Annotated in this window: 425 protein-coding genes, 7 tRNA genes, 3 rRNA genes and 8 pseudogenes (2 of these 443 cut by a window edge); 164 read left to right on the top strand and 279 right to left on the bottom strand. The window is 51.2% G+C overall.

The annotated features are described in order from the left end of the window. The 4 genes in view from tsaC to dprA are tightly spaced (at most 28 nt apart) and all read right to left on the bottom strand, a layout consistent with a single transcriptional unit that may run on beyond the window. Positions 1–296, bottom strand: partial view of an L-threonylcarbamoyladenylate synthase type 1 TsaC gene (tsaC, locus tag RGV86_RS15050; RefSeq protein ID WP_010346162.1) — the 5' portion only. The gene continues 277 nt to the left of window position 1, outside the view; the window shows 296 of its 573 coding nt (coding positions 1–296); it begins with the start codon at positions 294–296; its stop codon lies off the left edge, out of view. Positions 297–300: 4 nt separating this feature from the next. Next, positions 301–843, bottom strand: coding sequence for a DNA topoisomerase family protein (locus RGV86_RS15045; RefSeq protein ID WP_010346159.1), 543 nt, complete (start codon positions 841–843; stop codon positions 301–303). 28 nt (positions 844–871) lie between these two features. Continuing rightward, the gene (smg, locus tag RGV86_RS15040) at positions 872–1,345 is read right to left on the bottom strand and encodes a DUF494 family protein Smg (RefSeq protein ID WP_000460672.1); all 474 of its coding nucleotides are present in this window, start codon (positions 1,343–1,345) and stop codon (positions 872–874) included. After that, entirely contained in the window at positions 1,317–2,441 is a 1,125-nt protein-coding gene (gene dprA, locus RGV86_RS15035) for a DNA-protecting protein DprA (protein WP_000228513.1), read from the bottom strand. Before dprA ends, smg begins: the two co-directional genes overlap by 29 nt. Positions 2,442–2,570: 129 nt before the next feature. Between dprA and def the strand changes: the two genes are divergently transcribed. From def to mscL, 5 genes are all read left to right on the top strand, one after another. Beyond that, positions 2,571–3,080 carry a peptide deformylase gene (def, locus tag RGV86_RS15030; RefSeq protein WP_000114984.1) on the top strand — a complete coding sequence of 170 codons (510 nt, stop codon included), beginning with the start codon at positions 2,571–2,573 and terminating at the stop codon, positions 3,078–3,080. Positions 3,081–3,094: 14 nt separating this feature from the next. Further along, a complete protein-coding gene (gene fmt, locus RGV86_RS15025; protein WP_000004442.1) occupies positions 3,095–4,042 on the top strand; it encodes a methionyl-tRNA formyltransferase in 948 nt (315 codons plus the stop codon). 51 nt (positions 4,043–4,093) lie between these two features. Continuing rightward, a complete protein-coding gene (gene rsmB / locus RGV86_RS15020) occupies positions 4,094–5,383 on the top strand; it encodes a 16S rRNA (cytosine(967)-C(5))-methyltransferase RsmB (RefSeq protein WP_085461313.1) in 1,290 nt (429 codons plus the stop codon). A 21-nt stretch (positions 5,384–5,404) separates the two neighbouring features. Beyond that, a complete protein-coding gene (gene trkA, locus RGV86_RS15015; RefSeq protein WP_000691382.1) occupies positions 5,405–6,781 on the top strand; it encodes a Trk system potassium transporter TrkA in 1,377 nt (458 codons plus the stop codon). A gap of 129 nt (positions 6,782–6,910) precedes the next feature. Then, the gene (gene mscL / locus RGV86_RS15010; RefSeq protein ID WP_000022446.1) at positions 6,911–7,321 is read left to right on the top strand and encodes a large-conductance mechanosensitive channel protein MscL; all 411 of its coding nucleotides are present in this window, start codon (positions 6,911–6,913) and stop codon (positions 7,319–7,321) included. Here mscL and arfA read toward each other — a convergent pair. The 33 genes from arfA to RGV86_RS14845 form a co-directional block, all read right to left on the bottom strand. Beyond that, positions 7,318–7,536: an alternative ribosome-rescue factor ArfA gene (gene arfA, locus RGV86_RS15005; RefSeq protein WP_000092701.1), complete on the bottom strand. Its 219-nt coding sequence runs from the start codon at positions 7,534–7,536 to the stop codon at positions 7,318–7,320. The genes mscL and arfA overlap by 4 nt on opposite strands. A gap of 55 nt (positions 7,537–7,591) precedes the next feature. Further along, entirely contained in the window at positions 7,592–8,017 is a 426-nt protein-coding gene (gene zntR, locus RGV86_RS15000) for a Zn(2+)-responsive transcriptional regulator (protein ID WP_000285607.1), read from the bottom strand. A 10-nt stretch (positions 8,018–8,027) separates the two neighbouring features. Then, on the bottom strand, positions 8,028–8,396 hold the full coding sequence (locus tag RGV86_RS14995) for a DnaJ family domain-containing protein (RefSeq protein ID WP_000266522.1): 369 nt from the start codon (positions 8,394–8,396) through the stop codon (positions 8,028–8,030). A gap of 106 nt (positions 8,397–8,502) precedes the next feature. Further along, on the bottom strand, positions 8,503–8,886 hold the full coding sequence (gene rplQ / locus RGV86_RS14990; RefSeq protein WP_001216368.1) for a 50S ribosomal protein L17: 384 nt from the start codon (positions 8,884–8,886) through the stop codon (positions 8,503–8,505). Positions 8,887–8,926: 40 nt separating this feature from the next. After that, complete coding sequence (locus RGV86_RS14985) at positions 8,927–9,916, bottom strand: DNA-directed RNA polymerase subunit alpha (protein WP_001162094.1); 990 nt, start codon at positions 9,914–9,916, stop codon at positions 8,927–8,929. Positions 9,917–9,941: 25 nt separating this feature from the next. Beyond that, positions 9,942–10,562: a 30S ribosomal protein S4 gene (gene rpsD, locus RGV86_RS14980; protein ID WP_000135224.1), complete on the bottom strand. Its 621-nt coding sequence runs from the start codon at positions 10,560–10,562 to the stop codon at positions 9,942–9,944. Between the two features lie 33 nt (positions 10,563–10,595). Continuing rightward, positions 10,596–10,985, bottom strand: coding sequence for a 30S ribosomal protein S11 (gene rpsK, locus RGV86_RS14975; RefSeq protein ID WP_001029684.1), 390 nt, complete (start codon positions 10,983–10,985; stop codon positions 10,596–10,598). A gap of 16 nt (positions 10,986–11,001) precedes the next feature. Continuing rightward, a complete protein-coding gene (gene rpsM, locus RGV86_RS14970; protein WP_000090775.1) occupies positions 11,002–11,358 on the bottom strand; it encodes a 30S ribosomal protein S13 in 357 nt (118 codons plus the stop codon). 146 nt (positions 11,359–11,504) lie between these two features. Beyond that, positions 11,505–11,621 (bottom strand): 50S ribosomal protein L36, encoded by a 117-nt coding sequence (gene rpmJ, locus RGV86_RS14965; RefSeq protein ID WP_000868187.1) that lies wholly within the window; start codon positions 11,619–11,621, stop codon positions 11,505–11,507. A 31-nt stretch (positions 11,622–11,652) separates the two neighbouring features. Next, positions 11,653–12,984: a preprotein translocase subunit SecY gene (gene secY / locus RGV86_RS14960; protein WP_001118861.1), complete on the bottom strand. Its 1,332-nt coding sequence runs from the start codon at positions 12,982–12,984 to the stop codon at positions 11,653–11,655. A 7-nt stretch (positions 12,985–12,991) separates the two neighbouring features. Next, a complete protein-coding gene (rplO, locus tag RGV86_RS14955; protein ID WP_001238917.1) occupies positions 12,992–13,426 on the bottom strand; it encodes a 50S ribosomal protein L15 in 435 nt (144 codons plus the stop codon). A 3-nt stretch (positions 13,427–13,429) separates the two neighbouring features. Continuing rightward, the gene (rpmD, locus tag RGV86_RS14950; RefSeq protein ID WP_001140433.1) at positions 13,430–13,609 is read right to left on the bottom strand and encodes a 50S ribosomal protein L30; all 180 of its coding nucleotides are present in this window, start codon (positions 13,607–13,609) and stop codon (positions 13,430–13,432) included. Between the two features lie 3 nt (positions 13,610–13,612). Continuing rightward, positions 13,613–14,116, bottom strand: coding sequence for a 30S ribosomal protein S5 (gene rpsE, locus RGV86_RS14945; protein ID WP_000940122.1), 504 nt, complete (start codon positions 14,114–14,116; stop codon positions 13,613–13,615). A gap of 14 nt (positions 14,117–14,130) precedes the next feature. After that, positions 14,131–14,484 carry a 50S ribosomal protein L18 gene (gene rplR / locus RGV86_RS14940; protein ID WP_000358960.1) on the bottom strand — a complete coding sequence of 118 codons (354 nt, stop codon included), beginning with the start codon at positions 14,482–14,484 and terminating at the stop codon, positions 14,131–14,133. A gap of 9 nt (positions 14,485–14,493) precedes the next feature. After that, positions 14,494–15,027 (bottom strand): 50S ribosomal protein L6, encoded by a 534-nt coding sequence (rplF, locus tag RGV86_RS14935; protein WP_016243931.1) that lies wholly within the window; start codon positions 15,025–15,027, stop codon positions 14,494–14,496. 12 nt (positions 15,028–15,039) lie between these two features. Beyond that, entirely contained in the window at positions 15,040–15,432 is a 393-nt protein-coding gene (gene rpsH, locus RGV86_RS14930) for a 30S ribosomal protein S8 (protein WP_000062611.1), read from the bottom strand. Positions 15,433–15,465: 33 nt separating this feature from the next. Then, positions 15,466–15,771, bottom strand: a complete 306-nt coding sequence (gene rpsN / locus RGV86_RS14925; RefSeq protein WP_001118930.1) for a 30S ribosomal protein S14 — start codon at positions 15,769–15,771, stop codon at positions 15,466–15,468. A gap of 14 nt (positions 15,772–15,785) precedes the next feature. Next, positions 15,786–16,325 carry a 50S ribosomal protein L5 gene (rplE, locus tag RGV86_RS14920; RefSeq protein WP_001096200.1) on the bottom strand — a complete coding sequence of 180 codons (540 nt, stop codon included), beginning with the start codon at positions 16,323–16,325 and terminating at the stop codon, positions 15,786–15,788. Between the two features lie 14 nt (positions 16,326–16,339). Continuing rightward, positions 16,340–16,654, bottom strand: coding sequence for a 50S ribosomal protein L24 (rplX, locus tag RGV86_RS14915; RefSeq protein WP_000729185.1), 315 nt, complete (start codon positions 16,652–16,654; stop codon positions 16,340–16,342). Positions 16,655–16,664: 10 nt separating this feature from the next. After that, positions 16,665–17,036 (bottom strand): 50S ribosomal protein L14, encoded by a 372-nt coding sequence (rplN, locus tag RGV86_RS14910; protein ID WP_000613955.1) that lies wholly within the window; start codon positions 17,034–17,036, stop codon positions 16,665–16,667. Positions 17,037–17,200: 164 nt separating this feature from the next. After that, positions 17,201–17,455, bottom strand: coding sequence for a 30S ribosomal protein S17 (gene rpsQ, locus RGV86_RS14905; protein ID WP_000130100.1), 255 nt, complete (start codon positions 17,453–17,455; stop codon positions 17,201–17,203). Further along, complete coding sequence (gene rpmC / locus RGV86_RS14900; protein WP_000644741.1) at positions 17,455–17,646, bottom strand: 50S ribosomal protein L29; 192 nt, start codon at positions 17,644–17,646, stop codon at positions 17,455–17,457. Before rpmC ends, rpsQ begins: the two co-directional genes overlap by 1 nt. Beyond that, entirely contained in the window at positions 17,646–18,056 is a 411-nt protein-coding gene (rplP, locus tag RGV86_RS14895) for a 50S ribosomal protein L16 (RefSeq protein WP_000941212.1), read from the bottom strand. Before rplP ends, rpmC begins: the two co-directional genes overlap by 1 nt. Before the next feature lie 12 nt (positions 18,057–18,068). Further along, positions 18,069–18,770, bottom strand: coding sequence for a 30S ribosomal protein S3 (rpsC, locus tag RGV86_RS14890; protein WP_000529945.1), 702 nt, complete (start codon positions 18,768–18,770; stop codon positions 18,069–18,071). Positions 18,771–18,787: 17 nt separating this feature from the next. Next, complete coding sequence (gene rplV / locus RGV86_RS14885) at positions 18,788–19,120, bottom strand: 50S ribosomal protein L22 (protein WP_000447529.1); 333 nt, start codon at positions 19,118–19,120, stop codon at positions 18,788–18,790. A gap of 14 nt (positions 19,121–19,134) precedes the next feature. Beyond that, on the bottom strand, positions 19,135–19,413 hold the full coding sequence (gene rpsS, locus RGV86_RS14880) for a 30S ribosomal protein S19 (RefSeq protein WP_001138117.1): 279 nt from the start codon (positions 19,411–19,413) through the stop codon (positions 19,135–19,137). A gap of 16 nt (positions 19,414–19,429) precedes the next feature. Further along, on the bottom strand, positions 19,430–20,251 hold the full coding sequence (gene rplB / locus RGV86_RS14875; RefSeq protein WP_000301864.1) for a 50S ribosomal protein L2: 822 nt from the start codon (positions 20,249–20,251) through the stop codon (positions 19,430–19,432). A 17-nt stretch (positions 20,252–20,268) separates the two neighbouring features. Next, complete coding sequence (gene rplW, locus RGV86_RS14870) at positions 20,269–20,571, bottom strand: 50S ribosomal protein L23 (RefSeq protein WP_000617544.1); 303 nt, start codon at positions 20,569–20,571, stop codon at positions 20,269–20,271. Continuing rightward, positions 20,568–21,173, bottom strand: a complete 606-nt coding sequence (gene rplD, locus RGV86_RS14865) for a 50S ribosomal protein L4 (RefSeq protein ID WP_000424395.1) — start codon at positions 21,171–21,173, stop codon at positions 20,568–20,570. Before rplD ends, rplW begins: the two co-directional genes overlap by 4 nt. 10 nt (positions 21,174–21,183) lie before the next feature. Continuing rightward, the gene (rplC, locus tag RGV86_RS14860; protein ID WP_000579833.1) at positions 21,184–21,813 is read right to left on the bottom strand and encodes a 50S ribosomal protein L3; all 630 of its coding nucleotides are present in this window, start codon (positions 21,811–21,813) and stop codon (positions 21,184–21,186) included. 32 nt (positions 21,814–21,845) lie between these two features. After that, positions 21,846–22,157: a 30S ribosomal protein S10 gene (gene rpsJ, locus RGV86_RS14855; protein ID WP_001181004.1), complete on the bottom strand. Its 312-nt coding sequence runs from the start codon at positions 22,155–22,157 to the stop codon at positions 21,846–21,848. A 237-nt stretch (positions 22,158–22,394) separates the two neighbouring features. After that, positions 22,395–22,814: a type II secretion system protein GspB, cryptic system variant gene (locus tag RGV86_RS14850; protein WP_000461436.1), complete on the bottom strand. Its 420-nt coding sequence runs from the start codon at positions 22,812–22,814 to the stop codon at positions 22,395–22,397. A gap of 1 nt (position 22,815) precedes the next feature. Next, on the bottom strand, positions 22,816–24,285 hold the full coding sequence (locus tag RGV86_RS14845; RefSeq protein WP_309508485.1) for an ExeA family protein: 1,470 nt from the start codon (positions 24,283–24,285) through the stop codon (positions 22,816–22,818). A gap of 180 nt (positions 24,286–24,465) precedes the next feature. Between RGV86_RS14845 and gspC the strand changes: the two genes are divergently transcribed. From gspC to RGV86_RS14785, 12 genes are read left to right on the top strand one after another with little or no spacing between them, the layout of a single operon-like run. After that, the gene (gene gspC / locus RGV86_RS14840; protein ID WP_001142681.1) at positions 24,466–25,281 is read left to right on the top strand and encodes a type II secretion system protein GspC; all 816 of its coding nucleotides are present in this window, start codon (positions 24,466–24,468) and stop codon (positions 25,279–25,281) included. Further along, positions 25,265–27,217, top strand: a complete 1,953-nt coding sequence (gspD, locus tag RGV86_RS14835) for a type II secretion system secretin GspD (protein ID WP_085461314.1) — start codon at positions 25,265–25,267, stop codon at positions 27,215–27,217. The genes gspC and gspD overlap by 17 nt, the downstream gene beginning before the upstream one ends. A gap of 9 nt (positions 27,218–27,226) precedes the next feature. Beyond that, entirely contained in the window at positions 27,227–28,708 is a 1,482-nt protein-coding gene (gspE, locus tag RGV86_RS14830) for a type II secretion system ATPase GspE (RefSeq protein ID WP_001219909.1), read from the top strand. Beyond that, on the top strand, positions 28,705–29,901 hold the full coding sequence (gspF, locus tag RGV86_RS14825) for a type II secretion system inner membrane protein GspF (protein WP_001109574.1): 1,197 nt from the start codon (positions 28,705–28,707) through the stop codon (positions 29,899–29,901). The genes gspE and gspF overlap by 4 nt, the downstream gene beginning before the upstream one ends. Before the next feature lie 9 nt (positions 29,902–29,910). Beyond that, positions 29,911–30,348, top strand: a complete 438-nt coding sequence (gene gspG / locus RGV86_RS14820) for a type II secretion system major pseudopilin GspG (protein ID WP_000543367.1) — start codon at positions 29,911–29,913, stop codon at positions 30,346–30,348. Between the two features lie 7 nt (positions 30,349–30,355). Continuing rightward, on the top strand, positions 30,356–30,865 hold the full coding sequence (gene gspH / locus RGV86_RS14815; protein WP_001076041.1) for a type II secretion system minor pseudopilin GspH: 510 nt from the start codon (positions 30,356–30,358) through the stop codon (positions 30,863–30,865). Continuing rightward, positions 30,862–31,239, top strand: coding sequence for a type II secretion system minor pseudopilin GspI (gene gspI / locus RGV86_RS14810; protein ID WP_001041751.1), 378 nt, complete (start codon positions 30,862–30,864; stop codon positions 31,237–31,239). Before gspH ends, gspI begins: the two co-directional genes overlap by 4 nt. Beyond that, positions 31,232–31,810, top strand: coding sequence for a PulJ/GspJ family protein (locus RGV86_RS14805; protein WP_000610630.1), 579 nt, complete (start codon positions 31,232–31,234; stop codon positions 31,808–31,810). Before gspI ends, RGV86_RS14805 begins: the two co-directional genes overlap by 8 nt. A 1-nt stretch (position 31,811) precedes the next feature. Continuing rightward, positions 31,812–32,795 carry a type II secretion system minor pseudopilin GspK gene (gene gspK / locus RGV86_RS14800; protein WP_001019676.1) on the top strand — a complete coding sequence of 328 codons (984 nt, stop codon included), beginning with the start codon at positions 31,812–31,814 and terminating at the stop codon, positions 32,793–32,795. 14 nt (positions 32,796–32,809) lie between these two features. Next, a complete protein-coding gene (gspL, locus tag RGV86_RS14795) occupies positions 32,810–33,973 on the top strand; it encodes a type II secretion system protein GspL (RefSeq protein ID WP_001115246.1) in 1,164 nt (387 codons plus the stop codon). After that, on the top strand, positions 33,970–34,431 hold the full coding sequence (locus RGV86_RS14790; RefSeq protein ID WP_085461316.1) for a type II secretion system protein M: 462 nt from the start codon (positions 33,970–33,972) through the stop codon (positions 34,429–34,431). Before gspL ends, RGV86_RS14790 begins: the two co-directional genes overlap by 4 nt. Then, the gene (locus tag RGV86_RS14785; RefSeq protein ID WP_000178153.1) at positions 34,431–35,108 is read left to right on the top strand and encodes a prepilin peptidase; all 678 of its coding nucleotides are present in this window, start codon (positions 34,431–34,433) and stop codon (positions 35,106–35,108) included. The genes RGV86_RS14790 and RGV86_RS14785 overlap by 1 nt, the downstream gene beginning before the upstream one ends. A gap of 28 nt (positions 35,109–35,136) precedes the next feature. Here RGV86_RS14785 and bfr read toward each other — a convergent pair whose 3' ends face one another. The 12 genes from bfr to fkpA form a co-directional block, all read right to left on the bottom strand. After that, positions 35,137–35,613 carry a bacterioferritin gene (gene bfr / locus RGV86_RS14780; protein ID WP_000675504.1) on the bottom strand — a complete coding sequence of 159 codons (477 nt, stop codon included), beginning with the start codon at positions 35,611–35,613 and terminating at the stop codon, positions 35,137–35,139. Positions 35,614–35,685: 72 nt separating this feature from the next. Then, positions 35,686–35,880 (bottom strand): bacterioferritin-associated ferredoxin, encoded by a 195-nt coding sequence (bfd, locus tag RGV86_RS14775; RefSeq protein WP_000289085.1) that lies wholly within the window; start codon positions 35,878–35,880, stop codon positions 35,686–35,688. A 169-nt stretch (positions 35,881–36,049) separates the two neighbouring features. Further along, positions 36,050–38,731 (bottom strand): bifunctional chitinase/lysozyme, encoded by a 2,682-nt coding sequence (chiA, locus tag RGV86_RS14770; protein ID WP_309508486.1) that lies wholly within the window; start codon positions 38,729–38,731, stop codon positions 36,050–36,052. A gap of 300 nt (positions 38,732–39,031) precedes the next feature. Then, entirely contained in the window at positions 39,032–40,216 is a 1,185-nt protein-coding gene (tuf, locus tag RGV86_RS14765; protein WP_000031784.1) for an elongation factor Tu, read from the bottom strand. A gap of 70 nt (positions 40,217–40,286) precedes the next feature. Next, a complete protein-coding gene (gene fusA / locus RGV86_RS14760) occupies positions 40,287–42,401 on the bottom strand; it encodes an elongation factor G (protein WP_000124700.1) in 2,115 nt (704 codons plus the stop codon). A gap of 96 nt (positions 42,402–42,497) precedes the next feature. After that, positions 42,498–42,968: a 30S ribosomal protein S7 gene (gene rpsG, locus RGV86_RS14755; RefSeq protein ID WP_001138043.1), complete on the bottom strand. Its 471-nt coding sequence runs from the start codon at positions 42,966–42,968 to the stop codon at positions 42,498–42,500. Positions 42,969–43,064: 96 nt separating this feature from the next. After that, complete coding sequence (gene rpsL, locus RGV86_RS14750; RefSeq protein ID WP_000246815.1) at positions 43,065–43,439, bottom strand: 30S ribosomal protein S12; 375 nt, start codon at positions 43,437–43,439, stop codon at positions 43,065–43,067. A 125-nt stretch (positions 43,440–43,564) separates the two neighbouring features. Beyond that, positions 43,565–43,852, bottom strand: coding sequence for a sulfurtransferase complex subunit TusB (gene tusB, locus RGV86_RS14745; protein ID WP_000903390.1), 288 nt, complete (start codon positions 43,850–43,852; stop codon positions 43,565–43,567). 7 nt (positions 43,853–43,859) lie between these two features. After that, positions 43,860–44,219, bottom strand: coding sequence for a sulfurtransferase complex subunit TusC (tusC, locus tag RGV86_RS14740; protein WP_032226629.1), 360 nt, complete (start codon positions 44,217–44,219; stop codon positions 43,860–43,862). After that, entirely contained in the window at positions 44,219–44,605 is a 387-nt protein-coding gene (tusD, locus tag RGV86_RS14735) for a sulfurtransferase complex subunit TusD (RefSeq protein WP_001209695.1), read from the bottom strand. Before tusD ends, tusC begins: the two co-directional genes overlap by 1 nt. After that, on the bottom strand, positions 44,605–45,327 hold the full coding sequence (locus tag RGV86_RS14730) for a helix-turn-helix transcriptional regulator (RefSeq protein WP_010348315.1): 723 nt from the start codon (positions 45,325–45,327) through the stop codon (positions 44,605–44,607). The genes tusD and RGV86_RS14730 overlap by 1 nt, the downstream gene beginning before the upstream one ends. Positions 45,328–45,494: 167 nt before the next feature. Further along, positions 45,495–46,307 carry an FKBP-type peptidyl-prolyl cis-trans isomerase gene (gene fkpA, locus RGV86_RS14725; RefSeq protein ID WP_000838278.1) on the bottom strand — a complete coding sequence of 271 codons (813 nt, stop codon included), beginning with the start codon at positions 46,305–46,307 and terminating at the stop codon, positions 45,495–45,497. A 219-nt stretch (positions 46,308–46,526) separates the two neighbouring features. Between fkpA and RGV86_RS14720 the strand changes: the two genes are divergently transcribed. Further along, a complete protein-coding gene (locus tag RGV86_RS14720; RefSeq protein ID WP_001153620.1) occupies positions 46,527–46,745 on the top strand; it encodes a protein SlyX in 219 nt (72 codons plus the stop codon). 48 nt (positions 46,746–46,793) lie between these two features. Here RGV86_RS14720 and slyD read toward each other — a convergent pair whose 3' ends face one another. From slyD to kefG, 4 genes are all read right to left on the bottom strand, one after another. Continuing rightward, entirely contained in the window at positions 46,794–47,378 is a 585-nt protein-coding gene (slyD, locus tag RGV86_RS14715; protein ID WP_000861331.1) for a peptidylprolyl isomerase, read from the bottom strand. A 94-nt stretch (positions 47,379–47,472) separates the two neighbouring features. After that, on the bottom strand, positions 47,473–47,673 hold the full coding sequence (locus RGV86_RS14710; protein ID WP_001007730.1) for a YheV family putative zinc ribbon protein: 201 nt from the start codon (positions 47,671–47,673) through the stop codon (positions 47,473–47,475). Between the two features lie 9 nt (positions 47,674–47,682). Continuing rightward, the gene (gene kefB, locus RGV86_RS14705) at positions 47,683–49,488 is read right to left on the bottom strand and encodes a glutathione-regulated potassium-efflux system protein KefB (RefSeq protein ID WP_085461318.1); all 1,806 of its coding nucleotides are present in this window, start codon (positions 49,486–49,488) and stop codon (positions 47,683–47,685) included. Next, on the bottom strand, positions 49,488–50,039 hold the full coding sequence (gene kefG / locus RGV86_RS14700) for a glutathione-regulated potassium-efflux system ancillary protein KefG (RefSeq protein WP_001411441.1): 552 nt from the start codon (positions 50,037–50,039) through the stop codon (positions 49,488–49,490). The genes kefB and kefG overlap by 1 nt, the downstream gene beginning before the upstream one ends. 130 nt (positions 50,040–50,169) lie before the next feature. Here kefG and RGV86_RS14695 point away from each other — a divergent pair, with 130 nt between their 5' ends. Genes RGV86_RS14695 through RGV86_RS14680 form a run of 4 tightly spaced genes read left to right on the top strand, consistent with a single transcriptional unit; the run spans position 50,170 to position 54,240 of the window. Next, positions 50,170–52,083 carry an ABC transporter ATP-binding protein gene (locus RGV86_RS14695; protein WP_085461319.1) on the top strand — a complete coding sequence of 638 codons (1,914 nt, stop codon included), beginning with the start codon at positions 50,170–50,172 and terminating at the stop codon, positions 52,081–52,083. Beyond that, positions 52,083–53,105: a hydrolase gene (locus RGV86_RS14690; protein WP_085461320.1), complete on the top strand. Its 1,023-nt coding sequence runs from the start codon at positions 52,083–52,085 to the stop codon at positions 53,103–53,105. Before RGV86_RS14695 ends, RGV86_RS14690 begins: the two co-directional genes overlap by 1 nt. Beyond that, positions 53,099–53,317, top strand: coding sequence for a YheU family protein (locus RGV86_RS14685; RefSeq protein ID WP_000907085.1), 219 nt, complete (start codon positions 53,099–53,101; stop codon positions 53,315–53,317). Before RGV86_RS14690 ends, RGV86_RS14685 begins: the two co-directional genes overlap by 7 nt. A gap of 53 nt (positions 53,318–53,370) precedes the next feature. Next, positions 53,371–54,240, top strand: a complete 870-nt coding sequence (locus RGV86_RS14680; protein WP_001274699.1) for a phosphoribulokinase — start codon at positions 53,371–53,373, stop codon at positions 54,238–54,240. Between the two features lie 54 nt (positions 54,241–54,294). Here the strand turns inward: RGV86_RS14680 and RGV86_RS14675 are convergent, their stop codons facing one another. Beyond that, on the bottom strand, positions 54,295–54,699 hold the full coding sequence (locus RGV86_RS14675) for an OsmC family protein (protein WP_001148908.1): 405 nt from the start codon (positions 54,697–54,699) through the stop codon (positions 54,295–54,297). A gap of 301 nt (positions 54,700–55,000) precedes the next feature. Here RGV86_RS14675 and crp point away from each other — a divergent pair, with 301 nt between their 5' ends. Together crp and RGV86_RS14665 are read left to right on the top strand one after the other, a co-directional pair. Continuing rightward, positions 55,001–55,633: a cAMP-activated global transcriptional regulator CRP gene (gene crp / locus RGV86_RS14670; protein ID WP_000242755.1), complete on the top strand. Its 633-nt coding sequence runs from the start codon at positions 55,001–55,003 to the stop codon at positions 55,631–55,633. 50 nt (positions 55,634–55,683) lie between these two features. Continuing rightward, positions 55,684–57,774: a YccS/YhfK family putative transporter gene (locus tag RGV86_RS14665; protein ID WP_123056747.1), complete on the top strand. Its 2,091-nt coding sequence runs from the start codon at positions 55,684–55,686 to the stop codon at positions 57,772–57,774. A gap of 92 nt (positions 57,775–57,866) precedes the next feature. Here RGV86_RS14665 and argD read toward each other — a convergent pair whose 3' ends face one another. The 5 genes from argD to ppiA form a co-directional block, all read right to left on the bottom strand. Continuing rightward, on the bottom strand, positions 57,867–59,087 hold the full coding sequence (gene argD, locus RGV86_RS14660) for a bifunctional acetylornithine/succinyldiaminopimelate transaminase (RefSeq protein WP_085461322.1): 1,221 nt from the start codon (positions 59,085–59,087) through the stop codon (positions 57,867–57,869). Between the two features lie 85 nt (positions 59,088–59,172). Beyond that, a complete protein-coding gene (gene pabA / locus RGV86_RS14655) occupies positions 59,173–59,736 on the bottom strand; it encodes an aminodeoxychorismate synthase component 2 (RefSeq protein WP_000601866.1) in 564 nt (187 codons plus the stop codon). Positions 59,737–59,767: 31 nt separating this feature from the next. Further along, positions 59,768–60,370 (bottom strand): putative adenosine monophosphate-protein transferase Fic, encoded by a 603-nt coding sequence (locus RGV86_RS14650; RefSeq protein ID WP_001280620.1) that lies wholly within the window; start codon positions 60,368–60,370, stop codon positions 59,768–59,770. Continuing rightward, on the bottom strand, positions 60,360–60,527 hold the full coding sequence (locus tag RGV86_RS14645) for a YhfG family protein (protein ID WP_000736864.1): 168 nt from the start codon (positions 60,525–60,527) through the stop codon (positions 60,360–60,362). The genes RGV86_RS14650 and RGV86_RS14645 overlap by 11 nt, the downstream gene beginning before the upstream one ends. A gap of 104 nt (positions 60,528–60,631) precedes the next feature. Continuing rightward, positions 60,632–61,204, bottom strand: a complete 573-nt coding sequence (ppiA, locus tag RGV86_RS14640; RefSeq protein WP_000477233.1) for a peptidylprolyl isomerase A — start codon at positions 61,202–61,204, stop codon at positions 60,632–60,634. 269 nt (positions 61,205–61,473) lie between these two features. Here ppiA and tsgA point away from each other — a divergent pair, with 269 nt between their 5' ends. From tsgA to frlR, 11 genes are all read left to right on the top strand, one after another. After that, positions 61,474–62,655, top strand: a complete 1,182-nt coding sequence (gene tsgA, locus RGV86_RS14635) for an MFS transporter TsgA (protein WP_000185241.1) — start codon at positions 61,474–61,476, stop codon at positions 62,653–62,655. A gap of 261 nt (positions 62,656–62,916) precedes the next feature. Continuing rightward, positions 62,917–65,460, top strand: a complete 2,544-nt coding sequence (gene nirB, locus RGV86_RS14630) for an NADPH-nitrite reductase large subunit (protein ID WP_000049233.1) — start codon at positions 62,917–62,919, stop codon at positions 65,458–65,460. Next, positions 65,457–65,783: a nitrite reductase small subunit NirD gene (nirD, locus tag RGV86_RS14625; RefSeq protein WP_000084764.1), complete on the top strand. Its 327-nt coding sequence runs from the start codon at positions 65,457–65,459 to the stop codon at positions 65,781–65,783. The genes nirB and nirD overlap by 4 nt, the downstream gene beginning before the upstream one ends. A gap of 125 nt (positions 65,784–65,908) precedes the next feature. Continuing rightward, entirely contained in the window at positions 65,909–66,715 is an 807-nt protein-coding gene (gene nirC, locus RGV86_RS14620) for a nitrite transporter NirC (protein WP_000493550.1), read from the top strand. A gap of 18 nt (positions 66,716–66,733) precedes the next feature. Further along, positions 66,734–68,107 carry a siroheme synthase CysG gene (gene cysG, locus RGV86_RS14615; RefSeq protein WP_085461323.1) on the top strand — a complete coding sequence of 458 codons (1,374 nt, stop codon included), beginning with the start codon at positions 66,734–66,736 and terminating at the stop codon, positions 68,105–68,107. Positions 68,108–68,386: 279 nt separating this feature from the next. Continuing rightward, positions 68,387–68,554: a YhfL family protein gene (locus RGV86_RS14610; protein WP_001031834.1), complete on the top strand. Its 168-nt coding sequence runs from the start codon at positions 68,387–68,389 to the stop codon at positions 68,552–68,554. 295 nt (positions 68,555–68,849) lie between these two features. Then, positions 68,850–70,187, top strand: a complete 1,338-nt coding sequence (gene frlA, locus RGV86_RS14605) for a fructoselysine/psicoselysine transporter (protein WP_233074296.1) — start codon at positions 68,850–68,852, stop codon at positions 70,185–70,187. A gap of 20 nt (positions 70,188–70,207) precedes the next feature. After that, positions 70,208–71,230 (top strand): fructoselysine 6-phosphate deglycase, encoded by a 1,023-nt coding sequence (gene frlB / locus RGV86_RS14600; RefSeq protein ID WP_085461325.1) that lies wholly within the window; start codon positions 70,208–70,210, stop codon positions 71,228–71,230. Positions 71,231–71,280: 50 nt separating this feature from the next. Next, positions 71,281–72,108: a fructoselysine 3-epimerase gene (gene frlC / locus RGV86_RS14595; RefSeq protein ID WP_085461326.1), complete on the top strand. Its 828-nt coding sequence runs from the start codon at positions 71,281–71,283 to the stop codon at positions 72,106–72,108. Beyond that, complete coding sequence (gene frlD / locus RGV86_RS14590; RefSeq protein ID WP_085461327.1) at positions 72,108–72,893, top strand: fructoselysine 6-kinase; 786 nt, start codon at positions 72,108–72,110, stop codon at positions 72,891–72,893. The genes frlC and frlD overlap by 1 nt, the downstream gene beginning before the upstream one ends. Positions 72,894–72,992: 99 nt before the next feature. After that, complete coding sequence (gene frlR / locus RGV86_RS14585) at positions 72,993–73,724, top strand: DNA-binding transcriptional regulator FrlR (protein WP_001276848.1); 732 nt, start codon at positions 72,993–72,995, stop codon at positions 73,722–73,724. 107 nt (positions 73,725–73,831) lie between these two features. Here frlR and RGV86_RS14580 read toward each other — a convergent pair whose 3' ends face one another. The 20 genes from RGV86_RS14580 to hofM form a co-directional block, all read right to left on the bottom strand. Continuing rightward, complete coding sequence (locus tag RGV86_RS14580; RefSeq protein ID WP_085461328.1) at positions 73,832–74,917, bottom strand: aminotransferase class I/II-fold pyridoxal phosphate-dependent enzyme; 1,086 nt, start codon at positions 74,915–74,917, stop codon at positions 73,832–73,834. 11 nt (positions 74,918–74,928) lie between these two features. After that, positions 74,929–76,233, bottom strand: coding sequence for a YhfT family protein (locus RGV86_RS14575; RefSeq protein ID WP_085461329.1), 1,305 nt, complete (start codon positions 76,231–76,233; stop codon positions 74,929–74,931). Positions 76,234–76,244: 11 nt separating this feature from the next. Next, complete coding sequence (locus tag RGV86_RS14570; RefSeq protein ID WP_024212436.1) at positions 76,245–76,598, bottom strand: DUF2620 domain-containing protein; 354 nt, start codon at positions 76,596–76,598, stop codon at positions 76,245–76,247. A 10-nt stretch (positions 76,599–76,608) separates the two neighbouring features. Continuing rightward, positions 76,609–77,487 carry a phosphotriesterase-related protein gene (locus tag RGV86_RS14565; RefSeq protein ID WP_085461330.1) on the bottom strand — a complete coding sequence of 293 codons (879 nt, stop codon included), beginning with the start codon at positions 77,485–77,487 and terminating at the stop codon, positions 76,609–76,611. Next, on the bottom strand, positions 77,484–78,710 hold the full coding sequence (locus tag RGV86_RS14560) for a phosphopentomutase (RefSeq protein WP_085461331.1): 1,227 nt from the start codon (positions 78,708–78,710) through the stop codon (positions 77,484–77,486). Before RGV86_RS14560 ends, RGV86_RS14565 begins: the two co-directional genes overlap by 4 nt. Beyond that, positions 78,711–79,874: a YhfX family PLP-dependent enzyme gene (locus RGV86_RS14555; protein WP_085461332.1), complete on the bottom strand. Its 1,164-nt coding sequence runs from the start codon at positions 79,872–79,874 to the stop codon at positions 78,711–78,713. A gap of 83 nt (positions 79,875–79,957) precedes the next feature. Further along, positions 79,958–80,320, bottom strand: coding sequence for a hypothetical protein (locus RGV86_RS14550; protein WP_010348351.1), 363 nt, complete (start codon positions 80,318–80,320; stop codon positions 79,958–79,960). Positions 80,321–80,336: 16 nt separating this feature from the next. Then, positions 80,337–81,242: a GntR family transcriptional regulator YhfZ gene (gene yhfZ, locus RGV86_RS14545; RefSeq protein ID WP_001254799.1), complete on the bottom strand. Its 906-nt coding sequence runs from the start codon at positions 81,240–81,242 to the stop codon at positions 80,337–80,339. A 161-nt stretch (positions 81,243–81,403) separates the two neighbouring features. Continuing rightward, complete coding sequence (gene trpS, locus RGV86_RS14540; RefSeq protein WP_000165546.1) at positions 81,404–82,408, bottom strand: tryptophan--tRNA ligase; 1,005 nt, start codon at positions 82,406–82,408, stop codon at positions 81,404–81,406. Then, on the bottom strand, positions 82,401–83,159 hold the full coding sequence (gene gph / locus RGV86_RS14535; RefSeq protein WP_000032690.1) for a phosphoglycolate phosphatase: 759 nt from the start codon (positions 83,157–83,159) through the stop codon (positions 82,401–82,403). Before gph ends, trpS begins: the two co-directional genes overlap by 8 nt. Further along, positions 83,152–83,829: a ribulose-phosphate 3-epimerase gene (rpe, locus tag RGV86_RS14530; RefSeq protein WP_000816280.1), complete on the bottom strand. Its 678-nt coding sequence runs from the start codon at positions 83,827–83,829 to the stop codon at positions 83,152–83,154. Before rpe ends, gph begins: the two co-directional genes overlap by 8 nt. Before the next feature lie 17 nt (positions 83,830–83,846). Further along, entirely contained in the window at positions 83,847–84,683 is an 837-nt protein-coding gene (dam, locus tag RGV86_RS14525; protein ID WP_000742146.1) for an adenine-specific DNA-methyltransferase, read from the bottom strand. A 106-nt stretch (positions 84,684–84,789) separates the two neighbouring features. Next, the gene (gene damX / locus RGV86_RS14520) at positions 84,790–86,091 is read right to left on the bottom strand and encodes a cell division protein DamX (protein WP_000343228.1); all 1,302 of its coding nucleotides are present in this window, start codon (positions 86,089–86,091) and stop codon (positions 84,790–84,792) included. A 90-nt stretch (positions 86,092–86,181) separates the two neighbouring features. After that, positions 86,182–87,270, bottom strand: coding sequence for a 3-dehydroquinate synthase (gene aroB, locus RGV86_RS14515; protein WP_309508487.1), 1,089 nt, complete (start codon positions 87,268–87,270; stop codon positions 86,182–86,184). Positions 87,271–87,326: 56 nt separating this feature from the next. Continuing rightward, complete coding sequence (aroK, locus tag RGV86_RS14510) at positions 87,327–87,848, bottom strand: shikimate kinase AroK (protein WP_000818618.1); 522 nt, start codon at positions 87,846–87,848, stop codon at positions 87,327–87,329. A 400-nt stretch (positions 87,849–88,248) separates the two neighbouring features. Beyond that, positions 88,249–89,487 (bottom strand): DNA uptake porin HofQ, encoded by a 1,239-nt coding sequence (gene hofQ, locus RGV86_RS14505; RefSeq protein WP_085461333.1) that lies wholly within the window; start codon positions 89,485–89,487, stop codon positions 88,249–88,251. Beyond that, entirely contained in the window at positions 89,399–89,803 is a 405-nt protein-coding gene (locus tag RGV86_RS14500) for a DUF2531 family protein (protein ID WP_085461334.1), read from the bottom strand. The genes hofQ and RGV86_RS14500 overlap by 89 nt, the downstream gene beginning before the upstream one ends. Beyond that, on the bottom strand, positions 89,793–90,233 hold the full coding sequence (gene hofO, locus RGV86_RS14495) for a DNA utilization protein HofO (RefSeq protein ID WP_001093899.1): 441 nt from the start codon (positions 90,231–90,233) through the stop codon (positions 89,793–89,795). Before hofO ends, RGV86_RS14500 begins: the two co-directional genes overlap by 11 nt. After that, on the bottom strand, positions 90,217–90,756 hold the full coding sequence (locus RGV86_RS14490) for a PilN domain-containing protein (RefSeq protein ID WP_085461335.1): 540 nt from the start codon (positions 90,754–90,756) through the stop codon (positions 90,217–90,219). The genes hofO and RGV86_RS14490 overlap by 17 nt, the downstream gene beginning before the upstream one ends. Continuing rightward, positions 90,756–91,535 (bottom strand): DNA utilization protein HofM, encoded by a 780-nt coding sequence (gene hofM / locus RGV86_RS14485; RefSeq protein ID WP_085461336.1) that lies wholly within the window; start codon positions 91,533–91,535, stop codon positions 90,756–90,758. The genes RGV86_RS14490 and hofM overlap by 1 nt, the downstream gene beginning before the upstream one ends. A gap of 119 nt (positions 91,536–91,654) precedes the next feature. Between hofM and mrcA the strand changes: the two genes are divergently transcribed. Then, positions 91,655–94,207: a peptidoglycan glycosyltransferase/peptidoglycan DD-transpeptidase MrcA gene (gene mrcA / locus RGV86_RS14480; protein ID WP_016159535.1), complete on the top strand. Its 2,553-nt coding sequence runs from the start codon at positions 91,655–91,657 to the stop codon at positions 94,205–94,207. A gap of 166 nt (positions 94,208–94,373) precedes the next feature. Here the strand turns inward: mrcA and nudE are convergent, their stop codons facing one another. Further along, a complete protein-coding gene (gene nudE / locus RGV86_RS14475; RefSeq protein WP_000045734.1) occupies positions 94,374–94,934 on the bottom strand; it encodes an ADP compounds hydrolase NudE in 561 nt (186 codons plus the stop codon). 321 nt (positions 94,935–95,255) lie between these two features. Here nudE and igaA point away from each other — a divergent pair, with 321 nt between their 5' ends. From igaA to hslO, 4 genes are all read left to right on the top strand, one after another. Continuing rightward, on the top strand, positions 95,256–97,391 hold the full coding sequence (gene igaA / locus RGV86_RS14470; protein ID WP_000104495.1) for an intracellular growth attenuator protein IgaA: 2,136 nt from the start codon (positions 95,256–95,258) through the stop codon (positions 97,389–97,391). Between the two features lie 64 nt (positions 97,392–97,455). Next, positions 97,456–98,124 carry a GMP/IMP nucleotidase gene (gene yrfG / locus RGV86_RS14465; protein ID WP_001295168.1) on the top strand — a complete coding sequence of 223 codons (669 nt, stop codon included), beginning with the start codon at positions 97,456–97,458 and terminating at the stop codon, positions 98,122–98,124. Positions 98,125–98,134: 10 nt separating this feature from the next. Continuing rightward, complete coding sequence (hslR, locus tag RGV86_RS14460; protein ID WP_000660493.1) at positions 98,135–98,536, top strand: ribosome-associated heat shock protein Hsp15; 402 nt, start codon at positions 98,135–98,137, stop codon at positions 98,534–98,536. Positions 98,537–98,560: 24 nt separating this feature from the next. After that, the gene (gene hslO, locus RGV86_RS14455; protein WP_024165248.1) at positions 98,561–99,439 is read left to right on the top strand and encodes an Hsp33 family molecular chaperone HslO; all 879 of its coding nucleotides are present in this window, start codon (positions 98,561–98,563) and stop codon (positions 99,437–99,439) included. 143 nt (positions 99,440–99,582) lie between these two features. Here the strand turns inward: hslO and RGV86_RS14450 are convergent, their stop codons facing one another. Further along, entirely contained in the window at positions 99,583–101,307 is a 1,725-nt protein-coding gene (locus RGV86_RS14450; protein ID WP_085461337.1) for a DUF4153 domain-containing protein, read from the bottom strand. A 376-nt stretch (positions 101,308–101,683) separates the two neighbouring features. Here RGV86_RS14450 and pckA point away from each other — a divergent pair, with 376 nt between their 5' ends. Then, a complete protein-coding gene (gene pckA, locus RGV86_RS14445) occupies positions 101,684–103,306 on the top strand; it encodes a phosphoenolpyruvate carboxykinase (ATP) (RefSeq protein ID WP_001309803.1) in 1,623 nt (540 codons plus the stop codon). Positions 103,307–103,382: 76 nt separating this feature from the next. Here the strand turns inward: pckA and envZ are convergent, their stop codons facing one another. Further along, a complete protein-coding gene (gene envZ / locus RGV86_RS14440) occupies positions 103,383–104,735 on the bottom strand; it encodes a two-component system sensor histidine kinase EnvZ (protein ID WP_001253701.1) in 1,353 nt (450 codons plus the stop codon). Continuing rightward, positions 104,732–105,451 carry an osmolarity response regulator transcription factor OmpR gene (gene ompR / locus RGV86_RS14435; protein ID WP_001157751.1) on the bottom strand — a complete coding sequence of 240 codons (720 nt, stop codon included), beginning with the start codon at positions 105,449–105,451 and terminating at the stop codon, positions 104,732–104,734. The genes envZ and ompR overlap by 4 nt, the downstream gene beginning before the upstream one ends. Before the next feature lie 227 nt (positions 105,452–105,678). On the opposite strand from ompR, the gene greB reads away from it, so the two are divergent. The 6 genes from greB to rpnA all read left to right on the top strand — a co-directional run bounded on the left by greB (position 105,679) and on the right by rpnA (position 113,056). After that, a complete protein-coding gene (gene greB, locus RGV86_RS14430) occupies positions 105,679–106,155 on the top strand; it encodes a transcription elongation factor GreB (protein WP_000856744.1) in 477 nt (158 codons plus the stop codon). A gap of 96 nt (positions 106,156–106,251) precedes the next feature. Next, on the top strand, positions 106,252–108,573 hold the full coding sequence (locus RGV86_RS14425) for a Tex family protein (RefSeq protein ID WP_085461338.1): 2,322 nt from the start codon (positions 106,252–106,254) through the stop codon (positions 108,571–108,573). Positions 108,574–109,146: 573 nt separating this feature from the next. Next, positions 109,147–109,374, top strand: coding sequence for a ferrous iron transporter A (gene feoA, locus RGV86_RS14420; protein ID WP_001200455.1), 228 nt, complete (start codon positions 109,147–109,149; stop codon positions 109,372–109,374). A 16-nt stretch (positions 109,375–109,390) separates the two neighbouring features. After that, on the top strand, positions 109,391–111,712 hold the full coding sequence (feoB, locus tag RGV86_RS14415; protein ID WP_085461339.1) for a Fe(2+) transporter permease subunit FeoB: 2,322 nt from the start codon (positions 109,391–109,393) through the stop codon (positions 111,710–111,712). Between the two features lie 10 nt (positions 111,713–111,722). Further along, positions 111,723–111,959, top strand: a complete 237-nt coding sequence (gene feoC / locus RGV86_RS14410; protein WP_000157593.1) for a [Fe-S]-dependent transcriptional repressor FeoC — start codon at positions 111,723–111,725, stop codon at positions 111,957–111,959. 203 nt (positions 111,960–112,162) lie between these two features. Further along, a complete protein-coding gene (gene rpnA, locus RGV86_RS14405) occupies positions 112,163–113,056 on the top strand; it encodes a recombination-promoting nuclease RpnA (RefSeq protein ID WP_000039075.1) in 894 nt (297 codons plus the stop codon). A 218-nt stretch (positions 113,057–113,274) separates the two neighbouring features. Here rpnA and bioH read toward each other — a convergent pair whose 3' ends face one another. Next, positions 113,275–114,045 (bottom strand): pimeloyl-ACP methyl ester esterase BioH, encoded by a 771-nt coding sequence (gene bioH / locus RGV86_RS14395; RefSeq protein ID WP_085461340.1) that lies wholly within the window; start codon positions 114,043–114,045, stop codon positions 113,275–113,277. A gap of 37 nt (positions 114,046–114,082) precedes the next feature. On the opposite strand from bioH, the gene gntX reads away from it, so the two are divergent. The 3 genes from gntX to gntT all read left to right on the top strand — a co-directional run bounded on the left by gntX (position 114,083) and on the right by gntT (position 117,059). Then, positions 114,083–114,766, top strand: coding sequence for a DNA utilization protein GntX (gene gntX, locus RGV86_RS14390; RefSeq protein ID WP_010348483.1), 684 nt, complete (start codon positions 114,083–114,085; stop codon positions 114,764–114,766). A 58-nt stretch (positions 114,767–114,824) separates the two neighbouring features. Further along, complete coding sequence (gene nfuA / locus RGV86_RS14385; RefSeq protein ID WP_000619389.1) at positions 114,825–115,400, top strand: Fe-S biogenesis protein NfuA; 576 nt, start codon at positions 114,825–114,827, stop codon at positions 115,398–115,400. A gap of 342 nt (positions 115,401–115,742) precedes the next feature. Next, positions 115,743–117,059, top strand: coding sequence for a gluconate transporter (gene gntT, locus RGV86_RS14380; RefSeq protein ID WP_001131744.1), 1,317 nt, complete (start codon positions 115,743–115,745; stop codon positions 117,057–117,059). Between the two features lie 101 nt (positions 117,060–117,160). Here gntT and malQ read toward each other — a convergent pair whose 3' ends face one another. Together malQ and malP are read right to left on the bottom strand one after the other, a co-directional pair. Further along, positions 117,161–119,245, bottom strand: a complete 2,085-nt coding sequence (malQ, locus tag RGV86_RS14375; protein WP_085461341.1) for a 4-alpha-glucanotransferase — start codon at positions 119,243–119,245, stop codon at positions 117,161–117,163. A 9-nt stretch (positions 119,246–119,254) separates the two neighbouring features. Next, positions 119,255–121,648: a maltodextrin phosphorylase gene (gene malP / locus RGV86_RS14370; protein ID WP_000081935.1), complete on the bottom strand. Its 2,394-nt coding sequence runs from the start codon at positions 121,646–121,648 to the stop codon at positions 119,255–119,257. 623 nt (positions 121,649–122,271) lie between these two features. On the opposite strand from malP, the gene malT reads away from it, so the two are divergent. Then, a complete protein-coding gene (malT, locus tag RGV86_RS14365) occupies positions 122,272–124,977 on the top strand; it encodes an HTH-type transcriptional regulator MalT (protein WP_032226671.1) in 2,706 nt (901 codons plus the stop codon). Between the two features lie 42 nt (positions 124,978–125,019). Here malT and rtcA read toward each other — a convergent pair whose 3' ends face one another. Together rtcA and rtcB are read right to left on the bottom strand one after the other, a co-directional pair. Then, positions 125,020–126,036, bottom strand: coding sequence for an RNA 3'-terminal phosphate cyclase (gene rtcA / locus RGV86_RS14360; RefSeq protein ID WP_000827112.1), 1,017 nt, complete (start codon positions 126,034–126,036; stop codon positions 125,020–125,022). A 3-nt stretch (positions 126,037–126,039) separates the two neighbouring features. After that, a complete protein-coding gene (gene rtcB / locus RGV86_RS14355; protein ID WP_001105509.1) occupies positions 126,040–127,266 on the bottom strand; it encodes an RNA-splicing ligase RtcB in 1,227 nt (408 codons plus the stop codon). 186 nt (positions 127,267–127,452) lie between these two features. Between rtcB and rtcR the strand changes: the two genes are divergently transcribed. Further along, positions 127,453–129,051, top strand: coding sequence for a DNA-binding transcriptional regulator RtcR (gene rtcR, locus RGV86_RS14350; protein ID WP_309508489.1), 1,599 nt, complete (start codon positions 127,453–127,455; stop codon positions 129,049–129,051). Here the strand turns inward: rtcR and RGV86_RS14345 are convergent. Genes RGV86_RS14345 through glpE form a run of 3 tightly spaced genes read right to left on the bottom strand, consistent with a single transcriptional unit; the run spans position 129,033 to position 131,009 of the window. Beyond that, a complete protein-coding gene (locus tag RGV86_RS14345) occupies positions 129,033–129,791 on the bottom strand; it encodes a DeoR/GlpR family transcriptional regulator (RefSeq protein WP_000815097.1) in 759 nt (252 codons plus the stop codon). The genes rtcR and RGV86_RS14345 overlap by 19 nt on opposite strands. Positions 129,792–129,807: 16 nt before the next feature. Further along, positions 129,808–130,638, bottom strand: a complete 831-nt coding sequence (glpG, locus tag RGV86_RS14340; protein ID WP_000928723.1) for a rhomboid family intramembrane serine protease GlpG — start codon at positions 130,636–130,638, stop codon at positions 129,808–129,810. A gap of 44 nt (positions 130,639–130,682) precedes the next feature. After that, a complete protein-coding gene (gene glpE, locus RGV86_RS14335) occupies positions 130,683–131,009 on the bottom strand; it encodes a thiosulfate sulfurtransferase GlpE (protein WP_000371931.1) in 327 nt (108 codons plus the stop codon). Between the two features lie 189 nt (positions 131,010–131,198). Here glpE and glpD point away from each other — a divergent pair, with 189 nt between their 5' ends. Continuing rightward, on the top strand, positions 131,199–132,704 hold the full coding sequence (glpD, locus tag RGV86_RS14330) for a glycerol-3-phosphate dehydrogenase (RefSeq protein ID WP_085461343.1): 1,506 nt from the start codon (positions 131,199–131,201) through the stop codon (positions 132,702–132,704). A gap of 231 nt (positions 132,705–132,935) precedes the next feature. On the opposite strand, the pseudogene RGV86_RS14325 reads toward glpD, so the two are convergent. From RGV86_RS14325 to asd, 8 genes and pseudogenes are all read right to left on the bottom strand, one after another. Beyond that, positions 132,936–133,208: pseudogene (locus tag RGV86_RS14325) on the bottom strand (hypothetical protein); the annotation flags it as partial. Then, a pseudogene (locus RGV86_RS14320) lies at positions 133,207–133,481 on the bottom strand (phosphate ABC transporter substrate-binding protein); the annotation flags it as partial. The pseudogenes RGV86_RS14325 and RGV86_RS14320, both read right to left, overlap by 2 nt. Before the next feature lie 220 nt (positions 133,482–133,701). Further along, a complete protein-coding gene (glgP, locus tag RGV86_RS14315; protein WP_000993435.1) occupies positions 133,702–136,149 on the bottom strand; it encodes a glycogen phosphorylase in 2,448 nt (815 codons plus the stop codon). Positions 136,150–136,167: 18 nt separating this feature from the next. Next, positions 136,168–137,601 carry a glycogen synthase GlgA gene (gene glgA / locus RGV86_RS14310; RefSeq protein WP_001197629.1) on the bottom strand — a complete coding sequence of 478 codons (1,434 nt, stop codon included), beginning with the start codon at positions 137,599–137,601 and terminating at the stop codon, positions 136,168–136,170. Continuing rightward, complete coding sequence (glgC, locus tag RGV86_RS14305) at positions 137,601–138,896, bottom strand: glucose-1-phosphate adenylyltransferase (RefSeq protein WP_000624234.1); 1,296 nt, start codon at positions 138,894–138,896, stop codon at positions 137,601–137,603. The genes glgA and glgC overlap by 1 nt, the downstream gene beginning before the upstream one ends. A gap of 17 nt (positions 138,897–138,913) precedes the next feature. Beyond that, complete coding sequence (glgX, locus tag RGV86_RS14300; RefSeq protein ID WP_000192584.1) at positions 138,914–140,887, bottom strand: glycogen debranching protein GlgX; 1,974 nt, start codon at positions 140,885–140,887, stop codon at positions 138,914–138,916. Next, the gene (gene glgB, locus RGV86_RS14295; RefSeq protein ID WP_000116223.1) at positions 140,887–143,070 is read right to left on the bottom strand and encodes a 1,4-alpha-glucan branching enzyme; all 2,184 of its coding nucleotides are present in this window, start codon (positions 143,068–143,070) and stop codon (positions 140,887–140,889) included. The genes glgX and glgB overlap by 1 nt, the downstream gene beginning before the upstream one ends. Positions 143,071–143,341: 271 nt before the next feature. Continuing rightward, positions 143,342–144,445, bottom strand: a complete 1,104-nt coding sequence (asd, locus tag RGV86_RS14285; protein WP_000799967.1) for an aspartate-semialdehyde dehydrogenase — start codon at positions 144,443–144,445, stop codon at positions 143,342–143,344. Positions 144,446–144,637: 192 nt separating this feature from the next. On the opposite strand from asd, the gene yhgN reads away from it, so the two are divergent. Beyond that, positions 144,638–145,231 (top strand): NAAT family transporter YhgN, encoded by a 594-nt coding sequence (gene yhgN, locus RGV86_RS14280; protein WP_001002547.1) that lies wholly within the window; start codon positions 144,638–144,640, stop codon positions 145,229–145,231. Positions 145,232–145,287: 56 nt separating this feature from the next. Here yhgN and gntU read toward each other — a convergent pair whose 3' ends face one another. From gntU to RGV86_RS14255, 5 genes are all read right to left on the bottom strand, one after another. Then, positions 145,288–146,628, bottom strand: coding sequence for a gluconate transporter (gene gntU / locus RGV86_RS14275; protein ID WP_000105942.1), 1,341 nt, complete (start codon positions 146,626–146,628; stop codon positions 145,288–145,290). A 3-nt stretch (positions 146,629–146,631) separates the two neighbouring features. Then, positions 146,632–147,159: a gluconokinase gene (gene gntK, locus RGV86_RS14270; protein WP_085461344.1), complete on the bottom strand. Its 528-nt coding sequence runs from the start codon at positions 147,157–147,159 to the stop codon at positions 146,632–146,634. Positions 147,160–147,297: 138 nt separating this feature from the next. Then, positions 147,298–148,293, bottom strand: coding sequence for a gluconate operon transcriptional repressor GntR (gntR, locus tag RGV86_RS14265; protein ID WP_000730250.1), 996 nt, complete (start codon positions 148,291–148,293; stop codon positions 147,298–147,300). 93 nt (positions 148,294–148,386) lie between these two features. Then, the gene (gene yhhW / locus RGV86_RS14260) at positions 148,387–149,082 is read right to left on the bottom strand and encodes a quercetin 2,3-dioxygenase (protein ID WP_000639800.1); all 696 of its coding nucleotides are present in this window, start codon (positions 149,080–149,082) and stop codon (positions 148,387–148,389) included. Positions 149,083–149,204: 122 nt separating this feature from the next. Beyond that, complete coding sequence (locus RGV86_RS14255; protein ID WP_000236320.1) at positions 149,205–150,242, bottom strand: oxidoreductase; 1,038 nt, start codon at positions 150,240–150,242, stop codon at positions 149,205–149,207. Between the two features lie 476 nt (positions 150,243–150,718). On the opposite strand from RGV86_RS14255, the gene yhhY reads away from it, so the two are divergent. Next, positions 150,719–151,207, top strand: coding sequence for an N-acetyltransferase (gene yhhY / locus RGV86_RS14250; protein WP_001290289.1), 489 nt, complete (start codon positions 150,719–150,721; stop codon positions 151,205–151,207). A gap of 60 nt (positions 151,208–151,267) precedes the next feature. Here yhhY and ggt read toward each other — a convergent pair whose 3' ends face one another. Then, on the bottom strand, positions 151,268–153,013 hold the full coding sequence (gene ggt, locus RGV86_RS14245) for a gamma-glutamyltransferase (RefSeq protein WP_085461345.1): 1,746 nt from the start codon (positions 153,011–153,013) through the stop codon (positions 151,268–151,270). A gap of 120 nt (positions 153,014–153,133) precedes the next feature. Between ggt and RGV86_RS14240 the strand changes: the two genes are divergently transcribed. Beyond that, entirely contained in the window at positions 153,134–153,574 is a 441-nt protein-coding gene (locus tag RGV86_RS14240; protein WP_000826139.1) for a DUF2756 family protein, read from the top strand. Here the strand turns inward: RGV86_RS14240 and ugpQ are convergent. The 10 genes from ugpQ to livK form a co-directional block, all read right to left on the bottom strand. After that, complete coding sequence (gene ugpQ / locus RGV86_RS14235) at positions 153,561–154,304, bottom strand: glycerophosphodiester phosphodiesterase (RefSeq protein WP_085461346.1); 744 nt, start codon at positions 154,302–154,304, stop codon at positions 153,561–153,563. The two genes, RGV86_RS14240 and ugpQ, sit on opposite strands and share 14 nt — an antisense overlap. Further along, entirely contained in the window at positions 154,301–155,371 is a 1,071-nt protein-coding gene (gene ugpC / locus RGV86_RS14230; protein ID WP_085461347.1) for a sn-glycerol 3-phosphate ABC transporter ATP binding protein UgpC, read from the bottom strand. The genes ugpQ and ugpC overlap by 4 nt, the downstream gene beginning before the upstream one ends. 1 nt (position 155,372) lies before the next feature. Further along, a complete protein-coding gene (gene ugpE, locus RGV86_RS14225) occupies positions 155,373–156,218 on the bottom strand; it encodes a sn-glycerol-3-phosphate ABC transporter permease UgpE (RefSeq protein WP_000572164.1) in 846 nt (281 codons plus the stop codon). Further along, a complete protein-coding gene (ugpA, locus tag RGV86_RS14220; RefSeq protein ID WP_085461348.1) occupies positions 156,215–157,102 on the bottom strand; it encodes a sn-glycerol-3-phosphate ABC transporter permease UgpA in 888 nt (295 codons plus the stop codon). Before ugpA ends, ugpE begins: the two co-directional genes overlap by 4 nt. A 221-nt stretch (positions 157,103–157,323) precedes the next feature. Further along, positions 157,324–158,640, bottom strand: coding sequence for a sn-glycerol-3-phosphate ABC transporter substrate-binding protein UgpB (gene ugpB / locus RGV86_RS14215; protein ID WP_000803191.1), 1,317 nt, complete (start codon positions 158,638–158,640; stop codon positions 157,324–157,326). A 396-nt stretch (positions 158,641–159,036) separates the two neighbouring features. Continuing rightward, complete coding sequence (gene livF / locus RGV86_RS14210) at positions 159,037–159,750, bottom strand: high-affinity branched-chain amino acid ABC transporter ATP-binding protein LivF (RefSeq protein ID WP_000416891.1); 714 nt, start codon at positions 159,748–159,750, stop codon at positions 159,037–159,039. A 1-nt stretch (position 159,751) separates the two neighbouring features. After that, positions 159,752–160,519 (bottom strand): high-affinity branched-chain amino acid ABC transporter ATP-binding protein LivG, encoded by a 768-nt coding sequence (livG, locus tag RGV86_RS14205; protein ID WP_001075509.1) that lies wholly within the window; start codon positions 160,517–160,519, stop codon positions 159,752–159,754. After that, complete coding sequence (gene livM, locus RGV86_RS14200) at positions 160,516–161,793, bottom strand: branched chain amino acid ABC transporter permease LivM (RefSeq protein ID WP_085461349.1); 1,278 nt, start codon at positions 161,791–161,793, stop codon at positions 160,516–160,518. Before livM ends, livG begins: the two co-directional genes overlap by 4 nt. After that, the gene (livH, locus tag RGV86_RS14195) at positions 161,790–162,716 is read right to left on the bottom strand and encodes a high-affinity branched-chain amino acid ABC transporter permease LivH (protein ID WP_001295111.1); all 927 of its coding nucleotides are present in this window, start codon (positions 162,714–162,716) and stop codon (positions 161,790–161,792) included. The genes livM and livH overlap by 4 nt, the downstream gene beginning before the upstream one ends. Positions 162,717–162,763: 47 nt before the next feature. Further along, positions 162,764–163,873, bottom strand: a complete 1,110-nt coding sequence (gene livK, locus RGV86_RS14190; RefSeq protein WP_085461350.1) for a high-affinity branched-chain amino acid ABC transporter substrate-binding protein LivK — start codon at positions 163,871–163,873, stop codon at positions 162,764–162,766. Positions 163,874–164,296: 423 nt separating this feature from the next. Between livK and panM the strand changes: the two genes are divergently transcribed. Beyond that, complete coding sequence (gene panM, locus RGV86_RS14185; protein ID WP_085461351.1) at positions 164,297–164,680, top strand: aspartate 1-decarboxylase autocleavage activator PanM; 384 nt, start codon at positions 164,297–164,299, stop codon at positions 164,678–164,680. Here the strand turns inward: panM and ataT are convergent. The 7 genes from ataT to ftsY form a co-directional block, all read right to left on the bottom strand. Next, on the bottom strand, positions 164,677–165,204 hold the full coding sequence (gene ataT / locus RGV86_RS14180) for a type II toxin-antitoxin system toxin acetyltransferase AtaT (protein WP_032226690.1): 528 nt from the start codon (positions 165,202–165,204) through the stop codon (positions 164,677–164,679). The genes panM and ataT overlap by 4 nt on opposite strands. A gap of 6 nt (positions 165,205–165,210) precedes the next feature. Further along, the gene (gene ataR, locus RGV86_RS14175) at positions 165,211–165,477 is read right to left on the bottom strand and encodes a type II toxin-antitoxin system antitoxin AtaR (RefSeq protein ID WP_001277103.1); all 267 of its coding nucleotides are present in this window, start codon (positions 165,475–165,477) and stop codon (positions 165,211–165,213) included. Positions 165,478–165,627: 150 nt separating this feature from the next. Further along, positions 165,628–166,731, bottom strand: a complete 1,104-nt coding sequence (livJ, locus tag RGV86_RS14170) for a branched chain amino acid ABC transporter substrate-binding protein LivJ (RefSeq protein ID WP_001022009.1) — start codon at positions 166,729–166,731, stop codon at positions 165,628–165,630. Positions 166,732–167,003: 272 nt separating this feature from the next. Then, on the bottom strand, positions 167,004–167,858 hold the full coding sequence (gene rpoH, locus RGV86_RS14165; protein WP_000130220.1) for an RNA polymerase sigma factor RpoH: 855 nt from the start codon (positions 167,856–167,858) through the stop codon (positions 167,004–167,006). Positions 167,859–168,102: 244 nt separating this feature from the next. Next, positions 168,103–169,161: a permease-like cell division protein FtsX gene (gene ftsX, locus RGV86_RS14160; protein ID WP_001042014.1), complete on the bottom strand. Its 1,059-nt coding sequence runs from the start codon at positions 169,159–169,161 to the stop codon at positions 168,103–168,105. Next, positions 169,154–169,822, bottom strand: coding sequence for a cell division ATP-binding protein FtsE (gene ftsE, locus RGV86_RS14155; RefSeq protein WP_000617723.1), 669 nt, complete (start codon positions 169,820–169,822; stop codon positions 169,154–169,156). The genes ftsX and ftsE overlap by 8 nt, the downstream gene beginning before the upstream one ends. Positions 169,823–169,824: 2 nt before the next feature. Next, on the bottom strand, positions 169,825–171,363 hold the full coding sequence (ftsY, locus tag RGV86_RS14150; protein ID WP_001040605.1) for a signal recognition particle-docking protein FtsY: 1,539 nt from the start codon (positions 171,361–171,363) through the stop codon (positions 169,825–169,827). A gap of 149 nt (positions 171,364–171,512) precedes the next feature. Between ftsY and rsmD the strand changes: the two genes are divergently transcribed. Both rsmD and RGV86_RS14140 read left to right on the top strand, forming a co-directional pair. Beyond that, entirely contained in the window at positions 171,513–172,109 is a 597-nt protein-coding gene (gene rsmD, locus RGV86_RS14145; protein WP_309508490.1) for a 16S rRNA (guanine(966)-N(2))-methyltransferase, read from the top strand. After that, positions 172,099–172,368, top strand: coding sequence for a DUF1145 family protein (locus RGV86_RS14140; protein WP_309508491.1), 270 nt, complete (start codon positions 172,099–172,101; stop codon positions 172,366–172,368). Before rsmD ends, RGV86_RS14140 begins: the two co-directional genes overlap by 11 nt. 2 nt (positions 172,369–172,370) lie before the next feature. On the opposite strand, the gene RGV86_RS14135 is transcribed toward RGV86_RS14140, so the two are convergent. Further along, entirely contained in the window at positions 172,371–172,730 is a 360-nt protein-coding gene (locus tag RGV86_RS14135) for a DUF2500 domain-containing protein (RefSeq protein ID WP_000042879.1), read from the bottom strand. Between the two features lie 141 nt (positions 172,731–172,871). Here RGV86_RS14135 and RGV86_RS14130 point away from each other — a divergent pair, with 141 nt between their 5' ends. Both RGV86_RS14130 and zntA read left to right on the top strand, forming a co-directional pair. Then, positions 172,872–173,498: a lysoplasmalogenase gene (locus RGV86_RS14130; protein WP_085461353.1), complete on the top strand. Its 627-nt coding sequence runs from the start codon at positions 172,872–172,874 to the stop codon at positions 173,496–173,498. Positions 173,499–173,570: 72 nt separating this feature from the next. After that, positions 173,571–175,769, top strand: coding sequence for a Zn(II)/Cd(II)/Pb(II) translocating P-type ATPase ZntA (gene zntA / locus RGV86_RS14125; protein ID WP_085461354.1), 2,199 nt, complete (start codon positions 173,571–173,573; stop codon positions 175,767–175,769). Between the two features lie 105 nt (positions 175,770–175,874). On the opposite strand, the gene tusA is transcribed toward zntA, so the two are convergent. Further along, complete coding sequence (gene tusA, locus RGV86_RS14120) at positions 175,875–176,120, bottom strand: sulfurtransferase TusA (RefSeq protein WP_000130621.1); 246 nt, start codon at positions 176,118–176,120, stop codon at positions 175,875–175,877. Positions 176,121–176,340: 220 nt separating this feature from the next. On the opposite strand from tusA, the gene RGV86_RS14115 reads away from it, so the two are divergent. Further along, the gene (locus RGV86_RS14115) at positions 176,341–177,006 is read left to right on the top strand and encodes a 7-cyano-7-deazaguanine/7-aminomethyl-7-deazaguanine transporter (RefSeq protein WP_085461355.1); all 666 of its coding nucleotides are present in this window, start codon (positions 176,341–176,343) and stop codon (positions 177,004–177,006) included. 73 nt (positions 177,007–177,079) lie between these two features. Then, positions 177,080–177,637, top strand: a complete 558-nt coding sequence (gene dcrB / locus RGV86_RS14110) for a phage sensitivity protein DcrB (RefSeq protein WP_001245287.1) — start codon at positions 177,080–177,082, stop codon at positions 177,635–177,637. A 3-nt stretch (positions 177,638–177,640) separates the two neighbouring features. Here the strand turns inward: dcrB and RGV86_RS14105 are convergent, their stop codons facing one another. Next, positions 177,641–178,891, bottom strand: a complete 1,251-nt coding sequence (locus RGV86_RS14105) for an MFS transporter (protein WP_123058185.1) — start codon at positions 178,889–178,891, stop codon at positions 177,641–177,643. Between the two features lie 98 nt (positions 178,892–178,989). Between RGV86_RS14105 and RGV86_RS14100 the strand changes: the two genes are divergently transcribed. The 8 genes from RGV86_RS14100 to nikR all read left to right on the top strand — a co-directional run bounded on the left by RGV86_RS14100 (position 178,990) and on the right by nikR (position 186,631). Continuing rightward, complete coding sequence (locus tag RGV86_RS14100) at positions 178,990–180,039, top strand: AI-2E family transporter (RefSeq protein WP_010348517.1); 1,050 nt, start codon at positions 178,990–178,992, stop codon at positions 180,037–180,039. 54 nt (positions 180,040–180,093) lie between these two features. Next, the gene (gene acpT, locus RGV86_RS14095; protein ID WP_000285798.1) at positions 180,094–180,681 is read left to right on the top strand and encodes a 4'-phosphopantetheinyl transferase AcpT; all 588 of its coding nucleotides are present in this window, start codon (positions 180,094–180,096) and stop codon (positions 180,679–180,681) included. 627 nt (positions 180,682–181,308) lie between these two features. Continuing rightward, entirely contained in the window at positions 181,309–182,883 is a 1,575-nt protein-coding gene (gene nikA, locus RGV86_RS14090) for a nickel ABC transporter substrate-binding protein (protein ID WP_085461356.1), read from the top strand. Then, the gene (gene nikB / locus RGV86_RS14085; protein ID WP_085461357.1) at positions 182,883–183,827 is read left to right on the top strand and encodes a nickel ABC transporter permease subunit NikB; all 945 of its coding nucleotides are present in this window, start codon (positions 182,883–182,885) and stop codon (positions 183,825–183,827) included. The genes nikA and nikB overlap by 1 nt, the downstream gene beginning before the upstream one ends. Continuing rightward, the gene (gene nikC / locus RGV86_RS14080) at positions 183,824–184,657 is read left to right on the top strand and encodes a nickel ABC transporter permease subunit NikC (protein WP_001008947.1); all 834 of its coding nucleotides are present in this window, start codon (positions 183,824–183,826) and stop codon (positions 184,655–184,657) included. Before nikB ends, nikC begins: the two co-directional genes overlap by 4 nt. Then, positions 184,657–185,421 carry a nickel import ATP-binding protein NikD gene (gene nikD / locus RGV86_RS14075; RefSeq protein WP_032226702.1) on the top strand — a complete coding sequence of 255 codons (765 nt, stop codon included), beginning with the start codon at positions 184,657–184,659 and terminating at the stop codon, positions 185,419–185,421. The genes nikC and nikD overlap by 1 nt, the downstream gene beginning before the upstream one ends. Continuing rightward, positions 185,418–186,224 (top strand): nickel import ATP-binding protein NikE, encoded by an 807-nt coding sequence (gene nikE / locus RGV86_RS14070; protein ID WP_085461358.1) that lies wholly within the window; start codon positions 185,418–185,420, stop codon positions 186,222–186,224. The genes nikD and nikE overlap by 4 nt, the downstream gene beginning before the upstream one ends. A 5-nt stretch (positions 186,225–186,229) precedes the next feature. Next, a complete protein-coding gene (nikR, locus tag RGV86_RS14065; RefSeq protein WP_001190062.1) occupies positions 186,230–186,631 on the top strand; it encodes a nickel-responsive transcriptional regulator NikR in 402 nt (133 codons plus the stop codon). Between the two features lie 119 nt (positions 186,632–186,750). Here nikR and RGV86_RS14060 read toward each other — a convergent pair whose 3' ends face one another. The 6 genes from RGV86_RS14060 to RGV86_RS14035 form a co-directional block, all read right to left on the bottom strand. Beyond that, complete coding sequence (locus RGV86_RS14060) at positions 186,751–187,110, bottom strand: type II toxin-antitoxin system HicB family antitoxin (RefSeq protein WP_000593555.1); 360 nt, start codon at positions 187,108–187,110, stop codon at positions 186,751–186,753. Then, positions 187,107–187,382, bottom strand: coding sequence for a type II toxin-antitoxin system HicA family toxin (locus RGV86_RS14055; RefSeq protein ID WP_001260301.1), 276 nt, complete (start codon positions 187,380–187,382; stop codon positions 187,107–187,109). The genes RGV86_RS14060 and RGV86_RS14055 overlap by 4 nt, the downstream gene beginning before the upstream one ends. A gap of 72 nt (positions 187,383–187,454) precedes the next feature. Continuing rightward, complete coding sequence (locus tag RGV86_RS14050) at positions 187,455–188,579, bottom strand: ABC transporter permease (RefSeq protein ID WP_024212598.1); 1,125 nt, start codon at positions 188,577–188,579, stop codon at positions 187,455–187,457. Continuing rightward, positions 188,579–191,314: a ribosome-associated ATPase/putative transporter RbbA gene (rbbA, locus tag RGV86_RS14045; RefSeq protein ID WP_085461359.1), complete on the bottom strand. Its 2,736-nt coding sequence runs from the start codon at positions 191,312–191,314 to the stop codon at positions 188,579–188,581. Before rbbA ends, RGV86_RS14050 begins: the two co-directional genes overlap by 1 nt. Continuing rightward, on the bottom strand, positions 191,311–192,378 hold the full coding sequence (locus RGV86_RS14040; protein ID WP_000357899.1) for an HlyD family secretion protein: 1,068 nt from the start codon (positions 192,376–192,378) through the stop codon (positions 191,311–191,313). The genes rbbA and RGV86_RS14040 overlap by 4 nt, the downstream gene beginning before the upstream one ends. A 62-nt stretch (positions 192,379–192,440) precedes the next feature. Beyond that, complete coding sequence (locus tag RGV86_RS14035) at positions 192,441–192,554, bottom strand: hypothetical protein (RefSeq protein ID WP_212741840.1); 114 nt, start codon at positions 192,552–192,554, stop codon at positions 192,441–192,443. Between the two features lie 494 nt (positions 192,555–193,048). Between RGV86_RS14035 and RGV86_RS14030 the strand changes: the two genes are divergently transcribed. After that, a complete protein-coding gene (locus RGV86_RS14030; protein ID WP_085461425.1) occupies positions 193,049–194,101 on the top strand; it encodes a DUF2776 family protein in 1,053 nt (350 codons plus the stop codon). 99 nt (positions 194,102–194,200) lie between these two features. Here the strand turns inward: RGV86_RS14030 and RGV86_RS14025 are convergent, their stop codons facing one another. Then, a complete protein-coding gene (locus RGV86_RS14025; RefSeq protein ID WP_000439175.1) occupies positions 194,201–195,394 on the bottom strand; it encodes a BaiN/RdsA family NAD(P)/FAD-dependent oxidoreductase in 1,194 nt (397 codons plus the stop codon). A 230-nt stretch (positions 195,395–195,624) separates the two neighbouring features. On the opposite strand from RGV86_RS14025, the gene pitA reads away from it, so the two are divergent. After that, positions 195,625–197,124, top strand: a complete 1,500-nt coding sequence (gene pitA, locus RGV86_RS14020) for an inorganic phosphate transporter PitA (protein ID WP_000902771.1) — start codon at positions 195,625–195,627, stop codon at positions 197,122–197,124. Positions 197,125–197,191: 67 nt separating this feature from the next. Here the strand turns inward: pitA and uspB are convergent, their stop codons facing one another. Further along, positions 197,192–197,527: a universal stress protein UspB gene (gene uspB / locus RGV86_RS14015; RefSeq protein ID WP_000626187.1), complete on the bottom strand. Its 336-nt coding sequence runs from the start codon at positions 197,525–197,527 to the stop codon at positions 197,192–197,194. 390 nt (positions 197,528–197,917) lie between these two features. Between uspB and uspA the strand changes: the two genes are divergently transcribed. Beyond that, entirely contained in the window at positions 197,918–198,352 is a 435-nt protein-coding gene (uspA, locus tag RGV86_RS14010; RefSeq protein ID WP_000323571.1) for a universal stress protein UspA, read from the top strand. A 312-nt stretch (positions 198,353–198,664) separates the two neighbouring features. After that, a complete protein-coding gene (gene dtpB, locus RGV86_RS14005; RefSeq protein WP_085461360.1) occupies positions 198,665–200,134 on the top strand; it encodes a dipeptide/tripeptide permease DtpB in 1,470 nt (489 codons plus the stop codon). A gap of 48 nt (positions 200,135–200,182) precedes the next feature. Here dtpB and rsmJ read toward each other — a convergent pair whose 3' ends face one another. Further along, a complete protein-coding gene (gene rsmJ, locus RGV86_RS14000) occupies positions 200,183–200,935 on the bottom strand; it encodes a 16S rRNA (guanine(1516)-N(2))-methyltransferase RsmJ (protein WP_000686601.1) in 753 nt (250 codons plus the stop codon). 7 nt (positions 200,936–200,942) lie between these two features. Beyond that, entirely contained in the window at positions 200,943–202,985 is a 2,043-nt protein-coding gene (prlC, locus tag RGV86_RS13995) for an oligopeptidase A (RefSeq protein ID WP_309508492.1), read from the bottom strand. Positions 202,986–203,247: 262 nt separating this feature from the next. Here prlC and rlmJ point away from each other — a divergent pair, with 262 nt between their 5' ends. Both rlmJ and gorA read left to right on the top strand, forming a co-directional pair. Then, complete coding sequence (gene rlmJ / locus RGV86_RS13990; RefSeq protein WP_085461362.1) at positions 203,248–204,090, top strand: 23S rRNA (adenine(2030)-N(6))-methyltransferase; 843 nt, start codon at positions 203,248–203,250, stop codon at positions 204,088–204,090. A 71-nt stretch (positions 204,091–204,161) separates the two neighbouring features. After that, complete coding sequence (gene gorA, locus RGV86_RS13985; protein WP_000160812.1) at positions 204,162–205,514, top strand: glutathione-disulfide reductase; 1,353 nt, start codon at positions 204,162–204,164, stop codon at positions 205,512–205,514. A gap of 53 nt (positions 205,515–205,567) precedes the next feature. Here the strand turns inward: gorA and dinQ are convergent, their stop codons facing one another. Beyond that, on the bottom strand, positions 205,568–205,651 hold the full coding sequence (dinQ, locus tag RGV86_RS13980) for a damage-inducible type I toxin DinQ (RefSeq protein WP_001295215.1): 84 nt from the start codon (positions 205,649–205,651) through the stop codon (positions 205,568–205,570). 739 nt (positions 205,652–206,390) lie between these two features. Between dinQ and arsR the strand changes: the two genes are divergently transcribed. The 5 genes from arsR to RGV86_RS13955 all read left to right on the top strand — a co-directional run bounded on the left by arsR (position 206,391) and on the right by RGV86_RS13955 (position 210,156). After that, positions 206,391–206,744 (top strand): As(III)-sensing metalloregulatory transcriptional repressor ArsR, encoded by a 354-nt coding sequence (arsR, locus tag RGV86_RS13975; RefSeq protein ID WP_085461363.1) that lies wholly within the window; start codon positions 206,391–206,393, stop codon positions 206,742–206,744. Positions 206,745–206,798: 54 nt separating this feature from the next. Then, positions 206,799–208,088 (top strand): arsenite/antimonite:H(+) antiporter ArsB, encoded by a 1,290-nt coding sequence (gene arsB, locus RGV86_RS13970; protein ID WP_085461364.1) that lies wholly within the window; start codon positions 206,799–206,801, stop codon positions 208,086–208,088. A gap of 12 nt (positions 208,089–208,100) precedes the next feature. Beyond that, complete coding sequence (gene arsC / locus RGV86_RS13965; protein ID WP_085461365.1) at positions 208,101–208,526, top strand: glutaredoxin-dependent arsenate reductase; 426 nt, start codon at positions 208,101–208,103, stop codon at positions 208,524–208,526. 391 nt (positions 208,527–208,917) lie between these two features. Then, positions 208,918–209,484, top strand: coding sequence for an outer membrane lipoprotein Slp (gene slp, locus RGV86_RS13960; RefSeq protein WP_001044201.1), 567 nt, complete (start codon positions 208,918–208,920; stop codon positions 209,482–209,484). A 141-nt stretch (positions 209,485–209,625) separates the two neighbouring features. After that, positions 209,626–210,156: a helix-turn-helix domain-containing protein gene (locus tag RGV86_RS13955; RefSeq protein ID WP_000478613.1), complete on the top strand. Its 531-nt coding sequence runs from the start codon at positions 209,626–209,628 to the stop codon at positions 210,154–210,156. A 61-nt stretch (positions 210,157–210,217) separates the two neighbouring features. Here RGV86_RS13955 and chuS read toward each other — a convergent pair whose 3' ends face one another. Both chuS and chuA read right to left on the bottom strand, forming a co-directional pair. Beyond that, positions 210,218–211,246, bottom strand: coding sequence for a hematinate-forming heme oxygenase ChuS (gene chuS, locus RGV86_RS13950; RefSeq protein ID WP_085461366.1), 1,029 nt, complete (start codon positions 211,244–211,246; stop codon positions 210,218–210,220). A 48-nt stretch (positions 211,247–211,294) separates the two neighbouring features. Beyond that, positions 211,295–213,184, bottom strand: a complete 1,890-nt coding sequence (gene chuA, locus RGV86_RS13945) for a TonB-dependent heme/hemoglobin receptor ChuA/ShuA (RefSeq protein WP_307723224.1) — start codon at positions 213,182–213,184, stop codon at positions 211,295–211,297. Positions 213,185–213,959: 775 nt separating this feature from the next. On the opposite strand from chuA, the gene shuT reads away from it, so the two are divergent. The 6 genes from shuT to RGV86_RS13915 are packed head-to-tail and all read left to right on the top strand — an operon-like array spanning position 213,960 to position 219,181. Beyond that, positions 213,960–214,883 carry a heme ABC transporter substrate-binding protein ShuT gene (gene shuT / locus RGV86_RS13940; protein ID WP_024165147.1) on the top strand — a complete coding sequence of 308 codons (924 nt, stop codon included), beginning with the start codon at positions 213,960–213,962 and terminating at the stop codon, positions 214,881–214,883. Between the two features lie 19 nt (positions 214,884–214,902). After that, positions 214,903–216,240 (top strand): heme anaerobic degradation radical SAM methyltransferase ChuW/HutW, encoded by a 1,338-nt coding sequence (gene hutW, locus RGV86_RS13935; protein WP_085461367.1) that lies wholly within the window; start codon positions 214,903–214,905, stop codon positions 216,238–216,240. 12 nt (positions 216,241–216,252) lie between these two features. Beyond that, the gene (hutX, locus tag RGV86_RS13930; RefSeq protein ID WP_000020032.1) at positions 216,253–216,747 is read left to right on the top strand and encodes a heme utilization cystosolic carrier protein HutX; all 495 of its coding nucleotides are present in this window, start codon (positions 216,253–216,255) and stop codon (positions 216,745–216,747) included. Next, entirely contained in the window at positions 216,747–217,370 is a 624-nt protein-coding gene (gene chuY, locus RGV86_RS13925; protein ID WP_085461368.1) for an anaerobilin reductase, read from the top strand. The genes hutX and chuY overlap by 1 nt, the downstream gene beginning before the upstream one ends. Before the next feature lie 51 nt (positions 217,371–217,421). Continuing rightward, the gene (gene shuU / locus RGV86_RS13920; RefSeq protein WP_000910410.1) at positions 217,422–218,414 is read left to right on the top strand and encodes a heme ABC transporter permease ShuU/ChuU; all 993 of its coding nucleotides are present in this window, start codon (positions 217,422–217,424) and stop codon (positions 218,412–218,414) included. Next, the gene (locus tag RGV86_RS13915) at positions 218,411–219,181 is read left to right on the top strand and encodes a heme ABC transporter ATP-binding protein (protein WP_085461369.1); all 771 of its coding nucleotides are present in this window, start codon (positions 218,411–218,413) and stop codon (positions 219,179–219,181) included. Before shuU ends, RGV86_RS13915 begins: the two co-directional genes overlap by 4 nt. Positions 219,182–219,232: 51 nt before the next feature. On the opposite strand, the gene RGV86_RS13910 is transcribed toward RGV86_RS13915, so the two are convergent. The 3 genes from RGV86_RS13910 to hdeA form a co-directional block, all read right to left on the bottom strand. Then, positions 219,233–219,880: an MgtC/SapB family protein gene (locus RGV86_RS13910; protein ID WP_024212629.1), complete on the bottom strand. Its 648-nt coding sequence runs from the start codon at positions 219,878–219,880 to the stop codon at positions 219,233–219,235. A 63-nt stretch (positions 219,881–219,943) separates the two neighbouring features. Next, positions 219,944–220,270: an acid-activated periplasmic chaperone HdeB gene (gene hdeB, locus RGV86_RS13905; RefSeq protein WP_016158878.1), complete on the bottom strand. Its 327-nt coding sequence runs from the start codon at positions 220,268–220,270 to the stop codon at positions 219,944–219,946. A 116-nt stretch (positions 220,271–220,386) separates the two neighbouring features. Continuing rightward, entirely contained in the window at positions 220,387–220,719 is a 333-nt protein-coding gene (gene hdeA / locus RGV86_RS13900) for an acid-activated periplasmic chaperone HdeA (protein WP_000756548.1), read from the bottom strand. A 254-nt stretch (positions 220,720–220,973) separates the two neighbouring features. Between hdeA and hdeD the strand changes: the two genes are divergently transcribed. The 4 genes from hdeD to mdtF all read left to right on the top strand — a co-directional run bounded on the left by hdeD (position 220,974) and on the right by mdtF (position 227,462). After that, entirely contained in the window at positions 220,974–221,543 is a 570-nt protein-coding gene (gene hdeD / locus RGV86_RS13895) for an acid-resistance protein HdeD (RefSeq protein ID WP_085461370.1), read from the top strand. A gap of 732 nt (positions 221,544–222,275) precedes the next feature. After that, on the top strand, positions 222,276–222,803 hold the full coding sequence (gadE, locus tag RGV86_RS13890; RefSeq protein ID WP_000576683.1) for an acid resistance transcriptional activator GadE: 528 nt from the start codon (positions 222,276–222,278) through the stop codon (positions 222,801–222,803). A gap of 411 nt (positions 222,804–223,214) precedes the next feature. Next, positions 223,215–224,324 carry a multidrug transporter subunit MdtE gene (gene mdtE, locus RGV86_RS13880; RefSeq protein WP_307723225.1) on the top strand — a complete coding sequence of 370 codons (1,110 nt, stop codon included), beginning with the start codon at positions 223,215–223,217 and terminating at the stop codon, positions 224,322–224,324. A 24-nt stretch (positions 224,325–224,348) separates the two neighbouring features. Further along, complete coding sequence (gene mdtF / locus RGV86_RS13875) at positions 224,349–227,462, top strand: multidrug efflux pump RND permease MdtF (RefSeq protein ID WP_085461372.1); 3,114 nt, start codon at positions 224,349–224,351, stop codon at positions 227,460–227,462. A 364-nt stretch (positions 227,463–227,826) separates the two neighbouring features. Here the strand turns inward: mdtF and gadW are convergent, their stop codons facing one another. The 4 genes from gadW to ccp form a co-directional block, all read right to left on the bottom strand. After that, positions 227,827–228,555: an acid resistance transcriptional activator GadW gene (gadW, locus tag RGV86_RS13870; protein WP_000951545.1), complete on the bottom strand. Its 729-nt coding sequence runs from the start codon at positions 228,553–228,555 to the stop codon at positions 227,827–227,829. 382 nt (positions 228,556–228,937) lie between these two features. Beyond that, positions 228,938–229,738, bottom strand: coding sequence for a DNA-binding transcriptional regulator GadX (gadX, locus tag RGV86_RS13865; protein WP_085461373.1), 801 nt, complete (start codon positions 229,736–229,738; stop codon positions 228,938–228,940). Positions 229,739–230,106: 368 nt separating this feature from the next. Beyond that, positions 230,107–231,507, bottom strand: coding sequence for a glutamate decarboxylase (gad, locus tag RGV86_RS13860; protein WP_137598393.1), 1,401 nt, complete (start codon positions 231,505–231,507; stop codon positions 230,107–230,109). A gap of 209 nt (positions 231,508–231,716) precedes the next feature. After that, positions 231,717–233,114, bottom strand: coding sequence for a cytochrome c peroxidase (gene ccp, locus RGV86_RS13855; RefSeq protein ID WP_000784808.1), 1,398 nt, complete (start codon positions 233,112–233,114; stop codon positions 231,717–231,719). A 404-nt stretch (positions 233,115–233,518) separates the two neighbouring features. Between ccp and RGV86_RS13850 the strand changes: the two genes are divergently transcribed. Next, positions 233,519–235,168 (top strand): alpha,alpha-trehalase, encoded by a 1,650-nt coding sequence (locus tag RGV86_RS13850; RefSeq protein ID WP_000934236.1) that lies wholly within the window; start codon positions 233,519–233,521, stop codon positions 235,166–235,168. Between the two features lie 51 nt (positions 235,169–235,219). Here the strand turns inward: RGV86_RS13850 and RGV86_RS13845 are convergent, their stop codons facing one another. Beyond that, on the bottom strand, positions 235,220–235,822 hold the full coding sequence (locus RGV86_RS13845; protein ID WP_001165764.1) for a helix-turn-helix transcriptional regulator: 603 nt from the start codon (positions 235,820–235,822) through the stop codon (positions 235,220–235,222). Between the two features lie 517 nt (positions 235,823–236,339). Between RGV86_RS13845 and RGV86_RS13840 the strand changes: the two genes are divergently transcribed. The 3 genes from RGV86_RS13840 (at position 236,340) to RGV86_RS13830 (ending at position 240,017) form a co-directional block, all read left to right on the top strand. Continuing rightward, positions 236,340–237,239, top strand: a complete 900-nt coding sequence (locus tag RGV86_RS13840; RefSeq protein WP_085461374.1) for a LysR family transcriptional regulator — start codon at positions 236,340–236,342, stop codon at positions 237,237–237,239. Positions 237,240–237,287: 48 nt separating this feature from the next. Continuing rightward, positions 237,288–238,301, top strand: coding sequence for an inner membrane protein YhjD (gene yhjD / locus RGV86_RS13835; protein ID WP_000191243.1), 1,014 nt, complete (start codon positions 237,288–237,290; stop codon positions 238,299–238,301). Positions 238,302–238,694: 393 nt separating this feature from the next. Then, a complete protein-coding gene (locus tag RGV86_RS13830) occupies positions 238,695–240,017 on the top strand; it encodes an MFS transporter (protein ID WP_001149026.1) in 1,323 nt (440 codons plus the stop codon). Between the two features lie 235 nt (positions 240,018–240,252). Here the strand turns inward: RGV86_RS13830 and RGV86_RS13825 are convergent, their stop codons facing one another. Together RGV86_RS13825 and pdeH are read right to left on the bottom strand one after the other, a co-directional pair. Continuing rightward, the gene (locus tag RGV86_RS13825; protein WP_085461375.1) at positions 240,253–242,313 is read right to left on the bottom strand and encodes an AsmA family protein; all 2,061 of its coding nucleotides are present in this window, start codon (positions 242,311–242,313) and stop codon (positions 240,253–240,255) included. Between the two features lie 69 nt (positions 242,314–242,382). Further along, entirely contained in the window at positions 242,383–243,150 is a 768-nt protein-coding gene (gene pdeH / locus RGV86_RS13820) for a cyclic-guanylate-specific phosphodiesterase (protein ID WP_000621120.1), read from the bottom strand. A 231-nt stretch (positions 243,151–243,381) separates the two neighbouring features. On the opposite strand from pdeH, the gene kdgK reads away from it, so the two are divergent. Continuing rightward, positions 243,382–244,311, top strand: coding sequence for a 2-dehydro-3-deoxygluconokinase (gene kdgK / locus RGV86_RS13815; RefSeq protein WP_085461376.1), 930 nt, complete (start codon positions 243,382–243,384; stop codon positions 244,309–244,311). Between the two features lie 722 nt (positions 244,312–245,033). On the opposite strand, the gene RGV86_RS13805 is transcribed toward kdgK, so the two are convergent. The 9 genes from RGV86_RS13805 to bcsR all read right to left on the bottom strand — a co-directional run bounded on the left by RGV86_RS13805 (position 245,034) and on the right by bcsR (position 260,774). Next, a complete protein-coding gene (locus tag RGV86_RS13805) occupies positions 245,034–246,530 on the bottom strand; it encodes a M16 family metallopeptidase (RefSeq protein ID WP_001163165.1) in 1,497 nt (498 codons plus the stop codon). A 219-nt stretch (positions 246,531–246,749) separates the two neighbouring features. Continuing rightward, complete coding sequence (dctA, locus tag RGV86_RS13800) at positions 246,750–248,036, bottom strand: C4-dicarboxylate transporter DctC (protein ID WP_000858214.1); 1,287 nt, start codon at positions 248,034–248,036, stop codon at positions 246,750–246,752. Positions 248,037–248,218: 182 nt separating this feature from the next. Beyond that, complete coding sequence (gene hmsP / locus RGV86_RS13795; RefSeq protein ID WP_001266343.1) at positions 248,219–250,207, bottom strand: biofilm formation regulator HmsP; 1,989 nt, start codon at positions 250,205–250,207, stop codon at positions 248,219–248,221. An 81-nt stretch (positions 250,208–250,288) separates the two neighbouring features. Next, entirely contained in the window at positions 250,289–253,762 is a 3,474-nt protein-coding gene (gene bcsC, locus RGV86_RS13790) for a cellulose synthase complex outer membrane protein BcsC (RefSeq protein WP_309508362.1), read from the bottom strand. Then, entirely contained in the window at positions 253,744–254,850 is a 1,107-nt protein-coding gene (bcsZ, locus tag RGV86_RS13785; RefSeq protein ID WP_024165122.1) for a cellulose synthase complex periplasmic endoglucanase BcsZ, read from the bottom strand. The genes bcsC and bcsZ overlap by 19 nt, the downstream gene beginning before the upstream one ends. 6 nt (positions 254,851–254,856) lie before the next feature. Next, a complete protein-coding gene (bcsB, locus tag RGV86_RS13780) occupies positions 254,857–257,196 on the bottom strand; it encodes a cellulose biosynthesis cyclic di-GMP-binding regulatory protein BcsB (RefSeq protein ID WP_085461380.1) in 2,340 nt (779 codons plus the stop codon). Between the two features lie 10 nt (positions 257,197–257,206). Then, a complete protein-coding gene (bcsA, locus tag RGV86_RS13775; protein ID WP_000025927.1) occupies positions 257,207–259,825 on the bottom strand; it encodes a UDP-forming cellulose synthase catalytic subunit in 2,619 nt (872 codons plus the stop codon). Further along, entirely contained in the window at positions 259,822–260,574 is a 753-nt protein-coding gene (bcsQ, locus tag RGV86_RS13770) for a cellulose biosynthesis protein BcsQ (protein ID WP_000279496.1), read from the bottom strand. The genes bcsA and bcsQ overlap by 4 nt, the downstream gene beginning before the upstream one ends. A gap of 11 nt (positions 260,575–260,585) precedes the next feature. Next, positions 260,586–260,774, bottom strand: coding sequence for a cellulose biosynthesis protein BcsR (bcsR, locus tag RGV86_RS13765; RefSeq protein ID WP_001063311.1), 189 nt, complete (start codon positions 260,772–260,774; stop codon positions 260,586–260,588). A gap of 258 nt (positions 260,775–261,032) precedes the next feature. On the opposite strand from bcsR, the gene bcsE reads away from it, so the two are divergent. Genes bcsE through bcsG form a run of 3 tightly spaced genes read left to right on the top strand, consistent with a single transcriptional unit; the run spans position 261,033 to position 264,468 of the window. Then, positions 261,033–262,604, top strand: a complete 1,572-nt coding sequence (gene bcsE, locus RGV86_RS13760) for a cellulose biosynthesis c-di-GMP-binding protein BcsE (protein WP_001205754.1) — start codon at positions 261,033–261,035, stop codon at positions 262,602–262,604. Continuing rightward, positions 262,601–262,792, top strand: a complete 192-nt coding sequence (bcsF, locus tag RGV86_RS13755; protein ID WP_000988318.1) for a cellulose biosynthesis protein BcsF — start codon at positions 262,601–262,603, stop codon at positions 262,790–262,792. The genes bcsE and bcsF overlap by 4 nt, the downstream gene beginning before the upstream one ends. Then, positions 262,789–264,468, top strand: a complete 1,680-nt coding sequence (gene bcsG, locus RGV86_RS13750; RefSeq protein WP_000191562.1) for a cellulose biosynthesis protein BcsG — start codon at positions 262,789–262,791, stop codon at positions 264,466–264,468. Before bcsF ends, bcsG begins: the two co-directional genes overlap by 4 nt. A gap of 85 nt (positions 264,469–264,553) precedes the next feature. Here bcsG and RGV86_RS13745 read toward each other — a convergent pair whose 3' ends face one another. The 3 genes from RGV86_RS13745 to RGV86_RS13735 all read right to left on the bottom strand — a co-directional run bounded on the left by RGV86_RS13745 (position 264,554) and on the right by RGV86_RS13735 (position 265,623). Beyond that, positions 264,554–264,661: a type I toxin-antitoxin system toxin Ldr family protein gene (locus tag RGV86_RS13745; RefSeq protein ID WP_085461382.1), complete on the bottom strand. Its 108-nt coding sequence runs from the start codon at positions 264,659–264,661 to the stop codon at positions 264,554–264,556. Between the two features lie 373 nt (positions 264,662–265,034). After that, positions 265,035–265,142, bottom strand: coding sequence for a type I toxin-antitoxin system toxin Ldr family protein (locus tag RGV86_RS13740; protein ID WP_085461382.1), 108 nt, complete (start codon positions 265,140–265,142; stop codon positions 265,035–265,037). Between the two features lie 373 nt (positions 265,143–265,515). Then, positions 265,516–265,623, bottom strand: coding sequence for a type I toxin-antitoxin system toxin Ldr family protein (locus RGV86_RS13735; RefSeq protein ID WP_000141666.1), 108 nt, complete (start codon positions 265,621–265,623; stop codon positions 265,516–265,518). Between the two features lie 481 nt (positions 265,624–266,104). Between RGV86_RS13735 and RGV86_RS13730 the strand changes: the two genes are divergently transcribed. Continuing rightward, complete coding sequence (locus RGV86_RS13730; protein WP_085461384.1) at positions 266,105–267,376, top strand: SLC5/6 family protein; 1,272 nt, start codon at positions 266,105–266,107, stop codon at positions 267,374–267,376. A 29-nt stretch (positions 267,377–267,405) separates the two neighbouring features. Here the strand turns inward: RGV86_RS13730 and dppF are convergent, their stop codons facing one another. The 14 genes from dppF to RGV86_RS13660 form a co-directional block, all read right to left on the bottom strand. Further along, on the bottom strand, positions 267,406–268,410 hold the full coding sequence (dppF, locus tag RGV86_RS13725) for a dipeptide ABC transporter ATP-binding subunit DppF (protein ID WP_000107036.1): 1,005 nt from the start codon (positions 268,408–268,410) through the stop codon (positions 267,406–267,408). Further along, positions 268,407–269,390: a dipeptide ABC transporter ATP-binding protein gene (dppD, locus tag RGV86_RS13720; protein ID WP_001196491.1), complete on the bottom strand. Its 984-nt coding sequence runs from the start codon at positions 269,388–269,390 to the stop codon at positions 268,407–268,409. The genes dppF and dppD overlap by 4 nt, the downstream gene beginning before the upstream one ends. A 10-nt stretch (positions 269,391–269,400) precedes the next feature. Beyond that, positions 269,401–270,303: a dipeptide ABC transporter permease DppC gene (gene dppC, locus RGV86_RS13715; RefSeq protein ID WP_000084683.1), complete on the bottom strand. Its 903-nt coding sequence runs from the start codon at positions 270,301–270,303 to the stop codon at positions 269,401–269,403. Positions 270,304–270,312: 9 nt separating this feature from the next. Continuing rightward, positions 270,313–271,332: a dipeptide ABC transporter permease DppB gene (gene dppB / locus RGV86_RS13710; protein WP_000938858.1), complete on the bottom strand. Its 1,020-nt coding sequence runs from the start codon at positions 271,330–271,332 to the stop codon at positions 270,313–270,315. 307 nt (positions 271,333–271,639) lie between these two features. Then, entirely contained in the window at positions 271,640–273,247 is a 1,608-nt protein-coding gene (dppA, locus tag RGV86_RS13705) for a dipeptide ABC transporter substrate-binding protein DppA (RefSeq protein WP_085461385.1), read from the bottom strand. 742 nt (positions 273,248–273,989) lie between these two features. Further along, a tRNA-Pro gene (locus RGV86_RS13700) sits at positions 273,990–274,066 on the bottom strand. Between the two features lie 91 nt (positions 274,067–274,157). Continuing rightward, entirely contained in the window at positions 274,158–275,849 is a 1,692-nt protein-coding gene (gene eptB, locus RGV86_RS13695; protein WP_085461387.1) for a kdo(2)-lipid A phosphoethanolamine 7''-transferase, read from the bottom strand. Between the two features lie 263 nt (positions 275,850–276,112). Next, positions 276,113–276,643: a long polar fimbrial protein LpfE gene (lpfE, locus tag RGV86_RS13690; RefSeq protein WP_000269272.1), complete on the bottom strand. Its 531-nt coding sequence runs from the start codon at positions 276,641–276,643 to the stop codon at positions 276,113–276,115. A 5-nt stretch (positions 276,644–276,648) separates the two neighbouring features. Then, positions 276,649–277,704, bottom strand: coding sequence for a fimbrial protein (locus RGV86_RS13685; RefSeq protein WP_085461388.1), 1,056 nt, complete (start codon positions 277,702–277,704; stop codon positions 276,649–276,651). 15 nt (positions 277,705–277,719) lie between these two features. Next, entirely contained in the window at positions 277,720–280,296 is a 2,577-nt protein-coding gene (lpfC, locus tag RGV86_RS13680; RefSeq protein ID WP_085461389.1) for an outer membrane usher protein LpfC, read from the bottom strand. Between the two features lie 23 nt (positions 280,297–280,319). Continuing rightward, positions 280,320–281,006 (bottom strand): long polar fimbrial biogenesis chaperone LpfB, encoded by a 687-nt coding sequence (gene lpfB, locus RGV86_RS13675; RefSeq protein WP_000726213.1) that lies wholly within the window; start codon positions 281,004–281,006, stop codon positions 280,320–280,322. A gap of 67 nt (positions 281,007–281,073) precedes the next feature. Beyond that, positions 281,074–281,598 (bottom strand): long polar fimbrial major subunit LpfA, encoded by a 525-nt coding sequence (gene lpfA / locus RGV86_RS13670; protein ID WP_000758160.1) that lies wholly within the window; start codon positions 281,596–281,598, stop codon positions 281,074–281,076. A 317-nt stretch (positions 281,599–281,915) separates the two neighbouring features. Next, a complete protein-coding gene (locus RGV86_RS13665) occupies positions 281,916–283,118 on the bottom strand; it encodes an L-lactate MFS transporter (protein WP_000189033.1) in 1,203 nt (400 codons plus the stop codon). 228 nt (positions 283,119–283,346) lie between these two features. After that, entirely contained in the window at positions 283,347–284,045 is a 699-nt protein-coding gene (locus RGV86_RS13660; protein ID WP_000584406.1) for an autotransporter outer membrane beta-barrel domain-containing protein, read from the bottom strand. Positions 284,046–284,202: 157 nt separating this feature from the next. On the opposite strand from RGV86_RS13660, the gene tag reads away from it, so the two are divergent. Both tag and RGV86_RS13650 read left to right on the top strand, forming a co-directional pair. After that, positions 284,203–284,766, top strand: a complete 564-nt coding sequence (gene tag / locus RGV86_RS13655; protein WP_000438938.1) for a DNA-3-methyladenine glycosylase I — start codon at positions 284,203–284,205, stop codon at positions 284,764–284,766. Beyond that, positions 284,763–285,203, top strand: a complete 441-nt coding sequence (locus RGV86_RS13650) for an N-acetyltransferase (RefSeq protein ID WP_000617459.1) — start codon at positions 284,763–284,765, stop codon at positions 285,201–285,203. The genes tag and RGV86_RS13650 overlap by 4 nt, the downstream gene beginning before the upstream one ends. Here the strand turns inward: RGV86_RS13650 and bisC are convergent. Next, positions 285,172–287,505 carry a biotin sulfoxide reductase gene (gene bisC / locus RGV86_RS13645; RefSeq protein ID WP_085461391.1) on the bottom strand — a complete coding sequence of 778 codons (2,334 nt, stop codon included), beginning with the start codon at positions 287,503–287,505 and terminating at the stop codon, positions 285,172–285,174. The genes RGV86_RS13650 and bisC overlap by 32 nt on opposite strands. A gap of 152 nt (positions 287,506–287,657) precedes the next feature. On the opposite strand from bisC, the gene RGV86_RS13640 reads away from it, so the two are divergent. Together RGV86_RS13640 and ghrB are read left to right on the top strand one after the other, a co-directional pair. Then, positions 287,658–288,317 (top strand): OmpA family lipoprotein, encoded by a 660-nt coding sequence (locus tag RGV86_RS13640; RefSeq protein ID WP_085461392.1) that lies wholly within the window; start codon positions 287,658–287,660, stop codon positions 288,315–288,317. 103 nt (positions 288,318–288,420) lie between these two features. Then, positions 288,421–289,395 carry a glyoxylate/hydroxypyruvate reductase GhrB gene (ghrB, locus tag RGV86_RS13635; protein WP_000805001.1) on the top strand — a complete coding sequence of 325 codons (975 nt, stop codon included), beginning with the start codon at positions 288,421–288,423 and terminating at the stop codon, positions 289,393–289,395. Positions 289,396–289,444: 49 nt separating this feature from the next. Here ghrB and RGV86_RS13630 read toward each other — a convergent pair whose 3' ends face one another. Then, complete coding sequence (locus tag RGV86_RS13630; protein WP_000190517.1) at positions 289,445–290,155, bottom strand: DUF3053 domain-containing protein; 711 nt, start codon at positions 290,153–290,155, stop codon at positions 289,445–289,447. A gap of 432 nt (positions 290,156–290,587) precedes the next feature. Between RGV86_RS13630 and RGV86_RS13625 the strand changes: the two genes are divergently transcribed. The 3 genes from RGV86_RS13625 (at position 290,588) to RGV86_RS13615 (ending at position 291,583) form a co-directional block, all read left to right on the top strand. Further along, positions 290,588–290,878 (top strand): HTH-type transcriptional regulator, encoded by a 291-nt coding sequence (locus tag RGV86_RS13625; protein ID WP_010344962.1) that lies wholly within the window; start codon positions 290,588–290,590, stop codon positions 290,876–290,878. A gap of 280 nt (positions 290,879–291,158) precedes the next feature. After that, positions 291,159–291,371: a transcription antiterminator/RNA stability regulator CspE gene (gene cspE / locus RGV86_RS13620; RefSeq protein ID WP_000014594.1), complete on the top strand. Its 213-nt coding sequence runs from the start codon at positions 291,159–291,161 to the stop codon at positions 291,369–291,371. A 140-nt stretch (positions 291,372–291,511) separates the two neighbouring features. Then, positions 291,512–291,583, top strand: coding sequence for a hypothetical protein (locus RGV86_RS13615; RefSeq protein WP_212741842.1), 72 nt, complete (start codon positions 291,512–291,514; stop codon positions 291,581–291,583). Here the strand turns inward: RGV86_RS13615 and hokA are convergent. The 4 genes from hokA to RGV86_RS13595 all read right to left on the bottom strand — a co-directional run bounded on the left by hokA (position 291,560) and on the right by RGV86_RS13595 (position 295,418). Next, positions 291,560–291,712 carry a type I toxin-antitoxin system toxin HokA gene (hokA, locus tag RGV86_RS13610; protein WP_001135738.1) on the bottom strand — a complete coding sequence of 51 codons (153 nt, stop codon included), beginning with the start codon at positions 291,710–291,712 and terminating at the stop codon, positions 291,560–291,562. The two genes, RGV86_RS13615 and hokA, sit on opposite strands and share 24 nt — an antisense overlap. A 321-nt stretch (positions 291,713–292,033) precedes the next feature. Further along, a complete protein-coding gene (glyS, locus tag RGV86_RS13605; protein ID WP_021550005.1) occupies positions 292,034–294,103 on the bottom strand; it encodes a glycine--tRNA ligase subunit beta in 2,070 nt (689 codons plus the stop codon). 9 nt (positions 294,104–294,112) lie between these two features. After that, positions 294,113–295,024 (bottom strand): glycine--tRNA ligase subunit alpha, encoded by a 912-nt coding sequence (gene glyQ, locus RGV86_RS13600; RefSeq protein WP_001168544.1) that lies wholly within the window; start codon positions 295,022–295,024, stop codon positions 294,113–294,115. A gap of 94 nt (positions 295,025–295,118) precedes the next feature. Further along, entirely contained in the window at positions 295,119–295,418 is a 300-nt protein-coding gene (locus RGV86_RS13595; protein WP_085461393.1) for a YsaB family lipoprotein, read from the bottom strand. A gap of 174 nt (positions 295,419–295,592) precedes the next feature. On the opposite strand from RGV86_RS13595, the gene RGV86_RS13590 reads away from it, so the two are divergent. Next, positions 295,593–296,588, top strand: a complete 996-nt coding sequence (locus RGV86_RS13590) for an acyltransferase (RefSeq protein WP_085461394.1) — start codon at positions 295,593–295,595, stop codon at positions 296,586–296,588. A 41-nt stretch (positions 296,589–296,629) separates the two neighbouring features. On the opposite strand, the gene yiaA is transcribed toward RGV86_RS13590, so the two are convergent. From yiaA to xylA, 4 genes are all read right to left on the bottom strand, one after another. Then, positions 296,630–297,067, bottom strand: coding sequence for an inner membrane protein YiaA (yiaA, locus tag RGV86_RS13585; protein ID WP_085461395.1), 438 nt, complete (start codon positions 297,065–297,067; stop codon positions 296,630–296,632). Positions 297,068–297,102: 35 nt separating this feature from the next. Then, on the bottom strand, positions 297,103–297,444 hold the full coding sequence (yiaB, locus tag RGV86_RS13580) for an inner membrane protein YiaB (protein ID WP_010344952.1): 342 nt from the start codon (positions 297,442–297,444) through the stop codon (positions 297,103–297,105). Between the two features lie 167 nt (positions 297,445–297,611). Then, entirely contained in the window at positions 297,612–299,066 is a 1,455-nt protein-coding gene (gene xylB, locus RGV86_RS13575; RefSeq protein WP_085461396.1) for a xylulokinase, read from the bottom strand. A 71-nt stretch (positions 299,067–299,137) separates the two neighbouring features. Beyond that, positions 299,138–300,460 carry a xylose isomerase gene (gene xylA / locus RGV86_RS13570; RefSeq protein ID WP_001149550.1) on the bottom strand — a complete coding sequence of 441 codons (1,323 nt, stop codon included), beginning with the start codon at positions 300,458–300,460 and terminating at the stop codon, positions 299,138–299,140. A 367-nt stretch (positions 300,461–300,827) separates the two neighbouring features. On the opposite strand from xylA, the gene xylF reads away from it, so the two are divergent. The 4 genes from xylF to xylR all read left to right on the top strand — a co-directional run bounded on the left by xylF (position 300,828) and on the right by xylR (position 305,853). Beyond that, positions 300,828–301,820, top strand: coding sequence for a D-xylose ABC transporter substrate-binding protein (xylF, locus tag RGV86_RS13565; protein ID WP_000694881.1), 993 nt, complete (start codon positions 300,828–300,830; stop codon positions 301,818–301,820). A gap of 76 nt (positions 301,821–301,896) precedes the next feature. Beyond that, entirely contained in the window at positions 301,897–303,438 is a 1,542-nt protein-coding gene (gene xylG, locus RGV86_RS13560; RefSeq protein ID WP_024212363.1) for a D-xylose ABC transporter ATP-binding protein, read from the top strand. Next, positions 303,416–304,597: a xylose ABC transporter permease XylH gene (xylH, locus tag RGV86_RS13555; protein ID WP_000047001.1), complete on the top strand. Its 1,182-nt coding sequence runs from the start codon at positions 303,416–303,418 to the stop codon at positions 304,595–304,597. The genes xylG and xylH overlap by 23 nt, the downstream gene beginning before the upstream one ends. A gap of 77 nt (positions 304,598–304,674) precedes the next feature. After that, positions 304,675–305,853 carry a D-xylose utilization transcriptional activator XylR gene (gene xylR / locus RGV86_RS13550; RefSeq protein WP_309508363.1) on the top strand — a complete coding sequence of 393 codons (1,179 nt, stop codon included), beginning with the start codon at positions 304,675–304,677 and terminating at the stop codon, positions 305,851–305,853. Between the two features lie 185 nt (positions 305,854–306,038). Here xylR and RGV86_RS13545 read toward each other — a convergent pair whose 3' ends face one another. Further along, on the bottom strand, positions 306,039–306,863 hold the full coding sequence (locus tag RGV86_RS13545; RefSeq protein ID WP_016160045.1) for a protein bax: 825 nt from the start codon (positions 306,861–306,863) through the stop codon (positions 306,039–306,041). Positions 306,864–307,273: 410 nt separating this feature from the next. Here RGV86_RS13545 and malS point away from each other — a divergent pair, with 410 nt between their 5' ends. Both malS and avtA read left to right on the top strand, forming a co-directional pair. Further along, complete coding sequence (gene malS, locus RGV86_RS13540) at positions 307,274–309,304, top strand: alpha-amylase (RefSeq protein ID WP_085461398.1); 2,031 nt, start codon at positions 307,274–307,276, stop codon at positions 309,302–309,304. 176 nt (positions 309,305–309,480) lie between these two features. Beyond that, positions 309,481–310,734 carry a valine--pyruvate transaminase gene (gene avtA / locus RGV86_RS13535; protein ID WP_085461399.1) on the top strand — a complete coding sequence of 418 codons (1,254 nt, stop codon included), beginning with the start codon at positions 309,481–309,483 and terminating at the stop codon, positions 310,732–310,734. Between the two features lie 150 nt (positions 310,735–310,884). Here the strand turns inward: avtA and RGV86_RS13530 are convergent, their stop codons facing one another. Together RGV86_RS13530 and yiaJ are read right to left on the bottom strand one after the other, a co-directional pair. Next, entirely contained in the window at positions 310,885–311,358 is a 474-nt protein-coding gene (locus RGV86_RS13530; RefSeq protein WP_309508364.1) for a 4Fe-4S binding protein, read from the bottom strand. A 101-nt stretch (positions 311,359–311,459) separates the two neighbouring features. Next, positions 311,460–312,293 carry an IclR family transcriptional regulator YiaJ gene (gene yiaJ, locus RGV86_RS13525; RefSeq protein WP_000516597.1) on the bottom strand — a complete coding sequence of 278 codons (834 nt, stop codon included), beginning with the start codon at positions 312,291–312,293 and terminating at the stop codon, positions 311,460–311,462. A gap of 216 nt (positions 312,294–312,509) precedes the next feature. Between yiaJ and yiaK the strand changes: the two genes are divergently transcribed. The 10 genes from yiaK to araD all read left to right on the top strand — a co-directional run bounded on the left by yiaK (position 312,510) and on the right by araD (position 321,484). After that, positions 312,510–313,508, top strand: a complete 999-nt coding sequence (gene yiaK / locus RGV86_RS13520; RefSeq protein ID WP_000869060.1) for a 3-dehydro-L-gulonate 2-dehydrogenase — start codon at positions 312,510–312,512, stop codon at positions 313,506–313,508. An 11-nt stretch (positions 313,509–313,519) separates the two neighbouring features. Beyond that, on the top strand, positions 313,520–313,984 hold the full coding sequence (locus tag RGV86_RS13515) for a NanQ anomerase/TabA/YiaL family protein (protein WP_085461400.1): 465 nt from the start codon (positions 313,520–313,522) through the stop codon (positions 313,982–313,984). Between the two features lie 22 nt (positions 313,985–314,006). Then, a complete protein-coding gene (locus RGV86_RS13510; protein ID WP_137598395.1) occupies positions 314,007–314,927 on the top strand; it encodes a DUF4862 family protein in 921 nt (306 codons plus the stop codon). Between the two features lie 109 nt (positions 314,928–315,036). After that, entirely contained in the window at positions 315,037–315,504 is a 468-nt protein-coding gene (gene yiaM, locus RGV86_RS13505) for a 2,3-diketo-L-gulonate TRAP transporter small permease YiaM (RefSeq protein ID WP_085461402.1), read from the top strand. Between the two features lie 2 nt (positions 315,505–315,506). Next, complete coding sequence (gene yiaN, locus RGV86_RS13500; RefSeq protein WP_000153842.1) at positions 315,507–316,784, top strand: 2,3-diketo-L-gulonate TRAP transporter large permease YiaN; 1,278 nt, start codon at positions 315,507–315,509, stop codon at positions 316,782–316,784. A 12-nt stretch (positions 316,785–316,796) separates the two neighbouring features. After that, entirely contained in the window at positions 316,797–317,783 is a 987-nt protein-coding gene (gene yiaO / locus RGV86_RS13495) for a 2,3-diketo-L-gulonate TRAP transporter substrate-binding protein YiaO (protein WP_000776917.1), read from the top strand. A gap of 3 nt (positions 317,784–317,786) precedes the next feature. Beyond that, positions 317,787–319,283 carry an L-xylulokinase gene (gene lyxK, locus RGV86_RS13490; RefSeq protein WP_085461403.1) on the top strand — a complete coding sequence of 499 codons (1,497 nt, stop codon included), beginning with the start codon at positions 317,787–317,789 and terminating at the stop codon, positions 319,281–319,283. Next, a complete protein-coding gene (gene ulaD, locus RGV86_RS13485; RefSeq protein WP_085461404.1) occupies positions 319,280–319,942 on the top strand; it encodes a 3-keto-L-gulonate-6-phosphate decarboxylase UlaD in 663 nt (220 codons plus the stop codon). The genes lyxK and ulaD overlap by 4 nt, the downstream gene beginning before the upstream one ends. After that, positions 319,935–320,795, top strand: a complete 861-nt coding sequence (locus RGV86_RS13480; RefSeq protein WP_085461405.1) for an L-ribulose-5-phosphate 3-epimerase — start codon at positions 319,935–319,937, stop codon at positions 320,793–320,795. Before ulaD ends, RGV86_RS13480 begins: the two co-directional genes overlap by 8 nt. Then, complete coding sequence (gene araD, locus RGV86_RS13475) at positions 320,789–321,484, top strand: L-ribulose-5-phosphate 4-epimerase (RefSeq protein ID WP_085461406.1); 696 nt, start codon at positions 320,789–320,791, stop codon at positions 321,482–321,484. Before RGV86_RS13480 ends, araD begins: the two co-directional genes overlap by 7 nt. A 31-nt stretch (positions 321,485–321,515) precedes the next feature. Here the strand turns inward: araD and RGV86_RS13470 are convergent, their stop codons facing one another. Next, positions 321,516–322,331, bottom strand: a complete 816-nt coding sequence (locus RGV86_RS13470) for an AraC family transcriptional regulator (protein ID WP_000891834.1) — start codon at positions 322,329–322,331, stop codon at positions 321,516–321,518. A 225-nt stretch (positions 322,332–322,556) separates the two neighbouring features. Between RGV86_RS13470 and RGV86_RS13465 the strand changes: the two genes are divergently transcribed. Together RGV86_RS13465 and RGV86_RS13460 are read left to right on the top strand one after the other, a co-directional pair. Beyond that, positions 322,557–323,957, top strand: coding sequence for an MFS transporter (locus RGV86_RS13465; protein ID WP_000204810.1), 1,401 nt, complete (start codon positions 322,557–322,559; stop codon positions 323,955–323,957). 10 nt (positions 323,958–323,967) lie between these two features. Beyond that, positions 323,968–325,938 carry a glycoside hydrolase family 127 protein gene (locus tag RGV86_RS13460; protein WP_085461407.1) on the top strand — a complete coding sequence of 657 codons (1,971 nt, stop codon included), beginning with the start codon at positions 323,968–323,970 and terminating at the stop codon, positions 325,936–325,938. 134 nt (positions 325,939–326,072) lie between these two features. On the opposite strand, the gene RGV86_RS13455 is transcribed toward RGV86_RS13460, so the two are convergent. The 4 genes from RGV86_RS13455 to fdhD all read right to left on the bottom strand — a co-directional run bounded on the left by RGV86_RS13455 (position 326,073) and on the right by fdhD (position 332,616). Further along, complete coding sequence (locus RGV86_RS13455) at positions 326,073–327,113, bottom strand: YiiG family protein (RefSeq protein ID WP_085461408.1); 1,041 nt, start codon at positions 327,111–327,113, stop codon at positions 326,073–326,075. Positions 327,114–327,323: 210 nt separating this feature from the next. Then, positions 327,324–329,630, bottom strand: a complete 2,307-nt coding sequence (locus tag RGV86_RS13450) for a hypothetical protein (protein WP_000382009.1) — start codon at positions 329,628–329,630, stop codon at positions 327,324–327,326. A gap of 1 nt (position 329,631) precedes the next feature. Continuing rightward, on the bottom strand, positions 329,632–331,467 hold the full coding sequence (locus RGV86_RS13445; RefSeq protein WP_000105782.1) for an ATP-binding protein: 1,836 nt from the start codon (positions 331,465–331,467) through the stop codon (positions 329,632–329,634). Between the two features lie 312 nt (positions 331,468–331,779). After that, positions 331,780–332,616: a formate dehydrogenase accessory sulfurtransferase FdhD gene (fdhD, locus tag RGV86_RS13440; protein ID WP_000753605.1), complete on the bottom strand. Its 837-nt coding sequence runs from the start codon at positions 332,614–332,616 to the stop codon at positions 331,780–331,782. A 193-nt stretch (positions 332,617–332,809) separates the two neighbouring features. On the opposite strand from fdhD, the gene fdnG reads away from it, so the two are divergent. Genes fdnG through fdhE form a run of 4 tightly spaced genes read left to right on the top strand, consistent with a single transcriptional unit; the run spans position 332,810 to position 338,333 of the window. Then, a complete protein-coding gene (gene fdnG / locus RGV86_RS13435; protein WP_011310337.1) occupies positions 332,810–335,860 on the top strand; it encodes a formate dehydrogenase-N subunit alpha in 3,051 nt (1,016 codons plus the stop codon). Positions 335,861–335,872: 12 nt separating this feature from the next. After that, entirely contained in the window at positions 335,873–336,775 is a 903-nt protein-coding gene (gene fdoH, locus RGV86_RS13430; protein ID WP_000331377.1) for a formate dehydrogenase O subunit beta, read from the top strand. After that, positions 336,772–337,407, top strand: coding sequence for a formate dehydrogenase cytochrome b556 subunit (fdoI, locus tag RGV86_RS13425; protein ID WP_000829031.1), 636 nt, complete (start codon positions 336,772–336,774; stop codon positions 337,405–337,407). Before fdoH ends, fdoI begins: the two co-directional genes overlap by 4 nt. Next, positions 337,404–338,333 carry a formate dehydrogenase accessory protein FdhE gene (fdhE, locus tag RGV86_RS13420; protein WP_000027708.1) on the top strand — a complete coding sequence of 310 codons (930 nt, stop codon included), beginning with the start codon at positions 337,404–337,406 and terminating at the stop codon, positions 338,331–338,333. The genes fdoI and fdhE overlap by 4 nt, the downstream gene beginning before the upstream one ends. A gap of 215 nt (positions 338,334–338,548) precedes the next feature. Here the strand turns inward: fdhE and RGV86_RS13415 are convergent, their stop codons facing one another. Both RGV86_RS13415 and RGV86_RS13410 read right to left on the bottom strand, forming a co-directional pair. Then, positions 338,549–338,767 carry a ribbon-helix-helix domain-containing protein gene (locus RGV86_RS13415; protein ID WP_001251287.1) on the bottom strand — a complete coding sequence of 73 codons (219 nt, stop codon included), beginning with the start codon at positions 338,765–338,767 and terminating at the stop codon, positions 338,549–338,551. A 1,055-nt stretch (positions 338,768–339,822) separates the two neighbouring features. Continuing rightward, entirely contained in the window at positions 339,823–340,077 is a 255-nt protein-coding gene (locus RGV86_RS13410; protein WP_085461412.1) for a helix-turn-helix domain-containing protein, read from the bottom strand. Between the two features lie 32 nt (positions 340,078–340,109). On the opposite strand from RGV86_RS13410, the pseudogene RGV86_RS13405 reads away from it, so the two are divergent. Continuing rightward, positions 340,110–340,472, top strand: a pseudogene (locus RGV86_RS13405) (alpha/beta hydrolase fold domain-containing protein); the annotation flags it as partial. 62 nt (positions 340,473–340,534) lie between these two features. Here RGV86_RS13405 and fabY read toward each other — a convergent pair. From fabY to yihU, 10 genes are all read right to left on the bottom strand, one after another. Then, positions 340,535–341,476 carry a fatty acid biosynthesis protein FabY gene (gene fabY / locus RGV86_RS13400; RefSeq protein ID WP_001297068.1) on the bottom strand — a complete coding sequence of 314 codons (942 nt, stop codon included), beginning with the start codon at positions 341,474–341,476 and terminating at the stop codon, positions 340,535–340,537. Between the two features lie 44 nt (positions 341,477–341,520). Further along, entirely contained in the window at positions 341,521–341,958 is a 438-nt protein-coding gene (gene dtd / locus RGV86_RS13395) for a D-aminoacyl-tRNA deacylase (RefSeq protein ID WP_000560983.1), read from the bottom strand. Continuing rightward, the gene (locus RGV86_RS13390) at positions 341,955–342,827 is read right to left on the bottom strand and encodes a virulence factor BrkB family protein (RefSeq protein ID WP_000920722.1); all 873 of its coding nucleotides are present in this window, start codon (positions 342,825–342,827) and stop codon (positions 341,955–341,957) included. Before RGV86_RS13390 ends, dtd begins: the two co-directional genes overlap by 4 nt. Beyond that, on the bottom strand, positions 342,821–343,420 hold the full coding sequence (gene yihX / locus RGV86_RS13385) for a glucose-1-phosphatase (RefSeq protein WP_085461413.1): 600 nt from the start codon (positions 343,418–343,420) through the stop codon (positions 342,821–342,823). The genes RGV86_RS13390 and yihX overlap by 7 nt, the downstream gene beginning before the upstream one ends. Positions 343,421–343,560: 140 nt before the next feature. Next, positions 343,561–344,448, bottom strand: coding sequence for an aldose 1-epimerase (locus tag RGV86_RS13380; protein ID WP_010348285.1), 888 nt, complete (start codon positions 344,446–344,448; stop codon positions 343,561–343,563). Then, positions 344,438–345,787, bottom strand: coding sequence for an MFS transporter (locus RGV86_RS13375; protein WP_001291199.1), 1,350 nt, complete (start codon positions 345,785–345,787; stop codon positions 344,438–344,440). Before RGV86_RS13375 ends, RGV86_RS13380 begins: the two co-directional genes overlap by 11 nt. A gap of 98 nt (positions 345,788–345,885) precedes the next feature. After that, positions 345,886–347,319: an MFS transporter gene (locus RGV86_RS13370; RefSeq protein ID WP_000078434.1), complete on the bottom strand. Its 1,434-nt coding sequence runs from the start codon at positions 347,317–347,319 to the stop codon at positions 345,886–345,888. A gap of 69 nt (positions 347,320–347,388) precedes the next feature. Next, the gene (locus RGV86_RS13365; RefSeq protein ID WP_085461414.1) at positions 347,389–348,399 is read right to left on the bottom strand and encodes a zinc-dependent alcohol dehydrogenase; all 1,011 of its coding nucleotides are present in this window, start codon (positions 348,397–348,399) and stop codon (positions 347,389–347,391) included. Positions 348,400–348,431: 32 nt separating this feature from the next. Beyond that, positions 348,432–349,319: an aldolase gene (locus RGV86_RS13360; protein ID WP_065227994.1), complete on the bottom strand. Its 888-nt coding sequence runs from the start codon at positions 349,317–349,319 to the stop codon at positions 348,432–348,434. Between the two features lie 24 nt (positions 349,320–349,343). Then, complete coding sequence (gene yihU / locus RGV86_RS13355; RefSeq protein WP_085461415.1) at positions 349,344–350,222, bottom strand: sulfolactaldehyde 3-reductase; 879 nt, start codon at positions 350,220–350,222, stop codon at positions 349,344–349,346. 172 nt (positions 350,223–350,394) lie between these two features. On the opposite strand from yihU, the gene RGV86_RS13350 reads away from it, so the two are divergent. Continuing rightward, positions 350,395–351,291: a sugar kinase gene (locus tag RGV86_RS13350; protein WP_085461416.1), complete on the top strand. Its 897-nt coding sequence runs from the start codon at positions 350,395–350,397 to the stop codon at positions 351,289–351,291. A gap of 39 nt (positions 351,292–351,330) precedes the next feature. Further along, positions 351,331–352,119, top strand: coding sequence for a DeoR/GlpR family DNA-binding transcription regulator (locus tag RGV86_RS13345; protein WP_000022286.1), 789 nt, complete (start codon positions 351,331–351,333; stop codon positions 352,117–352,119). A 59-nt stretch (positions 352,120–352,178) separates the two neighbouring features. On the opposite strand, the gene RGV86_RS13340 is transcribed toward RGV86_RS13345, so the two are convergent. The 4 genes from RGV86_RS13340 to typA form a co-directional block, all read right to left on the bottom strand. Next, a complete protein-coding gene (locus RGV86_RS13340; RefSeq protein ID WP_000956336.1) occupies positions 352,179–353,444 on the bottom strand; it encodes an MFS transporter in 1,266 nt (421 codons plus the stop codon). A gap of 101 nt (positions 353,445–353,545) precedes the next feature. Next, the gene (locus RGV86_RS13335; RefSeq protein ID WP_000256413.1) at positions 353,546–354,526 is read right to left on the bottom strand and encodes a sugar phosphate isomerase/epimerase family protein; all 981 of its coding nucleotides are present in this window, start codon (positions 354,524–354,526) and stop codon (positions 353,546–353,548) included. A gap of 7 nt (positions 354,527–354,533) precedes the next feature. Further along, positions 354,534–355,244: a GntR family transcriptional regulator gene (locus RGV86_RS13330; RefSeq protein ID WP_085461417.1), complete on the bottom strand. Its 711-nt coding sequence runs from the start codon at positions 355,242–355,244 to the stop codon at positions 354,534–354,536. 216 nt (positions 355,245–355,460) lie between these two features. Next, complete coding sequence (typA, locus tag RGV86_RS13325) at positions 355,461–357,284, bottom strand: ribosome-dependent GTPase TypA (RefSeq protein WP_085461418.1); 1,824 nt, start codon at positions 357,282–357,284, stop codon at positions 355,461–355,463. 372 nt (positions 357,285–357,656) lie between these two features. Between typA and glnA the strand changes: the two genes are divergently transcribed. From glnA to RGV86_RS13305, 4 genes are all read left to right on the top strand, one after another. Next, on the top strand, positions 357,657–359,066 hold the full coding sequence (glnA, locus tag RGV86_RS13320; protein ID WP_085461419.1) for a glutamate--ammonia ligase: 1,410 nt from the start codon (positions 357,657–357,659) through the stop codon (positions 359,064–359,066). 319 nt (positions 359,067–359,385) lie between these two features. Beyond that, complete coding sequence (gene glnL / locus RGV86_RS13315; RefSeq protein ID WP_000190577.1) at positions 359,386–360,435, top strand: nitrogen regulation protein NR(II); 1,050 nt, start codon at positions 359,386–359,388, stop codon at positions 360,433–360,435. A gap of 11 nt (positions 360,436–360,446) precedes the next feature. Further along, a complete protein-coding gene (gene glnG / locus RGV86_RS13310; protein ID WP_024212658.1) occupies positions 360,447–361,856 on the top strand; it encodes a nitrogen regulation protein NR(I) in 1,410 nt (469 codons plus the stop codon). Between the two features lie 111 nt (positions 361,857–361,967). Beyond that, on the top strand, positions 361,968–362,078 hold the full coding sequence (locus tag RGV86_RS13305) for a YshB family small membrane protein (RefSeq protein WP_000893993.1): 111 nt from the start codon (positions 361,968–361,970) through the stop codon (positions 362,076–362,078). Positions 362,079–362,302: 224 nt separating this feature from the next. Here the strand turns inward: RGV86_RS13305 and hemN are convergent, their stop codons facing one another. The 3 genes and pseudogenes from hemN to RGV86_RS13290 form a co-directional block, all read right to left on the bottom strand. Beyond that, positions 362,303–363,676 (bottom strand): oxygen-independent coproporphyrinogen III oxidase, encoded by a 1,374-nt coding sequence (gene hemN / locus RGV86_RS13300; RefSeq protein WP_085461420.1) that lies wholly within the window; start codon positions 363,674–363,676, stop codon positions 362,303–362,305. 188 nt (positions 363,677–363,864) lie between these two features. Next, positions 363,865–364,374, bottom strand: coding sequence for a Der GTPase-activating protein YihI (gene yihI, locus RGV86_RS13295; RefSeq protein ID WP_032227017.1), 510 nt, complete (start codon positions 364,372–364,374; stop codon positions 363,865–363,867). 118 nt (positions 364,375–364,492) lie between these two features. Further along, positions 364,493–364,720: pseudogene (locus RGV86_RS13290) on the bottom strand (hypothetical protein). 234 nt (positions 364,721–364,954) lie between these two features. Between RGV86_RS13290 and yihA the strand changes: the two are divergent. Continuing rightward, entirely contained in the window at positions 364,955–365,587 is a 633-nt protein-coding gene (yihA, locus tag RGV86_RS13285) for a ribosome biogenesis GTP-binding protein YihA/YsxC (RefSeq protein WP_000183347.1), read from the top strand. Positions 365,588–365,760: 173 nt separating this feature from the next. Here the strand turns inward: yihA and spfP are convergent, their stop codons facing one another. Both spfP and polA read right to left on the bottom strand, forming a co-directional pair. Further along, on the bottom strand, positions 365,761–365,808 hold the full coding sequence (gene spfP, locus RGV86_RS22505; RefSeq protein WP_071892919.1) for a small protein SpfP: 48 nt from the start codon (positions 365,806–365,808) through the stop codon (positions 365,761–365,763). Between the two features lie 165 nt (positions 365,809–365,973). Continuing rightward, entirely contained in the window at positions 365,974–368,760 is a 2,787-nt protein-coding gene (gene polA, locus RGV86_RS13280; RefSeq protein ID WP_085461421.1) for a DNA polymerase I, read from the bottom strand. 363 nt (positions 368,761–369,123) lie between these two features. On the opposite strand from polA, the gene yihG reads away from it, so the two are divergent. Continuing rightward, positions 369,124–370,056, top strand: coding sequence for a 1-acylglycerol-3-phosphate O-acyltransferase YihG (gene yihG, locus RGV86_RS13275; protein WP_085461422.1), 933 nt, complete (start codon positions 369,124–369,126; stop codon positions 370,054–370,056). A 39-nt stretch (positions 370,057–370,095) separates the two neighbouring features. Here yihG and RGV86_RS13270 read toward each other — a convergent pair whose 3' ends face one another. The 4 genes from RGV86_RS13270 to RGV86_RS13255 all read right to left on the bottom strand — a co-directional run bounded on the left by RGV86_RS13270 (position 370,096) and on the right by RGV86_RS13255 (position 373,656). Further along, positions 370,096–371,526, bottom strand: coding sequence for a DUF945 family protein (locus RGV86_RS13270; RefSeq protein ID WP_137598397.1), 1,431 nt, complete (start codon positions 371,524–371,526; stop codon positions 370,096–370,098). A 154-nt stretch (positions 371,527–371,680) separates the two neighbouring features. Continuing rightward, positions 371,681–372,307: a thiol:disulfide interchange protein DsbA gene (gene dsbA, locus RGV86_RS13265; protein WP_000725346.1), complete on the bottom strand. Its 627-nt coding sequence runs from the start codon at positions 372,305–372,307 to the stop codon at positions 371,681–371,683. 16 nt (positions 372,308–372,323) lie between these two features. Beyond that, complete coding sequence (gene srkA, locus RGV86_RS13260; protein ID WP_001062021.1) at positions 372,324–373,310, bottom strand: stress response kinase SrkA; 987 nt, start codon at positions 373,308–373,310, stop codon at positions 372,324–372,326. A 76-nt stretch (positions 373,311–373,386) separates the two neighbouring features. Further along, positions 373,387–373,656, bottom strand: a complete 270-nt coding sequence (locus RGV86_RS13255) for a YihD family protein (protein ID WP_001295263.1) — start codon at positions 373,654–373,656, stop codon at positions 373,387–373,389. A 69-nt stretch (positions 373,657–373,725) separates the two neighbouring features. On the opposite strand from RGV86_RS13255, the gene mobA reads away from it, so the two are divergent. Both mobA and mobB read left to right on the top strand, forming a co-directional pair. Then, positions 373,726–374,310, top strand: a complete 585-nt coding sequence (gene mobA / locus RGV86_RS13250; protein ID WP_085461424.1) for a molybdenum cofactor guanylyltransferase MobA — start codon at positions 373,726–373,728, stop codon at positions 374,308–374,310. Continuing rightward, complete coding sequence (mobB, locus tag RGV86_RS13245; protein WP_000907635.1) at positions 374,292–374,819, top strand: molybdopterin-guanine dinucleotide biosynthesis protein MobB; 528 nt, start codon at positions 374,292–374,294, stop codon at positions 374,817–374,819. Before mobA ends, mobB begins: the two co-directional genes overlap by 19 nt. A gap of 265 nt (positions 374,820–375,084) precedes the next feature. On the opposite strand, the gene rrf is transcribed toward mobB, so the two are convergent. From rrf to pepQ, 9 genes and pseudogenes are all read right to left on the bottom strand, one after another. Continuing rightward, positions 375,085–375,200: ribosomal RNA gene (gene rrf / locus RGV86_RS13240) — 5S ribosomal RNA — on the bottom strand. A gap of 98 nt (positions 375,201–375,298) precedes the next feature. Then, positions 375,299–378,205, bottom strand: a 23S ribosomal RNA gene (locus RGV86_RS13235). Between the two features lie 181 nt (positions 378,206–378,386). After that, a tRNA-Ala gene (locus RGV86_RS13230) sits at positions 378,387–378,462 on the bottom strand. Positions 378,463–378,504: 42 nt separating this feature from the next. Beyond that, a tRNA-Ile gene (locus RGV86_RS13225) sits at positions 378,505–378,581 on the bottom strand. A gap of 68 nt (positions 378,582–378,649) precedes the next feature. Continuing rightward, positions 378,650–380,191 (bottom strand): 16S ribosomal RNA (locus RGV86_RS13220). The 16S, 23S and 5S rRNA genes sit together here with 2 tRNA genes alongside, the layout of an rRNA operon. 376 nt (positions 380,192–380,567) lie before the next feature. Further along, positions 380,568–381,112: pseudogene (hemG, locus tag RGV86_RS13215) on the bottom strand (menaquinone-dependent protoporphyrinogen IX dehydrogenase). Between the two features lie 11 nt (positions 381,113–381,123). Beyond that, positions 381,124–382,575 (bottom strand): Trk system potassium transporter TrkH, encoded by a 1,452-nt coding sequence (gene trkH, locus RGV86_RS13210; protein WP_000545680.1) that lies wholly within the window; start codon positions 382,573–382,575, stop codon positions 381,124–381,126. Positions 382,576–382,613: 38 nt separating this feature from the next. After that, positions 382,614–383,228 carry an IMPACT family protein gene (locus tag RGV86_RS13205; RefSeq protein WP_001353706.1) on the bottom strand — a complete coding sequence of 205 codons (615 nt, stop codon included), beginning with the start codon at positions 383,226–383,228 and terminating at the stop codon, positions 382,614–382,616. Then, entirely contained in the window at positions 383,228–384,559 is a 1,332-nt protein-coding gene (gene pepQ / locus RGV86_RS13200; RefSeq protein ID WP_000444561.1) for a Xaa-Pro dipeptidase, read from the bottom strand. Before pepQ ends, RGV86_RS13205 begins: the two co-directional genes overlap by 1 nt. Before the next feature lie 189 nt (positions 384,560–384,748). On the opposite strand from pepQ, the pseudogene fadB reads away from it, so the two are divergent. After that, positions 384,749–386,937 (top strand): annotated as a pseudogene (gene fadB / locus RGV86_RS13195) (fatty acid oxidation complex subunit alpha FadB). Between the two features lie 9 nt (positions 386,938–386,946). Continuing rightward, positions 386,947–388,110 carry an acetyl-CoA C-acyltransferase FadA gene (gene fadA, locus RGV86_RS13190; RefSeq protein WP_085461510.1) on the top strand — a complete coding sequence of 388 codons (1,164 nt, stop codon included), beginning with the start codon at positions 386,947–386,949 and terminating at the stop codon, positions 388,108–388,110. A gap of 182 nt (positions 388,111–388,292) precedes the next feature. Here the strand turns inward: fadA and fre are convergent, their stop codons facing one another. Both fre and ubiD read right to left on the bottom strand, forming a co-directional pair. Continuing rightward, positions 388,293–388,994 (bottom strand): NAD(P)H-flavin reductase, encoded by a 702-nt coding sequence (fre, locus tag RGV86_RS13185; RefSeq protein ID WP_001306785.1) that lies wholly within the window; start codon positions 388,992–388,994, stop codon positions 388,293–388,295. A 45-nt stretch (positions 388,995–389,039) separates the two neighbouring features. Next, positions 389,040–390,533: a 4-hydroxy-3-polyprenylbenzoate decarboxylase gene (gene ubiD / locus RGV86_RS13180; protein ID WP_000339815.1), complete on the bottom strand. Its 1,494-nt coding sequence runs from the start codon at positions 390,531–390,533 to the stop codon at positions 389,040–389,042. A 166-nt stretch (positions 390,534–390,699) separates the two neighbouring features. On the opposite strand from ubiD, the gene rfaH reads away from it, so the two are divergent. Beyond that, on the top strand, positions 390,700–391,188 hold the full coding sequence (gene rfaH, locus RGV86_RS13175; RefSeq protein WP_001192393.1) for a transcription/translation regulatory transformer protein RfaH: 489 nt from the start codon (positions 390,700–390,702) through the stop codon (positions 391,186–391,188). Here rfaH and tatD read toward each other — a convergent pair. The 9 genes from tatD to udp form a co-directional block, all read right to left on the bottom strand. Beyond that, positions 391,185–391,967 (bottom strand): 3'-5' ssDNA/RNA exonuclease TatD, encoded by a 783-nt coding sequence (gene tatD, locus RGV86_RS13170; protein ID WP_085461509.1) that lies wholly within the window; start codon positions 391,965–391,967, stop codon positions 391,185–391,187. The two genes, rfaH and tatD, sit on opposite strands and share 4 nt — an antisense overlap. Positions 391,968–392,008: 41 nt before the next feature. After that, positions 392,009–392,779, bottom strand: coding sequence for a Sec-independent protein translocase subunit TatC (tatC, locus tag RGV86_RS13165; protein ID WP_000109945.1), 771 nt, complete (start codon positions 392,777–392,779; stop codon positions 392,009–392,011). A 2-nt stretch (positions 392,780–392,781) separates the two neighbouring features. Then, positions 392,782–393,297, bottom strand: a complete 516-nt coding sequence (gene tatB / locus RGV86_RS13160) for a Sec-independent protein translocase protein TatB (protein WP_000459598.1) — start codon at positions 393,295–393,297, stop codon at positions 392,782–392,784. Between the two features lie 3 nt (positions 393,298–393,300). Continuing rightward, positions 393,301–393,570, bottom strand: a complete 270-nt coding sequence (gene tatA / locus RGV86_RS13155) for a Sec-independent protein translocase subunit TatA (RefSeq protein WP_001295260.1) — start codon at positions 393,568–393,570, stop codon at positions 393,301–393,303. 78 nt (positions 393,571–393,648) lie between these two features. After that, on the bottom strand, positions 393,649–395,289 hold the full coding sequence (ubiB, locus tag RGV86_RS13150; RefSeq protein ID WP_000187537.1) for a ubiquinone biosynthesis regulatory protein kinase UbiB: 1,641 nt from the start codon (positions 395,287–395,289) through the stop codon (positions 393,649–393,651). Beyond that, on the bottom strand, positions 395,289–395,894 hold the full coding sequence (gene ubiJ / locus RGV86_RS13145) for a ubiquinone biosynthesis protein UbiJ (protein WP_001116106.1): 606 nt from the start codon (positions 395,892–395,894) through the stop codon (positions 395,289–395,291). The genes ubiB and ubiJ overlap by 1 nt, the downstream gene beginning before the upstream one ends. A 13-nt stretch (positions 395,895–395,907) precedes the next feature. Further along, entirely contained in the window at positions 395,908–396,663 is a 756-nt protein-coding gene (ubiE, locus tag RGV86_RS13140) for a bifunctional demethylmenaquinone methyltransferase/2-methoxy-6-polyprenyl-1,4-benzoquinol methylase UbiE (protein ID WP_000227958.1), read from the bottom strand. 94 nt (positions 396,664–396,757) lie between these two features. Continuing rightward, positions 396,758–398,185: a DNA recombination protein RmuC gene (gene rmuC / locus RGV86_RS13135; RefSeq protein ID WP_000347689.1), complete on the bottom strand. Its 1,428-nt coding sequence runs from the start codon at positions 398,183–398,185 to the stop codon at positions 396,758–396,760. Between the two features lie 140 nt (positions 398,186–398,325). Next, entirely contained in the window at positions 398,326–399,087 is a 762-nt protein-coding gene (gene udp / locus RGV86_RS13130) for a uridine phosphorylase (protein WP_000045177.1), read from the bottom strand. 261 nt (positions 399,088–399,348) lie between these two features. Between udp and RGV86_RS13125 the strand changes: the two genes are divergently transcribed. Next, on the top strand, positions 399,349–400,164 hold the full coding sequence (locus RGV86_RS13125; RefSeq protein ID WP_010353608.1) for a dienelactone hydrolase family protein: 816 nt from the start codon (positions 399,349–399,351) through the stop codon (positions 400,162–400,164). A 39-nt stretch (positions 400,165–400,203) separates the two neighbouring features. Here RGV86_RS13125 and metE read toward each other — a convergent pair whose 3' ends face one another. After that, positions 400,204–402,465, bottom strand: a complete 2,262-nt coding sequence (gene metE, locus RGV86_RS13120; protein WP_000153913.1) for a 5-methyltetrahydropteroyltriglutamate--homocysteine S-methyltransferase — start codon at positions 402,463–402,465, stop codon at positions 400,204–400,206. A 117-nt stretch (positions 402,466–402,582) separates the two neighbouring features. On the opposite strand from metE, the gene metR reads away from it, so the two are divergent. After that, positions 402,583–403,536 carry an HTH-type transcriptional regulator MetR gene (metR, locus tag RGV86_RS13115; protein WP_000573620.1) on the top strand — a complete coding sequence of 318 codons (954 nt, stop codon included), beginning with the start codon at positions 402,583–402,585 and terminating at the stop codon, positions 403,534–403,536. Here metR and bioP read toward each other — a convergent pair. The 3 genes from bioP to pldB all read right to left on the bottom strand — a co-directional run bounded on the left by bioP (position 403,424) and on the right by pldB (position 406,229). Beyond that, positions 403,424–404,323 (bottom strand): biotin transporter, encoded by a 900-nt coding sequence (bioP, locus tag RGV86_RS13110; protein WP_001196253.1) that lies wholly within the window; start codon positions 404,321–404,323, stop codon positions 403,424–403,426. The genes metR and bioP overlap by 113 nt on opposite strands. Before the next feature lie 75 nt (positions 404,324–404,398). After that, positions 404,399–405,199, bottom strand: a complete 801-nt coding sequence (gene yigL / locus RGV86_RS13105; protein WP_000285344.1) for a sugar/pyridoxal phosphate phosphatase YigL — start codon at positions 405,197–405,199, stop codon at positions 404,399–404,401. A 7-nt stretch (positions 405,200–405,206) separates the two neighbouring features. Continuing rightward, positions 405,207–406,229, bottom strand: coding sequence for a lysophospholipase L2 (gene pldB, locus RGV86_RS13100; RefSeq protein WP_085461507.1), 1,023 nt, complete (start codon positions 406,227–406,229; stop codon positions 405,207–405,209). A gap of 110 nt (positions 406,230–406,339) precedes the next feature. Here pldB and rhtB point away from each other — a divergent pair, with 110 nt between their 5' ends. After that, on the top strand, positions 406,340–406,960 hold the full coding sequence (rhtB, locus tag RGV86_RS13095; RefSeq protein WP_000142514.1) for a homoserine/homoserine lactone efflux protein: 621 nt from the start codon (positions 406,340–406,342) through the stop codon (positions 406,958–406,960). A gap of 60 nt (positions 406,961–407,020) precedes the next feature. Here the strand turns inward: rhtB and rhtC are convergent, their stop codons facing one another. From rhtC to pldA, 3 genes are all read right to left on the bottom strand, one after another. Beyond that, positions 407,021–407,641, bottom strand: coding sequence for a threonine export protein RhtC (gene rhtC, locus RGV86_RS13090; RefSeq protein WP_000928829.1), 621 nt, complete (start codon positions 407,639–407,641; stop codon positions 407,021–407,023). Positions 407,642–407,704: 63 nt separating this feature from the next. Further along, positions 407,705–409,534: an ATP-dependent DNA helicase RecQ gene (gene recQ, locus RGV86_RS13085; protein WP_024165090.1), complete on the bottom strand. Its 1,830-nt coding sequence runs from the start codon at positions 409,532–409,534 to the stop codon at positions 407,705–407,707. A 132-nt stretch (positions 409,535–409,666) separates the two neighbouring features. After that, positions 409,667–410,536 (bottom strand): phospholipase A, encoded by an 870-nt coding sequence (gene pldA / locus RGV86_RS13080; RefSeq protein WP_001259600.1) that lies wholly within the window; start codon positions 410,534–410,536, stop codon positions 409,667–409,669. Positions 410,537–410,698: 162 nt separating this feature from the next. On the opposite strand from pldA, the gene yigI reads away from it, so the two are divergent. The 4 genes from yigI (at position 410,699) to RGV86_RS13060 (ending at position 413,124) form a co-directional block, all read left to right on the top strand. Continuing rightward, positions 410,699–411,166 carry an acyl-CoA thioesterase YigI gene (yigI, locus tag RGV86_RS13075; protein WP_001277144.1) on the top strand — a complete coding sequence of 156 codons (468 nt, stop codon included), beginning with the start codon at positions 410,699–410,701 and terminating at the stop codon, positions 411,164–411,166. A gap of 198 nt (positions 411,167–411,364) precedes the next feature. Continuing rightward, a complete protein-coding gene (rarD, locus tag RGV86_RS13070) occupies positions 411,365–412,255 on the top strand; it encodes an EamA family transporter RarD (RefSeq protein ID WP_000379998.1) in 891 nt (296 codons plus the stop codon). 94 nt (positions 412,256–412,349) lie between these two features. Next, positions 412,350–412,730 (top strand): protein YigG, encoded by a 381-nt coding sequence (yigG, locus tag RGV86_RS13065; protein ID WP_021521448.1) that lies wholly within the window; start codon positions 412,350–412,352, stop codon positions 412,728–412,730. A gap of 13 nt (positions 412,731–412,743) precedes the next feature. Then, positions 412,744–413,124 (top strand): DUF2628 domain-containing protein, encoded by a 381-nt coding sequence (locus RGV86_RS13060; RefSeq protein ID WP_309508366.1) that lies wholly within the window; start codon positions 412,744–412,746, stop codon positions 413,122–413,124. 40 nt (positions 413,125–413,164) lie between these two features. On the opposite strand, the gene corA is transcribed toward RGV86_RS13060, so the two are convergent. Both corA and ysgD read right to left on the bottom strand, forming a co-directional pair. Next, positions 413,165–414,115: a magnesium/cobalt transporter CorA gene (gene corA / locus RGV86_RS13055; RefSeq protein ID WP_000947145.1), complete on the bottom strand. Its 951-nt coding sequence runs from the start codon at positions 414,113–414,115 to the stop codon at positions 413,165–413,167. Positions 414,116–414,266: 151 nt separating this feature from the next. Continuing rightward, complete coding sequence (gene ysgD / locus RGV86_RS13050) at positions 414,267–414,323, bottom strand: YsgD/CorL family protein (protein WP_212723238.1); 57 nt, start codon at positions 414,321–414,323, stop codon at positions 414,267–414,269. A gap of 161 nt (positions 414,324–414,484) precedes the next feature. Here ysgD and RGV86_RS13045 point away from each other — a divergent pair, with 161 nt between their 5' ends. Further along, positions 414,485–415,249, top strand: coding sequence for a phosphodiester glycosidase family protein (locus tag RGV86_RS13045; RefSeq protein ID WP_085461505.1), 765 nt, complete (start codon positions 414,485–414,487; stop codon positions 415,247–415,249). Between the two features lie 136 nt (positions 415,250–415,385). Here the strand turns inward: RGV86_RS13045 and uvrD are convergent, their stop codons facing one another. From uvrD to lptM, 6 genes are all read right to left on the bottom strand, one after another. Then, a complete protein-coding gene (gene uvrD / locus RGV86_RS13040) occupies positions 415,386–417,548 on the bottom strand; it encodes a DNA helicase II (RefSeq protein WP_000383446.1) in 2,163 nt (720 codons plus the stop codon). Between the two features lie 83 nt (positions 417,549–417,631). Further along, positions 417,632–418,348 (bottom strand): 5-amino-6-(5-phospho-D-ribitylamino)uracil phosphatase YigB, encoded by a 717-nt coding sequence (gene yigB, locus RGV86_RS13035; protein ID WP_309508367.1) that lies wholly within the window; start codon positions 418,346–418,348, stop codon positions 417,632–417,634. Next, complete coding sequence (gene xerC, locus RGV86_RS13030; RefSeq protein WP_032226917.1) at positions 418,348–419,244, bottom strand: tyrosine recombinase XerC; 897 nt, start codon at positions 419,242–419,244, stop codon at positions 418,348–418,350. The genes yigB and xerC overlap by 1 nt, the downstream gene beginning before the upstream one ends. Further along, entirely contained in the window at positions 419,241–419,948 is a 708-nt protein-coding gene (locus RGV86_RS13025) for a DUF484 domain-containing protein (RefSeq protein ID WP_000812782.1), read from the bottom strand. Before RGV86_RS13025 ends, xerC begins: the two co-directional genes overlap by 4 nt. Then, a complete protein-coding gene (gene dapF, locus RGV86_RS13020) occupies positions 419,945–420,769 on the bottom strand; it encodes a diaminopimelate epimerase (RefSeq protein ID WP_001160645.1) in 825 nt (274 codons plus the stop codon). The genes RGV86_RS13025 and dapF overlap by 4 nt, the downstream gene beginning before the upstream one ends. Before the next feature lie 36 nt (positions 420,770–420,805). After that, the gene (lptM, locus tag RGV86_RS13015; protein ID WP_000799886.1) at positions 420,806–421,009 is read right to left on the bottom strand and encodes an LPS translocon maturation chaperone LptM; all 204 of its coding nucleotides are present in this window, start codon (positions 421,007–421,009) and stop codon (positions 420,806–420,808) included. 197 nt (positions 421,010–421,206) lie between these two features. On the opposite strand from lptM, the pseudogene RGV86_RS13010 reads away from it, so the two are divergent. Both RGV86_RS13010 and cyaY read left to right on the top strand, forming a co-directional pair. Beyond that, positions 421,207–421,383 (top strand): annotated as a pseudogene (locus RGV86_RS13010) (DKNYY family protein); the annotation flags it as partial. A gap of 47 nt (positions 421,384–421,430) precedes the next feature. Then, the gene (cyaY, locus tag RGV86_RS13005) at positions 421,431–421,751 is read left to right on the top strand and encodes an iron donor protein CyaY (protein WP_000999935.1); all 321 of its coding nucleotides are present in this window, start codon (positions 421,431–421,433) and stop codon (positions 421,749–421,751) included. Positions 421,752–421,790: 39 nt separating this feature from the next. Here cyaY and cyaA read toward each other — a convergent pair whose 3' ends face one another. Next, positions 421,791–424,337 (bottom strand): class I adenylate cyclase, encoded by a 2,547-nt coding sequence (gene cyaA / locus RGV86_RS13000; protein ID WP_000281706.1) that lies wholly within the window; start codon positions 424,335–424,337, stop codon positions 421,791–421,793. A gap of 385 nt (positions 424,338–424,722) precedes the next feature. On the opposite strand from cyaA, the gene hemC reads away from it, so the two are divergent. The 5 genes from hemC (at position 424,723) to aslA (ending at position 431,130) form a co-directional block, all read left to right on the top strand. Beyond that, a complete protein-coding gene (hemC, locus tag RGV86_RS12995; protein ID WP_085461504.1) occupies positions 424,723–425,664 on the top strand; it encodes a hydroxymethylbilane synthase in 942 nt (313 codons plus the stop codon). Next, entirely contained in the window at positions 425,661–426,401 is a 741-nt protein-coding gene (gene hemD, locus RGV86_RS12990) for a uroporphyrinogen-III synthase (protein ID WP_085461503.1), read from the top strand. Before hemC ends, hemD begins: the two co-directional genes overlap by 4 nt. 21 nt (positions 426,402–426,422) lie before the next feature. Beyond that, the gene (hemX, locus tag RGV86_RS12985; RefSeq protein ID WP_000139132.1) at positions 426,423–427,598 is read left to right on the top strand and encodes a uroporphyrinogen-III C-methyltransferase; all 1,176 of its coding nucleotides are present in this window, start codon (positions 426,423–426,425) and stop codon (positions 427,596–427,598) included. Between the two features lie 2 nt (positions 427,599–427,600). Further along, a complete protein-coding gene (hemY, locus tag RGV86_RS12980; protein WP_000921807.1) occupies positions 427,601–428,797 on the top strand; it encodes a protoheme IX biogenesis protein HemY in 1,197 nt (398 codons plus the stop codon). 677 nt (positions 428,798–429,474) lie between these two features. Beyond that, positions 429,475–431,130: an arylsulfatase AslA gene (aslA, locus tag RGV86_RS12975; protein ID WP_000406040.1), complete on the top strand. Its 1,656-nt coding sequence runs from the start codon at positions 429,475–429,477 to the stop codon at positions 431,128–431,130. Positions 431,131–431,304: 174 nt separating this feature from the next. On the opposite strand, the gene RGV86_RS12970 is transcribed toward aslA, so the two are convergent. The 19 genes and pseudogenes from RGV86_RS12970 to trxA form a co-directional block, all read right to left on the bottom strand. Next, complete coding sequence (locus tag RGV86_RS12970; RefSeq protein ID WP_085461502.1) at positions 431,305–432,540, bottom strand: anaerobic sulfatase maturase; 1,236 nt, start codon at positions 432,538–432,540, stop codon at positions 431,305–431,307. A 147-nt stretch (positions 432,541–432,687) separates the two neighbouring features. After that, a tRNA-Pro gene (locus RGV86_RS12965) sits at positions 432,688–432,764 on the bottom strand. Positions 432,765–432,806: 42 nt separating this feature from the next. Beyond that, positions 432,807–432,893 (bottom strand) — tRNA-Leu (locus RGV86_RS12960). Between the two features lie 20 nt (positions 432,894–432,913). Then, positions 432,914–432,989: transfer RNA gene (locus tag RGV86_RS12955), tRNA-His, on the bottom strand. Positions 432,990–433,047: 58 nt separating this feature from the next. Further along, positions 433,048–433,124, bottom strand: a tRNA-Arg gene (locus RGV86_RS12950). Positions 433,125–433,226: 102 nt separating this feature from the next. Next, a pseudogene (gene thrP, locus RGV86_RS12945) lies at positions 433,227–434,601 on the bottom strand (bifunctional threonine/serine APC transporter ThrP). 191 nt (positions 434,602–434,792) lie between these two features. Further along, the gene (gene wecG, locus RGV86_RS12940) at positions 434,793–435,533 is read right to left on the bottom strand and encodes a lipopolysaccharide N-acetylmannosaminouronosyltransferase (RefSeq protein WP_085461501.1); all 741 of its coding nucleotides are present in this window, start codon (positions 435,531–435,533) and stop codon (positions 434,793–434,795) included. Positions 435,534–435,535: 2 nt separating this feature from the next. Then, the gene (gene wzyE, locus RGV86_RS12935; protein ID WP_085461500.1) at positions 435,536–436,888 is read right to left on the bottom strand and encodes an ECA oligosaccharide polymerase; all 1,353 of its coding nucleotides are present in this window, start codon (positions 436,886–436,888) and stop codon (positions 435,536–435,538) included. Next, the gene (gene rffT / locus RGV86_RS12930; RefSeq protein ID WP_000217207.1) at positions 436,885–437,964 is read right to left on the bottom strand and encodes a TDP-N-acetylfucosamine:lipid II N-acetylfucosaminyltransferase; all 1,080 of its coding nucleotides are present in this window, start codon (positions 437,962–437,964) and stop codon (positions 436,885–436,887) included. The genes wzyE and rffT overlap by 4 nt, the downstream gene beginning before the upstream one ends. Beyond that, a complete protein-coding gene (wzxE, locus tag RGV86_RS12925) occupies positions 437,961–439,211 on the bottom strand; it encodes a lipid III flippase WzxE (protein WP_085461499.1) in 1,251 nt (416 codons plus the stop codon). The genes rffT and wzxE overlap by 4 nt, the downstream gene beginning before the upstream one ends. A 1-nt stretch (position 439,212) precedes the next feature. Beyond that, complete coding sequence (rffA, locus tag RGV86_RS12920; protein ID WP_000612031.1) at positions 439,213–440,343, bottom strand: dTDP-4-amino-4,6-dideoxygalactose transaminase; 1,131 nt, start codon at positions 440,341–440,343, stop codon at positions 439,213–439,215. A 4-nt stretch (positions 440,344–440,347) separates the two neighbouring features. Continuing rightward, complete coding sequence (gene rffC, locus RGV86_RS12915) at positions 440,348–441,022, bottom strand: dTDP-4-amino-4,6-dideoxy-D-galactose acyltransferase (protein WP_085461498.1); 675 nt, start codon at positions 441,020–441,022, stop codon at positions 440,348–440,350. Between the two features lie 34 nt (positions 441,023–441,056). Beyond that, positions 441,057–442,319 carry a UDP-N-acetyl-D-mannosamine dehydrogenase gene (gene wecC / locus RGV86_RS12910; RefSeq protein ID WP_137598459.1) on the bottom strand — a complete coding sequence of 421 codons (1,263 nt, stop codon included), beginning with the start codon at positions 442,317–442,319 and terminating at the stop codon, positions 441,057–441,059. Then, on the bottom strand, positions 442,316–443,446 hold the full coding sequence (gene wecB / locus RGV86_RS12905; RefSeq protein WP_309508368.1) for a non-hydrolyzing UDP-N-acetylglucosamine 2-epimerase: 1,131 nt from the start codon (positions 443,444–443,446) through the stop codon (positions 442,316–442,318). Before wecB ends, wecC begins: the two co-directional genes overlap by 4 nt. Before the next feature lie 55 nt (positions 443,447–443,501). Next, on the bottom strand, positions 443,502–444,548 hold the full coding sequence (wzzE, locus tag RGV86_RS12900; protein ID WP_032226904.1) for an ECA polysaccharide chain length modulation protein: 1,047 nt from the start codon (positions 444,546–444,548) through the stop codon (positions 443,502–443,504). 11 nt (positions 444,549–444,559) lie between these two features. After that, complete coding sequence (gene wecA / locus RGV86_RS12895) at positions 444,560–445,663, bottom strand: UDP-N-acetylglucosamine--undecaprenyl-phosphate N-acetylglucosaminephosphotransferase (protein WP_001050953.1); 1,104 nt, start codon at positions 445,661–445,663, stop codon at positions 444,560–444,562. Between the two features lie 239 nt (positions 445,664–445,902). Continuing rightward, positions 445,903–447,162, bottom strand: coding sequence for a transcription termination factor Rho (gene rho, locus RGV86_RS12890; RefSeq protein ID WP_001517407.1), 1,260 nt, complete (start codon positions 447,160–447,162; stop codon positions 445,903–445,905). Positions 447,163–447,246: 84 nt separating this feature from the next. Further along, positions 447,247–447,348 (bottom strand): rho operon leader peptide RhoL, encoded by a 102-nt coding sequence (rhoL, locus tag RGV86_RS12885; protein WP_010345119.1) that lies wholly within the window; start codon positions 447,346–447,348, stop codon positions 447,247–447,249. A 139-nt stretch (positions 447,349–447,487) separates the two neighbouring features. After that, a complete protein-coding gene (trxA, locus tag RGV86_RS12880) occupies positions 447,488–447,817 on the bottom strand; it encodes a thioredoxin TrxA (RefSeq protein ID WP_001280776.1) in 330 nt (109 codons plus the stop codon). Between the two features lie 130 nt (positions 447,818–447,947). On the opposite strand from trxA, the gene rhlB reads away from it, so the two are divergent. Both rhlB and gppA read left to right on the top strand, forming a co-directional pair. After that, positions 447,948–449,213: an ATP-dependent RNA helicase RhlB gene (gene rhlB, locus RGV86_RS12875; RefSeq protein WP_000047511.1), complete on the top strand. Its 1,266-nt coding sequence runs from the start codon at positions 447,948–447,950 to the stop codon at positions 449,211–449,213. 135 nt (positions 449,214–449,348) lie between these two features. Continuing rightward, positions 449,349–450,833 carry a guanosine-5'-triphosphate,3'-diphosphate diphosphatase gene (gene gppA, locus RGV86_RS12870; RefSeq protein WP_085461495.1) on the top strand — a complete coding sequence of 495 codons (1,485 nt, stop codon included), beginning with the start codon at positions 449,349–449,351 and terminating at the stop codon, positions 450,831–450,833. Positions 450,834–450,879: 46 nt separating this feature from the next. On the opposite strand, the gene rep is transcribed toward gppA, so the two are convergent. Continuing rightward, positions 450,880–452,901 carry a DNA helicase Rep gene (gene rep, locus RGV86_RS12865; protein WP_137598460.1) on the bottom strand — a complete coding sequence of 674 codons (2,022 nt, stop codon included), beginning with the start codon at positions 452,899–452,901 and terminating at the stop codon, positions 450,880–450,882. An 86-nt stretch (positions 452,902–452,987) separates the two neighbouring features. Between rep and ppiC the strand changes: the two genes are divergently transcribed. Beyond that, positions 452,988–453,269: a peptidylprolyl isomerase PpiC gene (gene ppiC / locus RGV86_RS12860; protein ID WP_001140260.1), complete on the top strand. Its 282-nt coding sequence runs from the start codon at positions 452,988–452,990 to the stop codon at positions 453,267–453,269. Positions 453,270–453,343: 74 nt separating this feature from the next. Here ppiC and ilvC read toward each other — a convergent pair whose 3' ends face one another. Then, a complete protein-coding gene (gene ilvC, locus RGV86_RS12855) occupies positions 453,344–454,819 on the bottom strand; it encodes a ketol-acid reductoisomerase (RefSeq protein WP_000024944.1) in 1,476 nt (491 codons plus the stop codon). Between the two features lie 151 nt (positions 454,820–454,970). On the opposite strand from ilvC, the gene ilvY reads away from it, so the two are divergent. Continuing rightward, complete coding sequence (ilvY, locus tag RGV86_RS12850) at positions 454,971–455,861, top strand: HTH-type transcriptional activator IlvY (protein ID WP_000365757.1); 891 nt, start codon at positions 454,971–454,973, stop codon at positions 455,859–455,861. Here the strand turns inward: ilvY and ilvA are convergent. The 5 genes from ilvA to ilvG form a co-directional block, all read right to left on the bottom strand. Further along, positions 455,858–457,402: a threonine ammonia-lyase, biosynthetic gene (gene ilvA / locus RGV86_RS12845; RefSeq protein ID WP_000785602.1), complete on the bottom strand. Its 1,545-nt coding sequence runs from the start codon at positions 457,400–457,402 to the stop codon at positions 455,858–455,860. The genes ilvY and ilvA overlap by 4 nt on opposite strands. Before the next feature lie 2 nt (positions 457,403–457,404). Next, on the bottom strand, positions 457,405–459,255 hold the full coding sequence (gene ilvD / locus RGV86_RS12840) for a dihydroxy-acid dehydratase (protein WP_032226901.1): 1,851 nt from the start codon (positions 459,253–459,255) through the stop codon (positions 457,405–457,407). Between the two features lie 64 nt (positions 459,256–459,319). Next, positions 459,320–460,249, bottom strand: coding sequence for a branched-chain-amino-acid transaminase (gene ilvE / locus RGV86_RS12835; RefSeq protein WP_000208524.1), 930 nt, complete (start codon positions 460,247–460,249; stop codon positions 459,320–459,322). Positions 460,250–460,268: 19 nt separating this feature from the next. After that, positions 460,269–460,532 carry an acetolactate synthase 2 small subunit gene (ilvM, locus tag RGV86_RS12830; RefSeq protein WP_000983255.1) on the bottom strand — a complete coding sequence of 88 codons (264 nt, stop codon included), beginning with the start codon at positions 460,530–460,532 and terminating at the stop codon, positions 460,269–460,271. Then, positions 460,529–461,373, bottom strand: partial view of an acetolactate synthase 2 catalytic subunit gene (gene ilvG, locus RGV86_RS12825; protein ID WP_085461493.1) — the 3' portion only. It continues 802 nt past the right edge of the window; 845 of the gene's 1,647 nt are visible here — the last part of the coding sequence; its start codon lies beyond the right edge, outside the window; it ends in the stop codon at positions 460,529–460,531. Before ilvG ends, ilvM begins: the two co-directional genes overlap by 4 nt.

The raw sequence follows: 461,373 nt of genomic DNA, 5'->3' as shown, positions 1-461,373 counted from the left end.
GCGGGAAAGACAAAGGTGACAGGACCTGGCCAGCGGGAAAAAATGGTTTCACGCTGCGCGTCCGTCAGCATGCTGTCATCGATATAAGGTTTGAGCTGCTCGTAATTTGCTGCGATTAAAATCAGCCCCTTATCAACCGGACGCTGTTTTAACTCCAACAGTCGCATCACTGCAGTTTCGCTATCAGGATCGCACCCGACACCGAAAACAGCTTCCGTTGGATAGGCGATGACACGTTCTTCATTGAGGACATCTACCGCAGCCGCGATAGCGTCTCCTTGCAGGTTATTATTCACGTTATTATTCCGCCGAAACCGGCTTTCCACATTGTTTACTGGCACAGAAATGTTTAACACCCTGCGCGGTTTTCTTTTCGATGAGTAGCGGATAGTGACACTCAGGGCACTCTCCGGCTATGGGTTTGAAGTTAATAGCAAATTGACACTCCGGGTAGCGATCACAGGAGTGGAATGTTTTGCCATAACGGGAGCGGCGCTGGACCAGATGACCCGTCCGACATTGGGGACATGTAATTGCCGTTTCGTCCGGTTTATCGATAAGTTCAGTATGTTCGCATTCAGGGTAGTTACTGCAGCCAATAAACATACCAAAGCGTCCCTGGCGTAATACCAGATTTGCGCTACATGCAGGGCAAACTTGCCCCTCCAGAACTTTGACGATATGCCCATCCGCTGAAGATTTCAGAGGACGGACGTAGTCACACGCCGGATACTGTGAGCACCCAAGAAACGGACCGTGTTTCCCGGATCGAATAACCAGATCAGCCCCGCACTTTGGGCAGGACTCATTATTACGCACCGTGAACAGTGCTGATTTCGCCATAACAACTTATGCTGAATTAAAGAAATGATTAATGCAGCATACCTTCATTCACTTCAAAGAGTAATTCTTCCATTTGCTGGTACGCATTTTCGCAGCCCGGAATATTGAACAACACCATCAGGATTACCCATTTCAAGTCTTCCAGGTCGAACTCTGCGGTATCCAGCGCGAGCACTCGCTCTATCACCATTTCACGGGTTTCAAGGTTAAGCACCTGAATTTGCTCAAGGAAAAGCAGAAAACCACGACAGCTGGCATCCAGTCTTTCACACTCTTCCGGGGTATAAATACGCATGGAGAGTGGATCAGAGGCCAGTTGCATTGGCTCTGCCAGTCCTTCCTGATAATCCGCAAGCTTTTCCAGCCAAAGCAGGGCATTGTAGATATCTTCTCGATCAAATCCTGCATCGGTAAGATCCTGTTCAAGTTTGTCTTGATCCACACGCAACTCAGCTTCTGTGTGAATATAGGTTTCAAACAAATACATTAGTACGTCGAACATGGCATGCCCTCCTCAATCGGACATAGCCGCCGGGTACTGCTGCGATCCACCCTGCTAACTCCAGTTCTAGTAGTTGAGTAACTACCTCTGGCACAGGTTGGCCGGCACGTTCAGCGACGACGTCAACAGGTGTTACCTCATCTCCTACGTTAGCCAGGAGCTCAGGAAATGGCAATGCCACGTCTTCCTGATCCGGTGAATAAAATGAATTTTCAGGGGCATCTGGCAACCAGTGCAATCCGTATTGCAAATTTTCCAGGATTTCTTCCGGTTCCGTCACAAGAGTCGCACCTTGTTTTATTAACCAGTGAGGTCCTTCGCTTCCCGGACTCCCTAATGGACCGGGCAAGGCAAAAACTTCTCGCCCCTGTTCAAGCGCACAACGTGCTGTCACCAAAGAACCACTACGTAAAGCAGCTTCTACCACCAGTACACCTTTACTTAGACCACTGATAATGCGATTTCTTCGCGGGAAATTGTAAGACAGTGGCGGAACATCCAGCGGAAATTCGGAAACGATAGCGCCTCCCTGTTCAAGCAGACTAGCGGCGAGTTGAGCATGGCGACGCGGATGGATAGTATTGAGTCCATTTCCCAAGACCGCAATACTAACGCCATTTACCTGTACCGCCGCTTTATGTGCCACACCGTCGATTCCACGCGCCAGCCCACTGGTAATCGTTACGCCACGTGTCGCCAGCGATTCGCAAAATAATCGTCCCCATCGCTCGCCATACCATGAATGAGCACGACTTCCCACGACGGCAAGCTGAAATGATCGCAATGCGGGAAGCCCCCCGGCAACAAACAGAGCACCGGGATAATCAACCGTTGCGAGAAGTTGAGGAGGATAAAATTCGCTATCCGCAGGGATTAAATGATGATTGGGTTGTTCAAGCCAACAAAGTGAGCTTTCAATACTCTTTTGCGGAAATGAAAGAAAGCGTTGTGCCTGCCGCAATGTAAGCCCTGTTTGCTGCAATACAACCGCATCAATATACGACTGTTTTGCCAGCCAGTGAGCGATACGAACCATATCATCGCCGTACAAGCTGCTGATGCCCATCAGACGCAGCCAAATTTCTGTATCGACCATCCTTATCTCCCTGCCATAAGCAGCCTTAGCAATCTTTGCGATTGGTCAGTGATGCTGTCAATCAGAGGGGGATTTGTCTAGAATAGAAGAAATAATCTTTCTAACTCCTGAACACATCTCTGGAGATTTATGTCAGTTTTGCAAGTGTTACATATTCCGGACGAGCGGCTTCGCAAAGTTGCTAAACCGGTAGAAGAAGTGAATGCAGAAATTCAGCGTATCGTCGATGATATGTTCGAGACGATGTACGCAGAAGAAGGTATTGGCCTGGCTGCAACCCAGGTTGATATCCATCAACGTATCATTGTTATTGATGTTTCGGAAAACCGTGACGAACGGCTGGTGCTAATCAATCCGGAGCTTTTAGAAAAAAGCGGCGAAACAGGCATTGAAGAAGGTTGCCTGTCGATCCCTGAACAACGTGCTTTAGTGCCACGCGCTGAGAAAGTTAAAATTCGCGCCCTGGACCGCGACGGTAAACCATTTGAACTGGAAGCAGACGGCCTGTTAGCCATCTGTATTCAACATGAGATGGATCACTTGGTTGGCAAACTGTTTATGGATTATCTGTCACCGCTGAAACAACAACGTATTCGTCAGAAAGTTGAAAAACTGGATCGTCTGAAAGCCCGGGCTTAAGGATAAGAACTAACGTGTCAGAATCACTACGTATTATTTTTGCGGGTACACCTGACTTTGCAGCGCGTCATCTTGACGCGCTGTTGTCTTCTGGACATAACGTTGTTGGCGTGTTTACCCAACCCGACCGACCAGCAGGGCGCGGCAAAAAGCTGATGCCAAGTCCGGTCAAAATGCTGGCTGAAGAAAAAGGCTTACCCGTTTTTCAGCCTGTTTCTTTGCGTCCACAAGAAAACCAGCAACTGGTCGCTGACCTGCAAGCTGATGTTATGGTTGTCGTCGCCTATGGGCTGATTCTGCCTAAAGCTGTGCTGGAGATGCCACGTCTCGGCTGTATCAATGTTCATGGTTCACTGCTGCCTCGCTGGCGCGGTGCCGCGCCAATCCAACGTTCGTTATGGGCGGGAGATGCAGAAACCGGCGTGACCATTATGCAAATGGATGTCGGTTTGGACACTGGCGATATGCTTTATAAACTCTCCTGCCCGATCACTGCAGAAGATACCAGTGGTACGCTGTACGACAAGCTGGCAGAGCTTGGCCCACAAGGGCTTATCACCACGTTGAAACAACTGGCAGACGGGACGGCGAAACCAGAAGTTCAGGACGAAACTCTTGTCACTTACGCTGAAAAGCTAAGTAAAGAAGAAGCACGTATTGACTGGTCACTTTCGGCAGCACAGCTTGAACGCTGCATTCGCGCTTTCAATCCATGGCCGATGAGCTGGCTGGAAATTGAAGGACAGCCGGTTAAGGTCTGGAAAGCGTCGGTCATTGATACGCCAACAAAGGCTGCGCCAGGAACGATCCTTGAAGCCAACAAACAAGGCATCCAGGTTGCAACTGGTGATGGCATCCTGAACCTGCTCTCGTTACAACCTGCGGGTAAGAAAGCGATGAGCGCGCAAGACCTCCTGAATTCTCGTCGGGAATGGTTTGTTCCGGGCAACCGTCTGGCCTGATAGTCCACTCTTCTAAGCCCGGTCTTGCCGGGCATTTTTATTTTTATACTTATGAAAAAACAACGTAATTTACGTAGCATGGCGGCCCAGGCCGTTGAACAAGTCGTCGAACAAGGGCAATCATTAAGCAACATTCTGCCACCGCTACAGCAAAAAGTTTCCGATAAAGACAAAGCCCTTCTTCAAGAGTTGTGCTTTGGCGTATTGCGTACGCTCTCACAGCTAGACTGGCTGATTAATAAGTTAATGGCCCGTCCGATGACTGGCAAACAGCGTACTGTGCATTACCTGATTATGGTTGGTTTGTATCAACTGCTTTATACCCGCATTCCACCTCATGCTGCGCTGGCTGAAACGGTTGAAGGTGCTGTCGCAATTAAGCGCCCGCAACTTAAGGGACTGATTAACGGCGTGTTACGCCAGTTCCAGCGTCAGCAAGAAGAGTTATTAGCCGAGTTTAATGCCAGTGATGCACGTTATCTACATCCTTCTTGGTTGCTGAAGCGTCTGCAAAAAGCGTATCCAGAGCAGTGGCAATCCATCGTCGAAGCCAATAACCAGCGTCCGCCAATGTGGCTGCGCGTTAATCGTATGCATAATTCCCGCGATAACTGGATTGCACTTCTGGAAGAGGCTGGTATGCAAGGCTTCCCACATGCGGATTACCCGGATGCTGTACGCCTGGAAACACCCGCACCTGTTCATGCGCTACCCGGTTTTGAAGAAGGATGGGTTACCGTTCAGGATGCATCAGCACAAGGTTGCATGACCTGGCTTGCTCCACAAAATGGTGAATACATTCTGGATCTTTGTGCCGCCCCCGGCGGTAAAACAACGCATATCCTTGAAGTGGCACCAGAAGCGCAAGTGCTGGCGGTCGATATTGATGAGCAACGGCTCTCTCGCGTTTACGACAATTTAAAACGCCTTGGTATGAAGGCAATCGTGAAACAAGGTGATGGCCGTTACCCTTCCCAATGGTGTGGCGAGCAACAGTTTGATCGCATTTTATTAGATGCGCCTTGTTCGGCAACCGGTGTGATTCGTCGCCATCCGGATATTAAATGGTTGCGTCGCGATCGCGATATCCCGGAACTCGCTCAGTTGCAGTCTGAAATCCTTGACGCCATCTGGCCACATTTAAAATCCGGTGGAACCCTGGTTTATGCTACCTGTTCGGTGTTGCCGGAAGAGAATAGCCAGCAGATTAAAGCCTTTTTGCAACGTACTGATGATGCCGTACTTTGCGAAACAGGAACACCTGAGCAACCTGGTAAGCAAAATCTTCCAGGCGCCGAAGACGGTGACGGCTTCTTTTACGCTAAGCTAATCAAAAAGTGATGAGATAACGGGTCGCGACTGATGAAAATTATCATTCTGGGTGCCGGTCAGGTTGGCGGCACGCTGGCGGAAAACCTGGTTGGCGAGAACAACGATATTACCGTTGTCGATACTAATGGTGAGCGTCTGCGGACCTTGCAGGATAAATTTGATCTGCGTGTTGTGCAGGGGCATGGCTCTCATCCACGCGTATTGCGAGAGGCAGGTGCCGACGACGCCGATATGCTGGTTGCTGTAACTAGTTCAGATGAAACTAATATGGTTGCCTGCCAGGTAGCCTACTCACTTTTCAACACCCCTAATCGCATCGCTCGTATCCGCTCGCCGGACTACGTTCGAGATGCTGATAAGCTATTCCATTCTGATGCCGTACCGATTGATCATCTGATCGCGCCAGAGCAGTTGGTTATCGATAATATTTACCGACTGATTGAGTATCCCGGCGCATTGCAGGTGGTGAACTTCGCTGAGGGTAAAGTCAGTCTGGCTGTGGTTAAAGCCTATTATGGTGGCCCGCTGATTGGTAATGCACTTTCGACCATGCGCGAACATATGCCACATATCGATACTCGTGTGGCAGCAATTTTCCGCCACGATCGCCCCATTCGTCCGCAAGGTTCGACCATCGTTGAAGCTGGTGATGAAGTGTTCTTTATTGCCGCTTCACAGCATATCCGCGCGGTGATGAGCGAATTACAACGTCTGGAAAAACCGTATAAGCGGATTATGCTGGTAGGCGGCGGCAATATCGGCGCTGGACTGGCGCGTCGTCTGGAAAAAGATTACAGCGTCAAACTCATCGAACGTAATCAGCAGCGCGCTGCCGAACTGGCGGAAAAGTTGCAGAATACGATCGTCTTTTTTGGCGATGCGTCGGATCAGGAACTGCTGGCTGAAGAACATATTGATCAAGTTGATCTGTTTATTGCCGTCACCAACGATGACGAAGCCAATATCATGTCCGCCATGCTTGCCAAACGTATGGGGGCGAAAAAGGTGATGGTGTTGATCCAACGTCGCGCTTATGTGGATCTGGTTCAAGGAAGCGTGATCGATATTGCGATTTCACCGCAACAAGCAACTATATCTGCGTTGCTTAGTCATGTGCGAAAAGCTGATATTGTTGGTGTTTCCTCACTCCGTCGAGGTGTGGCTGAAGCTATTGAAGCTGTTGCTCACGGTGATGAGAGCACTTCTCGTGTTGTTGGTCGGGTTATTGATGAAATTAAACTGCCACCGGGGACAATCATCGGTGCGGTGGTACGCGGAAACGACGTGATGATTGCTAATGATAATTTACGTATTGAGCAAGGCGATCACGTGATTATGTTTCTTACAGATAAAAAGTTTATTACCGACGTCGAACGACTCTTCCAGCCAAGCCCTTTCTTCTTGTAATTAATAAGGCGTCTTATGACGCCCTATTATTTCCCTTTTCTTTTCAAGGATTAATTAAATTCATTCCTGGCAGGAAAATGCCTTAACATTTGTTAGACTTATAAATGTTAGCTTCATAGGGAGAAAGACATGAGCATTATTAAAGAATTTCGCGAATTTGCGATGCGCGGGAATGTAGTGGATTTGGCTGTAGGTGTCATTATCGGCGCCGCATTCGGTAAGATCGTCTCTTCACTGGTTGCTGATATCATCATGCCGCCACTGGGTTTATTAATTGGCGGGATCGACTTTAAACAGTTTGCTGTCACATTACGCGATGCGCAGGGGGATGTACCCGCTGTTGTTATGCATTACGGCGTCTTCATTCAAAACGTATTTGATTTTCTGATTGTGGCCTTTGCCATCTTTATGGCGATTAAGCTAATCAACAAACTGAATCGGAAAAAAGAAGAACCGGCGGCGGCTCCAGCACCAACTAAAGAAGAAGTATTACTGACAGAAATTCGTGATTTGCTGAAAGAGCAGAATAACCGCTCTTAACAAGCGCCAGAAAGCAGAAGGCCAGTGGTAAAAAAGCGATTCACTTTCTTGCCACTGGCCTCCCAGTTCCCCCGATTGCCATGTTTTCCTTTTCGCATATAGCTGCCTTTCCCTTTTTTATTTTTCTCTACGCGTTGTCTGAACAGGGGGTCATGCAGTAATGCTTCTATCGCATTATCCTTTATCTGCCCTTTCGTATGCTGATATCGGCTCATAAAAACTCCAATTGATTATTTTACGGCGCGAGTGTAATCCTGCCAGTGCAAAAAATCAACAGCCACTCTTAACGCCACTCGCCCCTTGTTCAAGAGCTTCAAGAATCGAGCAATAAACACTGCTATGGGCGGTCCCACAACAGGCATCGTTAAGGCGTTGCAAGGAACGCTGCATACTCTGCAACTCGGCTATCCGTGCTTCGACTTCCTGCAATCTTTCCTGCACAATGCCTTTTGACTCCTGACAGGTATGGTGCTCAGGATCGATACGGATCGACAGCAACTCGCGGATCGACTCCAGACTGAAACCTAGTTGTCTGGCATGGCGGATAAATTTCAATCGCTGGAGATCGCTTTCGGTATACAGGCGAAACCCACCTTCGGTACGCACTTCATGCTCCATCATCTGCTGCTTTTCGTAATAACGAATCGTGTCGGGTGTTACTTCCGCCATTTTTGCCAGCTCACCAATGCGATACATACATACTCCACTAGTTATCGTTGATTTTGTCCAACAACTTGTCAGCATACTCACCACGTAAAAACTCGGTGCTCAATCCTGCTTGTCGCAGCTTTAACTCCAGTAATAACAACCGACGACTAACTTCATGATATTGCGGATCGTCATGATGAATACCTTTGAGGATATCCAGAAGTTGAATTGCCTCCTTTCGTTGCTCAAGTTCTGGCGGTAAGCAACCTGCATTCTTCAACAAGCGATACCCCGCACGTAATTCCGGTGGCACGTGGGAATCATCATCAAGTATCAATGGCTCGCCGCTACCGGGCAGGTTATCAAACTCACCTTTCGCTTGCGCTTCTGATATATGGCGCTCTGCCCACTGGTCAAGTAACCACATAAATACTCCAGGGGATGAACAAAAAGAGTACAGCTATTGTAGATAAGTGGGGATACTGCGGGTATAAAAAAACCCGCCGGGGCGGGTTTTTTTACGTTGCTTCAGATTACTCTGCAGCAGCTTCTGCTTTCTCTGAACGATCAACCAGCTCGATGTAAGCCATCGGCGCGTTGTCGCCTGCACGGAAACCACACTTCAGAATACGAGTGTAACCACCGGCACGGCTCGCGAAACGCGGGCCCAGTTCGTTAAACAGTTTTGCCACGATCTCGTTATCACGAGTACGGGCGAATGCCAGACGACGATTAGCAACGCTATCAGTCTTGGCAAGAGTAATCAGCGGCTCAACTACGCGGCGCAGCTCTTTCGCTTTAGGCAGAGTCGTCTTGATGATTTCATGACGAACCAGTGAACCTGCCATATTGCGGAACATAGCCTGGCGATGGCTGCTGTTGCGGTTCAGTTGACGACCACTCTTACGATGGCGCATGACCTTATCCTTCTCAGTAAAACCTTAACCTGTGATCCGGTTACTCGTCAGCGATGCTTGCCGGTGGCCAGTTTTCCAGGCGCATACCCAGAGACAGTCCACGGGAAGCCAGCACGTCTTTAATCTCAGTAAGAGATTTTTTACCAAGGTTAGGCGTTTTAAGGAGCTCAACCTCGGTACGCTGTACCAGATCACCGATATAGTGGATAGCTTCTGCTTTAAGGCAGTTAGCAGAGCGGACAGTCAATTCCAGATCGTCAACAGGGCGCAGCAGGATCGGATCGAACTCTGGTTTCTCTTCTTTCACTTCCGGCTGACGTACATCACGTAAGTCAACGAAAGCTTCCAGTTGTTCAGCCAGAATGGTTGCCGCACGACGAATCGCCTCTTCAGGATCGATTGTGCCGTTGGTTTCCATTTCGATGACCAGCTTGTCCAGGTCGGTACGCTGTTCTACACGCGCTGCTTCAACATTGTAGGCAATACGCTCTACAGGGCTGTAGCATGCGTCGACCAGCAGACGGCCGATTGGGCGCTCATCTTCTTCCGAATGAATTCGGGTAGAAGCCGGCACATAACCACGACCGCGCTGAACTTTGATACGCATGCTAATAGACGCGTTCTCATCGGTCAGGTGGCAGATCACGTGCTGCGGCTTGACGATTTCGACATCACCGTCGTGGGTGATATCGGCTGCAGTCACAGGGCCAATGCCAGATTTATTCAAGGTAAGAATAACTTCATCTTTGCCCTGAACTCTCACCGCCAGCCCTTTCAGGTTGAGCAGGATTTCCAGGATATCTTCCTGAACGCCTTCTTTGGTGCTGTACTCATGTAGTACACCATCAATCTCAACCTCGGTCACCGCGCAACCCGGCATCGATGAGAGCAGAATACGGCGCAGTGCGTTACCCAGAGTATGGCCAAAGCCACGCTCTAAAGGCTCAAGGGTCACCTTGGCGTGCGTCGAACTCACTTGCTCGATATCAACCAGGCGCGGTTTTAGAAACTCTGTCACAGAACCCTGCATTGTGTCCTCTCTTTGGTACTAAGCTTTACTTGGAGTAAAGCTCGACGATCAGGTGTTCGTTAATGTCCGCAGACAGATCAGAACGCTCCGGCTTACGCTTAAACGTACCTTCCATCTTGCCAGCATCAACTTCCAGCCAGGTTGGCTTTTCACGCTGCTCAGCCAGCTCCAGAGCGGCTTTCACGCGAGACTGCTTCTTCGCTTTCTCACGAATGCTTACAACGTCATTCGGACTAACCTGATAAGAAGCGATGTTAACAACACGACCGTTTACCATAATTGCTTTATGGCTAACCAGCTGACGTGCTTCTGCACGAGTGGCACCGAAGCCCATACGGTATACAACGTTGTCCAGACGACCTTCCAGCAGAGCCAACAGGTTTTCACCGGTGTTGCCTTTCAGACGTGCTGCTTCTTTATAGTAGTTACGGAACTGACGCTCCAGCACACCATAGATACGGCGAACTTTTTGCTTTTCACGCAACTGCACACCATAGTCAGACAGACGCGGTTTACGCGCACCGTGCTGGCCAGGAGCTTGTTCAATTTTACACTTGGTATCGATCGCGCGAACGCCAGACTTAAGGAATAAGTCGGTGCCCTCACGACGGCTCAGCTTGAGCTTAGGACCCAAATATCTTGCCATTTTCTTTCTCCAACAAACCTGGAAAACGAAGCGTTATACGCGACGTTTTTTCGGCGGACGACAACCGTTATGAGGGATCGGAGTCACATCAGTAATGTTAGTGATGCGGAAACCTGCGGCGTTCAGAGCACGAATAGTAGATTCGCGGCCTGGACCCGGACCTTTAACCATAACTTCCAGATTCTTGATGCCGTATTCTTTCACGGCGTCAGCGCAACGCTCTGCTGCAACCTGAGCTGCAAACGGAGTGGATTTGCGAGAACCACGGAAACCGGAACCACCGGCAGTTGCCCAACCCAACGCGTTACCCTGACGATCAGTGATAGTCACGATGGTGTTGTTGAAAGAAGCATGGATATGAGCCACGCCGTCAGAGACTTGTTTTCTTACACGTTTACGTGCACGAATTGGTGCCTTTGCCATTATTCAATCACCCCGATTATTTCTTGATCGGTTTGCGCGGACCCTTACGGGTACGTGCGTTGGTCTTGGTACGCTGACCGCGAACCGGGAGACCACGACGATGACGCAAACCGCGATAGCAACCAAGATCCATCAGGCGCTTGATGCTCATGCTGATTTCACGGCGCAGATCACCTTCAACGACAAATTTGGCAACTTCGTCACGCAGCGTGTCGATTTGTCCTTCAGACAGCTCACTGATCTTAACATCTTCAGCGATACCCGCTGCAGCCAGGATGGCTTTGGAACGGGTCTTGCCGACGCCATAAATCGAAGTTAATGCGATTACGGCATGCTTATGATCAGGAATGTTAATGCCTGCTATACGGGCCACTATGCACTCCTACTATTTAATATGTACGTTCCATGCTGAAAAGCCCGTTTTCAGGATACTCAAATGGAAACGCACAGACATACAAAAGATTGGCTGGCTAATCTAGCCAGCTCAACCCAACTTTGCAAGAAAAATATGCGAATAAATCAGCCTTGGCGCTGTTTATGCTTCGGCTCGGCACTGCAAATCACACGGATGACACCATCACGCTTAACGATTTTGCAGTTACGGCATAATTTCTTGACGGAAGCACGAACTTTCATTTTTACTCTCCGTAACTTCTCGGGCGACCAATTATCGGCCGTAGCCTTTCAGGTTCGCCTTCTTCAATGCAGACTCATACTGACTAGACATCATCAGAGTTTGCACTTGAGCCATAAAGTCCATAATCACGACAACAACGATAAGCAGTGAGGTCCCACCGAAGTAGAACGGTACTTTCATTGCATCACGCATGAACTCCGGGATCAGGCAGATAAAGGTAATGTACAGCGCACCAACCAGGGTCAGGCGGGTCATTACTTTATCGATATACTTCGCCGTTTGCTCTCCCGGACGAATTCCTGGTACAAATGCACCGGACTTCTTCAGGTTATCTGCTGTTTCACGCGGGTTGAAAACCAACGCCGTGTAGAAGAAACAGAAGAAGATGATTGCAGACGCATAGAGTAACACATAAAGCGGTTGCCCAGGCTGCAAATACAGCGAAATTGTTGTCAGCCAGTTCCAACCAGTACCGCCCCCGAACCATGACGCGATAGTCGCCGGGAACAGAATAATACTGGAAGCGAAGATTGCCGGGATTACCCCCGCCATATTCACTTTCAGCGGTAAATGTGTGCTCTGTGCAGCATAGACACGACGACCTTGCTGACGTTTTGCGTAGTTTACCACAATGCGGCGTTGACCACGCTCAACAAATACAACAAAGAACGTCACTGCAAATACTAATACTGCAACCAACAGCAACACGAGGAAGTGCAGGTCGCCTTGACGCGCTTGCTCGATAGTATGGGCAATGGCTGGCGGGAGTCCCGCAACAATACCGGCGAAGATAATGATTGAAATACCGTTGCCGATACCTCGTTCAGTGATCTGTTCGCCCAACCACATCAGGAACATTGTTCCTGTGACCAGACTTACAACAGCGGTGAAGTAGAATGCAAAGCCCGGGTTAATAACCAGGCCTTGCATACCAGGCATATTCGGCAGACCGGTAGCAATACCGATCGACTGGAATATTGCCAGCACCAGAGTACCGTAACGGGTGTACTGGCTGATCTTACGACGGCCAGACTCCCCTTCTTTCTTAATTTCTGCCAGCGTTGGGTGAACCACCGTCAGCAGCTGGATAATGATCGACGCCGAAATATACGGCATGATCCCCAGAGCAAAGATAGAAGCACGGCTGAGGGCACCACCAGAGAACATGTTAAACATTTCAATGATGGTGCCTCGCTGTTGCTCAAGCAGTTTGGCAAGTACAGCGGCATCAATACCAGGGATCGGAATAAAAGAGCCAATACGGAACACAATCAGCGCACCGATAACAAACAGCAGTCTGCGTTTCAGCTCGCCTAAGCCACCTTTGGCACTTTGAAAATCTAATCCCGGTTGTTTAGCCATCTGCTACTTATTCCTCGATTTTACCGCCAGCAGCTTCGATAGCAGCACGAGCGCCTTTAGTAACACGCAGGCCACGAACAGTTACCGGAGTAGTTACTTCGCCAGCCAGGATCACTTTCGCGAACTCGATCTGGATACCGATAATGTTAGCCGCTTTCAGCGTGTTCAGGTCTACAACACCGCCTTCTACTTTAGCCAGGTCAGACAGACGAACTTCGGCTGTAATCGCAGCTTTACGAGAAGTGAAGCCGAATTTCGGCAAACGACGGTACAGAGGCATCTGACCACCTTCGAAACCGCGACGTACGCCACCGCCAGAACGAGACTTCTGACCTTTGTGACCACGACCACCGGTTTTACCGAGGCCAGAACCGATACCACGACCCAGGCGTTTACCCGCCTTTTTGGAGCCTTCGGCCGGAGACAGAGTATTTAAACGCATCTCTTACTCCTCAACTTTAACCATGAAGGAAACCGCGTTGATCATACCGCGAATAGCAGGAGTATCCTCGCGCTCTACGGTGTGACCAATACGACGCAGACCCAGGCCAAGCAGCGTTGCCTTGTGTTTCGGCAGACGACCGATTGCACTGCGGGTTTGAGTAATTTTAATAGTCTTTGCCATGGTTTATTTCCCCAGAATTTCTTCAACGGATTTACCACGCTTGGCAGCGACCATTTCTGGAGAACTCATATTTTCCAGGCCATCAATAGTTGCACGAACCACGTTGATCGGGTTGGTGGAACCATATGCTTTAGCCAGAACGTTATGAACCCCAGCGACTTCCAGAACGGCGCGCATTGCACCACCGGCAATGATACCGGTACCTTCGGAAGCCGGCTGCATGAATACGCGAGAACCCGTGTGAACACCTTTAACAGGGTGTTGCAGAGTGCCGTTATTCAGCGCGACGTTAATCATATTGCGACGGGCTTTTTCCATCGCTTTCTGGATCGCTGCTGGAACTTCACGCGCTTTACCGTAACCAAAACCAACGCGACCGTTACCATCACCAACTACAGTCAGAGCTGTGAAGGAGAAAATACGACCACCTTTAACGGTTTTAGATACGCGGTTTACCGCGATCAGCTTTTCCTGCAGTTCGCCAGCTTGTTTTTCGATGTGAGCCATCTTACACCTCTACCTTAGAACTGAAGGCCAGCTTCACGGGCAGCATCTGCCAGTGCCTGGACACGACCATGATATTGGAACCCGGAACGGTCAAAGGATACATCTTTGATGCCTTTTTCCAGAGCGCGTTCAGCGACAGCTTTACCCACAGCTGCAGCCGCGTCTTTGTTACCGGTGTACTTCAGTTGTTCAGCGATAGCTTTTTCTACAGTAGAAGCAGCTACCAGAACTTCAGAACCGTTCGGTGCAATTACCTGTGCGTAAATGTGACGCGGGGTACGATGTACCACCAGGCGAGTTGCGCCCAGCTCCTGGAGCTTGCGGCGTGCGCGGGTCGCACGACGGATACGAGCAGATTTCTTATCCATAGTGTTACCTTACTTCTTCTTAGCCTCTTTGGTACGCACGACTTCGTCGGCGTAACGAACACCCTTGCCTTTGTAAGGCTCAGGACGACGGTAGGCGCGCAGATCCGCTGCAACCTGGCCGATCACCTGCTTATCAGCGCCTTTCAGCACGATTTCAGTCTGAGTCGGACATTCAGCAGTGATACCCGCAGGCAGCTGATGGTCAACAGGATGAGAGAAACCCAGAGACAGGTTAATCACATTGCCTTTAACCGCTGCACGGTAACCTACACCAACCAGCTGCAGCTTCTTAGTGAAGCCTTCGGTAACACCGATAACCATTGAGTTCAGCAGGGCACGCGCGGTACCAGCCTGAGCCCAACCGTCTACGTAACCATCACGCGGACCGAAGGTCAGGGTATTATCTGCATGTTTAACTTCAACAGCATCGTTGAGAGTACGAGTCAGCTCGCCGTTTTTACCTTTGATCGTAATAACCTGACCGTTGATTTTTACGTCAACGCCGGCAGGAACAACGACCGGTGCTTTAGCAACACGAGACATTTTTTCCTCCGATTAGGCTACGTAGCAGATAATTTCGCCACCAAGACCAGCCTGGCGCGCTGCACGATCAGTCATAACACCTTTAGAGGTAGAAACAACTGCGATACCCAGACCCGCCATAACTTTCGGCAGCTCATCTTTACGTTTATAGATGCGCAGACCTGGGCGGCTGACACGCTGAATGCTTTCTACAACAGCTTTGCCCTGGAAATACTTAAGAGTCAGTTCCAGTTCAGGCTTGGTGTCGCCTTCAACTTTAAAATCTTCAATAAAACCTTCTTCCTTCAGCACGTTGGCGATTGCCACTTTCAGCTTGGAGGAAGGCATGGTGACCGCAGCTTTGTTCGCGGCCTGACCGTTACGGATACGGGTCAGCATATCCGCGATCGGATCTTGCATGCTCATCTGTCTTTACTCCCGTGATTCAATTGGTGACAATTACCAGCTAGCCTTTTTCAGACCCGGGATTTCACCGCGCATAGCGGCTTCACGGACCTTAATACGGCTCAACCCGAACTTCCGCAGGAAACCATGCGGACGACCTGTTTGACGGCAGCGGTTACGCTGACGAGACGGGCTGGAATCACGCGGCAGAGTCTGCAGCTTGAGAACAGCATTCCAACGATCTTCGTCGGAAGCGTTCACATCAGAGATGATCGCTTTCAGTTCAGCGCGTTTCGCGAAGTATTTATCAGCTAAAGCTACGCGTTTTACTTCGCGTGCTTTCATTGATTGCTTAGCCATTTAGTAACCCTACCTTACTTGCGGAACGGGAAGTCAAAGGCAGCCAGCAGAGCACGGCCTTCTTCGTCAGATTTCGCAGTAGTGGTAATGGTAATATCCAAACCACGAACGCGGTCGACTTTATCGTAGTCGATTTCTGGGAAGATGATCTGCTCACGGACACCCATGCTGTAGTTACCACGACCGTCGAAAGACTTAGCGGACAGGCCACGGAAGTCACGGATACGAGGTACAGCAATAGTGATCAGGCGCTCAAAGAACTCCCACATGCGTTCGCCACGCAGAGTTACTTTACAGCCGATCGGATAGCCCTGACGGATTTTGAAGCCTGCAACAGATTTGCGTGCTTTGGTGATCAGCGGTTTTTGACCGGAGATTGCTGCCAGGTCTGCTGCTGCGTTATCCAGCAGTTTTTTGTCAGCGATCGCTTCACCAACACCCATGTTCAGGGTGATCTTCTCGACCCGAGGGACTTGCATGACAGAATTGTAGTTAAACTCAGTCATGAGTTTTTTAACTACTTCGTCTTTGTAGTAATCATGCAGTTTCGCCATCGTACTACTCCAAATTACTTGATAGTTTCGCTGTTAGACTTGAAGAAACGGACTTTTTTACCGTCTTCGAATCTAAAGCCTACACGGTCAGCCTTGCCGGTTGCCGCATTGAAGATTGCTACGTTGGAAACCTGAATAGCGGCTTCTTTTTCAACGATGCCACCCGGTTGGTTCAGGGCCGGAACCGGCTTCTGATGTTTCTTAACCAGGTTGATACCTTCAACAATGACCTTGCCGGAAGACAGGACATTCTTAACTTTACCGCGTTTACCTTTATCTTTACCGGTTAACACGATAACTTCGTCATCACGACGGATTTTCGCTGCCATGATTCGCTCCTTAGAGTACTTCTGGTGCCAGAGAGATAATTTTCATGAACTTCTCACTACGAAGCTCACGAGTTACCGGCCCAAAAATACGCGTACCGATAGGCTGCTCGCTGTTGTTGTTCAGAAGAACACAAGCATTACCATCGAAGCGAATGACAGAACCGTCCGGGCGACGAACACCCTTCTTGGTGCGCACCACTACCGCCTTCAGCACATCACCTTTTTTGACCTTACCACGCGGAATTGCTTCTTTGATGGTGATCTTGATGATGTCGCCTACGCCTGCGTAGCGACGGTGCGAGCCACCCAGAACCTTGATACACATTACGCGACGTGCACCGGAGTTGTCGGCGACGTTCAGCATAGTCTGTTCTTGGATCATTTTAGTGCTCCGCTAATGTCAACTACTACTGAGACCCGAAAATCAGGTCGTTAAAAATCCCCATATCGAGGGCGCGGCATTATAACACCGCTTCAAGGATATGGGTAGAAAAAATAAACGGCTCATTTCTGAGCCGTTTATTCGTATCGAGAGAGTGTACTGTATTACAGAACCGCTTTCTCTACAACGCGAACCAGCGTCCAGGATTTAGTCTTGGACAGCGGACGGCATTCGCGGATTTCAACCACGTCACCGATACCGCATTCGTTGTTCTCGTCATGTACGTGCAGTTTGGTCGTACGCTTGATGAATTTACCGTAGATCGGGTGTTTCACAAAACGTTCGATAGCAACAACAATGGATTTCTCCATTTTGTCGCTAACAACGCGACCTTGCAGAGTACGGATTTTATCGGTCATTACGCACCCGCCTTCTCGTTCAGTAAAGTCTTAACGCGTGCGACATCGCGACGCACTTGCTTCAACAGGTGAGACTGTTGCAGCTGGCCACTTGCAGCCTGCATACGCAGGTTGAACTGCTCACGCAGCAGGTTCAGCAGCTCGGTGTTCAGCTCTTCAACGCTCTTCTCACGCAGCTCTTTTGCTTTCATTACATCACCGTCTTAGTTACAAAGGTGGTTTTAATCGGCAGTTTCGCTGCTGCCAGCTTGAATGCTTCACGGGCCAGCTCTTCCGGAACACCGTCCATTTCATACAGGACTTTACCCGGCTGAATCAAGGCAACCCAATACTCCACGTTACCTTTACCTTTACCCATACGCACTGCCAGCGGCTTTTCAGTGATCGGTTTGTCCGGGAACACACGGATCCAGATCTTACCTTGACGCTTAACTGCACGGGTCATAGCACGACGTGCTGCTTCGATCTGACGGGCAGTCAGACGACCACGGCCAACAGCTTTCAGACCGAAGCTGCCGAAGCTAACATCCGTACCCTGCGCCAGACCGCGGTTACGGCCTTTGTGCATTTTACGGAATTTTGTACGCTTTGGTTGTAACATCAGCGACGCTCCTTATTTACGGCCTTTACGCTGCTGCTTTTTAGGCTGAGCAGCCGGTTTTTCCGGTTGTTCAACAGCAGCCATACCACCCAGGATCTCGCCTTTGAAGATCCACACTTTAACGCCGATTACACCGTAAGTGGTGTGCGCTTCAGAGGTGTTGTAGTCGATGTCAGCACGCAGAGTGTGCAGCGGTACGCGACCTTCGCGGTACCATTCGGTACGTGCGATTTCCGCGCCGCCCAGACGGCCGCTAACTTCAACTTTAATACCTTTAGCGCCCAGACGCATTGCGTTCTGTACAGCACGCTTCATAGCACGACGGAACATAACGCGACGTTCCAGCTGAGAAGTGATGCTGTCAGCAACCAGTTTTGCGTCCAGTTCAGGCTTACGAACTTCGGCGATGTTGATCTGTGCAGGAACGCCAGCGATGTCCGCTACGACCTTACGCAGTTTTTCTACGTCTTCACCTTTTTTACCGATAACGATACCCGGGCGAGCAGTGTGAATGGTTACACGGATGCTCTTAGCCGGACGCTCGATAACGATACGAGATACGGACGCTTTAGCCAGTTCCTTAGTCAGGTACTGACGTACTTTAAAATCGCTGTCCAGGTTGTCAGCGAATTCTTTGGTGTTCGCAAACCAGGTAGAGTTCCATGGTTTTACAATACCCAGGCGAATACCATTAGGATGTACTTTCTGACCCATTGCTAGTCTCCAGAGTCTCAGCGATCGGACACAACCACAGTGATGTGGCTGGTGCGCTTCAGGATGCGATCTGCACGACCTTTTGCACGCGGCATAATGCGCTTCATGCTCGGGCCTTCGTCTACGAAAATTTTCGTAACTTTCAGATCGTCAATGTCAGCGCCATCGTTGTGTTCAGCGTTAGCAATGGCAGATTCCAGAACTTTCTTGACCAGTACAGCCGCTTTCTTGTTGGTGTAGGTCAAAATATCCAGAGCCTGCGACACTTTCTTACCGCGAATCAGGTCAGCAACAAGGCGAACCTTCTGAGCAGAAGAACGAGCATGGCGATGTTTAGCGATAGTTTCCATCTCTTCCTCCTACCTTATTTCTTCTTCGCTTTTTTATCAGCAGCGTGGCCGCGATAAGTACGAGTCGGTGCGAATTCACCCAGTTTGTGACCGACCATTTCGTCGGTTACAAATACCGGAACGTGCTGACGACCATTATGGACAGCGATGGTCAAACCGATCATGTTAGGAAAGATCGTTGAACGACGGGACCAAGTGCGCAGGGGCTTCTTGTCTCCGCTTTCCACCGCTTTCTCTACCTTCTTCAGCAAGTGCAGGTCAATAAAAGGACCTTTCTTGAGAGAACGTGGCATGGCTTATCCTCTAAAATTATTTGCTACGGCGACGTACGATGAATTTATCAGTACGCTTGTTGCTGCGGGTCTTCTTACCTTTGGTCTGAACGCCCCACGGAGTTACCGGGTGCTTACCAAAGTTACGACCTTCACCACCACCATGTGGGTGGTCTACCGGGTTCATCGCGGTACCGCGAACGGTCGGACGAACACCACGCCAGCGTGCAGCACCTGCTTTACCCAGAACGCGCAGCATATGCTCAGCATTGCCAACTTCGCCCAGAGTTGCACGGCAGTCTGCTTCTACTTTACGCATTTCACCAGAACGCAGACGCAGGGTGACATAAGCACCATCACGAGCAACGATCTGAACGTAAGTACCAGCGGAACGTGCCAGCTGACCGCCTTTACCTGGTTTCATTTCTACGTTATGAACAGTAGAACCAACCGGGATGTTGCGCATCGGCAGGGTGTTACCTGGTTTGATTGCAGCATCAACGCCAGACTGAATCTGGTCGCCAGCTTTCAGGCCTTTAGGGGCCAGGATGTAACGGCGTTCACCGTCTTTGTACAGAACCAGCGCGATGTTCGCGGAACGGTTCGGATCGTACTCAAGACGTTCAACAACTGCCGGGATACCGTCTTTGTTGCGTTTGAAGTCAACAATACGGTAAGCCTGCTTGTGGCCACCACCGATATGACGAGTGGTGATACGGCCATTGTTGTTACGACCACCGGATTTGCTGTTTTTTTCCAGCAACGGAGCAAAAGGTTTGCCCTTGTGCAGCTCAGGGTTAACCACTTTAACAACGTGGCGACGACCCGGAGATGTCGGTTTACATTTAACAACTGCCATTGTATTACTCCTCCGACTTACTCAGCGCCGCCAACGAAGTCCAGATTCTGGCCTTCTTTCAGGGTGACGTAAGCTTTTTTCCAGTCGCTACGACGACCGATACGCTGTCCGTGACGTTTAACTTTCCCTTTAACGACCAGGGTGTTAACGACTTCGACTTCGACTTCAAACAGTTTCTGCACAGCAGCTTTGATTTCTGCTTTGGTCGCGTCTTTAGCAACTTTGAGTACGATGGTGTTGGATTTTTCCATCGCAGTAGACGCTTTTTCAGAAACGTGCGGTGCACGCAGCACCTTCAGCAGACGTTCTTCACGAATCATGCCAGCATCTCCTCAACTTGCTTAACAGCATCAGCAGTCATTACGACTTTGTCGAAGGCGATCAGGCTAACCGGGTCGATACCAGTTGCATCGCGTACGTCAACCTTGTGCAGGTTGCGCGCAGCCAGGAACAGGTTTTCGTCCAGCTCACCGGTGATGATCAGCACATCTTCCAGAGCCATGTCTTTCAGTTTCTGTGCCAGCAGCTTAGTTTTCGGCGCTTCTACAGAGAACTTCTCGACAACGATCAGACGATCCTGACGTACCAGTTCGGACAGGATGCTTTTCAGCGCGCCGCGGTACATCTTCTTGTTAACTTTTTGACTGTGGTCCTGCGGACGAGCAGCGAAGGTCACGCCACCAGAACGCCAAATCGGGCTCTTGATAGAACCAGAACGCGCACGGCCGGTGCCTTTCTGGCGCCACGGTTTTTTACCGGAACCAGTTACTTCAGCACGAGTCTTCTGAGCACGAGTACCCTGACGAGCACCAGCTGCATAAGCAACAACAACCTGGTGAACCAGCGCTTCGTTGAAATCACGACCGAAGGTAGTTTCGGAAACAGTCAGCGCGCTCTGCGCGTCTTTCAATACTAATTCCATTGCTATCTCCTTACGCCTTCACAGCTGGTTTAACGATCAGGTCGCTACCGGTTGCACCCGGGACAGCACCTTTAACCAGCAGCAGGTTGCGCTCAGCGTCAACGCGTACTACGTCAAGGCTCTGAACGGTTACACGTTCGTTACCCATCTGACCTGCCATTTTCTTGCCTTTGAACACTTTGCCCGGAGTCTGGTTCTGACCGATAGAACCCGGAACGCGGTGAGACAAGGAGTTACCGTGAGTAGCGTCCTGGGTACGGAAGTTCCAGCGCTTAACGGTACCTGCGAAACCTTTACCTTTAGAGGTGCCAGTTACGTCAACTTTTTTAACGTCAGCAAACAGTTCAACGCTAATGCTCTGACCTACAGTGAACTCTTCGCCTTCAGCCAGGCGGAATTCCCACAGACCACGGCCAGCTTCTACGCCAGCTTTAGCGAAGTGGCCAGCTTCAGGCTTGGTCACACGGTTAGCTTTTTTAGCACCGGTGGTTACCTGAATAGCACGGTAGCCATCGTTAGCCAGGTCTTTAACCTGAGTAACGCGGTTTGCTTCAACTTCGATTACGGTTACTGGGATAGAAACGCCGTCTTCTGTGAAGATACGGGTCATACCCACTTTTTTACCGACTAAACCAATCATTGTTTCAACCTCTCAATCGCTCAATGACCTGATTAACCCAGGCTGATCTGCACGTCTACACCGGCAGCCAGATCCAGACGCATCAGAGCATCAACGGTTTTCTCGGTTGGCTCAACGATGTCAACCAGACGCAAGTGAGTACGGATTTCGTACTGATCGCGCGCGTCTTTGTTGACGTGCGGAGAGATCAGAACAGTGAAGCGCTCTTTGCGTGTCGGCAGCGGGATCGGACCACGGACCTGCGCACCAGTGCGCTTGGCAGTCTCGACGATTTCCGCGGTTGCTTGATCGATCAGACGATGATCAAACGCTTTCAGGCGGATACGGATTCTTTGGTTCTGCATGAGACCAGAGCTCCAATTATTTTATAAACGAAAATGATTACTCCTCAGACCCATTACGATTGATGGGAGAGTGTAACCGTTCTTACGTAGCTCCCCGATTGGGAGCATTGTTAGGTAGCCAAATTCGGCTAACTGAGGTTCAGATTGAACCTGCTGTCAACTACGACAAGCCCGCGCATTATACATACTTAACCATCGAACGCAAGCGTATTGCTAGTAAAGTAAACAACGGGCAGATTATTGCTGTAACTCATTGAGTGCATTTTTCACTCGCTCTCTTAAACCGGCTTTTTCCTCGCTTTCTCCTGTAGCTGTGCCTTCATCCTCTGAAGACGACGCCTCATTTTCTATCGTGGCATCTTCGTCCGCGTCATCCTCGGCAGGTTCGACGACGACAGGCAATGGCTGTTTTTTGAAGAAATAATGTTGTGTTGATTGTTTATAAGGTGGTGCTTCTTCTACTGAATTTTCCGTTTTAACTATCCATATCGCCCATAACTGCTGGGCATACCCCCCAGCCAACACCATTCCTGCGAACCAAAGGCTTGTCACCAGCGCCCAAATGGCATACTTCGTTTTGCCATGTTGTTGTAGCTGGACAGTTACTCGCTGACCACTTTCTCGCTGCTGATGTGCGGCAAAATAGAATTCAAACATCTTATTTTCCCTTCCCTGTTTCGTCCGGGGAAATATTGGCTTCATCCTGATATAGATACGCGCTCTCCCCTGCCACCTGCCAGAGATGCACCAATGTTGAAGAGCCAACAACGCCGTCAGCTTTTAAGTGATTAATCTTCTGAAATTGCTTAATTTTTTCTACCAGCAGCGGTCGCCATTCTGTCGAGGGTTCAGTCGAAATATGGAGAGCACGATTCAACATTGTTTCCAGCCAAAGAATCTCTTCCTCGCTACTGTCGCGCGTAATTGTGCTTTCACCTTCCGGAGACATTTTCAATAGCAGGAGATAATCACCCGCCCACACCGTCTCAAACCATTTACGCGTTAGCGTCCAGGTCTGCTGCCCTATAAGTACATCTATAGAGTCATCGCCGACCCGAATGACGACGACGGGCAATTTTTTATTTGCGACATTAAGCGACGCTATCCAGGGCAGGTTCTGATCTATTAACGCCTGAAGTGACGCCTTACCACTTTTACAAGTCAGGCCTGCTCTAATAGCGTGGTCGCACCAGGCTGAATCGGCCGGAACATCGTACCCCCACACACCATATAACACGCTTAGCGCATCACTATCGCGCATCACTGTACGGAAAATATCCTGTGTCATCTCTTCTTTTATTGATGGCGCTACTGGCATCAACCACGAAGGAATCGGTAAGGGAGATATAAACGAGGACAGCATCAGCCAACCACCGACAAGAGCAATTACGGTTCCACTCATCCCCCCAGCCCAACACATTTTCCGGCTCCGCTTATCACCCAATGCCCGGTAAATTGTTCGCCATTGTTTTGCCGTGAATGCGCTGGTCTGCTCGCTTTGTTGTAATAAGCAAATTGTTTCGCCTGCCTGCGCCAGCCTTCTGCGATCGCCTCTGCAAAGTGCAGCGATCCGCTTCAGTACCTTACTCGTTAACAGGGCATCGGGCTGGTCGATGTGGTGTCCTTCAAGGATACTTTGTCGAAGTTCGTGTTCTGCCAGTGCTCCTGACGTAATTATTTCAATGCCTCTGGCTTCAACGTAACGTTCAACTTTTCGATTTGATCTGCCAACGAGCAAAAACTGACAATCGGGAATAAGGCTCCTCGCGCGTTGGATATCATCGAGAACACAGCGGTGATTCAGATGAGCATTTTCAACAATAATAAGAGGATTACGGCTTTCCACTTGCTGGAACGTCCGCAGTAATTCCACGCCCATCTCATCTCGCCTCCAGGCGAGATCGCGGCTTCCTTCTTTATTTGCGTTATCGTCAATAACAACCCATGCAGCTTTACCTTGCCAGGACACGACAAGGCTTAAAGTAATCACTCGACGATGGGTATCATTTTGCAATTGCTTCGCTAACCAGGATTTTCCACTTCCGGCCTCGCCCGACAGATAGCATATCCGCCAGGATCGATTCTCCTCACGAAGCCAGGCAAGGATAACTTCTCTTCTTGTAGACATAATACTTCCTGTATTAATAATCGATTATCCTTAATCATAAAAATAACGAATGCATTTATTGATATTAATGCGTTAACTGAATATAAATAAATTTCGCTTGATTCATTCAACCAGCATTAATACTATTTATAGTAACGTCAATATACAACCCACCCAATTTATTTTATTAGAATATATATCGTGCCAACCCTACCTTTCTCCTTCCATCTGGCAATTCATAATAGACGCACAGTCATTTATATATTGATGATATCCATAAGTGTGGTGGCGGTTATTTTTAATATAAATTATTTCCACACAAACCTGGTCAAAAATGCACAAATCATTAACCAACCAGGTGGCGCATTTAAATCTGATTTCAACCTTGCGGGTTTATGGCGTAATGGCAGTAACGCGGGTATAAAAGACACACATCTGATTTCTGCCCAACAAGAAACGCCAAAGCTTTCTGTCGTACTCAGTGGTATCATTCTGACGTCTAATGATGAGACATCTTATGTTTTAGTTAATGAAGGCGCAGAACAAAAGCGATATGCCCTGAACGATGCCCTGGAGTCAGCACCGGCAACATTCATCCGAAAAATAAATAAAACCAGCGTGGTTTTTGAAACTCACGGACAGTTCGAAAAAGTCACGCTTCATCCGGGATTACCGGACGTTATCGAGCAACCTGACTCTGATACTCAAAGTGTGCTCGCAGATTTTATTATCGCGACGCCTATTCGTGACGGGGATCAATTATTTGGCCTTCGATTGAATCCGCGTAAAGGGCGCGATGCATTTGCTACCAGCTTACTGCAACCTGGCGATGTCGCCCTTAGAATCAACAATCTTTCACTGACCCTCCCTGATGAGGTTTCCCAGGCATTAAGTTTACTGCTAACCCAACAGAGCGCTCAGTTTACAATTCGTCGCAACGGCGTACCCCGCTTGATAAATGTTTCCGTCAGGGAACTTACTGGAATGAATGGACAGAGTGATGAAGGGATTAAATAAAATCACATGTTGCCTGTTGGCGGCGCTACTTATGCCTTCCGTCGGGCATACTGAGAACGAACAATACGGGGCCAATTTCAATAATGCTGATATCCGTCAGTTCGTGGAAATTGTAAGCCAGCATCTGGGTAAAACAATTCTGATTGATCCCTCGGTTCAAGGAACCATTTCCGTACGCAGCAATGATACGTTTAGTCAGCAAGAGTACTACCAGTTCTTTTTGAGCATTCTTGATCTTTACGGCTATTCCGTCATCACGCTGGACAATGGTTTTCTGAAAGTGGTGCGCTCAGCTAATGTAAAAACATCGCCAGGAATGATTGCTGACAGTTATCGTCCAGGCATAGGTGATGAGTTGGTCACCCGAATCGTACCGCTTGAGAACGTTCCTGCTCGTGACCTGGCTCCCCTGCTGCGTCAAATGATGGATGGCGGCAGCGTCGGTAACGTTGTGCATTATGAACCCTCCAACGTTCTCATTCTGACCGGTCGTGCCTCCACCATTAATAAACTGATTGAAGTGATAAAGCGCGTTGATGTCATCGGCACAGAGAAGCAGCAAATTATTCATCTGGAATACGCGTCAGCGGAAGATCTCGCCGAGATTCTTAATCAATTAATCAGCGAAAGCCACGGTAAAAGCCAGATGCCTGCCCTCCTTTCCGCGAAGATTGTGGCGGATAAGCGAACCAACTCTCTTATCATCAGCGGGCCGGAAAAAGCACGTCAGCGCATCACCTCATTACTGAAAACACTTGATGTAGAAGAGAGCGAGGAAGGAAATACCCGGGTCTATTACCTGAAATATGCTAAAGCCACAAATCTGGTCGAAGTATTGACCGGCGTTTCCGAAAAGCTGAAAGATGAAAAAGGAAATGCGCGTAAGCCTTCGTCTTCTTCTGCGATGGATAATGTTGCCATTACCGCCGATGAACAGACCAACTCGTTGGTCATTACCGCTGACCAATCCGTCCAGGAAAAACTCGCCACGGTAATTGCGCGTCTGGATATTCGTCGTGCACAGGTGCTGGTTGAGGCGATCATCGTCGAAGTTCAGGATGGAAATGGACTTAACCTCGGCGTGCAATGGGCGAACAAAAACGTTGGCGCACAGCAATTTACCAATACAGGATTACCGATATTTAACGCTGCGCAAGGTGTGGCTGATTATAAAAAGAATGGCGGGATCACCAGCGCGAATCCTGCCTGGGATATGTTTAGCGCCTACAATGGCATGGCCGCAGGCTTCTTCAATGGCGACTGGGGCGTATTGCTGACTGCGCTGGCTAGTAACAATAAAAATGATATCCTCGCCACCCCGAGCATCGTAACGCTGGATAATAAACTCGCGTCCTTCAACGTTGGTCAGGATGTGCCGGTGCTATCCGGCTCCCAGACCACTTCTGGGGATAACGTCTTTAATACCGTCGAACGCAAAACGGTGGGCACAAAACTCAAAGTCACTCCGCAGGTCAATGAAGGCGACGCGGTACTGCTCGAAATAGAGCAGGAGGTTTCCAGCGTTGACTCTTCGTCTAATTCGACGCTCGGCCCGACATTCAATACCCGAACTATTCAAAACGCCGTGCTGGTCAAAACCGGTGAAACGGTAGTCCTGGGCGGATTGCTGGATGATTTTTCTAAAGAGCAAGTGTCAAAGGTTCCTTTACTTGGCGATATTCCTTTAGTGGGGCAACTCTTCCGCTATACCTCGACCGAGCGCGCCAAACGCAACCTGATGGTATTTATCCGACCGACGATTATCCGTGACGATGATGTTTATCGCTCACTGTCGAAAGATAAATACACCCGCTACCGTCAGGAGCAACAACAACGAATAGACGCGAAATCAAAAGCATTGGTTGGCTCTGAAGATTTACCGGTGCTGGATGAAAACACGTTCAACAGCCACCCCCCTGTGTCATCGTCGCGGTGAGGCATTCACATGAGAATTCACTCACCATACCCTGCCAGTTGGGCAATGGCACAAAGAGTCGGTTATCTCTATTCAGAGGGGGAGATTATTTATCTCGCCGGTACGCCATTCGAGCAGTTACTCGATATTCAGCGCCAGGTTGGTCAGTGCCATACCATGACCCGCTTGTCGCAGGCTGATTTTGAAGCACGGCTGGAAGCGGTATTCCATCAGAACACTGGTGAGTCGCAACAGATTGCGCAGGATATTGATCAATCCGTCGATCTCCTCTCCCTCTCAGAAGAAATGCCTGCGAATGAAGATCTACTGAATGAAGATTCAGCCGCACCGGTTATCCGTTTAATCAACGCCATTTTAAGTGAGGCTATTAAAGAAACCGCCTCCGACATCCACATTGAAACCTATGAAAAAACAATGTCGATCCGTTTTCGCATTGACGGCGTTCTGCGGACAATTTTACAGCCAAACAAAAAACTGGCAGCGTTGCTTATCTCCCGAATAAAGGTCATGGCTCGGCTTGATATCGCCGAAAAACGTATTCCGCAGGATGGAAGAATCAGTTTGCGTATCGGGCGACGTAACATAGATGTCCGCGTATCCACACTGCCGTCCATCTATGGTGAACGCGCCGTGCTCCGCCTGCTGGATAAAAACAGCCTCCAGCTTTCATTGAACAATCTGGGGATGACGGCTGCGGATAAGCAGGATTTAGAAAATCTCATTCAGCTTCCGCACGGTATTATCCTGGTGACCGGGCCGACAGGTTCCGGTAAAAGCACCACGCTCTACGCCATTCTTTCGGCGCTTAATACCCCTGGCCGCAATATTCTGACGGTAGAAGATCCCGTGGAATATGAACTGGAAGGCATAGGACAAACGCAGGTGAATACCCGAGTGGATATGTCTTTCGCTCGCGGCTTGCGCGCCATTCTTCGCCAGGATCCGGATGTTGTGATGGTTGGGGAAATTCGTGATACAGAAACCGCGCAGATTGCTGTTCAGGCTTCGCTCACCGGCCATCTGGTGCTCTCAACACTCCACACTAACAGCGCATCAGGCGCAGTGACCCGGCTCCGCGACATGGGCGTCGAATCATTTCTACTTTCGTCTTCCCTGGCAGGAATTATCGCGCAACGGCTGGTTCGTCGTCTTTGTCCGCAATGCCGACAATTCACTCCTGTATCCCCCCAACAAGCGCAGATGTTTACACATCACCAGCTAACTGTTACTACGATTGGCACTCCCGTTGGCTGTCCTCACTGCCATCAATCCGGCTATCTGGGGCGCATGGCGATCCACGAAATGATGGTTATTACACCGGAATTACGAGCTGCTGTTCATGAAAATGTGGATGAACAAGCTCTGGAGCGACTGGTTCGGCAGCAACACAATGCCTTAATCAAAAATGGCCTGCACAAAGTGATAAGTGGAGACACCTCCTGGGATGAAGTGATGCGCGTCGCCAGCGTCACGCTGGAGAGTGAAGCATGAATTATCGCTATCGCGCCATGACCCAGGATGGTCAAAAATTGCAGGGGATCATTGATGCTAACGATGAACGTCAGGCGCGGCTGCGGCTGCGTGAAGAAGGGCTTTTCCTGCTGGATATTCGCCCCCAAAAAAGTTCGGGGGTAAAAACGCGTCGCCCGAGGATTAGCCATAGTGAACTGACGCTTTTCACCCGGCAGTTGGCAACCTTAAGCGCGGCGGCATTACCCCTGGAAGAGAGCCTTGCCGTAATCGGTCAGCAAAGCAGTAATAAACGACTGACTGACGTGTTAAATCAGGTACGTAGCGCCATCCTTGAAGGGCATCCCCTTTCCGATGCATTACAGCATTTTCCCACGCTTTTCGATTCGCTCTACCGTACCCTGGTCAAAGCGGGCGAAAAGAGCGGGCTTCTGGCTCCGGTGTTGGAAAAACTGGCTGATTACAATGAAAACCGGCAGAAAATCCGCAGCAAACTCATTCAGTCGCTGATCTACCCCTGCATGCTCACCACGGTGGCGATTGTGGTCGTGATTATTCTCCTCACTGCTGTCGTGCCCAAAATTACCGAACAGTTCGTGCATATGAAACAGCAACTGCCGCTGAGTACACGCATTCTTTTAGGTCTGAGCGACACGTTGCAACGTACCGGCCCGACATTATTAGCGACGGTGTTTATTGTCGCTGTAGGTTTCTGGCTCTGGTTAAAACGCGGCAATAACCGCCATCGTTTTCATGCCATGCTGCTGCGTGTTGCGCTCATTGGTCCACTGATTTGCGCCATAAACAGTGCACGCTATCTCCGCACCTTAAGTATTTTACAATCCAGCGGAGTCCCTCTGCTTGATGGGATGAATTTATCCACCGAAAGCCTCAGCAACCTCGAAATTCGCCAGCGCCTGGCAAATGCGGCAGAGAACGTTCGCCAAGGTAACAGCATTCATCTTTCGCTGGAGCAAACCGCAATCTTCCCGCCAATGATGCTCTACATGGTGGCCTCTGGCGAAAAAAGCGGGCAGCTCGGCACATTAATGGTCAGGGCAGCGGACAACCAGGAGACGCTGCAACAAAACCGAATCGCCTTAACGCTCTCCATCTTCGAACCGGCACTCATTATTACGATGGCACTGATCGTCCTGTTTATCGTCGTCTCGGTACTCCAACCTCTTCTTCAACTTAACTCAATGATTAATTAAGGAAAATATATGCACGCAACGGATAAGCAACGCGGTTTTACATTACTGGAAATTATGGTGGTTATTGTCATCATTGGCGTACTTGCCAGCCTGGTGGTTCCCAACCTGATGGGCAATAAAGAAAAGGCGGATAAACAAAAAGCCGTCAGCGATATCGTGGCGCTGGAAAATGCATTGGATATGTACAAGCTCGACAATCATCGCTATCCAACCACAAATCAGGGGCTTGAATCCTTAGTCGAAGCACCGACGCTGCCACCGCTGGCCGCAAACTATAACAAGGAAGGTTATATCAAGCGTCTGCCTGCCGATCCCTGGGGCAATGATTATGTCCTCGTTAATCCTGGCGAACATGGTGCATACGATCTGCTTTCAGCAGGGCCCGATGGTGAAATGGGAACCGAGGACGACATTACCAACTGGGGTTTGAGCAAGAAGAAAAAATAAGTCAGCGATGAATCAGCAACGCGGGTTTACCCTGCTGGAAATGATGCTGGTGCTGGCGCTGGTCGCTATCACGGCAAGCGTGGTGCTCTTCACATATGGTCGGGAAGATACCGCCAGCACCCGTGCGCGCGAAACAGCAGCGCAATTTACCGCTGCGCTTGAACTGGCCGTCGACCGCGCCACGCTTCACGGGCAGCCGGTCGGTATCCATTTCTCTGATTCAGGCTGGCGTCTTATGGCACCAACCAGAAATTCGTCAAGTTGGCTCTGGATCCCGCTCAAAGAGGATGCGGATGACGATAGCGAAAATCACTGGAGTGATGAAATTGCGATTCACACCCAGCCATTTAAATCGGATGACAGCAGCCAACCGCAGGTGGTGATTCTGGCCGATGGGCAAATCACCCCATTCTCCATATTGATTGCTAACCAGGAGACCGGTGAGCCACTCCTGACACTGGTATGCTCAGGGACATGGCCACTGGATCAAACGCTTGCCAGAGATACCCGGCCATGAACAAACAATCAGGGATGACATTACTTGAAGTCTTACTGGCGATGAGCATTTTCACCACAGTTGCTTTGACCTTAATGAGCAGTATGCAAGGGCAAAGAAATGCCATCGAGCGGATGCGTAACGAGACGCTGGCGTTGTGGATAGCGGATAACCAACTTCAGTTGCAAGATACATTCGACGAGGAAAACACGTCCAGTTCTGGCAAAGAGATAATAAATGGCGAAGAGTGGAACTGGCGCAGCGATATCCACTCAAGCAAAGATGGTACGCTTCTGGAACGCACCATAACCGTTACATTACCCAGCGGTCAGACAACCTCTCTTACGCGTTATCAAAATATCGATAATAAATCCGGGCAGGCGCAAGATGATTAATCGCCAGCAGGGTTTCACATTGCTGGAAGTCATGGCGGCGCTGGCGATTTTCTCAATGCTTAGCGTGCTGGCGTTTATGATTTTTTCGCAAGCTTCCGAGTTGCATCAACGCTCACAGAAAGAAATCCAGCAGTTCAATCAGCTTCAGCGCGCCATCACCATTCTTGATAACGATCTCCTGCAACTTGTCATTCGCCGGAATCGGGGAACGGACAAAATCATAGTTTTGGGTGAAGAGGCCATTTTCACCACTCAGAGTCGCGATCCACAGGCTCCTCTCAATGAAGCGCAAACCTTACAAACAGTTCACTGGTATCTACGAAATCATACGCTCTACCGCGCGGTTCGTACCTCTGTCGATAGCATGAAGGATCAACCCGCCCAGGCAATGCTGGAAAATGTCGAAGGCTTCCTTCTGGAAAGTAACAGCGGGGAAAGCGAGGAGCTTCCCCTCTCCGTCACTCTTCATCTGAATACCCCGCAGTATGGCGCGTTACAGCGTCGTTTTGCTTTGCCGGAGCTATTAACAAGAGAAGAGTCTCCGCAGCAAAACCAGGCCAGGGGCGAATAACATGAATATTGAACAACGTGGCGTCGCGCTGCTCATCGTACTCATGTTACTGGCGCTCATGTCCGCTCTGGCTGCGGATATGACACTGAGTTTTCACAACCAGCTTCAGCGAACTCGCCAGGTAAACCATCACTTACAACGACAATATGATATTGAACTGGCGGAGAAACTCGCTCTTGCCAGCCTCACTCAGGATGTTAAAGATAACGACAGACAGACCACGTTGCAGCAGTACTGGGCGCAGCCACAACAGATACAGCTGGACAATGGCAATACGGTGAAGTGGCAGCTACACGATGCTCAGCACTGTTTCAATCTCAATGCCCTGGCAAAAGTCTCCGACGATCCACTGGCAATCCCGGATTTCCCCGCGCAGGTTTTCGGCGCTTTGCTGATCAACGCGGGAATCGATCGCGCAAACACCGATGAGATCATGCAATCTATCGCCGACTATATCGACGCTGATGATTCGCCACGCTTTCACGGCGCAGAAGACAACTTTTACCAAAGCCAGATGCCACCTCGCCATAGCGCCAATCAGATGCTTTTTCTGACTGGTGAACTCCGTCAGATAAAAGGAATAACCGAGAACGCCTATCAGCGAATTATTCCTTATGTCTGCGTCCTCCCAACCACTGAACTCAATATTAATCTTAATATGTTAACTGAGAATGATATCCCGTTATTAAGAGCATTATTTCTCAACAATATCACGGACGCGGACGCACAGGTCTTATTACAAAAGCGACCAAAGGAAGGCTGGTTAACCACAGATGCATTTCTCTACTGGGCACAGCAGGATTTCTCCGGCGTGAAGCCCTTGGTTTCTCAGGTGAAAGAACATCTCTTTCCCTATAGCCGCTATTTTACGCTGAATACGGAAAGTATCAGCGACGAGCAATCCCAGGGATGGCAGAGCCATATTTTCTTCAACCGTAAACAGCAGAGCGCCCAAATCTATCGGCGTACGCTGCAACTCTATTAATCATAAGGATCGTGATGCCTGAATCGTTGATGGTAATACGTTCTTCCTCGACGCTACGTAAGCAATGGGAGTGGATGACATACTCCGCAGATAGCGTATCTTCAGTACATACGCTCACAGACGATCTTCCGCTGGAGTCGCTGGCCGATCAGCCCGGTGCAGGAAATGTTCATCTTCTGATCCCACCGGAAGGTCTTTTATATCGTTCACTCACGTTGCCCAACGCCAAATACAAACTCACCGCGCAAACATTACAGTGGCTGGCGGAGGAGACGTTACCCGACGCCAGCCAAAACTGGCACTGGACGGTTGTTGATAAACAAAATGACCGAGTGGAAGTGATAGGTATCCAGTCGGAAAAACTCAGTCGTTATCTTGACCGTTTACACACTGCCGGACTAAACGTGACGCGGGTTTTGCCAGATGGTTGTTACCTTCCCTGGAAAGAAGGCTCCTGGACTCTGGTTAACCAGCAAACGAGCTGGCTGATTCGCAGTGCTGCACATGCCTTCAACGAGCTTGATGAACGCTGGTTACAGCATCTTGCCACCCAGTTTTCTCCTGAAAATGTCATCTGTTTTGGCACTGCGGCTCCAGATATCGTGCTGGTCGATTCGCTTATCCAACATGCAGAATCTCCAGCATTACGTTTTTATTCTGCCAATCATTCTCTCCAGCACTACGACATGCTGCATGGTGTTTTTCGCAAACAGAAAACTGTCAGCAGATCGGGAAAATGGCTCGCCAGGCTGGCAGTAAGCAGTCTCATTTTTGCCATTCTCTCTTTTGCTGGTAGTCGGGGAATCGTTCTCTGGCAGACGCTTGGGATTGAAGACCAGCTTCAGCAACAACAGCAGGAAACCTGGCAACAATATTTCCCGCAGATCAAACGAACGCACAACTTTCGTTTTTACTTCAAGCAGCAACTCGCCCAGCAATATCCTGAAGCGGTGCCATTGCTCCATCATTTGCAAACACTCTTACTGGAACATCCTGAACTGCAATTAATGGAAGCCAATTACAGTCAGAAGCAAAAATCACTGATTTTGAAAATAAGTTCGAAAAACGAAGGCAATATTGATCGTTTCTGTGAGTTAACACAGTCCTGGCTTCCGATGGAAAAAACAGAAAAAGATCCGGTCAGTGGTGTATGGACAGTAAGGAGTACAGGGAAATGATTAAATTATGGTGGACTGAAAAATCCCCATCGGAAAAACAAATTATTATAGGGCTGGCGATTCTCTCGCTCTGCGTTTTCTGCTGGCTTGCGGTAATAAAACCTATCGATAACTACATTGCGGATCATCAATCCCGCATACAAAAAATTAAAAAGGATATTAAATGGATGCAAGACCAGGCGAGTGCACATGGATTACTTGACCATCCCACGCTCAGACAATCGGTCAAAAATATCCTTCTTGAGGAAGCAAAGCGTGAGAATTTAGCTATTACGCTAGAGAATGGCCCGGACGATACGCTGACAATTCATCCTGCCACATTCCCCCTCGAAAACGTCTCCCGCTGGCTGACTACGGCACAGATAACATACGGTATTGTTATTGAGGATCTTCAATTTACCCTTGCCGGAAACGAAGAGATCACCCTCAGGCATTTATCCTTCAGAGGGCAACAATAATGACAATGCTACTGCCGCTCTTCATTCTGGCTGGCTTTATTGCTGGTTACCTGGTGAATGCCGTGGCCTATCACCTCTCGCCTTTGGAGGATAAAACGGCGTTAACTTTTCGCCAGGTTTTGGTTCATTTCAGGCAAAAAAAATATGTCTGGCATGACACGTTGCCTATGGCACTTTGCGTGGTTGCGGCAATCGCCTGCGCCCTGGCACCTTTCATGCCGATCGTGACTGGCGCACTCTTTCTCTACTTCTGCTTCGCACTCACGCTCAGTGTTATTGATTTTCGTACCCAGCTCCTGCCCGACAAACTCACCTTGCCACTGCTCTGGCTTGGCTTGTTATTTAATGCGCAGTCTGGATTAGTTGATTTACATGATGCGATTTACGGCGCGGTAGCTGGATATGGGGTACTGTGGTGTGTTTTCTGGGGGGTGTGGTTTGTATGCCACAAAGAGGGATTAGGTTACGGTGATTTCAAGCTACTGGCCGCTGCAGGCGCGTGGTGTGGTTGGCAAACGCTACCAATGATATTACTTATTGCCTCGCTGGGAGGCATTTTTTACGCCATCGCATCACAACTGTGGCAGCGTCAGACCATCACCACAATTGCATTCGGCCCGTGGCTTGCGCTCGGTAGTATGATAAACCTGACGTATCTGGTCTGGATCTCTTATTAACCGGGAGGAATGTCCCTCCCGACATGGCTTAGCCTTCTTCGCGAATCTGTGCTTGCAAATAATTTTGCAGGCCCATTTTCTGAATCAAATCAAGTTCCGTTTCCAGCCAGTCAATATGGCCTTCTTCATCACGCAGAATTTCTATCATCATATCGCGGCTGACGTAATCATGAACGCTATCGGCATAACCAATTGCCTCGCGTAAATTCTTCGCGCCATCCAGCTCAAGTGCCAGATCAGAACGCAGCATTTCCTCAACATCTTCACCAATGTTTAGTTTTCCCAGATCCTGTAAATTTGGAAGACCTTCCAGAAAAAGAATGCGCTCTATATAACGATCGGCGTGTTTCATCTCATCAATGGATTCATGGTACTCCACATCATTGAGACGTTTGAGCCCCCAGTTTTTAAACATCCGGGCATGGAGAAAGTACTGATTGATTGCGACAAGCTCATTTCCCAACAGTTTGTTGAGATAATTTATAACTTTAGTATCACCTTTCATTTTTTGACTCCTTCGCTTCCACTCTTTGAAGCGTAGAACGGCTTACGAGTAAGTCAAAAAACACACTCCGTTTTATGCGGACTCCTTAAACTCCGGCAGCTGCATTAATTCATCCTCCATCACCTCACGTGCGGCTCTGACACATTTACCGCACTGGTTTCCAACCGGAATAAATTTTTTTAATTGCTGGAACGAGTGGGGAGAAAACTGGCGCACAGCCTGACGAATTTTTTTATCACTGATACCATTACAAAGACAAACGTACATAGAGACTCCCGTATACTTTCTTCAAAAATAAATGAAAATAGTTCTTATTTCAATTACGAAAAGACTCTTTTTTAATCAAAAAATAGAAATATGAATAAAAATAATGGGCTACAAAAATGTAGCCCATTGACAAAAAATGCGGCAATACCAGAAATTATCGCCAGCAAATTTACTGCTTAGTAAACGGCGCGAAGATCGCACTGAATGCGTACTTCGGAGCTTGTTCTTTAGTCAGACCGTGGAATTCCGGAGACAGGTTAGTGCCGCCCGGCAGATCACGCGCGATTGACCAGATACCTACCATGCCGAGGTTGCGAGTTTGCGCATCCTGCATGACCAGACGAGCATCAGAGAGATAGAAAACTTCACCCTGAACGTCGTTCACGCCAACCATCGGCGTGGTGCCCATCATGGCGTCAATTTCTGCATCGCTCTTGTTGGGATGGAGGCCTTTCAATTGTGAATGCAGGTTGGCAATCGCCGACGTTGCACACTTACCGTGGATGTTCTGGCCTTCGGTATTTGCAGACTGACAAATTGCGTTACCGTAGTCCATCGTCATCACGTTCACACCCGCCAGCTCAACACCTTTCGCTTTGGCATCGCTCAGGACGTTCATCCCTTCCGGCGTCAGGCCAGTCGGCAGAATTGGCAAGGTGTACCAGATAGCAATATCTTTGCCTTCTGACTTCCATTTATCCTGCACCTTCTTCACGGCAAGGTTACGACGTTCAATAGATGCCTGATCCGCAACCCAGGTGCCTTCGATATCGAAGTCCAGGACTCTGAGATTCAGGTTATCAACGATGTCATAATAATGCTGCATCAGATCGTCAACGTTCTTACAGGAAGCCGCCAGCGGAGCGTTATTAGCACCACCGATAGACAGCATCACATCACCGCCTGCTTCACGCAGAGCTTTAATTTTGCTGTACTGAGCGTAATTCTGCATACCGTAAGCAGTACCCCATGTCGGCAGACAGGTGTTCGCATCTTTACTCACCACAAACGCCAGCGTGAAGTGGTTGACGTTATGATTCTTAGCCAGCGCAGCCAGATCCGGGATTGTATTCAGCGTAAAGTCGACATACGGTGCATATACGTGTTTCGGCCACGCTTTCTTCGGCGTACCTACGCGCTCTTTGGTTCCGGTCCAGTCAACAAAGACACGCCACGGGTTGCTGTCAGATGGTGAAACCTTCTGCACTTTACTTTGAGAAATATAGTTCACGCCATTGAAGCGAATCAGCGTATCGCTGGCATAAAGCGTCGCTGGATTAAACTCTGGCGCATTTTTCAGCTCGTCGCTGCTATAGCTCTGTGCTTTACCCAATGGCTTCCACGGGCGGCTATTGCTACCGGTGGCGTTCTGGTTCGCAACCAGCGCAGGGTTATCATTTTGTGTCCAGAACAAGGCTTCATATGCCTGACCATCAACCACCACACGATCGCCTTTCACGTAGACTGTCGATGCAGACCACGCTTTTGCCGATTCGTATTTCTTCCACGGGTTATCGCCGCCAGGAACAAAGCCCCACGCGTCCTGATCCACTGACGTTTTATAATGCGCATCGTTATAATCTACAATGCTGTTCGCACTGTACGCTTTACTGGCCTGGAAGCCATCTGCAACGATAACGCCGCCGTTATCAATTTCACAGGTAGTCGGGTTACCGTACTGACTCATTTCCGCAGCGGTAGCTGTACGCACGAGACGCCATGGGTTATTGGAGTTCTCAGCGCTGGTGCCACGCGGGCAATCTTTAGAACCAACCCACCAGGCATTCTGATAAACATTACCATTGAAGATAACATGGTAAATTTCGCTACCTTCCTGACCACTCCATGCCTGTAATGAGTAATCGTTACTGCTATCCGCTGGTGTTGATGGCTCGTTGTTATCCGGAGTTGGGGTAACCGGAGTATCTGGTGTTACCGGCGCCGGATCAACCGGAGTCACAGCACCACCATTGTCCGGCTTAACAGAGCAGGAGCCTGGATTGCCATACTGAGTGATTTCTGTTGCCGTTGCCGCACGAACATAGCGCCATGGATTGCTGGCGTCGTTTTCTTTCGCATCGCCTGGGCAATTTGCCGCGCCTACCCACCAGGCGTTCTTATAAATGCCGCCGTTGTAGATAACGTACCATGTAGAAGAACCTTCCTGACCTTTCCAGGCTACGACAGCATAGTTGTCGTTTGACTTATCAGCTGGGGCTGGCTGAACATCAGGAGCCGGTTTAACGTCCGGTGCAGGCTGTGGTGCTGAAGTACAGGACTGTGGATTACTGGTTTGCGTGATTTCCGTTGCCGTAGCGGCACGGACATAACGCCATGGATTGCTGGCGTCGTTTTCTTTCGCATCGCCCGGACAGTTAGAAGAGGCTACCCACCAGGCATTTTTATATACCGCGCCATTAAAGACGACATACCAGGTCTGACCGCCCTGCTGTTTATTCCAGGCAACTACAGATGAATTTGATGGAACAGTACCTTGTGCTGGTGTAGTTGAACCACCATTAGTTGGCGTATTGGATGCAGGCGTATTTGAAGTTGAAGAAGATGAGCTACTGCTCTTTTCGCAGGAAAGCGTATTGCCAAACTGGCTAATTTCAGCAGCCGTTGCCGTACGCTTTAAACGCCACGGGTTAGTTGCATCATTTGCTTTCGCTTTACCGGGGCAATTTGTAGAAGAAACCCACCAGGCATTTTCATAAACCTTACCATCGAAAATAACCTGATATTTACTTCCACCTTGTTGGTTATTCCATGCTTCCAAAGCAAATGCTGGTAAAGAGGAGCAAATCAACCCCATACCAATCATTGATTTGGTAAATGTATTTAATTTCATTATTATCCCTTTTGACGTATTAAAAAATACTTCAAGACATTAAGTCCTTCAATGAAATTATTTACTTTTTAATGGAACGCTTCAACATAGAATAAAACAAAGAAATAAAAATCAGAAAAAAGCCTGAATAAATAAAGTTTTATTAAATTTAATATATTCGCATTAAAAATATGTGTATCTAGTAATATTTATGAATTAGATATTTAGCACAGATAAAATTACGAATATTCGCGTCCCAGCTTTCATATGCAAAAAGGGCGCCGAAGCGCCCTTTTCAATTCAAAACTAATTAACGAGTAATTAGCTCAGAACTTTAGCTACAACGCCCGCGCCAACGGTACGGCCGCCTTCACGGATTGCGAAACGCAGACCGTCGTCCATCGCGATCGGGTGGATCAGGGTAACAACCATTTTGATGTTGTCGCCCGGCATTACCATCTCTACGCCTTCCGGCAGTTCGATAGTACCAGTCACGTCAGTAGTACGGAAGTAGAACTGCGGACGGTAGCCTTTGAAGAACGGAGTATGACGGCCGCCTTCATCTTTGGACAGAATATACACTTCAGATTCGAACTTGGTGTGCGGCTTGATGGTGCCCGGCTTAGCCAGTACCTGACCACGTTCGATTTCTTCACGTTTGATACCACGCAGCAGAACACCTACGTTCTCACCAGCACGGCCTTCGTCCAGCAGTTTGCGGAACATTTCAACGCCAGTACAGGTAGACTTCTGAGTCTCTTTGATACCAACGATTTCAACTTCTTCACCAACTTTGATGATACCGCGTTCTACACGACCGGTAACAACAGTACCACGACCGGAGATGGAGAATACGTCTTCGATCGGCAGCAGGAACGGCTTGTCAATCGCACGCTCTGGTTCCGGAATGTAAGAATCCAGGAAGCCAGCCAGTTCCAGGATTTTCGCTTCCCACTCTGCGTCGCCTTCCAGCGCTTTCAGAGCAGAACCACGAACGATCGGAGTGTCGTCGCCCGGGAAGTCGTACTGAGACAGAAGTTCACGAACTTCCATTTCAACCAGTTCCAGCAGCTCTTCGTCATCAACCATGTCACATTTGTTCAGGAACACGATGATGTACGGAACGCCTACCTGACGACCCAGCAGGATGTGCTCACGAGTCTGCGGCATCGGGCCGTCAGTCGCAGCAACTACCAGGATCGCGCCGTCCATCTGAGCAGCACCGGTGATCATGTTTTTAACATAGTCGGCGTGCCCCGGGCAGTCTACGTGTGCGTAGTGACGGGTCGGGGTGTCATATTCAACGTGAGAAGTGTTGATGGTGATACCACGAGCTTTTTCTTCCGGCGCGTTATCGATCTGGTCGAATGCACGAGCAGCACCGCCGTAGGTTTTAGCCAGTACGGTGGTGATTGCAGCGGTCAGAGTAGTTTTACCGTGGTCAACGTGGCCGATAGTACCAACGTTAACGTGCGGTTTTGTACGTTCAAATTTTTCTTTAGACACGGCTATATTCCTTACTATAGTGCTCTCCCCTTCAGGAGAGAGCACGGGACTTTGGTATTAACCCTGAGGCTTATTTACCACGGGCTTCAATTACGGCCTGAGCAACGTTACTCGGCGCTTCATCATACTTCAGGAATTCCATAGTGTATGATGCGCGACCTTTGGTCAGAGAACGCAGCTGAGTTGCATATCCGAACATTTCAGACAGCGGTACTTCAGCGTGGATCTTAACGCCAGTAACTTCAGATTCCTGACCTTTGAGCATACCACGACGACGGCTCAAGTCACCGATAACGTCACCGGTGTTCTCTTCCGGAGTTTCTACTTCAACCTTCATGATCGGCTCAAGCAGAACTGGTTTCGCTTTCTTAAAGCCTTCTTTAAAGGCGATAGAAGCAGCCAGTTTAAACGCCAGTTCAGAGGAGTCAACGTCATGGTAAGAACCGAAGTGCAGACGAATACCCATGTCTACTACCGGGTAGCCTGCCAGCGGACCTGCTTTCAGCTGTTCCTGGATACCTTTATCAACGGCCGGGATGTATTCGCCAGGGATTACACCACCTTTAATGTCGTTGATGAACTCGTAGCCTTTCGGGTTAGAACCCGGCTCCAGCGGGTACATGTCGATAACAACATGACCATACTGACCACGACCACCAGACTGTTTCGCGTGTTTACCTTCAACATCGGTAACTTTCTGGCGGATAGTTTCACGGTAAGCAACCTGCGGTTTACCTACGTTCGCTTCAACGTTGAATTCACGCTTCATACGGTCAACGATGATGTCGAGGTGCAGCTCGCCCATACCCGCGATAATGGTCTGGTTAGATTCTTCGTCAGTCCATACACGGAAAGACGGGTCTTCTTTAGCCAGACGGCCCAGAGCCAGACCCATTTTTTCCTGGTCAGCTTTGGTTTTCGGTTCAACTGCGATGGAGATTACCGGCTCAGGGAATTCCATACGTTCCAGAATGATCGGCGCATCCGGGTCACACAGGGTGTCACCAGTGGTTACGTCTTTCAGACCGATTGCAGCAGCGATGTCGCCCGCGCGAACTTCTTTGATCTCTTCACGTTTGTTAGCGTGCATCTGAACGATACGACCGAAACGTTCACGTGCAGCTTTCACGGAGTTCAGTACGGTATCACCAGAGTTAACCACACCGGAGTACACACGGAAGAAGGTCAGGTTACCAACAAACGGGTCGGTAGCGATTTTGAACGCCAGTGCAGAGAACGGCTCGTCATCACTTGCGTGACGCTCAGCCGGAGTGTCTTTACCGTCGTCCAGGATACCGTTGATCGCAGGTACGTCAACCGGGGATGGCAGGTAATCAATTACCGCATCCAGCATCGCCTGAACACCTTTGTTCTTGAACGCAGAACCACAGGTTACCAGGATGATTTCGTTGTTCAGAACGCGCTGACGCAGAGCACCTTTGATTTCTGCTTCAGTCAGTTCTTCACCACCCAGGTATTTTTCCATCAGCTCTTCAGAAGCTTCAGCTGCGGATTCGATCAGGTTCTGGTGCCATTCGTTAGCCAGTTCAACCATGTCTGCCGGGATATCTTCGTATTCGAAGGTTACGCCCTGGTCAGCGTCGTTCCAGTTGATAGCTTTCATTTTCACCAGGTCAACAACACCGGTGAAATGTTCTTCAGCACCAATCGCCAGCTGCAGCGGAACCGGGTTCGCGCCCAGACGGGTTTTGATCTGGTTAACAACTTTCAGGAAGTTCGCACCCATGCGGTCCATTTTGTTAACGAACGCAATGCGCGGAACTTTATATTTGTTTGCCTGACGCCATACGGTTTCAGACTGCGGCTGAACACCACCAACTGCGCAGTAAACCATTACCGCACCATCGAGAACACGCATGGAACGTTCTACTTCGATTGTGAAGTCAACGTGCCCCGGGGTGTCGATGATGTTGATGCGATGCGGCTCATACTGCTTAGCCATACCAGACCAGAATGCAGTAGTCGCAGCGGAAGTGATGGTAATACCACGTTCCTGCTCCTGCTCCATCCAGTCCATGGTTGCAGCGCCGTCATGAACTTCACCGATTTTATGGTTTACACCGGTGTAGAACAGAATACGTTCGGTAGTAGTGGTTTTACCGGCGTCGATGTGCGCACTGATACCGATGTTACGGTAGCGTGCGATGGGTGTTGTACGAGCCATTTGTTTCCTCGTTTATCTTTTAGGCGTTCAATTTAAGTAGCCCAAAGCGGGCTGCTTACTGGAAGCGCCCGCCTGGTGACTAAAACTCCGAAGGGATTACCAACGGTAGTGTGCGAACGCCTTGTTGGCTTCGGCCATACGGTGAACGTCTTCACGTTTCTTAACTGCAGTACCTTTGTTTTCTGCAGCATCGGAAAGTTCGTTCGCCAGGCGCAGAGCCATGGATTTATCACCGCGTTTACGAGCAGCTTCAACGATCCAACGCATTGCCAGAGCATTACGACGAACCGGACGGACTTCAACTGGTACCTGATAAGTAGAACCACCAACGCGGCGAGACTTAACTTCGACAGTCGGGCGCACGTTTTCGAGAGCTACTTCGAATGCTTCCAGTTCAGATTTACCAGAACGCTGAGCCAGGGTCTCCAGCGCGCTGTATACGATAGATTCGGCAGTAGATTTTTTACCATCTACCATCAGGATATTTACAAATTTAGCCAGCAGTTCTGATCCGAACTTCGGATCCGGCAGAATTTTACGCTGACCAATGACGCGACGACGTGGCATGGAAATACTCCGTTGTTAATTCAGGATTGTCCAAAACTCTACGAGTTTAGTTTGACATTTAAGTTAAAACGTTTGGCCTTACTTAACGGAGAACCATTAAGCCTTAGGACGCTTCACGCCATACTTGGAACGAGCCTGCTTACGGTCTTTAACGCCGGAGCAGTCAAGCGCACCACGTACGGTGTGGTAACGAACACCCGGGAGGTCTTTAACACGACCGCCACGGATCAGGATCACGGAGTGCTCCTGCAGGTTGTGACCTTCACCACCGATGTAGGAAGTCACTTCGAAACCGTTAGTCAGACGAACACGGCATACTTTACGCAGTGCGGAGTTCGGTTTTTTAGGAGTGGTAGTATATACACGAGTACATACGCCACGTTTTTGCGGGCATGCTTCCAGCGCAGGCACGTTGCTTTTCGCAACTTTGCGAGCACGTGGTTTGCGTACCAGCTGGTTAACTGTTGCCATTAAATAGCTCCTGGTTTTAGCTTTTGCTTCGTAAACACGTAATAAAACGTCCTCACACAATATGAGGACGCCGAATTTTAGGGCGATGCCGAAAAGGTGTCAAGAAATATACAACGATCCCACCGTTACCAGGCGACCTGGCTGGTGTGCTTAACCGTAAGTCTGACGAAATCAGTATAGTCAATGGGAGTGATATCGTTCGAAATTCGACCAACCAAACCACGAGCGATGAGGTCTTCGTTCAGGGCATAGACCTTAATGGGGGCATTACGCAAACTTTCAAGGTAGCGGTTACCATCAGCTGCGGCAGTTACGCCATCCTGCAATAACAGCAGTTCATCCCCCTCGCTGAGCAGACGCAGCAGCGCAGGAAAATCCGTCAGCCAGGGTGAGCGATGTAATGTATGCAGCATGTAAGCCTCAAAATCTCAAAATAACATCGTAGTTGCCGAGTTCCCGACGTAATGCTTCTGCTTCGAGCGGAGTGACGTCGACAACAAAGGGTGTCTGCGGATCTAACCCACGTTCACGTAGTGAAGCCGCACAAACCCAGCACTGTTCAATATCATACAGCCCCAGCAGTTTAAAGGTTGCGATATAATCACGCGCCAGCACCGCATCGGGCTTTTGCCCAGGCAGAAGCTGAAAAACGCCATCGGCAATAAAGAAGACGGCGAGCTCGTCAGTTAATGCGGAAGTCGCCAATAAAGCATCTAATCCTTCACGGCCAGCAGCTGTACCATGAGGTGCAGTAGAAAAAACAAACGCAATTCGTTTCATCAGAACTGTACCACCCTGTCGCAAGTCAGCGAGGCTTCAGCCAGAGCGCCAAGACCACTTAAGGTAAAGCCCGGCTGGAGATTTACAGATGCCAGACCGAGTCTTCCAGCTTCAGTTTCATCGACGATACCGCGACGTAATGCTGCCGCCACGCAAATGTTCAGCGCCACACCATGTTGTGTATTCAGTTGTTGCCAGCCACGCACAAGGTCAAATTCATCGCTTGCCGGTGAGGTCAATTGGTTAGCGTTATAGACCCCTTCACGATAGAAAAAGACGCTGCTTAACTCATGGCCTTCTGCTATCAGCGCCTGCGCAAACTGAAAAGCACTACTCGCCTGTTGCGTACCGTATGCTGGCCCGGTTACCACGATGGCAAAACGCATTACTTCTCTTGCCCCTGGAAATCACCGCTCTTGAACTGACGGATATAGAGATAAACAGTGTGCTTGGAGATGTTCAGACGATCTGCAACCTGGTTGATCGCGTCTTTAATATCGAAGATCCCTTTCTCGTAGAGATTCAGCACGATCTGACGATTTTTGGCGTTATTGGCAACATTGCGATCGGCATTCACTTCTTCGATGGTGAACTCCAGCGTTTGGGTAACCAGATCTTCAACAGAAGAGGCAAAGTTGACGCTTGAACCGACATCCGGGGTTTCTGGCGGCACAAAGGTACTCATGATCTGCGAGAAGGGAACATCAAGATTCATATTGATGCACAGCAGACCAATTACACGCTGTTCGCGGTTACGAATGGCGATAGTCAGGGACTTCATTAATACACCGCTTTTGGCGCGAGTAAAATAGCATTTAGAAACGCTGCTATCCGCCCCCGTCATATCGTGCAGCATACGCAGCGCCAGATCGGTAATCGGCGAACCAATCTTCCGGCCTGTATGTTCACCGTTGGCAATACGAATGGCTGAACATTTTAAATCCTGCAAAGAGTGCAAAACGATTTCACAGTGGGAGCCAATGAGCATCGCTAACCCGTCCACCACCGCTTCGTAGGATTTCAGAATATCAAAATCGGTCTGGTCGAAAGGACGTTGATCCAGTAAATCCAACTCACTGGTTTCATTGGTTAAAAGCGACCTGGACATGAAAAAAAACACTCCTTTTCAGGAGCCTGTCGTTAACTTTTCAGGGCAGGCTCATTAATGATGCGGGTAACTAAATTAATACAGCGGAGGTTCCGCTTTCCAGCACTAATTATATCCGGCCTGTAATAAAAAAAACCGCCGCCTGGTCAGGCGGCGGTTCTTAATGCTTATTTTTTAGCAGAATCTGCGGCTTTCGCATCGGCTTCTGGCTTCGCATCAGCCTTCGGCGCTGGTTTCACATCCAGCAACTCTACGTCAAATACCAGAGTAGAGTTTGGTGGGATCCCCGGAACACCCGCTTTACCGTAAGCCAACTCTGGTGGAATAACCAATTTGATCTTGCCACCTTTCTTGATGTTCTTCAGGCCTTCGGTCCAGCCTGGGATAACGCCGTCCAGACGGAAAGAGAGCGGTTCACCACGGGTGTAAGAGTTATCGAACTCTTTACCGTCGATCAGCGTACCCTTGTAGTTCACTACAACAGTATCGCTGTCTTTCGGTGCTTCGCCTTTACCGGCTTCTACTACCTGATAAACCAGGCCAGTCGAAGAGGTTTTCACACCTTTCTCTTTAGCAAATTTCTCGCGGTACTCTTTGCCTTTAGCTTCGTTATCAGCCGCGTCTTTTTCCATCTTCGCCTGAGCAGAAGACTTCACGCGAGCTTCGAATGCTTGCAGAGTCTGTTCGATCTCTTGATCGGAAAGTTTGCTCTTATCGGCAAACGCATCCTGGACACCGGCGATCAGCTGATCTTTATCCAGCTTAATGCCCAACTTTTCTTGTTCTTGCAGAGAATTTTCCATGTAACGACCCAGCGAAGCACCCAGTGCGTAAGCTGATTTCTGATCGTCATTTTTGAACGCTGCTTTGCTGTCAGCAGTTGTGGCAGGTTTCGCCGCTTCGGCAGCAAAAGTAATTGGTGTATGCAGGGCAACGGCCATTGTGGTCGCCAGCAGCGTTACTTTAAACAGTGATTTCATCCATATCTCCAGGCTCGGGGCATCTCACCCCTGGGTTAACTATTATCAGAAGGGTACTATAAAGCGTTGTCGGATAAATCTACATACAGACACGCCCTATTATCATCTATTTTCAGACTCTTTTTGTTTAAATTAGTTTCGATGTCGCGAAATGAGTGCTGTCTCTGGCAGCAAAGTTAAGTAGAATCCGCAGCGATCATTCGACCAAAGAGGTGAACCATGCAGGATTTATCGATGGAAGCACGCCTGGCAGAGCTGGAGAGCCGACTGGCTTTTCAGGAAATCACCATTGAAGAACTGAACGTCACGGTGACCGCTCATGAAATGGAGATGGCAAAACTGCGCGATCATCTGCGTCTGCTTACTGAGAAGTTAAAAGCCAGCCAGCCGTCGAACATCGCGTCGCAGGCTGAAGAAACGCCACCGCCACATTACTGAGGCGAAAAAAAAGCGGGTAATTCCCGCTTTTTTGATACCGTTACGGTATTAGTGGCAACCGCAACCGCCGTTACCTTTACCACCACAGCAGCCTTCGCCACCGTGTTCATGACCGTGATCGTGACCATGACCGCCGCAGCAACCGTCGTGATCGTGGTGATGATCGTGCGCGCCATGAACGTGACCATGAGCCAGTTCTTCTTCAGTCGCTTCGCGAATCGCCACAACTTCAACGTTGAATTTCAGGTTCTGACCCGCCAGCATGTGGTTACCATCAACCACGACGTGATCGTCTTCAACCGCAGTGATCTCAACCGGCACCGGGCCCTGGTCGGTTTCAGCCAGGAAACGCATACCTACCTGCAGTTCATCAACGCCCATAAATACGTCTTTAGGAACGCGCTGCACCAGGTTTTCGTCGTACTGGCCGTAAGCGTCGTTCGCGCCAACAGCTACATCAAATTTGTCGCCAACTTCATGACCTTCCAGCGCCGTTTCCAGGCCAGAGATCAGGGAACCGTGACCATGCAGGTAGTCCAGCGGCGCACTCACCGGAGACTCATCAACCAACACACCGTCTTCTGTACGTACCTGATAGGCCAGGCTGACCACCAGGTCTTTTGCTACTTTCATGATATCTCCTGAGCATGGGAAGAATAGTGGCGCAGATTGTATCGGAATTCTGCTGCCGTGTACTCACTAGCTTAAAAAAACTCGGCGCATATCGCTAGTCCGGATGAAAAATCCCAATCACTTGCTCATCTTTGCGAACGTGATCGCGGGCTTCTTTATCGGCTTCACGCATCTGATGCCCACACTTAACACATTCAACAATATCAATATTATTTTCGCGCCACATCGCCATTGAATCCTGCGCCTGACAGGCTGGACATTTCGCGCCAGCAATAAAACGTTTTCGGATTGCCATCTTCACCCTCTACTCAAATTCATCCCAGCCATCCATTTGGCGTCGTTCTTGTTGCATTTCACGCTGGAAAATCTCTTCCAGTTCGCGTCGGGCTTCCCTGGCGCGAGAAATTTGTACGGTATCAGCGTGCATCGGGATAAGTTCCCGCAGCATTCGCATATCCAGGCGACGAAAATGCAGCTGCGCCCGCTGTGCCTGATGCGGATGCATGCCAAGCGTGACCAGCGTCTTGCGCCCCAGCTCTAACGCACTGGAGAATGTTTCACGGGAAAACTGTGTCACCCCTGCTTGTAATAACTCATGTGCTTCGACACGTCCGCGCGCTCGCGCAAGAATATGCAAATGCGGGAAGTGCTGCTGGCATATTTCCACCAGCTTCATGGTGTCTTCCGGCTCGTTACAGGTAATGACGATAGACTCAGCGGCCTCTGCACCCGCAGAACGTAAAAGATCTACCTGCGTAGCGTCGCCGTAATAAACTTTGTAGCCATATTTGCGCATCAGGTTCACGGCGCTGATGTCCCGCTCCAGCACGGTAATGCGCATTTTATTCGCCATCAGTAAACGACCAATCACCTGACCAAAACGCCCAAAGCCCACGACAATGACCTGCGGTTTATCATCGTTGACCCACGGTTTTTCATCCTCTTCTTCCGTTCCGTTAAACTGGCGGGATAGCCATTTATCCACCAGCTTCATCAGCAGCGGCGTGGTCATCATGGAAAGCGTGACCGTCACCAGTAACAGCGCCATCTGGTCGCCCTGGAATAAGCGTTGTGAAGAAGCGGTAGAAAAGAGCACAAAGGCAAATTCACCGCCCTGGCTCAGCACGCCAGCAAACTGCATCCGCTCAGAACTGCGCACGCCATACAGGCGCGCTAACAGATACAGCACAAGAATTTTCACCGCCACCAGCACGACCACGCTTATCACTACCCACAACAGATGGGTATAAAGCACCCCGAGGTTTAGCGACATCCCGACGGAGATAAAAAATAGCCCGAGCAGTAAGCCTTTAAACGGATCGATAGCCGTTTCCAGTTCATGGCGATATTCACTTTCCGCCAGCAGCACGCCCGCAATAAACGTACCGAGCGCCATCGACAGCCCCAGCGCATCCATAAACAATGCGGAACCCAGCACCAGCAGCAGCGTCGCGGCGGTGAACACTTCCCGCACGCCAGAAGCTGCAATAAAACGGAATACCGGACGCAGTAAATAGCGCCCGCCAATCAGCATGCCGACAAACGCCAGCACCTTCATGCCGATCTTCATCCAGTCGAAATGTTCGTCTGCCGACCCCGCCAACAACGGCACTAACGCCAGTGCCGGGATCACCGCCAGATCCTGAAACAGCAGTACCGAGAAACCTAACTGGCCGGATTCGCTGCGATTCATCCCTTTCTCACGCATCAGTTGCAGTGCCATTGCGGTTGAGGACATCGCAAGGCCAATGCCACCCACCACCGCCGCCTGCCAGGCGAAATCCGTCAGCATCAATAATCCCGCCAGCAACGCCGCGCTTAACAGTACTTGTGCCGCGCCTACGCCAAAAATCGAGCGTCGCAATTGCCAAAGCTTGGAGGGATTCAACTCCAGCCCAATGATAAACATCAGGAACACCACGCCGAGTTCCGAAAAGTGGAGGATCTCATCGACGTCGCTAATAAACCCAAGCCCCCATGGGCCAATCGCAATCCCTGCCAGCAAATATCCCAACACAGCGCCAATACCCAGCCGCGATGCCAGCGGCACCGCAGCCACCGCCGCGAAGAGAAACAGCACTCCCGCGAGTAAAAAATCGGAACCTTCCATCAGCGGCCTCCTGGGGGCAGTGGATTTGCCAGCCAGTCGCCGTAGGCTCTGGCGTGACTCGCCAGCTCCTGTGCGCTTTGCCGTCTCGCCCAGTAAATAATAATGGGGCTTAACCAATGCATCCGGCACATGCCCGCCGCCAGTTCAAAGGGGCGCAGAACATCGCTCATCGGGTAGCGATTCAACGCGTCATAACGGTAAGCACTTTCCGGCTCGCCAGTGGTGATCACGCTACGCCAGTACTTTCCCGCCAGTTGGTTTCCCCCCGGCCCGCTGGCAAAACCACGGCTTAATACCCGGTCCAGCCACTCTTTCAGTAGCGCCGGGCAGCTATAGGTATAAAGAGGATGCTGAAAGACAATCACCTCGTGCTCGCGCAGTAATGCCTGCTCACGGGGGATATCAATAAAAAAATCGGGATAGTGCGCGTAAAGGTCGTGCACGGTAACATTGCTGAGCTGCGTGGCCGGTTTAAGCAGTACCCGGTTTGCCACCGAGTCCTGAGATTCCGGATGGGCATACAGCAGCAAAACTTTCGCTGGCTGAGACATCATCCCCCTCCCGGTATGGTTTTTGTGTATAGTCGCTGTTTTGGGCTACCATTGCGCCCGGTGCGGCAGCTCGCCCATACATTACATTATCATAATGATAAGTTAACATAGTCTGAACATACGGCGCCTTATGATTGTTTTCTCCTCGTTACAAATTCGTCGCGGCGTGCGCGTCCTGCTGGATAATGCCACCGCCACCATCAACCCTGGGCAGAAAGTCGGCCTGGTGGGTAAAAACGGCTGCGGTAAATCTACCCTGCTGGCATTGCTGAAAAATGAAATCAGCGCCGACGGCGGCAGCTACACCTTTCCGGGAAGCTGGCAACTGGCGTGGGTGAATCAGGAAACGCCGGCGCTACCGCAACCTGCGCTGGAATATGTCATTGATGGCGACCGCGAATATCGCCAACTGGAAGCGCAGCTGCACGACGCCAACGAACGTAACGACGGGCACGCCATCGCCACCATTCATGGCAAGCTGGATGCTATCGACGCGTGGAGTATTCGCTCCCGCGCCGCCAGCCTGCTGCACGGCCTCGGTTTCAGCAACGAACAACTGGAGCGCCCGGTGAGTGATTTCTCCGGTGGCTGGCGTATGCGTCTTAACCTCGCCCAGGCGCTGATTTGCCGTTCAGACTTGCTGCTGCTCGACGAACCGACTAACCACCTCGATCTTGATGCCGTTATCTGGCTGGAAAAATGGTTGAAGAGCTATCAGGGCACGCTGATCCTGATCTCTCACGACCGCGACTTCCTCGATCCGATCGTCGATAAAATTATTCATATCGAACAGCAAAGCATGTTCGAGTACACAGGTAACTACAGCTCGTTTGAAGTGCAGCGCGCCACCCGCCTGGCGCAGCAACAGGCAATGTACGAAAGCCAACAAGAACGTGTAGCGCATCTGCAAAGCTATATCGACCGTTTCCGTGCCAAAGCCACTAAAGCGAAGCAGGCACAGAGCCGCATTAAGATGCTTGAGCGCATGGAGCTGATTGCCCCCGCGCACGTCGATAACCCGTTCCGCTTTAGCTTCCGCGCGCCGGAAAGCCTGCCTAATCCGTTGTTGAAGATGGAAAAAGTCAGTGCGGGCTATGGCGATCGCATTATTCTCGACTCGATAAAACTGAATCTGGTGCCGGGTTCGCGCATTGGTCTGTTAGGCCGAAACGGCGCGGGTAAATCGACATTAATCAAACTGTTAGCCGGTGAACTTGCGCCAGTCAGCGGAGAAATTGGCCTGGCGAAAGGGATCAAACTCGGCTACTTCGCCCAGCATCAACTGGAATACCTGCGCGCTGACGAATCGCCTATTCAGCATCTGGCGCGTTTAGCACCGCAGGAACTGGAGCAAAAACTGCGTGACTATCTCGGCGGTTTTGGTTTCCAGGGCGATAAAGTGACGGAAGAAACGCGCCGCTTCTCCGGTGGCGAAAAAGCGCGCCTGGTGCTGGCTTTAATTGTCTGGCAGCGCCCGAATCTGCTGCTGCTCGACGAACCGACCAACCACCTTGACCTCGACATGCGCCAGGCACTCACCGAAGCATTGATCGAGTTTGAAGGCGCGCTGGTTGTCGTCTCGCACGACCGTCATTTGCTGCGTTCCACCACTGACGATCTCTATCTGGTTCACGATCGTAAAGTCGAACCGTTCGACGGCGATCTGGAAGATTATCAACAGTGGTTAAGCGACGTACAAAAGCAGGAAAACCAGGCCGACGAAGCGCCAAAAGAGAACGCGAACAGCGCCCAGGCACGTAAAGATCAGAAGCGTCGGGAAGCAGAGTTGCGTGCGCAAACCCAGCCGCTGCGTAAAGAGATCGCCCGTCTGGAAAAAGAGATGGAGAAGCTGAACGCGCAACTGGCGCAGGCGGAAGAGAAACTTGGCGACAGCGAGCTGTATGACCAGAGCCGTAAAGCAGAACTGACCGCCTGCCTGCAACAACAAGCCAGCGCCAAATCCGGGCTGGAAGAGTGCGAAATGGCGTGGCTGGAAGCCCAGGAGCAACTGGAACAGATGCTGCTGGAAGGCCAAAGCAACTGATGGCGCAGATAACGACGACCGAGGCCAATGTATTCAGCAGCAGTGCTGAATTCACCCCTATGCGCGGTTTCAGCAATTGTCATCTCCAAACCATGCTGCCGCGTCTGTTTCGTCGTCAGGTGAAATTCATCCCGCACTGGCAGCGGCTGGAGTTGCCCGACGGAGACTTTGTCGATCTCGCGTGGAGTGAAGACCCCACACAAGCGAAGCATAAACCGCGTCTGGTGGTCTTCCACGGTCTCGAAGGCAGCCTCAATAGTCCTTATGCACATGGTCTGGTTGAGGCAGCGCAAAAGCGCGGCTGGCTGGGCGTGGTGATGCATTTTCGCGGGTGCAGCGGTGAACCAAACCGGATGCACCGCATTTACCATTCGGGCGAAACCGAAGATGCCAGTTGGTTTTTACGCTGGCTGCAACGCGAATTTGGTCATGCGCCAACGGCTGCCGTCGGCTATTCGCTCGGCGGTAATATGCTGGCCTGTTTGCTGGCCAAAGAAGGCAATGACCTCCCGATTGATGCGGCGGCGATTGTCTCTGCACCGTTTATGCTGGAAGCCTGTAGTTATCACATGGATAAAGGCTTCTCCCGCGTTTATCAGCGTTACTTGCTGAACTTGTTAAAAGCCAATGCTGCGCGCAAACTGGCGGCCTACCCCGGAACGCTGCCGATTAATCTCGCACAGTTGAAATCGGTACGCCGCATCCGCGAATTTGACGATCTAATCACCGCCAAAATTCACGGCTACGTCGACGCTATCGACTATTATCGTCAGTGTAGCGCCATGCCGATGCTCAATCGGATCGCCAAACCCACGCTGATTATTCACGCCAAAGACGATCCGTTTATGGATCATCAGGTGATCCCGAAACCGGAAAATCTCCCACCGCAAGTGGAGTATCAACTGACGGAACATGGCGGTCATGTTGGCTTTATTGGCGGTACATTACTTCATCCGCAAATGTGGCTGGAGTCACGCATTCCTGACTGGTTATCAACGTATCTGGAGGCGAAATCATGTTGATTCCGTGGCAAGACCTCTCCCCCGAAACGCTGGAAAATTTAATTGAAAGCTTTGTGTTACGCGAAGGCACCGATTATGGTGAACATGAGCGTACACTTGAACAGAAAGTCGCCGACGTCAAACGCCAGCTACAGTGCGGAGAAGCGGTGCTGGTATGGTCGGAGCTGCACGAAACGGTCAATATCATGCCGCGCAGTCAGTTTCGCGAATAACCTGCAACCGTCGGCGGACGAGATAATAATGATAGCTAAGTCATGGAGTTACTATGTCTGCCAAACATCCGGTCATTGCGGTAACAGGATCCAGCGGCGCGGGAACCACCACTACCAGCCTCGCGTTTCGAAAAATCTTCGCGCAGTTAAATCTGCGCTCAGCCGAGGTAGAAGGCGACAGTTTTCACCGTTACACCCGCCCGGAAATGGACATGGCGATCCGCAAAGCGCGCGACGCCGGGCGGCATATCAGTTACTTCGGCCCCGAAGCTAACGACTTCGGCCTGCTGGAACAAACCTTCATTGAATACGGCCTGAGCGGCAAAGGGAAATCTCGCAAATATCTGCATACCTACGACGAAGCCGTACCGTGGAATCAGGTGCCAGGTACGTTTACCCCGTGGCAGGCGCTGCCAGAACCCACCGATGTGCTGTTTTATGAAGGTTTGCACGGCGGCGTGGTCACACCACAACATAACGTCGCGCAGCATGTGGATTTACTGGTTGGTGTAGTGCCTATCGTTAACCTGGAGTGGATTCAAAAACTCATCCGCGACACCAGCGAGCGCGGGCACTCGCGAGAAGCGGTGATGGACTCGGTAGTTCGCTCAATGGAAGACTATATCAACTACATCACACCGCAGTTTTCTCGCACCCACATTAACTTCCAGCGCGTCCCCACCGTTGACACCTCAAACCCCTTCGCCGCAAAAGGCATCCCATCGCTGGATGAAAGCTTTGTGGTAATCCATTTTCGAAATCTGGAAGGAATCGATTTCCCCTGGCTGTTGGCGATGCTGCAAGGCTCGTTCATTTCCCACATCAATACATTAGTGGTGCCGGGCGGCAAAATGGGTCTGGCAATGGAGTTAATTATGCTGCCGCTGGTGCAACGACTGATGGAAGGGAAGAAAATCGAGTAACTCTGCTATTAAGCCGGATAAAATACTCTCCGGCTTCACAACGGGATAGTTAAATCACGCGGCAACCACTTCATACGAGTGAGTAATATTTACCGCTTTTTCCAGCATCAACGCGACTGAGCAATACTTCTCGGCTGAGAGATCAACCGCACGCGCAACCGCTGCATCCTTCAGGTCGCGACCGGTGACGATAAAATGCAGATTAATGTGCGTAAACAGGCGTGGTGCCTCTTCGCGGCGTTCAGAGGTCAATTTTACTTCACAATCGACCACATCCTGACGCCCTTTTTGCAGGATAGAAACCACATCAATGGCGCTGCAACCACCCGCCGCCATCAACACCATTTCCATCGGACTTGGCGCTTTATCGCCTGAGTTGCCGTCCATTAAAATCTGGTGACCAGAGGCGGATTCGCCCAGAAAGGTTAACCCTTCGACCCACTTCACACGCGCTTGCATAATCGAAACTCCATTGCGTCAATTTTCCTGACAGAGTACGCGTACTGACCAAATCGCGCAACGGAAGGCGACCTGGGTCATGCTGAAGCGAGACACCAGGAGACACAACGCGAAAGCTATGCTAAAACAGTCAGGATGCTACAGTAATACATTGATGTACTGCATGTATGTAAAGGACGTCACATTACCGTGCAGTTCAGTTGATAGCCCCTTCCCAGGTAGCGGGAAGCACATTTCGGCAATCCAGAGACAGCGGCGTTTTCTGGCTCTGGAGAAAGCTTATAACAGAGGATAACCGCGCATGGTGCTTGGCAAACCGCAAACAGACCCGACTCTCGAATGGTTCTTGTCTCATTGCCACATTCATAAGTACCCATCCAAGAGCACGCTTATTCACCAGGGTGAAAAAGCGGAAACGCTGTACTACATCGTTAAAGGCTCTGTGGCAGTGCTGATCAAAGACGAGGAGGGTAAAGAAATGATCCTCTCTTATCTGAATCAGGGTGATTTCATTGGCGAACTGGGCCTGTTTGAAGAAGGCCAGGAACGTAGCGCATGGGTACGTGCGAAAACCGCCTGTGAAGTGGCTGAAATTTCCTACAAAAAATTCCGCCAATTAATTCAGGTAAACCCGGATATTCTGATGCGTCTCTCCGCACAGATGGCACGTCGCCTGCAAGTCACTTCAGAGAAAGTGGGCAACCTGGCATTCCTCGATGTAACAGGCCGCATTGCACAGACTCTGCTGAACCTGGCAAAACAACCGGATGCCATGACTCACCCGGACGGTATGCAAATCAAAATTACCCGTCAGGAAATCGGTCAGATTGTCGGCTGTTCTCGTGAAACCGTGGGGCGCATTCTGAAGATGCTGGAAGATCAGAACCTGATCTCCGCACACGGTAAAACCATCGTCGTTTACGGCACTCGTTAATCCCGTCGGAGTGGCGCGTTACTGAGTAGCGCGCCATTTTGTTTAACCCGATGTGGCGCAGACTGATTTACCATCCTGATATCAACTATGCACTACGACAAACGCTGGTGCTATGTTTGCCCGTGGCCGTTGGTCTATTGCTTGGCGAATTAAGGCTTGGGCTGCTCTTTTCCCTCGTCCCCGCCTGTTGCAATATTGCGGGGCTTGATACGCCCCATAAACGCTTTTTCAAACGTTTAATTATTGGTGCGTCGCTGTTTGCCACGTGCAGCTTGCTAACACAACTGCTGCTGGAAAAAGATATCCCCCTGCCATTTCTGCTGACAGGGTTAACGTTGATACTTGGCGTTACTGCCGAGTTAGGGCCATTACACGCAAAATTACTTCCCGCATCGCTGCTGGCAGCTATTTTTACCTTAAGTCTGGCGGGATACATGCCCGTCTGGGAACCGTTGCTCATCTATGCGTTGGGTACACTCTGGTATGGGCTGTTTAACTGGTTTTGGTTCTGGCTCTGGCGCGAACAACCGCTACGCGAGTCACTTAGCCTGCTGTACCGTGAACTGGCAGATTATTGCGAAGCCAAATACAGCCTGCTTACCCAGCACACCGATCCTGAGAAAGCGTTGCCACCGCTGCTGGAACGCCAGCAAAAAGCGGTCGATTTAATTACCCAGTGCTATCAGCAAATGCATATGCTTTCCGCGCAAAATAATACCGATTACAAGCGGATGCTGCGCATTTTCCAGGAGGCGCTGGATTTACAGGAACACATCTCGGTCAGTTTGCATCAGCCAGAAGAGGTGCAAAAGCTGGTCGAGCGTAGCCATGCGGAGGAGGTTATCCGCTGGAATGCGCAAACCGTCGCCACTCGCCTGCGCGTGCTGGCTGATGACATTCTTTACCATCGCCTGCCGACGCGTTTTACGATGGATAAGCAAATTGGCGCACTGGAAAAAATCGCCCGCCAGCATCCGGATAACCCTGTAGGGCAATTCTGCTACTGGCATTTCAGCCGCATCGCCCGCGTGCTGCGAACGCAAAAACCACTCTATACCCGTGACTTACTGGCCGATAAACAGCGCCGAATGCCGTTACTCCCGGCGCTGAAAAGCTATCTTTCCCTGAAATCGCCAGCACTGCGTAATGCAGGACGACTGAGTGTGATGTTAAGCGTTGCCAGCCTGATGGGCACCGCGCTGCATCTGCCGAAATCCTATTGGATACTAATGACGGTATTGCTGGTGACGCAAAATGGTTATGGCGCGACTCGTCTGCGAATTGTGAATCGTTCTGTCGGAACCGTGGTTGGATTAATTATTGCTGGTGTTGCACTGCACTTTAAAATCCCTGAAGGTTACACCCTGACGCTGATGCTTTTCACCACGCTCGCCAGTTACCTGATATTGCGCAAAAACTACGGCTGGGCGACGGTCGGTTTTACCATTACCGCTGTATATACCCTGCAACTGTTATGGCTGAATGGCGAGCAGTACATCATCCCCCGTCTAATCGATACTATCATCGGTTGTCTGATTGCCTTCGGCGGCACAGTTTGGCTGTGGCCGCAGTGGCAGAGCGGCTTATTGCGCAAGAACGCCCATGATGCCTTAGAAACTTACCAGGAGGCCATTCGTCTGATCCTCAGTAAAGATCCGCAACCTACGCCACTAGCCTGGCAACGAATGCGGGTTAATCAGGCGCATAACACCTTGTATAACTCATTGAACCAGGCGATGCAGGAACCGGCGTTTAACAGCCATTATCTGGCAGATATGAAACTGTGGGTTACGCATAGTCAGTTTATTGTTGAGCATATTAATGCCATGACCACGCTGGCGCGGGAGCACCGGACATTGCCGCCGGAACTGGCGCAGGAGTATTTGCAGTCTTGTGAAATCGCTATTCAACGCTGTCAGCAGCGGCTGGAATATGATGAACCGGGGAGTTCTGGTGACGCCAATATCATAGACTCGCCAGAGATGCTGCCACACGAAGGCGCGTCTGGCACGCTGGAGCAGCATTTACAACGCGTTATTGGCCATCTGAATACAATGCACACCATTTCAGCGATGGCCTGGCGGCAGCGACCGCATCACGGGATTTGGTTGAGTCGGAAGTTACGGGATTCGAAGGCGTAATATCATTATTGCCAGAAGCAAACCGTAGGTCGGATTAGGCGTTCACGCCGCATCCGACATGCTTTGCCTGATGCGACGATGACACGTCTTATTTACGCCCCAATCACCTTCGCCACCGCGTGGGCGAAACGTTGCATCCCTTCATCGATATCCGCATCTTCCACCACCAGCGATGGTGCAAAACGCATCACATCCGGTCCGGCATTCAGCACCATTACGCCTGCCTCTGCGCCCGCATACAGGAAATCACGCGCCCGACCTTTGTACTGTGGCTTAAGCTCCGCGCCAATCAACAGCCCCATACCGCGAATATCGCTAAACACATCGTACTGCTGATCGATCTTCTGCAAATGGTCAACAAAACGCTGGCGTTTCGCCTGAATGCCTTCCAGCACTTCAGGGGTATTGATGATATCAAACGCCGCGCCCGCTACTGCACAGGCCAGAGGATTACCGCCGTAGGTGGAACCGTGAGAACCAGGATGAAACGCAGAAGCAATTTCCGCCGTGGTCAGCATGGCGCTAATCGGGAAGCCGCCGCCTAACGCTTTCGCAGAAGTCAGAATATCCGGCGTCACGCCGTAGTACATGTAAGCAAACAAATCGCCAGTCCGCCCCATCCCGCACTGCACTTCATCAAACACCAATAATGACTGATGTTGATCGCACAGCTCGCGCAAGCCCTGCAAAAACGCTGGCGTCGCTGCCGTCACACCGCCCTCGCCCTGGATCGGCTCAACCACCACCGCACAGGTGTGATCATCCATCACCGCTTTCACTGCGTGGAGATCGTTAAAGGGAACGTGGATGATGTCTGCCGGTTTTGGCCCAAAGCCGTCGGAATATTTTGGCTGCCCGCCTACCGAGACGGTAAACAGCGAGCGTCCATGAAAGGCGTTATGGAAGGCAATAATTTTGGTTTTGAACGGGCTATGGCGCACGCAAGCGTAATGACGCGCCAGTTTAAAGGCCGTTTCGTTGGCTTCCGTCCCGGAGTTCATAAACACCACGCGTTCGGCAAAGGTTGCCTCGATCAGCTTACGCCCAAGACGCAGCGCCGGTTCGTTGGTGAAAACGTTGCTGATATGCCATAGCGTTTCCCCCTGGGTTTTTAACGCTTCCACCAGCGCCGGATGGCAATGGCCTAATGCCGTAACCGCAATGCCACCCGCGAAATCGACGTACTCTTTGCCTTGCTGATCCCAGACTCGGCTGCCCTGACCTTTTACCGGAATAAACTCTGCCGGTGCATAAATCGGCAGGATCACTTCATCGAAAGTCGCGCGTGTAATTGCTGCTTGTTCAGTTGCCATCTCATGATCACCCTGTTACGCATAAATCAATGTGAAATTATAATCACAAAATATGCATAAAAAATCACTAGATAGCAACCAGAAATCAGCGATGCAGGAAATTCGCCAGCAATTGATGCCCCTGTTCGCTGAGAATGCTTTCCGGGTGGAACTGCACACCTTCAAGATCCCACTGGCGATGGCGAATCCCCATAATCTCGCGGGTTTCGCTCCAGGCAGTCACGTCAAAGCACGCTGGCAATGAGTCAGGTTCTACCACCAGCGAATGGTAGCGCGTCACGGTGAGTGGATTTGCCAGACCGCGAAATACCCCCTGGCCGTTATGCGTAATCGGTGAAGTTTTGCCGTGCATGACCTTTGCGGCGCGCACGACTTTGCCGCCAAAAGCCTGCGCCATCGCCTGATGACCGAGGCAGACGCCAAGAATCGGCAAGCGTCCGGCATAGTGACGAATAGTCTCAAGGGAGATCCCGGCTTCATTGGGCGTACAGGGGCCAGGTGAGATGACAATTTTCTGCGGTTTAAGGGCGTCGATATCCGCCAGCGTCAACGCATCGTTGCGCTTAACCAGCACATCCGCCCCCAGTTCACAAAAGTACTGGTAGAGGTTCCAGGTGAAAGAATCGTAGTTATCAATAAGCAGGATCATGGCGGCTCCGGTACGAAAGAACCGCGCTATTTTACTCAGATTCCCCGGCTTCGCTTACCACTTTGCTAAATATCGTCTGCAGCGCAGAGAGATCGCCCATAGCCCCGCTCTGATTTGCCTGATTCCAGGTCTCTTTTTCGATACCCTGCCAGCTCAGTTGATAGCCCGCATGAATAGCCAGTTGCTCGAAGAAGATCCGCTGTGCCAGGCCACTTCCCGCACGGAATGGATGCAGGACATTGATTTCACAATAGTAGTGCGCCAGTCGCTCGACGAACTTCGCTTTCTCAAGGCCGACCAGATAACCTTCTTCCTCCAGATCCTGCATCAGGGCATTGCCCTCTTTTTCGATATAAGCAAAGTGGCAGAACGGCGTATCCCCCTGATAAATATCGACTTCACGCAGTTGCCCCGCCCAGTCGAAAATATCCTGATACAGCTGGCGATGAATAGCGCGCAAATGCGGTAAACCACGCACCAACGGACCAAGCTCAATGGTCGCGGCACGCAGCGCCGTCATTTCGTAAGCCGCCTGCTCCAGCCGCTGCTGTTGGCGGATATCCAGCCGATTACGCATGATATCGAGGCCAGGATAGAGATACGGGTCGCGCCCTTCGCCGAATTTATCGCTCATAGTGCCTCCTTAGCTCTTCAAGGCGCACCAAAGCCTCAGCGGCAGTAAGAGTGACTAATGGCATCTCGACGCCTTCAAGACGGCGACTGGCCTGGAAATTACGATTACGCTGAAGCTCCCAGAGACGGGACTTTTGCTTATCGGTGAGTTTCTTCACTGGATGCCTCCCTGAACGTGTCCATTTGCCACAAGTATAAGCGGCAAATCCGGGTTACGCCGGAAGAGCAGATGCGCGGACAATTTTGCCCGCGCGAGAAATCGTTACGGCAGGACTTTAGCGGAAAGGATAACGACCGGCTTTGACGGCACATTCTGGTATGGACCAACGTCATGAGTCGGCACCTGGGAAATCTTATCGGCAACGTCCATACCTTTCACCACTTTACCAAAGACGGCGTAGCCGAAATCACGCTGACCGTGGTCAAGGAAGGCATTGTCGGCTACGTTGATAAAGAACTGACTGGTTGCGCTGTCTTTGTCCGCAGTTCGCGCCATAGCAATAGTGCCGCGCGTATTGCGCAGGCCGTTATCGGCTTCATTTTTGATTGGCGGGTTTGGTTTTTTCTGCTGCATCTGCTCGGTAAATCCGCCGCCCTGAATCATAAAGCCAGGGATAACGCGGTGAAAGGTGGTGTTGTTATAAAAACCACTGTTCACATAATCGACAAAGTTTTGCACTGATACCGGCGCTTTCTGGCTATCCAGCTCCAGTTCGATATTACCAGCAGAGGTTGTTAACAATACGTGCGGATCCCCTTTCGCTGCCATTGCTACGGGTGAGAGAGCAGAAAGAGCGAAAACAGCAGCCATCGCCGCCAGGGTCGATTTGAACATGAGATTTCCTTAACAAACAGAGCAGAAAAAAAGCAAGTGGAGAGATTCTAAATAGCCTTCAATGACAAGGCCATTCCTTTACCTAATTTTACGTACTTGAAATATATGTAACCTGATGATCACTTTTATTTCGTGATCAGAATCACTTTAACGTTTGCAAATTAGCAACCGTTTGCAATTAAATATTTAATCAGATCACAAAATCACCTAAAATCGCCCGCTCGCGGCATAGCCCGCTATGCCATTTTACTTTTGAACGCAGGCCAATCATGACTAACAGCAATCGCATCAAGCTCACATGGATTAGCTTTCTTTCCTACGCACTGACCGGTGCGTTGGTTATTGTCACCGGGATGGTGATGGGAAATATCGCCGATTATTTCAATCTGCCCGTTTCCAGTATGAGTAATACCTTCACCTTCCTCAACGCCGGCATTTTAATCTCTATCTTCCTCAACGCCTGGCTGATGGAAATCGTCCCGTTGAAAACGCAGTTACGTTTTGGCTTTCTCCTGATGGTGCTGGCGGTTGCCGGTTTGATGTTCAGCCACAGCCTGGCGCTGTTCTCGGCGGCGATGTTCATCCTTGGGGTGGTCAGCGGTATCACCATGTCGATTGGTACATTCCTGGTAACGCAAATGTATGAAGGGCGCCAGCGCGGTTCCCGTCTGCTGTTTACCGACTCCTTCTTCAGTATGGCCGGGATGATTTTCCCGATGATCGCCGCATTTCTGCTGGCGCGCAGCATTGAGTGGTACTGGGTTTATGCCTGCATCGGGTTGGTGTACGTCGCTATTTTTATTCTGACCTTCGGCTGTGAGTTCCCGGCGCTGGGCAAACATGCGCCAAAAGCTGACGCCCCGGTAGCGAAAGAAAAGTGGGGGATCGGCGTGCTGTTTCTCTCTATTGCTGCGCTGTGCTACATCCTCGGTCAGCTAGGTTTTATCTCCTGGGTGCCAGAGTACGCCAAAGGTCTGGGCATGAGCCTGAACGACGCGGGTACGCTGGTAAGCAACTTCTGGATGTCGTACATGGTCGGCATGTGGGCGTTCAGCTTTATTCTGCGTTTCTTTGACCTGCAACGTATTCTGACCGTGCTGGCAGGCCTGGCTGCGATTCTGATGTACGTCTTTAACACCGGAACACCAGCGCATATGGCATGGTCTATTCTTGCTCTGGGCTTCTTCTCCAGCGCAATCTATACCACCATCATCACTCTGGGTTCCCAGCAGACAAAAGTACCATCGCCAAAACTGGTTAACTTCGTACTCACCTGTGGAACCATCGGCACCATGCTGACCTTTGTGGTTACCGGTCCGATCGTAGAACATAGCGGTCCACAGGCGGCACTGCTCACTGCAAACGGTCTGTACGCTGTGGTATTCGTGATGTGCTTCCTGTTAGGTTTTGTCAGCCGTCACCGTCAGCACAACACCCTGACCTCTCATTAATTGCCAATGCCGGGCGGCACTTTTGTCGTCCGGCTTTTTCCTCTCATCTCCCGCAACGTGCCTTCATCTCTATAAATGCTTTTATTTTGTCTGTTTTTTGCACAAACATGAAATGTCAGACAATTCCGTGACTTAAGAATATTTATACAAATCAGCAATATACCTCTTAAGGAGTATATAAAGGTGAATTTGATTTGCATCAATAAGTGGGGTTGCTGAATCGTTAAGGTAGGCGGTAATAGAAAAGAAATCGAGGCAAAAATGAGCAAAGTCAGACTCGCAATTATCGGTAACGGTATGGTCGGCCATCGCTTTATCGAAGATCTTCTTGATAAATCTGATGCGGCCAACTTTGATATTACCGTTTTCTGTGAAGAACCGCGCATCGCTTATGACCGCGTACACCTCTCGTCTTACTTCTCTCACCACACCGCCGAAGAGCTGTCGCTGGTGCGCGAAGGCTTTTACGAGAAACACGGCATTAAAGTTCTGGTCGGCGAACGCGCTATCACCATCAACCGTCAGGAGAAGGTGATTCACTCCAGCGCCGGGCGTACCGTTTATTATGACAAGCTGATCATGGCGACCGGTTCCTACCCGTGGATCCCGCCGATCAAAGGTTCTGATACCCAGGATTGCTTTGTCTATCGCACCATTGAAGACCTCAACGCGATTGAATCCTGCGCCCGTCGCAGCAAGCGCGGTGCCGTTGTTGGCGGTGGCCTGTTAGGTCTGGAAGCCGCTGGCGCGCTGAAAAACTTAGGCATTGAAACCCACGTTATCGAATTTGCCCCTATGCTGATGGCGGAACAGCTTGATCAGATGGGCGGCGAGCAGCTGCGTCGCAAAATCGAAAGTATGGGCGTGCGCGTTCACACCAGCAAAAACACCCTTGAAATTGTGCAGGAAGGTGTCGAAGCGCGTAAAACCATGCGTTTTGCCGACGGTAGCGAGCTGGAAGTTGACTTTATCGTCTTCTCTACCGGTATCCGTCCGCGCGATAAGCTGGCAACCCAGTGTGGTCTGGACGTTGCTCCGCGCGGGGGTATCGTAATCAATGATTCCTGCCAGACTTCCGATCCGGATATCTACGCCATCGGTGAATGCGCAAGCTGGAACAACCGTGTCTTTGGTCTGGTCGCACCAGGCTACAAAATGGCGCAGGTCGCCGTTGACCACATTCTCGGTAGCGAAAACGCCTTTGAAGGCGCTGACCTTAGCGCCAAGCTGAAACTGCTGGGCGTGGACGTTGGCGGTATTGGCGATGCGCATGGCCGTACACCAGGCGCTCGTAGCTATGTTTACCTCGACGAAAGCAAAGAGATCTACAAACGCCTGGTTGTCAGCGAAGACAACAAAACCCTGCTCGGTGCGGTACTGGTGGGTGATACCAGCGATTACGGCAACCTGCTGCAACTGGTGTTGAACGCTATCGAACTGCCAGAAAACCCAGATTCCCTGATCCTGCCAGCGCACTCCGGTAGCGGTAAGCCATCTATCGGTGTAGATAAACTGCCGGACAGCGCACAAATCTGCTCCTGCTTCGACGTCACCAAAGGCGACCTGATTGCTGCTATCAACAAAGGCTGCCACACCGTTGCGGCGCTGAAAGCCGAAACCAAAGCCGGTACTGGCTGCGGCGGCTGTATCCCGCTGGTCACTCAGGTACTGAATGCGGAACTGGCGAAACAGGGTATCGAAGTTAACAACAACCTGTGCGAACACTTTGCTTATTCGCGTCAGGAACTGTTCCATTTGATCCGCGTTGAAGGCATTAAAACCTTCGAAGAACTGCTGGCGAAACACGGCAAAGGCTACGGTTGTGAAGTTTGTAAACCGACCGTCGGTTCGCTGCTGGCCTCCTGCTGGAACGAATACATTCTGAAACCGGAACATACTCCGCTGCAGGATTCTAACGATAACTTCCTCGCTAACATCCAGAAAGACGGCACCTACTCGGTGATCCCGCGTTCTCCGGGCGGTGAAATCACCCCGGAAGGGCTGATGGCGGTAGGTCGTATCGCGCGTGAATTTAATCTCTACACCAAAATCACTGGCTCCCAGCGTCTGGCAATGTTTGGCGCACAGAAAGACGATCTGCCGGAGATCTGGCGTCAGCTGATTGAAGCCGGCTTCGAAACCGGTCATGCCTATGCGAAAGCACTGCGTATGGCGAAAACCTGCGTGGGTAGCACCTGGTGCCGCTACGGCGTTGGCGACAGCGTGGGTCTCGGCGTGGAACTGGAAAACCGCTACAAAGGCATCCGTACTCCGCACAAAATGAAGTTCGGTGTCTCCGGCTGTACCCGTGAATGTTCAGAAGCTCAGGGTAAAGACGTGGGTATTATCGCCACTGAAAAAGGCTGGAACCTGTATGTTTGCGGTAACGGCGGCATGAAACCGCGTCATGCGGATCTGCTGGCAGCGGATATCGATCGCGAAACGCTGATCAAATATCTCGACCGCTTCATGATGTTCTACATCCGTACCGCCGACAAACTGACGCGTACCGCGCCGTGGTTAGAAAACCTTGAAGGCGGCATCGATTACCTGAAAGCGGTGATCATTGACGACAAACTGGGGCTGAACGCACATCTGGAAGAAGAGATGGCGCGCCTGCGTGAAGCGGTAGTGTGTGAGTGGACTGAAACGGTCAATACACCGTCCGCGCAGACTCGCTTCAAACACTTCATCAACAGCGACAAGCGTGACCCGAACGTGCAGATGGTGCCAGAACGCGAACAGCACCGTCCGGCAACGCCGTATGAACGTATCCCGGTAACTCTGGTGGAGGACAACGCATGAGCCAGTGGAAAGACATCTGCAAAATCGATGACATCCTGCCTGAAACCGGCGTCTGCGCGCTGTTAGGTGACGAGCAGGTAGCAATTTTCCGCCCGTATCACAGCGACCAGGTGTTTGCGATCAGCAACATCGACCCGTTCTTCGAATCCAGCGTGCTGTCACGCGGGCTGATTGCGGAACACCAGGGCGAGCTGTGGGTAGCCAGCCCGCTGAAAAAACAGCGTTTTCGCTTAAGCGACGGCTTGTGCATGGAAGACGAACAGTTTTCCGTCAAGCATTACGAAGCGCGAGTGAAAGACGGCGTGGTACAGCTACGCGGTTAATGTTTTAACGGGAGGCGCAATGCCTCCCCTTTTTGCATGGTCCTGTAATAACCTTCGGTATATTGCAGGACATTTTTTAAACTTTTTGTTTTATTTTTTGTTTTTATTTTTTAAAGGATAATCAAATGTTTACAGACACTATTAATAAGTGTGCGGCTAACGCTGCGCGCATTGCACGCCTGTCGGCAAATAACCCGCTCGGCTTTTGGGTCAGCTCCGCCATGGCGGGCGCGTATGTGGGTCTTGGGATCATCCTGATTTTCACGCTCGGTAATTTGCTCGATCCGTCCATACGTCCTCTGGTGATGGGCGCGACCTTTGGTATCGCCTTAACGCTGGTAATTATCGCCGGTTCTGAACTGTTCACCGGACACACCATGTTCCTCACCTTTGGGGTGAAAGCGGGCACCATTAGCCACGGGCAAATGTGGGCAATCCTGCCGCAAACCTGGCTGGGCAACCTGGTCGGTTCCGTCTTCGTTGCCATGCTTTATAGCTGGGGCGGCGGTAGCCTGCTGCCGGTAGATACCAGCATCGTTCACTCCGTCGCGCTGGCAAAAACCACTGCACCGGCAATGGTACTGTTCTTCAAAGGCGCATTGTGTAACTGGCTGGTTTGCCTGGCTATCTGGATGGCGCTGCGCACTGAAGGGGCGGCGAAATTTATCGCTATCTGGTGGTGTCTGCTGGCATTTATCGCGTCCGGCTATGAGCACTCCATCGCTAACATGACGCTGTTCGCGCTCTCCTGGTTCGGCAACCACAGCGAAGCCTATACGCTGGCAGGTATTGGGCATAACCTGCTGTGGGTGACGCTGGGTAATACTTTATCGGGCGCCGTATTCATGGGATTGGGTTATTGGTATGCTACGCCGAAAGCGAATCGTCCGGTTGCGGACAAATTTAATCAAACTGAAACGGCTGCAGGTTAATCAGTAAGGGGTTTTTACGTGGATCATTTGCCTATATTTTGCCAATTACGCGATCGCGACTGTCTGATTGTCGGCGGTGGTGATGTTGCGGAACGCAAAGCAAGGTTGCTGTTAGACGCGGGCGCTCGCTTAACGGTGAATGCATTAGCGTTTATTCCACAGTTCACCGCATGGGCAGATGCTGGCATGTTAACCCTCGTCGAAGGGCCATTTGATGAAAGCCTTCTCGACACCTGCTGGCTGGCGATTGCCGCGACGGATGATGACGCGCTTAACCAGCGCGTCAGCGAAGCCGCTGAATCTCGTCGCATCTTCTGTAACGTGGTCGATGCGCCGAAAGCCGCCAGCTTCATTATGCCGTCGATTATTGACCGCTCACCGTTGATGGTAGCGGTCTCCTCTGGCGGCACCTCTCCGGTTCTGGCGCGACTGCTGCGCGAAAAACTCGAATCACTGCTGCCGCTACATCTGGGCCAGGTAGCGAAATACGCCGGGCAGTTACGCGGTCGGGTGAAACAACAGTTCGCGACAATGGGCGAGCGTCGCCGTTTCTGGGAAAAACTGTTCGTTAATGACCGCCTGGCGCAGTCGCTGGCGAATAACGATCAGAAAGCCATTACTGAAACGACCGAACAGTTAATCAACGAGCCGCTTGACCATCGCGGTGAAGTGGTGCTGGTTGGCGCCGGCCCTGGCGATGCCGGGCTACTGACGCTGAAAGGTCTGCAACAAATTCAGCAGGCTGATGTGGTGGTCTACGACCGTCTGGTTTCTGACGATATTATGAATCTGGTACGGCGCGATGCTGACCGCGTTTTCGTCGGTAAACGCGCGGGATACCACTGCGTACCACAGGAAGAGATTAACCAGATCCTGCTGCGGGAAGCGCAAAAAGGCAAACGCGTGGTGCGTCTGAAAGGCGGCGATCCGTTTATTTTTGGCCGTGGTGGCGAAGAGCTGGAAACACTGTGCAACGCGGGTATTCCGTTCTCGGTAGTTCCGGGTATTACTGCAGCTTCTGGTTGCTCTGCTTATTCGGGTATTCCACTTACGCATCGCGATTATGCTCAGAGCGTACGCTTAATTACCGGACACTTAAAAACCGGTGGTGAGCTGGACTGGGAAAACCTGGCAGCAGAAAAACAGACGCTGGTATTCTATATGGGACTAAATCAGGCTGCGACCATTCAGCAAAAATTGATTGAACACGGAATGCCAGGCGAAATGCCAGTGGCGATTGTCGAAAACGGGACGGCGGTAACGCAACGCGTGATTGACGGTACGCTCGCGCAGCTGGGCGATCTGGCGCAGCAAATGAACAGTCCATCATTAATTATTATTGGCCGGGTTGTTGGTTTGCGCGATAAATTAAACTGGTTCTCAAACCATTAATTTAAACAAATTTAATTAAGGTCAGATATTTCTGACCTTTTTTTATTTACAATAATCACCATATTAATTTTTATCTTCATTAGACATAAAACAACTTTTTAACTAATTCCTTATTTTAATAACTACCTACAGTTACAGGGGCTTACAAATATAATCGAAATATTAATAGCCCACTCACTGACGTGTAATAGATATTCCTGTATTGTCTCTAACGAGCTGTTTGCTTATATTCATATAATTAATGAATATTACTCGATATATTTTACATAGGGAATGAAAATGAACAAATTTATTAAAGTAGCACTGGTAGGTGCGGTACTGGCTACATTGACTGCATGTACTGGTCATATCGAAAACCGTGATAAAAACTGCTCTTACGACTACCTGCTGCACCCGGCAATTTCTATTTCTAAAATCATTGGCGGTTGCGGTCCTACTGCACAGTAATCTCTTAATAGAAATCGGTTAATGTCGGTTTAATTGCCTGACGCCCTCTGGATCCCCCGAGGGCGTATTTGTTTCTATGCCCTTCTTTCCCCCTGCCTGTAAAAATAATTTCATTTTAATTTCAATGCGATAGTCATTCACTCCCGCCACAACACGATCCTGTGCAAAATTTTGTGATCTTCCTCTACAACACATAACATTATATGTTGTTATATTCATCATGCATTGTCATGTTACCTTTTAAATGACTGCAAACTCTCCCCTACAACGTGTTGGACAAGAAAAAGGTATCGCTATGGGAAGCCAGGAACTCCAACGCAAGCTCGGATTTTGGGCCGTTCTTGCAATCGCCGTCGGGACAACCGTCGGCTCCGGTATTTTCGTCTCCGTGGGTGAAGTCGCTAAAGCGGCGGGAACGCCGTGGCTGACGGTGCTCGCTTTTGTCATCGGCGGGTTAATTGTGATCCCGCAAATGTGCGTCTATGCGGAGCTATCAACCGCTTATCCGGAAAATGGCGCAGATTATGTTTATTTAAAAAATGCCGGTAGCCGACCGCTGGCTTTTCTCTCCGGCTGGGCCAGCTTCTGGGCCAACGATGCGCCTTCACTGTCAATCATGGCGCTGGCGATTGTCAGCAATCTTGGCTTTTTAACGCCTATCGATCCTCTGCTCGGTAAATTTATCGCCGCCGGGTTAATTATCGCCTTTATGCTGCTGCATCTGCGATCCGTCGAAGGCGGCGCAGCGTTTCAGACGCTGATTACCATCGCCAAAATTATCCCGTTCACTATCGTCATTGGCCTTGGGATCTTCTGGTTTAAAGCGGAGAATTTTACCGCCCCTTCCACCACCTCGATTGGCGCGACGGGCAGCTTTATGGCGCTACTGGCGGGGATCTCTGCCACCAGTTGGTCGTATACCGGCATGGCCTCCATCTGCTATATGACTGGTGAAATCAAAAACCCCGGCAAAACCATGCCGCGAGCGCTGATTGGCTCCTGCCTGCTGGTTTTAGTGCTTTACACCCTGCTGGCGCTGGTGATTTCCGGGCTGATGCCCTTCGATAAACTCGCCAACTCTGAAACGCCGATTTCCGACGCCCTGACCTGGATCCCCGCACTCGGCAGCACCGCCGGGATCTTCGTTGCCGTCACGGCGATGATCGTCATTCTCGGCTCGCTTTCCAGTTGCGTGATGTACCAGCCGCGCCTGGAATACGCGATGGCGAAAGACAATTTATTCTTCAAATGCTTCGGGCATGTGCATCCGAAATACAACACGCCAGATGTTTCCATCATCCTGCAAGGGGCGCTTGGGATCTTCTTCATCTTCGTTTCCGATCTCACCAGCCTGCTGGGCTACTTCACGCTGGTGATGTGTTTCAAAAACACCCTCACCTTCGGCTCCATCATCTGGTGTCGTAAACGCGACGATTACAAACCGCTGTGGCGTACTCCGGCTTTCGGGCTGATGACTACCCTCGCCATTGCATCAAGCCTCATTCTGGTTGCCTCAACTTTTGTCTGGGCACCTATTCCCGGCCTTATCTGCGCCGTCATCGTTATTGCTACTGGTCTGCCTGCTTACGCCTTCTGGGCGAAGCGGAGCAGCCAGCTAAATGCTTTGTCGTAATGTTATCTGGAGAAAATAAAATGTTGGATATTGATAAAAGCACCGTGGACTTTCTGGTCACCGAAAATATGGTTCAGGAAGTAGAAAAAGTACTCACCCATGACGTTCCGCTAGTGCATACCATCGTGGAAGAGATGGTGAAGCGCGACATTGATCGTATTTATTTCGTTGCCTGCGGATCGCCGCTCAACGCGGCGCAAACGGCGAAACATCTGGCGGATCGTTTTTCCGATCTTCAGGTCTACGCTATTTCCGGCTGGGAGTTCTGCGATAACACCCCGCATCGCCTCGACGATCGTTGTGCAGTGATTGGCGTTTCTGACTACGGTAAAACCGAAGAGGTAATCAAGGCGCTGGAACTGGGCCGGGCCTGCGGTGCACTCACTGCGGCGTTCACCAAACGCGCGGACAGCCCGATTACTTCGGCGGCAGAGTTTACCATTGATTATCAGGCCGACTGCATCTGGGAAATTCACCTGCTGCTCTGCTACAGCGTGGTGCTGGAGATGATCACCCGCCTCGCGCCAAACGCGGAAATCGGCAAGATCAAAAACGATCTTAAGAAATTGCCGGATGCGCTCGGTCATCTGGTGCGTACATGGGAAGAGAAAGGTCGCCAGCTCGGTGAACAGGCCAGCCAGTGGCCGATGATTTACACGGTTTCTGCGGGACCGCTGCGTCCGCTGGGTTACAAAGAAGGCATTGTAACGCTGATGGAATTTACCTGGACCCACGGCTGTGTGATTGAGAGCGGTGAGTTCCGCCACGGCCCGCTGGAGATTGTTGAACCGGGCGTTCCATTCCTGTTCCTGCTCGGCAATGACGAAAGCCGCCATACCACCGAACGCGCCATTAACTTTGTCAAACAGCGTACCGACAACGTGATCGTCATCGATTACGCCGAAATTTCGCAAGGGCTACATCCGTGGCTGGCGCCGTTCCTGATGTTCGTGCCGATGGAGTGGCTCTGCTACTACCTGTCAATTTACAAAGATCACAACCCGGATGAACGCCGCTATTACGGTGGTCTGGTGGAATATTAATCCCCTCTCCCGGCCTGGCAACGGGCCGGATTTACGCAAGGAGTTATCCGATGAAAACAGGTATGTTTACCTGCGGCCACCAGCGGCTGCCTATTGAACACGCATTCCGTGACGCAAGCGAGCTGGGTTACGATGGCATTGAAATTTGGGGCGGGCGTCCGCATGCCTTCGCGCCGGACTTAAAAGCAGGCGGCCTCAAACACATTAAGGCACTGGCGCAGACGTATCAGATGCCGATTATCGGTTACACGCCAGAAACCAATGGTTATCCGTATAACATGATGCTGGGCGATGAGCATATGCGTCGCGAAAGCCTCGACATGATCAAGCTGGCGATGGATATGGCGAAAGAGATGAACGCCGGTTATACGCTGATTTCTGCGGCTCACGCGGGTTATCTCACGCCGCCTGATGTTATCTGGGGGCGGCTGGCAGAGAACTTAAGCGAATTGTGCGAGTACGCGGAAAATATCGGTATGGATTTGATCCTCGAACCGTTAACGCCGTATGAATCGAACGTCGTGTGTAACGCCAACGATGTGCTTCATGCGCTGGCGCTGGTGTCTTCGCCGCGTCTGTTCAGCATGGTCGACATCTGCGCGCCGTATGTCCAGGCAGAGCCGGTGATGAGTTATTTCGACAAACTGGGCGATAAACTGCGTCATCTGCATATTGTCGACAGCGACGGAGCCAGCGACACGCATTACATCCCCGGTGAAGGCAAAATGCCGTTGCGGGAGCTGATGCGCGATATCATCGACAGAGGTTATGACGGTTACTGTACGGTGGAACTGGTGACGATGTACATGAACGAACCCAGACTCTACGCCCGCCAGGCGCTGGAACGCTTTCGCGCGCTGCTGCCGGAGGATGCGTGATGAAAACCCTGGCGACAATCGGCGATAACTGCGTCGACATTTACCCGCAACTGAATAAAGCATTTTCTGGCGGTAATGCGGTGAACGTGGCGGTGTATTGCACTCGCTACGGCATAAAGCCAGGATGCATTACCTGGGTGGGCGATGATGACTACGGTACAACGCTGAAGCAGGATATTGCCCGCATGGGCGTCGATATCAGCCATGTCCATACGAAACACGGCGTTACCGCACAAACTCAGGTGGAACTGCACGACAACGATCGCGTTTTTGGCGACTACACCGAAGGCGTGATGGCCGACTTTGCCCTGAGCGAAGAGGATTACGCCTGGCTGGCGCAGTATGACATTGTGCACGCGGCAATCTGGGGACATGCGGAGGACGCATTCCCGCACCTGCACGCAGCGGGCAAACTTACCGCTTTCGACTTCTCCGACAAGTGGGACAGCCCGCTCTGGCAGACACTGGTGCCGCATCTCGATTTTGCCTTTGCCTCCGCACCGCAAGAAGACGAAGCGTTACGTCTGAAGATGAAGGCGATTGTTGCCCGTGGCGCAGGAACAGTGATTGTCACGCTGGGCGAAAACGGCAGCATTGCCTGGGATGGCGAACAGTTCTGGCGTCAGTCTCCTGAACCGGTGACGGTTATCGACACCATGGGTGCCGGAGATTCGTTCATTGCCGGATTCCTTTGCGGCTGGTCTGCGGGGATGACATTACCACAGGCGATGGCGCAGGGAACGGCGTGTGCAGCGCAAACCATTCAGTATCACGGTGCCTGGTAGGCATAACGTTGGCGTGAGGATCTTCACGCCAACGTGCTGTTACTTGCCGGAAAACGACCCTATAATCCGTGTAATTCATTCTTTATTTCAGGGTCGATTATGTCAGCTACGGACCGCTACTCTCATCAACTGCTCTATGCCACCGTCCGCCAGCGGCTGCTGGATGATATCGCGCAGGGAGTTTACCAGGCTGGGCAACAGATCCCAACTGAAAACGAGCTGTGTACGCAGTACAACGTCAGCCGCATCACCATTCGTAAAGCCATCAGCGACTTAGTGTCGGACGGTATACTGATCCGCTGGCAGGGTAAAGGCACCTTTGTGCAAAGTCAGAAAGTTGAAAACGCCCTGCTGACCGTTAGCGGCTTTACCGACTTTGGTGTTTCGCAAGGTAAACCGACGAAAGAGAAAGTGATCGAGCAAGAGCAGGTCAGCGCCGCGCCGTTTTGCGAGAAGCTGAATATTCCTGGCAACAGCAAAGTGTTCCGTCTCAGCCGGGTGATGTATCTTGATAAAGAGCCGCTGTTTATTGATAGCTCGTGGATCCCATTGTCACGTTATCCTGATTTTGATGCGATTTATGTCGAAGGCAGCTCCACCTATCAGTTATTTCAAGAGCGTTTTGACACGCGAGTGGTCAGCGACAAAAAGACCATTGATATCTTTGCCGCTACGCGCGCGCAGGCAAAATGGCTGAAGTGTGAACTGGGCGAACCCTTGTTTCGCATCAGCAAAATCGCCTTTGATCAGAATGACAAACCGGTGCACGTCTCCGAACTCTTCTGCCGCGCCAATCGCATCACCTTAACGATTGATAATAAAAGACATTAACCGTAGGCCAGATAAGATGCGCCAGCATCGCATCCGGCGATGCTGGCGCGTTGAGGGGACCGTCCGGCGCTGAATTTAGCTTGATTGCCGAACGGTGCTATCCAGCATTAAATACTGGCAATACTCTCACGCAAAATCCGCAGCACCGTCTCTTCACCACTACGATTCGGATTAATGCGAATCGCACAATGTTCTAATTGCGGATTCGCCTGGCGAAACGTTCCGGAAAGGCGATAAAAGAGCGGCGGGATCTCATATTTCGACTCCGCGCCCACCGGATACGGTAACGCACCGCGTTTCTGCGCTTCTTCCAGCACCCTGGCGGCAATCGGCTGATGAAACTCCACAATCAACACCTTCGACTGCGCATTGGCAATGACGGCACTTTTAACTTCCGGCACCGCGCCGCCGTTAAGTAAAGCCAGCAGCCGTTCAGAAACGCCCGCCTGTACCGCATGCATCACCGGCGCGAAAACCAGCCCACGCAAGACATCCTGCGCCTGAGAGCCCTGGATCTGACTACCGCCGGAATAGAGCGTAGCGCGAATACGGTTGATAACGTCGGCATCGCCTACCACCGCACCAACACCCTCTGGCCCAAATAGCTTGAAGCAGGAAAATGTCGAGACATTCGCCCCGCATTCGCAGCCGATTCGCGCTACCTTCATCACCGCATAGTTGTCATCGGTTAAGGCTGGAACACTTGCCGCGCGCAACGTTGCCAGCACATCTGCCAGCACATAGCTATCCTGCGGCTGCTGGCGCGTATGCTGCACCAGCGCGGCATCTGGTTGTTGCTCGTCGACAACCTGCTTCAGTGCCGACAGGTCATTGAAATCAACAGTAATAAGCGTCAGCCCCATCTGTTCAATGATGACGCGTGTCGTCGGATAAACGGGCGCGTCATGCACCAGAAGACGCTGCCCTGGTTTAAGCAAAGCCGCCAGCCCGGCACGAATCGCTCCTGTGCCAGCGCCTTGCACCAGCACCGCCGCTGGCGCATGAAACGCATCTGCCAGCACCTGCTCCACACGCTGGGTAATGCGAGGCTGATTCAGCCCCGGCGTTAATCCCAAATCACCCCAGGTAAGAAATTCGCTACCAGGAAAATGGCGACAAATGCTATCCACCAGCGCAAACTGCTTCTGCTGCGCTTCAGCAATGGTCAGACTTTTCAGAGGAAACGTCTTCATAAGTGCCTTCCTTAAGCTGGAACAAACAGACCAAGCCAGTAAAGAACATTCAGCAGAATACCGGTGATCATTACTGCCACGACCGGTGCCGCCATTTTCTGTACCGGACGGCCCAGGGATTCGTTGAGGAAGTAAATGGCAACCGCGATAGAGAATCCGGTATAACCCGCCATTTTAATTGCTGCGAAAATCGAACCGACCAGCAGCGCCACTTCCATCAGCATATTCATGGCGTTACGGATGTTATCCGACGCATTACGCACCGACGGATAGCGCCCCAGCCATTTGCCAATCGAACGAAGCAGTAAGACTTCCGCCGAAATAACCACTGCGCCTAATACCGCTGCAACCATCGGATTCGGCGAGAGATAGCCCACCGCATAAACAAAGGTAAAGCCCGCAACCGCATACACACCAGTGGCTAACGCGGTGGTGGCAATCAACGGTACAAAACCCAGCCCGCGCATAAATTCCGCCAGTGCCGCCTGATTAATCAGCGTTTGCGATTGTTCCGGTGTAACGCCTGCGGAGTACGCTTTCTCAAGGGTGAAAATAGAAACTTCGCTACCGGCAAAAATCTTCATGCTGGCAACGGCAGCAATCAATGCTCCCACGATGGCGATATACGGTAAGTTTTTGATAATCCGCGACGTGCGCTCTTCAAACACCGAAAGCCCGCTGGCATCGATGTCATTTTCATCACGATGACGCAGGTCGTGAGTAATGGCGATCCCCAGCAGCATTACCATGCCAATAAAGATTTCGATGGATTCCGGATTAAGATGCGGGAAAAAACGCACCACCACCACACGGGTCATCAACACGACGGCAGCGGCGATCAGGCTTTGCTTCCAGCCAAACTGGTAGAAAATCGCCACCAGCGGGAACAGCGCAAAAGCAGAAACCACCGGCGAGCTAAGTTCCCCAAGGCTACCTAATACATCTACCGGCAGCGCAGTCAGCAACTGGTTTACCGGCAACAGGCAGGTGAGGATCAGTACCCCCCAGATCGCGCCAAGACCAAACGCCATCAGGCTGTTTATCGCCAGTACGCCGAGAATATCGGTAGGAAGAAAAAGCAGCCATGCATTGAGCAAGCCGGTTTTCAGGGTAAAAGAGATCCCCACCGAGGCCACAAAACCAATGCTCAGACCAAAAGCGATACTCCCCGCCTCGCGACGGTTCATATAGCCTTCAATCAGTTGCGGCAGGATCGGGCGAATACCATCATGGAAAACAGCCGCCGAGCGATGCGCCAGAAATGATGTCATACCGGTCAGGCACGCCACCAGGATAATCTGGATATACAGATCCATAGTCGTGCCTTTTATTTCAGATGGTTAATCAGCATCGGAATCGCATGTTCGACGTGCTCAACGGAAAGCCCAAACGCCACTTTCCCTTCGGCGATCATTTTGGCGATATGTTCGTCTTTCGCTTTAATGCCCGGCCTGGCAATAGTGCAACTTTTGTTATAGCCAATCACCGCGATGGCAATCGACAATGCCGCACCCGCACCGGTATTACACGCGCCGATGTAGTAATCCAGTTGCCCGGATTTCACTTTCATTGCCGCTTCCATGTCGTTATGAATGAACACTTCAAAACAGCCAGGAGCCGTCGCTTCAATAGTTTTTTTAATCTGCTCACGCTGTAAGCCTGCAACGCCAATCTTTTTCATGAGTCTGTCCTTATTGGAAAAATTGAGAGGGATTTTCACGTAACATCACATCCACATCGGCCTGACTGAATCCTGACTGGCGCAATTGCGGAATAAAGGTGGTCAATAAAAAGTCATAGCCATAACCACCGTTGGCTTTTAAATGGGAGCGGCGCGTAATATCCATCGACAGCATGACGCGGTTCAGCAACCCACGGTCGCGTAGCGCATGAAGCATCGCAATACGCTTTTCGTCCGGGTAGTAACTGTTCTTACCAATGGTGTCGAACTGCACATACGCGCCGAGATCGATCATCTTCAAAATGTTGTCGAGGTTGTCTTTCAGATCGCAGTGACCAACGGTGACGCGCGAAAGATCAACTCCGTGGGCTTGCAGTAGCGCCAGTTGTTCCAGCCCCATGGTGCTAAAAGAGGTATGCGTGGAGATCGGACGTCCGGTCTGGTTATGTGCCAGCGCGGCGGCAATAAACACCTTCTCTTCCAGCGGCGTAATCTTTCCTTCGCTGGAACCAATCTCTGCGATGATCCCGGCTTTCAGGTCGGTGCCATCGATACCCTGTTCAATTTCATCGACCATCTCTTGCGCCAGTTCCTGCACGCTGCGGGTCGCCACATGTTCCGGGAAAAACGCGTCCTGGTAATAACCGGTACAGACCACCACGTTGATCCCCGTCTCGCGCATCACATCAAGCATGAATTGCGCATTGCGCCCCATGTAGCGGTTGGTCATCTCAATCACATTACGCACGCCCTGCGCCATCAGGTCGTTCATCTCCTGACAAATGAACGCATATTGATCAAGGCGGCAATCTACGTTGTTTTTAAAGCCGGAGAGATCAATATGCAGATGCTCATGGGCAAGGGTGTAGCCGGTCGAGTCGATGGTCATAAAGAGTCACCCTGAAAGCGAAAGGACGATAAAAAGGAAGTGCCGTTTTGTGGCGGCGATGCGCGGAAAAATTCACATACTGTGGCTCCTACGTCAGAGAGCGTGGAACAAACCCCCAGACGAGTTGCAACCAGCCCTTGCTGATAAACCAGTACCGGCACCACTTCGCGGGTATGGTGGCTATGTCCAATGGTCGGGTCGTTACCGTGATCAGCCATCACGATCAGGCAATCATCCGGCTGCATCGCCTCAACAAGGCGAGTAAGGTTACGGTCAACGACCTGCAAACGTTCGGCATAACGTGCGACGTCTTCTGCATGACCGGCAAGATCGGTTTCCTGGATATTGGTGCAAATAAACGCGGTCTGATGAGCGTTAAACTCGTCGAGGGTGATATCCATAATCTGCTGGCTATCCACCAGATTTTGCCAGCTCACGCCATAAGGATTACTGACGATATCCGCTACCTTTCCCACCAGAACCGTAGGTATGCCCGCCTGATACAACTGTTGCGGCACCTGCACTTTTTCATCGACGCCGTAGCCCATATGCACGACCTGGAAGCCGTTGTCATAAGCGCCAGAACGCGGCGCATTGATGCCAATAAAACGTCCTTCTTTGCTTTCTACGGCATCGAGAATGCGCTGGCTGTCCGCTAACAGCCCCCCAAATGTGATCACTCTGCCAACCTGAACTTGCTCACGCACCACACGACCTATTTTGATGACTTCATCGAACGGTATTACGGAGAGATTGGCGGTAACGTTATAGACCTGGCCTAAATCCGCTTCGAGATTGTCACCAACTGCCACGGCCTGGTTAACCCACAGAAACTGCAACTCATCGCCACGGCGCTCTACTTGCCAGCCCGCAGTAATTAATGCTTGCTCAACACAGTCAATAACATCACGAAAGGGCATCCGCAGCGGCGGCAGTGGTCGCGTACCTAAAATTTCCTGATGTCCCATAAAGGTATCGCCACCTTCATGTTGCAGTTCCGCCACACCCCAGACTGCGGAATCCGATGGCTGCATATCTCCGGGGGCATAGCCCAGAGCATTAATAAGCCCTAACTTCTCCAGCATTGGCAGTTGTAAATGCGGTAACTCACAAAGAATGTGACCGCAAGTATTGGCTCCGGCATCCTGCGGGCGTACCCGCGTGACATCTTTCATTGCTCCCACGCCGAAGCTATCAATCACTAACACCACAAATCGCGCCATTTACGCCTCCAGAAGGTTGCCGAGGCTGTCATAACGGCCTACGATTTCCGGCGCTCTGTGCTGAATACCGGACACCAGCACGACATCACTGCGGGTAACAAAAATTTGTGTACGAAAACAGAGCACCACCGCGCTACTCACCGGAAACTCACCCGCCAAAGGCAAGGTGTAGTCGATGCTGCTGTCATCCACGGCGTTGAGATATGTTTCAGTAATGCTTTGATTTTCTGGCGTAAACACCAGCGCATGTTGCGCATGACCACGACGGTAATAGCCGCCGCCATAGCAGTAGCTATCGCCACGAAAATGATGGGATATTTCGCTTAACCAGAGCATGGCTACGCGTTCAGGCTGGTCACCCTGTTGGTTTGCTGGAATGGTGCCCGTCAGCGCATGACCAGGTTCGGCATGAGTAACACCGTATTCCGCCAGCAATGGCAGTGAAGTACAGCTGGTTGCTGAAGGCGCGTTTAATTGCTCAACAGCAACACCCGATTCCGCCAGCTGGTTGCGTGCATTGACCAACGTCTGGAGGTTCGGCGTCGGCAAAACTTTCCCGGCACTCTCATTCCATAGCAGGCAAGGGAAATGGGTAAGTCCCGCTAAATGGAGTCCTGGCAGTTTTTGGATTTCAGCGACAATTTCCTGCAACGAATGTTGAGCAAAACCACTTTCCTGTCCCGGATAAAGAAAATCATCGTCGCTATAAACTTTGAGCAGCACAGACTGAATCCGCCCCGCTTTCACCGCTGCCGCAGACACTTCCCGCGCTTTGGCAAGGGTAAACACGGTGATGACGTCGGTGCCCTGTTCAACGGCATCAGCGACCTGGTGACAAGGGATTTGCACCAGATGCCCCTGATGCGCCACCGGCAAACCTGCGCGGCGCATCACTCGCGCCTCTTTGTAATCCACCGCCACAATACCGCTGTAGCCCAGCGCCAGCAGTTTTTCCGCCAGCCACGGATTGCGACCGAACTGTTTGGTCATCAGATACAGCTCAATACCATAAAGCCGCGCCGTCTCAATCAACCGCTTACCGTTTTCCAGTACCTGATCCACGTCGATAACCCAACTGTCCGGGGCTATCTTGCCCTGCTGCCACAGGTTTAGTGCGGCAGAAATCAGTGCCGGGTTCTGGCGTTTCAATGCTTCTACAAACATCTTGTTGCCTCGTTTCTGTTCCTTGAATCAAATATTCATTTTTTTGAATATTTAAGATATGCGACGTGGATTTGTTGTGGGCTTCAGACCTCTTCGTTAGCGGCCATCCATAATCCATAAAGGTTGGCCAGCAAATAGCCTTCTTCACACGGGTTAACTTCCAGCGCGAATCCCTGCAATAACACCTGGTGCAACTGCATGATCGCTGGCCAGTGGCGACATTGCGACAGTTCAGCCAGCAACTCGTCATCCAGTGGCTGGATCTGTTCGCCGCGACGACTGCGCATCAGCGCACTCGCCATATGTATCATTGCCATCGTTCCCTGCTCGCTGCGCACTGGTAGATGGCATTCTGTTTCCAGTACGTTGACGACCTGCATCATGCCTTTGCAGATGTCCTTATCGATGACCCCTGCATCGCAAAGCAGGTTGAGTCTGGTTTCCATTTTAGATGCCTTTCGTTTAATAACTGGGTTCCTGTTCCCCACTGACCACTCGCTGTTGATGGGCAAGCAGGGCGTGTTTATCAACAACCGCACGCAGCAATTGTTGCATCGGGTAATCATCGGCTCGCGTCAAAACCACGGCTTCAGTTGCCTGTAAAAATCGCGGATCGTCTGTGAGCGGCGTGGCTTCTAATCCCAGCATGGTCAGTTCGTTTTCCGCCACCACGTTCCAGATAACCGCATCGACATCACCTTTAACAATGCGCTGTAAACTCTCGTGATAAGAGAGATCGACTCGCTCCACATCGCTACTGCCAAAAAAGACATCGGTCATGATTTTCTGATCTGCCGAACGGTTATCCAGCCCCACGCGCTTCACGTTACCGGACTCCCCTTTACGGCAAATCAACTGGTGCTCGCCAACGTAGGTATGCGGCCCCAACTCCAGCGCAAGACATAATCCTTTTTGCGTGAGATAACTTTCTGCCGCCAGTCGCGAAACTACCGCCATGTCATAGACACCGTTAAGCAAACACTCCACGCGAATATCCGCACCACGCATATGCGCATAGTAAAAAGGAATGCCATCAAACTGAGCTTTTAATCCGCTCGCTAAACCTTCGTACAAGCGGGTATAGGGCAAGGGCATCGCACATACCACATTGTTGATATCAACATGGGTCAGCAGTGCTTTGTTATCCATCTCTACCAGATAACTGCCATTGCGCCCGCGACGTTCAATCCGTATCGCGCCGCTTGACTCCAGATTTTTTAACGCGGCCTGCGTCAGGCCGACGGACGAACGGCATTCAGTTGCCAGTTCATCTATAGTTTTCAGGCGATTACCACACTTTTCACCTAACAAATAACGAGCCAGCGTCGTGATGACGACGCCTTCTTTTTTGATAAACGTTCGACGCATAATAAATTTTCAATAAAATGAATATTTATATCTTCATGAAAATGAAGATAAGGCGCAACAAGCAGATGTGGAAACGGCGAGATGCTTCACATTTTTTTGGGTTATTGCAAATAACGACGTAAAAAAACCGGGTTTCCCCGGTTTTTGGTATCAATAGTGAATTAAGGCTTCGCCACAAAACCAATCGCTTCGTAAACCGCTTTCAACGTGCGGGAAGCGTGTGCGCTGGCTTTTTCTGCGCCGTCTTTCATTACCTGTTGCAAGAAGGCTTCATCATTGCGGAAACGGTGATAACGCTCCTGCAATTCAGTCAGCATACCGGAAACCGCTTCAGCTACTTCGCCTTTCAGGTGACCATACATCTTGCCTTCGAACTGTTTTTCCAGTTCCGGGATGCTCTGGCCCGTTACCGCAGAAAGGATATCCAGCAGGTTGGAAACGCCCGCTTTGTTCTGCACATCGTAGCGAACTACCGGCGGCTCGTCGGAGTCAGTGACCGCACGTTTGATTTTCTTCACTACCGATTTCGGATCTTCCAGCAGACCGATAACGTTATTGCGGTTATCGTCAGACTTGGACATCTTCTTGGTCGGCTCCAGCAGTGACATTACGCGCGCGCCAGATTTCGGAATAAACGGCTCCGGTACTTTAAAGATATCGCCATACAGCGCGTTGAAACGCTGGGCAATATCGCGGCTCAGTTCCAGGTGCTGTTTCTGGTCTTCGCCGACCGGCACCAGATTGGTTTGATACAGCAGGATGTCCGCAGCCATCAGCACCGGATAGTCAAACAGACCAGCGTTAATGTTCTCGGCATAACGCGCAGATTTATCTTTAAACTGCGTCATGCGGCTCAGTTCGCCGAAGTAGGTATAGCAGTTCAGTGCCCAGCCTAACTGCGCATGTTCCGGCACGTGAGACTGAACAAAAATAGTGCTTTTCTCAGGATCGATACCGCAAGCCAGGTACAACGCCAGCGTATCCAGCGTCGCTTTACGCAGCTTCTGCGCATCCTGGCGAACGGTGATGGCGTGTTGGTCAACGATGCAGTAAATGCAATGGTAATCATCCTGCATGTTTACCCACTGACGCAGCGCACCCATGTAGTTACCAATGGTCAATTCACCTGAAGGCTGTGCGCCACTAAAAACGATGGGCTTAGTCATTTTTCGATTCCTGATTTTCGCTTTGCGGAAGCCCTAATGCGGGCAGAAGGTCATTTATAGAGTGATAAATTACATCAGGCTGGCTGAGATCGATAGCCTCGCCGTAGTTATATCCGTAGGTTAAGCCAACTGAAGGGCAACCGGCTGCTTTTGCTGCCTGAATATCATTGCGAGAATCGCCGACAAACAGCATCTGTTGCGGGGCAATGCCCATACGTTCAGCCACCAGTAGCAGCGGATCCGGGTGGGGTTTTTTGTTTTGTACGTCATCGCCGCCGATAACCACGCTAAAGTATTTTGCGATATCTAAGGCTTCCAGCAGCGGGGCGACGAACGGCGTTGGTTTGTTGGTAACCAGACCTAGCGGCAGGCCTTTAGCCTGCAATGCGCCCAGCGTATCGGCAACGTGCGGGAACAAAAACGTGCCTTCTTCAGCAACTTCGCCATAGTAACGATCAAACAGCTTACGCAGAATACGTACTTGTTCTTCTGCCGGAATATCGTCATCAACGGGCGGTTTGCCCATCGTTTTACGCAGCGTCGCACGTTCCTGACGCGCCCAGGTCAATGCCCGCTCCATCAGCACATCTGCGCCATTACCAATCCAGGTAATAACACGCTCTTCGCCTGCAACGGGCAACTCCAGCGCATACAGCGCCATATCTACCGCAGCAGCCAGACCGGGAGCACTGTCAACCAGCGTGCCATCGAGATCGAAGGCAACGCCGCGAATATCTTCAAACTTACTCATGACTTACCTTTGCCAGTTCACTGCGCATTTCATCAATGACTTTTTTATAGTCTGGCTGGTCGAAAATAGCGGAGCCAGCGACAAACATATCCGCGCCCGCCGCAGCGATTTCGCCAATATTGTTCACCTTCACGCCACCGTCCACTTCCAGTCGAATGTCGAAGCCAGACTCGTCGATACGACGACGTACTTCGCGCAGTTTATCTAACGTTTGTGGAATGAAAGACTGACCGCCGAAACCAGGGTTGACGGACATCAGCAGGATCACATCCAGTTTGTCCATCACGTAATCCAGATAGCTCAGCGGTGTCGCCGGGTTAAATACCAGCCCCGCTTTACAGCCATTTTCTTTAATCAGTTGCAGCGTGCGATCAACATGCTCGGAGGCTTCAGGATGAAAGGTAATGATGCTGGCACCTGCGGCAGCGAAATCCGGCACAATGCGATCAACCGGTTTCACCATCAGATGTACATCGATAGGGGCGGTAATGCCGTAATTACGCAAGGATTTCAGCACCATTGGTCCAATCGTCAGGTTGGGAACATAGTGGTTATCCATGACGTCAAAATGCACGACATCAGCGCCAGCTGCCAGGGCCTTTGCGGTATCTTCACCCAGGCGGGCAAAATCAGCCGACAGAATTGAGGGGGCAATCAAATACTGTTTCATCCGCTTCTCCTTGAGAATTATTTTTTCGCGGGTGAAACGACTCCTGGTTTGTACAAAGCCAGCAGTTCGTCCACCTTTTTACGTGTGCCGCCGTTGCTGCTTATACTGCGTCGAACTTTGACGACATGCAATTTTGCGCGTTGATACCACTCGCGCGTTAGCGCCGTATCATGGTTAGAAATCAGTACCGGGATCTGACGGTTAACCAGACCTTCGGCGATCTCCGCCAGATGCGCCTGTTGTTCAAGAGTAAAACTGTTTGTGTGATACGCCGTAAAGTTGGCGGTCGCAGATAGTGGTGCATAAGGCGGATCGCAATAGACGACAGATGCATCATCTGCGCGCGCCATGCTATCGGCATAAGACTCACAATAGAAAAAGGCATTCTGCGCTTTTTCAGCGAAGTGATACAACTCAGCTTCCGGGAAATAGGGTTTTTTGTAGCGGCCAAACGGCACGTTAAACTCACCGCGCAGATTGTAACGACACAGGCCGTTGTAACCGTAGCGGTTCAAATATAAAAACAGTACCGCCCGACGGAACGGATCCTGGCTTTTGTTGAACTCTTCGCGGAACTGATAGTAAACCTCGGCGCAATTTGTCTCAGGAACAAACAGCTCGCGGGCAGCCTGTACGTACTCATCAGTACGCATCTTCACAATGTTGTAGAGACTAATCAGGTCGCTATTGATATCGGCAAGGATATAACGAGAAAAGTCGGTGTTGAGAAACACCGACCCGGCACCCACAAAAGGTTCAACCAGACATTCACCCTTAGGCAAATGCCGTTTAATATCATCAAGCAGGGGATATTTACCCCCTGCCCACTTCAAAAAAGCGCGATTTTTCTTCATGCTGACTAACTAATTACACCTTCTCCGGCTGTGGAGAAAGCTCCGACAGCATCCAGCGCTTCAGGCAACTCCCGCAACGATAAACCATTACGGGAGATAACCTTGATTACTTCAGATCGGCCTGTACCTGACGCAGCGGTTTCGCCCATGGGTTTTTGGCCTGAACATCTGCTGGCAATGTAGATACCGCTTTTTTCGCCTCTTCTTTCGAAGCGTACACGCCAGAAACCAGTACATACCACGGCTGACCATTACGCGTCGTTTCATAGACAACGTAGTTTTTCAGATTCTCTTTCTTCGCCCAACCGTTCAGGTTGTCGTAGTTAGAAGAACTGCTCAGCTGCAGAGTGTAATGGCTGGACGGTGCCGATTTCAACGAACCAACATTACCTGCGGTCTTCGCTCCAGCGGCTGGTGTTGCCGTGGTTTGCGCCGGAGATGCCGTCTGTACTGGAGCCGTAGTCGCCGTCTCTTTTGGTGCTGCTGGCGTTGTGGCTTGCGTAGAAGTCGCAGCCGGTGCCTTTGTGCTCGCCACAGGTGCAGCCGGTTCAGTACGCTTCGGCGTCTGTGCTACCGGCTTCGGTTCCGTTTTCACAGTTGCTTGTGGTTTTTTCGGTTCAATCACCGCCTGCTGACGTGCCGGACGCGTAGTGGCCGGACGTTCAGCGGTTTGCGCTTTCGCCGTATCACGCGATGCGTTGCCATTACGAACTGGCGCTACAGTCGCGGGTTCAGTCGGCAGCGTAGAGTTCACCGCCACATTGTTCAGCTGTTGCTGATTTTGCGGCTGGGTCAGCGCGTTATTCAGGTCACCCTGCACTTCAACACGTTGTTGACCATCCGTTGCCGCCGGGGTTTGCCCCTGGGTCGGCGTAGAAGAAATCGGCGGCAGAGAAACATCCTGCTGGGTATTTTCCGCAGACGTGGTTCCCGGCGCTGGCTGCACGCCATTTGCCTGATCAGTCGCATTGCCAGCAAGATCAATACTCTTCTCACCAGACGCGGTTTGATCGCTGGAAGAGGTCGAGGGGGCTTTTAGCGCAGAACCGATACCGATGATCAACAGCAGCAGAACCAGAATACCGACGCCCATCATCATATACTGACGAGAAGCCGGTTTGCTGGCTGCTTTTTTGCGCTTACGCGGACGACGCTCTACACGCTCTTCATCCACAGCGTCATCTTCGGAATCATCAATTTCTTCTTCGATTTCCGGTTCCTCATTGCGCTCTTTTTGCGCACGAGTCGGACGGCGATCGTCAGTTTCATCAAGTTCAATATCATCAAAATTGATCTGCGGTTCGCCACGTTCAGTACGTTCTGAACGCTCAGAAGATTGACGAGAACGACCAGTACGACGATCGCTGGGATCGGGTTTCAGCTCGTCTTCTGGTTTGAATTCATCCATTTAACACCCCACTAAAAGGTTAATGCTTACCACGTTGCAATTAACCTGAAGCTAATAGACCGCTGATAAGCGGCCGGACCTTTCTTGTTGTTACGCTGATTGACAATCGGTAATAGCGTTAAGAACAAGTTCGTGCGATACGCCGCCGCGAACTTCACTCTTACCAATTGCCAGCGGAAGAATTAAGCGCATCTCTCCCGCAAGGACTTTCTTGTCACGCAGCATATGCGGTAAATACGCCTGCGCGGACATTTCGCGCGGCCCATTAACCGGTAATCCAGCCCGCGTAAGCAGGGTAATAATACGCTGCGTTTCGGCAGAACTAAACTGCCCGAGACGTTCCGACGTCCGCGCCGCCATCACCATACCCGCCGCGACTGCTTCACCGTGCAACCAATTGCCATACCCCATTTCCGCTTCAATAGCATGACCAAAGGTATGTCCCAGATTCAGTAAAGCACGTAAGCCGGATTCGCGCTCGTCGGCAGCGACAACTTCTGCTTTCAGCTCACAGCAACGACGAATACAGTACGCCATTGCCGGACCATCCAGATTGAGCAGCGCATCCAGATTATCTTCCAGCCAGTTGAAAAACTCACCGTCAAGAATAATGCCGTATTTGATGACTTCCGCCAGCCCCGAAGCTAACTCTCTCGGAGGAAGCGTTTTCAGACAGTCGAGATCCACCACCACTGATGCTGGCTGATAAAAAGCGCCAATCATATTTTTACCGAGGGGATGGTTGACTGCGGTTTTTCCGCCAACGGAAGAGTCCACCTGCGACAGCAATGTCGTCGGGACTTGAATGAAGCGAACGCCGCGCTGATAGCTCGCCGCTGCAAAACCGGTAAGATCGCCTACTACGCCGCCGCCAAGCGCCACCAGCGTCGTATCGCGACTGTGCGGTTTTTGCAACAACGCCGTAAAAACGGTGTCGAGTACTGCCAGGCTTTTATACTGCTCGCCGTCAGGGAGGATAACGCTATCGACGTTAACACCCGCCTGTTCAAGTACGCTGCGAACCTTATCGAGATACAGAGGAGCCAGGGTTTCGTTGGTGACCAACATCACCTGCTCACCCGATTTCAGCGGTAAGAATGAAGCTGGTTCGTTAAACAAACCAGATGCGATGGTAATTGGGTAACTACGTTCCCCGAGAGTGACGACTATCCTCTCCATAACGCGACATCCACCTTAATTACTGTACCCGCAGACGAGTGTATATAAAGCCAGAATTAGTTGCTTTCCAGCATGTGAATAATCTGGTTTGCGACCACTTTGGCGCTTTGATCATCAGTACGAATGGTCACGTCGGCAATCTCTTCATACAGCGGATTGCGTTCATTAGCCAATGCTTCCAGAACTTCACGCGGCGGTGTTTCAACGTGCAGCAACGGGCGTTTTTTATCACGCTGCGTGCGCGCAAGTTGCTTTTCGATGGTCGTTTCAAGATAAACGACAACGCCACGTGCGGAAAGACGGTTACGCGTTTCGCGGGATTTCACAGAGCCGCCGCCAGTAGCCAGCACAATACCCTGTTTCTCGGTCAACTCATTGATGACCTTTTCTTCGCGATCGCGGAAGCCTTCTTCGCCTTCTAAATCGAAAACCCAGCCCACATCAGCTCCGGTTCGTTTCTCAATCTCTTGATCGGAATCGTAAAATTCCATATTGAGTTGTTGAGCTAACTGGCGCCCAATAGTGCTTTTTCCGGCACCCATAGGCCCAACCAGAAAGATATTGCGTTTCTCTGCCATTTTTTCGGTACTACTAAGACTATTCGTTAATGATAAACCCGCTTCGCTCAGAGAGCGCCGCAGGACATGAACTGAAACCTCATAAAATATTGCGAGAGTCAGACTGAAAATTATCTCAATACTCCAGCGGGTTTGGCAACTGAATAAATTGCCCATCCCTCTGCATATCTGGTCGCTGCAGGTGCACTGCCTTGCTATCACCGCTCTGGCGATAAATCACCGGGTAAGATTAGCGTAAAAAAGACAGCAAAATGCCGCGTGAAAGATAAATCACCATCATAAAACGCAGGTAACAAAGAGCACCGACTCTCAAATCGGTACTCCTTGTATGCTAAATACCTGCGCACGTCAAATAGATGAAACATGTTCAGCATGAAAACATCGCCGTTTTTGCGGCAGTTTACTCACTGGAAACCAACCGTGGCGTGATAAATACCACTAACTCGCGTCGTTCATCTTCTTTTCCGTCATGACGAAATAATTGCCCGAACCAGGGGATGTCGCCCAACAGCGGTACGCTATCCTGACCCGATTTATTTTTACGGGTAAAAATACCACCCAGTGCCAGCGTTTCTCCGCTTTTTACTTCAACCTGCGTTTCGATCTCCTGCTTATCAATCGCCAGCACTTCGCCATCAGCTTGTTGTAGCACCTGTCCCGGAACGTTCTGGCTGATGTGTAATTTCAGTCGGATGCGACCTTTTTGTAACACCGTGGGCGTGACTTCCATTCCCAGTACGGCCTCTTTAAATTCCACCGACGTCGCGCCGCTTTCACCACTGGAAACCTGATACGGGATCTCGCTTCCCTGTTTAATGCTGGCAGGCTGGAGATGTGAGGCCAGCAGACGCGGGCTGGCGATAATATCCAGTTGCTGTTTTTGTTCGAGCGCGGAAAGCTCCAGATCCAGTAAACGCCCGTTGATACGCCCAATGTTAAAACCGATATGCGTCGTTGCCGTTGCCACAGAGAGATCGCCGCCGAGCGTGGTCACTTGCCCAACGCCGCCGGTTTGTTGCGCATCGGCCAGCGTCCATTTCACGCCTAACTCGCGCAGACTTTTTTCATTAATGGTGACAATGTGCGCCAACAGTTCAACCTGCCCGACCGGCAAATCCATTTGCGCTACCCACTGCTCCAGTGCGCTTAACGCCGTTTTGTTATCACGCAGCAAAAGGCGATTAGTACGTTTATCGACAGTCATGCTGCCTTTGGCGCTAAGTAGCTTTTCTCCTGCTTTCGCCAGCTCTCCGGCGTCGGCGTATTGCAGAGTAATATTGCGATTTTCCAGCGGCAGATTTGCCTGCACCCGCGCCTGTTCAGCCTCCTGACGGGCGATATTGTCATTCTGCCAGGCAACGGAATGCACTGAAAGAATGTTGCCTTCCTGGCGCGTTATCAGCCCGGCGCTTTTCACTACGGTTTGTAGTGCCTGTTTCCAGGGAACGTCAGTGAGATGTAACGACACCGTACCATTGACGTCTGGCGAAACCACCAGGTTTAACTTCTCCTGTTCAGCCAGCGCCTGTAACACCTGAGCCACCGGAACGTCATCCACCATCAGCGTCACTTTTTGCGGCTTTGCCGCCTGTACGCTGGGTATCATCATCAACAGTAGTGCGGCTATCCATTGCTTCATTTTTATCTCCTTGCCGTTGCCACAACCACTGTGGCGGTTCGCAGTTTTTTCCAGTTCCCAGCGTTAATGTTTCTGGCGTCAGTTGTAAAATTGTCCAGCCATTCTCCAGCACATCGTTTTGCTCCACCCGTCGCCATTTTTTTTGCCCATCTTTTATTACGCCAATAACGCGCTCGCCTCGCCCTACCATCCCCTGATAACGCCACTGGGTAAGTTCGCTAATCCGGCATAGATCTTCCGGCGGCTTAAAAGGGTCACGCATACCGGTTAAAAGGCACAAGGCAATACCTGCCAACAACCCGCGTTTACCCCTCATGCGGCATCTCCAGTTGTAGCGTGAACAAAAGATCATCACCTTCCACGCTTAATGAAAAACGGCTCACGCTGACGTTGCGCTCTGCCAGCCGTGTAAATGCCGACGGCACCGCTTCCCAGAACGTTTTCAACGCCAACTCGCCTCCCTGAGCGGATGGATGCCAGTAAAGCAGTTGCGCGCCGGGCAACTGAAAATCCAGTGGCGAAAAGGACAGCGTTTTTTCTTCGCTGATGGGAGTGGTGTCTACCAGGCGATAAAGTGCAGTCCATTGCTGGTGATGACTTGCCCGCAGTCGAATTAATGCGTCACTCTCTTCCTGGTGTGCCGAGGAAAGAAAAATGAGCGTAACTAACATCAGCAACCAGACTGCCCAGCAAAACTGGCGGATACGGAGTGATGTCGCGAACCACCAATCAAAGAGAGTGTTCATCGCTAACCGTCCTTGTTAACTGATACTCAAATTGCCAGCGTCCTTGTGCATCTTGCTGCGTGGCTCCACGCTGGTTGAGTTGAAAAGAAGTATCCTGGCGGAGTGCTTTTTCCAGTGCGTTTAACACAGTAATGTTCGTCGCAAGTCCCTTTACCTCCAGCGTTCCCTGCTGCCAGCGTATCGTTGTCAGCCAGGCGTGTTCGGGTAAAAGTGCCGCCAGTGACTCCAGCGAAGATTGCCAGTCGCGGGTAAATTGTCGCTGGCGCTGACGTTGCAAACGCTGTTCGCGTAATTGTTGGCGTTCCAGCAAACGTGGTTTACTGGTTTGTAGGGTGCTGGCGCGTTGTTGTTCCGCCTGAAGCAAAACAGCGTCAACGCGTACTTCAGCGTTGGTTGTCAAACGCAGCATGAGCGTTATCCCGACAGCCAGCAGCAGAGGAGCAACGAACATCAGCAACCAGAAGCGAAGAAAGGCCGTCCGGCGTTGCTCTCGCCAGGGCAAAAAATTGATTGGCGGATTCATCAGTACCCCTCCCCAAGCGCCAGCCCCAGCGCGATAGCAAAGTTTCCACCTGGTGGCGGTAGTGGCGGCTGACGCACAGAAACCGCATTCCAGGGGTCAAATCCGCCTTCGCCGCATATCGCGAGACTTTCAGAATTAATGGCTAACGTCGCGGCCAGTTCATTCGCGCTTGTCATCCCCACCGCCAGTTTGCGTCCCCAGCTATAACGCGTCGCCCATAACCACTGTTCATTATCACGCCAGGCCAGACATTGCTGATGAGAAGGTAAAAAAGGCAGGAATCGCTGCAAAGCGCAGGCGTCTGGGGTAATCGCACTAACGTGAATACGCAATCTTTCTGCCAGGCTAAGCAGCGTTGCCAGCTCTTTGCTTTGCGCGGCGGTCACGTTATAAGCGGGACTTAGCGAATCTTCGCTGTAATCAAAGCGCAGGGAGTCCGGTTCCATATCCAGCTCGCGAGCCATCGTACCTGTCAACCAGGCCATTTGCTCCCGTTCGCCCAGGGACATTGCCGGACGCGGAAATGCCCTTTGTAACGTTCGGCTAGCGGGAAATGCCAACATAATGTGATGACGGTGTGGCAGTTCACGACTCCACGGTAACAACGTTTTAGTCAGCCGTTCCGCGTCAATAATGCGCCCATCTTTGATAATGTCGGTCGCCAGCGGCAAACGCCACCAGCGTTGCAAATAGCATTCTTTCGCGCCACGCACGATAGCAACCGCCACCGCTTCTTGCTGTTGTAAATGCAAACCAATTTGCCAGGTCTTAAATGCCATTGTGATGATCTCCTTATCCCCCGTCACTCTGACGGGTATATCAATGCGTCTGGCTTGCCTTTATACTACCGCGCGTTTGTTTATAAACTGCCCAAATGAAACTAAATGGGAAATTTCCAGTGAAGTTCGTAAAGTATTTATTGATCCTTGCAGTCTGTTGCATTCTGCTGGGAGCAGGCTCGATTTATGGCCTATACCGCTACATCGAGCCACAACTGCCGGATGTGGCAACATTAAAAGATGTTCGCCTGCAAATTCCGATGCAGATTTACAGCGCCGATGGCGAGCTGATTGCTCAATACGGTGAAAAACGTCGTATTCCGGTTACATTGGATCAAATCCCGCCGGAGATGGTGAAAGCCTTTATTGCGACGGAAGACAGCCGCTTCTACGAGCATCACGGCGTTGACCCAGTGGGGATCTTCCGTGCGGCAAGCGTGGCGCTGTTCTCCGGTCACGCATCGCAAGGGGCGAGCACCATCACCCAACAACTGGCGAGAAACTTCTTCCTGAGTCCAGAACGCACGCTAATGCGTAAAATTAAGGAAGTCTTCCTCGCAATTCGTATTGAACAGTTGCTGACGAAAGACGAGATCCTCGAGCTTTATCTGAACAAGATTTACCTCGGTTACCGCGCCTATGGTGTCGGTGCTGCGGCACAAGTCTATTTCGGTAAAACGGTCGATCAACTGACACTGAACGAAATGGCGGTGATTGCCGGGCTGCCTAAAGCCCCTTCCACCTTCAACCCGCTCTATTCAATGGATCGAGCCGTCGCGCGGCGTAACGTCGTGCTGTCGCGAATGCTGGACGAAGGGTATATCACCCAACAGCAGCTCGATGAGACACGCACCGAAGCGATTAACGCCAACTATCACGCACCGGAGATCGCCTTCTCAGCGCCATATCTCACCGAAATGGTACGTCAGGAGATGTATAACCGTTACGGCGAAAACGCTTATGAAGACGGCTATCGCATTTACACTACCATTACCCGCAAAGTGCAGCAGGCCGCACAGCAAGCCGTGCGTAATAACGTACTGGACTACGACATGCGTCACGGCTATCGCGGCCCGGCCAATGTGCTGTGGAAAGTAGGTGAATCAGCGTGGGATGACAAAAAGATTACCGATACGCTGAAGGCGCTGCCAACCTATGGTCCGCTGCTACCTGCCGCAGTCACCCGCGCCAACCCGCAGGAAGCAACAGCAATGCTGGCGGACGGAACATCTGTGACGCTGCGTATGGAAGGGATTCGCTGGGCACGGCCTTATCGCTCCGATACACAGCAGGGACCGACGCCGCGTAAAGTGACCGATGTTGTGCAAACAGGTCAGCAAATCTGGGTTCGCCAGGTGGGCGATGCCTGGTGGCTGGCACAGGTGCCGGAAGTGAACTCGGCGCTGGTATCGATCAATCCGCAAAACGGCGCAGTTATGGCGCTGGTCGGTGGTTTTGATTTCAATCAGAGCAAGTTTAACCGCGCCACCCAGGCACTGCGTCAGGTGGGTTCGAATATCAAGCCGTTCCTCTACACCGCAGCGATGGATAAAGGTCTGACGCTGGCAAGTATGCTGAACGATGTGCCAATTTCCCGCTGGGACGCAGGCGCGGGTTCTGACTGGCAGCCGAAAAACTCACCTCCGCAGTACGCCGGTCCAATCCGTTTACGTCAGGGGCTGGGCCAGTCGAAAAACGTGGTAATGGTACGCGCAATGCGAGCAATGGGCGTGGACTATGCCGCAGAGTATTTGCAACGCTTCGGCTTCCCGGCACAAAATATTGTCCACACTGAATCGCTGGCACTGGGTTCCGCTTCCTTCACGCCGTTACAGGTGGCGCGCGGGTACGCAGTGATGGCTAATGGTGGCTTCCTGGTCGACCCCTGGTTTATCAGCAAAATTGAAAACGACCAGGGCGGCGTGATTTTCGAAGCGAAACCGAAAGTAGCCTGCCCGGAATGTGATATTCCGGTGATTTACGGTGATACGCAAAAATCGAACGTGCTGGAAAACAGCGACGTTGAAGACGTGGCTATCTCTCGCGAACAGCAGAATGTTTCTGTGCCAATGCCACAACTGGAGCAGGCTAATCAGGCATTAGTGGCGAAGACTGGTGCGCCAGAATACGCACCACACGTCATCAGCACACCGCTGGCGTTCCTGATTAAGAGCGCCCTGAACACCAATATCTTTGGTGAACCTGGCTGGCAGGGCACTGGCTGGCGCGCAGGTCGTGATTTGCAACGTCATGATATCGGCGGGAAAACAGGGACGACCAACAGTTCGAAGGATGCATGGTTTTCGGGTTACGGACCGGGCGTTGTGACATCGGTATGGATTGGCTTTGACGATCACCGCCGTAATCTCGGTCACACTACGGCTTCCGGGGCGATTAAAGATCAGATCTCCGGTTACGAAGGCGGTGCGAAGAGCGCCCAGCCAGCCTGGGATGCTTATATGAAAGCCGTGCTGGAAGGTGTACCGGAACAACCGCTGACGCCGCCGCCGGGTATTGTGACGGTGAATATCGATCGCAGCACCGGGCAACTGGCCAACGGTGGTAACAGCCGCGAAGAGTATTTCATCGAAGGTACGCAGCCTACACAGCAAGCAGTACGCGAGGTAGGGACAACCATCATCGATAATGGTGAGGCTCAGGAATTGTTCTGATTAAAAAGGCGCTTCGGCGCCTTTTCAGTTTGCAGACAAAGTGCGCGTTGTTCATGCTGGATGCGGCGTGAACGCCTTATCCAGCCAACAAAATCGTCGAAACTCAATATATTGCAGGAACCACGTAGGCCTGATAAGCGTAGCGCATCAGGCAAGCTCCACGTATTTACAACCGTCCCTGCCCCTTCAACCACTCGCGCACCAGAAACAACGCGCTGACATTACGCGCTTCGTTGAAGTCAGGATCTTCGAGCAAATCCATCATATGTGTCAGTGGCCAGCGCACCTGAGGTAGTGGCTCTGGTTCATCGCCTTCCAGCGATTCAGGGTAGAGATCTTGCGCCACCACGATATTCATTTTGCTGGAAAAGTAAGACGGTGCCATGCTGAGTTTCTTCAAAAAAGTCAGATCCCTTGCGCCAAATCCCACTTCTTCTTTGAGTTCGCGGTTTGCTGCTTCATAAACACTTTCACCGGGATCAATTAATCCTTTCGAAAAACCTAATTCGTAGGATTCAGTTCCCACCGCGTATTCGCGGATCAAAATCAGGTGATCGTCCACAATCGGCACAATCATCACGGCTTCCCGGTTGGTTGGACGCATTCGTTCATAAACACGCCGCACGCCGTTGCTGAACTCCAGATCCACGCTTTCGATGGTAAACAATCGGGAACGGGCTACAGTTTCAACATTCAGAATGGTGGGTTTTTGTAATGATTTGCTCATCGTGGAATCTATGCTGTGAAATCAGCAGTTATTGTGCGATATCGGACACGCATTCGGCAATGTGAATTGCATGTTATTTACATTTACGCAACTTAATAAATAATCATTCTCAAATCAAATTAAAAGTCAATAGGTTGAAATAACTCCAGGAATTTGCTGATATTCCGCCCTCAGAGGGTTTGCTATGATCACTGGTTACTGGGATGCGCTTAATGATGCTCAAGTTCAACTCCACGCTTGCCGATAGCCAACCGCAGGATCCTATATTGTGTCCAGGATGCGACTAATCACACCTGACAAATTAAGTAAGATGGGGAAAGCATGAGCACCATTGTAATTTTTATAGCTGCTTTGCTGGCCTGCTCACTACTTGCGGGATGGCTGATAAAAGTGCGCTCCAGGCGGCGTCAACTGCCCTGGACTAACGCCTTCGCTGATGCGCAAACGCGCAAACTCATGCCTGAAGAACGTAACGCCGTTGAAAATTATCTCGACAGCCTGACGCAGGTTTTGCAGGTTCCTGGTCCGACGGGCGCCAGCACGGCTCCCGTATCACTGACGCTGAACGCGGAAAGCAACAACGTCATGATGCTGACACATGCCATCACGCGTTATGGCATTTCAACCGACGATCCTAACAAATGGCGTTATTATCTCGATTCGGTGGAAGTCCACCTGCCCCCGTTCTGGGAGCAGTACATCAACGATGAAAATAGCGTTGAACTGATCCATACCGATTCGCTGCCGCTGGTTATTTCTCTCAACGGTCATACGCTGCAAGAGTACATTCAGGAAACTCGTGGCTATGCGTTGCAGCCTGTTCCGTCAACGCAGGCGTCGATTCGCGGCGAAGAAAGCGAACAAATCGAACTGCTCAATATTCGCAAAGAAACACACGAAGAGTATGCGCTTAGTCGCCCACGTGGGCTGCGTGAAGCGTTGCTGATTGTCGCCTCCTTCCTGATGTTCTTTTTCTGCCTGATTACTCCGGATGTATTTGTCCCGTGGCTGGCTGGCGGCGCGTTACTGCTGTTGGGCGCAGGTCTGTGGGGGCTATTTGCGCCACCGGCAAAATCATCCTTGCGGGAGATCCACTGTCTGCGTGGTACGCCGCGTCGTTGGGGATTGTTTGGTGAAAACGATCAGGAACAGATCAACAATATTTCGCTCGGTATTATCGACCTGGTCTATCCCGCGCACTGGCAGCCTTATATTGCGCAGGATCTGGGGCAGCAAACGGATATCGATATCTATCTTGATCGGCACGTGGTACGTCAGGGACGCTATCTTTCACTGCATGACGAAGTGAAAAACTTCCCGCTGCAACACTGGCTACGCAGTACGATTATCGCGGCGGGTTCTCTGCTGGTGCTGTTTATGCTGCTGTTCTGGGTTCCGCTGGATATGCCGCTGAAATTCACCCTCTCGTGGATGAAAGGCGCGCAGACCATTGAAGCCACCAGCGTTAAACAACTGGCAGATGCCGGAGTACGTGTAGGCGATACCTTACGTCTTAGCGGTACAGGGATGTGTAATATCCGCACTTCTGGCACCTGGAGCGCGAAAACCAATTCACCGTTTTTGCCATTTGACTGCTCCCAGATCATCTGGAATGACGCCCGTTCATTGCCATTACCGGAATCTGAACTGGTCAACAAGGCCACGGCACTGACCGAGGCAGTAAACCGCCAGTTGCACCCGAAACCGGATGATGAATCTCGCGTCAGCGCCACATTGCGTTCAGCAATTCAGAAATCCGGCATGGTACTGCTCGATGACTTTGGCGACATCGTGCTGAAAACCGCCGATCTCTGTGCCGCCAAAGATGATTGTGTTCGGTTGAAAAATGCGCTGGTGAATCTCGGCAACAGTAAGGACTGGGACGCACTGGTAAAACGCGCTAACGCTGGAAAACTCGACGGCGTGAATGTATTACTCCGCCCGGTGAGCGCGGAATCACTCGATAACCTGGTGGAAACCTCCACAGCACCATTCATTACTCATGAAACGGCGCGAGCGGCGCAATCACTGAATAGCCCGGCACCGGGAGGATTCCTGATTGTCAGCGACGAAGGCAGCGATTTTGTTGATCAGCCCTGGCCTTCGGCATCACTTTACGACTACCCGCCGCAAGAACAGTGGAACGCTTTCCAGAAACTGGCGCAAATGCTGATGCATACGCCGTTTAACGCCGAAGGCATCGTCACCAATATTTTTACCGATGCCAACGGCACGCAGCATATCGGCTTGCACCCCATCCCGGATCGCTCCGGCCTGTGGCGCTATCTGGGCACGACATTGCTGTTGCTGACGATGCTGGGCAGTGCCATCTATAATGGCGTACAGGCCTGGCGTCGTTATCACCGTCATCGTACTCGCATGATGGAAATTCAGGCCTATTATGAAAGCTGCCTGAATCCACAACTGATCACCCCTTCAGAAAGCCTTATCGAATAACACGTTTGCGCGGCAGGTTATGCTACCCTGTCGCGCAAATGGCTTCACTCTGGAGATTTCCCTCATGCATATCAACATTGCCTGGCAGGACGTAGATACCGTTCTGCTGGATATGGACGGCACGTTGCTCGACCTCGCCTTCGATAACTATTTCTGGCAAAAGCTGGTGCCTGAAACCTGGGGCGCGAAAAACGGGGTCACGCCACAGGAAGCGATGGAATATATGCGCCAGCAATATCACGACGTGCAGCATACGCTAAACTGGTACTGTCTTGATTACTGGAGTGAACAACTGGGTCTGGATATCTGTGCGATGACCACCGAGATGGGACCGCGCGCCGTACTGCGTGAAGATACTATTCCGTTTCTTGAGGCACTTAAAGCCAGCGGTAAGCAGCGAATTTTGCTCACCAACGCGCATCCGCACAACCTGGCGGTAAAACTTGAGCATACCGGTCTGGACGCACACCTTGATTTATTACTTTCCACCCACACATTTGGTTATCCGAAAGAGGATCAGCGGTTATGGCATGCGGTGGCCGAAGCTACGGGTCTGAAAGCTGAAAGAACGCTGTTTATTGATGACAGCGAAGCAATTCTCGATGCTGCCGCGCAATTTGGTATTCGTTACTGCCTCGGCGTCACTAATCCCGACTCAGGGATTGCTGAAAAACAGTATCAGCGCCATCCGTCACTGAATGACTACCGCCGCCTGATCCCCTCGCTAATGTGAAGGAGACGCCATGAAAGAAAAACCTGCTGTTGAGGTTCGACTGGATAAATGGCTATGGGCCGCCCGTTTTTACAAAACCCGCGCGCTGGCTCGTGAAATGATCGAAGGCGGTAAGGTGCATTACAACGGGCAGCGCAGCAAGCCGAGTAAAGTCGTCGAACTGAATGCCACGCTCACTCTGCGCCAGGGAAATGACGAACGAACGGTGATTGTAAAGGCGATTACTGAACAGCGTCGCCCCGCCAGCGAGGCAGTCTTGCTGTATGAAGAGACTGCGGAAAGTGTAGAGAAACGCGAAAAAATGGCGCTGGCACGTAAACTTAATGCCTTAACCATGCCGCACCCGGATCGACGCCCGGACAAAAAAGAGCGCCGCGACCTGTTACGATTTAAACACGGCGACAGTGAATAACTGTCACCTGCAAGAGAGATGATTATGCCGCAACATGACCAATTACATCGCTATCTGTTTGAAAACTTTGCCGTGCGCGGCGAACTGGTAACCGTTTCGGAAACCCTGCAACAGATCCTTGAGAATCACGATTATCCGCAGCCCGTTAAAAACGTGCTGGCAGAACTGCTGGTTGCGACCAGCCTGTTAACCGCTACGCTGAAGTTTGATGGTGATATCACCGTACAGCTGCAAGGCGACGGTCCGATGAATCTGGCGGTTATCAACGGTAACAACAACCAGCAGATGCGCGGCGTGGCGCGCGTACAGGGCGAAATTCCGGAAAATGCCGACCTGAAAACGCTGGTCGGTAATGGTTATGTGGTGATCACCATTACCCCGAGCGAAGGCGAACGCTATCAGGGCGTGGTTGGTCTGGAAGGTGATACCCTGGCGGCCTGCCTGGAAGATTACTTTATGCGTTCTGAACAGCTTCCGACGCGCCTGTTTATTCGCACCGGCAACGTAGATGGTAAGCCCGCCGCTGGCGGTATGTTGTTACAGGTAATGCCTGCGCAAAATGCCCAGCAGGACGACTTCGACCACCTGGCGACGCTAACCGAAACCATCAAAACCGAAGAGTTGCTGACTTTGCCGGCAAATGAAGTGTTGTGGCGTTTGTACCACGAAGAAGAGGTGACGGTTTACGATCCGCAGGATGTGGAGTTCAAATGCACCTGCTCACGTGAACGTTGCGCCGATGCGCTGAAAACGCTGCCGGATGAAGAAGTGGATAGCATCCTGGCGGAAGATGGCGAAATTGACATGCATTGTGATTACTGCGGTAACCACTATCTGTTCAATGCGATGGATATTGCCGAGATCCGCAACAACGCGTCTCCGGCAGATCCGCAAGTTCATTAATTAGTTTTTCCGGCAGAGATAACTCTGCCGGATTTCATGACGAAATTGCCTGATGCGCTGCGTTTATCAGGCCTACGGTATAAATCGCAAGTTATTGTGGGTCAGCTAAGGCGCCGCATCTGACAAAAATCAGATGCGCGTTGTCACTCATTCAGATTCACCTCCAGCGTTTCACCATCCACCGTAAGATTGCGCCACGTTTTAGGCTTCGTTCCCAGTTTTCTTTCCTTCGCGGCAGTGAGTAATTTCTCTTTCGTTATTTCGCGCGGAAGTAAACTCATCGTGAGCTCTTGCCATTCTTTCCCGGTGGGGTCAATGCCATAGACGATGACTCTTTCATCATTAAAGGCAAACAGGAGCCGCTCCGTCTGACCATCACTATTTAGATCTCTCTCGACCAGTACGCAGGCATCCTTTTCAATACAGGTCATCACGTTATAGCGTTCTTTGATTAAGGCCGACCAGAATGTCGCATCCGGTTTGCCAGAACCAGGGGCAATTAACACGTTATCGGCTAATGCTTTTTCCGATACCTGCTGCTGAAGATGTTGCTTCCCATCAAACGCCATCAGCAGATCCCGTCTGCGTTTCGGGTCTTTCATATACTCGGCATCGCTTTTCAGCGACTCAAGCGCCGCACGGCCATAGCGACCGCTCTGTTCGAGCATGTAGATACTTACCTGGTCTGGCGTGTTTTTGCCGCTCTGATAACGTGCCATATGACTGTTCACGCTAATGCGCATACTGTCCAGTACCGGCGAATTAAGAAGCACCAGTATCACCAGCACCAATAACGAAACCGCAAGGTTCACTTTGCCCTGAAGAACAAGGGGATTTTGCCCTTTACGCCAGACAATACTGACAAAATATCCCAGAGACCAAACCAGTAACACCACCACAGCCAACACGCCATGCAAGCGTTCGGCAGTCCAGCCGTACTGCGCGACCCGCAGCCATAACGCCCAGGCGGCGACGAACACATACAATGGGGCGACCAGCAGAGCGGTTTGAATCAGGCAACGCAACGGCCCCGTCCAGGGAAGTGACGCTTTTTGCGGATCGCCGACAATGGACATTAAGAGCAATTGCAAAAAGGCCAGCGTCAAAAGCAACCCGGCAGCGGAAATGTGGCGAGAAATCGCGTTCAGGCCCGCAAACGGTAGGGTGATAATAAACATCAGCGTCAACAATGACACCAACGGCAGTAAACCTGTGGCGATTAACGTGAACAGCTTTTGAATGGAGTCGATTAAACGCAACTGTGTCCGCGCGAGGATCACCGCCAGTGCGGTAACCAGACCTGACGTAAGATAAATAAACCAGTCGGTTGCAAAAAAGAGCGTTTTAAAAAACGTGATACCAACGAGTTTAAACAACTCACTCCACAGTAAAAGCACCAGCCACGTCAGGCCATTAGCGATAAAAATCACCAATAATATAAGTACGTTATGCCATACCGACTGGTAAAAATAGCTATAGCGGGTACTGTCATTACGCTCACGCAGACTCTGTTGTATCCACGGCAGCAACATCATTCCCATCAGCAGCAGATAACACCCAAAATCCCAAAGCGCCTTTTCCGCTCTCCAGGGACTCATGCCATCAATTTGCCACTTCAGCCAGCCGCTCATCCCAAGAGTGGCAATCAACACTATCGCCAGCCATCCCCAAAGTCGCTTCTGTTTGAAGGACACTACAGAAAATAACAAAACGGATGAAAGCGCCACGGTCGCAGGTACGCCATAAACTATCCAACTGTTATTTTTACCAGCGAGCCAGGAGATCAGCAGGTAGCAAACTAATCCCTGGAGTAATCCGGTAACAACCATTCCCCTGCGTGTTGCGGGTGAAAGCTCAACGTTTTCCATGTTGGTTATCCAGAATCAAAAGGAGAGGTAATTATCGCATCCAGGCTGGACTAATTTGTTTTTCTCAGAAAGTAATCAAAAAAAGTTAGCGTGGTGAATCGATACTTTACTCGTTGAATTTGCATCAATTTCACTCAGGAATGCGATTACACTCGCAACATTCTCGCCATATAAACCAAGTTTTAACCTTTTAAGAACATTTTCCACACCTAAAATGCTATTTCTGCGATAATAGCTACCGTTTCGTGACAGGAATCACGGAGTTTTGTCAAATATGAATTTCTCCAGATACGTAAATCTATGAGCCTTGTCGCGGTTAACACCCCCAAAAAGACTTTACTATTCAGGCAATACATATTGGCTAAGGAGCAGTGAAATGCGCGTTAACAATGGTTTGACCCCGCAAGAACTCGAGGCTTATGGTATCAGTGACGTACATGATATCGTTTACAACCCAAGCTACGACCTGCTGTATCAGGAAGAGCTCGATCCGAGCCTGACCGGTTATGAGCGCGGGGTGTTAACTAATCTGGGCGCCGTTGCCGTCGATACCGGAATCTTCACCGGCCGTTCACCAAAAGATAAGTATATCGTCCGTGACGATACCACTCGCGATACCTTCTGGTGGGCAGACAAAGGCAAAGGTAAGAACGACAACAAACCTCTCTCCCCTGAAACCTGGCAACATCTGAAAGGCCTGGTAACCAAACAGCTTTCCGGCAAACGTCTGTTCGTTGTAGACGCATTCTGTGGCGCTAACCCGGATACTCGTCTTTCCGTCCGGTTCATCACCGAAGTGGCCTGGCAGGCGCATTTCGTCAAGAACATGTTTATTCGCCCGAGCGATGAAGAGCTGGCAGGTTTCAAACCAGACTTTATCGTTATGAACGGCGCGAAGTGCACTAACCCGCAGTGGAAAGAACAGGGTCTGAACTCTGAAAACTTCGTCGCGTTTAACCTGACTGAGCGTATGCAGTTAATTGGCGGCACCTGGTACGGCGGCGAAATGAAGAAAGGGATGTTCTCGATGATGAACTACCTGCTGCCGCTGAAAGGCATTGCCTCCATGCACTGCTCCGCCAACGTTGGCGAGAAAGGCGACGTTGCAGTGTTCTTCGGCCTTTCTGGCACGGGTAAAACCACCCTTTCCACCGACCCGAAACGCCGTCTGATTGGCGATGACGAACACGGCTGGGACGATGACGGCGTGTTTAACTTCGAAGGCGGCTGCTACGCGAAAACCATCAAGCTGTCGAAAGAAGCGGAACCCGAAATCTACAACGCTATCCGTCGCGATGCGCTGCTGGAAAACGTCACCGTGCGTGAAGATGGCACTATCGACTTTGACGATGGTTCAAAAACCGAGAACACCCGCGTTTCTTATCCGATCTATCACATCGAAAACATCGTTAAGCCGGTCTCCAAAGCAGGCCACGCAACTAAAGTTATCTTCCTGACCGCAGATGCTTTCGGCGTATTGCCGCCGGTTTCTCGTCTGACTGCCGATCAAACTCAGTACCACTTCCTCTCTGGCTTCACCGCCAAACTGGCCGGTACTGAACGCGGCATCACCGAACCGACGCCAACCTTCTCCGCCTGCTTCGGCGCGGCGTTCCTGTCGCTGCACCCGACTCAGTACGCAGAAGTGCTGGTGAAACGTATGCAGGCGGCGGGCGCGCAGGCGTATCTGGTTAACACCGGCTGGAACGGCACTGGCAAACGTATCTCCATTAAAGATACCCGCGCCATTATCGACGCTATTCTGAATGGTTCGCTGGATAACGCAGAAACCTTCACTCTGCCGATGTTTAACCTGGCGATCCCGACAGAACTGCCGGGCGTTGACACTAAGATCCTTGATCCGCGTAACACCTACGCTTCTCCGGAACAGTGGCAGGAAAAAGCCGAAACCCTGGCGAAACTGTTTATCGACAACTTCGATAAATACACCGACACCCCAGCGGGTGCCGCGCTGGTAGCGGCTGGTCCGAAACTGTAATGATTTGAAGCTGGAGAATATCTATCCAGTATCTTATAGAAAGCAAAACGGGAGGCACCTTCGCCTCCCGTTTTATTTACCCTTCTTTTGTCGCACCCTGCGCCCGCGTTACCGGCAATGGCAGCCAGGCGCGAATGGAAAGCCCGCCCCGCTCGCTGGTGCCAAGTTCCAGCATCCCGTTATGGTTATCGATAATCCGCTGCACAATCGCCAGCCCTAAGCCAGTGCCACTGATAGTGCGCGCACTGTCACCACGGACAAACGGCTGGAACAGGTGCTTACGCTGCTCCGGTTCAATCCCTGGGCCGTCATCTTCCACTTGGAACCAGGCGCGATTCGGCTCCGTTCCACTGCTGACTTTAATCCAGCCATTGCCGTAGCGGGCGGCGTTCACTACCATATTCGCCACCGCGCGTTTGATCGACAGAGGGTGCATTTTCACCTCAATGCTGCCCGGCTCAAGCGCGGTATCAATTTCCCGCTCATAGCCACTTTCGGCGGCAATCACCTCACCAAGCACAGCGTTAAGATCCGCCAGTTCCATCGGCATCTCCTGCCCGGTGCGCAGGTAGTCGATAAATTGCTCAATGATGGCGTTGCACTCTTCGATATCTTTATTGATCGATTCTGCCAGGTAGCCATCCTGCTCGCTCATCATCTCAGTCGCCAGGCGAATACGCGTCAGCGGCGTGCGCAGGTCGTGGCTTACCCCTGCCATCAGCAATGTGCGGTCATCTGCCAGTTGCTTAACGCCTGCCGCCATATGGTTGAAGGCGCGGGTAACCGAACGCACCTCCGAAGCGCCATATTCACGCAGCGGCGGCGGAATAATCCCCTTACCCACCTGCAAAGCAGCATGTTCGAGATCGACTAAGGGTCGGTTCTGAATACGAATAAATAGCCACGCGCCGCCTATTGCTAACAGCATTATCGCCAGCGTATAGCGGAACAGCGGGGAGAAATCGCCCTGATGAATTTCGGTCAGCGGCACACGTACCCAGATATTGGGCGACAGCCAGGTTTTCAGCCAGACGACAGGCGAACTTTTGTTGACCTCGACGCGGACTTCCGTCGGGCCGCCAAGCTGCTGCGCCATCTGATGGCTTAAGAATTCGTAGTGTTGCGCCCAACGCAGCCCGGCCTCTTCAGCAGCCTCGTTGGAGTAGAGAGAGATCCCCAGCTCACGGTAGATCTCCCGACGGAAAGCGGGAGGCACAACCAACTGCGTGCCGTCCTCCAGTTGCAGTTTGTCGGTCATCAGCATACGCACTTCGTAAGCGAGGACTTTATTAAACTGCTGGAGGCTCGGCAAAATCGCGAAGTTCAGCACCACCAGATAAGTCGTCACCAGGCTGACAAACAGCAAGGTGACGATGAGCAATAACGTGCGGGCAAATGAACTTCGTGGCGAGAAGCGCAATCGCCTCATGCTTTAGAACCGTCCGGCACGAAGACGTAGCCCAGACCCCAGACGGTCTGAATGTAACGTGGATGTGCCGGATCTTCTTCCACCATGCGGCGCAGACGCGAGATCTGCACGTCGATGGAGCGTTCCATTGCAGAATATTCACGGCCACGGGCAAGGTTCATCAGCTTATCGCGGGACAGCGGCTCACGCGGATGGCTGACCAGCGCCTTCAGTACCGCAAATTCACCGCTGGTGAGCGGCATCGGCTCATCTTCGCGGAACATTTCACGCGTACCGAGGTTTAGTTTGAACTTACCAAAAGCAATTACTGCTTCTTCCTGTGACGGCGCGCCCGGCAGTTCGTTCGCCTGACGACGCAGCACTGCACGAATACGAGCCAGCAGCTCGCGCGGGTTAAACGGTTTTGGAATATAGTCGTCAGCGCCAATCTCCAGGCCAACGATACGGTCTACTTCTTCCCCTTTCGCCGTCACCATAATGATCGGCATCGGGTTACTCTGGCTACGAAGACGTCGGCAAATCGACAAGCCATCTTCACCAGGTAACATCAAATCCAGTACCATAAGATGGAAAGATTCACGAGTCAGCAGGCGATCCATCTGTTCTGCATTAGCGACGCTTCGAACCTGGAAGCCTTGTTCGGTGAGATAACGCTCCAGCAGCGCGCGCAGGCGCATGTCGTCATCGACCACCAGAATCTTGTAGTTCTCTTGCATTCTTTGTACTCCCAAAGGTTCGCAACAATTTGTAAGCGTGTATTCTTAAAAAAGCTTACGTTCGTCACCAGCAAAATCTGGTATGAATTTCAGCCTAAATTGTTACAAAGCATATTAAACAGCAGCTTAAGTATACAATTTATTCGGCGAAACATTATTGATTCTGTTGATATGATCACGTTATACCCAATGTGCGCATTATCAAACAGACAAAGGGAATCAACGAGATGAAAACGCCCCTGGTTACCCGGGAAGGGTATGAAAAACTCAAACAAGAGCTAAATTACCTCTGGCGTGAAGAACGCCCGGAGGTCACAAAAAAGGTGACCTGGGCTGCAAGTCTGGGCGACCGCAGTGAAAATGCTGACTATCAGTATAATAAAAAGCGCCTGCGTGAAATCGACCGTCGCGTGCGCTATCTCACTAAATGCATGGAAAATCTCAAAATCGTCGATTATTCCCCGCAGCAGGAAGGCAAGGTCTTCTTTGGCGCTTGGGTAGAGATTGAAAACGACGATGGCGTGACTCACCGTTTTAGAATTGTCGGCTACGATGAAATTTTTGGTCGTAAAGATTACATCTCTATCGATTCCCCGATGGCTCGCGCATTGCTGAAAAAAGAAGTGGGCGATCTGGCGGTGGTGAATACGCCTGCCGGGGAAGCGAGCTGGTATGTTAATGCCATCGAGTACGTGAAACCGTAAGGAAGAGTCTTAACCTCCAGCCTTTGGCTGGCATTTTTGCCAGCCAGTCCGTATAACTATCCCCTGATTTTTGATCCGAAAAGATGAACTCAAACCATGATGAATGATTCGTTCTGCCGCATTATTGCGGGTGAAATTCAGGCGCGCCCGGAACAGGTTGAAGCCGCCGTTCGCCTGCTTGACGAAGGGAATACCGTGCCGTTTATCGCACGTTATCGTAAGGAAATCACCGGCGGTCTGGATGACACGCAGTTGCGTAATCTGGAAACGCGTCTGAGCTACCTGCGCGAGCTGGAAGAGAGACGTCAGGCGATCCTCAAGTCCATTTCTGAGCAAGGTAAACTCACCGATGAGCTGGCGAATGCCATCAACGCCACCTTAAGCAAAACCGAACTCGAAGACCTCTATCTGCCCTACAAACCTAAACGTCGCACCCGTGGGCAAATCGCCATTGAAGCAGGTCTTGAGCCGTTGGCTGACCTGCTGTGGAACGATCCGTCACATACGCCGGAAGTCGCCGCCGCACAATATGTTGATGCCGATAAAGGCGTGGCAGATACCAAAGCCGCGCTGGACGGCGCGCGCTACATTCTGATGGAACGTTTTGCCGAAGATGCCGCTCTCCTGGCGAAAGTCCGTGATTATCTGTGGAAGAACGCGCATTTGGTTTCTACGGTGGTGAGCGGTAAAGAAGAGGAAGGGGCGAAATTCCGCGACTATTTCGATCATCACGAACCGCTGTCAACGGTGCCTTCTCACCGCGCACTGGCGATGTTCCGTGGTCGTAACGAAGGCATACTCCAGCTTTCGCTGAATGCCGATCCACAGTTCGATGAGCCGCCGAAAGAGAGCTATTGCGAGCAAATCATCATGGATCATCTCGGCCTGCGCCTGAACAATGCCCCGGCGGATAGCTGGCGTAAAGGCGTGGTGAGCTGGACGTGGCGCATCAAGGTACTGATGCACCTGGAAACCGAACTGATGGGCACCGTGCGCGAACGTGCGGAAGATGAAGCGATTAACGTCTTTGCCCGTAACCTGCACGATCTGCTGATGGCTGCCCCCGCTGGACTGCGTGCGACGATGGGGCTCGATCCGGGTCTGCGCACCGGGGTAAAAGTCGCGGTGGTCGATGCAACCGGCAAACTGGTGGCGACCGACACCATTTATCCGCACACCGGGCAAGCCGCAAAAGCAGCGATGACCGTTGCTGCGCTGTGTGAAAAACATAACGTTGAACTGGTAGCAATTGGTAACGGTACGGCTTCCCGCGAAACCGAGCGTTTCTATCTCGACGTACAGAAGCAGTTCCCGAAAGTAACGGCGCAGAAAGTGATCGTCAGCGAAGCAGGCGCATCGGTTTACTCGGCTTCCGAGCTGGCAGCGCAGGAGTTCCCGGAGCTCGATGTTTCGCTGCGTGGCGCAGTGTCTATCGCCCGTCGTTTGCAGGATCCGCTGGCAGAACTGGTGAAAATCGATCCGAAATCTATCGGCGTGGGTCAGTATCAGCATGATGTTAGCCAGTCGCAGCTGGCTCGCAAACTGGACGCAGTGGTGGAAGACTGCGTTAACGCCGTTGGCGTTGATCTCAACACCGCTTCCGTTCCGCTGTTAACCCGCGTGGCGGGCCTGACGCGCATGATGGCGCAAAACATAGTTGCCTGGCGTGACGAGAACGGTCAGTTCCAGAACCGTCAGCAACTGTTAAAAGTGAGCCGCTTGGGGCCAAAAGCCTTTGAGCAGTGCGCGGGCTTCCTGCGTATTAACCACGGTGATAACCCGCTTGACGCTTCTACCGTTCACCCGGAAGCCTATCCGGTGGTTGAACGTATTCTGGCGGCAACACAGCAGGCGCTGAAAGATCTGATGGGTAACAGCAGCGAACTGCGTAACCTGAAAGCCTCTGACTTTACCGATGAGAAATTCGGTGTGCCGACGGTAACCGACATCATCAAAGAGCTGGAAAAACCGGGCCGCGACCCGCGTCCGGAATTTAAAACCGCTCAGTTTGCCGATGGCGTCGAGACAATGAACGATCTGCAACCGGGCATGATCCTCGAAGGCGCAGTCACCAACGTCACTAACTTTGGCGCGTTTGTCGATATCGGGGTGCATCAGGACGGCCTGGTTCACATCTCTTCATTGTCGAACAAGTTTGTGGAAGATCCGCATACCGTGGTGAAAGCGGGCGACATTGTGAAGGTGAAAGTGCTGGAAGTCGATCTTCAGCGTAAACGTATCGCCCTGACCATGCGTCTGGACGAGCAGCCAGGTGAAACCAACGCCCGTCGCGGCAGCGGTAACGATCGCCCGCAAAACAACCGCCCGGCAGCCAAACCGCGCGGTCGTGAAGCGCAGACAGCCGGTAACAGTGCGATGATGGATGCGCTGGCAGCGGCAATGGGTAAAAAGCGTTAAACACTATGACTGGCCTACGGTTCAGCTTTGCACGGGTTCGTAGGCCAGATAAGGCGTTCACGCCGCATCTGGCAATAAACGCCTTAACTGACATAAAAGTGCCGGAGAACATCTCCGGCATTTGAGATTGCTGACAAACTCGCTTACGGGTCAAAACAGGCACAACTTTCCCCCCTCTCCCTAGCCCTCTCCCCGATGGGGCGAGGGGACCGTCCGTGCACTTGCCTGGCTCCGGTATTTTTATTCCACAGCCAAAACCACAATATATTCCGCTAATATTTATCACATCATTAACAATTAAAACCTTAATTAAACATCAAGCCGCCCTAATAATTCGTCACTCGAATTTTATTTTGCCCCAGATATAACCTTGAGCCATATCAACATTGAGTCAGATTATTATCTAAACCAACATTCGCACACATTTTAAGTATTGCTGATAGAAACCATTCTCATTATCATTGTACTGTTGATTATTTAATCTCTCCTTCGTTGGCAAATCATCTGGTCTCATGTCGCTGTCAAACGCCCCATGAGGTAGTTATCCAGTTAATGAGAAACAAGTAGGCACCTATGCAATACACTCCAGATACTGCGTGGAAAATCACTGGCTTTTCCCGTGAAATCAGCCCGGCATATCGTCAGAAGCTGCTTTCTCTTGGCATGTTACCTGGCTCCTCTTTTAATGTGGTGCGCGTCGCTCCACTCGGTGATCCCATTCATATCGAAACTCGCCGTGTGAGCCTGGTATTACGCAAAAAAGATCTGGCCTTATTAGAAGTGGAAGCGGTTTCCTGTTAATACGGTGAGAATAACAATGAAAAAATTAACCATTGGCTTAATTGGTAATCCAAATTCTGGCAAGACAACCTTATTTAACCAGCTCACCGGCGCACGTCAGCGTGTAGGAAACTGGGCTGGCGTTACCGTCGAACGTAAAGAGGGTCAGTTCTCCACCACCGATCATCAGGTCACCCTGGTTGACCTGCCCGGCACCTATTCTCTGACTACCATCTCATCGCAAACTTCGCTTGATGAGCAAATCGCCTGTCACTACATTTTGAGTGGCGACGCCGATCTGCTGATTAACGTGGTGGATGCGTCTAACCTTGAGCGTAACCTGTACCTGACGCTGCAACTGCTGGAACTCGGCATTCCCTGCATCGTGGCACTGAACATGCTCGACATTGCCGAGAAGCAAAATATTCGTATTGAAATTGATGCTCTGTCGGCGCGTCTTGGCTGCCCGGTGATCCCGCTGGTTTCCACGCGTGGTCGCGGTATCGAAGCCCTCAAACTGGCGGTCGATCGCTATAAAGCTAACGAGAACGTGGAACTGGTGCATTACGCCCAGCCGCTCATCAATGAAGCCGACGCGCTGGCAAAAGTAATGCCCTCTGACATCCCGCTGAAACATCGCCGCTGGCTGGGTCTGCAAATGTTGGAAGGCGATATCTACAGCCGCGCCTACGCCGGTGAAGCGTCGCAGCATCTGGATGCAGCCCTCGCCCGTCTGCGTAATGAGATGGACGATCCGGCGCTGCACATTGCCGATGCGCGTTACCAGTGTATTGCTGCCATCTGCGATGTGGTGAGCAATACCCTGACGGCAGAACCCAGCCGTTTCACCACGGCAGTAGATAAAATCGTGCTCAACCGATTCCTCGGTCTGCCAATTTTCCTCTTTGTGATGTATCTGATGTTCCTGCTGGCTATCAACATCGGCGGGGCGTTACAGCCGCTGTTTGACGTCGGTTCCGTGGCACTCTTTGTGCATGGTATTCAGTGGATTGGCTACACGCTCCACTTCCCTGACTGGCTGACTATCTTCCTCGCCCAGGGGCTGGGTGGCGGTATTAACACCGTTCTGCCACTGGTGCCGCAGATCGGCATGATGTACCTGTTCCTCTCCTTCCTCGAGGACTCCGGGTATATGGCGAGAGCGGCATTTGTGATGGACCGTCTGATGCAAGCGTTGGGTCTGCCAGGGAAATCCTTTGTGCCGTTGATCGTTGGCTTCGGTTGTAACGTACCGTCGGTGATGGGTGCGCGCACTCTTGATGCTCCGCGTGAACGTCTGATGACTATCATGATGGCGCCATTTATGTCCTGCGGTGCTCGTCTGGCAATCTTCGCAGTATTTGCTGCCGCGTTCTTCGGGCAGAATGGCGCGCTGGCTGTGTTCTCACTGTATGTCATCGGTATTGTGATGGCGGTACTGACGGGTCTGATGCTCAAATACACCATTATGCGCGGTGAAGCGACGCCGTTTGTCATGGAGCTACCGGTCTATCACGTACCACACATTAAGAGTCTGATTATCCAGACCTGGCAGCGTTTGAAAGGCTTCGTTCTGCGCGCCGGTAAAGTGATTATCATCGTCAGCATTTTCCTGAGCGCATTCAACAGCTTCTCGCTGAGTGGGAAAATCGTCGATAACATCAACGACTCGGCGCTGGCCTCTGTCAGCCGCGTGATCACTCCAGTCTTCAAGCCGATTGGCGTGCATGAAGATAACTGGCAGGCAACGGTTGGACTGTTTACTGGCGCAATGGCGAAAGAAGTGGTGGTGGGTACTCTCAACACCCTCTATACCGCAGAAAACATTCAGGACGAAGAGTTCAATCCGGCGGAATTTAACCTCGGTGAAGAGCTGTTCAGCGCGGTAGATGAAACCTGGCAGAGCCTGAAAGACACCTTCAGCCTTAGCGTACTGATGAACCCAATTGAAGCCAGCAAAGGCGACGGCGAAATGGGTACTGGGGCAATGGGCGTGATGGATGAGAAATTCGGTAGCGCGGCGGCTGCTTACAGCTATCTGATATTCGTCCTGCTGTATGTACCTTGCATTTCGGTGATGGGTGCCATTGCCCGTGAATCAAGCCGTGGCTGGATGGGCTTCTCCATCCTGTGGGGGCTGAATATCGCTTACTCGCTGGCAACATTGTTCTATCAGGTCGCCAGCTACAGCCAGCACCCAACTTACAGCCTGGTGTGCATTCTGGCGGTTGTCCTGTTTAACATCGTGGTTATTGGCCTGCTGCGCCGCGCGCGTAGTCGAGTCGATATCGAACTACTGGCAAGCCGCAAAACGGTAAGCAGTTGCTGCGCAGCCAGCACCACTGGCGATTGCCACTAAGGACACGGCAATGGCTTCGCTCATTCAGGTGCGTGATTTGCTGGCGTTACGGGGTCGTATGGAAGCAACCCAGATCAGCCAGACGCTGAACACCCCGCAGCCGATGATTAACGCTATGCTGCAACAGCTGGAAAATATGGGCAAAGCGGTACGGATTCAGGAAGAACCTGATGGCTGCCTCTCTGGCAGTTGTAAAAGCTGCCCGGAAGGAAAAGCCTGTCTGCGTGAGTGGTGGATGCTGCGTTAACCTTGTTTCATCGTTCGTTTTGAAAAGCCCGGTATGCATTAGCTACCGGGCTTTTTTGCGTGCGGCTTTCCATAAAAATGCAACTCTTGCAGCATGGAGTAAGTTCCTCTGAAAGCGTCTCGCAGGGATGAAAACTTGCTGATGCACAGCCGTGGAGTGGCGCGTAAAGTCTCGGCATTCAAAAAAACAGGTGAAGGAACGCCATGAGCAAAAAACAGAGTTCCACCCCACACGATGCGCTGTTCAAACTCTTTTTACGCCAACCGGACACGGCACGCGATTTTCTTGCGTTCCATTTACCGGCACCCATCCACGCGCTCTGTGATATGAAAACCCTCAAGCTGGAGTCGAGCAGCTTTATCGATGACGATCTGCGTGAAAGCTATTCCGACGTGCTGTGGTCGGTGAAAACGGAGCAAGGGCCAGGATATATCTATTGCCTGATTGAACATCAAAGCACCTCAAACAGACTGATCGCATTTCGCATGATGCGTTATGCCATTGCCGCAATGCAAAACCACCTTGATGCAGGATACAAAACGTTGCCGATGGTCGTACCGTTGTTGTTTTACCACGGCATTGAAAGCCCCTATCCCTATTCGCTGTGTTGGCTGGATTGTTTCGCCGATCCCAAACTGGCAAGGCAGATTTATGCCTCGGCATTTCCGCTGATTGATGTCACCGTCATGCCTGATGATGAAATCATACAGCACCGACGCATGGCGCTGCTGGAGTTAATTCAAAAACATATTCGTCAACGCGACCTGATGGGGCTGGTAGAGCAAATGGCTTGCTTATTAAGTAGTGGGTACGCTAATGACAGACAAATCAAAGGGCTGTTTAATTACATACTACAAACTGGCGATGCGGTACGTTTTAACGATTTTATCGACGGCGTTGCCGAACGTTCACCGAAACACAAGGAGAGTTTAGTGACTATTGCGGAAAGATTGCGGCAGGAAGGGTTTCAGAACGGTATACGTACCAACGCCCTAAATATTGCCAAAACCATGCTGGATGCCGGAGTCTCTCTTGAGGACGTTCTGCGATTTACCAGCCTGACGGTTGAAGACCTTGCTGAAATAGATCATCAATAACGTAAAGGATGGTTTTAATGACAGATGCAGAAAGAGAATATCTTATTAGTTACCTGATTGGTTATTTATTGGGTCGACGCCTGGAAGCCCTGGATATCGCCAAAAGAATGCTGTAATCCGGAGTCCCTCTTGCAGATATCATGCGCTTTACCGGGGTGTCAGAAGAAGAGTTGGCTGCGGCGAGTCAGGAAGTTCTGTCTCGCCATTTCTAAAGCCACCTACACCCTCTGCTTCAACGCTACCAGCTGCTGACAAAACTCGTCTGGATGCGAAATAAACGGCGCATGAGCCGCTTTGGCGAAGATATATGATTCGCTGTGCGGCCAGAGTTCATCCAGCATCGGCACTACTTTGCGCGGCACCAGACCGTCGAGATAACCATACAATCGCAAAAACGGCATTGGTACATTTTGCAGCGGATAACGAAGATCGACCGTTTTCAGGATTTCCAGCCCACCATTGAGCACGTCAACCTCCGGCATCGGTAATGCCAGAACGGTTTTCTTCAGCGCCCGCGCATCCTGGCGCGCCGTTTCTGTCCCCATGGTTTGCAACGCAAGGAAACGCTCCACCGTACGCTGAAAATCTTCACTTAGCTGCTGCTGGAAACCCGCCAGCACATCCGGTTTTATCCCCGGACACCCATCACGGGCACTAAAACATGGCGACGATGCTACAGTGACCAGCGCCTGAACACGCTCGGGATAGGCTAATGCAATCTGACTTGCCACCAGCCCGCCCAGGCTCCAGCCTAACCAAATGGCTTTATCCGGTGCCTGTTGCAGCACGACATCAGCCATGTCAGCAAGCGACATCGCACCAAATCCCTGACTGCGCCCGAAGCCAGGCAGATCAACAAGATGTAACGTAAAATGCGAGCTAAGTTCCTCGTCAATGCAACGCCACACTTCGGCATTCAGTCCCCATCCGTGCAGCAGCACAAGATGAACATTCCCCTGACCTTTGGTCTGCCACCAGATGTTATTCATCCGCTATTGTTCTCTTTTCACTTACAAGGATGAACATATGCTAACAGTACCGGGATTATGCTGGCTATGCCGAATGCCGCTGGCGCTAGGTCATTGGGGGATTTGTTCGGTCTGCTCCCGCGCCGCACGTACAGATAAAATGCTATGCCCGCAATGTGGATTACCAGCTACACACTCGTATCTCCCCTGTGGTCGTTGCCTGCAAAAACCACCGCCGTGGCAAAGACTGGTAACCATCGCCAATTATGCGCCGCCGTTAAGCCCGCTCATCCACCAGCTTAAGTTTTCCCGCCGCAGTGAAATCGCCAGTGCGCTAGCACGTTTGTTACTGTTGGAAGTCTTACACGCCCGTCGCACCAGCGAATTACATCTGCCGGATCGCATCGTCAGTGTCCCGCTATGGCGGCATCGCCACTGGCGTCGGGGATTTAATCAGAGCGATTTGCTGTGTCAGCCGTTATCACGCTGGTTGCACTGCCAATGGGATAGCGAAGCCGTCACACGAACAAGAGCCACTGCGCCCCAGCATTTTCTCAACGCCCGTCTGCGCAAGCGCAACCTGAAAAATGCCTTTCGCCTTGAATTGCCCGTGCAAGGTCTCCATATGGTGATTGTGGATGATGTCGTTACCACCGGAAGTACCGTCGCAGAGATTGCGCAGTTGCTTTTACGCAATGGTGCGGCGACTGTCCAGGTCTGGTGCCTTTGTCGAACCTTGTAGAGCCTCGATGATGGGCGTATTATAACCAACTAAAATAGTCAACTATTAGGCCATTACTATGATCCGTATTTCCGATGCTGCACAAGCGCACTTTGCCAAACTGCTGGCAAACCAGGAAGAAGGGACACAAATCCGCGTATTTGTGATTAACCCTGGCACACCTAACGCTGAATGTGGCGTTTCTTATTGTCCGCCTGACGCTGTGGAAGCCACCGACACCGCCCTGAAATTTGACCTACTGACCGCGTATGTTGATGAGTTAAGCGCACCATACCTGGAAGATGCAGAGATCGACTTTGTTACCGACCAACTGGGTTCCCAGCTAACGCTGAAAGCACCGAACGCCAAAATGCGTAAAGTGGCTGACGATGCCCCGCTAATGGAGCGCGTGGAGTATATGCTGCAATCGCAGATTAACCCGCAGCTTGCCGGTCACGGTGGTCGCGTTTCGCTGATGGAAATCACCGAAGACGGTTACGCCATTCTACAATTTGGCGGCGGCTGTAACGGTTGTTCCATGGTCGACGTAACGCTGAAAGAAGGGATCGAAAAGCAGTTGCTGAACGAATTCCCGGAGCTGAAAGGTGTGCGCGATCTCACCGAACACCAGCGCGGCGAACACTCTTACTACTAAGTTATCCCCTCTTTTGTAGATTGCCCGATGCGACGCTAAAGCGTCTTATCGGGCTTTCGTTGTTCTTATGGCGCAGCTTTACTCCATCCCCTTCGTCTCCCCACGATAATATGACCAACCTCTCATAATTTAAATTTACCCCGCTCTGGTGATTCTCAAGCGCATTATGTTACCCGTATCATTCTCATGGGCACCAAACACACTCATAACATCTGACTACACTAATACGTTTTAGGGGTCATCAGCCGTGGTGCCGTTATATCTCTGTTCCCAGTTGGGACAACCAGGATTTGTCGTCAGAAACCTGACGTTACCCATAACAAATTAAAGGCCAGGTAAATCATGCCATTAGTCATTGTTGCTATCGGTGTAATCTTGTTATTACTCCTGATGATCCGCTTCAAAATGAACGGCTTCATCGCTCTCGTCCTCGTGGCGCTTGCTGTTGGATTAATGCAAGGGATGCCGCTGGATAAAGTTATTGGCTCTATCAAAGCCGGTGTCGGCGGGACGCTCGGTAGCCTTGCCCTGATCATGGGGTTTGGTGCGATGCTGGGCAAAATGCTGGCAGACTGTGGCGGCGCACAACGTATCGCCACCACGCTGATTGCCAAATTTGGTAAAAAACACATCCAGTGGGCAGTGGTATTAACCGGTTTTACCGTCGGTTTTGCCCTGTTCTATGAAGTAGGCTTCGTGCTGATGCTGCCGCTGGTATTCACCATCGCCGCTGCTGCAAATATCCCGCTGCTGTATGTTGGTGTACCAATGGCGGCTGCACTGTCTGTTACCCACGGCTTCCTGCCGCCGCATCCGGGTCCGACTGCGATTGCCACCATCTTCCAGGCCGATATGGGTAAAACCCTGCTGTACGGTACTATTCTGGCGATCCCGACCGTGATTCTCGCCGGTCCGGTTTACGCTCGCGTGCTGAAAGGCATTGATAAGCCGATCCCGGAAGGTCTGTACAGCGCGAAAACCTTTAGCGAAGAAGAGATGCCGAGCTTTGGCGTCAGCGTCTGGACTTCTCTGGTGCCAGTTGTACTAATGGCAATGCGTGCCATCGCTGAAATGATCCTGCCGAAAGGTCACGCTTTCCTGCCGGTAGCCGAGTTCCTCGGTGACCCGGTAATGGCAACGCTGATTGCCGTACTGATCGCGATGTTCACCTTTGGTCTGAACCGTGGTCGTTCGATGGATCAGATTAACGACACGCTGGTTTCTTCAATCAAAATCATCGCGATGATGCTGCTAATCATCGGTGGTGGCGGTGCGTTCAAGCAGGTGCTGGTAGACAGCGGCGTGGACAAATACATTGCTTCCATGATGCACGAAACCAACATTTCTCCGCTGCTGATGGCGTGGTCTATTGCCGCAGTGCTGCGTATCGCGCTGGGTTCTGCAACCGTTGCGGCAATCACTGCGGGTGGTATCGCGGCACCGCTGATTGCAACGACGGGTGTTAGCCCGGAGCTGATGGTTATTGCGGTTGGTTCCGGTAGTGTGATTTTCTCTCACGTGAACGATCCGGGCTTCTGGCTGTTCAAAGAGTACTTTAACCTGACTATCGGCGAGACCATCAAATCCTGGTCGATGCTGGAAACCATTATCTCAGTGTGCGGTCTGGTAGGCTGTCTGCTGCTGAATATGGTGATTTGATAATACTGACTGCCGGATATGGCGTGAATGCCTTATCCGGCTGCTCTAATGAGTAGGCCGGATAAGACGCATCAAGCGTCGCATCCGGCATCAACCGCACTTTACTTCTTCTTCGTTGCCGCCCTGCGCCGTCTGTCCAAATCCTTCAGCAACTTGTTCACACCATCATCGGCAAACATTGTCTCAAGCGTTGCGGAAAGCTTGCGTCGCCAGTTTTTGTACTGGTAGCTGGTTCCAGGAATATTTACCGGTTCGGCCATATCCAGCCAATCTTCTGGCTGTAGCCCTAACAGGGCACTGTTACTGTCGGCGATATAACGTTGCAAGCCACGATTAAGCGTCGGTGTCATCGACATTAGTGATGCCTTATGCCCGGCACGTTTTGGCAGACAGCCATATTTATGCAGCGCATCCAGCAGCCCTTGCTTCGCCAGTTCGCGATCCTGATACAAACCGCGCAGCACCACTTCATCCGGGTACAGCCCCAGTGTTTTGCCCAGCGTTAAATCCCCGCTCTCCCAGTAACCACGCAGCGTAGGCAGATCGTGTGTTGCCGCGACCGCCATCGACTGCTCCGGATACGCTTTTGGTGCGCGGAACGTCTTCTCGTGATCGCTTTCGAAATAGAGCACTTTGTAGGAGTAAACACCGCTACTGCGCAGCTTACCGACAATCTCTACCGGCACCGTACCAAGATCCTCGCCAATCACCATGCAGCGATGGCGTTTACTTTCCAGCGCCAGAATAGCGAGCAGATCATCCACCGGATAGTGGACATATGCCCCTTGATCCGCCGTTTCGCCATACGGTATCCACCACAAACGCAGCATCGACATTACATGGTCGATACGCAGCGCACCGCAGTTTTGCATGTTCGCGCGCAGTAGTTCGATAAAAGGTTCATAGGCGCGCGCGGTGATGATATGCGGATCCATCGGCGGCAATCCCCAGTTCTGCCCCAACGGGCCGAGGATATCCGGCGGCGCGCCAACCGACGCTTTCAGGCAATACAGTTCACGGTCGCACCAGGTTTCTGCCCCACCTTCCGCTACGCCAACCGCCAGATCACGGTACAAGCCAATCGGCATTTCATAGCCCTGGCTTATCTCCCAGCAGGCGGCAAACTGGCAGTAAGCCAGCCACTGCAACCAGAGATAAAAATCGACGTCATCACGATGTTCTTCGCAGAACTGACGCACTTCTGGTGAATCCACATTCTGGTACGCCTGCGGCCATGCTGGCCAACCCCAGCGCATTTCGTCCTCTTTAACTTGCTGGGCATGTAGCGCATCAAAGGCTGCCTGCCAGAACAAGCTATCGCCCTGCTCTGCAACAAACTGGCGAAACGCCGCCATCTGCTCATCATCACGTTGCGCGAAACCGTTCCACGCCATCCGCAATGCTGTCATTTTTAAGGCAGTAACCGTAGAGTAATCGACCCAGTCAGCATCCCGCGCCTGTTGCAGCGTCTGTTGCGTGGTCGGCATCTGCCACCAGGCCTGTGCCTCTTCGCTAAGATGGAAATCTTCGACGGCGTTAACGTCGATATAAACCACATTCAGCCAGCGGCGCGATGACGGACTATACGGGCTGGCGCTTTCAGGGTTTGCCGGATAGAGCGCATGAATCGGGTTCAGGCCGATGAAAGACCCGCCGCGTTTCGCCACATCCACCAGCATCGCTTTAAGATCGCCAAAATCCCCAATACCCCAGTTTTTTTCCGATCGCAGCGTATAAAGCTGAACGCAGGCACCCCACAGCTTTTGTTTATTCAGCAACGCCTGCGGTTCGTAACAGCGTTTCGGGGCGACAATCACCCGGCAATGTGCGCGCTGGTCGTCCTGGGTAAGCGTCAGCGTGTGATAACCTTCCGGCAGCTTCGTCGGTAGATTGAACGCTTTGCCCCCCGTTACATGGCCTTTGTACTGCGTTCCTTCTTCGGTGGTCAGCAGCCAGCTATATTCGCCGCTGCCTTCTACCGCCATCGACATTTTTTTGCCGCTGGTATAAACCATGACATTCGGGACTGGCGTTACCGCCACTTTCGTGGCGGTACTTCGATGCATCGCGTCAAGCAAACGCCGTTTGGTTTCGGCGCCAATCGACTGCGGTTTACCGTGGGCATTGATGTAATTGGGGCTGATCCCCGCCGCCAGCGCGGCATTATCCAGACGTTTGCTTTCCATCGAGCTTCCTTAGCGTTTTGCCTGCCAGATACGAGCCTGATAATCGCGAATAGAGCGATCCGAGCTAAACATACCGCAGCGGGCGGTATTGAGGATCGCCGCGCGAGTCCAGGCCTCCTGGTCGCGGTACAGCACATCCACCTGCTTTTGTGCCTCTACATAGGCTGCGAAATCCGCCATCACCAGATACGGATCGCCGCCCTGTTTGCCGATACTGTGCAGCATCTGGTCGAAGGCATGTTTATCACCGTCGCTGTATTTACCGCTTTCCAGCTCTTTCAACACGGCGTCCAGAACCTTATCTTTCTTCCGCCATTTCACTGGGTCGTAGCCTTTGGCCAGAATTGCCTTCACTTGTTCCACGGTATGACCAAAAATAAAGATATTTTCTTCACCGACCTTTTCGGCAATTTCAACGTTCGCACCATCCAGCGTACCCACGGTTAACGCGCCGTTGAGCGCCAGTTTCATGTTGCCAGTGCCGGAAGCTTCTTTCCCTGCCGTGGAGATCTGCTCGGAGATATCCGCCGCTGGGATCAGTTTTTCCGCTGCTGAGACACAATAATCCGGCAGGAACACCACCTTCAGTTTGTCGCCAACCTGCGGATCGTTGTTGATCACATCAGCCACTTTATTGATCGCAAAGATAATATTCTTCGCCAGGTAGTAGCCCGGCGCCGCTTTCGCGCCGAACAGGAATACGCGCGGTACGCGGTCGGCCTGCGGGTTCTCGCGAATTTCTTTATACAGCGCCAGAATATGCAGCAGATTCAGGTGCTGGCGTTTGTACTCATGCAGACGTTTGATCTGAATATCAAAAATCGCCTGCGGATTGATCTCAATACCGGTACGAGATTTCACAAACTCCGCCAGACGAACCTTATTCGCCTGTTTGATCTCGCGATATTGCTGACGGAATTTCGCGTCATCGGCGAATTTTTCCAGATGGATCAGTTGATCCAGATCGTTAACCCACTCTTTCTTCAGTGATTTATCCAGCAGCGCCGCCAGTGCCGGGTTGCACTGTTTGATCCAGCGACGTGGGGTAATGCCGTTAGTGACGTTATGGAATTTGTTCGGCCACAGCTGATGGTATTCAGGGAACAAGTCTTTCACTACCAGATCCGAGTGCAACGCTGCCACACCGTTCACCGCAAAGCCGCTTACCACACACATATTGGCCATGCGAACCTGTTTGTCATACACAACTGCCAGCTTTGCCCACACCGCTTTATCGCCCGGCCAGGTTTTTTCCACCAGTTTCTTAAAGCGGTTGTTGATTTCGTTGATTATCTGCATATGGCGCGGCAGCAGGGCTTTTACCAGTTTCTCATCCCAGCATTCCAGAGCTTCTGGCATCAAAGTATGGTTGGTGTAAGCGAAAGTTTTGCTGGTGATTGCCCAGGCGTCATCCCAGCTCATCTGGTGCTCATCGATCAGCACGCGCAGCAGTTCTGGAATAGCGATAGTCGGGTGGGTATCGTTCAGTTGAATAACTTCATACTCTGCCAGTTCGTGCAGTTTACGCCCCGCCAGATGATGGCGACGCAGAATATCCGCCACCGAACAGGCGCACTGGAAGTATTGCTGCATCAGGCGCAGCTTTTTACCCGCAGTGTGGTTGTCGTTTGGATAGAGGACTTTGGTCAGTTTTTCAGCGTTGATGCCTTGTTGTTCGGCACGCAGGAAGTCACCGTCATTAAATTTGGTGAGATTGAACGGATGAGCATGAGTCGCCTGCCACAAACGCAGCGGCTGTGCTACACCGTTGTGGTAGCCCAACACTGGAAGATCCCACGCTTGCCCGGTAATGGTAAATTCCGGTTCCCAGCGCCCCTCTTTCGTCACTTTGCCGCCGATGCCCACCTGCACATCCAGAGCTTCGTTATGACTAAACCATGGGTAGCTACCGCGATGCCAGTCGTCTGGCGCTTCAGACTGTTTACCATCGACAAAGGATTGACGGAATAAACCATACTGATAGTTAAGACCATAACCAGTGGCAGACTGCCCGACAGTCGCCATTGAGTCGAGGAAACACGCAGCCAGACGCCCCAGGCCACCGTTACCCAGCGCCGGGTCAATCTCTTCTTCTAACAGGTCAGTCAGGTTGATGTCATAAGGTTTCAGTGAATCCTGAACAGCCTGATACCAGCCGAGGTTTAACAGGTTGTTGCCCGTCAGACGCCCAATCAAAAACTCCATTGAGATGTAGTTAACATGGCGCTGATTCGCCGCCGGTTTAACGAAAGGCTGAGCTCGCAGCATTTCCGCCAGGGCTTCACTCACTGCCAACCACCACTGGCGAGGGGTCATCTCAGCCGCAGAAGTTAAACCATAACGCTGCCACTGGCGTGACAGTGCTTCCTGAAATTGCTTTTCATTAAAAATGGGTTGTGACATAGGAGTTCCAGTTTTCTTAGATATTAAACACAACGTTATCGTTAGTTTGCCAGGCTCCATGTTGACCTTCCTCATCCTACGGGGGATTAGGCGGGGAGGAGTGACGGGGATGAGCAAGAAAATGTGATCACGACCACTTAAAGGTAGTGCAATCAACTGCAAAAGTATCAGCTCAGTGCCAGAGAGCGCAGAAATCCTGCTATTAACAGTAAGAAATGGCCGTTGTGTATTATCAAAAAGCGGAAAGTAACTCTATAAATTAAGTAAAGCGGCGAAATAGTTTCAGCAATGAAATATCCATTGAGGGTCATCTCACTCTTAATAGATTTATTAAGATCAAGTTTTTAGATAGACCTTTCATCAGGAATTAAGGCGGTATCGTTGCTTTAATAAGGCTTTTGAACTGAAAGAAAACACCCTAAAATCCAGTATCCACGCTGCATTTGCGTTGTTTTAAGACGGAGTATTAATAAAGATTTGGAATTGTGACAGAGTGCAAATTCAGACACATAAAAAATCGTCATCGCTTGCATTGCACCGTTTTCTGACCGAACTTATAACTATTAATTACGAAGCGCAAAAAAAATAATATTTCCTCAATTTCCACAGTGAAGTGATTAACTATGCTGATTCCGTCAAAATTAAGTCGTCCGGTTCGACTCGACCATACTGTGGTTCGTGAGCGCCTGTTGGCTAAACTTTCCGGCGCGAACAACTTCAGGCTGGTGCTAATCACAAGTCCTGCGGGTTACGGAAAGACAACGCTCATATCCCAATGGGCGGCAGGAAAAAACGATTTGGGCTGGTACTCGCTTGATGAAGGCGATAACCAGCAAGAACGTTTCGCCAGCTATCTGATCGCCGCCGTGCAACAGGCAACCAGCGGTCACTGCGCCATCAGTGAAACAATGACGCAAAAACGGCAATATGCCAGTCTGACGTCACTATTTGCCCAGCTTTTCATCGAACTGGCGGAATGGCATAGTCCACTTTACCTGGTAATCGATGATTACCATTTGATCACCAATCCGGTGATCCACGAATCAATGCGCTTCTTCATTCGCCATCAACCAGAAAATCTCACTCTGGTGGTGCTGTCACGCAACCTTCCGCAGTTGGGCATTGCCAATCTGCGCGTGCGTGACCAACTATTGGAAATTGGCAGCCAGCAACTGACATTTACCCATCAGGAAGCGAAACAGTTCTTTGATTGCCGTCTGTCATCGCCGATTGAAGCCGCAGAAAGCAGCCGGATTTGCGATGACGTGTCCGGCTGGGCGACGGCGTTGCAGCTAATTGCGCTTTCAGCAAAGCAAAATACCCACTCAGCTCATAAATCAGCGCGTCGTCTGGCGGGCATCAATGCCAGTCATCTTTCTGATTATCTGGTCGATGAGGTGTTAGATAACGTTGATCTGGCCACTCGTCATTTCCTGCTAAAAAGCGCCATTTTGCGCTCGATGAATGATGCGCTAATCACCCGCGTGACCGGCGAAGAAAACGGGCAAATGCGTCTTGAGGAGATTGAGCGTCAGGGGCTGTTTTTGCAACGGATGGATGATACTGGCGAATGGTTCAGCTATCACCCGCTGTTTGGCAACTTCCTGCGCCAACGCTGCCAGTGGGAACTGGCGGCGGAATTGCCGGAAATCCACCGCGCCGCCGCAGAAAGCTGGATGGCGCAAGGTTTTCCCAGCGAAGCCATTCATCATGCGCTGGCGGCAGGCGACGCTTTGATGCTACGCGATATTCTGCTGAATCACGCCTGGAGTTTGTTCAACCACAGCGAACTGTCACTGCTGGAAGAGTCGCTTAAAGCCCTGCCGTGGGACAGCCTGTTGGAAAATCCACAACTAGTGTTGTTGCAGGCCTGGTTAATGCAAAGTCAGCATCGCTACGGTGAAGTAAATACCCTGCTGGCACGAGCCGAACACGAGATCCAGGGTATCAGGGAAGGCACCATGCACGCAGAATTTAACGCTCTGCGCGCCCAGGTCGCCATTAACGATGGTAATCCGGAAGAAGCCGAACGACTGGCAAAACTGGCACTGGAAGAACTGCCTCCGGGCTGGTTCTACAGCCGCATTGTCGCGACCTCTGTACTTGGCGAAGTGTTGCACTGTAAAGGTGAACTAACCCGCTCGCTGGCGCTTATGCAGCAAACAGAGCAAATGGCGCGCCAGCATGATGTCTGGCACTACGCCTTGTGGAGTTTAATCCAGCAAAGCGAAATTCTGTTTGCCCAGGGGTTCCTGCAAACTGCGTGGGAAACGCAGGAAAAAGCGTTCCAGTTGATTAACGAACAGCATCTGGAACAGTTGCCGATGCATGAGTTTCTGGTACGCATCCGTGCGCAACTGTTATGGGCATGGGCGCGCCTGGATGAAGCCGAAGCCTCGGCGCGTAGCGGGATCGAAGTTTTATCTTCTTATCAGCCTCAGCAACAGCTTCAGTGCCTGGCAATGTTAATTCAATGCTCGCTGGCTCGTGGCGATCTGGATAACGCCCGCAGCCAACTTAACCGCCTGGAAAACCTGCTGGGGAATGGCAAATATCACAGCGACTGGATCTCTAACGCCAACAAAGTTCGGGTGATTTACTGGCAAATGACTGGCGACAAAGCCGCCGCTGCCAACTGGTTGCGTCACACGGCCAAACCGGAGTTTGCGAACAACCACTTCCTGCAAGGCCAATGGCGCAACATTGCCCGTGCACAAATTTTGCTGGGCGAGTTTGAGCCTGCGGAAATTGTCCTCGAAGAACTCAACGAAAATGCCCGCAGTCTGCGGCTGATGAGCGACCTGAACCGCAACCTGCTGTTACTCAATCAGTTGTACTGGCAGGCCGGACGTAAAAGCGACGCTCAGCGCGTGTTGCTGGACGCATTAAAACTGGCGAATCGCACCGGATTTATCAGTCATTTTGTCATCGAAGGCGAAGCGATGGCGCAGCAGTTACGCCAGCTGATTCAACTCAATACGCTGCCGGAACTGGAACAGCACCGCGCGCAGCGTATCCTGCGGGAAATCAATCAACATCACCGACACAAGTTCGCTCACTTTGACGAGAGTTTTGTCGAACGTCTGCTAAATCACCCGGAAGTGCCAGAACTGATCCGCACCAGCCCATTGACCCAACGCGAATGGCAGGTACTGGGGCTGATTTACTCCGGTTACAGTAACGAACAAATTGCGGGCGAACTGGAAGTGGCAGCAACCACCATCAAAACGCATATCCGCAATCTGTATCAAAAACTCGGCGTTGCTCACCGTCAGGCTGCGGTACAGCACGCGCAGAAACTGCTGAAAATGATGGGATATGGGGTGTGAGTTTGGTCGGATAACGCACCTGATCCGACTTACCTCTCTGCATTATTCAACGCTAACCCGCGTTACGCCATCTGTTTCAGCCAGAGTAAACCGCACTGGCAAGAAACGCTCCACCACCGCGATATTGGTCAGCAGATGGCATGAGGGATGGGCGACCGTAAATTCCCCCGCGCCTGCCAGCGCCATCGGCAGCACCAACTGGTCTGCGAGATATTCCCCTACCGCAGCCGGGCTTGCCAGGTAGCGTTTAACCTCTTTCACCAGTTGGGCGGCGACCACTTCGGCACTGACGCGCTTTTCACCGACGACAAAAAAGCGTTCAGTGATATTTTCACTTTCGACTTCCAGCGAGACGGTATTTCCTGGCCCCTGCTCGCGCGGCAAGGAATGAATAGTCTGCTCATGCAGTGAAAAACTACCCGCCAGCGTAGCGATTTCACGCTCAGCAACATGGCGCGGCACACCAGCCAGTAGCACCTCTCCACGCATATGCACAATGTTTCCGCGCTCACCAAGTTGCAAGGTGTTAAACGATGCCACCGGCGTAACTTCCGTTGCCACCACACCGCCACCAGCAGGGTAAAAACCGTGGCGCAACAGCGTTGTTTGCTGCTGAATCCCCATCCGCGCCAGCAGCGGTTCCAGCACCCGGCAGATAAAATCGGCAGGCGGCGCCGACGGGTTATCGGTGCCACCGCTCACTTCAACACGCGATGGCTCATCGGCAAACCACAGCGCGGGCAGCACCGTTTGCAGCACCAGCATACAACTTCCGGCACTGCCGATAGCAAAGCGGTAATCGCCGCCGCGCACGGTGCCGGGCCGGAAGACCAGGCGCTGCGATCCCAGCTCCACACCTTCAACCGTTGCATCGCTGATTTGCATCGCCGCTTTTACCGCCGTCAGATGCTGGCGCAACAGCCCCGGTTTCGCCCGCCCGGCACGAATGCCGGTGATGGTGAACGGTTTACCGGTTATCATCGACAGGCTCAGCGCCGAGCGCAGGATCTGCCCGCCGCCTTCGCCCTGTGCGCCATCCAGCGCAATCATCCTTTTCATTATTTATCCTTTTACGCACACTACCTGACGCAGGGTGTAAACCACTTCCACCAGATCGCTTTGTGCCGCCATCACCGCATCAATATCTTTATACGCCATCGGGATTTCGTCGATCACTTCGGCATCTTTACGGCATTCCACATGCGCGGTGGCACGAATCTGATCTTCCACGCTAAACAGTTTTTTTGCTTTGGTACGGCTCATCACGCGTCCGGCACCGTGGCTGCATGAGCAAAATGACTCTTCATTTCCCAGCCCGCGCACGATAAAGCTTTTCGCGCCCATCGACCCAGGAATAATTCCGTACTGCCCGGCACGCGCAGATACCGCGCCTTTACGCGTCACATAGATCTCTTCGCCAAAGTGCTGTTCTTTTTGCACATAGTTGTGGTGACAGTTGATCTCTTCCATCGCCAGAGTTTGCGGCAGTCTTACCGTTTTCTGCGTGATGCTCTGCAACGCCGTTACTACGTTTTCCATCATTGCATCGCGGTTAAGGCTGGCAAAAAGCTGCGCCCAGGCCACGGCTTTCAGGTAATCGTCAAAATATTCCGTACCTTCCATAAAGTACGCCAGGTCACGCGACGGCAACGTTTCAAGCTGTTCCTGCATCTCTTTTTGCGCCAGATCGATAAAGTAAGTTCCGATGGCGTTACCGATTCCGCGTGAACCGGAGTGCAACATAATCCACACCTGATCCGACTCATCAAGGCAGATTTCAATAAAGTGGTTGCCGGTTCCCAGCGTTCCCAGGTGTTTATAGTTATTAGTGTTCAGGAAACGCGGATATTTTTGCGTTAACCACTGATAACCCGCTTCCAGCTCAGCCCATTTAGCATCGACATTAACAGGCGGATTTTCCCATGCGCCTTTATCACGTTTACAACGCCCGGTAGTACGCCCGTGTGGTACGGCAGTTTCAATCGACTGGCGCAACTCCGCCAGGTTTTCAGGCAGATCCGCCGCCGTTAACGCGGTACGCAGCGCATTCATTCCACAGCCAATATCCACACCTACCGCCGCCGGGATAATCGCCCCTTTCGTTGGGATCACGCTACCAATGGTGGAACCTTTTCCCAGGTGCACATCAGGCATTACCGCAATATGTCTGAAAATAAACGGCATCTTCGCCGTATTAATAAGTTGCTGACGCGCATCGGCTTCTACCGGCACGCCTTTGGTCCACATTTTTACCGGGGCATTTTCAGTGGTCAGTAATTCGTAATTCATTTTGTTTTTCTCTTTTCGTTGGTATGTCCTGATAATTGCAACCGTCGTGCCAAAAAATTAAATCAGCAAATTAAATTTATAATTAATTGTTTTTATTTAATTAAAAGTACAAAGTCCGTAAACGGAGATTTTCTATAAAGTCACTTACCCGATAATGAAATATCGTCTTTTATAAGGATATCTAAGATGCGTAAAACAGTGGCTTTTGGCTTTGTCGGAACCGTACTGGATTATGCCGGGCGTGGCAGTCAACGCTGGTCGAAATGGCGCCCGACGCTCTGTTTATGTCAGCAAGAATCGTTGGTCATCGACCGGCTGGAATTGTTGCACGACGCCCGCTCACGCTCGCTGTTTGAAACACTTAAACGCGATATCGCCAGCGTTTCGCCAGAAACAGAAGTGGTGGGCTTTGAGATAGAACTGCATAACCCGTGGGATTTCGAAGAGGTTTACGCCTGCCTGCATGATTTCGCCCGTCATTACACGTTTCAACCTGATAAAGAAGACTATTTAATTCACATCACCACCGGCACCCACGTCGCGCAGATTTGTTGGTTTCTGCTGGCAGAAGCACGTTACCTGCCCGCCCGACTGGCGCAAACTTCACCACCACGCAAAAAAGAACAGCCCGATAGCCCAGGCGCGGTGACGATTATCGATCTCGATTTAAGCCGTTATAACGCGATTGCCAGCTGCTTTGCCAAAGAACGCCAGCAAACACTCGATTTCCTCAAATCAGGCATCGCCACGCGTAACCCCCACTTCAACCGCATGATTGAGCAGATCGAAAAAGTAGCGATTAAATCCCGCGCGCCGATCCTGCTTAACGGCCCGACCGGCGCAGGTAAATCGTTTCTGGCGCGGCGCATTTTTGAATTAAAACAGGCGCGGCATCAGTTTAGCGGCGCGTTTGTAGAAGTGAACTGCGCCACCCTGCGCGGCGATACCGCCATGTCGGCGCTGTTTGGTCATGTGAAAGGCGCGTTTACCGGGGCGCGGGAATCTCGTGAAGGATTATTACGCAGCGCCAACGGCGGAATGTTGTTTCTTGATGAGATTGGCGAACTGGGCGCAGACGAACAGGCAATGCTGCTGAAAGCCATTGAAGAGAAAACCTTTTACCCGTTTGGTAGCGATCGCCAGGTGAGTAGCGATTTTCAGCTTATCGCCGGAACGGTGCGCGATTTGCGCCAGCTGGTTGCCGAAAGCAAATTTCGCGAAGACCTGTACGCGCGGATCAATCTCTGGACCTTCACCCTACCAGGACTGCGCCAGCGTCAGGAGGATATCGAGCCTAATCTGGATTATGAAGTGGAGCGCCACGCCTCACTCACCGGTGACAGCGTGCGTTTTAACACCGAAGCGCGGCGTGCCTGGCTGACCTTTGCGACATCTCCCCAGGCGACATGGCGCGGTAACTTTCGCGAGCTTTCTGCCAGCGTTACGCGCATGGCAACCTTTGCCACTAGCGGACGCATCACTCTGGAAGTGGTGGAAGATGAGATAAACCGTCTGCGCTACAACTGGCAGGAAAGCCGCCCTTCGGCGCTTACAGCGTTGCTGGGCGCGGAGATGGAAAACATCGATCTCTTTGACCGCATACAACTGGAAAACGTTATCGCTGTCTGCCGTCAGGCAAAGTCGCTTTCTGCTGCCGGACGTCAGCTTTTTGACGTTTCGCGCCAGGGCAAAGCCAGCGTCAATGACGCAGATCGGCTACGCAAATACCTGGCGCGTTTTGGTCTGACGTGGGAAGCCGTGCAGGATCAGCACAGCTCCAGTTGAATATGGTGGTCCGTCAGCACCTGCATCACGCCCGCAGGAGGCGGGGCATCGGTGTAGACGGCATCGACCATGCTGATACTGCCCATATTGACCATTGCGTTACGACCAAATTTCGAGTGATCGACAACCAGCATGACGTGGCGCGAGTTCTCAATAATGGCGCGTTTGGTGCGAACTTCGTGGTAATCGAACTCCAGCAGCGAGCCGTCGCTATCGATGCCGCTGATCCCCAGAATGCCGAAATCAAGGCGGAACTGGGAGATAAAATCGAGCGTCGCTTCGCCAATGATCCCGCCATCGCGGCTGCGTAATTCGCCACCGGCGAGAATGATGCGAAAATCTTCTTTTACCATCAGCGTGTTAGCAACGTTGAGATTGTTGGTGACAATGCGCAAATTGCTGTGATTAAGCAGCGCGTGCGCCACCGCTTCCGGCGTGGTGCCGATATCGATAAACAGCGTCGAGCCATTGGGGATTTGCTCCGCCACTTTGCGGGCGATGCGCTCTTTTTCTTCGGTCTGGGTGGCTTTACGATCGTGCCACGGCGTGTTAACCGAACTGGAAGGCAGCGCCGCGCCGCCGTGATGGCGCAGGATCAGGTTTTGCTCCGCCAGCTCATTGAGGTCGCGGCGAATAGTCTGCGGGCTGACGGAGAAATGCTCTACCAGCTCTTCGGTACTGACATAACCCTGCTGTTTAACCAGTTCGATAATACCGTTGTGACGTTGTGTTTGTTTCATTTATAAATCCCTGGAATTATTTTCGTTTTCGCGCATTGAGCGAATCAACAAAAGCCATCGCTAAACCCACGGCTAACCCGGCGATGTGTGCTCCGTTCGCCATCGACATCCCAAACAAATCAAACCATCCGGCGACAATCCAGATCAGCGCAAAGATAATTAACCCACGTTGCAGGTAAATGCCACTTTGCGGATCGCGTTCGCCACGTAGCCAGACGTAGCCCATCAGCGCATACACCACGCCAGAAAGCCCGCCAAACCACGGCCCGCTGAATTTTTGCTGCACATAGCCGCTTAACAGGGCGCTAATGAGAGTAATGACAATTAGCTTACCGCTACCGAGGCGTTTTTCCACCGCACCGCCGAGATACCACCACCAGAGCAGGTTAAAGAGGATATGCATCAGCGAGAAGTGCATTAACGCGTGGGTGAAGTAACGCCAGAACTCAAATTTCAGTGTTGGATCGAATGGCCAGGCCAGCCATAACATCACTTCCTGATCGCCGAGAATTTGCATGGCAATAAACACCACCACGCAGGCGATCATCATCACCCAGGTGACCGGACCTGCGCGTTCACGCAAGGCGGCAAAGAAAGGATAACGGCGATAATGCAGGCCACTGCCGGTATGGCCCGCCTGCCAGCTGGCCGCCAGATAACGCGGATCTGCCGGGTTTTCGAGAAAACGCGCCAGCTCCGCCCGCACGCGCTCGGCCTGGGACTCATCCGCCAGCCAGACATCGCTTTGGTTATGTTGTTGAATCGTGAGGATAACACCCTGCGTCGCCATGTAATCAACAAACGCCTGCGCCACGCGGGGGTTAGCAAAAGAGGTAATCATCAACATCGTTGCTGTCGCTTATTCCACACAAAAGGGGACAGTATAAAGCGTTACGCGCCGTACGCCACCTCTGCGGGAAACTGACGCTGCCAGGCTTCAAAGCCGCCGTCAATGCTATAGACCACATCGTAGCCCTGTTGCAGCAGATACTGCGCCGCGCCTTTGCTGCTATTGCCGTGATAACACATCACCATCACCGGAGTGTCAAAGTCGTTATCACGCATAAACGTGCCAAGCGTGTCGTTAGTTAAATGGAAAGCCTGCACCGCATGCCCCATTGCGAAACTCTGTGGATCGCGAATATCGACCAGCACCGCCTCTTTTTCCTGCAACTTCTGGTGCGCGTCGGCAACGTTAATACATTCGAACTGATCCATGCGTCTCTCTTTCTTTACAAACAAGTGGGCAAATTTACCGCACAGTTTACGTCGAAGCGGCAGATAAACGCCATAATGTTATACATATCACTCTAAAATGTTTTTTCAATGTTACCCAAAGCGCGATTCTTTGCTAATATGTTCGATAACGAACATTTATGAGCTTTAACGAAAGTGAATGAGGGCAGCATGGAAACCAAAGATCTGATTGTGATAGGTGGCGGCATCAATGGTGCTGGTATCGCGGCAGACGCCGCTGGACGCGGTTTATCCGTGCTGATGCTGGAGGCGCAGGATCTCGCTTGCGCGACCTCTTCCGCCAGTTCAAAACTCATTCACGGTGGCCTGCGCTACCTTGAGCACTATGAATTCCGCCTGGTCAGCGAGGCGCTGGCTGAACGTGAAGTGCTACTGAAAATGGCCCCGCATATCGCCTTCCCGATGCGTTTTCGCCTGCCGCATCGTCCGCATCTGCGCCCGGCGTGGATGATTCGGATTGGTCTGTTTATGTACGATCATCTGGGTAAACGCACCAGCCTACCGGGATCAACCGGTTTGCGTTTTGGCGCAAATTCAGTGTTAAAACCGGAAATTAAGCGCGGATTCGAATATTCCGACTGTTGGGTAGACGACGCCCGTCTGGTACTCGCCAACGCCCAGATGGTGGTGCGTAAAGGCGGCGAAGTGCTTACTCGTACTCGTGCTACTTCTGCTCGCCGCGAAAACGGCCTGTGGATTGTGGAAGCGGAAGATATCGATACCGGCAAAAAATACACCTGGCAGGCGCGCGGCTTGGTTAATGCTACCGGCCCGTGGGTGAAACAGTTCTTCGATGACGGGATGCATCTGCCTTCGCCTTATGGCATTCGCCTGATCAAAGGCAGCCATATTGTGGTGCCGCGTGTGCATACCCAGAAGCAAGCCTACATTCTGCAAAACGAAGATAAACGTATTGTGTTCGTGATCCCGTGGATGGATGAGTTTTCTATCATCGGCACCACCGATGTGGAGTACAAAGGCGATCCGAAGGCAGTGAAGATTGAAGAGAGTGAAATCAATTACCTGCTGAAAGTGTATAACGCGCACTTTAAAAAACAGTTAAGCCGGGACGATATCGTCTGGACCTACTCGGGCGTGCGCCCGCTGTGTGATGATGAGTCCGACTCACCGCAGGCTATTACTCGTGATTACACGCTTGATATCCATGACGAAAACGGCAAAGCACCGCTGTTGTCGGTATTTGGCGGCAAGCTGACGACCTATCGTAAACTGGCGGAACATGCGCTGGAAAAACTGACGCCGTATTATCAGGGTATTGGCCCGGCGTGGACGAAAGAGAGCGTGTTACCAGGTGGTGCCATTGAAGGCGACCGCGACGATTATGCCGCCCGCCTGCGCCGCCGTTACCCGTTCCTGACCGAATCGCTGGCGCGTCATTACGCACGCACTTACGGCAGCAACAGCGAGCTGCTGCTCGGCAATGCGGGGACGGTAAGCGATCTCGGGGAAGATTTCGGTCATGAGTTCTACGAAGCGGAGCTGAAATACCTGGTCGACCACGAATGGGTACGCCGCGCCGACGATGCCCTGTGGCGTCGCACGAAACAAGGCATGTGGCTGAATGCGCAGCAACAGTCTCGTGTAAGTCAGTGGCTGGTCGAGTATACGCAGCAGAAATTGTCGCTGGCGTCGTGATTTAACGTAAGGTGGTCAGGTCAGATTTCAATCTGACCTGAGACTGATGATAAACACAAAAACTGCCTGATGCGCTACGCTTATCAGGCCTACGTAGCTTATGCAATATATTAAATTTGCATGGTTTTGTAGGCCGGATAGGCGTTCACGCCGCATCCGGCATGAACAAAGCGCACTTTGCCAACAATCTGTGGTCAAATTTCAATCTCAATAACTTTTGGATTCAGGGAATTATCGCAAAGCCCACACCATCATACCCAACGTAACAAAACTCAGGCACATTCCCCACCCGCCCCACTTCCACCTCTGGCTTCTATTTTTGCTACGCCACTGGCAGTAATATCCCAGCGCAAAACCAAGCTGTGCACTTATCGAACCGACTAACTCAGTCCAGGGCTGGAGCCAAAATGGCGAAAAATTCAGGGGGCACCAAACAACACTCAGAAAGAAATTACGGATATTTTCCAGCAAAGCTGATTTCTCTGGCGCAATATAAAAAATAATTATCCGTATTGACGATGAAAAAAAATGCTTCGCGGGCAAAGGGGGTGTATATCAAAGTGACGCCCGATTCCTCTGCCCGTTTTTTCTGCCCACCGGAAGGTTGCGCCACGAAAATAATATCGGCATCGCCCTTAACGATTTTGTTATACGCTTCTGGCGTGCGAGAGTTATCCAGATATCTCAGACGTGAAAATCTTCCGGTATAACGTTTAACGCATAAAAGGCAGAAGCATAAATGGGTTATGCTGCCGTCGCGCCATCGAGTCGCACCCAGCGTGGCAATAACCGCTGCCAAAAATTGCGCCAGTATGGGAATACCGAAAAAAGTCATTACCAGCGAGATCAAAATCCATTTTTTGTTTTGCATCATTCTGTCCATTCTTTCTGAATGACGAAATTATACTCCTCCACTATCTTCACCCCGCTGGACACTTTTCCGAAATAAAGGCGAAAAAAAACGGGACCTTTTGGCCCCGTTCTATTTTTGGCGAAATTACAATCTCACCGGATCAATATGCCAAATAAGATCGGCGTACTCTTTAATAGTCCGGTCAGAAGAGAAATAGCCCATATTTGCGATGTTCAGCATCGCTTTGGCTGTCCACTCTTCCGGACGTTCGTACAGTTCGTCAACTTTATCCTGACAATCGACATAGCTGCGATAATCCGCCAGCACCTGGTAGTGATCGCCAAAGTTGATCAGCGAATCAACCAGATCGCGGTAGCGTCCCGGATCTTCCGGACTGAACACGCCGCTGCCGATTTGCGTCAGCACCTGATGCAGTTCTTCGTCTTTCTCGTAGTATTCACGCGGTTTGTAGCCCTGACGACGCAGTTCTTCCACTTCTTCCGCAGTGTTACCAAAGATAAAGATATTATCCGCACCGACATGATCCAGCATCTCGACGTTCGCACCGTCCAGCGTACCGATAGTCAGTGCGCCGTTAAGTGCAAACTTCATGTTACTGGTGCCGGAGGCTTCCGTACCCGCCAGCGAAATCTGTTCGGAAAGATCGGCTGCCGGAATGATCAGCTGCGCCAGGCTGACGCTGTAGTTCGGGATAAACACCACTTTCAGCTTATCGCCAATCTGTGGATCGTTGTTGATCACTTTCGCTACGTCATTGATCAAATGGATAATGTGCTTCGCCATGTAATAGGCCGAAGCCGCCTTACCGCCAAAGATATTCACTCGTGGAACCCACTTCGCATCTGGATCGGCCTTGATGCGGTTATAGCGGGTGATCACGTGCAACACATTCATCAATTGACGTTTGTATTCGTGAATACGTTTGATTTGCACATCAAACAGCGCCTTCGGATTCACCACCACATTCAATTGTTGGGCGATGTACTCCGCCAGACGCTTTTTGTTCTCCAGTTTCGCCTGATGAACAGCATGATTGACCATCGGAAAATCACAATGCTGTTGCAACTCGTTTAATTGACTCAGATCGGTACGCCAGTTACGACCGAGGTGTTGATCCAGCACGCCTGAAAGCGACGGATTCGCCACCGCCAGCCAGCGACGCGGAGTCACACCATTGGTAACGTTGGTGAAACGTCCAGGGAAGATCTTCGCAAAGTCAGCAAACAGCGATTGCACCATCAGATTAGAGTGCAGCTCCGATACGCCGTTAACTTTGTGACTGACCACAACAGCCAGCCAGGCCATGCGCACACGACGCCCATTCGATTCATCAATGATCGACGCCCGTCCCAGCAGGTCTGTATCGTTCGGATACTGCTCCTGCAAGGTTTTCAGGAAATAGTCGTTGATTTCAAAGATAATCTGCAAATGGCGCGGCAGAATTTTACCCAGCATATCGACCGGCCAGGTTTCCAGCGCCTCGCTCATCAGCGTGTGGTTGGTGTAGGAGAAGACCTCGCAGCACACTTCAAAAGCGTCGTCCCAGCTAAATTTGTGCTCATCGATCAGCAGACGCATCAGCTCAGGAATCGACAGCACCGGATGGGTGTCGTTGAGGTGAATCGCGATTTTATCCGCCAGATTATCGTAGGTTTTATGCAACTGATAATGGCGACTTAAAATGTCCTGAATGGTCGAAGATACCAGGAAATATTCCTGACGCAAACGCAGTTCACGTCCGGAATAGGTGGAGTCATCTGGGTACAGTACGCGGGATACGTTCTCAGAGTGGTTTTTATCTTCCACTGCCGCGAAGTAGTCACCCTGGTTAAATTTACCAAGATTAATTTCGCTACTGGCTTGTGCACTCCACAGACGCAAAGTGTTGGTCGCGTCAGTATCATAACCTGGGATAATTTGGTCGTAAGCCACGGCCAGAATCTCTTCGGTTTCAATCCAGCGCGTTTTCTTACCTTCTTGCTGAATACGGCCGCCAAAACGCACTTTGTAGCGCGTATTGTGGCGTTTAAATTCCCACGGATTGCCGTACTCCAGCCAGTAGTCCGGAGACTCTTTCTGACTGCCGTTAACGATGTTCTGTTTGAACATACCATAGTCATAACGGATGCCGTAACCGCGCCCCGGCAACCCTAACGTCGCCAGCGAATCCAGGAAGCAGGCGGCCAGACGCCCCAGGCCACCGTTACCGAGACCCGGGTCATTTTCTTCATCAATCAACTCTTCGAGATTTAATCCCATCGACTCCAGCGCACCCTGGACATCGTCATAAATACCTAACGACAGCATGGCGTTGGAGAGAGTACGGCCAATCAAAAACTCCATCGACAGGTAGTAAACCTGGCGAGTTTCTTGCGACAGCTGGGCACGATTCGAACGTAACCAGCGTTCCACGAGACGATCGCGCACAGCAAATAACGTTGCGTTCAGCCATTCATGTTTATTGGCGACGACCGGATCCTTTCCAATCGTAAACATCAGCTTGTAAGCGATAGAGTGCTTAAGAGCTTCTACGCTTAGCGTGGGCGATGAATATGTAAACGGAGCATTCATATAGGCGTTTCCTGAAAACTATTTCAAGCGATAGTAAAGCTCACGGTACGACTTCGCCGCGACCTGCCAGCTAAAATCCATTGCCATAGCCTGACGTTGCACAAACCGCCACAGTGAAGGGCGAGACCACAGAACAAAAGCGCGTCGAATAGCCCGTAACAGCGACCAGGCATTACTATCTTCAAAGACAAACCCACTGGCGACGCCATCTGCAAGGTTCTCAAGAGAACAGTCAGAAACCGTATCAGCAAGCCCACCGGTACGCCGCACCAGTGGCAGCGTGCCGTACTTCAATCCATAAAGTTGCGTTAAGCCGCACGGTTCAAAACGACTGGGAACCAGAATGACGTCCGCGCCGCCCATAATGCGATGCGAAAATGCTTCGTGATAACCAATCTGTACACCAACCTTGCCGGGATGCTCCGCCGCTGCAGCAAGAAAACCTTCCTGCAATACCGGATCGCCCGCGCCGAGCAGTGCCAGTTGTCCGCCCTGTTCCAGAAGACCCGGTAAGGCTTCCAGCACCAAATCCAGTCCTTTCTGGCTGGTCAGACGGCTCACCACTGCAAAAAGCGGCACTTTATCGTCAACCTTAAGCCCCATTGCGATTTGCAACTGGCGCTTATTCTCCGCTTTATCCTCCAATGAATCGCGGGTGTAACGCGAGGCTAAAAGTAAGTCCGTCTCTGGACTCCATATTTTCTCGTCCACGCCGTTCAGTACGCCGGAAAGTCGTCCTTCACGATGACGCTGCTGGAGTAAACCTTCCATACCGTAGGCAAACTGTGGTTCAGTGATCTCACGAGCGTAGGTCGGACTAACCGCTGTAATGTGGTCGGCGTAATACAATCCGGCCTTCAGGAAAGAGATTTGCCCGTTGAATTCCAGCCCGTGAACATTAAAGAATGACCATGGCAATTGGATGTCATTCATGTGATGTGCATAAAACATGCCTTGATAGGCCAGGTTGTGTACAGTAAACACCGACTTCGCCGGACGCCCATGTGCCGCCAGATACGCAGGCGCAAGACCCGCATGCCAGTCGTGCGCGTGCACAACATCGGGGCGCCAGAATGGGTCAAGCCCGCTTGCCATCTCCGCTCCAACCCATCCGAGCAGTGCAAAACGCAATACGTTGTCGGTGTAAGCAAATAAGTTGGTATCGTGATACGGGCTTCCGGGACGATCGTAGAGATGCGGTGCATCAATCAGGTAAATGCCAACCCCGTTGTAATGCCCAAACAGCAGCGTGAAATGTCCGGCAAAGGTATCACGGCGAGATACCACCTTTGCATCGGTCACGCCACGGCGAATATCGGGAAATGCAGGCAACAGTACGCGAGCGTCAACGCCGTCTGCGATTTGTGCTGCGGGTAATGCCCCAATAACATCAGCCAGACCGCCGGTTTTAAGCAGCGGGAACATCTCTGAACATACATGTAAAACCTGCATTATCGCTCCTGTTTGTACCCTAACTTCCGTAGCATTTCGCGCGTAACCAGCACAATGCCTTCTTCTGAACGATAGAAACGACGTGCATCCTCTTCTGCATCCTCACCAATCACCATTCCTTCCGGAATGACACAAGCGCGGTCAATGACGCAGCGACGCAGACGGCACGAGCGACCTACCCATACTTCCGGCAGCAATACGGCGGAATCAATGTTGCAGAATGAATTCACGCGAACGCGTGAGAACAGAACGGACTGCACCACCACCGAACCAGAGATCACACAACCGCCGGAAACCAGTGAGTTAAGGGTCATCCCATGGCTACCGGAGCGATCCTGAACGAATTTCGCTGGCGGCAATGATTCATTGTAGGTGCGAATCGGCCAGTTGCGATCGTACATATCCAGTTCCGGCACGACAGAAGCCAGATCCAGGTTCGCTTTCCAGTAAGCCTCCAGTGTCCCAACATCACGCCAGTACGGCTCGGCGTCCGGGTCGGACTGTACACAAGAGAGCGGGAATGGATGCGCATAGGCGAGGCCTGCTTCGGTAATTTTTGGAATCAAATCCTTACCAAAGTCGTGGCTGGAGTTTTCATCACGATCGTCTTCTTCCAGCAATTCATACAGGTACTCTGCATCAAAGACGTAGATCCCCATACTCGCTAAAGATTTGCTCGGATCGTTTGGCATCGACGGCGGGTTAGCCGGTTTTTCAACAAATTCGATAATTTTATCGTTTCCATCAACCGCCATAACGCCAAATGCAGAGGCTTCTTCAATCGGTACAGGCATACAAGCAACGGTGCAACGTGCGCCTTTTTCGACGTGGTCGATAAGCATACGCGAGTAGTCTTGCTTGTAGATATGGTCACCCGCCAGGATCACTACGTACTCCGCTTTATAACGGCGGATAATGTCGAGGTTTTGGGTAACGGCATCTGCCGTACCGCGATACCAGTTCTCCCCTTTCATTCTCTGCTGCGCTGGCAGCAGATCGACAAACTCGTTCATTTCTTCATTGAAGAACGACCAGCCGCGCTGAATATGCTGTACCAGAGTGTGAGACTGGTACTGGGTGATCACGCCCATACGACGGATACCGGAGTTGATACAGTTGGACAGTGCAAAATCGATAATACGGAACTTGCCGCCGAAGTGTACGGCAGGCTTTGCTCGTTTATTGGTTAAATCCTTCAGGCGAGTACCACGTCCCCCCGCCAGAATCAGGGCAACAGACTTCAATGGCAGCTGGCGCGCCAACATTAAGTGATCGTTCTTCTCTAAACTAATCATGACTAACTCCTTTTTTATCATCTCTGGAACACACACAGTCCGTGTGCAGGTCCCGGCCAGACAGCCGTAATCACTGGGTTATCCTCTCCAGCGAATGGGGGAATGGCACGCCACTCCCCAGCAGGTAAAACAATCTCTGTTACCTCAAGCGTGGCGTTTATTGCGATCAAGAAACGATCCGAAAGCAAAATTTGCAGCTGCTTTGGCCCGTTCTGCCACTCATCCGAGCTTAAAGATTGAGCATATCGATTCAGCCAACGGACATTGCCGTCGCCTTCTTCCCACCAGCGATCCTCTGCCAAAGCAGGAATGCGCTTGCGCAGATGGATTAACGCGGCGGTAAACGCGGTTAAGCCACTGCTTGCTTGCGACCAGTCCAACCACGTTAGTTGGTTATCCTGACAGTAAGCATTGTTATTGCCATGCTGGCTGTGACCGTGTTCGTCACCGGCCAGTAACATCGGCGTACCCTGGGAGAGCAACAACGTTGTTAACAGGGCGTGAATGCTGTCGCGCCGCCGTTCAACCAGATCAAGAGTACCGCCTAACCCTTCTTTACCATGATTGTTACTGTAATTGTTGTTGGTTCCGTCGCGATTTTCTTCTCCGTTTGCTTCATTGTGTTTATGGTTAAAACAAACGCAGTCGCGAAGCGTAAAACCGTCATGCGCTGTGACCAGATTAATCGCAGCACTCGGCAGACGGCCATTACGTTTAAAAACATCGCTGGAAGCAGCAAAACGTCCGGCAAACTCCCCCAGCGACAGGTTATAGTGCAGCCAGAAGCGCCGGGCGGCATCGCGGAAATGATCGTTCCACTCGGCAAACAACGGCGGGAAATTCCCCACCTGATAGCCGCCAGGCGCGATATCCCACGGTTCGGCAATCAGCTTCACTTGCGAAAGTACCGGGCAATTCTGAATAGCCGTAAACAGAGGCGCATCCTGACGAAACTCCGGCGTTCGCCCCATGACTGTAGCGAGATCGAAGCGGAAGCCATCAACATGACAAGTTTCCACCCAATAGCGTAGACAGGCGCTGGCGTACTCCACCACAGCTGGATGGCTCAAATTGAGCGTATTGCCGCAACCAGTCCAGTTGTGATAATCGCCGTCTTCTCTTATCCAATAATAGCTACGGTTATCGATCCCGCGCAGGGAGAATAACGGGCCGTCGAGATCCAGTTCCGCACTGTGGTTGAGAACGATGTCGAGAATGACCTCAATGCCCGCTTTGTGCAGGGCTTTGACTGCATCGCGGAACTCATCCAACGCCGTGTCGGGCGAGCATGCATACGCCGGATGCAGTGCAAACAGCGCCACCGGGTTGTAACCCCAGTAGTTACTCAACCCCATTCGTTGCAAGCGCGGCTCACTGGCAAATTGCGCGATCGGCAGCAGTTCCAGTGCGGTAATGCCCAACTGTTTTAAATAGTTGATCATCACCGGATGCCCAAGGGCTTTATAGGTTCCACGGATCTCGACCGGGATCTCCGGGTGCAAGTAGGTTAAGCCTTTGACATGGGCTTCATAAATGATGGTACTGCCCCACGACGTGCGCGGCGGGGCATCATCTTCCCAGTCATAGTGATCCACGACCACTACGCATTTCGGCGCAATAGCAGCGTTGTCGCGATAGTCAGGATCACTATGCCCGGCGTGCAGCAGCGGGTTATCTTTAAATTCCCCGACAATTTGCCGCGCGCAAGGATCAATCAACAACTTCGCCGGGTTAAAGCGATGCCCCATGGCGGGTTGCCATGGGCCATGAACGCGGTAACCATAACGCAAACCCGGGCGCGCATCCGGCAGATAACCGTGCCAGATGTCACCACTTCGTCCTGGCAAATCATACCGATGTTCGATGCCCTGAGCGTCAAACACACACAGCTCTACCCGTTCGGCATGAGCGGAGAAGAGCGTGAAGTTAACGCCCTGGCCGTCGTAATGCGCGCCAAGAGGAGCGGGATTGCCAATGGCAAGTTGTGTCATTATCCCTCCCGAACCAGCCAGATAGTGGCCAGCGGCGGTAGCGTAAGGCTTAATGAATGCTGGCGACCGTGGCTGGCGATCTCATCACTGTGTACTGCGCCGCCATTACCGGTATTGCTACCGTGATAGTGCATGGAATCCGTATTGAGGATTTCACGCCATTTACCCGGCTGATTAATACCAAAGCGATAATCATGGCGCGGCACCGGCGTAAAGTTACTGGCAACGATAATTTCATTACCCTCTTTATCACGGCGAACAAAAATCAGCACCGAACGTTCATGGTCATCCACCACCAGCCATTCAAAGCCATACGCGTCAAAATCCAGCTCGTGCAATGCTTTGTGATAGCGATAAGTGTGGTTCAGATCGCGCACCAGACGCTGGACGCCGTGATGCCAGTTGTCGCCGCCTTCCAGCAGGTGCCAGTCAAGGCTGGCGTCGTGGTTCCACTCACGCCCTTGAGCAAATTCATTGCCCATGAACAGCAGTTTTTTGCCTGGGAACGCCCACATCCAGGCATAGTAGGCTCGCAGATTGGCAAACTTCTGCCATGCATCGCCCGGCATTCTGTCGAGAATCGATTTTTTGCCGTGCACCACTTCGTCGTGCGACAACGGCAGGACGAAGTTTTCAGTGTAGTTGTAGAGCATCCCGAAGGTGAGTTTATCGTGATGGTATTGACGATAAACCGGGTCGAGCTTCATGTAGTCCAGGGTGTCGTGCATCCAGCCGAGGTTCCACTTGTACCAGAAGCCGAGGCCGCCGATATCCTGCGGACGAGAAACGCCAGGGAAGTCAGTAGACTCCTCCGCCATCGTTACCGCGCCAGGAACTTGCTCACCGATAATACGGTTGGTATTGCGTAAAAATTCAATCGCTTCCAGATTCTCGCGTCCACCAAACTCGTTGGGGATCCACTCGCCCTCTTTACGGCTGTAGTCGCGATAAATCATCGACGCCACCGCATCGACACGCAGCGCATCAATACCAAAACGTTCAATCCAGTACAGCGCGTTACCGACAAGGAAGTTACTGACTTCACGGCGACCATAGTTGTAGATCAGCGTGTTCCAGTCCTGATGATAGCCTTCGCGCGGATCGCTGTGTTCATACAGATTTGTTCCGTCAAATTCGGCAAGTGCAAAGTCATCAGTCGGGAAGTGCCCCGGCACCCAGTCAAGAATAACGTTCAAACCGGCTGCGTGTGCGGCATCAATGAAATAGCGGAAGTCATCGCGAGTACCAAAACGGCGAGTTGGCGCGTACAGACCCGTCGGTTGATAGCCCCAACTACCATCGAATGGATGTTCGTTAATTGGCAGCAGTTCGAGATGGGTAAAGCCCATCCATTTAGCGTAAGGCACCAGTTGATCGGCCAGCTCGCGGTAGCTTAACCAGAAGTTGTTGTCGGTGTGACGACGCCAGGAACCCAGATGAACTTCATAGATAGAGATTGGCGCATCAAACTGATTCGCTTTTTTGCGCTCTTCGGTCTGCACGACCTTTTCAGGCAGTCCGCAAATAAGGGAAGCGGTTTCCGGACGCATCTGTGCTTCAAAGGCATAAGGATCAGACTTCAAACGCAGATTGCCATTGGCATCAATCATTTCGTATTTATAGAGCTGACCGTTGTGCGCGCCAGGGATAAACAGTTCCCAGATGCCGCTCTCTTTACGCAGGCGCATCGGATGACGACGACCATCCCAGTAGTTGAATTGCCCAACAACCGAGACTCGGCGGGCATTGGGTGCCCAGACAGAAAAACGCGTGCCGGTAACGCCATCCATGGTATCTGCGTGTGCGCCTAAGGTTTCATACGGGCGCAGGTGAGTACCTTCAGATAACAGCCAGGCATCCATTTCCTGAATTAAAGGGCCAAAACGGTAAGGGTCATCAATAAGATTCTGCTGACCATGCCAGACAACAGCCAACTGATAGCGGAAAAAATTCTTACGTCGTGGAATGACGCCGCTGAAGAATCCACGAGAGTCGAGACACTCCAGTTTAGCGACTTTGCGTCCGGTTTTTGGTTCAATCACCCACACATCGGTGGCGTCAGGTAAAAGGGCACGGACTTCCAGTCCTGCTGTAGTTTTATGCATTCCCAGTACGGAAAATGGGTCTGCAAAATGGCCTGCAATTAGCGCGTTTATCACGTCTCTATCGATACGAACGGACATGCTTGTTTTCCTGTTTTATTGTGTCACCCCATCCAACTGATTTTTGACATCTGGTTGTGACATTTTTTTGACCTGAACGGCGCAGCACTCTGTGCATCCTCTCTGCGTCGTCCTCCCTTCAGGTAAGGCAGTGAATACTCATGTATTCTGCCACCCTTAAAGAATAGCCAATGCTCTATCTAACTCCCGGTAAATCATGAAACATCTGCGCTTACTCCTGTATTACGCACTAAAAGGGGCGGCATTGCGCCCCAGATTTAATGAATAAAGATTACGCCAGTTGACGAAGCATCCGGCGCAGCGGCTCCGCTGCACCCCACAGCAACTGGTCACCCACGGTAAAGGCTGACAGAAATTCTGGCCCCATATTCAGTTTACGCAGGCGGCCTACAGGCGTGGTCAGCGTGCCAGTAACGGCTGCTGGGGTTAGCTCACGCATAGTGATTTCCCGATCGTTTGGTACGACTTTCGCCCACGGATTGTGAGCCGCCAGCAGTTCTTCCACGGTCGGAATCGATACATCTTTTTTCAATTTGATGGTGAATGCCTGACTATGGCAGCGCAATGCTCCGACACGCACGCATAAACCATCTACCGGAATCACAGAAGATGTGTTGAGGATCTTGTTAGTTTCCGCCTGCCCTTTCCATTCTTCGCGGCTCTGACCGTTATCAAGCTGTTTGTCGATCCACGGAATCAGGCTACCCGCCAGCGGAACACCAAAGTTATCCACCGGCAACTCGCCGCTGCGGGTTAAGGTCGTGACTTTGCGTTCAATATTGAGAATAGCAGAGGACGGGGTTGCGAGTTCATCCGCCACATGACCATACAGTTGGCCCATCTGGGTTAACAACTCCCGCATATGTCGCGCACCACCGCCGGAAGCCGCCTGGTAGGTTGCAACGGAAACCCAATCAACAAGATCATTGGCGAATAAACCGCCTAACGACATCAACATCAGGCTTACGGTACAGTTACCGCCCACAAAAGTCCTGATGCCTTTATTTAATCCGTCAGTAATGACGTCCTGATTGACTGGGTCAAGGATGATGATGGCGTCGTCTTTCATGCGCAGAGACGATGCTGCGTCAATCCAGTAACCTTGCCACCCGTTCTCACGGAGCTTTGGATAGATTTCGTTGGTATAATCGCCGCCCTGACAGGTTACGATGATATCGAGGGCCTGCAGCGCCTCCAGATCAAAGGCATCCTGAAGTGTGCCGGTAGTACCGCCAAAGGACGGTGCAGCCTGACCAGGCTGGGAAGTCGAAAAGAAGACAGGGCGAATGGCGTCGAAGTCGCGCTCTTCAACCATGCGTTGCATGAGAACGGAGCCGACCATACCGCGCCAGCCGATAAAACCAACATTTTTCATAAGCGTTTTTTTCCTGCAAAGATGTGTGCTGTATATATGTGCCTGTGTCCTCATGGCACATCTTTCACCATACAAAAAGCAGCCAAAGTCGCAAGTGAAATTAATCAATGATAGCGAAGCAATCAGTAATGCGACTTATCCTGCTTTCATAGCACGCAGAAAGTCCAACGCAATTATCAGGGAACTTGAGTTATGAATGAAATCATTTCTGCAGCAGTTTTATTGATCTTGATTATGGATCCGCTCGGAAACCTACCTATTTTCATGTCCGTACTGAAACATACTGAACCGAAAAGACGTCGGGCAATCATGGTGCGAGAGTTGCTTATTGCTCTTCTGGTGATGCTGGTGTTCCTGTTTGCGGGTGAGAAAATTCTGGCATTTCTTAGTCTGCGGGCGGAAACCGTCTCTATTTCTGGCGGCATCATTCTGTTTCTGATTGCCATTAAGATGATTTTCCCCAGCGCCTCGGGAAACAGCAGCGGGCTTCCGGCTGGTGAAGAGCCGTTTATCGTGCCATTAGCCATTCCACTGGTCGCCGGGCCGACGATTCTCGCCACGCTGATGTTGCTGTCTCATCAGTACCCCAATCAGATGGGGCATCTGGTGATTGCCCTGCTGCTGGCCTGGGGCGGCACATTTGTCATCCTGCTGCAGTCATCGCTATTTTTACGTCTGCTGGGCGAGAAAGGGGTGAATGCACTGGAACGCCTGATGGGATTGATTCTGGTGATGATGGCAACCCAGATGTTCCTCGACGGCGTTCGGATGTGGATGAAGGGGTGACGGGGATAATTTCTCGAAATGAGCCCGGTAGCGTCAGAACTACCGGGCGAACAAACTTAACTCAACAGCTGGAACGCAATCATCCCGACGATAGCACCGACAGTGCCAAGGATGGTTTCCATCATGGTCCAGGTTTTCAGCGTTTCGGCTTCGGTCGCGCCGGTAAATTTACCGAACAACCAGAAACCAGCGTCGTTAACGTGGCTGACAACAATCGAACCACCGGCGATACAAATCGACAACGCCGCCATTTGCGCACCGGAGTAGTTCAGTTGTTCAATAACCGGCATCACCAGTCCCACCGCCGTTAAGCAGGCAACGGTGGCAGAACCCTGAATGATGCGCACTGCAGCGGCCAGCACGAAGCAGGTGATAGCAATCGGCAGCCCCATCCCGGTTAACGCTTCGCCCAGTGCCGGACCTACGCCAGAATCAACCAGTACCTGTTTGAACACGCCACCTGCACCAATCACCAGCAGAATGATCCCCGCCGGTTGCAGCGCGTGACCGCAAATCTCCATCACTTTGTCTTTCGGCATACCCTGACGCATCGCCAGACCATAAATCGCCACCAGACAAGCAACCAGAATCGCGGTAAACGGATGACCGATAAACTCGAACCATTCATAAGCGGTAGAGCCTTCCGGCACAAAACGCGCGGCAATGGTTTTAAGACCTACCAGCACCAGCGGCAGCAGGATCAGCGACAGGCTGAATCCGAAAGATGGCATTTTTCCTTCGCCGAGATGCGGTTCGCTGATGTCGTCAGGAATATGCAGTTCCACGTAGCGGCTGATGAAATTACCCCACAGCGGCCCGGCAATAATCATTCCCGGAATTGCCGCACACAGGCCAATCAAGATCATCCAGCCAAAGTCGGCGTTCATCTGCGATGCCAGCAGCATTGGCGCTGGCCCCGGCAGTAAGAACGCCGCCGCTGCCGCCACACCGGCGAATAACGGGATAACCAGTTTCACCAGGTTCGTGCCGGTATGGCGCGCCATTGAGAAAGCAACGCTAATCAGCAGAACAATCGCCACTTCAAAGAACAGCGGTAGCGCACAAACCAGCCCAGCAAGGCCAATGGCATAATGAGCGCGGCTGTGGCCGAAGGATTTGAGCATTTTGACGGCAATCTGATCGACTGCGCCGGTTTCATGTAAGATCTTGCCAAACATGGCTCCCAGAGCGACAACCACCGCCAGGAAGCCGAGGGTGCCTCCCATCCCTTTTTCCATCGTCGCTGCGATTTTATCGAGCGGCATACCGGAAAAAAGGCCAGCCCCCATAGACACCACCATCAAAGCCAGGAAGGCGTGCATACGCGCCTTCATGACTAAAAACAGCAGCAGTAAAACAGACCCTACTGCTGTTAAAACAAGCGTTAATGTACTCACTACTTATTTGCCTTTTTTAATAACCTCAATGGTGCTTGCCACAACACCTTCCAGTGGCTGATCGATATCCACCACCAGTACATCGGTTTCGTCCACACCCGGTTCCTGCAGCGTTTCAAACTGCGTCACCAGCATTTGGGTTTTAAAGAAATGGCCTTTACGCGCTTTCAGGCGGCTTTCAATCACATCAAAATCGCCTTTCAGGTAGATGAAAGAGAGATTCGGATTACCCGCGCGTAGCAGGTCGCGATAGTGCTTTTTCAGTGCAGAACAGACGATCAGCGACACTTTATTGGTGCGCTGCATGGCAAACGCGGCGTCGTTCAGTGCCTGTAACCACGGTTTGCGATCGTCATCATTCAACGGTTCACCGGACGCCATTTTTTCGATATTGCGACGCGGATGGAGGAAATCGCCATCAAGAAACGCGGCATGAAGTTGATGCGCCACTTCACTGGCGACCGCAGATTTGCCGCTGCCCGATACGCCCATCAAGACGTAAATGTGGTGATCATGGTTAGTCGTGCTCAAAGTGGTGCCCCCACAATACAAGAATTAAAAATGTTACGGGTAACTGTTATCGGTAACATTGTCCAGCCGGACAAAATCAGAAGCAATATCCATCCGTGCCTTAAGTGTATAAGTGTGAGCTACTTCAAATTTGTGAGCTTAAATAGATCCGCCCGGTGACAAGGTGAAACCTAAATCTAACATTTTCGGTGTCACTGCTTCGCCACGAATACGCGCCAGCAGGCGTTCAGCGCCAATGCTGCCCATCCGCTCACGCGGTGTCAGCACACTCGCCAGCCGTGGCTCCATCACCTGACCAATATCGTGACCGTGGAAACCGGCAATCGCCATATCGTCAGGAATTTTCAGCCCCAAACGCTGACATTCAAACGCCGCGCCGACAGCCAGGTCATCGTTGGTACAGAATACGCCATCCAACTGCGGATATTCCCGCCGCGCCTGGCGAATCAGTTCAATACCTGAAGAGTAAGAAGAAGATTGTTCAACCATCACGCTATATGGCACCAGGCCTGCATCCAGCATCGCCTGTTCGTATCCCTTCTGTTTGATGATAGTACGTTCGTCGAGACGTGCGCCGAGATAGGCAATGTGACGATGCCCGCGAGCAATAATGGCGGTGGTCATCTGGCGTGCCGCTTCAAAGTTATCAAAACCGACGGCGATATCGAGGCACGGTGATTTACTGTCCATCAGTTCCACCACCGGAATACCTGCCACTTCAATCATCTTTAAGGTGCGCGGCGTGTGGGTACGTTCGGTGAGGATCAGCCCGTCGATATTCCAGGAGAGCATCGATTCGAGACGTTCTTGCTCCATTTCCGGTTTATAACCGTAGTGCGCCAGCATAGTCTGATAACCGTGCGCGTCGGTGACGCTTTCGATGCCGCGTAATACTTCCGCGAAAACCTGGTTGGTGAGAGAAGGTAACAGGACGCCAATTGCCCGGCTGGTAGCATTTGAGAGGATATCGGGCGCGCGGTTGGGAATATAACCCAGTTCATCAAGAGCGGCGGCAATCTTGCCGCGTAAGGCGACGGAGACCTGCTCCGGGTTGCGTAAAAAACGGCTGACCGTCATTTTGGTCACGCCTACACGGTCAGCCACATCCTGAAGTACGGGTCTTTTCTTTTTCATCGTCCTGAAGGGTACAAAAGGGATAGATTCCTTTAGTTTACCACGGACGCATCAGAACCTTCCTGATTCCTCAGGAAGGTTTGTGAGATAAATTTAGACTGGCGGTAAATCGAACAGCAGGATTTCACTGTCGCTATCGGCGTGGACGGAGATTGCCTGCTCATCCCAGATTGCCAGACCATCGCTGGTAGAGGCTTTGACACCGTTAATGGTGACATTGCCTTTTACTACCTGGATCCAGACGCGGCGTTCAGCGGCAATCTGATGTATCGACTGCTCATCTTTTACCAGCGCCCAGCGGTAAAGTTCCATATCCTGATACACTTTCAGCGAACCATCACGCGCATCCGGCGAAAGAACCAGCTGTTTGCCCTGCACGGCATCAAAGCGACGCTGTTCATAACGCGGCGTAATCCCATTTTCTTCTGGCATGATCCAGATCTGATACAGATGCAGACGCTCGGTGCTGCTGGGGTTGTACTCTGAGTGACGAATACCCGTACCCGCACTCATTATCTGAAACTCGCCCGCCGGAACATGCTCTTTATTGCCCATGCTGTCCTGATGCTCAACAGTACCTTCCAGCACGTAGGTCAAAATTTCCATATCTTTATGTGGGTGAGTGCCGAAGCCCTGCCCTGCTTCAATCACGTCGTCGTTAATCACGCGCAGCGCGGAGAAGCCCATAAAATTCGGATCGTAATAGTTGGCAAAAGAGAAAGTGTGCCAGGAGTCCAGCCAGCCATGATTTGCATGACCACGTTCATTTGCTTTGCGTAAGTAGATCATTTGTATTCACCCCCTGAATGTTTTCGATGGGCTTAGTGTGGACCCGATCCGCCTGGGATGATAGAGGGTGAAAATTGACCCCTCTGTTCAAAAAAATTGAACTATTCGAGGAGCCATCAAACTTACTTCGCGAGAGTCACTGTGGAGGGAGAGACTTGTTCAAAACCGCGTTCAAGGATTTCCAGATTAGTAAGAACTTCAGATTCCTTGACGTAATTTGGTGCACCGGTGGTGATGGTTTGATGCAGCGCATCGTAGACGCGTCCGTAATCTCCCACCTCCGGCGTCATCTCTTCTCTTACCGTCACGCCCTCGTCATTGACATACTCCAGCACACCGACCGAATCATCCGCTGCGAATCCCGGTTCGCCCGGCATAATATTAGCCTTCAGGCTGGTTTCCTGCTGGTCGATACCGTATTTAATAAATGTACCTTTCTTACCGTGAACGATAAATTTCGGATAATCGATTTTCACCAGATGGCTGGTTTTGACGATGGCTTTCAAATCACCATAAAACAACTGCGCTTCAAAGGTGTCGTCCGGATTGGCTTTATTACGCAGGCTGCGAATGTCGTAAGCCACATGATCCGGGCGACCGAACAGCGAGATAATCTGGTCGAGGGTATGCACGCCAAGGCCATAAAATGCACCATCTTGCGGCAGCCCCGGTTTAGTTTCTGCCACCGGGCGGTAGTAGTCAAAATGGCTTTCCACTTCAACAATCTCCCCCAGCTTGCCGCTTTCAATCGCTTTTTTCGCCGTCAGGAAGCAGGAATCAAAGCGGCGATTCTGATACGGCGTGACGGTCAGCCCTTTGCTTTTTGCCAGCGCAAACAGCTCTTTCGCCTGCGCAAGCGTAGGGGTGAACGGTTTTTCAACCAGCACATTTTTCCCGGCTTCCAGCGCGCGCTTCGCGTACTCGAAGTGGCTATCAGCGTGAGTGCAGACGACAACCAGCTTAACGTCAGGATCGTTTAATACTTCGTCGAGATCGCTGGTGAAATGGATATGCGAGTAGACAGGAGCCTGTTCTTCCGGCTTCGCATGGCGGCGGAAAATATGCGCGACATGCCAGCTATCCTTGCGGTTAAGTACATACGGCAGATGGTAACGGGTGGTGCTTTTGCCGAAGCCAATAAAGGCGCAGTTAATGACCATGATTTCGTCCTTTTATAAGGTGGTTAGTTACACCTTAACGCAAAGCGGACGTGGTTCCTATGCCTGTGCTTCAGTACGTCAGATTGTTGGCAAAGTGCACTTTGATCATGCCGGATGCGGCGTGAACGCCTTATCCGACCTACGGTTCGGGCACAGGTTTGTAGGCTGATAAGCGTAGCGCATCAGGCAATTTTGCATTTGTCTCAACACGAGCACTTCCCGTGGGCAAAATAGCAAGTCAGCCTGGCAGGAACGAAAGCAAAAAAAAAGCCAGCACCCGGCTGGCTAAGTAATACTGGAAGCAATGTGAGCAATGTCGTGCTTTCAGGTTCTCCGCGAGGGTCTTCCTGATCGCGAGACAATAATAATCATTCTCATTCGCACTTGTCCAACACTTTTTGCAAAAAAATGCATTTGACTCGCATTTGAAAGTCAATGATGTTGAAAGGGACATTTACCCCAAAGAGGACAGAGGAATGAGTGAGATAGTGATACGCCACGCTGAAACGCGCGATTACGAGGCCATTCGGCAAATCCACGCCCAGCCGGAGGTGTATTACAACACGCTACAGGTGCCTCATCCTTCCGATCATATGTGGCAGGAGCGACTCGCCGATCGTCCCGGCATCAAACAGTTAGTCGCCTGTATTGATGGAACCGTCGTGGGTCATCTCACCATTGACGTGCAGCAACGCCCGCGCCGCAGTCATGTTGCCGATTTTGGTATCTGCGTCGACTCCCGCTGGCACAATCGCGGCGTCGCCAGCGCCCTGATGCGAGAGATGACTGAAATGTGCGACAACTGGCTGCGGGTAGATCGTATTGAACTAACCGTGTTTGTCGATAACGCCCCGGCAATTAAGGTCTATAAAAAATTCGGCTTTGAGATTGAAGGAACCGGTAAGAAGTACGCTTTGCGTAATGGCGAATATATCGATGCGTATTTTATGGCGCGGGTGAAGTAAAGAATTTGCAATCTAAGTTGGTCATTTAAGCCCTCACCTACCGGGAGAGGGCTTAAGATATTAATACCCCGCCGTTAAATCATCCACTGAGCGCGGGTCGGATGCCCCATACAACTCACCGTCCGGCCCAACCATAATGCTTTGTGTACTGCCCATCGCCTCTTTCAGCGCCACTTTCTGACCTTTTTCTTCCAGCAGCTTGAGCGTATCCGGGCTAAATCCTTTCTCGACGCGCAGCTCGTCCGGTAACCACTGATGGTGGAAACGCGGCGCATTGGTCGCTTCGGCAACGTTCATTCCATAATCGATGCTGTTCACCACCATTTGCAGCACGGTGGTGATAATCCGGCTCCCGCCTGGGCTACCGGTAACCAGCCAGGTTTTACCGTCCTTCACCACAATCGTTGGCGACATTGACGACAGCGGACGTTTGTTCGGCCCGACGGCGTTAGCATCACCGCCCACCAGCCCGTAAACGTTCGGCACGCCCGGTTTGGCGGAGAAATCATCCATCTGGTTATTAAGCAGAATACCGCTCTCGCCCGCGACAATCCCCGTACCGAAGGTGGTGTTCAGCGTATAGGTCACCGCCACCGCGTTACCGTCTTTATCCACCACTGAGTAATGGGTTGTTTGATTGCTCTCATAAGGCGCAAGTTTGCCTGGGCGAATTTCGCTGGACGGTTTCGCTTTGTTGATATCAATTTGATCGGCAATGGATTTGGCATAGGCTTTATTGGTCAGCGCCTGCCACGGGACTTTGACAAAATCCGGGTCGCCAAGATATTCCGAGCGGTCAGCGTAGGCGTATTTCTCAGCTTCAGCCATGATTTGCATCGCGTCGGCACTGCCAAAGCCGTATTTCTTCATATCGAAGTTTTCCAGGATATTGAGGATCTGCACGATATGAATCCCGCCGGAGGATGGCGGTGGCATGGAGTAAACCTGATACCCGCGATAATCGCCGCTTATTGGTGTGCGTTCGACCGCTTTATACGCCGCTAAATCCTCTTTGGTAATTAAGCCGCCGTTTTTCTGCATCTCCTGGGCAATCTGTTCCGCTATCTTGCCTTTGTAGAATTCGTCCGAGCCGTTTTCAGCAATCATCTCCAGACTCTTTGCCAGATTCGCCTGTACCAGCCTGTCGCCCTTTTTCAGCGGTTCACCCTCTTTCCAGAAGATAGCCTTGCTGTTTTCGTGATTCGGCAGCACTTCACTGCCGTAGGTTTTGAGATCGTCGGCCAGCGCGTCGTTAACGATAAAACCATCACGCGCCAGTTTAAACGCCGGTTGCACCACTTTGTTCAGCGGCATAGTGCCGTACTTCTCCAGCGCCAGCGAGAAGCCTGCGACCGTGCCAGGCGTACCGGAGGCCAGATGCGAAGTGAGTGATTTTTTGCTGTCCGGATTGCCCTGGTCATCGAGAAACATATCGCGGGTCGCTTTGGCGGGTGCCATTTCGCGGAAATCGATAGCGGTTGTATTGCCATCCTTAGTGCGGATCAGCATAAAACCGCCGCCGCCCAGATTCCCCGCCTGCGGATGCGTTACCGCCAGCGCATACCCTACTGCCACGGCAGCATCAACGGCATTACCACCTTCTTTAAGGATATCCACCCCCACCTGAGTGGCAGTAGCATCCACAGACGCCACCATCCCCTGCTTCGCGCGCACCGGATGGAAGACATCTTCCTCCACGCCATACGAGACCGGCGGCGGCGCAGGTGGCGCGGCAACAACACTAAAACAACTTCCTGAGAGCAGAGCAGCAATGGCCACCCGGCGTAAAAACGTCGGTTTTATCATCGTTATTCTCCAGTTATGTGTGGGGCAACCCCAGCTAAGCCTGGTATATAACTCTGAATTAATCATCGTTTTGCCGGGAAGCGAGTAAACTTAAAGGATATCTTCAGAGGAGGATACGCGATGAAACGACTTCTGCTTTTGACGGCACTCCTGCCGTTCGTCGGCTTTGCACAGCCCATTAATACTCTGAACAACCCTAACCAGTCGGGGTATCAGATCCCCAGTCAGCAACGGATGCAAACCCAGATGCAGACCCAGCAAATCCAGCAAAAAGGGATGCTGAATCAGCAACTGAAAACGCAGACGCAATTACAGCAGCAACATTTAGAAAATCAGATTAACAGTAACTCGCAGCGGGTATTGCAGTCGCAGCCGGGGGAGCTAAATCCCGCCCGGCAGCAAATGCTGCCCAACACCAACGGCGGGATGTTAAACAGCAACCGTAATCCGGATAACTCGCTGAATCAGCAGCATATGCTGCCGGAGAGGAGAAACGGCGACATGCTGAATCAACCCAGCACGCCGCAGCCTGATATTCCGTTGAAAACTATTGGGCCGTAAAGTTCGGATCAATCACGTCAATCGCATCGGTACAAATGCAATCCACGCCCCAGCGCAGCAACTCTGCCGCGCGCTGGGGTTTGTTGACGGTATACACCAGAATCCGTAATCCGGCGTCTTTCAACTGCCTCACTCGCGTTTTATCGAGCAACTTATGATTGAGATGAATAGAGACGCAGCCCAGCCGCATAGTCAGTTCTCGCCAGTCGTCGCGCCACTCATCAAGCAACAAACCGCGCGGCAGTTCCGGTGCAGCCTGTTGTGCAGCTTCTAAAGCATCAATCTCAAACGATGACAGCAGCGGCGGCGTCATAGCAGTCCAAAGTTCACGCGCCGCCAGCGCCACCATTTTGCCCGTTAATGACCCGGTGCCAGTGGTGGGTTTGATTTCGATATTCGCCATCATCCCGTGTTCGCGGCAGCGTTCCGCCACCTGCGAAAGCAAGGGCAACGGCTCGCCTTTAAACGCTTTGCTGTACCAACTGCCTGCATCCACGCGCAGTAAATCCTGCCAGTTTAGTTCGCCTGCTACGCCCCAGCCGTTGCTGGTACGCTCGAGATTATCGTCATGGAGCAAGAAGATCTCGCCATCTTTCGATAACTTCGCGTCAAATTCGATCATCTTATGACCGTATTTTGCCCCGACGTCGATTGCCGCCAGGGTGTTTTCGGGGGCCAGCTTACCGCCGCCACGATGAGCGACGATGCGGGGATAAGGCCAGTTACTCATACTCGTTGTCCTGTTTCACCATCAAAAAGATGTAGCTGATTTTCCGGCAGATGCAGCCATAGCGTACTGCCTGCCATCGGGCGCTCCTGATGCGCCAGTCTTACCACCAGCTTCTGTTCGCCCCAGCGTCCGTGCGCCAGGTTATCTGCACCGAGGATCTCCAGCGTGTCCATCACCAGCGGCACGCCGCCTTCTGCCTGCGAGCTTAACGCAATATGTTCCGGGCGAATACCGAGGGTCATTTTACGTCCGGCATACTGCCGGTAGCTACCGTTTAGCGGCAGCGCGATACCGCCGTCCAGTTCGAAGTACGTGCCTTCGTTATTCACGCGGCCTGTCAGCAGGTTCATCGCTGGACTGCCGATAAAACTCGCCACAAACAGGCTGGCGGGCTTTTCATACACTTCAACCGGCGTGCCAATCTGTTCGGCAACGCCGCCGTTCATCACCATCACCCGCTGAGCGAGCGTCATCGCCTCAACCTGATCGTGAGTAACGTAGAGTGAAGTCGTTTTCAGGCGACGGTGCAATTGCTGCAACTCAAGGCGCATCTGCACGCGCAGCTTGGCATCAAGGTTCGAGAGCGGCTCATCAAACAAAAATACCGCCGGATCGCGCACAATCGCGCGGCCCATCGCTACACGCTGGCGCTGACCGCCGGAAAGCTCGCGCGGGCGACGTTTGAGCAGAGCGTCCAGCTCCAGAATGCGCGCCGCTTCTTTAACGCGCTCGGCTATTTGCTGCTTGCCCATGCCGCGAATTTTCAGCCCCCACGCCATGTTTTCTTCGACGCTCATATGCGGATAAAGCGCATAGTTCTGGAACACCATCGCAATCCCGCGATCTTTCGGCTCCATTTCGGTCACACGCTCATTGTTGATCCAGATATCGCCTTCCGTTACCCGCTCCAGCCCGGCAACCATGCGCAGCAGCGTGGATTTCCCGCAGCCAGACGGCCCGACCATCACGATAAATTCGCCATCCGCCACATCAAGGGTCAGCGGTTTAATCACCTGGGTTTTGCCATCCCAACTTTTGGTTACTGCCTGTAATTTCAGTCCTGCCATCTTATTTCTCACTATCGACCAGGCCGCGCACGAAGGCACGCTGCATCACTAAAACAATCACTACTGGTGGGATCAGAGTTAACAACATCGCCGCCATCACCGAGTTCCATTCCGTGGTGCCTTCGCCTGTGGCAATCATCCCTTTGATCCCTGCAACGGTAGTGCCGAGATCAACGTCGGTAATAATCAGCAGCGGCCACAGATACTGGTTCCAGCCGTAGATAAAGGTGATCACAAACAGCGCCGCCAGATTGGTTTTCGACAACGGAAAAACAATGTCGCAAAAGAAGCGCATTGGCGACGCGCCGTCGATCCGCGCGGCTTCCACCAGCTCATCCGGCAGCGTCATAAAGAACTGGCGGAACAGGAAGGTGGCGGTCGCCGAGGCCATCAGCGGCAGCGTTAAACCTGCATAGCTGTCGAGCATCTTCAGATTGGCAATGACTTCTACCGTCGGGAAAATACGCACTTCAACCGGCAGCATCAGGGTGATAAAAATCATCCAGAAGAAGAGGTTACGCAGCGGAAAACGAAACCAGACAATAGCAAATGCCGAAAGCATCGAGACGGTAATTTTGCCGAGCGTAATGCTGAACGCCATCACGAAGCTGTTAAGCAACATCCGCCAGAACGGCGCGCTATTCGTGCCTACCCCGTTCACCCAGATGTTGTGGATGTTTTCCAGCAGATGTGTGCCAGGAATTAGCGTCATCGGCGCGGCGTAGACGGCTTGTTTATCCAGCGTTGCCGCGACAAACGCCACGTACAGCGGGAAGAGGATCACCGCGATCCCGAGGATCAGCATGGTATGGCTGAATATCGTCAGCCACGGACGGTTCTCAATCATTGGTAACGCACCTTGCTTTCAACATAGCGGAACTGCACCACCGTCAGCACGATGACGAGGAACATCAACACCACCGACTGCGCGGCAGACGAAGCCAGATCCAGCCCGGTAAAGCCTTCGCGGTAGATCTTATAAATCAGCGTCGTGGTAGCCTGAACCGGCCCGCCGGACGTGGCGGCGTCGATCACCGGGAAGGTGTCGAAGAAGGCGTACACCAGGTTCACCACCAGCAGGAAGAAACTCACCGGAGCGATAAGCGGCAGAGCAATCTTAAAGAAGCGGCGAATCGGCCCTGCACCGTCGATGGCTGCGGCTTCGATCAACGAACGGGGAATGGATTGCAGCGCGGCATAGAAGAACAGAAAGTTGTAGCTGATTTGCTTCCACACCGAGGCAAACACCACCAGAAACATTGCCTGACCGCTGTTTTGCGCGTGGTTCCAGTCGTAGCCGAACTCAGCGAGAAAATGGGTGATCAGCCCACGGCCGGGGTTAAACAGGAAGATCCACAATACGGCGGCAACGGCGGGAGCCACGGCATACGGCAGCAGCATCAAGGTTTGATAGAAACGACTGCCGCGCACGATGTACTCCACCAGCGCCGCGAAGAACAGCGATACCAGCAAACCGCTGACAGTGACAAAGGCACTGAATTTTATCGTCGTCCAGAAGGAGTCGAGATAGTAGCTGTCATGAAACAGCGTGACGAAGTTATCCAGACCGACAAACTGGCTGGAGAAACCAAACGGATCGACGCTTTGTAGCGAGTACCACAACGCTTCGCCCGCAGGCCAGATAAAAAAGATAACGGTGATGATGAGCTGCGGCGCGACCAGCAAATAGGGCAGCCAGCGCGAGCGGAACACCGGACGGGATGATGACATAAATAAACTCTTCGTGTTGTGTTCCCCTCACCCCGGCCCTCTCCCCAAAGGGGCGAGGGAGAAAAGCGGTGCGGCGTTTTGCCATTGAGTCAACTTCGCTCTACCACGCCGGGTGGTTCCCTTCGCCTTCAGAACGAAGTGACAAACCGACACGGCACTTTTCCACCACGCCGATCGGTCCCCTCTCCCTTAGGGAGAGGGTTAGGGTGAGGGTAAGAGAATTAAGACTTCGTAGACTGCTCAAAGCGGCGCAGTAACTGATTCCCACGCTCAACGGCAGTATCCAGCGCCTGCTGTGGCGTCTTCTTGCCGGTCCACACGCTCTCCAGCTCTTCATCCACAATCACGCGGATCTGCGGCATGTTGCCCAGACGCAGCCCTTTGGTGAACGGCAACGGCGGCTTGTTCAGCATCTGACGCGTCGCGGTATCCGCCCCTGGGTTTTTCTCGTAAAAGCCCTGCTCACGGGTCAGGTCATACGCCGCTTTGGTGATCGGCAGATAACCGGTTTTCTGATGCCACTCAGCAGCGTTTTCTGGCTTCGCGAGGAAGTCGAGGAACTTCGCCACGCCGGTATACGTTTCTTTATCTTTGCCCTGCATCACCCACAGGCTGGCTCCGCCGATAATGGCATTTTGTGGCGCATCTTTCGCATCGGCGTCGTAAGGCATCATGCCTACGCCGTAGTTGAATTTGGCGTACTCGCGAATGTTGGCAAGCGAACCGGAAGAGGCGGTGGTCATCGCGCAATCACCGTTATAGAACTTCTCGGTGGATTCATCCTTACGCCCGACGTAGCTGAAATCACCCTTCTTGTTCATCTCTTCGAGCATGGCGATGTGTTTCACCTGCTCCGGCTTGTTGAACTCCAGCACCGCGTCCGTGCCGTCAAAACCGTTGTTTTTGCTGGCAAACGGCAGACCGTTCCAGGCGCTAAAGTTTTCCAGTTGGATCCAGCCCTGCCAGCCGCTGGCGTAGCCGCACTTCATACCGGAGGCTTTCAGTTTTGCGGCATAGTCCGCCAGATCCTGCCAGGTTTTCGGCGGCTGTTCCGGGTCTAATCCTGCTTTCTTGAAGGCGTCTTTGTTGTAATAGAGTACGGGGGTCGAGCTGTTGAACGGCTGGGAGAGTAAGTGGCCCGTTTTGCTGTCGGAGTAGTAACCGGAAACCGTCGGCACAAACTGCGATTCATCGAATTGAATCCCCGCCTCTTTAAACACGTCATATACCGGTTTAATGGCTTTCGACGCCATCATGGTAGCGGTGCCAACTTCATAAACCTGCAAAATAGCCGGCGCGTTGCCGGTACGAAATGCGGCAATCCCCGCGCTTAAATTCTGTTCGTAGTTGCCTTTGTAGGTCGGTACAATTTTGTAATCCGGATTTTCGGCGTTAAAACGTTGAGCCAGAGAATCCACCTCTTTACCCAGTTCCCCTTCCATAGAATGCCAGAACGGAATGGTCGTCACTGCCTGTGCATTCCCCATTAACGCCAGTCCGAGCGCCAGTGCTGAAGCTGTATAATGTAACGGTTTCATCGTTTATCTCTCTTGTTGTACCGAATGCGCGAATTCACGCGTTTTATGCTCGCGGGGTAACATGACATGCTCGAATTACAGAAAAATAACTTTTTTGTTACATTTGTAAGATAGTAAGGTGTCAGAAAGATGACAAGGCAGTGACGGCGCGGGTGAGGGAAAATGGGAGATGGGACACGGATAAGCGGGAAAATAGAAGGTCTGAATCAAACTCTACAGATTGCTCATCGTTTCATGCCGGATGCAGCGTAAACGCCTTATCTGGCCTACAAGATCGTACAAATTCAATATATTGCAACTCACCCAGTAGGCCTGATAAGCGCAGCGCATCAGGCATTTTTACATTTGTCAGCTGTCTCAAAGGAGTCTTTTGACTCCTTATCAATCAACGTGTTATTACCCGCCTAAATACGCGCTTCTCACCGCTTCGTTCGCCAGCAGCGCGTCGCCGGTATCGGAGAGCACCACATGGCCGTTTTCCAGCACGTAGCCGCGATCCGCCAGCTTTAGCGCCTGGTTGGCGTTCTGCTCGACGAGGAAGATAGTCATCCCCTGCTCGCGCAGCTGCTCGATGGTGTCGAAAATTTGCTGGATGATAATCGGCGCCAGCCCGAGCGATGGCTCATCAAGCAACAACAAACGCGGGTTGCTCATCAGCGCACGACCAATCGCCAGCATCTGCTGTTCACCGCCGGACATGGTGCCCGCCCGCTGAATACGGCGCTCATGCAGACGCGGGAACAGCTCATACACCCACTTTATGCGCTCCTGAAACTGGTCGCGTTCGGCAAAGAAGCCGCCCATTGCCAGGTTCTCTTCCACCGTCATTCGTGAGAAGACACGACGCCCTTCCGGGACAATCGCTACCGCTTCACGCATGATTTTCGCCGTCTGCCAGTCGGTAATGTCTTTATCATCAAACACAATTCGCCCGCTGGTGGCGCGCGGGTCGCCGCATAATGTGCCGAGCAAGGTGGTTTTCCCCGCCCCGTTCGCGCCAATGAGGGTGACAATCTCGCCCTGATTGATATGCAGGCTCACCTCATGCAGCGCCTGGATTTTGCCGTAGTGGGCGCTGACTTTGTCAAAGGACAACATGACTTTTTCCATCTTATGCCTCACCTAAATAGGCACGGATCACGTCCGGGTTATTACGGATCTGCTCCGGCGTACCGTTTGCCAGTGGCGTCCCCTGATTGACCACGTAAATTCTGTCTGAAATCCCCATCACCAGCTTCATATCGTGTTCAATCAACAAGATAGTGGTGTTGTGATGGTTACGCAGTTCGGCAATCAGCTCATCCAGTTCTTTAGTCTCTTTCGGGTTAAGACCTGCCGCAGGTTCGTCAAGCATTAAAATCTCCGGCTGCGTCACCATGCAGCGGGCAATTTCAAGACGGCGTTGGTCACCGTAGGCCAGGTTACTCGCCTGACGGTTAGCGTGTTCCAGCAAACCAATGCGCTCAAGCCAGGTTGCGGCTCGATCGAGCGCCTCACTTTGGGCGCGACGGAAAGAAGGCGTTTTCAACAGGCCAGAGAACAGCCCGGTTTTCAGTTGCTGATGCTGCGCCACCAACAGGTTTTCAATCACCGTCATTTCACGGAACAGACGCACGTGCTGAAAAGTACGCACCACCCCCATACGGGCAATTTGCTGACCAGCCAAACCTTCCAGATGCTGATCGCGCAGTAAAATGGTGCCGCCAGTGGGTTTGTAGAATCCGGTCAGGCAGTTAAAGACCGTGGTTTTTCCGGCACCGTTAGGGCCGATTAACGAGACGATCTCCTGCGGGTACAGTTCGAGATTGACGTTATTCACCGCCAGCAGGCCGCCGAAGCGCATCATCAGGCCGTTAACAGATAATAATGGCTGATTCATACCTGCTCTCCTTTCGTTTCGCCGTTTTTCAGCTTGAGTTGCGGGCGCGTCATGGGCAGCAAGCCCTGCGGACGCCAGATCATCATCAGCACCATCAAACCACCGAGCATTAACATGCTGTATTCGTTGAAATCACGCATCAACTCGCGCGACACCACCAGCAAAATTGCTGCCAGAATCACCGCGAACTGCGATCCCATACCACCAAGCACCACTATCGCCAGCACAAATGCCGATTCGGCAAAGGTGAAGGATTCCGGGCTGACAAAGCCCTGGCGCGCAGCAAACAGCGTTCCGGCAAAACCCGCAAACGCGGCGCTGATGGTAAAGGCGGTCAGCTTGATACGACGTGGGCTTAAGCCCAGCGAACGGCAGGCGATCTCGTCTTCACGCAACGCTTCCCACGCACGCCCCAGCGGCATCCGCAGCAGGCGGTTAATGACGAACAAAGAGAACACTACCAGCAGCAAGGCCACCAGATAGAGGAAGATGACGCGATCGGAGGGATCATATTTCAGGCCAAAGAAATTGCTGAACGTATCCCAGCCGCCTTCACGGGCGGTACGGCTGAACTCAAGGCCGAAGAAAGTGGGTTTCGGGATCTGACTGATGCCGTTCGGACCGCCGGTAATTTCGGTATTATTGAGCAGCAATATGCGCACAATTTCGCCGAAACCGAGGGTAACGATCGCCAGATAATCACCACGCAGACGCAGCACCGGGAAGCCGAGAAGGAAGCCCGCCGCCGCTGCCATTAACCCGGCAATTGGCAGGCAGGTCCAGAAGCCCAGACCGTAATAGTGATTGAGCAGCGCAAAGGTGTAAGCGCCGATGGCGTAAAAGCCGCCGTAACCGAGCACCAGCAAACCAGAAAGCCCTACCACCACGTTCAGCCCGAGGCCGAGGATAATGTAGATCATGGTCAGAGTGGCAATATCCACCGTCCCACGTGACACCATAAACGGCCATGCCACCGCAAGCACCAGCAGCGCCACGAGGAACAGCTTTTGCTTCACCGTGGAACCATCAATCGCTGGCAGAATAAACTTCGGCCCTGAAACGCTTTTTAGCCCTTTCTGGAAAGCGGGTCGCACAAGCTGGAAGAAAAAGACCACCGCCGTGCCGATAAATACCCACTGCCAACGGATGTCTGAAGCACTGTCAACCACCAGTTTGGTGCCATCCAGTTCCAGTTGCACGCCCATAAAGATGCCCGCCAGAACAAAGAACATAGCGGCAGAAAGCAGCGCCATTGCAATATGCATCGGTTTCATACTTTCTCTACCTCCGGGCGACCCAGAATACCTGTCGGCATCACCAGCAGAACCAGAATCAGTAAGGCAAATGAGACCACATCTTTATATTCCGTACTCAAATAAGCCGAAGAGAGCGCCTCCGCAATCCCCAGAATCAACCCGCCAATCATCGCCCCCGGAATACTGCCAATCCCACCGAGCACCGCTGCGGTAAAGGCTTTCATCCCGGCCATAAAGCCGATGTAGGGGTTAATCACGCCGTAGAACTGACCGAGCAGAACGCCCGCCACCGCCGCCATCGCCGCGCCAATCACAAAAGTCAGCGCAATCACCCGGTCGGTGTTGATGCCAAGCAGGCTCGCCATTTTCAGATCTTCCGCGCAGGCACGACATGCGCGCCCCATGCGGGAATAGCGAATGAAAATCGTCAGCGCCAGCATGGCGAGGAAGGTGACAATCCAGATCACCGCCTGCATGGTGGTAATAGAGGCAGAGAAGTTTTCGCTATGACCCACCACCCACTGACCGTTAAACAAGCTGGGCAGCGCCACGTCGCGCGAACCTTCGGTGAGGCTGACGTAGTTTTGCAGGAAGATGGACATGCCGATTGCCGAGATGAGCGCAATCAGGCGCTTAGAGTTACGTACCGGGCGATAGGCCACCCGTTCGATACTCCAGCCGTAGGCGCTGGCAATGACGATTGCGCCGACAAATCCCGCCGCTACCAGTAGCCAGCCGGTATCAATGCCCATCATCATCAGTGCAGCGATGATCATAAAGGAGACGTAGCTGCCAATCATGTAAACCTCGCCGTGGGCGAAGTTGATCATGCCGATAATGCCGTAAACCATGGTGTAGCCGATGGCTATCAGCGCGTAGGTACTGCCCAGCGTGACGCCGTTAAACATCTGCTGCAAGAAATACAAAAACTGCTCAGACATAAGGTAACCTTTCTAAACCCGCCCGCATTTCACGGACGGTGGGATGATCACTTGGCTGCCGTGGATGAACCGTCGGCGTGCCACTGGAAGACACCAAAATCAAATCCCTTCAGATCGCCTTTTTCATCCCAGTTCAGCGGCCCAATCACGGTGTTTGCACCGTTTGCTTTTAAATCTTTCACCAGCGCCAGCGGCTCATCGCTGCCGGTACGCTCAAGGGCAGTTGCCAGAGATTGCACCGCCGCATAGGTGATCCAGACATAAGGTCCGGACGGATCTTTCTTGTCCGCTTTCAGCGCATCAACGATGCCTTTGTTTGCCGGATCCTGGTCATAGCGTTTTGGCATGGTGACCAACATGCCTTCGGCGGCATCGCCGGCAATGTTCGACAGCGACGCATTACCTACACCTTCCGGCCCCATAAACTGAGTATTCAGGCCAACGGAACGCGCCTGGCGCAGCATCTGCCCCATTTCCGGGTAGTAACCACCGTAGTAAACAAAGTCGATGTTTTCTTTTTTCAGGCGGGCGATCAGCGCGGAGAAATCTTTCTCGCCAGCGGTAATGCCGTCGAAGAAGACGACGTTGGCGTTAGCCGCTTTCAGCCCGTCCTGCACCGAACGCGCCAGCCCTTCGCCATACTGTTGTTTGTCGTGAATGATGGCGATGCGCTGAGGCTTCACCGTCTCAACAATGTATTTTGCCGCCGTTGGCCCCTGGGAAGAGTCCAGCCCGGCAGTACGCATGATGTGTTGATAACCGCGTTGAGTCAGCTCCGGGTTAGTCGCCCCCGGCGAGATCATCAGGATACCTTCATCTTCATAGATATCTGACGCAGGTTGGGTAGAAGAGGAACACAGATGGCCAATAACGTATTTAATGCCGTCGTTAACGATTTTGTTGGCGACCGCAACGGCTTGTTTTGGGTCGCAGGCGTCGTCATATTCCACGCCAACCAGTTTATCGCCCTTAATTCCCCCTTTGGCATTAATGTCTTTAATCGCCTGACGCGCGCCGTTAAATTCCATATCACCCCACTGGGCAATCGGGCCGGACATCGCGCCGACAACGGCAACTTTAATATCGTCGGCTAAAGCAGTGTGTGAAATTGCCAGTGCAATCATCCCTGCGATGATAGTTTTCGCATTCCGTTTCATAGTCAAAAATCCCCACTCGTAATGTTGTGTTGCTTTGTTTTTTATGTGTTAACAAATCAGACTGTTCTTTTTTATACTGCGCTGTTTTTGCCTGTCCGATTAAGGGTTTAGCGCAGTTTTTTATGATGATATCGATTAAAATCTCTATTTTTCAGTCGATTAAGAACAGATAATATTCTGAATTAATTGATAGATAAACAGAAAAAAGCGCCGTTGTCAGCATAAAATAACGGTACAAAGGGCGGAATAATTCACTACCATTCAGGGGATTATGCTGGACAATTTTCATTCTATAATGTTTTTAATTTGTAATTATTGCTGAAAAAAAATTAATCACCTGCCAAAAGAAATAAAAAAGAGAAAGCCTCCGATTAAATTATTTCGCTACACTGGTTCCACTTTTGTGATTTGTACGGGTTCCCCATGAAGCTGACCATCATTCGATTAGAAAACTTTAGCGACCAGGATCGGATTGACCTGCAAAAGATCTGGCCGGAGTATTCTCCTTCCTCTTTACAGGTTGACGATTCCCACCGTATTTACGCCGCGCGTTTTAACGAGCGCCTGCTCGCTGCCGTGCGAGTAACCTTAAGCGGCACCGAGGGAGCGATGGATTCCCTGCGTGTACGGGAAGTCACCCGCCGACGCGGAGTAGGGCAATATCTGCTGGAAGAAGTGTTACGTGATAATCCCGGCGTTTCATACTGGTGGATGGCGGATGCTGGCGTGGAAGATCGCGGCGTGATGACAGGGTTTATGCAAGCACAGGGGTTTACGGCACAGCAGGGCGGCTGGGAGAAGCGTTAATCGCTCTGTGTAAAAAGCAGTTCTATGGATTTGGTTGGGAAAAATAACGCATTTTCGTTTTCTCCGACCAACGGGATAAAGCCCAGCGACTGATAAAACGTATGGGCTTTTTCATTCAGCGCCTCGACAAAAAGACCGTGAATACCTACCGCTAAAGAGGCTGACCAGACGACTTTCATGGCATGAGCAACCAGTGTTGCTCCCCATCCCTGCCCCTGTATTGAACGATCAATTGCCAGACGCCCAAGAGTGACGCTGGGAATATTTTTGTAGGGAATTTTTTTCTGTTTCGATTTCGAGGGCAATGCGGCTCGTTCAAAACAACTGCCGGATAATGTGTAATATCCCAGGACCTGACGTTCTGCCGTGTTGGCACGAAGGATGTACGCTCGCAGAATTTTATTGCGATGCTGACGAACCAGATGTGTCGTCAGAAAGAGATTTAAGGCTTCTTCGCCGCAGTCGAATCGCTGTAGATCATAATCTGCATCATCGGTCAGAATCTCTATCGTCAGATCATCCATAAATTATTACATTCCCTGAAGACGTTTTGCCGCACGTTTTAACTTTTCACCTGGTGACGGCGGATTACTCAGCGCATCCATCACCCGCGTCCAGGACTCCTCATTAAGGATCACTCGCCGATGCTGTTCAATCACTTCTGCAGCCCGCTGCGAGGCACTATTCAACATAAATTGGCTGACGGACTGATTAGATATCGCCGCCGCTTCCTCAATTAGACTTTTGTCATCGTCAGTTAAACGCAGATCGATACGCTGCTTTTTAACAGCAGACATGTAAACTCTCCTGCTACTTATAAATATGTACGGAATTCTACCGTACATTAAGCATATCCTGGATTGTTTAATCTTTCTACAACCATTTCGACAAACACAAAAAAACCCGATGGCGGTTCAGCTCATCGGGCATTTTCATTTATCTATCTGTTACTTCGCATCGGTCGCCGTGCCGTTGGCGTGCCAGTCAAACACACCGAACTCAAAGCCTTTCAGGTCACCTTTCTCATCCCAGGTCAGTGGCCCCATCACCGTATCAACCGAGTTCGCTTTCAGGTATTTGGCGATCTCCGCCGGATCGTCAGACTGATTCAGCCCCGCCTGCAAAGATTGCAGCGCCGCGTAGGTGGTCCAGACGAATGCGCCGCTTGGATCCTGTTTTTTCGCTTTGATCGCGTCAACAATCGGTTTGTTCGCCGGAACCTGATCGTAGTTCTTCGGCTTGGTCACCAGCAGTCCTTCCGCTGACTCGCCCGCGATATTAGACAGCGAGACGTTAGCCACACCTTCCGGCCCCATAAACTGAGTTTTCAGCCCCGCCGCGCGCGCCTGACGCAGGATCTGCCCCATTTCCGGGTGATAACCGCCGTAGTAAACGAAGTCGATATTCTCTTTCTTCAGGCGTGCCACCAGCGTCGAGAAATCTTTTTCCCCGGCGGTGATGCCATCAAAGAACACTACGTTAGCATTGCCTTTCTTCAGGCCGTCCTGCACCGCACGCGCCAGACCTTCGCCGTACTGTTGTTTGTCGTGAACGATAGCAATACGCTGCGGTTTCACTTTCTCAAGAATATATTTTGCCGCCGTCGGCCCCTGGTCGGAATCCAGACCGGTGGTGCGCAGGATCAGCTGATAGCCACGGGCAGTCAGCTCTGGCGCGGTTGCCGCTGGGGTGATCATTAAAATGCCTTCGTCTTCATAAATGTCAGACGCTGGCTGTGTTGATGAAGAACAGAGGTGACCAATGACATATTTAATGCCGTCGTTAACCACTTTGTTCGCCACCGCGACGGCCTGTTTCGGGTCACAGGCATCGTCATATTTTACGATTTGCAGTTTGTTGCCTTTAACGCCGCCTTTGGCGTTGATATCCGCAACCGCCTGTTCTGCGCCAGTAAACTCCTGGTCACCATACTGTGCCACCGGACCAGACATTGCGCCCACGACCGCGACTTTAATATCTTCTGCCAGAGCCATATTGCTGAATGCCAGCGCGATACATCCTGCCAGTAACGCTTTACCCTTTATGTTCATCCTGAGAATCCCCATTCTTCTGGTTATTACGTGTGTTGTGATGTTGTTGTTCAGCACTTTATTTCGTTTTATGCATGACTACCCGTGCTTTAGCAGCATACTCTGCTAAAACATACCCGATTTTTATGATATTGGAATAGCTATTTTGACAGTTTATTAACAATCTGCGTGGGGATTGGCGTTTTGCCGGAGGGGGGGAATTGATTATTGTAGAGGCCCAAAAAACAAAAACCCCGGACTCTCATCCAGGGTTCTCTGCTTAATAGCGGAAATTACGCTTCAATGGCAGCGCGAAGTTTTTTCATCGCGTTCTTTTCCAGCTGACGTACACGTTCAGCGGAAACGCCGTAACGGTCAGCCAGTTCCTGCAATGTGGACTTGTTGTCTTCGTCCAGCCAGCGCGCGCGGATGATATCCTGGCTACGCTCGTCCAGACCCTGCATCGCGTCGGTCAGACGGTTTGCCGCCTGCTCTTCCCAGTTATCATCTTCAATGCCGTCGGCAAAGTTAGATGATTTATCCTGCAGATAGAGCACCGGAGCCATCGGCTGGCTGTCGGAATCGTCGTCGGAAGACATGTCAAAAGTCATGTCCTGTGCCGCCATACGCGATTCCATCTCACGGACGTCTTTGCTGGTTACGCCCAGTTCGCGAGCCACCATTTCGACTTCATCCTGGTTAAACCAGCCCAGACGCTGCTTGGTTTTACGCAGATTAAAAAACAGTTTGCGCTGCGCTTTGGTGGTCGCAACTTTGACGATACGCCAGTTACGCAAAACGTATTCGTGGATCTCTGCTTTGATCCAGTGAACGGCGAAGGAGACCAGGCGCACACCCACTTCCGGGTTGAAACGGCGCACTGCTTTCATCAGGCCGATGTTACCTTCCTGAATCAAATCCGCCTGTGGCAGGCCATAGCCCGCATAATTACGAGCAATATGAACAACAAACCGCAGGTGAGACAGGATCAGCGTTTTAGCTGCTTCCAGATCGCCATGGTAATGCAGCTTTTCAGCCAGCGCCCGCTCCTCGTCAGCCGACAACATCGGCCACGCGTTAGCTGCCCGGATGTAAGAATCCAGGTTGCCAACAGGGGCTAAAGCTAAACTTTGCATTTTGTCAGTCATTCAAATCCTCTCAATCGATATCTTCTGGCGCTTCAGTGGTAGCAACAACTGTGCCAGAGCTTAAGAGCAACGAGATTATCATTCACAGTTTTATCAGACCGTGATTTTATCCACAAGTTCAATGCTGTCTTGTGAATAAATTACGCACAAAATGTGACATAGAGATGAAATACCGGGAAGAGACAACGGGGTCTCTTTCCCTGCTACGGAACCCATTGCAGGGAAAGAGTATAACACGATTTTATTATTCCGGCGTAAAGTGCCGTAAATGTTGTACCGTGGCAAGCCATGCTGCCACCCAGCCAATCATCGAACACACCAGCAGCAGCAGCAGGCATTCATCGAACGATAAACCATTGATATCAAACTTCGTTCCGAATACCTGCGCCACTTCCGCAACCGCCGATGACAAACGCAGCACCAGAATTTCTGACAAAATTAATGACAGTAATGCGCCAGAAAATCCCAGCAGCGCGCCACCATACAGGAACGGGCGAAGTATGAAACCATCCGTCGCGCCAATCAGTTTCTGCACGTTGATGGAGTCGCGGCGGGCAAATATGCTCAGACGCACGCTGTTGCCGATAACCAGGAACACTGCCGCCACCATCAGCACGCCGATCATCGCCGAAACACGCCCTACCAGCCCAGTCAGTGCGGTCAGACGGGCAAACCAGCTATCGTCCATTCGTACTTCATCGATGCCGTTAATTTGCGTGATGCGATCACGCAACGTATTCAGCGACTCCGTCCCCTGAAAATCGAGTTTTGGGATCACCACCGCCACAGCCGGAAGTGGGTTTTCCTCCAGCATGTCCAGCGCGCCGCCAAAACCAGACCAGTTACGGAACTCGCCCAACGCGTCCTCACGAGAAAGATAGTTCACTTTCTCCACGCCCTGTTCGGCCTGTAACTGTGCCACCACACCCGCTGCTGCGTCATCGTCCAGCGTTTTTTGCAGATAAACGGTGATTTGCGGTGAGGGATAATACTGCGTCGCCGCCTGGTTAACGTTTTTGTACACCATGTAGCAGACGCTTGGCAGCGTCAGGGAAATGGCGATGACCATCACCGTTAAAAACGTAGCGAACGGTTTGCTTTTGAGATCCTGCAAAGCGCCGTGGAACGCATAACGCACCTGTTCGTTGAAAACGTTAGTTTTGCGATTTACCGGTTTTGGCGAGGATTTCGGGCGTTTCGGCGCGTTACGACCACCGTCGCCTGAGCCGCCGACCGATTTACGGAAGCGATCCAGACGTCCGCCAAACTGCCGGATATGATTGATTGCATCGCGCTTATTCATGGCCCACGCCTCCATGCAAGTGACCATCGCTCAGGGTGAGCATACGATAGGAACGCCGCGAAATCAGGTTGATGTCGTGCGTTGCCATCAATACCGTTACCCCAACGCGGTTAAACTCTTCAAACAGACGTAAAATGCCTTCCGACAGCGCGTCGTCAAGGTTACCGGTCGGTTCGTCCGCCAGCAGTACCGCTGGTTTGTTAACCACCGCGCGGGCAATGCCAACGCGTTGTTGTTCACCGCCAGAAAGCTGAATCGGAAAGTTCTTCGCTTTGTCCAGTAGCCCGACTTTATCCAGCGCCGCCGATACACGACGACGAATATCGTCACCGCTGGCACCGGCGATAATCAACGGGATCGCCACATTATCGTAGACAGTACGATCCATCAGTAGATGGTGATCCTGGAAAATCATGCCAATCTGGCGGCGCAGAAACGGAACTTCACGGTTTTTCAGACGCGTGATGTCATGGCCGCTAAACCAGATTTTCCCGGCGCTGGGCCGCTCAATCCCACAGATCAGCTTCAGGAGGGTACTTTTCCCTGCACCGGAATGACCGGTCAGAAACGCCATCTCACCCGGCTGCATATGGAACGTAACGCCCTGCAGCGCCTGTCTCCCACCGAGATAAGCCTTGCTGACATGTTCAAAGCGAATCATTGTTAATCCTCTCGGGCAAAAAGTGCCTCTATAAAGTCGTCCGCCTTAAACGGACGCAAATCCTCAATACGTTCGCCGACACCAATATAGCGAATAGGAATACCAAACTGGTCAGCCACCGAGAAAATTACTCCGCCTTTCGCCGTGCCGTCCAGTTTAGTTAACGTGATGCCGGTTAAGCCGACGGCTTCATGGAACAGTTTGGCCTGGCTTACCGCATTCTGCCCAGTGCTGGCATCGATAGTCAGCATAACTTCATGCGGCGCTTCAACGTCGAGTTTCTTCATCACGCGGACGATTTTCTTCAGCTCTTCCATCAGGTGCGATTTGTTCTGCAAGCGTCCGGCGGTATCGGCAATCAGGACATCAACATTACGCGCCTTAGCGGCTTGAATAGCGTCGAAGATAACTGAGGCGGAATCCGCGCCGGTATGCTGGGCAATCACCGGAATATTGTTGCGCTGACCCCAGACCTGAAGCTGTTCAACCGCTGCTGCACGGAAAGTATCGCCCGCCGCCAGCATGACCGATTTACCTTGTTGTTCAAACTGACGCGCCAGCTTACCGATAGTCGTGGTTTTACCCACGCCATTGACGCCTACCATCAGAATCACGAACGGTGTTTTACCTTCGACATTCAGCGGTTCATCGACCTTCGCCAGAATCTCACCCATCTCTTCTTTCAGCAGACCGTAGAGCGCCTCAGCATCGCGAAGCTGTTTGCGGGTCGCGCCTTCAGTCAGATTGGTGATGATTTTGCGCGTGGTTTCCACGCCCACATCGGCGATGAGCAATTGCTCTTCCAGCTCTTCAAACAGATCATCGTCGATTTTTTTACCACGGAACAGGCTGATAAATCCGGAACCGAGGTTTTCTTTAGTTTTCAGCAGGCTGCGTTTCAGGCGAGCGAAGAAACCTTCTTTGGTTGGTTTTTCCTGCTCCTGGGCTACCTCTTCCACCGGCTGATCTTCTTCTGCCGGAGGAACGACCATCACCGCCTCTTCTGCCGCTTCAGCGGCCAGCGCCTGTGCTTCCAGCTCTTCGTCGGTGATTTCTTCTTTCGCTGCTTGTTCTTCCGCCGCTTCGACAATCTCCACGGTTTCCGCTTCGGCCTGCCACTCTTCTGGCGAAACTTCTTCGACTTTAACGTCTTCTGGCAGCGGCAGCTCTTCACGCTCGATAGCCACTGGCTCTGGCGTGACTTCAGGTTCAACTACCGACGCTGGCGTTTCTTCAACTATCGGCTCCGGTTCTGCAATAACTTCCGGCTCGACAACCGCTTCAGGTTGCGCTTTTTCACTTTCGGCAACCTGTTCAGTGACTTCCACAACGTCGGCAGCAAAAGTTTCCGCCTCAGCTTCAGTATGCGCCTGCGGCTGTTCTTCAACGGGTTGTTCAGCAACTTTCGCAGGCTCTTGCGCCTGGACGATTTCTTCTACAACCGGTTGTTCGTTTTGGGTTTCTGTCTCTTTTTCCGGGGTCTGCTCTTTTTGACCAAAGCCCAGCCAGGAAAAAAAGCCACGTTTTTTTTCTTTCGCCATCTGCGACTACACTCCTCGCTGTTGCTTCATGGCACAGCGTTAACGCTATGTACATAGCAGCTAAAAAAATGATGAAATAGTCTACCACTTAACTTAATCCACATCACCGCCTGCAAGTATGTGTTATCTGGCGGATTGAGCAATTTACCATGAAAAAACCGAATCATTCCGGCAGCGGTCAAATCCGCATTATTGGTGGGCAGTGGCGAGGCCGTAAACTCCCGGTTCCTGATAGCCCAGGTCTACGTCCTACCACCGATCGCGTGCGCGAAACGCTGTTTAACTGGCTGGCGCCGGTCATTGTTGATGCGCAATGCCTGGACTGCTTCGCAGGTAGCGGTGCGCTGGGGCTGGAAGCCTTGTCACGCTACGCTGCGGAAGCTACTCTGGTTGAGATGGATCGCGCGGTATCTCAGCAATTAACCAAGAATCTCGCGACGCTGAAAGCAGGCAATGCGCGAGTCGTGAACACCAATGCGATGTCTTTTCTAATGCAAAAAGGAACGCCGCATAATATTGTGTTTGTTGACCCTCCGTTCCGCCGTGGCTTGTTGGAAGAAACCATTAATTTACTGGAAAACAACGGTTGGCTGGCTGATGAAGCCTGGGTATATGTTGAAAGTGAAGTAGAAAATGGCCTGCCCGCCGTTCCTGCCAACTGGTCGTTATATCGCGAAAAAGTGGCTGGTCAGGTCGCTTATCGGCTGTATCAGCGTGAAACACAAGGAGAAAGTGATGCTGGTTAATATTGGACGTTTGTTAATGCTCTGCGTTTGGGGATTTTTGATCCTCAATCTTTTTCAACCATTCCCACGCCCGCTGAATATTTTCGTTAACGTGGCGCTGATTTTTACCGTGCTGATGCATGGTATGCAACTGGCGCTGTTAAAATCGACCTTGTCGAAAGATGGCCCGCAGATGACCACCGCCGAAAAGGTACGTATTTTCCTTTTCGGCGTGTTTGAACTGCTGGTCTGGCAGAAGAAATTTAAAGTTAAAAAATAATCTTATTTGTCGCCAACAAAGCTGACAAAGCGCGTTCCTTTATAGCTCAGTGTACCTTTATCGCCCACTGTCAGGGCATGGTACTGCTGGGCGTCGAGGCGGAACGTCTGCTCCAGTCCGCCGCTTTGCGGTTTGAAGCTCGCCTCATAGCGCATACTGGTGCCTGCCGGAGTCACTTCCTGCTGGCGCGAACGTCGATCGTTAATCGGTTTTTCCCGCTTGTTACTCACCACCACCAGCTTTTGCTGGAGCGGTGCCATATCATTATCAGCTTTTTCCCGCCGCTGTTGCATAAAACGAAACGATGCGGCGACGATAATTAAGCCAATGATAACAATAAAGAAAAGAGGTGGTTTGCTCATCTTTATCCCTCATCGGAAAATGCGGAAATAAGCATACCCTGCCAGTTATGGTGTTGTCATCCGTCCATCCTCGCCACTAAACTGAATAGCAAGACCGTAGGCATTCCGCTTACGAAAAAATAACGAATTCAAGGAACTAAGATGCTTTGGTCGTTTATCGCTGTCTGTCTTTCCGCATGGCTATCTGTGGATGCATCGTACCGTGGGCCAACCTGGCAACGCTGGGTATTTAAACCGTTAACCCTTCTTCTCCTGCTATTGCTGGCGTGGCAAGCGCCGATGTTCGACGCTATTAGCTATCTTGTGCTGGCGGGGCTGTGTGCCTCACTGCTGGGCGATGCGCTAACGCTATTGCCACGTCAGCGTCTGATGTACGCTATCGGCGCATTTTTCCTCTCACACCTGTTGTACACCATCTATTTCGCCAGCCAGATGACGCTCTCTTTCTTCTGGCCTCTGCCACTGGTACTGCTGGTTCTGGGCGCGCTATTGCTGGTCATTATCTGGACGCGTCTGGAGGAGTTCCGTTGGCCTGTCTGTACTTTTATCGGTATGACGCTGGTGATGGTGTGGCTGGCAGGTGAATTGTGGTTCTTCCGCCCGACGGCTCCGGCACTCTCGGCCTTTATGGGCGCTTCGTTGCTGTTTATCAGTAACTTTGTCTGGCTGGGTAGCCACTATCGCCGCCGCTTCCGTGCGGATAACGCCATTGCTGCGGCTTGCTACTTTGCCGGTCACTTCCTCATCGTCCGCTCGCTGTATCTCTGATAAAACTTGACTCTGGAGTCGACTCCAGAGTGTATCCTTCGGTTAATGAGAAAAACTTAACCGGAGGATGCCATGTCGACTCCCGACAATCACGGCAAAAAAGCCCCTCAATTTGCCGCGTTCAAACCGCTAACCCCGGCACAGAATGCCAACGACTGTTGCTGCGACGGCGCATGTTCCAGCACGCCAACACTCTCTGAAAACGTCTCCGGCACCCGCTATAGCTGGAAAGTCAGCGGCATGGACTGTGCCGCCTGCGCACGCAAAGTGGAAAATGCCGTGCGCCAGCTTGCAGGTGTGAATCAGGTGCAGGTGTTGTTCGCCACCGAAAAACTGGTGGTCGATGCCGACAATGACATCCGTGCGCAAGTTGAATCGGCGGTGCAAAAAGCAGGCTATTCCCTGCGCGATGAACAGGCCGCCGACGAACCGCAAGCATCACGCCTGAAAGAGAATCTGCCGCTGATTATGCTAATCGTGATGATGGCAATCAGCTGGGGTCTGGAACAATTTAATCATCCGTTCGGTCAACTGGCGTTTATCGCGACCACGCTGGTTGGTCTGTACCCGATTGCTCGTCAGGCATTACGGCTGATCAAATCCGGCAGCTACTTCGCCATTGAAACCTTAATGAGCGTAGCCGCCATTGGTGCGCTGTTTATTGGCGCAACGGCAGAAGCTGCGATGGTGTTGCTGCTGTTTTTGATTGGCGAACGACTGGAAGGCTGGGCCGCCAGCCGCGCACGTCAAGGGGTCAGCGCGTTAATGGCGCTGAAGCCAGAAACCGCCACGTGTCTGCGTAACGGTGAGCGGGAAGAGGTGGCGATCAATAGCCTGCGCCCTGGCGATGTGATTGAAGTTGCGGCAGGTGGGCGTTTGCCTGCCGACGGTAAACTGCTCTCACCGTTTGCCAGTTTTGATGAAAGCGCCCTGACCGGCGAATCCATTCCGGTGGAGCGCGCAACGGGCGATAAAGTTCCTGCAGGCGCCACCAGCGTAGACCGTCTGGTGACGCTGGAAGTGCTGTCAGAACCGGGTGCCAGCGCCATTGACCGCATTCTGAAGCTGATCGAAGAGGCTGAAGAACGCCGCGCCCCCATTGAGCGGTTTATCGACCGTTTTAGCCGTATCTACACACCCGCGATTATGGCCGTCGCCCTGCTGGTAACGCTGGTGCCACCACTGCTATTTGCCGCAAGCTGGCAGGAGTGGATTTATAAAGGCCTGACGCTGCTGCTGATTGGTTGCCCGTGTGCGTTAGTTATCTCCACGCCTGCGGCGATTACCTCCGGACTGGCAGCAGCGGCACGTCGTGGAGCGTTAATTAAAGGCGGCGCGGCGCTGGAGCAGTTAGGTCGTGTCACCCAGGTCGCATTTGATAAAACCGGTACGCTGACCGTCGGTAAACCGCGCGTTACCGCGATTCATCCGGCAACGGGCGTTAGCGAATCTGAACTGCTGGCGCTGGCGGCGGCGGTCGAGCAAGGCGCAACGCATCCACTGGCGCAAGCCATCATTCGTGAAGCACAGGTTGCTGCACTCGCCATTCCCGCCGCCCAGTCACAGCGGGCGCTGGTCGGCTCTGGCATTGAAGCGCAGGTCAACGGAGAGCGGGTGCTGATATGCGCTGCCGGGAAACATCCAGCCGAGGCATTTGCCGGTTTGATTAACGAACTGGAAAGCGCCGGGCAAACGGTAGTGCTGGTAGTGCGTAACGATGACGTGCTGGGTGTCATTGCATTGCAGGATACCCTGCGCGCCGATGCCGCCACTGCCATCAGTGAACTGAACTCTCTGGGCGTCAAAGGGGTGATCCTCACCGGCGATAATCCACGCGCAGCGGCAGCCATTGCCGGTGAACTGGGGCTGGAATTTAAAGCCGGATTACTACCGGAAGATAAAGTCAAAGCGGTGACCGAGCTGAACCAACACGCGCCGCTGGCGATGGTCGGTGACGGTATTAACGACGCGCCAGCAATGAAAGCAGCAGCTATTGGGATTGCAATGGGCAGTGGCACAGACGTGGCGCTGGAAACCGCCGACGCAGCATTAACCCATAACCACCTGCGCGGCCTGGTGCAAATGATTGAACTGGCACGCGCCACTCACGCTAATATCCGCCAGAACATCACCATTGCGCTGGGGCTGAAAGGGATCTTCCTTGTCACCACGATTTTAGGAATAACCGGCCTGTGGCTGGCTGTGCTGGCAGATACGGGAGCAACGGTGCTGGTGACGGCGAATGCGTTAAGATTGTTGCGCAGAAAGTAATGGGGACAGCCTGCAAACCGATCGCAAAATTGGACGCGATCGATCCCCTCGCTCCTCTGGGGAGAGGGTGAGGGGAAAAGGCGGCATCGAAGCCAATCTGCCCCATTAACCGCCTTTACGAATCAAATAACGATAAGGCAGTCCATCCGTCTCTTTGGCGACCAGTTCATGTTCCATAAAGGTACAAAACCCAGGAATATCGCGGGTCGTGGCCGGATCATCGGCAATAATCAGCAACGTTTCGCCTGGCTGCATATTGCGCACCGTTTTGCGCACCATCATCACCGGTTCCGGGCAGCGCAGGCCAAGTGCGTCGAGTGTGTGGTCAGGGCTGGAAAAGAGATCGGTCATTTTCTTCTCATCACATAAAAAAACGGCGCTAGTTTACGCCCTGTGAGTCCGTTAGCAAACCAGGTTAACGATTGCGTGAAAATTAACCATTGCATTGTCAAGCCAAAGCAGTATCATGCGGCGGCTCGAAAAAAGGGTAAGCACGTTATTATGTTAAGGTAACAGGCGTGTCGTACGTATTGGGTTCCCTCACCCCAATGGCTAATCAAAAAGGTACAATATGAACGTTTTCTCACAAACTCAACGCTATAAGGCGTTGTTCTGGTTATCGTTATTTCACCTGTTGGTGATCACCTCCAGTAACTATCTGGTACAGCTTCCGGTCTCTATTTTCGGTTTTCATACCACCTGGGGCGCGTTTAGCTTTCCGTTTATTTTTCTTGCTACCGACCTGACTGTGCGTGTTTTTGGCGCGCCGCTGGCTCGTCGCATCATCTTTGCGGTGATGATCCCCGCGTTGCTGATCTCCTACGTCATCTCATCACTGTTTTATATGGGTTCATGGCAGGGATTCGGCGTTCTCGCCCACTTCAACCTGTTTGTCGCCCGTATCGCTACCGCCAGCTTTATGGCCTACGCGCTGGGGCAGATCCTCGACGTGCACGTTTTTAACCGCCTGCGTCAGAGTCGTCACTGGTGGCTGGCTCCGACGGCCTCCACCCTGTTTGGTAACGTCAGCGACACGCTGGCCTTCTTCTTCATTGCCTTCTGGCGTAGCCCGGATGCCTTTATGGCTGAACACTGGATGGAAATCGCGCTGGTCGATTACTGTTTCAAAGTGTTAATCAGTATCGTTTTCTTCCTGCCAATGTATGGCGTATTACTCAATATGCTATTGAAAAGACTGGCAGATAAATCCGAAATCAACGCTTTGCAGGCCAGTTAAAGGTTCGTTATCAGAGTTGTGATAAGATGGATGAATGAGCCGTTATGGCCGTTTATCGATAAGGAAGAAGTCAATGCGCAATCTGGTTAAATATGTCGGAATTGGCCTGCTGGTTATGGGGCTTGCGGCCTGTGATGATAAAGACACTAACGCTACGGCGGAAGGCACTGTCGCGGAAAGTAACGCTGCCGCAAATCCCGTCAACCTGCTTGATGGCAAGCTAAGTTTCTCGCTGCCAGCAGATATGACCGACCAGAGCGGTAAGCTGGGAACGCAAGCCAATAACATGCACGTCTGGTCCGACGCCACCGGGCAGAAAGCAGTCATCGTCATCATGGGCGATGACCCGAAAGAAGATCTGGGTGTGCTGGCGAAGCGTCTGGAAGATCAGCAACGTAGCCGCGATCCGCAACTGCAAGTGGTGACCAACAAATCTATTGAGCTGAAAGGTCACAAAATGCAGCAGTTAGACAGCATTATCTCCGCGAAAGGCCAGACGGCGTACTCTTCCGTCATTCTGGGTAACGTGGGTAATCAATTGCTGACCATGCAAATCACGCTGCCTGCTGACGATCAGCAAAAAGCGCAGACCACCGCAGAAAACATCATTAATACGCTGGTTATTCAGTAAGTTTTAAGATGATGAGACGGTCTCAGGAACGTGTTCCGGAGGCCGTTTTTTTAATCGCCACGTCAGCAATAACGCGATTGCTACCAGCCCCGCCGCCGCCAGATAAATCACCGGCACGCCAGCCCAACTCATCACCAGCCCAGCCAGTGGTCCGGTCACGCCCAGCGATAAATCCATAAACACGGTATAGGTTGCCAACGCCGCCCCCTGATTCTGTTGCGGAACTGCTTTTACCGCCACCACGCCCAGTGCCGGGAACACCAGCGAAAAACCCGCCCCCGCCAGTAAGACGCCGATCTTCGCCATCCACGGTACGGTGGCTACGCCAACCAATAGCAGGCCGATTATCTCAACGCTAAAGCAGATCATCGCCACGTTTAAGCCGCCGATACGATTAATGCCGTTAGGGAATAACAGTCGCGTACCGACAAACGCACAACTAAACAGCGTCAACGCGAAAGCCGCACCGTCCCAGCCCTTAGCATCATAAAACAGTGTGATAAAGGTGGCGATGACGCCAAATCCGGCAGAAGCCAGTGCCAGCGCCATGCCGTACAGCCAGACGCGCCCAAGCACCGCGCGAAACGGCAGTGGCTTGCCTTTGCTGGCTTTCACCGACGGACGCGGGATCGCCAACAAAATAGCCACCAGCGCCACGGCCATAATGATTAATGCCAGCGTCTGCAACCCGCCCCAGTGATAAAACAGCACGCCCAACGGCGCGCCCATCGCCATCGCCCCGTAAGTGACAATGCCGTTCCACGAAATTACCCGCCCGATATGCAGCGAGCCAACCACGCCAACGCCCCACAGTGTCGATCCGGTTCCGGCAAAACTTTGTCCAATTCCGAGGATCACGCGCCCCAGGCAAAGTAATAACAGGCTGATGACGGGCAGGCTGGCGGTTAATCCTGCTGTCAGATACCCCAGCCCGCTCAAAAAGCAGCCGCACAACCCGAAGACGACTATCTTTTTGGGTCCCAGCAAATCGGCGTAACGCCCGGCATGTGGACGACTCAGCAAAGTAGCGAAATATTGCAGGCTGATAACTAAACCCGCCCAGAAGGCACTAAATCCCATCACATCATGGACATAGCCCGGCAATACGGCGAGCGGCAACCCGATGGTGAGGTAGCTGGCGAAGTTAAACATGACAATGGAGACAATGCGCAGGTTAAGACGCAATCCGTTTAGCGCGGGTTCGGCAACGGGTTCGGGCATGAGGATCACCACATTTTTACAACAGTGTTTCATTTTTACCACGGGCTGGCGTGAAAATCAGCAGTAAGAATCAGAATATTGCTGGCGTGACTCCCGCTACACTTAATACAAAAAGTCACAAGGAAGCCCCAATGGAAACCCTTCAACCGGATAAAACAGGAATGCATATTCTGCTCAAGCTGGCCTCGCTGGTAGTGATTCTCGCCGGCATTCACGCAGCGGCAGATATCATTGTGCAACTGCTACTGGCGCTCTTTTTCGCCATTGTCCTCAATCCGCTGGTCACCTGGTTTATTCGTCGTGGAGTACAACGCCCCATTGCCATTACCATTGTGGTGGTGGTGATGCTGATAGCACTTACTGCGCTGGTCGGCGTACTGGCGGCATCGTTTAACGAATTTATCTCTATGCTGCCGAAGTTTAATAAGGAACTGACCCGTAAGCTGTTTAAATTACAAGAGATGTTACCGTTTCTTAATCTGCATATGTCGCCCGAACGAATGCTTCAGCGGATGGATTCGGAAAAAGTTGTCGCCTTCACCACTGCGCTGATGACCGGGCTTTCCGGCGCAATGGCGAGCGTGCTTCTGCTGGTGATGACCGTAGTTTTCATGCTGTTTGAAGTGCGCCACGTGCCTTACAAAATGCGTTTTGCGTTGAATAATCCACAGATTCACATCGCCGGACTACACCGCGCCTTAAAAGGTGTTTCGCACTATCTTGCATTGAAGACGCTGCTCAGTTTATGGACAGGCGTCATCGTCTGGCTGGGGTTGGCGCTAATGGGCGTACAGTTTGCGCTGATGTGGGCGGTACTGGCGTTTTTGCTCAACTACGTTCCCAATATTGGCGCGGTGATCTCCGCCGTACCGCCAATGATTCAGGTGTTGCTGTTTAATGGCGTTTACGAATGTATTCTGGTCGGTGCACTGTTTTTAGTTGTCCATATGGTCATCGGCAATATTTTAGAGCCACGGATGATGGGGCATCGACTGGGAATGTCCACTCTGGTGGTATTTCTTTCTTTGTTGGTCTGGGGATGGTTACTCGGTCCGGTGGGTATGTTGCTTTCGGTGCCATTAACCAGCGTCTGTAAAATCTGGATGGAAACCACCAAAGGCGGCAGCAAACTGGCGATTTTACTGGGACCGGGACGACCGAAAAGTCGGTTACCGGGATGAGGCGACAAGTGATACGATACGCACTTTCCTTTTCCATTAAACGTTGGCTCTGATATGTATCGGATAGTTCTGGGGAAAGTTTCGACCTTAAGCGCAGTTCCACTGCCACCGGCTTTACGCGATCAAGCACCGCAAGGTCCACGACGCGAACGCTGGCTGGCGGGACGTGCATTGCTTTCACACGTGCTTTCTCCGCTACCGGACATCATCTACGGTGAACAGGGCAAACCCGCATTCGCGCCGGAAACCCCGCTATGGTTCAACTTAAGTCATAGCGGTGACGATATCGCCCTGCTGTTGAGCGATGAAGGCGAAGTTGGCTGCGATATCGAAGTGATTCGCCCGCGCGCCAACTGGCACTGGCTGGCAAACACGGTGTTTAGCCTCGGGGAACATGCCGAAATGGACGCCGTGCATCCTGATCAGCAACTGGAAATGTTCTGGCGCATCTGGACACGCAAAGAAGCCATCGTTAAACAGCGTGGCGGCAGCGCCTGGCAAATCGTCAGCGTAGACAGCACCTATCAGTCCTCGCTGTCTGTCAGCCATTGTCAGCTTGAAAATTTAAGTCTGGCGATCTGCACCCCTACCCCCTTTACGCTCACCACCGACGCGGTGCAATGGGTCGATTCGCTTAACTGATCCGCCCACCCGACTGCCCATCTATTGATCCAGAACAGGTTATCAGTATGACGAATACTTAAAATCGTCATACTTGAAATCGATGACTCAACATGAGCGGGCGCAGTTTTCCCCGTTTTTAGGGAAGGTAGTGGGATTATCACCGTATTTTACCCTCACCCCAACCCTCTCCCTGAAAGGGAGAGGGGGCACACCGTGCAATGAGTGGCGATTGCAGTTGCAGCCACAAAAGCGCACGGACCATCCCCTCGCCCCTTTGGGTAGAGGAGGCACACCGTGCAATGAGTGGCGATTGCAGTTGCAGCCACAAAAGCGTACGGCTCGTCCCCTCGCCCCTTCGGGTAGAGGGGGCACACCGTGCAATGAGTGGCGATTGCAGTTGCAGTCACAAAAGCGCACGGACCATCCCCTCGCCCCTCTGGGGAGAGGGGGCACACCGTGCAATAAGTGGCGATTGCAGTTGCAGCCACAAAAGCGCACGGACCATCCCCTCGCCCCTCTGGGGAGAGGGTTAGGGTGAGGGGAACAGGCCGCACCCAGGCCGCATATGCAGAGTCACTACCAGATTTCAACATAGCGAATCGTCGCCATACTTATTTCGCCAACTATTTATCCATTGGGGCTACTATGTTCTCCACACTCCACCGCACTCTATTTGCGCTGCTGGCTTGTGCGTCTTTTATCGTCCATGCTGCCGCGCCAGATGAAATCACCACCGCCTGGCCGGTGAATGTCGGGCCACTAAACCCGCACCTTTACACGCCTAACCAGATGTTCGCCCAGAGCATGGTTTATGAACCGCTGGTGAAATACCAGGCAGATGGTTCGGTGATGCCGTGGCTGGCAAAAAGCTGGATCCATTCGGAAGATGGTAAAACCTGGACCTTCACCCTGCGTGATGACGTGAAATTCTCCAACGGTGAACCGTTCGATGCCGAGGCGGCGGCAGAAAACTTCCGCGCAGTGCTCGATAACCGCCAACGTCACGCCTGGCTGGAGCTGGCAAACCAGATTGTTGATGTTAAAGCACTCAGTAAAACGGAGCTGCAAATCACCCTGAAAAGCGCCTACTATCCTTTCCTGCAAGAACTGGCTCTGCCCCGCCCTTTCCGCTTTATCGCCCCCTCGCAGTTTAAAAACCATGAAACCATGAACGGGATTAAAGCGCCAATTGGCACCGGGCCGTGGGTTTTGCAGGAATCGAAACTGAATCAGTACGATGTCTTCGTCCGTAACGAAAACTACTGGGGCGAAAAGCCGGCGATTAAAAAGATCACCTTTAACGTGATCCCGGACCCGACTACCCGCGCGGTGGCGTTTGAAACTGGCGATATCGACCTGCTGTACGGAAACGAAGGGTTATTACCGCTCGATACCTTCGCCCGCTTTAGCCAGAACCCGGCTTACCACACCCAACTGTCACAGCCGATCGAAACCGTGATGCTGGCGCTCAATACCGCCAAAGCCCCCACCAACGAGCTGGCAGTACGTGAAGCTCTTAATTACGCGGTAAACAAAAAATCGCTGATTGATAACGCGTTATATGGCACCCAGCAGGTCGCCGACACCCTGTTTGCCCCTTCTGTGCCCTACGCTAATCTCGGCCTGAAGCCACGCCAGTACGATCCGCAAAAAGCGAAAGCGTTGCTGGAAAAAGCCGGTTGGACGCTGCCTGCGGGCAAAGACATCCGCGAGAAAAATGGTCAGCCGCTGCGCATTGAACTTTCGTTCATCGGCACCGATGCGTTAAGCAAATCGATGGCGGAAATCATTCAGGCTGATATGCGCCAGATTGGCGCAGATGTCTCGCTGATTGGCGAAGAAGAGAGCAGTATCTATGCTCGTCAGCGTGACGGTCGTTTTGGCATGATTTTCCACCGCACCTGGGGCGCGCCATACGATCCACACGCCTTCCTGAGTTCAATGCGCGTACCGTCGCACGCTGACTTCCAGGCACAGCAAGGATTAGCCGACAAGCCGCTGATTGATAAAGAGATCGGCGAAGTGCTGGCGACCCATGACGAAACGCAACGTCAGGCGCTGTATCGCGACATTCTGACCCGTCTGCATGACGAGGCGGTTTATCTGCCTATCAGTTACATCTCAATGATGGTGGTATCAAAACCGGATCTGGGTAACATCCCCTACGCGCCGATCGCCACCGAAATTCCGTTCGAACAGATTAAACCGGTGAAACCTTAATGTTGCGTTACGTATTACGCCGCTTTCTGCTGCTGATCCCGATGGTGCTCGCCGCCTCGGTGATCATTTTTCTGATGCTGCGCCTCGGTACCGGCGACCCGGCGCTCGACTATTTGCGTCTGTCTAACCTGCCGCCGACGCCGGAGATGCTGGCCTCTACCCGCACCATGCTGGGACTGGATCAGCCGCTGTACGTCCAGTACGGCACCTGGTTGTGGAAGGCGCTGCATCTTGACTTTGGTATCTCATTCGCCAGCCAACGCCCGGTGCTCGACGATATGCTGAACTTCCTGCCCGCCACGCTGGAACTTGCAGGTGCCGCGCTGGTGTTAATTCTGCTCACTTCCGTGCCGCTCGGTATCTGGGCGGCGCGCCATCGCGACCGCCTGCCGGATTTCGCCGTGCGTTTCATCGCGTTTCTTGGCGTCTCAATGCCTAACTTCTGGCTGGCGTTTTTACTGGTGATGGCGTTTTCGGTGTATCTGCAATGGCTACCCGCGATGGGCTACGGCGGCTGGCAGCACATCATTTTGCCGGCGGTTTCCATCGCCTTTATGTCGCTGGCGATTAACGCGCGACTGCTGCGCGCCAGTATGCTCGACGTCGCCGGTCAGCGTCACGTGACCTGGGCACGGCTGCGCGGGCTTAACGCTAAACAGACCGAACGCCATCACATCCTGCGCAATGCCTCGTTGCCGATGATCACCGCCGTGGGGATGCACATCGGCGAACTGATCGGCGGGACGATGATTATCGAAAACATCTTTGCCTGGCCGGGGGTCGGACGCTATGCGGTGTCGGCGATTTTTAACCGTGACTATCCGGTGATTCAATGCTTTACGCTGATGATGGTGGTGGTTTTTGTGGTCTGTAATTTGATTGTTGATTTACTCAACGCCGCGCTGGACCCGCGTATTCGTCGTCATGAAGGAGCACACGCGTGAACTTTTTCCTCTCTTCCCGCTGGTCGGTACGCCTGGCGCTGATCATTATCGCCCTGCTGGCGCTGATTGCGCTCACCAGCCAGTGGTGGCTGCCGTATGACCCACTGGCGATTGATCTGCCGTCGCGCCTGCTCTCGCCGGATGCGCAGCACTGGCTGGGCACCGATCACTTAGGGCGTGATATTTTCTCGCGGCTGATGGCGGCGACCCGCGTGTCGCTCGGTTCGGTAATGGCCTGCCTGCTGCTGGTGCTGACATTAGGGCTGGTTATTGGCGGCAGCGCCGGACTGATTGGCGGACGCGTTGATCAGGCCACCATGCGCGTCGCCGATATGTTTATGACCTTCCCGACCTCGATTCTGTCGTTCTTTATGGTTGGCGTGCTCGGCACCGGGCTGACCAACGTAATTATCGCCATCGCCCTGTCGCACTGGGCGTGGTATGCACGCATGGTGCGCAGCCTGGTGATTTCACTGCGCCAGCGCGAGTTTGTGCTGGCATCACGGCTTTCTGGCGCGGGCCATGTGCGGGTGTTTGTTGATCATCTGGCAGGTGCGGTGATCCCCTCGCTGCTGGTGCTGGCGACGCTGGATATCGGCCATATGATGCTTCACGTCGCGGGGATGTCCTTCCTCGGCCTTGGCGTGACCGCGCCGACCGCCGAATGGGGCGTGATGATTAACGACGCGCGTCAGTATATCTGGACTCAGCCGCTGCAAATGTTCTGGCCGGGGCTGGCGCTGTTTATCAGCGTGATGGCCTTTAACCTGGTGGGTGACGCACTGCGCGATCATCTGGACCCTCATCTGGTGACGGAGCACGCACACTAATGCCGCAACAGATTGAACTACGTAATATCGCGCTACAGGCCGCGCAGCCGCTGGTGCACGGCGTATCGTTAACCCTTAAACGCGGGCGTGTGCTGGCGTTAGTCGGCGGTAGCGGCAGCGGGAAATCACTGACCTGCGCCGCGACGCTGGGCATTCTGCCCGCTGGCGTTCGCCAGACGGCGGGGGAAATTTTAGCCGATGGCAAACCGGTTTCGCCTTGCGCGCTACGCGGTATCAAAATTGCCACCATCATGCAGAACCCGCGCAGCGCCTTTAATCCGCTGCACACCATGCACACCCACGCGCGGGAAACCTGCCTGGCACTGGGGAAACCCGCCGATGACGCCACGCTTATCGCTGCCATAGAAGCGGTGGGGCTGGAAAACGCCGCGCGCGTGCTGAAGCTGTACCCGTTCGAGATGAGCGGCGGTATGTTGCAGCGCATGATGATTGCGATGGCGGTGCTGTGCGAATCGCCGTTTATCATCGCCGATGAACCAACCACCGACCTTGATGTAGTAGCGCAAGCGCGCATCCTCGATCTACTGGAAAGCATTATGCAAAAACAAGCGCCGGGGATGCTGCTGGTCACCCATGATATGGGCGTAGTAGCGCGTCTGGCGGACGATGTGGCGGTAATGTCTCACGGCAAGATTGTTGAACAGGGCGATGTAGAAACGCTGTTTAACGCCCCCAAACATACGGTGACGCGCAGCCTGGTTTCCGCTCATCTCGCCCTCTACGGTATGGAGCTGGCATCATGACTTTACTTCACGTCTCCAACCTTTCACATCACTATGCGCACGGTGGATTCAGCGGTAAGCACCAGCATCAGGCGGTACTCAATAACGTTTCTCTGACCCTGAAAAGCGGTGAAACCGTCGCCCTGCTGGGACGCAGTGGCTGCGGAAAGAGTACCCTCGCGCGGCTGCTGGTAGGCTTAGAGTCGCCCTCACAAGGGAATATTAGCTGGCGTGGCGAACCGCTGGCGAAACTCAATCGCGCGCAACGTAAAGCGTTCCGCCGTGATATTCAGATGGTGTTTCAGGACTCCATCAGCGCCGTTAACCCACGCAAAACCGTGCGCGAGATCCTGCGAGAACCGATGCGCCACCTGCTATCGCTGAAAAAAGCCGAACAACTGGCGCGCGCCAGTGAAATGCTGAAGGTGGTAGATCTCGATGACAGCGTGCTCGACAAACGCCCACCGCAATTAAGCGGCGGTCAGCTCCAGCGCGTCTGCCTGGCGCGCGCGCTGGCGGTCGAACCGAAACTGCTGATTCTGGATGAAGCCGTTTCTAACCTTGATCTCGTGTTACAAGCGGGCGTCATTCGTCTACTGAAAAAGCTACAACAACAGTTTGGCACCGCCTGCCTGTTCATCACCCACGACTTACGCTTGGTGGAACGTTTCTGTCAGCGGGTGATGGTGATGGACAACGGACAAATCGTCGAAACCCAGGTGGTGGGAGAGAAATTAACTTTTTCCTCTGACGCCGGACGTGTGCTACAAAACGCGGTATTACCCGCATTCCCCGTGCGCCGTCGCGCCACTGAAAAGGTTTAACGCAAATGCAACGAGTCACCATCACGCTTGATGACGATTTACTGGAGACGCTGGACAGCCTGAGCCAGCGTCGTGGCTATAACAACCGTTCCGAAGCTATCCGCGATATTCTGCGCAGCGCCCTGGCGCAGGAGGCCACCCAGCAGCACGGCACACAAGGTTTCGCAGTGCTGTCGTATGTGTATGAGCACGAAAAACGTGACTTAGCCAGCCGTATTGTTTCCACCCAGCATCACCACCACGATCTCTCGGTCGCCACGCTGCATGTCCACATTAATCACGACGACTGTCTGGAAATCGCCGTGCTGAAAGGTGACATGGGTGACGTGCAACATTTTGCCGATGACGTTATCGCCCAGCGCGGCGTGCGACACGGGCATTTACAGTGCCTGCCGAAGGAAGATTGAGTTATTTCTGAAACGCGGAAAGAAAAGATATTAACTGAACTTAATTTATAAAATTAAGTTCAGTTGCATAGATAGATCCTGTAAAGGCAGATGTTCTGCGTAATGAACGCCGCTAAAATTTATAAATGATTCAAACGCTCATTCAGCGTTTCAATAATATAGGTATTAACAGAGACTTGTTGCTGCGCAGCCGCATTATTAAGGCGTTCACTCAGCGATTCTGGATAGCGTAACGTAAAGGTCTTAATCTTTTCTGTACGCGCATAAGGCTCAATACCCGCAGCTTTACAATCCTCAAGATACTCTCGCAGGGAAAGCTCCCCCTCTTTTTGCAGCCCCTGAATGCTGTCAGAGACAAAATCACAATAACCTGACAAGCCCAGGAATTTGCCACGAAATGCATTCAGTTCTGGCACATAGGTAATTACAGCAGGTTGCCCGGCAATCTCCATAGAATTTGGCGTCTTCAGTTTGATCATGGTTTTACCCCTATACTTAGTAACCAGTCACGCACGCTTTCTACAGCGCCTTTATCGGTATCTGGCGACGGATGAGGCCGATGGAAACACGCAACGCTCATATTTAGTATGAACTTACAACGCGAGCCTCTTCCTTCCTTAATTTCTCCGCCTAATGCTTTAACCAGTGACTCTATATCAGACCACTTAATCCCTTGAGGAACAGGAGATTTAAATATTTGATCCAATGTATTTTTTTGTTTCTTCCGTAAAGCCTGTACCTGTGTTCTCATGGCATGTCCTTATGACTTCACTTTATGACATCAATAGTATGACATCACAATATGAAGTCAAGTTTCCCTTCCTTACGCCATTGTCCCAATCGTCTTTCTGAATCGCAGCAGCGCGATGGTGAAAAACGCGCCGCCAATTGCCATCAGCGTCAGGAACTGCGGCCAGACGATTTCAAATCCGGCACCACGATAGAGAATGGCCTGCGCGAGGCTGACAAAGTGTGTCGTCGGCATGGTCAGCATAATGTCCTGCACCATCTGCGGCATACTTTCGCGCGGCGTGGAACCACCGGAAAGCATTTGCAGCGGCAGCAGCACCAGAATCACCAGCAGCCCCAGTTGCGGCATTGAGCGCGCTATCGTCCCCATGAAAATGCCGATTGACGTGGTGGCAAACAGACTGAGCGCCACGCCAAGCATAAACAGCGGGATCGAGCCTTCTATCGGTACGCCCAGCACGCCTTTTACCATCAGCACCAGCGATAATCCCGATACCACCAGCACCACCAGCCCCATCGACCAGACCTTCGCCATCATGATCTCAAACGGCGTTATCGGCATCACCAGTAAATGTTCCACCGTGCCGTGTTCACGCTCGCGGATCAGCGCCGATCCGGTCAAAACAATCGCCAGCATGGTAATGTTGTTGATGATCGCCATCACCCCGCCAAACCACGCGGGATCGAGGTTCGGGTTAAAGCGCATCCGGGTTTCCAGCGATACCAACGGTTCGCTGTTATCACGGTAGCGCGCGACAAAGCTGTTCACTTCACCGTTGATAATATTCTGGATATACCCGTTGCCAGTGAATGCCTGGCTCATGCGCGTGGCATCGACGTTCACCTGAATATCCGGCTGGCGTCCGGCGAGGACATCACGCTGAAAATTAGGCGGAATATTTACCGCAAAGGTATAGCGCCCGGCGTCCAGTCCGGCATCCATCTCATCGGCAGTGATCATCTCCGGCGGCAAAAACCACGGGCGGTAGAAGCTGTTAACGATCCGGTTCGACAACTGCGATTGATCCATATCGGCAATGGCGATCGGCGCCAGGTTCAACGATCCTGGCGTAACGGTTGCCGACGAGTACACCGACACCGTAAACGAGAAGATAATCAGCGTCAGCATTGCTTTATCACCAAGCAGGCTGCGCAACTCTTTGATACCCAGATTAAAAATATTGCGTAAATGGCGCATCATCCCTCCTGTTTTTTCAGCAGCAGGATGCTTAAACCCATCACCAGCGGTATGGCTATCAGCAGCGGGATAAAAAGTTGCCACAAGTCCGTCAGATCCAGCGCCTTCGAAAACGTCCCGCGCGCGATAGTCAGAAAATGACTGGTAGGGTAAACCTCGCCGATCCAACGCCCCGGCCCTTCCAGCGATGCCACCGGATCGATCATCCCGGAAAACTGCGTCGCCGGAATCAACGTGATAATCGCCGTACCGAAAATGGCGGCAATCTGGCTCTTCATAAAAGTGGAGATCAGCAGCCCCATTCCGGTGGCAATGATGATATACAGCAACGCCGCCAGGGTGAGCGTCAGGAAGCTGCCTTTATGCGGCACGCCAAACACAAACACCGACAAGGCGCAGAGCAGGAAAAAGTTCAGCATCCCCAGCGCGATGTACGGTAGCTGTTTGCCGAGCAAAAATTCGCTACGCGTGGTGGGGGTCACGTAAAGGTTGATAATCGACCCCAACTCTTTTTCCCGCACCACGCTAAGGGCGCTTAGCATTGACGGGATCATCATCAGCAGAAGCGGGATCACCGCCGGAACAATCGCTGGCAGGCTTTTTACGTCCGGGTTATAGCGATAGCGCGTCTCAATATTCATCAGTCCGCTTTGGCTGGCGGGCGTCGATTGCCGGCTCGCCACATCCTGTAACCAACTCTGGTGCATTGCCTGCACGTAACCTTTTACCGTTTCGGCGCGGCTGGGCATCGCACCGTCGATCCAGACGCCGAGTTCCACAGGCGTACCACGCGCGATATCGCGCCCGAAATTGGGCGGGATCTCAATTGCCACCGTGATATCGCCCGCACGCATCCGGCGATCCAGCTCGTCATAACTGGTGAGCGGTGGTTGTTCGATAAAGTAACGGGAACCGGAGAGATTGAGCGTCCACGCCTGGCTACTGACAGTCTGGTCGCGATCGAGCACCGCAAAGCGCAGGTTTTCAACATCCATACTGATGCCGTAACCCATTATCAGCATCAGGATCACTGTTCCCATCAGCGCCAGCGTCGAACGGACCGGATCGCGGCGCAGTTCCAGTGCTTCGCGGCGGCTGTAGCTAAACAGACGGCGCAGGCTAAATCCCTGACGCGGGGCGTGGGTGGTGTCGTGTATCACGGGCGGCGCTTCGGCTTCGTTGCTCTGCCCTGCCGCTTCCTGCAAATAGGCGATAAATGCCTCTTCCAGACTGGCAGCTCCGCGTTTCTCAACCAGTTCCTGCGGTGTACCGCTGGCGAGCACTTTTCCGGCGTGCATCAGCGAGATACGGTCGCAGCGTTCCGCTTCGTTCATAAAGTGGGTGGAGATGAAAATGGTCACTTTGTCCTGGCGCGAGAGATCGACCATCAACTGCCAGAACATATCCCTCGCCACCGGATCGACACCAGAAGTAGGCTCATCGAGGATTAACATCTCCGGGCGATGAATCACCGCCACCGCCAGCGAAAGCCGTTGGCGAATGCCGAGCGGCAATGACTCCGGCAGCACATCTTCAACGTCATTGAGCTTAAAACGCTCGCTCATTTCAGCAACTCGCGCAGGAATTTCCGCTTCCGGGATGTGAAACAAACGAGCATGTAACTCCAGGTTTTGCCGCACGGTGAGTTCGTTATAGAGCGAAAACGCCTGCGACATATAGCCCACCCGACGGCGAGTATCGATATCTTTTGGATCAACCGGTTGCCCAAACAGCCACGCCTCACCTTCGCTGGCGGGCAGCAGCCCAGTAAGCATTTTCATGGTGGTGGATTTACCGCAGCCGTTCGAACCGAGGAAGCCAAAAATCTCCCCGCGTGGAATGCGGAAATTGACGTGATCAACGGCAACGAAGGAACCAAAACGCATGGTCAGATCGCGCGCTTCGATGGCAATCTCTGCGTTTTCAGGTTGATACGGTGGGATCACTACCGCCTGATGCGCCTGGCGTTGCGCTTGCGGTAACAGATTAATAAATGCTTCTTCCAGCGTGGCGCTTTGCGTTTGCTGACGCAGTTCTTCGGCGCTACCGGTCGCCAGCACTTCTCCGGCATTCATCGCCACCAGCCAGTCGAAGCGTTCGGCCTCTTCCATATAGGCAGTGGCGACCAGCACGCTCATATTGCTCTGCCGCTGGCGAATACTGTCGATGAGATCCCAGAACTGAGCGCGAGAGAGCGGGTCAACCCCCGTCGTTGGCTCATCAAGAATCAACAATTCCGGGTCGTGGATTAACGCACAGCATAGTCCAAGTTTTTGCTTCATCCCGCCGGAGAGCTTTCCCGCTGGACGATCGCGAAACGGTGCTAACCCGGTGCTGGTCAGCAGCTCATTAATTCGGACTTCCCGCTCCGCTTTGTCGTGACCGAACAGGCGGGCGAAAAAATCGACGTTTTCATATACCGACAAGGTGTGGTAGAGGTTTTTGCCCAGCCCCTGCGGCATCCAGGCGATACGCGGGCAGACGTCGCGGCGATGCTTCGGGTCGCGCATATCGCCGCCCAGCACGATCACGTTGCCCTGCTCAATGACGCGGGCACCGGAAATCAGCGATAACAAACTCGACTTCCCGACGCCGTCCGGGCCAATCAGCCCGACCATGCAGCGTGCCGGAATATCGAGAGTGATATTGTTCAGCGCAACGGTTTTTCCATAATGCTGGCTCACGCCCGCCAGTTGCGCGACAGGCGGAACGGGAACCAGTTCCAGATGCGTCATTGCGGCAACCTCACCACCAGGTCTTCAGGCCACGGACGTTCTTCGTTCACCCGCACCCACGCCACGCCCGGCAAACCGGTTTTGACATATTCCAGATGTTGCTGGAGTAATTCCGGTGGGATACGCGCTTTGACGCGGAACATCAGTTTCAGCCGTTCATCGCTGGTTTCGACGGTTTTTGGCGTGAACTGGGCGACGCTGGCGACAAAACTGATGGTCGCAGGAATACGCAAATCTGGCGCGGCATCGAGGATCAGCCGTGCTTCGCCGCCTAGTTTCAGTGTGCCCGCCTGTTCGGTTGGCAGGAAGAAGGTCATATAAACGTCGCTCAGATCGACCATATTCAGCACCCGACCGCCTGCCGCCAGCACTTCGCCTGGCTCAGCAACCCGATACTGCACACGCCCATCGCGCGGGGCTTTTAGTTCACTGTCATCGATATCTGCGGCAATGCGCCGTTCAGTGGCTTGCGCAGCTTCTACACGCGTTTGTGCCTGAATGATATTGGTACGAGCCGCTTCTATAGCGGCTTTAGAAGCCGAAACCTGGGCTTTTGCCGATTCCAGCGCAGCACGGGCGCTTTCGGCGGCGGCGCGGTCGTCATCCAGTTGTTGCGCAGAAATAGCTCCACGATGGGCGAGCGAGCGGGAACGCGTATGACGTTTGGCAACGGAGTCCAGTTCGGCCTGGCGTTGATTAACCAGTGACTGTGCGGCACGAGTTTCACTTTGCCGCTGTTCCAGCAAAGCCTGCGCGGCGGCAACAGCACTTTGCGCCTCTTTGATTTGCGCGATGGCTTCCAGTCGCTGCTCCTGCAACACGCGAGTGTCCATCTTCGCCAGCACTTCACCTTCACGGACAAACTGCCCCTCTTTCACCAGAATGGTGTCGATACGCCCGGCAATTTTACTGGCGATATCCACTTCCGTCGCTTCAATGCGACCATTACTGACGGCAAAACCCTCCGGTACACCTGCCGGACGCAATAACCACCACGCCAGGACGGCAGCAACCGCCAGTAACCCTACAACCCACCACGCCAGATGGCGCTTAATCTTATCCATAATCGACCCGCCATAATCCCTGTAAGTAAACGACGCGTGTTACAGCAGCCGCCGAACGATGTTCAGCGAATTCTTCCATCCAGGATGAGAAGGAAACGGCATATACGACCAGGGCGCCGCAAGATGAGCGCCAACGGGGAAGGCTTAGTGAAAACGGGTAGTAATGTTGTCATCATCAGCATTCCTGGCCGTAAATGAAACACGCATACTCATAAGTTAAATCAATTAAATACTAACAGTTATATTCATGTTGTCTATTTGATTACAATCAGCTTGTGATACATCACGATGTTCTACATTTCGATTACGTTTTTAACCCAAAATATCCTTAACAGGAACGGTGACTATCACACAGCGTTATTATTCTCTTGTGTACAAATATCTTAACGAAAGGTAATAAGGTATTTTTGCGAAAAAGGGTGGATGAGAAAAAGCAGCGTTTTAAGCAACGATGAAAAATAAGGAAAAGATATTAATTCAGAATTAGCTGTAGGATAAATATTTATTTGCCAGCATTAACTCGCCTATAAATTTCAATACTCAGAACAATAAATCCGGTTATAGTAAAGTTACTTTTTACAATTAGTGGTATCTCATTGTTATATTTAATTGACTAAAAATACTACTTACACGCTTTCTGACATTAGCGGAAACGCATATGGAGATTGAGATGAACATATATATCGGATGGTTGTTTAAATTAATCCCTTTGATAATGGGTATAATATGCATCGCGTTAGGTGATTTTGTATTAGCAGGTTCTGGGCAAAGTGAATATTTCGTTGCAGGGCATGTTTTAATTTCTCTTTCTGCAATATGCCTGGCGTTGTTCACTACAGCATTTATTATCATCTCTCAGTTAACTCATGGTGTGAATAAATTCTACAACACGCTATTTCCTATTATTGGTTATGCAGGTTCCGTTGCAACGATGATTTGGGGATGGTCTCTGCTGGCAAGCGATAATGTGATGGTGGATGAATTTGTTGCCGGGCACGTTATTTTTGGTGTTGGGATGATTGCCGCCTGCGTATCAACCGTCGCGGCATCTTCCGGGCATTTTCTGCTCATCCCGAAAAACGCAGCAGGGAGTAAAAGCGATGGAACTCCGCTTCAGGCTTATTCTTCGTTTATTGGTAATTGCTTAATTGCCGTGCCACTACTTCTGACTCTCTTTGGTTTCCTCTGGTCAGTTGCGCTTTTGCGTAGTGCAGATATTCCAGCGCATTATGTTGCAGGCCATGTATTCCTGGGGCTAACGGCAATTTGCGCTTGTCTTATTGGCCTGGTCGCCACTATTGTTCATCAAACGCGGAACACATTCTCAGCGAAAGAACATTGGCTCTGGTGTTATTGGGTTATTTTGCTCGGCTCACTTACCGTTATTCAGGGTATCTACGTATTAATCAGTTCAGATGCAAGCGCCCGTCTGGCACCCGGCATTATTCTCATTTGTCTGGGGATGATCTGCTACAGCATTTTCTCCAAAGTGTGGCTGTTGGCGTTAGTCTGGAGACGCACCTGTTCGTTAACCAACAAAATACCAATGATACCGGTATTTACCTGTCTGTTTTGCCTGTTCCTCGCGGCGTTCCTTGCTGAAATTGCGCAAATCGATATGGCTTACTTTATTCCCTCGCGAGTTTTGGTTGGCTTAGGTGCAGTGTGTTTTACACTGTTTTCCATCGTTTCTATATTAGAAGCGGGTTCTGCGAAAAAATAATAGAAAAGGCTTTAGATAAGGTGTCGAATGTCTTATCTGGGCTTTATTCAGGTTAATCCCCCCTGGTTACACCGCGAAAACGAGGGGGCATTTTGCTTCTTATTCTGCCGCCAAATCCTGCGCACAAGCCCACGCACTCGACCATGCCCACTGGAAGTTATAGCCCCCCAGCCAGCCGGTGACGTCCATCACTTCACCAATGAAGTACAGCCCCGGCACTTTGCGCGCTTCCATTGTCCGTGAAGAGAGTTCGTTGGTGTCCACTCCGCCGAGCGTCACTTCGGCGGTGCGATAGCCTTCAGTGCCGTTAGGTTGTACGCGCCAGTCGGTCAATGTGGTAATCAGCGCCTGTTGATCACGCACGTTGAGCTGTTTTAGCGAGACATCCGGGATTTGCCCGAGTTGTTGTAACCGTTCAACCAACCGTTTCGGCAGATGAACCGCCAGGGTGTTCTTCAGGCTCTGGTTTGGATGTGCGTTACGCTGCTCATTAAGGAAGGTTTCGAGATCCACATCCGGTAGCAGATTGATGCTGACAAATTCTCCCGGCTGCCAGTAGCTGGAAATCTGTAATACCGCAGGGCCGGATAAGCCACGATGAGTGAAGAGTAAGTTCTCGCGGAATACGGTGCCGTTTTCAGCGGTGATCACCGAAGGCGCCGCCACGCCTGCCAGCACCTGTAACTCTTCCAGCAACGGTTTATGCAGAGTGAATGGCACCAGGCCAGCGCGGGTGGGCAACACGTTGAGGCCAAATTGTTCGGCAATCTTATAACCGAACGGCGATGCGCCCAGACCAGGCATCGAGAGGCCTCCGGTGGCAATGACCAGTTTATCGCAGCCGACGGTCATACCGTTCAGTTCAAGCGTAAACCCCGTTTCATCCTTTGCCACACTCAGCACTTCGCTGCGCAATCTGAAGGTCACATTACCCTTTTCACACTCATCCACCAGCATGTCGACAATCTGCTGTGCAGAGTCATCACAGAAGAGTTGCCCTAACGTTTTCTCGTGCCAGGCGATGCCGTGTTTATTGACCAGATCAATGAAATCCCACTGGGTAAAACGCGCGAGTGCAGACTTACAAAAATGCGGATTCTGGCTCAGATAGGCGCCAGGCTCGACATAAAGGTTGGTAAAGTTGCAGCGTCCACCGCCAGACATGAGGATTTTGCGCCCCGGTTTTTTACCATTATCAATCAGCAAAACTCTGCGTCCCGCCTGACCTGCCAGCGCAGAACAGAACATACCAGCCGCACCAGCGCCTATAATAATGGCATCAAACCTTTCCACGTTGCGCTCCTCTTAGAAAAAACGGGCGTGAATTGTAAAGATTCCTCAGTGGTCGCACCAGCATCAATATTACTTAGGGGAAGTATTTACCTGAATTATATAAGATAATTATTTTTTGAGCAAAAATCATACAGGAGGCAAATCAAAAAAATCTATATTTCACTTTGCCCGCGCCGCGAAAGTCACTGATAATGCGCCGCGTTCATGTCCTCAAAATGGCGTAACGTCCTATGCTACATTTGTTTGCTGGCCTGGATTTGCATACCGGGCTGTTATTATTGCTTGCACTGGCTTTTGTGCTGTTCTACGAAGCCATTAATGGTTTCCATGACACAGCCAACGCTGTGGCAACTGTCATCTATACCCGCGCGATGCGTTCTCAGCTCGCAGTGGTTATGGCGGCAGTGTTCAACTTTTTGGGTGTTTTGCTGGGTGGTCTGAGTGTTGCCTATGCCATTGTGCATATGCTGCCGACAGACTTGCTGCTTAATATGGGATCGTCTCATGGCCTTGCCATGGTGTTCTCTATGTTACTGGCGGCGATTATCTGGAACCTGGGTACCTGGTACTTTGGTTTACCTGCATCCAGCTCTCATACGCTGATTGGCGCAATCATCGGTATTGGTTTAACCAATGCGTTGATGACCGGTACGTCAGTGGTGGATGCACTCAATATCCCGAAAGTATTAAGTATTTTCGCATCTCTGATCGTTTCCCCTATTGTCGGCCTGGTGTTTGCTGGCGGTCTGATTTTCTTGCTGCGTCGCTACTGGAGCGGCACCAAGAAACGCGCCCGTATCCACCTGACCCCAGCGGAGCGTGAAAAGAAAGACGGTAAGAAAAAACCGCCGTTCTGGACGCGTATCGCGCTGATCCTTTCCGCTGTCGGCGTGGCGTTTTCCCACGGCGCGAACGATGGTCAGAAAGGCATTGGTCTGGTTATGCTGGTGCTGATTGGCGTCGCACCAGCGGGCTTCGTGGTTAATATGAATGCCTCAGGCTACGAAATCACTCGTACCCGTGATGCAATCAACAACGTGGAAGCTTACTTTGAGCAACACCCTGCACTGCTGAAACAGGCGACCGGTGCTGATCAGTTAGTACCGACTCCGGAAGCAGGCGCAACACAACCTGCGGAGTTCCATTGCCATCCGTCGAATACCATTAACGCGCTCAATCGCCTGAAAGGCATGTTGACTGCTGACGTGGAAAGCTACGACAAGCTGTCGCTTGACCAACGTAGCCAGATGCGCCGCATTATGCTGTGCGTATCTGACACCATCGACAAAGTGGTGAAAATGCCTGGCGTCACAGCAGATGATCAGCGTCTGTTGAAGAAACTGAAGTCCGATATGCTGAGTACCATCGAGTACGCTCCGGTGTGGATCATCATGGCGGTCGCGCTGGCATTAGGTATCGGTACGATGATTGGCTGGCGTCGTGTGGCAACGACTATCGGTGAGAAAATCGGTAAGAAAGGCATGACCTACGCTCAGGGGATGTCTGCCCAGATGACGGCTGCGGTGTCTATCGGCCTGGCGAGTTATACCGGGATGCCGGTTTCCACCACTCACGTACTCTCCTCTTCCGTAGCGGGGACGATGGTTGTTGATGGCGGCGGCTTACAGCGTAAAACAGTAACCAGCATTCTGATGGCGTGGGTGTTTACCCTCCCGGCTGCGATACTGCTCTCCGGCGGGCTGTACTGGATCTCCTTGCAGTTCCTGTAATCGCACGCAGAAAAACGAGCGGGTCAACTGAATGACCCGCTTTTTTTATGCGTTATTGCTGTGGTACTTAATGCCAGATCATCAATGCAATCAGGCTTACCACGACCAGACCACACAATGCGCTGGTCAGAATAAACTGCCGACGCACACGCTCGCAGCGACGAATAAACTCATCATCGTGATGATCGCGATACCTCTGAGCATAGATATACCAGACGAGACGCACCTGTTTGTTAGGTTGGCCATGTGAGGTAAAAAAGCCCCCTCCATCTACATATTGATAGAGCAATGGATCGCAATTACGCAGTACCACTAACAACGCGCGTAGTGATGAGAAATAGCGCGCCATGTTAACAATGCAAACGACACATAAAGCCCAAAATAATGCGACGGTGCTTATCATACCTCCTCCCCGGCGACCTGCCCACGGAGTTCCACTCCGGGGCTACCGCTCCCGATACGCTGCCAATCAGTTAACACCAGGTCCTGGAGAAACCGCTTTTGTCGTGACACACATCCGAGCGGCTCTATAGATAGTGTAGGAGATCAGCTTGTTTTTTTTCCATAAGGTTAACCACTATCAATATATTCATCTCGAAAATTTGATTATCTGATTGGTAAGCAAGGCGGATTGACGGATCATCTGGGTCGCTATAAGGTAAGGATGGTCTTAACACTGAATCTTTACGGCTGGGTTAGCCCCGCGCACGTAGTTCGCAGGACGCGGGTGACGTAACGGCACAAGAAACGCTAGCTGGCCAGTCATCGACAACTTTATGGAAGGAGTAACACTATGGCTTATAAACACATTCTCATCGCGGTCGATCTCTCCCCGGAAAGCAAAGTTCTGGTAGAGAAAGCAGTCTCTATGGCTCGCCCCTACAATGCGAAGGTTTCTCTGATCCACGTAGATGTAAACTACTCTGACCTATACACCGGGCTTATTGATGTGAATCTGGGTGATATGCAGAAACGCATCTCCGAAGAGACGCATCACGCGCTGACCGAGCTCTCTACCAACGCAGGTTACCCAATCACTGAAACCCTGAGCGGCAGCGGCGATCTGGGTCAGGTTCTGGTGGATGCAATCAAGAAATACGATATGGATCTGGTTGTTTGTGGTCATCACCAGGACTTCTGGAGCAAACTGATGTCTTCCGCGCGTCAACTTATCAACACCGTTCACGTTGATATGCTGATTGTTCCGCTGCGCGACGAAGAAGAATAATCATCCCCTCCCGACTTGCCCCCGACGCCCGCTTATGCGGGCGTTCTGCTTTTGCGCTCTCCTGTTTTCCAGATGCGGCCAGCAGGCTCATAGATACCCGGGGCTATCCAAATTTTCAGCATCTCAAAAATCAGAATGTAAAACCATCTCACTTCAAACAACCAGCATGATTAGCTGGTTACTTTCTGTCGAAATAGTGCATATAACTATTTACCACATCAATATTAAAAATCTTAGACATCTGTAAAATCTTTCGCGTGCAACCACTTACGCGTTCATACTTTTCAGGATGGTATTGGAAGGTTAATAAATATGAATACAACAACACCCACCGGGATGCTGCAACAACCTCGCCCATTTTTCATGATCTTTTTTGTCGAATTATGGGAGCGATTCGGCTACTACGGCGTGCAAGGCGTGCTGGCGGTTTTCTTCGTTAAACAACTCGGATTCTCACAAGAGCAGGCCTTTGTCACCTTTGGCGCTTTTGCTGCGCTGGTCTATGGACTTATCTCCATTGGTGGCTATGTCGGCGACCACCTGCTTGGGACTAAACGCACCATTGTTCTTGGGGCTATTGTGCTGGCGATTGGTTACTTCACGACCGGAATGTCGCTACTTAAGCCTGATCTGATTTTCATCGCCCTGGGCACTATTGCCGTCGGCAACGGCTTGTTTAAAGCCAACCCGGCAAGCCTGCTTTCTAAATGCTATCCACCGAAAGACCCGCGTCTGGATGGTGCTTTCACTCTGTTTTACATGTCGATCAATATTGGTTCATTGGTGGCGCTGTCGCTGGCACCAGTGATTGCCGATAGATTTGGTTATTCCGTTACCTATAACCTGTGCGGGGCAGGTCTGATTGTCGCGCTACTGGTCTACATCGCCTGTCGCGGGATGGTGCAAGATATTGGTTCAGATCCTGACTTCCGACCACTGAACTTCGGCAAACTGTTGTACGTGTTGATTGGCAGCGTAGTGATGATCTTCGTCTGTGCATGGCTGATGCACAACGTAGAAGTCGCCAATCTGGTGCTGATCGCCCTCTCCATCGTCGTCACCATTATCTTCTTCCGTCAGGCATTCAAGCTGGATAAAACCGGGCGCAATAAAATGTTTGTCGCCTTTGTCCTGATGCTCGAAGCGGTGGTGTTTTACATCCTCTATGCCCAGATGCCAACGTCGCTGAACTTCTTTGCCATCAACAACGTACATCATGAAATTCTCGGTTTTTCCATCAACCCGGTCAGCTTCCAGGCGCTTAACCCATTCTGGGTGGTACTCGCCAGCCCAATACTGGCGGGCATTTACACGCATCTGGGTAACAAAGGCAAAGACCTCTCGATGCCGATGAAATTTACTCTCGGCATGTTTATGTGCTCGCTGGGATTTCTGACTGCCGCCGCTGCGGGAATGTGGTTTGCTGATGCGCAGGGGCTGACATCGCCGTGGTTTATCGTGCTGGTTTACTTGTTCCAGAGCCTGGGTGAACTGTTTATTAGCGCCCTGGGTCTGGCGATGGTTGCTGCTCTGGTGCCACAGCATTTGATGGGCTTTATTCTGGGAATGTGGTTTCTGACGCAGGCTGCCGCGTTCTTGCTCGGCGGCTATGTGGCGACATTTACCGCAGTGCCAGACAATATTACCGATCCGCTTGAGACGTTACCTGTCTACACCAACGTGTTTGGTAAGATTGGTCTGGTCACGCTGGGCGTTGCAGTAGTGATGCTGATGATGGTGCCCTGGCTGAAACGAATGATTGAGACGCCGGAAAGCCATTGATGATTCTTGCAGAAAAACGGGTAGCTATAACGCTACCCGTTTTCACTTTTACACCGGCGTTCCGGCATAAATATCAAAGCGATGCCCTTTGGTGACAACCGCGTTCGGTGTGGCAATGTTTGCCAGCGGCGGCGCGTAGTCCGGGCGCTTTACCACCACACGTTTGGTCGCCAGTTGCCGCGCAGGCTCCAGCAACCCATCGGCATCGAGATCCGGCCCCACCAGCGACTGAAACACTCGCATCTCTTTCTTCACCAGCGCGCTTTTCTGCTTATGTGGGAACATCGGGTCAAGATAGACCACTTGCGGGCGTGGGGTAATATCGGTTAGCGCCGTCAAACTGGAAGCGTGAATCAACTGCAACCGTTCCTGCAACCAGCCACCAATTTCCGCATCGGCATAGCCACGCGCTAGGCCATCGTCGAGCAGCGCGGCAACTACCGGATTACGCTCCAGCATCCGTACACGACAACCGACAGAAGCCAGCACGAAGGCATCACGACCTAATCCTGCGGTCGCATCGACGACATCCGGCAGATAATCGCCCTTAATGCCCACCGCTTTTGCTACCGCTTCGCCGCGACCACCGCCGAATTTGCGTCGGTGCGCCATTGCCCCGCCGACAAAATCAACGAAAATGCCGCCGAGTTTCGGCTCATCACGCTTACGCAGTTCCAGATGCTCTGGCGTTAACACCAAGGCCATCAGATTGTCTTCATCGTGCTCCAGCCCCCAGCGGGTCGCCAGAACAGATAAGGCGCCGTCTCCGGCGCCCGATTCATCAATTAAGCAGATTTTCACTGAATGATCAGCCCTTAATGCCGTAGTGCTCCAGCATCGCATCCAGTTGCGGTTCGCGACCACGGAAGCGTTTGAACAGTTCCATCGGCTCTTCTGAACCGCCACGGCTCAGAATGTTGTCGAGGAACGACTGTCCAGTATCACGGTTGAAAATCCCCTCTTCCTCAAAGCGCGAGAAAGCATCCGCCGCCAGCACATCAGCCCACAGGTAGCTGTAGTAACCTGCTGCATAACCACCAGCAAAGATATGGCTAAATGCATGTGGGAAACGGCCCCATGACGGAGACGGCACCACGGCAACCAGTTTTTTGATTTCTGCCAGGGTTTCGAGGATTTTTGCCCCCTGATCCGGACGGAATTCCGCATGGAGGCGGAAATCGAACAGACCGAACTCCAGCTGACGCAGAATAAACAGCGCCGCCTGGTAGTTCTTCGCCGCCAGCATTTTATCCAGCAACTCTTTCGGCAGCGGTTCGCCGGTTTCATAGTGACCGGAGATAAACGCCAGCGCCTCCGGCTCCCAGCACCAGTTTTCCATAAACTGACTCGGCAGTTCGACCGCATCCCACGGCACACCGCTGATACCGGAAACACCGGCGGTTTCGATGCGGGTCAGCATATGATGCAGGCCGTGACCGAACTCGTGGAACAGGGTGATCACTTCGTCATGGGTAAACAGCGCCGGTTTACCGTTCACCGGGCGGTTGAAGTTACAGGTCAGATAAGCGACCGGTTTTTGCAGCGAACCGTCGGCTTTGCGCATCTGGCCTACGCAGTCATCCATCCACGCCCCGCCGCGCTTGTTCTCACGGGCATACAGGTCGAGGTAGAAGCTGCCGCGCAGTTCGTTGTTCTCATCATACAGTTCGAAGAAACGCACATCAGGATGCCAGACATCAACATCTTTACGCTCTTTGGCGGTGATGCCGTAAATACGTTTCACCACTTCAAACAGGCCGTTAACCGCTTTGTTTTCCGGGAAGTACGGACGCAGTTGTTCGTCGCTGATGCTGTAGAGGTGCTGTTTCTGTTTTTCGCTGTAGTAAGCGATATCCCACGGCTGCAACTCATCCACACCAAATTCGGCTTTGGCGAAGGCACGCAGTTGCGCCAGCTCTTTTTCGCCCTGCGGACGCGCACGTTTTGCCAGATCGGTTAAGAAATCAAGCACCTGCTGCGGATTTTCTGCCATTTTAGTGGCAAGCGATTTGAAGGCGTAGTTTTCAAAACCCAGCAATTGCGCCAGTTCGTGACGCAGGGTGAGGATCTCTTCCATCACCTTGCTGTTGTCCCACTTACCGGCGTTCGGGCCTTGATCGGAGGCGCGTGTGCTGTAAGCGCGATACATCTCTTCGCGCAGAGACTGGTTGTCGCAGTAAGTCATTACCGGCAGGTAGCTTGGGATATCCAGCGTCAGCAGATAGCCTTCCAGTTCTTTCGCTTCGGCCTGGGCTTTTGCTGCAGCCAGCGCGCTTTCTGGCATACCCGCCAGCTCAGCTTCGTCGGTAACGAGTTTAGTCCAGCCCATCGTCGCATCGAGGACGTTGTTGCTGTACTGGTTGCCCAGCTCGGAGAGACGGGTGGCAATCTCGCCGTAGCGTTGCTGTTTCTCTTTCGGCAGACCGATGCCCGACAGTTCAAAATCACGCAGTGCGTTATCAACCGCTTTCTTCTGTGCCGTGTTCAGCGTGGCGTAATGATCGCCATCGCGCAGATCGCGATACGCTTTATACAGCCCTTCATGTTGCCCTACCCAGGTGCTGTATTCTGACAGCAGCGGCAGCGTTTGTTCGTAGGCTTCGCGCAGCTCCGGGCTATTTTTCACCGAGTTCAGGTGGCTGACCGGGGAGAAAATACGTCCCAGCACATCGTCCACTTCTGCCAGCGGTTGGCAGAAATTTTCCCAGGTGTACGGTGCCCCCTGCGCTACCACGCGCTCCACATTTTCGCGACAGTCGTTCAGCGCCTTAGTCACGGCAGGAACGACATGTTCCGGGAGAATTTTAGAAAACGGAGGCAATTCAAAGGGAGTCAGTAACGGATTCGTCATAGGTACAGTCCTGGTTAAATAGAGGGAACGAAACGCTCACAGGCGCTTTCGCCGGAGGCGACGCAGACGTCTTATCCGGCCTACGTTAATAGGCCGATGCCATCCGACGCGTAATGGGTAATAGCATGGGGTTAAGTGTAGTGAATTTCAATGAGAAACGTTACGCTTTCGCGGCGACGTCCTCTTTTCGGTATACTGTCCTGATATGCTTTTGTGCGCCCCAAATACGGGCCGATTTTTACTTACCGGAACACCTTTACCCATGCTCAGTTATCGCCACAGCTTTCACGCTGGCAACCACGCCGACGTCCTTAAACATACCGTTCAGAGCCTGATCATCGAGTCGCTGAAAGAGAAAGATAAACCGTTTCTCTATCTCGATACCCACGCAGGGGCCGGGCGTTATCAGTTAGGCAGCGAACATGCCGAGCGTACCGGCGAATATCTCGAAGGTATCGCCCGTATCTGGCAGCAGGACGATTTGCCCGCAGAACTGGAGCCGTACATCAATGTGGTAAAACACTTCAACCGTAGCGGACAGTTGCGTTACTACCCCGGTTCGCCATTGATTGCCCGTCAGTTACTGCGTGAACAAGACAGCCTGCAACTGACCGAGCTACATCCGAGCGATTTCCCGTTGCTGCGTTCTGAATTTCAGAAAGACAGCCGTGCGCGCGTAGAAAAAGCCGACGGCTTCCTGCAACTGAAAGCAAAACTGCCGCCAGTTTCCCGTCGTGGCCTGATCCTTATCGACCCACCGTATGAAATGAAAACCGACTATCAGGCGGTGGTCAGCGGGATAGCAGAAGGCTACAAACGTTTCGCTACCGGCACTTACGCGTTGTGGTATCCGGTGGTGTTGCGCCAGCAGATCAAGCGCATGATCCACGACCTGGAAGCGACCGGCATTCGCAAAATTCTGCAAATTGAACTGGCGGTGCTGCCGGACAGCGACCGCCGTGGTATGACCGCTTCCGGCATGATTGTGATTAATCCACCGTGGAAGCTGGAGCAGCAAATGAACAACGTGCTGCCGTGGCTGCACAGCAAACTGGTTCCGGCAGGCACCGGGCACGCCACCGTAAGCTGGATCGTGCCAGAGTAATTGCAGCCATTGCTGGCACCTATTACGTCTCGCGCTACAATCGCGGTAATCAACGATAAGGACACTCTGTCATGACTAAACACTATGATTACATCGCCATCGGCGGCGGCAGCGGCGGTATCGCCTCCATCAACCGCGCGGCTATGTACGGCCAAAAATGTGCGCTGATTGAAGCCAAAGAACTGGGCGGCACCTGCGTGAACGTCGGCTGCGTGCCGAAAAAAGTGATGTGGCACGCGGCGCAAATCCGTGAAGCGATCCACATGTACGGCCCGGATTATGGTTTCGATACCACCATCAATAAGTTCAACTGGGAAACGTTGATCGCCAGCCGTACCGCCTATATCGACCGTATTCATACCTCCTATGAAAACGTGCTCGGTAAAAATAACGTTGATGTAATCAAAGGCTTTGCCCGCTTCGTTGATGCCAAAACGCTGGAGGTAAACGGCGAAACCATCACGGCCGATCATATTCTGATCGCCACCGGTGGTCGTCCAAGCCACCCGGATATTCCGGGCGTGGAATACGGCATTGATTCCGATGGTTTCTTTGCCCTACCCGCTTTGCCAGAGCGTGTAGCGGTTGTTGGTGCGGGTTACATCGCCGTTGAACTGGCTGGCGTGATTAACGGCCTCGGCGCGAAGACGCATCTGTTTGTGCGTAAACACGCGCCGCTGCGCAGCTTTGACCCGATGATCTCCGAAACGCTGGTCGAAGTGATGAACGCCGAAGGCCCGCAACTGCACACTAACGCCATCCCGAAAGCGGTGGTGAAAAATGCCGATGGCAGCCTGACGCTGGAGCTGGAAGATGGTCGCAGTGAAACGGTAGATTGCCTGATTTGGGCGATTGGCCGTGAACCTGCCAATGACAACATCAACCTCGAAGCCGCTGGCGTTAAAACCAACGAAAAAGGCTATATCGTCGTCGATAAATATCAAAATACCAACGTTGAAGGTATTTACGCGGTGGGCGATAACACAGGCGCAGTGGAACTGACGCCGGTCGCGGTAGCGGCAGGTCGCCGTCTCTCTGAACGCCTGTTTAATAACAAGCCGGATGAGCATCTGGATTACAGCAACATTCCGACCGTGGTCTTCAGCCATCCGCCGATTGGTACTGTTGGTTTAACGGAGCCGCAGGCGCGCGAGCAGTACGGCGACGATCAGGTGAAAGTGTATAAATCCTCTTTCACCGCCATGTATACCGCCGTCACCACTCACCGCCAGCCGTGCCGCATGAAGCTGGTGTGCGTTGGATCGGAAGAGAAGATTGTCGGTATTCACGGCATTGGTTTTGGCATGGACGAAATGTTGCAGGGCTTCGCGGTGGCGCTGAAGATGGGCGCAACCAAAAAAGACTTCGACAACACGGTTGCCATTCACCCGACGGCGGCAGAAGAGTTCGTGACAATGCGTTAAATGTTAAAGGGCAAAGAGTGGTGTGCTCTTTGCCCTTAGTTACGTTTCCGCTATCAGTTCAGAAGCTGAAGCAGAAAGCGGATCAGTTCCAGCAGCGCAATTAACGCCCCAAGAACGATGATTGCTTTATCAATCACCCGTTTTCTCCATGCGATGGAGTGAGAATGCATCCGCTTACTCATCCACTGCCTGTCACGGCGCATGTCCCATTGTTAGATGACGACTATCTCACTCCGGCCAGAGCATCAGTTAACGGCACCACCCGTACTTCTGACCAGGACTTTGAAAGCGTTTATGCGCATTGTCAGAGTGAAAATGTCTCAGAGCTAACTGGATAATCATACAGTACATACAGGTTATAAAACCAGCTCGTCCTTGCAATAGTTTCAGTATGGTATTAGCATTGATGCGTTAGATGATGACTATCTCACTCCAGCCAGAGCCACCAACTCAGGGCTGGAAAGTAAAAAACCGACGCAAAGTCGGTTTTTTTACATCCGGATTCGGACAAGGCTTAATATGACGATGACCCAGTGAAAGTATATAAATCGTCACTGCGATATATACCGAAGTGCCCCCTCCGCCAGCTGAAGAAATTGCTAATTCTTGCAATGTTAGCCACTGGCTAATAGTATTGAGCTGTTAGATAAGAGCTCTCTCACTCCAGCCAGAGCCACCAACTCAGGGCTGGAAAGTAAAAAACCGACGCAAAGTCGGTTTTTTTACGTCCTGATTCAGACCTCCTTTCGAATGAATAGCCAACTCAAAATTCACACCTATTACCATCTTCTGCACTTACACATTCGTTAAGTCATATATGTTTTTGACTTATCCGCTTCGAAGAGAGACACTACCTGCAACAATCAGGAGCGCAATATGTCATTTCTGTTACCCATCCAATTGTTCAAAATTCTTGCTGATGAAACCCGTCTGGGCATCGTTTTACTGCTTAGCGAACTGGGAGAGTTATGCGTCTGCGATCTCTGCACTGCCCTCGATCAGTCGCAGCCCAAGATATCCCGCCATCTGGCATTGCTGAGGGAAAGCGGTTTATTGCTGGATCGCAAGCAAGGTAAGTGGGTTCATTACCGCCTATCGCCGCATATTCCAGCATGGGCGGCGAAAATTATTGATGAGGCCTGGAGATGTGAACAGGAAAATGTTCAGGCTGTTATCCGTAACCTGGCCCGACAAAATTGTTCCGCAGACAATAAGAATATTTGCAGTTAAAAATTTTATCTAAACACATATGGATTTTCGCATGTGTTTTATCCGGGAGGCATTATGTTACTGGCAGGCGCTATCTTTGTCCTGACCATTGTATTGGTTATCTGGCAGCCGAAAGGTTTAGGCATCGGCTGGAGTGCGACGCTGGGCGCGGTGCTGGCGTTAATGACGGGCGTGGTTCATCCGGGCGATATTCCGGTGGTGTGGAATATCGTCTGGAATGCAACTGCCGCATTTATTGCCGTTATTATCATCAGTCTGCTGCTGGATGAATCCGGCTTTTTCGAATGGGCGGCGCTGCACGTTTCACGCTGGGGCAATGGACGCGGTCGCCTGTTGTTTACCTGGATTGTCCTGCTCGGCGCTGCCGTTGCTGCCCTGTTTGCCAATGATGGCGCGGCGCTTATTTTAACGCCGATTGTCATCGCCATGCTGCTGGCGTTAGGGTTCAGCAAAGGCACTACGCTGGCGTTCGTGATGGCAGCCGGATTCATTGCCGATACCGCCAGCCTGCCGCTTATCGTCTCCAACCTGGTGAATATCGTTTCGGCAGATTTCTTTGGCCTCGGCTTTCGCGAATACGCATCGGTGATGGTGCCGGTGGATATCGCCGCGATACTGGCCACGCTGGTGATGCTACATCTCTACTTTCGCAAAGACATTCCGCAGAACTACGATATGGCGCTGCTGAAAGCACCGGCAGAAGCAATTAAAGATCCCGCCACCTTCAAAACTGGCTGGGTTGTTTTACTGTTTCTGCTGGTGGGATTTTTCGTCCTGGAACCGCTCGGCATTCCGGTAAGCGCCATTGCGGCAGTGGGCGCGCTGATATTATTTGCCGTCGCTAAGCGCGGTCATGCGATTAATACGGGTAAAGTCCTGCGCGGTGCACCCTGGCAGATTGTCATCTTCTCGCTCGGTATGTATCTGGTGGTTTATGGCCTGCGCAATGCCGGGTTAACGGAATATCTTTCTGGCGTACTCAACGTGCTGGCGGATAACGGCCTGTGGGCCGCGACGCTGGGCACCGGATTCCTCACCGCCTTCCTCTCTTCTATTATGAACAATATGCCGACGGTACTGGTTGGCGCGTTGTCCATTGATGGCAGCACGGCATCTGGCGTTATCAAAGAAGCGATGGTTTATGCCAACGTGATTGGCTGCGATTTGGGGCCGAAAATCACCCCAATTGGTAGCCTGGCGACGCTGCTCTGGCTGCACGTACTTTCGCAGAAGAATATGACGATTACCTGGGGATATTACTTCCGCACAGGGGTTCTCATGACCCTGCCGGTACTGTTTGTAACGCTGGTGGCGCTGGTGCTACGCCTCTCTTTCACTTTGTAATGAGATACTGATATGAGCAACATTACCATTTATCACAACCCGGCCTGCGGCACGTCGCGTAATACGCTGGAGATGATCCGCAACAGCGGTACAGAACCGACCATTATCTATTATCTGGAAACCCCACCGACGCGTGATGAGCTGGTAAAACTCATTGCTGATATGGGAATTTCTGTTCGCGCTCTGCTACGTAAAAACGTTGAACCGTATGAGGAACTGGGTCTGGCAGAAGATAAATTTACTGACGATCAGTTAACCGACTTTATGTTGCAACACCCGATTCTGATTAACCGCCCAATCGTGGTAACGCGGCTGGGAACCCGGCTGTGCCGTCCTTCGGAAGTGGTGCTGGAGATCCTGCCAGATACTCAGAAAGGGGCGTTTACCAAGGAAGACGGTGAAAAAGTGGTTGATGATTCGGGTAAACGATTAAAATAAACAAAGGGGGGTGGCTGTGCCCCCAATCTCTGACGAAGCGCGTATCATTTCTTACCGGATGCGAGATCGTGCAATCTCAGTAAATTGCGCTTCCTGCCCTCGAGGATAAATAGTTTCCATTTGAATAAATGGTTATCACCATAATGCTAATAATTAGCACTCCATGTAACATGAGATAAAAAAATAAACTCATTATAATAATTAAATAAAGAACTAATATTACGAGGAGACGGATAATAACATCATATGTCAATGCTATCCGGGACTAATATTCAAGGATATAAATATCAGACAGGTTTACGTTACTATCAGGCATATCGCCTAAGAATCGGATGAAAACTATAAAGAAATATCTATTATGGTTTTAACATTTGTTGATAAGGATAGTAACATGAACAAGACAAAAGGTGCACTCATCTTCAGCCTTTCATTTTTTCTTGCCGCATGTAGTTCGATTCCGCAAAATATTAAAGGCAATAATCAACCTGATATTCAAAAAAGTTTTGTTGCTGTTCATAACCAACCGAATTTGTATGTTGGGCAACAGGCACGCTTTGGCGGTAAGGTTATCAACGTTATTAACGGCAAAACTGATACGTTGTTAGAAATCGCCGTATTACCGCTGGATAGCTATGCCAAACCTGACATTGAAGCCAACTATCAAGGTCGCCTGCTCGCCAGACAAAATGGCTTCCTTGACCCAGTGAACTATCGTAATCACTTTGTTACTGTTCTCGGCACAATTCAGGGCGAACAACCTGGATTTATCAATAAAGTCCCATATAACTTCGTTGACGTGAATGTACAAGGTATTCAGGTGTGGCATTTGAGAGAAGTGGTCAACACCACCTACAACCTGTGGGATTACGGCTACGGCGCATTCTGGCCTGAACCAGGCTGGGGCGCACCTTACTACACCAATGCGGTTAGCCAGGTAACACCAGAACTGGTGAAATAATTTAGTTTAAAGATGCAGATATTTTTCAAATATCTGCATCTTTAGTATGAATATTTATATATAACTATAATTATAATATCCTCTCTATTTATTACCTTTGGCACCTGATTATAAAGTTAATGTCCGCAACAGGAGTCGGTTATGTTTCTTATAATTACCAGGGATACAATGTTTTTCACCGCGATGAAAAATATTTTAAGTAAGGGTAATGTCGTTCATATACAGAACGAAGAGGAGATCGACTTAACATTGCATCAGAATGCCTTAGTGATTATTGATACATTAATGAACAATGTCTTTCATTCTTCAATACTCAACAAAATTGAACATCTGAAGCCTGTTCATGTCATTGTTTTCTCACCGTTTAATATTAAACGCTGTCTGGGAAAAGTCCCGGTAACTTTTGTCCAGAGAAATATTACGATTATTGACTTTGTCGCGCTGCTTAATGGCAGTTACTGTTCTGTGCCAGAAGCGGATGTGTCACTCTCATGCAAACAACATCAAGTTCTGACCTGCATTGCTAATCAAATGACGACAGAAGATATTCTGGGAAAATTAAAAATTTCGCTGAAAACATTCTACTGCCATAAACACAATATTATGATGATTCTCAACCTTAAGCGGATCAACGAACTGGTACGTCATCAACATATTGATTATCTGGTCTGAACTCGCCAGCTGATATTTATAAAGAGGCCCGGCGACCGCCAGACCTCCGCACAATTACGCTTTACGCAGTAACACCTTCCTGCGTCAATGCCGCAATCTGTTTACGCCATTGCGCTTGCTCCTGTTCGCCTTCTGTACGTTGACCATAGAGCTGCGCAATCTGCGTACCGTCATGGGCAAACAATTCCAGACTGGTCACATAACCGTCACTGGCGGGTTTACGAGTTACCCAGGTTTCAGCAATGCACTCCTCTAAAAGGTGAAGAGTAAACGTTGGGTTGAAAATATTCAGCCAGCCTTTCATCGGCACCACTTTTTCAACCACACCGGTGAAGATCTGTACGCAACCACGGTTGCCAACAAATACCATGATCTCATTACCATCTTGCTGGGCGGATTCCAGTATCTGCGCCAGCGCACTATTGGGTACTTTGCAGGCCAAATCGTCTGCCACCAGATTAAACGCCTGCTGGCGAGTCAGGTTGTGGCGCTTGAGCAACGTAAAAAACTGATGAACGTCGGTCATCGCCCGCCACTCTTGCTCGACCACACTGGCATCTACGTCGGTTTGTGCGGCAGTCGCATCAACGGCTTTTAACTCAAGCGGCGTATTCTCTTCGACGATAAAACGCCCCAGAAGCTCGCTCCATGCCGCCATGTCGGTATTATCGGTGGCATAAACTTTCAGTAACGCATCGCCCTGATGATCAAAGAACTGAATACTCTGGCGTTCGCCGCGAGTCGTGGTTTCTTTTATATGGAAAACACTGTCCCACTGATTGAGAAACAGTCGTAAATCCAGCGCGCGCGGGTTGAGTATTAATCCGGCATGACCGTTCAAATGCTGGTTCGTGAAAGCACCAATCTGCTCATGAACAGCATATTCGTTCCGGCAAATGCATTTGGTTTCGCCAACGCTTTCCAGTGCTGCCAGAATTTCACGAATATTGCCACGCATCCGCCACGCATCGTGCGTGACGCGCGCAAATGCCAGTTCTGCTTCGCTAATATTCATTAAACCTGCGATGTCACGCGCGTACTTTCCGGGATTTTGTTCTTTTAACTCAAGCCAGCGTGTGTAGTGGTTCATTGTCTCTCTTCCTTCCAGATAAACGCCCCGAAATATCGGGGCAGATGATTACCATTGATAACTCACGAAAATTTTTCCGTTACGACCATCCTGCGGGATACCCTGCGGCGACCAGTACTCTTTATCGAAGGCGTTGCCCAGTACCAGAGTGGTGGTCATGCCTTTGAGTGCCTGCTGTCCTTGATAGCTAACGTAGAAATCATTCACGCCGTAGCCCGGTTGTTTACTGTAACTGCTGCTGACATGTGTTGAGCGATCGGCAAACGTACCGACCCAACCGACAGAGAAGCCACTATGGGCAATGGGAATATTCAGGGTGCTGGTAACAGTATCCGGGTTAATGCTGGAGATATATTCACCGGTATCGGTGTCTTTGCCACGGGTACGGTTATAGGCCACATCAAGGCTAAACAGATCAGTGGTATATTTCGTCATCACGTCCCAGCCCCAGATTTTGGCGTTCGGGACGTTATACGACATGGTCGTCGCCGCCGCGAAATTGACGGTCGTGGAGATGTAATCCTTCGCTTTGGTATCAAAGTAGCTGGCTTTAAATTCCAGGGCATCATTGGACAACATCAGGTCATCAAAACGCAGCCCAAAGCCGTACTCCTGAGTTTCGTTGGTTTCCGGACGCAAATTCGGGTTCGGCACCCAATAGTTGGTATAGAAGCGACCAATCGAGAAGTGCTTAGAATCGTTATACATTTCGCCCATCGTCGGGGCGCGGAATGCCTGCGCATACGAGCCAAATAACATCAGCCAGTTGGTCGGGTTGATAGTCATCCCCGCACGAGATGACCATTTGTCGGCATCCACATCTTTGTAGCCGTCGCTGCTACCGCGATAACTGTCATAGCGGGTTCCGCCAAGCAGGGTAATCGGCAGATCGCGTAAGGTTATCTCATCTTGCAGCCAACCGGAGCTGAAATCGATTTTCGCTTGCGGGAACCCCGTCGTCGCACCGCCAGGATGCTGTTCCTGACGATAATACTCACCGCCATATGTCAGCAGGTGAGAGGCAAAACTATCGGCAAACAGAGTGGAACGGTTCTCCAGTTTGGCACCTTTTGTCGTCTGTTCACGATACTCGCCGGAACTCCCCGTGTTCTGCGCATTAATACGGACTTCCGACCAGTAAACTTTTGCATCGGCATTTAACCAGTCGTTGCCCAACGGAGCGAGTTTATAAGCAAGCTGCGCATCACGTTGAATCGTTGAGCGATCAACCATCGGGTTGCTGCTATCAGAAGCCTCAACGGTCTGCGGATTTTTTGGTTCACGCGCGTCGTTATTGTAATAACGCACTAACCCGCTCAGAGCCTGGGCAGAATCAATTTTCCAGGTTCCTTTCGCCAGCATGTTGTTGATAGCCTCGTCATTCGGCGCGGTTTCACCATTGCTCTGGCGTAAATCACCACGATCGCGGCTGGACCAGGCCACAATACCATCCAGATTTTCAGTTCGCCCAAACGCGCTCGCGCCTAATCCCAGGCTATGGTCTCCCGTGCCGCCAGTGCCAAAGACACGAAAACCACTGCTTTGTCCTTCCTGCAATAAATCTTTTGCATCGACCGTATCGTAGGAGATAACCCCTCCCAGCGCGCCACTGCCATACAGTAATGCCGAAGGACCACGGACAATCTCAACGCGTTTGATCAGCGCCGGATCGAGGAAAGTACCATTCAGGTGTCCAGTATCGGTTCCCTGCCGAACACCATCGACAAGGATCAACACACCGCGATGGTCATAACCACGCATATTCACATCCTGACCATTCGTGCGTCCCGTACCATCAAGAGTAATCCCAGGAACATGGCGCAGCAGATCGGTGGCAGAAGTGGCCGTTTGGTTTTCAGGGACGGAAGTGTCGATAACGCTGACCATCATTGGCGCTTCGAAGGAACTGCGGGCATTCCCCGTTGCAGTAACAGTCATGGTTTCAGTAGCAAAAGCAATCGTCGGCAAGCTGGCGGAAACAGCCAAAGCCAACAAACTCAAGCGCAACGAGGTAAATTGCGGACGTGACATAGCGATTCTCCATGAGGAAAATAAAAAATGCTGGCTGCCTGGGTAAAAACCGGGGTGGCTGGCGAAAATAAATTTATTTACGATTCAAGGCGATAGTATTAGCCAGGTGAGTTAATTGGCGTTTATATCCCGTGAAATTACCTGGTATTTCTGACAATTGCGCAAATACAAGCCCTCTTATCAGGCCGGGTGGTACACCACGTCTGAAGTGAAGAGTGCCGTGCGTTATCCCTCACGAAAGTTATAATTTCATTATCCATATGATTATATTTTGTTAAATACCAACTTGATAATGAGAATTATTATCGATCATTTTTTTATGATCAAGCTTTTTTTAACCGCTATTAACACACTAAACAGGGGGTTAAAGAATCTGTTTATCTCTCATCAACCGCAGCGTCCTTGTCACAATTCGTCCCACCGTGCCGTAACAAATCTTTGTCGTTAACTGCAATAATTTTTCTATTTTTTTGCCCTACAACCCGCGACATTGCTGGAGTTTCACCTTTTTCTCGCCCCGAAATTCAGCCGTTGCAAAGAACGTTAGCTGACGAATCATCTTGATAAAAATCAAAAATAAATACGCTTGTAACGCCTTGCGTATTGAATCGGTGGTGGAATTTCATATATAACTCAAATGATAATCATGATCATTCTCAATTTGATAAGAGTTCTCAATATGATGCCAAGGATCACCACCAGGCCGTGTCTTTGTTCCCCACTAACGTTATGCATTTCAGCCGTGGCCTCTGCCGCGAAGACCACGGTAAAACGAAGTTCCATGAAAAAACTGTTTATGGCAGTACTGGCTCTTAGCTGGGCTTTTAGCGCAACGGCGACCGAACGTATCGTGGTTGCTGGAGGGTCACTGACGGAACTGATCTACGCGATGGGTGCTGGTAACCGCGTGGTTGGTGTCGATGAAACAACATCTTATCCACCAGAAACCGCCAAACTGCCGCATATTGGTTACTGGAAACAACTAAGCAGCGAAGGCATTTTGTCACTTCGCCCGAATAGCGTAATTACCTGGCAGGATGCCGGGCCACAAATTGTGCTCGACCAACTACGGGCGCAGAAAGTCAACGTCGTCACCCTGCCGCGAGTGCCTGCCACCCTTGAGCAGATGTACGCCAACATTCGTCAACTGGCGAAAACGTTACAGGTTCCTGAACAAGGCGACGCGCTGGTGACACAGATCAACCAACGCCTGGAGCGAGTACAGCAAAACGTGGCGGCCAAAAAAGCCCCGGTTAAAGCGATGTTTATTCTCTCCGCAGGCGGCAGTGCGCCACAGGTTGCCGGTAAAGGCAGCGTCGCAGACGCTATTCTGTCACTTGCCGGTGCAGAAAACGTCGCTACCCACCAGCAGTACAAAAGCTACAGCGCGGAATCGCTGATTGCGGCTAACCCTGAAGTGATTGTCGTCACCTCACAAATGGTCGATGGCGATATTAATCGGCTGCGTTCTATTGCCGGAATTACCCACACCGCCGCATGGAAAAACCAGCGCATTATCACCGTTGATCAAAACCTGATTCTGGGAATGGGCCCGCGTATTGCTGATGTCGTTGAGTCTTTACACCAGCAGCTTTGGCCGCAATAAACGGATTTAAATCAGACGTATGAACATGAAAAACACCCTGGATCTCACGCCACATTTTGCTTTAGACGGAGACCAGCCATTTAAAGACAGGCGCGCCATGATGCCATTTCGTGGAGCCATTCCGGTCGCCAAAGAACAACTGGCACAAACCTGGCAAGAGATGATCGGTCAAACGACTTCACCTCGTAAGCGACTGGTTTATCTGCATATTCCTTTTTGCGCGACACACTGCACGTTTTGTGGTTTTTATCAGAATCGTTTTAACGAAGATGCGTGCGCTCATTATACCGATGCCCTGATTCGAGAAATCGAGCTGGAGGCGGACAGTGTATTGCATCAGTCCGCGCCCATCCACGCAGTCTATTTCGGTGGCGGCACGCCTTCTGCGCTCTCTGCGCGCGATTTGTCCAGAATCATCACCACACTACGAGAGAAATTACCGCTGGCACCCGATTGTGAAATCACCATTGAAGGCCGGGTACTGAATTTTGACGCTGACCGAATCGACGCTTGCCTTGACGCAGGAGCAAATCGCTTTTCTATTGGTATTCAGTCATTTAACAGCAACATCCGCAAGAAAATGGCACGCACCTCTGATGGCCCAACCGCCATTGCATTTATGGAAAGCCTGGTCAAACGCGACCGTGCTGCGGTGGTGTGCGATCTGTTATTCGGCCTGCCAGGTCAGGATGCGCAAACCTGGGGAGAAGATCTGACTATTGCCCGCGATATCGGTCTCGATGGCGTTGATCTCTATGCGCTCAATGTCCTGCCCAACACGCCGCTGGGCAAAGCCGTGGAAAATGGGCGCACTACCGTGCCCTCTCCGGCAGAACGCCGCGATCTCTATCTGCAAGGGTGTGACTTCATGGACGATGCCGGCTGGCGCTGCATCAGTAACAGCCACTGGGGCCGTACCACACGCGAACGCAATCTCTATAACCTGCTGATTAAACAGGGAGCCGATTGTCTGGCCTTTGGTTCTGGCGCAGGCGGTTCGATTAATGGTTACTCCTGGATGAACGAACGCAACCTTCAGACCTGGCATGAATCCGTCGCGGCAGGCAAAAAACCGCTGATGATGATCATGCGTAACGCCGAACGTAACGCGCAGTGGCGTCATACCTTGCAGTCGGGCATTGAAACGGCGCATGTATCACTGGACGAACTTACGCCACATGCCGAAAAACTCGCGCCGTTACTGGCTCAGTGGCACCAAAAAGGCTTAAGCCGCGATGCTTCAACTTGCCTGCGGCTGACTAATGAAGGTCGTTTCTGGGCAAGCAATATTTTGCAGTCTCTTAATGAACTGATTCAGGTACTTAATGCGCCAGCGATTGTGCGTGGAAAACCATAACAGGAGTGATTTATGAGCCATGTCTCGTTACAAGAATTTTTGAAAACGGAGCCAGACGGTACGCTGGAAGCGATCGCCGAACAATACAACACCACACTGCTGGAGGTAGTGAAAAATCTGCCCTCTCCGACGGTCGTGTCAGGCGATAAATTCGATACTGTCTGGGATACCGTCTGCGAATGGGGCAACGTCACCACGCTGGTGCATACTGCCGATGTGATCCTCGAATTTAGCGGCGAACTGCCTTCGGGTTTCCATCGTCACGGCTATTTCAACCTACGCGGAAAGCACGGCATGTCCGGGCATATCAAAGCAGAAAACTGCACACATATTGCCTTGATCGAACGTAAATTCATGGGCATGGACACCGCCTCTATTCTCTTTTTCAATAAGGAAGGCAGCGCCATGCTGAAAATCTTCCTCGGCAGGGATGACCATCGTCAGCTCCTGAGCGAACAAGTCAGCGCCTTCCATGCTCTGGCGGCATCGTTAAAGGAACACGCCTGATGACGCCGTGGCTACTCTTTGGCGCAGGCGGAAAGGGAGTTGGTGCCAGAACGCTTGCACTGGCGCTGGCGGAACAACGTCCGGTCGTTGCTGTCGTTCGTCATGCCGATGCAGCCAGGAAACTGGCACAACAAGGTGTGCAGGTTTTTACAGGCGACGCCTGTGATGCCAGCGTAGTTGCGGCTGCTTGCCGCGCGGCTGGCCCGGATGCGCTTGTCATCTCAACAATGGGAGGAGCTCAGGATTATCTGGCGCACAGAACAGTGATTGATGAGGCCGAAAAAGCCGGTATCAAGCGCATGATTCTGGTGACCTCTTTGGGATGCGGAGATAGCTGGCCGTTTTTATCAGATCGCGCCAAAGCCGCGTTTGGTCAGGCGGTACGGGAAAAAACGCTGGCGGAAAGCTGGCTGCAAACCAGCCAACTTGACTACGCCATTCTCCGTCCAGGCGGTCTGCTTGATGGCGCAGCAACGGGCAACGCGTTACGGATACAAAATCAGGAATGTCATGGTTTTGTCCGCCGTGCCGATGTCGCTACACATATTGCTGAACTGGCCAGTCAGCCGACACTCAACAAGCAGATCTACAGTCTGATTGAACCAGATCTGAAACCGGCGTAATCCCCTCCCGGCGCGGAATATCCGCGCCGTAATGTCGTAATGGAGTTTTGCGTGCTCAAGGATTCATTGTCTTCCGCCAGTGTCTTTATGGGGCTATCACTCTTATTGCTTGCCCTGGTGCTGTTCGGCGCCAGTCAGGGAGCGTTAAAGATCAGTTTTGATGCCCTTTTTGATGAGGAATACCGCGATATCTGGCTAAATATTCGCCTGCCTCGCGTTTTACTGGCAGTACTGGTAGGCGCAGCGTTGGCAACCGCCGGGGTGATTATGCAGGGGCTTTTTCGCAACCCCATGGCTGACCCTGGATTACTCGGCGTCAGTAGCGGTTCGGCATTAATGGTTGGCGTTGCTATTGTGCTGCCCTTTTCCTTCCCGGTGATGCTGGTGCTCTATGAGCAAATGGTATTTGCCATCGCCGGTAGTTTAGTGGTCTGCACCATCATTTTTCTCATCACGCAGCGCCATCGCGATGGCAGCATGATGCAATTGTTACTGGCCGGGATCGCCATCAACGCCCTGTGCGGTGCGGCGATTGGCGTACTGAGCTATATCGGCGATGAACAGCAGCTACGACAACTCACACTGTGGATGATGGGCAATCTTGGACAGGCGCAATGGCCGACGTTATTGGTCGCCAGTTCATTCATTCTGCCAGCCATTATCGCGACAACCTGTCTCGCCGGAACGCTAAATTTGCTGCAACTTGGTGATGAAGAAGCCCACTACCTCGGCGTGAACGTTAAACGTAAACGCCAGCAATTACTGTTGATTAGCTCACTGCTTGTTGGCGCTGCCGTATCGGTAAGCGGAATTATCGGTTTTATAGGCCTGGTGATCCCACATCTGATTCGCATGACGACCGGGGCAAATCACCGCTGGTTAATCCCTTGTTCCGCCCTCGCCGGCGCCTGTTTATTGCTGATGGCAGACACACTTGCCCGCACGCTAGTACAGCCAGCAGAAATGCCCGTGGGATTATTAACCAGCCTGCTTGGCGGCCCTTATTTTATGTGGTTGATTCTGCGCAACCGGAGGATCACATGATCAGCGCCCAGAACCTGGTTTATAGCCTTCAGGGGCGGCGTCTGACTGACAATGTCTCGCTGACTTTTCCCGGTGGGGAAATTGTTGCCATTCTCGGCCCTAATGGTGCGGGAAAATCTACGCTGCTTCGCCAGTTAACCGGCTATCTTCAACCTGATAGCGGCGAATGTCGGTTGTTTAATAAGCCATTAAATGAATGGTCGATTACTGAACTGGCGAAACACCGGGCCGTGATGCGTCAAAATAGCCACATGGCGTTTCCATTCAGCGTACAAGAAGTTATCCAGATGGGGCGGCATCCGCATCGTACTGGTAATCAGGATAATGAAACAGCACAAATAATGGCGTTATGTGACTGTCAGGCGTTAGCAAACCGCGACTATCGGCAATTATCCGGTGGTGAACAACAGCGCGTGCAATTAGCGCGCCTGCTGGTGCAACTCTGGGAACCTACTCCCTCACCGAAATGGTTATTTCTTGATGAACCAACTTCGGCGCTGGATATTCACCATCAGCAGCACTTGTTCCGTTTATTACGCCAGTTAGTTCACGAACGGCAGTTCAATGTTTGCTGCGTATTGCACGATCTAAATCTTGCCGCGCGTTATGCAGACCGTGTTGTATTAATGCAAAAAGGAAAGGTTATCGCAAATGGTAAACCACAGGACGTATTGACACAGCAGGCGCTGACAATGCTCTACGGCGCGGATATTACCGTACTTAAAGATCCTGCCAACCATTCACCAATGATCGTCCTCGATCATTAAAAGCAACAGGAGTACCGCACTGGTACTCCTGCGAATAAATAACTATACAGATTAGCTAATTGAAACGCCTTTCACCCCTGCCATACCTTTTAATAATCGCAACAGATCTTCTATCGACGTTGTGGCATGAAGCTGGATATCAATGGCGACCACTTCATGATCTTCATTTTCCTGCAACGAAACTAAATCAGTTTTTATTTTTTGCTGCTTAAACCAGTCGAGCATTGATACCGTATTACCGTTCACTAATGTCAGCTGTAAATGGTAATTTTTGTTCATCAGGCGGAAGGTTAATTGATGGAAGACTTCCAGCACCAGCAAGGTCATCACGGAACCGTAAATCCCCAGTTCATACATGCCGCTACCAATCACCATACCGATGGCTGCCGTTACCCAAATATCAGCAGCGGTCGTTAAACCGACAATATTTTGATTGCGAACGAGGATGTTCCCCGCACCGATAAATCCGACGCCAGTGACGACCTGAGCGGCAATACGGCTGGGATCAAGACCGACATGATCCAACGCCAGCACATCAGCAAAACCATATTTCGACACAATCATGAACAGCGCGCTGCCCATACCAATCAAGACATGTGTGCGTAACCCGGCTCCTTTGCCGCGCATTTGCCTTTCCATGCCAATAGCACCACAAGCAATTGCGGTCAGGATCAAACGAATAATAAATTCGGTAGTCATATAAAAACGCAAAAAGGAGCAGCAAGATGGCTCGGCTTGCTACTCCTTTTTGCTTTATTCCTGTTAATTCGGCAGGACATTTGCCAATTTATCTTTAAAGGTATACAAATTTTTCTGCGGATTTTTCTTACAATATTCAATCACTTTAGGAATCTGAGTCAGGTCGGTTTCATTTAAGGTTACAGTATCACCACCTTTATAAACCGTTTCTTCATGCAGCATCCACCATGCAACAGGTGTCATCGCTTTCGGATTCAGGTCAATAAATTCCTGACAAGTCATATCTTTAGCAGATTCATTAGCCGCCAGCGCAGATTGCGCATTAACCAGTGACAGTGCCGCTACAGCGCCAACGAAAACAATGGCTTTACGTAGAGATGCAATATTCATTTTACAACCCATTCAATAAATAATTGATATATGAACAGGAGGATTACCTACTTTATAAGCAAGATATTCCGGCCTGTTCAATATTTAAGGAAATACGATGTAACGCATTCCCGTAATTACATATCTTTCTTAATTTTGTCCCATTCGCCTTTAACTTTATCTTTAAAGCTGGCTTTTTTATCCTGGGTACAAGCCTGAACGATCGCAGGGGTTACGGTTGCAATACCCTGAACATCTAAAACCGCATCTTCCGGTTTGTCTTTATTATTCAGAGCCTCAGCAAAACCGACAGCAGTCGGCTGGAAGGATTCGTCTACAGCCAGGAAGTCTTCACAGGTCCAGGAGTTGACAGGTTTTTTATTGTCAGCTGCTTTTTGCGCATCGGCTGCATTGCTCACTACAGGCAGAAGAAGCAGACCACCAAGAATAACGCCTAATACTTTTTTCATCGTAATATCCTCAACTATAAAGTGAAAGAGCCGTCACGAATCAATTTCGACATTGAGGTTATAACCTGGTTTTCTGGGTATGTCATGTTGAGACAAAATATCAAAATCAGATATTTTTATTATAATACAATAGGTTACATGGTCATCACGCACAGTAATTAGGAAATTTTTATTAAATCAACTGCATTCTCAGATGCATTTTTGGCATAGATTGATAGCAGGGGTTTTCCTTCTTAAATTTATAGGGTGGTTCTATGTTATATATAGATAAGGCAACAATTTTGAAGTTTGATCTGGATATGCTTAAGAAGCATCGTAGAGCGATCCAGTTTATTGCTGTACTGCTATTCATCGTCGGTTTACTGTGTATCAGTTTCCCGTTTGTTTCTGGTGATATTCTAAGCACGGTAGTTGGCGTATTATTAGTCTGCTCTGGTATTGCACTTATTGTTGGATTATTCAGCAACCGCAGTCATAATTTCTGGCCTGTATTATCGGGGTTCCTTGTGGCAGTAGCCTATTTATTGATCGGCTATTTCTTTATCCGTGCACCGGAACTAGGGATTTTCGCCATTGCAGCGTTTATTGCGGGTCTGTTCTGCGTCGCAGGGGTTATTCGCCTGATGAGCTGGTATCGTCAGCGTTCAATGAAAGGTAGCTGGCTACAACTCGTTATTGGTGTGCTGGATATCGTCATTGCCTGGATATTCCTTGGCGCAACACCAATGGTTTCTGTGACATTGGTATCTACCCTGGTAGGGATCGAACTCATATTTAGCGCCGCCAGCCTGTTCAGTTTTGCTAGTTTGTTCGTTAAAAAATAATAAATAGCCGACGTATCTCCGCTCTATTTTTTAGCCTGCCTCATAGTTACGCACAATGATTATGAGGCAGCTAACACCTACACCACCGCATGGCTACCTTGATAAAACACGTACTATCATTGAAATAAATCGCGCACAGCGATTAAATCAACTATCTGAAATTTTTGTTTTTTTTATTTATTTCACGGCGAATTAGCCATTTCAAACATTATCATGGCTGATATTTTTCGTTGTCAGGTTTAATGTTTTAGAAGTGCTGTGAGAAAGTGAACTGAAGGTTCCATAAACATCGATGCTATGGGTAGATAAACAAATATTCCAGAGTTTATTTTTTCACTATCAATGCACTAAAAGAAAGCTGGCAATCCAATTGCCAGCTTAAATAGAAACAAGGAGACTCAATATTTAAATCGGATTACGCTTTAACTTTAGTAATATTCTTCAGAGATCACAAATGGATTATTTATAACTTATTCTTGGGTAGAAGTCCGCAGCGTGTTAATGTTTTGTTTATTAATTACAAATCAATAACAACCAGGAATCTTACCTAGGATCAATATATGGACCAGATGATGGCTAAATCTGAAGTTTTGATTAGTGTTAATAGACGTATTAGTTCACGAAGGGCAAGGTTCTTATAGGCGTTTACTATATTGAACACCATATTCGGACATGGATGTAAATAATGAAAGGGACAACATGTTCGAAACGATAACGGCTAAGGAGCAAGTTATGATTTTTCTCATGACGAAGGATTCTTTTCTTTTACAGGGCTTTTTGCAGTTGAAAGATAATCACGAAATGATAAAAATCAATTCCCTGTCAGAGCTCAAAAGCATAGGCAACAAACCATTCAAGGTGATCATTGATACCTATCATAATCATATCCTTGATGAAGAAGCTATTAAGTTTCTTGAGAAATTAGATGCCGAAAGAATCATTGTTCTGGCACCTTATCACATCAGTAAACTGAAAAGTCAGTCGCCTATTTATTTTATCAGCCGCAAAGAAAGTATTAAAAACCTGATTGATATTACTTATGGAAAACACTTACCCCATAAGAATTCTCAATTATGTTTCTCGCATAATCAATTCAAAATTATGCAACTGATTCTGAAAAACAAAAATGAAAGTAATATCACATCAACACTGAATATTTCGCAGCAAACGTTAAAGATCCAGAAATTCAATATCATGTACAAGCTGAAACTGAGACGTATGAGCGACATCGTGACTCTGGGAATTTCTTCTTATTTTTAATAAGGAGCCGATGTGACCCAGCGATAATTGTCTGAAATTAATGGCTGGCATGACGAGGGATGCAAATGCTGACTCCATTACTCCCGGTGATAGCCCAAGGAGAAGCGAAAACGAACTTATTCCCCTGGTTTATGTATCCACCAGTAGAAACCTTCGTTGCCCGGATGCAGACAGAGACTGTCGGCAGAACGGCAACATTTTTTTTGCCATTAACGTCACAATATTGGTCACTCTGCCTACATGCTTCCTCGCTGGCTTACAACCTCATGACTTGCATTATGCCGCTGGTCTGTAAATCCCTCATACCTCACCCCACGCGTAATTCAAAGAACCGTTATTTCTCACGAGTTTTCAGGGACTAAAATGAACAGAAAAAGAATACTGTTAATACCGTTGTTATTCTGCGGCGCGATGCTCACCGCCTGCGATGACAAATCGACGGAAAATGCCGCCGCCATGACACCTGAAGTGAGTGTGGTGACACTCTCTCCCGGTTCGGTCAATGTGATGAGCGAACTGCCCGGCAGAACAGTTCCTTATGAAGTTGCGGAGATACGTCCCCAGGTGGGCGGCATTATCATTAAACGCAACTTTATCGAAGGCGATAAAGTTAACCAGGGCGACTCGCTGTATCAGATTGATCCTGCCCCCTTACAGGCAGAGCTGAACTCTGCCAAAGGTTCGCTGGCGAAAGCTCTCTCCACCGCCAGCAATGCCCGCATCACCTTTAACCGCCAGGCATCGTTGCTGAAGACCAACTACGTTAGCCGTCAGGATTACGACACCGCGCGCACCCAACTGAATGAGGCAGAAGCCAATGTCACCGTCGCCAAAGCGGCTGTTGAGCAGGCGACGATCAATCTGCAATACGCGAATGTCACCTCGCCGATTACGGGCGTCAGCGGAAAATCGTCGGTAACCGTCGGCGCATTAGTTACTGCTAATCAAGCTGATTCCCTGGTCACTGTGCAGCGTCTGGATCCGATTTATGTCGATCTCACGCAGTCGGTGCAGGATTTTTTGCGCATGAAAGAGGAAGTCGCCAGTGGGCAGATCAAGCAGGTTCAGGGCAGTACGCCTGTGCAGCTTAATCTGGAAAATGGCAAGCGTTACAGCCAGACCGGCACGCTGAAATTTTCCGACCCGACAGTAGATGAAACCACGGGTTCCGTCACGTTGCGCGCGATCTTCCCCAATCCAAAGGGTGACTTACTGCCAGGCATGTACGTCACAGCGTTAGTGGATGAAGGTAGTCGCCAGAATGTGTTACTGGTGCCGCAGGAAGGCGTTACTCACAACGCTCAGGGTAAAGCGACGGCACTCATTCTGGATAAAGACGATGTCGTGCAGTTACGCGAAATTAACGCTACCAAAGCTATCGGAAATCAGTGGGTTGTTACCTCTGGTTTGCAAGCTGGCGATCGGGTGATCGTTTCCGGTTTGCAACGCATACATCCGGGTATCAAAGCACGCGCAATTTCCTCCAGCCAGGAAAACGCCAGCACCGAATCGAAACAATAACGTTGCAGGCTTAAGGGGACTTTCATGGCTAACTATTTTATTGATCGCCCGGTTTTTGCCTGGGTACTTGCCATTATTTTGATGCTCGCAGGCGGTCTGGCGATCATGAACTTACCGGTTGCGCAATATCCGCAGATTGCACCGCCAACCATCACCGTCAGCGCCACCTATCCGGGCGCTGATGCGCAAACAGTAGAAGACTCGGTCACTCAGGTGATTGAGCAAAATATGAATGGGCTTGATGGCCTGATGTATATGTCATCAACCAGCGATGCAGCAGGTAATGCATCCATCACCCTGACCTTTGAGACGGGAACATCACCCGATATCGCGCAGGTTCAGGTACAAAATAAACTGCAACTCGCCATGCCATCGCTCCCCGAAGCGGTACAGCAACAAGGAATTAGCGTCAATAAATCGAGCAGCAATATCCTGATGGTGGCGGCGTTTATCTCTGATAACGGCAGCCTCAACCAGTACGACATCGCGGACTATGTGGCGTCTAATATTAAAGACCCTCTAAGCCGTACCGCAGGCGTCGGTAGCGTACAGCTCTTTGGTTCAGAGTACGCCATGCGTATCTGGCTGGATCCGCAAAAACTCAATAAATACAATCTCGTTCCTTCTGATGTTATTTCCCAAATCAAAGTACAAAACAACCAGATTTCCGGCGGTCAACTGGGGGGGATGCCACAGGCGGCAGACCAGCAACTGAACGCCTCAATCATTGTGCAGACGCGTCTACAAACGCCGGAAGAATTTGGCAAAATCCTGCTAAAAGTTCAGCAAGATGGTTCGCAAGTATTGCTGCGCGACGTTGCTCGCGTCGAGCTGGGGGCGGAAGATTATTCCACCGTGGCGCGCTATAACGGCAAACCTGCTGCCGGTATCGCCATCAAACTGGCTACCGGGGCAAACGCGCTCGATACCTCGCGGGCAGTAAAAGCAGAAATCAACCGCTTATCAGCCTATTTCCCCGCCAGCCTGAAGACGGTTTATCCTTACGACACCACACCGTTTATCCAAATTTCAATTCAGGAAGTTTTCAAAACGCTGGTTGAGGCGATCATCCTCGTCTTCCTGGTCATGTACCTGTTTTTACAAAACATTCGCGCTACGATTATCCCGACTATCGCCGTGCCGGTGGTTATTCTCGGTACGTTCGCGATTTTGTCGGCGGTCGGTTTTACCATCAACACCCTCACCATGTTCGGGATGGTGTTAGCTATAGGGCTTCTGGTAGATGACGCCATCGTGGTGGTGGAAAACGTCGAGCGCGTGATAGCGGAAGATAAACTGCCGCCGCAGGAAGCGACGCATAAATCGATGGGGCAAATCCAGCGTGCGTTGGTCGGGATTGCCGTTGTTCTGTCCGCCGTGTTTATGCCAATGGCCTTTATGAGCGGCGCGACCGGGGAAATTTATCGCCAGTTCTCCATTACGCTGATTTCATCCATGTTGCTTTCGGTGTTTGTGGCGATGAGCCTGACCCCGGCACTTTGCGCCACCATTCTGAAAGCCGCACCGGAAGGTGGTCACAAACCGAACGCCTTGTTCGAACGCTTCAACCATCTGTTTGAAAAATCGACTCAGCACTATACCGACAGCACCCGCTCACTGCTGCGTTGCACTGGTCGTTACATGGTGGTTTACCTGCTGATTTGTGCGGGGATGGCGGTGCTGTTCCTGCGTACACCGACCTCTTTCTTACCGGAAGAGGATCAGGGGGTCTTTATGACCACCGCGCAGTTACCGTCAGGTTCCACCATGGTTAACACCACGAAAGTGCTGCAACAGGTGACAGATTACTATCTGACAAAAGAGAAAAATAATGTCCAGTCGGTGTTTACCGTTGGCGGCTTTGGCTTCAGCGGTCAGGGGCAAAACAACGGTCTGGCGTTTATCAGCCTCAAGCCGTGGTCTGAACGTGTCGGCGAGGAAAACTCAGTGACCGCAATCATTCAGCGGGCAATGGTGGCTCTGAGCAGTATCAATAAAGCGATGATTTTCCCGTTCAACTTACCTGCGGTAGCGGAGCTGGGTACAGCATCAGGTTTTGATATGGAACTACTGGACAACGGCAACCTGGGGCACGAAAAGCTGACCCAGGCGAGAAACGAGTTGTTGTCGCTGGCAGCACAATCACCCGATCAGGTAACAGCGGTTCGCCCGAACGGCCTGGAAGATACACCGATGTTCAAAGTGAACGTCAACGCCGCGAAAGCCGAAGCGATGGGCGTGGAACTGTCTGATATCAACCAGACCCTCTCTACCGCCTTCGGCAGTAGCTACGTCAATGACTTCCTCAATCAGGGGCGTGTGAAAAAAGTGTATGTCCAGGCAGGAACGCCGTTCCGTATGCTGCCGGACAACATCAACCAATGGTATGTACGCAACGCCTCTGGCACGATGGCGCCGCTTTCTGCCTATTCTTCAACAGAATGGACCTACGGTTCGCCGCGACTGGAACGTTACAACGGCATTCCGTCGATGGAGATTTTAGGGGAAGCCGCTGCAGGGAAAAGTACCGGTGACGCAATGAAATTTATGGCGGATCTGGTCGCTAAACTTCCGGCGGGCGTCGGCTACTCCTGGACCGGGTTGTCATATCAGGAAGCGTTATCATCCAACCAGGCACCCGCACTGTATGCCATTTCACTGGTCGTGGTGTTCCTCGCCCTCGCCGCGCTGTATGAAAGCTGGTCAATTCCGTTCTCGGTGATGTTAGTTGTACCGTTGGGTGTCATTGGTGCATTACTGGCAACTGACCTGCGCGGCTTAAGCAATGACGTCTACTTCCAGGTCGGGTTGCTGACCACTATCGGGCTTTCCGCCAAGAACGCCATCCTGATCGTCGAATTTGCGGTTGAGATGATGCAGAAAGAAGGCAAAACACCGGTAGAAGCGATTATCGAAGCGGCGCGGATGCGTTTACGCCCAATCCTCATGACCTCTCTGGCCTTTATTCTCGGCGTACTGCCGCTGGTTATCAGTCATGGCGCAGGTTCCGGCGCACAAAACGCGGTAGGTACAGGCGTTATGGGGGGGATGTTTGCAGCAACTGTGCTGGCAATTTACTTCGTTCCCGTCTTTTTTGTCGTTGTGGAACATCTCTTTGCCCGCTTTAAAAAAGCGTAACGTATGAATGAGAGTAAGGTTGAACATGAGCGTTCAGCCTTACTCTTTCCTCGCAACCACTCACTACTCAACAACCAGCTAATCGTGAGGAATACCAGACTTAACAAACAGCAGTGAAAGTAGAAACCACTCCAGCCATTGGTCATCAATTTGAACAGCACAATACAGACCAGCATTCCCGTAATTATATGAATTGTTAGCTTAATAATCCCAAACATGCCGCGTCTTTTCCTCCTGAAAATACTAATACCCGTTTGCGAACTGCCAAAGAGAACTTGCCGTTGGTTCCGGCAGAGATAATCAGGAAAGATTTTTACATGCAGCGAGTATGAGATCCTGACCAATACCCAAATGAGATATGCAATCAGGAGAAGGTTCCCGGCGAATGCTGTGCAAACTGATGTGGTGTGACGCCATAATATTGTCGAAATGTATTTATAAAGTACGACGTACTGCTATACCCACATTTTTCAGCAATGGTATGTAGAGGAACTTGCCGTAACTCAAGTAGTCTTCTGGCCATCGACATCCTCGAGGCGAGTAATATTTTACTGAAGCAAGTATTTTCTTCCTGCAACTTTTTTTTGATTAAGCTCTCACTGGTATACATTGTTTCTGCGATATCACGCAGATACCAACGCCTGGCTATATCAAAGCTAATAATACGTTCAACTTTCCCCGATACAGTGCTGATACTGTTAAAAAGTAAAGGGATAAGCTCTTTCTTATGAGAAAACATTGATAAGCAGGAAAGATAGAGCATATTGCTCAATATAGGAGAATTTACAGCGGATTTAGCAAAACTATCAAAAATCGCTATCACCAGAGGCATTGGCGGTTCTGGGTTAATTAATAAACGATTTTTGTTATGTAGCCCCAAATTATGTGGTGCCTGACGAATATTTTGTAAGTAATGACAAACCGTCAGCTCATCGATATCCAAACGTCGCGTATCATGTGAACAAAACGAAAAATCGTCTGCCAAATTTTTCTCCAGTAGTAGAATACTCGCTTTGTTCAACGATATTTTTTGTTGTTCATGATAAATATCAAACGAACGGCAGGCGAGGATCACCGAGCAAACATGAGCCATGACTATCCCTTATATTCCATTACTGCGATTATTTCAATTTCAGTATACTGATGAAATGATGCCTGACTGTTCTTCAGGACTAAAACTGCCATATTTAGTAGGATCATACTTTACCTATTACGCAAATTTGCATAACAGTTAATTAGAAATAAGTAAATACAATAATAATATATTTTTAAAAATCGTATAGCCTATGTTTATAAAAATTTGGCTGATCTTATCTCCAGCAAACGTTATATTTAACTTACTGAGAGCACAAAAGTTTCCCGTGCCAACAGGGAGTGTTATAACGGTTTATTAGTCTGGAGACGGCAGACTATCCTCTTCCCGGTCCCCTATGCCGGGTTTTTTTTATGTTCGGGCAGACGTTGTAATCTTATTCTTACAGCCGAACTCTAAAATTTTCTTCTGTAACAAGTCTTGTCATTGAGTCGCCATTGAACTTTCCTTGTGCTATTTGTTCCTGATACTCTGTGGGTGTCATCCCATAATAATTTCGAAAAACGTAAATAAAATATGACATGCTGTTATAGCCACAGGACATTGCCACGCGTTTTATTGGAATACCAGGCATTACAACAAGTTGTAATGCACGCTGCATTCTACATGCGGTGAGCAGTTGTGAATAAGACGTATCTTCTTCACGCAATTTTTTCTTTAACAGACTCTGACTCATCAGTAACTCGTTGGCGATCTGTGATAATGTCCATTGATGAGCGATATTATTGTTGATAACTGTACAAACTCGCGTGCGCGTATTGGGATGTAATATGTTCACCAGTAGCGGTATAAACTGCTCATCCTCAAGAAAAACGGACAATAATGCAAATATTAATGCTCTTTTGCGCAATACCTCACCATAGCGGAGATTAGTTTGCTGCGAGAGTTGCATAACTTCCTGAAAAAATGGAATTTCTCTGGCACAGTGGTGAATAATTAACGAAGGTACTTTTTTATGAGTATGAAAATTTAACGCATCCTCCTTGAGAATCTGGAGGAATAATGAAAGCGTTTCCTTCGTGACAAATACTATATTTTCTAAGGAATTAGAAACTAAAACATGATTTGCATCCGCGCAGACCAAATCACCGCCATTAAAATAGCGACATTCACCATCAGCCATGGTGAGAATATATTTATGTCTTGCGTACGCAATGAGACAAGTGCCATGTTGTGATTGCATAGTTGACTTAATATAACATAAACATATTACTGTTTATTAATGTAGCACGCATTATATCTAAGTCAAATTTACTGGCATATAAATTTAAACGAAGCGGTGAGGAAAATGATAATGAGTGGAATAAATTACGCAGAATTATGGTGTTTATAATACAAAAAATGAATAGATAAAAATGCAAGATAATGAATACCAGGCGAATAATACCTTAAGGTGATATTTCACTTATATCATTATAATTTATAAACATTCATACATTATACAACTTAATAACAATATGAATATAAACCAATATTTCCGGGTTATATTCTGGTCGAACTCTCAGCCCCGGCTTGCTAGCCGGGGCTGAGATTCCTTATAGCATCCTGTTATCAGGTATGTTTAAAGCTGTTCTGCTGGGCAATACCCTGCAGTTTCGGGTGATCGCTGAGATATTTCAGGGAGGCTTTGTAGTCTTCCAGCAACAATTCAGCGAAGTCCATTTCGAAACCACGACGGCACATAATACGCATCACCACAATGTCGGTGGCTTCACCGCCGAGGGTAAAGGCCGGAACCTGCCAGCCGCGCAGACGCAGACGTTCAGAAAGGTCATACAGGGTGTATCCCGGATTTTCCCCGTCTTTCAGTTTGAAGCAAACCGCCGGAATACCTTCGTCCGGGCGACCTGTACAGATGAACTCATACGGTCCCAGTTTAGCGATTTCATCCGCCAGGTAAGTGGCGACCTGATAAGAGGCGTTTTGTACTTTGGTGTAACCCTCACGACCGAGGCGCAGAAATTCATAGTATTGCGCAATCACCTGACCGGCAGGGCGAGAGAAGTTGATGGCGAAAGTCCCGATTTGCCCGCCAAGATAGTCAACGTTGAACACCAGTTCTTTCGGCAGTGCTTCTTCATCACGCCAGATAACCCAGCCGCAGCCCAGCGGAGCCAGACCGAATTTATGGCCTGAAGCACTGATCGATTTCACGCGCGGCAGGCGGAAGTCCCAGACAATATCCGGAGCCACGAACGGTGCCAGGAAGCCACCGCTGGCGGCGTCGATGTGCATGTCGATGTCGATACCGGTGTCGGCCTGGAATTTATCCAGCGCATCGTGCAGCGGTTGCGGGAACTCATAGTTACCGGTGTAGGTCACACCAAAAGTCGGCACCACGCCGATGGTGTTTTCGTCGCAGGCTTCAATCATGCGTTTCGGATCCATGAACAACTGACCGGGGCGCATAGGGATCTCGCGCAGTTCCACATCCCAGTAGCGGGCAAATTTATGCCAGCAGATTTGCACCGGCCCGCACACCAGGTTGGGTTTATCGGTCGGTTTACCTGCGGCTTCCATTCGTTTGCGCCAACGCCATTTCATTGCCATCCCACCGAGCATACAGGCCTCGGAAGAACCAATGGTGTTGGTGCCAACGGCCTGACCGTTTTTCGGCGCAGGCGCGTGCCACAGGTCGGCAACCATGTTTACACAACGCAGGTCGATAGCTGCGGACTGCGGATATTCTTCTTTATCGATCCAGTTTTTGTTGATCGACAGATCCATCAGCTTATGAACATTTTCGTCGTCCCAGGTCTGGCAGAAAGTCGCCAGGTTCTGACGGGCGTTACCGTCGAGAAATAATTCATCATTGATAATCTGGAATGCGATGTCATCGCGCATTTCGTGCAGCGGAAAACGTTTAGATTCCGCGATAGTTGAAATTGCCTTTGCGCCAAAACGCGAGTCGAGTAGTTCTGAGCGGAAATCCGTTAACAACTTCTGGTCCATTTCGAACTCCTTAAATTTATTTGAAGGCAATAAAAAAGTAGGATTTATCTGGAATGGACGCAAGGCGTTACGGGTGTAATTTAAATAACAAAATCCTAAACAGAAAAAAGGCTTTTTATAATATAAACATTTAACATGATAATATTAAAAACAGACTTTATTATCGTAATAAAAATCGCCCAAACATTCCTGTCGGGCGATCGAATTAATTATTGTTTATCCTGCATATACGGTGTGTAAACTCCGTTCAGGCTGTGCAAGAAAGCCACGATATCATCCACATCCTCCTGCGGCAGCTCTTTACCGACCTGGTAGCGCAGCATCAGTTTCACCGCCCCGTCCAGCGTCGGCACATCACCGCGATGGAAGTACGGTGCCGTTAGCGCAACGTTACGCAAACCGGGTACTTTCTGACGCAGTTTATCGCGTTCTTCTTTAGTTACATTCATACGGCCAATATCTGCCGCCGTAATTTCACCAAAATTAAAGTCTTTTTTCAGACCCAGCGGTTCGAAGGAACGTCCACCGAGAATAATACCGCCATGACACGTTGCACACTTATTATCTTTAAATAATTGATAACCTTTTTTCTGCTGCGCCGTCAGCGCATTTTCATCACCACGCAACCATTTATCAAACGGTGAATCCGGCGTAATTAATGTTTTCTCAAATTCAGCAATTGCGTCAGTAATATTTTCACCACTGAAACCTTGCGGATAAACTTTGAGGAACTGCGCTTTCAGCACAGGATCTTTTTCCAACTTCGCAATGATTTCGTCCCAGGATTTGGACGCCATTTCAATCGGATTCAGCGGCGGCCCACCCGCCTGATCCTGCAATGTTGCCGCACGACCATCCCAGAACTGCTCAACGTTAAACACCGAGTTAAACACCGTCGGCGCATTAATCGGCCCGACCGCACCACCGACACCAATCGATGTTTTTCTGCCATCAACACCTCCCGCATTCAGCGCATGGCAATGAGCGCAAGAAATGGTGCTATCAGCCGATAAACGGGGATCGTGATACAGGGCAAACCCTAACGCCACTTTTTGCGCATCGGTAGGCAGTTTTTGCGGGATGGGCTGCACCGGTTCATTGCGATGCTCCGGCGCGGTGTCATTGCTGGCGTAATATTCCGCGCGCTGTTTTGCAATCCAGGCCAGTATTTCCGCCCGCTCTTCATCACTCACCTTACCCGCCCAGTGTAGCGCGGTATAACGCGTTGGTGGCATAGTTTCATACTGCATCACCCATTCAATCTTATTCAGATCGCTTTGCGAAATGGGTTTATCAGCCAACAGAGCCGCACGCACGGCCTCAAGATTAAAAGATTTATATCCGAGCTTAATGTCGTAATCCATCAACTGTTTCGCGCCAGGAATATAATAATAGGCGGGTAATTCTGCCGAAGGCGTATGGCAATAGTCGCATCCCTTTTCGCGGAGAAAGCCTAAAACCTTATTATTTTCACTGACAGCAGATGCCTGAACATCGGCCTGTTTACTGCGTTTATTATCGTGGTACCACACATAACCAGATAACCCTAAATAGCAAATCGCGACGCCAGCCAGGCCGATCGCGGTAATACGTGAGACCATTTTCATTATTCTTCCCTCACGGTAGTGAGTTATTGTGACCCAGAAAATTTTCCAGAATGCTGCAAACGTCTCTGCGAGACAAAGCCATCATAAAAAACAGGGAGATACGCTTTTTGATAGGAATCAATCAATTACATGAATATAAACTATCAATAAGATAGCCTGTGCCTATTACCCAGATCAGGAATGGCATATCATGATTACGGGGGAGACCATGATTGAATGTTCTGAAAATGAAAAACAACACGAAATCCGTATTTTTATAAATTCCATTGATATTAGCGCGTTATATTTTTTGTCCCATTAATAAACGTGATCCACCGCACGCTTCGTCGCCCATCGACCGGAGCGAATGACTACGCTTAAAGGAAAGCCGATAATTAGCGACGAATTTCGGAGGTCGGATCCTTATGCTCAATCAGAAAATTCAAAACCCTAATCCAGACGAACTGACGATCGAGGTCGATCTCTGTTATGAGCTGGACCCGTATGAATTAAAACTGGATGAGATGATCGAGGCAGAGCCAGAACCCGAAATGATTGAGGGGCTGCCAGCCTCTGACGCACTAACACCTGCTGACCGCTATCTCGAACTTTTCGAACATGTCCAGTCAGCAAAAATTTTCCCCGACAGTAAAACGTTTCCTGACTGCGCTCCCAAAATGGACCCGCTGGATATCTTAATCCGCTATCGTAAAGTGCGCCGTCATCGTGATTTCGATTTGCGCCGATTCGTTGAAAATCACTTCTGGTTACCGGAGATTTACTCCAGTGAATATGTATCGAACCCGCAAAACTCACTGAAAGAGCATATCGACCAGCTATGGCCGGTATTAACCCGCGAGCCACAGGATCACATCCCGTGGTCTTCTCTGCTGGCGCTGCCGCAGTCGTACATTGTTCCAGGGGGTCGTTTTAGCGAAACCTACTACTGGGATTCCTATTTCACCATGCTGGGGCTGGCGGAAAGCGGGCGTGAAGATTTGCTGAAATGCATGGCCGATAACTTCGCCTGGATGATCGAAAACTATGGGCACATCCCCAACGGCAACCGCACCTATTATTTGAGCCGCTCGCAGCCACCGGTGTTCGCGCTGATGGTGGAGCTGTTTGAAGAAGATGGTGTACGCGGCGCGCGCCGTTACCTTGAGCATCTTAAAATGGAATATGCCTTCTGGATGGACGGCGCAGAATCGCTGATCCCTAATCAGGCCTATCGCCATGTTGTGCGAATGCCCGACGGATCGCTGCTCAACCGTTACTGGGACGATCGCGACACGCCGCGTGACGAATCCTGGCTTGAAGACGTAGAAACCGCAAAACATTCTGGTCGCCCGCCCAACGAGGTGTACCGCGATTTACGCGCGGGCGCAGCTTCTGGCTGGGATTACTCTTCCCGTTGGCTGCGAGACGCGGGTCGCCTGGCGAGCATTCGTACCACTCAGTTCATCCCCATCGATCTTAATGCTTTCCTGTTTAAACTGGAGAGCGCCATCGCCAACATCTCGTCGCTGAAAGGCGATAAGGAGACGGAAACGCTGTTCCGCCAGAAAGCCAATGCCCGCCGCGATGCGGTAAACCATTATCTCTGGGATGATGAAAATGGTATCTACCGCGATTACGACTGGCGGCGCGAACAGCAGGCACTCTTTTCCGCTGCTGCCATTGTGCCGTTATATGTGGGCATGGCGAACCATGAACAGGCCGACCGTCTGGCAAATGCCGTGCGAAGCCGATTACTGACGCCGGGCGGGATTCTGGCAAGTGAGTATGAAACCGGTGAACAGTGGGATAAACCCAACGGCTGGGCACCGTTACAATGGATGGCGATTCAGGGATTTAAAATGTACGGTGATGACCATCTGGGTGATGAGATTGCGCGTAGCTGGCTGAAGACGGTGAATCAGTTCTATCTGGAACAGCACAAACTGATCGAGAAATACCATATTGCCGATGGTATCCCCCGCGAGGGCGGCGGGGGCGAATATCCATTGCAGGATGGCTTTGGCTGGACCAACGGTGTGGTACGCCGTTTAATTGGTTTATACGGCGAACCATAATATTTTTTACAGCCAGCCACTAACGTCCTACTGGCTGTAAAATTATCCTCTTCAGGAGGAGATATTTAACATCATCGCCGCCTGGGTACGGTTTTTCACTTCCAGACGGCGATAGAGCGATTCCAGGTGCGCTTTTACCGTTCCGGTGCTGATATTTAATGCCCGACCAATCTCTTTATTCGATTCGCCCGCCGCCAGCATGGTTAAAATTTCCCGCTGGCGGGCGCTTAACGATTTGAGATCTTTCGTATCCTTTTCCGGCGTGGTTCGCCAGTCACCGGGCAGAAACATCATTCCCATCGCCGCACTATTGACCGCCAACACAAACGTATCGATCGAAGAATCACGCGGTACAATCGCCATCACATTGAAATGAATAACCTCCTGCAACCATCGTTTGTTGCAATCCGAAGCCGTGATTAACACCTTAACCTCAGGAAATTGCACCACGGTTTTTTGCAACAACCAGTAGCAAAACTCCCCATCCTGATCGCCATCGAGCATAACTAAGGCTTCAGGGTAACTTTCCAGCTTTTGCCATAACTCGTCTGCCTGACCGACGCCCTGAATACCTACGCCTGGAATACGTTGCTGTAAACTGATTTTCATTCCATGAATAAATATTGACTGCCTGTCAAACATGATTATTTGCATTACTGAATCTCCACCTGAATACGTTAAAAAGACTTAAGTAGTGGAAGGGTATTACCCGAGAGACAAAATAAGAATTCGCCATTTGGCGGAGGCCATTCTACAGAGATGAAAGACAGAAAATAGTTACCGATATAAATAGTTACAGCTAACCGCCTGAAATTACATGTCGAGGGCACTATTTAAAAAAATCTTAAGGAATTCCTTATATTTTCGCGCCACGTTCCGGTTAACCAGGCCAATTCAGCGCACGCTTTAATAGCATCCATAGTTTAAGAAAGTGACTGGATTACGCACAAATACACAATGTTGTATGTCCGCATTTTATAAAACGAATCAAAATTTTGGCTTTGTGTTGGTTATTTCTCTATGCCGAGACGCGAATCCGCCTTTGATTCTCTAAAATCGCCTCACTTTCAACGTTGCATCGTTGTGAAATCATGCATTAGATGTTAGAAAAACAATAAATAATGCGATATACGCGTTACTGTTTCGCTGTGAACAACAATCGGTAAAAGAAATGGATAAAATTCACGCAATGCAGTTGTTCATCAAGGTTGCGGAGCTGGAGAGTTTTTCCCGCGCGGCGGATTTCTTTGCATTGCCAAAAGGAAGCGTTTCGCGCCAGATACAGGCACTGGAACATCAACTTGGCACCCAGCTTCTCCAGCGCACCACGCGACGGGTCAAACTCACGCCTGATGGCATGACCTATTACCAACGGGCAAAAGATGTGTTGAGTAATCTCAACGAACTGGACGGTTTATTTCAGCAGGGCGCCCCCAGCATCAGCGGTAAATTGCGCATCGATATCCCATCCGGGATGGCAAAAACCCTGCTACTGCCGCGTCTGCCCGAATTTCTCCATCAATATCCGGGAATTGAACTGGAATTAAGCAGCAATGACCGTCCGGTAGATATTCTTCATGATGGCTTTGATTGCGTAGTACGCACGGGAACGTTGCCCGACGATGGACTCATCACCCGTCCCCTCGGCAAACTGACGATGGTCAACTGCGCCAGTCCGCACTATCTGACGCGCTTTGGTTATCCGCAAAGTCCCGAGGACCTGACTTCGCACGCAGTAGTGCATTACACGCCACACCTGGGCGCGCATCCGTTGGGTTTTGAGGTTGCCAGTGTTAATGGCGTCCAGTGGTTTAAGTCCGGCGGCATGTTGACGGTAAACAGTAGAGAAAACTATCTTGCCGCCGGTCTGGCGGGACTGGGGATTATTCAGATCCCCCGCGTCACCGTACGCGAAGCCCTACGCGCCAGACAGCTTATCGAAGTGTTACCCAACTACCGCGCCGAACCACGTTCCATTTCTCTGGTTTACCCACAGCGTCGGGAGCTTTCCCGCCGTGTAAACCTGTTTATGCAGTGGCTGGCTGGTGTGATGAAAGAGTACCTGGACTGACCGACTATACTTTTTAAGAAAGACAACGACAGAAGGACTAAAGAGCGGATGACGCAGGAAAACGAGATTAAACGTCCCACTCAGGATCTGGAGCACGAGCCAATTAAGCATCTGGATAATAGCGATAAAGGCGGCAAAGTTAGCCAGGCGCTGGAAACCGTCACCACCACCGCCGAAAAAATCCAACGCCAACCGATCATCGCACACCTTATTCGCGCGACAGAACGCTTTAACGATCGGCTGGGTAACCAGTTTGGTGCGGCTATCACCTATTTCTCGTTTTTGTCGATGATCCCGATTTTGATGGTGTCGTTTGCCGCAGGGGGTTTTGTGCTGGCCTCCCATCCGATGCTGTTACAGGATATCTTCGATAAGATTCTGCAAAACATCAGCGATCCGACGCTTGCCGCCACGTTGAAAAACACCATCAACACTGCCGTTCAGCAGCGTACTACCGTAGGACTTGTCGGGTTAGCCGTGGCGCTATACTCCGGCATCAACTGGATGGGGAATTTACGTGAAGCAATTCGCGCCCAATCGCGCGATGTCTGGGAACGTTCGCCGCAAGATCAGGAGAAGTTCTGGGTAAAATATCTGCGTGACTTTATTTCGCTGATTGGTTTGTTGATTGCGCTGATTGTGACGCTTTCGATCACCTCGGTTGCCGGTTCTGCGCAACAAATGATTATTAGCGCGCTGCACCTTAATAGCATTGAGTGGCTGAAACCGACGTGGCGGTTGATTGGTCTGGCGATTTCTATCTTTGCCAACTATCTGCTTTTCTTCTGGATCTTCTGGCGCCTGCCGCGCCACCGTCCGCGTAGAAAGGCGCTGATTCGCGGGACATTCCTCGCAGCGATTGGTTTTGAAGTGATTAAAATCGTGATGACCTACACCCTGCCGTCGTTGATGAAATCCCCGTCTGGCGCAGCATTTGGTTCCGTGCTGGGGCTGATGGCGTTTTTCTACTTCTTTGCTCGTCTGACGCTGTTTTGTGCGGCGTGGATTGCCACCGCCGAGTACAAAGATGACCCGCGAATGCCGGGGAAAACGCAGCCTTAAAATATGCCGGATGCGGCGTAAACGCCTTATTCGGCCTGGCTCCCCGTAGGCCGGATAAAATGTGCCAGCATCGCATCCGGCTATAATGCGCACATAACCTCTTGAAACTCTTCCCCAGAGCCTCTTAAGCCATCTATTTAGGAGCAAACAATTTCATTCCAACTCATAACCCCAGCATATAAATCCAGTTGGTAACTTTTATTTAACCTAAAACCAGTTTTATTGACTATTTATGAAATTGTGTGAAGCATTTCATAGAAGAAAAATCACCAGCCTAAACATTATCCCCTTTTTGCCTGGTTTTTGACCATTTTCGCGATTTGTTACACATTGAAATATCACTTTTGCTGTGCGTAATATGGCTATTCGTTAGCCAAAAAATAAGAAAAGATTATGCAAGCAACAGCCACAACACTCGAAAATAACCAGGAATTCACGCCGGTAAACTCGCGTAATAAAGTCCTTGTCGCCTCTCTCATTGGCACGGCCATTGAGTTCTTCGACTTTTATATTTACGCCACAGCGGCCGTTATTGTGTTTCCGCATATCTTCTTCCCGCAGGGCGATCCTACGGCAGCAACGCTACAGTCGCTCGCCACCTTCGCCATTGCCTTCGTCGCGCGCCCCATCGGCTCTGCCGTATTTGGTCATTTTGGCGATCGCGTTGGACGTAAAGCGACGCTGGTCGCCTCGTTGCTAACGATGGGGATTTCGACAGTGGTGATTGGTCTGTTGCCGGGCTATGCCACGATTGGTATTTTCGCCCCGCTGCTGCTGGCGCTGGCTCGATTTGGTCAGGGGCTGGGTTTAGGCGGTGAATGGGGCGGCGCGGCGCTGCTGGCAACTGAAAACGCCCCGCCGCGCAAACGTGCATTGTACGGCTCCTTCCCGCAACTGGGCGCACCGATTGGCTTCTTCTTTGCCAACGGCACTTTCTTGCTGCTTTCCTGGCTACTGACCGACGAGCAGTTTATGAGCTGGGGCTGGCGCGTACCGTTTATCTTCTCGGCGGTGCTGGTGATTATCGGCCTGTATGTCCGCGTTTCACTGCATGAGTCGCCGGTGTTTGAGAAAGTCGCTAAAGCGAAAAAGCAGGTGAAAATCCCGCTGGGTACGCTGCTGACCAAACATGTTCGCGTAACCGTACTGGGTACGTTCATTATGCTGGCAACCTATACGCTGTTTTACATCATGACCGTCTACTCGATGACCTTTAGTACCGCCGCCGCGCCAGTTGGGCTTGGCCTGCCGCGTAACGAAGTATTGTGGATGCTGATGATGGCAGTGATTGGTTTTGGCGTGATGGTGCCAGTCGCCGGATTACTGGCTGATGCCTTTGGTCGCCGTAAAAGCATGGTAATCATCACGACGCTTATCATCCTGTTCGCGCTGTTCGCCTTTAACCCGTTGCTCGGTTCTGGCAACCCGATTCTGGTTTTTGCCTTCCTGCTGCTGGGGTTAAGTCTGATGGGGCTGACTTTCGGGCCGATGGGCGCGCTGTTGCCAGAACTGTTCCCGACGGAAGTGCGTTACACCGGAGCATCGTTCTCTTACAACGTATCGTCGATTCTTGGGGCTTCCGTTGCGCCGTATATCGCAGCCTGGTTGCAGACTAACTACGGGTTAGGCGCAGTGGGGTTATATCTGGCGGCGATGGCTGGCTTGACGTTAATTGCCTTGCTGCTGACGCATGAGACGCGGCATCAGTCGTTGTAAGTATCGTGCGGGCTGCCACCCTCACCCCAGCCCTCTCCCTGAAAGGGAGAGGGAGAAAAGCGGAGCGAGATGTTACATCGCGAACATAACAGCCCTCCCCCCCAGAAAGTGAACGGAAAAGCGGCACTCGTTATTTCAACACGCACAAAACAGTCCCCTCGCCCCTTTGGGGAGAGGGTTAGGGTGAGGGGAACACGCTGCTCCCGAATTCACCAGCAAATCTAATCCAACCCCATCACTTCTTCATCTGCGACAAAATCGTCCGACACTGATTAGCCTCCCCTTCTGAAGGTGAGATCAGCGCCAGTAACGCCGCCGCAGGCGTCACCAACGTTGCCAGTGCCGCCGCAACAGCGCCACGGGCAATCAACGGCCCGGCCTTCACACCAGCCTGCGGACTCTTAAACGTCCCACGCACATACAGCGGCGAACGCAGCGTGATAATACGAATCCCTTTGCTCTCCGGATCAATAGTCAAATCCAGTTGCTCCGAAGCAAAACTTGCCGTGCCGGTAACATTGATCAACGCATTCTCAGTATCGAAAGCAAAAATCTGCGGGCGTGCCACACCGTTGGCGATATCCAGATTCGCCGCCGCGCAGTTCACCCGCACCTCATCATCACCGAAAATCGCACCGACAATGTAGTTTCCGACGTTCAGCCCAACAATCTCCATCAGGTTGCGGCTCACCAGCCCGTCATTCATCAACAGTTTCAGGTTGCCGTTACTGTTGCCTAAAAGCGCCGCCACCGAGTTACCGCTACCGCGTAGTTCCGCGTCACCGTTCATTTCCCCCAGCGTTTTCTGCATCAGTTCTACATCCGGCATCAGCTCCTTCAGTTTCAGTCGACGAGCCTGTATATCCGCCCGCCCCTGCATCGGTTTTTTATCCCCTTCCAGATGAATATTCGCCGCAATGCTGCCGCCCGCCATGCCAAATATCAGCGGTTGCAGACGCAGGTCAGCGTTTTTGAGGATGATATGGGTAGAAAGAGAGCTAATCGGCAAACTGCTGCCATGTTCTATGCGCCGCCCTTTGAAACGAACATCAGCATCCATCGCATCCCATTTATCGGTTTCGAAGCGGTCATAAGGCAGCACTTTGCCCACAGGCTGAACGTTTTTCTCGCCCTTCTTCTGTTCAGAGCGTTTCGACTTTTCTACCCCTTCCCCGGAATCAACGCCAATCAATGGCCCCAAATCAGCCAGCCGCAACTGCCGTGACTCAACGTCACCTTCCAGTTTTGGTCGCGGCTTACCGGTGGTGTAGACCAGAGAACCGTGAATATCGCTATCGCCAATGCGCCCGTTAAAGCCGCGATAATCAAAGACCGACGATTTTTCAGTGTCGATTTTCGCTACCAGCCGACCATCCGTTTCAAACGGCGGGGTATCGGGCAGCAGAACGCCCGTCAGTTCATAGAGATCACCCAGCGAATCGCCGGAAAATTTAAGCCGTAAATCGACGCCGCCCATTTTCATTGGGTCATTCACGACGCCATCAAAAGCAACACGGGTATTACCGGAGCGAAAATCAGCCTGCACCGGAAAAGGTGTTCCTTCGCCACGCAGCGCCAGCATACCACCTATTTTTCCTGTACCCGTGAGCGGTTCGCCGTTATAGCGCCCCTGCGCTTTCAGGCCAAAAACGTAATCGCCTACCTTCTCTTTATCTGATTTACCTTTCGATCCAGTAACTTCGCTGAACGGCAACGGCTTACCTAACGGATCGACAAAAATTTCCAGATCTGCTTTGCTTGCTTTGTCATCAATAGCGATCCGCCCTTGATCGAACAGAATATTATCCAGACGGAACGACCACGCCGACGGCTTTGCATTCGCGTCTTTGTTGTCATCGTTGGCGAGATTAAACGTCCAGTTATTGTTCTTTTCTGAGAGGCGAATCAGGCGCGCGTCGGGCTTTTCCAGCTTGATCCAGGGCAGCCAGACCGTTTTAGTCAGCAACGCCAGCGGAGCCAGCGTCGCTTCTACGCGCGGTAAATGTACCATCGTCACTTCGGGAATATCCGGCGGGTTGCCGAGAATGATGTCTTGTGCGTGTACATGAGGCCACGGCACCCAGCTACGCCAGCCGGTTTCCTGCTTTTGCCGTTCCCACACAACGCCCAGATCGCCACGGATGGCGAAGGGGCGATTCAGTTCCGCAGAGACTTTCTGGTTGATGGTCGGTTTGAGACGGTTCCAGTCAAACGTTGCAATCAAAATGATCGCCACGACGATCAACAACAAGAAAGCCCCTGAAATCGCAGCGGTTATTTTGCCTGCTTTGCTCATAGTTCGCTTCCTCACATTCTTCCTGTGCCAGTCCTAAAGATAGTCCAGCCAGGCAGAAAATGAGGCGGCTTACAGAGCCAACGCCACCGAGTCCAGCGTTTCGATTGGTGCCGGACGTGAAAGAAACCAGCCTTGTGCGGCGAATGCGGGAGAATTTTGCACATCGCCCCACTCTTCCTCAGTCTCGATACCTTCGACGATCACCCCACGGCAGTAGCGGTTCATCAAATGCAAAAGCTGGGAAAAGAGCGTGCGACCTTCGGGCGACTGGCGCAACATCACAAACAGTTCGCGAGCGATTTTGATGTAGTCGTAACGCACTTCACTTAGCGCAGAGAAATTTGCCATCCCGGTGCCAAAATCATCCAGCCACAGTGGGCCAAATTCGCACATCGAGGCAAACGTTGAATCTTTCGGTAGACGGATGTGTTCCACCAGTTCGAAACGCAGCCAGGGAAGACGGTCAATCTGGCGCAAAATTTCCGGCTGCTGACGTAGGGCAAGAAGCGTAGGTCCATCAATATTAACCGATGCCAGCAGGCCGTGCTCAACGAAGAATGCAGCTTTTTTCGCCAGTAAATCAATCTGTTCTTTCACCACATCCATACGATGCCTGACGGTGATTTCGGCAAAATAACGATCTGGCGGCAGCCGTTGCGAGGGATTATCAGGATGCGTGACAATGGTTAAAAGCTCCACGGCCATCAATCGTCCGGAAGTCTGGTAAATCGGCTGCCAGGTATAAACGCGCTCACACTGCAACCAAAAACGCCGTTCCTGCAAGCTCTCGATGCTTGTTTCAGGGTTGCTTATTCGCTGGATAACCTGCCTTATCATCGAAGATGTCCTGTGTTTAAAAGTGATGCTGCCCGGACTCGACAAATATTATCGGCGCGCCACGGCAGAACTTTACCGCCAGAGAGAAGTTAATTTGCCCACACAACGACGGAATCTTCCAGGAATACGTTCTTGCTCAAAAAAATAATGGAACAGCGTTTTAATATAGTTGACCAGCAAACCACCACAGCGCAAACTAACGCTAATTTTTTACAGATCAGGTTCACGACTATGTCCAAAAAGATTGCCGTGATTGGCGAATGCATGATTGAGCTTTCCGAGAAAGGCGCAGACGTTAAGCGCGGTTTCGGCGGCGATACCCTGAATACTTCCGTCTACATCGCTCGTCAGGTCGATCCTGCGGCATTAACCGTTCACTACGTAACGGCGCTGGGGACGGACAGTTTTAGTCAGCAGATGCTGGACGCCTGGCACGGCGAGAACGTCGATACGTCCCTGACCCAACGGATGGAAAACCGCCTGCCGGGTCTTTACTACATTGAAACCGATAGCACTGGCGAACGCACTTTCTACTACTGGCGTAACGAAGCCGCAGCTAAATTCTGGCTGGAGAGCGAGCAGTCAGCAGCGATTTGTGAAGAGCTGGCGAATTTCGATTACCTTTACCTTAGCGGGATTAGCCTGGCGATCTTAAGCCCGACCAGCCGCGAGAAGCTGCTTTCTCTGTTGCGCGAATGCCGTGCCAACGGCGGGAAGGTCATTTTCGACAATAACTACCGTCCGCGCCTGTGGGCGAGCAAAGAAGATACGCAGCAGGTGTACCAGCAAATGCTGGAATGCACAGATATCGCCTTCCTGACGCTGGACGATGAAGACGCGCTGTGGGGTCAACAGCCGGTGGAAGACGTCATTGCGCGTACCCATAACGCAGGCGTGAAAGAAGTGGTGGTAAAACGCGGGGCGGATTCTTGCCTGGTGTCCATTGCTGGCGAAGGGTTAGTTGATGTTCCTGCGGTGAAACTGCCGAAAGAAAAAGTGATCGACACCACCGCTGCGGGTGACTCTTTCAGCGCCGGTTATCTGGCGGTACGCCTGACCGGGGGAAGTGCAGAAGAAGCAGCGAAACGTGGACATTTGACTGCAAGTACAGTTATCCAGTATCGCGGCGCGATTATCCCGCGTGAGGCGATGCCAGCGTAATGGTTTTTGGCGGAGAACGGGTAGATATTCGTTCTCCGTTAATCTTCTTGCAGGGATGAACCGAGCGGTGCTGATGATTTGAAATAAACTGCTGACGCATATCATTCAAACTACGCGTAAATTTAAGCGGGTTCTCACCTTTAATTTCGACCGTGACGAAAACATTCCCATTAGTGTTAAATAAGTCAAAATAATAATCATGTTGATGACGATGATTAGTTTTAAATTGACGAAATGATAAATAGCAGCGGTCATCATAGGTAATTAAAAAATCATTTTCGCCGTACTCGTTTATCATCCTGTTTTTCAGGTTACCGTCGAAGAGAACTGTATACTTCGCTCTGTCAGCAAATAATTCGGCATCCGTTTCTCGGTTGATCGTATTGACACTGATACCGAATTCTATTTTTACCTTGTCTTTATCGATATTATTTCTTGTACTGACATAAATATTATTCGCATCCCAAAGTAAAAGAAAATTTTTGTTGCAGGAATAGAGAGCTGTTCAACAGAGAATCATAATCGGCAAGAACAGTGTGACTTTGTAGCGCATTTATATTCCTTTAGCACGTTACGTTCACAAAGTGTGGTTACTTCCTTTTACATAAACCACAGCAGTCAGTAATTATCCGCACGCTACCGCCGTGCCTGGAAAAATATCTGCGGGTATATTCACTACCGTTAATCCCGGCAGCGCAGAAGAAACGCTGCCGGATTATTTATTACTGCGCGGGTGGAATATCCGTCACTTCAGGATGCACATCATCCGTGGCGACAGACGTCGCCGCAGCCGTAGTCGATGGCGCCATGATTTGATCCCAGGCAGCCTGCAACGATTTCATGTTAAATTCCGGCTCGCCTTTCGGCTGCAGCAGAATTAACGCCATGTCGTTCGACAACTGCTGACGCAGATCCTGATTTAACATCTCTACCGTCAGGCTGTTAAGGAAATCCTGACGCAGTTTCTGATATTGCTCCGGTGCAATATCGACAACCTGATTTTGCAGTGAACGCATCCGCTGCCCCATCAGAATATCGGTATCAGCTCGTGCATAGGCGGCAAACAGTTTCTGCAGCTCCAGTTTCTTTTGCGCGACCAGGGCGTTGAACTCTTCTTCCGGCAGACCTTTATCGCGGACTTTCGCCAGTTCACGCGCCACCAGATTAAGGTTGCTGTTCAGCTTGTCGTTTGGTGACTCGATGTTGATGGCACATTGCGCACGCAGATACAGCACTCGGCAATCAAATCCAAGGCCGATGTCTTTGCTGTTATTGGCGCTTAATGCTTGCTGAACATGCCAGAACAGCGCCTCACGAGCCAGGTCCGCGCGCCAGTAGCGCAGCAGTGCGGCTGACTCACGAATCGGCTGCCACGGCGTGTCCCACATGATAGATAACCGATCCTGGCGCACCGCGTCGGTCATAATGCTCACCGCTTCCGCACGCAGCGGAGAAAGCGTCGGCACCGGAGCCGGTGTTTCACGTTTGCCTTTCAGTTCGCCAAACGTTTTGTTGATTTGGTCGACAACCGAGCGCGCATCAACGTTCCCCACCACCAGCAGCGTCATTGCATCTGGGGTGTACCATTTCTGGTAGAAATCTTTAATCTTTTCCGCTTCAACGGGCTTTTTCAGCGGATCGGCAGGATCGTGACCTAACAAAGTTGATCCTTTCAGACGATAGCGCCACCAGCCTTCTTTAGTGTCGGCAGGCCAGGTTGCCACCATATCCTGGCTTTGCAGCGCATGGTTAACCGTTTCTGGTGTGATGGTCAGCTTGCCGGTCGCATTCGCCAGATAAGAGAGCGCCTCTTTCAGCAGATCGTTACGATTATTTGGCAAACTCAGATTAAACAGCGTGGTGTCGTAAGAGACGATCACCGGCGGCATCGGGCGCTTAGGGTCGATCCCCTGCTGCCACAATGAACGTGCCTGTGCCGCTTCCAGACCACCGCTTTGCGTCAGCGCAATACGAGGAATGGCATGACTGTAACCGCTCTGTTGTGTACTTTCGGCGAGCGAACCGGTATTAACCAGCAGGCGAATTTCAACACGATCGCTGGGACGCTGGGGCGTGGTCAGCACTTGCCACTGTAAACCGTTGGCGAGCGTCCCCTGTTGCCATGCTGGATCAGGCTGGAGCGCATCTGCCTGCACATAGCCAGCAGTGGCCATCACCAGCAAACCGCCCGCTAAAAGTCGAATTTTTGTGCCCTGCATGTGAACCCCTGATCAACTATCCTGGTAATAAAAGACTGCCCGCTATCGGTCAGCCTAAATGACGTTAAAAACACTTCGTGTTAGACCGCAAGAACATAAAAATGTCACGGAGGAAGTGAAATAAACCCGAACTCACCCAGGTGGTAAGTTCGGGCACAGGGGGCAATTATGCTCAAACACCCGCACTCGGGGAAGGGAGTGCGGGCATAAGTGGTGAGATTAAGAGGATAATTCGTGCGTTTTGCCATCCGGCGCACGATTATTCAGCACATCATCCAGTTTTTTGTGGTCCAGCTCTTTAACCCACTTAGCAACCACGATGGTCGCAACGCCGTTACCGACCAGGTTAGTCAGCGCACGGGCTTCTGACATGAAGCGGTCGATACCGAGGATCAGCGCCAGACCCGCCACCGGCAAATGGCCCACCGCAGAGAGTGTCGCCGCCAGCACGATAAAGCCACTACCCGTTACCCCTGCCGCCCCTTTAGAAGAGAGCAGCAACACAATCAACAGCGTGATTTGGTGGACGATATCCATCTGACTGTTAGTGGCCTGGGCAATAAATACCGCCGCCATCGTCAGGTATATCGATGTCCCATCAAGGTTAAACGAGTAGCCTGTCGGGATAACCAGCCCCACCACCGATTTGCGGCAGCCGAGTTTCTCCATCTTGTCGAGCATACGCGGCAGCGCCGACTCGGAAGAGGATGTTCCCAGCACAATCAGCAGTTCTTCACGGATGTAGCGGATAAATTTGAAAATACTGAAACCGGTCGCTTTAGCGATTGAACCCAGTACCAACACCACAAACAGGATACAGGTGATGTAGAAGCAGATAATGAGCTGCCCAAGCTGCACCAGGGTGCCGACGCCGTATTTACCGATGGTAAACGCCATCGCCCCGAACGCACCGATGGGTGCCAGACGCATGATCATATTGATGATGCCGAAGATGACCTGCGAGAAACTTTCGATAACGTTAAAAATCAGTTGGCCTTTGCTGCCCAGACGGTGGAGCGCAAAACCAAACAGTACGGCAAACAGCAGCACCTGCAGGATGTTACCGCTGGCAAATGCGCCAATGACGCTCGCCGGGATGACATCCATAATAAAGGCGACAATGCCCTGGTCTTTTGCCTGATCGGCGTAAACCGCTACCGCTTTCGCATCAAGCGTTGCCGGATCGACGTTCATTCCGGCACCAGGCTGCACGACGTTAACGATGATAAGACCAATAATCAGCGCGATGGTACTGACAATTTCAAAGTAAAGCAGTGCGACTGCGCCGGTACGGCCGACCGCCTTCATGCTTTCCATGCCCGCAATGCCCGTTACGACGGTACAAAAGATGACAGGAGCGATGATCATCTTAATGAGCTTAACGAACCCGTCGCCAAGCGGTTTCATTTGCTCGCCTATCTCAGGGTAGAAATGGCCAAGGAGAATACCAATGGCTATCGCTGTCAGAACCTGAAAGTAAAGGCTTTTAAACAGAGAGGTTTTCATAGGGTGTCCTTTAGTAAAACCACAGGTCTTGTAAGGTTATGGAGTACCTGCGGCCTTAAAATAACACCCAGACAACATCACAGAAATGTACCTGGATCATAATTGAAACAAAAAGGTTAAAAAGTTTGAACTGGCTCGCACAAACCAGCACTTTTTAAAGTTTTGTAATCAGTTTGGGGTAGCTACTTTTCTTCCAGGTAACTCTCTTCGAAGATTTCAATAGGGAGTGGACGAGCAAAAAGGAAGCCCTGGGCAATACCAACACCTGCTTTTGCCAGCCAGTCGCGTTGCGCTTCCGTTTCTACGCCTTCAGCAATCATTTGCAGATTCAGGCTTTGTGCCAGCATGATAATTGCAGCAATCATGCTGCTATCTTCCGGTAAGCCCTCAACAAACATTTTGTCGATTTTCAGCACGTCTATTGGCAACGATTTCATATGCTGCAACTGACGCAGCCCTGCGTAACCCATGCCGAAATCATCCAGCGCCACCTGTACGCCGGCGTTGCGCAGCGGACGAAGGATCGCCACCGCCGCGTGAGGGTCATCAATGCGTCGGCTTTCCGTGACCTCCAGGATCAACGTTCCAGGCTGAATACGATAACGAGTTAATAACCCCAGCATATCCGGCACCATATTTGGGTGCATCAACTGTAGCGCCGAGAGATTCACCGATAATGGCAACATAATGCCGCGCTCTTGCCAGGCAGCAAGCAGTCGACAGGATTCCTCCAGCACCCAATGACCGACGGTAACCATCAGCCCACAGGACTCAATACGATCGATTAAGCCATCCGGCAGTTCCCAGGTGCCATCCGCTTGCTGGATGCGCAGCAACGCTTCCGCGCTGACGAGTTTGCCGCTGGTCATCTCCACCTGTGGCTGTAGCCAAATAGCAAACTTATGATTTTCCAGTGCATTAAGGATATCGCTCTCTTCCGTCAACCGTTGTTGAGCTTCTTCCATCTGCTGTGGATCATAGAACTGAATCTGATTCTTCCCTTTATGACGGGCGGTAAATGCCGCCGAAATAGCACGACCATAAAGTTGTTCGGCAGTGAGATCGCCATAGAACATCGCCACACCGATGCTACAGTGCGGACGTAGCTGAATACGTTCAATCGGCAAGCGTTCACTCATGATAGTGAGCACTTGCTGACCTAATGTGATAGCGTGCCACGGTTCCTGTACACCATTAGCGATCACAGCGAAGTCATAGCCACTGACCTGTGCGAGGATCATGCGTGGCGACAGCACCGATTTGATTTTCTCCACCAGCGTCAGTAGCAGGATTTCCCGCTGCGCCTCTTTCAGCACGCCAGCAGTATCACGTAACGTTTCACAAGTGATGATCATCAGTGCGGTGGTTTGTTTACGTGCGACCACCTGTTCCAGCATCTCCATCAGCAAGGCTTTGTTTGGCAAATCCGACACCGGGAAACGCATCGCGTTTTCGCACTGTTCTTCATAATGGCGCTGCAACAATTGCTGATTGAGGTTGTAACTACGCACCAGCATACCGATTTCGTCGTCCTGGTGCAGACGCGGCAAGGCCAGTTGATGACCGACAATCTCTTGCGGTGGAATGGCGTTTAGCTCGCGAGCGATATTGCGTAAAGGATGTAATATCAGTCGATTAATGCACCAGCTAATCGCCACCGTCAGGATCAGCGACAAAAGTAAGTAAATGGTCACTAACGTAGAGACAGTGCTCATCACGAACTTGTACATGCGGAAGGAATCCGCCTGTAACACCAGATAGGCAATCGGCTGCGGGGTAGCAGGACGTTCCAGCGAGTAGACGCCCAGCGAGATTTGTACCGGTAACTCAAACAGTCGGGTGAACGTCACCGGCACCGGGCGCTCTGGAATAAAACTTTTACGCAGTGCCTGGAACTGATTAGGCAGCACCACGTCGGCGCGACTGACCACGCCCGCTGGTTTTATGCTGGCAAGAATAGCTTCCGCCTGGGGAATATCACCTTTTAAAATGGCGGAAGATAAGGGTTCGCGGACAGAGCGAGCAATGCTTTCCAGTTGCGTAGCCGTGTTATAGCGATTCTGCTGTACCAGGTGGAACAGCAAAACAGTGCAAAAAATAAAAACAAACACCATGACAACGGCCGCCACCATTGCCATCTGCTTAATTGTTAACGAGCGACTAACGCGCAAATTGTCTCCCCCCGGAAATCCCAGATTGCCGCCCGAGTATACCCGATCGCAGCGGCATTAAGAGAGGCGCTATCTGAAAACTTACCAGTCGGCGTAAGGTATCAGCGGCTGCGGCGGTAAATCCATGTCGCCCTGCCATCCGGCGGCGGAATACCGCACGTAGAGCAGGAAATGGCTTGGCGCATAATCTTTCGCCTGCTGGATATCGATTGCCGTGCCGACAAACCAGTTGGACGTGACCCGACGCTCAAGTAACGCCCGCGCCGTGTAGCCAAAGCCCTGACTGCTGCCGCCGTCGTTGGTCTGGCTGGCGGCATCCTCTTTCCAGTCCGTCGGGATCAGGTTCATCAGCGGATAACGCGGCATGGTTTTGGTGCGCGAATGCGACCACGAGCCAGACGCGCCCAGCTCCCACGACCAGTTTTCCGTCCGCTCACGCCACATCACCGGTATGGCAAACGACAGGTATTCCTGCGGGCTGTAGTAACCGCCCTGACCGAGTGAGTACCCACTCAGGTCTTTGTCGTAATGCCAGATCATATTGTTCAGGCCAATGGTCACACGGCGATTATTCTGGTTGATGACCTTATAGTAATAGCCCGTCATCCAGCGCACGCGCCAGTTATCTTCGACATTTTTGCCGGTTAACTGGTCGCCGCTAAGGGATGCCCAGACGCCGTTCGCTTCACCTTTATCGTAGCTCAGACTCAGCCCCACGCCATCGGCACGCACACCGCCCCATTTTTTCCCGGTATTGCCCGGAGAGTCTTTCTGCCCGCCAAAGGCCAGTAACGAACTGGAGATGGGGCGACGATGGGCGTTAACGGTGTAACCAAGCGGCCCGATATCATCGCTGTAACTGATGCCGCCGACCACATCCACCACGTTGAAGCCCATCGGCGTGGTACCGATATCCCAGCTCCAGACGTCATTTCGCCAGCCGACCGCCACGCTGGCGCCGGAATCCGACTGGCTGCGGTTGCCGCTACAGTCCTGCAACGTACAGGTGCCCCAGTTGTTATCCCATTTACCCTCAGCGTCGGCGGAAAAACTGCCGACATTCATATTGACGAAATCACTGCGAAAGAACATCCGTCCGTCAGAATACGGTGCATCCACCTGCAACATGGTGGTGTGCGCTTTCAGGTCGGAATAGCCACCGGTGCCGCTCGATCCCCAGTAGTCGTGCTCCAGGGTGACGTTAAGATCCTGCTGGCGATAGAGATCCGCCGCATCGCTGCGCACGCCGCGCTTCAGCCAGTCGTCCTTCTCATCGTTACGGGTCAGACGGGTAAAGGTGTCGTTATCCTGCGGACGCGTCGTGGTCACACCGGATGCGACCATCGCGTCTTTGTAGGTTTCCAGCGCCTGCTCCGGATCGCCCGCCTGCGCTTCAAACCCTGCACCATCACGCAGTACCATCGCACTTTCCATCGACGGCGGCTGAGATTTTGCCTGCGGGATCAGCTTGTTAAACGTCTGCTGCGCCGCTGCGGTATCGCCAAGCTGCGCCTGTACCAGCGCCACGCGCCGCTGTGTATTCAGTGAGGTATTGTCGGTGGCGGGCAGTTTCGCCAGCTGGCTGCGTGCCGCCGCTTTGTCACCGGCGGCGATATCCACTTCCGTCAGGCCAAGAATGGCATCAACGTTAGCTGGCTCCCGCGTCAGGACATTCTGATACGCCGCGCGGGCGGCGGTGTCATCACGTCGCTGCTGCGCCCAGTCGGCCAGGGTGAGGTCAATGCGCGTGGACGGTGGCTGCTGGCGCAGCATCGCTTCCGCTTCTGCCTCTTTGCCGCTTTCACGCAGGCGGCTGGCAGTTTCCAGTACCTGATCGCTTTGCAGGCGGTTTGCCAGTTCCTGAATATTGCTGTTCCACTGCGCGCGCGGCAGGCTGTTGATATGCGCCAGCGCGGCTCTGTCCTGGTCGTGACCGGAAAGATACAGTCCGTAAGCGTAAACCTGCTCCGGGTCGTTCGGCTTCTGTTGCGCCAGATTGCGCATTAACGTATCGGCCTGGCTGCGTTGTCCGGCCTGCCAGAGATCCTGCGAAAGCCGGTAAGTAATCCACACACTGCCGGGATCGAGCGCCAGTCGCTGACGCTGAAGTGCTGCCGCCTGCGCCCATTTACCCTGATTTTCCAGTGCCTCCGCCTGCTGTGCCAGACGGTCGTTTTGCAGGCTGCGTTCGATGTCATCAACGCTGCGCCGCTGGCTGGCAGAAAGCGAGGCAATAAACGCTTCAGCTTTTTCCGGCGACTGCTGGCGATAAAGATTCGCCAGCCCGCGCACGGCGTTAGTGTTGCCGCTGTCCATGCGCAGCGTCTGCTGGTAATAGCGTTCAGCGGCGGGGTAATCTTTGCGCGCCATCGCCACATCGCCCAGCCCCAGCACCGCATAGCTGTCGGCGTTATCGACATTGCGCGCCTGCTGGAACAGGCGTTCTGCCCGGTCGGGATTATTGGCTTTCAGCGCAGCATCGCCCTGCTGGATCGCCAGCCAGTAGCGATTCACCTTCAGCAGACTGTTCCATTTGTCGTTGTTGCTGTTGTGCGGATCCAGCGCGAGGGCTTTTTCCAGATTCGCCACCGCATTAGCACGATCGCCATTCTGAGAATATGCCTGGCCCAGCGCCCCCAGAGCCTCACTGTCTTTCGGGTTCGCCCGCACCGCCTGTTGTAGTTCGGGAATGGCTTTACCCGCCATGCCAGAGTCCACCGCCGCTAAACCTTGCGCACGGGCGCGGAAATTAGGATCGGCCAGTTGCTTTTGTTGTTCTGCCAGTTGCGATTGCGCAGCCGCCACACTATCGCCATCGCTAAAAATAGAGAGATATTTTTTCAGTGCCGACACGCTGGCGTCGCTCACGGGCATGTCTTTAATCTGCCCGTACCAGATTTTAGAGGCCCCTTCGCGCCCGGCGTTCGATTTCGCCATCTGTTCCAGGACGGCAAAACCTTCGTCACGGCGATCGCTGCTAAACAGCAATAGCGCCAGATTATTTTGCAACCCCGTATTGCCCGGCGTATCCGCATTGATGCGTTTTAGCTGATTAATCGCTTCGCTACGGCGAGCCGGAATTTTCGCTACCGTACTCCAGTACTCGACGGCAATGTCACCTGCTGGCGGCGCTCCGTTGAACAGTTTGTTGTAACCCGCCACGGCTTCTTCCGCATGACCGGTAGTCGCCTGCAATCGTGCCTGCTGCAGTGCCTGGCGACCATCCGGCGTGGAAAGCAGCATTGTGGTACGCGATGATTTATACGCATTTGAACTCGGCGCTAATTGCGACAATCGGTCGAGCTGTTTTTGTGCACCATCAACATCGCCCTGGCGTAACAGAGAGCGAAAACGGGCGGCAACGACATCCGGGTTATTCGGATCAATAAGTTCCAGACGATACAGCGACTGCTGCACCAGGTCTTCGCGGTGGGTCGCTTCGCCCACACGAACCTGTTCCAGCAACTGTTGCTGGGCGGTTGGTGCCGCCTCGACCATCGGCATCACGGCCAGACCGAGGGAAAGCGTAAGGATATTTAGTGTGAATTTGCGCATTCCTGGCCCCAGTCAGGTAATAACTCACCTTTTGTCGAGAAGCGGAAACGGTGTTGATCCCAGCCTTGTCCAAACAGGGTCAACACATAGTTGTAATAGGCATCACTACCAGGAAAGTTATCGGCAATACGCTGACGCTGTACGGCCTGGGCATCACGATCCTGAAGAAATGGCAACATAGCCGCAGAAAAACCGACTGGCCCTTTACCCTGCGCTTTACCCGTAGCGACATCGACTTTCTCCGGCGGATAGCCGTTTTTCTCGGTGAATGTCGCCATCGGTTTAAAACGGTTGAGCATCCGCGCTTTTTGCGGATCGCTGTCGGGCATCATGCCAACCCACATATAGACGCGAATAGCGTCGTAACTGCTGATCAGCGTTTTCTCCGGCTTTAACTGCCAACCTTTGTCTTTCTCATAGCGTACCCAGTCTGGCGAAAAGCCCTTCGGGGCGGTTTCCAGCAATAAACGTTGATTCGTTTCGCGCAACGTGGTCCACGGTGCGCCAAAGCGGGTGAAATACTGCGCCAGCGTCGGAGGCAGATAACTCGGGTTAAAACGCCAGGTGTTATTCTCGGCAAAACCCACTTTGCCCGGTAACAACATGGAACCCAGCCCCGGCACTGTCACCACTTCCTCTTGCGCAATGCGTTTTAACAACGCGCTGCCGATGTCAGTATAACGTTGCTCTTTCCACAATCGACCGGCCTCCAGCAGTGACCAGGCCATCCAGATATCGCCGTCAGAAGCTGAGTTGCTGTCCAGCACTTCCCACTTCGCATTCTCTTTCTTGCCCCATAGCCAGGCGGGCAAATGTTCTTTTAATGAGCCCTGGGCAAGATTATTCTGCGTCCAGTCGAGAAGGTTATCGAAAGCCGCACGGTCGTTAGCCGCCAGGGCAAAGAACATGCCGTAGCTTTGCCCTTCGGAGGTGGTAATTTTGCGCGCGTCGCTGGGATCGATGACGCGCCCTTCCTGACTGATGTAATCCTTTTTGAACTGCTCCCAGGCAGGCCAACTGCAGGCTGCCTGAACACTAAAGGTAGCCAGCAGCAGCATCGTCACAATTCCACTACGCAAAACATTCATCATCAATTACTCATTATCCGGGTTAAGACGACGACGGCTGATGATACGCAACAGACGCCACAGTACCCAGGCCAGCAATACCACGCTGATTGCCGCCAGCACCGCCAACAGAATCGGGTGATTAGCCAGCGCATACCACAAACGTTCGAACCACGGCAGATGACCAACGTAATAGATGTCGCCGACCCGCAAACTGTTAACACCAGATTCACGGATCACCGCTACCGAGCCGAACATGGTGGCGCGTTTGCCGCTATCGTTCACCGCATCGTTAAGCATTTCGTAACCGCGCGGACTGTCGGCCAGGAGAGCAATCACGCTGCGCTGGTCGTTATACGGTGACTGGAAGCCAATCACCGCTGCCATCGCGCCAGAAGAGGTCAGCGTTGACTGAGTTTCTGCCGCACGGTCGTTTTCGTCCGGCACAATACCCGGGAATAGCGTCTGGCGCATTGGCGTTTTCACCCAGCTTTCGGTGGCCTGTACCAGCATGTCAATCTGCTTGTCGTCTTTTAATTTGTCCGGGATTCCGCCGACGATCATGATGTCGGCATCTTTCCCCTGAATGGTGCTGCCATCATCGGTCACGGTCAGGTTAATCGCCGGGAAGCCCGTCTGCGCGCCGATAAAGCCAACGGTATTCAGCAAGGTTTCCATCTGTGCTTCGTTGGGCGCTTTCGGCATTACGGTGATGGTTTGCGACAGATCCGCCATCCGGCTGAACGGGAAGCCCGCATTGGCAAACGCGCGCAGATCCGGCATCGGAATGAAGTGGTAATACTTCGAGAAGTCGATAGTGGAGTCGTCGCCAATCACCACATGGTTCTGCACCGGCTGGAAGGTAATACAGTTATCCACCGATCCGCCCGGCATCGGGTTCATGTACTCAAAGTCGAAGCGCAGCTGGTTGGTCGCCCCCAACTTCAACGCCGGAATAGAGACATCCGTTTTGCCGTCCAGCAAACCTTGTAACACAGGAATACGCAGCAGCAGGCGGTTCGCCTCCTGTTTGCTACTCAGGTTAAATGATTGCAGGAACTGGTTGTTCAGGCTGATATCCATCCGCGAGCTGTCTTTCACCGGCGGCATGGTGTAGCGGTAATTAATATCCATATCAATACCGGTACTACGCATCAGGTAGAGATCTGGCGGCAGATTTAGCGAAACGTTAATCGCTGCCGGTTCCAGACCGCTGGACTGTAACTGCTCTTCATAAGTTTTCAGTTCACCAAAGGTGACAGGACGATCGGTACGCACCCAGTTCGGCGCGTCGTATGGCTTACGCGGCAGCAGCGGTTTGACTTCATTCACCACGACGCTGTCGCCACGGAACAAAATATTGCCTTGGGCGATACCTTTCGCTGCCTGCAACAGGTCTTTGTCGTCACGACCAAACACCACCAGCAGTTTGATGTAAGGATTTTCCGGGTGGTTGATCATCTCAATCACCGGGGCTTTTACCGCCGGATGATCGCGCAGAAAGTCCGGGCGTTTGTCGTTAGTCGCAAAAACAATCGCATTGCGATCGGGAAGCTGGTTATAGAGTACCGGGAAGTTCTGCCCACGCCAGCCAGAGCGCGAGCCAAACCACGAGGCAACAATGGCGGAAGCCTGTTGCAGCGCAACATCCGGCGCGCCCGCAAAGACCATCGGCAAGATGTTGGCACGGTTATCGCGTGGGTCAAAGAATGGAATCGGGAAGTGCGACAGGTCATTCTTCACATTCAGTGATTGATACGTCAGATCCAGTCCGCTACTGCGTCCGACATCCAGCCAGAGCGTTGTGCTGGCAGGGTTTTCGCACACATCCTGATAATGACCGACAAACTCCAGCCGCACGCGGTTGAAGTCGGTAATAAACAGTGGGTTAATCGGCATTTGCGCCAGCGTCTTTTTACCCAACTGCTCTTTAGTCACTGGCAGCACGCCCATCAGTTCATCATTGAGATAAACTTTTAACTGCGACTGAATTGGCAGCAATGACGGCGATGGCGTGTATTCGAGATTGAGCATCGCCTTCGTCACCACTTCGTCGCTGCGCATACCAAACTCAATGCTACCGTTCGGGTTGATACCTCGCAGCACCATGCTGCCCGGCGGCGGCGCGATTTGCGCAAAGGTCAGCTTCACATCACGCGAAGAGCCGTTCTGCTCGACGACTGGCGCATCCGCTCCCTGCACGCCCGGCATCACCTGCCCCACCTGCGGATTTTGTTCCGTCTGGGCAGGAACAACTGGCTCAGCATTGATCAGTGGTTGCGTTGCTGGCGTCGCCTGCGTCATAAAAGAGGGGAATGCGCTCATCCCCATTGCCACTGCACAAATCCAGAATAGTTTTCTTTTCATCGCGTTATCATCATTGTTGAGCCAAAGCCTGATCCGATGGTTGTACCGTTTCGCTCCGCTCCGGGCGGCGCGGAATGAACGAAACAACCCAGGAAACCAGAGAAGTCAGCGCACGGAAAATACCCTTCACTGAAGAAGGTGCAAATTCCGCCAGATGGCGGTAGCCACGGAAGCCGAGCTTCAGAATATCCAGCAGACTTTCCAGCGGCTTATCTTCCGGGTAGCTGTCCTGCCAGAGCGCCCATGTATCCGCACGGGCAAACGTACACTGCACAAAATCGATATGTTGCTGGGTGGTGAGCGGCATCAATTGCAGCCCGACTTCGTTACCCATCACGCGTGCCACCTGGGTCGGGAAGACGTATTCCTGTTGACCGCGTTTGAGTAGCAGATTCACTTTCTGCCCTTCCAGGATCTGCGCCTGACCGTGGATTTTGATCCCCAGCCCACCGTCGGAGAAGTCCTGAACGGTGCAGGAGAAAAGGTGACCATCTTCACGGGCAATTGCCGCTGGCATCGTCATCTCAACACGATGCGAACGACGAACCTGTTTACTTTCAACCGATACCGCTACCGCGCCACCGAGAATAATCAGGTTGTAGAACACCCACACCATACTGACGACGACGGTGAGCATTTCGGTTGGCGGACCGTAAAAGTAACGCCAGATGCCAACAGCGACACCAACCAGGTTGAGCAGTACGAGGAAGATGTACGGTCGCGAGATCACCCAATCGACATACTCTTCCTCCACCAGGCCACCTTTGGCGGTGACGTTAAATTTGCCTTTGTGCGGGTTAATCAGCGCCACCAGCGTCGGTGGTGCGATATACCATGCCAGCACTGTTTCGTAGATTTCACTCCAGAACGAGTGGCGATATTTGCCCTGAATCTTCGAGTTAGTCAGGCTGGCGTGGATCATATGCGGCAGCACAAACAGGGCGATCATCAACGCAGGTGCGTAGATGATATAGGCATGAAGCAGCAGGAACGCCAGCGGCGCAGTCAGGAAGATCAGCCGTGGAATGCCCGACAAGAAATGGAACATGGCGTTGACGTAGCACAGCCGTTGCGCGAACTTCAGCCCTTTACCGGTGAGCGGGTTATCAAGGCGGAAGATTTGCACCATCCCGCGCGCCCAGCGAATACGCTGACCGATATGCGCCGACAGACTTTCGGTAGCCAACCCCGCCGCCTGCGGAATGCGCATATACGCGGAGGTGTAGCCACGACGGTGCAAACGCAAAGAAGTGTGCGCATCTTCGGTTACCGTTTCGACGGCAATACCGCCAATCTCATCCAGCGGCTTACGGCGGATCACCGCACAAGAACCGCAGAAGAAGGTGGCATCCCACATATCGTTGCCATCCTGCACCAGACCGTAGAACAGCGTGCCTTCATTCGGCGTTTTACGAAAACGTCCCAGGTTGCGTTCAAACGGGTCTGGCGAGAAGAAGTGGTGCGGCGTCTGCATCATCGCCAGTTGTTTTTCTTTCAGGAACCAGCCCATGGTCATTTGCAGGAACGAGCGCGTTGGCACGTGGTCGCAGTCGAAAATCGACACAAACTCGCCTTTGGCATATTTCAGCGCATTGTTGATATTGCCCGCTTTCGCATGTTCATGAGTAGTACGGGCGATATATTTCACCCCAACGTTTTGCGCAAACTGGCGAAACTCCTCCCTGCCACCGTCATCGAGGATCCAGATGTTCAGCTTGTCTTTCGGCCAGTCGATACCCAGCGAGGCGTAAATCGTATTTTTCACCACGCTGAGATCTTCGTTGTAGGTCGGGACAAAGATATCCACCGACGGCCACAGCGACATATCCTTCGGCAGCGGTACGGGCTGACGATTCAGCGGCCATACGACCTGGAAGTAGCCGAGCACCAGCACAATCCATGCGTAGGTTTCGGCGAACAACAGAATTAAGCCGCACACCAGACTGACCGGATCATCCCAGTTCAGCGTGGAGGTGTAGCGCCACCAGATATAACGGCAAGAGACGGTCAGCGACAGCACAATCAGCATCAGTGCAGAGAAGCGTCCCGGCATTCGCCGTACCATTAATGCCACACCCCACAGCAACATCAGGAAGATAAACTGCGACAGCGGGTTAAACGGCTGGGTGACGCAAATCAGCGCCAGAATCAGCGAGAATGTCACAATGATGCCAAGAATAAAACGCCGTGCTCCGGCGCTCAGATGTCCCAGCTCTTTTTTCTCATCAAGATGTTGCGTGTTATGGCTGAAGCGAGCCGGCAATTCATCCATCCATTGATGATAACGCCCACGAATATTCTGCAAGCGTGAAAACGACCGCCAGCGCGGTTTCGGCGTTTCTCTGCGCGAAGCACTGATCAGCAACCAGCAGGTCTGAATGACATAGCGCACAGGATCCAACGGACGCGGGCGCGAGGCGTTGATATGAGGGAACAGGATTTTATGTTGCGCACGAATACGCTGCCAGCGTGGGTGCTCCAGCGGAATAAAAATCCAGGCAAGGATCAGCCAGAAACAGCCGAGCGTCGCGCTGAAAGGCGACGCGCCATGACGACGATATTCCCGATAACGCCCAATAAGACGTGCGTTAACCGGCGGGATAAGCAACCACCGGGTCAGGATACTCATGATGCGCTCCCGACTGGCGTTTTCAGCCCGGAATAGTTCAACAGACACCAGTTCGCCAGCGTCAGAATTTCTTCTGCCGCCAACGCATCGCTACGGTATTCGCCCAACGGTTGTTTTGCCGCCAGACATTCAGCCATCGCTTCATCACGATGAATCAACATTGGCAACAAACGCCGCTGGCTTTGCAACCATAGCTGGTAAATATCGTCCTGAACCTGGCTGCCTACACGAAAATCATTAATCAAAATATGCGCGCCAGCGGGCAGTGCCTGCTGATGCAGCCGAATATGACAGTTGGCATCCACGTTGACGATCGCCAGGGTGTGATCGCACAGACTCATGATTTGATGCGTTATCTGCGAGGCGTCGCGTGGTAAATCGATCAAAATCCATTGATAACGTCCGCTGGTCTTTAGTTGCTGAATACCGGTGCAAATCTCGCCCAGCCGTGTTTGCCAGTGCTGGGGATTCTCGTGTTCTTCGAGAGTCAGTTGACCAAAGGGCAGCAGATCGAGCTGTGAGGTATAGCGTAGCCCGGCATCACGCCAGTCCTGGCCATCCAGCATGGCTCTTGCCCAGCCCTGGCGGTGAGAAAAATCAACGTTGAATGACAGGCGCAGCAAATTGTCCGGGCAGGCATCCACCAGCAGGACATTTTCTCCCAACATTTGCAATGACCAGCCTAACGCGGCGGTAATCGTTGTCGTCCCCACGCCACCCCGCATCCCCTGCAATCCCAGAACGGCCATTCACCACACCCCTACTTTTTTTGCGCAAACTCAGCCAATAACGGCCAACGTTTTAATGCCGCAGCCAACTGTTCTCGTTGGGAAATATCGGCATAATCAATATCAGGCAGTGAAAAAGCCTGTTTTAACGCCAAAATATCATTCTGGAAGATATAGCCTATCGCGGGATCAGGCAGAATATCGGGTTCGTTGTTATTCATTATGGTTGATCCCTATGAAATAAACATATTACACAGTAAGACAATTTCGCCGCTTTATTGCTAACGGCAGCACAGAAACCCGCTCATTTTTTGACTTTCCGTTACGCAACAGAAAAACTAAAAAACGAAAAGGCTGATATCACAAGGTTTCTGGCCTGTTAAATTGATTCACATGCTAAATCTGATAAGTTTTAATTTCAATGGTAGGTTTATTTCTTAGCTTTCGCTAGTAAACTGATAATCAGACAAAATGGCGACTTGAGGGACACTGTGGACCCCGTATTCTCTATCGGTATCTCATCCTTGTGGGATGAGCTGCGACATATGCCAGCAGGCGGCGTCTGGTGGTTTAACGTCGATCGTCAAGAAGATGCTATTAGCCTGGTGAATCAAACGATGGCTTCTCAAGCTGAAACCGCGCAAGTCGCGGTCATTAGCATGGATAGCGATCCCGAGAAAATTTTCAAATTAGATGATTCTCAAGGACCAGAAAAAATAAAATTATTTTCAATGCTAAATCATGAAAAAGGTCTATACTATTTGCCCCGTGATTTACAATGTTCAGTTGTTCCCAATAATTACCTGTTCATTCTTGTTTGCGCAAATAACGCATGGCAAAACATTTCTGCCGAGCGCCTTCGCCTATGGCTGGAAAAAATGAATAAATGGTGCAGGCTAAACCATTGTTCACTGCTGGTAATTAATCCCGGAAACAATAACGATAAACAATTTTCATTGTTACTGGAGGAGTATCGTTCGCTTTTTGGACTTGCCAGTTTGCGTTTTCAGGGCGATCAGCATCTGCTGGATATCGCTTTTTGGTGTAACGAAAAAGGCGTCAGCGCCCGTCAGCAACTGACCGTCCAGCATCAAAATGGCGTCTGGGCGTTAGTTCAGCGCGAAGAGGCGGAGATCCAACCACGCAGCGATGAAAAACGTATTCTCAGTAATATTGCCGTACTGGAAGGCGCGCCACCGCTATCGGAACACTGGAAGCTATTCGACAATAACGAAACGCTGTTCAATGAAGCACGTACCTCTCAGGCCGCGACGGTCGTGTTCTCTTTGCAGCAAAATGGGCAAATTGAACCGCTGGCCCGCAGTATTCATACATTGCGTCGCCAGCGTGGTAGCGCGTTGAAAATCCTCGTGCGGGAAAATATTGCCAGCCTGCGCGCCACCGACGAACGTTTACTGTTGGCCTGCGGCGCAAATATGGTTATTCCATGGAACGCCCCGCTCTCTCGCTGTCTGACAATGATTGAAAGCGTGCAGGGACAGAAGTTCAGCCGCTATGTACCGGAAGATATCACCACGCTGTTGTCGATGACTCAGCCGATTAAACTGCGGGGGTTCCAGAATTGGGATGTATTCTGTGACGCGGTCAATAATATGATGAATAACACCCTGTTACCCGCTCACGGCAAAGGCGTTCTGGTGGCTCTGCGCCCGGTGCCTGGCATTCGCGTTGAACAAGCTCTGACGCTGTGTCGCCCTAATCGTACCGGCGATATTATGACGATTGGCGGCAATCGACTGGTGCTGTTCCTCTCTTTCTGCCGGATTAACGATCTGGATACCGCATTGAATCATATCTTCCCACTACCTACTGGCGACATTTTCTCTAACCGCATGGTCTGGTTTGAAGATGACCAAATCAGCGCCGAGCTGGTGCAAATGCGTTTACTCGCCCCGGAACAATGGGGGATGCCGCTGCCTTTAACGCAGGGTTCCACGCCAGTCATCAATGCCGAACACGATGGTCGCAACTGGCGACGCATACCTGAACCACTGCGATTATTGGATGATGCTGTGGAGCGTTCATCATGATGACCATCAGCGATATCGTTGAAATTATTATCGTTTGCGCACTGATATTTTTCCCGCTGGGCTATCTGGCGCGGCATTCTCTACGGCGTATTCGTGACACTTTGCGTTTGTTATTTGCTAAACCTCGTTATGTAAAACCGGCCGGTACATTACGCCGTGCGGAAAAAGCCAGGGCAACCAAAAAATGACTCAATTTACCCAAAACACCGCTATGCCTTCTTCCCTCTGGCAATACTGGCGCGGCCTTTCTGGCTGGAACTTCTATTTTCTGGTCAAGTTTGGCCTGTTATGGGCGGGATATCTTAACTTCCATCCGCTGCTTAACCTGGTGTTTGCCGCGTTTCTGCTAATGCCTATTCCGCGCTATAGCCTGCACCGTCTACGCCACTGGATAGCCCTGCCAATCGGTTTTGCATTGTTCTGGCATGACACCTGGCTGCCAGGCCCGGAAAGCATCATGAGTCAGGGTTCGCAAGTGGCTGGTTTCAGTAGCGATTATTTAATCGACCTCGTTACTCGCTTTATTAACTGGCAGATGATCGGAGCCATTTTTGTATTGTTAGTGGCGTGGTTGTTCCTGTCACAATGGATTCGTATCACCATATTTGTCGTCGCTATTCTGGTATGGCTGAACGTACTTACGCTGGCTGGACCAAGTTTCTCCCTGTGGCCTGCCGGTCAACCGACCACGACGGTGACAACGACGGGCGGTAATGCAGCGGCAACGGTCGCAGCCGCAGGCGGTACGCCGGTGGTGGGTGATATGCCTGCGCAAACCGCGCCGCCGACAACCGCGAATCTTAATGCATGGCTGAATAATTTCTATAACGCCGAAGCGAAACGTAAATCGACCTTCCCATCCGCGCTTCCGGCAGATGCACAGCCATTTGAATTGCTGGTCATCAACATCTGTTCACTCTCCTGGTCGGACATTGAAGCTGCCGGGTTAATGTCGCATCCGTTATGGTCGCATTTCGATATTGAGTTCAAGAATTTCAACTCTGCGACCTCATACAGCGGCCCGGCGGCGATTCGTCTGCTGCGCGCCAGCTGTGGTCAGACTTCGCACACCAATCTGTACCAACCAGCCAATAATGACTGCTATCTGTTCGATAACTTGTCAAAACTGGGCTTTACCCAGCATCTGATGATGGGGCATAACGGTCAATTCGGCGGCTTCCTGAAAGAAGTGCGCGAAAATGGCGGTATGCAGACAGAATTGATGGATCAAACGAATCTGCCGGTTATTTTGCTGGGCTTTGATGGTTCGCCGGTTTATGACGATACCGCCGTACTTAACCGCTGGCTGGACGTTACTGAAAAAGATAAAAACAGCCGTAGTGCCACGTTCTACAACACGCTTCCACTGCACGATGGCAACCATTATCCGGGCGTCAGCAAAACAGCGGATTACAAAGCGCGGGCGCAGAAGTTCTTTGATGAACTGGACGCATTCTTTACTGAACTGGAGAAATCGGGTCGTAAAGTGATGGTGGTAGTGGTGCCAGAACACGGCGGCGCGCTGAAGGGCGACAGAATGCAGGTATCTGGCTTACGTGATATCCCTAGCCCGTCTATCACAGACGTCCCCGTTGGCGTGAAATTCTTCGGTATGAAGGCACCACACCAGGGGGCACCGATTGTCATCGACCAACCAAGCAGTTTCCTGGCAATTTCTGATCTGGTGGTTCGCGTTCTCGACGGTAAAATTTTCACCGAAGACAATGTTGACTGGAAAAAACTCACCAGCGGATTGCCACAAACAGCACCGGTATCCGAGAACTCAAACGCGGTGGTGATTCAATATCAGGATAAACCGTACGTTCGCCTGAACGGTGGCGATTGGGTGCCATACCCGCAATAAACACGAAAAAGGCCGCAGAGTTTCACCCCTGCGGCCTGGTTCGGGCGCAAATTGCCATTACGGCAGCCGACACCCGCACGGCACGTTACTTCCTCTTATTCAGCCAGCCCACGATCAGACTGGCGAGAATGCCAGCAATGACCGGAGCCGCTAAATCGTGCCAGAAGGCCATGCCTAACTGCGCGAACGTCATATAGCCGCCTGTGTTGTAATGACAACGTTTCGCGGCTATTCTTGAGTTGTTTGGGTTCAAGATTAGCCCCCGTCATATTGTCAGGTGTATACCTGCAACGTGCGGGGGTTTTCTCTCTCCAGCAACCAATGCCACCAGGGATAAAGCCCCCGCAACATTGCGCCTCACCGGACTCTTCCGGCTTGCCGCTGATTCTACGACTGTTTTTCTGCTTCGAAATCCATTACTTCTTCACTCTGTGCAGTGCGTTCCGCAGAATATTACCGGCTTGCAGCCGTTGCATTTTTCTTACGAAAAAGGCCGCAGAGTTTTACCCCTGCGGCCTGTTCCGGGCGCAAATTGCCATTACGGCAGCCGACGCCCGCATGGCATGTTACTTCCGCTTATTCAGCCAGCCCACGATCAGACTGGCGAGAATGCCAGCAATGACCGGAGCCGCTAAATCGTGCCAGAAGGCCATGCCTAACTGCGCGAACGTCATATAGCCGCCTGTGTTGTAATGACAACGTTTCGCGGCTATTCTTGAATGGTCTAGATGCAAGAATGGCCCCCGTGATGTTGTCAGGTATATACCTGCAACGTGCGGGGGTTTTCTCTCTCCAGCAACCAATGCCACCAGGGATAAAGCCCCCGCAACATTGCGCCTCACCGGACTCTTCCGGCTTGCCGCTGATTCTACGACTGTTTTTCTGCTTCGAAATCCATCACTTCTTCACTCTGTGCAGTGCGTTCCGCAGAATATTACCGGCTTGCAGCCGTTGCATTTTTCTTACGAAAAAGGCCGCAGAGTTTTACCCATGCGGCCTGTTCCGGGCGCAAATTGCCATTACGGCAGCCGACGCCCGCACAACACGTTACTTCCGCTTATTCAGCCAGCTCACGATCAGACTGGCGAGAATGCCAGCAATGACCGGAGCCGCTAAATCGTGCCAGAAGGCCATGCCTAACTGCGCGAACGTCATATAGCCGCCTGTGTTGTAATGACAACGTTTCGCGGCTATTCTTAAGCGGTCTAGGTTCAAGATTAGCCCCCGTGATGTTGTCAGGTATATACCTGCAACGTGCGGGGGTTTTCTCTCTCCAGTAACCAATGCCACCAGGGATTAAGCCCCCGCAACATTGCGCCTCACCGGAACCCTCCGGCTTGCGGCTGATTCTACTGACGCTTTCTGCCCCTGCCATCTGCCTGTTTTTCACTTTGCGCGATACATTCCAGCTTATTTTCATATTTGCAGAATTTTCACTGTACGCATTACCCGCGCTCTGACACCAGACTGGTAGTGAAATGCGCAATTTTGTAGAATTGCGCCTCCTCGCGATTCTCCCCGGTGAATCTGTTGCCTCATTCTTAGCATACTGCGTATTCGACTTCTCCACCTGTTGCGCAAGAGAAACTGGGTTTATTCATTTTTGCGAGGCCGACTTCTTTCTGGACAGGACTTTATGCAGCACAACACACTACCGAAACACGATCAGAAATTGCCGTTTACACGCTACGACTTCGGCTGGGTTTTATTATGCATAGGCATGGCAATTGGTGCCGGAACGGTGCTGATGCCAGTACAAATTGGGCTGAAGGGAATTTGGGTATTTATCACCGCCGCCATTATTGCTTATCCAGCAACCTGGGTAGTGCAGGATATTTATTTAAAAACACTATCTGAAAGTGAATCCTGTAATGACTACACCGATATTATCAGTCATTACCTGGGGAAGAACTGGGGAATATTTCTCGGCGTTATCTACTTTTTGATGATTATCCACGGAATTTTTATCTATTCCCTCTCCGTGGTTTTCGACAGCGCCTCATACCTGAAAACCTTCGGTTTGACCGATGCCGATCTTTCACAATCCCTACTTTATAAAGTGGCTATTTTCGCCGTACTAGTAGCTATCGCGTCAGGTGGGGAAAGATTATTGTTTAAAATTTCCGGCCCGATGGTGGTGGTCAAAGTGGGCATTATTGTGGTGTTCGGTTTTGCGATGATCCCGCACTGGAATTTCGCCAATATAACCGCGTTCCCACAAGCCTCCGTCTTCTTTCGCGACGTCCTGCTTACTATCCCTTTTTGCTTCTTTTCTGCAGTATTTATTCAGGTGCTTAACCCGATGAATATTGCCTACCGCAAACGAGAAGCAAATAAAGTGCTGGCAACACGACTCGCGCTGCGCACCCATCGGATTAGCTATATCACGCTCATCGCGGTGATCCTGTTTTTTGCCTTTTCGTTTACCTTTTCGATTAGCCATGAAGAAGCCGTTTCTGCCTTTGAGCAAAATATCTCGGCACTGGCACTGGCGGCACAGGTGATCCCTGGGCATATCATTCATATCACCTCTACGGTGTTGAATATCTTTGCTGTACTGACCGCATTTTTTGGCATTTATCTCGGTTTCCACGAGGCCATTAAAGGCATTATTCTCAATCTGTTAAGCCGAATTATTGATACCCGAAAAATTAACTCACGCATACTGACTCTGGCAATTTGCGCTTTTATCGTCATTACGTTGACGATTTGGGTTTCGTTTCGTGTATCGGTGCTGGTGTTCTTTCAGTTGGGAAGCCCGTTATATGGCATTGTGTCGTGCCTCATTCCGTTTTTCCTGATCTATAAAGTCGCACAACTGGAAAAACTTCGCGGATTTAAAGCCTGGCTGATTCTGCTGTACGGCATTTTGCTATGCTTGTCGCCACTGTTGAAGCTGATTGAGTAAACCGGAGCGCATGGCCCCGGTTTTGTGAGTTAACGCTGCGGATTTTCATCCTGATCAACAGCAAAACAAGCGACCAGTTGACCGCCGTAGTCTTTTAGCTGCGGCTGCAACTGGGTGCAGGGGCCGAAGCGTCGACGACAACGAGCATTAAAGGCGCAGCCCGGCGGTGGATTGAGTGGGCTTGGCAGTTCACCGGTAAGCTTAATGCGCTCGCGGCGATCGTCCGGGTTCAGGCGCGGCGTCGCGGAAAGTAGCGCCTGAGTGTACGGATGGCGCGGGTTATTGAAGATTTGGTCTTTCGTTCCCTTCTCCACGCAGCGGCCCAGGTACATCACCATCACTTCATCGGCAATGTGCTCCACCACCGACAGGTCGTGGGAGATGAAGACATAAGAAAGCCCCAGTTCCTGCTGCAAATCCATCATCAGGTTGAGCACCTGCGCACGCACCGAGACGTCCAGCGCGGAAACCGGTTCATCGGCAATCACCACGTCCGGGTCGAGCATCAGACCACGTGCAATGGCGATACGCTGACGCTGACCGCCGGAAAACATGTGCGGATAGCGGTCGTAGTGCTCGGTTTTCAGGCCGACTTTCGCCATCATCGACAGGGCTTTTTCCCGACGCTGTTCTTTGCTTAAGCTGGTGTTGATCAGCAGCGGCTCTTCGAGAATTTGCCCAACTTTTTTACGCGGATTCAGCGAACCGTAAGGGTTCTGGAAGACAATCTGGATTTTCTGCCGACGCAGCTTCTGCGCCTGCGGATCGTGCTTAAGCAGATCCTGCCCCTGGTAATACAGCTCGCCGCCGGTGGGCGTTTCAATCATCGTCAGCAACCGACCGAGGGTCGATTTACCGCAGCCAGATTCGCCCACTACTGCCAGCGTTTTGCCACGTTCAAGGTTAAACGAAACACCATCCAGCGCCTTCACCAGACGTTCCGGTGCGAACATACCTTTCTTCACCGGATAATGTTTTTTCAGGTCGATAGCCTGCAACAGCGGTTGTTGCGAGGTGGCCTCTTGCGTACTCATAGTGTGGGCCTCCCGGCATCATCAAGTGGGTAATGGCATTTGGACTGACGCCCGTCAGCGAGCATATTCAGCGCCGGTTCTTCAGCGCGGCATCTGTCAGTGGCATAGGGACAGCGCGGGTTAAGCAGGCAGCCGTTCGGGCGGTCGTACTTGCCGGGAACGACACCAGGCAACGACGCCAGACGTTCTTTGTCCTGAGCAAATTCCGGCAGCGCGCGTAGCAATGCCTGAGTATACGGATGACGCGGCGCACGGAAGATGGCGTGAGCATCGCCCGTTTCCACCACCTGGCCTGCATACATCACGATGATTTTATGCGCCGCTTCCGCCACCAGCGCCAGGTCATGGGTGATCAACACCAGCGCCATATTCTCTTTCTGCTGCAACTCCAGCAGCAGTTCGATGATTTGCGCCTGAATGGTCACGTCCAGCGCAGTGGTCGGTTCATCGGCAATCAGCAGTTTTGGCCGACAGGCAATCGCCATGGCGATCATCACGCGCTGGCTCATTCCGCCGGAAAGCTGATGCGGGTAAACATCCAGACGCGATGCCGGATCGGGAATACCGACCTGATTCAACAGGTCAATCGCCCGCTGACGGCGGGTACTTTTGTTACCGCCCTGATGCACCTTAATCGCTTCCATAATCTGGAAACCCACGGTGTAGCACGGGTTGAGACTGGTCATCGGGTCCTGGAAGATCATCGCTACTTCGGCACCCACCAGATTGCGGCGCTCTTTTTCTGAGATACGCTGCAAATCCTGACCGTTAAACTCCAGCTTTTCCGCCATTACGCGGCCCGGATAATCAATCAGCCCCATAATCGCCAGTGAACTGACCGACTTACCTGAGCCAGACTCCCCCACAATTCCGACCACTTCACCCTGTTTCACGCTGTAGCTGATGCGGTCTACGGCGCGGAATGGTGCGCTTTCGTCGCCGAAATGCACCGATAATTTATCTACATTTAATAACGCCATCTCGAACCTCTTACTGCTTCAGTTTGGGATCGAGCGCGTCACGCAGACCGTCACCCATCAGGTTAAATGCCAGCACCGTCAGCAGGATCGCCAGACCAGGGAAGGTCACGACCCACCAGGCGCTTTGCGCGAACTGCAACACGTCGGAGAGCATGGTGCCCCACTCCGGCGTTGGCGGCTGCGCCCCCATACCGAGGAAACCAAGAGCAGCCATATCGAGAATGGCGTTAGAGAAACCGAGCGACGCCTGAACAATCAGCGGCGCAAGGCAGTTGGGAAGAATATTGATAAACATCTGGCGCAGCGCCCCGGCTCCCGCTACGCGAGAAGCGGTAACGTAATCGCGATTCACCTCCACCAGCACGGCGGCGCGGGTTAAGCGGACATAGTGCGGCAAGGCAACGAAGGTCAGCGCCAGCGCGGCGTTACCAATCGACGGGCCGAAGATAGCCACCAGCACCAGCGCCAGCAACAGGCTTGGCAGCGCCAGCATGATATCGACCACGCGCATGATGATGTTATCGACCAGGCCGCCAAAGTAACCGGCGATCAGGCCGAGAATTACGCCCATAATCAGCGATAACACCACCACCAGACAACCGACCAGCAGCGACAGCCGTGCACCGTACATCAGGCGCGACATCACATCGCGACCAACATCATCGGTGCCCAGCAAGTGCGCCATGCTGCCGCCTTCCTGCCACGCTGGCGGGGCGAGCAGCGCATCGCGGAACTGTTCCGCCGGGTTATAGGGTGCAATCCAGTTGGCAAAGATCGCGATAAACAGCACGATGACGACGTAAACCAGCCCGACAACCGCGCCTTTGTTACGTTTAAAATAGTGCCAGAACTCCTGTAACGGGGTCATCGGCACCGGTGCAGTAATCACTTTATTTTCAGTAACCTGTGACATGATGTTCCCTTACTTCTTATGACGAATACGCGGGTTCACCACGCCGTACAGCAGATCGACCAGCAGGTTGACGAGGATAATCATCGTCGCCACCAGCAATACGCCGCCCTGCACCACCGGATAATCGCGGCGTTGCAGCGCGTCAATTAACCAGCGCCCAAGACCGGGCCACGAGAAGATGGTTTCGGTCAGAATCGCCCCCGCCAGCAGCGTCCCCACCTGCAGGCCAATAACGGTCACCACCGGCAGCATCGCGTTACGTAGCGCATGGACGATAATCACCCTAAGGCGGGTCAGCCCTTTGGCTCGCGCGGTGCGGATATAGTCTTCACCCAGCACTTCCAGCATCGAGGAGCGCGTCATACGCACAATGACCGCCAGCGGGATTGTACCCAGCACAATAGCGGGCAGGAGCATATGGGCGACGGCATCGATAAAGTTACCGTCTTCCCCCCAGATGGCGGTGTCGATCAGCATAAAACCGGTTAACGGATTGGAATCATCGAGAAACACCATGTCGCTCACGCGACCGGAGACAGGCGTCAGGTTCCAGTGCACTGAAACCAGCATGATCAACATCATGCCCCACCAGAAGATTGGCATCGAGTAGCCGGTCAGCGCCAGACCAACCGCCGTGTGATCGAAAATGGAACCGCGTTTAACCGCAGCCAGTACACCAACCGGAATACCGACCGCAGTCGCAAAAATCATCGCGCAAACACCAAGTTCCAGCGTAGCCTGGAAGCGTGGCACGAACTCTTCCCAAACCGGGATGCGGCTTTTCATCGAAATGCCTAGATCGCCGTGCATAACGCCCCAAATGTAATGGAGATACTGCTGCCACATCGGCTTATCTAAGCCGAGTTCTGCCAGCAATTGCGCATGGCGCTCTGGGGAGATCCCACGTTCACCCGCCATGATCATCACCGGATCGCCGGGGATCATGTGAACAAAGGCAAAGGTGAGAAGGGTAATACCGATAAACGTGGGGATGACGAGTCCCAAACGTCGGAGAATAAACTGCAACATAACCCGGATTCTCTATAGTGACCCGCAGCCTGGAACTGCGTGTCTGTATTGCTCACCAATCAATTCCCGCCCGTGCCGGACAGGGAATGAAGTATTGCTACCGGATGGCGCTGTGCGCAGAGGCACAGCACCACCGGGTATGCAGATTGTTGACAAAGTGCGCTTTGTTCATGCCGGATGCGGACTGAACGCCTTATCCGGCCTACAAAATCTTGCAAACTCAATACATTGCAGAATTTTCGTAGGCCTGATAAGCGGAGCACATCAGGCAGTTTTGCCTTTGCCATCAGTTTTGTACGGCATTTAATTATTCAATAGAGACATTTTCGAAGTGATGTTTGCCTAATGGATCAACCACATAGCCTTTAACTTCTTTGCGTACCGGTTCAAACACGGTGGAGTGAGCGATGATCAATGCCGGAGCCTGATCGTGCATCACGACCTGTGCTTGTTTGTACAATTCAACACGCTTGTTGTGGTCGTCGGTAGCACGTGCCGGTTGAATCAGATCTTCAAACGGTTTGTAGCACCATTTTGAGTAGTTGGAACCTTGTTCAGAGGCGGCGCAGCTGAACAGGGTGGCGAAGAAGTTATCCGGATCCCCGTTATCGCCAGTCCAGCCCATCATTACCGTCTGGTGCTCGCCATCTTTCGCACGCTTGAGGTACTCACCCCATTCGTAGGTGACGATTTTGGCCTGTACGCCCACTTTCGCCCAGTCCGCCTGAATCATCTCCGCCATGCGGCGAGCGTTCGGGTTATACGGACGCTGTACCGGCATTGCCCACAGGTCGATGGAGAAGCCTTTTTCCAGACCGGCTTCTTTCAGCAAGGCTTTCGCTTTTTCAGGATCATAGGTGTAATCCTGAACGTCGTCGTTATAGCCCCACATGGTTGGCGGGATCAGGTTTTTCGCTGCCACGCCCGCGCCCTGATAAACCGCTTTGATTATCGCGTCTTTGTTCACCGCGTAGGTCAGTGCCTGGCGAACTTTCACGTCATCTAGTGGTTTTTTCTGCACGTTATACGAGAGATAACCGACGTTCAGCCCCGGCATTTCCATCAGGTTGATGGATTTATCCTGCTTCATGCGGGCGATATCTGCCGGGTTCGGGTACGGCATCACCTGGCATTCATTCTTCTGCAATTTCGCGTAACGCACGGAAGCGTCAGGAGTAATAGAGAAGACCAGCGTATCGATCTGCGGTTTGGTGCCCCAGTAGCCATCAAACGCTTTGTAGCGAATACGGGAATCTTTCTGGTACTGCTGTAACTGGAACGGGCCAGTGCCGATTGGGTTGAGATCCAGTTTTTCTGGCGTACCAGCTTTCATCATCGCGTCAGCATATTCTTTTGACAGAATAGAGGCGAAGTCCATTGCCAGGTCAGCGAGGAACGGCGCTTCCGGACGCGTCAGCACGAACTGAACGGTGTTGTCGTCCACCTTCTTCACTTCGCTGATCAGCTCCGGCAAGCCCATGCCTTCGAAGTATTCGTAGCTACCGCCAGAAACTTTATGGTACGGGTTCTGCGCGTTTTTCTGGCGATCAAACGAGAACACCACGTCATCGGCGTTCAGTTCGCGCGTCGGTTTGAATTCTTTATTGTCATGCCACTTCACACCTTTACGCAGATGGAAGGTATAGGTTTTACCGTCTTCGCTGATTTCCCACTTTTCAGCGAGGCCTGGAATCACTTCGGTGGTGCCGATTTTAAATTCAACCAGGCGGTTATAAAGCGGTACGGAAGAGGCGTCATAGGTGGTGCCGGAGGTAAACAGCTGCGGGTTAAACCCTTCAGGCGAACCTTCTGAGCAATAAACCAGAGTTTTAGCCTGAACACCTGCTGCAACGGTCATAGCCACCAGGCTGAGACCAAGCTTCAGCATCCCTGACTTTTTCAAGGAAATACGCATTATTCTGCTCCAATTGTGATGTTTGTTGTTTTAACCCTTTGCAGTGGGTTGTCGTTGCCTGACCTTTTTTGTTTTTTGCCCGGTCGGGTCAACGTTATGAGGTGGGGATGCCGTACTAATTAACATCAGTGTAACAGTGCGGATCCTCCATAAAATGCCCCTCGTGACCTACAATCTGTCAACAGAATGTGAAAACGTCAATACAGCCAACCGGGATTTACACCAACGGTGAGAATCCACAAACAAAGATTAAAAAAACTTCAAACCGCTATTTGCAGCAGAGAAATTTGTGCTACTCCAACATGACCAGAACAATCAGCTTAATATTTAGCAACATTTGGTGATTAAGTTTTATGCATTTAGTGAAAAAAATCTGAGGAAAAGGTGGATATCTGAGCGATTAATACCATGAACGCTAAAACGCACAGCGGAAAATGCCAGCGCCAGCCATAAGTAACGCAAAAAAAGATTTAAGCAAATATAAAAAAAGACAATGGATTCTGTCACAAATCCGTTAATGGATAGTGAGATATGGGGCGCAAATTTGGCAGGGAAATGTGTGATGTGTAGGTCGAATAAGGTGTTCACGCCGCATCCGACAATGGGCCGGCACATTTGCCTGATGCGACGCTGGCGCGTCTTATCAGGCCTACGTCGAGTCGAACCTCCTGCCCCCGGAGGTTCTCATCCTCTTCAGGCCGCAGAAAGCAAAAAACCAGCCCGTAGGCTGGTTTTTCTAATTTGGTCGGTGATAGAGGATTCGAACCTCCGACCCCTTCGTCCCGAACGAAGTGCGCTACCAGGCTGCGCCAATCACCGAATGCGGGGCGCATCTTACTGCGCAGATACGCCCTCGTCAATCCCTTAATAGCAAAATGCCTTTTGATCGGCGAGAAAGTCAGCAGGCCTCTTAGTTAGCCGCTGCCTCTTTTGTCTGCGGGATGCGACACCAGTTGTTGTTTTCGTTAATTCCACCATCCGGTGAAGTATAGCCAAGACAACCCATGATGGTGTCGTACAGCTCTACGTGACGGCGCGGTACTTTCATATCGGCTTCTTTTTTCAACTGCGCGAATGCCTGCGCATTGGCCGGATTTTCCAGATATTTATCTGACATCCAGACCATCATCGGCACGCGGAACTGCTCCGGCGGTGCATATTCACGTGGTGTACCATGCAAGTGCTCACGCTCGTTAATCGACTCACCGTGATCCGCCGCGTAGAACACAATTGCTTTCTTATCGCGGAATCTGTCGATCACCGAGTCGATAAAATGATCTACGTAGGTGATGGAGTTATCGTATGAGTTGATCATCGGCGCTTTTGGACATTTGCGATCAATTGCATAACACTCTGGCTTCCACTGGGCAAACTCACGTGGATAACGCTGAGTATAATTGTAGTGCGACCCTTTGGTATGCAGCACAATCAGATGCTTACCTTCTGGTTTTTTCTCCAGAGAACGTTCAATTTCATTCACCAGCAACATGTCGTCTACCGCTTTTCCACGGTTACGTGGCTCAGCCGCGATTTGCTCACGGTAGGCAATGTTGTCAGCCATGGTATTGCTGTAGAACCACATCTCGCTCTGCATGGCGTACAAATCGGAGCTAAAACCCAACTGTTTGAGAACCGCAAATACGTTCTGTTCTTTAAGAGTACGTTGAGGGTTATCTTCCGTTCCACCTTCACGCACAAACATACAGCGTAGTGATAATTTAGTCGCGGTATCGCAAGAATAACCTCGGTACATAACCAGGTTTTTCTCTTTTGCCAGCTTCGGCGTTGTATCACGCTCGTAGCCCAACATTCCCATATGATCCCAACGCGTGGTTTCACCAATAATGAAAATCACATAGGTATCGTCGAGATTTTGCGTCGGGGTATAGGTGAATTTTTTCGCCGGATTCATCAGCGAACGATTGTCTGAAGATTCATCCACTTGCGCCCAGGCATACAGCCCCAACGCAGAAAGCCAGTTCGAGGGTAAATACGAGTTCGCCAACACCCCGCCATAACTAGGCATATCCACCCCAGCCATGCGATCGGCACGCTTTTGCGCTACATCCATCAGACGTATTGGCCCCCATACCAGCAAGCCCGCTAACAGCACAGTAAGCGCGCTACGCCAGCGTGTTTTCGGGGTACAAAGCTGACGCCAGAAGGTGTCTTGTGAGCGGTTCATCCAGATAAATAGCAACGGGATAATACTCACCAGTACAACCCATGCGATAAGCGTCCAGCCAACCACTTCTTTCGACAGGTCAATGTCGGTGGTCATCACCGAAGCGACAATCCCGTAGCCAATCATGACATTCATAAATGTCATGTAGTAGCTAGCTCCGGCAGAAATCAGCACCAGCAATGAAGCCAGCACTTTCCAGGCCGTTCTGCCAAAGAGTGAAATTAAGCGTAAAAAGAAGAAGGTTGCCAGAACCGTCCCTGCCAGTTCGATAACCGCCGAAACGCCATTAAGAAAAGTGAAGTTATGCGCGTAACCGTCAAACCGACGGAAATAGACTGCGCAATTCATAAACAAACCAATATAGACAGCGAGAAAAAAGCTTAGCTTTTGCTGCGTTATCGTTTTGATGTATCTCATGCAAACAAACCCTGGGATAAAGGGGAAAAAATATCCAGCACTCCGTTTTTGCAGTGGGAGTATCAGGAAAAAATGCAGGAGTAGTGAACGCCATCCCCTGCTCATGTCGTTAAGTAGACCACAGAGAGAAGGAAAAGTGGCAATGAAGTGAGTTTTAGCTACAGATATTTACAAAAAGCAAGTCAGAATGCAGACAAATAATTAACTGTTCTTGTAAAAAAGAGGAGTAATCTCCTCTTTTTCTGCCAAAAGTCCGAAACTGGTTACTCATACTCCACGGAGAAATTGACCATGGCATTTGCATGTCCAGACGTTGCATTGGCGTTTACAACGACATAACTCGCTTTGTAGTTCAGTTGGGTTGTTGTTCCATTTACTGGCCACTCTATCGCCGTTCCACCAGCGACTTTCGGAATCTGTTTTGTGCCCTTGCCGTCAACAATTTGCAGGGCTATTCCCGTTGCGCCTCCGGCATCCAGAGCAAAAAGAGAGTTATCATTGGTGTCAGGAAGGCCGTCCATTGTTACTTTAGCTTTTGATATTCCGTCACAATCTTTTAATTCGATTACGAAATTTTTTTCGTTTATGACTCTTCCGACCGTGACTGGCTTCATTAACATCATTTTCCCCATGACAACTTCTAAATCAGCGGCTTCAAACTCACACCCTTTGGCCACGACTGAAAGAGAAAACGTCAGTTTTCCTGCTTCACCGAGGCTTATTTTGGCTTCAGCGCCGGGAAAATATGCCAGAGCTAAAAAGGGTAACAGGCAACGTATACTATTTCTCCACATGATGACTAATCCATATCCAGAAAGATTGTTGCAACCCCACTATATTGCCCTGCCGCTGGAGCATTTCCGGTCGTGCTGATTGGTGCTGCTTTCAGTTTAATTGTTGCATCGCGATGTTGTTGGGGATCGTTCGAACCGAGGTTTAAGTTAACACTGCTGTTGGTATCGTTAGGCCTTAAGACATTGCCGTTTGGATCCATAACCAACACACCAATGTCTGGGTTACCCATATCGATGGCACGCTCGTCAGCCTGACTTGTGTTTCCTTCAATCCTTAGAGATACCTGAATGCCATCGGTAATATTTTCACAATCGAACTGGAGGTTAATCTCTTTTTCAGTGCCTCCAACTGGAATGGTTCCTTTTTTATTTTTAAATGCCGAAGATGGGTACTCGCCGAAGGGGACATCCAATACCGTACCGGCGTCAATTTTACAGCCTTGTGTAAAGGTCAATTTTCCTGCAATACTGACCGTAGAAAGTGGATCCCTGTATGTATTTTTTTTCTTTGAGGCATACATTGTTGCAATAAGCGTGTAGGGAATTTCCACCTCACCCTGAACAGGCTTTGCTATATAAAATGACAGATAGCCATTACTGCCAAATTGCCCCAGATTATTACCTTTACAGTCTTGAGAAGAGTTATTTAAATTAGGGATCTGACTATTGGCCTCCGGAACACGGAACAACACGCTTGGACCTTGAATCATGGTCATTACTTCCAGCTCATCGGTTAACCGGTAGTATTGCTCACTGTTTATTTTTCGCGTTGCCGTAGATAAGTTACTCACGACTTTAATCAGTGTATCCTTTTCCGTTTTATAAGTATCCGGACACTCACAAATAAAACTAAAAGGCTGCCCAACACCAGCCCATGAGTAAATTAATCTTAATTCAGTACCCGCTTTATTTTTGCTGGCATCCATAATATCAATATCAAAATTGACTGGGTAATCATGAACACCTGAAGTCGATGTACAGGGTCCCCAATCTGCAGCCATAACATTATTGGCCGTAAACAACATGCTTCCAACAAAAAACAGACTTGAAATTTTCATCATATTATCTATCCCTGATCATTGGCAATTTGTTGTCACAGAAATAATACCTGACGATTTTTCCTTAATCGGCAGTTCATATTTCGCAACGCATTGTTGTGAAGTATCTTTACCCCATACGATCTTCACATCCCCTTTTTTAGGCATCCCGCTGATATATAACTGCCCATCTTCACCAACAATACCGCTAATCTGTTCACTTTTATCTGAAACCAGCGTTGCAGTTGCACCAAAGGGGACGCTCACTTCATTTTGCCGAATTAATGTCATAAGAACTCGATAACCCACACGGGTATCGAAATGCGCCCGTACGACAGCTCCTCGCGTTGGCACAACTGTCTGGAATGCGCTGTTCATATCAACACTGTCATTCAACGTTTCACTGCGAATGGACACATCATTTTCACGGTAGATGCTCAGATAAGGAACGACCGCATTACCTTGCCAGTCAACACTCACACCACTATTATTTAATACTTTCGCCCCCCGGGCACCTGGTGCTGAAACTATACCAATGGTTTCACCCAAAGGTTGGGAAAGCGAGATCCCTTCACTGTGCGCTACAATGCCACCACGCAGGCTGTAGTTAGTCTGCTGGTAGTCTTTACCATAGCTGTAACCCACGCTGATATTACCGGCGCCGCCCTGGTACGACAAACTGGCATTACCGCTATTACCAACACCATTACTGGAATACCCTTCCTGAACGTTATAGCTAAGATTGCGATCTTCTAACAGAGTGCCATTGACGCCAAGCTGTTGTGTCGTACGACCATCCTGATCGGTTGTCACGCGGTAGTTACTCCATGCCCGACCAAACGGAATGGAAACATTAAATGACCACAACTGGTCGTTTTCATCCCATTCAGGGCTTTTATTCCAACTGTAAGCAATACTGTAATTAACACGTCCAATACGACCGTTGTACCCGGTAGCCAAAGAAAGGCGCTTACCGTCATCATTCCAGTAATCCTGCTGGGTCATATTGAAATAAACCGACCCATAGGTGCCCAATTGCTGTGTCAAATTACCCTGAATTTCACTACGCTTATGGTAACGGCCGTAATCGCTGTCAGCACCGCTACGCACATCTGTTGCTTCCTGGAAGGTATAAAAACCACTGGTAGAATACTTGTAACCCAATAAACGGAAATCTGTGCCGCTGGCAAAGCTTTTTGAATAAAGAAAGCGGTACGATTGTCCCTGATCGGTTGCATTATTATTTAATGTACTTTTTGCCTGAGTAATATCAACCGATATTGCACCAATAGAGCCAAAGTTTTTCCCCAATCCCAGAGCAAATGCGTTGTAATCCTTAGAAATTAATGCGCCACCATAGGTGGTCATACCAAACGGTAAACCATACATCGCATTAAACTGACCAAAGCGAGGGTTGGCGCTATCGTAATTACCAGCACGGTATTCACCAGCAGAAAGGCTATATTTGAGATGCCCTTCACGTTGGAAAATAGCGACTGAAGAGAATGGCTGAATAAATCTTTGTTCACTACCATCAGCCTCTTTAACAATTACGGTTAAATCACCGCTGTTCGCTGTGGGGTATAAATCGTTAATTTCAAACGCACCTGGCTGAACAAATGCTCGATAAATCACGTAACCATTTTGTTCAATACTGACTTCCGCGTTACTTTTCGCTATCCCTCGAACTACCGGAGCAAAACCACGTTGGCTGTCTGGCAACATTTCTTCATCAGAGGCCAGTAATGCCCCGCGCATCTGCACACTGTCAAAAATATCTGAAGGTGTTGCTGTATCACCCAATGTCAGTTGCGCTTTCAGCGGAACAATGGCCCGTGTTACATAGGTGCCAATATTGTCCCACTGCTTCTCGCCGTTACTATAGCTCCAGTTACTGTAATTTCGCAGACGCCATGCCCCAAGGTTAAGGCCGCTTCGCATACTTAAGTAGTAGCTATCGTTAGTCTGGCTAGTTTCGTTTTTATCCTGGTGATGATTACCATTTTCATCAATGTAGCGATTATAACTTTTTGTATCATGAGAACTGTTACTACCGCTGAAACTGTAATCAAGAAGCAACGCGGGCACACCATCGTCCCAGCGTGATTCAGGTACTGTACCGCGAGCAACCTGCTGCATTGCCGCCTGAGGAAAACTCATCACCAGTTTTTGTTCGCTAAAATCAAAATGACTGGTCGCCTGAGGGATAATTTCATTAAACGCCACACAGGCTTCTGCTGGTATAAGGTTAAGTGCTGAAAAACTGTCTACACGAACGCCCATATCAGCCAGTTGTGTCCGACTTAAACAAGGTATGAGAAACTCCCCCATCTCCTTTCGTTGGGATTCTGTAGCCGCCTTAAACTCCAGAGTGCGCGTTTCCATTTTTTGTTCATTGACGATTAAAGAAACGCGATATGTTCCAGGCAACTGCGCGCCATGGTCAGTTTCGTACATGGAAAGGTCAACATGCTGGTTGATCCCTGCGGTATCTTCCAGAAAACGCGGATTAAATTTTCCAGCTGTCGCAGAAAAAGAGCCTGCAACCGTAAGCGCCAATACAGATAAAGAAAAGGGCAAAGAAGTGTAAGTGCGCGAAACGACCATCCATGACATTAAGTTGGTTCCCCTGAAAACTATTAATTAATTTCGCGAGTCAGATATTCACCTGAAGAGCCAAAATCATTAATTGTATTATATTTTATTTGCGAAGCACTGTTCACACCTGCAGGCAAATTGATATTCAAAGACCCTTTTGCTGGCACCATACCGGACTTTTCAATTTCGTGTCCGTTAATAAATACATCACTGAACGTGATGTTAAAAACAGTTGGATTGTCAACTTTTATCTGTTTACCGTTTCGCGTAAAACGTAGTTCTCCTGGCGAAGATTTAATATCCCCTTTTAGACCTGCTGGGCGATAAAAAAGCTTGATGCGAGTACGAACTGCAATCTGCAAGACATTTTTCCCTTCATTTTCTTCATTTTGAGAAGGAATCGCTTTGACGTTTACCCAGTAAACAGATTCACGATCCTGAGGTAAGGACGGATTCACATTTACGATACGTAAGATGTTGTTTTTTCCTGGCTCAAGTTTGAATAATGGCGGAGTAATGATGAATGGTGTTTTTTTACTACCCGTTGCATCATCAACCCATGACTGAATAAGAAATTCTTCTGATTTATTTTTGTTTTGTACGGTTAGCGATGCTTCTTTCTTATTACCGTCATAAATCACCCGAGTAGAACTAAGCCCAACCCCACTCGCTAGTGCAGACTGCGAAATTAACACCCAAAGAGTTAACGCAATGAATTTTTTTTTCATCATTCTATCCATGAACGTTGAACACAATTGGCGGAGAATTCATCTTCGCCAATTGTGAAACTAACTATTACTCGTAAGACAGATTGAAATCAACCTGAGCATTACCATAACCAGTAGTTACAGCAGCTAAAGTAGAAACATAGTTTGCGGTGAAATAAAGAACTGTCTGACCTTTTTTCAGGTCAGTGCTGGATTCACCACTATTCATCGCAACCAGGGTGTTGCTGTTATCATAAATACCGATACCTACGCCTTTCGCCGCGCCTGCTTCGGTGCTAACAGAGATAAGTTCAGGTTTATCGGTATCACCAACGCCACTAAAGCTGACTTTCGCCTTTTTCAAAGTGGTGATATCACAATCTTCCAGCTTGATTTCGAAAGGTTTTGATGGTGATTTATCACCGACTGCAGCAAATACAGATTTTTGCACCTGACCCAGGACAACTTCCTGATTCTGAGAATCAACTGACAGTACGCAAGCTGCATCGACGATTTCACCTGTAAATTTCACAGTGCCATCACCGGAATCCGCTGCAAATACGGAACCAGAAGTTAACGCCAGTGCTGACAAGGCAAAAACAACCTTTTTCATGAATAACTCCATTTATATAGATAAATATGCTTAATGTTGTTCACACAACGGGGCGCAGATTATACAAATGGCACTAAAAAATAAAATTATTTTTACTAAATATTATTTTTTAAAATAAAAAGGAATATATATTAAATTCAGCATGTTATAAAAAACAACATCAATAGGGAAATATACTTTCGGAAAATATTTATATTGATATTTTATATAAATAGAGTAATGCATTCACAGAAAGAATGCATTGTTCTATTTATACTCTGAAATAGGAAAAGGGAGAAACTCACGTCCCTCCCCTTCATTTTCTTACAATGATATTTTTAGACGTGAACCTCGCGCAACACCTTCTGCCCTGGCTGGCGAATAGTCGTAGAAAGTGCAAGAGACAGAATCAGCAGGGCGAAAATCACGTAGAAGGTCACATAGAAACCACCAAACAGTGAGGCGATAATCGAGCCGCAAATGCTGCCGATACCGAAACCAAGGTAAATTACACCGTAGTTTTTCGCCAGATTATTAAGTCCAAAGAACTCGCTGACCAGTGACGGGAACACCGTGATTGTGCCGCCGAAGTTAAACGCCACGCAGGCAATCGCCGCGAAGAACGTTAACGCATTGAGTGGAGCGAACAGCAGTGCCGCCATGCCCACCAGCGAAACCACCTGTCCAATGGTAATGACCCGAATACGGGCGATTTTGTCAGACAGAATACCCAGAACCAGACGACCAGAAAGGTTAGCAATTGAAATGACCGTCACTGCGTTGGCTGCGGAAATTGCATCAAGATGCGCCAGACTCTGCGCGATATCTTTCGCCACCCCAATAACATACAGGCCACTCATGCAGGCAGTCAGGAACATTACCGCCAGCATCCAGTACTGCGGTTTACGCATCGACTCTGCCAGGGTGAAATCATTTTCCACCACGCCATTATGGGTTTTGACTTCCTGTTTCGGCGCATCTTTCATTAAGGTCGCGCCAAAAACAATCATCACCAGCGCAATCGCGCCCCAAATTATAAAGGTTTTTTCCAGACCGACCGTTTCCAGCAGTTGCGTGTCGATAAATTTGAACCCCAGGCTACCCAGGCCATAGGAACCAATGGCGAATGCGGAGATCAAACCTTTACGTTCCGGGAACCACTTCACGCAGTTAGAGAGCGTCAGCAAGTAACCCGCGCCATCTGCCAGACCGACCAGCACACCGGCACTCAGCCACAGCATCATCAGGTTGTTGGAATGCGCGGTCAGGAAGAAGCCTAATCCCAGCAAAATACCGGAAGCCATAGTGACGCGTTTAACGCCAAAACGTTCCTGTAATTTTCCCGCGACAGAAGACGAAATTGCCAGTCCCAGACTCAACAGGCCAAAGGAGAAAGCCACCTGACTTACCGGTGCATCCAGTTTGGCGGAAAGTGCACCGTTAAACAGGCTCCAGGTATAAACCGAACCCAGGGCGAACTGGGTAATAATAGTACCGATAAGCGTCAGCCAGCGCGTACGTTGATAGTTGGAAGGTGTCATGGCAGTGTTCCTGCATTAATAAAAAGGAAAGGTCTCTGCCGACAACCATATCGAAGTGCACTTTATGCCAGGGGAAAAACGGCATGAAATGCCATCAGAACGGAATGAAATGCCTTAGTTCAGGAATGAATGACGTGACAAATATTCACCACAATAATAATTGTGTCAGTTAGTACCCACTATCAACACAATGATTGTTATACGCGGGTTCAAATTGTAAATGACAAGTTAAAATCTGGCGCTAACGCCCATGCTATACAAATAATCATTATTATTGTTGCTGTTTTCTGCCTGAGATAACGCGGCATAAGCGGCAATATGTGGGTTAAGCAACATATCGGCTCCCACAGTCACATCAAGCCAATTGCCGTTCTGATTTGTCGCCGTCATGCGGCTCAGGCCTGATTGAGCCTTCCAGATATTCTCACCAAATTGCTGGTTATAGCTGATTTGCGCCCAGGGACGAAAATCACCAAGCCGGGAATCAACACGCCAGCCTAATGTACTGACGCTGGCATGCCATAACGGATCGGTCAACGTTGCATTGCTGTCGCCAAACTCGTTATACATCGAAATGGTCGTACCATCATAATGCAATGCGGCGACTGGGCCTGTTGTAACATGTTCATATAAAGGGAAATTCCAGCCCATACTCATACTGCTGGTCACATCGGCAGGCGTATCCTCCGCCAGATTGACTTCCAGTCCCAGCGCCCTTTGGCTACTTTGAATACGTTGCGACAAAATATCGTTGTAATCAGGTTGGTGATCACTATCCCAGGTATAACGCTCCGTAGTATGCCCAGGCTGCGTATCAACGATATATTCTTGTTGCCAGGCATAAGCTGTGTTGAGAAAAAGAGAACTGATTACAACGCTCGCCAGCAAACTTAACGTCCAGTGGCCACCGCATTTTTTTATGATCATTAACACGACTCCAGAAAAGAGCCGAATTCGGCAATATTATTGTCATTGTATGAAGGATATCGGGCATAGTAGCCCTGTATTAAATATTGACTTTTTCACCGATGCGTCAAGAAAAGCGGCTGAAATTTTTACGGTCTGGTATATAGCGAGGGAAAGTATGGAACGTTGCGGCTGGGTGAGTCAGGACCCACTTTATATTGCCTACCACGATAATGAGTGGGGCGTGCCTGAAACCGACAGTAAAAAACTGTTCGAAATGATCTGCCTTGAAGGACAACAGGCTGGGTTATCCTGGATTACCGTCCTCAAAAAACGTGAAAATTATCGCGCTTGTTTTCATCAGTTTGATCCCGTCAAGGTCGCGGCAATGCAGGAAGACGATATCGAAAGACTGGTACAGGATACCGGGATTATCCGCCATCGTGGAAAAATCCAGGCCATTATCGGCAATGCGCGCGCTTACCTGCAAATGGAGCAAAACGGCGAACCGTTTGCCGACTTTGTCTGGTCGTTCGTAAACCACCAGCCACAAGTGACACAAGCCAGAACATTGAGCGAAATCCCTACTTCAACGCCCGCCTCCGACGCGCTCTCCAAGGCTCTGAAAAAACGCGGCTTTAAGTTTGTTGGCACGACAATTTGTTACTCCTTTATGCAGGCATGTGGGCTGGTGAATGATCATGTGGTTAGCTGCTGTTGCCATCCGGGGAACAAATCATGATTCGGGAAGCACTGCTTTCGGAACTGCCCGCGATTCTGGAGTTATGGCTGGAAAGCACAAGCTGGGGACATCCCTTTATAGAAACAAGCTATTGGCGTGACTGCATTCCGCTGGTGCGTGATGCATATCTAGCCAACGCGCAAAACTGGGTGTGGGAAGACAATGGTGAATTTCTCGGTTTTGTCAGCATTATGGAGGGCCGGTTTCTGGCAGCGATGTTTGTCGCACCGAAGGCTATCAGGCGCGGCATTGGTAAGGCGCTGATGCAACATGTACAGCAGCGCCATCCCCATTTGTTGCTGGAGGTTTATCAAAAAAACCAACCGGCGATAGATTTTTACCATGCGCAGGGGTTTCATATTGTCGACTGCGCATGGCAGGAGGAAACCCAACTCCCTACCTGGATTATGGATTGGCAGGCGGATCAAACGCCGTAAGCGACAGCTCCGGGCCATTATATTTTTCCAGCCATGCCAGCGCCGTGTTACCCGCACAGCCATTCCCCAGCCGCGAGCTGGGAAGGTCTTTAGTTAGCACGTTAACCGCACCATTTTTACAAATGCCGCCAGCAGATAAATCAAGATCTGGCCACGCGCCTTCGTGAATACAAATCACGCCAGGTTTAATACCTTCGCTAATGACGGCTCCGACAAGGATTTGTCCGCGCGAGTTCCACACCCGAACTGTATCGCCATCTTGTATACCCCGCGCCCGCGCATCTTCTGGGTGAATGGTGACAGGTTCACGATTTGCCACCGCATACAATTCGCGCAAGGAACTGTAATTCAGCTGACTGTGCAGACGATGTGCCGGGTGAGCAGAAAGTATCTGCAACTGTTCCGGTTCTGCATTGCCCTGCCATTCGTCCGGCTCCAGCCACATTGGATGCCCTGGGCAATCCGGATAAGCGTAATCGGCAATACGCTGTGAGAAGATTTCAATCTTGCCGCTGGCGGTTTTTAACGGATACGCCTGCGGATCGCGGCGAAAATCAGCGAAGCGAATAAACCGCTCGCTGTCTGGGTTTTCCGGCATCTCAATGAATTGGTTGGCTTCCCAGAACTCAGTAAATGGCGGCAATTCAACCTGCTGACTTGCCCCACGCTGCCGGGCGACGTTATAAAACGTTTCCAGCCATTGCAACTCACTTTTCCCTTCTGTAAATCGCGCGTAGCCGCCCTTTTCCCACCGTTCGCTTAATTCAGCAAAAACATCAAAATCATTACGTGCTTCACCACGCGGTGGCACCACTTGTTTCATCGGCACCAGATGCTGATTGCTGTAATCGCCGGTCATGGTGAGATCATTACGCTCAAACGACGTGGTCGCAGGGAGAACGATATCAGCGTGTTTTGCCGCCGCCGTCCAGAAGCATTCGGAGATCACCACCAGCTCTGGTTTTTGCCAGGCGTGAATCAGACGATTGGTATCCTGATGGTGGGTAAAGTTGGCACCACCCGCCCACCAGATAAAACGAATATCCGGGAAATGTAGGTTCATACCGTTGTGTTGATATGTGCCACCGGGGTTTTCTAATGCTTCAACAATACGGGCAACGGGGATTTTATCTACCGCATCGGTGCCGCCGGGCAAACTACTTTGCATGGAAGAGAGCACCGCAGCGCGGCGGGTCGGATTGCCGCCATTGGCAAAATGGTAAGAAAGGCCAAAGCCGCCGCCGGGTGTGCCGATTTGCCCCAACATTGCTGCCAGCGTGACGATCATCCAGTGTTTTTGCTCACCAAACTGTTGGCGCTGCATTCCCCATCCCGCCATCAGCATCGTAGTGTTTTGGTGGAAAATAGCCGCCAGCTCGCGAATCTTCTCGGGTGGAATGCCGCAAATCTCCGCCGCCCATTCGGCAGTTTTCGCTATTCCGTCTTTCTCGCCCAGCAAATAGGAGGCGAAGACGTCATAACCCGTGGTGCAACGCGCCAGAAACTCTTCGTCGTGCCAGTCATTTTCCACCAGCGTATGGGCGATCCCCAGCATTAGCGCAACATCCGTGCCCATATGGGGAGCTATCCACTCCATTTTATCGCCAAAGAAATCGACGGTTTCCGATCGCATTGGATCAATGCAGATCAGCTTTTTCCCGCTGTCACGCAATGCAGAAAAGTAAGAAAGCCCCTGCTCATCGGATGCATTCCACGCAATTTTCAGCGTATTGAGAGGGTTAGCACTCCACAACACCACGACATCACTATGTTCCAGCACCAGCGGCCAACTGGTTTGCTGTTGATAAACTTCGCTGCCCCCCACGACATACGGCATGATCGCCTGTGCCGCGCCGGTCGAATAATCCCCCAGATGCCCGGTATAACCGCCTGCCAGCGCCATATAGCGTTGTAATAAAGTTGACGCTTTATGCAAGACGCCATTTGAACGCCAGCCGTAGGAACCAGCAAAAATCGATGCTGGGCCATAAGCCTCACGAATACGTTTATGTTGATGGTGAATAAGATCCAGCGCCTCATCCCAACTCACGCGAACAAAGTCATCCTGCCCACGAATGCCTTGCGGGTTTTCTGGTGACGCGAGAAAGCCTTTGCGCACCATTGGAAATCGTACCCGCGTATTGCTGTGAACCTGGTCGCGAACCGCGCTCTGCAAGGAGTTTTCCAGCTCTGTCGCTAACGCGCCACGCGAGCTAAAAACTGTTTCACCGTCGGTTTCAACCAGCATGGGTCCCCAGTGGGCGGCAGTCAGAACGGAATAACGTGAGGATGAATTGGCCAAACCGAAGGCTCCTGAAAGGTTAGATGTATTGGGCAGTTAAATATTACTTACAAATTTCCGAGTATTCCCAGGAATAATCTTCATGTTCACACGGCATAATCTCCCGCCACGGCACCCGTGAACAAGAATAAAAAGGTTATTAAGGATTAACAATGAAGAAACGTGTTTATCTTATTGCTGCCGTCGTGAGCGGCGCTCTGGCGGTATCTGGCTGTACAACTAACCCTTACACCGGCGAACGTGAAGCAGGCAAATCTGCTATCGGCGCAGGTCTGGGCTCTCTCGTTGGCGCGGGTATTGGCGTGCTCTCTTCTTCGAAGAAAGATCGCGGTAAAGGCGCGCTGATTGGCGCAGCAGCAGGCGCGGCACTGGGCGGTGGCGTTGGTTATTATATGGATGTACAGGAAGCGAAGCTGCGTGACAAAATGCGCGGCACCGGCGTTAGCGTAACCCGCAGCGGGGACAACATTATCCTTAACATGCCGAACAATGTGACCTTTGACAGCAGCAGCGCGACCCTTAAACCAGCCGGTGCTAACACGCTGACTGGCGTGGCAATGGTGCTGAAAGAGTACCCAAAAACGGCAGTTAACGTGATTGGTTATACCGACAGCACGGGTGGTCACGACCTGAACATGCGTCTCTCCCAGCAGCGTGCGGATTCCGTTGCCAGCGCGTTGATCACCCAGGGTGTGGACGCCAGCCGCATCCGTACTCAGGGTCTTGGCCCGGCTAATCCGATCGCCAGCAACAGCACCGCTGAAGGTAAGGCGCAAAACCGCCGTGTAGAAATCACTTTAAGCCCGCTCTAATCCCTTTCATGCCAGGTGATGCAGAAATCACCTGGCATTCTTCAGTTTTCCTTCATCATATTTCAGGCTAAGGTGATCGCCTTATCAGTGAATGGAGAGAAGAATGAAGCCGTCCGTTATCCTCTACAAAGCCTTACCTGATGATCTACTGCAACGCCTGCAAGAGCATTTCACCGTTCACCAGGTAGCAGACCTCAATCCACAAACCATCGAACAAAACGCGGCGATTTTTGCCGAAGCTGAAGGTTTACTGGGTTCAAACGAGAATGTTGATGCCGCATTACTGGAAAAAATGCCAAAACTGCGTGCCACTTCAACTGTCTCCGTCGGCTATGACAATTTCGACGTCGATGCGCTTAACGCTCGAAAAATCCTGCTGATGCATACGCCAACCGTGTTAACGGAAACCGTCGCCGATACGCTGATGGCGCTGGTGCTGTGTACAGCGCGTCGGATTGTGGAAGTGGCGGAACGCGTAAAAGCTGGCGAATGGACCGCCAATATCGGCCCGGACTGGTACGGCGTTGACGTTCACCATAAAACACTGGGCATTGTCGGGATGGGACGGATCGGCATGGCCCTGGCACAGCGCGCGCACTTTGGCTTCAATATGCCAATTCTCTATAACGCGCGCCGCCACCATAAAGAAGCAGAGGAACGCTTTAACGCCCGCTACTGCGATCTGGATACGCTGTTACAAGAATCAGATTTCGTTTGCCTGATCCTGCCGCTAACTGAAGAAACTCATCACCTGTTTGGCGCAGAACAATTCGCCAAAATGAAATCCTCCGCCATTTTCATTAATGCAGGGCGTGGGCCGGTAGTTGACGAAAATGCACTGATTGCGGCGTTGCAGAAAGGGGAAATTCACGCCGCTGGTCTGGATGTCTTCGAACAAGAGCCATTGCCAGTAGATTCGCCGTTGCTCTCAATGACAAATGTCGTTGCAGTACCACATATTGGTTCAGCCACCCATGAGACGCGTTATGGCATGGCTGCCTGTGCCGTGGATAATTTGATTAATGCGTTGCAGGGGAAGGTTGAGAAGAACTGTGTGAATCCGCACGTCGCGGACTAAGCCGCGACTGCGTGGAGAAAAGCCCGATAACCGTTCGGGCTTTTACTCTTTATTGGGTTGCAGTGACTGCCGTGGTCCAGGCCTGATTAAACGCCTGATGCTGTGCCGGTAATGGCGCAATCAGTTTGTTATATTCACTCGCCTGCTGTGAAGTCGGGAACTGGATGCCATTCGCGACAAAGCTCACCTGAGTACCTTGTTGAGCAATGTAGTCCCCCACCATCACCAGTTGCTGCGTGAACGTTTGAGCCGCCGGAATCAGCGGTTGCAACGCATCAGCTGGGGTCGTCACTACTTTAGTGAATGCCTGATCAAAGACCGGTTTCAGGTCATCGGTCTGTTTTAGCGCAGAGTGCGCAGCATCGGCCTGCAACTTCGCATTTTGCAATTGTTGCGCCAGTACGCCAAGAGATCCGTTCATTTCACGCAGTGGACCACTTTGCGTGACGTAATCCTGTGGTACGCGAATCGCGTTAACGCTGTCTACAACCGGACGCAGACCGGAATCCATCGCCTGATTAACCTGTTGGGAATAGCCATACAGGATCGCGTAATCAGAGACAAAAGGACCAAACTGTTTTTTCTGATCGGCAGTCAGGGTTGGTAGACGTTCACCGCTACGCATCACTGTATTCTGCAGGAAGTCGATAAACGCTTTACGCTGATCGCCTTCTTTATCAAAACACCCACTCAGGCTAACTACCATTAATAACGCCGCAAGAGGCGCAAACCAGCGAGAGCAGGACTTTCCTGTCGCCATTTTCTTACTCCTTTCACCCAAAAAAAGCGCACAACGACACACGCGTGTCTGACGCTGACAAGGATAGTCCAGGACAGGCTTACAGGATACCCTTTATGCATAATCTTCCTGGGAAAATGATGTAGAAAATGAAGAAGAGTTAATTTGTTGTTTTATTGTTAAAAACAGGCATTGCTATTGCGTTTTTGTGGTCAGCACATCCCTTCTCTTGGTAGGCCAAATTTTCGGAATCTTTACAATCCCAGGACGCTGAGAAATATTTCGGCATTAATCATATCGTTAGACGACTATAAGTCACGGCAACTTAGTAGCTGAATCGAATCATACTTAAATCACTCACGGGTTTCTCCCCGCTGTGTCTGCTTTTCCCGACTATTCTTAATGAGCTTCGATGAAATTCACGATCCCGCAGTGTGATTTGAGGAGTTTTCAATGGAATATAAAGATCCAATGCATGAGCTGTTGAGTAGCCTGGAACAAATTGTTTTTAAAGATGAAACGCAAAAGATTACCCTGACGCACAGAACAACGCCTTGTACCGAAATCGAGCAATTACGTAAAGGGACAGGGTTAAAAATTGATGATTTCGCCCGGGTTTTGGGCGTATCAGTAGCCATGGTGAAAGAATGGGAGTCCAGACGCGTAAAGCCTTCCAGTGCCGAACTAAAATTGATGCGCCTGATCCAGGCCAACCCAGCATTAAGTAAACAGTTGATGGAATAGACTTTTATCCACTGTATTGATGTTTACGGTCCTGATGACAGGACCGTTTTCCGACCAATTAATCATAAATATGGAAAATAATTGTTGCATCACCATTCAATGCGTGGCTTAATGCACATCAACGGTTTGACGTACAGACCATTAAAGCAGTGTAGTAAGGCAAGTCCCTTCAAGAGTTATCGTTGATACCCCTCGTAGTGCACATTCCTTTAACGCTTCAAAATCTGTAAAGCACGCCATATCGCCGAAAGGCACACTTAATTATTAAAGGTAATACACTATGTCCGGTAAAATGACTGGTATCGTAAAATGGTTCAACGCTGACAAAGGCTTCGGCTTCATCACTCCTGACGATGGCTCTAAAGACGTGTTCGTACACTTCTCTGCTATCCAGAACGATGGTTACAAATCTCTGGACGAAGGTCAGAAAGTGTCCTTCACCATCGAAAGCGGCGCTAAAGGCCCGGCAGCTGGTAATGTAACCAGCCTGTAATCTCTGCTTAAAAGCACAGAATCTAAGATCCCTGCCAATTGGCGGGGATTTTTTTATTTGTTATTTCAGGAAATAAATAATCGATCGCGTAATACAATCTATTATTATTTTTATAAAGAATAAATTTGGGTGCAATGAGAATGCGCAACACCGTAAGAAAGGCGGGAATAATTTCCCGCCAAAGACTCTTACTCTTTCAAATTGCAGGCTAAAAATGCCGCCAGCTCATAGCTTCCCTGTTTAATATGCAATTCACACAGTGAATCTCTTATCATCCAGGTGAAAAATAAAAGCGTGAAACAAATCACTATTAAAGAAAGCAATCTATATTTCTGCGGCATTCCCAGCCTCCTGTGTTGATTTCCAACGAGTAAGAGGCTAACCTTATGGTGTTCAGGCATAGGGCAGCCTCACTTTGATTTATAGTCAGGTGGGGCTTTTCTCTGTCTGCCTTTTGGTGAATACCTGAGACAAACAGTCTCAAGCACCCAGACTTATTTTAGCGTAATAACCTCTTTTCCTCTCCTTAATAAATTCCGAAAAAAATATCATAAAATTAACATATGAGATGATTTTTATTCAGCAGAAGATTATTAAAGGTAGCTGTATTATTTAGTGAAAAAAAAGTCTGCCATCTGGCAGACTTTTTAATAAAGGAGTTATTACTGCAGTAAAGAAATATCCGCTACACGCAGGAATAATTCGCGCAGTTTTTCCAGCATGGTCAGACGGTTGATACGTAGTTCTTTGTCATCGACCATTACCATCACTTTATCGAAGAAGGCATCAACCGGTTCACGCAACTCAGCCAGTTCGACCAGCGCATCCTGATAACGACCTTCTGCGAAGTACGGCTCCAGCTTGTCGCGCAATACAACTACCTGCATCGCCAGTTTAATTTCTTCCGGCTCTTTCAGGGTGGAGGCATTCACGCGATCGCTCAGCACTTCGTCTGATTTCGCCAGAATGTTAGATACACGCTTGTTCGCCGCCGCCAGTGCTGCCGCTGCTTCCAGGGTACGGAAGTGCGATACCGCCTTCATGCGGGCATCAAAATCTGCCGGACGAGTCGGACGACGCGCCAGTACCGCCTGGATGGTGTCGACGGTGTAACCTTCGTCCTGATACCAGGCGCGGAAGCGACCGAGCATAAAGTCGATAACGTCATCCACCACATTGGCGTTAGTCAGCTTATCACCGTACAAGCGCACAGCTTCTTCGGTCAGCGTTTGCAGATCAAGATTGAGGTTCTTCTCAACGATAATACGCAGCACGCCCAGCGCCGCACGACGCAGCGCAAACGGGTCTTTATCACCTTTCGGATGCTGACCAATACCGAAGATGCCCGCCAGGGTATCCATCTTGTCAGCAATCGCCAGCGCACAGGCTACCGGGTTAGACGGCAGGGAATCACCGGCAAAGCGCGGTTGATACTGCTCGTTCAGCGCCACCGCGACATCTTCCGCTTCACCATCATGACGCGCGTAGTGCATACCCATAACGCCCTGGGTGTCGGTGAACTCAAAGACCATGTTGGTCATCAGGTCACACTTGGACAGCAGCCCCGCACGAGTTGCGTGGTTAACGTCAGCGCCAATCTGTTCAGCGATCCAGCCAGCCAGAGCCTGAATGCGGTCAGTTTTATCGCGCAGCGTCCCCAGCTGTTGCTGGAACAGCACGGTTTGCAGGCGCGGCAGGTTATCTTCAAGACGTTTTTTACGGTCGGTGTTGAAGAAGAACTCGGCATCAGCCAGACGTGGACGAACGACTTTCTCGTTACCAGAGATAATTTGCTGCGGATCTTTCGACTCAATGTTGGCAACGAAGATAAAGTTCGGCAGCAGTTTGCCGTCGTTCGCATACACCGGGAAGTATTTCTGGTCACCTTTCATGGTATAAACCAGTGCTTCAGACGGCACAGCGAGGAATTTCTCTTCGAATTTCGCGGTCAGAACAACCGGCCATTCAACCAGCGAAGCCACTTCTTCCAGAAGGCTTTCGCTTAAGTCAGCATTACCGCCAATCTTACGCGCCGCTTCTTCAGCATCGGCTTTAATCTTCGCCTTACGCTCTTCGTAATCGGCGATGACTTTCCCGCGCTCGCGCAGAATTTCCGGATACTGATCGGCATTGTCGATGGTAATTTCCGGCTCACCCATAAAGCGATGTCCACGAATTACGCGATCGGACTGAATACCCAGAATGGTTGCCGGAATGACTTTATCGCCCAGCAGCAAAGTTACGGTGTGCACCGGACGCACGAAGTGCACGTCAGACGCGCCCCAGCGCATCAGTTTCGGGATCGGTAGTTTCGCCAGCGAAGTGGCTACCATGTTCGGAACAAGTGCCTCGGTGCTTTCGCCCTTCACATGAGCGCGATACAGTAGCCATTCGCCTTTGTCAGTAGTCAGACGCTCGGCCTGGTCAACGGAGATCCCGCAACCACGCGCCCAGCCTTCTGCTGCTTTACTCGGTTTGCCTTCGGCGTCGAAAGCCTGGGCAATCGCCGGGCCGCGTTTTTCGATTTCACGGTCAGGCTGGGCTTCCGCCAGGTTAGCCACTTTCAGCGCCAGACGACGCGGAGCCGCAAACCATTGAACGGTGCCGTGTGCGAGGCCAGCGTTATCCAGCTCCGCAGTAAAGTTCGCAGCAAAGGACTCAGCCAGGCTGCGCAGTGCTTTTGGTGGCAGCTCTTCAGTGCCGATTTCCACCAGAAAAGTTTTCTCAGACATAGCCGCCTCTTACTTATCTTTGTTGCACATCGGGAAGCCGAGGGCTTCACGGGAAGCGTAGTATGCTTCTGCCACTGCTTTGGTCAGGGTGCGAATGCGCAAAATATAACGCTGACGCTCAGTGACGGAGATGGCTTTACGCGCATCCAGCAGGTTGAAGCTGTGGGCGGCTTTCAGAATACGCTCGTAGGCAGGCAGCGGCAGCGGATTTTCCAGCGCCAGCAGCTGCTGCGCTTCTTTCTCGTACTGCTCGAAGCAGGTGAACAGGAAGTCCACGTCCGCGTATTCGAAGTTATAAGTGGACTGCTCCACTTCGTTCTGATGGAACACGTCGCCATAAGTGGTTTTACCCAGCGGGCCGTCGCTCCAGACCAGGTCGTAAACGCTGTCTACGCCCTGAATGTACATCGCCAGACGTTCCAGACCATAGGTGATCTCGCCGGTAACCGGTTTACACTCCAGACCACCAACCTGCTGGAAGTAAGTGAACTGCGTCACTTCCATGCCGTTCAGCCACACTTCCCAGCCCAGCCCCCAGGCACCCAGCGTCGGGTTTTCCCAGTTATCTTCCACGAAACGAATATCGTGGATAGTCGGGTCCATGCCCAGCTCTTTCAGAGAACCGAGGTACAGCTCCTGGATATTGTCCGGCGATGGCTTAATCACCACCTGGAACTGATAGTAATGCTGTAAGCGGTTGGGGTTTTCGCCGTAGCGACCATCGGTCGGGCGACGAGAAGGCTGGACATAAGCAGCCGCCATCGGTTCTGGCCCCAGCGCGCGCAGACAGGTCATTGGGTGAGAGGTTCCCGCGCCGACTTCCATGTCCAATGGTTGAACAATGGTGCAGCCCTGGCGAGCCCAGTAATCCTGTAAGGTCAGGATCAAGCCCTGGAAGGTCCTGGTATCAAACTTTTGCATATTATTTCGTGCTGGATACGTGTGGATTTAAAGGAAGGGATCAGTATACCCGCTGGATGGAAGATATACAGTACGAAACGGGAAAAAGCAGGGCTTAACGCATGGAAAGATGCAAAAAATGGCCATCCGTGTCAAAAGAACAGACAAAGTGCTCTTTCCGAAAGGTATAGCCGCGCATTTCGTAACTCCCCTGGAACTGTTCAAATGCGGTGACGTCGATTTTTTGCTCGCCGGTGTTATAACGTTTTGCTGCCTGATCCTTGCATAAGGCTTCCATATTCAACGAACGCAGCGGATCAACTTTTACCCGTTGTGCTTTCTGTACGGGTGGCGTTGTTGAGCATCCTACTAACACCATAAGCGCCATTACCGGAAAGAAAGAGTTCATCATCATTAAATTACCGTCTGGTTTGCAGGTGAGTCTTATTATTTATATCGGTATAGTGGCTGATATCTTACGAATTTCCTCAAGCCTCTATAAGCTGTAGTGATAAAACTCAGATTATTCCAGTGCACCAACCGAATGATTTATCAGTCAGACTTTTTTTAACCAGATACAGAGACACAGATGCAGCCCAAAATTTACTGGATTGATAACCTGCGAGGGATAGCGTGTTTAATGGTGGTGATGATTCACACCACTACCTGGTATGTGACCAATGCCCATAGTGTTAGCCCTATCACCTGGGATATCGCGAATATTCTAAATTCTGCCTCTCGTGTCAGCGTACCGCTATTTTTCATGATTTCCGGCTATCTCTTTTTTGGCGAACGCAGCGCCCAGCCGCGCAATTTCTTGCGCATCGGCTTATGCCTGCTGTTTTATAGCGCAGTTGCGCTGCTCTACATTGCACTGTTTACTTCCATCAATGTGGAGATATCGCTGAAAAACCTGCTACAAAAGCCGGTGTTTTATCATTTATGGTTTTTCTTCGCGATTGCGGTGATTTATCTGGTTTCGCCGCTGATTCAGGTAAAGCACGTCGGCGGTAAAATGTTGTTGGTGCTAATGGTGGTGATTGGCATCATCGCCAACCCAAACACAGTGCCACAGAAGATCGACGGTTTTGAATGGCTACCAATTAACTTATATATCAATGGCGATACTTTTTACTACATCCTGTATGGCATGTTGGGCCGCGCCATTGGGATGATGGACACGCAACACAAGCCACTGTCGTGGATGAGCGCCGCACTGTTTATCGCCGGGGTATTTATTATCTCTCGCGGGACATTATATGAATTACAGTGGCGCGGAAACTTTGCTGATACCTGGTATCTTTACTGTGGTCCGATGGTTTTTATCTGCGCAATTGCGTTACTGACTCTGGTAAAAAATACACTGGATACGCGTACTGTTAGCGGGCTTGGACTGATATCCCGTCATTCTCTGGGTATATACGGGTTCCACGCGTTGATTATCCATGCGCTGCGCACCAGTGGTATTGAGCTTAAAAGCTGGCCAATACTGGATATTATTTGGATCTTTTGCGCGACGCTGGCAGCAAGCTTGTTGCTTTCTGTACTGGTACAACGAATCGATAAAAACAGATTAGTAAGTTAAGTAAAAGCCCGGTCACACTGGACTGACCGGGCTTACGTAGATTATTCGCTATATTCTTCCTGCGCAACCATCGTTTCTTTTGGTGCGTTGATCCCAGCATCACGGATATTTTTCTGCACCGCTACTGCACCAAACAAGCTTAAAAAGAAGGCCAGACCATAGAAGCCTTTTTCGCTGAGTAATAACGTCGCATTCCACAGACCTACCATCAGTAATGCAACAGAGATAATAAACACAGTCAGGCAGGTCATATAATAAATGGAGGTGGTCGGTATGCCTTCATACTTGTCCCGAACGGTCTTTTGATAAGACGCTGCAGAAAACAGTCCTAATACCAGTACGGCAAAATAATATCCTTTTTCATTTAACTGCATCTCTGCATTCCATAGCCCTAACAGATAGGTAACGATACCACCAACGAGAGCTATCCATGACACAATACTGAATGCCGGAGAATAGGTTGATATTTTGTTTTCCATCACTGACTTCCTTTCATTCCTGAAGCTTAAGAGCTTTATGCCGAGCGAAATACTCGCATTTGACCAAACAAGCAGACAAAAAAGGCGATGGGGTAGATCACCATTTCATAAGCATTGATAGGTGCGTTTAAAACACCGATAAACAAGAGACCGATGGTGATTAACGCTACCAACTGGCAGATGCGGATAAACAAATCATCCAGTTGCCCAAGTTTTTCTGCGCGCAGATATGCATAGTTACCAAAAGTCCCCGTCATTAACACGCCAAGAAAATAGCCTTTGCCACTTAACAATGGACATGAGATCCATAATCCAATCAGATAAACCAGCGCCCCGACCACAAATAATAGTTTTGCTACAGTCTTTGAGGTTTTCATAACGTTCTCCATATCTACCTGCGATACATTACGAGTAACCAACGAAAGACAAAACTGAAAAATGCCATTAACAAATGATTTTCAGAATAAATTCATATAAAAAATTAATATATTCTAAATATATATAGATGGAGATTATCCCCCGCCACATAAGGCAGGGGGAAATATTATGCCATTAGCGGCAGAAGTTGCTGATAGAGGCGACGGAACGTTTCACGTCGTGGCTGATAAGCGGTATAACGCTGCGCATCCGGCAGATGCGACTGTTCTAAGGGCAGTTGTGGCAACAATTCAATGAGCGATTTCTCTGGATTCGCAGCAATCTGTGCCAGCCTTGCTGCGCCCAGTGCAGGGCCTACATCCCCCCCCGTGCGGTAATCCAGTTGCTGACCGCTAATATCCGCCAGCATCTGACGCCAGTACTCGCTACGCGCTCCGCCACCAATCAGTGTAATGCTTTGCGGTTGAATGCCACAGGCATGTACGACATCCATGCCATCCGCCAACGCATACCCCACGCCTTCCAGTACCGCGCGAGCCAGTTCTGCGGGGCCGTGTTGATGGGTCAGACCGAAGAAAACGCCCTTTGCCTGTGGATTATTGTGCGGCGTGCGCTCGCCGGAAAGATAAGGCAAAAACCAGACAGGATCGACATTCTCATCGGCCTGCTGAGCTGCGGCAATTAAAGCGGGGACATCGCTCAGACCGGTTAATTTCGTCGCCCAGTCCAGACACGACGCCGCACTCAGCATCACCGACATTAAATGCCAACGCTCAGGTAAAGCATGGCAAAAGCTGTGTACGGCACTTTCCGGCTTACTTAGGAAACCTTCGCTCACCGCAAAATAAACGCCTGAAGTCCCCAGCGATAACATTGCCTGGTTGGCATCAACCATACCCACACCAACCGCGCCAGCCGCATTATCGCCGCCGCCCGCAACAACCGGCACTGCATTCATTCCCCACGCTTTTGCAACCTCAGGTTGCAAAGTGCCGGTAATTTCGCTGCCTTCGTATAATGCTGGCATCTGATCTCGAGATAACTGGCAAGCCTCCAGCATAACATCGCTCCAGTCACGCTTTGCGACATCCAGCCACATGGTGCCGGCTGCATCAGACATATCACTGGCGAATTCTCCCGTCATCCGCAGACGCAAATAATCTTTCGGCAATAATACTTTGTCTACCTGAAGGAATATCTCTGGCTCGTTTCGCTGAATCCACAGTAATTTAGGCGCGGTAAATCCGGGCATCATCAGGTTGCCTGTAATATTCCGCGACTGCGGAACTCGCGCTTCCAGCAAAGCACACTCCTCCGCGCAGCGCCCGTCGTTCCACAAAATGGCGGGACGTAGCACCCGCTGCTGAGCATCAAGTAAAGTAGCACCATGCATTTGCCCGGCAATACCCAATGCTTTAACGTCTCGCAGAGAATGCTGTTCACCCAGGATTTTCATCGCGCGACCAGTCGCCAGCCACCACTGTTCCGGATCTTGCTCCGACCAGAGTGGATGCGGACGCGAAACGGTTAGTTTTTCCGTTTGCGAAGCGACCACTTCACCTTGCTCGTTGAGCAAAATAACTTTTACGCCCGATGTGCCAAGATCTATCCCGATATACATAGCGATTGTTCCTTAAAAAAATGCCCGGTATCGCTACCGATAACCGGGCTTGCGGACTGCACAATTAGCCGTTATTTGTCGAACAGATAATGATTTACCAGATTTTCCAGTTGCTCCTGGCGTCCACTCTGATGCACCGGCGCCAGATTGTTGTCCTGAGCATATTTTGCTAAATCAGCCAATGACATTTGACCTTTCAGGATTTGCTGACCCAGTTCACTATTCCAGCCGGAATAACGTTGTGCTACGCGTTTATCCAGTTCGCCGTCTTCAATCATGCGGGCTGCAATTTTCAGTGACAGCGCCATCGTATCCATCGCCCCAATATGACCGTAGAACAGATCATATTTATCAGTGCTCTGACGACGTACTTTGGCATCAAAGTTCAGACCGCCGGTCGTGAAGCCACCTGCTTTGAGGATTTCATACATTACCAGCGCGTTCTCTTCCACGCTGTTCGGGAACTGGTCAGTATCCCAGCCCAGTTGCGCGTCGCCACGGTTAGCATCGACAGAACCGAACAGACCAAGCGCAATGGCTGTGGCAATTTCATGGTGGAAAGAGTGCCCCGCAAGCGTCGCGTGGTTCGCTTCAATATTCAGTTTAATCTCTTTTTCCAGGCCAAACTGTTTCAGGAAGCCGTAAACCGTTGCGGCATCGTAATCATATTGATGTTTGGTCGGTTCTTGCGGTTTCGGTTCGATAAGCAGCGTGCCCTGGAAACCGATTTTATGTTTATGCTCAACCACCATCTGCATAAAGCGACCAAGCTGTTCACGCTCCTGACGAAGATCGGTATTCAACAGAGTTTCATAACCTTCACGACCGCCCCACAGCACATAGTTTTCACCACCCAGTTTATGCGTTGCTTCCATCGCGGTAACAACTTGTGTAGCTGCCCAGCTAAAGACTTCGGGATCTGGATTCGTCGCCGCGCCTGCGCCATAGCGAGGGTTAGTAAAGCAGTTGGCTGTTCCCCACAGCAGTTTCACGCCGCTCTCTTCTTGCTTGCCAGCCAGCACATCGACCATTTGCGCAAAGTTATTGATGTACTCTTTTAACGATGAGCCTTCCGGGGAAACATCCACGTCATGGAAGCAATAAAACGGCACATGTAGTTTGTGGAAAAACTCGAATGCGACATCGGCTTTACGCTTCGCCAGCGCGAGGGCTTCGCCAGGCTGCTGCCACGGACGATTAAACGCGCCCACGCCAAACATGTCCGCCCCGTTCCAGCAGAAGGTGTGCCAGTAGCAGGCGGCAAAACGCAAGTGGTCTTCCATACGCTTGCCCAACACCAGTTCGTCGGGGTTGTAATGACGGAATGCTAACGGGTTAGAGGATTTCGGACCTTCATAACGAACGCGATCGAGCTGGTCAAAATAGGCTTGCATAATGAACTCCATAATCAGGTAATGCCGCGTGTGATGGATGATGTCGTAATATTGGGCACTCCCTTTCAGTTGCTCAATTATGTTATTTCACACTGCTATTGAGATAATTCACAAGTGTGCGCTCGCTCGCAAAAATAATATGGAATGATGAAACCGGGTGATTTCTCGAATAGAAAAATGCAACAAGTACAATTAATCAACAAAAGTAAGATCTCTGTCATAAATCAAGAAATAAACCAAAAATCGTAATCGAAAGATAAAAATCTGTAATTGTCTTCCCCTGTTTAGTTGCTAAAAATTGGTTACGTTTATCGCGGTGATTGTTACTTTTTTAAGCTGTCCTCTAACAACAGAAGGCCTCTGAATCATGAAAATAAAGAACATTTTACTCACCCTTTGCACCTCACTTCTGCTTACTAACGTCGCGGCGCACGCCAAAGAAGTAAAAATAGGAATGGCGATTGATGATCTCCGTCTTGAACGCTGGCAAAAGGATCGGGATATCTTTGTTAAAAAAGCAGAATCTCTCGGTGCAAAAGTATTTGTACAATCTGCGAATGGCAATGAAGAAACCCAAATGTCGCAGATTGAAAACATGATTAACCGGGGCGTCGACGTTCTTGTCATTATTCCGTATAACGGTCAGGTATTAAGTAACGTTGTAAAAGAAGCCAAACAAGAAGGTATAAAAGTATTAGCTTACGACCGCATGATTAATGATGCAGATATCGATTTTTATATTTCTTTCGATAATGAAAAAGTCGGCGAACTGCAAGCAAAAGCCCTGGTTGATATCGTCCCACAAGGCAATTATTTCCTGATGGGTGGCTCCCCGGTCGATAACAACGCCAAGCTATTCCGCGCCGGGCAAATGAAAGTATTAAAACCTTATGTTGACTCAGGAAAAATTAAAGTCGTTGGCGACCAATGGGTTGATGGCTGGTTACCAGAAAATGCGCTGAAAATTATGGAAAATGCGCTAACTGCCAACAATAACAAAATTGATGCGGTTGTTGCCTCAAACGATGCTACCGCTGGCGGGGCAATTCAGGCATTAAGCGCGCAAGGTTTATCAGGGAAAGTAGCAATTTCCGGCCAGGATGCGGATCTCGCGGGCATAAAACGTATTGCTGCCGGTACGCAAACTATGACGGTGTATAAACCCATTACGTTGTTGGCAAATACTGCCGCAGAAATTGCCGTTGAGTTGGGCAATGGTCAGGAACCAAAAGCAGATACCACACTGAATAATGGTCTGAAAGATGTTCCATCCCGCCTGCTGACACCAATCGATGTTAATAAAAACAACATCAAAGATACGGTAATTAAAGACGGATTCCACAAAGAGAGCGAGCTTTAAGCATCACGCCCCGGCGCTGACCGGGGCGTGATTTCTCTCCATGCCGCGTGAACTGATTGGCTTAGGTGGAGTCGTTATGTCTTATCTACTTGAAATGAAGAACATTACCAAAACCTTCGGCACCGTGAAGGCGATAGATAACGTCAGCTTGCGGCTAAACGCTGGCGAAATCGTCTCACTCTGTGGGGAAAATGGGTCTGGTAAATCAACGCTGATGAAAGTGCTGTGTGGAATTTATCCTCATGGCTCCTACGAAGGCGAAATTATTTTTGCTGGCGAAGAGATTCAGGCAAGTCACATCCGCGATACCGAACGCAAAGGCATCGCCATCATTCACCAGGAATTAGCCCTGGTGAAAGAATTGACCGTGTTGGAAAATATCTTCTTGGGTAACGAAATAACCCACAATGGGATTATGGATTATGACCAGATGACGCTACGCTGCCAGAAGCTATTAGCACAGGTCAGTTTATCCATTTCACCCGATACCCGCGTTGGCGATTTAGGGCTTGGGCAACAACAACTGGTTGAAATTGCCAAGGCGCTAAATAAGCAGGTGCGTTTATTAATTCTCGATGAACCGACAGCCTCATTAACCGAGCTGGAAACCACGGTTTTACTGGATATTATTCGCGATCTGCAACAACACGGTATCGCCTGTATCTATATTTCGCACAAACTCAACGAAGTTAAAGCAATTTCCGATACGATTTGCGTTATTCGCGACGGTCAGCATATAGGAACACGTGATGCAGCCGGAATGAGCGAAGACGATATTATCACTATGATGGTAGGGCGAGAATTAACGGCACTTTACCCTAACGAACCGCATATCACGGGTGATGAAATATTACGTATTGAGCACTTGACGGCGTGGCATCCGGTTAATCGCCATATTAAACGAGTTAATGATGTCTCTTTTTCTCTGAAACGCGGTGAAATACTGGGTATTGCCGGACTGGTCGGCGCCGGGCGTACCGAAACCATTCAATGCCTGTTTGGCGTTTGGCCCGGACAGTGGGAAGGGAAAATCTATATTGACGGCAAACAGGTGGATATTCGCAACTGCCAGCAAGCGATCGCCCAGGGTATTGCGATGGTGCCAGAAGACAGAAAGCGCGATGGCATCGTTCCGGTAATGGCAGTTGGTAAAAATATTACCCTCGCCGCACTCAATAAATTTACCGGAGGGATCAGCCAGCTTGATGATGCCGCAGAGCAAAAATGTATTCTGGAATCCATCCAGCAACTCAAAGTTAAAACGTCGTCCCCCGACCTTGCTATTGGACGTTTGAGCGGCGGCAATCAGCAAAAAGCGATCCTCGCTCGCTGTCTATTACTTAACCCGCGCATTCTCATTCTTGATGAACCCACCAGGGGTATCGATATTGGCGCGAAATACGAGATCTACAAATTAATTAACCAACTCGTCCAGCAAGGTATTGCCGTTATTGTCATCTCTTCTGAATTACCTGAAGTACTCGGCCTTAGCGATCGTGTGCTGGTGATGCATGAAGGAGAACTAAAAGCCAACCTGATAAATCATAACCTGACTCAGGAGCAGGTGATGGAAGCCGCATTGAGGAGCGAACATCATGTCGAAAAGCAATCCGTCTGAAGTGAAATTAGCCGTACCGACATCCGGTGGCTTTTCTTGGCTGAAATCACTGAATTTACAGGTCTTCGTTATGATTGCAGCGATCATCGCAATCATGCTGTTCTTTACCTGGACCACCGATGGCGCCTACTTAAGCGCCCGTAACGTTTCCAACCTGCTGCGCCAGACCGCAATTACCGGCATTCTCGCGGTAGGTATGGTGTTCGTCATAATTTCTGCTGAAATCGACCTCTCGGTCGGCTCCATGATGGGGCTATTAGGCGGGGTCGCCGCTATCTGCGACGTTTGGTTGGGCTGGCCGCTGCCGCTCACTATCATTGTGACATTGGTTCTGGGGCTGCTTCTCGGAGCATGGAATGGGTGGTGGGTCGCGTACCGCAAAGTCCCGTCATTTATTGTCACCCTGGCAGGCATGTTGGCATTTCGCGGCATCCTTATTGGTATCACCAACGGCACGACCGTTTCCCCCACCAGCGCCGCGATGTCACAAATTGGGCAAAGCTATCTACCAGCAAGTACCGGTTTCATCATCGGCGCGCTTGGTTTAATGGCTTTTGTCGGCTGGCAATGGCGCGGAAGAATGCGCCGTCAGGCTTTGGGTTTGCAGTCTCCGGCATCTACAGCGGTGGTCGGTCGCCAGGCATTAACGGCTATTATTGTTTTAGGCGCAATCTGGCTGCTAAATGATTACCGTGGCGTTCCTACTCCTGTTCTACTGCTGACGTTGCTGTTACTCGGTGGAATGTTTATGGCAACACGGACAGCTTTTGGGCGACGCATTTACGCTATTGGCGGTAATCTGGAAGCGGCACGGCTATCCGGGATTAACGTTGAACGAACAAAACTTGCTGTGTTTGCTATCAACGGTTTGATGGTAGCCATCGCCGGGTTAATTCTTAGTTCTCGACTTGGCGCTGGTTCACCTTCTGCGGGGAATATCGCCGAGCTGGACGCGATTGCAGCATGCGTGATTGGTGGTACTAGTCTGGCAGGCGGTGTGGGAAGTGTTGCCGGAGCAGTAATGGGGGCATTCATCATGGCTTCACTAGATAACGGTATGAGTATGATGGATGTACCGACCTTCTGGCAGTATATCGTCAAAGGTGCGATTCTGTTGCTGGCAGTATGGATGGACTCCGCAACCAAACGCCGTTCCTGACTTTGATAAAAATTTTCTCAAAGCCGGTAACGTATTACCGGTTTTGAGTTTTTACATGATTCAGCAGGAAAAGAACCATGTTTACTAAACGTCATCGCATCACGTTGCTGTTCAATGCTAATAAAGCCTATGACCGTCAAGTAGTAGAAGGTGTAGGGGAATATTTACAGGCGTCGCAATCGGAATGGGATATTTTCATTGAAGAAGATTTCCGCGCCCGCATTGATAAAATCAAGGACTGGTTAGGAGATGGCGTCATCGCCGACTTCGACGATAAACAAATCGAGCAAGCATTGGCTGATGTCAACGTCCCTATTGTTGGCGTTGGTGGCTCGTATCACCTGGCAGAAAGCTCTCCGCCCGTACATTACATTGCCACCGATAACTACGCGCTGGTTGAAAGCGCATTTTTGCATTTAAAAGAGAAAGGCGTTAACCGCTTTGCTTTTTATGGTCTGCCAGAGCCGAGCGGCAAACGCTGGGCCGCCGAACGCGAGTATGCCTTTCGCCAGCTTGTGGCTGAAGAGAAGTACCGAGGTGTGGTTTATCAGGGGCTGGAAACCGCACCAGAGAACTGGCAACACGCGCAAAATCGGCTGGCAGACTGGCTGCAAACGCTGCCACCGCAAACAGGAATTATTGCCGTCACTGACGCCCGGGCGCGGCATATTCTGCAAGTATGCGAGCATCTGCACATCCCCGTACCGGAAAAATTATGCGTGATTGGCATAGATAACGAAGAATTGACCCGCTATCTTTCGCGTGTCGCCCTCTCTTCTGTCGCCCAGGGCGCCCGACAAATGGGCTATCAGGCGGCAAAACTTTTGCATCGCTTATTAGATAAAGAAGAGATGCCGTTGCAGCGGATTTTGGTTCCGCCAGTCCGTGTCATCGAACGGCGTTCAACGGATTACCGTTCGCTGACCGATCCCGCCGTTATTCAGGCCATGCATTACATCCGCAATCATGCCTGCAAAGGAATTAAAGTGGATCAGGTTCTGGATGCGGTGGGCATATCGCGATCTAATCTTGAGAAACGGTTTAAAGAAGAAGTGGGTGAAACTATTCACGCCATGATTCATGCCGAGAAGCTGGAGAAAGCGCGCAGCCTGCTGATTTCTACTACCTTGTCGATCAATGAGATATCGCAAATGTGCGGTTATCCATCGCTGCAATACTTCTACTCTGTTTTTAAAAAAGCGTATGACACGACACCAAAAGAGTATCGCGATGTAAATAGCGAGGTAATGCTGTAGCGGAAGGGGAAAATCCGCCTGGCAACATTTCGTGGTTGTCGGATGCGGCGTGAACGCCTTATCCGACCTACCCGCCAGGCATGATAAGACGCGCCAGCGTCGCATCAGGCAATTCAGCACAACCACCTGATGCGAGCAAAAGCCCTATCCGACCAACAAGCCGGATAAGGCTCAAGGGAATGCAATTACATATGCGCGGCAATTAACCGCTGGTTATCCTGGTACATCGCGAACAGGTAGTTGTTATAGCTCTGCCCTTTCGTGGAATAACCTTTCAGCTTATGAATCATCGCTGTGGCGGTAACTTCCTGATCCGCTTTACGCAATTGTGCACGTGATTTGCGGAAAGAAGCGTAAGCCGGATGCGTATTCAGGTTAGTGACATAGGCGCTCACCGATTCTTTTACAGAACTGAACTGAGAGTACCCCTTCACTTTACCCGGCGCATTGGTACAACGCCCTTTCATGCACTTCATGCCGAACAGGTTGTTGTTACTACGCGCCAGCTTCGACGTTCCCCAACCGCTTTCTGCGGCAGCCATCGTCGCTACCATACTGGTCGGGATAATGTCTACGCGTTCGAGTAGCGTATTCCACGGGATTTTTCGCGTATTACCGGACCACTTCACCTTATAGCGTTTGGCAATGTCTTGTAGACGTGCACGCTCTGAAGGCGACCATTGCCCCTGGTACTGTTTTGAAATCAGCCAGTTACGTTCCGCCGTAATGGCAGCATTTTGGCTGGTAATATAGGGCATTACAGTCCGGAGAAACGCTTTTTTTCTTGGTGTTCCGGAAGGGTATTTTCGCAAATCAGGAAGTGAACTGCTCTTTGCACTATTGCGAGAATACTCTTGTTTACTGCTTACCTGTTTATTACTAGCTTTAGTTAAGTGGGACTTTTGACTCGTTGTTGTCGTGTGCGTCTTCGCTAACACCTCACTCGAAAACACCAGAGTGAGTAACATAAGAATCATCGCCCCATATCGTCGTATGGGAGTCAAAATCATCAGGTCTCCTGATCGGATTTAATCATTCAAACACCTTATACTCGTCATACTTCAAGTTGCCTGTACTGCGTAAACGCTGTTCAAAACGCCATTGGTGTTTTGTCCTGCAACTCGAATGATTTAGAGTAATATTTTTCCCAAATTTGAGAGTTGAATCTCAAATCATATCAAAAATAGCGGTCAAGCGCACCCCAAGGAATAGTCCAAATCTGAAACTATGTCACGTGGTAATGGTTCAGATTGGTGCAAGATCGCAGAAAATGTGGATTTTATCGCAAAATTCAGCCGTTTTTTGCGCGCGATCGCTCACCCCTGCTTCTCATCCTGTGGACTTACTATTCAGGGATGAGCTTTGTCTGGCTATTCGCTGGCAAACTGTCTTAAATCGCAGCAATAAGGACTCACCCGCCATGAAACTTTCCGCCTGTTTTCTGACACTCCTTCCCGGCTTTGCCGTTGCCGCCAACTGGACTTCGCAGGGGTTCCCCATCTTTACCGAACAGGGGACAGGAACATTTGTCAGCCACGCTAAGCTGGCTAAAAGTACGCGTCCACTAACGCTAAATTTTGACCAACAGTGCTGGCAACCAGTGAATGCGATAAAACTCAATCAGATGCTTTCCCTGCAACCTTGCGATAACACACCGCCACAATGGCGATTGTTCAGAGCTGGCGAATATAAGCTGCAAATCGACACCCGCTCCGGCACGCCAACGTTGATGATTTCGATCCAAAACACCGCCGAACCAGTAGCAACCCCAATCCGTGAATGCCCGAAATGGGATGGACGACCACTTACGCTTGATGTCAGTGCCACTTTCCCGGAAGGTGCGGCAATCCGTGATTATTACAGCCAACAAATCGCGACGGTGAAAAACGGTCAAATAACGTTACAACCTGCCGCCACCAGTAACGGCTTGCTACTGCTGGAACGGGCAGAAACTGGCACCTCTGCCCCTTTCGACTGGCATAACGCCACCGTTTACTTTGTGCTGACAGACCGTTTCGAAAACGGCGATCTCAGCAATGACCAGAGCTACGGTCGTCATAAAGACGGTATGGCGGAAATTGGCACTTTTCACGGCGGCGATTTACGCGGCCTGACCAACAAACTGGATTATCTCCAGCAGCTCGGCGTCAATGCCCTATGGATCAGCGCCCCATTTGAGCAAATTCACGGCTGGGTAGGCGGTGGTACAAAAGGCGATTTCCCGCATTATGCCTACCACGGTTATTACACACAGGACTGGACGAATCTTGATGCAAATATGGGCAACGAAGCCGATCTACGGACGCTGGTTGATAGCGCGCACCAGCGCGGTATTCGTATTCTCTTTGATGTGGTGATGAACCATACCGGTTATGCCACGCTGGCGGATATGCAGGAGTATCAGTTTGGCGCGTTATATATTTCTGGTGATGAGCTGAAAAAAACGCTGGGTGACCGCTGGAGCGACTGGAAACCCGCCGCCGGGCAAACCTGGCATAGTTTTAACGATTACATTAATTTCAGCGACAAAACAGGGTGGGATAAATGGTGGGGGAAAAACTGGGTCAGAACGGATATTGGAGATTACGACAATCCTGGATTCGACGATCTCACCATGTCGCTGGCCTTTTTACCGGATATAAAGACCGAATCTACCACCGCTTCAGGTCTGCCGGTGTTCTATAAAAACAAACCGGATACCCACGCTAAAGCCATCGATGGCTATACGCCGCGCGATTATTTAACTCACTGGTTAAGCCAGTGGGTTCGCGACTACGGGATTGATGGTTTTCGGGTCGACACCGCCAAACATGTTGAGTTGCCCGCCTGGCAGCAACTGAAAACTCAGGCCAGCGCCGCACTTAGCGAATGGAAAAAAGCGAATCCCGATAAAGCGTTAGATGGTAAACCTTTCTGGATGACCGGCGAAGCCTGGGGTCATGGCGTGATGCAAAGTGACTACTATCGCCACGGCTTCGATGCGATGATCAACTTCGATTATCAGGAACAGGCGGCGAAAGCCGTCGATTGTCTGGCGCAGATGGATACCACCTGGCAGCAAATGGCAGATAAATTGCAGGATTTCAACGTGTTGAGCTATCTCTCCTCGCATGATACCCGCCTGTTCCGCGAAGGAGGCGACAAAGCAGCAGAGTTATTATTATTAGCGCCAGGCGCGGTACAAATCTTTTACGGTGATGAATCCTCGCGTCCGTTCGGAGCCACCGGCTCAGATCCGCTGCAAGGCACACGCTCGGATATGAACTGGCAGGATGTTAGCGGTAAATCTGCCGCCAGCGTTGCGCACTGGCAACGCCTCGGTCAGTTCCGCGCCCGCCATCCAGCGATTGGCGCGGGTAAGCAGACCACATTGCCACTGAAACAAGGTTATGGATTTGTCCGTGAACATGGCAATGATAAAGTGATGGTTGTCTGGGCGGGGCAACAGTAACTTTTCCGGCTTCCCACTTGCAGTATGTCGGGAAGCCGTATTCCAGTATAAAAGACCAGACATATCATAAACCTTAGCATGATACGCCAATCCTCTTGCAGCAACCCGATTTGCACCCCAGCAAATGTAGCGTTATTGTTACTTTCCTTGCTACAGAGTTCGACAGATATCCCGCTATGACATTCTCCCTTTTTGGTGACAAATTTACCCGCCACTCCGGCATTACGCTGCTGATGGAAGATCTGAACGACGGCTTACGCACGCCCGGCGCGATTATGCTCGGCGGCGGCAATCCGGCGCAGATCCCGGAAATGCAGGACTACTTCCAGACGCTGCTGACCGACATGCTGGAAAGCGGCAAAGCCACTGATGCGCTGTGTAATTACGACGGCCCGCAGGGGAAAACGGAGCTACTCACACTACTTGCCGAAATGCTACGCGAGAAGCTGGGTTGGGATATCGAACCACAGAATATTGCACTAACAAACGGCAGCCAGAGCGCGTTTTTCTACTTATTTAATCTGTTTGCCGGACGCCGCGCCGATGGTCGGGTCAAAAAAGTGCTGTTCCCGCTGGCACCAGAATACATTGGCTACGCTGACGCCGGACTGGAAGAAGATCTTTTCGTCTCTGCGCGTCCAAATATTGAACTGCTGCCAGAAGGCCAGTTTAAATACCACGTCGATTTTGAACATCTGCATATTGGCGAAGAGACCGGGATGATTTGCGTCTCCCGTCCAACGAACCCAACAGGCAATGTGATTACTGACGAAGAGTTGCTGAAGCTGGATGCGCTGGCGAATCAACACGGCATTCCGCTGGTGATTGATAACGCTTATGGCGTCCCGTTCCCGGGTATCATCTTCAGCGAAGCGCGCCCGCTGTGGAATCCGAATATCGTACTGTGCATGAGTCTTTCCAAGCTGGGTCTACCAGGCTCCCGCTGCGGCATTATCATCGCCAATGAAAAAATCATCACCGCCATCACGAATATGAACGGCATTATCAGCCTGGCGCCTGGCGGTATTGGTCCGGCGATGATGTGTGAAATGATTAAGCGTAACGATCTGCTGCGCCTGTCAGAAACGGTCATCAAGCCGTTCTACTACCAGCGTGTTCAGGAAACTATCGCCATCATTCGCCGCTATTTACCAGAAGATCGCTGCCTGATTCATAAACCCGAAGGAGCCATTTTCCTCTGGCTATGGTTTAAGGATTTGCCAATTACCACCGAGCAGCTTTACCAGCGCCTGAAAGCGCGCGGCGTGCTGATGGTGCCGGGGCACAACTTCTTCCCTGGGCTGGATAAACCGTGGCCGCATACGCATCAATGTATGCGCATGAACTATGTGCCGGAGCCGGAGAAAATTGAGGCAGGCGTGAAGATTCTGGCGGAAGAGATTGAACGCGCCTGGACTGAGAGTCATTAAAAATTGCCTGATGCGCTACGCTTATCAGGCCACATAATTTCTGCAATATATTGAATTTGTAAGATTTTGTAGGCCAGATAAGACGTTCACGCCGCATCCGGCATTAACAAAACGCACTATTCCGGCGTTGAGAACCACCGGAATAGTGTTTCAAACAGGCTGCTGTAGTAGCCGATTCCGCTGCACTTTCTCAACATCCATACACTGCAACGCTTTTGTCGGACAGGCTTCAACACAGGCCGGGCCCGTCGTCCGATGCCAGCACAGATCGCACTTAATCGCCCTCGCCTTTGCACGCGATGAAACGACCTCCATCGCGCCAAACGGACATGCCAGCATACAGCTTTTACAGCCAATACAACGTGATTGTTCAACAAAGATATGCCCATGTTCACGACGAATAGCGTCCACAGGGCAAACATTCGCGCAGGGTGCATCTTCACACTGATGACAGGCTACTGCCGTGGTCCAGGTATGGCCTTTGATAACACGAATACGGGAAATAAACTCGCCAGGTAACAACGAAGCGCAATCCTGATTCTCCTGATGCGACACTGCGCAAGCCACTTCACAGGTACGGCAACCGATACATTTCGTCGCATCCGCAATAATAAACCGGTTCATGATCACTCCTTTGCGCTAAAACCGCAGCGTGCCAGAGAGTGCGCCATTATTGCTTTGATCCAACGAAGGAAATATTAAAGTTTTGCCACCTGCCCAAAGCATTATGTGATCGCCCCCTGGTCGTCCCGGACGGTAAATCCCAGTTCATTGGAAATAGCCAGGGCAGTTTCACGCAGCGGTTTCAGGAGATTTTTCACCCCCACCTGTTTCAGGCGTGATGTCGAAAGCGAAATCGACACCGCATACGGCACCCGCCCATGAATATCAAACACCGGAACAGCAATACAGGAGACGCCGAGTTCATTCTCTTCTCTGTCCATCGCCACGCCGCTTTCGCGAATGTGCGCCAGTTCGTCGAACATCGCGGGCAGTTCGGTAATGGTATTGCGGGTTAGCGGCTGGATTTCATTCTGATGGCTTTCCCAATACGATTTCACGTAGTCCTGATGACCAAACGCCATATAAACCTTACCCATCGCCGAACAGTAGAGCGGCATATGCTGACCAATATAGGCACGGGTTCGCAGCATACCGGTAGTAGGTTCCAGTTTATAAATCAAAATAGCGTGATCGTCTTCTCGACTGGAAAAGTTAATGGTTTCACCAGTGGCGATGTTCAGTGCCTCAAGATGCGGCGCGGCGATATGAATGATATTCAGCGAAGACAGCGCCTTCTGCCCGACGGCAATAAATTTTGTGGTCAGGCGATAACTCCCCGCAGCAGGCGCGGTTGTCACATAGCCACAGGACTGTAGTCCCTGCAATAAACGATGGACCGTACTTTTATTTAAGCCAGCCAGTTCAGAGAGATGCGCCAGCGGGCAACCGTTTGGATAGTTGCTCAAAATCTCAATCAGCATCAACCCGCGAAACAGGCTCTGACTTCCAGCCGGACGCTCTTTTTCCTGCGCCAACTCGTGCTCTTTTTTTCCCATCGCTTTCTTCCCCTTTTTATCGCGCCCTGATGGTAACGCAAAGTGTGTCGCAGTTCACGATCTCGACAGATAATTTATAACTATTTGATTTATATGATTTTTGAAAATCATGGTGTGGATTGCTTTGTTAAAAAGCGATCGATATATTTGAAATCAAATTTCGCATAGTGGAATTTTAAGCTAAAAAAGCGATCAACAAACACAAGGAAGCCAGGGATGAAAGTGACATTTGAGCAGTTAAAAACAGCCTTTAATCGGGTATTAATTTCACGTGGCGTTAACAGCGAAACAGCCGATGCCTGTGCAGAGATGTTCGCCCGCACCACCGAATCCGGCGTTTATTCTCATGGCGTTAACCGTTTCCCCCGTTTCATTCAGCAACTGGAAAACGGCGATATCATTCCTGACGCCCAACCCAAACGTATAACCAGCCTCGGCGCGATTGAGCAGTGGGACGCCCGGCGTTCGATCGGTAACCTGACAGCGAAAAAGATGATGGATCGTGCCATTGAACTGGCGGCAACTCACGGGATTGGCCTGGTCGCGTTACGCAATGCCAACCACTGGATGCGCGGCGGCAGCTACGGCTGGCAGGCGGCGGAAAAAGGCTATATCGGCATCTGCTGGACAAACTCCATCGCCGTAATGCCGCCGTGGGGCGCAAAAGAGTGTCGCATCGGCACCAACCCACTGATCGTCGCTATTCCCTCTTCACCCATCACCATGGTCGATATGTCGATGTCGATGTTCTCCTACGGCATGTTAGAAGTGAATCGTCTGGCGGGACGCGAGCTGCCGGTCGATGGTGGGTTTGATGATGAAGGAAATTTGACCAAAGAACCTGGCGTTATCGAGAAAAATCGCCGCATTTTGCCGATGGGCTACTGGAAAGGTTCTGGCATGTCGATTGTGCTGGATATGATAGCCACTCTCCTTTCTGACGGCGCATCGGTTGCTGAAGTCACCCAGGACAACAGCGACGAGTACGGCATTTCACAAATCTTTATTGCCATTGAAGTGGATAAACTGATCGACGGTTCCACCCGCGACGCCAAACTGCAACGCATCATGGATTACGTTACCAGTGCCGAACGCGCAGACGAAAACCAGGCCATTCGTTTACCCGGCCACGAATTTACCACTCTACTGGCAGAAAACCGTCGTAACGGTATTACTGTGGATGACAGCGTATGGGCAAAAATCCAGGCATTATAAGGAGATAGACCATGATATTTGGACATATCACACAACCTAATCCGTGCCGTTTGCCCGCTGCCATTGAAAAGGCGCTCGATTTTCTACGCACCACCGATTTCAACGTCCTGGCGCCGGGCGTTGTCGAAATCGACGGCAAAAATATTTTTGCGCAAATTATCGATTTAACCACACGCGAGGCGGTGGAAAACCGTCCTGAGGTTCATCGTCGCTATCTGGATATTCAGTTTCTGGCCTGGGGCGAAGAGAAAATCGGTGTAGCCATTGATACCGGGAATAATAAAGTCAGCGAATCACTATTAGAGCAACGCGATATTATTTTTTATCACGATAGTGAACATGAATCATTTATAGAAATGATACCGGGTAGCTACGCTATTTTCTTCCCACAGGATGTTCATCGACCGGCATGTAATAAAAATGCCCCTACGGCAATCCGCAAAATCGTGGTTAAAGTCGCCCTCTGCGCTTTATAAAAAGTTATTACTGGAGCACAAAATGAAAGCGAATAATACCGGTTATATTATCGGTGCGTATCCCTGTGCACCCTCTTTTCACCAAAGAAGTGAAGAGGAAGAGAAGGAATTCTGGCGACAATTATCAGATACCCCTGATATTCGTGGGCTGGAACAACCCTGCCTGGAAAACTTCCACCCGCTGGGCGACCAATGGTTGCTACGTCATACGCCAGAAAGCTGGAAATTTGTCGTCACCGCTGTGATGGAAACCATGCGTCGCCGCAGCGAAAACAACGGTTTTGGCCTCGCCTCCAGCGATGAAGATCAACGCAAGGCGTGCGTGGCGTACTATCGCCACCTGTTCCATAAAATCAACTCATTGCAGGCTAATAAAGTGCTCGCACTAGAGATCCAGGCCGCACCGTTAGCAACGAATCCCAATATTATGCAAGCGACGGATGCCTTTGCCCGCTCGTTGAAAGAAATCGCCAGTTGGGACTGGCCCTGCAAACTGGTGCTGGAACACTGCGACGCCATGACGTCTGCCGCTCCCCGCAAAGGCTTTTTGCCTTTGGAAAAGGTGCTGGAAGTCATTGCCGATTATGACGTCAGCCTCTGTATCAACTGGGCGCGCTCCGCCATTGAAGGGCGCAATACAGCGTTGCCGCTGACCCATACCCAAATGGCGAAACAGGCCGGGAAACTCGGCGCGTTGATGTTCTCTGGTACGACGCTAAACGGAGCATACGGAGAATGGCAGGATTTACACGCGCCGTTTGCACCATTCTGTGCAGAAAGCCTGATGACCACAGATCACGTTCGCGAGTTATTTAATGCAGCAGAACCGTCAACATTGCATTTTGCTGGCATCAAGCTGCTAGAAATAAATGAGTCGGCTGATGTGCAGCATCGCATCGATATATTACGTAACGGTATTCACTCTTTGAATGAATCTATTTAAAACGATTCATTTATTTCGCCAAATTCTAATTAGTCGTTTTCCAATAAATATTACGAATACCAACAGCATTAATTAATGAAAACATATTACATAACAAGAAGGACTCGTTATGAAACGGATACTCGAAGGCATTCTTGCGCTCATCATCGCAATACTGTCTTGTATTATTTTTATTAATATAATTCTTCGATATGGATTTCACACAAGCATATTATCGATTGATGAATTATCCCGTCTTTTATTTGTCTGGTTAACCTTTATTGGCGCTATCGTTGCTTATATGGACAACAGCCATGTGCAGGTTACTTTTTTAGTCGAAAAACTCTCTCCCGCTAATCAACAACGTGTTTCGCAGCTAACCCATACGCTCATTTTATTACTGTGTCTGGGTCTGGCCTGGGGTGCAATAGAAAAAACGTCACAGGACTGGAGTAACTTATCACCCATTCTCGGCGTACCCGTTGGCTTAATGTACGCCGCCGCTATCCCCACCAGCCTGATTATCGCATTACTGGAATTGCGTCACTTATACCGGCAGTTCACAAATACCACCAGCCAAAACCAACAAGGAGTCTGACGATGACAATTCTTATATTTATTGTCAGTTTGTTAGGCGCTATCGCGATTGGTGTTCCCATTGCCTGGGCATTATTACTGTGCGGCATCTCACTGATGTTCTGGATGGATATCTTTGATGTGCAAATTCTGGCACAAACGCTGGTAAATGGCGCAGACAGCTTCTCTCTGTTAGCCATTCCCTTCTTTGTGCTGGCAGGTGAGATCATGAACGCGGGCGGCCTGTCGCAACGTATTGTCGACCTGCCAATGAAACTGGTGGGTCACAGACCTGGTGGTCTGGGTTACGTTGGCGTGCTGGCGGCAATGATCATGGCAAGCCTTTCCGGTTCTGCGGTTGCCGATACCGCAGCCGTCGCGGCGCTGCTGGTGCCAATGATGCGTCAGGCCAACTATCCGGTAAATCGCGCCGCCGGGCTTATCGGTTCCGGCGGGATTATTGCAGCCATTATCCCTCCCTCTATTCCACTCATTATCTTCGGCGTCTCCAGCGGACTCTCCATCAGCAAACTATTTATGGCGGGCATAGCGCCGGGCGTCATGATGGGCGTCACGCTGATGGTTACCTGGTGGTGGCAGGCAAAACGACTGAATTTACCTTGTCAGCCGAAAGCCTCACTGCGGGAAGTCTGGCAATCCTTAATTTCCGGTATTTGGGCGCTCTTTTTACCGATAATTATTATTGGCGGTTTCCGTTCGGGGTTATTCACACCCACCGAAGCAGGCGCGGTTGCCGCCTTCTACGCCCTGTTCGTCTCGGTGGTGGTCTATCGCGAAATGACCTTCTCCACGCTTTATCATGTACTGATTAACGCGGCGAAAACCACATCCGTGGTCATGTTCCTGGTGGCCTCTGCTGCGGTATCTGCATGGCTTATTACTATCGCCGAATTACCCATGATGGTATCGGAGCTATTACAACCGTTGGTTGATTCGCCCCGCTTATTATTCATCGTCATTATGCTCGCCATTATGGTGATCAGTACGGTCATGGACTTAACGCCTACCGTATTAATTCTTACGCCAGTATTAATGCCATTAGTGAAAGAAGCAGGAATAGATCCGGTCTATTTCGGCATCATGTTTATTATCAACTGTTCAATATCACTGATTACGCCTCCAGTCGGTAACGTTCTTAACGTGGTATGCGGCGTGGCGAAACTTAAATTTGACGATGCGGTAAAAGGCGTCGCGCCTTACGTCATGGTTTTATTCATGTTGTTAGCATTATTTATTTTTATACCGGAGCTTATTACCGCTCCTCTTAAATGGATGAGTTAAAAGGAAATCATAATGAAATTACGTTCTGTAACCTACGCTTTATTATTTGCCGGAGTGGCGGCGTTCAGCACATCTTCTCTGGCGGCACAATCATTACGTTTCGGTTATGAAACCTCGCAAACCGACTCGCAACATATTGCGGCGAAAAAATTCAATGAATTATTACAGGAAAAAACCAAAGGCGAACTGAAATTAAAACTGTTCCCGGATAGCACCCTCGGTAATGCGCAGGCGATGATCAGCGGCGTGCGCGGCGGCACTATTGATATGGAGATGTCTGGCTCCAATAACTTTACGGGACTCTCGCCCGTCATCAACCTGCTCGATGTCCCTTTCCTGTTCCGCGATACCGCTCACGCGCATAAAACGCTCGACGGCAAAGTCGGGGATGACCTGAAAGTCTCCCTTGAAAGTAAGGGACTGAAAGTGCTGGCTTACTGGGAAAACGGCTGGCGCGATGTCACCAACTCGCGTGCACCGGTTAAAACGCCTACCGACCTGAAAGGGCTGAAGATCCGTACCAACAATAGCCCAATGAATATTGCCGCATTCAAAGTTTTTGGCGCTAACCCGATCCCGATGCCGTTTGCCGAAGTCTATACCGGGCTGGAAACCCGCACTATCGACGCTCAGGAACACCCGATCAACGTCGTCTGGTCAGCAAAATTTTATGAAGTGCAGAAGTACCTTTCTCTGACGCACCACGCCTATTCCCCGCTTCTGGTGGTAATCAACAAAGCGAAGTTTGATGGCTTAACCCCAGAGTTCCAGCAGGCACTGATCTCATCTGCGCAAGAAGCGGGTAACTACCAGCGCAAACTGGTCGCCGAAGATCAGCAAAAAATCATCGACGGCATGAAAGACGCGGGCGTGGAAGTGATTACCGATCTCGACCGCAAAGCCTTTAGCGACGCGCTGGGTAATCAGGTTCGCGACATGTTTGTTAAAGATGTTCCGCAGGGCGCTGATCTGCTGAAAGCCGTGGATGAGGTGCAATAAACCATGACGCAATACTGGCTGGGGTTAGATTGTGGTGGTAGCTGGCTGAAAGCCGGGCTGTATGACCGCGAAGGCCGGGAGGCGGGCGTGCAGCGCCTGCCGCTGTGCGCATTAAGCCCGCAGCCAGGCTGGGCAGAGCGCGATATGGCAGAACTGTGGCAATGCTGCATGGCTGTCATTCGCGCCCTGCTTACTCATTCTGGCGTTAGCGGGGAACAAATAGTGGGTATCGGTATCTCCGCACAGGGAAAGGGTTTGTTTTTGCTGGATAAAAACGACAAACCGCTCGGTAACGCCATTTTGTCCTCTGACCGCCGGGCGATAGAAATCGTTCGTTGCTGGCAGGAAGATGGCATCCCGGAAAAACTCTACCCGCTGACCCGACAAACCTTGTGGACCGGGCATCCGGTGTCGCTGTTACGCTGGCTGAAAGAGCACGAACCGGAACGCTACGCGCAAATTGGCTGCGTGATGATGACGCACGACTACCTGCGCTGGTGTTTAACCGGCGTCAAAGGTTGTGAAGAGAGCAATATTTCTGAGTCCAATCTCTACAACATGAGTCGTGGGGAATATGATCCGTGCCTCACCGATTGCCTGGGGATCGGTGAAATCAATCACGCCCTGCCGCCTGTTGTTGGATCTGCCGAAATCTGCGGGGGGATCACCGCTCAGACAGCCGCACTGACCGGTCTGCAAGCGGGTACGCCCGTTGTCGGCGGCCTGTTTGATGTGGTTTCCACCGCACTTTGTGCCGGGATCGAAGACGAATCCACCCTCAATGCGGTAATGGGAACCTGGGCGGTGACCAGCGGCATAACCAGCGGTTTACGTGACGGTGAAGCGCATCCGTATGTCTATGGTCGCTATGTTAATGACGGTCAATTTATCGTTCACGAAGCCAGCCCTACCTCTTCCGGCAATCTCGAATGGTTTACCGCGCAGTGGGGAGAAATCTCTTTTGCTGAGATTAATCAGGCCGTTGCCAGCTTGCCGAAAGCCAGAGGCGATCTGTTTTTCCTGCCGTTCCTGTACGGCACCAACGCCGGACTTGAGATGACCAGCGGTTTCTACGGGATGCAGGCCATTCACACCCGTGCGCACCTGTTGCAGGCCATTTATGAAGGCGTGGTGTTCAGCCACATGACCCACCTCAACCGGATGCGTGAACGTTTTACCGCTGTTCACACCCTGCGCGTGACTGGCGGTCCTGCGCACTCCGATGTCTGGATGCAAATGCTGGCAGACGTCAGCGGTCTGCGTATCGAGCTGCCGCAGGTGGAAGAAACGGGATGCTTTGGCGCGGCGCTCGCTGCCCGCGTCGGCACGGGCGTATATCACAACTTCAGCGAAGCCCAGCGCGACTTGCAACATCCGGTACGCACATTGCTGCCGGACATGACCGCTCATCAGCATTACCAGCAAAAATATCAACGCTATCAGCAACTCATTGCCGCACTCCAGGGTTATCACACCCGCATTAAGGAACACACATTATGAGCAGACCACTTCTGCAACTGGCTCTCGACCACTCATCACTTGAAGCCGCGCAGCGCGACGTGACGCTGTTAAAGGACAGTGTCGATATCGTCGAAGCGGGCACCATTCTCTGTTTAAACGAAGGGCTTGGCGCGGTGAAAGCCTTGCGTGAACAGTGCCCGGACAAAATCATCGTCGCTGACTGGAAGGTCGCTGATGCCGGTGAGACGCTCGCGCAACAGGCGTTTGGCGCGGGCGCCAACTGGATGACCATCATCTGCGCCGCGCCGCTCGCCACGGTGGAAAAAGGCCACGCGATGGCGCAACGCTGCGGCGGTGAAATCCAGATAGAGCTGTTCGGCAACTGGACACTGGACGACGCACGTAACTGGCATCGTATTGGCGTGCGGCAGGCGATTTATCATCGTGGTCGCGACGCGCAGGCCAGCGGGCAGCAGTGGGGCGAGGCGGATCTGGCGCGTATGAAGGCGCTTTCTGATATCGGCCTTGAGCTTTCCATTACTGGCGGGATTACCCCTGCTGACCTGCCGCTGTTTAAAGATATCCGCGTGAAAGCGTTTATTGCCGGGCGCGCACTGGCGGGCGCTACCAATCCAGCGCAGGTTGCCGCTGATTTTCATGCACAAATTGACACAATCTGGGGAGGTGCTCGTGCGTAGTCATCCGTTAGGGATTTATGAAAAGGCGCTGGCGAAAGATCTCTCCTGGCCGGAGCGGCTGGTGCTGGCAAAAAGCTGTGGTTTTGATTTTGTCGAAATGTCGGTGGATGAAACCGACGAACGGCTCTCACGTCTTGACTGGAGCGCCGCACAACGTGCTTCGCTGGTCACTGCGATGATCGAAACGGGTGTCTCCATTCCGTCAATGTGTCTGTCTGCCCATCGTCGTTTTCCCTTTGGCAGCCGGGACGAGGCGGTGCGCGAACGGGCGCGGGAAATCATGAGTAAAGCGATTCGTCTGGCGCGCGATCTCGGCATTCGCACTATTCAACTGGCGGGCTACGACGTCTATTACGAAGAGCATGACGAAGGCACCCAGCAACGTTTTGCTGAAGGGCTGGCGTGGGCTGTTGAACAGGCGGCGGCATCGCAAGTGATGCTGGCGGTGGAGATTATGGACACCGCGTTTATGAACTCCATCAGCAAATGGAAAAAATGGGACGAGATGCTCGCCTCGCCGTGGTTCACCGTTTACCCGGATGTCGGCAACCTCAGCGCCTGGGGCAATGATGTTCCCGCCGAACTGAAACTGGGCATTGACCGCATCGCGGCTATTCACCTGAAAGACACTCAACCCGTAACCGACCAGAGTCCTGGCCAGTTCCGTGATGTACCGTTTGGCGAAGGCTGCGTCGATTTCGTTGGCATCTTTAAAACGCTGCATGAACTGAATTATCGCGGTTCATTCCTGATTGAGATGTGGACAGAAAAAGCCAATGAGCCGGTGCTGGAGATTATTCAGGCACGGCGCTGGATTGAAGCGCGTATGCAGGAGGCGGGTTTCGTATGTTAGAGCAACTGAAAGCCGAAGTGCTGGCGGCGAATCTGGCGCTTCCCGCTCACCATCTGGTGACATTCACCTGGGGCAATGTCAGCGCGGTAGACGAAACGCGGCAATGGATGGTAATCAAGCCTTCCGGCGTCGAGTACGACGTGATGACCGCCGACGATATGGTGGTGGTGGAAATAGCCAGCGGTAAGGTGGTGGAAGGTAGCAAAAAGCCCTCTTCCGACACGCCAACGCATCTGGCGCTCTACCGTCGCTATGCAGAAATTGGCGGTATTGTGCATACCCACTCGCGCCACGCCACCATCTGGTCACAGGCCGGGATTGATCTCCCTGCCTGGGGCACGACTCACGCTGACTATTTTTACGGTGCGATCCCCTGCACGCGTCAGATGACCGCAGAGGAGATCAACGGCGAGTATGAATACCAGACTGGCGAAGTGATCATTAAAACCTTCGAAGAGCGCGGCAGGAGTCCAGCACAAATCCCGGCGATACTGGTGCATTCTCACGGCCCGTTCGTATGGGGGAAAAACGCCACTGACGCGGTACATAATGCCGTGGTGCTGGAAGAGTGCGCGTATATGGGGCTGTTCTCGCGCCAGCTCGCGCCGCAGCTTCCTGCCATGCAAAACGAACTGTTAGATAAGCACTACCTGCGTAAGCATGGGGCCAATGCCTATTATGGGCAGTAATCCCTCACGCCGGGGCTTCATCGCCCCGGCACTACGAATTGATATGTTCCTTGCTGTAACGCCGCTTCCACGCTGCTGGCGTTAAACCGGTGTGTTTGCGAAAAATCTGCCGGAAATAGCCAACGTCATTAAACCCGCACAACGCCGCCACTTCCGTGAGCGATCGCGCTTCGCTAATTAACAGCTTTTCGGCTTCGCGCACCCGCTGGCGATGGATTGCTTCTGTTAACGTCAGATGAAACACCCGCCGGTAGACGCGCCCAAGATAATCGGCATTGCAGTACAGCTCGCGGGCCAGAAGCGCCGTAGAAAGCGGGCGATGATATTGCGTGCGGATCAGTTTCTGCGCTTTCCAGGCAAGGGTGGTGCCTGCGCCATCGGCCTGTTCATCAAGACGCGCGTCACGGGTGAGCTGCTGCAAAATGAGCAGCACAATAAACTCCAGCGCCGGAGTGCGTTGATGCTTTTCCTGTTCGCTTAAGAACTGGCGAAACAGGGCCACCAGCGCCTGCGGATCGACAACCTTCGTTTGTTGCGGCACGCTAAGATGAGTAAGCCAGCGAGGGTCGTTGTCCGGCGCTTTAACCTCAAAATGCAGCCAGTAAAATTTGAGATCGGCGGGAAAATCCTCCACCCCAACATGTTGTCGGTTCGGCCAGAGTAATAAACTCTCTCCCGCATCGACCAGAAATATCCGTTCTTCTTCCTGAATCGTTAATCGACCTTTTTCGACAAAGATAATTTCCCATGACTCCAGCCGCCTTGCAGGATGCCTCCCTACGCCACGGGAAATAAATAATCCACCATTTTGCACTTTAATCGGTAACGTCATGGATAATTCGAGCATTGATATGTAATTTCCCGCTTATTCATTAATGATTAAACACATTACCTTTTGATTATTAATCAAAAACATTAATTTCACCTGATCCATTTCACACTTTTAAATTCAGGTCGGAATCGTCACCTTTTTTTACTCTTTTCTCGCCTTGTTGATATTCCCGTTCACGGCAGAATTAATCAGGTCATTTCAATAAAACTAAAAATTGCTCCCTATTCACGAGGAATATCTATGACCTCTACACCGATTACTACCGCTGATATCGCTAAAGGTAAAATTGACGATGCGTTATCTGTACGGGAAAAAATAGGCTACGGCCTGGGTGACGCAGGCGGCACCGTAATAACTTGCCTGATCATGAATTTTCTCACCTTTTTCTACACCGACGTTTTTGGATTAACTCCGGCGCTGGTTGGCACGCTGTTTATTGCACTGCGCGTGTTTGATGCCATCTCCGACCCGGTGATGGGCGTCATTGCCGACCGGACGCAAAGTCGCTGGGGGCGCTTTCGTCCGTGGCAGCTATGGATTGCCATTCCCATCGGCATTATCGGCATCCTGACGTTCACCGTGCCAGATGCCAGCATGGGAGTAAAAATCGCCTGGGCGTTCGGTACTTACCTGCTCCTTTCAGTCGGTTATACAGCCATCAACGTACCGTACTGTGCGCTGATCAACACCATGACCACCCGCCACAATGAAGTGATCTCCTGCCAGTCCTGGCGATTCGTTCTCTGTGGCGTAGCGGGATTTCTGGTTTCGGTAGGCTTACCGTGGATGGTAGATCTCTTCGGTCAGGGTAATGCCGCGCGCGGCTATCAATTGGGCGTCGGCGTGCTGTGCGCCATTGCCGTGGTGATGTTCCTGTGCTGTTTTTTCTGGGTTCGTGAACGGGTGCCACTCTCCACAATGGGGAAATTTACCCTGCGCGAACATCTTGCCGGGCTGCGGAACAACGACCAACTGCTGCTGATGCTGGTCATGTCTTTCCTGCTGATTAACGTCTTTAACATTCGCGGCGGTGGGTATATGTACTTCATTACCTACGTCTTACAAGGCAGTACGGGCTACACGTCGCTGTTCTTCACCATGGTCACCTTCGCCTCCATTATCGGCTCGGTGATTGTCAGCCCGTTAACGCGGCGTTTCGATACCGTCAAAATTTACTACTACACCAACCTGCTCCTCGCTGCGCTGGCGGTGTTGATGTGGTTCCTGCCCTCCGGCCCGGCTTATCAAACGCTGTGGCTGGCGGTGATCCTCGGTAATGGCGTAATTCTTGGCTTCACATTGCCACTGCACTTCTCATTGATGGCCTTTGCCGATGACTACGGCGAGTGGAAAACCCGCGTACGTTCTTCCGGCATGAACTTCGCCTTCAATCTGTTTTTCATCAAGCTGGCCTGGGCCTCCAGCGCCGGGATCATCAGCCTGCTGTTTATTTTTGTCGCCTACCAGCCTGGCGTGGAAAACCAGACCGCCAGTTCGCTTGGCGGGATCGCGGCGATGGAAACATTACTGCCTGCGCTATTCCACCTGCTGCTGGCAGGGGCGATCCGCTTTTGCAAACTCAATAATCCTATGATGTCACGCATAGCTACCGACCTGCGTCAGCGTCATGTACAGCCTTAAGGAGCACAAGATGAACATTTCGGAAGTCGATCTGCATAAACTGACGGTCAGCGATCCGTTCCTCGGTCAGTACCAACAACTGGTCCGCGACGTGGTGATTCCTTATCAGTGGGATGCCTTGAACGATCGTATCCCAGAAGCGGAACCCAGCCATGCGATTGAAAACTTTCGCATTGCCGCCGGACTTCAGGAGGGTGAATTTTACGGGATGGTGTTTCAGGACAGCGACGTCGCCAAATGGCTGGAAGCGGTAGCCTGGTCGCTGTGCCAGAAGCCGGACGCCGAACTGGAAAAAACCGCCGACGAGGTAATCGAACTGATCGCCTCCGCCCAATGCGAAGACGGCTATCTCAATACTTACTTTACGGTAAAAGCACCCGAAGAACGCTGGAGCAATCTGGCGGAGTGTCATGAACTTTACTGCGCCGGTCATCTGATTGAAGCTGGAGTCGCCTTCTTCCAGGCCACGGGCAAGCGGCGCTTGCTGGAAGTGGTTTGCCGTCTGGCCGATCATATCGACAGCGTATTTGGTCCAGATGAAAGTAAGTTACACGGTTACCCTGGTCACCCGGAAATTGAACTGGCACTGATGCGTCTGTATGAAGTGACCGAAGAGCCGCGCTACCTGGCACTGACGAACTATTTTGTCGAACAGCGTGGTGCGCAACCACACTATTACGACCAGGAATATGAAAAGCGCGGGCAGACCTCGCACTGGCACACCTACGGCCCGGCGTGGATGGTGAAAGACAAAGCCTACAGCCAGGCGCATTTGCCCATCGCACAGCAGCACACCGCCATCGGCCATGCAGTACGCTTTGTCTACCTGATGACTGGCGTCGCACATCTGGCGCGTTTAAGTCACGATGAAAGCAAGCGTCAGGACTGTCTGCGGCTGTGGAACAATATGGCCCAGCGTCAGTTATATATTACCGGCGGCATTGGCTCGCAGGGCAGCGGCGAGGCGTTCAGCAGTGATTACGATCTGCCGAATGACACGGTTTACGCCGAAAGTTGTGCTTCCATCGGCCTGATGATGTTCGCCCGGCGAATGCTGGAAATGGAAGGCGACAGTCAATATGCCGATGTGATGGAGCGCGCACTGTACAACACCGTGCTCGGCGGCATGGCGCTGGATGGCAAACATTTCTTCTATGTGAATCCGCTGGAAGTACATCCAAAATCGCTGAAATTCAACCATATCTACGATCACGTTAAGCCGATCCGCCAGCGTTGGTTTGGTTGCGCTTGTTGTCCGCCAAATATCGCCCGCGTGCTAACCTCGATTGGTCATTATCTCTACACGCCGCGTGAAGATGCGTTGTATATCAACATCTACGCAGGAAACAGCATGGAAGTGCCGGTAGAAAATGGCACGCTGCGTCTGCGGGTTAGCGGGAACTATCCGTGGCATGAACAGGTGACGATTGCGGTTGAATCTCCGCAGCCGGTGCGTCATACCCTGGCTTTACGTCTGCCGGACTGGTGCACGCAGCCACAGGTCACATTGAATGGAGAAGTCGTCGAGCAGGATATTCGTAAAGGCTATCTGCATATAGCCCGTGAATGGCAGGAAGGCGATACGCTGAATCTGACGCTGCCGATGCCAGTGCGTCGCGTTTACGGCAACCCGCTGGTGCGTCATGTGGCTGGGAAAGTAGCAATTCAGCGCGGTCCGCTGGTGTATTGTCTGGAGCAGGCCGACAACGGCGAGTCATTACATAATCTGTGGCTACCCGCCGATGCGCCGTTTACGACATTCGAAGGCAAGGGATTATTCAGCCATAAAATCCTCATTCAGGCGCCTGGTTATCGGCTTGAACAGAGCAATCCAGAGCAGCAACCGTTGTGGCATTACGACAATGCCCCAGCCAAACGCCAGCCGCAAACTCTGACGTTTATCCCGTGGTTTAGCTGGGCTAACCGTGGCGAGGGCGAAATGCGGATCTGGGTGAATGAAGAGAACCGTCGCCATCCGTAGGATCGATAAAGCGCAGATTGCCTGATACGACGCTTAACGCGTTTTATCAGGCATAAAAGCCGGTGTAATTGTAAGGGTCGGATAAGGCGTTTACGCTGCACCCGACACTATTTTCTCACCAAAATCAAAAACGTTTAACGCAGGCTATTATAGTCATCAACCATTTCGTTGTACTCGCGTAACGCTTTCGGGAAAGAGTCTTCGACCATCCAGCTTGTGTTTGCATCCTGAAGTTGCTCTTTATCCCAGTCAGAGTACGGGACTTTATCTCTGACGCGGCGAACATATTTTTTAGCTTCGAGCTGATATTGGTCTGCCGAATTAATAAAGGAAAATTTCATGCCGCCTTTATCCGCTTCTTTGGCCCGCGCCACCAGCGTTTCCAGTTCAGATACTTTCTTCATTGCCGCATCTGCATCAAACTTCTCTTGCGAAATCAGGTTATTAATTTGTTTCGCTGATATCATGACAGCCAGAGAGTAGTAGTGGAATGTTTTCCCTTCTCTTTCTTCAATATTTTTCAATTCCGCAAGCTGACGCTTATCATTAATTTCCTGAATCGCCGCGTGATAAGATTCTGCTACGGGTTCAAAGGCTTCAATATTTTTTATGAGCGTCTGGTGCAGCGTTTTCCCTTTGGCAAACGCATCATCTTTATAATTTTCCTGGGTGTAATATTTATCCATTTCGTTAATGGTATTACCCAGCGCAACAGCGGCATTAATATAATTCAACGCCACACCATCAATGGGTTCCAGCGCAGGCGTTAACGCCACGACTCTTTTTATTCCTTTTTGACACTCAGAGAGATTGGATTCACTAATGCCGTAGATGCCATAAACAAGGCTCTCTTTACCCGTTGGACCCTGTTTAAAATCTTTCAGCCAGTCAGCGTAACGCGCCAGGCTGTTCTGCACAGGGATCTGCAACTTATTGTAGCACTTGATATAAACATCCATTTTTTCGTCGAAAACCGCTTGTTCATCGACCACCGGTTGCGCAGGCGTTTCTGGTTTAGCTTCTGCTTTTGCAACGGGCGCTTCTGGAGCTGGTGCGGCAGGTTGACTATTGGCGGGCGGGGGAGTTTCTGTTTCGACTTTTTTATCATCACATCCGGTGATACCGAGGGCCATTATGGCGATAATAATAGCTGAAGATAATAAATTCCTTTTCATTTAATTGCCTTATAAATAGATAAATAAGAGAGTAAATATAATAAAGGAAAAAAGAAAGCGTCACTACACGCGTTTTGTTTATAAATAAATAGATATAATTCACTGAATGAATAAGTCCGGTGATTTCATTGATAAATTACCGGACTTATTCAATTAACAGCTCAACCGTTGCGAGAGGAAAGTTTCTGCCCCTCGTTATTTAAACCTGCATTACATCCCATAACGTTCAGAAATAGCAGCATGTTTCTCTTCGTTCGCTCCGGCTTCTTTGGCAAGACGCCACCAGCACAACGGATGTTCCCAGTCTGCGGTCAACTCACTTAGCGTTTTATCAATATTAGCTTTAGCAACCGAACGCGGCGCGCTGATAACAAAGTAGAACGCGGGCAGTGGCTCTGCTTCTTCTCCCTGATGACTATCCGTTAACGTATAGTCCTCGTTACTGTTGCTCCAGTAGTACCAGTTTCGTTCACGTAGCGCCTCACGGAAGGCATTAAACTGTTCTTCACCAGGCATGACACCTTCACAGAACCAGGACTCGCCGTACTCGGTCGGGATAATGGTTTTCAGGCACCCATAAAGTGGCGTGAAATTCTTCTGCTCTTCCTCATCTTCAGGCCGGGTATTCAACATTTCCGCATCGAATACCACAACTTCATCAACATGTTGTGGGTAATCTGTCCGGTAGGTTGGTTCAATGATCCTTGCCGTTACCGGTCCAATCCGCTGGGCATAGTAATAGCGGTATTCGAAGTTTTCCCGGAAACGGATATTCAGTAGTCCCCATTTTTCGTCGATAAAACCTTCGCCTTCCGTGAGTTCGATTTCCAGTTCTGCGGCGATAGTTCGCACCAAATCCCATTGTTGTAAGATGCTGGCGGTCGCCATGATATCCCACTGGATATTACGAATATCTTCTTCACGACTAATCATAAGTTGCTGCAATTGCTGTAAATAGTCCAGCTGCCGATCCCAGGCTTCCTGTTTTTGTGCTGCCCAGGAGCACATGCGATAAACGCCGACCCACTCGCGCCCTTTTTCGTGTTGCAGCAACTGTTGACCAATCGACTCCAGTTCGCCCCAGTCTTCCTGTTGGTTGATCACCCGCGCACGGAACCACAACGCCATATGTAGTAACTCCGCCTGTTCATACTGCTTCGCCAGGTGTTCGATCGCTTGCTGATCGCCACGGTTAAGCAGGAGATCCAGCAGATCAAAGCAGAGATTGTTATCTTCCTGGATGTGGCTTTCAACGTAGCGTTGCAGGAGTTCAATCGATTCATCAATCGCATTGCAGGCGTTTAACGCATTGACCAGCTTGCCCAGCAATTCCGTATCATCTGGCGTGTTCAGGTAAGCGCGGCGGAATATTTCGACGTCTTTTTCCGGATCGGGCTGCGTTTCTTCATCACTGTTTTCAGGTATTTCTACCACCGGTCGAGCAAGCAGTTCCGCCTCTTTAGCGACGATTTTTTCACTAAGTTCAAGAAACTCGCGATCAACGCCCAGCAACGCGCGTAATTTCGGTATGTGCCGCTGAGCCAGTTTCATCGCCATTTTGGCAACCCAGACAGATTCTCGCTCCAGCGCCAGGGTAATTTGCAGTTTCGCCAGATCAACCACTTTGCGGTGCGCCCCGGCCTGTGAACGGTGCTCCAGCATTTTTTGAATGATTCGCGCCAGTTGCCAGTGGTTTCTTTGTGGATTGCGGGGAAGTAATTCAGTAATAATCTTCAGCCATGGTCCCCATGAATAGGGAGTCAGATCTGACCAACGCGGCAATTCCTCCCAGACTTCTTTGTCCTGCCCGCATAACGCCATGATGTACAGTTTTTTGAGTTGATAATTGATGCGGTCGCGTCCCCAATAATCATTTTCTTTTGCCAGTTCATCAATCACTTCTCGCGCTTCATCGTAACGCTGAAGGGCAACCAAAATATCGGCACGGGTTGCCAGCAGTGCTTCTAAATATTCACTCCCCGATGCTTTTACCGCGTCGATTTGCCTGTCGATATAAGCCAACGCCTCTTCTGTTCTGTTGGAATCCATCAGCGCACTGGCATATTCGCAGGATAAACACATAAAGCAGCTCCAGGTCGGATCAATGCGCGCGATGGTTTCTTCACATACCGCCATACGTTCATTGGCCCAGCCAGGGGCATCTATATTCTCGTAGCAGGCGGATAAATCCTGCGTGACACAGATAGATTGCGGGCAATCTTTTGCCTCTTCCCGGTGCGCTTTTTCAAACAGCGCCACTACGTCTGGCAGTACTTTTTCGCCTTCTTCGTAGTTAGTCAGACGATGGCGCATCTCCCAGTGCCCGATAAATATTTCCAGCCACGGATTTTTGGCCACTTGATTCAATGCTTGCATTTCCGGTAATAACGAATCGCACTTTTCCATTTGCAGATGTAAAACACCTTCAGAAAAATCATCAATTATCTGCGGAATATACTCCTGCCCGGCATCACGCAACTCCTGGCTATATTTGTTGTACCACTCCCATGTATCCATTTTATTTTCCTTGATTAATTAAGACAGGAATAACCTGAGTAAAATCTTCCAGCGCCTGGTGTAAATCCCATTGTTGTTCTTTATTGCCGCTGGAGCACAAAATCACTTTCAGCGATTTTAATAACCGTAATGCCGCCGCTGGCTGTTGCTGATGTTGTAATGCCGTCACCAGTTGCATAATGCAGGGGTTATTGAGATTGATATACAGACTTGACGTTTTGGTCTTTTGGATTTGCGAGGTGAATTGCCGCGCCAGCATTAACGCTGCGGTGCTAATACGTTTATCCGCGTCATCCTGTTCGAGAATTTTTTTTAATTCCGCTTCGCGATCTGGCGTAACCACGAGCGGTAAAACGGCGGGTTCGAAGCGGGAGATGATTAATTGCTCGCCGTCGCAAAGATGCTCTTCCAGATAAGCAACCTGCTCTTCGGGTAATTCCGCAAGGCTGAACAACTGTTCATTACCCGTTTGTGTACCGACTTCAATAATCCGGCAATGATATAACAGCGCCCAGCGGCGTAAAAATGGCACCACGGCATAGCGATCGCCACGCGCAACGGGTCGTTGCAGAATGTGGAACAACATCTCTTCAAAACCGCCATCGCGGCTTAACAGAATATGAATGCTGTTATTAATGCGTAAATCTTTTGCCAGCAGCGCACCTTTTGAGGTAGGCACCTGCAAACGGTCTTTGAGCAAATCAAACAGACGGTCATCACACAACGCTGCGCCAAGCAACGCTTCGTTATGGCGCATTAATACACGCCGCCAGATTTCTGGCTGATTTTGTGCGAGATCGGACAAACCAGAAATCAGCGCCTCTTTTAACGCCTCCTGCACCGCAACCCAGGTTTCGTCGCGCTGGAGATCTTCCCGGCTCGCCGTCGGCGTCAGTTTCGAAGACTCAATCACACCGCCGATAAAACCGGCCCAGGGCGGTAACAGCTCACGCGCTTCGTCATCGAGTAACATGCCGCGCAAAAACAGCGACAGGTTGCGGTTATCGCTGGTGCCGTAAGTTGCGCCATCCTGAATCCATAAAATCCCGACCGCATCGCTCATTCCCGCTGGCACCACCGGAATGGTGCAAATAGGTTCAAAAGAAGATTCAAACTGGGCGGCAAAGGCGAGATTTTTCCGCTGTACCAGCGCGCGGTGCATCGTTACGCCATCTGGCGTTTCTTCACGCCACGGCGGCTGGAGTTTGTTCACTGGCTCGCTGGCGTCCCCCACATAGACCGGTTCGTGCAGCAATATGCAGTAGCGGGAAAGGACGCGGTTCAGCAAATTGTTACTCGCCAGATGGCTGTACTCTTCTTTGAGCGTCAGAATCACCTGCGTCCCCGGCTCCGAGGACTGATGCGGCGTAACGGTATATTTTTGCCCGTCGGTAGAGTGGTATTTCCAGCTCTGATCTGGCGTTTGCCACGAGGTGGTCAGTACCGTCACTTCTTTTGCCAGTACAAATGCCGACAAAAAACCGAGGCCGAACATACCAATTAAACCGGTATTGTCATCCTGCTGGCGCAGCATTCGGGTATAACCCACGCCCACTGTAGCCAGGAAGCCGTGAATTTCGCTTTCTGTCAGACCCGCGCCGGTATCGCTAATGGTGATGGTGGATTTCGCCACGTCCGCCACTACACGAATAGAGTTATCCTTTGGTGCATCGGGTTGCTCAATCCTGCGGCGCACGATCGCATCGTGCCCGTTCTGCACCAGCTCCCGCACGGCGACCACGGGGGTGGAGTAAAGATGCTTACTGAGCACCTCAATTAAGCCGTTTAAATTAACTTCGGTAGAATATGAACTGCCAGGTAACTGTAATGTACTCATTTTTCAATACTCATAATCCATCACCCACTATTGAAAATACATTGCTGTTTTTTACAACCGGTGCAAGGTTTGTTATTTTCATTCACTCATCGGAAACATTTATTTATTGACGCGATGATTAAAACAAAAATGTCTTATATAAATAATGATTAATTCTTAAAGGATTAATGCGACTGGAGTATATCGATATAAACCGAAGTTAACGAGATAATTTCTTGTGGTGAAATTATTATTTAAATGCTGAATAACATATTCAGCATTATTTAATAAAAAAATAAAACCGCAATCCAGAATCAGAATTGCGGTACTTCTTTAATTATGAATCAATCGTTGCGGATGAGTATAAATCGTCGCCCGCCCCGGCTTACAAAAACCTACCAGCGTCAGGTTACATCGCTCGGCGACTTCTACGGCAAGCGTTGTCGCGGCAGACACCGCAAACAGAATTTCTACCCCGCACATCGCTGATTTTTGCACCATTTCATAGCTGGCACGGCTGGAAACCAACACCGCCCCCTGCTGCCAACGTTCACCTTCTTGCGCCCGCCGACCTAACAGTTTATCCAGCGCCACATGGCGGCCCACATCTTCATGTCCGCCAGCCAGTTCGCCAGACGGCAACATCCAGGCGGCGACGTGAGTACAGCCGGTCAGTTGCCCCACTGGCTGGAAATCATTGAGATGGCGTAATGCATCATCCAGTTTGTTGAGATCAAACGTTTGGGTGAACGGCAACGGCTGCACTGGCTTACCGATGTCGTTAAGTTGCTCCACGCCACATACGCCACAGCCCGTGCGCCCCGCCAGTGCCCGACGACGCTCTTTCAACCCCATAAAGCGACGGCTGGAAAGCTCAATTTGCACTTCCAGACCATTACACGAGGGAACAACATCCATGCCGAATATATCGCGCGGACTTTCGATAATTCCTTCTGAAAGCGAAAAACCGAGCGCAAACAGTTCAAGGTCTTTGGGCGATGCCATCATCACTACGTGCGAAATGCCGTTGTAGACCAACGCAACGGGAACTTCTTCCGCGACTTCATCAAGCCGGGAACGTTGTAAATCATCACGCTGCCATAACTCAATTTGTCGCATTCCCGTGATATTTGTCACATTTTTGATTTCTTTTTGCTGTGTTTTTTTCACTTTCTCTTAACCAGATAAGAACACACACACCAAGATTATGGTATTCTGTTACAAACCCTTCCTGGATGGAGGGAAATTGAGCCAATTCTGGACCTTTGCGGCTCCTTCCGCAAAGAAAAATAACTCCCACTCCCTGCACACGCAGCAAGCGAATGTAAATGGGACGTGACAATGTCGAAACAAGGAGCAATCCATGCAGGTCAGCAGAAGGCAGTTCTTTAAGATCTGCGCTGGCGGTATGGCAGGCACCACGGCAGCGGCACTGGGTTTTGCACCCAGCGTAGCACTCGCGGAAACCCGGCAGTATAAACTGCTGCGCACCCGCGAAACCCGTAATACCTGCACCTATTGTTCCGTAGGCTGTGGGCTGTTGATGTACAGCCTCGGTGACGGAGCAAAAAACGCCAAAGCATCTATCTTCCATATCGAAGGCGATCCGGATCACCCGGTCAACCGTGGTGCACTTTGTCCGAAAGGCGCTGGCCTGGTGGATTTTATCCACTCCGAAAGCCGTCTGAAGTTCCCGGAATATCGTGCGCCTGGTTCTGATAAATGGCAGCAAATCAGTTGGGAAGAAGCGTTTGATCGCATCGCCAAACTGATGAAAGAAGACCGCGATGCGAACTACATTGCGCAAAACGCCGAAGGCGTGACCGTTAACCGCTGGCTCTCCACCGGAATGTTGTGTGCTTCCGCGTCGAGCAACGAAACCGGCTATTTAACACAAAAATTCTCCCGCGCGCTGGGTATGCTCGCGGTCGACAACCAGGCGCGTGTCTGACACGGACCAACGGTAGCAAGTCTTGCTCCAACATTTGGTCGTGGTGCGATGACCAACCACTGGGTCGACATCAAGAACGCCAACCTTGTCGTGGTGATGGGCGGTAACGCCGCTGAAGCTCACCCGGTAGGATTCCGCTGGGCGATGGAAGCCAAAATTCACAACGGCGCGAAGCTAATTGTGATTGATCCTCGCTTTACGCGCACGGCGGCGGTGGCTGACTACTATGCCCCAATTCGTTCCGGTACTGACATTGCTTTCCTGTCAGGCGTTTTGCTGTACCTGCTGAACAATGAAAAATTCAACCGCGAATACACCGAAGCCTATACCAACGCCAGCCTGATCGTGCGTGAGGATTACGGCTTTGAAGATGGCCTGTTCACCGGCTACGACGCGGAAAAACGTAAGTACGATAAATCTTCCTGGACTTACGAACTGGACGAAAACGGCTTCGCCAAACGCGATACCACGTTGCAACATCCGCGCTGCGTGTGGAACTTGCTGAAACAGCACGTTTCCCGTTATACGCCAGATGTGGTTGAAAACATCTGTGGTACGCCAAAAGACGCGTTCCTGAAAGTCTGCGAATACATCGCAGAAACCAGTGCTCACGATAAAACTGCCTCGTTCCTTTACGCGCTCGGCTGGACGCAACACTCCGTTGGTGCGCAAAACATTCGTACCATGGCGATGATCCAGTTGCTGCTCGGTAATATGGGGATGGCTGGCGGCGGCGTTAACGCCCTGCGCGGTCACTCCAACATTCAGGGGCTGACGGATCTGGGGCTGCTGTCGCAAAGCCTGCCGGGTTACATGACGCTGCCAAGCGAGAAGCAGACCGATCTGCAAACTTACCTTACCGCCAACACGCCGAAACCGCTGCTGGAAGGCCAGGTCAACTACTGGGGCAACTACCCGAAATTCTTCGTCTCAATGATGAAGGCCTTCTTTGGTGATAAAGCGACGGCGGAAAATAGCTGGGGCTTTGACTGGTTGCCGAAGTGGGATAAAGGCTACGACGTCCTGCAATACTTCGAGATGATGAAAGAGGGCAAGGTCAATGGCTATATCTGCCAGGGCTTTAACCCTGTTGCCTCATTCCCGAACAAAAACAAAGTGATCGGCTGTCTGTCAAAACTGAAGTTCCTCGTCACCATCGACCCGCTGAACACTGAAACCTCTAACTTCTGGCAGAACCACGGTGAGCTGAACGAAGTTGACTCGTCGAAGATCCAGACCGAAGTGTTCCGTCTGCCATCGACCTGCTTCGCGGAAGAGAACGGTTCAATCGTTAACTCCGGTCGCTGGTTGCAGTGGCACTGGAAAGGTGCGGACGCCCCAGGGATTGCGCTGACTGATGGCGAGATCCTCTCCGGTATCTTCCTGCGCTTGCGCAAGATGTATGCCGAACAGGGTGGCGCGAACCCGGACCAGGTGCTGAACATGACCTGGAACTACGCCATTCCGCATGAGCCGAAGTCGGAAGAAGTAGCGATGGAGAGCAACGGTAAGGCGCTGGCCGATATTACCGATCCGGCAACCGGTGCGGTTATCGTCAAGAAAGGCCAACAACTTAGCTCGTTCGCCCAACTGCGCGATGACGGTACAACCTCCTGTGGCTGCTGGATTTTCGCCGGTAGCTGGACGCCGGAAGGCAACCAGATGGCACGCCGTGATAACGCCGATCCGTCTGGCCTCGGTAACACGCTGGGCTGGGCATGGGCATGGCCGCTTAACCGCCGCATCCTGTATAACCGCGCCTCCGCAGACCCGCAGGGTAACCCGTGGGATCCGAAGCGTCAGTTGCTGAAATGGGACGGCACTAAGTGGACCGGCTGGGATATTCCGGACTACAGCGCAGCACCTCCTGGCAGTGGCGTCGGGCCGTTTATCATGCAGCAGGAAGGCATGGGGCGTCTGTTTGCCCTCGATAAGATGGCGGAAGGTCCGTTCCCGGAACACTACGAGCCGTTTGAAACGCCGCTGGGGACTAACCCGCTGCATCCAAACGTTATCTCGAACCCGGCTGCGCGTATCTTTAAAGACGACGCCGAAGCATTGGGTAAAGCCGATAAGTTCCCGTATGTCGGAACCACCTATCGTCTGACCGAGCACTTCCACTACTGGACCAAACACGCGCTGTTGAACGCGATTTTGCAGCCAGAGCAGTTTGTGGAAATCGGTGAGTCGCTGGCGAATAAACTTGGCATTGCCCAGGGCGATACCGTGAAAGTCTCCTCCAACCGTGGCTATATCAAAGCCAAAGCGGTGGTGACCAAACGTATTCGCACGCTGAAAGCGAACGGCAAAGATATCGATACCATCGGTATTCCGATTCACTGGGGCTATGAAGGCGTAGCTAAAAAAGGCTTTATTGCCAATACGTTAACGCCATTCGTTGGTGATGCGAACACGCAGACGCCGGAGTTTAAGTCCTTCCTTGTGAATGTGGAAAAGGTGTAACGGAGACGACATATGGCTTATCAATCTCAAGATATCATTCGTCGTTCCGCGACTAACGGTCTGACCCCCGCGCCTCAGGCGCGGGACTTCCAGGAAGAAGTGGCGAAACTCATCGACGTTACCACCTGTATCGGCTGTAAAGCCTGTCAGGTGGCGTGTTCAGAGTGGAACGACATTCGTGATACCGTCGGCAATAACATTGGGGTGTACGACAACCCCAATGATTTAAGCGCCAAATCGTGGACGGTAATGCGCTTCTCGGAAGTGGAGCAGAACGACAAACTGGAATGGCTGATCCGCAAAGACGGCTGTATGCACTGTTCCGACCCTGGCTGCCTGAAAGCGTGCCCGGCGGAAGGGGCAATTATTCAGTATGCCAACGGTATCGTCGACTTCCAGTCCGAGCAGTGCATTGGCTGCGGTTATTGCATTGCGGGCTGTCCGTTCGATATTCCGCGTCTTAACCCGGAAGACAACCGCGTCTACAAATGTACGCTGTGCGTTGACCGCGTGGTAGTTGGGCAAGAACCGGCCTGTGTGAAGACCTGCCCGACGGGCGCGATTCACTTCGGTACGAAAGAGTCGATGAAAACGCTAGCGAGCGAGCGCGTGGCGGAGCTGAAAACCCGTGGTTACGACAATGCGGGTCTGTACGATCCGGCTGGCGTCGGTGGTACACACGTGATGTACGTGCTGCACCATGCTGACAAGCCGAACCTGTATCATGGCTTGCCGGAGAACCCGGAAATCAGCGAAACCGTGAAATTCTGGAAAGGCATCTGGAAACCGCTCGCGGCTGTTGGCTTTGCGGCTACCTTCGCGGCCAGTATCTTCCACTACGTGGGTGTCGGTCCGAACCGTGCGGATGAGGAAGAGAACAATCTGCACGAAGAGAAAGACGAGGAGCGCAAATGAAACGACGTGACACCATCGTGCGCTACACCGCGCCGGAACGTATCAACCACTGGGTAACCGCCTTCTGTTTCATCCTGGCGGCGGTGAGTGGGCTGGGCTTTTTGTTCCCGTCCTTCAACTGGTTGATGCAAATCATGGGCACACCGCAGCTGGCGCGAATTCTGCACCCGTTTGTCGGCGTGGTTATGTTTGCCTCGTTCATCATCATGTTTTTCCGTTACTGGCATCACAACCTAATCAATCGGGATGATATCTTTTGGGCGAAGAATATTCGTAAGATCGTCGTCAACGAGGAAGTAGGTGACACCGGGCGTTATAACTTCGGTCAGAAATGCGTTTTCTGGGCAGCGATTATTTTCCTGGTTCTGCTGCTGGTGAGCGGTGTGATTATCTGGCGTCCTTATTTTGCGCCTGCTTTCTCAATCCCGGTGATCCGATTCGCGTTAATGCTGCATTCATTTGCCGCAGTAGCGTTAATTGTGGTTATCATGGTGCATATCTACGCCGCCCTTTGGGTGAAAGGCACGATTACCGCCATGGTGGAAGGATGGGTTACCAGCGCATGGGCGAAGAAACACCATCCACGCTGGTATCGTGAAGTCCGCAAGACAACGGAAAAGAAAGCTGAATGAGTATTCGCATAATCCCGCAAGATGAGCTGGGTTCGAGCGAGAAACGTACGGCGGATATGATTCCGCCGTTATTGTTCCCTCGGCTCAAGAATTTATACAACCGCCGCGCCGAGCGTCTGCGCGAGCTGGCAGAAAATAATCCGCTGGGTGATTACCTGCGCTTTGCTGCGCTTATCGCCCACGCCCAGGAAGTGGTGCTGTACGACCATCCGCTGGAGATGGATCTGACCGCGCGCATTAAAGAAGCCAGCGCACAGGGTAAGCCACCACTGGATATTCACGTCCTGCCGCGCGATAAGCACTGGCAAAAGCTACTGATGGCGCTGATTGCTGAGCTGAAACCAGAAATGAGCGGTCCGGCGCTGGCCGTGATTGAGAATCTGGAGAAGGCATCGACCCAGGAGCTGGAAGATATGGCCAGCGCACTGTTTGCCTCTGATTTCTCGTCCGTCAGCAGCGATAAAGCGCCGTTTATCTGGGCTGCACTGTCGCTCTACTGGGCGCAGATGGCCAATCTGATCCCCGGCAAAGCCCGCGCTGAATACGGCGAACAACGTCAATATTGCCCGGTTTGTGGTTCTATGCCGGTGTCCAGCATGGTGCAAATTGGCACCACTCAGGGTCTGCGTTACCTGCACTGCAACCTGTGCGAAACCGAATGGCACGTGGTGCGCGTAAAATGCAGCAACTGCGAGCAGAGCGGCAAACTGCATTACTGGTCGCTGGATGACGAACAGGCCGCGATTAAAGCCGAAAGCTGCGATGACTGCGGCACTTACCTGAAGATTCTTTATCAGGAAAAAGAACCGAAAGTTGAAGCCGTGGCAGATGACCTCGCCTCTCTGGTACTGGACGCGCGAATGGAGCAAGAAGGCTACGCCCGTAGTTCCATTAACCCGTTCCTGTTTCCGGGTGAAGGGGAGTAATCTCTGACGTTTTCCGGGTGGCGCTGGTCGCCCGGATTACAGCTCATAGGGTGTGACGACACCTGCTATTCCCGCAAAATCTCTCGTATTTCGCGAGGCGTTTTCCAGATACGATGTAACAGTTGCAGTTATTATAAGTTCAAGTAAAACAGCCTCGTATTAATACCAGAATAAGGGCATCTGGTTTTTTATATTCAAGAATAAAAAAATTTTTGTCATTCCTTATGATCCTTACACTGATCATCAACACCTACTGTCTCACCCCTTTGCCTGCCACCCTTTGCTTTACGCACCGGGAATTGCTGACGCTCCAGATATTGCTCTATCGCTTCGCGCAAAATTGCAGATCGCGAAACCTTACGCCAGCCCCTGAGCTTATTCAGCCGTTTAATTGCCTCTTCTGATAAATGAAGAAAAACCGTATTCATCGCCATTTTCACCACCTTACATATATTTCTCATTAATGTATGTGCGAAAACTACGCCGAAAAATTAATTAACGAAAGCTGATCTTTGCATGTTGTTTTGTTTTTACGAGGCGGTTTCCAAAGATAATGTAACAGTTGCAGTTATTTCAATTGTTACTCAAAAATGGTTTAGTTATAGCCCAGGATGGTTTATTACTTTTAATTAAGCGGGGGCACATCTACAGAAAAGAAACAACAAATAATAAGGATGAATTATGGATGCGATAAATATTTTATATTCAAGAATATTTTTTTGATTGGGTCTTCATTTGCTTCATCAGGATGGTGTACCCGAAAAAAGTCAGCATCTTTACCGCACCACGTTTAAGGTGAAATCTACCATCCATAACTGACCAGTCGTGCTGCCACCAACTGGTCTTTGATTGCTAGTAGTAGTAAATTTGCGGATAACAGTCCGGGAACCAAACGATTCCGTCCGGATCATCCCCCCGCATCACTCTATAGCATTGGCGTCGATCATCGGCGCGACGACGAAGCGTAGTATAAAGGCGCTTCCATTCATGGTCGCCCGGTGTACTGTAGTTTACCCAACAATCCATTGAAGGATGACACCATTTGCCTGTAAGTGTTGAGATCCCTGAATGCTTATGCGGTTTCGGTTTACCATTACGATCCCTATCTTTACGCGTATTAAATGTGGACATTTTTAGTCTCCTGTTAAGAGTTCTAAAAATGTGCTTCCTTAAAATAGTTCATCATTTTCCCTTAATTCGCATAGCGTGCTTTTGCACGAATTTCCGATACGCGGGGACCATTATGATAGCGTCGATGCCCACACATCCAACAAGAACAAAGACAGGGAGTACGAAAGCAAACACCTGATGCTTTTAAGCTTCCATCGCCTGCTGTGCAATAACGACGGCGGATTTTTTTTAATCGCGCCATATGATAGCGACGTTCAGCACGATTACGGGTCATAGCAAAACTCCTGAACAGGCGGCACTATGCCGCTTTCATAGGAGCTCTGAATGCTGCTGCTTTCTGTATGGCATAACCATGCCTCTAACGGTTAAGTGCTTGCAGCACATGTTGCGGATCATTGGCAATCGCTCGCAGCAAAGCCTTTGCAGGCCCGGTCGATGAACGCCGCCCCTGCTCCCAGTTACGCAACGTGTCTACGCTTACGGAAATAAGATCGGCAAATTTAGATTGTGACAACCCTAAAGCGTGGCGTATTTCTTTGATTTTCATAGCATCAATTTCAAAAGTCCGTGAAGGCTGTCGCGTTCCTTCAATAATTTCATTCATCTGGGTCATGCTGTGAGTCAACCGCTCAAAAGTGCGTTATCCTGCTTGATGCGACTGCGCATTTCGAAAGCTACATACGCAATGGTCACGATTACATCATCACACGCGATACTCTACTGAGTGGCTTTGAGATGTATCTGCCAGATATTGATCGCAAGCATCCTGACGCCAGCCCTCTTTGGCGCGATGATTTTAATGGCTTGCCGCCAGTTCATATAATTACCGCAGAATATGACCCGCTTTGTGATGAAGGCGAGGCGCTGTATCAGAGGATGACAGAGCAAGGCGTGCAATGTACCTGCCAACGCTACCTCGGGGTTATCCACGGATTTTTTCAGTTAGGGGGTATTAGCGAGGCTGCGCGATCGGCACTACGGGATGTTGCCTGGAGAGCGGGAAGGTAACTCCGGACCTGGGCACTGAAAAGGTTTTCAGATTGAAAACCTTTTCAGTGAAGTAAAACGTCCTACTCTTCTTCGTTCCCGCCCTCTTCATAAGGGCCAAATGGCTTAGCGGGAAGAACGATATACGTCCCTTCAAACACCGCACCAGGCGTCTCGTCGCCAAAGATTTCAACTTGCATTTGCACTCGCGCTTTGCGCCCGCGCGCCAGACGGTCGAGATCGCCACTTAACGCACCGAGGTCGGCTACCGCATGAGGTTTACCGCTAATCGGCTTGCTGTAACGAATATGCGCGTCAGCCAGAATAATCGTTCCGCCGAGATGGCGTTCGCGCAGCATCAGCCAGATAAGCCCCCAACCGGTGAGCGTTGCCAGCGAGAATAAACTCCCGGCAAACAGCGTATGATGCGGATTCTGATTGCCGGTTTCCGGCATGGTGGTGATAAATTTTTGCCCGGTATATTGCTGAATGCGCACGCCCATTTTTTCACTTAATGGGATGTGTTCATACCACGCCTGCTGGAGCTGGGCGCACCAGTCGCCGCGATGCAAAATGTCATCCAGAGTAGCGACGGGTTTAATCATCAAAAAATGACGAATAGGCGTGGTGGTGGGCGTGGTGATTTCTCCCTGATTAACAAAACCCAGCTTGGCGAAAAACTCCACCGCGTCTTCACGGGCGCTACAGGTCACGCGCTTAACGCCTTCCTGACGCGCCACCGACTCCAGGGTCATCGCCATCAGCGTTCCTAGCCCTTTGTCCTGCACGTCGGGATGAACGGCCATAAAGCGAATGGACGCTTCATTGTCGGCATTAATATACAGCCGCCCTACTGCCACCAAATTACCCTGCTCGTCGACGACCATCTGGTGATGCGCCATCGCATCCCACGCGTCGCGTTCAGAACCTTTCGGTTGATGCAGGGGTTTACGCAACATCTCCCAGCGAAACTGATAGTAACGCTCTAATTCTTCTTCTGTTTGTGGAACCCGAAGGTGATACATAGCGATACTCTCTCTTGTTTCCCGTGACACCCCTGGAAGCTGGCTCATACCTGTAACCAGAATGTCACGGGGCCATCATTGACCAGCGATACCTGCATATCCGCAGCGAAGCGTCCTGTTTGCGTGTTCATCTCTTGCTGACGGCAGCGTTCGACGAAATAGTCATATAACGCCTCTGCGCGATCCGGTGATGCGCCTTTGGAGAAACTTGGGCGCATCCCTCGTTCGGTATCTGCGGCAAGGGTAAACTGGGAAACCACCAGCACACTACCGCCCGCCTGTTGCACGTTGAGATTCATCTTGCCTTCGGCATCGCTGAAGATGCGATAGCCGAGCACACGCTCGCACAGACGGTTTGCTTTCTGTTCGTCGTCATCCTTTTCGACACCCAATAACACCAAAAGTCCCGCGCCAATTTCGCCCGTCACTTCTCCCTCCACGGTGACGCTGGCACGGGTTACGCGTTGAATTAATGCAATCATGGTTCGTCGTCTTCTTCTTGTTCAGCAGCTTGTTTTAGTTTGCGGTATTCCCCGAGAGTGACAGTAATTTCCGCCCCAAGCAAGACGATACACCATGTCCAGTAGACCCAGACAAAGAGAATGGGGATCACTGCCAGTACGCCGTAAATGAGCTGATATGACGGGAACATGGTGATATAAAGCGCGAAACCTTTCTTCCCTGCTTCGAACAGGAGCGCGGCGACAAACGCGCCGACAATCGCGTCGCGGTTAGGTACGCGAATGGTGGGAACAACGCTGTACAGCAGCCAGAAGGAGATCCACGACAACAGCAGCGGAAAAATACGCAGCACATTATCGATAACGGTATTGAGCTCGCTCGCCCAGCGCAGGGAGAGCAGATAGGAGCTAATCGCCAGACTGGCTCCCGCCAGCAGCGGCCCCAGCGTCAAAATCATCCAATACACAGCAAACGAGTAAATTTTGGGACGCACCCGTTTACTGCGCCAGATGGCGTTGAGTGCACTATCGATGGAATACATCAACAATAATGCCGTGACGATCAGCCCACATGCCCCGACGGCGGTCATCTTGTTGGAATTGGCAACAAACTGTTCGATATATTGCTGGATAACATCGCCAGTGGCAGGTAGAAAGTTGGCGAAAATAAAATGACGCAACTGAATGCTGACGTCGGAAAACATGGGAAAAGCGGCGAAAAGCGCAAAAACAACGGCAACCAGCGGCACTAATGAGAGCAACGACACATAGGCAAGGTTACCTGCCAGGGTTGTCATGTTGTCCTCATTAATGCGTTGCCAGAGTAGTTTCAGCCAGGCCCATAGCGGACGAGTACGATGCCTGGCTTTTTCATGGATGGTTTTTAGCATAACACCTTCGCGAAATAGTCCGGGATGGTGGTTTTATCTTTCACCAGAATGCTGGTAATGCCTAGCTGATTAGCCCCTTCTATATTATCGGCGTTGTCATCGAAAAAGACGGTATCGCTGGGTGAAAAACCTTCCGCCTGCAAAACATGCTGGTAGATCCGCGCTTCCGGTTTGCGCATACCTAAATCTTGCGACAGATAGATATGGTCGGCAGCGTTGCGGATTTCCGGGTATTCCTCCGGCCAGAAAGTGGTATGCAGGCGGTTAGTATTGGAAAGCACCACCACGCGATGCCCCTGTTCACGCAGTTTATGCATGATGTCGATCACTTCAGGGCGCAGCGCGACAAACACCGCCTGCCAGCCGTGGGAGAACTGCTCGTAGCTTAGCGGTAAGGCCATCTCATGACACAGTGCTTCAGCGAATTCTTCATCGCTGATCTCCCCGCGCTCATGCTGATGAAACGCCTCGCCCATATGGAAACTTTTCTTAAGCGTAGCCAGCGGAATACGTGTTAAATCGCTCCAGGTTCCCAGCACACGGTTAAAGTCGATATCGACAATCACATTACCTAAATCAAAGATATAGAGCATTTTTGCCTCCTTTCTCGCCACAGGAAATTAACTGTAGCGGGAAAGGAGGGGTTTGGCTATGTGGCAATAAGGGTAATCTTGTGATGCTGATTGCGAAAAAGCAGAGTAATTTCACTGGCTTTTTCGCAATAGATGAATGGTTAAGATTCAGGTGTAAATTGCCAACGAGTTTCGATGACCAGCGGCTTATCTGATGTCACCAATTCCGGCGTTAGATTTATTGCGTTAGGTGCCTGAGTAAGCGGATTAACACAGGTGGCATCGGGCTGTTTATCAAATACCACCAGACTGTTTGCAGAAGAGGTCATGGTCATCGTGAGTTTACCAGGCCACAGTAACTTAACCTTCACCCCGTCATAAAAACCAAAACAGTCATCCCAGGGACCAGCTTGAGGAGAGATGCGATTTCCAGTTGGCAGTTCATCACTACCCGCTTCCTCTTGCCAGTCCGCATCAAAAAGCACCTGCAACGATTCTGTATTTTGCGGAGTCAGCTTTTTCGCAAACCACGGATGCCAGCCTGCAGAGGCCGGGAATGTATCGGTATGTGAATGGATTTCCAGTTGCAAAACCAGCGCATCGTTCTCCAGCAAAAAAGTCTGAATCACTTCCCCTTGCCAGGGCCACGGTGAAGCCAGGGGCATACGTAAAGTCAGGGAATCTATTGTTTTGTCGATGATTTCCCACGTTGAGTAACAAGCCATACCATGCAACGCATGTGGTGGTTTATTGGCGGGTAAAGAATAACATTGCCCACCAGCATTCAGCGTCGCATTCCCCAGTCGCCCTGCCCACGGCACCATTGGGAAACAGCCATACTGAAAAGCTCTGCGCTGCGGCTGCCATTGGCGTAATACTTCAGAACCAAATGCCTTTAACGAGGTTATCCTGGCACCATCATGCGGATAAATCTGCAGGTGAATATTGCCTTTTTCCAGCGTCACTAACTCTCCTACAGGCCCAGGCCATGGCGCGTCAAACGCCTGTTGTAGCGCCAGGTAATGCTCGTTTTTTCGTTCAGTTTTCATGAGATTGTTCCCTGATGTAGCGGTAAGAAGCGGTTTCTTGTTCATCGGTCGGCTCAATCAGCCAGACGCAAACAAAGGAAAGAACTGAGACAGCAAATAAAAACAGAGCGACATACCACGGTTTTCCTCCCCCTAGCGCCAGCAAACTTGAGGCGATAAGGGGACTTAGTCCGCCAAGAATCGCGGAAAATTGATAAGCAAAAGAAAGGCCGGTATATCGTACTTTAGTACCGAACATGCGGGTGAAAAGTGTTGGCTGCACGGCAAACATCATCGTCGGACCTAAGTTGTAGCCGAGGATCATACTGCACCAGATGATGAGCGTACTTTTGCTATCCAGTAATAAGAAGAAAGGAAACGCGAACAGGACACAAAATCCTGCTCCCGACAAATACAGACTTTTTTGACCTATACGATCTGATAACCATCCAACCAATGGACAACTGAAAATACCGATCGCCGAGGCAATCAACATACCCGTCAGGGGAATATCTCGCGACAATGCTAATTGGCTGGAAATATAGACAATACCAAAGGCGTTAATAATATTAGAGGAGACACTTTCCGCCAGCCTCGCACCCAGTGCCAATAAAATATTTCGTGGATGTTTTTTGAATAATTCAATCAACGGAGGAACGGACTTTTCTTTATTATTCGTCGTTTTTTGCTTTTGAAAATCCAGCGTTTCTTCGGTATGCAGGCGGATAAACAGCCCAACGATCAACATCACCGCAGAAAGCCAAAACGGAATGCGCCATCCCCAGGAGAGAAACTGCTCCGAAGTAAGAAAATGGTTACAGAGAGCAAAAATACCGGTTGCCAGCATAATACCCACAGACGCAGCCGTTTGCGGGAGTGAACCTAAAAATCCGCGTCGGGATTCGGGCGCTGATTCTATGGTCATCAATGCCGCTCCGCCGTACTCGCCACCAAGACCAAAGCCCTGAATCAAACGCAGCACCATTAATACAAGCGGTGCCCAAATGCCAATTTCCTGATACGTCGGAATAAAACCAATCAAAAATGTGGAGCAACCGACAATAGCCAGCGTCCAGATAAGTGTTATTTTTCGCCCGATTTTATCGCCAAAATGACCAAAGACGATGCCACCTAAAGGACGAGTCAGAAAACCGACACCAAAGGTCGCAAAGGAAGCTATAAGACCTATAAAAGGATCGCTGTCTGGATAAAACAGCGGTGCAAATACCAGTCCTGCTGCCGTGCCAAAAATAAAGAAGTCATACCATTCCATTAACGCGCCTGCGAAACTGCCCATAACGACACGTCTCATGGCTTTACCGGAAAGCCCTTCACGCGGTGCGGGTAACTTTTCAGACATAATTTTCCTCTCCTGGTAGGCGAGAAATATGGGATACGAACCACTAAACGTGGGCAGTTTGAATTAATGCGCATCGGTTTAAGCCGATGCGCATTAATTTATTTCTTCAATTCAGCCAGAACCTCTGCATCCTCAGCATCAACATTTGCTCCCAAAGGTTCCCAATTAATCAATACGCAGGTCAGGAACCCCAGGAATGGCACAATTGCCAACCAATAAAACGCTTCAGTTTTCAACGTACCCCACAGCATCGGCCAGAAAATGAGTCCTGCAATTGCCCCTGTGCGCATAATAGCGCGGGCAAATCCGACCCCAGTAGGGCGAATAGCGGGAGGATAAGAGAGTGTGGCAATGGTCATGCCCAGCCCACCAGGACCCGCTGAATGGAAGAAAATAATTGATCCCAATAACCCTAAAGACAGCCAGGGATTAGTCGTTGCCAGTGCGCCTAACGACAGCAATGCTAAGGTCACAACAGCAAATCCATACATCGACTGTCGGCGAGTACCCAGTCGTTGGAGAATAAACGAGCCGATCATCCCGCCTGTCACCCCACAAAGGGCATTCACGACGGCAGAACCGGTCAACGCGCCAGTAAGCCCGCCACTTATTATTCCCGCCAACGTAAGAGGAAGATAAACACCTACGGCGTTATATTGCCACGCCTGCATGGTTGCCACGACACAACCAAGAATGGTGCGTTTGCGGTAACGATCATTAAATAAGATGCCATATCCACCACTGTATTTATTCTCTGCTTTTTCCGAGAATTTCGCTTCTGTTGTACCCGATGCCGCAACGCGAGCCTGAACACCATAACGTTTTCCCAGAATGTCGCACGCTTCCTGGTAACGCCCGACGCGTGCGGCCCACATTGCGGATTCACCAATAAAGAAGTAACGCAAAATCATGAAGATGACTGCAAAAATAGCTCCGATGAATATTCCGTAACGCCACAATTGTTCTTCAGCGATACCCGACAGAAGCAGCGGCAAAAGCACCAAATAAACAACGGTTGTCGAAACATACCAGGCCATTTGCCAGAGGTTGACCGACGTTCCGGTTTTCTTCGACGTTGAACCACGAAGCTCTGCCACGGCATTGGTTGCCAAAGGGAAGTCGATGCCTAAACCAAAGCCCATGATGACGCGGCACACCAGCACCCACCAGATACTGGGAGCAATAGCTACCGCTGCAGCACCGATGGTGCACAGCCCCATGCCAATAATAAATGCCCGCTTTTGCCCAAAGCGGTTTATTACTCGGTTCGCTAATAAACCGCCAATTAACGCGGCGATTAATACTGATGCATTGACGGTTGCAGCAAGACCCGGCGAAATGCCGAATTGAGCGGCAATGTATTTATTACCAAACCCCACCATCGCCGCCTGGTAGGCATCAATCAATATGCCGCCCAAAGCAATAAAAATAACGCCGATACTGGTGTTGATTGCAGAGTTCTTATTAACAATATCAATTACGTCCTGTGGCCGACTAATTGAATAAGTTGCAGGACTGGTGATTTGACTCATCGCAGTGTCCTTTTTAATTGTTGTAGGGTGGCGCTGACGTGACGCAGCGCCAGACAGAGATTTAGAAAATCATTCCGGCGCAAATTGCAGCATGACCTTTATGGAGTCATTTTGCTGCGCGCGTTCGAATGCCGCCGCTGCATCCTCAATGGCAAATAAATCGGTAACCAGTTCACTGGTATCAAACCGCCCATCCGCCAGCCATTCGATAACAGCATCGAAATCTTCAGGGATGTACATGCCAGAGTTGAGCAAGTCACGCTCGAAACGTTGCATCATCGGTAATGGTATTTCACGCGGCCCACTTGGTACGCCCATGCACACGACGGTGCCTCCGGCATATACACGGGTACATGCATCGTTAAGCGTGGCCTGCGCTGCAACGACATCAATCGCCCCCGTAAATCGCACATCTGCGGCCAGCTCACCTGGTGCCCAAACTTCTGCTGCGCCCAGCTTTAACGCCAGCGCGCGTTTGGCAGCGTCAGGTTCAATCACGGTAATCTTACCTGCCCCCATAATGCGCAGTGCCTGCACGATGGATAAGCCTATCGTTCCGGCACCAATCACCAGTACGCTTTCCAGAGAAGCTTTCGGCATTCGGTTAACGCAGTGACGAGCACAAGCCGCCGGTTCGGCAAAGGCTAACACTTTTAGCGGTAAAGAGGCTGGTGCGACATGGCAATTACGCGCAGGAACAATGTGTTGTGAGCGAGCAAAGCCCGGTGCGCGAAAACCAGCAACCTGCGGTGGTTCACAAAGATTAAAACGTCCTGCTTTGCAGGCTCGGCATTCCATGCAAGCCATGATGGGATCGACCACAACATGATCGCCCGGCTGTACATTTTTAACGTCGCTGCCAACTTCCGCAACGCGCGCTGCAATTTCATGACCGGGGACGACAGGTGGTTTGGCAAACGGATGACCGCCTTTCAGAACATGCAGATCCGAACCGCATATCCCATAGAACACAGGCGCAATCCGCACTTCGTGCGGTTTAAGTTCCTGGTGTGGTACTTCAACATATTGAGTGGTGACTTTCCCAATATCTGAAAATAAAACCTGGGTAATTTTATCCATTGTTATTCTCCAGAATCGATATCCATAGGGGATTAGCGTTGCGCGATACCTTCATCGACAATTTCAGCCAGCCGTTGCAAGCGTGGAACGGAGACATCGCGCAGCATGGTTTGTGGATCTTGTGCACCAACAACCGACGCCCAAACCGCTCGTCCAGCCAGGAAGCCCGACGCCCCACCTTTCATGGCAATACTTACTGCACGGCCGAAAATATCGGCATCAACGCCAGAAGAAAGAATTACCCACGGCATCTTCATCTGATCGTTAAGTTGCTGACAGGCGGCAAGTAAGGTTTTTTCATCGCCTTTGCCCCCTAATGGCATCTCGGCTTTGTAAAGATCAGCCTCTGTTCCACCAAGCTCTGCGGCGGCGGCGGCAATGGCGCTTTCACGATCAAAGTCCCAACCGCGACGAGGTGGACGCACCACAGGTTCAATAATGCTAACCAGTCCGGCACTACGGCAGCGACGAACAAATTTATCAACCATTGCCAGACGTTCCTCTGCGGGTTCATCTTCACGCCAGAGTACAAGTAATTTCATTGCCTTAGCCCCCATTTCACGGGCTTTATGCGGGTCGACGGACATATCTATTTCAACGCTATCAACCGGGATGCCATTACCTGGGATAAAAAGATCGGCAGCGACAATCAGGCCGCAAGAATTAGCAACAGCGCCCTGCTCGACTATTTGCTCAAGACAAAATTGTTTATCCGCCAGAACGGCAGAAGCATAAGGAGAAAGGATTCGGGTCGCGGCAACTTTAAAATCGGTGAGTACACTGTCGGCGATGGGTTTGGGCTGCCCTGCTGCCGCAAACATCAGGCGCATGGCCTCACGCTGATCGACAGCTAACATGGCGAATCCACCACCTGGGCGGGAGATATCTTTCAGCGTAAATGGGGTGAAGTGGGATGACATAGAAACTCCTGTTAATAGATAAAATTAAAGACCAGCCTGCTGGCGAACCTGATTTAGCAGGGCGCTCCAGTCCTGCCGCCCTTTGCCGTCTTGACTTGCTGCGGCGTAATAACTTTCTGCTGCAATCCCCATATTGAGCGGTGCCCCCGTCTCCCGAGCGACGTCAACTGCAATACGCAGATCTTTCAACGCCAGATCCACCATGAAGGCGGGTGAAAGATCGCCTTTCAGCACTTTGCCAGGCCAGGTGGTCGTAAAATGTCCTTTCCCTGCTGCCGTACCACTCATCACCTTAATTGCGACATCAAGATTTAATCCCAGTGACTCACATAACACAGCGGCCTCGGAGGACAGCGCATTAAGCGCAATGCTCATATAGTTGTTAATTAGCTTCACGCGGATCCCCATTCCTGGGCCGCCAGCCTCGACCTGCTCATTACCCATGCACATGAGAATCGGGCGTGCACGCGCAATCTGCTCATCAGTGCCACCCGCTAAAATCAGCAATGTGCCATCAATCGCATTCACGGACGTTCTGCCCACGGGGGCGTCCATCATACTGATGCCTTTTTCTTGTAATTCCCGTATTAATGCATCGGTCTGTAAGGGATGAATAGTCGACATATCAATCAATAACGCGTCAGATGAAACAGCCTCACAGACGCCTTTTTCCCCCAACAGAACCTGTCGAACAATGTCACCATTGGGAAGCATAGTGATGATAAATTCAGCGCCTGCTGCCGCTTCCGCTGGGGTTTGTGCCGCAGTGGCCCCCTGCGTAACTAGCGCATCGACGGCCTGTGCATTGACATCAAATACCTGCAATGAATGCCCTTTTTGCAATAGATTGTTAGCCATTGGGCTACCCATCTGCCCCAGCCCGAGAAATGCAATGGTTGCCATGAATACTCTCCTGTCTGACATTGACAAAATAATGACAATTGAAAATTCGTTTTCGTCTGTTTTTGAGCATATTTGTAATTTATGTTCAAAAACACGACACGCATCACTAATTTGATCATTTGTGTCATTTAAATTGACAAAAGACGACAAAATTAAACAGGACAAGACGAATATGACCAAAATTGCATGCGTGGGTATCACAGTTCAGGACAGGATTTATTCTTTGCTCACTCTGCCGGATGGCGGCGGGAAATATCAGGCAAATCATTATCTTGAGATTGGTGGCGGCCCGGCAGCAACAGCCGCTGTTGCAATCGCAAAGCTTGGCGTGGAGGTTGATTTCATCGGTCGCGTCGGCGATGACAGTTGTGGAAATACCTTACTTGCAGAACTTGAGGATTGGGGCGTCAATACCGCATTTTGCCGCCGATATCCTAACGCCCGTTCGTCGCAATCAGCGATCCTCGTTGATCAGCATGGCGAACGGATTATCGTTAATTATCCAAGTCCCGATCTCGGTACTGATGCCGAATGGTTAGAAGCGATCGATTTCTCTCGTTATGATCTGATTCTGGCCGATGTTCGCTGGCATAGCGGTACTGAAAAAGCATTCTCGCTAGCGCGCCTTGCGGGGGTGACAACGCTTTTAGACGCCGATATGACACCGCAGGATATTTCTCCACTTGTCGCGCTTGCCGATCACGCCGTGTTCTCAACACCAGGGCTGAAACGCATGACTGGCCTGCAGTCACCTGAAGAAGGTTTGTTCCAGGCAACGACACAAACAGCAGGTAAAGTGTATGTTACGCTGGGTTCTGAAGGATCGTTGTGGATTGAAGATGATCATTTGTGTCAACAGGAGGCATTTTCTGTCAATGTGGTTGATACCACTGGAGCAGGCGATGTTTTTCACGGCGCACTCGCGGTAGCGTTGGCAGAAAAAATGCCAACAAAAGAGGCTATTCGTTTTGCCAGTGCGGTTGCCGCGATGAAATGTACCCAGCCTGGCGGTCGGGCCGGCATTCCTAATCGTGAGCAAACCGAATCATTTTTGTCACTTTATGCGTAAAATGGTAAACATCTACCGAGGAGGGGCAAGGGAGTATTCATGAGTATCATCGAAGTGACAGGTAATCCACGCCATGACCAACTCGTTCATCTAATCGCAGAACGCGGTTATATGAATATTGAAGAACTGGCACAACTGCTGGATGTTTCAACGCAAACCGTGCGCCGGGATATCCGAAAACTCAGTGAGCAGGGGTTGATCACCCGTCATCATGGAGGGGCCGGGCGCGTCTCCAGCGTCATGAATACCGCTTTTGAGCAACGGGAACTTTCGCTCACCGCCGAGAAACGGGCGATCGCTGAGGCAGTCGCCGATTACCTTCCCGAACGCTGTACCGTCTTTATCACCATCGGTACAACCGTAGAAGCCGTTGCCAGGGCATTACTCAACCGTCGTGATTTACGCATTATCACTAACAGCCTACGTGTGGCACAGATTCTTTATAAGAATCAGGATATTGAAGTGATGGTGCCGGGAGGCACTTTACGCGCTCATAACGGCGGGATTATCGGCCCAGGAGCCGTGGATTTTATTGAAGGCTTCCGCGCAGATTATTTAATCACCAGTATAGGTGCCATTGAACATGACGGCACCCTACTGGAATTTGATGTCAATGAAGCGTTAGTCGCAAGAACGATGATTAAACATGCGCGGAATACATTGTTAGTGGCCGATCATACGAAGTTTGCCGCGTCTGCTGCCGTTTCAATTGGCAATGCACGGAATGTCAGGGCTTTTTTTACTGATGCCCCGCCTCCCAATTCTTTCTGCCAGTTGTTAAGTGAAGAGAATGTTGAACTGGTGGTTGCTGAGCAAGAAGTATCCTGAAATTGAAACTTCGGTTGATACGGTTTTCGTTGGCCGGATTAAGCACATCCGGCCATTAATTAAGCTTCAGCCGCCAGCATCTCTTTCTTACGTTGGCTAATACGCTTAACCAGCATTACGGAAACCACCGCACCACAGAATGCGAAGCAGGCCATAATGCCAAACACGATTTTGTAGCCAATAATCCCCGGATTTAAATCCAGAATGTAGCCATACAGACTGAAGCAGAACATCGCCGGGGCGTAACCAATAAAGCTACCCAACGCCATCGCCGCGCCTGTTTTATTTTCAGCAATTTTTGCTTCGCCGATAGGTGCAAAAAATACGGCTCGCTGTGTAAAGACTATCGCGCCAAAGCCTAATGTACATGCCATCCCTAAATAGACCGGCATACTTTCGTGCGGCAGCATAATCAACAGTACGAGCGCAGCGGTACTGATGATAAAGGTGTAGCATAGATATTTACTCGGCGATTTCAGGATCTTATCTGAAATCATGCCACCAATCGGTCCTCCAATCATTTTCAGACAATATTGGTTAATGATGCCGTAAGCCCCCACCAGCGCAACGGGCAATAGATAGATGTTTTTCAGGAATGGAATGAAGAATGTCAGGCCACAGTAAACCGCGTAAACGAAGAAGACGTTGAAAGCGATAAGCCAGATGGTTTTGTCTCTCAGCACCGAGGTCATACTGGTGTTTTGCGATGCTCCGTCTTCTTTTTTCACCTCAACGGACGGTGCCTCTTCTTTGTCATTCAGGACAAAGAAAATAATAATGCCTACGGCAATCACAATAAGGGAATAGAACCAGATGCCTGCTTTAAAACCCAATAAGCCACTGCCAAACCAGGTAAATACTGCCAACGCAGAAAATGCCACCACGGTATCGACAATGCCACGCCCTGTTTCGAAGAAGCCAAACAACCGACCTTGTTGTTCGCTATTGCCCAATCGACTTACCGACTTGAGCAAGACCGGCCAGTTCATCATGTCGCAAGTAACGCCAAATAGCGCCCAGACAAAGAGGATGCCCCAATACCCCGGCATTGTCGTCAAATAAACACCCAGTAATCCTGTCGCAATGAGTGAGAGTGACATGGTGTATCTGCGCGGTAGTTTATCGGCAAAATAAATAGACAGAAAAAAGCCCACTGTGGTGACAAATGAGTTTACCGACATAGCATTACCAATTTGACCATTAGTCAAATGGAAATATTCCTGCATCGGGATATAAAACGCATCTTTCAGCGACGGTAATTTATAAATTGTACCGCCACACAGTGTTAATAGACTAAATAACGCCCATTTCTTTTTCGTGAGCATAACATCCCCTAAGCGATTTTTAAAATCACTGTTTTAAAGGCAATAAGATACCGACCATTCATATGGAATGGTTTTATTAACTGCGTATGAGTTAAAACTTATTAGTGGTTCAGAAGATGGTTTGCCTCTTGTTTGATTTGTTGTAGTACGTTACGCACATGATTTATCTGATTAATTGCATCTTCTTTTTCTTTACGTAACCGCGCATCCAGTAAATGATTTTCTGGTAGGGGTGTTTCACTCATCTGGCGATAAGGGATCCACGGATTATCATCTTCGTCTTCAAAGCGGAACGCCGGCGCATAATAATCAACCTCTTCTTCCAGGCCATATGCCGTCACCTGCGGCTCATCATCACCCAGGCAGATAAGGTGCGTTAATAACGCTTTGAAGGGCATATCCCCCTGACCTGAAATACAGGCTTTATGACCCAGGCCACCCTGTTCTTTAACGATCAAGGCATCTTTGATATGGACCTGGGTAATATGCGGTGCCATCGTTTTTAAAGCGTCGATGGGATGCTCATTTGCATTGATCATGTTCGCAAAATCAAACAGTAAGGAAAGAGACTCCATCTCACTTTCTTTGACCAGCGACACCAGCTCATGACTTTTTAAATCTTCATGCTGCTCGATCGTAAAAGTCAGGCCGCTGTCCTGATACGTTTCCCGTACATAGGCAATGTCGTTAGCGATAATCGATAATACGTCGCGCAAATTACCTTCATAACGCGGATAAAAACGTACGGAGGATGCCCCAGTTTTCAACGCGATGGCGACGGCTTCGTCAATAGATTTTTTATCTGAGGCACTGGTTTCAATATGAATATCAAGGTTCAGACGGCGGGCTTTATCCCCAAAGGCAGAGAGTTCTTTATCGTCCATATTACCAAGAGAAAAACGCTCGCCATCCAGAACATGGATTTTGACGCCACGTAGATTATTTTCACTTGCGATATCAAGTAAATCAGCAGGCAACACTCTTTCCAGCCGCATATTTAAATGAAAGGCATAAGCATGTAAATAAAGAGGAAGAGTGTCGACACGTTGTAGAATCTTTCTTGCGTTATTTATTGTCACCATAAAACACCTACAGATTAATGATGAGGTCTACGGCCTCAAATCGCCAATATTCAATATCTATCTGGACAATATTGCCTTGCTGGTCGGCGCGATGCTTTTCAATTAAGATCGCAGGCATACCCGCAGAACCGCCAAGATACTTGCTGATATCGCCCGGCATTCTGACGGGTTTGAAAATCAATTTTTTTACTACCGTCTCTTTTTGGTAGCTCTTTTCCCAGACTGCAGAAAATGAGTGGTTTTCAAGTTGTTCAATAAAACCCGGAGCAACTTCAGGATTAATATATGTTTCGTGATAGAAAACTTTATGTCCTTCCAGCGCCCCCCAGCCGGTGATGCGATAGAGTTCAGTTGATGGCGTCACTGCAATCAGTGGCGCGAGCGTCTCGGGAATATCGCTGGTACGGTTTTTCTCGGTAAACCCCCAGGAAGGCTCTCGCCCTTGCTCAATTGCGGCCCGCTGAAAGCTCGCCGACAGCTCCGGACTGTAATTAAATCGCGGCTGGGTCACGAACCACCCCTTACGATCTTTACGGAAGATTTTGGATTCTGCCTCGAGGTTCAACAACGCCTGGCGCAGCGTCATACGTTTAATGCCCAGCAGTTCTCCCAGCTCTCTTTCTGAAGGGAGTTTTCCACCCGGTGTGGTGATGCCATCTTTCAACCACCGATCCAGTTTCTCTTTTGCATTTTCTACGGTGGATTGATTCTCCGCCATTGTTTAATCCTTTTGGTTTAAACCAGATGAAGCATCTTACGCTTACGCCAAAAAAGAAAGCAATTAACGGCGTATGACTTTGCAGATAATTGTGACAAAGCTCTCTATTGACGTAATCACAGACTTATAAGGGAGATACTCGCATTGGTGTGCGCTCACGACAGGTAAAAAAAAACCTGCCATCTCTGGCAGGTTTTTCACGACTAAAAAGAAAAATTAATCTTCTTTCGGGCCACGGTTCGCGCGGCGACGATCGTTTTCCGTCAGGTGACGTTTACGAATACGGATAGAGGTCGGAGTAACTTCTACCAGTTCGTCATCATCAATGAACTCCAGAGCTTGTTCCAGAGTCATGCGGATTGGTGGAACCAGAACAACGGCTTCGTCAGTACCGGAAGCACGCATGTTGGTCAGTTTCTTACCGGTCAGGCAGTTTACAGTCAGGTCGTTAGAACGGCTGTGAATACCGATGATCTGACCTTCGTAAACTTCTGCACCGTGACCGAGGAACAGCTTACCGCGATCCTGCAGACCGAACAGCGCGAACGCTACCGCTTTACCCTGACCGTTAGAGATCAGTACGCCGTTCTGACGCTGACCCACTTCGCCCGGACGCACATCGTCGTAGTGGCTGAAGGTGGAGTACAGCAGACCAGTACCAGAAGTCATGGTCATGAACTCAGAACGGAAGCCAATCAGACCACGGCTTGGGATCACGTAGTCGAGACGTACGCGGCCTTTACCGTCTGGATTCATGTTTTTCAGGTCGCCTTTACGTTCGCCCAGCGCCTGCATTACAGAACCCTGATGCTGTTCTTCAACGTCCAGAGTCACGTTTTCATACGGCTCTTGTTTACGACCGTCGATTTCACGGAAGATAACTTTCGGACGGGATACCGCCAGTTCGAAACCTTCACGACGCATGTTTTCGATCAGAACAGACAGGTGCAGTTCGCCACGACCAGAAACGCGGAACGCATCGGCGTCTTCGGTTTCTTCTACGCGCAGCGCAACGTTGTGTACCAGTTCTTTGTTCAGACGATCCAGGATCTGACGGGAAGTAACGAACTTACCTTCTTTACCGCAGAACGGCGAGGTGTTAACGCAGAAGAACATAGAAACGGTCGGCTCATCAACGGAGAGTGCCGGCAATGCTTCAACGTTTTGCGTGTCGCAAACGGTGTCAGAAATGTTCAGTTCGCCAAGGCCCGTGATCGCCACGATATCGCCAGCTTCCGCCATATCGGTTTCGATACGCTCCAGACCGAGGTGGCCCAGCACTTTACCGACTTTCGCGTTACGGGTTTTGCCTTCGCTATCGATGATAGTAACCTGCTGGTTCGGCTTCACTTTACCGCGCTTGATGCGGCCAATGCCGATAACGCCAACATAGCTGTTGTAATCGAGCTGAGAAATCTGCATCTGGAACGGACCGTCAAGGTCAACGTCCGGCGCAGGAACGTGGTCAACAATCGCCTGATACAGCGGGGTCATGTCTTCCGCCATATCTTCGTGATCCAGACCCGCGATGCCGTTCAGCGCAGAAGCGTAAACGATCGGGAAGTCCAGCTGCTCATCGGTCGCGTCAAGGTTAACGAACAGGTCGAATACCTGATCCACAACCCAGTCAGGACGCGCGCCAGGGCGGTCAACTTTGTTGATAACAACAATCGGCTTCAGGCCGTAAGCAAACGCTTTTTTGGTTACGAAGCGCGTTTGCGGCATCGGGCCGTCAAATGCGTCAACCACCAGCAGCACTGAGTCTACCATGGACATTACACGTTCAACTTCACCACCGAAGTCGGCGTGCCCCGGGGTATCAACGATGTTGATACGGTAATCATTCCATTTGATAGCGGTGTTTTTCGCGAGGATGGTAATCCCACGCTCTTTCTCCAAATCGTTGGAGTCCATCACGCGCTCTTGGGTTTCGGCACGAGAGTCGAACGTACCGGATTGTTGGAGCAGCTTGTCTACCAGGGTGGTTTTACCATGGTCGACGTGCGCGATGATGGCGATATTACGCAATTTTTCGATCACAACTTTGCCTCAGGCATTAGAAATAGCGCGTTATTGTACACGGATTAATCGCACTACAAAACAGGATCACAAACATCCTCCGCAAACAAGTATTGCAGAGTCCCTTTGTGATCGCTTTCACGGAGCATAAAAAGGGTTATCCAAAGGTCATTGCACCAATATGGTGCTTAATGTTTCCATTGAAGCACTCTATTGGTGCAACATTCACATCATGGTGCAGCCCTTTTGCACGATGTTAAGCATGATAACGCCTTTTAGGGGCAATTTAAAAGTTGGCACAGATTTCGCTTTATCTTTTTTACGGCGACACGGCCAAAATAATTGCAGATTTCGTTACCACGACGACAATGACCAATCCAGGAGAGTTAAAGTATGTCCGCTGAACACGTACTGACGATGCTGAACGAGCACGAAGTGAAGTTTGTTGATTTGCGCTTCACCGATACCAAAGGTAAAGAACAGCACGTCACTATCCCTGCTCATCAGGTGAATGCTGAATTCTTCGAAGAAGGCAAAATGTTTGACGGCTCCTCGATTGGCGGCTGGAAAGGCATTAACGAATCCGACATGGTGCTGATGCCAGACGCATCCACCGCAGTGATTGACCCGTTCTTCGCCGACTCTACCCTGATTATCCGTTGCGATATCCTTGAACCTGGCACCCTGCAAGGCTATGACCGTGACCCGCGCTCCATCGCGAAACGCGCCGAAGATTACCTGCGCTCTACTGGCATTGCCGACACCGTACTGTTCGGGCCAGAACCAGAATTTTTCTTGTTCGATGACATCCGTTTCGGATCTTCTATCTCCGGTTCTCACGTTGCTATCGACGATATCGAAGGCGCATGGAACTCCTCCACCAAATACGAAGGTGGTAACAAAGGTCACCGTCCGGCAGTGAAAGGCGGTTACTTCCCGGTTCCGCCAGTAGACTCAGCTCAGGATATCCGTTCTGAAATGTGTCTGGTGATGGAACAGATGGGGCTGGTGGTTGAAGCACATCACCACGAAGTAGCGACCGCAGGTCAGAACGAAGTGGCAACCCGCTTCAATACCATGACCAAAAAAGCTGACGAAATTCAGATCTACAAATATGTCGTTCACAACGTGGCGCACCGCTTCGGTAAAACCGCGACCTTTATGCCAAAACCGATGTTTGGTGATAACGGCTCCGGTATGCACTGCCACATGTCGCTGTCTAAAAACGGCGTAAACCTGTTTGCAGGCGATAAATACGCAGGTCTGTCTGAGCAGGCGCTGTACTACATTGGCGGCGTAATCAAACACGCTAAAGCGATTAACGCCCTGGCAAACCCGACCACCAACTCTTATAAGCGTCTGGTCCCGGGCTACGAAGCACCGGTAATGCTGGCTTACTCTGCACGTAACCGTTCTGCGTCTATCCGTATTCCGGTGGTTTCTTCTCCGAAAGCACGTCGTATCGAAGTACGTTTCCCGGACCCGGCGGCTAACCCGTACCTGTGCTTTGCTGCCCTGCTGATGGCCGGTCTTGATGGTATCAAGAACAAGATCCATCCGGGCGAAGCGATGGACAAAAACCTGTATGACCTGCCGCCAGAAGAAGCGAAAGAGATCCCACAGGTTGCAGGCTCTCTGGAAGAAGCACTGAACGAACTGGATCTGGATCGCGAGTTCCTGAAAGCCGGTGGCGTGTTCACTGATGAAGCAATCGATGCGTACATCGCCCTGCGTCGCGAAGAAGATGACCGCGTGCGTATGACTCCGCATCCGGTAGAGTTTGAACTGTACTACAGCGTCTAATAGTTGAAGTTGTACTACCCGGCGCGAACAACGCCGGGGGTTCAAACCAGGCCCATCTGGCGTAATTGTTGCAGCCAGTTTGAACACGGACAGCGCGCAGAACCCCGAGCGTACATCGGTACGTGAGGAGTTCGAGCACTGCCCAGGTTCAAAATGGCAAATAAAATAGCCTGATGGGACTGGTTTTTAGTTGCCGTGGAAATTTCAGCCCATCTCTGCATGGGCTTTTTTCTCCGTCAATTCTCTGATGCTTCGCGCTTTTTATCCGTAAAAAGCTATAATGCACTAAAATGGTGCAACCTGTTCAGGAGACTGCTTTATGGCAACAGGCACGCAGCCCGATGCTGGGCAGATCCTCAACTCGCTGATTAACAGTATTTTGTTAATCGATGACAACCTGGCGATTCATTACGCCAACCCCGCTGCGCAACAACTGCTCGCCCAAAGCTCCCGCAAATTGTTTGGTACGCCGTTACCGGAACTGTTGAGCTACTTCTCATTAAATATCGAGCTGATGCAAGAAAGTCTGGAGGCGGGGCAAGGTTTTACCGATAACGAAGTGACGCTGGTCATCGACGGGCGTTCGCATATCCTTTCTGTGACGGCCCAGCGTATGCCGGACGGCATGATCCTGCTGGAGATGGCACCAATGGATAACCAGCGCCGCTTAAGTCAGGAACAGCTACAGCACGCCCAGCAGGTAGCTGCCCGCGATTTGGTACGCGGCCTGGCACATGAGATTAAAAATCCGCTTGGCGGTTTACGTGGCGCGGCGCAGCTGCTCAGCAAAGCATTACCTGACCCGTCACTGCTGGAATATACCAAAGTGATTATCGAACAGGCGGACCGGCTGCGAAATCTGGTCGACCGTCTGTTGGGGCCGCAGCTGCCCGGTACGCGCGTTACCGAAAGTATTCACAAAGTGGCTGAACGCGTGGTGACGCTGGTGTCGATGGAACTGCCTGATAACGTGCGGTTGATTCGTGATTACGACCCCAGCCTGCCGGAACTGGCGCACGATCCGGATCAAATTGAACAGGTATTACTGAATATTGTGCGTAATGCGCTACAGGCGCTGGGGCCGGAAGGCGGCGAAATTATTCTGCGTACCCGCACGGCTTTCCAGCTGACCTTGCACGGTGAGCGTTATCGGCTGGCAGCGCGGATCGATGTGGAAGATAACGGGCCGGGTATCCCGCCTCACTTACAGGATACGCTGTTTTACCCGATGGTCAGCGGTCGCGAAGGCGGCACCGGGCTTGGCTTATCCATTGCCCGTAATTTGATTGATCAGCATTCAGGCAAAATTGAATTTACCAGTTGGCCAGGTCATACCGAGTTCTCGGTTTACCTGCCTATCAGGAAATAAAGGTGACGTTTATGCAACGAGGGATAGTCTGGGTAGTCGATGACGATAGTTCCATCCGTTGGGTGCTTGAACGTGCGCTCGCTGGGGCGGGTTTAACCTGTACGACATTTGAGAGCGGCACCGAAGTGCTGGATGCACTGGCGAGTAAAACGCCGGATGTACTGCTTTCAGATATCCGTATGCCCGGAATGGACGGACTGGCGTTGCTCAAGCAAATTAAACAACGCCATCCGATGCTTCCGGTCATCATTATGACCGCGCACTCGGATCTGGATGCCGCCGTTAGCGCCTATCAACAAGGGGCGTTTGATTATCTGCCCAAACCGTTTGATATCGACGAAGCCGTGGCGCTGGTTGAGCGCGCCATCAGCCATTATCAGGAACAGCAGCAGCCGCGCAATATTCAGCTTAACGGCCCGACGACCGATATCATCGGCGAAGCGCCAGCCATGCAGGACGTGTTCCGTATTATCGGTCGGCTCTCGCGCTCTTCCATTAGCGTGTTGATCAATGGCGAGTCCGGCACCGGTAAAGAGCTGGTCGCTCATGCCCTGCATCGCCACAGTCCGCGTGCCAAAGCGCCGTTTATCGCGCTGAATATGGCGGCTATCCCAAAAGATTTGATCGAATCAGAACTGTTCGGTCACGAGAAAGGCGCGTTTACTGGCGCGAATACTATTCGCCAGGGGCGTTTTGAACAGGCCGATGGCGGCACGTTATTTCTCGACGAAATTGGCGATATGCCGCTGGATGTGCAGACGCGTTTGCTGCGCGTGCTGGCAGACGGTCAGTTTTATCGCGTTGGTGGCTATGCGCCGGTGAAAGTGGATGTGCGTATTATTGCCGCGACTCACCAGAACCTGGAACTGCGCGTGCAGGAAGGCAAGTTCCGTGAGGATCTTTTCCACCGCCTGAACGTTATCCGCGTTCATCTGCCGCCACTGCGTGAGCGTCGGGAAGATATTCCCCGCCTGGCACGCCATTTTTTACAGGTTGCCGCGCGCGAACTGGGCGTAGAAGCGAAGTTGCTGCATCCGGAAACCGAAGCCGCCCTGACGCGTCTGGCATGGCCGGGGAACGTGCGCCAACTGGAAAACACCTGCCGCTGGTTAACGGTGATGGCCGCCGGACAGGAAGTGTTGATTCAGGATTTGCCCGGCGAACTGTTTGAATCTACGGTTCCGGAAAGTCCTTCCACTATGCAACCGGACAGTTGGGCAACGTTGTTAGCGCAATGGGCAGATCGGGCGCTGCGTTCCGGTCATCAAAACCTGCTTTCTGAAGCGCAGCCAGAGCTGGAGCGGACGTTACTAACTACTGCTTTGCGACATACGCAGGGGCATAAACAAGAAGCAGCGCGACTGCTTGGTTGGGGACGTAACACCCTGACACGTAAGTTAAAAGAGTTGGGGATGGAGTGATTCACGGCTGGTGTGTAAAGATTGATTATTGAGCGCAAATTGCTGTTATTTTGCGCTTTACTGTTCTGATAAGTTCAGTATGATCTTGCCCGGAATACGGGGGAAGTCATTATGCTGGAATCAATAATTAATCTGGTATCGAGTGGCGCAGTTGATAGCCACACACCGCAAACTGCCGTTGCGGCCATCCTGTGTGTCGCGATGATTGGGCTGTTTAGCTGAAGCTCGTTATAGACTGCTGAGTAGCCAATGCGAGCCTGATCGTCTCCCTAGAAGGCAAGAGGGCCAGAGTGAGGGTCATTGTTCGCATCGATGCCGGCATGTTCCCCTCACCCTAACCCTCTCCCCAATGGGGCGAGGGGACAGTTCGCATTCTTTTGTGAGGTTTGTCATCAATCTCATGGCGCTTCGTTTATCATCCTTATAAACGAAGCGCCATTCACAATTTAAATCACCCGTGAGAACTGCTGCATCCGCGCTTTCTGGCGCAGATAAGTATCAAAGCACATGCAGATGTTGCGGATCAGCAAGCGGCCTTTTGCCGTCACCTGAATCCCCTTCTCATTGACATCCACCAGCCCATCTTTTGCTAACGGGGCGAGAAGCTTGAGATCTTCCGCAAAGTAATCAGCGAAGTGCAAATCCCACTGTTGTTCAACGGGGGCGTAATCCAGACGGAAATTGCAGATAAGAGACTTAATCACATCGCGGCGAATACAGTCATCGCGCGTTAACGCAATACCGCGCCACAGCGCATTACCCTGTTCATCCACCTGCTGATAGTACTGCTTCAACTCTTTCTGGTTTTGCGCGTAGCAGTCGCCAATCATGCTGATGGCTGAAACACCCATCCCCAGCAGGTCGGTATCCCCCTGAGTGGTGTAGCCCTGGAAATTACGATGTAGCACGCCTTCACGCTGAGCCACAGCCAGCTCGTCATCCGGGCGGGCAAAGTGATCCATACCAATAAACTGATAACCCGATTGCGTCAGGAAAGCGATGGTTTCCTGCAGGATATCGAGTTTCTGCTGCGGACTCGGCAGGTCAGTATCTTTGATTTTACGCTGAGCAGCAAAAATGGTCGGCAAATGCGCGTAGTTAAAGACGCTCAGACGATCGGGGTTCAGCTCCGCCACGCGTTTCAGGGTAAAGGCGAAACTCTCCGGCGTCTGTTTCGGCAGGCCGTAAATCAGGTCAATGTTGGTGGAGGTAAAGCCAATCTCACGCGCATGGTTAAGCAGCGCAAAGATGAATTCTTCATCCTGCTCGCGATTGACCAGACGCTGTACTTCTTTGTTGAAGTCCTGCACGCCCATGCTCAGGCGATTAAATCCTTCGGAACGTAAATGATCGAGTACATCCAGTTCGATTTCACGCGGATCGACTTCGATCGAGATTTCCGCGTCGGCAGTAAACTGGAAGTTTTCCCGCAGCAGCTTCATCAGGCGGCTGATTTGCGCTTTATTCAGGTACGTCGGCGTACCGCCACCCCAGTGCAACTGACTAACGTGACGCCCGGCAAACAGCGGTGCACGATGAACGATTTCTTGCTCCAGCGCGTCCAGATACTGATCGGCCTTGTGCTGCTGGCGTGTGACAATCTTATTGCAACCACAGAAGTAGCAAAGCTTGTGGCAGAACGGAATATGAACGTAGAGAGATAATGGACGCTCAGGGTAGCGCGCCACGGCTTGTAAAAACGCCTGTTCGCCGAAGTCTTCTGAAAACTCCAGCGCGGTCGGGTACGAGGTGTATCGTGGCCCGGAATAGTTATATTTCTGGATCAGGGCCAGATCCCAGTCGATTTGCTGTACAGACATACTCACTCCTTCCGATGGCGTCTCTGGCGGCTACGGCGTACCGGCGGATGCCCGTTTCGGGTCATCAGCCGGTTGCGCAGCCACTTTTGTCGCCGCGACAACCGCCGTAGTTTAACGAATAACCACACCAGATAACATATAACCGGAAGGGTTATCAGCAGAACGGGAAGGCCCACGGTGGCAATCCGTTAGTTGCCCCGCAGCAGACGCATCATGTCTTCTTGCTTCTCGTCTTCTTCCTCTTCTTCATCGTCGTCATAAGAGAGGCCGAGTTTCTGCATCAACTCATCAATACGATCCAGTTTGGCATCAACCCAGGATTGCTCTTCGGCGCTCAGGGTTTCGCCTGCTTCCAGACGTTCCAGCAGCGCATCCAGACGCTCATCCGTTTCCAGTAACTCCAACTCCGCCTGCGGTGAAAGCATAGGTTTCTCACTCTTCGGTTTGTGCTGTTTGGTGACTTTTTCAGTCACGCCCAATGGAATAGGGGTTTTACTACCAATGCGTGGATCTTTCGGTGCGTTCTGGCCTTTGTTGCCTGATGTCGTTTTACCGCCCGCTGCGCGGCTGCCCGGCGCATGACCACGACGTTTTTTCTGGCGCTTGCGGTCACGAGCTTCCTGATCCAGCTCCTCGCGTGTTTTTCTACGCGCTTTTGCGTGACCTTTGCTGCGTGAGTTTGAAGATGATGGTTTCATAATGATTCGTCTTTTTGCCGTTTTATTCAGTATAGATTTGCGGCGGAATCTAACAGAAAGCAAGCAAAGAAAAAAGGCGACAGATTACTCTGTCGCCTTTTTTCCTGACTCATAACCCTTAACGGGTCTTACAATCCTTGCAGGCCGCCAACACACCCTGTTTTTCCATTAGCCAGAACATTCCGTGTTGATTCCATTTCCGTTTAATTACGTCTCCGGACGTTTGTCTTCCTGACAATCCTCTGTCTTCGCCTCCTGGCGCTCCTGACCCTCATCCTGAGTCATCTTCCTGTTAGCGTCCTCGCTCTATGGGTGCTACTTTACGCTTCTGCGCTAAACAAACAATAAACTATCATCAGTATTTTCTCATTTTCAGATTATTGTATAAAACTAATCACATGATTTATTTGACCTATTTGACATGCATCGCAGAATTTTCTCTTCGATTTCGCATAAAGATGATCGGCAATGTCTCACAAAGTATGTGGCTTTTACTTACACCATGCCCCCCGAAAAATCCGTCTTTTATTGTGGTTCAGGTATAATCGCTGAAAAGCTTTGACTGACGGAGACGACCGCTTTGACTAATTTGAATTATCAACAGACGCATTTTGTGATGAGTGCGCCTGATATTCGCCACTTACCTTCCGATACCGGAATCGAAGTGGCTTTTGCAGGCCGTTCCAACGCAGGTAAATCCAGCGCGCTGAACACGCTGACTAACCAGAAAAGCCTGGCTCGTACCTCGAAAACACCAGGGCGCACCCAGCTTATCAACCTGTTTGAAGTGGCTGATGGCAAGCGTCTGGTTGACTTGCCTGGCTACGGTTATGCGGAAGTCCCGGAAGAGATGAAGCGCAAATGGCAGCGCGCGCTCGGCGAATACCTCGAAAAACGTCAGAGCCTGCAAGGTCTGGTGGTGCTGATGGATATTCGCCATCCGCTGAAAGATCTCGATCAGCAGATGATTGAGTGGGCGGTGGACAGTAATATCGCCGTGTTGGTGCTACTGACCAAAGCGGACAAACTGGCGAGCGGTGCACGTAAAGCGCAATTGAATATGGTGCGTGAAGCGGTGCTGGCATTTAATGGTGATGTGCAGGTAGAGACCTTCTCTTCGCTGAAGAAACAAGGTGTGGATAAGCTGCGTCAGAAGCTGGATACCTGGTTTAGCGAAATGCAGCCCATCGAAGAGAATCAGGACGGCGAATAATTTTTCTTTCCCCGGTGCCGGATGTAGCTTAAATGCTTTGTCTGGCCAGGGACTTCAAAATATTGCGACTCACGCCGTAAATCTGATAAGCGTTATGCATCAGGCAATTCAGATCTTTTCTCTCGCCCAATAAAAAACGCCCCAGTCATTACTGACTGGGGCGGCTAAAAAATTCAGCCAAATCCGATTACGTGAAGTAAAAGGTCTGAAAGATAGAACATCTTACCTCTGTACCCTACGCGAATAACTTTACTCTTTTTTGTTCAGTTCAGAAAGCATTTTTTGTAATTTTTTTTCAGTTGTTGCATAGGAATTTCTAATAGCCATCACAAAACGTGACAGCTTATGTTGCTTACTTACGAAAAAAGGGCTTATTCAGGCGAATCTTAGTGCGCCTGATCCCAGTTTTCACCGCTTCCGACTTCCACCAGCAACGGCACATCCAGACGGGTACAGTTTTCCATCAATTGATGGATTTTCTTTGATACCACATCGAGATCATCTTTATGAACTTCAAATACCAGTTCATCGTGTACCTGCATGATCATACGAACGCGCGGTTGCTCGGCCTGTAACCATGCATCGACGGCAATCATCGCCCGTTTGATGATGTCGGCTGCAGTTCCCTGCATCGGCGCGTTAATTGCTGCACGTTCAGCCGCAGCACGACGCGCACCGTTGCTGGACTTGATATCCGGCAAATAGAGACGGCGTCCGTCCAGCGTTTCAACGTAGCCCTGCTCTTTCGCCTGAGCACGGGTGCGTTCCATATACTCCAGCACGCCAGGGTAGCGTTCGAAGTAAAGATCCATGTACTTCTGCGCTTCTTTACGTGGAATGTTCAATTGCCGCGCCAGACCGAAAGCACTCATGCCATAAATCAGACCAAAGTTGATTGCTTTCGCGCTACGGCGTTGCTCGCTGGTGACGGTTTCCAGTGGCAAACCAAACACTTCTGCCGCCGTTGCCCGGTGGATATCTTTTCCTTCTGCAAATGCAGTCAGCAAGCCTTTGTCTCGCGAGAGATGCGCCATAATGCGCAATTCAATCTGCGAGTAGTCCGCTGAGACAATCACATAATCCTCTGGCGCAATAAACGCCTGGCGGATACGACGACCTTCTTCGTTACGCACCGGAATGTTTTGCAGGTTAGGATCGGTTGACGATAAACGTCCCGTTGCAGTTACTGCCTGGTGATAAGAGGTATGCACACGCCCGGTTTTCGGGTTGATCATCAGCGGCAGCTTGTCGGTGTAAGTCGATTTCAGCTTCGCCAGACCACGATACTCCAGAATCACTTTTGGCAACGGATAGTCCAGCGCCAGTTCTTCCAGTACCTCTTCCGACGTTGACGGCGCACCACCCGGCGTTTTTTTCAGCGGCTTAATACCTTGTTTTTCAAAAAGAATAGTTTGCAATTGCTTGGTGGACGAAAGGTTAAATTCCTCACCTGCAATTTCATGCGCTTTCTTTTCCAGCTCCGCCAGACGCAGAGTGAGCTCTTCAGAATGATTGTGCAGCACTTTCGGGTCGATCTTCACACCGTTGCGTTCGATGCGTGAAAGCACCGGCACCAGCGGCATTTCGATGTTTTCGAAGACGTTCAACGGCCCTTTGTGTTTCTGCAGATCCGGCCACATTTTCAGATGCAATTGTAAGGTGACGTCTGCATCTTCGGCGGCGTAGCGACCGGCCTCTTCCAGGGCAATCTGGTTAAAGGTCAGTTGATTTTTGCCTTTACCGGCAATCTCTTCAAAAGTGATAGTTTTGTGCTTCAACCAACGTTCCGCGAGGCTGTCCATATCGTGACGCCCGGCAACGCTATTGAGAATGTAGGACTCCAGCATGGTATCAAACGCAATCCCACGCAGTTCAATGCCGTAGTTCGCCAGAATACCGCGATCGTATTTCAGGTTTTGCCCGACCTTCAGCGCCTTTTCATCTTCCAGCAGCGGTTTTAGCAACTCGAGTGCACGCTCGCGAGAGATTTGATCGGGCGCATCGAGATAATCATGAGCAACCGGAATATAGGCCGCTATGCCTGGCTCGATAGCAAAGGAAAGCCCCACCAGGTTGGCAGAGATGTTATCGAGGCTGTCAGTTTCGGTATCAAATGCAAATACCGGCGCTTTTTCCAGCTTCGTAATCCATTCTTTCAGCGTATCTTCATCAAGGATAGTGACGTAGTTATCGTAAGAAATCACCGTTGCCACCACTTCTGGCGTTTCGTCGACAACAAGCGTTTCCTGCGGCTTCGCGGCAGGTTTAGACCCTTTGGCCTGTAACCATTTGCCCGCCTCTACATCAGCAGTCCAGCGTTTGAACTCATACTTTTTGAACAGCCCCAACAACTCTTCAGCCGCCGGTTGCTGCACTTCCAGTTGTTCACAGGTCAGTTCCAGCTCAACATCGGTTTTAATCGTCGCCAGCTGGTAAGAGAGATAAGCCACTTCTTTGTTTTGCTCTAGCTTCGCCGCCATTGTTTTCGCGCCACGGAAGCTTAGGCCAGCAATTTTTTCCGGCTCGGCATACAGCGTATCCAGCCCGCCAAGCCCCTGCAGCAGTGCCTGCGCAGTTTTTTCACCCACGCCCGGTACGCCTGGGATGTTATCGGAGGAGTCGCCCATCAGAGCCAGGAAGTCAATGATCAGTTCTGGCGGTACGCCGTACTTATTCACCACCTCTTCCGGGCCGAGGATGGTGTTTGTCATGGTATTGATAAGCGTAATATTTGGCGTCACCAACTGCGCCATATCTTTGTCGCCAGTGCTGATCAGCACCGGACGCCCGGCTTTTTCGGCTTCGCGCGCCAGAGTGCCGATAACGTCGTCCGCTTCTACGCCAGAAACCGCCAACAGCGGCAGTCCCATCGCTTTAACCATCGCGTGCAGAGGTTCTATTTGTGCTCGCAAATCGTCCGGCATTGGCGGGCGATGTGATTTGTAATGTTCAAACAGTTCATCACGAAAGGTTTTTCCCTTGGCGTCAAAGACCACCGCTGCATGTGTCGGTTTATATTGCATGATTAGACTACGCAGCATGTTGAGGACACCGTACATCGCACCGGTCGGCTCGCCTGCGCTGTTGGTCAGCGGCGGAAACGCGTGATATGCGCGATAAAGATAAGATGAACCATCTACAAGGATAAGTGGATTTTGGGGGATCTGAACCATAATGTCCGTGCCTGTTTATCAGATTATGGGTAAAGGATGCCACAGACAGGATGAAAACATGAGTTTTTCACCGCTTTTCGTGAAAATCTTTTGTAGATCTTCTGGATCGCTCGCAAATCGTCATGTGGATAACTTTGTGCATAAATTATTTACATCGCTTTTAATTTATTATCATGCTTTTTACAGCATGATGTTTATCTTTGTTTTTCATGAGCTTAAAAATAAATCCAGCCCTAACAATTGAAATAATAGGATTTCTTCTAATGTGGATAGATATAAATTATTTTTCTACTTTAGGATCATCCGTTATTTGGGGGGGTTTCTGCTAAAATCTGCGCCTTGCGCGTCTTTGGCGCACTGTCTATGGCTAACTTTTTGAATAAATTAATTATGACGAGAATACTCGCTACGATAACCCTTTTGCTGAGTATCGTATTGACCATTTTGGTTACCATTTTTTGTTCCGTCCCGATCATCATTGCCGGGATCGTAAAACTATTGTTACCTGTGCCAATGATATGGCGAAAAGTTTCACGTTTTTGTGATTTTATGATGTATTGCTGGTGCGAAGGGCTGGCGCTATTACTGCACCTTAATCCACATTTGCGATGGGAAGTTCACGGGCTGGAAGGGTTAAGTAAAAAGAACTGGTATCTGCTTATTTGTAATCACCGTAGCTGGGCAGATATTGTCGTACTGTGCGTGCTGTTTCGTAAGCACATTCCGATGAATAAATATTTCCTCAAACAGCAACTGGCCTGGGTGCCTTTTCTTGGCCTGGCATGTTGGGCGCTGGATATGCCGTTTATGAAGCGTTATTCCCGCGCTTATTTGTTACGTCATCCGGAGCGACGCGGTAAAGATGTAGAAACTACTCGTCGTTCCTGCGAAAAATTTCGCCTGCATCCTACCACTATTGTAAATTTTGTTGAGGGTTCCCGCTTCACTGAAGAGAAACACCAGCAAACCCACTCAAAATTTCAAAATCTTCTGCCACCAAAAGCTGCCGGTATTGCGATGGCGCTGAATGTATTAGGTAAACAATTCGATAAATTGCTCAACGTTACGCTGTGTTATCCGGATAATCACCGTCAACCATTCTTCGATATGTTAAGTGGTAAACTGACCAGGATTGTCGTGCATGTGGATTTACAGCCTATTGCTGAAGAATTGCATGGCGACTATATCAGTGACAAAAGCTTTAAACGCCATTTTCAGCAATGGCTGAACTCACTGTGGCATGAAAAAGACAGGCTTCTGACGTCATTGATGTCATCGCAGCGCCAGGATAAGTAGTTTTTCTCGCCTCTGAATTAGCAGAGGCGAGATATTATATTAATGTGCAAAACGTCCGGCACGAGACATAAATTCTTCTTCGCTCATCTCCTGTCCGTTAAAAACAACTTTACCCGGTGTATAACGCAACTGCAGCGAGGCGGTATTGTTGTCAATCGTGATTAACTGAAACATCTGACCTAATGTCATCATCCCGCTGATTTGTTTATCTGCCCGCTTCTGAGCTTTTTCAGCATCCAATCCTTCAGATAAATTAAGCTGTTTTGCGGTTTCTGTAACAACATTAATCGGTAAAGCCACGTTTAAATTGAACGATTTAATATTTTTGTTTGTGGATGATGAAGATTTAGCTGGATCATCAATACTCAGATCCAGATTGGCGTTTAGTTCTCCGAGAGTATTTCTCCAGCTAACCGGCAATTTAATAACTGGCTCACTTTTTTGTAATAACGGCAAATACTCTTTGAACAATGCAGCATTCACTTCTTGCAGAGCTGCTTTATCGTTTGCTAGCTCAGGGTGTGCAGTAAGCTGCTTTTGCATCGCAATGTTATACAGGATGATAAATTGGCGCACCGCTGAGGGATCAATAGATTCAGCAATCAATGACCACTCACCACTACCGAGTTGCTGATTCCCTTTTGTTAACTTATCAAGTTCGTAGGTCAGATTGACATTGATATAATCTTTGTCTTTTACGCGATCCAGCCTGGTTTTTGCAACGAAAGCATCGATTTGGGCAACGTCTTCTCCGCGATTGATAATGTTAATCTGATTAAATTTCGACTCGCTTTCACCCACCGGAAATTTCTTTTCTTCTAATCGCGTCAGAGAATTAATGGTAAAACTCTTCGCCGTTACTTTGCTTATTGGCGATAATTTCAGGACAATATCTTCGACCTTGCCTTCAATATCCAGGTTAGACAATGAACTATCATCACCATTAAAAGTAAACTGGCCTTCACCAAAGGAAAACTCTCCATACTCTGCAGGGGCAACATCTAATGTCGTGGAAAATGAGCCACCAAACGCGAATCGCAATTTCGCTTCAACGGGCGATTTATTTTTCGAGGCGATAAATAGCGGTTGTGTCAGTTCATTATTCACTAAGTTCACTTTTGCCGCTGCCAGTGCGGGGATGACATTACCACGCATTAACATTGTGATGGGTAACGGACCGTGCTCAATATCTACATCAAATGCAACTTTCTGGCCTGGTTTGATATTGAGATCGGGTGCACCGTTATCAAATATAATTTGCATCTGAAAATGAGAATTAAAAAAACCTTTTTCAAAATTTTTATAACTTAATGTCATCGCGTAGGCATGTTCACCTTTCTTTTTAGCATCGTTAAAATCTTTAATAAACTTTTCGACACCTGGCTGAATTTGCGTACCTGTGTACCATGTGCCACCCCCCCAGATAACGGCTAACGCAACAATGACACCTGTAGCTGACTTACGTATCATATAAATATTCCCTGATAAAATAGCAAAACTTTGAATATCCACTTATGCTGAAATAATGTCCAGTAACAGGACGCATTATCAGAATGTATTTATATTTATTAAATAATAAAAAAAGCCCGTGAATATTCACGAGCCTTATGTAATTTACAATGAATTATTTTTTCTCAGACAGATATTTCACAGTATCAGCATACTGCTGAACAAAAACATCCATATTGCTGGTATCCATACCCTGCGGATTCAGCTGATATTTACCGTTAACAAACATCGCCGGAACGCCACGCAATTGCATGTCGGCTGCGGCTTTTTCCTGCTGAGCGACCAGAGATTTCACCACGAAGCTGTTCCACGCTGCGTCGTACTCTTCACTTTTAATACCTGCGTTGATAAACACATCGCGGATATCAGATGCAGAACGAATGGTCTGGGTTTTCTGTACGCCTTCAAACAGCGGAACAGTGACTTTGTCTTCCACGCCCAGCGCCATTGCCACTGCCCATGCCTGAGTCAGTTCTTTGCCCAGATCCCCGCCCATGAAGTTAACGTGGTATTTAGTCATCTTCACGCCTTCCGGCAGTTTTTTCTTCACGTTATCAGAAATATGCAGAACTTCTTCAAACTGATAGCAGTGCGGACAGAAGAAAGAGAAAAACTCCAGCACTTGCGGCGCGCCAGCAACCGGTTTTTCCAGGGTGGTGTACTGCTTACCATCTTCATACTGCGCCGCCGATGCGCTAAACGCTAAAACTAAACCAGCCAGCGCCAGCCAAATCTTTTTCATGATCTACTCTCTCCGATTAATACATAGGTGTTAATTGCAAAGGGGGTTCTTGTAGAACTTTTGCCTGTTCTATAAAAGTCGCCGTCTGTCGCAGCCAGTAATCTTCCCCGGTTAACCACGGGAAATTTTTCGGGAACGCGGGATCAGCCCAACGCCGCATTAGCCAGGCAAGATAATAAACCAAACGCATGGCGCGTAAAGGTTCAATCAGTCCGATTTCAGCGGTATCGAACTCGCTAAACTCTTCATAAGCTTCAATAATAGTTTCCAGTTGCATCCGCTGCTCGGCTTTATCACCATTCAGCAACATCCACAAATCCTGAATAGCCGGACCATTACGTGCATCATCCAGATCGACAAACATCGGACCATCGCGCCAGAGAATGTTCCCGGCATGGCAGTCACCATGTAGCCGCAGAACGGTGAAATCTTCCCGCCAGTGTGCTGTAACAGCGGCGATCAGCTCGTCCGTCGCTTTCAGAAATGCCGCTTTCAACCCGGAAGGGATCAGTGTAGCGTCCTCAAACAGCTTGCGTGGCTCAATAAGATACTCATTCAGGCCGATAGTCGGGCGATGGATAAAAAGCTGTTTGCGCCCCGTCTGGTGCATACGCCCCAGATAACGGCCAACCGCTTCCATCTGATCGATATTATCAGCTTCGAACTGGCGACCACCGACGCTTGAGAAAACGGCGAAATAAAATCCCTGATGATTCAATAAAGTCTGACCATTAAAGACCACTGGCGCTGCGACCGGCACTTCATCGTTTACCAGCTGCAACGCAAATTGATGTTCTTCGAGGATTTGATAGGCTGTCCAGCGTTCAGGACGATAAAATTTAACGACAAAGCGTCGGCGATCTTCGTCCTGAAATTGATAGACACGGTTTTCATAGCTGTTAAGCGGGGTAAGCCCGGAATCCACCCGGATCCCTTGCTCAAACAGAGCGTCCATGATGGTATCCGGGTGTAGTGTCTGGAAAGTAAAAGCGTTGTTGTTCATCCCATCATCCGGAAAACATTACGAATGATGAAGGATATCATTTCACGATGATTTTGGTCGCGCCGCTTACAAGCTTTTACTCTTTAATTACGCCGCGTGCGCGTAACAGCGCCGTTTTGAAGTCTTCTTCATAATCTTTCTGCAAACCAGGGATCACCGCATCTTTCGCGGAATCACGCATTTTCAGGTGATAGATCAGAATGTCATCCGTCAAATCCGCCAGTTCGCCGTCAAAACCTGACTCTTTCGCCAGTTTCTGCAAAAATTGCAACAAGTTAAGGTCTGGCTCTTTTTGCCAGGCTGGCTGGAGGAGTTCAATAACTTCATTCAGACGTTTACATTTCATAGTGATGCTCCTTACTCTTGAGACAGACACGTTAGCAGGGTCAATCCCACAATAAAAGAGGCGATATCGGTGAATCTGATGACGATGATAACAGGCGTTGTGCTGGCGGGCGGTAAAGCCAGACGAATGGGCGGCGTAGATAAAGGATTGCTTGAATTAAACGGCAAACCGCTGTGGCAACATGTCGCTGACGCGCTTATGACGCAGCTCTCTCACGTCGTGGTTAATGCTAATCGTCATCAGGAAATTTATCAGGCAAGCGGCCTGAAAGTGATTGAAGATTCACTGGCGGATTACCCAGGCCCTCTGGCAGGAATGCTTTCAGTAATGCAGCAGGAAGCGGGTGAGTGGTTTTTGTTTTGCCCGTGCGATACGCCTTACATTCCCCATGATTTAGCCGCCCGGCTTAATCATCAGCGCAAAGATGCGCCTGTCGTGTGGGTCCACGACGGTGAACGCGATCACCCGACTATTGCTCTGGTAAACCGCGCAATTGAGCCTTTATTACTAGAATATCTGCAAACAGGAGAACGCCGGGTAATGGCATTTATGCGTCTGGCTGGCGGTCATGCGGTTGATTTCAGCGATCGCAAAGAGGCATTTATAAACGTGAATACGCCAGAGGAACTTGCCCGATGGCAGGAAAGACAATGATACCGTTACTCGCCTTTGCCGCGTGGAGTGGCACCGGAAAAACTACGCTGCTGAAAAAACTGATCCCGGCATTATGCGCCAGAGGGATCAGCCCGGGGTTAATTAAGCATACACATCATGATATGGATGTTGATAAGCCAGGCAAAGATAGCTATGAGCTGCGCAAGGCTGGCGCGGCGCAAACCATCGTTGCCAGCCAGCAACGATGGGCTTTGATGACGGAAACGCCAGACGAAGAAGAACTGGATCTGCATTTCCTCGCAAGTCGAATGGATACCTCAAAGCTAGATTTGATTCTGGTCGAAGGGTTTAAGCATGAAGAGATCGCGAAGATTGTGCTGTTTCGTGATGGAGCCGGACATCGACCGGAAGAGTTGGTGATAGACAGGCATGTCATTGCTGTGGCCAGCGATGTACCGCTTAATGTTGATGTTGCGTTACTGGATATTAATGATGTTGAGGGGCTGGCTGATTTTGTGGTGAAGTGGATGCAAAAGCAGAAGGGATAATACAAGGCTGGATAAGACGCGCCAGCGTCGCATCCGGCATTTTTCTGCACCAGCGCAAAAAGGCCATCCTTACGGATGGCCTTCTGCTTTATCTGATGCCTGGCAGTTTATGGCGGGCGTCCTGCCCGCCACCCTCCGGGCCGTTGCTTCGCAACGTTCAAATCCGCTCCCGGCGGATTTGTCCTGCTCAGGAGAGCGTTCACCGACAAACAACAGATAAAACAAAAGGCCCAGTCTTCCGACTGAGCCTTTTGTTTTATTTGATGCCTGGCAGTTCCCTACTCTCGCATGGGGAGACCCCACACTACCATCGGCGCTACGGCGTTTCACTTCTGAGTTCGGCATGGGGTCAGGTGGGACCACCGCGCTACGGCCGCCAGGCAAATTCTGTTTATCAACACGTCTTATTCTGACCTGTCGATTTAATCTGTATCAGGCTGAAAATCTTCTCTCATCCGCCAAAACAGCTTCGGCGTTGTAAGGTTAAGCCTCACGGTTCATTAGTACCGGTTAGCTCAACGCATCGCTGCGCTTACACACCCGGCCTATCAACGTCGTCGTCTTCAACGTTCCTTCAGGACTCTCAAGGAGTCAGGGAGAACTCATCTCGGGGCAAGTTTCGTGCTTAGATGCTTTCAGCACTTATCTCTTCCGCATTTAGCTACCGGGCAGTGCCATTGGCATGACAACCCGAACACCAGTGATGCGTCCACTCCGGTCCTCTCGTACTAGGAGCAGCCCCCCTCAGTTCTCCAGCGCCCACGGCAGATAGGGACCGAACTGTCTCACGACGTTCTAAACCCAGCTCGCGTACCACTTTAAATGGCGAACAGCCATACCCTTGGGACCTACTTCAGCCCCAGGATGTGATGAGCCGACATCGAGGTGCCAAACACCGCCGTCGATATGAACTCTTGGGCGGTATCAGCCTGTTATCCCCGGAGTACCTTTTATCCGTTGAGCGATGGCCCTTCCATTCAGAACCACCGGATCACTATGACCTGCTTTCGCACCTGCTCGCGCCGTCACGCTCGCAGTCAAGCTGGCTTATGCCATTGCACTAACCTCCTGATGTCCGACCAGGATTAGCCAACCTTCGTGCTCCTCCGTTACTCTTTAGGAGGAGACCGCCCCAGTCAAACTACCCACCAGACACTGTCCGCAACCCGGATAACGGGTCTACGTTAGAACATCAAACATTAAAGGGTGGTATTTCAAGGTCGGCTCCACGCAGACTGGCGTCCACGCTTCAAAGCCTCCCACCTATCCTACACATCAAGGCTCAATGTTCAGTGTCAAGCTATAGTAAAGGTTCACGGGGTCTTTCCGTCTTGCCGCGGGTACACTGCATCTTCACAGCGAGTTCAATTTCACTGAGTCTCGGGTGGAGACAGCCTGGCCATCATTACGCCATTCGTGCAGGTCGGAACTTACCCGACAAGGAATTTCGCTACCTTAGGACCGTTATAGTTACGGCCGCCGTTTACCGGGGCTTCGATCAAGAGCTTCGCCTTGCGGCTGACCCCATCAATTAACCTTCCGGCACCGGGCAGGCGTCACACCGTATACGTCCACTTTCGTGTTTGCACAGTGCTGTGTTTTTAATAAACAGTTGCAGCCAGCTGGTATCTTCGACTGATTTCAGCTCCACGAGCAAGTCGCTTCACCTACATATCAGCGTGCCTTCTCCCGAAGTTACGGCACCATTTTGCCTAGTTCCTTCACCCGAGTTCTCTCAAGCGCCTTGGTATTCTCTACCTGACCACCTGTGTCGGTTTGGGGTACGATTTGATGTTACCTGATGCTTAGAGGCTTTTCCTGGAAGCAGGGCATTTGTTGCTTCAGCACCGTAGTGCCTCGTCATCACGCCTCAGCCTTGATTTTCCGGATTTGCCTGGAAAACCAGCCTACACGCTTAAACCGGGACAACCGTCGCCCGGCCAACATAGCCTTCTCCGTCCCCCCTTCGCAGTAACACCAAGTACAGGAATATTAACCTGTTTCCCATCGACTACGCCTTTCGGCCTCGCCTTAGGGGTCGACTCACCCTGCCCCGATTAACGTTGGACAGGAACCCTTGGTCTTCCGGCGAGCGGGCTTTTCACCCGCTTTATCGTTACTTATGTCAGCATTCGCACTTCTGATACCTCCAGCAACCCTCACAGGCCACCTTCGCAGGCTTACAGAACGCTCCCCTACCCAACAACACATAGTGTCGCTGCCGCAGCTTCGGTGCATGGTTTAGCCCCGTTACATCTTCCGCGCAGGCCGACTCGACCAGTGAGCTATTACGCTTTCTTTAAATGATGGCTGCTTCTAAGCCAACATCCTGGCTGTCTGGGCCTTCCCACATCGTTTCCCACTTAACCATGACTTTGGGACCTTAGCTGGCGGTCTGGGTTGTTTCCCTCTTCACGACGGACGTTAGCACCCGCCGTGTGTCTCCCGTGATAACATTCTCCGGTATTCGCAGTTTGCATCGGGTTGGTAAGTCGGGATGACCCCCTTGCCGAAACAGTGCTCTACCCCCGGAGATGAATTCACGAGGCGCTACCTAAATAGCTTTCGGGGAGAACCAGCTATCTCCCGGTTTGATTGGCCTTTCACCCCCAGCCACAAGTCATCCGCTAATTTTTCAACATTAGTCGGTTCGGTCCTCCAGTTAGTGTTACCCAACCTTCAACCTGCCCATGGCTAGATCACCGGGTTTCGGGTCTATACCCTGCAACTTAACGCCCAGTTAAGACTCGGTTTCCCTTCGGCTCCCCTATTCGGTTAACCTTGCTACAGAATATAAGTCGCTGACCCATTATACAAAAGGTACGCAGTCACCCTGATAAATCAAGGCTCCCACTGCTTGTACGTACACGGTTTCAGGTTCTTTTTCACTCCCCTCGCCGGGGTTCTTTTCGCCTTTCCCTCACGGTACTGGTTCACTATCGGTCAGTCAGGAGTATTTAGCCTTGGAGGATGGTCCCCCCATATTCAGACAGGATACCACGTGTCCCGCCCTACTCATCGAGCTCACAGTATGTGCATTTTTGTGTACGGGGCTGTCACCCTGTATCGCGCGCCTTTCCAGACGCTTCCACTAACACACACACTGATTCAGGCTCTGGGCTGCTCCCCGTTCGCTCGCCGCTACTGGGGGAATCTCGGTTGATTTCTTTTCCTCGGGGTACTTAGATGTTTCAGTTCCCCCGGTTCGCTTCATTAACCTATGGATTCAGTTAATGATAGTGTGACGAATCACACTGGGTTTCCCCATTCGGAAATCGCCGGTTATAACGGTTCATATCACCTTACCGACGCTTATCGCAGATTAGCACGTCCTTCATCGCCTCTGACTGCCAGGGCATCCACCGTGTACGCTTAGTCGCTTAACCTCACAACCCGAAGATGTTTCGTAAAACACCATCGTGTTGCGAAAATTTGAGAGACTCACGAACAACTTTCGTTGTTCAGTGTTTCAATTTTCAGCTTGATCCAGATTTTTAAAGAGCAAAACTTCGCAGTGAACCTTTGCAGGTACACTCTGAAGTATTTTTTATTTAATCACTACAGAGATGGTGGAGCTATGCGGGATCGAACCGCAGACCTCCTGCGTGCAAAGCAGGCGCTCTCCCAGCTGAGCTATAGCCCCATAACATGTAGTTAAAACCTCTTCAAATTTGCGGTGCAAATTTGGTAGGCCTGAGTGGACTTGAACCACCGACCTCACCCTTATCAGGGGTGCGCTCTAACCACCTGAGCTACAAGCCTGTAGAGGTTTTACTGCTCATTTTCATCAGACAATCTGTGTGAGCACTTCAAAGAACGCTTCTTTAAGGTAAGGAGGTGATCCAACCGCAGGTTCCCCTACGGTTACCTTGTTACGACTTCACCCCAGTCATGAATCACAAAGTGGTAAGCGCCCTCCCGAAGGTTAAGCTACCTACTTCTTTTGCAACCCACTCCCATGGTGTGACGGGCGGTGTGTACAAGGCCCGGGAACGTATTCACCGTGGCATTCTGATCCACGATTACTAGCGATTCCGACTTCATGGAGTCGAGTTGCAGACTCCAATCCGGACTACGACGCACTTTATGAGGTCCGCTTGCTCTCGCGAGGTCGCTTCTCTTTGTATGCGCCATTGTAGCACGTGTGTAGCCCTGGTCGTAAGGGCCATGATGACTTGACGTCATCCCCACCTTCCTCCAGTTTATCACTGGCAGTCTCCTTTGAGTTCCCGGCCGGACCGCTGGCAACAAAGGATAAGGGTTGCGCTCGTTGCGGGACTTAACCCAACATTTCACAACACGAGCTGACGACAGCCATGCAGCACCTGTCTCACAGTTCCCGAAGGCACCAATCCATCTCTGGAAAGTTCTGTGGATGTCAAGACCAGGTAAGGTTCTTCGCGTTGCATCGAATTAAACCACATGCTCCACCGCTTGTGCGGGCCCCCGTCAATTCATTTGAGTTTTAACCTTGCGGCCGTACTCCCCAGGCGGTCGACTTAACGCGTTAGCTCCGGAAGCCACGCCTCAAGGGCACAACCTCCAAGTCGACATCGTTTACGGCGTGGACTACCAGGGTATCTAATCCTGTTTGCTCCCCACGCTTTCGCACCTGAGCGTCAGTCTTCGTCCAGGGGGCCGCCTTCGCCACCGGTATTCCTCCAGATCTCTACGCATTTCACCGCTACACCTGGAATTCTACCCCCCTCTACGAGACTCAAGCCTGCCAGTATCAGATGCAGTTCCCAGGTTGAGCCCGGGGATTTCACATCTGACTTAACAGACCGCCTGCGTGCGCTTTACGCCCAGTAATTCCGATTAACGCTTGCACCCTCCGTATTACCGCGGCTGCTGGCACGGAGTTAGCCGGTGCTTCTTCTGCGGGTAACGTCAATGAGCAAAGGTATTAACTTTACTCCCTTCCTCCCCGCTGAAAGTACTTTACAACCCGAAGGCCTTCTTCATACACGCGGCATGGCTGCATCAGGCTTGCGCCCATTGTGCAATATTCCCCACTGCTGCCTCCCGTAGGAGTCTGGACCGTGTCTCAGTTCCAGTGTGGCTGGTCATCCTCTCAGACCAGCTAGGGATCGTCGCCTAGGTGAGCCGTTACCCCACCTACTAGCTAATCCCATCTGGGCACATCCGATGGCAAGAGGCCCGAAGGTCCCCCTCTTTGGTCTTGCGACGTTATGCGGTATTAGCTACCGTTTCCAGTAGTTATCCCCCTCCATCGGGCAGTTTCCCAGACATTACTCACCCGTCCGCCACTCGTCAGCAAAGAAGCAAGCTTCTTCCTGTTACCGTTCGACTTGCATGTGTTAGGCCTGCCGCCAGCGTTCAATCTGAGCCATGATCAAACTCTTCAATTTAAAAGTTTGATGCTCAAAGAATTAAACTTCGTAATGAATTACGTGTTCACTCTTGAGACTTGGTATTCATTTATCGTCTTGCGACGTTAAGAATCCGTATCTTCGAGTGCCCACACAGATTGTCTGATAAATTGTTAAAGAGCAGTGCCGCTTCGCTTTTTCTCAGCGGCGCGGGGTGTGCATAATACACTTTCCCGCTACAGAGTCAAGCATTTTTTTGCTTTTCTCTGTTGAGATTCTCAGGAGAATCCCGCTGACCCGGCGGCGTGTTTGCCGTTGTTCCGTGTCAGTGGTGGCGCATTATAGGGAGTTATTCTGAGCTGACAAGAGGAAATTTAAAATAATTTTCCGAATGCGCGTTTTTTATTCTTTATGCTTATTTCAGCGTCGGTTTGTCGGTTAAATGGGCGATTTCTCGGGCGAAATTCGCCACTTGCTCCCAATCGGTGTAGACAACTTCTTTGCGCGTATCCGTTTCTCCGCCTGACATCTTCATAATCAGCTTGATCATAAAGCGGTCGTACCAACGATAGCGTGGATAACGCAGCGCCCCGGCAATGACTGCACAGCGATCGGGACGCCATTGCGAGTTCATCAGAAACTTCCGCGCGTAGCTATTGGTCTGCACAGTACGCTTCTCCGGTTTGCGCGCCACCAGATTCACGGAGTAAAAGGCGCTCGGCATCGAGTTCAGCTGCGTCGCATGTTTTTGACAAATTCCTGGAACGCAGAATGGTAGTGACCGTAGCGAATAGAAGCGCCAATAACCACGCGATCGTAGTTTTCCCACTGTGGCTCTTCAATGCGGTGCACATTAGCGACATCCGCCTGGATCCCCAGTTCTTTCAATTCCGAAGCCAGGTAGGAGGCAATCTCGCGCGTTTGTCCGTCCCTTGTTGAGAAAAGAATTAATGTTTTCACGTATTACTCCATCATTCACGCCAGAAAGTCGGGGTAAAGAGCACCAGCAATGTAAAGACCTCCAGACGACCAAACAGCATGTTGGCAATCAGGATCCATTTAGCCACCGGGTTCATACTGGTAAAGTTATCAGCAACCACGCCAAGCCCTGGCCCCAGGTTATTCAATGTCGCAACAACCGAGGCAAAGGCAGAAAAGTCATCCACGCCCGTGGCGATAATCGCCAGCATACTGACAATAAACACCAATGCATAGGCGGAGAAAAATCCCCAAACGGCTTCGAGGATACGTTCCGGCAGTGCGCGATTCCCCAGCTTAATGCTGTAGACGGCGTTCGGATGCACCAGTCGTTTCAGCTCACGGTTCCCCTGCTTGAACAGCAGCAGGATGCGGATCACTTTCAGGCCACCGCCCGTTGACCCGGCGCAACCACCGATAAAAGCAGAGCATAACAGCAGTACTGGCAAGAAGAGCGGCCAACGGGCAATGCTGTCTGTCGTAAATCCGGCAGTCGTCGCCATAGACACCACCTGGAAAAATGCCTGGTTAATCGTCATCAGCGCCGAACTGTAGACATTATGAAACCACAGAACGAGTGTACAAATAACCACCAGCGTAAACTGTACGCCGATAAACATGCGAAATTCCGGATCGCGCCAATAAACCTTCAGACTGCGCCCACTTAACAGCGAAAAGTGTAGACCGTAGTTACAGCCGGAGATTAGCAGGAAGATAGCAATGATGGTGTTAATCGTCGGGCTGTCGAAATAACCGACGCTGGCATCATGTGTCGAGAAGCCGCCGATGGCGATAGTCGCAAAGCTATGGCCGATGGCATCAAAAGCATCCATTCCGGCAAACCATAACGCCAGCGCACAGGCGACGGTCAGCAAGACATAAATCAGCCACAAGGTTTTCGCCGTTTCCGCAATACGCGGGCGCATTTTATTATCTTTCAGCGGGCCGGGCATTTCTGCACGATAGAGCTGCATCCCACCAACGCCGAGGATAGGCAGTATCGCTACCGCCAGCACGATGATCCCCATCCCGCCAAACCATTGCAGCATCTGGCGATAAAAAAGAATCGCATGAGGAAGTGAATCCAGCCCCACCAGTGTAGTGGCCCCGGTGGTGGTCAGGCCGGAGAAAGATTCAAAAAACGCATCGGTAATCGTGAGGTTCGGGCTTTCCGAGAAGATAAAAGGGAGCGCACCGACGCTACCCAGCACCGTCCAGAACAGCACCACAATCAGAAACCCTTCGCGGGATTTCAGTTCGCCCTTCTCTTTACGGTTCGGCCACCACAGCATAGAGCCAATGGCGAGGGCGACAAAAAAGGTCTGGGTAAAAGCGCGGCCTGCCCCATCCCGGTAGATGAGTGCTACCAGCCCAGGGATAATCATGGTCCCTGAAAATAAGATGACCAGTAGTCCAACGATTCGGGTAATGGCGCGAAAATGCATCTCTGCCGCTTCCTTAGTTCTGCAAAACGAAGTGGGGATTATTCTTCAATCGCTAACAATTGCAATGAACCACGGCTAAAATCCGCCAGCTTTGCGGAAAATTCAGCCACTTTCGCCGCCGGAAGCGCCACCCGCAGCAGAACGAATGCCTGATAATCACTGTTGATAATTTTGCCGCCACACTGCCCCAGCAACGCTTCAATGCCGGTTAACTGACTATATTCACATTGCAAAGTATATTCGGTTAATGGCGTCTTGCGTTGGGTCGTTAGCTGGCGCAGCGCCTGATTCACGCCACCGCCATACGCTTTCACTAACCCACCAGTGCCCAGCAAGATGCCGCCGTAGTAGCGCACCACCACAGCGGTAATTTCCCCGACGCCGCTGCCCATTAGTTGGGCGAGCATCGGTTTACCTGCCGTTCCTGCCGGTTCTCCATCATCAGAGAAACCCAGTTGTTGAGAATCATCCGGTGCGCCAGCTACCCACGCCACGCAATGGTGGCGGGCATCGGGGTGCTCTGCCCTTACCGATTCAACAAACGCTTTCGCCGCCTCGACGCCATCGGTATGTGCCAACAGCGTAATGAAGCGGCTCTTTTTGATCTCTTCAACAACCGTGACCGGTGCCGCAGGAATTAACCAGCTTTCCATCACGCCAGTTTCAGATCCCGGGTCATGTTTTCCACGTTGTTTTCGTGGATCACCACGTTGTCTTCGATACGAATGCCGCCGAACGGTTTCAGTGCTTCAATTTTCTGCCAGTTGAAATGTTTGCTGAACTGCCCTTCACGCCACGGCGCCAGCAACGATTCGATGAAGTAGATACCCGGTTCGATGGTTAAAACCATGCCTGGCTGGAGAATACGGGTGCAACGCAGGTACGGATATTTTGCCGGTGCCGCGAGGTGCGTACCGCTATCATCCTGCATAAAACCGGCTACGTCATGCACCTGCAGACCAAGCGGATGGCCAATACCGTGCGGCATAAACGGTCCGGTGAGATCGTTTTCGACCATCGCTTCTTCACTCATATCGGTGATGATTTGATGTTTACGCAGCAGTTTGGCGATGCGTTGATGGAACTGGATGTGGTAATCCACATAGCTGACGCCCGCTTTCATGGTGGCGATCAGTGCCAGTTGTTCATCATTTACGTCTTTCACCAGCTGTGCATAGTCGTTGTCGCTTTTTGCCGACCAGGTACGGGTCAGGTCAGCCGCATAGCCGTTATATTCTGCCCCGGCATCCAGCAGGAAGCTGCGCATCTCTTCCGGCGCCTGATGATCCAGTTTGGTGTAATGCAGCACCGCAGCATGTTCGTTAAGCGCCACAATGTTGCTGTAAGGCACGTCGGTATCACGATGACCGGTCGCGGTCAGATAGGCAATATTGATATCGAACTCGCTCATGCCAGAACGGAAGGCTTCTTCCGCCGCGCGATGACCGTTGACCGCCATTTTCTGCGCTTCACGCATACAGGCCAGTTCGTACTCGGTTTTGAAGGAGCGGTAGTAATGCAGGTAGTCGATAACCCCTTTCGGGTTGATATTACTGGCCTCAATACCCAGTTGCAGCGCACGTTCCGGCACCGGACCGATATAACCGATATTGCCGCGCGCAGCAGGCAGCAGGCTACCAATGCCATCGGCTTTCGGCAGCGCGATCACTTCCACATCTTCAGTCCAGAAGGAGGTCGGCAGCGGTTCGACGTTGTGCCAGTAATCAACCGGCAGATAAAACCACAGTTTCGGCTTGTTCACGCCATCCACCAGCAGCCAGCAGTTTGGCACCTGAGTTACCGGCACCCACGCTTTGAATTGCGGGTTCACTTTAAACGGATAGGGATGATCGTCGAGAAAAACGTTGAATAGCTCGCCGGAGTGAATAAGTAATGCATCCAGCTTGAAACGCGCCAGCGCATCGCGAGTCCGTTCCTGTAAGGTAGCTATATGATTTTTATAGAGCGAGGCCAGTGATTCCATTTTTTACCCTTCTGTTTTTTTGACCTTAAGTCTCCGCATCTTAGCACAACGTTAATACAGAGCGTGATTTCTGCCGAGCGTGATCGAATCGGCATTTCCTTAATCTTTTGTTTGCATATTTTTAACACAAAATACACACTTCGCTTCATCTGGTACGACCAGATCACCTTGCGGATTCAGGAGACTGACATGCTTTACAAAGGCGACACCCTGTACCTTGACTGGCTGGAAGATGGCATTGCCGAACTGGTATTTGATGCCCCAGGCTCAGTTAATAAACTCGACACTGCGACCGTCGCCAGCCTTGGCGAGGCCATCGGTGTGCTGGAACAGCAATCAGATTTAAAAGGGCTGCTGCTGCGTTCGAACAAAGCAGCCTTTATCGTCGGTGCTGATATCACCGAATTTTTGTCCCTGTTCCTCGTTCCCGAAGAACAGTTAAGCCAGTGGCTGCACTTTGCCAATAGCGTGTTTAATCGCCTGGAAGATCTGCCGGTGCCGACCATTGCTGCCGTCAACGGCTATGCGCTGGGCGGTGGCTGCGAATGCGTGCTGGCGACCGATTATCGTCTGGCGACGCCGGATCTGCGTATCGGTCTGCCGGAAACCAAACTGGGCATCATGCCGGGCTTTGGCGGCTCCGTGCGTATGCCACGTATGCTGGGCGCTGACAGTGCGCTGGAAATCATTGCCGCCGGTAAAGATGTCGGCGCGGATCAGGCGCTGAAAATCGGTCTGGTGGATGGCGTAGTCAAAGCAGAAAAACTACTTGAAGGCGCAATGGCGATTTTACGCCAGGCCATTAACGGCGACCTCGACTGGAAAGCGAAACGTCAACCGAAGCTGGAACCGCTAAAACTGAGCAAGATTGAAGCCACCATGAGCTTCACCATCGCTAAAGGGATGGTCGCGCAAACGGCGGGGAAACATTATCCAGCCCCCATCACCGCAGTAAGAACTATTGAAGCGGCTGCCCGTTTTAGCCGTGAAGAAGCCTTAAACCTGGAAAACAAAAGTTTTGTCCCGCTGGCGCACACCAACGAAGCTCGCGCACTGGTCGGCATTTTCCTTAACGATCAATATGTAAAAGGCAAAGCGAAGAAACTCACCAAAGACGTTGAAACCCCGAAACAGGCCGCCGTGCTGGGCGCAGGCATTATGGGCGGCGGTATCGCTTACCAGTCCGCGTGGAAGGGCGTGCCGGTTGTCATGAAAGATATCAACGACAAGTCGTTAACCCTCGGCATGACCGAAGCCGCGAAACTGCTGAACAAGCAGCTTGAGCGCGGCAAGATCGATGGTCTGAAACTGGCTGGCGTGATCTCCACGATCCACCCAACGCTCGACTACGCCGGGTTTGACCGTGTGGATGTTGTGGTAGAAGCGGTTGTTGAAAACCCGAAAGTGAAAAAAGCCGTGCTGGCAGAAACCGAACAAAAAGTTCGCCCGGATACCGTGCTGGCTTCTAATACTTCAACCATTCCTATCAGCGAACTGGCCAATGCGCTGGAACGCCCGAAAAACTTCTGCGGGATGCACTTCTTTAACCCGGTGCACCGGATGCCGTTGGTGGAAATTATTCGCGGTGAGAAAAGCTCCGACGAAACCATCGCTAAAGTCGTCGCCTGGGCGAGCAAGATGGGCAAGACGCCGATTGTGGTGAACGACTGCCCCGGCTTCTTCGTTAACCGCGTACTGTTTCCCTACTTCGCCGGATTCAGCCAGTTGCTACGCGACGGCGCGGACTTCCGCAAAATCGACAAAGTGATGGAAAAACAGTTCGGCTGGCCAATGGGTCCGGCATACCTGCTGGATGTCGTGGGGGTTGATACCGCGCACCACGCTCAGGCCGTGATGGCAGCGGGTTTCCCGCAGCGGATGCAGAAAGATTATCGCGATGCCATCGACGCGCTGTTTGATGCCAACCGCTTTGGTCAGAAGAACGGCCTCGGTTTCTGGCGTTATAAAGAAGACAGCAAAGGTAAGCCGAAGAAAGAAGAAGACGCCGCCGTTGACGACCTGCTGGCAGAAGTCAGCCAGCCGAAGCGCGATTTCAGCGAGGAAGAGATTATCACCCGCATGATGATCCCGATGGTCAACGAAGTGGTGCGCTGTCTGGAAGAGGGCATTATCGCCACTCCGGCAGAAGCGGATATGGCGCTGGTCTACGGCCTGGGCTTCCCTCCGTTCCACGGCGGCGCGTTCCGCTGGCTGGACACCCTCGGCAGCGCGAAATACCTCGATATGGCACAGCAATATCAGCACCTCGGCCCGCTGTATGAAGTGCCGGAAGGTCTGCGTAATAAAGCACGTCATAACGAACCGTACTATCCCCGGTTGAGCCAGCCCGTCCGGTTGGCGACCTGAAAACGGCTTAAGGAGTCACAATGGAACAGGTTGTCATTGTCGATGCAATTCGCACCCCGATGGGCCGTTCGAAGGGCGGTGCTTTTCGTAACGTGCGTGCGGAAGATCTCTCCGCTCATTTAATGCGTAGCCTGCTGGCGCGTAATCCGGCGCTGGACGCGGCTGCTCTCGATGATATTTACTGGGGCTGTGTGCAGCAAACGCTGGAGCAGGGTTTTAATATCGCCCGTAACGCGGCGCTGTTGGCAGAAGTGCCGCACTCTGTCCCGGCGGTTACCGTCAATCGCTTGTGTGGTTCATCCATGCAGGCACTGCATGACGCAGCACGAATGATCATGACCGGCGATGCGCAGGCATGTCTGGTTGGCGGCGTGGAGCATATGGGCCATGTGCCGATGAGTCACGGCGTCGATTTTCACCCCGGCCTGAGCCGCAATGTCGCCAAAGCGGCGGGCATGATGGGCTTAACGGCAGAAATGCTGGCGCGTATGCACGGTATCAGCCGTGAAATGCAGGATGCCTTTGCCGCGCGATCACACGCTCGCGCCTGGGCCGCCACGCAGTCGGGGGCATTTAAAAATGAAATCATCCCGACCGGTGGTCACGATGCCGACGGCGTACTGAAACAGTTTAATTACGACGAAGTGATTCGCCCGGAAACAACCGTGGAAGCCCTCGCCACACTGCGTCCGGCGTTTGATCCAGTAAACGGTACGGTAACGGCGGGTACATCTTCTGCGCTCTCCGATGGCGCAGCTGCCATGCTGGTAATGAGTGAAAGCCGCGCCCGTGAATTAGGTCTTAAGCCGCGCGCCCGTGTGCGTTCGATGGCGGTTGTTGGTTGTGATCCGTCGATTATGGGTTACGGCCCGGTTCCGGCCTCTAAGCTGGCGTTGAAAAAAGCGGGGCTTTCTGCCAGCGACATCGGCGTGTTTGAAATGAACGAAGCCTTTGCCGCGCAGATCCTGCCGTGTATTAAAGATCTGGGACTGATGGAACAGATTGACGAGAAGATCAACCTCAACGGTGGCGCGATCGCGCTGGGTCATCCGCTGGGTTGTTCCGGTGCGCGTATCAGTACCACGCTGCTGAATCTGATGGAACGCAAAGACGTCCAGTTTGGTCTGGCGACGATGTGTATCGGTCTGGGTCAGGGTATTGCGACGGTGTTTGAGCGGGTTTAAACACTTGCCGGATGCGGCGTGACGCCTTATCCGGTCTACCGATCCGGCACCAATTGTAGGCCTGATAAGACGCGACAGCGTCGCATCAGGCACTGTTTGCCGGATGCGACATAGATCTAAATGCCACTGATAAAGTTTTAGTTGCCGTTCTTCCCGCCTGTCAGGGGCGGGTTTTTTATGGCTTAGATAAACGCAAACGCATCTCCAAACAGGCGATCTTCCCGCGCATTACGCTCACTGCAAAACAGGTCACGGGCTATTTTCGCCATCTCAAAACGTCCGGCAATGTAGATATCATGCTCCGCCAGCGTACCGTGATCCTGCAACACCGCTGTTAAAACCGTGCCAGTACGACCGCGCCAGCCCGCTTCCGGTTGTTCAACCACCGGCACCACTTGCAGACCAGGATGCTTAAGCGAAAGCGCCTCAAGCTCGGAGAGATCATAAAGATGCTGCTCTTCACGCCCGCCCCAGTAAATGGTGATATCACGATTGGGATTACGCGCCAGCGCCGTCAGCAAAATCGAGCGCGCATAAGAGAAACCGGTGCCGCCCGCGATGAGAATCATTGGACGTTCTTCATCATCGCGCAGCCATGCCTCACCGTGCGGAATATCGACCACGATTTGATGATCTTTAAGAATGCGATCCATGACTGCTTTCGCGTAAAGGTTGATTTCAGAAGCGCCAATATGCAGCTCAATGAAACCTTTTTCATCCGGCGTCGAGGCCATTGAGAACGGGCGTTTATCGCGCTCGTCCATCACTACCATCAAATACTGACCAGCACGAAAAGAAAAGGCCGCGTCTGGCACGATTCGGACACGATATACAGTATCCGTGATAGCTTCTACCGAGGTCACTTTACAGCTTAAGGTTGTCATGCGCTTTCTCTGTCGGATCGATAAATAGGGCAATACAAACGCGCCTCAGGCGCTTTTACCGTTGTTAAAAATAGCCAGCTCATCCCAGATTGCGTCAATACGCGCGACAACGTCCGGATCTTTTTTGATAGGACGCCCCCACTCGCGCTGGGTTTCCCCTGGCCATTTATTCGTGGCATCCAGCCCCATTTTTGAACCCAGCCCGGAAACAGGCGAGGCAAAATCCAGATAATCAATGGGCGTGTTTTCAACCAGCACCGTATCCCGCGCTGGGTCCATACGGGTAGTAATCGCCCAAATCACATCGTTCCAGTCGCGTGCGTTGACATCATCATCGCAAACGATCACAAATTTGGTGTACATAAACTGGCGTAAAAACGACCAGACGCCCATCATGACGCGCTTCGCGTGCCCGGCGTATTGCTTTTTGATCGTCACGACCGCCAGACGATAAGAGCAACCTTCCGGCGGAAGGTAGAAATCGACAATTTCCGGGAATTGTTTTTGCAGAATCGGCACGAACACTTCGTTCAACGCCACGCCCAGTACCGCAGGTTCATCCGGCGGGCGACCAGTATAGGTGGAGTGGTAAATCGCATCTTCACGCTGAGTAATATGCGTCACGGTAAATACCGGGAAACTATCGACTTCGTTATAGTAACCGGTGTGGTCGCCATACGGCCCTTCTGGCGCCGTTTCGCCTTGTTCGATATACCCTTCCAGCACAATTTCCGCACTGGCGGGCACTTCAAGGTCATTGGAGATACACTTCACCACTTCGGTTTTGGTGCCACGCAGCAATCCGGCAAAAGCATACTCTGAAAGCGTATCTGGAACGGGCGTGACTGCACCGAGAATAGTAGCGGGATCAGCACCCAGCGCCACAGAAACCGGGAAACGTTCACCCGGATGCGCCGCACACCACTCCTGGAAATCCAGCGCACCGCCGCGATGCGACAACCAGCGCATAATCAGTTTATTTTTACCAATCAACTGTTGACGATAAATACCCAGATTCTGCCGCTCTTTGTGCGGGCCACGCGTTACGGTCAACCCCCAGGTAATCAGCGGAGCGGCATCTTCCGGCCAGCAGGTCATAATGGGAATGCGGTTAAGATCAACATCCTCGCCGGAGACGATTTTTTGCTGACAAGGCGCACCACGTAACCGTTTCGTTGGCATGTTCAACACCTGTTTAAACTGCGGCAGTTTATCAAACAGGTCGCGGAAACCTTTTGGCGGCTCCGGCTCTTTCAGAAACGCCAATAATTTACCGACTTCACGCAGCGCCGAAACATCTTCCTGCCCCATGCCCATCGCTACACGCTTAGGCGTACCGAACAGGTTACACAGCACCGGCATTGAGTACCCTTTAGGGTTTTCGAACAACAGCGCAGGCCCACCGGCGCGCAAAGTGCGGTCAGCAATTTCAGTGATTTCCAGATGCGGATCCACCGGGAGCGTGATACGTTTTAGCTCACCCTGCTGTTCAAGCAGCGTCAAGAAGTCGCGTAAATCGTTATATTTCATGGCGTCCATTGTAGCCTCTTAATCTGCGCCCATTATACGGCGTTCATCTTCGCGATGCTGTAAATTTGTTAAATTAGCGTGAACTCAGGCGCTATAACGCAAACCGGGGAATATAATTAACTTAACGCATCGCTTTTGCTATTCTTGCGCCCCGATTAAACGGATAAGAGTCATTATGCAATCCTGGTATTTACTGTACTGCAAGCGCGGGCAACTTCAACGTGCCCAGGAACACCTCGAAAGACAGGCCGTTAATTGCCTGGCGCCGATGATCACCCTGGAAAAAATCGTGCGTGGCAAACGTACTGCAGTCAGTGAGCCGTTGTTCCCCAACTACCTGTTTGTGGAATTTGATCCAGAAGTGATTCATACCACTACCATCAACGCTACACGTGGCGTCAGCCACTTCGTGCGCTTTGGTGCATCGCCAGCGATAGTCCCATCGGCAGTGATTCATCAGCTGTCTGTGTATAAACCGGAAAACATTGTCGATCCGGCAACACCATACCCAGGTGATAAGGTGATTATTACCGAAGGCGCATTCGAAGGTTTTCAGGCCATTTTCACCGAGCCTGACGGCGAGGCACGCTCCATGCTATTGCTTAATCTTATCAATAAAGAAATTAAGCACAGCGTGAAGAACACCGAGTTCCGCAAACTCTAGAACGCAATCCCAAACAGTGTTTTGACATTCGCATCTGTGGTAGCCGCCAGCCACGCAGCATCCTCCCCTCGCCAGTATGCAATACGTTGCAGAATATGGGGCAGATACGCAGGCTCGTTACGCCGTGATGATGGCTTTGGCGTGAGATCGCGCGGGAGCAAATACGGCGCATCGGTTTCGATCAGCAATTTCTCCGCAGGAATAAGTGGCAACAGATCACGCAATTCCTGCCCTCGTCGTTCATCGCAAACCCAACCTGTAATGCCGATATAAATTCCACGCGCCACGCACGCCTGCATCTCTTCGCGTGTGCCGGTAAAGCAATGAAGAACCGCACCAGGAAGTTTATCCAGCCACGGCTCCAGCAATGTCATAAACCGCTCGTGGGCATCGCGACAATGCATAAATACCGGCATGTTTAATTCTGCGGCAATACGTAGCTGGGCAACAAAAGCACGTTCCTGCTCTTCCGGCGTAGAAAAGTTGCGGTTAAAGTCGAGCCCACACTCACCAATTGCCACCACTTCTGGCAGCGCGGCCAGCTCAATAATCTCTTCTTCAGTCTCAGCTTGCCACTGGCTGCTGTCATGAGGATGCACGCCCGCCGTTGACCAACAGCGTGGATACTGACGCGCCAGTTCTTGCGCCTGCTGGCTTTCGCGCAGGTTAGTGCCGGTGATAAGTAGCCCATCAACTCCCGCGCCAAAAGCGCGCTCTACAACATCATCACGATCTTTCGCAAATTGTGAACTGGTCAAATTAACGCCGATATCAAACATCCTGCACTCCATATGACAACCGCCCTGACGGGCGGTTGAGTTTATTCTTCAGTTTTTTCGCTTTCAGCGTCATTTTCTTCTTCCCGGTTTCGGCCTTTACCAACATAAAAGCGTGAGAAGAAGACACCGATTTCAAACAGGCAGTACATCGGAATCGCCAACAGCGTTTGCGAGAAGACATCCGGCGGCGTCAGCAGCATCCCGACGACGAATGCGCCAACCAGCACATACGGGCGTTTTTTGCGTAAGTCTTCTGGCGAGGTGATCCCCATCCAGCACAGCAGCACTATTGCCACAGGCACTTCAAAGGAGACACCAAACGCCATAAACAACGCCATAACGAAGCTTAAATAACTGGCGATGTCGGTGGATACCTGTACCCCTTCCGGCGCGGTATTGGCAAGGAAGCCAAATGCCAGCGGAAAGACCACAAAGTAGGCGAACGCCATACCGATATAAAACAGCAGAGAGCTGGAAACCAGCAGGGGCACCACCAGGCGACGTTCGTGCTTATACAACGCCGGGGCGATAAACGCCCACACCTGATAGAGAATCACCGGCGCTGACAGAATCAGCGACACCATAAAAGTCAGCTTGATCGGCGTAAAGAACGGCGAGGCCACATCGGTGGCGATCATCGTTGAACCTTGCGGCAATTGCTTGATCAACGGCGCGGATACCAGGTGATAGATATCATTGGCGAAATAGACCAGGCACAGAAATATCACGATCACCGCGATAATGCAGTTCAGCAGACGCTTACGCAGCTCAATCAGATGCGTGATAAGCGGTTGAGTATCTTCTACAGACATGTTTACGGTTTATCACTCGACGAAGGGGAAGGTGCAGCGGTTTTTGGTTCAGCGTCCGCAGCAGGTTTTACCACCGGCTCTGGCGTGGTTTCTGGCTTCTGTTCCGGCGAACTGGCCTGCGTTTGTGCAGAGGCAGGGGTTACTCCCTCATGCGCAGCTTCATTATCTTTCACCACCGGGTTATGGATGGTGTGCGCTTCATCGCTCGCCTTTTCAGGATCGTTTGCAACATAGGAACGCTTCATCGATTCCGCAGCCTGGCGCAGTTCATCCATTGACGCTTTCAGTTCAGGCGTCAGGTTGGTCAGGCTTGCCTTTTCAACCTTTTTCAGGCTGTCCTGAAACTCCTGGAGTTTTAACTCCTGAGTCAGTTCGTTCTGCACCGTTGTCGCCAGTGAACGCAACGCGCGAATCCAGCCCGCTACCGTTTTTACCGCCACAGGCAGTCGTTGCGGCCCCAGAACGACGAGGCCGATGATGAACACCAATAGCAGTTCGCTAAAACCGATATCAAACACGGATTACACCTGCTCTTTATCGTGGCGCTTTGCGTCTTCTGTTTTAGCCTGTTCCTGATTCGTATCCGCCTGCTTATCGGCGATAGTTTTCGCAGTAAAATCAGCATCCTGACTGGTTTTATCCTGCTTTGGTTCATCATCGCTCATTGCTTTTTTAAAGCCTTTGATCGACGCACCAAGATCGGAACCGATGGAGCCGAGCTTTTTGGTGCCAAAAAGCAGTACAACGATGACGGCAATAATCAATAACTGCCAAATACTGATACCACCCATACATGTTCCTCTGTGGTAGATGATGATTAAACAAGGCCGCATTATACGTTACACGGCCCGCCTTGAGCGATGAAAAAATCAGCGTGTTTTGCGCCAACCGACAAACCAGGCGATCAAACCACCTGCCATTAACCAGCCGGGCATCAGCCCCCATTCAGGTCGGTTGACCAACAAGAATGTGCCGCTTAATACTAACGTCGCGCCAATTCCAAGAAAATAACGCGATTGTCCCTGACGTACATGATTTGACTGAAGCTCGCGGGCAATCTTATCAACACTGTGCTGTAAATACTTGCCCTGGCGCAAACTGTCGTAAACCAGTTCAGGCAGTTCTGGCATTTTTTCGACCCAGAACGGCGCTTTTTCTTTAAATGCTCTCACCAGCGCAGGAATACCGACCTGATCTTTAATCCACGACTCCAGGAAAGGCTTCGCCGTTTTCCATAAATCGAGCTGCGGATAAAGCTGGCGTCCTACCCCTTCGATGTAGAGCAAGGTTTTCTGGAGTAACACCAGTTGCGGCTGTACTTCCATATTGAAGCGACGCGCCGTATTAAACAGATTTAACAGCACATGTCCAAACGAAATTTCGGCCAGGGGTTTCTCAAAGATTGGTTCACAGACAGTACGAATAGCAAATTCGAACTCTTCAACGTTGGTATCTGGCGGCACCCAGCCAGAATCAACGTGCAGCTCTGCCACTTTGCGATAATCGCGGTTAAAGAAGGCGATAAAGTTTTCTGCCAGATAGCGTTTATCTTCTTTGTTTAGCGAGCCAACAATCCCGCAATCAATGCCGATATATTTCGGGTTTTCCGGGTGTTCATAGCTTACGAAGATATTGCCAGGGTGCATATCGGCATGGAAAAAGCTGTCGCGAAAGACCTGAGTGAAGAACACCTGCACGCCGCGTTCTGCCAGCAATTTCATGTTGGTGCCGTTTTTCTCCAGCGCCGCAACATCAGACACCGGAATGCCGTAAATGCGCTCCATCACCATCATCCCTTCACTGCAATAGTCAGGGTAAACCTCCGGGATGTAGAGCATTGGGCTATTTTCGAAATTACGCCGAAGCTGAATGGCGTTGGCAGATTCCCGCAGCAAATTCAGTTCATCAATCAACGTCTTTTCGTACTCGCGTACCACTTCGGTTGGACGCAGACGGCGACCATCCGGCAGTAAACGCGGCACCCAACGCGCCAGACGATAGATGAGTTTCAGATCCGCTTTTATGACCGGCAAAATATCCGGGCGAATGACTTTAATCACCACCTCTTTGCCATTCGATTTCAGCCGCGCAGTATGTACCTGTGCAACGGAAGCCGATGCCAGCGGCTTAATGTCAAAATCATCAAACCACGCTTCCACCGGCAGACCGCCCATAGCCGCTTCAATTTGTGCTTTCGCCAGTTCGCCGTCAAAAGGCGCGACTTTATCCTGCAAGAGCGCCAGTTGGTCAGCAATATGCGGCGGAAAAAGGTCACGGCGGGTCGATAGCATCTGTCCAAACTTGATCCATACCGGACCCAGTTCTTGCAGCGCCAGTCGCAGTCGTTCACCTAATGGTTTGTCTTTATGCCGATTCGGCATCCAGAATAACGAGTATCGCCATAACCGCAACGGCAAAGTGATACGCATTTTAGGGATCAGTTCATCAAGTCCGTAACTTAAAAAAGTGCGAATGATGAAATACAGGCGCCGTACTTCACCTGGCGTCATTAAACTGCCTCCAGTTTTTCCAGCCGTTTGGTTAGCGCATCGACAGCACGTTCAACGGCGGATGTCTCTTCCGCAAACCAGGCCACTTCAAGCGGACCAGGTGCCATACGCCACTCTTCAGTAATGGCTTCAGCCACGTAGCGTTGCTGGCGTTTAATACCGTGATGCAGGAACTTCGCGCCACCACGCAGGGCTTTGCTGATGCCTTCGGCGGCGATATCACCCGTATAAGGTGCCAGCAGTTCAGCAGGGTCGAACTCCGCCAGATCTGCCAGCGCAACAAAGTTTTGCACCACCTGAATATCGCCCTGCACTTCCAGCTCACCACTGCGAATCAGTGCAGCAAGCTGCTGGCGATCGCGAAGTTTCGGCAACACACTGGCGTAGGCGATAACGGTGCAGTCAGCATCGCCTGCCCATTCGCCCAGTACATCAACCTGGCGTTCGCTGAACACCAGAATCAATGACGTCGAAAAGCCTTTTACCTCCACGCGCAGCACTTTGCCCAACAGACGCGAGCGGGCCGTTTTCAGCGCGGGTGAGCGATACAGGAAGGTGTTGAGCAGACTTTCAATTCCTGCCGTCACTAAAGGTTTAAAAGGCATTTCCGGTCTCCTGTCAGAACTTATAACCACGATGCAGCGCCACAACCCCTGCCGTCAGATTGTAGTAGTCGACACTTTCGAATCCGGCATCTTGCATCATGGCTTTCAGGGTATCCTGATCGGGATGCATACGGATGGATTCAGCCAGATAACGGTAGCTGTCGGCGTCATTCGCGACTAGCGAGCCAATACGCGGCAGAACATGGAAGGAGTAAGCGTCATAAGCTTTGCTTAATGGTTCGATAATCGGTTTCGAGAACTCAAGCACCAGCAGGCGGCCGCCGGGTTTCAGCACGCGATACATTGAACGCAGTGCTTTATCTTTATCGGTGACGTTACGCAGACCAAACGAAATGGTGATGCAATCAAAGGTGTTATCCGGGAACGGCAGCGCCTCGGCGTTCGCCTGAACATACTCAACGTTGCCAATCACGCCGATATTACGCAGTTTCTCGCGCCCCATTTTGAGCATGGATTCATTGATATCGGCGAGGACTACCTTGCCAGTTTCACCGACCAGGCGGGAGAATTTCGCTGTCAGGTCGCCGGTGCCGCCAGCCAGATCCAGCACAGTTTGCCCACGGCGTACGCCGCTGCAATCGATCGTGAATCGCTTCCACAAACGATGAATACCAAATGACATCAAATCATTCATGACATCGTATTTCGATGCCACGGAATGGAAAACGTGGGCGACCATATCCGCTTTTTGCTCTTTCGCGACGGTCTGAAAACCAAAGTGCGTCGTTTCTTGTGACTTATCCACCATCTCAATGCCTGCTCATCAAAAAATTGTTCCAGAAGTGTAACAGATTGGGCGTCGATGCCCTAGATTTCTACCCGGCGTAACTACCCCCAATGGGCTAGCGCGACTGCTGATTATATTCATCATCGCGTTGATAAGCTTCATCATTCGGCTGCCCCGGAACCGACCGCAGTCGATACTCTTCATCCTGACTCACCGCCTGTTCAGCCAAATCCGGATTAATCTCGCGTTTAATTTCTACCCCTAAACCGCGAAACGCTTCTGCCTGCGCCAGCACATTTCCGCGACCTGAAGAGAGTTTTTTCATTGCCTGACGATAGTTATCCTGCGCTTTGTCCAGACTTTGACCGATCGCTGACATATCATCGACAAACAAACGCATCTTGTCGTACAGCTTGCTGGCGCGATCGGCGATTTGCTGGGCGTTGCGACTTTGATGCTCATAACGCCACAGGTTGGCGATAGTACGCAACGCCACCAGCAGCGTGGTCGGGCTAACCAGCATGATATTGTTTTTCAACGCTTCTGTTATCAGCTCCGGCTGGCGATCAAGCGCCAGTAAAAACGCAGGTTCGACGGGGATAAACATCAGCACGTAATCCAGCGTTCTTAGCCCTGGTAGCTGTTGATAATCTTTACGCCCCAGCAAGCGGATATGGTTACGCACCGACGCGATATGTTCCTGCAATGCGCTTTCGCGAGTGTAGTCGTCTTCTGCATTGAAGTAGCGTTCATAGGCGACCAGCGTCATTTTGGCGTCGATCACCACATCTTTCCCCTGCGGTAGCCGCACGATGACATCCGGCTGCATCCGCGAGCGGGCGTCATTTTCGATGCTGACCTGGGTTTCATATTCATACCCTTCGCGCAGACCGGAAGCCTCCAGCACGCGCGTCAATACCACTTCGCCCCAGTTGCCCTGGGTTTTATTGTCACCTTTCAGCGCACGCGTCAGGTTGATTGCCTCCTGGGCCATTTGCGCGTTGAGCTGCTGGAGATTGCGAATTTCGTGGGTCAGGGTATGGCGTTCTTGTGCTTCTTTACCGAAGCTGTCCTGAACCTGACGGCGAAAACCGTCCAGTTGTTCACGCAGCGGCGACAACAGGCTGTTCAGGCTCTGACGGTTTTGCTCATCAACCCGGCGATTGCTGTGCTCAAAAATACGGTTGGCGAGGTTTTCAAATTGCTCGCTCAAACGCTGCTCGCTGTTAATCATCTGGCGAATTTTATCGTCAGCGTGTTGCTGTGCGGCCTCCATCCGCGTGGTCACTTCACGCAGATCAGCCTCCAGAGAGGTGTTAATACTTTGCAGGCTGCGCACTTCGTTATTGAGCAATTCACACTCTGCGCGCCAGTGCTCGCTTTGGGTAATTTGTTGTTTTGCCGCGCTTAACTCCGCGACCATCTCTTCACGTTCAGCTAATTGCTCGGCTTTTTGCTGCGCGTGCTGATAACTGGCAAACAGCCAGCCGATGGCCACACTGACCAGCGCAATAATGGCATAAACAATGATTGAGAAATCCACAAAGCCTCCTGACGCAACAACTTACCCGCACAAAATAGAATTGTGCTGTACAAACGTCCAGTTGGAAAGGCATTTCCTGCGAGGCGCTACGCAAAAATACAAAAGGCCGAACGCGTCGGCCTTCAGACAGGAGAAGAGAATTACAACAGACGGCGCGCCGCTTCCACCACGATTTTCACCGCATGGCTTTCAGTTTGTTTCATCGTCTCAGCATTCGGGATCTCTTGCTGGGTACGGTTAACGATAACGCCCGCCACCATACCAGCACGCAGGCCCTGGCTTGCACACATGGTCAGCAGAGTCGCAGATTCCATTTCATAGTTCATCACGCCCATCGCCTGCCACTCTTCCATAGAACCTTTAAAGTGACGGACTACGCGACCAGAGTAAGTATCGTAACGTTCCTGACCTGGATAGAAGGTATCAGAAGAAGCAGTCACGCCAACGTGAGTCGTCGCGCCAATGGATTTCGCTGCTTCAACCAGCGCAGTCGTACATTCGAAATCAGCGACAGCCGGGAACTCCAGCGGTGCGAAGTGCAGGCTCGCGCCATCCAGACGAACAGACGCCGTGGTAACCAGTACATCACCAACATTAATATGCGGCTGAATAGCGCCAGTTGTACCGATACGCAGGAAGGTGCGAATGCCCAGCTGTGCCAGTTCTTCAACGGCAATAGAAGTAGACGGGCCGCCGATACCGGTAGAGCAGACAATAACAGGTTTACCATCCAGCTCTGCACGCCAGGTGGTGAATTCGCGGTGAGATGCCAGCTTAACCGGCTTATCCATCAGCGCGGCGATCTTTTCCACACGATCCGGGTCGCCAGGGACGATGGCAAGCGTAGCCCCTTGTAAATCGTTTTTAGTGAGGCCGAGATGAAAAACATCAGACTTGGACATATACAACTCCTCTGTGAATCGGTTTAGTCAGAAGAAGCAAAAAGGTACTTTACCGAAGGGATTAAGATTTTTTCGTGATAGTCATCACTATGATGCAAATGTGTTGCATACATTTACTCATCAAAAGTGACTTAAATCACATAATTTACTCTTAAGTCAGTAAGGCCGCTTAAAAGATGAGCCATTTGAGGCAATGTGAATTGTTGCACGCTGACTATAGTTAACATTGCGCAAAATTTTTATAAGGGTACGGAGAATACCATGACAACAACACAACACTCTGGATTTGCACCTGCTGCATCCCCCCTCGCCTCGACCATCGTTCAGACTCCGGATGATGCGATTGTGGCAGGGTTCACCTCTATCCCTTCACAAGGGGATAACATGCCTGCTTATCATGCCCGTCCAAAACAGAGCGATGGCCCACTACCAGTGGTCATTGTAGTGCAGGAAATTTTTGGCGTGCATGAACATATCCGTGACATTTGTCGCCGTCTGGCGCTGGAGGGATATCTGGCTATCGCACCAGAACTCTACTTCCGCGAAGGTGATCCGAATGATTTCGCCGATATTCCCACGTTGCTAAGCGGTCTGGTAGCAAAAGTGCCTGACTCACAGGTGCTGGCCGATCTCGATCATGTCGCCAGTTGGGCGTCCCGCAACGGCGGCGATGTCCATCGTTTAATGATTACCGGATTTTGCTGGGGCGGACGTATCACCTGGTTGTATGCCGCGCACAACCCGCAGCTGAAAGCGGCAGTGGCGTGGTACGGCAAGCTGACAGGCGATAAGTCGCTGAATTCACCGAAACAACCTGTTGATATCGCAACCGATCTTAACGCGCCGGTTCTCGGCTTATATGGCGGTCAGGATAACAGCATTCCGCAGGAGAGCGTCGAAACCATGCGTCAGGCGCTGCGGGCAGCAAACGCGAAAGCGGAGATTATCGTGTACCCGGATGCCGGTCATGCATTTAACGCCGATTATCGCCCGAGCTATCATGCCGAGTCTGCGAAAGACGGTTGGCAGCGTATGCTGGAATGGTTTAAGCAGTATGGTGGGAAGAAGTCGCTGTAATGAGAAAAGACCGGGTGGTATTACCACCCGGTTTGGAGTTTATCCCCGACGCAAATTCTGTGCCGCCTGCACCATGTTCGCCAGTGCCGCGCGGGTTTCTGGCCAGCCGCGCGTTTTCAGGCCGCAGTCCGGGTTGACCCACAGGCGCTCTGCCGGAATGCGTTTTGCCGCTTTCTTCAGCAGGGCTTCAATCCATTCCACGCTCGGTACGTTTGGCGAGTGAATGTCATAGACGCCTGGACCGATTTCATTCGGATAATCAAACTCTTCGAATGACTCCAGCAACTCCATGTCGGAACGCGAGGTTTCGATAGTGATGACGTCAGCATCCAGCGCCGCAATCGAATCCATGATGTCGTTGAACTCGCAATAACACATGTGAGTGTGGATCTGCGTTTCATCCTTCGCCACGGCGGCGTTGATACGGAAAGCTTCCACGCCCCACTGGAGATATGCATCCCAGTCGCTGCGACGCAGCGGTAAACCTTCGCGCAGCGCCGGTTCATCAATCTGGATGATGCCAATTCCAGCGGCTTCCAGATCGGCCACTTCATCACGCAGCGCCAGCGCAATTTGTTTGGCAATGGTTTCACGGCTGACGTCTTCGCGCGGGAATGACCAGCAAAGAATGGTCACCGGGCCGGTCAGCATCCCTTTTACCGGTTTGTCGGTCAGCGATTGCGCATACTTCGCCCACTCCACGGTGATCGGTGCCGGGCGGCTAACGTCACCAATAACAATCGGTGGCTTCACGCAGCGGGAACCGTAGCTCTGTACCCAACCGTTTTGCGTAAAGACAAAACCGTCGAGGTGCTCACCAAAGTATTCCACCATGTCATTACGCTCAGCCTCACCATGCACCAGCACATCCAGTCCTAAACGTTCCTGCTCAACAATGGCCTGTTTGATATGTTCCGCAATACCCGTGCGGTAGTTGTTGGCGTCGAGATTGCCCTTTTTGAAATCCAGACGCAGGGTACGAATTTCTGTAGTTTGCGGGAAAGAGCCAATCGTGGTGGTCGGCCAGGCTGGCAGTTTAAAACGCGCACGCTGGGCTTCAGCACGCACTTCATAAACGTTCGCACGCTGGCTGTCCTGGGCGGTAATCGCCGCCAGACGCTTTTCTACCGCCGGATTATGTACGCGGGTAGAGTGACGACGCGCCTGAATCGGGGCGCTCCACTCTGCCAGAGCTGCCGTATCACCACTGTTCAGCGCATCGCGCAGTAGAGCCAGTTCATGACATTTTTGCAGGGCGAAGGCAAACCAGCTTTTCACTTCTGCATCAAGACGCGTTTCCACGCTCAGGTCGATAGGGCTATGCAGCAGCGAGCAGGAAGATGCCACCCACAAATCACGTTTGCCGACAATGTCTTTAATTTGTGCATATTTCTCGGTGAGATCGGCGCGCCAGACGTTACGACCATTGACCAGTCCGGCAGACAGCAGCCAGTCAGAAGGCAGGCGCTTGTGCAGTTCTGCTACATCATCTTTGCCATGAATGAGGTCGACATGCAGACCCTGAACAGGCAGCGCCGTAATCGTGTCGAGGTTTGGCGTTACACCTTCAAAATAGGTGGTCAGCAGCAGTTTCACCTGGCCCTGGAGCGCATCGTAAGCAGGTTTATATGCGTCCAGCCACGCCTGCGGCAGTTCCAGCACCAGCGCCGGTTCGTCAATCTGTACCCACTCAATACCGCGTTTTGCCAGTTCTGCCAGAACCTGCTGATAAACCGGCAGAATATCGTTCAGCAGGCTCAGGCGGTCAAACTGTTCACCTTTCACTTTCCCCAGCCACAGATAGGTAACCGGCCCCAGAAGCACAGGTTTCACCTTGTGACCCAACGCCAGCGCCTCGTCTACTTCATCCAGCAGCTGCGTCCAGGTCAGTTTGAACTGTTGGCCTTTAACGAATTCCGGCACCATGTAGTGATAGTTGGTGTTAAACCATTTGGTCATTTCTGCCGCCGCCGCAGGTTCACCTGTTGGCGCACGACCGCGACCAATACGGAACAGGGTGTCGATATCCACCGAACCGTCTTTATTCTGATGACGCGCCGGAACGTTACCCAGCAGCAGGCTGGTGGTCAGAACATGATCGTACCAGGCAAAATCGCCCACCGGCAGCAGGTCGATACCCGCCTGCTTTTGTTGATCCCAGTGACGAGCACGCAATTCACGCCCTACTGCCAGTAATTCTTCACGCGTGGAGTTCCCCGCCCAATAACTTTCTTGCGCTTTTTTCAGCTCGCGACGCAGGCCAACGCGAGGGAAACCGAGGGTGTGATTAAGAATTGTCATTATATGCCCCTTATGGAATTTTTAGTATTTAGCCGTCCAGATGTTTACACATCCATAATTGGCGGTTACTGTATATTCCTCAAGCGCAAATTATTCATGCCGAAGTGAAGGACTTTCATGATCGAAGTAAAACACCTGAAAACGCTACAAGCGTTGCGGAATTGCGGCTCGCTCGCAGCCGCTGCGGCGACGTTGCATCAGACGCAATCCGCCCTGTCTCACCAGTTTAGCGATCTGGAACAACGCCTTGGCTTCCGGCTATTTGTGCGTAAAAGCCAGCCGCTACGTTTTACGCCGCAGGGAGAAATCCTGTTGCAACTGGCAAACCAGGTGCTGCCGCAAATCAGCCAGGCACTGCAAGCCTGCAATGAACCGCAGCAAACGCGCCTGCGTATTGCCATTGAGTGCCATAGCTGTATTCAGTGGCTGACACCCGCGTTAGAAAATTTCCATAAGAACTGGCCGCAGGTCGAGATGGATTTTAAATCAGGCGTAACGTTTGACCCGCAGCCTGCGTTGCAGCAGGGCGAGCTGGATCTGGTGATGACCTCCGATATTCTGCCGCGCAGTGGCCTGCATTATTCGCCGATGTTCGATTATGAGGTGCGTCTGGTGTTAGCACCTGACCACCCACTGGCGGCGAAAACGCGAATCACGCCGGAAGATCTCGCCAGCGAGACGCTGTTGATTTATCCGGTGCAGCGCAGTCGACTGGATGTCTGGCGCCATTTTCTTCAGCCGGCAGGCGTCAGCCCGTCACTGAAAAGCGTCGATAACACCTTATTGTTGATTCAGATGGTTGCCGCGCGGATGGGTATTGCCGCTCTGCCGCATTGGGTGGTGGAGAGTTTTGAGCGCCAGGGTCTGGTGGTGACCAAAACCCTGGGCGAAGGCCTGTGGAGCCGACTATACGCCGCCGTGCGCGATGGCGAGCAGCGTCAGCCAGTGACAGAAGCGTTTATTCGCTCGGCACGCAATCACGCCTGCGATCATCTGCCGTTTGTAAAGAGCGCGGAGCGACCCACTTCCGATGCACCCACAGTGAGGCCAGGATCACCAGCGCGCCTGTGATAAATGTTGGCCAGTGCGGCTGTTGGTGCCAGATAGCCAGGTTAACCAGCAGCCCTGCCGGAACGTGCATATTATTCATAATGCCCAGCGTTCCGGCGTCCACCTGCGTCGCGCCGTAGTTCCACATAAAGTAGCCAATCCCGGAAGCCACCACGCCAAGAAACACCAGAATGCCCCATTGCAACGTGGTTTGCGGCATTTTCTGCGCATTTCCCAGCAAGAACCATGCAACCACCGCCACCAGGAACGCGCCAAGATAGAACCACGCAAAGGCGTTATGCTGCGGCATCGGGCGAGTTTCCATCAGGCGTTTGTAACCCACCATGCCAATCGCGAAAGTGATATTGGAGAGTTGCACCAGCAGCAGGCCAGTCCAGAAATGGTCAGTGACCTGATCGTAACGAATAATTCCGGCACCAATCACCGCCAGTAACGCGCTGAACGCATAACCCCAGCGCAGACGACGTCTGCTCATAATGTCATAAATCAGCGTGATGTAGAGCGGCGTCAGCACGGTAAACAGCAGCAGTTCAGAGACCGTCAGGTAGAGATAGGCACGAAAACTGAGCATATACATAATGCCAAGCTGCATCGCGCCCACCAGCATATACAGGCCAATGGTTTTCAGGCTATTGCCACGGGTACGCAGGAACGGCAGGAAAACGAGCGCCGCCAGCCCAACGCGTACCAGCACCGAAAAATAGCTGTCGACGTGCCCCGCAAGGTACTCGCCATAAAAGCTAAAGGAGAAGGCCCACAGAATCGTGGTGATGATAAGTAGCGCCACAATGGAAAACTCTTTGATTAACGAGTATCCATTGTAGCGAAGTATCAGGTTGACAACTGACCAAATAAAGAACGATTACGATAAATAGAGCTTACGCAGATAATGCGGCACCGCGTCTTCGGCGTTAGTGCCAATCACTTCCAGCTCCGGATGCAGATCTTTCAGGCGCTGGTGCGCACTGCCCATAATGCAGCCTTTCCCCGCCATCGACAGCATTTCGGCGTCGTTCATCCCGTCACCAAACGCAATGCAATCCTTCAGACTGTAGCCCAATTTCTTCGCCACCGCTTCCAGCGCATGACCTTTAGAAACGCCGCCAGCCATCACTTCCAGACAAGTCAAAGTAGAGAAACTGACGTTGACGCGATCGCCCCAGCGAGCATTGATTGCTTGCTCCAGCGGTAACAATTTTTCATGGGAGTCGCAGGTGAAGAACACTTTGCTGACGCCTTCCGGCTCCAGCAAACCCGGCTCATACAGCGCATATTTAAATACTGCTTCTTTAAAAAAGCGCATCTCCTCCGGACGGTGGCGATTCATAAACCATTCATCATCACGATAAACATTAGTAATGATGTCCGGGTTGTCGTTGACCACGCCAAACAGGTCGCTGGCAATGTCATGATCCAGGTTATGCGCGAAAATCAGATTGCCATCCAGATCGTGCACGCGCGCGCCATTGGAGGTAATCATGTAAGACTTAATCTCCAGATTATCGCGAATTTGCCCCACGTCGACGTGGTGGCGACCCGTCGCAAACACAAAGTTGATGCCACGCGCGGTGAGCAGTTTCAGGGTTTCTTTGGCGTAAGGGGATAACGTATGGTCGGGAGAAAGTAACGTACCATCTAAATCAGACGCAACAACCTGATACATAAGAAATTTAAACCTCTATAGAGCGATTTCCGCTGGGTGAGTTATGCCGGTTGAAAAATTCAACGATGGCGTGGAGCGCGACTGAGCGCATTGCGTCCTTTTCAAAAAGGATCTCATGGTACGCACCTTTAATTACCAGCGGTCGCTCCCCTTCTACAGGATGACCCGCTGCGGCGCGGAGTTCACAAAAACGGTCGTGCATACGGTTATCCACCACGCGTTCCTCTTCAGCCTGCAAGAGAAGCGTTGGCGTGGCGTCATCACCCGCACCGGCTAACACCTGTTCGCCGGCCAGAATACTTTCGCGTACCCAATGGTAGGTCGGCCCACCGACGCGAATCGTTGGGTCATCAGCATAGAAACGTAAATTACGTCGATATCGTTGCCTGCTGTGGGTCAGTACATTGATGGTAAACGGCAGCGCGCGCCAGCGCCCGGTGCCAATCGCATAGCCATCACGAAAACGTGGATGCGCTTCTGCCCAGTTAAGGATCTGCCGCGCCATAAATGATGGCATACGAATCACAATCCCAAACATTGGCGCAGTTAGCGCAATGGCATCGCACACACCAGGGTGACGTTGCAGAAACAGCGTGGAGATTGCACCGCCCATCGAGTGCGCCAGTATATAGCGTTTACGCCACGGACCAGGCTGAACTTCTTGTTGCCAGAACGCCGCCAGATCATCAACATAATCATTAAAGCGATTAACATGACCAAGATGCGGATCGGCTAACAGCCGACCGGAACGCCCCTGACCGCGATGGTCGATGATTAAGACATCAAACCCCAGATGGAACAGGTCGTAGGCCAGCTCCGCATACTTTACATAGCTCTCAATACGCCCCGGACAAATGACGACCACCCGATCATGTTGTTGAGCGTGAAAGCGGACAAAACGCACCGGAATGTCATCCACGCCGATAAACTCTGCTTCGTCCCGCTGACGCCAGAAGTCAGTCAGTGGCCCCATCGTAAAAGCAGCAAACGCTTTTTCTCTTGTTTCCCAGTCTTTTTGCTGCTGAAACATCGGGTAATCTGCCTCTTAAACCACGTAAAATCGTTTTTTTAAGCGTGCCTGACACAACGCTGCGACAGTAGCGTATTGTGGCACAAAAATAGACTATCCGGGAGATTCCCATGACCTTTGAATGGTGGTTCGCCTACTTACTGACATCGATCATTTTAAGCCTCTCGCCAGGCTCTGGCGCAATCAACACCATGACCACTTCGCTCAACCACGGTTATCGCGGCGCGGTGGCGTCTATTGCAGGGCTTCAGACCGGACTGGCGATTCATATTGTGCTGGTTGGCGTGGGTTTGGGGACACTATTTTCCCGCTCGGTTATTGCTTTTGAAGTGTTGAAGTGGGCAGGCGCGGCTTACCTGATTTGGCTGGGAATACAGCAGTGGCGCGCCGCTGGTGCAATTGATCTTAAATCGCTGACGCCTACCCAATCGCGCCGCCACCTGTTCCAGCGGTCAGTGTTTGTGAATCTTACTAATCCCAAAAGTATTGTGTTTCTGGCGGCGCTATTTCCGCAATTCATCATGCCGCAGCAACCGCAACTGATGCAGTATATTGTGCTCGGCGTCACCACTATTGTGGTCGATATTATTGTGATGATCGGTTACGCCACCCTCGCCCAACGAATCGCTCTCTGGATTAAAGGGCCGAAGCAGATGAAGGCGCTGAATAAGATATTCGGCTCGCTGTTTATGCTGGTGGGGGCGCTGTTGGCATCGGCAAGACATGCCTGAAAATAATGTCGGATGCGGCGTAAACGCCTTATCCGACCAACTCTGATGATGCGTCTGGCATCAACGCGAAATAATCAAATGAATGCCAAATCCGGCAAATAACGCTCCGGCAAAACCGTCGATCCACTTCGCCAGACGTTGATAACCCCTGCGCATTTGCGGTAGCGCAAACAGGCTGGCAACAACGGTAAACCACGCCAGCGTTTCGACAATAATCAGCGCGAAAATGCCCCAGCGTTCGGTGGTGCCGACGTTATCGCCGACAAACAGCGAGAACACCGAGCCAAAGTAGATAATCGCTTTCGGATTGGCGAGATTGGTCAGCAAGCCTTTCAGGAAACTGCGTCCGCTTTTCGCCAGTTCCACCTGTGGCGCAGGCGCAGAAACAGCCTCTTTTTTCAGCGCACCGCGCAGCATCTGGTAACCCATCCAGCAAAGATACAGACCACCGCCAACCATAATTAGCGTATGCAGCCAGGCCATTTTTTCGATAATCAGATGCAGGCCAAGCAGCGCGATTCCTGCCCAGACCATTACGCCGCAGGTAATGCCCAGCACGCCCATCATCGCTTCTTTACGGGAACGACTAACGGCGGTCTGAGAGACAAAAAAGAAATCGGGGCCGGGGCTCATAAGCGCCACAATGTGCACCATGGCAACGGTGAGAAATAACATCAACATACATTTGACTCGCGGGGAAAACGTTTACGGAATGTTCATCCTGGCACTTTTTTATGCCGTTGACTACTCTTCGTCATCGCCGTCGACATGAGCGCGGATCAGCGTCATAAACGGTTTACCAAAGCGTTCCAGCTTGCGCATCCCGACACCGTTTACACTCAACATTTCGCTGGCGGTAATCGGCATTTGCTCTGCCATCTCAATCAGTGTCGCATCGTTAAACACCACATACGGCGGAACATTGCTTTCATCGGCAATCGATTTACGTAGTTTGCGTAATTTGGCGAACAGTTTGCGATCATAATTGCCGCCGAAGGATTTCTGCATCGCTTTCGGTTTGAGTGCCACAATACGCGGCACGGCGAGTTGCAAAGAGGATTCGCCACGCAGCACCGGACGCGCGGCCTCTGTCAGTTGTAGCGCAGAATGCTGGGCGATATTTTGCGTCACCAGACCGAGGTGAATCAGTTGGCGGATCACGCTCACCCAGTGTTCATGACTTTTATCACGCCCCATGCCGTAAACTTTCAGTTTGTCATGGCCATAGTCGCGGATACGCTGATTATTAGCGCCGCGAATCACTTCCACCACATAGCCCATACCAAACCGCTGATTTACACGACCAATGGTAGAAAGCGCAATCTGCGCATCGGTTGAACCATCGTATTGTTTCGGCGGATCGAGGCAGATATCGCAGTTCCCACACGGTTCCTGACGCCCTTCGCCAAAGTAGTTCAGCAGTACCAGACGACGACAGGTTTGCGCTTCGGCAAACGCGCCCATCGCATTCAGTTTATGGCGCTCGATATCCTGTAGCTGCCCCTGCGGCTTTTCTTCCAGACAGCGGCGCAACCACGCCATATCTGCCGGATCGTAAAACAGCATCGCTTCTGCGGGCAGGCCGTCACGCCCGGCGCGACCTGTTTCCTGATAGTAGGATTCAATATTGCGCGGAATATCAAAGTGCACCACGAAGCGAACGTTAGGCTTATTGATTCCCATGCCGAAGGCCACGGTAGCCACCACGATTTGCAGGTCATCACGCTGGAATTTTTCCTGCACGTCGGCACGGACATCGTTTTCCAGCCCTGCGTGATACGCCGCTGCGCTAATACCCCGACTTTGCAGGCGCGCAGCGGTGTCTTCTACTTTCGCACGGCTATTGCAGTAAATAATCCCCGACTTACCGCGTTGTTCCTGAACGTAACGCATCAGTTGATCGAGTGGTTTAAATTTCTCCATCAACATGTAGCGAATATTCGGGCGGTCAAAACTACTGATTTGGATCAGCGGATCATTAAGCCCCAGCAGGCGCACGATATCTTGCCGCGTGGTGTCATCGGCAGTAGCGGTTAACGCCATAAACGGCAACGTCGGGAAACGCTGGCGCAACTGGCCGAGCGCGGCATATTCCGGGCGGAAATCGTGACCCCATTGGGAAATACAATGCGCTTCATCAACGGCTAATAAGACAGGATTCCAGTGCGCCAGATGCTCAAGGAAGTTATCCAGCATCAGGCGTTCCGGCGCGATATATAGCAGGCGAATTTGCCCGGTACGGCAGCCTGTCATCACTTCAAGCTGCTGCTCGCGGTTCTGCGTCGAGTTAAGGCACGCCGCCGCCACACCGTTGGCTTGCAGTTGATCCACCTGATCTTTCATCAACGAAATTAGCGGTGAAACAACGACAGTAAGACCGTTCAATAACAACGCAGGGATTTGATAGCACAGGGATTTTCCGCCGCCAGTTGGCATGACGACGAGGCAATCGCGACCGGAAAGTACGGTGTCGATAATTTCTTCCTGACCGGGGCGAAACTGTTGGTAGCCAAAGGTTTCTTGTAAAACCTGTTTAGCTCCGAACTCCAGATTCAACACTTCCGCCTGCGCCACATTCACCCCAATTGCCTGAAATAAAAACAGGCGCTATTTTCAGCGCCTGCGCAAGAAACTGCAATGCTTTTAGTTTCTGAGAGGGTAATACTGGATGCTGGATTCCAGATTTGCCAACCACTCAACCGTTCATCAAAACAAGTCGTTTAGCATAACCCCCACACCGACGCGGGTCTGGTTAAAGTTATAGTCGATGAGCGATTCGCCGTAACCGCTGTAGACTTGGGTATAAAGTCGCACATGTTTGGTGATCGGGTAACTTAAGCCTAACTCCGCACCACCGTAACCGGTGTTCCAGTTGTACTGTCCTTTCGCGCTCAATACGGCATCACCCAGGTGGTAGCCGATTTTAAGCTGGTAGTACCCCATATATTTGGTGATATCCGGGTTATCGTCTGTATTACCCACTACATACCACGGTTTGACTTCCACCAGCCAGTTGCCGTTTTCTGCCATCAGGCGGGTATAGATACGGTTCCAGCTACGGGACGTCGGGTCAGATCGCCCGTTTGAATCGTGGTTGTAGCCCATTTCCACATCGCGCAGTGTCCAGCCAGCAAAGCGGTAATCGGTAGCAAAACCGAGGAATAATTGCGGTTCGTAATTAGTTTCACGAAACGGCGATGACTCTTCGCTATTAGAAAGCTGCCACCAGGATTTCTGGGTGTAAGACGCACCCAGTACAGAGTTTGCTCCCAAAATCCCACGCCAAAGCGGAAACGCCAGACTTAACTGGAACTTTACTTCATCCTTACGCGCGTTTTCTGCCCAGTCGTAACTGGCAATCGCTTCTTTATTCAGATCGCTGGTCTGGGTATAGATGATGTAGTTGGTGTCATAAGGATAAAGGGTGAAAGGATTATCATGTTCCTGCAACATATTGGCGATAATACTACCGCGCACAACAGGCGCATCATGCACCTCTTTCACCGTTGCCTCTTGTGCATGTACCGCCAGCGGCAGCATATATACAGGCAACAACCAGCCCAGAAGAGTCCGCATCGGTCATGTTCTCCGTGACGAATTATTGATTAGGTGAATATTTCTGCAGGCTATTCTACATACTTAACTCAATTGCCGTTAGTTATCCCTTCCTAAAGTAGAAATCAACAACAAAGAAGCATAAAATCAACATTTCATTAACTATTAAAGTGTAAGGATGATATGTCTGCCGTACTGACTGCTGAACAAGCCCTGAAATTAGTGGGTGAAATGTTTGTCTATCACATGCCGTTTAACCGGGCATTGGGGATGGAACTGGAGCGTTACGAAAAAGAATTTGCGCAGCTGGCCTTTAATAATCAGCCAATGATGGTCGGTAACTGGGCGCAAAGTATTTTGCACGGCGGGGTGATTGCGTCGGCGCTGGATGTCGCCGCTGGCCTGGTATGTGTAGGCAGCACTTTAACGCGTCACGAAACCATTAATGAAGATGAACTGCGCCAGCGGCTATCGCGGATGGGAACCATAGATCTTCGCGTCGATTATCTGCGTCCAGGCCGGGGTGAGCGTTTTACAGCCACCAGTAGCCTGTTACGTGCGGGTAATAAAGTCGCCGTCGCCCGTGTCGAACTGCACAATGAAGAACAGCTTTATATTGCCAGTGCTACCGCCACCTATATGGTAGGTTGAAAATCTAAAAGCAGGTAAACTGCTTAAACTGATGACAAACGCAAATTGCCTGATGCGCTACGCTTATCTGGTCTACCAGAGAAATGCAATGTATTGAATTTGCATTCTTTTGTAGGTTGGGTAAGGCATGAACAAAGCGCACTTTGTCAGCCATCTGAGCAGGTAAACTGCAATTAACAACAAAAAATGAGTTTTCCAATGGATACAAAACAAACGCGGCAGGGCGTATTACTCGCTCTTGCCGCTTATTTTATTTGGGGTATTGCACCTGCGTACTTCAAACTGATTTATTACGTACCTGCTGATGAGATCCTGACGCATCGTGTAATCTGGTCGTTTTTCTTTATGGTGGTGTTGATGAGCATCAGCCGCCAGTGGTCCTATTTAAAAACCCTGATTCAGACGCCGAAGAAAATATTTATGCTGGCAGTCTCTGCTGTGCTAATTGGTGGCAACTGGTTACTGTTTATCTGGGCAGTGAACAATCACCATATGCTGGAGGCCAGCCTTGGATACTTTATTAATCCACTGGTGAATATATTGCTGGGGATGATTTTCCTCGGCGAGCGATTCCGCCGGATGCAATGGCTGGCAGTGATTCTGGCGATTTGTGGTGTGCTGGTCCAGCTCTGGACTTTTGGTTCGCTGCCAATCATCGCGCTGGGACTGGCATTTAGTTTTGCCTTCTACGGCCTGGTGCGCAAGAAGATTGCGGTAGAAGCACAAACCGGCATGTTAATTGAAACCATGTGGTTGCTGCCCGTGGCGGCGATTTACCTGTTTGCTATTGCCGACAGCTCAACCAGCCATATGGGGCAAAACCCGATGTCGCTAAATTTACTGCTGATCGCCGCCGGTATTGTCACTACCGTACCGCTGTTGTGTTTTACCGCCGCCGCCACGCGCCTGCGTCTCTCAACGTTAGGCTTTTTCCAGTATATTGGCCCGACGCTGATGTTCCTGCTGGCTGTGACGTTTTATGGTGAAAAACCGGGTGCCGATAAGATGGTGACTTTCGCCTTTATTTGGGTGGCGCTGGCAATTTTTGTGATGGATGCAATTTATACGCAGCGTAGAACGTCCAAATAAAAAATAAATATATTCTGAAAAAATATGCCGACTCTTGCATGAGAGTGGGCATATTGCCATGCTGACAGGAGACTCACACAAGGATGTAAAATTTATGTTGCGTATATTTATCCCAACATCTAACGGTAAGATTTCCAGACGTCGTTATATATTTTCATTTATTTTAATAAATTTCATTTTTGCCTTTCTTATTATCTTTTTTAACGATGGGGACGCAGGTTTTCTTGTTATTGTCTCTACCATCGCACTCCATTATCTCGTCATCAACATGAATTGCCAACGACTCCGTGATAGTGGTTTCATATATATAAAAACTTATGTTTTTGGTACATTAGCAGTATATATCATCTCTATCATCACAATGATAGCCGAACATTTTGATTGTTCAGGCAATGGTTCGATGATTTTTTTGATTTGTTATTTTTCCACTTTCAGTATGCTAATGCTTGCACCTACTGATTCATCAAAACAATAGTTATGGAGTATTTATGAGTAAGGAATATATGAACGATGGTTCATTAAGTGAAAAATGGAAATACCGATTTAACTTTTATGATCAACATGGCTTTCCTGGATTCTGGGGGGCAACACCAGAATATAAAGCAGCATTTAAAACATTAAAAGTAAGACAACGATTAACTATTCAAATGAATTTCATTGCTTTCTTCTGTTCCTGGATCTATTTATTTGTTCTGGGATTATGGAAAAAAGCAATTATAGTTCTATTACCTGGCATTCTATCTCTATTTGTTGGTGCACTAATTGGCGTTAACATTCTGGGAATTGCCGTAGCAGCCTATGTTGCTGTTAACACGAACAAATGGTTTTATGAGAAAGAGGTAAAAGGGTTAAATACCTGGAGCCTTTGAATAATAGGTGACTTAGCCAGGCTAAGCCACCGCCTTCTTTTTACAGCCAGTTCTTGCGCTTAAAGTACAGATACGGTGCCAGGCCCGCGAGGATCATAAAGATAATCGCGCCTGGGTAGCCGAAGCTCCACTTCAGTTCCGGCATAAACTCAAAGTTCATCCCGTAGCTGGAAGCGACCAGTGTTGGCGGCAGGAACACGACGGATACCACCGAGAAGATTTTGATGATGCGGTTCTGCTCGATGTTGATAAAGCCCATCGCCGCCTGCATCAGGAAGTTTACCTTCTGGAACAGGGATTCGTTATGCGGCAGCAGGGATTCGATATCTCGCAGAATTTCACGCGCCTGCTCCAGTTGCCCACCAGGTAAACGCGCCTTGCGCACCAGGAAGTTGAGCGCGCGCTGGGTATCCATCAGACACAGACGAACTTTCCAGCCGATATCTTCCAGTTCCGCCAGCGTGGAGAGCGCCTCGTCGTACTCATCGCCCTGATGCCCCTCCATAATTACCCGGCTCAACTGCTCCAGATCGCTGTAGATGTTTTCAATTTCATCCGCCAGCTGTTCGATTTTGGTTTCGAACAGATCCAGCAGCAGCTCGTAGGCGTTACCGTCAACCATTGACTGGCTACGGGCGCGCATACGATACAGACGGAATGCAGGCAGCTCGCGCTCACGCAGGGTAAACAGGCGACCATCGCGGATAGTAAATGCCACAGTGGAGTTACCGGCGTGATCTTCCGCATCTTCAAAGAAGAAGAAGGAGTGAATATGCAGGCCATCATCGTCTTCAAAGAAACGCGCCGATGCTTCGATGTCTTCCAGTTCCGGGCGAGTTGCCAGGCTCTGACCAAGTTCAGATTGTACGCGCAGTCGCTCGTCGTCATCCGGTTCGACAAGATCAATCCATACTGCATCTACAAGGGGTTGTGACTCTTCGACTTCCAGCCGGGTCAGTCGGTTATTTTCCAGTTGAAATGCGCTCAGCATGACCGGGACTCCCAATGCTTAAAATATCGGACAGTTCGGTGGGCACACAGAAACAAATTGGGTTTCAGACCATTAAACAGCCTGACTCAGCGCGACGGGAAAAATTGAGGTCGCTGACAACCGCTAAGGCTATCAGCAAAAAGGGATAGCCTTAGGAGTTGATCCTGGATGACAGGATAATGAGCCAGTATCTACTGGGTGTGTCCAAGGCGAATGTCCTCTTAGAGTGATCGTGCGCGCATGTTACGCCAGCAAAATTTTGCCGTCAACACGCAACGGAACACCACAGAACAATAGTTGAACTTCGCTCTTTTTGGTACTCGTCAAGGTCGCTAACAGGATAAAAAAATCCCACATCCAGGACCTATAATGGCGCATCGGCTACTCATTGGTAAAGGAATGATCACCTTGAATCTCAAACGGATTTTTCTCACCCTCACCTTACTTCCCTTGTTTGCTGTTGCCGCTGATGATTGCGCACTCTCAGATCCGACGCTCACCGTACAGGCGTATACCGTTAATCCTCAAACAGAGCGGGTGAAAATGTACTGGCAAAAAGCCAATGGCGAAGCGTGGGGAACGTTACATGCTCTGCTGGCGGATATGAATAGTCAGGGTCAGGTGCAGATGGCGATGAACGGCGGCATCTATGATGAAAGCTATGCGCCGCTTGGTTTGTACATCGAAAACGGTCAGCAGAAGGTGGCGCTAAATCTCGCCTCAGGGGAGGGGAACTTCTTTATCCGTCCTGGCGGCGTGTTTTATGTCGCGGGAGATAAAGCCGCTATCGTTCCGCTGCAGGCATTTAAAGCCAGTAAAGAGATTCAGTTCGCAGTGCAGTCAGGACCAATGTTGTTAGAAAACGGGGTCATAAATACACGTATTCACCCGAATGTTGCCTCGCGCAAAATTCGTAATGGAGTAGGGATTAATAAACAAGGGAACGCCGTGTTTTTGTTGAGCCAGCAGGCGACAAATTTTTATGATTTTGCCTGTTATGCCAAAGCGAAACTGGACGTAGAGCAGCTGCTTTATCTTGATGGCACGATTTCACATATGTATATGAAAGGCGGGGCAATCCCGTGGCAACGCTATCCTTTTGTCACCATGATTTCCGTCGAGCGGAAAGGTTAGAATGATAGTTTTGTGTCAGATACTTAATATGGTGCTGATGCCGGATGCGGCGTAAACGCCTTATCCGGCCTACCGGGTGCAATTCTCGTAGGCCGGATAAGGTGCGCAGCACCGCATCCGGCAACGTAATCGTAAATTACACCGTCTCCAGCCGGGCGTAAGCCGCTACCAGCCATTTAATACCCTGGCCCTGGAATGCCACCTGCAAACGACTATGTTCGCCGCTACCTTCCATATTAACGATAGTTCCTTCACCGAACTTGGCGTGACGCACGCGCTGACCGAGCTTGTAGCCGCTGTCGTTCTCAACCATCGGCGTACCCATGCGCTGATGGCTAACCGGGCGGCTTACCGTGGCGCGCAGGCGCACCTCTTCCACACACTCTTCCGGCAGCTCGCCAATAAATCGCGACGGGCGATGGTAAACTTCTTTGCCGTACAGGCGGCGGGTTTCCGCGTAGGTCAGCGTCAGTTTCTGCATCGCACGGGTTACACCAACGTAGGCCAGACGGCGTTCTTCTTCCAGACGCCCGCCTTCATCCAGCGACATCTGGCTTGGGAACATGCCCTCTTCCATACCGACAATAAACACCTGCGGGAACTCCAGGCCTTTTGCCGAGTGTAGCGTCATCAGCTGTACCGCATCCTGCCAGGTATCCGCCTGCCCTTCACCTGCTTCGAGCGCCGCATGGGAGAGGAACGCCTGTAGCGGCATTAAATCTTCGTCTTCTTCGTTGTAGCTGAACTGGCGCGTTGCCGTCACCAGTTCCTCTAAGTTTTCGATACGCGTCTGGCCTTTTTCGCCTTTCTCCTGCTCGTACATGGTGCGCAGGCCGGAGTCTTTAATTACCCGGTCAGTCTGTACATGCAGCGGCATATCGGCGGTTTCTTGCGCTAAGGCGTCGATCAGTTCCATAAACCGCTGTAAGGCGCTGGCAGCACGTCCGGCGAGGGCTTTTTCCTGCAACAGTTCACGACATGCCTGCCAGAGTGTTAACTGGCGATCGCGCGATGTCTGACGTACCACGTCCAGCGTCCGGTCACCAATACCCCGTGTTGGCGTATTGACCACGCGCTCAAACGCCGCGTCATCGTTGCGGTTGGCGATCAGGCGCAGATACGAGAGCGCATCTTTGATTTCCTGACGTTCGAAGAAACGCATACCGCCATAAATACGATACGGCATACTGGCCTGCAATAAGGCTTCTTCCAGTACACGCGACTGGGCGTTGCTACGGTAGAGAATGGCGCACTCAGCGAGCGCCCCGCCGTTGTCCTGCCAGGTTTTGATGCGGTTAACCACAAAACGCGCTTCGTCGAGTTCGTTAAAGGCGCAATAGAGGGAAATAGGCTCACCGTCCGCGCCATCGGTCCACAGTTTTTTACCCAGACGCCCGTTGTTGTTTTCAATCAGGGCGTTGGCGGCGCTCAGAATGTTGCTGGTTGAGCGGTAGTTCTGCTCCAGACGAATAGTTTCGGCACCGGGGAAATCATTGAGGAAACGCTGAATATTCTCGACCTGCGCCCCACGCCAGCCATAGATTGACTGGTCGTCATCACCAACAATCATCACTTTGCCGGTATCGCCCGCCAGCAGGCGAATCCACGCGTACTGAATGTTGTTGGTATCCTGGAATTCGTCCACCAGAATGTTGGTAAAACGTTCGCGATAGTGCTGAAGGATATGTGGCTTGTTAAGCCACAACTCATGCGCGCGTAGCAATAGTTCGGCGAAGTCCACCAGGCCTGCGCGGTCACACGCTTCCTGATACGCCTGATAAACCTTCTGCCAGGTCTGCTCCACCGGATTACCGTAGCTTTGAATATGATGCGGGCGCAGCCCTTCATCTTTCTGGCTGTTGATGTACCACATTGCCTGACGCGGCGGCCACTGCTTCTCATCGAGGTTCATCGCCTTGATCAAACGCTTAAGCAGACGCAATTGGTCTTCGCTATCGAGGATCTGAAAATCCTGCGGCAGATTAGCGTCCATATGATGCGCACGTAGCAGTCGGTGCGCCAGCCCGTGGAAAGTACCGACCCACATGCCGCCCTGGCTGGTGCCCATCAGTTGCCCGATACGATGACGCATTTCCGCCGCCGCTTTGTTAGTAAACGTCACCGCCATAATCGAGTACGGCGAGCAGTTTTCCACGCTCATCAGCCAGGCAATACGATGCACCAGTACGCGCGTCTTACCACTGCCCGCGCCCGCCAGCACCAGAAGATTGCTGCGTGGCGCGGCCACCGCTTCGCGCTGTTTGTCATTAAGGCTTTCGAGCAGGTAAGAAACGTCCATTGGCACCGCCGCGTAAAAATAGGTTGGGCGGAGAAGCGCAACGCCCTCCGCCAAAAAGCTGGGTATATATACAGATTTGCTGATTATATCAGCGAGGTCAGAGATGCCAACCGGGAAATTTCCAGATGCGGGAGTAAACGGCTGTCCCAGGTTTGCATCAGGCAGCCATTTTCCGGCCTGATCCAACAGGCCTGCATTCCGCTGCGGATCGCCCCACCCACGTCGGTGGTAAGATCGTCACCTACATGTAAGATCTCGCCGATCGGCACATTGAGTTTTTCTGCCGCCAGAAAGTACATATCGCTGAACGGTTTCGAGCGCCCGTGCGGGCCAGCGCGCAGCACAAACTCAAAGTAGTCGCCCAGACCAAACAGTTCCGGCTGCGCGTTACCGTTGGTGATCGCTACCAGCGGCCATTTCTTCGCCAGCTGTTTTAAGGTGTCGTGGGTTTGCTGCGGAACATCGATTCGGCTGCGCCATTTGGCAAAGTTGATCATCGCCGCGTGTGCGCCTGCGCTGGCTTCTTCCGCGCTCAGCCCGGCGTCAAGCATCGCTTGTTCAATCGAGCGAAAACGCCAGCGCGTCACGTCGTGATAAATCTCGGGTTCCGCTTCCCGTACCACCTGGCGCAGACGTTGCAGATCTTCATTCTGGAAGCTGCGCAGCGCCGGATGATAATTTTGCACAAAAGTCAGCGCCTCCCGCTCGGTGCGCAAAATCACCGGACGGTTGTCGTAAAGGGTATCATCCAGGTCAAAGGTGAGCGCCGAGATGCGCCCCAAAGGCCGGTAAAAACGCATTATTTCCCCCGTTTGGCGCGTGGATGCGCCGCATCATACACCGAGGCAAGGTGTTGAAAATCAAGATGAGTATAGATTTGTGTGGTTGAGAGATTGGCATGACCCAACAGCTCTTGCACACCACGCAGATCACCACTCGACTCCAGCATATGCGTGGCGAATGAGTGACGTAATTTATGCGGGTGAACGTGATTATTCAGCCCCTGTTTTATGCCCCATTCGGCAAAGCGTTTCTGCACATTACGCGCGGAGATACGCTTGCCCAGTTTCGACAGGAAAAGCGCGTCGTCTTCGCTACCAAACAGGTCACGCAAATCAAGCCAGTGCTCAATCCACGCTACGGCGTTGCGACCAATCGGCAGGCGGCGCTCTTTGCTGCCTTTCCCCATCACCCACACTTCGCCGGACTCCAGGTCGAGGTGTTTGATATCCAACCCCACCAGTTCGGACAGACGCAGACCCGCGCCGTACATCACTTCCAGCATCGCCCGGTCGCGTACAGCGAGGGGATCGTTAATATCAATATCCAGCAGCCGATTCATATCATCGACATCGATATTTTTCGGCAGATGACGCGGCGCTTTCGGTGCCGAAACACCTTTCGCCGGGTTAGCTTTGAGTTCGTTCTGGCTGACCAGCCAGTCAAAAAAGCTACGTAGCGCGGAAAGCCGTAATGCGAGGCTTGCCGCGCCCAGCCCCTTACGGCGACTGCGTACAGCAAAATTGCGCACCATCGTCACATCACATTGCTGCCAGCTTTGCAGGCCGTTTTCACTGGCAAAATCAATGATCGCCTCAAGCTGGCGCTGGTAGTTAACCAGGGTAATTGGGCTAAGCTGACGCTCTACGCCGAGATAACGTAGGTAGCGTTCCACATCGGTATGTAAATCGGTCATACGCGTTCAATCCAACGCTCCAGAAGCTCCGGCATCATCAGCGCAATTTCATGGAGTAACTGCGTTCCCTGCCCTTGTTGATAATGGTTGGCATCGCGACTGGTGAACAGCACCACACCAAGATCAGCATCACTTCCCAGCATCGACATCGCCACCGACCCCACCGCTTTCGCTTCCGGCAGCACCACCAGCAGTTCCGGCCCGTTAAGCGGCCCCAGATAATGCTGTTCCTGCCCCAGACGCTGAATACGCAGCGGTTCGAAAGCCTGACGGCTTAATGCCAGATGGGTATGGTTCGACGGCGCACCTAAACGCCAGCGATCCGGAAACAGGCGCACACTCGCGCCAGCCAGGCCGAGATCGCGAGCCCAGCGGTGAAAGCGCATTAGCATATCGTCGAGGCTGCTGGCGGCAGTAAGAGTGCGCTGCAAATAGAGTAAGCGATAAAACAGGCCTTCGTTAGCGATAGCCTGTTCCATCAACAGCGCCATGTTCTCTTCCAGAACATGAATATGGTTACGCGCGCGAGCCATATGCCATTCGACGAGTGAAACGGTGCCACGTACCGGATGCGGCACACGAATTGACTCTACTGCGTGCGCATTGCGGATAAAAAACTCAGGATTTTTAATCAGATAATCGACAACCGCCCGGTCATCAAGCTCCGTGAGTGTTTCCTGTAGTTCTTCCCCTGGTTGCTTCATAGATGAATAAATCCGTCGTAAACATGTACTGCCGGACCCGTCATATATAACGGATGACCCGGACCTTTCCAGGCAATATCAAGGCGACCGCCAGGGAGTTCCACACGAACTTCTTCGGCCAGCAAACCTTGCTGAATCCCTACCGCTACCGCCGCACACGCGCCGCTGCCGCAGGCCTGGGTTTCTCCTGCACCACGTTCATAGACACGTAAACGAATATGCTCGCGCTTAACCACTTGCATAAAACCGATGTTGGCACGTTCCGGGAAACGTTCGTGGCTTTCCAGAACAGGCCCCAGTGTTTCTACCGCCGCAGTATCGACATCATCGACCTGAATCACGCAGTGCGGATTTCCCATCGACACCACGCCGCACAAGATTGTCTGCTCGGCGGCGCGCATGATATAGGTCTTTTCCGCTTTGTTGGCGCGAAATGGCACGGCGGAAGGTTCGAAATTTGGTTCCCCCATATTTACCCGTACCAGATCGTCATCAGTGACGGTCAGTACCATCCGACCATTGGCAGTGCTGACGCGAATATCGCGCTTATTGGTCAGCCCTTTCAGGCGTACAAAGCGGGCAAAGCAGCGTGCACCGTTGCCACACTGCGCCACTTCACTACCGTCAGCATTGAAAATGCGATAGTGGAAATCCAGTTCTGGATCGTACGGCGGCTCGACCACCAGTAGCTGATCAAAACCCACACCCAGGTGCCGATCCGCCAGGCGACGAATCAGATCCGGTGAAAAAAAGACATTCTGCGTTACCGCGTCGACGACCATAAAATCGTTGCCAAGGCCATGCATTTTCGAGAACTGCATCATTTACTCCAATCACGCGGGTACAGAAACTGACTTTTAGTAATTCACCTGAGATGGGCCATCGCCAGTGGCGCGGTCGTTTTTATCCGGCAACGTGGATTGTGTTTGCGTATCTACCGGTTTAGTCGGCGGTGGCGCATTTTTATCTGCGGGCGGGAAATAGAGCGGACCTTTCAAACCGCAGCCCGTCAGGCTGAAAAGAGTAAGTAATACAGTGAGTGCTTTAAACACGTTTTTCATTATGGATTGCCTGTAAAGTTCATCGCTTTCTGCTTTCTATCATCGCAGGAGAAGACGTAAAAGCAAGCGTTTAGCGACTCTTTATGAAGTCTGAAAAGTGAGGAATTGCTGCGAGTATAACGCTTACAAGAGAGGATTTATGTTTTGCTGGTAGTTTCGTGATCGGCACCTCGCGCCAGGATGGCTTTATGCACTATCGCAATGTTTATACCTGGACCGATACAGAGGTAAGGGTTACACCCTCCCCCTGCCCGGCGAAAACACACGTCAGAGAGGAAGATGTGCGTGAAATTCAAAACAGAGACATTATTATTCCGATGACGGAGGAATCATGCCGGAACGCAGCAGCAGACGGGCAAACTTTGATGCCCTGACGCCAGGCCGCTATACTGCCGCCATCACGTAAAAACAGGATACAACAATGAACGACAGTGAATTTCATCGCCTGGCTGACCAACTGTGGCTAACCATTGAAGAACACCTGGACGACTGGGATGGCGACAGCGATATCGACTGCGAAATCAACGGCGGCGTACTGACCATTACCTTTGAAAACGGCAGCAAAATCATTATCAACCGCCAGGAACCGCTGCACCAGGTATGGCTGGCAACCAAACAGGGCGGCTACCACTTTGATCTGAAAGGCGACGAATGGATTTGCGATCGCAGTGGCGAAACCTTCTGGGATTTGCTGGAACAGGCGGCGACGCAGCAGGCGGGAGAGAGGGTGAGCTTCCGTTAAGGTTTCATGCCGGATAAGCCTCGCTTTCCGGCATACCCATCACGAAAAATACTGCTGTAACAGCGGCGTGTCATTATCCTGATTGGCTGGCGGCATGTTGCCGATAGATTTGGTACGGAACGGAATGACCTGTTCGCGACCATCGACCTTCACAATCTGATAGAACTGCGGCAGGTTGAAGTTGATGAAACTGGAGCCGTAAGTGAAACGGTCGTGCGATGACGAGTAGAAACGGCTGACGTCACGCACCAGCTCCTCTTTGCTACCTTCGCAGTGGTGATACACCTCAACCCGATTGCTTTCATCGAGAATATAGATATTAAAGCCGTTCTCATCGTGCGTTTCTTCGAAGAAGAACTGGATGATCCCTTCGCTGGCAAAGCCATCCACTACTGCCGGTAATTTGACGTGATTGGTCTCAACCTGCACTGACAAACCATGCAGTTTGTTATGCGAGATCGCGCCATAAAACTCGATAGCATTTTCCAGTTTCTGCACAGACACATTCAGGCGTTCGAAGAACAAGCCCCAGGTTTGACCAGAAACGCGCAGCGCCTTGAAGCGCCCGGTTTCCTGGCGAGTGCTGGAAAGACGCAGTTCGATACACTCAGAAACCAGTTGTTGCACGCGAGTACGGATTAATCCGCGCAGATGCTGACTGTAGCAGAAGACTTCTACGCTATCAGGCGGCGCGGCGTCCTGATGCATTTTGCCAAGAATCGTTTTCAGGGCTTCAATCATCGACTGCTCGCCGTTGAAATGTAGCGTACGCACTTCATTCCACGAGTTGCGATACAACAGATCAACACTACCCACCAGGCATTTTTGTTCTTCGCCAAAGCTGAAGACATCCAGCTTACGGAAATCGAAATGTACTACCTGATTACGAAACGCTGTCGTCGGGTCATATTCCAGGTTGACGATAATCGCCAGATGGCGGATCTCACAAGGACTGTAGAGCGCCTTCGGCGTCGGCGCAGGTAAGCGCAACGGGAAATGGTGCGACACATCAGCCACCATCTCTTGCAACTTAGGCAGATCGACAATGCCGTTGCCTTTAATAAACAGATGCGTTCGTGATGTCAGCAAGCCATTAAACCACGCCCAGGCCACCAGCTTATTCAGATAGCGGTTATATTCCAGCGGCTGATGGCTGATGATCGACTCGATTGTCGGCGCACGATTATACAGATACCAGCCAGAACGATTAGCGCGGCCCGGCGGTACATAAATAAAGGTCAGGTTTGGCTCGGAAAGATCCGGTGAAATCTGCGGGTTTACCAGCGTCACTTTCCCCGGTAATGCTTCAAACGCAGCGTACAGTTTACGCGTCAGCACGCCGATATCCTGCGGGCTGGCGGAAACGCTAAGATTATTGCGACGGGCAAAGCGGATCAGATTACGGTAGCTCTGCATCATTGCATCAAGCAACTCGTTGTGCGCTTCACGCACCTGATCAATCTTCCAGTTGGCGCGATTATCGAGCATCGCCAGACGGGCTTCGTCCCATCCCCACTCTTTTACCAGTTGGCTTAAGACTTCCCGACGCCAGCCTACGCAAGCGCGCTCGCGGCTGAGTTTTTCGCACACTTTTAAATAGAAGCAGCGGCGCACTAAATCCAGACGGGTGAAATCTTCAATTGCCGTCAAATATTCAGTAACGCGTTCCAGCATCATGCAGTACGGATCGAGACCAAATGACACTATCTCGCCGTCGTGCAAACGCTGTTTGATATCTTTCGCCAGCAGGCGTGGGTCTGGATATTCCCAGGAATAAGCTTCCAGCAATAGTGTTTTCAGCACCGCTTTGTACGGAGAATCGATACTTTTGTAGAGTTGCCAAAGGCTGGCACCAAAGTACTCTTCAGCGGAAAGCGAGCTTAAGCCACCGAGATCCAGCCATTCATTTGGCGTTAATACACCCTGCGCGTAGAGCGTCATTACGTAGTCATCGTAATGCTCCTCTTCGTCGCACGGCACCATATTCCACAGAATACGCTTACCGGCGAGACGCACGGCGGTACGATAAAATTCGTCAAGCAGCAGTATATGCTGGGTAGAGCCACAATCTTCCCCCCCCAGACTGCCACTTTCATTATGGCGGAAACGGTTTTCATCAATCAGGAAGAAGCTGACTTCCACGCCCAGCGAGGCGGCCCAGCTTTCCAGCAGACTGCATTTACGTTGTAGTAACTGGCGCTCTTCGCTATCGAGCCAGGATTGATGGCAGACCCAGATATCCAGATCGGAGGAACAGCTTTGCCCTATAGACGAGGTGCTGCCCATGGTGTATACGCCAGTAATCGGAAGCTCGCCTTTTGGCGGGTCCTGTACTGACATTCCACGATACAGTTCCAGTTCGTTCAGGTAGTGGCGTTGGGTTTCATCAGGCGTGTAAAGGCAAATGCCCCTGGGAACATTACCATCAAGGTAACCCGGCATTAGCGGATGGTGATAGTGCAACAATGTCGGCAGCAGACTGTAGACCTGTTGGAATGCAGGCCCCATAGCAGCAAGCGCGCGATCCACGCGCAATTGATTTATGGCATCCAGTCTCTGTTTCAGAGTCTCAATATAGAGGTACAAGACGTATCGCCTGATTTGCTACCCGTCATGTCTGTGATTCCGCCAACATCAACGGAAACACGCGGCATTCGGGATATTTCGTATGTCAAAGGTAACCGTACCACTTTCCGCGCCTGGTTTTTTTAGTTTCACGACGAAAAAATGGTCTAAAACGTGATCAATTTAACACCTTGCCGGTTGACCGTAAAGAAAGATGCGCTACATACAAGTGTAGCACCGTTTATTCTCTGTAAATTCCTTATTACGACGGCTTGAAGCGCCTGTCAGGAACCACCGTCTGGCTACATTTTACGTTTTACACAGGCATCGACGTTTCACCACAACACTGACATCGCTCCGGCAAGGATGTTAGGATGGACCATGGATGATAATGACGGTAACAAGCATGTTAGACAATGTTTTAAGAATTGCCACACGCCAAAGCCCACTTGCACTCTGGCAGGCACATTATGTCAAAGACAAGTTGATGGCGAGCCATCCAGGGCTGGTGGTTGAACTGGTGCCGATGGTGACGCGCGGCGATGTGATTCTTGATACGCCACTGGCGAAGGTTGGCGGAAAAGGCTTATTTGTGAAAGAGCTGGAGGTCGCGCTCCTGGAAAACCGTGCCGATATCGCCGTGCATTCGATGAAAGATGTGCCGGTTGAATTTCCGCAAGGTCTGGGGCTGGTCACCATTTGCGAGCGCGAAGATCCTCGCGATGCCTTTGTTTCCAATAACTATGACAGTCTGGATGCGTTACCCGCAGGCAGCATCGTCGGTACTTCCAGCTTACGCCGCCAGTGCCAACTGGCTGAACGCCGTCCGGATCTCATTATCCGTTCTCTGCGCGGCAATGTCGGTACTCGTCTGAGTAAACTGGATAATGGCGAATACGATGCCATTATTCTTGCTGTGGCTGGCTTAAAACGTTTAGGGCTGGAGTCTCGCATTCGTGCTGCGCTGCCGCCTGAAGTTTCTCTTCCAGCAGTAGGACAAGGTGCAGTAGGCATTGAATGCCGCCTGGATGATTCGCGCACCCGCGAGGTACTCGCCGCGCTGAATCACCACGAAACGGCGCTGCGCGTCACCGCCGAACGTGCCATGAATACCCGCCTCGAAGGCGGTTGTCAGGTGCCGATTGGTAGCTATGCCGAACTTATCAATGGCGAAATCTGGCTGCGTGCGCTGGTTGGCGCACCGGACGGTTCGCAGATTATTCGCGGTGAGCGCCGTGGCTCGCCGCAGGCTGCCGAGCAAATGGGCATTTCGCTGGCGGAAGAGCTACTGAATAACGGCGCGCGCGAGATCCTCGCCGAAGTTTACAGCGGAGATGCGCCAGCATGAGTATCCTGGTCACCCGCCCATCTCCCGCAGGAGAAGAGTTAGTGAGCCGTCTGCGCGCACTGGGACAGGTGGCCTGGCATTTTCCGCTGATTGAGTTTTCTCCGGGTCGGCAACTGCCACAACTTGCCGACCAGCTGGCGGCACTGAGCGAAGGAGATCTACTATTTGCCCTTTCGCAACATGCCGTTGCTTTTGCACAGTCGCAACTGCATCAGCAAGGTCTCCAGTGGCCCGCCCTACCCGCTTATTTCGCCATTGGTCGCACTACTGCACTGGCGCTGCATACCGTGAGCAGACACGAAGTTCGTTATCCGCAGGATCGGGAAATCAGCGAAGTCTTGCTACAATTACCTGAATTACAAAATATTGCAGGCAAACGTGCGCTAATTTTACGTGGCAACGGCGGTCGTGAGCTGATCGGGGACACCCTGACGGCACGCGGTGCTGAAGTCATTTTTTGCGAATGTTATCAACGATGCGCCATTCATTACGATGGTGCAGAAGAAGCGATGCGCTGGCAAACTCGCGAAGTGACAACGATCGTTGTTACCAGCGGTGAAATGCTGCAACAGCTCTGGTCGCTGATTCCACGATGGTATCGTGAGCACTGGTTACTACGCTGTCGACTACTGGTCGTCAGCGAGCGTCTGGCGAAACTCGCCCGGGAACTGGGCTGGCAAGATATTAAGGTCGCCGATAACGCAGACAACGATGCGCTTTTACGGGCATTACAATAACTCTCATAACAGGAAGCCATAATGACGGAACAAGAAAAAACCTCCGCCGTGGTTGAAGAGACCAGGGAGGTCGTGGACACCACGCCACAATCTGTCACAGTAGAAAAAAAGAGTAATAACAGTACTGCTCTGATTTTAAGTGCGGTGGCTATCGCTATTGCTCTGGCTGCAGGTGTCGGTTTGTATGGCTGGGGTAAACAACAGGCCGTCAATCAGACGACCACCAGTGATGTTCTGGCTAACCAACTCGCGGCTCTGCAAAAAGCCCAGGAGAGCCAAAAAGCCGAGCTGGAAAGCATCATCAAGCAACAGGCTACACAGCTAGAGCAGGCAAATCGTCAGCAGGAAACGCTGGCCAAACAGCTGGATGAAGTTCAACAAAAGGTCGCCACTATCTCAGGTAGTGATGCCAAGACCTGGCTACTGGCGCAGGCTGATTTCCTTGTGAAGCTCGCCGGACGTAAGTTGTGGAGCGATCAGGACGTCACTACCGCTGCGGCATTGCTGAAAAGCGCAGACGCCAGCCTGGCGGATATGAATGACCCAAGTCTTATTACCGTTCGCCGGGCAATTACCGATGATATCGCCAGCCTTTCTGCGGTCTCGCAGGTAGATTATGACGGCATCATCCTCAAGCTGAATCAGCTTTCTAATCAGGTTGATAACCTGCGTCTGGCCGATAATGATAGCGACGGTTCGCCGATGGATTCCGATGGTGAAGAGCTTTCCAGCTCCATCAGCGAATGGCGCATAAATCTGCAAAAAAGCTGGCAGAACTTTATGGACAACTTCATTACGATTCGCCGTCGTGATGACACCGCCGTACCGCTGTTAGCACCGAATCAGGATATCTATCTGCGCGAAAATATTCGCTCTCGCCTGCTGGTCGCGGCACAAGCTGTACCACGTCATCAGCAAGAGACTTACCGCCAGGCGCTGGAGAACGTCTCCACCTGGGTACGTGCTTACTACGATACTGACGATGCCACCACCAAAGCGTTCCTCGACGAGGTGGATCAGTTAAGTCAGCAAAATATCTCGATGGATCTCCCGGAAACCCTGCAAAGCCAGGCAATGCTGGAAAAACTGATGCAGACTCGCGTGCGCAATCTGCTGGCGCAACCAGTAACACCAGTAGCGGAGGCTGCACCTGCACCGCAAGCTGATACACCGGCAGCCGCGCCGCAAGGAGAATAACCATGCTAAAAGTGTTATTGCTCTTTGTGTTGCTGATTGCAGGCATCGTCGTTGGCCCAATGATTGCCGGACATCAGGGTTACGTACTGATCCAGACGGATAACTACAATATCGAAACCAGCGTCACGGGACTGGCAATCATTTTGATTCTGGCTATGGTGGTGCTGTTTGCTATCGAATGGTTACTGCGACGGATTTTCCGCACAGGCGCGCACACTCGCGGTTGGTTTGTCGGGCGTAAACGTCGCCGCGCGCGTAAACAGACCGAACAGGCGCTGCTGAAACTGGCGGAAGGTGATTATCAGCAAGTCGAAAAGCTGATGGCGAAAAATGCCGATCATGCTGAGCAACCCGTAGTGAACTATTTGCTGGCTGCCGAAGCCGCGCAACAGCGTGGTGATGAATCGCGCGCCAATCAGCATCTGGAACGCGCGGCGGAACTGGCGGGCAATGATACCATTCCGGTAGAAATCGCCCGCGTTCGCCTGCAACTGGCGCGTAATGAAAACCATGCAGCACGCCACGGCGTGGATAAGTTGTTGGAAGTAACGCCACGCCATCCAGAAGTATTACGTCTGGCTGAACAGGCTTATATCCGCACGGGCGCATGGAGTTCGCTACTGGACATCATCCCATCAATGGCGAAAGCCCACGTTAGCGATGAAGAACACCGCGCCGCACTGGAACAACAGGCATGGATTGGTCTGATGGATCAGGCGCGGGCTGATGACGGTAGTGAAGGCTTGCGTAACTGGTGGAAAAATCAAAGCCGGAAAACGCGTCATCAGGTGGCGTTGCAGGTGGCAATGGCGGAACATCTTATTGAGTGTGATGACCATGACACCGCCCAGCAAATTATCATCGACGGCCTGAAACACCAGTATGACGATCGTTTGCTGCTGCCGATCCCACGCCTGAAAACCAACAATCCAGAACAATTGGAAAAAGTGCTGCGCCAACAGATCAAAAACGTGGGCGATCGCCCGCTGTTATGGAGCACATTGGGTCAGTCGCTGATGAAACATGGCGAATGGCAGGAAGCATCCCTCGCCTTCCGTGCGGCGCTGAAACAACGCCCGGACGCCTATGATTATGCATGGCTTGCCGACGTGCTGGACAGACTGCACAAGCCGGAAGAAGCCGCAGCGATGCGCCGCGACGGTTTAATGCTGACCTTACAGAACAACCCGCCGCAATAGTTCTCTCTCACCCGGAGGCAAGCACCTCCGGGGGCTTTCTGATACATAAAAAAACGCCTGCTCTTATTACGGAGCAGGCGTTAAAACAGGTCTGTATGACAACAAGTGGGTGCTTCACTCAACGTTGTGTCCATGGTGTCTGATGAGGCAAAAGCGACATCTGTCAGTGGACGATAAGCACCGTAAACGGCTCTGCGTCATTCCTAAGTTTATGAGGCACTAAGGCGAACATAAGAGATGGAATGAGCATCTACCCAATTATTATGCCACACTGACCCTGGAAATAACATCCTTTAATACTTGTTATGAGACAATTCTGTACCCTGTTTTCATGCACTTGCAATAATTACATTGGTGAATGTTATCTCAAATCTGGCAGCCGCGATTATATATTTCATGAATAATTAAAGTCGTTAAATAGGCAATATAAATATTAATTGAATTCAAAATAAAAACAGCATAAATAATCAATAATATATAATAAACCAGCCTTACATATCCGCCACGCTGGAGGTAGGATTGAAAATGCTCTCCTGATATTCATATACATTCCCACAGTATATAAATAATATATTTCCATAAATTATTTATATAACTATTTTATCAGGGAGAAGGATCTCAATTATCAATGCTTAATTACGTCGTCGTTTTGATGACAGGAAACCGGAGCATTTCACATGGAAATTTCGTTTTCACCCAAACGTCTTGTTATTGCTGTTGCCACTGCTATTCCCTTTATGGTCAGTGCAGCAGATACCCCGTCAACTGCCACCGCGCGCGAGGGTTTTTCTGGTTACGATCACCCAAATCAATATCTGGTTAAACCAGCAACCCAAATTGCCGATAATATGATGCCGGTAATGCAGCACCCGGCGCAGGATAAAGAAACCCAGCAGAAACTGGCGGAACTTGAGAAAAAAACCGGCAAGAAACCGAACGTGGTTGTTTTCTTGCTGGACGATGTAGGCTGGATGGACGTTGGCTTTAACGGCGGCGGCGTGGCAGTAGGTAACCCAACGCCAGATATTGACGCCGTTGCCAGCCAGGGGCTGATTTTAACGTCTGCTTATTCACAACCCAGTTCTTCACCAACCCGCGCAACGATTCTCACTGGACAGTATTCCATCCACCACGGCATTTTGATGCCGCCGATGTACGGACAACCTGGCGGTCTGCAAGGGTTAACGACACTACCGCAACTGCTGCATGATCAAGGCTATGTCACCCAGGCCATCGGGAAATGGCACATGGGGGAAAACAAAGAGTCGCAGCCACAGAACGTCGGCTTTGATGATTTCCGTGGCTTCAACTCAGTGTCCGATATGTATACCGAATGGCGTGATGTTCACGTAAACCCGGAAGTCGCCCTGAGCCCGGATCGTTCTGAATACATCAAAAAACTGCCGTTCAGTAAAGATGACGTTCATGCGGTGCGCGGCGGTGAACAGGAAGCCATTGCCGACATTACGCCGAAATATATGGAAGATCTGGATCAGCGTTGGATGGAATATGGCGTTAAGTTCCTCGACAAAATGGCGAAAAGCGACAAACCTTTCTTCCTCTATTACGGTACTCGCGGCTGTCACTTTGATAACTACCCGAACGCAAAATATGCGGGAAGTTCTCCGGCGCGCACCTCTTACGGCGACTGTATGGTTGAGATGAACGATGTGTTCGCCAACCTGTATAAAGCACTGGAGAAAAACGGTCAGCTCGATAACACGCTGATTGTCTTTACCTCCGATAACGGCCCGGAAGCCGAAGTGCCGCCGCACGGTCGCACACCGTTTCGTGGCTCTAAAGGTTCGACCTGGGAAGGCGGCGTTCGCGTACCGACTTTCGTTTACTGGAAAGGGATGATCCAACCGCGTAAATCTGACGGTATTGTCGATCTGGCAGATCTCTTCCCTACCGCGCTGGATCTGGCTGGTCATCCTGGGGCGAAAGTGGCAAATTTAGTGCCGAAAACCACCTTTATCGATGGCGTGGATCAGACATCCTTCTTCCTGGGAACAAATGGTCAGTCTAACCGTAAGGCCGAGCACTACTTCCTCAACGGTAAACTCGCTGCTGTGCGTATGGATGAGTTCAAATATCATGTTCTTATTCAGCAGCCATATGCCTATACCCAGAGCGGATATCAGGGAGGATTCACCGGTACAGTAATGCAAACGGCGGGCTCTGCGGTATTTAATCTCTATACCGATCCGCAGGAAAGCGACTCCATCGGCGTGCGCCATATTCCGATGGGAGTACCGCTACAGACCGAAATGCATGCGTATATGGAGATCCTGAAAAAATATCCGCCACGCGCGCAGATTAAATCTGACTAAGCCGGCGCTATCGCTACATCGGGCCACACTGACCTTGCCGGATGCGGCGTGAACGCCTTATCCGGCCTACAAACCTTGCAAATTCAATAAATTGCAGCGTCCTGTAGGCCGGATAAGATGCGTCAGCATCGCATCCGGCAATCAACCGCAGGCGGCCTCCAAATGGCCGCTTTTTTACTTATTCACCACCATCAAATGTGCCTGCATAATGTCGCTGGCCGGGCGACCGTGCGCTAGCAAATCAGCCATTGCTTTAAGATATGGCGATAGATGGCGGAAATAACGCTGATACCCGGCACACAAATAATTCAGTCCCGGTTTGCCGCTGGCATCGAGCATGAAGCGGTGTTTCGGGCAGCCTCCCCAGCACGCTTTTAACACGTTACAACTGCGACACTGCGCCGGTAACTGCTTAAATTTATCTTCACCAAACGCCTGCTGCTGCGGGGAATCTACCATTTCTGCGAGGGTCTGCTGAAGCATATTCCCCAGCCGATATTGCGGATAAACAAAGTGATCGCAGGCGTAAACGTCACCGTTGTGCTCAATAATCACCGAACGTCCACAGGTTGGCTGATGATGGCAAACCGCACCCGGCGCACCGACAAAATTGGCAAACGCCCATTCGATATTCATCACGAAAATCTTGCCGACGTCGTGTTTGATCCAGTGGTCGAATATCGCCACCAGAAATTCACCAAATTCATCGGGGCGCACTGACCATTCTGTCAGTTCCCCCTGAATATCACCAGGCGCCTGTAATTTTAGCCCGTCGCTGGCAGATTTTTCATCCGCCAGCCGCTCCACTACAGGAATAAACTGGATGAACTCCACGCCCGCATCACGCAAAAAGTCATAAACCTGCAACGGTTGCAGCGCGCTGGTGCGGTTAACGCACGCCAGCACGTTATAATCAACGTGATATTTTTGCAGTAGTTTAAGTGCGCGCATCACCAGCTTATGCGTTGGTCTGCCACCTTTAGTCACGCGATATTGATTGTGGATCTCAGCCGGGCCATCCAGCGATAACCCAACAAGAAAATGATTTTCTGCCAGAAATGCACACCATTCTTCATCAAGCAGCACACCGTTAGTCTGGAAGCTGTTACTTACCTTCCTGCCAGCACCATATTTCGCCTGTAGCGCCACTGCACGACGGTAAAAATCCAGCCCGAGTAACGTTGGTTCGCCGCCCTGCCAGGTAAATGCCACTTCGTTTTGGGGTTCGCTGGCAGCGATATAGTGACGGACATACGCTTCCAGCATTTCATCGTCCATATGCGTGACAGGTTGTTCGCGGTAAAGGGATTGTTTTTCGAGATAAAAACAGTAGTCACAGTTCAGATTACAATCTGAACCGCTCGGTTTCGCCATTACGTGAAAAGCACGCGTTGGAACCTGTTGCAGCATAGTCGCTCCTTGCCTGAAGTCGTCCTTCGATGAATTTAAGGGCGAAATAATACCGTTTGGCAATGATTAACCACGGGCGTTTATTGCGAAGGGAGAGTGATGGAATGCACAGAAAACAAAAAACCCCGCCGAAGCGGGGTTCAAAATTGGTCGGCGAGAGAGGATTCGAACCTCCGACCCACTGGTCCCAAACCAGTTGCGCTACCAAGCTGCGCTACTCGCCGAAATACTGCTTTTTGAATTTTTAGTTCAATTCTTTAAAGTCGTGGTGCGAGGGGGGGGACTTGAACCCCCACGTCCGTAAGGACACTAACACCTGAAGCTAGCGCGTCTACCAATTCCGCCACCTTCGCATTGTCACAACTTCTAATAATGGGGTGGCTAATGGGATTCGAACCCACGACAACTGGAATCACAATCCAGGGCTCTACCAACTGAGCTATAGCCACCACTACAAATCTTGTTACGCGGTATTACTACCACCGCAGCTCAAGCGCCGGGACTAAATGGCGCGCCCGACAGGATTCGAACCTGAGACCTCTGCCTCCGGAGGGCAGCGCTCTATCCAGCTGAGCTACGGGCGCTTAGCGCCGTTGCGGGGGTGGATAATACGGACTTCGCACCCCTCTGTCTAGTCCCTTTTTAAATAAAATGCGCGTTTGGTTACGGTTTGTGCATTTTGCTGCTTATTCCTCCAGTTTATGCGCTTTACCGTGGCGATTAAGCCCAAAAACTTTATAAATCGCCGTCACCGCCAGCATAAAGATGATGCCAACAAACAGCGACATACGCGTATCTTCATTAAAGTACATGCCGATCAAAACGCAAATCAGGAATGCCATTGTTACGTAGTTGGCCCACGGGAACAGAATGGAGCGGAACGGATGGCTGGCAATCGCCGCTTTGTGCGCACGACGAAAACGCAGTTGGCTTATCAAAATCACAAACCATGGCACCATCCCCGGAAGCACGCTGGCACTGTAGACGTAAACAAACACACGCTGTGGATTGGGGATGATGTAATTCAGGCATGAACCAATCAACAGAATGGCTATTGATACCGCCACACCCGCAACTGGTACGCCGTGACGGGAAACTTTCGCCATCGCCGCCGGTAACTGGCGGTTTTTCGCCAGCGCGTAGAGCATACGTCCGCAACTGTACATGCCGCTGTTACAGCCAGAGAGAGCCGCCGTCAGCACCACAAAGTTGATAATGCCCGCCGCTGCGGTAATGCCGATTTTGGCGAAAGTCAGTACGAATGGGCTGCCGTTGCTGCCTATTTCATTCCACGGGAAGATAGAAAATCGCGCCTACGTAGAAAATCAGGATTCGCCATAGCACTTTGCCTACGGCACTGCGCAACGTCACCTGCGGATTCTTCGCTTCACCGGCGGTGATGCCAATCAGCTCCACGCCCTGGTAGGACGCCACCACGATACACAAGGCGGTGAGGAAGCCTTTCCAGCCACCCGCAAAGAAACCGCCATGCTCTGTGAGATTGCTAAAACCAATCGACTGCCCGCCATTGCCAAAACCAAAGAAAATCACGCCCAGGCCAATGACGATCATCACAATGATTGTGGTGACTTTGATCATCGCGAACCAGAACTCGATTTCGCCATACAACCGCACCGCCGCCAGATTTGCCAGCGCCACCAGCGCCACCGCGATCAATGCTGGTATCCATTGTGCCATCTCCGGGAACCAGAACTGGACGTAGACGCCGATGGCGGTGATTTCTGAAATCCCCACAGCCATCCACATAAACCAGTAAGACCAGGCGGTGAGATAGCCAAAGAACGGGCTCATATAACGATGTGCGTAAACGGCGAAAGAACCAGTAACCGGTTCGAGGAACAACATTTCGCCCATTGAACGCATAATGAAAAAGACGAACAGCCCGGCGATGATATAGGCCAACAATACGGATGGCCCGGCCCATTTCAGGGTACTGGCGGCCCCCATAAACAAGCCGACGCCAATGGTGCCCCCCAGGGCGATGAGTTCGATATGTCGAGCTTCCAGCCCACGCTGTAGCTCTGGTTTGTTATCTGCCATAAATCCTCGTGTTGTGTTTGCATGTTTTTCCGGTGTTACCGGTTATCGTTATGGGTACATCGAGTGTTGCGAATGTTTTCGTAATTTAGAAGAAATGGCAAATGAAGCATTAAAAATTTGGATGCTTTGTGTAATAAAACGGCAGACAGGTGACGGAGTGACCACTCCGTCGCTTTACAGAGAGAGGAAAATCAGAGGTTGCCGGTGTAGTGCCAGCGTAAATAGCGCAGTAAACGAAGCTGGCGTTTAATGCGGCTTGGCTGCGAAAGCAGGCGATAGAGCCACTCCAGCCCCAGTTTTTGCCAGATTTTCGGCGCGCGTTTCACATGGCCAGTAAAGACATCATACGTCCCGCCAACGCCCATATACAGCGCATCTGGATGCACCAGACGGCAGTCGCGCATGAAGATCTCCTGCTTTGGCGATCCCATCGCAACGGTGACGATTTGCGCTCCACTGGCATGAATTCGTTCAAACAGCGCCTGACGCTGCTCGGGTTTAAAATAACCATCCTGACTGCCAACGATATTCACATTCCACTGGTTGCGCAGTTTAGCTTCGGTCTGCGCCAGCACTTCAGGTTTACCGCCAACAAGAAATACTGGCGTCCCTTCTTTGCCTGCGCGCGTCATCAGCTCTTCCCAGAGATCGGCCCCGGCAACACGGGAAACCTGCGCCTGTGGGTACTTTTTACGCACTGAACGTACAACGCTGATGCCATCAGCATATTTAAATTCGGCAGCGTTAATTAACTCCCTGACCTCAGCATTATCTTCAATGGTCAGCATTTTTTCGGCATTAATGGCAACCAGCGTTCCCTGCTTAAGCTGCCCTTCAGCGAACAGATAATCGAGGGCGTGCTGCATATCACGCCAACCGATCAACTGTAAGCCACGCAGCGTATAGGTCGGTGCCGTGGTGTTGTTATTCATTGTTATCCTTCAACCTGCGTCCGGAGCGATGATTTTGTGCGTTTATGAATGAGTCCGGCGCTTTCAAAAAGCCAGTACAACAGTTTTGCGATCATCAGACATGCGCCGAAGACCACGATAAAAAAGACCACGCGTGAGACAAACGAATCCAGCCCTTCACGCGCCAGCACGATCATATTGAAGATCGCCCCGAAGCAGAAACTGTGCAATATCGCGGCCTTATAACGATTGGTTTCGCGGTTGCCCAGCTCATACAGCCAGTCGAACCACTTAATGATCAGACCAACCACAATCGCCCCCAGAGGAATAAACAGCGCGCCGCCCATAACAACCAGTGAACCAATAAGCGTAGGCGAGATTGCCAACCCGGAGTGATTGTTCAGCACTTCCCAGGTGAAATAGTTGGCAGAATTCAGCACCATGCTCGGCCGTCCCGGCCACAACCAGGAAGGAATAAAGACATAGAAATCGCGGACAATCGGCGCCAGCCCCTGGAAGTCGATGTTGTCGTAGTTCTGCAACAGCAACGCCAGATTCTCCCACGGCGAGAAGGTGTCGCGGGTGAGATAGAGAAACGTGTAGAACGCCTCATCGCCGCTCACGTTCATTCCATAGCGTTTTAGCGCCAGCCAGAACATACCAACAATCCCCAGCACGCCTGCCGCCGCCAGCATCCACAGCGAAATCCAGCCGCGAATAATGCCGATAAACAGAAAGATAGCGAATGCAATGATGATATTGGCGCGAGTACCGCCGACAATCATATAAGTCAGCAAACCAAATGCGACCGTGCTGACGAGGAAAAACAGCCACGCTTTGCTGTCCTGGCGCAGAAAATAGACCACCAGCATCGCCGGGATGAAAAAGTAAAAGAAGCGTTTTAGCGCCACGCCAGAGACTTCACTGGAGAAGATCTGGCTGTAGGAGTTAAGCCGGAACAGCAAAAAACCGTTATGCATGAAGAAGATGCCGACGCTCACCAGCGCGATGCCCATCAGGATCACCCATGTGAGATTGGTCTCCACACGGTTCATGGTAAACAGCGGGCGGCGCGGTACATCGACAACGCGTTTGCGTAGGCGGGTTTTGTAGGTGACGTAGTAAACCGCGTAGAAGCAAGCAGCAGAAAGTAGCGCCTGAAGGAGAATGTCTGGCGGCGCAACGCCGACATTAAAGCGAAATACCAGCACGCTGGTCAGCGGAAAGCCAAAGAAAAAGGTGAGCAAAAACAGCAATGAAAAGAAGACATTGAAGTTAAAGCGCACGCGGCGAAACTCAAACCAGGTCAGCGTAGCAATAAACAGTGAGCAAAGCAGCCAGACAACAAACAGGCCGCTAAATTGCAACAGGCTCATGCGTCCTCCCCGCTGGCAATAGCCAACGCCCGCCGCCAGCCTTGCAGATAGTTCGGGCTAAAGAAGGCAATGTTGTTTTTATCCACCGACGCCAGCTGGCGCTGCGCTTCACGCACAATATCCTCGTTGAGATCATCAGTGGTAAACAGCACCGGTAAATGTTGTTCCGTCATATCTTGCCAGAATGGGTTTTCCCGGTTAAGTACGCAGGGAATGCCTGCCTGAATCAACAAGCACAGAGTACCAATGCCCTGCTGGCGGGCAAAAATAAAGTAGCCGAGATCGCACTGGCGAAGTAGCGCCAGATAGGCGTCAAAATCCAGTTTTTCGCTCAAAATTTGCAGATTTTCTTCGCTGAACAATTTCAGCCCCGCCTGACGAACTTCGTTGATATACACATCGTTATTGGGCGGATACCCCATCGGCACCACCACTTTTACCGTATCGCCAAACTGCTGATGAACAGCATTTAAGGCGGCAATGTGTTCATTGCTGCGATCGCCGGAGTTCCCCACCAGAATGGTCATTTTCCCTTCACGTTGCCGATCGTTCGCCATCGTATTGAGAGATGGATCCATCCGCGTCGGGAAGTAAATCAGTTCGCCCCTCACCTTAGGATGCGTTTTAGCAAAAAAGCTCAAATCACCGCGAGTAGCAAATACGCAGCCAACTCGCTTTTGTGCCAGCCGGCGGATAGGGTAAAACAGTTTAAATTTCAGCCCGCTGGAGACCTCATAGAGATCTGCCCCCCAGATATGCCAGTAAAACTGGCTGGGTTTGATACCACCACTCAGCAACGCCAGCCACAGCGTGGTGTTGAACTGACCGTGGAAGAAAAATCGCTGCTGCCGGTTAGCTTTCGCCTTTGCGATGACCGCTTCTGCCAGGGATTTTTTACCTGGGTAAAATTGCACAGAAAGTGCCGGACAGCTGTCACTTAAGCCGTCGTCCTTGCCAGCAACCATAAACTCGCGCGCGTGCTCGCTCGTTGCGGCCAGCGCGTCGTTGAAAAACCGTAAAACGGTTTGGTTATGGTGAGGGATATCCGATCCCAGTACGTGAATCAGTACAGTCATGCCCGCCTACGCCAGAGTAAAAACACGCCACAACAAAGAGAGAAATAGACGATATACGTTGCCATATAAGCCTGCGCCGCGCCCAGCGCACCATGCGCAGGGATCAACCAGTGGGCAAATACCATCAACAAAGTGAACTGGCTGACTTCCGCCAGGATATAAAACCGCAGCGACGCTTTGGCGATCACCAAGTAACCAAAGACATAAGCACCCACTTTTAACACATCGCCCACCAACTGCCAGGCAAAGAGATCGCGCATAGCGGTAAATTTATTCGATAACAGCAGCCAGATGGCAAAATCGCGCAGCAGCCAGACGGTAAAACTCGCCACCGCCACTGCTGGTAAGACGAATTTCAGCGACTTCACCACTTCCCGGGTGATATCGCGCTTTTCCGTTAGCCGCGACAACGTGGGCAGTAAATACACGCTAAAAGAGGCGGTAATGAATTGCAGGTAGGCATCGGAAATACTGCTCACCCCTTGCCAGATGCCCACTTCATCCCAGCTATACTGCGCCGCCAGCAGTTTACGCATCATGATGTAAGCAACGGGCAAGGTCACCGACGTAATCAACGCCATGAGCGTAAATTTGCTCAACTGCCCTGCCAGACCATTATCCCAGCTGGGTTTCAGATAGCTTAACGGGATTGCACCACGCTTAATTAGCATGATGACGGCAGGAATCACCACCAGCGCAGGAATCAACGCCAGTCCCAGCAACGCCCCTTCATAACCGCCCAAACGGTAACTGACGTAATAGGCAGTAACGCCAAGCAAGCTGCCGAGAATAAGCGACAGGGCATTACCGGCGGCATCACGAAAACCTTTCATCAGCGCCAGCAGCAGGTTGCCCCAGGCGATCCCCATCTGTACGAGTGCAACCAATCGCACCAGCCCCTGATAGTCGGTATTACCGAACAATCCCTGGCTGATTGGGGCAGCCGCCAGCACAAAAACCAGCGCCATCAGCGTAGAGAAGGCAAGCACCATCGCTGATGAAGTGCCGACCACGCGGCGTAGCTGCTGCGGATTATCATGGTACTGGGCAACGTATTTCGTTACGCCGTTAAAGATGCCCGCCCCAGCGAGCACGCCGAGCACGGTAATCAACTGGCGGAAATTTGCCGCCAGCCCCAGCCCAGCCGGACCAAATGACACCGCCAGCAACTTACCGACCAGCAACCCGGCACCAATCTTGACCAGTGTACTGGCCGCCGTCCATAAGGACGCTTTTGCCAGCGACATATCAGGAGAAGTAGTTCAACAAAGTCGCAATTACCGTGCGTTGATTGACGGGCGACAAATTGTAGAACAGCGGCAGGCGCAGCAGGCGCTCGCTCTCTTTGGTGGTGTAGCGATCTTCGCCGTGGAACTCACCAAAGCGTTCACCCGCAGGGCTTGCGTGTAGCGGAATATAATGGAACACCGCCATAATTTCCGCTTCTTTCAGGAAGTTAATCAATGCGCTCCGGTCATCATTATCCCGCAGCTTAATGTAGAACATATGCGCGTTCTGCACGCAGCCATCCGGAATCGACGGCAGTTCGATACGCCCGGCTTTCGCCAGAGGTGCTAACGCATCGTAGTAGTTTTGCCACAACGCCAGACGTTGCTGGTTGATACGTTCGGCGGCTTCCAGTTGCGCCCACAGGTACGCAGCTTGCAGATCGGACATCAGATAGCTGGAACCAATATCACGCCAGGTATATTTATCGACCTGACCACGGAAGAACTGGCTGCGGTTAGTGCCTTTTTCGCGGATGATCTCAGCTCGCTCGATCAACGCTTTATCGTTAATCAGCGTCGCACCGCCTTCCCCGCCCGCCGTATAGTTTTTGGTTTCATGGAAGCTAAAGCAGCCAATATGACCAATGGTTCCCAGCGCTCGCCCTTTGTAAGTGGACATCACGCCCTGAGCGGCATCTTCCACCACAAACAGGTTATGCTTTTTCGCCAGCGCCATAATGGTGTCCATTTCACAGGCCACGCCCGCGTAATGTACCGGCACGATAACACGCGTTTTGTCGGTGATCGCCGATTCAATAAGCGTTTCGTCGATGTTCATGGTGTCCGGGCGGATATCCACAAAGACGATTTTCGCGCCACGCAGCACAAAGGCATTGGCGGTGGAGACAAAGGTGTAGCTCGGCATGATCACTTCATCGCCAGGCTGGATATCGAGCAGCAACGCCGCCATCTCCAGCGAAGCGGTGCAGGACGGCGTCAGCAGCACTTTGGCACTACCAAAACGTTGCTCCAGCCACTGCTGGCAGCGACGGGTAAAACCGCCATCGCCGCACAGTTTGCCGCTACCCATTGCCGACTGCATATAGTCGAGTTCGGTTCCTACCACCGGCGGTGCGTTAAATGGAATCATGTGATCACCTGTATAACCAGTACGCGGTGCTTTCTACATTCGCACCACTTTGTATGTATCGTTTAAGCGCGGCGGTGTTGCCCATCTGGGTCGCCACCCGCAATGTTGTTTTACCGCGAGCATACGCCCAGTTTAGTGCCGCTTGCATCAGCTGTGCACCGGAGCCACGGCCTGCCAGCAAGCCAATGCGCGCGTCAGTGGCATTCAACTCTCGTAGAGAAACATAGCCACAAATATCACCAGACGCCGAACGTAAAATCAGGCATTGATGATCAAAAGTGCCGCGTACGGCGTTTTCAATCCACTGCGCATAAAAGCGGCCACTGGCGTCAGGCGCATACCACGGCGCACGAAAACGGCTTTGCGCAAATGCCTCACTGGCTAACTGGCGTAGCACTGGAATATCTGTCTCTTGTGCCACTTCTGCGTCGCTATCACTTGCGTTGTTCACGGGCAGTACCAAATCAACTTCACCCTCAACCAGTAAGAATCCCAGTTGTTGCAAGGCGTCCAGCTCATCGGTATTTGATGCGGCAATTTTGGCCTGCACCCGTGACCACGGCGCTAAGGCGTCTGGCGTCAGGAGTGGCGCGTCAGGACTAATACGCACAATGGCGCTGTTGACACCAAAGAAGGTGTTTTCCCAGGTTAGTGGTTCAATTCTGGCGCGAATGGGCATTGTGTGACTCCCTCAAAACAGTCATTCACTGTAATCAGCGCCAGACCCCTTTGGTATCTACGACATACTGCTGTTTAACATGTTCGCCGCTGATGGCTTTGAACTGACTGTGATCGACCAGCATCACCAGTACATCTGCCGTTTCCAGTGCGTCGTCAAGCTGCGCCAGAGTGCAAAGTCCGATCAGTTTTTTCGGCAACTGGTGAATATTCGGTTCAACAACCTGCGTTTCACCGCTGTGCCATTGCGCGATCAGTTCAGCGATTTCCATTGCCGGACTTTCGCGCAGATCATCAATATTCGGTTTAAACGCCAGACCAAAGCAGGCAATTTTCAGCTCGCTGGCGCGTTTATCCGTAGTGGACAGGCAGTCGGCAACCGCCGCTTTGACCTGATCGATAACCCAGAAAGGTTTGTTGTCGTTCACTTCGCGTGCGGTACGGATAAGCCGCGCCTGCTGCGGGTTCTGCGCCACGATAAACCACGGATCAACAGCGATACAGTGACCGCCCACGCCAGGCCCAGGCTGAAGAATATTGACTCGTGGATGGCGATTCGCCAGGCGAACCAGTTCCCAGACGTTAATCCCCTGATCGGCACAAATTAGCGACAGTTCGTTAGCAAAAGCAATATTCACATCGCGGAAGCTGTTTTCAGTCAGCTTACACATTTCCGCCGTCCGCGAGTTAGTGACGACACACTCTCCTTCGAGGAAAATTTTGTACAGTTCGCTGGCGCGCGCAGAACAAACCGGCGTCATACCGCCAATCACACGGTCATTTTTAATCAACTCGACCATCACCTGCCCCGGCAACACACGTTCAGGGCAGTAGGCAATATTCACGTCAGCCTGCTCGCCCACTTGCTGCGGGAAAGTCAGATCTGGACGCATCTCTGCTAACCATTCTGCCATCTTCTCGGTTGCCCCCACCGGCGAGGTGGACTCAAGGATCACCAGCGCGCCTTTTTTCAGCACTGGTGCAATGGAGCGAGCAGCCGATTCAACGTAGGTCATATCTGGCTCATGATCGCCTTTAAACGGCGTGGGTACAGCAATCAACCAGGCATCCGCCTCAACCGGCGTCGTGCTCGCTCGTAAAAATCCACCTTCTACGGCAGTTTTTACCACGCTCGCCAAATCAGGCTCGACGATATGGATTTCGCCACGATTGATGGTATCAACCGCTTGTTGGTTGATATCGACACCAATCACCTGTTTTTGCCGGGAGGCAAACGCTGCCGCCGTCGGCAGCCCAATGTAACCCAGTCCAATGACAGAAATGGTCGCAAAACTCATAGTGATATCCGATTATTTTTTAACGCTTCCAAAATGCGAGAGCATGCCTGACCATCACCATACGGGTTATGGGCGCGGCTCATAGTTTGATATTCGTTTTCGTCTTTTAAAAGACGCGTCACTTCCTCGACAATTCGCTGCTTATCCGTGCCTACCAGACGCACCGTACCCGCCGTCACTGCTTCCGGACGTTCAGTGGTATCGCGCATCACCAGCACCGGTTTACCCAGTGAAGGCGCTTCTTCCTGAATACCGCCAGAGTCAGTCAAAATCAACCAGGCGTGGTTCATCAGCCAGACAAACGGTAAATATTCCTGGGGATCGATCAGAATGACATTTTTCACATGCCCCAAAATGCGGTTTACCGGTTCTCTGACGTTCGGGTTGAGATGTACCGGATAGACAATCTGGATGTCCTGATGAGTGGTGGCGATTTCTGCCAGTGCGCGGCAAATTTCTTCAAAGCCACGACCGAAGCTCTCACGTCTGTGACCGGTCACCAGAATCATCTTCTTATCGGGGTCGATAAACGGGTAATTTGCCGCCAGTTCAGAACGCAGCGTATCGCTGCTCATCACCTGGTCGCGCACCCACAGCAAGGCGTCGATAACGGTATTGCCGGTAATAAAGATTCGGCTGTCAGCAACGTTTTCACGCAGCAGGTTTTGCCGGGAAGTTTCAGTTGGCGAGAAATGGTACATCGCCAGATGACCGGTCAGTGTGCGGTTAGCCTCTTCCGGCCACGGTGAATAGAGATCACCAGTACGCAGTCCAGCCTCTACGTGACCAACAGGAATACGCTGATAAAACGCTGCCAGGCTGGTTGCCAGTGTGGTAGTGGTATCACCGTGAACCAGCACGACGTCAGGTTTAAACTCGGCAAGAATAGGTTTTAGCCCTTCCAGAATCCGACAGGTTATCTCTGTCAGACCCTGCCCTGGCTGCATTATGTTGAGATCGTAGTCAGGTACAATGGAAAAGAGTTTCAGCACCTGATCGAGCATCTCCCGATGCTGCGCAGTGACGCAAACTTTAGCCTCAAAAAAAGGATCTTTTGCCAACGCATGCACCAGCGGTGCCATCTTGATGGCTTCCGGGCGCGTACCAAATACAGTCAGTACTTTCACATCGATTCTCTTTGAATAAGCGGCGAGCGCCTTTGCGCTCACCGCAGCAGTGTTGCTATTTCGAGCAACGGCGGGTTAATGCGACACCAGCCCCGATCAGCCCCCCGACAATGCCCCACATAATCATCAGGAAGGCACGACGTGGGCTATCGCGTTTTACCGGTTCTTCCGGCGTACGCAAATAGCGATAGGTCTGAAAACGCGGATCCAGGGTTGGACCTACATTAAGGGTGTTTAACATGGCCCGATTCTGATCATAGTCAAGATCAAAGGCCGGACCGACGGCCTGTAAATTTTCTAATCGCGCCTGCAGCATAGGGCGCCCCAGCAAAAACATTTCTGAATCAGGCAATTCATCCGCAGGGACATCTGTCGCACTACGGGAAATATTATGTTGCTCGGCGATTTTGAGCGCCTGCTCAATGCTGTTTACCCGGCGGTCGTAGATCGCTTTCGCAACTTCTTCCTGACGCTTCACCTGGGCTTTCATTTGGATAGTGCGTGCTGCCCATGCGCCTTTCAGCTCATCATTCAGATGGCTGGCAGCGCGCTGACTGGCGAATGCGACATATTGACGCAGTAGATTATTGGCATCAGGGGCAGTTTCGGCAATCAATTTAACGTTATCATTGGTCGCACGGGTGAAATCACCGGGAATAAACTGGATGTTGTTGATCATTTCATCCAGCAGAGCCGCATCGGCTTTACTGTTACCGACCATCCGCTGTTTGTAATAATCCGTCTGCAGCCAGAAATCGCGACGGGTGTCCCACGACGCCAGCTGCATAACAAATTCTTTATAGGCTTCGTCCATGACCGATGGTTGGTCGGCAGGAGCCATGTTCGAACGGACGTCCAGGTTACGCAAAAACTGCTGCTGCGAGTAGTATCCCCCCAGCATATTCACCGTTGGACGATCGGTAATCGCCGTCGCACTCCACTCCTGGCGGGCGAAAAATGTATACGCCAGCGCAATTAACGCAAACGCCAGCCCCATGCAAATAATCCACAGCTTCCCAGCCCACAAGGTACGAAACAACCCACGAATATCCAGTTCATTTTCAGCGTCTTCGGCTGGTTTCCCAGGCATTGGTTGCGTCATTACATCCTCGTTTATTTGGTTAAGTTGGGGCTGCCACCACGATTTCTGCGCAGTCGGCGTTTCACACGCTTAATAAAGCGAGCAACCTTCCAGGCGCGCTTAATGCAATAGCCATAGAGGAAGAATGCTAGCAAAAAGAGCACCAGCATGACCCATTCAGGGACAAAATGAGAATATTCTGCCAGCACGCCAATGGAAGCAAGCAGTGCAGCAGCAAGGGTAATCAGCACAAATGCCTGACGAGAAGTAAAGCCAGCGCGCATGATTAAATGATGAATGTGCTGACGGTCAGGCGAGAACGGACTCATGCCTTTACGCAGGCGACGATACATAATAGCCACCATATCCATCAGCGGAATGGCGATTATCCATAATGCAGTCACCGGGCTAATCGGATGCGTTTTACCCTGGGTGGTTTCCAGCAGGATCCAGATTACGGTAAAACCAATCAATGTACTGCCCGCATCGCCCATAAAGACTTTGTAGCGACGCCCCAGAATACCGAGGTTAAGCATGATGTAAGGCAGGATGGCGGCAATCATCGCAAAGCACCAGATAGCGAGGCTGGTTTGCCCGTCGAACCACAAAATCATGCCAATTGCCGCAAATGAGACGCAGGATAACCCGCCCAGCAAACCATCAATGCCATCAACCATATTGAAAGCATTAATTGCCGCCCAGACTGCAAACAACGTCAGGAAATACCCAAACGGTCCAAGTACCATCTCCCAGTCGCCAAAAATATAGCCAAGGCTACTGAGATAAAGTTTGCCGAACACCATCATAATGATGCCAACAGCGGCCTGTATGGTGGCTCGAATTTTTACGCTGATATCAAAACGGTCATCCAGCGCGCCGATGAACACCAGGACGCCAGCGCAAGCCAGGTAGAGAGATGCATGCGGAATGTAATAATCGACAATTCCGAACGTAAAGCAAATCCCTGCATAAACTGAAATACCCCCAACGAGCGGTATCAATCCCTGGTGACGTTTGCGGAAGTTAGGTTTATCCACTAAACCGACTTTTTTTGCCACCTTGCGGGCAAAAAACAGAAACAGTGTCGTGAATAAAAAAATACTGATGAGATCAGTACTCACTGTCAGTAAATTCACAATGCATGCTCTCAGAGAAAATTATTAGCAGAAGTATACCCACGAAGACCTTTATTCAGAAGGGAAACTACTTTCTGAACCAATCAGACTTGTGTAAAAACCAACCACTCGCGACGAAAATCGTATAAAACACCCGCAAAAACCAGGAATTTTCCCACCATCACAGGCACGCTGCTAAGATTACAGATATAAAAGCAAAACGCCACGTAAACACGTGGCGTTTTTAGCATAAGACAAATTTATGAGCGTTTCATCATATCAAAGAAATCGTCATTGGTCTTGGTCATTGCCAGTTTATTAATGAGGAATTCCATTGCGTCGATTTCACCCATCGGGTGAATGATTTTGCGCAAGATCCACATTTTCTGCAGCTCTTCCTGAGTAGTGAGCAGTTCTTCTTTACGTGTACCGGAACGGTTGTAGTCGATAGCCGGGAAGACGCGTTTTTCAGCGATCTTACGAGAGAGGTGCAGTTCCATGTTACCGGTGCCTTTAAACTCTTCGTAGATAACTTCGTCCATTTTGGAACCCGTATCGATCAGCGCCGTCGCGATGATGGTCAGGCTGCCGCCCTCTTCCACGTTACGCGCCGCACCGAAGAAGCGTTTCGGACGATGCAGTGCGTTAGCATCCACACCACCGGTCAACACTTTACCGGAAGCCGGAACGACGGTGTTGTAAGCACGCGCCAGTCGAGTAATAGAGTCGAGCAGAATAATAACGTCTTTCTTGTGCTCAACCAGACGTTTCGCCTTCTCGATCACCATTTCCGCAACCTGAACGTGGCGAGATGCCGGTTCGTCAAAGGTAGAAGCGACAACTTCCCCTTTAACCAGACGCTGCATCTCGGTTACTTCTTCCGGACGTTCGTCAATCAGCAGAACCATCAGCACACAATCCGGGTGATTGTAAGCAATGCTCTGGGCGATATTCTGCAGCAGCATGGTTTTACCTGCTTTCGGCGGCGCCACAATCAGACCACGTTGACCACGACCGATTGGCGAAGCCAGATCCAGCACGCGAGCGGTCAAATCTTCAGTAGAACCGTTACCACGTTCCATACGCAGACGAGAGTTTGCGTGCAGCGGAGTTAAGTTCTCAAAGAGGATTTTATTGCGGGCGTTTTCAGGTTTATCGAAGTTAACTTCATTAACTTTCAGCAGCGCAAAATAGCGTTCACCTTCTTTCGGCGGGCGAATCTTACCAGAGATGGTATCACCAGTGCGGAGGTTGAAACGGCGGATTTGGCTGGGAGAAACGTAGATGTCATCAGGACCGGCGAGGTAGGAGCTGTCTGCGGAACGGAGGAAACCAAATCCATCCTGCAATATCTCCAGTACGCCATCACCAAAGATATCTTCGCCACTCTTTGCGTGCTGCTTCAGGATGGCAAAAATAATGTCCTGCTTACGCATACGAGCCAGATTTTCCAGCCCCATATTTTCGCCGAGAGTGATCAGCTCAGAAACCGGCGTATTCTTTAATTCGGTAAGATTCATAGTGGTGTGAGTTCTTAAACTTGGGGTAAATCTCGAACTTAATGTTGTGAATGGTATGGCAGGATCATCCATGCCTGTTTACGGTCATCGACTCATGTCTTTTCGCTGTCTGGTCACAGGAAAGTACGCAGAACTGAAACGACAAGACGGATTGAGTGACAAACCAGAAATCTGTTCACTTCGCATTAGATAAAAACGGGAAGCGTTGGATATTACAAGATTCAAACTTAATAAGGTAAGTTTAATACGAAGTCAACATTAAGTTAGCATGGCTCACGCCGGGCGTCCAGTTTTTAGCGACAGGGCACCCGAACATGACGTTCCCTTATGCCAGATTGGCGTCGAGGAACTCTTTCAACTGACCTTTAGACAGCGCGCCGACTTTCGTTGCCGCCACTTCGCCATTCTTGAACAGCAGCAGAGTCGGGATACCACGGATGCCATATTTCGGCGCAGTGCCAGGGTTTTGATCGATGTTCAGTTTTGCAACGGTCAGTTTGCCCTGATATTCGTCAGCGATTTCATCCAGAATCGGGGCGATCATTTTGCACGGACCGCACCACTCTGCCCAGAAATCGACGAGGATTGCCCCGTCCGCTTTGAGTACATCCGTGTCAAAACTGTCGTCAGTCAGGTGAATAATTTTATCGCTCATATATAACTCCACAGGAATAAGCCTGGCGTGTTGGTTTCGTTGTTGGTGTAACATTAACCAACTAAAGGTTGACTTTATTTCACCGGATACGCTTTCGTAAAGCAATAGTAAGCTGATATTCTATCACACTATGAGCAAAACACATTTAACAGAACAGAAGTTTTCCGACTTCGCCCTGCATCCGAAAGTTGTAGAAGCCCTTGAAAAAAAAGGGTTTCATAACTGTACGCCCATTCAGGCACTGGCTCTTCCGCTAACGCTGGAAGGTCGTGACGTAGCCGGGCAGGCGCAAACCGGTACCGGGAAAACGATGGCGTTTCTTACGTCTTCGTTTCATTACCTTCTCTCTCATCCCGCAATTGCCGATCGCAAGGTGAATCAACCGCGTGCCTTAATTATGGCACCGACGCGTGAACTTGCCGTGCAGATCCACGCCGACGCGGAACCACTGGCACAAGCTACTGGCCTGAAACTGGGTCTGGCCTACGGTGGCGATGGCTACGACAAACAGTTGAAAGTGCTGGAAAGCGGCGTTGACATTCTGATTGGCACCACGGGTCGTTTAATTGATTACGCCAAACAAAACCATATTAACCTCGGTGCCATTCAGGTGGTGGTGCTGGACGAAGCCGATCGCATGTACGATCTGGGCTTTATTAAAGATATCCGCTGGCTGTTCCGCCGTATGCCGCCTGCGAACCAGCGCCTCAACATGCTGTTCTCCGCCACACTTTCGTACCGGGTACGTGAACTGGCGTTCGAGCAGATGAATAACGCCGAATATATCGAAGTGGAACCGGAACAGAAAACGGGCCACCGTATTAAAGAAGAGCTTTTCTACCCTTCTAACGAAGAAAAGATGCGTTTGTTGCAAACGCTGATCGAAGAAGAGTGGCCAGACAGAGCGATTATTTTCGCCAACACCAAACACCGTTGTGAAGATATCTGGGGTCACCTGGCGGCAGATGGTCATCGTGTTGGTCTGTTGACGGGCGATGTGGCGCAGAAAAAACGCCTGCGTATTCTTGATGAATTTACCCGTGGCGATCTGGATATTCTGGTTGCTACCGACGTTGCTGCTCGTGGTCTGCATATTCCGGCAGTGACGCACGTCTTTAACTACGATTTGCCCGATGACTGTGAAGATTACGTTCACCGTATCGGTCGTACTGGCCGCGCAGGCGCAAGCGGTCACTCTATCAGCCTGGCGTGTGAAGAGTATGCATTGAATTTGCCTGCTATTGAGACCTATATTGGTCACTCAATTCCGGTAAGCAAATACAATCCGGACGCATTGATGACCGATCTGCCAAAACCGCTGCGCCTCACGCGCCCGCGCACAGGCAATGGTCCGCGTCGTACTGGTGCTCCACGTAATCGTCGTCGTTCAGGTTAAATAAATAATGTCATACTCAAAATCATTCAAACTGTATCAAGATGGCAAGAGAATGAATCCCGATGCGCTTACTGTAGTAAGTGATTCGGGTGAAAGAATGCAGCCAACGCAGAGACAGATTGAAGGATGAAGAGTATGGGTTCCACCTCATCGCTGTATGCAGCCATTGATCTCGGTTCGAATAGTTTTCATATGCTGGTTGTGCGCGAGGTGGCTGGAAGTATCCAGACGCTGACGCGAATTAAACGCAAAGTGCGTCTGGCTGCTGGCCTGAACAGCGAAAATGCCCTGTCTAATGAAGCAATGGAGCGCGGCTGGCAATGTCTGCGCCTGTTTGCTGAACGTCTGCAAGATATCCCTCCCTCGCAAATTCGCGTTGTCGCTACGGCGACGTTACGCCTTGCCGTCAATGCGGGTGATTTTATTGCCAAAGCGCAGGAAATCCTCGGTTGTCCGGTACAGGTGATCAGCGGTGAAGAGGAAGCGCGTCTGATTTATCAGGGCGTTGCTCACACCACTGGTGGTGCCGATCAGCGCCTGGTAGTGGATATAGGCGGTGCCAGTACTGAACTGGTAACCGGCACGGGTGCACAAACCACCTCGTTGTTCAGCCTGTCGATGGGCTGCGTCACCTGGCTGGAACGCTATTTTGCCGATCGTAATCTGGGGCAGGAAAATTTTGATGCTGCAGAAAAAGCGGCACGCGAAGTGTTACGTCCGGTTGCCGATGAATTACGGTATCACGGCTGGAAAGTGTGCGTTGGTGCTTCCGGCACCGTGCAGGCGTTACAGGAAATCATGATGGCACAGGGGATGGATGAACGCATTACCCTGGAAAAGTTGCAGCAACTGAAACAGCGAGCCATTCATTGCGGTCGGCTGGAGGAACTGGAGATTGACGGGCTGACGCTGGAACGTGCGTTAGTGTTCCCGAGTGGTCTGGCGATCCTGATAGCCATTTTTACCGAACTGAACATTCAGTGTATGACCCTGTCTGGCGGTGCGCTGCGTGAAGGTCTGGTCTACGGTATGTTGCATCTTACCGTCGAGCAGGATATTCGCAGCCGTACGCTGCGTAATATTCAACGCCGCTTTATGATCGATATTGATCAGGCACAGCGCGTAGCCAAAGTTGCAGCTAACTTCTTCGATCAGGTGGAAAACGAATGGCATCTTGAAGCAATAAGCCGCGATTTGCTCATCAGTGCCTGTCAGCTTCATGAAATCGGCCTGAGCGTTGACTTCAAACAAGCGCCGCAACACGCTGCTTATCTGGTACGTAATCTGGATCTTCCCGGTTTTACCCCCGCACAGAAAAAATTGCTGGCGACGCTACTGCTCAACCAGACTAATCCGGTCGATCTCTCATCGCTGCATCAGCAAAATGCCGTACCGCCGCGCGTCGCAGAACAACTCTGCCGTTTACTCCGCCTGGCTATCATTTTTGCCAGCCGTCGTCGTGACGATTTAGTGCCAGAGATGACATTAAAGGCTAACCATGAACTGTTGACCTTGACGCTTCCGCAAGGTTGGCTAACCCAACATCCGCTGGGTAAAGAGATTATTGCTCAGGAAAGCCAGTGGCAGAGCTATGTCCACTGGCCGCTGGAAGTGCATTAATGAGTAAGTGCCGGATGCGATGCTGACGCATCTTTTCCGGCCTTGATTATTTCCCTCGTTTTGCCGCCATCATCGCTTTCAGATTCGCCAGATGGTTTTGCCCTTTCTGCATCCGTTCTTCGGCGCTGACCACTTTGCGCTCTTGTTCCCAAATCAAGTCATCCTGCGGTAATTCCAGCAGGAAGCGGCTCGGCTCCGGACGTACCAGCTCACCGTACTGACGACGCTCTTTACACAGCGTAAAGGTCAACTCTTTCTGGGCGCGGGTGATGCCGACATAGGCCAGCCGCCGCTCTTCATCGATATTGTCCTCGTCGATGCTGCTTTGGTGCGGCAAAAATCCTTCTTCCATACCGACCATGTAGACATAAGGAAACTCCAGCCCTTTTGACGCGTGCAGAGTCATCAGTTGCACCTGATCAAGCTCTTCGTCACTCTCGCCACGTTCCATCATGTCGCGCAGAGTAAAGCGCGTCACCACCTGGGTGAGCGTCATCGGCTCATCCAGTTCGCTACCTTCCAGCATCTCCGTCATCCAGCTAAATAACTGGTTAACGTTCTTCATGCGCATTTCGGCGGCTTTCGGGCTGGGTGACGTTTCGTATAACCAGGATTCATAATCCATCCCGTGGATCAGATCGCGCACTGCGGCGATAGGCTCCCGCTCCGCCAGTCGCTGGATTTCCGCCAGCCAGTGAGTAAATCGGGTCAACGCTTCATAACCACGTCCACTCAGTGTCTGACTCAACCCCATATCAAAGCTGGCGGTAAACATACTTTTATTACGCGTCATCGCCCACTCACCCAGCTTTTTCAGCGTCGCCGGGCCAATCTCTCGCTTCGGCGTGTTAACGATACGCAGAAATGCGCTGTCATCGTCCGGGTTAGTCAGCACGCGCAGATAAGCCAGCAAATCCTTGATTTCAGGACGAGAGAAAAACGACGTACCACCGGATATTTTGTACGGGATGCGGTTTTGCATCAGGAATTTTTCAAACACCCGCGACTGATGGTTACCGCGATAAAGAATAGCGTAATCTTTGTACTGCGTTTTATTGACGAAGTGATGGGCGATCAGCTCGCCAGTAACGCGCTCGGCTTCATGTTCCTCGTTATTCGCGCTTAAAACTTTTAGCTCTGTGCCGTAACCCAGTTCGGAGAACAGACGCTTTTCAAAGACGTGCGGGTTATTGGCGATCAGGATGTTCGCCGCTTTCAAAATACGTCCGGAAGAGCGGTAGTTCTGCTCAAGCTTAATCACCTTCAACGCCGGGAAATCCTGGCTCAGCAGCACCAGGTTTTGCGGACGTGCGCCGCGCCAGGAGTAGATCGACTGGTCATCATCTCCCACCACGGTAAAGCGAGCGCGGCTGCCCACCAGCAGTTTCACCAGCTCATACTGGCTGGTGTTGGTATCCTGATACTCATCCACCAGCAGGTAGCGAATCTTGTTTTGCCAGCGTTCGCGTACTTCCACATTGCGTTGCAGCAGCAATGTCGGCAATAAAATCAGATCGTCGAAGTCGAGAACATTGCACGCTTTCAGGTGCGCATCATACAGCCCATAACAATGGGCAAAAATGCGATCCCGCTCGCCTTTTGCCTCTGCCGCCGCCTGCGCAGGAGTTTTGAGATCGTTCTTCCAATTAGAGATGGTTGAAATCAGCTGTTGCAGGAGAACTTTGTCATCTTCAATCAGTCCTTCGGTCAACTCTTTGAGCAAAGCAAGCTGATCGGTATCGTCAAACAGCGAAAAGTTCGCTTTCATCCCTAACGCTGCATACTCGCGTTTGATGATATCCAGCCCCAGCGTGTGGAAGGTGGAGATCATCAGCCCACGAGCCTCTTTGCGCCCCAGCGTCTGCCCGACACGCTCTTTCATCTCGCGCGCTGCTTTATTGGTAAAGGTCACCGCTGCGATATGTCGCGCCTGATAACCGCAGTCACGGATCAGATGGGCGATTTTATTGGTGATCACACGAGTCTTGCCGGAACCCGCGCCCGCCAGCACCAGGCAGGGGCCGGTAACGAATTCGACAGCTTGTTGTTGGCCGGGGTTTAGACGCATAGAAAAATCGCTCAATGAAAGTCGGGAGGGGGAAATAACAGCGTGGTAGTATAGCCAGCCTCATCCTTACCACTCAAGGCACGATCATGGCAAAAACAGCAGCAGCACTGCATATCCTTGTAAAAGAAGAGAAACTGGCTCAGGAACTTCTGGAGCAGATCAAGAACGGCGCCGATTTTGGCAAGCTGGCGAAGAAACATTCCATTTGCCCGTCAGGCAAACGCGGCGGTGATTTAGGGGAATTTCGCCAGGGTCAGATGGTTCCGGCGTTTGATAAAGTGGTGTTCTCTTGTCCGGTGCTGGAGCCAACCGGCCCGCTGCATACCCAGTTCGGGTATCACATCATTAAGGTGCTGTACCGCAACTAACAGCAAGGCCTTCTCCCGGAGAAGGCCTTGAGTGTTTTCTCCCTCTCCCTGTGGGAGAGGGCATCAGCGCGCACTTAACCCGCAACAGCAATACGTTTCATATCCGTCATATAGCCACGCAGTTTCTTACCTACCTGCTCAATTGCATGGCTGCGAATCGCATCATTTACATCACGCAGTTGCGCGTTATCTACCGCACCTTCTGGAATAGCTTTACCCAGATCGCCCGGCTGCAGCTCTGCCATAAACGGTTTCAGCAGCGGTACGCAAGCGTAAGAGAACAGATAGTTACCGTATTCTGCGGTATCAGAGATAACCACGTTCATTTCGTACAGACGCTTACGGGCGATGGTGTTGGCAATCAGCGGCAGCTCATGCAGTGATTCATAGTATGCCGACTCTTCAATGATGCCGGAATCAACCATGGTTTCGAACGCCAGCTCAACGCCCGCTTTCACCATCGCGATCATCAGCACGCCTTTATCGAAGTACTCCTGCTCGCCGATTTTACCTTCATACTGCGGTGCGGTTTCGAACGCGGTTTTGCCGGTCTCTTCACGCCAGGTCAGCAGTTTCTTATCATCATTAGCCCAGTCTGCCATCATGCCAGAGGAGAATTCACCGGAGATGATGTCGTCCATATGTTTCTGGAACAGCGGCGCCATGATCTCTTTCAGTTGCTCAGAAAGCGCATAAGCACGCAGTTTCGCCGGGTTAGAGAGCCTGTCCATCATCAGGGTGATGCCGCCCTGCTTCAGGGCTTCGGTGATGGTTTCCCAGCCGAACTGAATCAGTTTTTCTGCATATGCCGGGTCGGTGCCCTCTTCCACCAGCTTGTCGAAGCACAGCAGAGAACCAGCCTGCAACATACCGCACAGGATAGTTTGCTCGCCCATCAGGTCTGATTTCACTTCCGCAACGAAAGAGGATTCCAGAACGCCGGCACGATGACCGCCTGTTGCTGCCGCCCAGGCTTTAGCGATCGCCATGCCTTCGCCTTTCGGATCGTTTTCCGGGTGAACGGCAATCAGCGTCGGTACGCCGAATCCACGTTTATACTCTTCACGCACTTCGGTGCCAGGGCATTTCGGCGCAACCATTACTACAGTGATGTCTTTACGGATCTGCTCGCCCACTTCGACGATGTTGAAACCATGCGAGTAACCCAGCGCCGCGCCATCTTTCATCAGCGGTTGAACGGAACGCACTACGTCAGAGTGCTGCTTGTCCGGCGTCAGGTTAACCACCAGATCCGCCTGCGGGATCAGTTCTTCGTAAGTACCTACCTTAAAACCGTTTTCGGTTGCTTTACGCCAGGACGCGCGCTTTTCGGCAATCGCTTCTTTACGCAGAGCGTAGGAGATATCGAGACCAGAATCACGCATGTTCAGGCCCTGGTTCAGACCCTGTGCGCCGCAGCCGACGATGACCACTTTTTTACCCTGAAGATAGCTCGCACCGTCAGCGAACTCGTCGCGCCCCATAAAGCGACATTTGCCCAGTTGTGCCAGCTGCTGGCGCAGATTCAGTGTATTGAAGTAGTTAGCCATGGTGATTCCTCGTGATGTTGTGCTTCTTATTGTTCGGTTCGCTGTTGAGCGAGAATGTCACCACATTACAACAGGAAATTTATTGCGGAAATTGATATATTCACAACGTCATATTGCAATTTCTGCAACGTCATAACCGGGGGTTAAGCCTGTGGATTTACGCGACCTGAAAATGTTTCTGCATCTGGCGGAAAGCCGCCATTTTGGCCGTAGCGCGCGGGCAATGCACGTCAGCCCCTCCACGCTTTCCCGACAGATTCAGCGCCTGGAAGAAGATCTCGGCCAACCGCTGTTTGTGCGCGATAACCGCACGGTAACGCTGACGGAAGCGGGCGAAGAGCTGCGTGTTTTCGCCCAGCAAACGTTGTTACAGTATCAGCAATTGCGCCACACCATCGACCAGCAAGGGCCGTCCCTCTCTGGCGAATTACATATTTTCTGTTCGGTGACTGCCGCTTACAGCCATCTGCCACCGATTCTCGACCGATTCCGCGCGGAGCATCCATCGGTGGAAATTAAGCTCACCACCGGTGATGCGGCGGATGCAATGGAAAAGGTGGTCACTGGAGAAGCAGATTTGGCGATTGCCGGGAAGCCGGAGACTCTGCCAGGCGCGGTGGCGTTTTCGATGCTGGAGAACCTGGCGGTGGTGCTGATCGCGCCCGCGCTGCCCTGCCCGGTGCGTAATCAGGTCTCAGTAGAACAACCGGACTGGTCGACGATTCCCTTCATCATGGCCGATCAGGGACCAGTACGCCGCCGCATTGAGTTGTGGTTTCGACGCAATAAAATCAGTAACCCGATGATTTACGCCACGGTTGGCGGGCATGAAGCGATGGTATCGATGGTGGCACTTGGCTGTGGCGTGGCGCTGCTGCCGGAAGTGGTACTGGATAACAGCCCGGAGCCAGTGCGTAATCGTGTGATGATTTTAGAGCGCAGCGATGAGAAAACGCCGTTTGAGCTGGGCGTTTGTGCGCAAAAAAAGCGGCTACATGAGCCGCTGATTGAGGCGTTCTGGAAGATTTTGCCGAACCATTAACCCGCCAAAAAGAACCTGAACGCCGGGTTATTGGTTTCGTCGTGGCAATCGTAGCCCAGCTCATTCAGCCGGGTTTCGAAATCCGGTTCATGATCGCCCAGCTCGAACGCTGCCAGTACACGCCCGTAGTCGGTGCCATGACTGCGATAGTGGAACAAAGAGATATTCCAGTGCGTCCCCAGCGTGTTGAGGAAGCGCAGCAGCGCGCCCGGTGATTCCGGGAATTCGAAGCTGTAGAGGCGTTCCTGCAACGGATGCGATGGACGCCCGCCAACCATATAGCGCACATGCAACTTCGCCATTTCGTCGTCGGAGAGATCAACCACGCTGTAGCCACCGTCGTTGAGCATCTGCAAAATTTCTTTGCGCTCTTCAAGGCCGCGACTTAAGCGCACACCGACAAAAATACAGGCATCTTTAGCATCAGCGAAACGGTAGTTGAACTCTGTGACCGAGCGCCCGCCAAGCAACTGGCAGAACTTCAGAAAGCTGCCCTTCTCTTCCGGGATGGTCACCGCCAGCAACGCTTCACGCTGTTCACCCAGTTCGCAGCGTTCCGAGACGTAGCGCAGACCGTGGAAGTTCACGTTGGCTCCAGAAAGAATATGCGCCAGCCGCTCACCGCGAATGTTGTGCTGAGCGATGTACTTTTTCATCCCCGCCAGCGCCAGCGCGCCAGACGGTTCCGCCACTGCGCGCACATCTTCGAATAAGTCTTTCATCGCTGCGCAGATGGCATCGCTATCGACGGTGATGATGTCGTCGAGATACTCCCGGCACAAACGGAAGGTTTCGTCGCCGATGCGTTTTACCGCAACACCTTCGGCGAATAGCCCCACGCGCGGCAGATCAACCGGATGACCCGCATCCAGTGCCGCTTTCAGGCAGGCTGAATCTTCCGCTTCTACCGCGATCACTTTGATTTGCGGCATCAGTTGTTTGATCAACACAGCCACGCCCGCCGCCAGGCCACCGCCACCAACCGGCACAAATACGCGGTCGAGATGGGCGTCCTGCTGGAGCAGTTCCAGCGCCAGCGTGCCCTGCCCGGCGATCACCATCGGATGATCGAACGGCGGCACCCAGGTGAAGCCCTGCTGCTGCGACAGTTCGATTGCTTTCGCTTTCGCTTCATCAAAGTTCGCGCCGTGAAGCAGCACCTCACCGCCGAAGCCGCGCACCGCGTCGACTTTGATGTCGGCGGTAGCGGTTGGCATGACGATGAGCGCCTTCACACCTAACCGAGCGGAGGAGAACGCGACACCTTGCGCATGGTTACCCGCCGAGGCGGTGATCACGCCGTGCGCTTTCTGTTCTTCCGTCAGACCTGCCATCATGGCGTATGCGCCGCGCAGCTTGAAGCTGTGCACCGGCTGGCGGTCTTCGCGCTTCACCAGAATCACGTTATCAAGACGCGACGACAGCTTTTCCATTTTCTGTAGCGGCGTGACCTGCGCCGCTTCATAGACCGGCGCACGTAGCACCGCTCTTAAATATTCGGCACCTTCCGGGGCACCTGACAGGGGTTGCGAGTCAGCCATTATTAACCCCCCAGTTTCGATTTATCGCGCACCGCACCTTTGTCGGCGCTGGTCGCCAGGCTGGCGTAGGCGCGCAAAGCAAAGGAAACCTGACGTTCACGGTTTTTCGGCGTCCAGGCTTTGTCGCCACGGGCTTCCTGCGCTTCACGACGCGCCGCCAGTTCGGCATCGCTTACCTGCAACTGAATGCCACGGTTCGGAATGTCGATGGCGATCAGGTCACCATCTTCAATCAGGCCAATGCTACCGCCGCTTGCCGCTTCCGGCGAGACGTGGCCGATGGAAAGGCCAGACGTACCGCCGGAGAAGCGTCCATCGGTGATCAGCGCACAGGCTTTGCCAAGACCCATCGATTTCAGGAAGCTGGTTGGGTAGAGCATTTCCTGCATCCCAGGGCCGCCTTTCGGGCCTTCGTAGCGAATAACAACCACATCGCCAGCGACAACTTTGCCGCCGAGAATCGCTTCTACCGCGTCATCCTGGCTTTCGTACACTTTCGCCGGGCCGGTGAATTTGAGAATACTGTCATCGACGCCCGCCGTTTTAACGATGCAGCCGTTTTCCGCGAAGTTGCCGTAAAGCACCGCCAGGCCGCCGTCTTTGCTGTAGGCGTGCTCCAGCGAGCGGATGCAGCCGTTAGCGCGATCGTCATCGAGAGAATCCCAACGGCAATCCTGCGAGAATGCCTGTGTAGTGCGGATTCCAGCCGGGCCAGCGCGGAACATATTTTTCACCGCATCATCCTGAGTCAGCATGACATCGTATTGTTCCAGCGTTTGCGACAAGGTCAGGCCGAGTACGTTTTTCACATTGCGATTCAACAACCCGGCACGATCCAGTTCGCCGAGAATACCGATCACGCCACCAGCACGATGAACATCTTCCATATGGTATTTCTGGGTGCTCGGCGCAACTTTGCACAACTGCGGGACTTTACGCGAAAGTTTGTCGATATCACTCATGGTGAAGTCGATTTCCGCTTCTTGTGCCGCCGCCAGCAGGTGAAGAACCGTATTGGTAGAGCCGCCCATCGCGATATCCAACGTCATGGCGTTTTCAAACGCCGCTTTACTGGCGATATTACGTGGCAGTGCGCTTTCGTCGTTTTGCTCGTAGTAACGTTTGGTCAATTCAACAATGCGTTTACCGGCATTGAGGAACAGCTGCTTACGATCCGCGTGGGTTGCCAGTAGCGAGCCGTTGCCTGGCTGCGACAGACCCAGAGCTTCGGTCAGGCAGTTCATCGAGTTAGCGGTGAACATCCCGGAGCAGGAACCACAGGTTGGACAGGCCGAACGTTCAACCTGATCGCTCTGGGAGTCAGAAACTTTCGGATCTGCCCCCTGGATCATCGCATCAACCAGATCAAGCTTGATTAACTGATCGGATAGTTTGGTTTTCCCGGCCTCCATCGGACCACCGGAAACAAAGATCACCGGAATATTCAGGCGCAGAGAGGCCATCAGCATCCCCGGGGTGATTTTGTCGCAGTTGGAGATGCAGACCATCGCGTCGGCGCAGTGGGCGTTGACCATATACTCAACAGAATCAGCGATCAGTTCGCGAGACGGCAGTGAATAAAGCATCCCCCCGTGACCCATGGCGATCCCATCATCCACCGCAATGGTGTTGAATTCTTTGGCAACGCCGCCAGCCGCTTCAATTTGTTCAGCGACCAGTTTACCGAGATCGCGCAGATGGACGTGCCCCGGTACAAATTGAGTGAACGAGTTCACAACAGCGATAATCGGCTTACCGAAATCAGCGTCGGTCATTCCAGTGGCGCGCCACAGCGCACGAGCACCCGCCATATTACGACCATGAGTGGTGGTGGCGGAACGGTACTTAGGCATACTTTATTTACTCCCAGTGTCTGTCTCGTAAATGGGACGGTGCGTGCCGTCCCATTTTTTGTATTTATTGATTAACCTGATCCAACCAGCCCCATTTATCTTCGGTTTCGCCGGTGAAGAGGCCGAAGAAGGCTTGCTGGATGCGTTTGGTGACCGGGCCACAACGGCCTTCGCCCACCTGAATACCGTCGACGCTGCGCACTGGCGTAATTTCAGCCGCTGTACCGGACATAAACACTTCATCTGCCAGATACAGCGATTCACGCGACAGCACCTGCTCACGCACTTCAATTCCCAGTTCTTTCGCCAGTTTGATGATGGCGTCACGGGTAATACCCGGAAGCGCGGAAGAGGTGAACGGCGGGGTGAACAGCACGCCGTCTTTCACTTCAAACAGGTTTTCGCCTGCACCTTCAGAGATGTAACCATTCACATCCAGCGCGATACCTTCCTGATAACCGTGGCGGCGCGCTTCGCTGCCAACCAGCAGGGAAGAGAGGTAGTTCCCCCCCGCTTTCGCAGCGGTTGGAATGGTGTTTGGCGCCGCGCGGTTCCAGGAAGAAACCATCGCGTCGATCCCCTGCTCCAGTGCTTCCGCGCCCAGATAAGCTCCCCACGGGAAAGCGGCAATAATCACGTCGGTGGTGTATCCCGCTGGTGGGTTAACGCCCATGCCAACATCACCTACGAAGATCAGCGGACGGATATAGGCGCTGGTGAGATTGTTTTTACGGATCACTTCGCGGCAAGCTTCCATCAGCTCATCAATGCTCTGCGAAACCGGGAAGCGGTAAATTTTGGCAGAGTCATGCAGACGTTGCATATGCTCACGATGACGGAATACAACTGGACCTTTATGCGAGTCGTAGCAACGGATGCCTTCAAAAACCGAGGTGCCATAGTGCAGCGCATGCGACATCACATGCACCTTCGCGTCTTCCCAGCGAACCATCTCCCCATTGAACCAAATGTAATCAGCTTTCTTCGTGGTCATTTTTATATTCCTTTTGCGCTCAGGCGCGGATTTGTTGTGATGTGGTTGTGCTCTGGCAGATAGCAACGTGTGCGACGTCTACCAGTTTATTTAACTGACTAAACAGTAAGTCGACCGAACGCGGGCTGGCAACGGTCAATTCAATATTTATATTTTGTGCATCGCTGGCGGCAGCCATATTCATTGAGCAGACGTGGAAACCACGATGACGCACCACGCGTAAAACACGTTCTAAGGTTTCTGGATTGAAGCGAGCCGATACATTGACCTGATGTTGCATCATGATAATTTCTCCAACATTTCTGAATTACTGGCGCCAGGCGGCACCAGCGGCCAGACGTTCTCAAGTTCGTCGATTGAGACATGAAGCAGGTATGGCCCATCACTGTTCAGCATGGTGTCGAGTGCCGCTTCAACCTGGTCTTTACGGGTGATGTGTTGGCCAGGGATGCCGAAGGCGCTGGCTAACATGAGGAAATCTGGGTTATCGGTAAGGGTGGTTTCGCTATATCGTTCCTGGAAAAACAGTTGCTGCCATTGTCGAACCATCCCTAACCGCTGGTTATCGAGTAAGACAATTTTCAACGGTAACTGCTTGCGTTTTACGGTGCCCAGCTCTTGTACATTCATCATGAAAGAACCGTCACCGGAGATACAAACGACAGTATCGTTCGGTCGCGCGACTTGTGCGCCAACCGCCGCCGGTAAACCGAAGCCCATAGTGCCTAAACCGCTTGAAGTGATGAAATTTTCCGGGCGAGTGTGGGCGATGTGCTGCGCAGCCCACATCTGATGCTGCCCCACATCCGTGGTCACAACGCAATCCGCAGGTTTACGATCCGACAGTTGTTTTAACAACAACGGCGCGTAGATAGCGTCTCCAGGATGATCGTAACGCCAGGCATGTTCACTACGCATTTGTGCGCAGTATTGCTGCCATTCATCGATATTTAACGATTGCTGTAACGCAGGCAACAGCGTGTTTAAATCGCCTTGTAATGCCACATGCGCCTGACGCAGCTTGTTCATTTCTGCCGGGTCGATATCCATATGGATCACGCTGGCATGTGGCGCGAACGTGTTAAGTTTGCCGGTCACCCGGTCATCAAAACGTGCCCCCACGG

Source organism: Escherichia ruysiae, from assembly GCF_031323975.1.
In the GTDB taxonomy this organism is placed as follows: Bacteria; Pseudomonadota; Gammaproteobacteria; order Enterobacterales; family Enterobacteriaceae; genus Escherichia; species Escherichia ruysiae.
The sequence above is the reverse complement of the archived record's forward strand: the minus strand, read 5'-3'. Positions and strand labels throughout refer to the sequence as shown.

What these genes read in the sequence shown, in the direction of transcription:
- yhhW (WP_000639800.1), bottom strand. Translation starts at nt 149,082, where the DNA reads ATGATCTACTTACGCAAAGCAAATGAACGTGGTCATGCAAATCATGGC.
- gspE (WP_001219909.1), top strand. Translation starts at nt 27,227, where the DNA reads ATGAGAATTCACTCACCATACCCTGCCAGTTGGGCAATGGCACAAAGA.
- RGV86_RS13915 (WP_085461369.1), top strand. Translation starts at nt 218,411, where the DNA reads ATGATCAGCGCCCAGAACCTGGTTTATAGCCTTCAGGGGCGGCGTCTG.
- rplC (WP_000579833.1), bottom strand. Translation starts at nt 21,813, where the DNA reads ATGATTGGTTTAGTCGGTAAAAAAGTGGGTATGACCCGTATCTTCACA.
- yhjD (WP_000191243.1), top strand. Translation starts at nt 237,288, where the DNA reads ATGACGCAGGAAAACGAGATTAAACGTCCCACTCAGGATCTGGAGCAC.
- ubiB (WP_000187537.1), bottom strand. Translation starts at nt 395,289, where the DNA reads ATGACGCCAGGTGAAGTACGGCGCCTGTATTTCATCATTCGCACTTTT.
- kefB (WP_085461318.1), bottom strand. Translation starts at nt 49,488, where the DNA reads ATGGAAGGTTCCGATTTTTTACTCGCGGGAGTGCTGTTTCTCTTCGCG.
- RGV86_RS13465 (WP_000204810.1), top strand. Translation starts at nt 322,557, where the DNA reads ATGACCTCTACACCGATTACTACCGCTGATATCGCTAAAGGTAAAATT.
- livH (WP_001295111.1), bottom strand. Translation starts at nt 162,716, where the DNA reads ATGTCTGAGCAGTTTTTGTATTTCTTGCAGCAGATGTTTAACGGCGTC.
- RGV86_RS13365 (WP_085461414.1), bottom strand. Translation starts at nt 348,399, where the DNA reads ATGGATAAAATTACCCAGGTTTTATTTTCAGATATTGGGAAAGTCACC.
- RGV86_RS13125 (WP_010353608.1), top strand. Translation starts at nt 399,349, where the DNA reads ATGACAACAACACAACACTCTGGATTTGCACCTGCTGCATCCCCCCTC.
- RGV86_RS14345 (WP_000815097.1), bottom strand. Translation starts at nt 129,791, where the DNA reads ATGAAACAAACACAACGTCACAACGGTATTATCGAACTGGTTAAACAG.
- RGV86_RS14060 (WP_000593555.1), bottom strand. Translation starts at nt 187,110, where the DNA reads ATGATCAAACTGAAGACGCCAAATTCTATGGAGATTGCCGGGCAACCT.
- RGV86_RS13955 (WP_000478613.1), top strand. Translation starts at nt 209,626, where the DNA reads ATGTTTCTTATAATTACCAGGGATACAATGTTTTTCACCGCGATGAAA.
- RGV86_RS14575 (WP_085461329.1), bottom strand. Translation starts at nt 76,233, where the DNA reads ATGGATCTGTATATCCAGATTATCCTGGTGGCGTGCCTGACCGGTATG.
- rplE (WP_001096200.1), bottom strand. Translation starts at nt 16,325, where the DNA reads ATGGCGAAACTGCATGATTACTACAAAGACGAAGTAGTTAAAAAACTC.
- polA (WP_085461421.1), bottom strand. Translation starts at nt 368,760, where the DNA reads ATGGTTCAGATCCCCCAAAATCCACTTATCCTTGTAGATGGTTCATCT.
- zntR (WP_000285607.1), bottom strand. Translation starts at nt 8,017, where the DNA reads ATGTATCGCATTGGTGAGCTGGCAAAAATGGCGGAAGTAACACCCGAC.
- xerC (WP_032226917.1), bottom strand. Translation starts at nt 419,244, where the DNA reads ATGACCGATTTACATACCGATGTGGAACGCTACCTACGTTATCTCGGC.
- RGV86_RS14255 (WP_000236320.1), bottom strand. Translation starts at nt 150,242, where the DNA reads ATGGTCATTAACTGCGCCTTTATTGGCTTCGGCAAAAGCACCACCCGT.
- RGV86_RS14680 (WP_001274699.1), top strand. Translation starts at nt 53,371, where the DNA reads ATGTCTGCCAAACATCCGGTCATTGCGGTAACAGGATCCAGCGGCGCG.
- RGV86_RS13375 (WP_001291199.1), bottom strand. Translation starts at nt 345,787, where the DNA reads ATGTCTGAAAAGTTACCCGCACCGCGTGAAGGGCTTTCCGGTAAAGCC.
- RGV86_RS13745 (WP_085461382.1), bottom strand. Translation starts at nt 264,661, where the DNA reads ATGACGTTCGCGCAGTTAGGCATGGCCTTCTGGCACGATTTAGCGGCT.
- wzxE (WP_085461499.1), bottom strand. Translation starts at nt 439,211, where the DNA reads ATGTCGCTGGCAAAAGCGTCCTTATGGACGGCGGCCAGTACACTGGTC.
- glgB (WP_000116223.1), bottom strand. Translation starts at nt 143,070, where the DNA reads ATGTCCGTTCGTATCGATAGAGACGTGATAAACGCGCTAATTGCAGGC.
- frlA (WP_233074296.1), top strand. Translation starts at nt 68,850, where the DNA reads ATGGGAAGCCAGGAACTCCAACGCAAGCTCGGATTTTGGGCCGTTCTT.
- xylG (WP_024212363.1), top strand. Translation starts at nt 301,897, where the DNA reads ATGTCTTATCTACTTGAAATGAAGAACATTACCAAAACCTTCGGCACC.
- rplB (WP_000301864.1), bottom strand. Translation starts at nt 20,251, where the DNA reads ATGGCAGTTGTTAAATGTAAACCGACATCTCCGGGTCGTCGCCACGTT.
- RGV86_RS14650 (WP_001280620.1), bottom strand. Translation starts at nt 60,370, where the DNA reads ATGAGCGATAAATTCGGCGAAGGGCGCGACCCGTATCTCTATCCTGGC.
- RGV86_RS13685 (WP_085461388.1), bottom strand. Translation starts at nt 277,704, where the DNA reads ATGATGAAAATTTCAAGTCTGTTTTTTGTTGGAAGCATGTTGTTTACG.
- gspG (WP_000543367.1), top strand. Translation starts at nt 29,911, where the DNA reads ATGCACGCAACGGATAAGCAACGCGGTTTTACATTACTGGAAATTATG.
- fkpA (WP_000838278.1), bottom strand. Translation starts at nt 46,307, where the DNA reads ATGAAATCACTGTTTAAAGTAACGCTGCTGGCGACCACAATGGCCGTT.
- malS (WP_085461398.1), top strand. Translation starts at nt 307,274, where the DNA reads ATGAAACTTTCCGCCTGTTTTCTGACACTCCTTCCCGGCTTTGCCGTT.
- mdtE (WP_307723225.1), top strand. Translation starts at nt 223,215, where the DNA reads ATGCTCACCGCCTGCGATGACAAATCGACGGAAAATGCCGCCGCCATG.
- yhgN (WP_001002547.1), top strand. Translation starts at nt 144,638, where the DNA reads ATGAATGAAATCATTTCTGCAGCAGTTTTATTGATCTTGATTATGGAT.
- yiaK (WP_000869060.1), top strand. Translation starts at nt 312,510, where the DNA reads ATGAAAGTGACATTTGAGCAGTTAAAAACAGCCTTTAATCGGGTATTA.
- xylR (WP_309508363.1), top strand. Translation starts at nt 304,675, where the DNA reads ATGTTTACTAAACGTCATCGCATCACGTTGCTGTTCAATGCTAATAAA.
- fdoH (WP_000331377.1), top strand. Translation starts at nt 335,873, where the DNA reads ATGGCTTATCAATCTCAAGATATCATTCGTCGTTCCGCGACTAACGGT.
- ggt (WP_085461345.1), bottom strand. Translation starts at nt 153,013, where the DNA reads ATGATAAAACCGACGTTTTTACGCCGGGTGGCCATTGCTGCTCTGCTC.
- lyxK (WP_085461403.1), top strand. Translation starts at nt 317,787, where the DNA reads ATGACGCAATACTGGCTGGGGTTAGATTGTGGTGGTAGCTGGCTGAAA.
- nikD (WP_032226702.1), top strand. Translation starts at nt 184,657, where the DNA reads ATGCCGCAACAGATTGAACTACGTAATATCGCGCTACAGGCCGCGCAG.
- wecC (WP_137598459.1), bottom strand. Translation starts at nt 442,319, where the DNA reads ATGAGTTTTGCGACCATTTCTGTCATTGGACTGGGTTACATTGGGCTG.
- chiA (WP_309508486.1), bottom strand. Translation starts at nt 38,731, where the DNA reads ATGAAATTAAATACATTTACCAAATCAATGATTGGTATGGGGTTGATT.
- nirD (WP_000084764.1), top strand. Translation starts at nt 65,457, where the DNA reads ATGAGCCAGTGGAAAGACATCTGCAAAATCGATGACATCCTGCCTGAA.
- rplN (WP_000613955.1), bottom strand. Translation starts at nt 17,036, where the DNA reads ATGATCCAAGAACAGACTATGCTGAACGTCGCCGACAACTCCGGTGCA.
- wzyE (WP_085461500.1), bottom strand. Translation starts at nt 436,888, where the DNA reads ATGAGCCTGTTGCAATTTAGCGGCCTGTTTGTTGTCTGGCTGCTTTGC.
- RGV86_RS13410 (WP_085461412.1), bottom strand. Translation starts at nt 340,077, where the DNA reads ATGACCCAGATGAATGAAATTATTGAAGGAACGCGACAGCCTTCACGG.
- yigL (WP_000285344.1), bottom strand. Translation starts at nt 405,199, where the DNA reads ATGTATCAGGTTGTTGCGTCTGATTTAGATGGTACGTTACTTTCTCCC.
- glnG (WP_024212658.1), top strand. Translation starts at nt 360,447, where the DNA reads ATGCAACGAGGGATAGTCTGGGTAGTCGATGACGATAGTTCCATCCGT.
- ugpE (WP_000572164.1), bottom strand. Translation starts at nt 156,218, where the DNA reads ATGATTGAGAACCGTCCGTGGCTGACGATATTCAGCCATACCATGCTG.
- hofO (WP_001093899.1), bottom strand. Translation starts at nt 90,233, where the DNA reads ATGAACACTCTCTTTGATTGGTGGTTCGCGACATCACTCCGTATCCGC.
- livG (WP_001075509.1), bottom strand. Translation starts at nt 160,519, where the DNA reads ATGAATCAGCCATTATTATCTGTTAACGGCCTGATGATGCGCTTCGGC.
- RGV86_RS13470 (WP_000891834.1), bottom strand. Translation starts at nt 322,331, where the DNA reads ATGCTCGAATTATCCATGACGTTACCGATTAAAGTGCAAAATGGTGGA.
- RGV86_RS13360 (WP_065227994.1), bottom strand. Translation starts at nt 349,319, where the DNA reads ATGTCATCCCACTTCACCCCATTTACGCTGAAAGATATCTCCCGCCCA.
- yigB (WP_309508367.1), bottom strand. Translation starts at nt 418,348, where the DNA reads ATGCGTTTTTACCGGCCTTTGGGGCGCATCTCGGCGCTCACCTTTGAC.
- rpsK (WP_001029684.1), bottom strand. Translation starts at nt 10,985, where the DNA reads ATGGCAAAGGCACCAATTCGTGCACGTAAACGTGTAAGAAAACAAGTC.
- RGV86_RS13840 (WP_085461374.1), top strand. Translation starts at nt 236,340, where the DNA reads ATGGATAAAATTCACGCAATGCAGTTGTTCATCAAGGTTGCGGAGCTG.
- RGV86_RS13045 (WP_085461505.1), top strand. Translation starts at nt 414,485, where the DNA reads ATGGCGCATCGGCTACTCATTGGTAAAGGAATGATCACCTTGAATCTC.
- glnL (WP_000190577.1), top strand. Translation starts at nt 359,386, where the DNA reads ATGGCAACAGGCACGCAGCCCGATGCTGGGCAGATCCTCAACTCGCTG.
- wzzE (WP_032226904.1), bottom strand. Translation starts at nt 444,548, where the DNA reads ATGACGCAACCAATGCCTGGGAAACCAGCCGAAGACGCTGAAAATGAA.
- tusD (WP_001209695.1), bottom strand. Translation starts at nt 44,605, where the DNA reads ATGCGTTTTGCCATCGTGGTAACCGGGCCAGCATACGGTACGCAACAG.
- RGV86_RS14240 (WP_000826139.1), top strand. Translation starts at nt 153,134, where the DNA reads ATGAAACGACTTCTGCTTTTGACGGCACTCCTGCCGTTCGTCGGCTTT.
- feoB (WP_085461339.1), top strand. Translation starts at nt 109,391, where the DNA reads ATGAAAAAATTAACCATTGGCTTAATTGGTAATCCAAATTCTGGCAAG.
- hemD (WP_085461503.1), top strand. Translation starts at nt 425,661, where the DNA reads ATGAGTATCCTGGTCACCCGCCCATCTCCCGCAGGAGAAGAGTTAGTG.
- RGV86_RS14040 (WP_000357899.1), bottom strand. Translation starts at nt 192,378, where the DNA reads ATGGATAAGATTAAGCGCCATCTGGCGTGGTGGGTTGTAGGGTTACTG.
- srkA (WP_001062021.1), bottom strand. Translation starts at nt 373,310, where the DNA reads ATGAACAACAACGCTTTTACTTTCCAGACACTACACCCGGATACCATC.
- pckA (WP_001309803.1), top strand. Translation starts at nt 101,684, where the DNA reads ATGCGCGTTAACAATGGTTTGACCCCGCAAGAACTCGAGGCTTATGGT.
- RGV86_RS14580 (WP_085461328.1), bottom strand. Translation starts at nt 74,917, where the DNA reads ATGAAGACGTTTCCTCTGAAAAGTCTGACCATTGCTGAAGCGCAGCAG.
- nikR (WP_001190062.1), top strand. Translation starts at nt 186,230, where the DNA reads ATGCAACGAGTCACCATCACGCTTGATGACGATTTACTGGAGACGCTG.
- RGV86_RS13545 (WP_016160045.1), bottom strand. Translation starts at nt 306,863, where the DNA reads ATGATTTTGACTCCCATACGACGATATGGGGCGATGATTCTTATGTTA.
- dppC (WP_000084683.1), bottom strand. Translation starts at nt 270,303, where the DNA reads ATGTCACAGGTTACTGAAAATAAAGTGATTACTGCACCGGTGCCGATG.
- tusC (WP_032226629.1), bottom strand. Translation starts at nt 44,219, where the DNA reads ATGAAACGAATTGCGTTTGTTTTTTCTACTGCACCTCATGGTACAGCT.
- ubiD (WP_000339815.1), bottom strand. Translation starts at nt 390,533, where the DNA reads ATGGACGCCATGAAATATAACGATTTACGCGACTTCTTGACGCTGCTT.
- nudE (WP_000045734.1), bottom strand. Translation starts at nt 94,934, where the DNA reads ATGAGCAAATCATTACAAAAACCCACCATTCTGAATGTTGAAACTGTA.
- RGV86_RS14565 (WP_085461330.1), bottom strand. Translation starts at nt 77,487, where the DNA reads ATGACCATCGACTCGACCGGCTACACCCTTGCCCATGAGCATCTGCAT.
- smg (WP_000460672.1), bottom strand. Translation starts at nt 1,345, where the DNA reads ATGTTCGACGTACTAATGTATTTGTTTGAAACCTATATTCACACAGAA.
- lpfE (WP_000269272.1), bottom strand. Translation starts at nt 276,643, where the DNA reads ATGTGGAGAAATAGTATACGTTGCCTGTTACCCTTTTTAGCTCTGGCA.
- nirB (WP_000049233.1), top strand. Translation starts at nt 62,917, where the DNA reads ATGAGCAAAGTCAGACTCGCAATTATCGGTAACGGTATGGTCGGCCAT.
- mobB (WP_000907635.1), top strand. Translation starts at nt 374,292, where the DNA reads ATGGCAGGAAAGACAATGATACCGTTACTCGCCTTTGCCGCGTGGAGT.
- ugpA (WP_085461348.1), bottom strand. Translation starts at nt 157,102, where the DNA reads ATGTCATCATCCCGTCCGGTGTTCCGCTCGCGCTGGCTGCCCTATTTG.
- RGV86_RS14450 (WP_085461337.1), bottom strand. Translation starts at nt 101,307, where the DNA reads ATGGAAAACGTTGAGCTTTCACCCGCAACACGCAGGGGAATGGTTGTT.
- RGV86_RS13665 (WP_000189033.1), bottom strand. Translation starts at nt 283,118, where the DNA reads ATGACACCTTCCAACTATCAACGTACGCGCTGGCTGACGCTTATCGGT.
- gorA (WP_000160812.1), top strand. Translation starts at nt 204,162, where the DNA reads ATGACTAAACACTATGATTACATCGCCATCGGCGGCGGCAGCGGCGGT.
- yihX (WP_085461413.1), bottom strand. Translation starts at nt 343,420, where the DNA reads ATGCTCTATATCTTTGATTTAGGTAATGTGATTGTCGATATCGACTTT.
- RGV86_RS13350 (WP_085461416.1), top strand. Translation starts at nt 350,395, where the DNA reads ATGACCAAAATTGCATGCGTGGGTATCACAGTTCAGGACAGGATTTAT.
- gadE (WP_000576683.1), top strand. Translation starts at nt 222,276, where the DNA reads ATGATTTTTCTCATGACGAAGGATTCTTTTCTTTTACAGGGCTTTTTG.
- tag (WP_000438938.1), top strand. Translation starts at nt 284,203, where the DNA reads ATGGAACGTTGCGGCTGGGTGAGTCAGGACCCACTTTATATTGCCTAC.
- bcsA (WP_000025927.1), bottom strand. Translation starts at nt 259,825, where the DNA reads ATGAGTATCCTGACCCGGTGGTTGCTTATCCCGCCGGTTAACGCACGT.
- slp (WP_001044201.1), top strand. Translation starts at nt 208,918, where the DNA reads ATGAACAAGACAAAAGGTGCACTCATCTTCAGCCTTTCATTTTTTCTT.
- hemY (WP_000921807.1), top strand. Translation starts at nt 427,601, where the DNA reads ATGCTAAAAGTGTTATTGCTCTTTGTGTTGCTGATTGCAGGCATCGTC.
- xylA (WP_001149550.1), bottom strand. Translation starts at nt 300,460, where the DNA reads ATGCAAGCCTATTTTGACCAGCTCGATCGCGTTCGTTATGAAGGTCCG.
- gntR (WP_000730250.1), bottom strand. Translation starts at nt 148,293, where the DNA reads ATGAAAAAGAAAAGACCCGTACTTCAGGATGTGGCTGACCGTGTAGGC.
- bioH (WP_085461340.1), bottom strand. Translation starts at nt 114,045, where the DNA reads ATGAATAACATCTGGTGGCAGACCAAAGGTCAGGGGAATGTTCATCTT.
- RGV86_RS14555 (WP_085461332.1), bottom strand. Translation starts at nt 79,874, where the DNA reads ATGTTTGTAGAAGCATTGAAACGCCAGAACCCGGCACTGATTTCTGCC.
- uspA (WP_000323571.1), top strand. Translation starts at nt 197,918, where the DNA reads ATGGCTTATAAACACATTCTCATCGCGGTCGATCTCTCCCCGGAAAGC.
- yrfG (WP_001295168.1), top strand. Translation starts at nt 97,456, where the DNA reads ATGCATATCAACATTGCCTGGCAGGACGTAGATACCGTTCTGCTGGAT.
- shuT (WP_024165147.1), top strand. Translation starts at nt 213,960, where the DNA reads ATGCCAAGGATCACCACCAGGCCGTGTCTTTGTTCCCCACTAACGTTA.
- RGV86_RS14490 (WP_085461335.1), bottom strand. Translation starts at nt 90,756, where the DNA reads ATGAATCCGCCAATCAATTTTTTGCCCTGGCGAGAGCAACGCCGGACG.
- dppF (WP_000107036.1), bottom strand. Translation starts at nt 268,410, where the DNA reads ATGAGTACGCAAGAGGCCACCTCGCAACAACCGCTGTTGCAGGCTATC.
- arfA (WP_000092701.1), bottom strand. Translation starts at nt 7,536, where the DNA reads ATGAGCCGATATCAGCATACGAAAGGGCAGATAAAGGATAATGCGATA.
- RGV86_RS13515 (WP_085461400.1), top strand. Translation starts at nt 313,520, where the DNA reads ATGATATTTGGACATATCACACAACCTAATCCGTGCCGTTTGCCCGCT.
- rtcB (WP_001105509.1), bottom strand. Translation starts at nt 127,266, where the DNA reads ATGAATTACGAATTACTGACCACTGAAAATGCCCCGGTAAAAATGTGG.
- RGV86_RS13650 (WP_000617459.1), top strand. Translation starts at nt 284,763, where the DNA reads ATGATTCGGGAAGCACTGCTTTCGGAACTGCCCGCGATTCTGGAGTTA.
- glgA (WP_001197629.1), bottom strand. Translation starts at nt 137,601, where the DNA reads ATGCAGGTTTTACATGTATGTTCAGAGATGTTCCCGCTGCTTAAAACC.
- trpS (WP_000165546.1), bottom strand. Translation starts at nt 82,408, where the DNA reads ATGACTAAGCCCATCGTTTTTAGTGGCGCACAGCCTTCAGGTGAATTG.
- rhoL (WP_010345119.1), bottom strand. Translation starts at nt 447,348, where the DNA reads ATGCGAAGTGAACAGATTTCTGGTTTGTCACTCAATCCGTCTTGTCGT.
- panM (WP_085461351.1), top strand. Translation starts at nt 164,297, where the DNA reads ATGAAGCTGACCATCATTCGATTAGAAAACTTTAGCGACCAGGATCGG.
- gspI (WP_001041751.1), top strand. Translation starts at nt 30,862, where the DNA reads ATGAACAAACAATCAGGGATGACATTACTTGAAGTCTTACTGGCGATG.
- RGV86_RS13530 (WP_309508364.1), bottom strand. Translation starts at nt 311,358, where the DNA reads ATGAACCGGTTTATTATTGCGGATGCGACGAAATGTATCGGTTGCCGT.
- nikA (WP_085461356.1), top strand. Translation starts at nt 181,309, where the DNA reads ATGTTCTCCACACTCCACCGCACTCTATTTGCGCTGCTGGCTTGTGCG.
- RGV86_RS13630 (WP_000190517.1), bottom strand. Translation starts at nt 290,155, where the DNA reads ATGGCGACAGGAAAGTCCTGCTCTCGCTGGTTTGCGCCTCTTGCGGCG.
- gntT (WP_001131744.1), top strand. Translation starts at nt 115,743, where the DNA reads ATGCCATTAGTCATTGTTGCTATCGGTGTAATCTTGTTATTACTCCTG.
- yigG (WP_021521448.1), top strand. Translation starts at nt 412,350, where the DNA reads ATGTTGCGTATATTTATCCCAACATCTAACGGTAAGATTTCCAGACGT.
- yiaA (WP_085461395.1), bottom strand. Translation starts at nt 297,067, where the DNA reads ATGGAAAACAAAATATCAACCTATTCTCCGGCATTCAGTATTGTGTCA.
- RGV86_RS14685 (WP_000907085.1), top strand. Translation starts at nt 53,099, where the DNA reads ATGTTGATTCCGTGGCAAGACCTCTCCCCCGAAACGCTGGAAAATTTA.
- tusA (WP_000130621.1), bottom strand. Translation starts at nt 176,120, where the DNA reads ATGACCGATCTCTTTTCCAGCCCTGACCACACACTCGACGCACTTGGC.
- livF (WP_000416891.1), bottom strand. Translation starts at nt 159,750, where the DNA reads ATGGAAAAAGTCATGTTGTCCTTTGACAAAGTCAGCGCCCACTACGGC.
- rep (WP_137598460.1), bottom strand. Translation starts at nt 452,901, where the DNA reads ATGCGTCTAAACCCCGGCCAACAACAAGCTGTCGAATTCGTTACCGGC.
- RGV86_RS13205 (WP_001353706.1), bottom strand. Translation starts at nt 383,228, where the DNA reads ATGGAAAGCTGGTTAATTCCTGCGGCACCGGTCACGGTTGTTGAAGAG.
- RGV86_RS13345 (WP_000022286.1), top strand. Translation starts at nt 351,331, where the DNA reads ATGAGTATCATCGAAGTGACAGGTAATCCACGCCATGACCAACTCGTT.
- RGV86_RS14785 (WP_000178153.1), top strand. Translation starts at nt 34,431, where the DNA reads ATGACAATGCTACTGCCGCTCTTCATTCTGGCTGGCTTTATTGCTGGT.
- ftsY (WP_001040605.1), bottom strand. Translation starts at nt 171,363, where the DNA reads ATGGCGAAAGAAAAAAAACGTGGCTTTTTTTCCTGGCTGGGCTTTGGT.
- def (WP_000114984.1), top strand. Translation starts at nt 2,571, where the DNA reads ATGTCAGTTTTGCAAGTGTTACATATTCCGGACGAGCGGCTTCGCAAA.
- glnA (WP_085461419.1), top strand. Translation starts at nt 357,657, where the DNA reads ATGTCCGCTGAACACGTACTGACGATGCTGAACGAGCACGAAGTGAAG.
- yiaJ (WP_000516597.1), bottom strand. Translation starts at nt 312,293, where the DNA reads ATGGGAAAAAAAGAGCACGAGTTGGCGCAGGAAAAAGAGCGTCCGGCT.
- RGV86_RS13640 (WP_085461392.1), top strand. Translation starts at nt 287,658, where the DNA reads ATGAAGAAACGTGTTTATCTTATTGCTGCCGTCGTGAGCGGCGCTCTG.
- ilvM (WP_000983255.1), bottom strand. Translation starts at nt 460,532, where the DNA reads ATGATGCAACATCAGGTCAATGTATCGGCTCGCTTCAATCCAGAAACC.
- argD (WP_085461322.1), bottom strand. Translation starts at nt 59,087, where the DNA reads ATGGCAACTGAACAAGCAGCAATTACACGCGCGACTTTCGATGAAGTG.
- chuS (WP_085461366.1), bottom strand. Translation starts at nt 211,246, where the DNA reads ATGAACCACTACACACGCTGGCTTGAGTTAAAAGAACAAAATCCCGGA.
- RGV86_RS14035 (WP_212741840.1), bottom strand. Translation starts at nt 192,554, where the DNA reads ATGATGACAACATTACTACCCGTTTTCACTAAGCCTTCCCCGTTGGCG.
- RGV86_RS13415 (WP_001251287.1), bottom strand. Translation starts at nt 338,767, where the DNA reads ATGGCGATGAATACGGTTTTTCTTCATTTATCAGAAGAGGCAATTAAA.
- yhfZ (WP_001254799.1), bottom strand. Translation starts at nt 81,242, where the DNA reads ATGCGTCGAACGTTTATCAAAAAAGAAGGCGTCGTCATCACGACGCTG.
- lpfC (WP_085461389.1), bottom strand. Translation starts at nt 280,296, where the DNA reads ATGTCATGGATGGTCGTTTCGCGCACTTACACTTCTTTGCCCTTTTCT.
- cspE (WP_000014594.1), top strand. Translation starts at nt 291,159, where the DNA reads ATGTCCGGTAAAATGACTGGTATCGTAAAATGGTTCAACGCTGACAAA.
- bcsF (WP_000988318.1), top strand. Translation starts at nt 262,601, where the DNA reads ATGATGACCATCAGCGATATCGTTGAAATTATTATCGTTTGCGCACTG.
- hutW (WP_085461367.1), top strand. Translation starts at nt 214,903, where the DNA reads ATGAACATGAAAAACACCCTGGATCTCACGCCACATTTTGCTTTAGAC.
- RGV86_RS13595 (WP_085461393.1), bottom strand. Translation starts at nt 295,418, where the DNA reads ATGATGATGAACTCTTTCTTTCCGGTAATGGCGCTTATGGTGTTAGTA.
- rpsN (WP_001118930.1), bottom strand. Translation starts at nt 15,771, where the DNA reads ATGGCTAAGCAATCAATGAAAGCACGCGAAGTAAAACGCGTAGCTTTA.
- hemX (WP_000139132.1), top strand. Translation starts at nt 426,423, where the DNA reads ATGACGGAACAAGAAAAAACCTCCGCCGTGGTTGAAGAGACCAGGGAG.
- hemC (WP_085461504.1), top strand. Translation starts at nt 424,723, where the DNA reads ATGTTAGACAATGTTTTAAGAATTGCCACACGCCAAAGCCCACTTGCA.
- metE (WP_000153913.1), bottom strand. Translation starts at nt 402,465, where the DNA reads ATGACAATTCTTAATCACACCCTCGGTTTCCCTCGCGTTGGCCTGCGT.
- bfd (WP_000289085.1), bottom strand. Translation starts at nt 35,880, where the DNA reads ATGTACGTTTGTCTTTGTAATGGTATCAGTGATAAAAAAATTCGTCAG.
- RGV86_RS13305 (WP_000893993.1), top strand. Translation starts at nt 361,968, where the DNA reads ATGCTGGAATCAATAATTAATCTGGTATCGAGTGGCGCAGTTGATAGC.
- fusA (WP_000124700.1), bottom strand. Translation starts at nt 42,401, where the DNA reads ATGGCTCGTACAACACCCATCGCACGCTACCGTAACATCGGTATCAGT.
- RGV86_RS13660 (WP_000584406.1), bottom strand. Translation starts at nt 284,045, where the DNA reads ATGATCATAAAAAAATGCGGTGGCCACTGGACGTTAAGTTTGCTGGCG.
- rplF (WP_016243931.1), bottom strand. Translation starts at nt 15,027, where the DNA reads ATGTCTCGTGTTGCTAAAGCACCGGTCGTTGTTCCTGCCGGCGTTGAC.
- rarD (WP_000379998.1), top strand. Translation starts at nt 411,365, where the DNA reads ATGGATACAAAACAAACGCGGCAGGGCGTATTACTCGCTCTTGCCGCT.
- gntX (WP_010348483.1), top strand. Translation starts at nt 114,083, where the DNA reads ATGCTAACAGTACCGGGATTATGCTGGCTATGCCGAATGCCGCTGGCG.
- RGV86_RS12970 (WP_085461502.1), bottom strand. Translation starts at nt 432,540, where the DNA reads ATGCTGCAACAGGTTCCAACGCGTGCTTTTCACGTAATGGCGAAACCG.
- aslA (WP_000406040.1), top strand. Translation starts at nt 429,475, where the DNA reads ATGGAAATTTCGTTTTCACCCAAACGTCTTGTTATTGCTGTTGCCACT.
- RGV86_RS13255 (WP_001295263.1), bottom strand. Translation starts at nt 373,656, where the DNA reads ATGAAATGTAAACGTCTGAATGAAGTTATTGAACTCCTCCAGCCAGCC.
- uvrD (WP_000383446.1), bottom strand. Translation starts at nt 417,548, where the DNA reads ATGGACGTTTCTTACCTGCTCGAAAGCCTTAATGACAAACAGCGCGAA.
- RGV86_RS13455 (WP_085461408.1), bottom strand. Translation starts at nt 327,113, where the DNA reads ATGAAAAGGAATTTATTATCTTCAGCTATTATTATCGCCATAATGGCC.
- gadW (WP_000951545.1), bottom strand. Translation starts at nt 228,555, where the DNA reads ATGGCTCATGTTTGCTCGGTGATCCTCGCCTGCCGTTCGTTTGATATT.
- glgP (WP_000993435.1), bottom strand. Translation starts at nt 136,149, where the DNA reads ATGAATGCTCCGTTTACATATTCATCGCCCACGCTAAGCGTAGAAGCT.
- gad (WP_137598393.1), bottom strand. Translation starts at nt 231,507, where the DNA reads ATGGACCAGAAGTTGTTAACGGATTTCCGCTCAGAACTACTCGACTCG.
- dppA (WP_085461385.1), bottom strand. Translation starts at nt 273,247, where the DNA reads ATGCGTATTTCCTTGAAAAAGTCAGGGATGCTGAAGCTTGGTCTCAGC.
- bfr (WP_000675504.1), bottom strand. Translation starts at nt 35,613, where the DNA reads ATGAAAGGTGATACTAAAGTTATAAATTATCTCAACAAACTGTTGGGA.
- chuY (WP_085461368.1), top strand. Translation starts at nt 216,747, where the DNA reads ATGACGCCGTGGCTACTCTTTGGCGCAGGCGGAAAGGGAGTTGGTGCC.
- hslO (WP_024165248.1), top strand. Translation starts at nt 98,561, where the DNA reads ATGCCGCAACATGACCAATTACATCGCTATCTGTTTGAAAACTTTGCC.
- RGV86_RS14710 (WP_001007730.1), bottom strand. Translation starts at nt 47,673, where the DNA reads ATGGCAATCCGAAAACGTTTTATTGCTGGCGCGAAATGTCCAGCCTGT.
- rpsE (WP_000940122.1), bottom strand. Translation starts at nt 14,116, where the DNA reads ATGGCTCACATCGAAAAACAAGCTGGCGAACTGCAGGAAAAGCTGATC.
- ugpB (WP_000803191.1), bottom strand. Translation starts at nt 158,640, where the DNA reads ATGAAACCGTTACATTATACAGCTTCAGCACTGGCGCTCGGACTGGCG.
- corA (WP_000947145.1), bottom strand. Translation starts at nt 414,115, where the DNA reads ATGCTGAGCGCATTTCAACTGGAAAATAACCGACTGACCCGGCTGGAA.
- RGV86_RS13825 (WP_085461375.1), bottom strand. Translation starts at nt 242,313, where the DNA reads ATGAGCAAAGCAGGCAAAATAACCGCTGCGATTTCAGGGGCTTTCTTG.
- ubiJ (WP_001116106.1), bottom strand. Translation starts at nt 395,894, where the DNA reads ATGCCTTTTAAACCTTTAGTGACGGCAGGAATTGAAAGTCTGCTCAAC.
- ghrB (WP_000805001.1), top strand. Translation starts at nt 288,421, where the DNA reads ATGAAGCCGTCCGTTATCCTCTACAAAGCCTTACCTGATGATCTACTG.
- RGV86_RS13445 (WP_000105782.1), bottom strand. Translation starts at nt 331,467, where the DNA reads ATGAGTACATTACAGTTACCTGGCAGTTCATATTCTACCGAAGTTAAT.
- rpe (WP_000816280.1), bottom strand. Translation starts at nt 83,829, where the DNA reads ATGAAACAGTATTTGATTGCCCCCTCAATTCTGTCGGCTGATTTTGCC.
- rplP (WP_000941212.1), bottom strand. Translation starts at nt 18,056, where the DNA reads ATGTTACAACCAAAGCGTACAAAATTCCGTAAAATGCACAAAGGCCGT.
- rsmD (WP_309508490.1), top strand. Translation starts at nt 171,513, where the DNA reads ATGAAAAAACCGAATCATTCCGGCAGCGGTCAAATCCGCATTATTGGT.
- rpoH (WP_000130220.1), bottom strand. Translation starts at nt 167,858, where the DNA reads ATGACTGACAAAATGCAAAGTTTAGCTTTAGCCCCTGTTGGCAACCTG.
- hdeB (WP_016158878.1), bottom strand. Translation starts at nt 220,270, where the DNA reads ATGAATATTGCATCTCTACGTAAAGCCATTGTTTTCGTTGGCGCTGTA.
- RGV86_RS14100 (WP_010348517.1), top strand. Translation starts at nt 178,990, where the DNA reads ATGGAAACCCTTCAACCGGATAAAACAGGAATGCATATTCTGCTCAAG.
- ftsE (WP_000617723.1), bottom strand. Translation starts at nt 169,822, where the DNA reads ATGATTCGCTTTGAACATGTCAGCAAGGCTTATCTCGGTGGGAGACAG.
- hdeD (WP_085461370.1), top strand. Translation starts at nt 220,974, where the DNA reads ATGTTATATATAGATAAGGCAACAATTTTGAAGTTTGATCTGGATATG.
- hslR (WP_000660493.1), top strand. Translation starts at nt 98,135, where the DNA reads ATGAAAGAAAAACCTGCTGTTGAGGTTCGACTGGATAAATGGCTATGG.
- ilvA (WP_000785602.1), bottom strand. Translation starts at nt 457,402, where the DNA reads ATGGCTGACTCGCAACCCCTGTCAGGTGCCCCGGAAGGTGCCGAATAT.
- hofQ (WP_085461333.1), bottom strand. Translation starts at nt 89,487, where the DNA reads ATGAAGCAATGGATAGCCGCACTACTGTTGATGATGATACCCAGCGTA.
- RGV86_RS14570 (WP_024212436.1), bottom strand. Translation starts at nt 76,598, where the DNA reads ATGAAAAAGATTGGCGTTGCAGGCTTACAGCGTGAGCAGATTAAAAAA.
- rbbA (WP_085461359.1), bottom strand. Translation starts at nt 191,314, where the DNA reads ATGACGCATCTGGAACTGGTTCCCGTTCCGCCTGTCGCGCAACTGGCG.
- RGV86_RS14140 (WP_309508491.1), top strand. Translation starts at nt 172,099, where the DNA reads ATGCTGGTTAATATTGGACGTTTGTTAATGCTCTGCGTTTGGGGATTT.
- RGV86_RS13460 (WP_085461407.1), top strand. Translation starts at nt 323,968, where the DNA reads ATGAACATTTCGGAAGTCGATCTGCATAAACTGACGGTCAGCGATCCG.
- glpG (WP_000928723.1), bottom strand. Translation starts at nt 130,638, where the DNA reads ATGTTGATGATTACCTCTTTTGCTAACCCCCGCGTGGCGCAGGCGTTT.
- xylF (WP_000694881.1), top strand. Translation starts at nt 300,828, where the DNA reads ATGAAAATAAAGAACATTTTACTCACCCTTTGCACCTCACTTCTGCTT.
- asd (WP_000799967.1), bottom strand. Translation starts at nt 144,445, where the DNA reads ATGAAAAATGTTGGTTTTATCGGCTGGCGCGGTATGGTCGGCTCCGTT.
- nikB (WP_085461357.1), top strand. Translation starts at nt 182,883, where the DNA reads ATGTTGCGTTACGTATTACGCCGCTTTCTGCTGCTGATCCCGATGGTG.
- frlD (WP_085461327.1), top strand. Translation starts at nt 72,108, where the DNA reads ATGAAAACCCTGGCGACAATCGGCGATAACTGCGTCGACATTTACCCG.
- damX (WP_000343228.1), bottom strand. Translation starts at nt 86,091, where the DNA reads ATGGATGAATTCAAACCAGAAGACGAGCTGAAACCCGATCCCAGCGAT.
- rffT (WP_000217207.1), bottom strand. Translation starts at nt 437,964, where the DNA reads ATGACTGTACTGATTCACGTACTGGGATCGGATATCCCTCACCATAAC.
- malT (WP_032226671.1), top strand. Translation starts at nt 122,272, where the DNA reads ATGCTGATTCCGTCAAAATTAAGTCGTCCGGTTCGACTCGACCATACT.
- nikE (WP_085461358.1), top strand. Translation starts at nt 185,418, where the DNA reads ATGACTTTACTTCACGTCTCCAACCTTTCACATCACTATGCGCACGGT.
- yihI (WP_032227017.1), bottom strand. Translation starts at nt 364,374, where the DNA reads ATGAAACCATCATCTTCAAACTCACGCAGCAAAGGTCACGCAAAAGCG.
- RGV86_RS14610 (WP_001031834.1), top strand. Translation starts at nt 68,387, where the DNA reads ATGAACAAATTTATTAAAGTAGCACTGGTAGGTGCGGTACTGGCTACA.
- trkH (WP_000545680.1), bottom strand. Translation starts at nt 382,575, where the DNA reads ATGCATTTTCGCGCCATTACCCGAATCGTTGGACTACTGGTCATCTTA.
- RGV86_RS13735 (WP_000141666.1), bottom strand. Translation starts at nt 265,623, where the DNA reads ATGACGTTCGCGCAGTTAGGCATGGCCTTCTGGCACGATTTAGCGGCT.
- gspK (WP_001019676.1), top strand. Translation starts at nt 31,812, where the DNA reads ATGAATATTGAACAACGTGGCGTCGCGCTGCTCATCGTACTCATGTTA.
- malP (WP_000081935.1), bottom strand. Translation starts at nt 121,648, where the DNA reads ATGTCACAACCCATTTTTAATGAAAAGCAATTTCAGGAAGCACTGTCA.
- bcsR (WP_001063311.1), bottom strand. Translation starts at nt 260,774, where the DNA reads ATGAATAACAACGAACCCGATATTCTGCCTGATCCCGCGATAGGCTAT.
- ompR (WP_001157751.1), bottom strand. Translation starts at nt 105,451, where the DNA reads ATGCAAGAGAACTACAAGATTCTGGTGGTCGATGACGACATGCGCCTG.
- frlR (WP_001276848.1), top strand. Translation starts at nt 72,993, where the DNA reads ATGTCAGCTACGGACCGCTACTCTCATCAACTGCTCTATGCCACCGTC.
- zntA (WP_085461354.1), top strand. Translation starts at nt 173,571, where the DNA reads ATGTCGACTCCCGACAATCACGGCAAAAAAGCCCCTCAATTTGCCGCG.
- lptM (WP_000799886.1), bottom strand. Translation starts at nt 421,009, where the DNA reads ATGAAAAACGTGTTTAAAGCACTCACTGTATTACTTACTCTTTTCAGC.
- RGV86_RS14105 (WP_123058185.1), bottom strand. Translation starts at nt 178,891, where the DNA reads ATGAAACACTGTTGTAAAAATGTGGTGATCCTCATGCCCGAACCCGTT.
- rpsH (WP_000062611.1), bottom strand. Translation starts at nt 15,432, where the DNA reads ATGAGCATGCAAGATCCGATCGCGGATATGCTGACCCGTATCCGTAAC.
- RGV86_RS14690 (WP_085461320.1), top strand. Translation starts at nt 52,083, where the DNA reads ATGGCGCAGATAACGACGACCGAGGCCAATGTATTCAGCAGCAGTGCT.
- rlmJ (WP_085461362.1), top strand. Translation starts at nt 203,248, where the DNA reads ATGCTCAGTTATCGCCACAGCTTTCACGCTGGCAACCACGCCGACGTC.
- fdhE (WP_000027708.1), top strand. Translation starts at nt 337,404, where the DNA reads ATGAGTATTCGCATAATCCCGCAAGATGAGCTGGGTTCGAGCGAGAAA.
- rplR (WP_000358960.1), bottom strand. Translation starts at nt 14,484, where the DNA reads ATGGATAAGAAATCTGCTCGTATCCGTCGTGCGACCCGCGCACGCCGC.
- glgX (WP_000192584.1), bottom strand. Translation starts at nt 140,887, where the DNA reads ATGACACAACTTGCCATTGGCAATCCCGCTCCTCTTGGCGCGCATTAC.
- xylB (WP_085461396.1), bottom strand. Translation starts at nt 299,066, where the DNA reads ATGTATATCGGGATAGATCTTGGCACATCGGGCGTAAAAGTTATTTTG.
- rpsD (WP_000135224.1), bottom strand. Translation starts at nt 10,562, where the DNA reads ATGGCAAGATATTTGGGTCCTAAGCTCAAGCTGAGCCGTCGTGAGGGC.
- gspF (WP_001109574.1), top strand. Translation starts at nt 28,705, where the DNA reads ATGAATTATCGCTATCGCGCCATGACCCAGGATGGTCAAAAATTGCAG.
- yhhY (WP_001290289.1), top strand. Translation starts at nt 150,719, where the DNA reads ATGAGTGAGATAGTGATACGCCACGCTGAAACGCGCGATTACGAGGCC.
- yiaM (WP_085461402.1), top strand. Translation starts at nt 315,037, where the DNA reads ATGAAACGGATACTCGAAGGCATTCTTGCGCTCATCATCGCAATACTG.
- dtd (WP_000560983.1), bottom strand. Translation starts at nt 341,958, where the DNA reads ATGATTGCATTAATTCAACGCGTAACCCGTGCCAGCGTCACCGTGGAG.
- dprA (WP_000228513.1), bottom strand. Translation starts at nt 2,441, where the DNA reads ATGGTCGATACAGAAATTTGGCTGCGTCTGATGGGCATCAGCAGCTTG.
- gadX (WP_085461373.1), bottom strand. Translation starts at nt 229,738, where the DNA reads ATGCAATCACAACATGGCACTTGTCTCATTGCGTACGCAAGACATAAA.
- rfaH (WP_001192393.1), top strand. Translation starts at nt 390,700, where the DNA reads ATGCAATCCTGGTATTTACTGTACTGCAAGCGCGGGCAACTTCAACGT.
- tusB (WP_000903390.1), bottom strand. Translation starts at nt 43,852, where the DNA reads ATGCTGCATACATTACATCGCTCACCCTGGCTGACGGATTTTCCTGCG.
- RGV86_RS14500 (WP_085461334.1), bottom strand. Translation starts at nt 89,803, where the DNA reads ATGAGGGGTAAACGCGGGTTGTTGGCAGGTATTGCCTTGTGCCTTTTA.
- ccp (WP_000784808.1), bottom strand. Translation starts at nt 233,114, where the DNA reads ATGAAAATGGTCTCACGTATTACCGCGATCGGCCTGGCTGGCGTCGCG.
- rffC (WP_085461498.1), bottom strand. Translation starts at nt 441,022, where the DNA reads ATGCCCATTCGCGCCAGAATTGAACCACTAACCTGGGAAAACACCTTC.
- rpnA (WP_000039075.1), top strand. Translation starts at nt 112,163, where the DNA reads ATGAGCAAAAAACAGAGTTCCACCCCACACGATGCGCTGTTCAAACTC.
- RGV86_RS14050 (WP_024212598.1), bottom strand. Translation starts at nt 188,579, where the DNA reads ATGCGCCATTTACGCAATATTTTTAATCTGGGTATCAAAGAGTTGCGC.
- livJ (WP_001022009.1), bottom strand. Translation starts at nt 166,731, where the DNA reads ATGAACATAAAGGGTAAAGCGTTACTGGCAGGATGTATCGCGCTGGCA.
- rhtB (WP_000142514.1), top strand. Translation starts at nt 406,340, where the DNA reads ATGACCTTTGAATGGTGGTTCGCCTACTTACTGACATCGATCATTTTA.
- rpsC (WP_000529945.1), bottom strand. Translation starts at nt 18,770, where the DNA reads ATGGGTCAGAAAGTACATCCTAATGGTATTCGCCTGGGTATTGTAAAA.
- glyQ (WP_001168544.1), bottom strand. Translation starts at nt 295,024, where the DNA reads ATGCAAAAGTTTGATACCAGGACCTTCCAGGGCTTGATCCTGACCTTA.
- RGV86_RS14665 (WP_123056747.1), top strand. Translation starts at nt 55,684, where the DNA reads ATGTGGCGCAGACTGATTTACCATCCTGATATCAACTATGCACTACGA.
- aroK (WP_000818618.1), bottom strand. Translation starts at nt 87,848, where the DNA reads ATGGCAGAGAAACGCAATATCTTTCTGGTTGGGCCTATGGGTGCCGGA.
- dtpB (WP_085461360.1), top strand. Translation starts at nt 198,665, where the DNA reads ATGAATACAACAACACCCACCGGGATGCTGCAACAACCTCGCCCATTT.
- RGV86_RS13805 (WP_001163165.1), bottom strand. Translation starts at nt 246,530, where the DNA reads ATGCAGGGCACAAAAATTCGACTTTTAGCGGGCGGTTTGCTGGTGATG.
- RGV86_RS13740 (WP_085461382.1), bottom strand. Translation starts at nt 265,142, where the DNA reads ATGACGTTCGCGCAGTTAGGCATGGCCTTCTGGCACGATTTAGCGGCT.
- araD (WP_085461406.1), top strand. Translation starts at nt 320,789, where the DNA reads ATGTTAGAGCAACTGAAAGCCGAAGTGCTGGCGGCGAATCTGGCGCTT.
- RGV86_RS13850 (WP_000934236.1), top strand. Translation starts at nt 233,519, where the DNA reads ATGCTCAATCAGAAAATTCAAAACCCTAATCCAGACGAACTGACGATC.
- RGV86_RS14845 (WP_309508485.1), bottom strand. Translation starts at nt 24,285, where the DNA reads ATGTCTACAAGAAGAGAAGTTATCCTTGCCTGGCTTCGTGAGGAGAAT.
- frlC (WP_085461326.1), top strand. Translation starts at nt 71,281, where the DNA reads ATGAAAACAGGTATGTTTACCTGCGGCCACCAGCGGCTGCCTATTGAA.
- fadA (WP_085461510.1), top strand. Translation starts at nt 386,947, where the DNA reads ATGGAACAGGTTGTCATTGTCGATGCAATTCGCACCCCGATGGGCCGT.
- feoC (WP_000157593.1), top strand. Translation starts at nt 111,723, where the DNA reads ATGGCTTCGCTCATTCAGGTGCGTGATTTGCTGGCGTTACGGGGTCGT.
- RGV86_RS14550 (WP_010348351.1), bottom strand. Translation starts at nt 80,320, where the DNA reads ATGGAAACCAGACTCAACCTGCTTTGCGATGCAGGGGTCATCGATAAG.
- yiaB (WP_010344952.1), bottom strand. Translation starts at nt 297,444, where the DNA reads ATGAAAACCTCAAAGACTGTAGCAAAACTATTATTTGTGGTCGGGGCG.
- envZ (WP_001253701.1), bottom strand. Translation starts at nt 104,735, where the DNA reads ATGAGGCGATTGCGCTTCTCGCCACGAAGTTCATTTGCCCGCACGTTA.
- gspD (WP_085461314.1), top strand. Translation starts at nt 25,265, where the DNA reads ATGAAGGGATTAAATAAAATCACATGTTGCCTGTTGGCGGCGCTACTT.
- malQ (WP_085461341.1), bottom strand. Translation starts at nt 119,245, where the DNA reads ATGGAAAGCAAACGTCTGGATAATGCCGCGCTGGCGGCGGGGATCAGC.
- ppiC (WP_001140260.1), top strand. Translation starts at nt 452,988, where the DNA reads ATGGCAAAAACAGCAGCAGCACTGCATATCCTTGTAAAAGAAGAGAAA.
- RGV86_RS14115 (WP_085461355.1), top strand. Translation starts at nt 176,341, where the DNA reads ATGAACGTTTTCTCACAAACTCAACGCTATAAGGCGTTGTTCTGGTTA.
- kefG (WP_001411441.1), bottom strand. Translation starts at nt 50,039, where the DNA reads ATGTCTCAGCCAGCGAAAGTTTTGCTGCTGTATGCCCATCCGGAATCT.
- pepQ (WP_000444561.1), bottom strand. Translation starts at nt 384,559, where the DNA reads ATGGAATCACTGGCCTCGCTCTATAAAAATCATATAGCTACCTTACAG.
- mdtF (WP_085461372.1), top strand. Translation starts at nt 224,349, where the DNA reads ATGGCTAACTATTTTATTGATCGCCCGGTTTTTGCCTGGGTACTTGCC.
- gspL (WP_001115246.1), top strand. Translation starts at nt 32,810, where the DNA reads ATGCCTGAATCGTTGATGGTAATACGTTCTTCCTCGACGCTACGTAAG.
- RGV86_RS13845 (WP_001165764.1), bottom strand. Translation starts at nt 235,822, where the DNA reads ATGCAAATAATCATGTTTGACAGGCAGTCAATATTTATTCATGGAATG.
- wecG (WP_085461501.1), bottom strand. Translation starts at nt 435,533, where the DNA reads ATGAATAACAACACCACGGCACCGACCTATACGCTGCGTGGCTTACAG.
- glpE (WP_000371931.1), bottom strand. Translation starts at nt 131,009, where the DNA reads ATGGATCAGTTCGAATGTATTAACGTTGCCGACGCGCACCAGAAGTTG.
- rpmJ (WP_000868187.1), bottom strand. Translation starts at nt 11,621, where the DNA reads ATGAAAGTTCGTGCTTCCGTCAAGAAATTATGCCGTAACTGCAAAATC.
- aroB (WP_309508487.1), bottom strand. Translation starts at nt 87,270, where the DNA reads ATGGAGAGGATAGTCGTCACTCTCGGGGAACGTAGTTACCCAATTACC.
- hemN (WP_085461420.1), bottom strand. Translation starts at nt 363,676, where the DNA reads ATGTCTGTACAGCAAATCGACTGGGATCTGGCCCTGATCCAGAAATAT.
- gph (WP_000032690.1), bottom strand. Translation starts at nt 83,159, where the DNA reads ATGAGTAAGTTTGAAGATATTCGCGGCGTTGCCTTCGATCTCGATGGC.
- RGV86_RS14985 (WP_001162094.1), bottom strand. Translation starts at nt 9,916, where the DNA reads ATGCAGGGTTCTGTGACAGAGTTTCTAAAACCGCGCCTGGTTGATATC.
- uspB (WP_000626187.1), bottom strand. Translation starts at nt 197,527, where the DNA reads ATGATAAGCACCGTCGCATTATTTTGGGCTTTATGTGTCGTTTGCATT.
- rplO (WP_001238917.1), bottom strand. Translation starts at nt 13,426, where the DNA reads ATGCGTTTAAATACTCTGTCTCCGGCCGAAGGCTCCAAAAAGGCGGGT.
- RGV86_RS13380 (WP_010348285.1), bottom strand. Translation starts at nt 344,448, where the DNA reads ATGAAAACTGAACGAAAAAACGAGCATTACCTGGCGCTACAACAGGCG.
- ataT (WP_032226690.1), bottom strand. Translation starts at nt 165,204, where the DNA reads ATGGATGATCTGACGATAGAGATTCTGACCGATGATGCAGATTATGAT.
- ubiE (WP_000227958.1), bottom strand. Translation starts at nt 396,663, where the DNA reads ATGGTGGATAAGTCACAAGAAACGACGCACTTTGGTTTTCAGACCGTC.
- eptB (WP_085461387.1), bottom strand. Translation starts at nt 275,849, where the DNA reads ATGAGATACATCAAAACGATAACGCAGCAAAAGCTAAGCTTTTTTCTC.
- rplX (WP_000729185.1), bottom strand. Translation starts at nt 16,654, where the DNA reads ATGGCAGCGAAAATCCGTCGTGATGACGAAGTTATCGTGTTAACCGGT.
- fabY (WP_001297068.1), bottom strand. Translation starts at nt 341,476, where the DNA reads ATGTATCACCTTCGGGTTCCACAAACAGAAGAAGAATTAGAGCGTTAC.
- dctA (WP_000858214.1), bottom strand. Translation starts at nt 248,036, where the DNA reads ATGAAAACCTCTCTGTTTAAAAGCCTTTACTTTCAGGTTCTGACAGCG.
- lpfB (WP_000726213.1), bottom strand. Translation starts at nt 281,006, where the DNA reads ATGAAAAAAAAATTCATTGCGTTAACTCTTTGGGTGTTAATTTCGCAG.
- pabA (WP_000601866.1), bottom strand. Translation starts at nt 59,736, where the DNA reads ATGATCCTGCTTATTGATAACTACGATTCTTTCACCTGGAACCTCTAC.
- rplD (WP_000424395.1), bottom strand. Translation starts at nt 21,173, where the DNA reads ATGGAATTAGTATTGAAAGACGCGCAGAGCGCGCTGACTGTTTCCGAA.
- rplQ (WP_001216368.1), bottom strand. Translation starts at nt 8,886, where the DNA reads ATGCGCCATCGTAAGAGTGGTCGTCAACTGAACCGCAACAGCAGCCAT.
- rpmC (WP_000644741.1), bottom strand. Translation starts at nt 17,646, where the DNA reads ATGAAAGCAAAAGAGCTGCGTGAGAAGAGCGTTGAAGAGCTGAACACC.
- RGV86_RS14135 (WP_000042879.1), bottom strand. Translation starts at nt 172,730, where the DNA reads ATGAGCAAACCACCTCTTTTCTTTATTGTTATCATTGGCTTAATTATC.
- RGV86_RS13910 (WP_024212629.1), bottom strand. Translation starts at nt 219,880, where the DNA reads ATGACTACCGAATTTATTATTCGTTTGATCCTGACCGCAATTGCTTGT.
- rplW (WP_000617544.1), bottom strand. Translation starts at nt 20,571, where the DNA reads ATGATTCGTGAAGAACGTCTGCTGAAGGTGCTGCGTGCACCGCACGTT.
- bcsQ (WP_000279496.1), bottom strand. Translation starts at nt 260,574, where the DNA reads ATGGCCGTTCTGGGATTGCAGGGGATGCGGGGTGGCGTGGGGACGACA.
- greB (WP_000856744.1), top strand. Translation starts at nt 105,679, where the DNA reads ATGAAAACGCCCCTGGTTACCCGGGAAGGGTATGAAAAACTCAAACAA.
- fdoI (WP_000829031.1), top strand. Translation starts at nt 336,772, where the DNA reads ATGAAACGACGTGACACCATCGTGCGCTACACCGCGCCGGAACGTATC.
- rplV (WP_000447529.1), bottom strand. Translation starts at nt 19,120, where the DNA reads ATGGAAACTATCGCTAAACATCGCCATGCTCGTTCTTCTGCTCAGAAG.
- RGV86_RS13625 (WP_010344962.1), top strand. Translation starts at nt 290,588, where the DNA reads ATGGAATATAAAGATCCAATGCATGAGCTGTTGAGTAGCCTGGAACAA.
- RGV86_RS13510 (WP_137598395.1), top strand. Translation starts at nt 314,007, where the DNA reads ATGAAAGCGAATAATACCGGTTATATTATCGGTGCGTATCCCTGTGCA.
- RGV86_RS13330 (WP_085461417.1), bottom strand. Translation starts at nt 355,244, where the DNA reads ATGGCGGAGAATCAATCCACCGTAGAAAATGCAAAAGAGAAACTGGAT.
- RGV86_RS14850 (WP_000461436.1), bottom strand. Translation starts at nt 22,814, where the DNA reads ATGTTTGAATTCTATTTTGCCGCACATCAGCAGCGAGAAAGTGGTCAG.
- tatD (WP_085461509.1), bottom strand. Translation starts at nt 391,967, where the DNA reads ATGTTTGATATCGGCGTTAATTTGACCAGTTCACAATTTGCGAAAGAT.
- rpsL (WP_000246815.1), bottom strand. Translation starts at nt 43,439, where the DNA reads ATGGCAACAGTTAACCAGCTGGTACGCAAACCACGTGCTCGCAAAGTT.
- RGV86_RS14695 (WP_085461319.1), top strand. Translation starts at nt 50,170, where the DNA reads ATGATTGTTTTCTCCTCGTTACAAATTCGTCGCGGCGTGCGCGTCCTG.
- rho (WP_001517407.1), bottom strand. Translation starts at nt 447,162, where the DNA reads ATGAATCTTACCGAATTAAAGAATACGCCGGTTTCTGAGCTGATCACT.
- rhtC (WP_000928829.1), bottom strand. Translation starts at nt 407,641, where the DNA reads ATGTTGATGTTATTTCTCACCGTTGCCATGGTGCACATTGTGGCGCTT.
- bcsG (WP_000191562.1), top strand. Translation starts at nt 262,789, where the DNA reads ATGACTCAATTTACCCAAAACACCGCTATGCCTTCTTCCCTCTGGCAA.
- bcsZ (WP_024165122.1), bottom strand. Translation starts at nt 254,850, where the DNA reads ATGAATGTTTTGCGTAGTGGAATTGTGACGATGCTGCTGCTGGCTACC.
- pldA (WP_001259600.1), bottom strand. Translation starts at nt 410,536, where the DNA reads ATGCGGACTCTTCTGGGCTGGTTGTTGCCTGTATATATGCTGCCGCTG.
- RGV86_RS13450 (WP_000382009.1), bottom strand. Translation starts at nt 329,630, where the DNA reads ATGGATACATGGGAGTGGTACAACAAATATAGCCAGGAGTTGCGTGAT.
- RGV86_RS14805 (WP_000610630.1), top strand. Translation starts at nt 31,232, where the DNA reads ATGATTAATCGCCAGCAGGGTTTCACATTGCTGGAAGTCATGGCGGCG.
- mscL (WP_000022446.1), top strand. Translation starts at nt 6,911, where the DNA reads ATGAGCATTATTAAAGAATTTCGCGAATTTGCGATGCGCGGGAATGTA.
- hokA (WP_001135738.1), bottom strand. Translation starts at nt 291,712, where the DNA reads ATGCCGCAGAAATATAGATTGCTTTCTTTAATAGTGATTTGTTTCACG.
- dppB (WP_000938858.1), bottom strand. Translation starts at nt 271,332, where the DNA reads ATGTTGCAGTTTATTCTCCGACGTTTGGGACTCGTCATCCCCACGTTT.
- acpT (WP_000285798.1), top strand. Translation starts at nt 180,094, where the DNA reads ATGTATCGGATAGTTCTGGGGAAAGTTTCGACCTTAAGCGCAGTTCCA.
- pldB (WP_085461507.1), bottom strand. Translation starts at nt 406,229, where the DNA reads ATGTTTCAGCAGCAAAAAGACTGGGAAACAAGAGAAAAAGCGTTTGCT.
- tsgA (WP_000185241.1), top strand. Translation starts at nt 61,474, where the DNA reads ATGACTAACAGCAATCGCATCAAGCTCACATGGATTAGCTTTCTTTCC.
- nfuA (WP_000619389.1), top strand. Translation starts at nt 114,825, where the DNA reads ATGATCCGTATTTCCGATGCTGCACAAGCGCACTTTGCCAAACTGCTG.
- yiaO (WP_000776917.1), top strand. Translation starts at nt 316,797, where the DNA reads ATGAAATTACGTTCTGTAACCTACGCTTTATTATTTGCCGGAGTGGCG.
- bcsB (WP_085461380.1), bottom strand. Translation starts at nt 257,196, where the DNA reads ATGAAAAGAAAACTATTCTGGATTTGTGCAGTGGCAATGGGGATGAGC.
- kdgK (WP_085461376.1), top strand. Translation starts at nt 243,382, where the DNA reads ATGTCCAAAAAGATTGCCGTGATTGGCGAATGCATGATTGAGCTTTCC.
- chuA (WP_307723224.1), bottom strand. Translation starts at nt 213,184, where the DNA reads ATGACTGTTACTGCAACGGGGAATGCCCGCAGTTCCTTCGAAGCGCCA.
- livK (WP_085461350.1), bottom strand. Translation starts at nt 163,873, where the DNA reads ATGAAACGGAATGCGAAAACTATCATCGCAGGGATGATTGCACTGGCA.
- udp (WP_000045177.1), bottom strand. Translation starts at nt 399,087, where the DNA reads ATGTCCAAGTCTGATGTTTTTCATCTCGGCCTCACTAAAAACGATTTA.
- dam (WP_000742146.1), bottom strand. Translation starts at nt 84,683, where the DNA reads ATGAAGAAAAATCGCGCTTTTTTGAAGTGGGCAGGGGGTAAATATCCC.
- pitA (WP_000902771.1), top strand. Translation starts at nt 195,625, where the DNA reads ATGCTACATTTGTTTGCTGGCCTGGATTTGCATACCGGGCTGTTATTA.
- rsmB (WP_085461313.1), top strand. Translation starts at nt 4,094, where the DNA reads ATGAAAAAACAACGTAATTTACGTAGCATGGCGGCCCAGGCCGTTGAA.
- frlB (WP_085461325.1), top strand. Translation starts at nt 70,208, where the DNA reads ATGTTGGATATTGATAAAAGCACCGTGGACTTTCTGGTCACCGAAAAT.
- RGV86_RS13270 (WP_137598397.1), bottom strand. Translation starts at nt 371,526, where the DNA reads ATGATACGTAAGTCAGCTACAGGTGTCATTGTTGCGTTAGCCGTTATC.
- ugpQ (WP_085461346.1), bottom strand. Translation starts at nt 154,304, where the DNA reads ATGAGTAACTGGCCTTATCCCCGCATCGTCGCTCATCGTGGCGGCGGT.
- ilvC (WP_000024944.1), bottom strand. Translation starts at nt 454,819, where the DNA reads ATGGCTAACTACTTCAATACACTGAATCTGCGCCAGCAGCTGGCACAA.
- rpmD (WP_001140433.1), bottom strand. Translation starts at nt 13,609, where the DNA reads ATGGCAAAGACTATTAAAATTACTCAAACCCGCAGTGCAATCGGTCGT.
- ilvD (WP_032226901.1), bottom strand. Translation starts at nt 459,255, where the DNA reads ATGCCTAAGTACCGTTCCGCCACCACCACTCATGGTCGTAATATGGCG.
- bcsC (WP_309508362.1), bottom strand. Translation starts at nt 253,762, where the DNA reads ATGCGCAAATTCACACTAAATATCCTTACGCTTTCCCTCGGTCTGGCC.
- rhlB (WP_000047511.1), top strand. Translation starts at nt 447,948, where the DNA reads ATGAGCAAAACACATTTAACAGAACAGAAGTTTTCCGACTTCGCCCTG.
- glgC (WP_000624234.1), bottom strand. Translation starts at nt 138,896, where the DNA reads ATGATTAGTTTAGAGAAGAACGATCACTTAATGTTGGCGCGCCAGCTG.
- rpsJ (WP_001181004.1), bottom strand. Translation starts at nt 22,157, where the DNA reads ATGCAGAACCAAAGAATCCGTATCCGCCTGAAAGCGTTTGATCATCGT.
- RGV86_RS15045 (WP_010346159.1), bottom strand. Translation starts at nt 843, where the DNA reads ATGGCGAAATCAGCACTGTTCACGGTGCGTAATAATGAGTCCTGCCCA.
- secY (WP_001118861.1), bottom strand. Translation starts at nt 12,984, where the DNA reads ATGGCTAAACAACCGGGATTAGATTTTCAAAGTGCCAAAGGTGGCTTA.
- RGV86_RS14675 (WP_001148908.1), bottom strand. Translation starts at nt 54,699, where the DNA reads ATGCAAGCGCGTGTGAAGTGGGTCGAAGGGTTAACCTTTCTGGGCGAA.
- livM (WP_085461349.1), bottom strand. Translation starts at nt 161,793, where the DNA reads ATGAAACCGATGCATATTGCAATGGCGCTGCTTTCTGCCGCTATGTTC.
- crp (WP_000242755.1), top strand. Translation starts at nt 55,001, where the DNA reads ATGGTGCTTGGCAAACCGCAAACAGACCCGACTCTCGAATGGTTCTTG.
- RGV86_RS14790 (WP_085461316.1), top strand. Translation starts at nt 33,970, where the DNA reads ATGATTAAATTATGGTGGACTGAAAAATCCCCATCGGAAAAACAAATT.
- RGV86_RS14030 (WP_085461425.1), top strand. Translation starts at nt 193,049, where the DNA reads ATGAACATATATATCGGATGGTTGTTTAAATTAATCCCTTTGATAATG.
- xylH (WP_000047001.1), top strand. Translation starts at nt 303,416, where the DNA reads ATGTCGAAAAGCAATCCGTCTGAAGTGAAATTAGCCGTACCGACATCC.
- gppA (WP_085461495.1), top strand. Translation starts at nt 449,349, where the DNA reads ATGGGTTCCACCTCATCGCTGTATGCAGCCATTGATCTCGGTTCGAAT.
- RGV86_RS13830 (WP_001149026.1), top strand. Translation starts at nt 238,695, where the DNA reads ATGCAAGCAACAGCCACAACACTCGAAAATAACCAGGAATTCACGCCG.
- fre (WP_001306785.1), bottom strand. Translation starts at nt 388,994, where the DNA reads ATGACAACCTTAAGCTGTAAAGTGACCTCGGTAGAAGCTATCACGGAT.
- arsR (WP_085461363.1), top strand. Translation starts at nt 206,391, where the DNA reads ATGTCATTTCTGTTACCCATCCAATTGTTCAAAATTCTTGCTGATGAA.
- yihU (WP_085461415.1), bottom strand. Translation starts at nt 350,222, where the DNA reads ATGGCAACCATTGCATTTCTCGGGCTGGGGCAGATGGGTAGCCCAATG.
- tatA (WP_001295260.1), bottom strand. Translation starts at nt 393,570, where the DNA reads ATGGGTGGTATCAGTATTTGGCAGTTATTGATTATTGCCGTCATCGTT.
- RGV86_RS13025 (WP_000812782.1), bottom strand. Translation starts at nt 419,948, where the DNA reads ATGAAGCAACCAGGGGAAGAACTACAGGAAACACTCACGGAGCTTGAT.
- RGV86_RS13390 (WP_000920722.1), bottom strand. Translation starts at nt 342,827, where the DNA reads ATGCTAAAAACCATCCATGAAAAAGCCAGGCATCGTACTCGTCCGCTA.
- prlC (WP_309508492.1), bottom strand. Translation starts at nt 202,985, where the DNA reads ATGACGAATCCGTTACTGACTCCCTTTGAATTGCCTCCGTTTTCTAAA.
- rpsS (WP_001138117.1), bottom strand. Translation starts at nt 19,413, where the DNA reads ATGCCACGTTCTCTCAAGAAAGGTCCTTTTATTGACCTGCACTTGCTG.
- hutX (WP_000020032.1), top strand. Translation starts at nt 216,253, where the DNA reads ATGAGCCATGTCTCGTTACAAGAATTTTTGAAAACGGAGCCAGACGGT.
- trxA (WP_001280776.1), bottom strand. Translation starts at nt 447,817, where the DNA reads ATGAGCGATAAAATTATTCACCTGACTGACGACAGTTTTGACACGGAT.
- yigI (WP_001277144.1), top strand. Translation starts at nt 410,699, where the DNA reads ATGTCTGCCGTACTGACTGCTGAACAAGCCCTGAAATTAGTGGGTGAA.
- ugpC (WP_085461347.1), bottom strand. Translation starts at nt 155,371, where the DNA reads ATGGCAGGACTGAAATTACAGGCAGTAACCAAAAGTTGGGATGGCAAA.
- tatC (WP_000109945.1), bottom strand. Translation starts at nt 392,779, where the DNA reads ATGTCTGTAGAAGATACTCAACCGCTTATCACGCATCTGATTGAGCTG.
- trkA (WP_000691382.1), top strand. Translation starts at nt 5,405, where the DNA reads ATGAAAATTATCATTCTGGGTGCCGGTCAGGTTGGCGGCACGCTGGCG.
- dcrB (WP_001245287.1), top strand. Translation starts at nt 177,080, where the DNA reads ATGCGCAATCTGGTTAAATATGTCGGAATTGGCCTGCTGGTTATGGGG.
- RGV86_RS14130 (WP_085461353.1), top strand. Translation starts at nt 172,872, where the DNA reads ATGCTTTGGTCGTTTATCGCTGTCTGTCTTTCCGCATGGCTATCTGTG.
- arsB (WP_085461364.1), top strand. Translation starts at nt 206,799, where the DNA reads ATGTTACTGGCAGGCGCTATCTTTGTCCTGACCATTGTATTGGTTATC.
- rtcA (WP_000827112.1), bottom strand. Translation starts at nt 126,036, where the DNA reads ATGAAAAGGATGATTGCGCTGGATGGCGCACAGGGCGAAGGCGGCGGG.
- cyaY (WP_000999935.1), top strand. Translation starts at nt 421,431, where the DNA reads ATGAACGACAGTGAATTTCATCGCCTGGCTGACCAACTGTGGCTAACC.
- ppiA (WP_000477233.1), bottom strand. Translation starts at nt 61,204, where the DNA reads ATGTTCAAATCGACCCTGGCGGCGATGGCTGCTGTTTTCGCTCTTTCT.
- RGV86_RS14425 (WP_085461338.1), top strand. Translation starts at nt 106,252, where the DNA reads ATGATGAATGATTCGTTCTGCCGCATTATTGCGGGTGAAATTCAGGCG.
- RGV86_RS13060 (WP_309508366.1), top strand. Translation starts at nt 412,744, where the DNA reads ATGAGTAAGGAATATATGAACGATGGTTCATTAAGTGAAAAATGGAAA.
- slyD (WP_000861331.1), bottom strand. Translation starts at nt 47,378, where the DNA reads ATGAAAGTAGCAAAAGACCTGGTGGTCAGCCTGGCCTATCAGGTACGT.
- RGV86_RS14055 (WP_001260301.1), bottom strand. Translation starts at nt 187,382, where the DNA reads ATGAGAACACAGGTACAGGCTTTACGGAAGAAACAAAAAAATACATTG.
- RGV86_RS13590 (WP_085461394.1), top strand. Translation starts at nt 295,593, where the DNA reads ATGCAGCCCAAAATTTACTGGATTGATAACCTGCGAGGGATAGCGTGT.
- rpsQ (WP_000130100.1), bottom strand. Translation starts at nt 17,455, where the DNA reads ATGACCGATAAAATCCGTACTCTGCAAGGTCGCGTTGTTAGCGACAAA.
- lpfA (WP_000758160.1), bottom strand. Translation starts at nt 281,598, where the DNA reads ATGAAAAAGGTTGTTTTTGCCTTGTCAGCACTGGCGTTAACTTCTGGT.
- avtA (WP_085461399.1), top strand. Translation starts at nt 309,481, where the DNA reads ATGACATTCTCCCTTTTTGGTGACAAATTTACCCGCCACTCCGGCATT.
- dsbA (WP_000725346.1), bottom strand. Translation starts at nt 372,307, where the DNA reads ATGAAAAAGATTTGGCTGGCGCTGGCTGGTTTAGTTTTAGCGTTTAGC.
- ataR (WP_001277103.1), bottom strand. Translation starts at nt 165,477, where the DNA reads ATGTCTGCTGTTAAAAAGCAGCGTATCGATCTGCGTTTAACTGACGAT.
- ftsX (WP_001042014.1), bottom strand. Translation starts at nt 169,161, where the DNA reads ATGAATAAGCGCGATGCAATCAATCATATCCGGCAGTTTGGCGGACGT.
- RGV86_RS14560 (WP_085461331.1), bottom strand. Translation starts at nt 78,710, where the DNA reads ATGGCGCGATTTGTGGTGTTAGTGATTGATAGCTTCGGCGTGGGAGCA.
- dppD (WP_001196491.1), bottom strand. Translation starts at nt 269,390, where the DNA reads ATGGCGTTATTAAATGTAGATAAATTATCGGTGCATTTCGGCGACGAA.
- hdeA (WP_000756548.1), bottom strand. Translation starts at nt 220,719, where the DNA reads ATGAAAAAAGTATTAGGCGTTATTCTTGGTGGTCTGCTTCTTCTGCCT.
- ilvE (WP_000208524.1), bottom strand. Translation starts at nt 460,249, where the DNA reads ATGACCACGAAGAAAGCTGATTACATTTGGTTCAATGGGGAGATGGTT.
- glyS (WP_021550005.1), bottom strand. Translation starts at nt 294,103, where the DNA reads ATGTCTGAGAAAACTTTTCTGGTGGAAATCGGCACTGAAGAGCTGCCA.
- RGV86_RS13335 (WP_000256413.1), bottom strand. Translation starts at nt 354,526, where the DNA reads ATGGTGACAATAAATAACGCAAGAAAGATTCTACAACGTGTCGACACT.
- RGV86_RS13730 (WP_085461384.1), top strand. Translation starts at nt 266,105, where the DNA reads ATGCAGCACAACACACTACCGAAACACGATCAGAAATTGCCGTTTACA.
- rtcR (WP_309508489.1), top strand. Translation starts at nt 127,453, where the DNA reads ATGCGTAAAACAGTGGCTTTTGGCTTTGTCGGAACCGTACTGGATTAT.
- arsC (WP_085461365.1), top strand. Translation starts at nt 208,101, where the DNA reads ATGAGCAACATTACCATTTATCACAACCCGGCCTGCGGCACGTCGCGT.
- ulaD (WP_085461404.1), top strand. Translation starts at nt 319,280, where the DNA reads ATGAGCAGACCACTTCTGCAACTGGCTCTCGACCACTCATCACTTGAA.
- yihG (WP_085461422.1), top strand. Translation starts at nt 369,124, where the DNA reads ATGGCTAACTTTTTGAATAAATTAATTATGACGAGAATACTCGCTACG.
- glpD (WP_085461343.1), top strand. Translation starts at nt 131,199, where the DNA reads ATGGAAACCAAAGATCTGATTGTGATAGGTGGCGGCATCAATGGTGCT.
- rffA (WP_000612031.1), bottom strand. Translation starts at nt 440,343, where the DNA reads ATGATTCCATTTAACGCACCGCCGGTGGTAGGAACCGAACTCGACTAT.
- RGV86_RS13340 (WP_000956336.1), bottom strand. Translation starts at nt 353,444, where the DNA reads ATGCTCACGAAAAAGAAATGGGCGTTATTTAGTCTATTAACACTGTGT.
- RGV86_RS13370 (WP_000078434.1), bottom strand. Translation starts at nt 347,319, where the DNA reads ATGAGTCAAATCACCAGTCCTGCAACTTATTCAATTAGTCGGCCACAG.
- metR (WP_000573620.1), top strand. Translation starts at nt 402,583, where the DNA reads ATGATCGAAGTAAAACACCTGAAAACGCTACAAGCGTTGCGGAATTGC.
- RGV86_RS14730 (WP_010348315.1), bottom strand. Translation starts at nt 45,327, where the DNA reads ATGTCCAGGTCGCTTTTAACCAATGAAACCAGTGAGTTGGATTTACTG.
- rpsG (WP_001138043.1), bottom strand. Translation starts at nt 42,968, where the DNA reads ATGCCACGTCGTCGCGTCATTGGTCAGCGTAAAATTCTGCCGGATCCG.
- hofM (WP_085461336.1), bottom strand. Translation starts at nt 91,535, where the DNA reads ATGGCATTTAAGACCTGGCAAATTGGTTTGCATTTACAACAGCAAGAA.
- RGV86_RS14720 (WP_001153620.1), top strand. Translation starts at nt 46,527, where the DNA reads ATGCAGGATTTATCGATGGAAGCACGCCTGGCAGAGCTGGAGAGCCGA.
- yiaN (WP_000153842.1), top strand. Translation starts at nt 315,507, where the DNA reads ATGACAATTCTTATATTTATTGTCAGTTTGTTAGGCGCTATCGCGATT.
- nirC (WP_000493550.1), top strand. Translation starts at nt 65,909, where the DNA reads ATGTTTACAGACACTATTAATAAGTGTGCGGCTAACGCTGCGCGCATT.
- pdeH (WP_000621120.1), bottom strand. Translation starts at nt 243,150, where the DNA reads ATGATAAGGCAGGTTATCCAGCGAATAAGCAACCCTGAAACAAGCATC.
- gspH (WP_001076041.1), top strand. Translation starts at nt 30,356, where the DNA reads ATGAATCAGCAACGCGGGTTTACCCTGCTGGAAATGATGCTGGTGCTG.
- dapF (WP_001160645.1), bottom strand. Translation starts at nt 420,769, where the DNA reads ATGCAGTTCTCGAAAATGCATGGCCTTGGCAACGATTTTATGGTCGTC.
- igaA (WP_000104495.1), top strand. Translation starts at nt 95,256, where the DNA reads ATGAGCACCATTGTAATTTTTATAGCTGCTTTGCTGGCCTGCTCACTA.
- RGV86_RS14995 (WP_000266522.1), bottom strand. Translation starts at nt 8,396, where the DNA reads ATGTGGTTACTTGACCAGTGGGCAGAGCGCCATATATCAGAAGCGCAA.
- feoA (WP_001200455.1), top strand. Translation starts at nt 109,147, where the DNA reads ATGCAATACACTCCAGATACTGCGTGGAAAATCACTGGCTTTTCCCGT.